Annotated in this window: 334 protein-coding genes, 5 tRNA genes, 1 other RNA gene, 2 pseudogenes and 1 riboswitch (1 of these 343 cut by a window edge); of the genes and pseudogenes, 204 read left to right on the top strand and 138 right to left on the bottom strand. The window is 60.7% G+C overall.

What is annotated here, in order from left to right; translation table 11 throughout:
- The 43 genes and pseudogenes from BMZ46_RS12000 to flhB form a co-directional block, all read left to right on the top strand.
- Nucleotides 1-347: pseudogene (locus tag BMZ46_RS12000) on the top strand (transposase); the annotation flags it as partial.
- A 73-nt stretch (nucleotides 348-420) separates the two neighbouring features.
- The gene (locus BMZ46_RS11995) at nucleotides 421-1881 is read left to right on the top strand and encodes a calcium-binding protein (protein ID WP_254778397.1); all 1461 of its coding nucleotides are present in this window, start codon (nucleotides 421-423) and stop codon (nucleotides 1879-1881) included.
- Between the two features lie 245 nt (nucleotides 1882-2126).
- Nucleotides 2127-2900 (top strand): glucose-1-phosphate cytidylyltransferase, encoded by a 774-nt coding sequence (gene rfbF, locus BMZ46_RS11990; RefSeq protein WP_007958332.1) that lies wholly within the window; start codon nucleotides 2127-2129, stop codon nucleotides 2898-2900.
- On the top strand, nucleotides 2882-3964 hold the full coding sequence (gene rfbG / locus BMZ46_RS11985; protein ID WP_074687524.1) for a CDP-glucose 4,6-dehydratase: 1083 nt from the start codon (nucleotides 2882-2884) through the stop codon (nucleotides 3962-3964). Before rfbF ends, rfbG begins: the two co-directional genes overlap by 19 nt.
- Nucleotides 3961-4521, top strand: coding sequence for a dTDP-4-dehydrorhamnose 3,5-epimerase (gene rfbC / locus BMZ46_RS11980; RefSeq protein WP_007958330.1), 561 nt, complete (start codon nucleotides 3961-3963; stop codon nucleotides 4519-4521). Before rfbG ends, rfbC begins: the two co-directional genes overlap by 4 nt.
- Entirely contained in the window at nucleotides 4518-5744 is a 1227-nt protein-coding gene (locus tag BMZ46_RS11975) for a class I SAM-dependent methyltransferase (RefSeq protein WP_074687525.1), read from the top strand. Before rfbC ends, BMZ46_RS11975 begins: the two co-directional genes overlap by 4 nt.
- Nucleotides 5741-6592: an NAD-dependent epimerase/dehydratase family protein gene (locus BMZ46_RS11970; RefSeq protein ID WP_074687526.1), complete on the top strand. Its 852-nt coding sequence runs from the start codon at nucleotides 5741-5743 to the stop codon at nucleotides 6590-6592. The genes BMZ46_RS11975 and BMZ46_RS11970 overlap by 4 nt, the downstream gene beginning before the upstream one ends.
- The gene (locus BMZ46_RS11965; protein WP_074687527.1) at nucleotides 6589-7662 is read left to right on the top strand and encodes a class I SAM-dependent methyltransferase; all 1074 of its coding nucleotides are present in this window, start codon (nucleotides 6589-6591) and stop codon (nucleotides 7660-7662) included. Before BMZ46_RS11970 ends, BMZ46_RS11965 begins: the two co-directional genes overlap by 4 nt.
- Nucleotides 7663-7679: 17 nt before the next feature.
- Entirely contained in the window at nucleotides 7680-8417 is a 738-nt protein-coding gene (locus BMZ46_RS11960; protein ID WP_039765554.1) for a cephalosporin hydroxylase family protein, read from the top strand.
- A 55-nt stretch (nucleotides 8418-8472) separates the two neighbouring features.
- On the top strand, nucleotides 8473-11388 hold the full coding sequence (locus tag BMZ46_RS11955; RefSeq protein ID WP_074687528.1) for a TIGR00180 family glycosyltransferase: 2916 nt from the start codon (nucleotides 8473-8475) through the stop codon (nucleotides 11386-11388).
- Nucleotides 11389-11492: 104 nt separating this feature from the next.
- Nucleotides 11493-12728: a UDP-4-amino-4,6-dideoxy-N-acetyl-beta-L-altrosamine transaminase gene (gene pseC / locus BMZ46_RS11950; protein ID WP_074687529.1), complete on the top strand. Its 1236-nt coding sequence runs from the start codon at nucleotides 11493-11495 to the stop codon at nucleotides 12726-12728.
- Nucleotides 12729-13342: 614 nt separating this feature from the next.
- Nucleotides 13343-14038 (top strand): pseudaminic acid cytidylyltransferase, encoded by a 696-nt coding sequence (gene pseF / locus BMZ46_RS11940; RefSeq protein ID WP_039765557.1) that lies wholly within the window; start codon nucleotides 13343-13345, stop codon nucleotides 14036-14038.
- Nucleotides 14035-15537 carry a UDP-2,4-diacetamido-2,4,6-trideoxy-beta-L-altropyranose hydrolase gene (gene pseG / locus BMZ46_RS11935; protein ID WP_074687530.1) on the top strand — a complete coding sequence of 501 codons (1503 nt, stop codon included), beginning with the start codon at nucleotides 14035-14037 and terminating at the stop codon, nucleotides 15535-15537. Before pseF ends, pseG begins: the two co-directional genes overlap by 4 nt.
- Nucleotides 15534-16586, top strand: a complete 1053-nt coding sequence (gene pseI, locus BMZ46_RS11930; protein ID WP_074687531.1) for a pseudaminic acid synthase — start codon at nucleotides 15534-15536, stop codon at nucleotides 16584-16586. The genes pseG and pseI overlap by 4 nt, the downstream gene beginning before the upstream one ends.
- Before the next feature lie 226 nt (nucleotides 16587-16812).
- Nucleotides 16813-17739, top strand: a complete 927-nt coding sequence (locus BMZ46_RS11925; RefSeq protein WP_074687532.1) for a ketoacyl-ACP synthase III — start codon at nucleotides 16813-16815, stop codon at nucleotides 17737-17739.
- A gap of 86 nt (nucleotides 17740-17825) precedes the next feature.
- On the top strand, nucleotides 17826-19118 hold the full coding sequence (locus BMZ46_RS11920; protein ID WP_074687533.1) for a motility associated factor glycosyltransferase family protein: 1293 nt from the start codon (nucleotides 17826-17828) through the stop codon (nucleotides 19116-19118).
- Nucleotides 19115-19381: a hypothetical protein gene (locus BMZ46_RS11915; protein WP_074687534.1), complete on the top strand. Its 267-nt coding sequence runs from the start codon at nucleotides 19115-19117 to the stop codon at nucleotides 19379-19381. Before BMZ46_RS11920 ends, BMZ46_RS11915 begins: the two co-directional genes overlap by 4 nt.
- Nucleotides 19382-19624: 243 nt before the next feature.
- A complete protein-coding gene (locus BMZ46_RS11910) occupies nucleotides 19625-20485 on the top strand; it encodes a flagellin domain-containing protein (RefSeq protein WP_007958307.1) in 861 nt (286 codons plus the stop codon).
- 71 nt (nucleotides 20486-20556) lie between these two features.
- Nucleotides 20557-20913, top strand: coding sequence for a flagellar protein FlaG (locus BMZ46_RS11905; RefSeq protein WP_039765579.1), 357 nt, complete (start codon nucleotides 20557-20559; stop codon nucleotides 20911-20913).
- Nucleotides 20914-20993: 80 nt separating this feature from the next.
- Nucleotides 20994-22457 (top strand): flagellar filament capping protein FliD, encoded by a 1464-nt coding sequence (gene fliD, locus BMZ46_RS11900; protein ID WP_074687535.1) that lies wholly within the window; start codon nucleotides 20994-20996, stop codon nucleotides 22455-22457.
- A gap of 129 nt (nucleotides 22458-22586) precedes the next feature.
- Nucleotides 22587-22985: a flagellar export chaperone FliS gene (fliS, locus tag BMZ46_RS11895; protein ID WP_007958302.1), complete on the top strand. Its 399-nt coding sequence runs from the start codon at nucleotides 22587-22589 to the stop codon at nucleotides 22983-22985.
- Between the two features lie 10 nt (nucleotides 22986-22995).
- Nucleotides 22996-23292 carry a flagellar protein FliT gene (locus BMZ46_RS11890; RefSeq protein ID WP_039765621.1) on the top strand — a complete coding sequence of 99 codons (297 nt, stop codon included), beginning with the start codon at nucleotides 22996-22998 and terminating at the stop codon, nucleotides 23290-23292.
- A 172-nt stretch (nucleotides 23293-23464) separates the two neighbouring features.
- Nucleotides 23465-24940, top strand: a complete 1476-nt coding sequence (locus tag BMZ46_RS11885; RefSeq protein WP_039765583.1) for a sigma-54 dependent transcriptional regulator — start codon at nucleotides 23465-23467, stop codon at nucleotides 24938-24940.
- Nucleotides 24941-25050: 110 nt separating this feature from the next.
- Nucleotides 25051-26262 (top strand): sensor histidine kinase, encoded by a 1212-nt coding sequence (locus BMZ46_RS11880; RefSeq protein WP_039765586.1) that lies wholly within the window; start codon nucleotides 25051-25053, stop codon nucleotides 26260-26262.
- Between the two features lie 5 nt (nucleotides 26263-26267).
- Nucleotides 26268-27659, top strand: coding sequence for a sigma-54-dependent transcriptional regulator (locus BMZ46_RS11875; protein ID WP_074687536.1), 1392 nt, complete (start codon nucleotides 26268-26270; stop codon nucleotides 27657-27659).
- A gap of 127 nt (nucleotides 27660-27786) precedes the next feature.
- The gene (fliE, locus tag BMZ46_RS11870) at nucleotides 27787-28116 is read left to right on the top strand and encodes a flagellar hook-basal body complex protein FliE (protein WP_011333048.1); all 330 of its coding nucleotides are present in this window, start codon (nucleotides 27787-27789) and stop codon (nucleotides 28114-28116) included.
- Nucleotides 28117-28131: 15 nt separating this feature from the next.
- On the top strand, nucleotides 28132-29919 hold the full coding sequence (gene fliF / locus BMZ46_RS11865; RefSeq protein ID WP_007958290.1) for a flagellar basal-body MS-ring/collar protein FliF: 1788 nt from the start codon (nucleotides 28132-28134) through the stop codon (nucleotides 29917-29919).
- Nucleotides 29912-30931: a flagellar motor switch protein FliG gene (gene fliG, locus BMZ46_RS11860; RefSeq protein WP_007958288.1), complete on the top strand. Its 1020-nt coding sequence runs from the start codon at nucleotides 29912-29914 to the stop codon at nucleotides 30929-30931. Before fliF ends, fliG begins: the two co-directional genes overlap by 8 nt.
- A gap of 4 nt (nucleotides 30932-30935) precedes the next feature.
- A complete protein-coding gene (gene fliH / locus BMZ46_RS11855; protein ID WP_074687537.1) occupies nucleotides 30936-31742 on the top strand; it encodes a flagellar assembly protein FliH in 807 nt (268 codons plus the stop codon).
- Nucleotides 31732-33090, top strand: coding sequence for a flagellar protein export ATPase FliI (gene fliI / locus BMZ46_RS11850; RefSeq protein ID WP_039765593.1), 1359 nt, complete (start codon nucleotides 31732-31734; stop codon nucleotides 33088-33090). Before fliH ends, fliI begins: the two co-directional genes overlap by 11 nt.
- A 6-nt stretch (nucleotides 33091-33096) precedes the next feature.
- Nucleotides 33097-33546: a flagellar export protein FliJ gene (gene fliJ / locus BMZ46_RS11845; protein WP_011333052.1), complete on the top strand. Its 450-nt coding sequence runs from the start codon at nucleotides 33097-33099 to the stop codon at nucleotides 33544-33546.
- Between the two features lie 101 nt (nucleotides 33547-33647).
- Entirely contained in the window at nucleotides 33648-33953 is a 306-nt protein-coding gene (locus BMZ46_RS11840) for an STAS domain-containing protein (RefSeq protein ID WP_039765597.1), read from the top strand.
- A 5-nt stretch (nucleotides 33954-33958) separates the two neighbouring features.
- Nucleotides 33959-35662: an ATP-binding SpoIIE family protein phosphatase gene (locus tag BMZ46_RS11835; protein WP_074687538.1), complete on the top strand. Its 1704-nt coding sequence runs from the start codon at nucleotides 33959-33961 to the stop codon at nucleotides 35660-35662.
- 30 nt (nucleotides 35663-35692) lie between these two features.
- Entirely contained in the window at nucleotides 35693-36040 is a 348-nt protein-coding gene (locus tag BMZ46_RS11830; RefSeq protein ID WP_007951942.1) for an Hpt domain-containing protein, read from the top strand.
- A gap of 105 nt (nucleotides 36041-36145) precedes the next feature.
- Nucleotides 36146-37513, top strand: coding sequence for a flagellar hook-length control protein FliK (locus BMZ46_RS11825; RefSeq protein ID WP_074687539.1), 1368 nt, complete (start codon nucleotides 36146-36148; stop codon nucleotides 37511-37513).
- A 312-nt stretch (nucleotides 37514-37825) separates the two neighbouring features.
- Nucleotides 37826-38329, top strand: a complete 504-nt coding sequence (gene fliL, locus BMZ46_RS11820; RefSeq protein ID WP_039765603.1) for a flagellar basal body-associated protein FliL — start codon at nucleotides 37826-37828, stop codon at nucleotides 38327-38329.
- A 9-nt stretch (nucleotides 38330-38338) separates the two neighbouring features.
- Nucleotides 38339-39307 carry a flagellar motor switch protein FliM gene (gene fliM, locus BMZ46_RS11815; protein WP_003222890.1) on the top strand — a complete coding sequence of 323 codons (969 nt, stop codon included), beginning with the start codon at nucleotides 38339-38341 and terminating at the stop codon, nucleotides 39305-39307.
- A 57-nt stretch (nucleotides 39308-39364) separates the two neighbouring features.
- On the top strand, nucleotides 39365-39823 hold the full coding sequence (gene fliN / locus BMZ46_RS11810; protein ID WP_007951948.1) for a flagellar motor switch protein FliN: 459 nt from the start codon (nucleotides 39365-39367) through the stop codon (nucleotides 39821-39823).
- Complete coding sequence (gene fliO, locus BMZ46_RS11805; protein WP_074687540.1) at nucleotides 39824-40282, top strand: flagellar biosynthetic protein FliO; 459 nt, start codon at nucleotides 39824-39826, stop codon at nucleotides 40280-40282.
- On the top strand, nucleotides 40282-41040 hold the full coding sequence (fliP, locus tag BMZ46_RS11800) for a flagellar type III secretion system pore protein FliP (protein WP_007951950.1): 759 nt from the start codon (nucleotides 40282-40284) through the stop codon (nucleotides 41038-41040). Before fliO ends, fliP begins: the two co-directional genes overlap by 1 nt.
- Nucleotides 41037-41306 (top strand): flagellar biosynthesis protein FliQ, encoded by a 270-nt coding sequence (gene fliQ, locus BMZ46_RS11795; protein ID WP_007951951.1) that lies wholly within the window; start codon nucleotides 41037-41039, stop codon nucleotides 41304-41306. The genes fliP and fliQ overlap by 4 nt, the downstream gene beginning before the upstream one ends.
- A 3-nt stretch (nucleotides 41307-41309) precedes the next feature.
- The gene (gene fliR / locus BMZ46_RS11790; protein WP_039765607.1) at nucleotides 41310-42095 is read left to right on the top strand and encodes a flagellar biosynthetic protein FliR; all 786 of its coding nucleotides are present in this window, start codon (nucleotides 41310-41312) and stop codon (nucleotides 42093-42095) included.
- Between the two features lie 3 nt (nucleotides 42096-42098).
- The gene (gene flhB / locus BMZ46_RS11785; RefSeq protein ID WP_074687541.1) at nucleotides 42099-43238 is read left to right on the top strand and encodes a flagellar biosynthesis protein FlhB; all 1140 of its coding nucleotides are present in this window, start codon (nucleotides 42099-42101) and stop codon (nucleotides 43236-43238) included.
- A gap of 241 nt (nucleotides 43239-43479) precedes the next feature.
- On the opposite strand, the gene BMZ46_RS11780 is transcribed toward flhB, so the two are convergent.
- Both BMZ46_RS11780 and BMZ46_RS11775 read right to left on the bottom strand, forming a co-directional pair.
- On the bottom strand, nucleotides 43480-45804 hold the full coding sequence (locus tag BMZ46_RS11780) for a hypothetical protein (RefSeq protein WP_074687542.1): 2325 nt from the start codon (nucleotides 45802-45804) through the stop codon (nucleotides 43480-43482).
- A gap of 242 nt (nucleotides 45805-46046) precedes the next feature.
- Entirely contained in the window at nucleotides 46047-46406 is a 360-nt protein-coding gene (locus BMZ46_RS11775) for a DUF6124 family protein (protein WP_074687543.1), read from the bottom strand.
- A 526-nt stretch (nucleotides 46407-46932) separates the two neighbouring features.
- Here BMZ46_RS11775 and BMZ46_RS11770 point away from each other — a divergent pair.
- The 15 genes from BMZ46_RS11770 (at nucleotide 46933) to BMZ46_RS11700 (ending at nucleotide 62191) form a co-directional block, all read left to right on the top strand.
- Entirely contained in the window at nucleotides 46933-47601 is a 669-nt protein-coding gene (locus BMZ46_RS11770) for a hypothetical protein (protein ID WP_039769729.1), read from the top strand.
- Between the two features lie 187 nt (nucleotides 47602-47788).
- Entirely contained in the window at nucleotides 47789-49918 is a 2130-nt protein-coding gene (flhA, locus tag BMZ46_RS11765) for a flagellar biosynthesis protein FlhA (RefSeq protein WP_074687544.1), read from the top strand.
- 11 nt (nucleotides 49919-49929) lie between these two features.
- Nucleotides 49930-51270: a flagellar biosynthesis GTPase FlhF gene (flhF, locus tag BMZ46_RS11760; protein WP_007951958.1), complete on the top strand. Its 1341-nt coding sequence runs from the start codon at nucleotides 49930-49932 to the stop codon at nucleotides 51268-51270.
- Between the two features lie 113 nt (nucleotides 51271-51383).
- Nucleotides 51384-52214 carry a flagellar synthesis regulator FleN gene (fleN, locus tag BMZ46_RS11755; RefSeq protein WP_003222917.1) on the top strand — a complete coding sequence of 277 codons (831 nt, stop codon included), beginning with the start codon at nucleotides 51384-51386 and terminating at the stop codon, nucleotides 52212-52214.
- A complete protein-coding gene (fliA, locus tag BMZ46_RS11750; protein ID WP_011333070.1) occupies nucleotides 52211-52951 on the top strand; it encodes an RNA polymerase sigma factor FliA in 741 nt (246 codons plus the stop codon). The genes fleN and fliA overlap by 4 nt, the downstream gene beginning before the upstream one ends.
- 167 nt (nucleotides 52952-53118) lie before the next feature.
- The gene (locus BMZ46_RS11745) at nucleotides 53119-53490 is read left to right on the top strand and encodes a chemotaxis response regulator CheY (protein WP_003183998.1); all 372 of its coding nucleotides are present in this window, start codon (nucleotides 53119-53121) and stop codon (nucleotides 53488-53490) included.
- An 18-nt stretch (nucleotides 53491-53508) separates the two neighbouring features.
- Complete coding sequence (locus BMZ46_RS11740) at nucleotides 53509-54297, top strand: protein phosphatase CheZ (protein ID WP_011333071.1); 789 nt, start codon at nucleotides 53509-53511, stop codon at nucleotides 54295-54297.
- Between the two features lie 54 nt (nucleotides 54298-54351).
- Nucleotides 54352-56622: a chemotaxis protein CheA gene (locus BMZ46_RS11735; protein ID WP_074687545.1), complete on the top strand. Its 2271-nt coding sequence runs from the start codon at nucleotides 54352-54354 to the stop codon at nucleotides 56620-56622.
- Nucleotides 56623-56671: 49 nt separating this feature from the next.
- Nucleotides 56672-57808: a protein-glutamate methylesterase/protein-glutamine glutaminase gene (locus tag BMZ46_RS11730; protein ID WP_074687546.1), complete on the top strand. Its 1137-nt coding sequence runs from the start codon at nucleotides 56672-56674 to the stop codon at nucleotides 57806-57808.
- Entirely contained in the window at nucleotides 57808-58548 is a 741-nt protein-coding gene (locus tag BMZ46_RS11725; protein ID WP_039769734.1) for a flagellar motor protein, read from the top strand. The genes BMZ46_RS11730 and BMZ46_RS11725 overlap by 1 nt, the downstream gene beginning before the upstream one ends.
- Nucleotides 58549-58560: 12 nt before the next feature.
- Nucleotides 58561-59451 carry a flagellar motor protein MotD gene (gene motD / locus BMZ46_RS11720; protein ID WP_011333075.1) on the top strand — a complete coding sequence of 297 codons (891 nt, stop codon included), beginning with the start codon at nucleotides 58561-58563 and terminating at the stop codon, nucleotides 59449-59451.
- A 43-nt stretch (nucleotides 59452-59494) separates the two neighbouring features.
- The gene (locus BMZ46_RS11715; protein WP_007959220.1) at nucleotides 59495-60283 is read left to right on the top strand and encodes a ParA family protein; all 789 of its coding nucleotides are present in this window, start codon (nucleotides 59495-59497) and stop codon (nucleotides 60281-60283) included.
- Between the two features lie 2 nt (nucleotides 60284-60285).
- Nucleotides 60286-61239, top strand: coding sequence for a CheW domain-containing protein (locus tag BMZ46_RS11710; protein ID WP_074687547.1), 954 nt, complete (start codon nucleotides 60286-60288; stop codon nucleotides 61237-61239).
- 73 nt (nucleotides 61240-61312) lie between these two features.
- A complete protein-coding gene (locus tag BMZ46_RS11705) occupies nucleotides 61313-61798 on the top strand; it encodes a chemotaxis protein CheW (RefSeq protein ID WP_007959223.1) in 486 nt (161 codons plus the stop codon).
- Nucleotides 61799-62191 (top strand): DUF2802 domain-containing protein, encoded by a 393-nt coding sequence (locus BMZ46_RS11700; protein WP_039769738.1) that lies wholly within the window; start codon nucleotides 61799-61801, stop codon nucleotides 62189-62191.
- A gap of 186 nt (nucleotides 62192-62377) precedes the next feature.
- Here the strand turns inward: BMZ46_RS11700 and BMZ46_RS11695 are convergent, their stop codons facing one another.
- Nucleotides 62378-62707: an EscU/YscU/HrcU family type III secretion system export apparatus switch protein gene (locus BMZ46_RS11695; RefSeq protein WP_039769740.1), complete on the bottom strand. Its 330-nt coding sequence runs from the start codon at nucleotides 62705-62707 to the stop codon at nucleotides 62378-62380.
- Entirely contained in the window at nucleotides 62704-64278 is a 1575-nt protein-coding gene (locus tag BMZ46_RS11690) for a flagellar hook-length control protein FliK (protein ID WP_074687548.1), read from the bottom strand. Before BMZ46_RS11690 ends, BMZ46_RS11695 begins: the two co-directional genes overlap by 4 nt.
- A gap of 197 nt (nucleotides 64279-64475) precedes the next feature.
- Here BMZ46_RS11690 and ccmA point away from each other — a divergent pair, with 197 nt between their 5' ends.
- From ccmA to BMZ46_RS11640, 10 genes are all read left to right on the top strand, one after another.
- Entirely contained in the window at nucleotides 64476-65111 is a 636-nt protein-coding gene (gene ccmA, locus BMZ46_RS11685; protein WP_007959232.1) for a cytochrome c biogenesis heme-transporting ATPase CcmA, read from the top strand.
- On the top strand, nucleotides 65108-65776 hold the full coding sequence (gene ccmB, locus BMZ46_RS11680) for a heme exporter protein CcmB (RefSeq protein WP_011333083.1): 669 nt from the start codon (nucleotides 65108-65110) through the stop codon (nucleotides 65774-65776). The genes ccmA and ccmB overlap by 4 nt, the downstream gene beginning before the upstream one ends.
- Before the next feature lie 78 nt (nucleotides 65777-65854).
- Nucleotides 65855-66610: a heme ABC transporter permease gene (gene ccmC, locus BMZ46_RS11675; protein WP_039769743.1), complete on the top strand. Its 756-nt coding sequence runs from the start codon at nucleotides 65855-65857 to the stop codon at nucleotides 66608-66610.
- A complete protein-coding gene (gene ccmD, locus BMZ46_RS11670) occupies nucleotides 66607-66783 on the top strand; it encodes a heme exporter protein CcmD (protein ID WP_011333085.1) in 177 nt (58 codons plus the stop codon). Before ccmC ends, ccmD begins: the two co-directional genes overlap by 4 nt.
- On the top strand, nucleotides 66780-67235 hold the full coding sequence (ccmE, locus tag BMZ46_RS11665) for a cytochrome c maturation protein CcmE (protein WP_011333086.1): 456 nt from the start codon (nucleotides 66780-66782) through the stop codon (nucleotides 67233-67235). Before ccmD ends, ccmE begins: the two co-directional genes overlap by 4 nt.
- Before the next feature lie 3 nt (nucleotides 67236-67238).
- Complete coding sequence (locus BMZ46_RS11660; RefSeq protein WP_064594418.1) at nucleotides 67239-69227, top strand: heme lyase CcmF/NrfE family subunit; 1989 nt, start codon at nucleotides 67239-67241, stop codon at nucleotides 69225-69227.
- Nucleotides 69224-69760 (top strand): DsbE family thiol:disulfide interchange protein, encoded by a 537-nt coding sequence (locus BMZ46_RS11655; protein ID WP_039769747.1) that lies wholly within the window; start codon nucleotides 69224-69226, stop codon nucleotides 69758-69760. Before BMZ46_RS11660 ends, BMZ46_RS11655 begins: the two co-directional genes overlap by 4 nt.
- Nucleotides 69757-70227, top strand: coding sequence for a cytochrome c-type biogenesis protein (locus BMZ46_RS11650; protein ID WP_011333089.1), 471 nt, complete (start codon nucleotides 69757-69759; stop codon nucleotides 70225-70227). The genes BMZ46_RS11655 and BMZ46_RS11650 overlap by 4 nt, the downstream gene beginning before the upstream one ends.
- On the top strand, nucleotides 70224-71426 hold the full coding sequence (gene ccmI, locus BMZ46_RS11645; protein ID WP_007959249.1) for a c-type cytochrome biogenesis protein CcmI: 1203 nt from the start codon (nucleotides 70224-70226) through the stop codon (nucleotides 71424-71426). Before BMZ46_RS11650 ends, ccmI begins: the two co-directional genes overlap by 4 nt.
- A gap of 25 nt (nucleotides 71427-71451) precedes the next feature.
- Nucleotides 71452-71859 carry a hypothetical protein gene (locus BMZ46_RS11640; RefSeq protein WP_039769751.1) on the top strand — a complete coding sequence of 136 codons (408 nt, stop codon included), beginning with the start codon at nucleotides 71452-71454 and terminating at the stop codon, nucleotides 71857-71859.
- Between the two features lie 53 nt (nucleotides 71860-71912).
- Here BMZ46_RS11640 and BMZ46_RS11635 read toward each other — a convergent pair whose 3' ends face one another.
- Both BMZ46_RS11635 and BMZ46_RS11630 read right to left on the bottom strand, forming a co-directional pair.
- On the bottom strand, nucleotides 71913-72488 hold the full coding sequence (locus BMZ46_RS11635; RefSeq protein ID WP_039769753.1) for a PIN domain-containing protein: 576 nt from the start codon (nucleotides 72486-72488) through the stop codon (nucleotides 71913-71915).
- Nucleotides 72485-72952, bottom strand: a complete 468-nt coding sequence (locus BMZ46_RS11630) for a helix-turn-helix domain-containing protein (protein ID WP_007959254.1) — start codon at nucleotides 72950-72952, stop codon at nucleotides 72485-72487. The genes BMZ46_RS11635 and BMZ46_RS11630 overlap by 4 nt, the downstream gene beginning before the upstream one ends.
- A gap of 278 nt (nucleotides 72953-73230) precedes the next feature.
- On the opposite strand from BMZ46_RS11630, the gene BMZ46_RS11625 reads away from it, so the two are divergent.
- Entirely contained in the window at nucleotides 73231-73635 is a 405-nt protein-coding gene (locus BMZ46_RS11625) for a type II toxin-antitoxin system HicB family antitoxin (RefSeq protein ID WP_011333093.1), read from the top strand.
- Nucleotides 73636-73681: 46 nt separating this feature from the next.
- Here the strand turns inward: BMZ46_RS11625 and BMZ46_RS11620 are convergent, their stop codons facing one another.
- Nucleotides 73682-74869 (bottom strand): MFS transporter, encoded by a 1188-nt coding sequence (locus BMZ46_RS11620; protein ID WP_074687550.1) that lies wholly within the window; start codon nucleotides 74867-74869, stop codon nucleotides 73682-73684.
- Nucleotides 74870-75110: 241 nt separating this feature from the next.
- On the opposite strand from BMZ46_RS11620, the gene BMZ46_RS11615 reads away from it, so the two are divergent.
- Nucleotides 75111-75731, top strand: coding sequence for a DUF5666 domain-containing protein (locus BMZ46_RS11615; RefSeq protein WP_074687551.1), 621 nt, complete (start codon nucleotides 75111-75113; stop codon nucleotides 75729-75731).
- A 55-nt stretch (nucleotides 75732-75786) separates the two neighbouring features.
- Here BMZ46_RS11615 and BMZ46_RS11610 read toward each other — a convergent pair whose 3' ends face one another.
- The 8 genes from BMZ46_RS11610 to gcl all read right to left on the bottom strand — a co-directional run bounded on the left by BMZ46_RS11610 (nucleotide 75787) and on the right by gcl (nucleotide 85312).
- The gene (locus tag BMZ46_RS11610; RefSeq protein ID WP_074687552.1) at nucleotides 75787-76785 is read right to left on the bottom strand and encodes a sulfate ABC transporter substrate-binding protein; all 999 of its coding nucleotides are present in this window, start codon (nucleotides 76783-76785) and stop codon (nucleotides 75787-75789) included.
- Between the two features lie 105 nt (nucleotides 76786-76890).
- Nucleotides 76891-77715, bottom strand: coding sequence for an ion transporter (locus BMZ46_RS11605; RefSeq protein ID WP_039769763.1), 825 nt, complete (start codon nucleotides 77713-77715; stop codon nucleotides 76891-76893).
- A gap of 21 nt (nucleotides 77716-77736) precedes the next feature.
- Complete coding sequence (locus BMZ46_RS11600) at nucleotides 77737-78651, bottom strand: urea transporter (protein WP_074687553.1); 915 nt, start codon at nucleotides 78649-78651, stop codon at nucleotides 77737-77739.
- A 148-nt stretch (nucleotides 78652-78799) separates the two neighbouring features.
- A complete protein-coding gene (pyk, locus tag BMZ46_RS11590; protein ID WP_074687555.1) occupies nucleotides 78800-80215 on the bottom strand; it encodes a pyruvate kinase in 1416 nt (471 codons plus the stop codon).
- Nucleotides 80212-81486 (bottom strand): glycerate kinase type-2 family protein, encoded by a 1275-nt coding sequence (locus tag BMZ46_RS11585; RefSeq protein ID WP_064594446.1) that lies wholly within the window; start codon nucleotides 81484-81486, stop codon nucleotides 80212-80214. Before BMZ46_RS11585 ends, pyk begins: the two co-directional genes overlap by 4 nt.
- A 177-nt stretch (nucleotides 81487-81663) precedes the next feature.
- Entirely contained in the window at nucleotides 81664-82557 is an 894-nt protein-coding gene (locus BMZ46_RS11580; protein ID WP_039769769.1) for a 2-hydroxy-3-oxopropionate reductase, read from the bottom strand.
- Between the two features lie 43 nt (nucleotides 82558-82600).
- Nucleotides 82601-83383 (bottom strand): hydroxypyruvate isomerase, encoded by a 783-nt coding sequence (gene hyi, locus BMZ46_RS11575; protein ID WP_011333102.1) that lies wholly within the window; start codon nucleotides 83381-83383, stop codon nucleotides 82601-82603.
- Nucleotides 83384-83536: 153 nt separating this feature from the next.
- Complete coding sequence (gcl, locus tag BMZ46_RS11570; RefSeq protein WP_074687556.1) at nucleotides 83537-85312, bottom strand: glyoxylate carboligase; 1776 nt, start codon at nucleotides 85310-85312, stop codon at nucleotides 83537-83539.
- Between the two features lie 268 nt (nucleotides 85313-85580).
- Between gcl and BMZ46_RS11565 the strand changes: the two genes are divergently transcribed.
- Complete coding sequence (locus BMZ46_RS11565; protein WP_007959289.1) at nucleotides 85581-86021, top strand: GlcG/HbpS family heme-binding protein; 441 nt, start codon at nucleotides 85581-85583, stop codon at nucleotides 86019-86021.
- A 91-nt stretch (nucleotides 86022-86112) separates the two neighbouring features.
- Here BMZ46_RS11565 and BMZ46_RS11560 read toward each other — a convergent pair whose 3' ends face one another.
- Complete coding sequence (locus BMZ46_RS11560) at nucleotides 86113-86718, bottom strand: TetR/AcrR family transcriptional regulator (protein ID WP_007959290.1); 606 nt, start codon at nucleotides 86716-86718, stop codon at nucleotides 86113-86115.
- A gap of 134 nt (nucleotides 86719-86852) precedes the next feature.
- Here BMZ46_RS11560 and BMZ46_RS11555 point away from each other — a divergent pair, with 134 nt between their 5' ends.
- Nucleotides 86853-87767, top strand: coding sequence for a DUF808 domain-containing protein (locus tag BMZ46_RS11555; protein ID WP_074687557.1), 915 nt, complete (start codon nucleotides 86853-86855; stop codon nucleotides 87765-87767).
- A gap of 64 nt (nucleotides 87768-87831) precedes the next feature.
- On the opposite strand, the gene BMZ46_RS11550 is transcribed toward BMZ46_RS11555, so the two are convergent.
- Nucleotides 87832-88620, bottom strand: coding sequence for an MlaA family lipoprotein (locus BMZ46_RS11550; protein ID WP_007959292.1), 789 nt, complete (start codon nucleotides 88618-88620; stop codon nucleotides 87832-87834).
- The gene (locus BMZ46_RS11545) at nucleotides 88613-89911 is read right to left on the bottom strand and encodes a serine/threonine protein kinase (RefSeq protein WP_039769776.1); all 1299 of its coding nucleotides are present in this window, start codon (nucleotides 89909-89911) and stop codon (nucleotides 88613-88615) included. Before BMZ46_RS11545 ends, BMZ46_RS11550 begins: the two co-directional genes overlap by 8 nt.
- Before the next feature lie 223 nt (nucleotides 89912-90134).
- Between BMZ46_RS11545 and BMZ46_RS11540 the strand changes: the two genes are divergently transcribed.
- Nucleotides 90135-90503: a hypothetical protein gene (locus BMZ46_RS11540; protein ID WP_039769778.1), complete on the top strand. Its 369-nt coding sequence runs from the start codon at nucleotides 90135-90137 to the stop codon at nucleotides 90501-90503.
- A 30-nt stretch (nucleotides 90504-90533) separates the two neighbouring features.
- On the opposite strand, the gene BMZ46_RS11535 is transcribed toward BMZ46_RS11540, so the two are convergent.
- Nucleotides 90534-92129 carry a glycoside hydrolase family 17 protein gene (locus BMZ46_RS11535; protein ID WP_074687558.1) on the bottom strand — a complete coding sequence of 532 codons (1596 nt, stop codon included), beginning with the start codon at nucleotides 92127-92129 and terminating at the stop codon, nucleotides 90534-90536.
- A 287-nt stretch (nucleotides 92130-92416) separates the two neighbouring features.
- Here BMZ46_RS11535 and BMZ46_RS11525 point away from each other — a divergent pair, with 287 nt between their 5' ends.
- From BMZ46_RS11525 to BMZ46_RS11515, 3 genes are all read left to right on the top strand, one after another.
- A complete protein-coding gene (locus BMZ46_RS11525; protein WP_039769782.1) occupies nucleotides 92417-93268 on the top strand; it encodes a glycine betaine ABC transporter substrate-binding protein in 852 nt (283 codons plus the stop codon).
- 230 nt (nucleotides 93269-93498) lie between these two features.
- Nucleotides 93499-93810 carry a DUF485 domain-containing protein gene (locus BMZ46_RS11520; protein ID WP_011333111.1) on the top strand — a complete coding sequence of 104 codons (312 nt, stop codon included), beginning with the start codon at nucleotides 93499-93501 and terminating at the stop codon, nucleotides 93808-93810.
- Nucleotides 93807-95465, top strand: a complete 1659-nt coding sequence (locus BMZ46_RS11515) for a cation acetate symporter (protein ID WP_074687559.1) — start codon at nucleotides 93807-93809, stop codon at nucleotides 95463-95465. Before BMZ46_RS11520 ends, BMZ46_RS11515 begins: the two co-directional genes overlap by 4 nt.
- Before the next feature lie 1043 nt (nucleotides 95466-96508).
- Here BMZ46_RS11515 and gltA read toward each other — a convergent pair.
- Entirely contained in the window at nucleotides 96509-97798 is a 1290-nt protein-coding gene (gltA, locus tag BMZ46_RS11505; RefSeq protein WP_007959044.1) for a citrate synthase, read from the bottom strand.
- A 364-nt stretch (nucleotides 97799-98162) separates the two neighbouring features.
- Here gltA and sdhC point away from each other — a divergent pair, with 364 nt between their 5' ends.
- The 10 genes from sdhC to brnQ all read left to right on the top strand — a co-directional run bounded on the left by sdhC (nucleotide 98163) and on the right by brnQ (nucleotide 111164).
- Complete coding sequence (gene sdhC / locus BMZ46_RS11500) at nucleotides 98163-98537, top strand: succinate dehydrogenase, cytochrome b556 subunit (RefSeq protein ID WP_074687560.1); 375 nt, start codon at nucleotides 98163-98165, stop codon at nucleotides 98535-98537.
- Nucleotides 98531-98899: a succinate dehydrogenase, hydrophobic membrane anchor protein gene (sdhD, locus tag BMZ46_RS11495; RefSeq protein WP_007977503.1), complete on the top strand. Its 369-nt coding sequence runs from the start codon at nucleotides 98531-98533 to the stop codon at nucleotides 98897-98899. Before sdhC ends, sdhD begins: the two co-directional genes overlap by 7 nt.
- A gap of 3 nt (nucleotides 98900-98902) precedes the next feature.
- Complete coding sequence (gene sdhA, locus BMZ46_RS11490) at nucleotides 98903-100675, top strand: succinate dehydrogenase flavoprotein subunit (RefSeq protein ID WP_011333114.1); 1773 nt, start codon at nucleotides 98903-98905, stop codon at nucleotides 100673-100675.
- An 11-nt stretch (nucleotides 100676-100686) separates the two neighbouring features.
- On the top strand, nucleotides 100687-101391 hold the full coding sequence (locus BMZ46_RS11485; RefSeq protein WP_007959035.1) for a succinate dehydrogenase iron-sulfur subunit: 705 nt from the start codon (nucleotides 100687-100689) through the stop codon (nucleotides 101389-101391).
- A 262-nt stretch (nucleotides 101392-101653) separates the two neighbouring features.
- Nucleotides 101654-104485, top strand: coding sequence for a 2-oxoglutarate dehydrogenase E1 component (locus tag BMZ46_RS11480; RefSeq protein WP_039769786.1), 2832 nt, complete (start codon nucleotides 101654-101656; stop codon nucleotides 104483-104485).
- Between the two features lie 42 nt (nucleotides 104486-104527).
- Nucleotides 104528-105751: a 2-oxoglutarate dehydrogenase complex dihydrolipoyllysine-residue succinyltransferase gene (odhB, locus tag BMZ46_RS11475; protein ID WP_039769789.1), complete on the top strand. Its 1224-nt coding sequence runs from the start codon at nucleotides 104528-104530 to the stop codon at nucleotides 105749-105751.
- A 100-nt stretch (nucleotides 105752-105851) separates the two neighbouring features.
- Nucleotides 105852-107288, top strand: a complete 1437-nt coding sequence (gene lpdA, locus BMZ46_RS11470; protein WP_011333117.1) for a dihydrolipoyl dehydrogenase — start codon at nucleotides 105852-105854, stop codon at nucleotides 107286-107288.
- Nucleotides 107289-107470: 182 nt separating this feature from the next.
- Nucleotides 107471-108637 (top strand): ADP-forming succinate--CoA ligase subunit beta, encoded by a 1167-nt coding sequence (sucC, locus tag BMZ46_RS11465; RefSeq protein ID WP_007959029.1) that lies wholly within the window; start codon nucleotides 107471-107473, stop codon nucleotides 108635-108637.
- Nucleotides 108637-109521 (top strand): succinate--CoA ligase subunit alpha, encoded by an 885-nt coding sequence (sucD, locus tag BMZ46_RS11460; RefSeq protein ID WP_011333119.1) that lies wholly within the window; start codon nucleotides 108637-108639, stop codon nucleotides 109519-109521. The genes sucC and sucD overlap by 1 nt, the downstream gene beginning before the upstream one ends.
- 329 nt (nucleotides 109522-109850) lie before the next feature.
- A complete protein-coding gene (brnQ, locus tag BMZ46_RS11455) occupies nucleotides 109851-111164 on the top strand; it encodes a branched-chain amino acid transport system II carrier protein (protein WP_039769790.1) in 1314 nt (437 codons plus the stop codon).
- An 82-nt stretch (nucleotides 111165-111246) separates the two neighbouring features.
- Here the strand turns inward: brnQ and BMZ46_RS11450 are convergent, their stop codons facing one another.
- Complete coding sequence (locus tag BMZ46_RS11450) at nucleotides 111247-112518, bottom strand: delta-60 repeat domain-containing protein (RefSeq protein WP_039769791.1); 1272 nt, start codon at nucleotides 112516-112518, stop codon at nucleotides 111247-111249.
- 243 nt (nucleotides 112519-112761) lie between these two features.
- Here BMZ46_RS11450 and BMZ46_RS11445 point away from each other — a divergent pair, with 243 nt between their 5' ends.
- Together BMZ46_RS11445 and BMZ46_RS11440 are read left to right on the top strand one after the other, a co-directional pair.
- Complete coding sequence (locus BMZ46_RS11445; protein WP_011333121.1) at nucleotides 112762-113499, top strand: DUF599 domain-containing protein; 738 nt, start codon at nucleotides 112762-112764, stop codon at nucleotides 113497-113499.
- A complete protein-coding gene (locus BMZ46_RS11440) occupies nucleotides 113499-113900 on the top strand; it encodes an MAPEG family protein (RefSeq protein ID WP_039769793.1) in 402 nt (133 codons plus the stop codon). The genes BMZ46_RS11445 and BMZ46_RS11440 overlap by 1 nt, the downstream gene beginning before the upstream one ends.
- A 77-nt stretch (nucleotides 113901-113977) precedes the next feature.
- Here BMZ46_RS11440 and BMZ46_RS11435 read toward each other — a convergent pair whose 3' ends face one another.
- A complete protein-coding gene (locus BMZ46_RS11435) occupies nucleotides 113978-114214 on the bottom strand; it encodes a hypothetical protein (RefSeq protein ID WP_007959016.1) in 237 nt (78 codons plus the stop codon).
- A gap of 158 nt (nucleotides 114215-114372) precedes the next feature.
- Between BMZ46_RS11435 and BMZ46_RS11430 the strand changes: the two genes are divergently transcribed.
- From BMZ46_RS11430 to BMZ46_RS11415, 4 genes are all read left to right on the top strand, one after another.
- The gene (locus BMZ46_RS11430) at nucleotides 114373-114849 is read left to right on the top strand and encodes a PaaI family thioesterase (protein ID WP_074687561.1); all 477 of its coding nucleotides are present in this window, start codon (nucleotides 114373-114375) and stop codon (nucleotides 114847-114849) included.
- Nucleotides 114846-115298: a PaaI family thioesterase gene (locus tag BMZ46_RS11425; protein WP_007959014.1), complete on the top strand. Its 453-nt coding sequence runs from the start codon at nucleotides 114846-114848 to the stop codon at nucleotides 115296-115298. Before BMZ46_RS11430 ends, BMZ46_RS11425 begins: the two co-directional genes overlap by 4 nt.
- Nucleotides 115299-115379: 81 nt before the next feature.
- Nucleotides 115380-117284 (top strand): molecular chaperone HtpG, encoded by a 1905-nt coding sequence (htpG, locus tag BMZ46_RS11420; RefSeq protein WP_074687885.1) that lies wholly within the window; start codon nucleotides 115380-115382, stop codon nucleotides 117282-117284.
- 68 nt (nucleotides 117285-117352) lie between these two features.
- On the top strand, nucleotides 117353-118081 hold the full coding sequence (locus tag BMZ46_RS11415; protein WP_074687562.1) for a dienelactone hydrolase family protein: 729 nt from the start codon (nucleotides 117353-117355) through the stop codon (nucleotides 118079-118081).
- A 42-nt stretch (nucleotides 118082-118123) separates the two neighbouring features.
- On the opposite strand, the gene BMZ46_RS11410 is transcribed toward BMZ46_RS11415, so the two are convergent.
- Together BMZ46_RS11410 and BMZ46_RS11405 are read right to left on the bottom strand one after the other, a co-directional pair.
- Nucleotides 118124-119014 carry a pirin family protein gene (locus BMZ46_RS11410; RefSeq protein WP_039769798.1) on the bottom strand — a complete coding sequence of 297 codons (891 nt, stop codon included), beginning with the start codon at nucleotides 119012-119014 and terminating at the stop codon, nucleotides 118124-118126.
- Between the two features lie 62 nt (nucleotides 119015-119076).
- On the bottom strand, nucleotides 119077-119493 hold the full coding sequence (locus tag BMZ46_RS11405; RefSeq protein ID WP_074687563.1) for an OsmC family protein: 417 nt from the start codon (nucleotides 119491-119493) through the stop codon (nucleotides 119077-119079).
- Nucleotides 119494-119622: 129 nt separating this feature from the next.
- Here BMZ46_RS11405 and BMZ46_RS11400 point away from each other — a divergent pair, with 129 nt between their 5' ends.
- Together BMZ46_RS11400 and BMZ46_RS11395 are read left to right on the top strand one after the other, a co-directional pair.
- Nucleotides 119623-120678, top strand: coding sequence for an amidohydrolase family protein (locus BMZ46_RS11400; RefSeq protein WP_039769801.1), 1056 nt, complete (start codon nucleotides 119623-119625; stop codon nucleotides 120676-120678).
- Nucleotides 120679-120808: 130 nt separating this feature from the next.
- Entirely contained in the window at nucleotides 120809-122434 is a 1626-nt protein-coding gene (locus BMZ46_RS11395) for a methyl-accepting chemotaxis protein (protein WP_074687564.1), read from the top strand.
- Nucleotides 122435-122495: 61 nt separating this feature from the next.
- Here the strand turns inward: BMZ46_RS11395 and BMZ46_RS11390 are convergent, their stop codons facing one another.
- From BMZ46_RS11390 to purM, 3 genes are read right to left on the bottom strand one after another with little or no spacing between them, the layout of a single operon-like run.
- Complete coding sequence (locus BMZ46_RS11390; RefSeq protein WP_007950391.1) at nucleotides 122496-123209, bottom strand: DUF3108 domain-containing protein; 714 nt, start codon at nucleotides 123207-123209, stop codon at nucleotides 122496-122498.
- A gap of 8 nt (nucleotides 123210-123217) precedes the next feature.
- Nucleotides 123218-123868 (bottom strand): phosphoribosylglycinamide formyltransferase, encoded by a 651-nt coding sequence (purN, locus tag BMZ46_RS11385; protein ID WP_039769803.1) that lies wholly within the window; start codon nucleotides 123866-123868, stop codon nucleotides 123218-123220.
- Nucleotides 123868-124926 (bottom strand): phosphoribosylformylglycinamidine cyclo-ligase, encoded by a 1059-nt coding sequence (purM, locus tag BMZ46_RS11380; protein WP_007950393.1) that lies wholly within the window; start codon nucleotides 124924-124926, stop codon nucleotides 123868-123870. The genes purN and purM overlap by 1 nt, the downstream gene beginning before the upstream one ends.
- Before the next feature lie 375 nt (nucleotides 124927-125301).
- On the opposite strand from purM, the gene BMZ46_RS11375 reads away from it, so the two are divergent.
- The 5 genes from BMZ46_RS11375 to BMZ46_RS11355 all read left to right on the top strand — a co-directional run bounded on the left by BMZ46_RS11375 (nucleotide 125302) and on the right by BMZ46_RS11355 (nucleotide 129980).
- Nucleotides 125302-126366 carry a DUF2066 domain-containing protein gene (locus BMZ46_RS11375; protein WP_074687565.1) on the top strand — a complete coding sequence of 355 codons (1065 nt, stop codon included), beginning with the start codon at nucleotides 125302-125304 and terminating at the stop codon, nucleotides 126364-126366.
- A gap of 35 nt (nucleotides 126367-126401) precedes the next feature.
- Nucleotides 126402-127475 carry an AI-2E family transporter gene (locus BMZ46_RS11370; RefSeq protein ID WP_039769808.1) on the top strand — a complete coding sequence of 358 codons (1074 nt, stop codon included), beginning with the start codon at nucleotides 126402-126404 and terminating at the stop codon, nucleotides 127473-127475.
- Nucleotides 127476-127684: 209 nt separating this feature from the next.
- Nucleotides 127685-128389, top strand: a complete 705-nt coding sequence (hda, locus tag BMZ46_RS11365; RefSeq protein WP_007950396.1) for a DnaA regulatory inactivator Hda — start codon at nucleotides 127685-127687, stop codon at nucleotides 128387-128389.
- Between the two features lie 214 nt (nucleotides 128390-128603).
- The gene (locus BMZ46_RS11360; protein WP_039769810.1) at nucleotides 128604-129224 is read left to right on the top strand and encodes a C40 family peptidase; all 621 of its coding nucleotides are present in this window, start codon (nucleotides 128604-128606) and stop codon (nucleotides 129222-129224) included.
- 219 nt (nucleotides 129225-129443) lie between these two features.
- Nucleotides 129444-129980 carry a C40 family peptidase gene (locus tag BMZ46_RS11355; protein ID WP_039769812.1) on the top strand — a complete coding sequence of 179 codons (537 nt, stop codon included), beginning with the start codon at nucleotides 129444-129446 and terminating at the stop codon, nucleotides 129978-129980.
- A 65-nt stretch (nucleotides 129981-130045) separates the two neighbouring features.
- Here BMZ46_RS11355 and BMZ46_RS11350 read toward each other — a convergent pair whose 3' ends face one another.
- Nucleotides 130046-131359, bottom strand: coding sequence for a PQQ-dependent sugar dehydrogenase (locus BMZ46_RS11350; RefSeq protein ID WP_074687566.1), 1314 nt, complete (start codon nucleotides 131357-131359; stop codon nucleotides 130046-130048).
- 65 nt (nucleotides 131360-131424) lie between these two features.
- On the bottom strand, nucleotides 131425-132009 hold the full coding sequence (locus BMZ46_RS11345; RefSeq protein WP_039769816.1) for a hypothetical protein: 585 nt from the start codon (nucleotides 132007-132009) through the stop codon (nucleotides 131425-131427).
- Nucleotides 132010-132175: 166 nt separating this feature from the next.
- Nucleotides 132176-132402: riboswitch (cobalamin riboswitch) on the top strand.
- 80 nt (nucleotides 132403-132482) lie between these two features.
- Here BMZ46_RS11345 and cobO point away from each other — a divergent pair.
- The 14 genes and pseudogenes from cobO to BMZ46_RS11280 all read left to right on the top strand — a co-directional run bounded on the left by cobO (nucleotide 132483) and on the right by BMZ46_RS11280 (nucleotide 143726).
- Nucleotides 132483-133094, top strand: a complete 612-nt coding sequence (gene cobO / locus BMZ46_RS11340; RefSeq protein WP_074687567.1) for a cob(I)yrinic acid a,c-diamide adenosyltransferase — start codon at nucleotides 132483-132485, stop codon at nucleotides 133092-133094.
- Nucleotides 133091-134386 carry a cobyrinic acid a,c-diamide synthase CobB gene (locus BMZ46_RS11335; protein WP_074687568.1) on the top strand — a complete coding sequence of 432 codons (1296 nt, stop codon included), beginning with the start codon at nucleotides 133091-133093 and terminating at the stop codon, nucleotides 134384-134386. Before cobO ends, BMZ46_RS11335 begins: the two co-directional genes overlap by 4 nt.
- On the top strand, nucleotides 134383-135033 hold the full coding sequence (gene bluB, locus BMZ46_RS11330; protein ID WP_039769819.1) for a 5,6-dimethylbenzimidazole synthase: 651 nt from the start codon (nucleotides 134383-134385) through the stop codon (nucleotides 135031-135033). Before BMZ46_RS11335 ends, bluB begins: the two co-directional genes overlap by 4 nt.
- Entirely contained in the window at nucleotides 135030-135938 is a 909-nt protein-coding gene (gene cbiB, locus BMZ46_RS11325; RefSeq protein ID WP_074687569.1) for an adenosylcobinamide-phosphate synthase CbiB, read from the top strand. Before bluB ends, cbiB begins: the two co-directional genes overlap by 4 nt.
- Nucleotides 135931-136938 carry a threonine-phosphate decarboxylase CobD gene (cobD, locus tag BMZ46_RS11320; RefSeq protein WP_039769822.1) on the top strand — a complete coding sequence of 336 codons (1008 nt, stop codon included), beginning with the start codon at nucleotides 135931-135933 and terminating at the stop codon, nucleotides 136936-136938. Before cbiB ends, cobD begins: the two co-directional genes overlap by 8 nt.
- Nucleotides 136935-138393: pseudogene (locus BMZ46_RS11315) on the top strand (cobyric acid synthase); the annotation flags it as partial. The gene cobD and the pseudogene BMZ46_RS11315, both read left to right, overlap by 4 nt.
- Entirely contained in the window at nucleotides 138389-138910 is a 522-nt protein-coding gene (cobU, locus tag BMZ46_RS11310) for a bifunctional adenosylcobinamide kinase/adenosylcobinamide-phosphate guanylyltransferase (RefSeq protein WP_074687571.1), read from the top strand. The pseudogene BMZ46_RS11315 and the gene cobU, both read left to right, overlap by 5 nt.
- Nucleotides 138907-139962 carry a nicotinate-nucleotide--dimethylbenzimidazole phosphoribosyltransferase gene (gene cobT / locus BMZ46_RS11305; protein WP_074687572.1) on the top strand — a complete coding sequence of 352 codons (1056 nt, stop codon included), beginning with the start codon at nucleotides 138907-138909 and terminating at the stop codon, nucleotides 139960-139962. Before cobU ends, cobT begins: the two co-directional genes overlap by 4 nt.
- Nucleotides 139959-140534: an alpha-ribazole phosphatase family protein gene (cobC, locus tag BMZ46_RS11300; RefSeq protein ID WP_074687573.1), complete on the top strand. Its 576-nt coding sequence runs from the start codon at nucleotides 139959-139961 to the stop codon at nucleotides 140532-140534. The genes cobT and cobC overlap by 4 nt, the downstream gene beginning before the upstream one ends.
- A 1-nt stretch (nucleotide 140535) precedes the next feature.
- On the top strand, nucleotides 140536-141267 hold the full coding sequence (locus tag BMZ46_RS11295; RefSeq protein ID WP_074687574.1) for an adenosylcobinamide-GDP ribazoletransferase: 732 nt from the start codon (nucleotides 140536-140538) through the stop codon (nucleotides 141265-141267).
- Between the two features lie 56 nt (nucleotides 141268-141323).
- Complete coding sequence (locus BMZ46_RS11290) at nucleotides 141324-141728, top strand: MarR family winged helix-turn-helix transcriptional regulator (RefSeq protein WP_007950413.1); 405 nt, start codon at nucleotides 141324-141326, stop codon at nucleotides 141726-141728.
- A gap of 54 nt (nucleotides 141729-141782) precedes the next feature.
- The gene (locus BMZ46_RS11285) at nucleotides 141783-142991 is read left to right on the top strand and encodes an MFS transporter (RefSeq protein WP_039769832.1); all 1209 of its coding nucleotides are present in this window, start codon (nucleotides 141783-141785) and stop codon (nucleotides 142989-142991) included.
- Nucleotides 142988-143110 carry a hypothetical protein gene (locus BMZ46_RS29520; protein WP_007950415.1) on the top strand — a complete coding sequence of 41 codons (123 nt, stop codon included), beginning with the start codon at nucleotides 142988-142990 and terminating at the stop codon, nucleotides 143108-143110. The genes BMZ46_RS11285 and BMZ46_RS29520 overlap by 4 nt, the downstream gene beginning before the upstream one ends.
- 55 nt (nucleotides 143111-143165) lie before the next feature.
- Nucleotides 143166-143726, top strand: coding sequence for a glutathione peroxidase (locus tag BMZ46_RS11280; RefSeq protein WP_039769833.1), 561 nt, complete (start codon nucleotides 143166-143168; stop codon nucleotides 143724-143726).
- A gap of 81 nt (nucleotides 143727-143807) precedes the next feature.
- Here the strand turns inward: BMZ46_RS11280 and BMZ46_RS11275 are convergent, their stop codons facing one another.
- From BMZ46_RS11275 to BMZ46_RS11265, 3 genes are all read right to left on the bottom strand, one after another.
- Nucleotides 143808-145079 (bottom strand): OmpP1/FadL family transporter, encoded by a 1272-nt coding sequence (locus BMZ46_RS11275; protein WP_074687575.1) that lies wholly within the window; start codon nucleotides 145077-145079, stop codon nucleotides 143808-143810.
- A 146-nt stretch (nucleotides 145080-145225) separates the two neighbouring features.
- The gene (locus tag BMZ46_RS11270) at nucleotides 145226-145708 is read right to left on the bottom strand and encodes a hypothetical protein (RefSeq protein WP_039769836.1); all 483 of its coding nucleotides are present in this window, start codon (nucleotides 145706-145708) and stop codon (nucleotides 145226-145228) included.
- A 277-nt stretch (nucleotides 145709-145985) separates the two neighbouring features.
- The gene (locus BMZ46_RS11265; protein WP_007950419.1) at nucleotides 145986-146210 is read right to left on the bottom strand and encodes a hypothetical protein; all 225 of its coding nucleotides are present in this window, start codon (nucleotides 146208-146210) and stop codon (nucleotides 145986-145988) included.
- A 953-nt stretch (nucleotides 146211-147163) separates the two neighbouring features.
- On the opposite strand from BMZ46_RS11265, the gene BMZ46_RS11255 reads away from it, so the two are divergent.
- Complete coding sequence (locus BMZ46_RS11255; RefSeq protein WP_074687576.1) at nucleotides 147164-147487, top strand: SEL1-like repeat protein; 324 nt, start codon at nucleotides 147164-147166, stop codon at nucleotides 147485-147487.
- A gap of 175 nt (nucleotides 147488-147662) precedes the next feature.
- Entirely contained in the window at nucleotides 147663-149027 is a 1365-nt protein-coding gene (gene rmuC, locus BMZ46_RS11250) for a DNA recombination protein RmuC (protein ID WP_166742348.1), read from the top strand.
- A gap of 9 nt (nucleotides 149028-149036) precedes the next feature.
- Here rmuC and BMZ46_RS11245 read toward each other — a convergent pair whose 3' ends face one another.
- Both BMZ46_RS11245 and BMZ46_RS11240 read right to left on the bottom strand, forming a co-directional pair.
- Nucleotides 149037-152507, bottom strand: coding sequence for a hybrid sensor histidine kinase/response regulator (locus tag BMZ46_RS11245; RefSeq protein ID WP_074687578.1), 3471 nt, complete (start codon nucleotides 152505-152507; stop codon nucleotides 149037-149039).
- Between the two features lie 134 nt (nucleotides 152508-152641).
- Nucleotides 152642-153184, bottom strand: a complete 543-nt coding sequence (locus tag BMZ46_RS11240) for a TetR/AcrR family transcriptional regulator (protein WP_074687579.1) — start codon at nucleotides 153182-153184, stop codon at nucleotides 152642-152644.
- Nucleotides 153185-153275: 91 nt separating this feature from the next.
- Between BMZ46_RS11240 and BMZ46_RS11235 the strand changes: the two genes are divergently transcribed.
- The 4 genes from BMZ46_RS11235 (at nucleotide 153276) to BMZ46_RS11220 (ending at nucleotide 158070) form a co-directional block, all read left to right on the top strand.
- Entirely contained in the window at nucleotides 153276-154463 is a 1188-nt protein-coding gene (locus tag BMZ46_RS11235) for an MFS transporter (RefSeq protein ID WP_074687580.1), read from the top strand.
- 53 nt (nucleotides 154464-154516) lie between these two features.
- Nucleotides 154517-154828, top strand: coding sequence for a cupin domain-containing protein (locus BMZ46_RS11230; protein ID WP_074687581.1), 312 nt, complete (start codon nucleotides 154517-154519; stop codon nucleotides 154826-154828).
- A gap of 105 nt (nucleotides 154829-154933) precedes the next feature.
- Entirely contained in the window at nucleotides 154934-156085 is a 1152-nt protein-coding gene (locus BMZ46_RS11225) for a TDT family transporter (protein WP_074687582.1), read from the top strand.
- A 110-nt stretch (nucleotides 156086-156195) separates the two neighbouring features.
- Nucleotides 156196-158070, top strand: a complete 1875-nt coding sequence (locus BMZ46_RS11220) for an MFS transporter (RefSeq protein ID WP_074687583.1) — start codon at nucleotides 156196-156198, stop codon at nucleotides 158068-158070.
- A gap of 42 nt (nucleotides 158071-158112) precedes the next feature.
- On the opposite strand, the gene sugE is transcribed toward BMZ46_RS11220, so the two are convergent.
- The 3 genes from sugE to rdgC all read right to left on the bottom strand — a co-directional run bounded on the left by sugE (nucleotide 158113) and on the right by rdgC (nucleotide 160579).
- Nucleotides 158113-158427 (bottom strand): quaternary ammonium compound efflux SMR transporter SugE, encoded by a 315-nt coding sequence (gene sugE / locus BMZ46_RS11215; protein ID WP_039769847.1) that lies wholly within the window; start codon nucleotides 158425-158427, stop codon nucleotides 158113-158115.
- Between the two features lie 118 nt (nucleotides 158428-158545).
- Nucleotides 158546-159511, bottom strand: a complete 966-nt coding sequence (locus BMZ46_RS11210; RefSeq protein ID WP_039769848.1) for a bile acid:sodium symporter family protein — start codon at nucleotides 159509-159511, stop codon at nucleotides 158546-158548.
- A gap of 147 nt (nucleotides 159512-159658) precedes the next feature.
- Nucleotides 159659-160579 (bottom strand): recombination-associated protein RdgC, encoded by a 921-nt coding sequence (rdgC, locus tag BMZ46_RS11205; RefSeq protein ID WP_007950430.1) that lies wholly within the window; start codon nucleotides 160577-160579, stop codon nucleotides 159659-159661.
- Nucleotides 160580-160738: 159 nt separating this feature from the next.
- Between rdgC and BMZ46_RS11200 the strand changes: the two genes are divergently transcribed.
- From BMZ46_RS11200 to BMZ46_RS11185, 4 genes are all read left to right on the top strand, one after another.
- Nucleotides 160739-160814, top strand: a tRNA-Val gene (locus BMZ46_RS11200).
- 19 nt (nucleotides 160815-160833) lie between these two features.
- Nucleotides 160834-160910, top strand: a tRNA-Asp gene (locus tag BMZ46_RS11195).
- Nucleotides 160911-161100: 190 nt separating this feature from the next.
- A tRNA-Val gene (locus BMZ46_RS11190) sits at nucleotides 161101-161176 on the top strand.
- Nucleotides 161177-161196: 20 nt separating this feature from the next.
- Nucleotides 161197-161273, top strand: a tRNA-Asp gene (locus tag BMZ46_RS11185).
- Nucleotides 161274-161418: 145 nt separating this feature from the next.
- On the opposite strand, the gene BMZ46_RS11180 is transcribed toward BMZ46_RS11185, so the two are convergent.
- The gene (locus tag BMZ46_RS11180; protein WP_092163867.1) at nucleotides 161419-162555 is read right to left on the bottom strand and encodes a catalase family protein; all 1137 of its coding nucleotides are present in this window, start codon (nucleotides 162553-162555) and stop codon (nucleotides 161419-161421) included.
- Nucleotides 162556-162581: 26 nt separating this feature from the next.
- The gene (locus BMZ46_RS11175) at nucleotides 162582-164390 is read right to left on the bottom strand and encodes a di-heme-cytochrome C peroxidase (RefSeq protein ID WP_074687886.1); all 1809 of its coding nucleotides are present in this window, start codon (nucleotides 164388-164390) and stop codon (nucleotides 162582-162584) included.
- A gap of 270 nt (nucleotides 164391-164660) precedes the next feature.
- Between BMZ46_RS11175 and BMZ46_RS11170 the strand changes: the two genes are divergently transcribed.
- The 8 genes from BMZ46_RS11170 (at nucleotide 164661) to BMZ46_RS11135 (ending at nucleotide 173297) form a co-directional block, all read left to right on the top strand.
- A complete protein-coding gene (locus tag BMZ46_RS11170; protein ID WP_039769851.1) occupies nucleotides 164661-165383 on the top strand; it encodes a BamJ family beta-barrel-assembly machinery protein in 723 nt (240 codons plus the stop codon).
- Between the two features lie 297 nt (nucleotides 165384-165680).
- Nucleotides 165681-166136, top strand: a complete 456-nt coding sequence (locus BMZ46_RS11165) for a YkvA family protein (protein WP_074687585.1) — start codon at nucleotides 165681-165683, stop codon at nucleotides 166134-166136.
- Nucleotides 166137-166250: 114 nt separating this feature from the next.
- A complete protein-coding gene (locus BMZ46_RS11160) occupies nucleotides 166251-166592 on the top strand; it encodes a helix-turn-helix domain-containing protein (RefSeq protein ID WP_007950435.1) in 342 nt (113 codons plus the stop codon).
- Nucleotides 166589-166960, top strand: coding sequence for a hypothetical protein (locus BMZ46_RS11155; RefSeq protein ID WP_003223109.1), 372 nt, complete (start codon nucleotides 166589-166591; stop codon nucleotides 166958-166960). Before BMZ46_RS11160 ends, BMZ46_RS11155 begins: the two co-directional genes overlap by 4 nt.
- On the top strand, nucleotides 166961-167368 hold the full coding sequence (locus BMZ46_RS11150) for an SEL1-like repeat protein (RefSeq protein ID WP_039769853.1): 408 nt from the start codon (nucleotides 166961-166963) through the stop codon (nucleotides 167366-167368).
- A gap of 225 nt (nucleotides 167369-167593) precedes the next feature.
- Entirely contained in the window at nucleotides 167594-172360 is a 4767-nt protein-coding gene (locus tag BMZ46_RS29800; protein ID WP_092163866.1) for an RHS repeat-associated core domain-containing protein, read from the top strand.
- A 6-nt stretch (nucleotides 172361-172366) separates the two neighbouring features.
- Entirely contained in the window at nucleotides 172367-172732 is a 366-nt protein-coding gene (locus tag BMZ46_RS11140) for a hypothetical protein (protein WP_074687587.1), read from the top strand.
- A gap of 148 nt (nucleotides 172733-172880) precedes the next feature.
- Entirely contained in the window at nucleotides 172881-173297 is a 417-nt protein-coding gene (locus BMZ46_RS11135) for a hypothetical protein (RefSeq protein WP_074687588.1), read from the top strand.
- 16 nt (nucleotides 173298-173313) lie between these two features.
- On the opposite strand, the gene BMZ46_RS11130 is transcribed toward BMZ46_RS11135, so the two are convergent.
- Nucleotides 173314-175104: a bifunctional diguanylate cyclase/phosphodiesterase gene (locus BMZ46_RS11130; protein ID WP_064378697.1), complete on the bottom strand. Its 1791-nt coding sequence runs from the start codon at nucleotides 175102-175104 to the stop codon at nucleotides 173314-173316.
- A 134-nt stretch (nucleotides 175105-175238) separates the two neighbouring features.
- Complete coding sequence (locus tag BMZ46_RS11125; RefSeq protein ID WP_166742345.1) at nucleotides 175239-177323, bottom strand: carboxy terminal-processing peptidase; 2085 nt, start codon at nucleotides 177321-177323, stop codon at nucleotides 175239-175241.
- A gap of 181 nt (nucleotides 177324-177504) precedes the next feature.
- Here BMZ46_RS11125 and BMZ46_RS11120 point away from each other — a divergent pair, with 181 nt between their 5' ends.
- On the top strand, nucleotides 177505-178467 hold the full coding sequence (locus BMZ46_RS11120) for a zinc-binding dehydrogenase (protein ID WP_074687589.1): 963 nt from the start codon (nucleotides 177505-177507) through the stop codon (nucleotides 178465-178467).
- 44 nt (nucleotides 178468-178511) lie between these two features.
- Here the strand turns inward: BMZ46_RS11120 and BMZ46_RS11115 are convergent, their stop codons facing one another.
- The 6 genes from BMZ46_RS11115 to BMZ46_RS11085 form a co-directional block, all read right to left on the bottom strand.
- On the bottom strand, nucleotides 178512-179165 hold the full coding sequence (locus tag BMZ46_RS11115) for an HAD family hydrolase (protein WP_039769860.1): 654 nt from the start codon (nucleotides 179163-179165) through the stop codon (nucleotides 178512-178514).
- Nucleotides 179166-179276: 111 nt separating this feature from the next.
- The gene (locus BMZ46_RS11110; protein WP_074687590.1) at nucleotides 179277-180266 is read right to left on the bottom strand and encodes an ABC transporter ATP-binding protein; all 990 of its coding nucleotides are present in this window, start codon (nucleotides 180264-180266) and stop codon (nucleotides 179277-179279) included.
- Nucleotides 180263-181063, bottom strand: coding sequence for an ABC transporter permease (locus tag BMZ46_RS11105; protein WP_074687591.1), 801 nt, complete (start codon nucleotides 181061-181063; stop codon nucleotides 180263-180265). The genes BMZ46_RS11110 and BMZ46_RS11105 overlap by 4 nt, the downstream gene beginning before the upstream one ends.
- Nucleotides 181050-181886, bottom strand: a complete 837-nt coding sequence (locus BMZ46_RS11100) for an ABC transporter permease (RefSeq protein ID WP_011333175.1) — start codon at nucleotides 181884-181886, stop codon at nucleotides 181050-181052. The genes BMZ46_RS11105 and BMZ46_RS11100 overlap by 14 nt, the downstream gene beginning before the upstream one ends.
- Before the next feature lie 5 nt (nucleotides 181887-181891).
- Nucleotides 181892-182698, bottom strand: a complete 807-nt coding sequence (locus tag BMZ46_RS11095; RefSeq protein WP_039769866.1) for an alkaline phosphatase family protein — start codon at nucleotides 182696-182698, stop codon at nucleotides 181892-181894.
- A 180-nt stretch (nucleotides 182699-182878) separates the two neighbouring features.
- The gene (locus BMZ46_RS11085) at nucleotides 182879-183943 is read right to left on the bottom strand and encodes an ABC transporter substrate-binding protein (protein ID WP_039769868.1); all 1065 of its coding nucleotides are present in this window, start codon (nucleotides 183941-183943) and stop codon (nucleotides 182879-182881) included.
- 352 nt (nucleotides 183944-184295) lie between these two features.
- Here BMZ46_RS11085 and BMZ46_RS11080 point away from each other — a divergent pair, with 352 nt between their 5' ends.
- Nucleotides 184296-185009 carry a UTRA domain-containing protein gene (locus BMZ46_RS11080; protein WP_011333178.1) on the top strand — a complete coding sequence of 238 codons (714 nt, stop codon included), beginning with the start codon at nucleotides 184296-184298 and terminating at the stop codon, nucleotides 185007-185009.
- 451 nt (nucleotides 185010-185460) lie between these two features.
- On the opposite strand, the gene BMZ46_RS11075 is transcribed toward BMZ46_RS11080, so the two are convergent.
- From BMZ46_RS11075 to minC, 8 genes are all read right to left on the bottom strand, one after another.
- The gene (locus BMZ46_RS11075; RefSeq protein ID WP_039769872.1) at nucleotides 185461-187620 is read right to left on the bottom strand and encodes a mechanosensitive ion channel family protein; all 2160 of its coding nucleotides are present in this window, start codon (nucleotides 187618-187620) and stop codon (nucleotides 185461-185463) included.
- Nucleotides 187621-187696: 76 nt separating this feature from the next.
- Complete coding sequence (locus BMZ46_RS29325) at nucleotides 187697-187873, bottom strand: hypothetical protein (protein ID WP_165369545.1); 177 nt, start codon at nucleotides 187871-187873, stop codon at nucleotides 187697-187699.
- A 131-nt stretch (nucleotides 187874-188004) separates the two neighbouring features.
- Nucleotides 188005-189294: a M18 family aminopeptidase gene (locus BMZ46_RS11070; RefSeq protein ID WP_007960074.1), complete on the bottom strand. Its 1290-nt coding sequence runs from the start codon at nucleotides 189292-189294 to the stop codon at nucleotides 188005-188007.
- Nucleotides 189295-189370: 76 nt separating this feature from the next.
- Nucleotides 189371-190471 (bottom strand): hypothetical protein, encoded by a 1101-nt coding sequence (locus BMZ46_RS11065; protein WP_074687592.1) that lies wholly within the window; start codon nucleotides 190469-190471, stop codon nucleotides 189371-189373.
- A gap of 46 nt (nucleotides 190472-190517) precedes the next feature.
- The gene (locus tag BMZ46_RS11060; RefSeq protein WP_039769876.1) at nucleotides 190518-191153 is read right to left on the bottom strand and encodes an RluA family pseudouridine synthase; all 636 of its coding nucleotides are present in this window, start codon (nucleotides 191151-191153) and stop codon (nucleotides 190518-190520) included.
- Nucleotides 191154-191244: 91 nt separating this feature from the next.
- Nucleotides 191245-191499 carry a cell division topological specificity factor MinE gene (minE, locus tag BMZ46_RS11055; RefSeq protein ID WP_007960071.1) on the bottom strand — a complete coding sequence of 85 codons (255 nt, stop codon included), beginning with the start codon at nucleotides 191497-191499 and terminating at the stop codon, nucleotides 191245-191247.
- Nucleotides 191499-192311, bottom strand: a complete 813-nt coding sequence (gene minD, locus BMZ46_RS11050; protein WP_039769880.1) for a septum site-determining protein MinD — start codon at nucleotides 192309-192311, stop codon at nucleotides 191499-191501. The genes minE and minD overlap by 1 nt, the downstream gene beginning before the upstream one ends.
- Nucleotides 192312-192480: 169 nt before the next feature.
- A complete protein-coding gene (gene minC, locus BMZ46_RS11045; protein WP_039769884.1) occupies nucleotides 192481-193218 on the bottom strand; it encodes a septum site-determining protein MinC in 738 nt (245 codons plus the stop codon).
- A 117-nt stretch (nucleotides 193219-193335) separates the two neighbouring features.
- On the opposite strand from minC, the gene BMZ46_RS11040 reads away from it, so the two are divergent.
- Complete coding sequence (locus tag BMZ46_RS11040) at nucleotides 193336-194268, top strand: lipid A biosynthesis lauroyl acyltransferase (RefSeq protein WP_007960061.1); 933 nt, start codon at nucleotides 193336-193338, stop codon at nucleotides 194266-194268.
- A gap of 36 nt (nucleotides 194269-194304) precedes the next feature.
- Entirely contained in the window at nucleotides 194305-195477 is a 1173-nt protein-coding gene (locus BMZ46_RS11035; RefSeq protein WP_039769886.1) for a patatin-like phospholipase family protein, read from the top strand.
- A 114-nt stretch (nucleotides 195478-195591) separates the two neighbouring features.
- Here the strand turns inward: BMZ46_RS11035 and BMZ46_RS11030 are convergent, their stop codons facing one another.
- The 8 genes from BMZ46_RS11030 to puuE all read right to left on the bottom strand — a co-directional run bounded on the left by BMZ46_RS11030 (nucleotide 195592) and on the right by puuE (nucleotide 203684).
- On the bottom strand, nucleotides 195592-196377 hold the full coding sequence (locus BMZ46_RS11030) for an outer membrane protein OmpK (protein ID WP_074687593.1): 786 nt from the start codon (nucleotides 196375-196377) through the stop codon (nucleotides 195592-195594).
- 372 nt (nucleotides 196378-196749) lie between these two features.
- On the bottom strand, nucleotides 196750-197535 hold the full coding sequence (locus tag BMZ46_RS11025) for an outer membrane protein OmpK (RefSeq protein ID WP_074687594.1): 786 nt from the start codon (nucleotides 197533-197535) through the stop codon (nucleotides 196750-196752).
- 86 nt (nucleotides 197536-197621) lie between these two features.
- A complete protein-coding gene (locus BMZ46_RS11020) occupies nucleotides 197622-198980 on the bottom strand; it encodes a nucleobase:cation symporter-2 family protein (RefSeq protein WP_039769891.1) in 1359 nt (452 codons plus the stop codon).
- A gap of 169 nt (nucleotides 198981-199149) precedes the next feature.
- Nucleotides 199150-200463 carry a urate hydroxylase PuuD gene (locus tag BMZ46_RS11015; protein ID WP_074687595.1) on the bottom strand — a complete coding sequence of 438 codons (1314 nt, stop codon included), beginning with the start codon at nucleotides 200461-200463 and terminating at the stop codon, nucleotides 199150-199152.
- Nucleotides 200464-200514: 51 nt separating this feature from the next.
- Complete coding sequence (locus tag BMZ46_RS11010; RefSeq protein WP_027613342.1) at nucleotides 200515-201018, bottom strand: ureidoglycolate lyase; 504 nt, start codon at nucleotides 201016-201018, stop codon at nucleotides 200515-200517.
- Nucleotides 201019-201159: 141 nt separating this feature from the next.
- Nucleotides 201160-202155, bottom strand: a complete 996-nt coding sequence (alc, locus tag BMZ46_RS11005; protein WP_007960036.1) for an allantoicase — start codon at nucleotides 202153-202155, stop codon at nucleotides 201160-201162.
- Nucleotides 202156-202245: 90 nt separating this feature from the next.
- Nucleotides 202246-202761: a 2-oxo-4-hydroxy-4-carboxy-5-ureidoimidazoline decarboxylase gene (gene uraD, locus BMZ46_RS11000; protein WP_039769895.1), complete on the bottom strand. Its 516-nt coding sequence runs from the start codon at nucleotides 202759-202761 to the stop codon at nucleotides 202246-202248.
- Complete coding sequence (gene puuE, locus BMZ46_RS10995) at nucleotides 202758-203684, bottom strand: allantoinase PuuE (protein ID WP_039769896.1); 927 nt, start codon at nucleotides 203682-203684, stop codon at nucleotides 202758-202760. The genes uraD and puuE overlap by 4 nt, the downstream gene beginning before the upstream one ends.
- Nucleotides 203685-204113: 429 nt before the next feature.
- On the opposite strand from puuE, the gene uraH reads away from it, so the two are divergent.
- Nucleotides 204114-204467, top strand: a complete 354-nt coding sequence (gene uraH, locus BMZ46_RS10990) for a hydroxyisourate hydrolase (protein ID WP_011333195.1) — start codon at nucleotides 204114-204116, stop codon at nucleotides 204465-204467.
- A 131-nt stretch (nucleotides 204468-204598) separates the two neighbouring features.
- Here uraH and BMZ46_RS10985 read toward each other — a convergent pair whose 3' ends face one another.
- The 5 genes from BMZ46_RS10985 to BMZ46_RS10965 form a co-directional block, all read right to left on the bottom strand.
- Complete coding sequence (locus BMZ46_RS10985; protein WP_085666678.1) at nucleotides 204599-205996, bottom strand: hypothetical protein; 1398 nt, start codon at nucleotides 205994-205996, stop codon at nucleotides 204599-204601.
- Nucleotides 205997-206478: 482 nt separating this feature from the next.
- On the bottom strand, nucleotides 206479-210156 hold the full coding sequence (locus BMZ46_RS10980; RefSeq protein ID WP_074687598.1) for a hypothetical protein: 3678 nt from the start codon (nucleotides 210154-210156) through the stop codon (nucleotides 206479-206481).
- A gap of 196 nt (nucleotides 210157-210352) precedes the next feature.
- Entirely contained in the window at nucleotides 210353-210982 is a 630-nt protein-coding gene (locus BMZ46_RS10975; protein WP_074687599.1) for a LysE family translocator, read from the bottom strand.
- 87 nt (nucleotides 210983-211069) lie between these two features.
- A complete protein-coding gene (locus BMZ46_RS10970; protein WP_039769903.1) occupies nucleotides 211070-212419 on the bottom strand; it encodes an NCS2 family permease in 1350 nt (449 codons plus the stop codon).
- A gap of 196 nt (nucleotides 212420-212615) precedes the next feature.
- Nucleotides 212616-213059, bottom strand: coding sequence for a MarR family winged helix-turn-helix transcriptional regulator (locus BMZ46_RS10965; RefSeq protein WP_074687600.1), 444 nt, complete (start codon nucleotides 213057-213059; stop codon nucleotides 212616-212618).
- Nucleotides 213060-213141: 82 nt separating this feature from the next.
- Here BMZ46_RS10965 and BMZ46_RS10960 point away from each other — a divergent pair, with 82 nt between their 5' ends.
- The gene (locus BMZ46_RS10960) at nucleotides 213142-214308 is read left to right on the top strand and encodes an aminotransferase-like domain-containing protein (RefSeq protein ID WP_074687601.1); all 1167 of its coding nucleotides are present in this window, start codon (nucleotides 213142-213144) and stop codon (nucleotides 214306-214308) included.
- A gap of 32 nt (nucleotides 214309-214340) precedes the next feature.
- Here the strand turns inward: BMZ46_RS10960 and BMZ46_RS10955 are convergent, their stop codons facing one another.
- The 5 genes from BMZ46_RS10955 to BMZ46_RS10935 form a co-directional block, all read right to left on the bottom strand.
- On the bottom strand, nucleotides 214341-214712 hold the full coding sequence (locus BMZ46_RS10955; protein ID WP_074687602.1) for a glutaredoxin family protein: 372 nt from the start codon (nucleotides 214710-214712) through the stop codon (nucleotides 214341-214343).
- Between the two features lie 102 nt (nucleotides 214713-214814).
- Nucleotides 214815-215360 carry a GTP cyclohydrolase I FolE gene (gene folE / locus BMZ46_RS10950; protein ID WP_003204506.1) on the bottom strand — a complete coding sequence of 182 codons (546 nt, stop codon included), beginning with the start codon at nucleotides 215358-215360 and terminating at the stop codon, nucleotides 214815-214817.
- A gap of 77 nt (nucleotides 215361-215437) precedes the next feature.
- Nucleotides 215438-215995: a Smr/MutS family protein gene (locus BMZ46_RS10945; protein WP_039769915.1), complete on the bottom strand. Its 558-nt coding sequence runs from the start codon at nucleotides 215993-215995 to the stop codon at nucleotides 215438-215440.
- 73 nt (nucleotides 215996-216068) lie between these two features.
- The gene (locus BMZ46_RS10940) at nucleotides 216069-216389 is read right to left on the bottom strand and encodes a hypothetical protein (RefSeq protein ID WP_007960009.1); all 321 of its coding nucleotides are present in this window, start codon (nucleotides 216387-216389) and stop codon (nucleotides 216069-216071) included.
- A gap of 131 nt (nucleotides 216390-216520) precedes the next feature.
- On the bottom strand, nucleotides 216521-217111 hold the full coding sequence (locus BMZ46_RS10935; RefSeq protein ID WP_011333204.1) for a cysteine hydrolase family protein: 591 nt from the start codon (nucleotides 217109-217111) through the stop codon (nucleotides 216521-216523).
- 239 nt (nucleotides 217112-217350) lie between these two features.
- On the opposite strand from BMZ46_RS10935, the gene prmB reads away from it, so the two are divergent.
- Nucleotides 217351-218259: a 50S ribosomal protein L3 N(5)-glutamine methyltransferase gene (gene prmB, locus BMZ46_RS10930; protein ID WP_007960007.1), complete on the top strand. Its 909-nt coding sequence runs from the start codon at nucleotides 217351-217353 to the stop codon at nucleotides 218257-218259.
- Between the two features lie 42 nt (nucleotides 218260-218301).
- Here prmB and BMZ46_RS10925 read toward each other — a convergent pair whose 3' ends face one another.
- Nucleotides 218302-219093, bottom strand: coding sequence for a hypothetical protein (locus BMZ46_RS10925; protein WP_039769917.1), 792 nt, complete (start codon nucleotides 219091-219093; stop codon nucleotides 218302-218304).
- Between the two features lie 96 nt (nucleotides 219094-219189).
- Complete coding sequence (locus BMZ46_RS10920; protein ID WP_039769918.1) at nucleotides 219190-220143, bottom strand: alpha/beta hydrolase; 954 nt, start codon at nucleotides 220141-220143, stop codon at nucleotides 219190-219192.
- A 130-nt stretch (nucleotides 220144-220273) separates the two neighbouring features.
- Here BMZ46_RS10920 and aroC point away from each other — a divergent pair, with 130 nt between their 5' ends.
- The 5 genes from aroC (at nucleotide 220274) to mtnC (ending at nucleotide 224490) form a co-directional block, all read left to right on the top strand.
- Entirely contained in the window at nucleotides 220274-221365 is a 1092-nt protein-coding gene (gene aroC, locus BMZ46_RS10915; protein WP_039769920.1) for a chorismate synthase, read from the top strand.
- Between the two features lie 31 nt (nucleotides 221366-221396).
- Nucleotides 221397-222542 carry an MFS transporter gene (locus tag BMZ46_RS10910; protein WP_011333208.1) on the top strand — a complete coding sequence of 382 codons (1146 nt, stop codon included), beginning with the start codon at nucleotides 221397-221399 and terminating at the stop codon, nucleotides 222540-222542.
- Nucleotides 222539-223165: a methylthioribulose 1-phosphate dehydratase gene (locus BMZ46_RS10905; RefSeq protein WP_007959997.1), complete on the top strand. Its 627-nt coding sequence runs from the start codon at nucleotides 222539-222541 to the stop codon at nucleotides 223163-223165. The genes BMZ46_RS10910 and BMZ46_RS10905 overlap by 4 nt, the downstream gene beginning before the upstream one ends.
- Before the next feature lie 91 nt (nucleotides 223166-223256).
- Nucleotides 223257-223802 (top strand): 1,2-dihydroxy-3-keto-5-methylthiopentene dioxygenase, encoded by a 546-nt coding sequence (locus BMZ46_RS10900; protein ID WP_039770173.1) that lies wholly within the window; start codon nucleotides 223257-223259, stop codon nucleotides 223800-223802.
- Between the two features lie 4 nt (nucleotides 223803-223806).
- Nucleotides 223807-224490 (top strand): acireductone synthase, encoded by a 684-nt coding sequence (mtnC, locus tag BMZ46_RS10895; RefSeq protein ID WP_074687603.1) that lies wholly within the window; start codon nucleotides 223807-223809, stop codon nucleotides 224488-224490.
- Between the two features lie 78 nt (nucleotides 224491-224568).
- Here mtnC and BMZ46_RS10890 read toward each other — a convergent pair whose 3' ends face one another.
- Complete coding sequence (locus BMZ46_RS10890) at nucleotides 224569-224847, bottom strand: DUF3509 domain-containing protein (RefSeq protein ID WP_039769924.1); 279 nt, start codon at nucleotides 224845-224847, stop codon at nucleotides 224569-224571.
- A gap of 389 nt (nucleotides 224848-225236) precedes the next feature.
- Between BMZ46_RS10890 and BMZ46_RS10885 the strand changes: the two genes are divergently transcribed.
- From BMZ46_RS10885 to BMZ46_RS10835, 10 genes are all read left to right on the top strand, one after another.
- The gene (locus BMZ46_RS10885) at nucleotides 225237-227075 is read left to right on the top strand and encodes a long-chain-acyl-CoA synthetase (RefSeq protein ID WP_074687604.1); all 1839 of its coding nucleotides are present in this window, start codon (nucleotides 225237-225239) and stop codon (nucleotides 227073-227075) included.
- A gap of 96 nt (nucleotides 227076-227171) precedes the next feature.
- Nucleotides 227172-227690 carry an ankyrin repeat domain-containing protein gene (locus BMZ46_RS10880; RefSeq protein WP_039769928.1) on the top strand — a complete coding sequence of 173 codons (519 nt, stop codon included), beginning with the start codon at nucleotides 227172-227174 and terminating at the stop codon, nucleotides 227688-227690.
- A 90-nt stretch (nucleotides 227691-227780) separates the two neighbouring features.
- Complete coding sequence (locus tag BMZ46_RS10875; protein ID WP_039769929.1) at nucleotides 227781-228311, top strand: hypothetical protein; 531 nt, start codon at nucleotides 227781-227783, stop codon at nucleotides 228309-228311.
- A 70-nt stretch (nucleotides 228312-228381) separates the two neighbouring features.
- Nucleotides 228382-228573, top strand: a complete 192-nt coding sequence (locus tag BMZ46_RS10870; RefSeq protein ID WP_074687605.1) for a PLDc N-terminal domain-containing protein — start codon at nucleotides 228382-228384, stop codon at nucleotides 228571-228573.
- A 134-nt stretch (nucleotides 228574-228707) separates the two neighbouring features.
- Nucleotides 228708-229583, top strand: coding sequence for a polyamine aminopropyltransferase (gene speE, locus BMZ46_RS10865; protein ID WP_039769931.1), 876 nt, complete (start codon nucleotides 228708-228710; stop codon nucleotides 229581-229583).
- 156 nt (nucleotides 229584-229739) lie between these two features.
- Nucleotides 229740-229973, top strand: coding sequence for a hypothetical protein (locus tag BMZ46_RS10860; protein WP_074687606.1), 234 nt, complete (start codon nucleotides 229740-229742; stop codon nucleotides 229971-229973).
- 210 nt (nucleotides 229974-230183) lie between these two features.
- Entirely contained in the window at nucleotides 230184-230531 is a 348-nt protein-coding gene (locus tag BMZ46_RS10855; RefSeq protein ID WP_007959978.1) for a ribonuclease E inhibitor RraB, read from the top strand.
- A 477-nt stretch (nucleotides 230532-231008) separates the two neighbouring features.
- Nucleotides 231009-232418 (top strand): circularly permuted type 2 ATP-grasp protein, encoded by a 1410-nt coding sequence (locus BMZ46_RS10845; protein ID WP_074687607.1) that lies wholly within the window; start codon nucleotides 231009-231011, stop codon nucleotides 232416-232418.
- 12 nt (nucleotides 232419-232430) lie between these two features.
- The gene (locus tag BMZ46_RS10840; protein ID WP_007959974.1) at nucleotides 232431-233381 is read left to right on the top strand and encodes an alpha-E domain-containing protein; all 951 of its coding nucleotides are present in this window, start codon (nucleotides 232431-232433) and stop codon (nucleotides 233379-233381) included.
- Nucleotides 233378-234187, top strand: coding sequence for a transglutaminase family protein (locus BMZ46_RS10835; protein WP_074687608.1), 810 nt, complete (start codon nucleotides 233378-233380; stop codon nucleotides 234185-234187). Before BMZ46_RS10840 ends, BMZ46_RS10835 begins: the two co-directional genes overlap by 4 nt.
- A 14-nt stretch (nucleotides 234188-234201) precedes the next feature.
- On the opposite strand, the gene BMZ46_RS10830 is transcribed toward BMZ46_RS10835, so the two are convergent.
- Nucleotides 234202-234987: a c-type cytochrome gene (locus BMZ46_RS10830; RefSeq protein ID WP_052266581.1), complete on the bottom strand. Its 786-nt coding sequence runs from the start codon at nucleotides 234985-234987 to the stop codon at nucleotides 234202-234204.
- Between the two features lie 625 nt (nucleotides 234988-235612).
- Here BMZ46_RS10830 and BMZ46_RS10825 point away from each other — a divergent pair.
- The 3 genes from BMZ46_RS10825 to BMZ46_RS10815 all read left to right on the top strand — a co-directional run bounded on the left by BMZ46_RS10825 (nucleotide 235613) and on the right by BMZ46_RS10815 (nucleotide 239798).
- The gene (locus tag BMZ46_RS10825; protein ID WP_039769940.1) at nucleotides 235613-236818 is read left to right on the top strand and encodes an acetyl-CoA C-acetyltransferase; all 1206 of its coding nucleotides are present in this window, start codon (nucleotides 235613-235615) and stop codon (nucleotides 236816-236818) included.
- Between the two features lie 17 nt (nucleotides 236819-236835).
- On the top strand, nucleotides 236836-238980 hold the full coding sequence (locus BMZ46_RS10820) for a 3-hydroxyacyl-CoA dehydrogenase NAD-binding domain-containing protein (RefSeq protein WP_074687609.1): 2145 nt from the start codon (nucleotides 236836-236838) through the stop codon (nucleotides 238978-238980).
- Between the two features lie 95 nt (nucleotides 238981-239075).
- Nucleotides 239076-239798 carry an amidotransferase gene (locus BMZ46_RS10815; protein ID WP_074687610.1) on the top strand — a complete coding sequence of 241 codons (723 nt, stop codon included), beginning with the start codon at nucleotides 239076-239078 and terminating at the stop codon, nucleotides 239796-239798.
- Nucleotides 239799-239840: 42 nt separating this feature from the next.
- On the opposite strand, the gene BMZ46_RS10810 is transcribed toward BMZ46_RS10815, so the two are convergent.
- From BMZ46_RS10810 to BMZ46_RS10800, 3 genes are all read right to left on the bottom strand, one after another.
- Nucleotides 239841-240812, bottom strand: coding sequence for a magnesium and cobalt transport protein CorA (locus tag BMZ46_RS10810; RefSeq protein WP_039769945.1), 972 nt, complete (start codon nucleotides 240810-240812; stop codon nucleotides 239841-239843).
- Between the two features lie 135 nt (nucleotides 240813-240947).
- Nucleotides 240948-241670 (bottom strand): 1-acylglycerol-3-phosphate O-acyltransferase, encoded by a 723-nt coding sequence (locus tag BMZ46_RS10805; RefSeq protein WP_074687887.1) that lies wholly within the window; start codon nucleotides 241668-241670, stop codon nucleotides 240948-240950.
- 216 nt (nucleotides 241671-241886) lie between these two features.
- Complete coding sequence (locus BMZ46_RS10800) at nucleotides 241887-242576, bottom strand: crotonase/enoyl-CoA hydratase family protein (protein ID WP_011333225.1); 690 nt, start codon at nucleotides 242574-242576, stop codon at nucleotides 241887-241889.
- Nucleotides 242577-242883: 307 nt separating this feature from the next.
- On the opposite strand from BMZ46_RS10800, the gene BMZ46_RS10795 reads away from it, so the two are divergent.
- Together BMZ46_RS10795 and BMZ46_RS10790 are read left to right on the top strand one after the other, a co-directional pair.
- Nucleotides 242884-242973 (top strand) — tRNA-Ser (locus BMZ46_RS10795).
- Between the two features lie 154 nt (nucleotides 242974-243127).
- Nucleotides 243128-243448 carry a YbjQ family protein gene (locus tag BMZ46_RS10790; RefSeq protein WP_039769949.1) on the top strand — a complete coding sequence of 107 codons (321 nt, stop codon included), beginning with the start codon at nucleotides 243128-243130 and terminating at the stop codon, nucleotides 243446-243448.
- A 42-nt stretch (nucleotides 243449-243490) separates the two neighbouring features.
- Here the strand turns inward: BMZ46_RS10790 and BMZ46_RS10785 are convergent, their stop codons facing one another.
- Entirely contained in the window at nucleotides 243491-243769 is a 279-nt protein-coding gene (locus BMZ46_RS10785; RefSeq protein ID WP_039769951.1) for a hypothetical protein, read from the bottom strand.
- A gap of 242 nt (nucleotides 243770-244011) precedes the next feature.
- On the opposite strand from BMZ46_RS10785, the gene BMZ46_RS10780 reads away from it, so the two are divergent.
- From BMZ46_RS10780 to BMZ46_RS29320, 4 genes are all read left to right on the top strand, one after another.
- Nucleotides 244012-244200 (top strand): hypothetical protein, encoded by a 189-nt coding sequence (locus tag BMZ46_RS10780; protein WP_039769953.1) that lies wholly within the window; start codon nucleotides 244012-244014, stop codon nucleotides 244198-244200.
- A gap of 310 nt (nucleotides 244201-244510) precedes the next feature.
- Nucleotides 244511-244879 carry a glycine zipper domain-containing protein gene (locus BMZ46_RS10775; RefSeq protein ID WP_039769955.1) on the top strand — a complete coding sequence of 123 codons (369 nt, stop codon included), beginning with the start codon at nucleotides 244511-244513 and terminating at the stop codon, nucleotides 244877-244879.
- A 137-nt stretch (nucleotides 244880-245016) separates the two neighbouring features.
- Nucleotides 245017-245439, top strand: a complete 423-nt coding sequence (locus BMZ46_RS10770; RefSeq protein ID WP_039769957.1) for a glycine zipper domain-containing protein — start codon at nucleotides 245017-245019, stop codon at nucleotides 245437-245439.
- 122 nt (nucleotides 245440-245561) lie between these two features.
- Entirely contained in the window at nucleotides 245562-245726 is a 165-nt protein-coding gene (locus BMZ46_RS29320; RefSeq protein ID WP_169429543.1) for a hypothetical protein, read from the top strand.
- A gap of 180 nt (nucleotides 245727-245906) precedes the next feature.
- On the opposite strand, the gene BMZ46_RS10765 is transcribed toward BMZ46_RS29320, so the two are convergent.
- Both BMZ46_RS10765 and BMZ46_RS10760 read right to left on the bottom strand, forming a co-directional pair.
- Nucleotides 245907-246311 carry an Imm50 family immunity protein gene (locus tag BMZ46_RS10765; protein ID WP_074687611.1) on the bottom strand — a complete coding sequence of 135 codons (405 nt, stop codon included), beginning with the start codon at nucleotides 246309-246311 and terminating at the stop codon, nucleotides 245907-245909.
- A 2-nt stretch (nucleotides 246312-246313) separates the two neighbouring features.
- Nucleotides 246314-251098, bottom strand: a complete 4785-nt coding sequence (locus tag BMZ46_RS10760) for an RHS repeat-associated core domain-containing protein (protein ID WP_092163865.1) — start codon at nucleotides 251096-251098, stop codon at nucleotides 246314-246316.
- Between the two features lie 249 nt (nucleotides 251099-251347).
- On the opposite strand from BMZ46_RS10760, the gene BMZ46_RS10755 reads away from it, so the two are divergent.
- The gene (locus BMZ46_RS10755) at nucleotides 251348-252043 is read left to right on the top strand and encodes an HAD-IA family hydrolase (protein ID WP_039769963.1); all 696 of its coding nucleotides are present in this window, start codon (nucleotides 251348-251350) and stop codon (nucleotides 252041-252043) included.
- Between the two features lie 76 nt (nucleotides 252044-252119).
- On the opposite strand, the gene BMZ46_RS10750 is transcribed toward BMZ46_RS10755, so the two are convergent.
- Nucleotides 252120-252866, bottom strand: coding sequence for a 3-oxoacyl-ACP reductase family protein (locus tag BMZ46_RS10750; protein WP_039769965.1), 747 nt, complete (start codon nucleotides 252864-252866; stop codon nucleotides 252120-252122).
- Nucleotides 252867-252991: 125 nt separating this feature from the next.
- On the opposite strand from BMZ46_RS10750, the gene BMZ46_RS10745 reads away from it, so the two are divergent.
- On the top strand, nucleotides 252992-253915 hold the full coding sequence (locus tag BMZ46_RS10745; protein ID WP_039769967.1) for a LysR family transcriptional regulator: 924 nt from the start codon (nucleotides 252992-252994) through the stop codon (nucleotides 253913-253915).
- Between the two features lie 413 nt (nucleotides 253916-254328).
- On the opposite strand, the gene BMZ46_RS10740 is transcribed toward BMZ46_RS10745, so the two are convergent.
- The 3 genes from BMZ46_RS10740 to BMZ46_RS10730 form a co-directional block, all read right to left on the bottom strand.
- Entirely contained in the window at nucleotides 254329-255057 is a 729-nt protein-coding gene (locus BMZ46_RS10740; protein ID WP_039769968.1) for an aspartate/glutamate racemase family protein, read from the bottom strand.
- A 54-nt stretch (nucleotides 255058-255111) separates the two neighbouring features.
- Nucleotides 255112-256656 carry an NCS1 family nucleobase:cation symporter-1 gene (locus BMZ46_RS10735; protein ID WP_074687612.1) on the bottom strand — a complete coding sequence of 515 codons (1545 nt, stop codon included), beginning with the start codon at nucleotides 256654-256656 and terminating at the stop codon, nucleotides 255112-255114.
- A 504-nt stretch (nucleotides 256657-257160) separates the two neighbouring features.
- Nucleotides 257161-257895 (bottom strand): phosphoadenylyl-sulfate reductase, encoded by a 735-nt coding sequence (locus BMZ46_RS10730; RefSeq protein WP_039769972.1) that lies wholly within the window; start codon nucleotides 257893-257895, stop codon nucleotides 257161-257163.
- Between the two features lie 163 nt (nucleotides 257896-258058).
- On the opposite strand from BMZ46_RS10730, the gene thrH reads away from it, so the two are divergent.
- The gene (thrH, locus tag BMZ46_RS10725; protein ID WP_074687613.1) at nucleotides 258059-258676 is read left to right on the top strand and encodes a bifunctional phosphoserine phosphatase/homoserine phosphotransferase ThrH; all 618 of its coding nucleotides are present in this window, start codon (nucleotides 258059-258061) and stop codon (nucleotides 258674-258676) included.
- Nucleotides 258677-258803: 127 nt separating this feature from the next.
- Here thrH and pabB read toward each other — a convergent pair whose 3' ends face one another.
- From pabB to BMZ46_RS10705, 4 genes are all read right to left on the bottom strand, one after another.
- Nucleotides 258804-260147 carry an aminodeoxychorismate synthase component I gene (gene pabB, locus BMZ46_RS10720; protein ID WP_074687614.1) on the bottom strand — a complete coding sequence of 448 codons (1344 nt, stop codon included), beginning with the start codon at nucleotides 260145-260147 and terminating at the stop codon, nucleotides 258804-258806.
- Nucleotides 260148-260379: 232 nt separating this feature from the next.
- Nucleotides 260380-261366: an alpha-L-glutamate ligase-like protein gene (locus BMZ46_RS10715; protein WP_039769976.1), complete on the bottom strand. Its 987-nt coding sequence runs from the start codon at nucleotides 261364-261366 to the stop codon at nucleotides 260380-260382.
- Nucleotides 261366-262901, bottom strand: coding sequence for an osmotic stress tolerance membrane protein RloB (locus BMZ46_RS10710; RefSeq protein WP_039769978.1), 1536 nt, complete (start codon nucleotides 262899-262901; stop codon nucleotides 261366-261368). Before BMZ46_RS10710 ends, BMZ46_RS10715 begins: the two co-directional genes overlap by 1 nt.
- A gap of 5 nt (nucleotides 262902-262906) precedes the next feature.
- The gene (locus BMZ46_RS10705) at nucleotides 262907-263443 is read right to left on the bottom strand and encodes a retropepsin-like aspartic peptidase RloA (protein ID WP_011333239.1); all 537 of its coding nucleotides are present in this window, start codon (nucleotides 263441-263443) and stop codon (nucleotides 262907-262909) included.
- A 297-nt stretch (nucleotides 263444-263740) separates the two neighbouring features.
- Here BMZ46_RS10705 and BMZ46_RS10700 point away from each other — a divergent pair, with 297 nt between their 5' ends.
- The 6 genes from BMZ46_RS10700 (at nucleotide 263741) to prpD (ending at nucleotide 272097) form a co-directional block, all read left to right on the top strand.
- Nucleotides 263741-264466 carry a GntR family transcriptional regulator gene (locus BMZ46_RS10700; protein ID WP_074687615.1) on the top strand — a complete coding sequence of 242 codons (726 nt, stop codon included), beginning with the start codon at nucleotides 263741-263743 and terminating at the stop codon, nucleotides 264464-264466.
- Complete coding sequence (gene prpB, locus BMZ46_RS10695; RefSeq protein ID WP_007951973.1) at nucleotides 264463-265353, top strand: methylisocitrate lyase; 891 nt, start codon at nucleotides 264463-264465, stop codon at nucleotides 265351-265353. The genes BMZ46_RS10700 and prpB overlap by 4 nt, the downstream gene beginning before the upstream one ends.
- 43 nt (nucleotides 265354-265396) lie before the next feature.
- Entirely contained in the window at nucleotides 265397-266524 is a 1128-nt protein-coding gene (gene prpC, locus BMZ46_RS10690; RefSeq protein ID WP_074687616.1) for a bifunctional 2-methylcitrate synthase/citrate synthase, read from the top strand.
- A 61-nt stretch (nucleotides 266525-266585) separates the two neighbouring features.
- Entirely contained in the window at nucleotides 266586-269180 is a 2595-nt protein-coding gene (gene acnD, locus BMZ46_RS10685; protein WP_074687617.1) for a Fe/S-dependent 2-methylisocitrate dehydratase AcnD, read from the top strand.
- A 54-nt stretch (nucleotides 269181-269234) separates the two neighbouring features.
- On the top strand, nucleotides 269235-270425 hold the full coding sequence (gene prpF, locus BMZ46_RS10680) for a 2-methylaconitate cis-trans isomerase PrpF (RefSeq protein WP_074687618.1): 1191 nt from the start codon (nucleotides 269235-269237) through the stop codon (nucleotides 270423-270425).
- Nucleotides 270426-270612: 187 nt separating this feature from the next.
- The gene (prpD, locus tag BMZ46_RS10675) at nucleotides 270613-272097 is read left to right on the top strand and encodes a 2-methylcitrate dehydratase (RefSeq protein WP_074687619.1); all 1485 of its coding nucleotides are present in this window, start codon (nucleotides 270613-270615) and stop codon (nucleotides 272095-272097) included.
- Between the two features lie 134 nt (nucleotides 272098-272231).
- On the opposite strand, the gene BMZ46_RS10670 is transcribed toward prpD, so the two are convergent.
- Nucleotides 272232-273050, bottom strand: a complete 819-nt coding sequence (locus BMZ46_RS10670; RefSeq protein ID WP_007951980.1) for a posphoenolpyruvate synthetase regulatory kinase/phosphorylase PpsR — start codon at nucleotides 273048-273050, stop codon at nucleotides 272232-272234.
- A 174-nt stretch (nucleotides 273051-273224) separates the two neighbouring features.
- Here BMZ46_RS10670 and ppsA point away from each other — a divergent pair, with 174 nt between their 5' ends.
- The 8 genes from ppsA (at nucleotide 273225) to BMZ46_RS10630 (ending at nucleotide 281388) form a co-directional block, all read left to right on the top strand.
- The gene (gene ppsA, locus BMZ46_RS10665; RefSeq protein ID WP_039769989.1) at nucleotides 273225-275600 is read left to right on the top strand and encodes a phosphoenolpyruvate synthase; all 2376 of its coding nucleotides are present in this window, start codon (nucleotides 273225-273227) and stop codon (nucleotides 275598-275600) included.
- A gap of 98 nt (nucleotides 275601-275698) precedes the next feature.
- Nucleotides 275699-276688: an alpha/beta fold hydrolase gene (locus BMZ46_RS10660; RefSeq protein WP_011333247.1), complete on the top strand. Its 990-nt coding sequence runs from the start codon at nucleotides 275699-275701 to the stop codon at nucleotides 276686-276688.
- 226 nt (nucleotides 276689-276914) lie between these two features.
- Nucleotides 276915-277406, top strand: a complete 492-nt coding sequence (gene rraA / locus BMZ46_RS10655; protein ID WP_011333248.1) for a ribonuclease E activity regulator RraA — start codon at nucleotides 276915-276917, stop codon at nucleotides 277404-277406.
- Nucleotides 277407-277430: 24 nt separating this feature from the next.
- A complete protein-coding gene (locus BMZ46_RS10650) occupies nucleotides 277431-278426 on the top strand; it encodes a zinc transporter ZntB (protein ID WP_074687620.1) in 996 nt (331 codons plus the stop codon).
- Nucleotides 278427-278489: 63 nt separating this feature from the next.
- The gene (locus BMZ46_RS10645; protein ID WP_007951986.1) at nucleotides 278490-278738 is read left to right on the top strand and encodes a hypothetical protein; all 249 of its coding nucleotides are present in this window, start codon (nucleotides 278490-278492) and stop codon (nucleotides 278736-278738) included.
- A 2-nt stretch (nucleotides 278739-278740) separates the two neighbouring features.
- Nucleotides 278741-279565: a mechanosensitive ion channel family protein gene (locus tag BMZ46_RS10640; protein ID WP_007951987.1), complete on the top strand. Its 825-nt coding sequence runs from the start codon at nucleotides 278741-278743 to the stop codon at nucleotides 279563-279565.
- A gap of 90 nt (nucleotides 279566-279655) precedes the next feature.
- A complete protein-coding gene (gene sigX, locus BMZ46_RS10635; RefSeq protein ID WP_011333251.1) occupies nucleotides 279656-280246 on the top strand; it encodes an RNA polymerase sigma factor SigX in 591 nt (196 codons plus the stop codon).
- Between the two features lie 107 nt (nucleotides 280247-280353).
- Entirely contained in the window at nucleotides 280354-281388 is a 1035-nt protein-coding gene (locus BMZ46_RS10630) for an OmpA family protein (RefSeq protein WP_011333252.1), read from the top strand.
- 75 nt (nucleotides 281389-281463) lie between these two features.
- Here BMZ46_RS10630 and cobA read toward each other — a convergent pair whose 3' ends face one another.
- From cobA to BMZ46_RS10590, 8 genes are all read right to left on the bottom strand, one after another.
- Complete coding sequence (gene cobA / locus BMZ46_RS10625; RefSeq protein WP_074687621.1) at nucleotides 281464-282216, bottom strand: uroporphyrinogen-III C-methyltransferase; 753 nt, start codon at nucleotides 282214-282216, stop codon at nucleotides 281464-281466.
- 13 nt (nucleotides 282217-282229) lie between these two features.
- Entirely contained in the window at nucleotides 282230-284944 is a 2715-nt protein-coding gene (locus BMZ46_RS10620) for a nitrate reductase (RefSeq protein ID WP_074687622.1), read from the bottom strand.
- Nucleotides 284944-285261 (bottom strand): nitrite reductase small subunit NirD, encoded by a 318-nt coding sequence (gene nirD, locus BMZ46_RS10615; protein WP_039769998.1) that lies wholly within the window; start codon nucleotides 285259-285261, stop codon nucleotides 284944-284946. The genes BMZ46_RS10620 and nirD overlap by 1 nt, the downstream gene beginning before the upstream one ends.
- Entirely contained in the window at nucleotides 285258-287711 is a 2454-nt protein-coding gene (gene nirB / locus BMZ46_RS10610; RefSeq protein WP_045121673.1) for a nitrite reductase large subunit NirB, read from the bottom strand. The genes nirD and nirB overlap by 4 nt, the downstream gene beginning before the upstream one ends.
- Before the next feature lie 310 nt (nucleotides 287712-288021).
- Nucleotides 288022-289683, bottom strand: coding sequence for a bifunctional protein-serine/threonine kinase/phosphatase (locus BMZ46_RS10605; RefSeq protein WP_074687623.1), 1662 nt, complete (start codon nucleotides 289681-289683; stop codon nucleotides 288022-288024).
- A gap of 7 nt (nucleotides 289684-289690) precedes the next feature.
- Nucleotides 289691-290902: a nitrate/nitrite transporter gene (locus BMZ46_RS10600; protein ID WP_064594690.1), complete on the bottom strand. Its 1212-nt coding sequence runs from the start codon at nucleotides 290900-290902 to the stop codon at nucleotides 289691-289693.
- 356 nt (nucleotides 290903-291258) lie between these two features.
- A complete protein-coding gene (locus BMZ46_RS10595; RefSeq protein ID WP_074687624.1) occupies nucleotides 291259-291834 on the bottom strand; it encodes an ANTAR domain-containing response regulator in 576 nt (191 codons plus the stop codon).
- Nucleotides 291835-291849: 15 nt separating this feature from the next.
- On the bottom strand, nucleotides 291850-293061 hold the full coding sequence (locus tag BMZ46_RS10590) for a CmpA/NrtA family ABC transporter substrate-binding protein (RefSeq protein WP_074687625.1): 1212 nt from the start codon (nucleotides 293059-293061) through the stop codon (nucleotides 291850-291852).
- Between the two features lie 222 nt (nucleotides 293062-293283).
- Here BMZ46_RS10590 and BMZ46_RS10585 point away from each other — a divergent pair, with 222 nt between their 5' ends.
- On the top strand, nucleotides 293284-294303 hold the full coding sequence (locus tag BMZ46_RS10585) for a quinone-dependent dihydroorotate dehydrogenase (protein WP_039770005.1): 1020 nt from the start codon (nucleotides 293284-293286) through the stop codon (nucleotides 294301-294303).
- 139 nt (nucleotides 294304-294442) lie between these two features.
- Here BMZ46_RS10585 and rmf read toward each other — a convergent pair whose 3' ends face one another.
- A complete protein-coding gene (rmf, locus tag BMZ46_RS10580) occupies nucleotides 294443-294658 on the bottom strand; it encodes a ribosome modulation factor (RefSeq protein WP_003223300.1) in 216 nt (71 codons plus the stop codon).
- A 530-nt stretch (nucleotides 294659-295188) separates the two neighbouring features.
- Between rmf and rlmKL the strand changes: the two genes are divergently transcribed.
- Together rlmKL and BMZ46_RS10570 are read left to right on the top strand one after the other, a co-directional pair.
- Nucleotides 295189-297459: a bifunctional 23S rRNA (guanine(2069)-N(7))-methyltransferase RlmK/23S rRNA (guanine(2445)-N(2))-methyltransferase RlmL gene (gene rlmKL, locus BMZ46_RS10575; RefSeq protein ID WP_074687626.1), complete on the top strand. Its 2271-nt coding sequence runs from the start codon at nucleotides 295189-295191 to the stop codon at nucleotides 297457-297459.
- Between the two features lie 146 nt (nucleotides 297460-297605).
- Entirely contained in the window at nucleotides 297606-299990 is a 2385-nt protein-coding gene (locus BMZ46_RS10570) for a sensor domain-containing diguanylate cyclase (RefSeq protein ID WP_074687627.1), read from the top strand.
- Nucleotides 299991-300133: 143 nt separating this feature from the next.
- Here the strand turns inward: BMZ46_RS10570 and dacB are convergent, their stop codons facing one another.
- The gene (dacB, locus tag BMZ46_RS10565) at nucleotides 300134-301594 is read right to left on the bottom strand and encodes a D-alanyl-D-alanine carboxypeptidase/D-alanyl-D-alanine endopeptidase (RefSeq protein WP_039770010.1); all 1461 of its coding nucleotides are present in this window, start codon (nucleotides 301592-301594) and stop codon (nucleotides 300134-300136) included.
- Between the two features lie 234 nt (nucleotides 301595-301828).
- Here dacB and BMZ46_RS10560 point away from each other — a divergent pair, with 234 nt between their 5' ends.
- Nucleotides 301829-302173, top strand: coding sequence for a YggL family protein (locus BMZ46_RS10560; protein ID WP_039770011.1), 345 nt, complete (start codon nucleotides 301829-301831; stop codon nucleotides 302171-302173).
- A 60-nt stretch (nucleotides 302174-302233) separates the two neighbouring features.
- Here BMZ46_RS10560 and BMZ46_RS10555 read toward each other — a convergent pair whose 3' ends face one another.
- Nucleotides 302234-303424: a benzoate/H(+) symporter BenE family transporter gene (locus tag BMZ46_RS10555; RefSeq protein WP_039770013.1), complete on the bottom strand. Its 1191-nt coding sequence runs from the start codon at nucleotides 303422-303424 to the stop codon at nucleotides 302234-302236.
- A gap of 224 nt (nucleotides 303425-303648) precedes the next feature.
- Here BMZ46_RS10555 and BMZ46_RS10550 point away from each other — a divergent pair, with 224 nt between their 5' ends.
- Complete coding sequence (locus BMZ46_RS10550) at nucleotides 303649-304413, top strand: GntR family transcriptional regulator (RefSeq protein ID WP_007952027.1); 765 nt, start codon at nucleotides 303649-303651, stop codon at nucleotides 304411-304413.
- A 178-nt stretch (nucleotides 304414-304591) separates the two neighbouring features.
- On the opposite strand, the gene guaD is transcribed toward BMZ46_RS10550, so the two are convergent.
- The 4 genes from guaD to xdhA all read right to left on the bottom strand — a co-directional run bounded on the left by guaD (nucleotide 304592) and on the right by xdhA (nucleotide 310749).
- Nucleotides 304592-305896, bottom strand: coding sequence for a guanine deaminase (guaD, locus tag BMZ46_RS10545; protein WP_074687628.1), 1305 nt, complete (start codon nucleotides 305894-305896; stop codon nucleotides 304592-304594).
- Nucleotides 305897-305909: 13 nt separating this feature from the next.
- Nucleotides 305910-306767 (bottom strand): xanthine dehydrogenase accessory protein XdhC, encoded by an 858-nt coding sequence (gene xdhC, locus BMZ46_RS10540; RefSeq protein WP_074687629.1) that lies wholly within the window; start codon nucleotides 306765-306767, stop codon nucleotides 305910-305912.
- A 141-nt stretch (nucleotides 306768-306908) separates the two neighbouring features.
- Entirely contained in the window at nucleotides 306909-309302 is a 2394-nt protein-coding gene (gene xdhB, locus BMZ46_RS10535; RefSeq protein WP_074687630.1) for a xanthine dehydrogenase molybdopterin binding subunit, read from the bottom strand.
- Nucleotides 309295-310749: a xanthine dehydrogenase small subunit gene (gene xdhA / locus BMZ46_RS10530; protein WP_074687631.1), complete on the bottom strand. Its 1455-nt coding sequence runs from the start codon at nucleotides 310747-310749 to the stop codon at nucleotides 309295-309297. Before xdhA ends, xdhB begins: the two co-directional genes overlap by 8 nt.
- Before the next feature lie 266 nt (nucleotides 310750-311015).
- On the opposite strand from xdhA, the gene BMZ46_RS10525 reads away from it, so the two are divergent.
- The 7 genes from BMZ46_RS10525 (at nucleotide 311016) to BMZ46_RS10495 (ending at nucleotide 322486) form a co-directional block, all read left to right on the top strand.
- Nucleotides 311016-311675, top strand: a complete 660-nt coding sequence (locus BMZ46_RS10525; RefSeq protein WP_039770022.1) for a GntR family transcriptional regulator — start codon at nucleotides 311016-311018, stop codon at nucleotides 311673-311675.
- 2 nt (nucleotides 311676-311677) lie between these two features.
- Nucleotides 311678-315166, top strand: coding sequence for a chromosome segregation protein SMC (smc, locus tag BMZ46_RS10520; protein WP_074687632.1), 3489 nt, complete (start codon nucleotides 311678-311680; stop codon nucleotides 315164-315166).
- Nucleotides 315167-315479: 313 nt separating this feature from the next.
- A complete protein-coding gene (zipA, locus tag BMZ46_RS10515) occupies nucleotides 315480-316337 on the top strand; it encodes a cell division protein ZipA (protein WP_074687633.1) in 858 nt (285 codons plus the stop codon).
- Nucleotides 316338-316424: 87 nt separating this feature from the next.
- A complete protein-coding gene (gene ligA, locus BMZ46_RS10510; RefSeq protein ID WP_074687634.1) occupies nucleotides 316425-318782 on the top strand; it encodes an NAD-dependent DNA ligase LigA in 2358 nt (785 codons plus the stop codon).
- A gap of 153 nt (nucleotides 318783-318935) precedes the next feature.
- Nucleotides 318936-320102 carry a zinc-binding metallopeptidase family protein gene (locus BMZ46_RS10505; protein ID WP_074687635.1) on the top strand — a complete coding sequence of 389 codons (1167 nt, stop codon included), beginning with the start codon at nucleotides 318936-318938 and terminating at the stop codon, nucleotides 320100-320102.
- A 111-nt stretch (nucleotides 320103-320213) separates the two neighbouring features.
- Nucleotides 320214-320310: signal recognition particle sRNA small type (gene ffs, locus BMZ46_RS10500), an RNA gene on the top strand.
- A 217-nt stretch (nucleotides 320311-320527) separates the two neighbouring features.
- A complete protein-coding gene (locus tag BMZ46_RS10495) occupies nucleotides 320528-322486 on the top strand; it encodes a hypothetical protein (protein WP_074687636.1) in 1959 nt (652 codons plus the stop codon).
- A gap of 9 nt (nucleotides 322487-322495) precedes the next feature.
- On the opposite strand, the gene BMZ46_RS10490 is transcribed toward BMZ46_RS10495, so the two are convergent.
- Nucleotides 322496-323245 (bottom strand): substrate-binding periplasmic protein, encoded by a 750-nt coding sequence (locus BMZ46_RS10490; protein WP_074687637.1) that lies wholly within the window; start codon nucleotides 323243-323245, stop codon nucleotides 322496-322498.
- Between the two features lie 145 nt (nucleotides 323246-323390).
- Here BMZ46_RS10490 and dnaX point away from each other — a divergent pair, with 145 nt between their 5' ends.
- The 5 genes from dnaX to BMZ46_RS10465 all read left to right on the top strand — a co-directional run bounded on the left by dnaX (nucleotide 323391) and on the right by BMZ46_RS10465 (nucleotide 329087).
- The gene (gene dnaX / locus BMZ46_RS10485) at nucleotides 323391-325469 is read left to right on the top strand and encodes a DNA polymerase III subunit gamma/tau (RefSeq protein WP_074687638.1); all 2079 of its coding nucleotides are present in this window, start codon (nucleotides 323391-323393) and stop codon (nucleotides 325467-325469) included.
- A gap of 67 nt (nucleotides 325470-325536) precedes the next feature.
- A complete protein-coding gene (locus tag BMZ46_RS10480) occupies nucleotides 325537-325875 on the top strand; it encodes a YbaB/EbfC family nucleoid-associated protein (protein WP_007951650.1) in 339 nt (112 codons plus the stop codon).
- A gap of 288 nt (nucleotides 325876-326163) precedes the next feature.
- Nucleotides 326164-327198 carry an NADP-dependent oxidoreductase gene (locus tag BMZ46_RS10475; RefSeq protein WP_074687639.1) on the top strand — a complete coding sequence of 345 codons (1035 nt, stop codon included), beginning with the start codon at nucleotides 326164-326166 and terminating at the stop codon, nucleotides 327196-327198.
- A gap of 66 nt (nucleotides 327199-327264) precedes the next feature.
- Nucleotides 327265-327867 (top strand): recombination mediator RecR, encoded by a 603-nt coding sequence (gene recR, locus BMZ46_RS10470; protein ID WP_007951652.1) that lies wholly within the window; start codon nucleotides 327265-327267, stop codon nucleotides 327865-327867.
- A gap of 71 nt (nucleotides 327868-327938) precedes the next feature.
- The gene (locus BMZ46_RS10465) at nucleotides 327939-329087 is read left to right on the top strand and encodes an acyl-CoA dehydrogenase family protein (RefSeq protein WP_074687640.1); all 1149 of its coding nucleotides are present in this window, start codon (nucleotides 327939-327941) and stop codon (nucleotides 329085-329087) included.
- 135 nt (nucleotides 329088-329222) lie between these two features.
- Here BMZ46_RS10465 and BMZ46_RS10460 read toward each other — a convergent pair whose 3' ends face one another.
- The 19 genes from BMZ46_RS10460 to ccoN (BMZ46_RS10365) form a co-directional block, all read right to left on the bottom strand.
- Nucleotides 329223-329771, bottom strand: coding sequence for an adenine phosphoribosyltransferase (locus tag BMZ46_RS10460; protein ID WP_003223345.1), 549 nt, complete (start codon nucleotides 329769-329771; stop codon nucleotides 329223-329225).
- A gap of 78 nt (nucleotides 329772-329849) precedes the next feature.
- Nucleotides 329850-330584 (bottom strand): fumarate/nitrate reduction transcriptional regulator Fnr, encoded by a 735-nt coding sequence (gene fnr, locus BMZ46_RS10455; protein WP_039770035.1) that lies wholly within the window; start codon nucleotides 330582-330584, stop codon nucleotides 329850-329852.
- Between the two features lie 199 nt (nucleotides 330585-330783).
- Nucleotides 330784-332166 (bottom strand): oxygen-independent coproporphyrinogen III oxidase, encoded by a 1383-nt coding sequence (hemN, locus tag BMZ46_RS10450; protein ID WP_011333280.1) that lies wholly within the window; start codon nucleotides 332164-332166, stop codon nucleotides 330784-330786.
- Nucleotides 332167-332248: 82 nt separating this feature from the next.
- Complete coding sequence (locus BMZ46_RS10445) at nucleotides 332249-332932, bottom strand: sulfite exporter TauE/SafE family protein (protein ID WP_074687641.1); 684 nt, start codon at nucleotides 332930-332932, stop codon at nucleotides 332249-332251.
- Nucleotides 332925-333137 (bottom strand): cbb3-type cytochrome oxidase assembly protein CcoS, encoded by a 213-nt coding sequence (ccoS, locus tag BMZ46_RS10440; RefSeq protein ID WP_007951659.1) that lies wholly within the window; start codon nucleotides 333135-333137, stop codon nucleotides 332925-332927. The genes BMZ46_RS10445 and ccoS overlap by 8 nt, the downstream gene beginning before the upstream one ends.
- Nucleotides 333138-333159: 22 nt before the next feature.
- A complete protein-coding gene (locus BMZ46_RS10435) occupies nucleotides 333160-335610 on the bottom strand; it encodes a heavy metal translocating P-type ATPase (protein ID WP_074687642.1) in 2451 nt (816 codons plus the stop codon).
- Nucleotides 335611-335743: 133 nt separating this feature from the next.
- Nucleotides 335744-336283, bottom strand: coding sequence for a FixH family protein (locus BMZ46_RS10425; RefSeq protein WP_074687644.1), 540 nt, complete (start codon nucleotides 336281-336283; stop codon nucleotides 335744-335746).
- Between the two features lie 11 nt (nucleotides 336284-336294).
- Nucleotides 336295-337710: a cytochrome c oxidase accessory protein CcoG gene (gene ccoG, locus BMZ46_RS10420; protein WP_074687645.1), complete on the bottom strand. Its 1416-nt coding sequence runs from the start codon at nucleotides 337708-337710 to the stop codon at nucleotides 336295-336297.
- Nucleotides 337711-337974: 264 nt separating this feature from the next.
- A complete protein-coding gene (locus BMZ46_RS10415; RefSeq protein ID WP_039770042.1) occupies nucleotides 337975-338163 on the bottom strand; it encodes a hypothetical protein in 189 nt (62 codons plus the stop codon).
- A gap of 128 nt (nucleotides 338164-338291) precedes the next feature.
- Complete coding sequence (locus tag BMZ46_RS10410; RefSeq protein ID WP_039770044.1) at nucleotides 338292-338699, bottom strand: type II toxin-antitoxin system VapC family toxin; 408 nt, start codon at nucleotides 338697-338699, stop codon at nucleotides 338292-338294.
- Nucleotides 338700-338954, bottom strand: coding sequence for a type II toxin-antitoxin system Phd/YefM family antitoxin (locus BMZ46_RS10405; protein WP_039770179.1), 255 nt, complete (start codon nucleotides 338952-338954; stop codon nucleotides 338700-338702). It lies immediately after the preceding gene.
- Nucleotides 338955-339128: 174 nt separating this feature from the next.
- Nucleotides 339129-340112, bottom strand: coding sequence for a cytochrome-c oxidase, cbb3-type subunit III (gene ccoP / locus BMZ46_RS10400; RefSeq protein ID WP_039770046.1), 984 nt, complete (start codon nucleotides 340110-340112; stop codon nucleotides 339129-339131).
- The gene (locus BMZ46_RS10395; protein ID WP_003175465.1) at nucleotides 340109-340294 is read right to left on the bottom strand and encodes a CcoQ/FixQ family Cbb3-type cytochrome c oxidase assembly chaperone; all 186 of its coding nucleotides are present in this window, start codon (nucleotides 340292-340294) and stop codon (nucleotides 340109-340111) included. Before BMZ46_RS10395 ends, ccoP (BMZ46_RS10400) begins: the two co-directional genes overlap by 4 nt.
- Before the next feature lie 5 nt (nucleotides 340295-340299).
- Nucleotides 340300-340908: a cytochrome-c oxidase, cbb3-type subunit II gene (gene ccoO / locus BMZ46_RS10390; protein WP_011333287.1), complete on the bottom strand. Its 609-nt coding sequence runs from the start codon at nucleotides 340906-340908 to the stop codon at nucleotides 340300-340302.
- On the bottom strand, nucleotides 340908-342350 hold the full coding sequence (gene ccoN / locus BMZ46_RS10385; RefSeq protein ID WP_039770049.1) for a cytochrome-c oxidase, cbb3-type subunit I: 1443 nt from the start codon (nucleotides 342348-342350) through the stop codon (nucleotides 340908-340910). The genes ccoO (BMZ46_RS10390) and ccoN (BMZ46_RS10385) overlap by 1 nt, the downstream gene beginning before the upstream one ends.
- Nucleotides 342351-342850: 500 nt before the next feature.
- On the bottom strand, nucleotides 342851-343807 hold the full coding sequence (gene ccoP / locus BMZ46_RS10380) for a cytochrome-c oxidase, cbb3-type subunit III (RefSeq protein ID WP_074687646.1): 957 nt from the start codon (nucleotides 343805-343807) through the stop codon (nucleotides 342851-342853).
- Complete coding sequence (locus BMZ46_RS10375; RefSeq protein WP_039770054.1) at nucleotides 343804-344001, bottom strand: cbb3-type cytochrome oxidase subunit 3; 198 nt, start codon at nucleotides 343999-344001, stop codon at nucleotides 343804-343806. Before BMZ46_RS10375 ends, ccoP (BMZ46_RS10380) begins: the two co-directional genes overlap by 4 nt.
- A 3-nt stretch (nucleotides 344002-344004) precedes the next feature.
- Nucleotides 344005-344613 carry a cytochrome-c oxidase, cbb3-type subunit II gene (ccoO, locus tag BMZ46_RS10370; protein WP_039770055.1) on the bottom strand — a complete coding sequence of 203 codons (609 nt, stop codon included), beginning with the start codon at nucleotides 344611-344613 and terminating at the stop codon, nucleotides 344005-344007.
- Between the two features lie 10 nt (nucleotides 344614-344623).
- Nucleotides 344624-346048, bottom strand: a complete 1425-nt coding sequence (gene ccoN, locus BMZ46_RS10365) for a cytochrome-c oxidase, cbb3-type subunit I (protein ID WP_007969190.1) — start codon at nucleotides 346046-346048, stop codon at nucleotides 344624-344626.
- Nucleotides 346049-346134: 86 nt separating this feature from the next.
- Here ccoN (BMZ46_RS10365) and BMZ46_RS10360 point away from each other — a divergent pair, with 86 nt between their 5' ends.
- Nucleotides 346135-346812 (top strand): alpha/beta family hydrolase, encoded by a 678-nt coding sequence (locus BMZ46_RS10360; RefSeq protein ID WP_074687647.1) that lies wholly within the window; start codon nucleotides 346135-346137, stop codon nucleotides 346810-346812.
- An 885-nt stretch (nucleotides 346813-347697) separates the two neighbouring features.
- Nucleotides 347698-348057, top strand: coding sequence for a DUF6124 family protein (locus BMZ46_RS10355; protein ID WP_039770060.1), 360 nt, complete (start codon nucleotides 347698-347700; stop codon nucleotides 348055-348057).
- A 116-nt stretch (nucleotides 348058-348173) separates the two neighbouring features.
- Here the strand turns inward: BMZ46_RS10355 and BMZ46_RS10350 are convergent, their stop codons facing one another.
- The 5 genes from BMZ46_RS10350 to inhA form a co-directional block, all read right to left on the bottom strand.
- A complete protein-coding gene (locus BMZ46_RS10350; RefSeq protein ID WP_039770062.1) occupies nucleotides 348174-348593 on the bottom strand; it encodes a type II toxin-antitoxin system YafO family toxin in 420 nt (139 codons plus the stop codon).
- Nucleotides 348594-348599: 6 nt separating this feature from the next.
- A complete protein-coding gene (locus tag BMZ46_RS29315) occupies nucleotides 348600-348746 on the bottom strand; it encodes a hypothetical protein (RefSeq protein WP_165369536.1) in 147 nt (48 codons plus the stop codon).
- Nucleotides 348747-348954: 208 nt separating this feature from the next.
- The gene (locus BMZ46_RS10345) at nucleotides 348955-350520 is read right to left on the bottom strand and encodes a methyl-accepting chemotaxis protein (protein ID WP_039770064.1); all 1566 of its coding nucleotides are present in this window, start codon (nucleotides 350518-350520) and stop codon (nucleotides 348955-348957) included.
- A 102-nt stretch (nucleotides 350521-350622) separates the two neighbouring features.
- Complete coding sequence (locus BMZ46_RS10340; protein WP_074687648.1) at nucleotides 350623-351414, bottom strand: CPBP family intramembrane glutamic endopeptidase; 792 nt, start codon at nucleotides 351412-351414, stop codon at nucleotides 350623-350625.
- Nucleotides 351415-351547: 133 nt separating this feature from the next.
- Nucleotides 351548-352234, bottom strand: coding sequence for an isonitrile hydratase (inhA, locus tag BMZ46_RS10335; protein WP_074687649.1), 687 nt, complete (start codon nucleotides 352232-352234; stop codon nucleotides 351548-351550).
- Nucleotides 352235-352321: 87 nt separating this feature from the next.
- Between inhA and BMZ46_RS10330 the strand changes: the two genes are divergently transcribed.
- Nucleotides 352322-353305 (top strand): GlxA family transcriptional regulator, encoded by a 984-nt coding sequence (locus BMZ46_RS10330; protein ID WP_039770069.1) that lies wholly within the window; start codon nucleotides 352322-352324, stop codon nucleotides 353303-353305.
- Here the strand turns inward: BMZ46_RS10330 and BMZ46_RS10325 are convergent.
- From BMZ46_RS10325 to BMZ46_RS10300, 6 genes are all read right to left on the bottom strand, one after another.
- Complete coding sequence (locus BMZ46_RS10325) at nucleotides 353274-354173, bottom strand: alpha/beta fold hydrolase (protein ID WP_074687650.1); 900 nt, start codon at nucleotides 354171-354173, stop codon at nucleotides 353274-353276. The two genes, BMZ46_RS10330 and BMZ46_RS10325, sit on opposite strands and share 32 nt — an antisense overlap.
- 11 nt (nucleotides 354174-354184) lie before the next feature.
- On the bottom strand, nucleotides 354185-354574 hold the full coding sequence (locus BMZ46_RS10320) for a hypothetical protein (RefSeq protein ID WP_074687651.1): 390 nt from the start codon (nucleotides 354572-354574) through the stop codon (nucleotides 354185-354187).
- 452 nt (nucleotides 354575-355026) lie between these two features.
- A complete protein-coding gene (locus tag BMZ46_RS10315; protein ID WP_074687652.1) occupies nucleotides 355027-358005 on the bottom strand; it encodes an amino acid adenylation domain-containing protein in 2979 nt (992 codons plus the stop codon).
- Between the two features lie 165 nt (nucleotides 358006-358170).
- Entirely contained in the window at nucleotides 358171-360000 is a 1830-nt protein-coding gene (locus BMZ46_RS10310; protein WP_074687653.1) for a glycoside hydrolase family 15 protein, read from the bottom strand.
- A complete protein-coding gene (locus BMZ46_RS10305; protein ID WP_074687654.1) occupies nucleotides 359993-360793 on the bottom strand; it encodes a glucose 1-dehydrogenase in 801 nt (266 codons plus the stop codon). The genes BMZ46_RS10310 and BMZ46_RS10305 overlap by 8 nt, the downstream gene beginning before the upstream one ends.
- A gap of 116 nt (nucleotides 360794-360909) precedes the next feature.
- Complete coding sequence (locus BMZ46_RS10300) at nucleotides 360910-361914, bottom strand: terpene synthase family protein (RefSeq protein WP_074687655.1); 1005 nt, start codon at nucleotides 361912-361914, stop codon at nucleotides 360910-360912.
- 295 nt (nucleotides 361915-362209) lie between these two features.
- Here BMZ46_RS10300 and BMZ46_RS10295 point away from each other — a divergent pair, with 295 nt between their 5' ends.
- The 5 genes from BMZ46_RS10295 to BMZ46_RS10275 all read left to right on the top strand — a co-directional run.
- Entirely contained in the window at nucleotides 362210-363382 is a 1173-nt protein-coding gene (locus BMZ46_RS10295; RefSeq protein ID WP_074687656.1) for an MFS transporter, read from the top strand.
- Between the two features lie 72 nt (nucleotides 363383-363454).
- Nucleotides 363455-364195 carry a thioesterase II family protein gene (locus BMZ46_RS10290; protein WP_039770083.1) on the top strand — a complete coding sequence of 247 codons (741 nt, stop codon included), beginning with the start codon at nucleotides 363455-363457 and terminating at the stop codon, nucleotides 364193-364195.
- Between the two features lie 39 nt (nucleotides 364196-364234).
- Entirely contained in the window at nucleotides 364235-365218 is a 984-nt protein-coding gene (locus tag BMZ46_RS10285; protein ID WP_074687657.1) for a TauD/TfdA family dioxygenase, read from the top strand.
- A 187-nt stretch (nucleotides 365219-365405) separates the two neighbouring features.
- Nucleotides 365406-368807: a non-ribosomal peptide synthetase gene (locus BMZ46_RS10280; RefSeq protein ID WP_074687658.1), complete on the top strand. Its 3402-nt coding sequence runs from the start codon at nucleotides 365406-365408 to the stop codon at nucleotides 368805-368807.
- Nucleotides 368804-371464, top strand: the beginning of a protein-coding gene (locus BMZ46_RS10275; protein WP_074687659.1) for a non-ribosomal peptide synthetase. It continues 5175 nt past the right edge of the window; the window shows 2661 of its 7836 coding nt (coding positions 1-2661); it begins with the start codon at nucleotides 368804-368806; its stop codon lies beyond the right edge, outside the window. The genes BMZ46_RS10280 and BMZ46_RS10275 overlap by 4 nt, the downstream gene beginning before the upstream one ends.

Genomic DNA, 371464 nt, shown 5'->3' with positions numbered 1-371464 from the left:
TTTGAAGACGCGTCGAACATGCCAGAAACTGGTTCATCACTCAGATCGAGGTGTGCAGTACTGCTCGGCGCTTTATCAAAAGCTCCATGCCAAGCATGGCATCACGTGCTCAATGACTGATGGCTACGACTGCTACCAAAACGCCCTGGCAGAGCGGGTCAACGGCATCTTGAAGACAGAGCTCTTGCTCCACCGGCCGACAGACTTGGCGCAAGCGGAGCAAATGGTGCGGGAGGCGATCTTGATCTACAACCAGGAGCGCCCGCACCTGTCCTTAAAATACAAAACGCCCGATGCGGTGCATCGGGCGTTAGGATGAGACAGGTGTAAACCTATTTCAGGACTAGACACAGCGACAACGAGATCATCGGTGGCACCGGCAACGACTGGCTGTGGGGCGGCGCCGGCGCTGATCACTTCGTGGGTGGCGAAGGCTTCGATACCGTCAGCTATAGCGACAGCCTCGAGGGTGTGAGAGTCCAGGACTTCGAGAACTACGACGCATTGACCATCGCCGCTGGCGACACCTTCACCGGCATCGAGGCGATTCAGGGATCGAATTTCGATGACGTGGTGTATCTGCTCGATAACGCCATGATCGTGGATGGCGCTGATGGTTACGACACCGTGAGCTACCGCCTCTCCTGGGACGGCGTCAATATCGGCATTGGTCAGCAGGCAGGTGCTCCGGATGTCACGTTGGTGAACGTGGAGAAAGTCATCGGTACGCCGTTCGCTGACCACTTCACCGCCAACGTCGGCGGCCTGACCCTGGAGGGCGGCGCGGGTGATGATGTGTACACGATCAACAGCGAGGGCGTGACCATCGTCGAGCAGAATTTCCCCGGTGGCATCGATCAACTGAACACCAGCCTGTCGTCGATGCACATGGCTGCGTTCATCGAGAACATGACCTACACCGGCACTGCGGACTTCACTGGATACGGTAATGACGAATCCAACAGAATCATCTCCGGTGCCGGCAATGACGTCCTGTCGGGTGGCGCGGGCGGTGATCGCTTTGAGGGCGGAGCCGGTATCGACATCGTCAGCTACGACGACAGCAACGAAGGGTTGAGCGCCTCGCTGGGCTGGGGGCCGCAAAGCGGTATCGCGCTCTACGATACCTACGTCGATATTGAAGGGCTGCGCGGTAGCCGGTTCGATGACTTCCTGCGAGGCGACTCGGGTGACAACGTCCTCGAAGGCGGGTCTGGTAGTGACCAGATTGTGGGTGGCGATGGCAATGACTATCTCTATGGCGGACTGAAATCCGGTCTCGACACAAATGTCGCGCAGGCCGACTTGCTGTCTGGCGGTTCGGGCGATGACGTCATCGTCAGTGTCGTGAATGACCTGGGTACATTGGCCCATGGAGACGAGGGCGATGACACCGTCACGGTCAACCGCGGCGGTGCCTACGGTGATGAAGGCAATGACGTGCTGACCGGGACCGGCAGCAACTACATGCTGTTCGGTGACAGCGGTAATGACGTGCTGGTTCTCAACCTAGCGGGCCAGTCCGGCACTGGCGGCTTCGCGTTCGGCGGTACGGGTGATGACACCTATGTCGTGAACACCACCGGGCTGGTAACGATTCAGGACGAAGGCTGGGACCTCAATGACACGCTGATCCTGAATACTGTCGCCAATCTCAGCCAGCTGAACGTCACTCGCATCGGTGATGACGCCTATCTGCATGGCGCCAACGACGGCAGCGTCGGCGTTCCCGACAGCGGCGTGAAACTGCAAGGCTGGTACGCCGAGTCTGCCGGGTATCCCGGGTATGCCGGGTACAACAAAATCGAGCATCTGCAGACCGCTGACGGCCAGGTCTACGACCTGCCGGCCACGATCGATGGATTTGCGATGTTTGGCTGATCCGTCCGACTCATTGAAGTAGCTTGATGAAAGGGATGATTCCGGCAACGGATTCATCCCTTTTTCATGTCCGGATGTCCCGCCGACGCAGGGCTGGCGGAGCTGGCGCGTTTCCTGCAAGTCCCCCTCAAATCGCCATAAAACGAGCGCTCGCGGTCATTCACCTGCGCCCGGACTGGCAAAGGTTCAGCCGCAAAGGCCTGCAACAGCGAGGCCAAGCCCTGTGACGTAGAAGAGGGGAGACGATGAAGGCAGTTATTTTGGCGGGTGGCCTCGGCACGCGCATCAGTGAAGAGTCGCACCTCAAGCCCAAGCCAATGATCGAGATCGGCGGCAAGCCAATTCTCTGGCACATCATGAAGCAGTATTCCGCCCACGGAATCCACGACTTCGTGATCTGCCTCGGCTACAAGGGCTACGCGATCAAGGACTTCTTCGCCAACTACTTCCTGCACACCTCCGACGTCACGTTCGACATGCGCAACAACCGCATGGACGTTCACCAGAACTACAGCGAGCCGTGGAGCGTCACCCTGATCGACACCGGCGAGGAAACCATGACCGGCGGCCGTCTGCTGCGTGCCGGCCGTTACCTCAAGGACGAAGAAGCGTTCTGTTTCACCTACGGCGACGGCGTCTCCGACATCAACATTGCGCAACTGGTCGACTACCACAAAGGGCACGGCCGTCTGGCGACCGTCACCGCCGTGCAGCCGCCGGGCCGTTACGGCGCCCTTGAACGGCATGGTGATCAGGTCCTCGGCTTCACCGAAAAACCGCGCGGCGACGGCGGCTGGATCAATGGCGGCTTCTTCGTGCTGTCGCCAAAAGTGCTGTCGTATATCGCTGGCGACGAAACTACCTGGGAAGCGGAGCCATTGGCTCGACTGGCCCAGGACGAACAACTGAAAGCCTTCGAGCACGAAGGCTTCTGGCATCCGATGGACACCCTGCGCGACAAGAACCATCTCGAAGCGCTGTGGCAGAGCGGGGAGGCCCCATGGAAGCAATGGGCCTGAGTTCTGAGTTCTGGCGCGGCAAGCGGGTTCTGGTCACCGGGCATACCGGTTTCAAGGGCAGTTGGCTGACCCTGTGGCTGCAAAGCCTCGGCGCGCAGGTCAGCGGTTTTTCCCTCGATCCGTCGACCGAGCCGAGTCTGTTTGAACTGGCGCGCGTGCACGAAGGCATCAACGATCAGCGCGGCGACTTGCGTGATCTGGGCGCCTTGCTCGAGATCATCGCCGACACCGAACCGGAGATCGTCCTGCACCTGGCGGCCCAGCCGCTGGTGCGCGAAGGCTATCGCGATCCGCTCGGCACTTATTCCAGCAACGTCATGGGCACCCTCAACTTGCTCGAAGCGATTCGTCAGGTCGGTTGCGTGCGGGCCTGCGTGCTGGTGACCACCGACAAGGTCTACGCCAACAAGGAATGGCTGTGGCCGTACCGCGAGGACGAAGCCCTCGGTGGCCACGACCCTTACAGCAGCAGCAAAGCCTGTTGCGAGTTGCTGGCGCAGTCTTACGCGGCATCGTTTTTCCCGGCCGACAAGTACGCCGAGCACGGTCTGGCCCTGGCCACTGCGCGCGCCGGCAATGTGCTGGGCGGCGGCGATTTCGCCCCAGAACGGCTGATTCCCGATGTACTGAAAGCCTGGTCGGCCGACGAGCCGGTGACCCTGCGTTACCCGCAAGCCGTGCGCCCGTGGCAGCACGCGCTGGAGCCGCTGGCCGGCTACCTGCAACTGGCCGCCGGGCTCTACGAACAAGGCCCGGAATACGCCGGGGCGTGGAACTTCGGCCCGGGCGAAGCAGACATGTGCAGCGTCGGCGAAGTGGTTGAACTGCTCTCCAACCGCTGGCCTCAGGCCCGTGGCCTGCGCCTCGAAAAGAGTGACCTGCACGAAGCCGGTCTGCTGCGCCTGGACAGCAGCCGCGCCCGTCAGGTGCTGGGCTGGCAACCGCGCTGGTCGTTGCAGCAATGCCTGACCCAGACCCTCGACTGGCACCTGGCGTGGCAGAACGGTGACGACATGCGCACCGTGACCCTCGGCCAACTGAACCTGTACCGGGGCGCGCTGTGAGCGAGTTTTCCTTGAAACCGTTGCCGCTGGCCGGGTTGTTCAGCGTCCAGCACAAACGCTTCGAAGATCAGCGCGGGCACTTCGCGCGGTTGTTCTGCGAGGGCAGTTTGAAGGCGTTCGGCAGTGAATTTCACATCCGCCAGATCAACCATTCCTGCACCCGCGAGAAGGGCAGCGTGCGCGGTCTGCATTACCAGAATGCCAACGCGCCGGAAGCCAAACTGATCACCTGCCTGCGCGGTGAAGTGTGGGACGTGGCGGTGGACCTGCGCCCGGATTCCGAAACCTTCCTGCACTGGCACGCCGAGCACCTGAAGGCCGGTGACGGACGCAGCCTGCTGATTCCGGCCGGTTTCGCTCATGGTTTCCAGACCCTCACCGAAGACGCCGAACTGCTTTATCTGCACAGCGCCGATTACGCGCCGGAGCACGAGGGCGGCCTGTCGGTGAACGATCCACGGCTGGCGATTGCCTGGCCGTTGCCTGTCAATAATTTGTCAGCGCGTGATTCCAGCCATCCCGCGCTCGATCAACACTTTGCTGGAGTGCGTCTATGAACTGCCGTGGGTGCGCCGCACCGCTGAGCCTGCCGCTGATCGACCTCGGTACCTCGCCACCGTCCAACGCCTATGTGCATGCCGATCGGCTGGAGCAGGCCGAACAATGGGTGCCGCTGAAGGTCGCCGTGTGCCAGCAATGCTGGCTGGTGCAGACCGAGGATTACACCTCCGCCGACAGCCTGTTCGACGCCGAGTATGCCTACTTCAGTTCGTTCTCCAGCACCTGGCTGGCCCACGCCGAGCGTTATGTGGCCCAGATGGTCGAGCGCTTTGGCCTGACCGCTGACAGCCGCGTGGTGGAAGTCGCCGCCAACGACGGCTACCTGCTGCAATACGTGGCCGGTCGCGGCATCCAGTGCCTGGGCGTCGAGCCGACCCGCAGCACCGCGCAGGCAGCACGGGAAAAAGGCCTGGAGATTCGTGAACTGTTCTTCGGTCGCGATACCGCCACCCAGCTGAAAAGCGAAGGCTGGGCCGCCGACCTGATGGCCGCCAACAACGTGCTCGCCCACGTGCCGGACATCAACGATTTCCTCGGTGGTTTCGCTGCGCTGCTCAAACCGACCGGCGTCGCCACCTTCGAATTCCCGCAACTGCTGACGCTGATGGCCGGCGCGCAGTTCGACACGCTGTATCACGAACACTATTCGTACCTGTCGTTGACCGCCGTGCAGACCCTGTGCGAGCGCAACGGCCTGGAAGTGTTCGACGTCAGCCAGCTGACCACCCATGGCGGATCGCTGCGGGTGTTCGTCCAGCGCAAGGACGGCGAACGCCGCGCCGTGCAGCCTGCCGTGCAGCAGCAGTTGCAGGCCGAGCTCGACGCCGGGGTGAAAAGCGCCGAGTACTACGCGACGCTGGCGCCGGCTGCCGAACGGATCAAGCATGATCTGCTGCGTTTCCTGTTGCAGGCCAAGGCCGACGGCAAACGTGTGGTCGGCTACGGCGCCGCTGCCAAGGGCAACACCTTGCTCAACTATGCCGGGGTCAAACCGGATCTGCTGGCCTGGGTCGCCGATGCCAACCCGCACAAGCAGGGCAAGTTTTTGCCGGGCAGCCGCATCCCGATTGTCGCGCCGGCGCAGATCGATATCGAGAAGCCGGATTACGTGCTGGTGCTGCCATGGAACCTGTTGCACGAAGTCAGCCAGCAGCTGGCTCAGGTGCGTCAGTGGGACGGTCGCTTCGTGATCGCCGTGCCTGAGTTGAGCGTGCTGTGAAGGTTCTGGTCACCGGGGCCACGGGCTTCGTCGGTCGTCATCTGGTCGCGGCGTTGCTGGCCCGTGGTTGCACGGTGCGGGCGGTGGCGCGCGATGTGCAGAAAGCTGCGGACATGCCGTGGATCAAGGACGTCGAGTTCGTGAGCGCGGATATTCACGCGGCGGATCTGAATGTCGCGGCGCTGACCAAGGGCGTCGATGCACTCGCGCACCTGGCCTGGCCGGGGTTGCCGAACTATCGGGCGCTGTTCCATTTCGAGCACAACCTGATGGCCGACTATCGCTTCATCAAAGGCGCGGTAGAGGCGGGCGCGAAGCAGGTGCTGGTGACCGGCACCTGCTTCGAGTACGGCATGCAGAGCGGCCCGCTGAGCGAGCAGAACGACGCGCAGCCGGCCAATCCTTACGGTTTGGCCAAACACACGCTGCACCTGTTTTTGCAACATCTGCAGCAGGAGCATCCGTTCACCCTGCAATGGGCGCGGCTGTTCTATCTGCACGGTAAAGGGCAGAACCCCAACAGTCTGCTGGCGGCGCTGGACCGGGCGATCGACGCCGGCGATGCGACGTTCAACATGTCGGCCGGTGAGCAGCTGCGGGACTTCCTGGCGATTGAAACGGCTGCCGCGTATCTCGCCGCGATCCTGCACAAACGCGATTTCGCCGGCACGATCAACTGCGCCAGCGGCCAGCCGGTTTCGGTGCGGTCGCTGGTCGAACAGCACGTGCGTGAACGCGGCGCGACCATCGGCCTGAACCTCGGCCATTACCCGTATCCGACCCACGAACCGCTGGCGTTCTGGGCGGTGACCGAGCGCTTGCAACAGTTATTGGGAGAGCCGCAATGAGGCACGAGTTGTATCGGGTCAGCGACCTGCCGGTGCTGCAGAACCGCACCTTTGCCGATCCCGAATCGGCGAAGGCATCGGCCAGCGCCGACATGTTGCTGGTGCAGGATGAACGCAGCGGTCTGATCTTCAATGCGGCGTTCGACGCCGACAAGCTCAGCTACGACGCCGACTACCAGAACGAGCAGGCGCATTCCGGCCAGTTCCAGAAGCACCTGAGCGATGTCGAAGGCATCATTGCCCGGCACTTCAAGGGTCAGGAACTGATCGAAGTCGGCTGCGGCAAAGGCTATTTCCTCGAGTTGCTCAAAGGTTTGGGCTACCGCATCACCGGCATCGACCCGGCCTATGAAGGCGATAACGCCGACGTGATCAAGGCCCCGTTCACCCAAGGTCTGGGCCTTGAGGCGGACGCCATCGTGCTGCGTCATGTGCTGGAACATATCCAGGATCCGCTGGGCTTTCTGGCGGTGATCGCCGAAGCCAACCAGGGCGGCGGGCAGATCTACATCGAAGTGCCGTGCTTCGACTGGATCCTCGAACACCGAGCCTGGTTCGATCTGTTCTACGAGCACGTCAATTACTTCCGTCTCGATGACCTGCGCCGGATGTTCGGCACCGTGCACGAGGCCGGTCACCTGTTCGGTGGCCAATACCTGTACATCGTCGCTGACCTTGCCACGTTGCGCCTGACCCCGGAACAACCGGTGCCACGCCTGGCCTTGCCGGACGATTTCACCGCCAGCCTCGAGCGCGCGGTGCAGATCATCCAGGGTGCACCCGAGCAGGGTTCGGCGATCTGGGGCGCCTCGTCCAAAGGCGTGATCTATTCGCTGTTCCTGCAACGCGCCGGCGTGGCGGTGGATCGCGTGGTCGATATCAACCCGGCCAAGCAGGGGCGTTACCTGCCCCTGAGCGGCGCCCGGGTGTCCTCGCCGCAAGAGGCGATGGACGCCTTGCCCGAGGGCGCCAACCTGTTTGTGATGAATTCCAATTACCTCGAAGAGATCAAGCGGATGACCGGTGGACGTTACGTCTATCACGCCGTCGACAGCGCTTCGTTCCAGTGACCCTTGAGATTTTGAAAATGACCGACAACAGCATCAACAAAGCTTTCGAAGCCGAATGCCGCGAGCAGATCGCCCAACAGGGTGACGACCAGAAACTCACCGGCCTGGCCCGCGATTTCTTCAACGAATCGGCCAAGCACAAGTACAGCTACCACTTCTCGTGGATGGGCCGTCCGATCATCCAGCTGCCGCAAGACATGATGGCCATGCAGGAAATCATCTGGCAGGTGAAACCGGATCTGGTCATCGAGTGCGGCATCGCCCACGGCGGTTCGATCATCTACTACGCCTCCCTGCTGGAACTGCAAGGTCACGGCGAGGTGCTGGGCATCGATCTGGACATCCGTGCGCACAACCGCGAAGCCATCGAAAGCCACCCGATGAGCAAGCGCATCAAGATGATCGAAGGTTCGAGCATCGACCCGGCCATCGCCGCTCAGGTTCGCGCTGCCGCCGAGGGCAAGAAAGTCATTCTGGTGCTCGATTCCAACCACACCCACGACCACGTGCTCGAAGAGCTGCGCCTCTACGCGCCACTGGTTTCGGTCGACAGCTACTGCGTGGTGATGGACACCGTGGTTGAAGACATGCCGGCCGATTTCTTCCCGGATCGTCCATGGGGTCCGGGCGATAACCCGAAGACCGCCGTGTGGAAATACCTGGAAGAGAGCAAGGATTTCGAGATCGACGTTCAGCTGCAGAACAAGCTGCTGATCACCGTGGCGCCGGACGGCTATCTGCGTCGCGTTCGTTAATTCGCAACATCACCAAAGCGTTGTCTCGGCGAGTCGCCGGTTGTGGAGAGAAGTTATGCAAGGCAAGTACAGTTCTGAACTGACGCTACCGCTCAACGAGCTGTTGACCGTAGTGCTGATTACGCACAATCGTCCGGCGTTCCTGCGTCGGGCGGTGAAGTATTACAGCAGCCTGCCCTGCAGAATCATGGTGCTGGACTCCACGGCCGAGCGGCCGGAAGGCGACTTCTCCGCAGTTGATTACCACCACGTGCCGCAGTTCGCCTACTGGGGCATGCAGGCCAAGCTGGCCTATGGCGTGGAGCAACTGACCACGCCGTACATGGTGCTGGCGGCCGACGACGACTTCATCCTGCACGATTCGCTGGCCGAGTCGGTGGGCTTCCTGCAGGCGAATCCGGATTACGGCATGTGCCACGGTTACTGCATGATGTACCTGACGCTGGGCGGTGGCGTGAGCTACTACCGCCGCGACAAGAAAGTGCAGGAAGACTATGCGTCCGAACGGGCGCAGGACCGCGTCGTCGACTACATGAGTCAGTACATCCCGCCGTTCTACGCGGTCACCCGTACCGACCTGATGAAAACCTGGCATTCGGCATTGCCGCCGGGCACCAGTTTCCAGTGGCAGGAAATCGGCCATGTATATTTCCTGCTGGCCAGTGCCAAGGCGCGAATCCTGCCGATCCCGTATGTGGTTCGTGAGATCAACTATGGCAACTCTGAGCACAGCACAGAGGTCTACCACTCGCTGACCTATATCGATGCGAAATCCGTGGCCGAACGCGAAGCCTTCGCCGAGTTCCTCGCGGGTCTGCCAACCGGTATCAAAGACTTGAACGCAGAGCAGGGCAAGGCGTTTGCCCTGCAAAGTTTCGAGGCGATGGTCGACAGTCTGCAAAGCGGCCGCGCCCTGACGGCGGAGCTGATTATCCAGTCGACGTGGAACCAGGAGCTCAAGCGGCCGGACCGCCGCTTCGGCCCCCTGCAGTACGTCGAAATGCCGTTCTACAACCAGGCATTCTTCGATCGTCTGGAGCAGTTCGAATTCATGCTGCACGCGATGCCGGCCGGGCGCATTCAACTGGAAAAACTCGAGGGTGTGTGGACGCGTCAGGCGCACCTGATCCAGGCGCGCAACAACGATACCCCGGCCAGCGTGCTCGACCGTCTGTGGCAGGCCCATGATCTCAATGCGTTCAACCGCACCGTAGCCAAGCGCCTGGCCGAGCAACTGGAGCTGTCTGGCGAAAGTGAGGAAGCGCTGAAGATGCGTAACTGGATCGCACGTCTGGAAACGCTGACCGTCGCCGATCACCATCAGGTGTTCGACCAGATGCAATCCGGGCGTCTGCTCAAGTGGCTGGAGTCGCGTCAAGCCGATGCGGTGCAGATCGGGTCGATTGCCGAACATCTGGCCGTGAACGGTGGTGGTCCGCAATTCGGCATTTTCCTGCTGGATATGGATGACGACATCGACAAGTTGCAGGTCAGCCTCGACAGCCTGCTCGAAGGTCAATGCAAGGCATTTCGCATTGTCGTGTTCACCACCGGTGAAGCACCGGCGGCGACCACTGCGCAGAACACGCTGCACTTTGTCCGCGTGACTCCCGACAATCTGGTCGACAAGCTCAACCAGAGTGCTCGTCAGTCGCCTTGCGACTGGTTGCTTCTGGCTGAGGCGGGGGATGAGTTCACTGCCGGCGGCCTGTTGCGCGCCAGCCTGGAGCTGATGAACGCTGGCGGTATCAGCGCCGTTTCCACGGACGAGATTCAGCGCCGGGAAAACGGTGCGCTGATGGATGTGTTCCGTCCGGGCTTCAATCTGGACCTGTTGTTGAGCCTGCCGGGCCTGATGGCGCGGCACTGGCTGATACGGCGTGAAGTGTTGTTGGAAGTTGACGGCTACCGGGCCGATTTCAGCAAGGCGCTGGAGTTCGATCTGCTGCTGCGCATCATTGAACAGGGTAGCCTGAACAGCCTGGCGCACCTTGATGAGCCGCTGCTGATCACTCAGGCGCCGGAGCTTGAAGAGAATCCGCATGAGCGTCTGGCATTGCTGCGTCATCTGGGCAATCGCGGTTACAAGGCCAAGGTCACGTCGGCGGTGCCGGGGGTCTACCAGATCGATTATCACCATAGTGATCGCCCTCTGGTTTCGATCGTTATCCCGGCCGGGGACGATCTGTCTGCTCTGCAACGCTGCCTGGAAGGCGTGCTGTTGCGCACCCGCTATCACAAGTACGAAATCCTGATTGCAACCACGGCTTCGCAATCGGCCGAGGTCAATGACTGGCTCGGGACTTATCAGCATCCGAAAGTCAGCGTGCTGCGCGCCGATCAATCGCTCAGCACGGCCGCGCTGTGCAACGCGGCCAGCCAGCAGGCTCAAGGCGAGTTTCTGGTGCTGTTGGCGGCGGACGCGGAAGTGGTCAATCCGAACTGGCTCGACTCGCTGCTCAACCATGCGCTGCGTCCGGAAATCGGGGTGGTCGGTCCCAAACTGGTCGACCGCGACGGCAAGGTCAGCCAGGCCGGTCTGATCCTGGGCATGAACGGTGGTGTCGGCTCGGCATTCGTCGGCGAGAAACACGACGCCGAAGGCTATCTGTACCGGTTGTCCGTGGACCAGAACTACACGGCGGTTTCCAGCGTTTGCCTGATGGTGCGCAAAGAATTGTTCGAGGCTCTGGGCGGTCTGGACGACAACACGTTCGCTGCCGGCTTCAGCGATGTCGACCTGTGCCTGAAGGCCGGTCAGGCCGGCTACCTGACTGTCTGGACGCCATCGGTGCAAGTCATCCATCAGGGCGATATCGCCCAGGCTGATCAGGCACTGGCTGCATTGCAGGAAAAATGGGCGGCGGCGTTCGCTCAGGATCAGGCGTACAACGCCAACCTGAGCCTGACTGGCAAAGGCTTTGTGCTGAACGACAGCGCTTCGCTGAACTGGGCGCAATTGATCGCCTAGGCCTGGCGTACAAGGAACAGGACTCAAGTTATGGTTAATGGTAAGTCGATCTTCATCTGCAGCGGCTCCGGGCTGTTCGCCGACTCACCTGCGAAGCGTTCGGCATGATTCCCTACGGTCGGCAAAGTGTCGATGAAGCGGACATTGATGCGGTGGTCGCGGAGCTGCAATCGGACGGGCTGGTCAAGGGGTCGGCGGCAGAGCGTTTCGAACGGTCTGATATCGATGCTGTGGTTGCCGTGCTGCAGTCGGACTGGTTGACCCAGGGGCCGACCATCGAGCGTTTCGAGCAGGCAATGGCCGAGCGTTGTCAGGCTGACTTTGCGGTGGCGGTGTGCAATGCCACGGCGGCGCTGCACATTGCCTGCATGGCCGCGGAGCTGGGACCTGGCGACCGCTTGTGGACCACGCCGAATACCTTTCTGGCCTCGGCCAATTGCGGGCGTTATTGCGGTGCCGATGTCGACTTCGTGGACATCGATCCTCTGACCTGGAACCTTGATGCCGAGGTTCTGGCCAGCAAGCTCGAGACCGCCGAGCAGACGGGAACGTTGCCCAAGGTGCTGGTGGCGGTAGCGTTTTCCGGGCAGAGCTGCGACATGCGGCGAATCGCGGAATTGGCTGAGCGTTACCGCTTCACCGTGATCGAAGATGCCTCGCATGCCGTCGGAGCATCCTATGCCGGGCGCCCGGTCGGTTGCGGCGAGTTCGCAGCGATGACCGTGTTCAGTTTTCACCCGGTGAAAATCATCACCAGTGCCGAGGGCGGCATGGTCCTGACCAATCGTCCGGAGCTGGCCGAGCGTTTGCAGCGTCTGCGTTGCCATGGCATAACCCGGGATCCGCAACAGATGATCGGGCCCAGCCATGGCCCTTGGTACTACCAACAGGTCGAGCTGGGTTTCAACTATCGGATCACTGACTTGCAAGCCGCGCTCGGCCTTTCGCAAATGAGCCGACTGGACGAATTCGTCAACCGCCGCCGAGAATTGGCGGCACGCTATGAACGCTTGCTGGCGTATCTGCCTGTGACGCTCCCGAGCGCGCAAGCGGAAGCCGATTCGGCCTGGCACTTGTATGTGATTCGCTTGCAGACTGAACGTGTCGGTCTTAGCCATCGCCAGGTGTTCGAAGGATTACGCGCGGCCGGTATCGGTGTGAACCTGCACTACATTCCACTGCATTTGCAGCCGTACTATCGCGACCTGGGATTTGCCGAAGGCGATTTTCCCGAGGCTGAGCGCTATTACGCCGAAGCGATCAGTTTGCCCATGTTTCCGTTGTTGAGTGCTGAGCAACAGGATCATGTCGTCGAGCAACTGCGTCGTTTGACCCAATGAATTTCGCTGCTATGGAGGATGGGAACCTTGCACTGCGTGATCTGAGTGAGCAGGAGGAATTCTGGCAGGGCGAACTCGGCAACCAGTACGTTGACCGTAATGTCGGCCAGCCACTGGTCGCAGCACCCTGGCGATATTCTCCAGGGTGCTGGCGCGTGCCAGGCGGATCGACAACCGGGTGGAGTTGGGGACCAATGCCGGCAACAATTTGCAGGAGCTGCGTCAACTGCTGCCCGGATGCAAGCTGTTCGGGGTCCGGACCAATGCCAATACCTGCGCCAGGGCACGGTTCGCTGTTCGGTTTCCCCGGAATCGACAGTACGACTTGACCCTCAGCAAGGGGGGCTGATTCATCTGGATTCGTCGTTGCTGCCGATGGCTTATGCGTAGCTGTATGATCTGAGCAGTCGCTACATCCTGATTGCCGAGTACTACAACTCGGCACCGGTGGAGGTATCCTGTCGCGGCAACAGCGGCAAATTGTTCAAGCGATTTCGCCGGTGAGTGCTTGAATTTTATGCTGATCTGCAATTGCTGGATTACGGGGTTGTGTATCACCACGATCCACAATTTCCGGCGGACGACATCACTTGTTTCTTACTGGAAAAACGCTCTTGAGCAATGTTGCAATCATTCCTGCGCGCGGTGGCAGCAAACGGATACCGAGCAAGAATCTGAAACTGTTCGACGGTTTGCCGATGATCGTCCACTCGATCCGTACGGCACTCAAATCCGGATTGTTCGAGCAAGTCGTGGTCAGCACCGACGACGCAGAAATTGCCGAAGTGGCGATGGCGCACGGTGCGCAGGTACCGTTCCTGCGTCCGGCACATTTGGCCGATGACTTCACCGGCACTGCAGCAGTCATCGTGCATGCGCTGCAACAACTGCCGGGCTTCGATTACGCCTGCTGCGTCTACGCCACGGCGCCATTGCTGCAGACGCGTTTCCTGCGTGAGGGCTTTGAACTGCTCGAGCGTCAGCCGGAAAAGTCCTTTACCTTCTCGGTTTGCCGTTTCGGTTTCCCGGTACAGCGTGCGCTGACCCTTGACGGGCGGGGCGCTCTGACCGCGTTGTATCCGGAGTTTCGCAATACCCGCTCGCAGGATCTGCCCGAGGCCTTTCAGGATGCCGGGCAGTTCTATTGGGGGCGCAGCGCCGCATGGCTGAAAGGCGATGTCCTCTACTCCTCGGCCAGCCTGCCGGTTATTCTGCCGCGGCATCTGGTGCAGGATATCGATAATGCCGAAGACTGGCAGCGTGCCGAATACCTTCACGCTGCACTCAAGGCAGGTGGAGAACTGCAGTGAGAGTCCTGATTCGCGCCGACTCGTCGCCAACCATCGGCAGTGGTCACATTGCCCGCTGCCTGCCTCTGGCCCGGGTGTTGCGGGCGCAGGGCAGTCATGTCGCGTTTGCCTGCCGACGCTTGCCTGGCCATCGGCTCGACATGTTGCACGCCGAGGGCTTCGCGACGTTTGCGTTGCCGGATCGTTACGCCGGTGAAGACCCGGAGCAGGCCATCGAATCGATGCTGCCGTGGCAGGCGGATATCGATGCACTGGCGGCGCAACTGGAAGGGCAGCCCGGATTTGACTGGGTCGTCGCCGACCATTACGGCCTCGACCATCACTGGCAGACCGCAGCTCGTCGCTTCGCACCACGGATCGCCGCCGTCGATGATCTGGCGACCCGCCGCTACAGCGTGGACCTGTTGCTCAATCAGAACCTCTCCGGGCTCAGCGAAAATTATCAGCCGCTGCTGCCGGCCGGTTGCCGAACACTGCTCGGCCCGCGCTTCGCCATGCTGCGCGAAGAGTTCAGTGCCCCGGCCATCGAGATCAAACCGGTGGCGCGCCGGGTGCTGGTGAATTTCGGCGGCTTTGATGCGGCACGCCAGACTCATCACGCGATGCTGGCGCTGGCGGATTTTTCGGCGCTTGAAGTGGATTTCGTCGCCGGTGCCGACAACCCGGCCTGGGCAGAGATGCAGGCGTTGGCCGAAACGCGGCCGCACTGGCGGCTGCACAGTTTTGTCAGCGATTTTCATCGGCGCATGACCGAGGCCGACCTGTTTATCGGCGCCGGCGGTGGCACCAGTTGGGAACGCGCGGCCCTGGGCCTGCCGACGATCTGCATTGCGGTGTCGAACAACCAACAGGCCAACGGCGAAGTGATGGCGGCGGCCGGCGCGCATGTGTTCATGGGCGCGCGGGAGCAGGTCAGTGTCGAGCAACTGCGCGATGCCATCGGCTTTGTCGTGGGCAACTTTTATCTGCGCCAGAGCTTGGCCGAGCGTTCGCGGCAACTGGTCGACGGGCGCGGTGCGCTGCGGGTGGCGGCGGCACTGGCCGGCGCGGTGCTCAAGTTGCGTCCGGCGACGCCGGATGACGCGCAGTTGCTGTTCGACGGACGCAATGCCGAGGCGGTGCGCCGCTGGTCGCTGGACAGTGGGGCGATCGATCGGTCGCAACATGTGAACTGGCTGGGCGCGAGCCTGCGCAATCCTCAGCGGTTGCTGCTGGTGGCCGAGGCGGATGACGGCCCGGTCGGTGTCCTGCGCTACGATTTGCGCGGCTTTGAGGCAGAGGTTTCGCTGTATCTGCTCGAGGGGCGTTTCTGCCTCGGCTGGGGCAGGGCGCTGCTGGCACAGGGCGAAGCCTTTGTGGCAGCGCACTGGCCGCAAATGACCGCCATTACCGCCCAGGTCTTGCCGGCCAATCAGCCCTCGATGAATGTTTTCCGTGACGCCGGGTTCACCCAGAGTGCCTGCGCGTTCACCAAGGTTTTGAAGGAATCCCGTCAATGAGCAGTTTCAAGATCGGCAACCGCTGGATCGGTGCTGATGCGCCGCCGTTCATCATCGCTGAAATGAGCGGCAACCATAACCAGTCGCTGGACGTCGCCTTGCAGATTGTCGAAGCGGCGGCCAAGGCCGGTGCCCATGCCTTGAAGCTGCAAACCTACACCGCCGAAACCATGACCCTGGATCTGGCGGAAGGCGAGTTCTTCATCAAGGATCCGAGCAGTCTGTGGGCGGGCACTTCGCTCTACGACCTGTATGAGAAGGCCCACACCCCGTGGGAATGGCATGCGCCGATCTTCGCCCGGGCGAAAGAGCTGGGCATGCTTGCGTTTTCGACACCGTTCGATGACAGCGCCGTGGACTTTCTCGAAAGCCTCGATGTGCCGGCCTACAAGATCGCCAGTTTCGAAAACACCGATCTGCCGTTGATCCGCCGTGTCGCGGCGACCGGCAAACCGCTGATCATTTCCACCGGCATGGCCAGCCTCGCCGAACTCGACGAAACCGTGCGCGCCGCCCGTGAGGCGGGATGCAAGGATCTGGTGCTGCTCAAGTGCACCAGCACCTACCCGGCGACCCCGACCAACAGCAACTTGCGCACGATCCCGCATCTGCGTGAGTTGTTCGGTTGTGAGGTCGGGCTGTCAGACCATTCGATGGGCGTTGGCGTGTCGGTGGCGGCGGTGGCGCTGGGCGCGACGGTGGTAGAAAAACACTTCACCCTCGACCGTGCGGCCGGCGGGGTTGACGCCAGTTTCTCGCTGGAACCGGCGGAACTGGCCAGTCTGGTGGTGGAGACCGAGCGCGCCTGGCAGGCCATGGGCCAGGTGCATTACGGCGTGACCGAGGCTGAGCAAAAGTCTCTGGTTTACCGTCGGTCGCTGTACGTCACGACCGATATGGCGACCGGTGAACCCTTCACGGTGGCTAATGTGCGCGCCATTCGTCCCGGTCTCGGCTTGCCGCCCAAGCACACCGATGCCGTCCTCGGGCGTCGTGCGCGCCAGCCGATCAAACGTGGTACGCCGCTGGACTGGTCATTGGTCGAATGACCCGATCTGTCATCGATTCGGCAAAATAGCGTGACCTGCGAGTCATAACGCGCATCTTCACTGTATTGTAATGACCGGGGAGATGGCGCCTGGCCCGTTTTCGGTTCCAGTGATAGCCCTTTGCGCTCCCCGTGGCTGCCCGTTGTGGCGGCCGTTTTCTGTTTGTCGGCGCCCCTCGAATCCTTGCGAGCGGTGGTATTGGGCTGTTTATTATTGGGAAGCCGTAATGATTGGCATAAAAAGCATTGCGAGCTACGTTCCTGTAGCCGGCGTGGACAATTACGCACAAGGTGCAAAATTCGAGAAGGATGAAGAATTCATCCTCGGCAAGATCGGTTCGGCCTTCCTCCCACGCAAAGACGCGGAACAGGAAACCTCCGATCTGTGCGTTGAAGCGGCCAATGCGCTGTTTGCCAACAACCCTGAACTGAAACGTGAATCCATCGATGCGCTGATCGTCGTCACCCAGAACGGTGACGAAGAAGGCCTGCCGCACACCGCTGCCATCGTCCAGGACAAACTCGGCCTGCCGACCCATGTCGCGGCGTTCGATATTTCCCTCGGCTGCTCCGGTTACGTCTACGGCATCTACGCGATCAAAGGCTTCATGGAAGCCGCCGGCCTGAAGAATGGGCTGTTGATCACCGCCGACCCGTATTCGAAGATCGTCGATCCGGAAGACCGCAACACCACCATGCTGTTCGGTGATGCCGCCACTGCCACCTGGATGGGCGAAGAGCCGGTCTGGGCGCTGGGCAAGGCCAAGTTCGGCACCGACGGTTCCGGCGCACCGCACCTGAAAGTCACCGATGGCGTGTTCTTCATGAACGGCCGTCAGGTGTTCAACTTCGCACTGCTCAAGGTGCCTGCGCATCTGCACGAACTGCTCGACGATTCCGGTCTGAAGGCCGATGACATCGATGCCTTCTGCATTCACCAGGGCAGTGCGGCGATTGTCGATGCCGTGGCGCGGCGCTTCGAAGGCGAGCCGGAGAAGTTCATCAAGGACATGGTCGAGACCGGTAACACCGTGTCATCCAGTGTGCCGCTGCTGCTGGAAAAACACGTGATGGATTCCGACTGGAACCGCATCGCGATCAGTGGTTTCGGTGTCGGTCTGTCGTGGGGTTCGGCGATTATTTATCGTCCTTGAATCGGATAAAAACGGCGGATACAAAAATAGCGTTCAAGGGTTAACCTTGAACGCTATTTTTTTGCCTGAAGGGAGCGCGAGGCGCCATGAGCGAGTTTTTCCAAGCCAACGCTGAAGTCGTCGAGCGACGCTGGCCGGCGCTGTTCGCACGATTGCTGAACGAAGACAGTTCGGCGATCGAGGCCGAGTTGACGCAGGGGCTGGGCTCGACGCTGAGCATTGGCGGCATTCAGCTCACCAGCCGGCATGACCGTGTCCGCGAGGCGCAGATTCAGGCTGCCACCCTGCCGGCGGACAAGCCGCAACTGCATGTCTACGGCACCGGCCTCGGGGACTTGCCCACGGTGCTGCTGGAGCGCACCGGGCTCGAACGCCTGTATGTGCACATCCTCAACGGCGCGCTGTTTGCCCTGGTGCTGCAATTGATCGATCAACGGGAGTGGTTGCAGGACCCGCGGGTTGAATTGCTCTACGCCGGCGACCTGTCCGACATCTGCACGCCGTTTTTCGCCTTGCCCGCCGAGATGCTGCTGGCCGATGACTTCAACGCGAAGATTCGTGATCGGCTGGTCAGCGAAGTGCACCTGAGCTTCAACAATCGTGAGTTCGATCCGCAGTCACCGTTCATACAACAGCGTCTGCGCGACTGCTTGCCTGTGTTGCTCGCCGATGATGATGTGGCGATCTTGTTCGGCACCTGTGCCGGTCGGGAGATCTATGTGATCGGCACCGGGCCGACGCTGGAACAGCATTTCGAACGTCTGGCCGCGATCCGCGAGCGGGCCGGGCGTCCGTTGTTCATTTGTGTCGATACCGCGTACCGGCCGCTGCGCGAGCACGGGATCGTGCCCGACTATGTGGTGAGTATCGATCAGCGCATCAGCTTCCGGCATTTGCCCTTTGAGGAATCCGACGGCATCCCGCTGGTGTATCTGCCCATGAGTGACCCCGAGGTGCTGAGGGCCTGGAAGGGCAAGCGCTATGGCGGTTACTCGGCCAGCCCGGTCTATGCGGCATTGCGTGAACAGCACCCGAGAGCGCTGCTGCATGTGGGGGGCAGTGTGATTCACCCGGCCGTGGACCTGGCGGTGAAGATGGGCGCTGCACGCATCACGCTGTTCGGTGCCGATTTTGCCTTTCCGATGAACAAGACCCATGCCGGCTGGAATGACGGTGACCTGGGGCCGTCGGTGAATCAGGCGCGGCACTGGGTGCGTGACGGGTATGGCGAGCGCGTCAGTACCCAGCTCAACTTTCGCGGTTATCTGTGCGTGCTGGAGCGATACATCGCCAGTCAGCCGCAGGTGGCATTTTTCAACAGCAGCCGGGCGGGGGCGCAGATTGCCGGTACAGCGTTCAATCAGGAGTTTGTGCAATGACTGCACTGCAAAGCTGGGTAGACGAATGCCATCAGTGCGCCGGGTTGTTCCGCCTGGGACGTGATGTCGAGGCGGCGTTGACCATGGTCGATGTGTTCGAGGGCGCGCAGCAGTCATTGCTGTCGGCCGGCACGCAGACGCAGCAAGTCTGGGCGCAATTGCTCGCACAAATGCTCGAGTGCCAGGAGCGTCAGGACTGGCTGGGACTTGCCGATTTCATGGAGTACGAGTTGATCCAATTGCTGGAAGCCCCGTCCGCCTGACGACGGTCGAAGGCGCTGGCCCGCAGGTTTGCGCCACGGACGGTTTTATGGCGTCATTTTTTCGAAGGTAAAGTGCTGCTAAGTCTTTGTTTTCTAGGGGGTGGCAGGGTGATGGCAAAATTTTTCAAAAAAGCCCTCAAGCAACCTGCAAACCCGACGATAACTATTACGAAGGTTCTCTAGGCCATACCCGGCGGTTGCCAGGGCCGGAAGCCGCAGTACCCAACCAACGAGGAATTCGTCATGGCTTTAACAGTAAACACCAACACCACGTCGTTGAACGTTCAGAAAAACCTGAACCGCGCTTCCGACGCTCTGTCGACTTCGATGCAGCGCCTGTCTTCCGGCCTGAAAATCAACAGCGCTAAAGACGACGCCGCTGGCCTGCAGATCTCCAACCGTATGTCTTCCCAGATCCGCGGTAACACCCAGGCAATCCAGAACGCCAACGACGGTATCTCCGTTGCCCAGACCGCTGAAGGCGCTCTGCAAGCTTCGACCGACATTCTGCAGCGTATGCGTGAACTGGCTGTTAAAGCACGTAACGGTACCAACGGCACTGCTGACCAGACCGCTACCAACGCTGAATTCGCTCAGATGTCCGACGAGATCACCCGTATCTCGGCTGCTACCAACCTGAACGGCAAAAACCTGCTGGACGGTTCGGCTGGTACTGTGACCCTGCAAGTGGGCGCGAACACCGGTTCGGCTAACCACATCGACCTGGTACTGAGCTCCAAGTTCGACGCCGTCAGCCTGTCCGTAGGTAGCGGTACTGTAGTTCTGACCGGTACTACCGGTACTGGCGCTGGTTCTGCTTCGCAGAACATCGACAACGCGATCACTGCAATCGACGCCGCTATCGCTGCAATCGGTGCAACTCGTGCCAGCCTGGGTGCTTCGCAAAACCGTCTGACCAGCACCATCCAGAACTTGCAGAACATCACCGAGAACACCACTGCTGCACAAGGTCGCGTACAAGATACCGACTTCGCCGCAGAGACTGCTAACCTGACCAAGCAGCAAACCCTGCAACAGGCTTCGACCTCTGTTCTGGCTCAAGCCAACCAACTGCCTTCCGCTGTACTGAAGCTGCTTCAGTAATTTCGGAATGAGTTTTAGCGGGGGAGTGCGCTTGCGTGCTCTCTCGCTTTTTACGTTATGAGGTGATGAGCATGGACATGAGCGTCAAGCTTAACGTGTCTTATCCGGCTCCCAAGCCAGTCAATACCGTTGCCGACAAGCCGTCGGAAACCAAGCCTCAGACCGTTGATGCTGTTCCTGCCTCGAAAAAGAGTCAGGAGTCAGATGAGACCAAGCTGAAGCTGGCGGTGCAGGAGATCGAGAAGTTCGTTCAGTCGATCAAGCGCAATCTGGAGTTCTCGATCGACGAGCATTCCGGCAAGGTCATCGTCAAGGTGATCGCAAGCGAGACGGGCGAGGTCGTACGACAGATCCCTTCCGCAGAAGCCCTCAAGCTGGCAGACAGCCTCGCCAACGCAAGTCACGTGTTGTTCGACGCCAAGGTCTGATAGCTGGCATGAATAGTGTTTGAAGTTCTTTAGACGCAGGTATTGGTCAAAAGACTGGCAACAACCCAAGGGAGATGCACATGGCAAGTCCAATTTTACCGGGTTCTGGCCTGGGTTCCGGCCTGGACATCGGTGCGATCGTTACTGCGCTGGTCAACGCCGACAAGTCGCCGAAGCAGACGCAGATCGACAATGCGACGAAAACCAACACGCTGAAGATTTCCGGTGTAGGTACGCTGAAGAGTGCGCTGACGGCATTCCAGACCGCGATGACCAACCTGGGCAGCAAGACGAACCCAGCGTTTGCCGGTTACACGGCGACTTCGGGTAATCCAACTGTTCTGGGCGCTACTTCGGATAACACCGCGGTCTCGGGTACTTACAGTGTTGTTGTGAATAATCTGGCCACCGGCTCGAAAGTAGCCAGTGCATCCTTTGCCGGCGGTGCTGCCAGTGCCATTCCGAGTGGTACCCTGAAAATCAGTCAGAATGGCACTGATTACAATGTCACGATCCCGGCCAATGCGACCCTGCAGAGCACTCGTGATGCCATCAACACGGCTCAGGGTGTCAATGGTATCTCTGCCAACATCGTGACGGACAGCACCGGTGCCTCGCGCCTGGTGATCAGTTCGAGCAAGACTGGCGCAGGCTCTGACTTGAGCGTGAGCGGCATTGCCGGTCTGGAAATCGATGGCACCAAAACAATGGGTGCCACTCCGGCGGCGGGTGATTCCGGAGCGGTCAACGGGCTCGCCAAAGATGCATCGCTGACCATCGATGGGCTGACAGTGACCAGCAAGAGCAACACGGTGACCGGCGCCATCAGTGGTTTGTCGTTGAACCTGCTGACTGTCCCGAATCCGCAAGGCACGCCTGTTGTGGTGAGCGTCGACACGAACACCAAAGGTCTGCAGACGTCTGTCCAGGCTTTCGTCGATGCCTACAACACGTTGAAGACCACCATCGACACCCTGTCCAAGGCGACGCCGGATGAAGATGGCAAGCTGACTGTTCAGGCGGCTTTTACCGGTGACTCCCTGCCGCGTTCGCTGATTGCCGATATCCGTAGCCAATTGACCATGCCGAGCGGGACCAGCACCGGTCCGATGGCCTACCTGTCGCAATTGGGCGTGATGACTGACAAGCTCACCGGTAACCTGACATTCGACACCGTTGCATTCAACAAGACCATGTCCACGCCGGGCATGACCGGTCAGGTCCAGCAGATGTTTACGGGTACCAACGACACCAACGGTCTGTTGGCGCGCATGAGCAAGGCGGTGGATCCGTACCTGAAGCCTCCTGCCGGTAGTCTTCCTACCGCCACGGGCTTGCTTGATCAGCGCATGGCCATCCTGAACAACAACACCAAGAGCCTGACCAGTCAGCAACTGGCGCTCGATCTGCGTGTTGCCAACCTGACCAAGACGTTGACTGCAAAATACAACGCCATGGACTTGCTGGTAGGTCAGATGAAGTCTACGGCGAGCAACATCACGTCGTTCTTCGCCTCGCTCAACGCTCAGCAATCCGCGAAGTAACATGCAAGAGCGACAAAAAACCGGCTACGCTTTCGAGCGTGCGCCGGGTTTTTGTCTTGTGGTCTAAAGTTTTTCGACTCGCTGGCGATACACTGTTCATACGAGTCATTGTGGCAAATGAGGTAGAACATGAATCCGATGTTAGCCCTTCGGCAATACCAGAAAGTAGGCGCGCACGCTCAGACATCTGAAGCGAGCCCTCATCGCCTGGTGCAAATGCTGATGGAAGGCGGCCTGGACCGTATCGCTCAGGCCAAAGGTGCGATCGAGCGCAAGGATATTCCTGCCAAGTGCACGTCGATCAGCAAGGCCATCGGCATCGTCAGCGGACTGCGCGAAGGCCTGGATCTGGAAAATTCCGCGGATACGCTGGCTGATCTGGACGGTCTTTACATCTACATGATGAAGCGCCTCGCCGAGGCGAACATCAGCAGCGATCCGCGCATTCTTGATGAGGTTGCCGGCTTGCTGAGCACCGTCAAGGAAGGCTGGGATGCGATCGCACCTGCGCCCGCTCCGCAGTTCTGAGGAGATCACCATGAGTCTTGTTTTGCAGCGAATTGAAGAAACCCGAGTAGCCTTGGTCGGAGCCCTGGCCGAGCGCAATTGGGAGGCGATCGGTCAACTGGACCTCGATTGCCGTTCCTGCATGGAAGATGTCTTGAGTGAAGCTTCGGTGGACGAGGTCGCGCTGCGCGATAATCTTGAGGAGTTGCTGCATGTCTACAAGCAGCTTCTGGAAGTGGCGATGGGTGAGCGTCAGGCGATAGTCGACGAGATGTCGCAGATCACCCAAGCGCAGAACGCGGCAAAGGTTTACCATCTGTTTGGTTAATTAACCCTCAGTTAATCCAGACATGTGCGCCATAAATTTGACTGTGCACGGTTTTTTGACTTAACTAGTGGCTGTTTTCAGATTTCAGGCGTCTACAGGCACAAGGTGTCCTGCAAGCGTCTCGCTTGCCCCTCATTTTGGGCATTGAGTTGACTAGGGAAGTTGCTATTGCATGTGGCGTGAAACCAAAATTCTGCTGATCGATGACGATAGCGTCCGCCGCCGCGACCTGGCGGTGATCTTAAATTTTCTTGGCGAAGAAAATTTACCCTGCGGAAGCCATGACTGGCAGCAGGCAGTCGGCTCTTTGTCGTCTAGTCGTGAGGTCATTTGCGTACTGATCGGGACGGTCAATGCTCCTGGTGCGCTTTTGGGCTTGCTAAAGACACTCTCAACCTGGGATGAGTTCCTTCCGGTTTTGCTGATGGGCGATAATTCTTCGGTGGACCTGCCCGAAGACCAACGCCGCCGGGTGCTTTCGACCCTCGAAATGCCGCCGAGCTACAGCAAACTGCTGGACTCCCTGCACCGTGCCCAGGTCTATCGCGAGATGTACGACCAGGCCCGCGAGCGCGGCCGTCATCGCGAACCCAACCTGTTCCGCAGCCTGGTCGGCACCAGCCGCGCGATCCAGCATGTGCGTCAGATGATGCAGCAAGTGGCCGACACCGACGCCAGCGTTCTGATCCTCGGCGAGTCCGGTACTGGCAAGGAAGTGGTTGCACGCAACCTGCATTACCACTCCAAGCGCCGCGACGCGCCGTTCGTACCGGTCAACTGCGGGGCGATCCCGGCCGAGTTGCTGGAAAGCGAATTGTTCGGTCACGAGAAGGGCGCCTTCACCGGCGCGATCACCAGCCGTGCCGGCCGCTTCGAGCTGGCCAACGGCGGTACGCTGTTCCTCGATGAAATCGGCGACATGCCGCTGCCGATGCAGGTCAAGCTGCTGCGCGTGCTGCAGGAACGTACCTTCGAGCGCGTGGGCAGCAACAAGACCCAGAGCGTCGACGTGCGCATCATCGCCGCGACCCACAAGAATCTCGAAAGCATGATCGAGATCGGCACCTTCCGCGAAGACCTCTACTATCGCCTGAACGTGTTCCCGATCGAGATGGCGCCGCTGCGTGAGCGCGTCGAAGACATTCCGTTGCTGATGAACGAGCTGATCTCGCGCATGGAGCACGAGAAGCGCGGTTCGATCCGCTTCAACTCCGCCGCAATCATGTCCTTGTGCCGCCATGGCTGGCCAGGCAACGTTCGCGAACTGGCCAACCTGGTGGAGCGCATGGCGATCATGCACCCGTACGGGGTGATCGGCGTGGTCGAGTTGCCGAAGAAATTCCGCTATGTCGACGACGAAGACGAGCAAATGGTCGACAGCCTGCGCAGCGATCTGGAAGAGCGCGTGGCGATCAACGGCCATACGCCGGACTTCAGCGCCAACGCCCTGTTGCCGCCGGAAGGTCTCGACCTGAAGGACTACCTCGGTGGTCTGGAGCAGGGCCTGATCCAGCAGGCGCTGGACGATGCCAACGGCATCGTGGCGCGTGCGGCCGAGCGTCTGCGCATTCGCCGCACCACGCTGGTGGAGAAGATGCGCAAGTACGGCATGAGCCGTCGTGAAGGTGATGAACAGGCGGATGATTGACGCCTGTTTTTCAACTGCTTCATTTATAAGTGGTTTTTTTTAGGCACGGGTATTGCTATGTCCCTCGCAACGTTCCGTTTCACTGACGGTCAGCCAAGCGAGAAAACACAATGCCCCAAGCCTCCCAGATGTCTTCTGTTCCCGAGTCCTCGGGGCAACTGCCGTCCGTAGAGCAGGCGAGCCGCCAGGGGCTTGAGCAGGCATTCGCCCTGTTCAACCAGATGTCCAGCCAGTTGACCGACTCCTACAGCATGCTCGAAGCCCGGGTCACCGAGCTCAAGGGCGAGCTGGCCGTGGTCAGTGCCCAGCGCATGCAGGAACTGGCGGAAAAAGAACGCCTGGCCAACCGTCTGCAAAACCTCCTCGACCTGTTGCCCGGTGGCGTCATCGTCATCGACGGCCACGGCATTGTGTGCGAGGCCAACCCTGCCGCCATCGAATTGCTCGGTCTGCCGCTGGAAGGCGAGCTGTGGCGCCATGTCATCACCCGTTGCTTCGCGCCCCGCGAAGACGACGGTCACGAAATTTCCTTGAAAAACGGTCGACGCCTGTCGATTGCCACCCGCTCGCTGGATGCCGAGCCGGGGCAGTTGGTGCTGCTCAACGACCTGACTGAAACCCGTCACTTGCAGGATCAGCTGGCGCGCCACGAGCGCCTGTCGTCCCTGGGGCGGATGGTCGCGTCGCTGGCTCATCAGATCCGCACACCGTTGTCCGCCGCGTTGCTGTACGCCAGTCATTTGACCGAGCAGGAACTGCCGGTCGCGACCCAGCAGCGTTTTGCCGGTCGCCTCAAGGAGCGTCTGCACGAGCTGGAGCATCAGGTGCGCGACATGCTGGTCTTCGCCCGTGGCGAGCTGCCGCTGACCGATCGTGTCACACCGAATGCCTTGATGCAGTCGTTGCAGGCCGCGGCGCTGACCCATGTGCAGGATCTGCCGATCCGCTGGCAATGCGACAGCCATGCCGGCGAGTTGCTTTGCAATCGCGACACGCTGGTCGGGGCGCTGCTCAATCTGATTGAAAACGCGATTCAGGCGAGTGCCGGTGAGGTGCGTCTGAAGGTGCATTGCTATACCCGCGACAACACCTTGCGTTTGTGTGTCAGCGACAGCGGCAGCGGTATTGATGCGGCGGTGCTGGCGCGGCTGGGTGAGCCGTTTTTCACCACCAAAGTCACCGGGACCGGCCTGGGACTGACCGTGGTCAAGGCCGTGGCGCGTGCGCATCAGGGAGAATTGCAGCTGCGTTCGCGGGTCGGGCGCGGTACGTGCGCGCAGGTCATCCTGCCGTTGTTTTCTGCTGTTCAGGGAGCTGAGTGAAGGTCATGGGCATCAAGGTTCTGCTGGTCGAAGACGACCGCTCGTTGCGCGAAGCGCTGGCCGATACGCTGCTGCTGGCCGGTCACGACTATCACGCAGTGGGTTCGGCCGAAGAGGCGCTGAGCGCCGTCGAGCGCGAAGCGTTCAGTCTGGTGGTCAGCGACGTCAACATGCCGGGTATGGACGGCCATCAATTGCTCGGCCTGCTGCGCGCGCGACAACCGCAATTGCCGGTGCTGCTGATGACCGCCCATGGTGCGGTCGAGCGCGCAGTCGATGCGATGCGTCAAGGCGCGGCGGATTATCTGGTCAAGCCGTTCGAACCCAAGGCTCTGCTGGATCTGGTGGCGCGTCACGCCTTGGGCAGCCTTGGCGTCAGTGATACCGAAGGCCCGGTCGCGGTCGAGCCCGCCAGTGCTCAATTGCTGGATCTGGCGGCGCGAGTCGCGCGCAGCGATTCCACTGTGCTGATTTCCGGCGAGTCCGGCACCGGCAAGGAAGTGCTGGCACGCTACATCCACCAGCAATCCCATCGCGCCAGCCAGCCGTTCATTGCAATCAACTGCGCGGCGATCCCCGACAACATGCTCGAAGCCACCCTGTTCGGTCACGAAAAGGGCTCGTTCACCGGCGCCATCGCGGCCCAGGCCGGCAAGTTCGAACAGGCGGACGGCGGCACCATTCTGCTCGATGAAATTTCCGAAATGCCCCTGGGTCTGCAAGCCAAACTGCTGCGCGTGTTGCAAGAGCGGGAAGTGGAGCGGGTCGGTGCACGCAAGCCGATCACCCTCGATATTCGCGTGGTGGCGACCACCAACCGTAATCTGGCCGGTGAAGTGGCGGCGGGGCGGTTCCGTGAAGACCTCTATTACCGTCTTTCGGTATTTCCGTTGGCCTGGCGTCCGTTGCGCGAGCGCACCGCCGATATCCTGCCGCTGGCCGAGCGTCTGTTGGCCAAACACGTCAATAAAATGAAGCATGCGACGGCGAAGTTCTCGCCCGAGGCGCAAGCGTGCCTGATCGGTTATCCGTGGCCGGGCAACGTGCGCGAGCTGGATAACGCGGTCCAGCGGGCCTTGATTCTGCAGCAGGGCGGCTTGATCCAGCCGCAGGATTTCTGTCTCTCCGGGCCTGCGTTATTCGCTCCATTGCCGGCGGCCGTTCCGGCAACGCCGGTCATTCGTGAAGTCGAAATCGAGGCCGATTCGGCCGGTGCGCTGGGCGATGACCTGCGTCGGCGCGAGTTCCAGATGATCATCGACACCCTGCGTACCGAGCGCGGTCGGCGCAAGGAGGCCGCGGAAAAACTCGGCATCAGCCCGCGCACCCTGCGTTACAAACTGGCGCAAATGCGCGATGCGGGCATGGATGTCGAAGGCTACCTGTTCGCCACCTGACCGGTTGCGCAAACGTTTGAAACGGCTTTTCTGAAAGCGGTGCCATGAGCTGGCACCGTTGTTGCTAACACCTGAGTACCCGCCGAGTGAGTGTCAAAAAATTGCGGGCCGCCCAAGAGAGTAGACCATGAGCCAAGGTATTGAATTTAATCGGTTGATGATGGACATGAAGGCCATGCAAATGGACGCCATGTCGAAGCCGAAATCGACTTCCGCTGTCCCGGAAGTGGCAGGCAGCAACTTTTCCGACATGCTCGGTCAAGCCATCAACAAAGTGAACGATACCCAGCAGGCGTCGAGCCAATTGGCCAACGCGTTCGAGATCGGCAAGAGCGGCGTCGATCTGACGGACGTGATGATTGCCTCGCAAAAGGCCAGCGTGTCGTTCCAGGCTCTGACCCAGGTGCGCAACAAGCTGGTTCAGGCTTATCAAGACATCATGCAGATGCCGGTTTAAGGACGAGATTGAGTCATGGCAGAAGCAGTCGCCGATAACGTTCCGGCCAAGGCCACCCCGATAGACGGCAAACCGCCGTTGTTCGGCCTGTCCTTCCTGGAAAACCTCTCCGAGATGACCGTGCTGCGTCAGGTGGGCCTGTTGGTCGGCCTGGCCGCGAGCGTGGCGATTGGCTTTGCCGTGGTGCTGTGGTCGCAGCAACCGGACTACCGGCCTCTGTACGGCAGCCTTGCCGGCATGGACGCCAAGCAGGTCATGGATACCCTGGCCTCCGCCGACATTCCCTACACCGTCGAACCGAATTCCGGTGCCTTGCTGGTCAAGGCCGATGACCTGTCCCGTGCGCGGCTCAAGCTCGCGGCCGCTGGTGTCACTCCCAGCGACGGCAACATCGGTTTTGAAATCCTCGACAAGGAACAGGGTCTGGGCACCAGCCAGTTCATGGAAGCGACCCGTTATCGTCGCGGCCTGGAAGGCGAACTGGCCCGCACCATTTCCAGCCTGAACAACGTCAAGGGCGCGCGCGTTCACCTGGCGATCCCGAAAAGTTCGGTGTTCGTCCGTGACGAGCGCAAGCCAAGCGCTTCGGTACTGGTCGAGCTGTACTCCGGTCGTTCGCTGGAGCCAGGCCAGGTCGTCGCCATCATCAATCTGGTGGCCACCTCCGTTCCCGAGCTGAGCAAATCGCAGATCACCGTCGTCGACCAGAAGGGCAACCTGCTGTCGGATCAGGCGGAAAACTCCGAAATGACCATGGCCGGCAAGCAGTTCGACTACAGCCGCCGCATGGAAAGCATGCTCACCCAGCGTGTGCACAACATTCTGCAACCGGTACTGGGCAACGATCGCTACAAGGCTGAAGTCTCGGCTGACGTCGATTTCAGTGCCGTCGAATCGACCGCCGAGCAGTTCAACCCGGATCAACCGGCCCTGCGCAGCGAACAGTCGGTCAACGAACAACGCACTGCCAGCAATGGCCCGCAAGGTGTGCCGGGTGCCTTGAGCAACCAGCCACCTTCGCCGGCTTCGGCGCCGCAGACCACCGGTGGCGCCGCCGCCCCGGCGAGCATGGTGCAGCCAGGCCAGCCACTGGTTGATGCCAACGGTCAGCAGATCATGGACCCGGCCACCGGCCAGCCGATGCTCGCGCCGTATCCGGCGGACAAGCGTCAACAATCCACCAAGAACTTCGAGCTCGACCGCTCCATCAGCCACACCAAACAGCAGCAGGGTCGCCTGAATCGCCTGTCGGTGTCGGTTGTGGTGGACGATCAGGTCAAAATCAACCCGGCCAACGGTGAAACCACACGTGCGCCGTGGAGCGCCGACGAATTGGCGCGCTTCACCCGTCTGGTACAGGACGCCGTCGGCTTCGACGCCAGCCGTGGCGACAGCGTCAGCGTGATCAACATGCCGTTCTCCGCCGAGCGCGGCGAAGTGATCGCCGACATTCCGTTCTACTCCCAGCCATGGTTCTGGGACATCGTCAAACAAGTGCTGGGCGTGTTGTTCATCCTGGTGCTGGTGTTCGGCGTGCTGCGTCCGGTGCTCAACAACATCACCGGTGGCGGCAAAAGCAAGGAGCTGGCCGGTCTGGGCGGCGACATGGAACTCGGTGGCATGGGCGGTCTGGATGGTGAACTGTCCAACGATCGCGTCAGCCTCGGCGGCCCGACCAGCATTCTGCTGCCGAGCCCGAGCGAGGGTTATGACGCACAGTTGAACGCAATCAAGAGTCTGGTGGCAGAAGACCCGGGTCGTGTGGCCCAGGTCGTGAAAGAGTGGATTAACGCAGATGAGTGATAACCGAGCCGCCGTCGCCAAACTGTCCCGGGTCGATAAAGCCGCGATTCTGCTGCTGTCCCTGGGTTCGACCGATGCTGCACAAGTGCTGCGCCACATGGGCCCCAAAGAGGTTCAGCGGGTTGGCGTGGCCATGGCCCAGATGGGCAACGTTCACCGTGAGCAGGTCGAGCAGGTCATGAGCGAGTTCGTCGACATCGTCGGCGACCAGACCAGCCTGGGCGTCGGCTCCGACGACTACGTGCGCAAAATGCTCACCCAGGCCCTGGGTGAAGACAAGGCCAACGGCCTGATCGACCGCATTCTGCTGGGCGGCAACACCAGTGGCCTCGACAGCCTGAAATGGATGGAGCCGCGCGCCGTTGCCGACGTGATCCGTTACGAGCACCCACAGATCCAGGCGATCGTGGTGGCGTACCTCGATCCGGATCAGGCCGGTGAAGTGCTGGGCAACTTCGACCACAAGGTGCGTCTGGACATCATCCTGCGCGTCTCGTCGTTGAACACCGTGCAGCCGGCCGCGCTGAAAGAATTGAACCAGATCCTCGAGAAGCAGTTCTCCGGCAACTCGAACGCTTCGCGCACCACCCTGGGTGGCATCAAGCGGGCGGCGGACATCATGAACTTCCTCGACAGCTCGATCGAAGGCCAGCTCATGGACTCGATCCGCGAAGTCGACGAAGACCTGTCCGGTCAGATCGAAGACCTCATGTTCGTGTTCAACAACCTGGCCGATGTCGACGACCGCGGGATCCAGGCACTGTTGCGCGAAGTCTCTTCCGATGTGCTGGTGCTGGCCCTCAAGGGGTCGGACGAAGGCGTCAAGGAGAAGATTTTCAAGAACATGTCCAAGCGTGCCGCCGAACTGCTGCGCGACGACCTCGAGGCCAAGGGCCCGGTGCGCGTCAGCGACGTGGAGACTGCGCAGAAGGAAATCCTCACCATCGCCCGCCGTATGGCCGAAGCCGGAGAAATCGTGCTCGGTGGCAAGGGCGGCGAGGAAATGATCTAAGCCCATGGACAAGCATGACGACGATGTGACGGACCTGATCCGTGCCCGGGACGTCCGCGGTTTCGATACCTGGGCCTTGCCCAGCTTCGATCCGCCGGCGCCTGAGCCCGAGCCGGAACCGGAGCCTGAACCGCCGGAAATGGAAGAAGTGCCGCTGGAGGAAGTCCAGCCACTGACCCTCGAAGAGCTCGAAAGCATCCGTCAGGAGGCCTACAACGAGGGCTTCGCCATCGGCGAAAAGGAAGGCTTTCACAGCGCCACCCTCAAGGTGCGTCAGGACGCCGAAGTGGTCCTGACGGCCAAGGTCGACAGCCTTGAGCAACTGATGGCGCACCTGTTCGAGCCTATTGCCGAGCAAGACACCCAGATCGAAAAATCGCTGGTCGACCTCGTGCAGCACATCGCCAAACAGGTGATTCAGCGCGAACTGGCCATCGACTCGACGCAGATCGAACACGTCATGCGCGACGCGCTCAAGCTGTTGCCGCTGGGCGTGGGCAATGTGCGGCTGTACGTCAATCCGCAGGATTTCGAGCAGGTCAAAGCCCTGCGCGAACGTCATGAGGAAACCTGGCGCATCGTCGAGGACGAAACCCTGCTGCCGGGCGGTTGCCGGGTCGAGACCGACCACAGCCGGATCGACGCCAGTATCGAAACCCGCGTCAGCCAGGTCATGTCCAAGCTGTTCGACCAGTTGCATGAGCAGGCCCTGCACCCGGCCGCGCCGGATCTGAGCCTGGACTTGCCGGAAACGCCGAAACCGGCACCGGTCGCAGAAGAGCCGCTCGCGGACGCCCCCGATGCGCCTTGAACGCACCAGCTTCGCCAAGCGCCTGAGCACCTACGCCGAGGCCACCGAAATCGCCGGTGCGCCGATTCTCGAAGGGCGCCTGCTGCGCATGGTCGGCCTGACGCTCGAAGCCGAAGGCCTGCGCGCCGCCATGGGCACCCGCTGCATGGTGATCAACGACGACACCTATCACCCGTCCCAGGTGGAAGCCGAAGTCATGGGCTTTTCCGGCAGCAAGGTGTTCCTGATGCCGGTCGGCAGCGTGGCCGGCATTGCCCCGGGCGCCCGCGTGGTGCCGCTGGCCGACACCGGTCGCTTGCCGATGGGCATGAGCATGCTCGGTCGCGTGCTGGACGGCGCCGGACGGGCGCTGGACGGCAAGGGCGGCATGAAGGCCGAAGACTGGGTGCCGATGGACGGCCCGACGATCAACCCGCTCAACCGAGACCCGATCAGCGAACCGCTGGACGTCGGCATCCGTAGCATCAACGGATTGTTGACGGTCGGTCGCGGTCAGCGTCTGGGTCTGTTCGCCGGTACCGGTGTCGGTAAATCCGTGCTGCTGGGCATGATGACCCGCTTTACCGAGGCCGACATTATCGTCGTCGGCCTGATCGGTGAGCGGGGTCGAGAAGTTAAAGAGTTCATCGAGCACATCCTCGGTGAAGAAGGCCTCAAGCGCTCCGTAGTGGTGGCGTCGCCGGCGGACGACGCGCCGCTGATGCGTCTGCGCGCGGCGATGTACTGCACGCGGATCGCCGAATATTTCCGCGACAAGGGCAAGAACGTCCTGTTGCTGATGGATTCCCTGACCCGTTTCGCCCAGGCCCAGCGGGAAATCGCCCTGGCCATCGGTGAGCCGCCGGCGACCAAGGGTTATCCGCCGTCGGTATTCGCCAAACTGCCGAAACTGGTGGAGCGCGCCGGTAACGCGGAGAAGGGCGGTGGTTCGATCACAGCGTTCTATACCGTGCTGTCCGAGGGCGATGACCAGCAGGACCCGATTGCCGACTCCGCGCGGGGGGTACTCGACGGGCACATCGTGCTGTCCCGGCGGCTGGCCGAGGAAGGGCATTACCCGGCCATCGATATCGAAGCCTCGATCAGCCGGGTGATGCCCGCAGTCGTGGCGCCGGAACACATGCAGCGCGCGCAATACTTCAAGCAGCTGTGGTCGCGCTATCAACAGAGTCGCGACCTGATCAGCGTCGGCGCCTATGTTGCTGGCGGTGACCGCGAGACAGACCTTGCCATCAATCTGCAACCGCAACTGGTCAGATACCTGCGTCAGGGGCTCAACGACAAAATCAGCCTGGGTGAAAGCGAGGCGTACCTCGAAACGATTTTCGCCCCGGCGGCCGGCGGGTAACCGGTCATGGCCCTGAGTCGAGCCGCGCGTCTGGCGCCGGTGGTGGACATGGCCGAGAAGGCCGAGAAAACCGCCGTGCAACGCCTGGGCTACTTTCAGGGGCAGGTGAAAGTCGCCGAGAGCAAACTCGCCGACCTCAACGCCTTTCGTCTGGATTATTCGCAGCAGTGGATCGTGCGCGGCAGCACCGGCGTGACCGGCCAATGGCTGCTGGGTTTTCAGGGCTTCCTGGCGCAACTCGACACCGCCGTCGATCAGCAGCGCCAGAGCCTGCAATGGCACCAGAACAACCTGGACAAGGCCCGTGACGCCTGGCAACAGGCATTCGCCCGGGTCGAGGGCCTGCGCAAACTTGTACAACGTTATCGTGATGAGGCGCAGCGCGCCGAAGACAAGCGCGAACAGAAGCTGCTGGACGAGTTGTCCCAGCGTTTGCCGCGTCATGAGGCGTTTTGACGAGCCGATCTCTGACAGATCCCGACGCTATCGCGCCTTGCCCATGACCCCTCCAAGTGCTACACCTTGTACAGGTTCGTCAATGACAAGGAAGCCAGTACATGTCAGTCGTTACAGAAGTGTCTGCGGATGGGCAAAAGTTGACGATTTCCGTCAAGGGCCGATTCGACTTCGGTCGCCATCAGGAATTTCGCGAGTCCTACGAGCGGCTCACTAAAAAGCCTGACTCCATTGTGGTGGATCTCAAGGATGCCACCTATCTCGACAGTTCGGCCCTGGGCATGTTGCTTCTGTTGCGTGATCACGCCGGCGGTGACGACTCGGATGTGCGGGTGGTCAACAGCAATTCGGATGTGCGCAAGATCCTCGCCATCTCCAACTTCGACAAATTGTTCGACATCAGTTGACGGCCATGCAGCCGCTAGAGCCGCTGACGATCCTGATCGCCGAAGACAGCGCCGCCGACCGGCTGTTGTTGTCGACCATCGTCCGTCGCCAGGGGCACGAGGTGCTGACGGCCACCCATGGTGAGGAGGCGGTGGAGGCATTTATCCGGCAAAAGCCGCATCTGGTATTGATGGACGCCATGATGCCGGTGATGGACGGGTTTGAAGCCGCACGCCAGATCAAGAAGCTGGCGGGTGAGAACCTGGTGCCGATCATCTTCCTCACGTCGCTGACGGAAAGTGAAGCCCTGGCCCGTTGCCTTGAGGCCGGCGGTGACGACTTTCTGGCGAAGCCTTACAACCAGGTGATCCTCGCCGCCAAAATAAAGGCGATGGATCGCTTGCGACGTTTACAGGCCACGGTTCTTCAGCAGCGCGATCTGATCGCCAAACACCACGACTATCTGCTCAACGAGCAGCGGGTCGCCAAGGCCGTGTTCGACAAGGTCGCGCATTCCGGTTGCCTGAGTGCACCGAACATCCGTTACCTGCAATCACCCTATGCGCTGTTCAACGGCGACCTGTTGTTGGCCGCGTACACCCCGGCCGGCGACATGCATGTGTTGCTCGGTGATTTCACCGGTCACGGTTTGCCGGCGGCGGTCGGCGCCATGCCGCTTGCCGAGGTGTTCTATGGCATGACGGCCAAGGGTTACGGCCTGGCCGAGACCCTGCGGGAAATGAACGCCAAGCTCAAGCGCATCCTGCCGGTGGACATGTTCTGCTGCGCGACGCTGTTGTGCCTGAGTTTTCAGCGGCGCTCGGTGGAGGTCTGGAACGGCGGCATGCCCGACGGCTATCTGCATTGTCTCGCCACCGGGGAGCGCACGCCGCTGGCGGCACGCCACCTGCCGCTGGGGGTGCTCAGCCCGCAGACTTTCGATGACCGCACCGAGGTTCACCCGATGGCGGTGGGTGATCGGGTGTTCTTGCTCTCGGACGGGGTCATCGACACCTGCGATGCCAACGATCAGTTGTTTGGTGTCGAGCGCCTGCACCAGGTGTTCGCTGCCAATCGCCAGCCGGATCGGCTGTTCGAGGACATCGAGCAGGCGTTGCAGGACTTTCGCGGTGAGGCCCGGGACGATGTGAGCATGGTCGAAGTCAGCCTGCTGGAGGCCGAGCAGATCAATCCATCGGCGCCGGTGTATTCCGACAGCGGCCAGTCCTGTCCGCTGGACTGGTCAGTGAGCTTCGAATTTCGCGGCGCCACGCTCAAGCGCTTCAATCCGTTGCCTTACCTGTTGCAGTTGCTGCTGGAAGTGCATGGATTGCGGGCGCAGAGTGGCGCACTGTACAGCGTGCTGGCCGAGCTTTATTCCAATGCGCTGGAGCATGGTGTATTGGGCCTGGACTCGAGCCTCAAGCGCGATGCCTCGGGCTTCGCCCATTATTACGAGCAGCGCAATGCGCGCCTCGAGGCCCTGCAGGACGGTTACGTGCGGGTGCATTTGCAGGTGCGGCCGGAAGGCGAGGGTGGTTGTCTAGTGGTGCGAGTCGAAGACAGCGGCCAGGGATTCGACGTCGCGCGCGTGATGGAGCGGCCGCTCGACGATGTCCGTCTGTCGGGGCGCGGTGTCAGTCTGGTCCGGCAATTGGCCCGAAATGCCAGCTGGTCAGACGATGGTCGCAGTGCCCGCGTGGAGTTTTTCTGGGAGGCTCTGGCATAATCCGCGCATTCTTGATCAGGGAGTGAACAAGTGGCTGATACACATGTGGACCACGAGGCGCTGAGCGCGCTGCGGGAAGTGATGGAAGACAGCTATCCGGAACTGCTGGATACCTTTCTTGCCGATTCCGAAAATCGCCTGCGGGAGTTGCAGCAGACTGCCGATGCCGACGCATTGTCTTCCGTTGCGCACAGCTTCAAGGGCAGCAGCAGCAACATGGGCGCGACCCGTCTTGCGGTGCTGTGCCAGGAGCTGGAACAGCATGCCAAAGACAAAAGCCCTTCTGAAATCATCAAACTGGTTGCCGACATCCATAGCGAATTCGCGGATGTGCGGCCCGTTTATGTCGCCGAGCGACAGCGCTCGCTGACGCACTGATTCTGCCGTCGGGCGGTTTTGCAGGTTTCCTGGCGAAACTGGCCCGGCACTTGCAGTCATCTATCCCAACTGTACCTACGATCCCAGTGCAGCGGAGACCGTGCCATGCCTGCAAGCCCCAACATTCTTCTTCAGACCGCCGCCCAGGCCAAGGCGCAAGCTGCCTCGGCCAAATCATCGGCAGTGGCCGCAGAGCCCGGGGACAAGGCCTCCAGCTTCGCTCAGGTGTTCGCCGACCAGGGCGCGAACAAGCCCTCGGTGACCGTCGACAATTCGCTCAAGCCTGCCCGTGACAAGGTTGCCGACAACACTGGCAAGAAAGACCTCGGCAAGGATCAGTCTGCCGCCCCGACGCCGGCGGTTGCCGATAGCGGCAAAGCCTTGCCCGCCGACAAACCGACGACGGCGGCAACGGACGACAAGACCACGGCCGATGACGAAACGGCTGAAACAGCGCCGGCCCCCGTTGCCGAAACGGCGCCGGTGGACCCGGCACTGGTGGCGGCGGTGGAGCCCGTCGTCACGGCACCGGTGGTGGACACGTCGGTCGTCGAGACAGCTGCGCAACCGGAAACCGACAAACCTGCCGTGGCGGCATTGCCAGGAATGGTCAAGGATCCGGCGCCGGCCACTGACCCGGCCTTCGACCCCGAGGCGGATCCGCTGGATTCGCTTCCCGCCGTGCGCCTGGCTATGGAGCAGAGCGGTCACATTTCCGCTTCCAGCCAGTCCCAGCCCAAGGCCACCCCGGCCCAGGCGCAGGCCGACGGTGAGTTGACCTCGGCGCAGAACTTCGCTGCCGGTATGGCCAGCATGCTGGATGTGCAGGCTGACAAGGACAGCACCAGCCAGGGCGGCGAGAAGGCGTTCAGCGGTTTGATCGATGACGGCCTGAAGGACCTGAAGACCGCCACCAGCGACACCCGCGTGGATGATTTCGCCAACCGTCTGGCGGCGCTGACCCAGGCGGCCACGCCGAAAACCGCCAACGCGGTGCCGGTGAACCAACCGATTGCCATGCACCAGAACGGCTGGACCGAAGAAGTGGTCAACCGGGTCATGTACCTGTCGAGCAATAACCTGAAGGCCGCCGACATCCAATTGCAGCCTGCGGAGCTTGGGCGTCTGGATATCCGGGTGAACATGGTGCCGGACCAGCAGACCCAAGTGACCTTCATGAGCGCGCATCCGAGCGTGCGTGAAGCCCTCGACGGTCAGATGCACCGCCTGCGCGACATGTTCAACCAGCAAGGCATGGGGCAGGTCGACGTCAACGTGTCCGACCAGAATCGTGGTTGGCAGGGCCAGGGCCAGGGCCAGGAACAGGCGCAGCAGGGGCAGAGTGGTCGCACCAGCGCTGCCGGCGGTCGCCTGGATTCGGCTGAAGAAGAGTTGACGCCAGCGGCGGTCGCTGAAGCGGCGGCCACCGCCACTCACGTGATCGGCTCCAGCGCCGTCGACTACTACGCCTGATCAAATCAAAAGCCCCTCACCCTAGCCCTCCCGAAACGTCGGACCGCCCGGAGGGAGAGGGAACTGATTGGGGGATGCTTGAGATGCTCGCTAACCTTATTGTTTGGGCTGAATCCAAGTCGACTCGGTGCCTCAGGTCGATATATCACAACAAGACAACTCGATCGGCTCCCTCTCCCTCCGGGAGAGGGCTGGGGTGAGGGTTGCTTTTGACTTCAGCGTTGTCTCCGCTACTACCTACACTTCTGGCATAACACTTGCTCTTGCCTTGCCGTGCGACTGTGAAAACCCGATTAGTGACGGATTATTGGCATGGCGAAGAGCGAAGCTGCAGCAGTAAAAGACCCCGCAACCAAAGGCAAACTCAAGATGATCATTGCGATCGTGCTCGGGTTGCTGCTGGCCATCGGTGCATCTGTGGGGGCGACCTGGTTCTTCATGCACAGTGCCCAGAGCAAGCCTGCGGCGACCGCCGAAGCGGCCCCGGTCGGCAAGCAACCGGCGATTTTCGAGCCCATGGCGCCGGCCTTCGTGGCCAACTACAACCAGAACGGCCGTCAGCGCTACATGCAGGTGAGCATCACCATGCTGGCGCGCAACCAGGCTGATCTGGAAGCGCTCAAAGTGCACATGCCGGTGATCCGCAACAACCTGGTGATGCTCTTCTCCGGTCAGGATTTCGCCACGCTGGCGACCCCGGTCGGTCAAGAGATGTTGCGCCAGAAGGCCACAGCCAGCGTCCAGGAAGTGGCGCAGAAAGAGCTGGGCAAAGTGGTGATCGAACAGTTGCTTTTCACTAATTTCGTACTGCAGTAGGAACACGACATGGCCGTGCAGGATCTGCTGTCCCAGGATGAAATCGACGCGCTGTTGCATGGCGTCGACGATGGTCTGGTACAGACCGATAACGCTGCCGAACCCGGCAGTGTCAAAAGCTACGACCTGACCAGCCAGGATCGCATCGTCCGTGGACGCATGCCGACTCTGGAAATGATCAACGAGCGTTTTGCCCGCTACACCCGCATCAGCATGTTCAACATGCTGCGCCGCTCGGCGGACGTTGCCGTCGGTGGCGTACAGGTGATGAAGTTCGGCGAATACGTGCACTCGCTGTACGTGCCGACCAGCCTCAACCTGGTCAAGATCAAACCCCTGCGCGGCACCGCGCTGTTCATCCTCGACGCCAAACTGGTGTTCAAACTGGTGGACAACTTCTTCGGCGGCGACGGCCGTCACGCCAAGATCGAAGGGCGTGAATTCACCCCGACCGAACTGCGCGTGGTGCGCATGGTGCTGGAGCAGGCGTTCGTCGATTTGAAGGAAGCCTGGCAGGCGATCATGGAAGTCAACTTCGAGTACATCAACTCGGAAGTGAACCCGGCCATGGCCAACATCGTCGGCCCGAGCGAAGCGATCGTGGTCTCCACGTTCCACATCGAACTCGACGGCGGCGGCGGCGATCTGCACGTGACCATGCCGTACTCGATGATCGAGCCGGTGCGCGAAATGCTCGACGCCGGTTTCCAGTCGGACCTCGACGACCAGGACGAACGCTGGGTCAATGCCCTGCGCCAGGACGTGCTCGACGTCGACGTGCCGATCGGTGCCACCGTGGCCCGCCGCCAGTTGAAGCTGCGCGACATCCTGCACATGCAGCCGGGTGACGTGATTCCGGTCGAGATGCCGGAAGACATGATCATGCGCGCCAACGGCGTGCCGGCCTTCAAGGTCAAGATGGGCTCGCACAAAGGCAACCTCGCGTTGCAAGTGATCGAGCCGATCGAGCGCCGCTGAAACGGCGCCCTCACTCCCTGATTCTTTTACCGGTTTTTTGCCCGCCGAGGACAAATGATGAACGACGATATGAACACCCAGGACGATCAGGCACTGGCCGATGAATGGGCTGCCGCCCTGGAAGAAACCGGTGAAGCCGGGCAGGCCGACATCGACGCGCTGCTGGCCGCCGATGCAGGTGCTTCGAGCTCCAACCGTCTGCCGATGGAAGAGTTCGGCAGCGTGCCGAAGAACAACGATCCAGTGACCCTCGACGGTCCGAACCTGGACGTGATTCTCGACATCCCGGTGTCGATCTCGATGGAAGTGGGCAGCACCGACATCAACATCCGCAACCTGCTGCAACTCAACCAGGGTTCGGTGATCGAGCTCGATCGTCTGGCCGGCGAGCCGCTGGACGTGTTGGTCAACGGCACCCTGATCGCTCACGGTGAAGTGGTGGTGGTCAACGAAAAGTTCGGCATTCGTCTGACTGACGTGATCAGCCCGAGCGAACGCATCAAGAAGCTGCGCTGAGTGAAAAAGCTTCTGGGGGCGTTGTTCGGCCTGGCACTGGCGTTGCCGTTCAGCGTGCTGGCGGCCGAGCCGGTGGCGACCACGGCAGCGGCGGCTGCGCCGGCCGTCAACAGCGGCGTGGCGGGTCAGCTGACGCAACTGGTGCTGGGTCTGTTGCTGGTGCTGGGGTTGATTTTCTTCCTCGCCTGGCTGTTGCGCCGGGTGCAGCAGGCAGGTCCCGCCGGCAAGGGCCAGGTGATCGAGTTGATCGGTTCCCGCGCGCTCGGGCCGCGTGACCGTCTGATGCTGGTGCAGGTCGGCAACGAGCAGATCCTGCTCGGCCTCAGCCCCGGAACCATCACTGCGCTGCACGTGCTCAAAGAGCCGGTCGAGGTGCCGAGCACCGCCGACAAAGCGACTCCGGAATTTGCCCAGCATCTGTTGAAGATCCTCGGCAAGGATCAGAAGGATAAGAAGTAATGGGTGCGTTGCGCATCGTCTTGACCCTGGCCTTGATGTTGGCCGCGCCGCTGGCATTCGCCGCCGATCCGTTGTCGATCCCGGCGATCACTTTGGGCACCAATGCCGAGGGCGCGCAGGAGTATTCGGTCAGCCTGCAGATCCTGCTGATCATGACGGCGCTGAGCTTCATTCCGGCCGCCGTCATCCTGATGACCAGTTTCACCCGGATCATCATCGTCTTCTCGATCCTGCGTCAGGCCCTGGGCTTGCAGCAGACGCCGTCGAACCAGATCCTCACCGGCATGGCGCTGTTCCTGACGCTGTTCATCATGGCGCCGGTGTTCGATCGCGTGAACAACGATGCCTTGCAGCCGTACCTCGCGGAAAAGCTGACGGCCCAGCAGGCAGTGGAAAAGGCCCAGGTGCCGATCAAGGATTTCATGCTCGCCCAGACCCGCTCCAGCGACCTGGAGCTGTTCATGCGCCTGTCCAAGCGCACCGACATCGCGACGCCGGATCAGGCGCCGCTGACGATTCTGGTGCCGGCCTTCGTGACGTCTGAACTGAAGACCGCGTTCCAGATCGGCTTCATGATCTTCATCCCGTTCCTGATCATCGACCTGGTGGTCGCGAGCGTGCTGATGGCGATGGGTATGATGATGCTGTCGCCGCTGATCATCTCGCTGCCGTTCAAAATCATGCTGTTCGTGCTGGTGGATGGCTGGGCGCTGATCATCGGCACCCTGGCCAGCAGTTTCGGAGGTGTATCGCCATGACGCCAGAAGTAGCGGTCGACATCTTTCGCGAGGCCCTGTGGCTGACCACCATGATGGTGGCGATCCTGGTGGTCCCGAGTCTGTTGGTGGGCCTGCTGGTGTCAATGTTCCAGGCCGCCACCCAGATCAACGAACAGACCCTGAGCTTCCTGCCGCGTCTGCTGGTGATGCTGGTGACGCTGATCGTCGCCGGCCCGTGGCTGGTGCAGACGTTCATGGAATACATCACCCAGTTGTACAAAAACATTCCGATGGTCATCGGCTAAGCCATGCAATCGCTGCTTCAGCTGACCGATACCCAGATCAGTACCTGGGTGGCGACGTTCATGCTGCCGCTGTTTCGCGTCGCCTCGATGTTGATGGTGATGCCGGTCTTCGGAACCACGCTGGTGCCCCGGCGGATCCGTCTGTACTTCGCCTTCGCGATCACCGTGGTGATCACCCCCAACCTGCCGCCGATGCCGGCGGTCAGCCCGCTGGACCTCAGCGGTCTGCTGTTGATTGCCGAGCAGATTCTCGTTGGTGCGGTGCTGGGCTTCTCTCTGCAATTGTTCTTTCAGGCCTTCGTGGTGGCGGGGCAGATCGTCGCGATCCAGATGGGCATGGGCTTCGCTTCGATGATCGACCCTACCAACGGCGTGTCGGTGGCGGTGATCGGGCAGTTCTTCACGATGCTGGTGACCTTGCTGTTCCTGTCGATGAACGGGCACCTGGTGGTGTTCGAAGTGCTCACCGAAAGCTTCACCACGCTGCCGGTCGGCGGCGGGCTGATGACCACGCATTACTGGGAACTGGCCGGCAAGCTTGGCTGGGTGCTGGGCGCCGCGTTGTTGCTGGTGCTGCCGGCGGTCACTGCGCTGCTGGTGGTCAACATCGCCTTTGGCGTGATGACCCGCGCTGCGCCACAGCTGAACATTTTCTCCATCGGCTTTCCGCTGACCCTGGTGCTCGGCCTGTTCATCGTCTGGGTCGGGCTGGCGGACATTCTCAATCAGTATCAACCGCTGGCCACCGAGGCCTTGCAGTTTTTACGCGAACTGGCACAGGCGCGCTGAGTCATGGCTGAGAGCGAAAGCGGTCAGGACAAAACAGAAGACCCCACGGAGAAGCGCAAAAAGGACTCCCGGGAAAAGGGTGAGATTGCGCGCTCCAAGGAACTCAACACCCTGGCGATCATGCTCGCCGGCTCTGCCGCGCTGCTGATTTTTGGCGGGATGCTGGCGCAGGATTTGATGGACCTGATGCGCCAGAACTTCACGCTGTCGCGGGAAGTGATCATGGACGAGCGCTCCATGGCGACGTTCCTGATGAGTTCCGGATTGCAGGCATTGCTGGCGATCCAACCGATCATGATCACGTTGTTGCTGGCGGCCTTTCTGGGGCCGATTGCGCTGGGCGGCTGGTTGTTCGCCGCCGGTTCGCTGGCCCCCAAGTTCAGCCGGATGAACCCGGCGGCGGGCCTCAAGCGGATGTTCTCGATGAAGGCCGTGGTCGAACTGCTCAAGGCGCTGGCCAAGTTTCTCATCACCTTGGGCGTCGCGCTGGTGGTACTCAATTCGGACATCGACGACCTGCTGCGCATCGCTCACGAGCCGCTGGACCGGGCGATCATCCACAGCTTGCAACTGGTGGGCTGGAGCTCGCTGTGGCTGGCGTGCGGGTTGATCATCATCGCCGCTGTCGATGTGCCCGTGCAGATCTGGGAGAGCATCAAGAAGCTCAAGATGACCAAGCAGGAAGTGCGCGACGAACACAAGGATCAAGAGGGGCGGCCGGAGGTCAAACAGCGCATTCGCCAGCTCCAGCGCGAGATGTCGCAGCGGCGGATGATGGCGGCGATCCCGGATGCGGACGTGGTCATCACCAACCCGACCCACTACGCCGTGGCGCTCAAGTACGACGCCGAGAAGGGCGGGGCGCCGATGCTGCTGGCCAAGGGCAGCGACTTCCTGGCGCTTAAGATCCGCGAAATCGCCGTGGCCAATAACGTCATGCTCCTCGAATCGCCAGCGCTGGCGCGTTCGATCTATTACTCCACGGAGCTGGAAGAAGAAATCCCCGGCGGCCTGTACCTGGCGGTCGCCCAGGTCCTGGCCTACGTCTACCAGATCCGCCAGCACCGCGCGGGCAAGGGCAAGTTCCCGGAACCGCTCAAGGACGATCTGCCGATCCCGCCGGATCTGCGGCGCGATTCCTGATACTGATGAAACAAAAAAACCGCCATCCGGTTGAATCCGGTGGCGGTTTTTTTATGCCCGATGAGCTGTGTTGTTTGTGAGGTCGCTTTCGCGAGCAGGTCGAACCGTCGCTCCCACATCTGGAATGCATTTCTCTGTGGGAGCGAATTTGCTGGTAAATAAATACGTCCCCTTTTTTCTCCTGCTAAACATGTTAAGTAAGTGCCATTCAAATACGTCCCCTTTTTTACGTCCCCTTTTTTTAGTTTATCGTAAGGTCATCTAGATAGAACCAGCGTGGTTCGACGATACCGGTGTTTGTTGGCGCTGCATTGATCTGAAAGTGCGAAATATATTGTCCTGCAGGCGCTTTATATTCAAAATCAACTGGGATTAGGTCGTAACTGTAGCGATAAGGAAGTTGCCTGGTTTCTATTGTGTTACCGCTGGGGTCAAGGAAAATAATAGTGCTCGGTCTGATAGATTGACGAACCTCGAGTTTTATTGTGGTCGCAAGGCCCTCCCAACTAAATTTGACTATCGAGCCGGCAGTAATCTGCATAGTCTGAAGTCTTGGAGGGGATGGGTCGGTAAGTATTGCGTTATAATGAATACCGGTTGCATTTTTTAATACATTTATAGTCAGGCCGGTATCAAGTGTTAGAGGTTCATTTTCATAGATATTCTGTTTCGGAGCGCTGTCAAAGTTTTCATATATTGAAATGGAACTTTTTATTATGTAAGAGCGTTGCGGAAAACTCACCGCTTCAGCTTCAATTGCAGATCCGTCCAGATTGACCGCACAGGCAATCGTCAGCTCACTTCCATCTTTTAGTGTTTTCAACCACTCAACCGGCGCGAGCACCGACAATCCATCCGCTGAATCATTGGGCTCTCCCGACCTGACGTCTTTGTTGACGGGATCCCCATTCTTGTCGAAGCCTGAACAGGTCACCCAGATCGGTTGCCCAGTCTCGAACAGTGGCCATTTCACTGCGAGAATCCGCGCATCTGTTGTGAGTTCTTGAACCTTCAGCTCTGAACTCGTATTGCCGGCGATATTGGGTGTCGGCAAGCGCGGATCATCCTCGGCGATAGATCGGATGGTCAGCGTCAAATCAGTCGATTCGCCTTCGGGTTCTCCTCCTCGAATCAATTCCCAGCGTAACTTGATGGCTGTCCCGCGCCGTGCCACGAGAAACGCTGGGTCAAGTTTGAAGTTGGCGCGCTTGTTCTGGTTGAGTGTCAGTATTGGAAAGGGTTCTGCGCCGGGTAACGGGTTAACTTCCAGCAACCGAGCCTGGTCACCCGGCAATGCTGACAGGTGCTCGACGCGCACGGTGACTCCGTTTTCGTAGGCCAGCACATCAATGGGATTGGTCGCCGGTGCCACCAGTGTTGGCGGCTTCAGATTGACCGGGGCGGTCCCTGTCACCGTTGCGGTAGCCATGTTGGAAATTCCCACCAAACCAACTGTGGGCCTGTGCAATTCATAATTCGCAGTCACCTTGCTGCCAGCGAAGACCTTGTCATTGGGCACTTCAAGGAAACAGGGCAGTTTCCCAGTGAAGGGATCCTCTTCGACTTTGCCCCGGACTACCACGGGGTCGGATTGCCCTGTAGTGGTATAGGTCGCCACAATCTCGTCACCCACCACAAAGCGGTTGTCTTTGGTGATCACGACCAGCAGCAATGGATTACCCGCCAGTTTTTCCAGATCAATGATGCTCGCGTCATCACCGGGATAGTCCTCTTTACGTTCAAGCAGAATTGGCATTGGAAGTAAGACGCCATCCAGATCCTCATCCACACTCTGCACGGGCGACCACGGCGCATCGGTGTCCGGGCCGTTGCCGAGCTGATCGGTGACGGTGTGGGAGAAATGCAGTTTTTTGTCCTGACGTTTCGCCTTGTCCAGAAAGGCGCGGGTGATGGTGAAGCAAATGGTAATGGGGATTTCGTCACCGGGATTCGGCGGTTGCGGCGCCTGATTCCGATTGACCCTGGGCTTGGGCTCCAGCAGTTCGCCATTGCACTTGAGGGTGATGAGGTCATACGCCCGGCAATATGGATAGGCAACGCACACCTCGGCGCTGACGAAATCCGGGCCGACGCCGTTCTTGATCTCATCGGGCAGTAGCAATTTGAGTTCGGAGTGGCCACCGGGGTCGGTCAGGCGATCCTTCAGGCCGGGGCGGATGCGGTTATAGAGTATTTCGAGCGGGGGCGTGGACGTCCCTAAATTGCTGCTTCCACGCCTGATCGTGTAGTACAGCTTGTTGACCCGGTCCGGATGTAGTCGACCCTTGGGAATACGCAGCGTGGTGCGTGCGTTCGGATCGACAATGGTTTCGCTGTCCAGTGCTGCCGGTTCCCCCTCAAGCCAAAGCTCCATGATGTCTCCGGGATTCATGGTGCCCGTCGGCGGCGGATCGACGAGAACGACAGCGCCTTCACCATCGGTGACCAGATCATAGGCGACCAGGGGCACTCCGATATGCGCACCTTCTACGGGCGTGGTGTGGCCATTGACGATTGGCGGATAGAGGACGAGAACGGTGTTGTCCGGTGGGGTTGAAGTGGTCACGGATGAGGCTCCTGCGCGGTGGGAACGGGCAGGAGCTATCAGAGCGCTAAACGATGAATTTCGCACCTGACAGATCTGACAGGTGACGGCGGTTTTGCGACGAGTGGTCGTGTACTGTATGAAAAAACCGCCGTCCCGGTTGATTCGGAACGGCGGTTCTTTTTGTCTGGAAAGATGTGTTGCCTGTAAGTCAGCGTTCGTGAGCAAGCTCACTCCCACAGGAGGGCGGCAGTGGCGACGCTTTAATTCGGTATTTCCAGATTATCCAGCACCCGATTCACTGCCAGCTCGCCGAGCATGATCAGTTGCCCAATGCCGATCAGCGTCCTGCGCTGGGAGGCGGGCATGAGGTGGGTGAAGTCATTGACGATTGTTCTGGCCGAGGCGAGGGTTTCGCAGGCATCGGCCAGCAGCTCTTCGTTTTTGAAGTCCGCGGTGACGGCGTACATTCTGCGGGTCTTGCGCGGTGGTGGCGTGGAGCCGGGCGGGCAGAGATAGTGATCGAGGGCGCGGTCGGCGGCTTCGTGAAGCTTTCTGGAATCGAGGGATTCGTAGGGCGAGGCGGGATCGGTTTCGGGTGGGTTGGGTGTTGGTTTGATCATGATGAAGCTCCTGAGGTTATGGAGCCACTTTCCCCCTGTCGCTAAACAAGTGAAGGTGGCAGCTGTACGCAGGTTAGCGAACCGGTCTCAGGCACCCCGGTAGACCCAAAGGTCTCCCGCATACAGCCGCCATAACGGAATTGCGGACGAAGAGTCCCACAACGAAGCCATGAACGCTGATGCGCTGAGAAAGTTCGAGTCGCTAAACCCGATCGCTGATTCGTCAGCGACCGACTCACAATAAAACCCGCCCCCAAGGCGCACAAGCCGGCGGATTCTGGCGTAGCTGTAGGCAGCGGCGCAAGAATTCGTAGCCTGTAAGGCGTGTCTGAAGGTTTCGTTTAAACACCAGCGTTTAAAAGACAATGGGTGCCGTCGGTCTGAAATGTCCCGCGACCTGTTAGTTCTGACAGTAGACGCGTGTTGTTCCCAGGCGCCTTATAAATCCGGAATTCACGCCGTTGCCTGTTCGCACTCTGCGAACGCAGTGGTTGATAACTCATTCACTGGAAATCCGGGGTAGATCATGACAAGTCGCGTTTACCGAAAACTGCCGGGCATGGAGATGGAGTTCGTTTCAGGGAAGCTGGAAAGGGACGCAGGCGAGCGGGCCATTTTCTATGAGGTGACGTTCGACCTGAAGCTGGACTTTCTCAACTTTCTGGTCATGGCCAATCAGTTCATTCCGAGTTATCTGGATAATCCCAGCAATGCGATCCGGCCTGAACTGGCCGGGTTTGCGTATCACCACTCCTACAACGACTTCTTTGGCGCAGCCGGTAATATCCGCGATAACCCGTCGTTGTTCGCTCTATTTACCGACCCCGGTCATTACATGGACCAGTGGGCGAGTAATGGCGGGCCCGTAGAACAACGATATGGAAAACCCTCGTTCACGGTAGTCGGCAACCAATTGCGCATCACGACGCGGCAGTACTTTCGGCTGGATGCGGGGGCTCCTCCGATTGAAATCAGCGACCTGCCATTCATGCGTTTCGAATGGTCATTGAATCTGATGGAGGGTCATGCGAAGTCCACTGATGTCGCGCCTGTCACCATGGTGGTACTGATGTATACGGAGGAGGACGTTGTCGATGTTGGTGGTCACAGCGTGTTCAGGGGCACGCGCTATCTGGATAATGCAGCCCTCTCTTTCGGTCCGATCACTTCGGCGCACATTCCGGTAGCCAGTTGACTATCGGGATTTCATCTCAGTGAACATCGCTGAACAGGGGCGGGCGCACGACGTGCGTGCCGCCCCTTTGTGCATTCATCACCCCCTCTGTTTCACGCCTTGGCAAAAGTTGGAAGGCTTCTTGCAGTAGCCGCCCTGCGCCCGCTTCGGGCGTCAAAAGTTTGCTTTAAAGGAACGGGGAAAACCGGTGGATCGCTCTCAGTTAATCAACAGTGCTCGCTCGAACATTGCCGACCTCAGTCGGGGCAATCTGGGTGTGCCGCTGTTGCTGCTGGTCATGCTGGCGATGATGATGTTGCCGGTGCCGCCGTTCCTGCTCGACGTGTTCTTCACCTTCAACATTGCCCTGTCGATCGTCGTGCTGCTGGTCTGCGTGTACGCCTTGCGGCCGCTGGATTTTGCGGTGTTCCCGACGATCCTGCTGGTGGCGACGCTGTTGCGGCTGGCGCTGAACGTGGCGTCGACGCGGGTGGTGATGCTCCACGGTCAGGATGGCCACGCCGCTGCCGGTAAGGTGATTCAGGCCTTCGGTGAGGTGGTGATCGGCGGTAACTACGTGGTCGGTATCGTGGTTTTCGCGATCTTGATGATCATCAACTTCGTCGTGGTAACCAAAGGTGCCGGGCGGATCTCCGAGGTGAGCGCGCGTTTCACCCTCGATGCGATGCCCGGCAAGCAAATGGCGATTGACGCCGACCTCAACGCCGGTCTGATCGATCAGGCCCAGGCCAAGGCCCGTCGTCAGGAAGTGGCCCAGGAGGCCGAGTTCTACGGTTCGATGGACGGTGCCAGCAAGTTTGTGCGCGGTGACGCCATCGCCGGTTTGCTGATTCTGTTCATCAACCTGATCGGCGGCATGGCCGTCGGTATCTTCCAGCACAACATGACTTTCGCTGACGCGGGCAAGGTTTACGCCTTGCTGACCATCGGTGACGGTTTAGTGGCGCAATTGCCATCACTGTTGTTATCTACAGCTGCAGCGATCATGGTGACCCGTGCTTCCGGCTCGGAAGACATGGGCAAGCAGATCAATCGCCAGATGTTCGCCTCGCCCAAAGCGCTGGCGGTGGCGGCCGGTCTGATGGCGGTCATGGGCCTGGTGCCGGGCATGCCGCACTTTTCGTTCCTGACCATGGCTGCACTGGCGGCCGGTGGCGCTTACCTGTTCTGGAAGAAGCAGAACGTGGCCAAGGTCATCGCGCTGGAAGAGGTCAAGCGTCAACAGGAACTGCTGCCGTCGCCGGCCCGCGCCATGGAAACCAAGGAGCTGGGCTGGGATGACGTGACCCCGATCGACATGATCGGCCTGGAAGTCGGCTACCGCCTGATTCCGCTGGTGGACCGCAATCAGGGCGGGCAATTGCTGGCGCGGATCAAGGGCGTGCGCAAGAAGCTCTCGCAGGATCTGGGCTTCCTGATGCCGACCGTGCACATCCGCGACAACCTCGATCTGGCGCCGAGCGCCTATCGCCTGACCCTGATGGGCGTGATCCTGGCCGAGGCCGAGATCTATCCGGATCGCGAATTGGCGATCAACCCGGGTCAGGTCTACGGCTCGCTCAACGGCATTACCGCCAAAGATCCGGCTTTCGGCCTGGAGGCGGTGTGGATCGAAGTCAGCCAGCGCGCCCAGGCGCAATCGCTCGGTTACACCGTGGTCGATGCCAGCACCGTGGTTGCGACCCACTTGAACCAGATTCTGTACAAGCACTCCAGTGAACTGATCGGCCACGAAGAAGTGCAGCAATTGATGCAATTGCTGGCCAAGAGCTCGCCGAAACTGGCTGAAGAGCTGGTGCCGGGCGTGGTCACGCTGTCGCAGTTGCTCAAGGTGTTGCAGGCGTTGCTGGCCGAACACGTGCCGGTGCGCGATATCCGCAGCATTGCCGAAGCCATCGCCAACAATGCCGCCAAGAGTCAAGATACCGCCGCTTTGGTGGCCGCTGTGCGGGTCGGCGTATCCCGCGCCATCGTCCAAAGCATTGTAGGGACTGAGTCGGAGCTGCCAGTTATCACGCTGGAGCCAAGGTTGGAACAAATATTGCTCAATAGTCTGCAGAAGGCAGGACAAGGCTCGGAAGAGGGCGTTCTGCTGGAGCCGAGCATGGCCGAGAAGCTGCAGCGTTCGCTGATCGAAGCGGCGCAGCGCCAGGAAATGCAAGGTCAGCCGGTGATCCTGTTGGTAGCAGGCCCGGTTCGCGCGATGCTCTCGCGCTTTGGTCGCCTGGCAGTTCCCGGACTGCATGTGCTGGCCTACCAGGAAATTCCGGACAACAAGCAAGTGACCATCGTTGCGACAGTAGGGCCCAACGGCTGAGGTAGTGGTTTATGCAAGTTAAGCGTTTTTTCGCCGCCGATATGCGTCAGGCCATGAAGCTGGTTCGTGATGAGCTGGGCGCTGATGCCGCCATCATTGGCAACCGCCGCATTGCCGGCGGCGTCGAGCTGACGGCGGCGCTCGATTACAAACTGTCGGCGCTGGCCCCGCGTGTTCCGAACATGGAGCTCGAGGATGAACTGCGCAAGACCCAGTCGCGCATCGTCACCGCCCAGGCCGAACTGAGCCTGCGTGGCGAAGCCGACGGCAACACCAATCGCCAGCTGTTCGCCGGGCTGCCGTTGACGGCTGGCCTGCCGCTGACCGCTGCCGAACCGCTGACCGAACCGACCTACGAAGCTCCGGCCCGTCCGGCACCGGCGCCTGCAGCGGTTTCCGCTGGCGTTGATCCGCGTGCTCTGGACTCGATGCGTTTCGAGCTCAACAGCCTGCGCGAACTGATGGAAGTGCAACTCGGCACCCTGGCCTGGAACCAGCTGCAAGGCAGCCGTCCGGCTCAGGCCAATCTGTACCGTCGTCTGCAACGCATCGGTTTGTCCGGCCCGCTGTCCCGTGATCTGCTGTCGATGATCACCGAGATCGACGAACCCCGTCAGGCCTGGCGCATGCTGCTGGCGCACTTGGCGCGGATGATCGCCGTGCCGGAAGTCGAGCCGCTGGAAGAGGGTGGGGTGATTGCCATGGTCGGTCCTGCCGGCATGGGCAAAACCACTACCCTGGCCAAACTGGCCGCCCGTTACGTGCTCAAGTACGGCGCGCAGAACATCGCGCTGGTGAGCATGGACAGTTTCCGTATCGGCGCGCAGGAGCAGCTCAAGACTCTGGGTCGCATCCTCAATGTGTCGGTGACCCACGTCGATCCGGGCCAGTCCCTGGTGCAGGCGCTGGATCCACTGCTGCGCAAACGCGTGGTGCTGATCGATACCGCCGGCCTGCAAGCCAGCGATCCGGCGCTGCGCATGCAGCTGGAAAGTCTGGCCGGTCGTGGCATTCGGTCGAAAAATTATCTGGTGCTGGCAACCACCAGCCAGAAACAGGTTCTAACCGCCGCGTATCACAGTTACAAGCGTTGCGGGCTCGCCGGCTGCATCCTGACTAAACTGGATGAGACGGCCAGCCTTGGCGAAGTGCTGAGCCTGGCGATCAGTCACGAACTGCCGGTCGCCTACCTGACCGATGGGCCGCGTATTCCGGATGATCTGCATCTGCCGCGCCGTCATCAACTGGTCAGCCGCGCCGTCAGTGTGCAAATGCAGGAAGAACCCAGCGAAGAAGCCATGGCTGACATGTTCGCTGATATCTACCACAGTCCGACCAAGCAGGTTGGCTGAGGTAATGAACCGTTTTTGTACCTACATCGATGGTCTGCCATGCATTGTTCCGGTTGTGAACGCGCAGCCAGTAATGTGGCCTCCGTCTATGCAAGACAAGGTAAAGAAATAACATGGGCAGCATGCATCCCGTACAGGTGATCGCGGTGACCGGCGGCAAAGGTGGCGTCGGCAAGACTAATGTGTCAGTGAACTTGTCCCTGGCGCTGGCAGAGCTTGGCCGTCGGGTCATGCTGCTGGACGCCGACCTGGGGCTGGCGAACGTCGACGTTCTGCTGGGCCTGACCCCCAAACGCACCCTGGCCGACGTGATCGAAGGCCGCTGCGAGCTGCGCGACGTGCTGTTGCAGGGCCCCGGCGGGATCCGCATCGTGCCGGCCGCTTCCGGCACCCAGAGCATGGTTCACCTGAGCCCGGCCCAGCATGCCGGCCTGATTCAGGCGTTCAGCGACATCGGCGACAACCTCGACGTGCTGGTGATCGACACCGCTGCGGGTATTGGTGACTCGGTAGTCAGTTTCGTGCGCGCAGCCCAGGAAGTGTTGCTGGTGGTCTGTGACGAGCCGACCTCGATCACCGATGCTTACGCGCTGATCAAACTGCTGAACCGCGATTACGGCATGAACCGCTTCCGCGTCCTGGCCAACATGGCCCAGAGCCCGCAGGAAGGTCGCAACCTGTTCGCCAAGTTGACCAAGGTCACGGATCGCTTCCTCGACGTCGCCCTACAATACGTCGGCGCGGTGCCCTACGACGAAAGCGTGCGCAAGGCGGTGCAGAAGCAGCGTGCGGTCTATGAAGCCTTCCCGCGTTCCAAGTGCGCACTGGCGTTCAAGGCGATCGCACAGAAGGTCGACACCTGGCCGCTGCCCGCCAACCCGCGCGGCCACCTCGAATTTTTCGTCGAGCGCCTCGTGCAGCAAACGGCAGGACCTGTGCTATGACCGCCAGCGGTATGAATTTCTACAAGAAGTCGGCGCGTGACGCGCAGTACGAGCTGATCGAGCGTTACGCGCCACTGGTCAAACGCATCGCCTACCACTTGCTGGCGCGATTGCCGGCCAGTGTGCAGGTCGAAGACCTGATCCAGGCCGGGATGATCGGCCTGCTCGAAGTCTCGACCAAATACGACGCCAGCAAGGGCGCCAGTTTTGAAACGTACGCGGGCATCCGGATCCGTGGTGCGATGCTCGACGAAGTCCGAAAAGGGGACTGGGCGCCACGCTCGGTTCACCGCAACACCCGTATGGTCAGCGACGCGATTCGCTCGATTGAAGCTAAAACCGGCCGTGACGCTAAAGATCACGAAGTTGCGGCCGAACTCCAATTGAGTCTCGACGATTACTACGGGATTTTGAACGACACCCTGGGCAGCCGGCTGTTCAGTTTCGACGACCTCTTGCAGGACGGCGAACACGAAGGGCTGCACGAGGATGGCGCCAGTGCTCATCTGGAGCCGTCGCGCGATCTGGAAGACGAACGTTTCCAGGCCGCGCTGGCGGACGCGATTGCCAATTTGCCGGAGCGTGAGCGACTGGTGTTGGCGCTGTACTACGACGAAGAGCTGAACCTCAAGGAGATCGGTGAAGTCCTTGGCGTCAGTGAATCGCGGGTCAGCCAGTTACACAGCCAGTGCGCGGCCCGCTTGCGGGGGCGTTTGGGGGAGTGGCGAGCGCGCTGAAGGCAGTGTGGGGACACTGCGAACGAGGCTGGTGCGGTGGTGAACGGCACCGGTCTCGATCTGTTGTGCTCCAGACAGTCATCGAGTGTTTTGCCGGATTGATTGAAATGGCGCGTCCAGGTGCTGGGCGCGTTTAAGACTGCTTGGAGGTCGAATTGAACAAAGACATGAAAATCCTCATCGTTGATGACTTCTCAACGATGCGGCGGATCATCAAGAACCTGTTGCGTGATCTGGGGTTCACCAACACCGTTGAAGCCGACGATGGCACCACTGCCATTCCGGTACTCAACAGCGGCAGCATCGACTTTCTGGTGACCGACTGGAACATGCCCGGCATGACCGGTATCGATCTGCTGCGCCACGTGCGTGCCGATGAAAAGCTCAAGCACCTGCCGGTGCTGATGGTGACCGCCGAAGCCAAGCGCGAGCAGATCATCGAAGCGGCCCAGGCCGGCGTGAACGGCTATGTGGTCAAACCTTTCACGGCCCAGGCGTTGAAAGAAAAAATCGAGAAGATTTTCGAACGCATCGGCTGATGAACGCGCGGGGGAGCTATGGAGCATAACGAATCTTCACAGGGCGATTTTGAGTCGACCCTGAAAAAACACGCGGTCGAACTGGTCGAAAGCCTTGAAAAAGGCAAGTTCGGCGACGCGGTGCAACTGATCCATGAGCTCAATCAGACCCGTGACCGTGGCCTGTACCAGGAAGTGGGCAAGCTCACGCGTGAACTGCACAGTGCGATCGTCAATTTTCAGATCGATCCGCACATGCCGCAGGCTGAGGAAGTGTCGCAGATTACCGACGCTACCGAGCGCCTGGGCTACGTGGTCAAACTGACCGAAGCTGCCGCCAACCGCACCATGGATCTGGTGGAAAGCGCGACCCCTGTGGTCAATGGCCTGGCTGACGAAGCCCAGGCCTTGAGCGCCGATTGGGGCCGCTTCATGCGCCGTGAGGTCGGGGCTGAAGAGTTCCGCGAACTGGCGCGCCGGGTCGACGGTTTTCTGGCACGCAGCAGCGCGGACAACCGCGCGGTGTCGAGCAATCTGAATGACATTCTGCTCGCCCAGGATTACCAGGACCTCACCGGTCAGGTGATCAAGCGCGTGACCCAATTGGTCACCGAAGTCGAAAGCAACCTGCTCAAGCTCGTGCTCATGGCCAGCCAGGTGGACCGCTTTGCGGGCATCGAACATGACCGTGCGGCGATGCTTGCTGAAAAAGATCCACAAAAACATCTCTCGCAGGGTGAAGGTCCGCAGATTCATGCCGATAAACGAGAAGACGTTGTGTCCGGTCAGGACGATGTGGACGATTTGTTATCCAGCCTTGGATTCTAGAGTTTTGGAATCATAGGTTTTTTGGGTTTTTAGACCTGTAGGAGCACCCCATTAATGAGCTTCGGCGCCGATGAAGAGATCCTTCAGGATTTCCTGGTTGAGGCCGGCGAGATTCTTGAGCAACTGTCCGAACAACTGGTCGAGCTGGAAAGCCGCCCGGATGACGCAGATCTGCTCAACGCAATTTTTCGCGGTTTCCACACTGTAAAAGGGGGCGCCGGCTTCCTTCAGCTCAACGAGCTGGTGGAGTGCTGTCACATCGCCGAAAACGTGTTCGACATCCTTCGCAAGGGTGAACGGCGCGTCGATGCAGAACTGATGGACGTGGTGCTCGAAGCGCTGGACGCGGTGAACAGCATGTTCAGCGAAGTCCGCGATCGCAGCCCGATCACCGCCGCCACCCCGGAACTGCTGGCCGCCCTGGCGCGTCTGGCCGAACCGCAATCGGCGGATGAAGCCCCGGCTTCGCCGGTTGCCGAGATGATCGAAGAACTGGTCGTCGAAGGCGATTCGGGCGACATCACCGATAACGAATTTGAACAGTTGCTGGACTCGCTGAACGCCGTCAAGGCCGAAGCCGAAGCCCCGGCGGCTGCCGCTGCGCCTGCTTCCACCGAAGCGGCCAGCGATGAAATCACCGACGCAGAATTCGAGTCGCTGCTCGACCAGTTGCATGGCAAAGGCCAGTTCGCGGCCGACGCCGTGGCACCGACGACCGCTGCACCTGCTGCTCCGGCGGCGGGCGACAGCTCGGACATCACCGACGACGAATTCGAGGCCTTGCTCGATCAGTTGCACGGCAAGGGCAACTTTGCCGTCGATGCGCTGGAGTCGGCGATTGCTTCGGTTCCTGCAACGGCTGCTCCGGCAGCGGCTGCGGCCGGTAGCGATCTGATCAGCGATCACGAGTTCGAATCGCTGCTCGACGATCTGCATGGCAAAGGCAAGTTCACTGACGTCGCCACCGGTGCGGTCGTGACTGCCAGTAATTCTTCGGCTGTTGCAACACCTGCTGCGAAGGCCCCGGCCGCTGCGGCAAAACCTGCTGCAAAAGCACCTGAGCCGAAAGCCGAGCCGGCCAAGCCTGCCGCCGCTGCTGCACCGGCTCCGGCTCGTGCACCGGCGACGCCGCCACCGGAAAAACCGGCGAGCGAAGCCGAGACCACCGTACGTGTGGACACTGCACGTCTCGACGAAATCATGAACATGGTCGGCGAACTGGTGCTGGTACGTAACCGTCTGGTGCGTCTGGGCCTGAACAGCGGCGACGAGTCGATGCAGAAGGCCGTGTCGAACCTCGACGTGGTCACCGCCGACTTGCAGACCGCCGTCATGAAGACCCGGATGCAGCCGATCAAGAAAGTCTTCGGCCGCTTCCCGCGTCTGGTTCGCGACCTGGCACGCCAGCTCAAGAAAGAGATCAACCTGGAACTGGTGGGCGAAGAGACCGACCTCGACAAGAACCTCGTCGAGGCACTGGCCGACCCGCTGGTCCACTTGGTGCGCAACGCGGTCGACCACGGCATCGAGTCGCCGGAAGAGCGCGAAGCCTCGGGCAAGGCCCGTGGCGGCAAGGTGATCCTGGCGGCCGAGCAGGAAGGCGACCACATCCTGCTGTCGATCTCCGACGACGGCAAAGGCATGGACCCGAACGTCCTGCGCGCCATCGCCGTGAAACGCGGTGTGATGGACAAGGATGCCGCCGATCGCCTGAGCGACACCGAGTGCTACAACCTGATTTTCGCCCCGGGTTTCTCGACCAAGACCGAGATTTCCGACGTGTCCGGCCGCGGTGTCGGCATGGACGTGGTGAAGACCAAGATTTCCCAGCTCAACGGTTCGATCAACATCTACTCGACCAAGGGCCAAGGCTCGAAGATTGTCATCAAGGTGCCGCTGACGCTGGCGATCATGCCGACCCTGATGGTGATGCTCGGCAACCAGGCGTTCGCGTTCCCGCTGGTGAACGTCAACGAAATCTTCCATCTCGACCTGTCGACCACCAACGTGGTGGACGGCCAGGAAGTGGTGATCGTGCGGGACAAGGCGCTGCCATTGTTCTACCTCAAGCGCTGGCTGGTCAGCTCCGCCGCTCACGAAGAGCAGCGCGAAGGCCATGTGGTGATCCTTTCGGTGGGCACCCAGCGGATCGGCTTCGTCGTCGATCAACTGGTCGGCCAGGAAGAAGTGGTCATCAAGCCACTGGGCAAGATGCTCCAGGGAACTCCGGGCATGTCCGGCGCCACCATCACCGGTGACGGCCGCATTGCACTGATTCTCGATGTTCCGAGCATGCTCAAGCGTTACGCCGCACGGCGTATTTGAATCCGGGGTGGCGGGGCGACGACGTCCCGCCGCACCTAATGGAGTGTTTATGGCAGTCAAAGTCCTGGTGGTGGACGATTCGGGTTTTTTCCGCCGCCGCGTCTCGGAAATTCTTTCAGCGGATCCGAGCATCCAGGTTGTCGGCACGGCAACCAACGGTAAAGAGGCGATCGATCAGGCCCTGGCCCTCAAGCCGGACGTGATCACCATGGACTACGAGATGCCGATGATGGATGGCATCACGGCCGTGCGGCACATCATGCAGCGCTGCCCGACACCGGTGTTGATGTTCTCCTCGCTGACGCACGAAGGCGCCCGGGTCACCCTGGATGCGCTGGATGCCGGCGCGGTGGATTTCCTGCCGAAGAATTTTGAAGACATCTCCCGCAATCCGGAGAAGGTCAAGCAACTGCTGTGCGAGAAGGTTCACAGCATCTCGCGCAGTAACCGTCGTTTCAGTGCCTACAGTGCGCCGGCGCCTGCCGCTGCACCGACGCCTGCACCGACTCCGGCAGCAGCGCCGTCGAGCTTTGGCAGCCACAGCGCTCCGGCCCGTCCGGCGCCCGCGCCCGCACCGACTCGCGCGCCAGCGGCCAGCGCTTCGTCGCCGGCGCCGAAACGCAAGAACTACAAGCTCGTCGCGATTGGTACATCGACCGGCGGCCCGGTCGCGCTGCAACGGGTCCTGACCCAGTTGCCGGCCAGCTTCCCGGCGCCGATCGTACTGATCCAGCACATGCCGGCGGCCTTCACCAAGGCCTTCGCCGAACGCCTGGACAAGCTGTGCCGCATCAGCGTCAAGGAAGCCGAGGATGGCGACATCCTGCGTCCGGGCCTGGCGCTGCTGGCACCGGGTGGCAAGCAGATGATGATCGATGGCCGTGGCGCGGTGAAAATCCTGCCGGGCGACGAACGTCTGAACTACAAGCCGTGCGTGGACATCACCTTCGGTTCTGCAGCCAAATCCTACAGTGACAAAGTTCTGGCGGTGGTACTGACCGGCATGGGCGCCGACGGCCGTGAAGGTGCGCGCCTGCTCAAGCAGGGCGGCAGCACGGTCTGGGCCCAGGACGAAGCCAGTTGCGTGATTTACGGCATGCCGATGGCCATCGTCAAAGCTGACCTCGCCGACGCGGTGTACAGCCTGGACGATATCGGCAAGCACATCGTCGAGGCATGCGTCTGATGGATGTTCTAAGCCTTATCGGGATCATCATGGCGTTCGTCGCCATCATCGGCGGCAACTACCTGGAAGGCGGTCACCTCGGCGCGCTGGCCAACGGCCCGGCAGCGCTGATCGTGCTTGGTGGCACCATCGGTGCCGCGCTGCTGCAGTCGCCGATGAGCGCGTTCAAGCGCGCCATGCAGATTCTGGCCTGGATCTTTTTCCCGCCGCGGGTGGACCTGGCCGGCGGCATCGACCGCGTGGTCAACTGGAGCCTCACCGCCCGCAAGGAAGGCCTGCTGGGTCTGGAAGGCGTGGCGGATGCCGAGCCTGACGCCTACTCGCGCAAGGGCCTGCAACTGCTGGTCGACGGCGCCGAGCCGGAAGCGATCCGCAGCATTCTCGAAGTGGATTTCTACACTCAGGAAGCCCGCGACATCGAGGCCGCCAAAGTGTTTGAAAGCATGGGCGGCTACGCGCCGACCATCGGCATCATCGGTGCGGTGATGGGCCTGATCCACGTGATGGGCAACCTGGCCGATCCGTCGCAACTGGGCAACGGGATTGCGGTGGCGTTCGTCGCCACCATCTACGGTGTGGCCAGTGCCAACCTGATCCTGTTGCCGGTGGCCGCCAAGCTCAAGTCAATCGCGTTGCGGCAGTCGCGTTATCGCGAAATGTTGTTGGAAGGTATTTTGTCGATCGCTGAAGGTGAAAACCCACGCTCCATCGAGTTGAAGCTTCAGGGCTTCATGGATTAAGGGACTGACCTCATGGCACGTCGTCGCCAGCATGAAGAGCACGTAAACCATGAACGCTGGCTGGTTTCCTACGCCGACTTCATTACCTTGCTCTTTGCCTTTTTCGTGGTGATGTACTCCATCTCGTCGATCAACGAAGGCAAGTACAAGATCATCTCCGAAGCGCTGATCGGGGTCTTCACCGACTCCGACCGTGCGCTAAAGCCGATTCCGATCGGCGAAGAACGACCGAAGACCGTTACCCCGGCCAAGCCGCTGGTCAAGGACGCCGAACAGGTCGACGCAGGTATCGCCGGAGCCAGCGATCCGCTGAAAAGCATCGCCGATGACATCAGCGCTGCGTTCGGCGACCTGATCTCCTCGAACCAGATGACCGTGCGCGGCAACGAGCTTTGGGTCGAGATCGAACTCAACTCCAGCCTGTTGTTCGGCAGCGGTGATGCGATGCCGAGCGACATCGCGTTCAACATCATCGACAAGGTCGCGGCGATCCTCAAACCGTTCGACAACCCGATCCACGTCGAAGGCTTCACCGACGATCAACCGATCCGCACTGCGCAGTACCCGACCAACTGGGAACTGTCCTCGGCGCGTTCGGCGAGCATCGTGCGCATGCTGGCGATGCAGGGTGTGAACCCTGGCCGCCTGGCCTCGGTGGGCTACGGCGAATTCCAGCCGGTGGCCAACAACGCCACCGCTGAAGGCCGGGCGAAAAACCGTCGTGTGGTACTGGTGGTGTCGCGCAATCTCGATGTGCGCCGCAGCCTCACCGGCACCGGAACCGCTCATGCGCAACCGGACGCCGCGTTGAAGCGTGCTGGCACACAAACTGCACCGACCCCGGTCAAGACGCCGGGACGCGAGAGTGCCGTCAATTCTCCGTCGCCCGCATTAATACGCTGAACCATGTCTCGGCCGAGTATCCCGGCCGGGAGGAACGATCCGAATGAGAGTCTGGGCAGTCGCCAATCAAAAGGGTGGTGTTGGTAAAACCACTTCTTCCATCGCTTTAGCCGGTTTGCTGGCAGAGGCGGGCAAGCGCGTGGTCGTGGTCGATCTCGACCCGCACGGCTCGATGACCAGCTATTTCGGTTACGACCCCGACAGCCTGGAACACAGTAACTACGACCTGTTTCTACACAAGGGCAGCGTGCCGCAAGGCCTGCCGGGCCAACTGCTGCTGTCGACCAGCGACGAACGCATTTCCCTGTTGCCATCGAGCACTGCGCTGGCCACCCTCGAGCGCCAGTCGCCGGGGCAGAGTGGCCTGGGTCTGGTGATCGCCAAGAGTCTGGCGCAGCTGTGGCAGGACTTCGATTACGCGATCATCGACAGCCCGCCATTGCTCGGCGTGCTGATGGTCAACGCGCTGGCCGCCAGTCAGCAACTGGTGATCCCGGTGCAGACCGAGCACCTGGCCGTCAAAGGCCTGGAGCGCATGGTCAACACCCTGGCGATGATCAACCGCTCACGCAAACAGGCGCTGCCGTTCAGCATCGTGCCGACCCTGTTCGACCGCCGCACCCAGGCGTCGATGGGCACCTTGCGCGTGCTGCGCGACAAATTCCCCGACGAGATCTGGCAGGGTTACATCCCGGTCGATACCCGTCTGCGTGACGCCAGTCGTGCCGGTGTCACCCCTTCGCAGTTCGACGGCAAGAGCCGTGGCGTGCTGGCTTACCGCGCGCTGCTCAAGCATCTGCTGGCGCAGCAACTCGTTCCGCAGGTGGCCTGAGCATGAATCGGCCGATCAAGCTGACGTCCAAGCCGCAACTGGCGTTGCAGTCCTATCTGGACGGCTTGCTGCAGGAAGTGACGGACGAGGTCGAGCAGGAAATCGCAGCGCCGGTCGAGGTGATCGAGACCGCTGCGGCGCTCGATGAATTCCAGGCCGCCGTGCTTGAAGAGCAGGCCCGGGATGCGCAAAAAGCCACCCGGCCGGTCGCCCCGGTTGCAGCGCCTGCCGCTGAGGTAGCGAAGGCACCTGCGACGTTGATCAAAGAGCCTGAGCCGGTGCGCGTGGTATCGACCCTGGCACCGCTGCTGCAAACCCAACTTCTGCAAACGCCACAGGCTCCGGCGGCGCCAGAGCCCGAGCCTGTAGCGCCTGCGCCAGCCCCGGTCGAACCGACCTTGGTTGCGCCACTGGTGGAAGTGCATCTGCCACCCAGCAACACGCCGCCACCGGTGGAAACCGACGGTCGTCCCGCCTGGGCTTCGGAAGCGTTCGAATGCCTGTTGTTCGACGTGGCCGGGCTGACGCTGGCGGTGCCGCTGGTGTGCCTCGGCTCGATCTATTCGCTGGCCGGCCATGAGCTGACGCCGCTGTTCGGTCAGCCGGAATGGTTCCTCGGCATCCTGCCAAGCCAGGCCGGCAACCTGAAGGTGCTGGACACCGCACGCTGGGTCATGCCGGATCGCTACCGCGATGACTTCCGTCAGGGCCTGCAATACGTGATTTCGGTGCAGGGTTACGAGTGGGGCCTGGCGGTGCATCAGGTCAGTCGCTCGTTGCGTCTGGACCCGAATGAAATCAAATGGAGAAGTCACCGAGGTCAGCGGCCATGGCTCGCCGGCACGGTGATTGAACACATGTGCGCCTTGCTTGATGTTTCCGCACTGGCCGAGTTGATCGCCAGCGGTGGGGCAAAGCACATGTCCGGCAGTAAGCCGAACCACAAACCGACATAAAGACAGTACCGGCATTCAAATGCCGGCGAACGAAACACACACCGCCAGGCGCGGTTTTTCGAGGGGCTAGGGTATGAACGACAAGGCTACGGCGGCAAAGGGTTCCGAAGATCCGATCCTGCAATGGGTGACCTTCAAGCTGGATAACGAAACCTACGGCATCAACGTGATGCGCGTTCAGGAAGTCCTGCGCTACACCGAGATCGCTCCGGTTCCGGGTGCGCCAAGCTACGTGCTGGGCATCATCAACCTGCGCGGCAACGTGGTGACCGTGATCGACACCCGTCAGCGCTTCGGCCTGATGAGCGGTGAGATCAGCGACAACACCCGTATCGTCATCATCGAAGCCGACAAGCAGGTCGTGGGCATCATGGTCGACAGCGTGGCTGAAGTGGTTTACCTGCGTCAGTCGGAAATCGAGACTGCACCGAACGTCGGTAACGAAGAGTCGGCCAAGTTCATCCAGGGCGTGTGCAACAAGAACAACGAGTTGCTGATCCTGGTCGAGCTGGACAAGATGATGAGCGAAGAAGAGTGGTCGGAACTGGAGAACATCTGATTGATTCTCGAGGTAGCGGTCATTGTCCTGTTCCTGTTCTGGGCAGGCACGCTGGCGATGTTTCTGGCGTACATCAAGGCGCAGCGTGTGATCGCTGCGCAACAGGCCCAGGGCGATGCGCTGCGTGATCAGCGCATCAGGGACCTGGCCAAACGTGTCGACGATTACCAGAACGGCAACGTGCGCATGGGCGAAGCCCTGCACGAGCTGCGCGCGGTGGTCAGTCCGATCCCGGACAAACTCTCCCAGCTCGAACAGCGCGATCCTTCCAGCCTGTCATTCGCCCAGGCGGCGAAACTGGTGGGGATGGGCGCGAGCGTCGATGAGCTGACCCAGTCCTGCGGGTTGACCCAGGCTGAGGCGGAGTTGATGCGCAAGCTGCACAAGAACTAGTCGTCACCCCTGGATCGTTCCCACGTCGAGGCGTCGAACCGTCTGCGTGGGAATGCATCTTGGAACGCTCCGCGTTCCGCGTGTGAAGGGTGACGCAGAGCGTCACGGGCGGGTGTTCCCACGCAGAGCGTGGGAACAATCAGCGAAAAAAATCGCAGTCATCGATGGCTGCGTTTTTTTTTGCCTTCAGTAATCATCGCCGCGTTCGGTGATGTCTTTCTCGACCATCGGTGCGTCCGGGTCCTGTCCCGCCGGAAACTTGCCCTTGAGGTTCCAGGCAAACGCGATGATTTCGGCGATGGTGCGGTAAAGCTCTTCGGGGATGCTGTCGCCCAGTTCCATCCGCGCCAGCAACTTCACCAGCTCGGCGTTTTCGTAGATCGGCACTTCATAATCGCGGGCGATCCGCAGGATTTCTTCGGCCAGTTCTTCGTCGCCCTTGGCGGTGAGAGTCGGGGCGTGGCTGCCGTCGTATTTGAGGGCGATGGCCTGGCGTGGAGCGGTGGTGTCATTCATGCGGTTTCGTCGACCCAGCGGTGTTCGAGGCGGGTTTGGATGCCTTGCGGCGGGGTGCCGAGGTGGCAGTCGAGGTCGCCGACGTTCAGCCCGGAATCCAGCAGGCGTTGACGCAGGGCGGTCAGGTTGCTTTCGATCAGGCTCGCGGTGTACGGCCGCTCGGCCCACAACTGACTGGACAGGCTGCCGCTGATCAACTGTGCCTGAATCTGCATCGGCCCCAGCGGTTCCATGTCGAACGCCAGATCGACGCGCCACAGTTGTTGTTTCGGCTCGCGCTCATCGCGGCGCTGCTCGTTCGCATCCTGTTTCTCCGGTGCTTCTTCGCGCTGGAACTTGACCTGCAACGGCACGATGTCCTGCAGATTGCGCATCGGGATTTCCAGTTGCCAGGTGCTGAGCAGACGACCGTCATCGGTGACGCCGGTCTGTTCCAGACTCGACAGCTGATGACTTTGCAAGCGCGACACGGCAGCCGCAGCGAGGCGCAGCAAATGCTCCAGATCGCCTTCACCTTTCAGGCTTTGCAGCAGTCGGTCGGGCAGCGGGAAACTGCTCGGCACCGGTTTTGCGCTGACCTGACCGAGCATGCCGAGGGCGTTGCGTACGAAGCTCGGCAATGCCTGAGCCAGCGTGTTGGCGGCGATGATCGCGTTCAGGTTGGTGTTGCCGGGCAGGCCGGGGGTGAGTTGGGCGATCAGCTTGAGCAGATCGGCTTTCATGTCCGGGGCCAGCGTCGGGTTTTGCCCGGTCAGCAGTTTGGTCTCAAGGAACACGCCGCTGTTGGCCAGCGCCTGGGCCAGACCTTTCGGCGTGCTCAGTTGCTGCACGTCCGGCAGATTGGCGAGCAGTTTGTCCACGGCCGCGCGCAAATCCTGGGACGTCTGATCGGTGGCGGGGGGCAGGCTCTGGAGCATTTTCAGCAAGCCGTCGAGAGAGCCCTGACGGCTTTGCTGGCTGACCAGCTGCTGGCTGACCGCCAGTTGTTCCTGGCGATTGCTCAGCGGCAGAAACTTCAGGGTCTGCGAGTCCTGCACCAGCGCCGACAGCAGGGTGCCGATGCGCAGCGGTTGCGGGCTGTCGATGGTCAAGGTGCTGCCGCTCAACGCGGTGTTGAGCAGGCTGACCATCGAGCGGTATACGGTCGGCTGCCCCGGCACCTGCGGCAAGGTCTGAGCCGTCAGCACCTTGCCTTGCAGCAGCGTGCCAACCGGCAATTGCGCGGTGTCGATGCGGGTGAGGGTGGCGACGCTGCTGGCGATGGCCTGTTGCACGGTGATCGCCAGATTGCCCGCTGACGGCTGGGTGATCGCCAGACTGGTGCCCTGAGGCAGCGGCAGATTGCTGGTCGCCTGCACGGTGGTCTGACGGCCGCTGTCCAGCGTCACCTTGAGCAGCAATTGAAAGGTCTGATCCGCCTGCTTGAGCGACAACACCTCGGCTTTTGCGCTCTGGCCGGCGGCAATCAGCCCGTCGACCGGTGTCAGCAACTTCAGCAGCTCACCCACCTGCGGGCGAACGGTCGCCGGGGTGGTGGGCGGGAGCGGGAGGATGTTCATTTCGCCTGTCATACGCGGACACAACCTGAGGAAAATGCACTCGGGAGAGCGGGGGACGCCATGTATAATGCCGCCCGTCCTTCCATTCGTTCAAAAAACATAGCAATTGTTTGACGCAGCTCTCTGGATTGAGCCGTCATTGCATTTATGCTGCAACTCTTTAACGGCCGCGCCAGAGCCGACTTGAACCGTATAAGGCCCGTGATCCCTTGACCAGTCCTGTCCTGCAAACCGTCGCCCTCGCGTGTGAACGTGATCTCAGACTGCTCTTCGACAATCTCGAATTGAGACTGGCCAGTGGCGATATGGTGCAGATCAGCGGCCCCAACGGCAGCGGCAAGACCAGTTTGCTGCGTTTGCTGGCCGGTCTGATGCAGCCGACCGATGGCCAGGTATTGCTCAACGGCAAGCCACTGGGCGAGCAACGCAGCGAACTGGCGCGCAACCTGCTGTGGATCGGCCATGCTGCCGGGATCAAGGACTTGCTCACCCCGGAAGAAAATCTCGCCTGGCTCTGCGCCCTGCATCAACCCGCCGAACGCGACGCGATCTGGCAGGCCCTGGCGGCGGTTGGATTGCGTGGTTTCGAGGATGTTCCCTGCCACAGCCTGTCCGCCGGCCAGCAGCGCCGCGTGGCGTTGGCGCGGTTGTATCTCGATAGCCCGCCGTTGTGGATTCTCGATGAACCGTTCACTGCGCTGGACAAACAGGGCGTGGCACAGCTTGAAGAACACCTGGCCGGGCACTGCGAACGGGGAGGGCTGGTGGTGCTCACCACCCACCACACGCTGAGCCGGATGCCGGCCGGTTATCGCGACATCGACCTGGGGAATTGGGCGGTATGAGTGTGTTCGGCCTGCTGGTTGCCCGTGAATCCCGACTGCTGTTCCGCCGCCCGGCGGAGCTGGCCAATCCGCTGATTTTCTTCGCCATCGTCATCGCGCTGTTCCCGCTGGCCGTCGGACCGGAAACTCAAGTATTGCAAAACTTGTCCCCGGGGTTAGTCTGGGTGGCGGCACTGTTGTCGGTCCTGCTCTCGCTGGACGGGCTTTTCCGCAGTGATTTCGAAGATGGCTCCCTTGAACAGTGGGTCCTTTCGCCGCACCCCCTGCCACTTCTGGTATTGGCCAAGGTGCTGGCACACTGGCTTTTTTCCGGGCTGGCACTGGTTTTGCTCTCGCCGTTACTGGCGTTGATGCTCGGGTTGCCGGCTGCGTGTCTGCCGGTATTGCTGCTTTCGTTGCTGCTGGGAACACCGGTGCTGAGCTTGCTCGGCGCGGTGGGCGCGGCGCTGACGGTCGGTCTGAAACGCGGAGGCCTGTTGCTGGCGCTGCTGATTCTGCCGTTGTACATCCCGGTGTTGATCCTCGGCAGTGGCGCCTTGCAGGCGGCGTTGCAGGGCATGCCGGCGCTTGGTTATCTGTTGTGGCTTGGCAGCCTGACCGCCCTGGCGATAACCCTGACACCTTTTGCAATAGCGGCTGGCCTGAAGATCAGCGTCGGCGAATAATGAGGTCTGGTTAAAATTTAACCAGCAAAGACCCTGAGACTGCTCACACCGATGAGCGGCACCCGTGATGGAAACAGTATGAACTGGACCTGGTTTCACAAGCTCGGCTCGCCCAAGTGGTTCTACGGCATCAGCAGCAAGTTTTTGCCGTGGTTGAGCCTCGCCGCGTTGTTGCTGATCTGCGTTGGCGTCATCTGGGGCCTGGCCTTCGCGCCGCCGGACTATCAGCAAGGCAACAGCTTTCGCATCATCTATATCCACGTGCCCGCCGCGATGCTCGCTCAGTCGATCTACGTGATGCTGGCGGTGTGCGGTGTGGTCGGGCTGGTGTGGAAGATGAAACTGGCCGACGTCGCCCTGCAATGCGCCGCGCCGATCGGTGCCTGGATGACCGCCGTGGCGCTGGTCACCGGAGCGATCTGGGGCAAACCGACCTGGGGTTCGTGGTGGGTCTGGGACGCGCGGCTGACCTCGATGCTGATTCTGCTGTTTCTGTACTTCGGCGTGATCGCCCTGGGCAACGCCATCAGCAATCGCGACAGCGCCGCCAAGGCCTGCGCGGTGCTGGCCATCGTCGGTGTGATCAACATTCCGATCATCAAATACTCGGTGGAGTGGTGGAACACCCTGCACCAGGGCGCGACCTTCACCCTCACCGAAAAACCGGCGATGCCCGTCGAAATGTGGCTGCCGCTGCTGCTGACGGTGCTGGGTTTCTACTGTTTCTTCGGCGCCGTGCTGTTGCTGCGCATGCGCCTTGAAGTGCTCAAGCGCGAAGCCCGCGCCAGTTGGGTGAAAGAAGAAGTGCAGAACAGCCTGGAGGCCGCTCGATGAGTTTCGCGTCATTCGGCGACTTCCTCGCCATGGGCCATCACGGCCTGTATGTCTGGTCGGCCTACGGCATCTGTCTGGCGGTACTGATCCTCAACGTGGCGGCGCCGATCGCGGCCCGCAAGCGCTATCTGCAACAAGAGGCGCGTCGTCTGCGCCGGGAGAACGGCAAGTGAATCCGCTGCGTAAAAAGCGTCTGATCATCATCCTGGCAATTCTGGTCGGGGTCGGCGCTGCCGTCGGCCTGGCCCTGAGCGCCCTGCAGCAGAACATCAACCTGTTTTACACCCCGACCCAGATCGCCAACGGCGAAGCGCCGCAGGACACCCGCATCCGCGCCGGCGGCATGGTCGAGAAGGGCTCGCTGCAACGCTCCACGGATTCGCTGGACGTCAAATTCGTGGTCACCGACTTCAACAAGTCCGTGACCATCACCTATCGCGGGATCCTGCCGGACCTGTTCCGCGAAGGGCAGGGCATCGTCGCGCTGGGCAAGCTCAACGCCGACGGCGTGGTGGTTGCCGATGAAGTGCTGGCCAAGCACGACGAAAAATACATGCCGCCGGAAGTGACCAAGGCCCTGAAGGACAGCGGTCAATCCGCGCCAACCCCTGCGAAGGAGGGTTGATCGATGACATCCAGCATTTTCATTCCTGAACTGGGCCATCTGGCCATGATTCTGGCGCTGTGTTTCGCGCTGGTGCAGGCCGTGGTGCCGTTGCTCGGTGCCTGGCGCGGCGACCGTCTGTGGATGGGCCTCGCCCAACCGGCGGCGTGGGGGCAGTTCGCATTCCTGCTATTCGCCTTCGGTTGCCTGACCTATGCGTTCATGACCGACGATTTCTCCGTGGCTTACGTCGCGATGAACTCCAACAGTGCTTTGCCGTGGTACTACAAGTTCAGCGCGGTGTGGGGCGCCCACGAAGGGTCGCTGCTGCTGTGGGCGTTGATCCTCGGCGGCTGGACCTTCGCGGTGTCGGTGTTCTCCCGGCAACTGCCGCAAGTCATGCTCGCCCGCGTGCTGGCGGTGATGGGCATGATCAGCACCGGTTTCCTGCTGTTTCTGATCCTCACCTCGAACCCGTTTTCGCGGATCCTGCCGCAGATCCCGGCCGACGGTCGTGACCTCAACCCATTGCTGCAGGACATCGGCCTGATCGTCCATCCGCCGATGCTCTACATGGGTTACGTCGGTTTCTCGGTGGCGTTTGCTTTCGCCATCGCCGCACTGCTGGGCGGTCGTCTCGATGCGGCATGGGCACGCTGGTCGCGTCCGTGGACCATCGTTGCCTGGGCCTTCCTCGGCATCGGCATCACCCTCGGTTCGTGGTGGGCTTATTACGAACTTGGCTGGGGCGGCTGGTGGTTCTGGGACCCGGTGGAGAACGCCTCCTTCATGCCATGGCTGGTGGGCACGGCGCTGATTCACTCGCTGGCGGTCACCGAGAAACGTGGCGTGTTCAAGAGCTGGACGGTGTTGCTGGCGATTGCCGCGTTCTCCCTGAGCCTGCTCGGCACTTTCCTCGTGCGTTCCGGCGTGCTGACCTCGGTGCACGCGTTTGCCTCCGATCCCGAGCGCGGCGTGTTTATCCTGATCTTCCTGCTGTTCGTGGTCGGTGGTTCGCTGACGTTGTTTGCGCTGCGTGCGCCAGTGGTCAAGAGCCAGGTCGGCTTCAACCTGTGGTCGCGGGAAACCCTGTTGCTGGGTAACAATCTCGTGCTGGTCGTGGCCGCGTCGATGATCCTGCTCGGCACCCTGTATCCGCTGATTCTCGATGCGATCAGCGGCGCCAAGCTGTCGGTCGGCCCGCCGTACTTCAACGCGTTGTTCATTCCGTTGATGGCGCTGTTGATGCTGGTGATGGCAGTCGGCGTGATCGTGCGCTGGAAAGACACCCCGGTTAAATGGCTGGTCAGCATGCTGACCCCGGTGCTGCTGGGCAGCGTTGCCCTGGCGGTGGTGGCCGGTGTCGCTTACGGCGATTTCAACTGGGCCGTCATCGCGACGTTCCTGCTCGCGGCCTGGGTGTTGCTGGCCGGCGTGCGCGACATCTTCGACAAGACCCGCCACAAAGGTCTGATCAAAGGCCTGCCGACCCTGACCCGCAGTTACTGGGGCATGCAGATCGCCCACCTCGGTATCGCCGTCTGTGCGCTGGGCGTGGTGTTGTCGAGCCAGAACAGTGCCGAGCGTGACCTGCGCCTGGCGCCGGGCGAGTCGATGGACTTGGCCGGTTATCAGTTCGTGTTCGAAGGCGCCAAACATTTCGAAGGCCCGAACTTCACCTCCGACAAGGGCACCGTCCGGGTGATCCGCAACGGTCAGGAAATCAGCGTGCTGCACCCGGAAAAACGTCTGTACACCGTGCAGAACTCGGTGATGACCGAGGCCGGGATCGACGCCGGTTTCACCCGCGACCTATACGTCGCCCTGGGCGAACCGCTGGGCGATGGCGCCTGGGCGGTGCGGGTGCATGTGAAACCGTTTGTGCGCTGGATCTGGTTCGGCGGTCTGCTGACCGGTTTCGGTGGTCTGCTGGCGGCGCTGGATCGGCGTTATCGAGTGAAGGTCAAAGCCCGCGTGCGTGAAGCGCTGGGCATGGAAGGAGCCGCTGCATGAGACGTTGGTTAATGCTGGTGCCATTGGCGATTTTCCTGCTGGTGGCCGTATTCCTTTATCGCGGTCTGTACCTGGATCCGGCGGAGCTGCCGTCGGCGATGATCGGCAAGCCGTTCCCGGAGTTTTCCCTGCCGGCAGTGCAGGGCGACAAGACCCTGACCAAGTCCGACATTCTCGGCAAACCGGCACTGGTCAACGTCTGGGGCACCTGGTGCATTTCCTGCCGGGTCGAGCACCCGGTGCTGAACAAGCTCGCCGAGCGCGGCGTGGTGATCTACGGCATCAACTACAAGGACACCAACGCCGATGCGTTGAAGTGGCTGGCCGAATTCCACAATCCGTATCAACTGGACATCCGCGACGACGAAGGCTCGCTGGGCCTGAACCTCGGTGTCTACGGTGCGCCGGAAACCTTCTTCATCGACGCCAAGGGCATCATCCGCGACAAGTACGTCGGGGTGATCGACGAGCAGGTCTGGCGGGAAAAACTGGCGGCCAAGTATCAGGCGCTGGTCGACGAGGCCAAGCCATGAAGCGCTTTTTAGCCGCCATGGTGCTGGGCTTGAGCCTGGCCGGCGTGGCCCACGCCGCCATCGACACCTACGAGTTCGCCAAAGAAGGCGATCGCGAGCGTTTCCGCGAGCTGACCAAGGAACTGCGCTGCCCCAAGTGCCAGAACCAGGACATCGCCGACTCCAACGCGCCGATTGCCGCCGACCTGCGCAAAGAGATTTTCCGCATGCTCGGCGAGGGCAAGGACAATCAGCAGATCATCGACTTCATGGTCGACCGCTACGGTGATTTCGTCCGCTACAAACCGGCGCTCAATGCCAAGACCGCTTTGCTCTGGTTCGGCCCGGCCGGCCTGTTGCTGGGTGGGTTCGTGGTGATTGCCGTGATCGTCCGCCGCCGTCGCGGGCAACGCGCCGAGACGCCGCAATCGCTGTCTCCTGAAGAGCGTCAGCGCCTCGACCAACTGTTGGATAAAAACCAAGAATGATTGATTTCTGGCTTGCCGCAGGGCTGTTGCTTCTGGTCGCCCTGAGTTTTCTGTTGATCCCCGTTCTGCGCGAACGTCGCGCCCAGCGTGAAGAGGATCGAACCGCTCTCAACGTCGCGCTGTATCAGGAGCGCGTCGCCGAGCTGCAATCGCAGCAGGCGGAAGGCGTGCTCGACGCCGCGCAAATGGACAGCGGCCGCGCCGAAGCGGCCCGGGAACTGTTGGCCGACACCGAAGGTGTGGCGCCGGCGCGGGTTTCGCGTCTGGGCAAGCCGTTGCCATTGCTGGCAGCCGTGCTGGTGCCGGTGTTGGGCCTCGGTCTGTACCTGCACTTTGGCGCGAGCGACAAGGTCGAGCTGACCCGGGAGTTCGCCCAGGCACCGCAGTCAATGGAAGAGATGACCCAGCGTCTGGAACGCGCAGTTGCTGCGCAGCCGGATTCGGCTGAAGGCGTGTATTTCCTCGGTCGCACTTACATGGCCCAGGATCGTCCGGCTGATGCGGCGAAGATGTTCGAGCGTGCCGTCAATCTGGCCGGTCGTCAGCCGGAACTGCTCGGCCAGTGGGCGCAGGCCCAATACTTCGCCGACAACAAAAAATGGTCGGACAAGGTTCAGGCTCTGACCGATGAAGCGCTGAAAGCCGATCCGAAAGAAGTCACCAGTCTCGGCCTGCTGGGCATCGCCGCGTTCGAAGGCGAGCGTTATCAGGAGGCCATCGACTACTGGAACCGTCTGCTGGCGCAACTGCCACCACAGGACAAATCCCGCGAGGCTCTGCAGGGTGGTATCACCCGCGCCACCGAAAAACTGCAGGCCAGCGGCGGCAAGGTCGCCCAGGCACCGGCGGCGAAAGCGGCGGCGTTGTTGAAAGTGCGTGTGGATCTGGCCAGCGAGCTCAAAGCCAAAGTGCAACCGGGTGACAGCGTATTCATTTTTGCCCGCGCCACCTCGGGCCCGCCGGCACCGCTGGCGGCCAAGCGCCTGACCGTCGCCGATCTGCCGGTGACCGTCGAACTGGGTGATGCCGACGCGATGATGCCGCAATTGAAACTGTCGAACTTCCCCGAAGTCCAACTGGTTGCGCGCATCTCCCGTGCCGGTCAGCCGACCGCCGGTGAGTGGGTCGGTCGCAGCGGGCCTCTGGCCAGCAGCACCACCGCGCCGCAGACACTGACCATCGACAGCCCGGACAAATAGCCGGAACCAACAGGAAAGCACCGCCATGAACGCCATCGCCCGAATCACAGTCCTCACACTGGCCCTGGGCTTGAGCGCATGTGCGGTGCAACGACCGGAGCCCACCACACGGCTGCCGCCGATCCCACCGTCACAACCCAGCCCGACCCCGTCGACCAGCCCGACGCCGAGCAAACCGGGCATCCCGGCCAAACCCGCCAAACCTGTCCCGCGCACCTCCGCCAGCTTCGCCCCACCACCGGGCGGCAACAGCCACTGGGACCAGAAACTGGGCGTTTACGTGCTCGACGACCAGACCAACACCTTCTACCGTCAGCGCACCTACTACCGCTGGAACAACGGCTGGAGCCGCTCGATCAGCCCCAACGGCCCGTGGGAAGAAACCAACATCCACGGCGTACCGGCGGGACTGGGCAAGCAGTTCGGGCAGTAATGAAAAACGGCGATCTTTGGATCGCCGTTTTGCTGTGTGGGGGTAATGAGCTTTCAAAGGATTGCGTGATAGCCGCGGAGTGCCTGGACTGATTTAACCAGGCCTTGTCGTTGCAGTAGATCAAGAAAAGGTTCGACGTCCATGGCAGGCATTTTCAGCTGCCGACGCTGCTTTTGGGCCGCAGCAACCACTGCTGCCGGATCAAGCCCCAAGAGATTGTCGACGAACTCGTCCGGATGCTGCGCCTCGATGCCGAAAGGCTCCAGCGTTTTGCAGGGAAAGTCTTTCTGGTTGAAGGTCACTATCACACTTGCGCCGCAGCGGATGGCCGCCGCCAGAACATGGCGATCATCGCAGTCGGGCAAGGTGAGGCCGGCAATCAGGTCTTCATAGTCATGGACACAGGCGTCGGGTATCGCTTGATCCATCAGGCCGGACGTACGATCCAGCTGTTCCATCGTCAGGTCAGGACGGTTCTTCAACAGATTGCGTTTCCATTCGCAGTGAATCTCCTGGGTCCATCGCGCCCGAAATCGCCCCGAGAGGGCAAGCCACATGAGGAAGTCTCTCAAGGGGGCAGGGTACAAGACGCATGCATCATATAAAGCGGTAAAAGAGGAATGCCTCACTCGTATCCTGTCCTTAACGCCTGAGCTTGCTCTGCGAGAAGCGCCATTGCCTGCTCGCTGGCGGTGGTGCGCCGGGTCTTATAGTCCATCAGATCGGCAAAACGCACGCGTCGGTGCTTGCCTGTTTTGTGGTAGGACAACTCGCCGCTTTCCAGCAGTTTTATGAGGTGTGGACGTGAGACGTTGAGGAGGTCCGCGGCTTCCTGGGTCGTCAATTCGGCATGCACCGGTACGACCTGCACCGCGTTGCCGGCTGCCAGTTCCGCCAGAATGTCGATCAGCAAGCGCAGGGCCGAGGTGGGCAGTTCGACGCGATGAGCTTCGTTCTGCTCGTCGAAAATCTGGATGTGCTGAGTCTCGAAATGGGTCGCGAGGTATGCCGCCAGGGCACGCTGCCCTTCAATGGCGGCTTTTACTTCGCGTTCTACGGGGAGGCTGATGGAGGGATGAATAACGGTCGACATGGCGAGTCCGGCTTTGGAAATGAGGAATGCCGGAACGTTATTCGAAATAAGCGAAAATCGCAATAAACGAAACGAGTAGGGGTTTTATGGCTTTTCGCCAACAACCCCTGCACATATTCAACGAACGCCCGCGCCTTGACACTGGCCAGCCTACCCGTCGGAAACACCGCCGACAGGTAGTCAAAACATCCTGCAAAACCACCAACGTTGTGTCACAACCTTCCGCAGGCTACTAAAGGTATCTCTAGAGTTACTTTAATGGGCGAGGCAATTTCACAATGCAATACCCAATCTGCATCGAGTGGGGTGACGAGAACACCGCCATCGGGATTCAGATCCCCGATATTCCCGGCGCGATTACTGCCGGGGATACGTTTGAGGATGCCTACAACGCGGCCGTCGAGATTGCCCACATCATGCTGCAGGAGATCGCGGCCGATGGCGACTCGATTCCGATGCCGACCTCGGCGGCCACCCATCGCAACAACCCGGAGTTTGCCGACATGGGCTGGGGCATGCTCGAGCTGGACATCTCGCCGTACATGGGCAAGACCGAAAAGGTCAATGTGACGTTGCCCGGCTATGTCATCCAGCGGATCGACCGCTATGTGCGTGAGCACAATGTCAAAAGCCGTTCCTCTTTTTTGGCGGATGCCGCCATGGAAAAGCTGGTCCGGCATTAAGCCTCGAGCACTGTCGGATCAGCGATCCGGCAGTGCTTTTCAGATTTTAGGCCGTAGCCAGAACAGGCTTCTGCGAAGCACTCAAAAACCGCACCAGCGCCAGCAGCGGGAACGCGCTGCCAACAATCACGATCCACAACCAGCCGCCATGCTCGTACACCGCACTGGCTACCGACGAGCCGAAGGCGCCGCCGACGAAGATGCTGGTCATGTACAGCGCGTTGAGGCGGCCGCGGCTTTTGGCGTCGAGGGAGTAGACCGCGCGCTGGCCGAGCACCATGTTCATCTGTACGCAGAAGTCGAGCACCACACCGGTCACGGCCAGGCCGATCACGCTGTAGGCCGGGTGGATGAAGGCGGGCAGGAAGCTCAGGCTGGCGAACAGCATGGCCAGCAACGAGGCGATGCGGGTGTGGCCGGCATCGGCCAGGCGTCCGCTGATCGGCGCGGCAATGGCACCGATCGCGCCGACCAGGGCGAAGATCGCGATTTCACTCTGGGACAGGCCATGGTTGCGCGCCAGTTCCAGCGGCACGACGGTCCAGAACAGGCTGAACGTGGCGAACATGCAAGCCTGGTAAAACGCCCGCTGACGCAGCACCGGTTGTTTGCGCAGCAGCGTCCACAACGAACCCAGCAACTGGCCGTAGGAGGCGCTGTGATCCGGCTGGCGCTTGGGCACGGTCAACGCCAGCACCACGCTGATCGCCGCCATCAAGGCTGCGGCGATCATGAACATCGCCCGCCAGCCGAGATGGTCGGCGACCACGCTCGACACCGGACGCGCCAGCAGAATCCCCAGCAGCAAACCGCCCATGATCCCGCCGACCACCCGGCCACGGGATTCTTCCGGCGCCAGATGCGCCGCCAATGGAATCAACACCTGCACCGACACCGAGCTGAACCCCACCAGCAACGAAATCAGCAGGAACACATTCGGTTGATCGGTAAACGCCGCGCCGAGCAGGCTGGCAATCGCCACCACGGTGGTGATGATCATCAGGCGGCGGTTTTCCAGCAGATCCGCCAGCGGCACCAGGAAGAACAGGCCCAGCGCATAGCCGATCTGGGTCAGCGACACGATGAAACTGGCCATGGTGTCGCTCAGACCGATATCCGGCGCGATCAGGCCGATGATCGGCTGGGCGTAGTAGATGTTGGCAACGATGGCGCCGCAGCAGAAAGCGAACAGCAGCACCATGCCTCGGGTCATTGTGTGAGTTGTGGCGGTCATAGGGTTTCTCGATCCAGCGAAAAGGAATGCGGTGAGGCTAAGGGACGGGCCGAGCCGGCAGTAGAGGCTTCTGATCGATATCAGTTATTCCGTTGCGGAACAGGTGGCGCCGAACAATCCATTGTTCATCGGCGAACCTTGCGTCCGACCGTTGAGCGTCGATGATACATTCACTTACATCTTGTTCGATAGCGTGCTTATGTTGTGACCGGGTTTCAACATTCATCAACGGAGGATTGCGATGTTTCGTCAGTTGCTTCGCCACACCACAACCATTGTCCTGATCAGTCTGCTCGGCGCCACTGCTGTGCAGGCCGCCGAAGCGCCCGGCATGCGCATGGGTGTGCGCGGCGAGATCACCGGGGTCAGTGCCGACTCGCTCAAGGTTCACGTCAACAGCGGTGAAAACGTCGTGATCCAGTTGACCCCGGACACCAAGGTCCGCGCGGTCACCCTGGCCAATATCGAAGACATCAAGCCCGGCAGCTACATCGGTTCGGCGGCCATTCCCCAGGAGGATGGCACGCTCAAGGCGCTGGAGGTTCACGTGTTCCCGCCGGAGCTGGCCGGCAGCGGCGATGGTCATCGGCCGTTCGACCTGGCCAAGGGCAGCAGCATGACCAATGGCAGCGTCGGCGATCTGGTGGTGAGCAACGGCCGGGTGCTGACCGTCAACTACAAGGGCGGCCAGCAGAAGATCCTGGTGCCGGAGGACGTGCCGATCGTCAACCTGACGCCGGGTGATCGCAGCCTGCTCAAGGTCGGGGTGAAGATCGTCACCTTCGTGACCCAGAGCGCGGATGGCACGCTGACCGCGCAATCGATCTCGGCGGGCAAGGATGGCGTCAAGCCGCCGATGTAAACGCCCACAAAAAAGGCGACCTCTGCAGGTCGCCTTTTTCATGTCAGCTCAAGCCTTATTGGCCGTTGTAGATCTGGTCGAAGACTCCGCCATCGTTGAAGTGGGTCTTCTGTACGGTGCGCCAGTCGCCGAAGGTCTTCTCGACCGACAGGAAATCGACTTTCGGGAAGCGGTCGGTGTACTTGGCCAGTACCGCCGGGTCACGTGGACGCAGGTAGTTGGCGGCCGCGATTTCCTGACCTTGCGGCGACCACAGGAACTTCAGGTATTCCTCGGCAGCGGCGCGGGAGCCTTTCTTCTCGACCACTTTGTCGACCACCGACACCGGCGGCTCGGCTTCGGCGGAGACGCTTGGGTAGATGACTTCGAACTGGTCGCGGCCGAACTCGCGGGCGATCATTTCGGCTTCGTTTTCGAATGTCACCAGCACGTCGCCGATCTGGTTGGTCATGAACGTGGTGGTCGCGGCGCGGCCACCGGTATCCAGCACCGGCGCCTGTTTGAACAGCTTGCCGACGAAGTCTTTGGCCTTGTTCTCGTCACCGCCGTTTTTCAGGACGTAGCCCCAGGCGGACAGGTAGGTGTAGCGGCCGTTGCCCGAAGTTTTCGGGTTCGGCACGATCACCTGCACGCCGTCCTTGAGCAGGTCCGGCCAGTCTTTCAGGGCTTTCGGGTTGCCTTTGCGCACGATGAACACGGTGGCCGAGGTGAATGGCGCACTGTTGTTTGGCAGGCGGGTGACCCAGTCCTTCGGCACCAGTTGACCGTTGTCGGCCAGGGCGTTGATGTCGGTGGCCATGTTCATGGTAATGACGTCAGCCGGCAGGCCGTCGATCACCGAACGGGCTTGCTTGCTCGAACCGCCGAAAGACATCTGCACGGTGATGTTTTCGTTGTGTTCGGCCTGCCAGTGTTTCTGGAACGCAGCGTTGTAGTCCTTGTAGAAATCGCGCATCACGTCGTAGGAAACGTTGAGCAGGGTCGGTGCGGCCTGAGCCGCGCTGCCGAAGGCAAGACCTGCGGCGAGAAGTGAGGCGCCAAAGAGTTTTTTCACTGCGCATTCCTTGTTCTGTGGGGGTGTTTTTGACAAAGATAAGGCCATTTGCCAGCGACTATAGCGGGGCGCGCATAGTCGTTTAAAGATTAAAAAGAACTTTGCTTATTCCATTTTCTTGAATAACGGATTGCCGCACCGCGAACAGAAGGCGGCGCCGCTTTCATGGCTCTTTTTCTGGCAAACCGGGCAGTCGTGTTGCAACTGTTCACCACGCATCGCATTGGCCAGTTCAGCGGTGAAGATCCCGGTGGGCACCGCGATGATCGAGTAACCAGTGATCATCACCAGCGACGAAATCACTTGGCCCAACGGAGTCTTCGGCACGATGTCGCCAAAGCCGACGGTGGTCAGGGTCACGATAGCCCAATAGATACCCTTGGGAATGCTGGTGAAACCGTGTTCCGGGCCTTCGATTACGTACATCAACGTACCGAACACGGTTACGAGTGTGCAGACGCTCACCAGAAACACCACGATCTTCTGCTTGCTGCCGCGCAGCGCCGACATCAGGTAGTTGGCTTGCTTGAGGTACGGACTGAGTTTGAGGACGCGGAAAATTCGCAGCATCCGGATGATCCGGATAATCAGCAGGTACTGCGCATCGCTGTAGTACAGCGCGAGGATGCCCGGCACGATCGCCAGCAGATCCACCAATCCGTAAAAACTGAAGGCGTAGCGCAGCGGTTTGGGCGAGCAGTACAGACGCAGGATGTACTCGCCGGCAAAGATGATGGTGAACCCCCACTCGATATACGCCAGCACATCGGCGTAATTGCGGTGAACGCTGTCGATGCTGTCGAGCATCACGATCACCAGGCTGGCGAGAATGATCAACAGCAGGATGCCGTCGAAACGTCGCCCGGCGGGGGTGTCGCTCTGGAAAATCATGACGTAAAGCTGTTCACGCCAGTGCTGGTTACTGTCCATGGATCACGCCTGAATCAAAGATCAGCGCAGCCTAGGTTGATTCTCCCCGTGAGCGCAAGGCGCGCCGCTGATCTGCGGTTGCTGCATCAGGCGAATGCCGGTGCGCAGCAGCCAGCAGGCAAGAATGAACGGTGCCGTGAGAGTCGCCAGACCCAGGGCACTGAACAGCGGCGTCAGCAGCAGCGCCAGGCCGATGCCGAACAGCGGCAGCCACGGTTGCTGGCGCTGGGTGCTGAAGGCGAGGGCGGCGAGGACGGCGTTGTAGCCGCCCAGACCCAGCAACGCGATTTGGCTGTCATGGTGCAACAGGCTGGAACCCAGACCGATTGCCGACGCCAGCAGCGCCCAGGCAAAGGCCCGGCGATCGGCAATCAACAAACCGGCAGCGATCAATCCACCGGCCAACGGATGGTCGAGGAACATCACCTGACCGAAGCCTTTCAGGGCGGCACCGAGCAGGTTCACGGTATTGAGTTCAAGCGCCGGTGCGGCGGATAAAGGCTCGGCGAAACACAGGAACACCCAGCTCAACAATACGAACGGCGCAGTGTAGGCGGGCAGGTATTCGGTGAGGCGTGCACGTTTGAGCCACTGCTGCGTGATCATCGCGCTCAGGCCACCGGCCGCCAGAATCAGCGGCGGCAGCATCGGCGACCAGGGGAAATACAGGCTCAGCAACAGGCCGACCAGCACGCCGTTGTAGCTGAACAGTCCGGCCTGACGATCCGCCTTGGCGTAGTTGCGCCGTTGCGCGGTGAGCAATCCGGCGACCGCGCCCAGCAGCGCGCCGGCGAACAGCACCGGCGCGGTAAATAAAATGGCCAAAAGGCACAGGAGTCCACACAGCGGATGGCGCTGGAGGAAGATTTGACTGAAGCCGTTGAGCAAAGCCTCGGCCCAGTCAGGGCAGTGGGTGTTGAAATGATTGGCAGGCATGGCAGTTCTAAAAAGTCAGTACTGATCGTTCCCACGTCGAACCGTCTGCGTGGGAATGCCTCAAAGGACGCTCTGCGTCTGCTCTTGGGACGCGGAGCGTCCCGGGCCGCATTCCCACGTGGAGCGTGGGAACGATCTTGGTCAGTGGTTAAATCAATGTTTCGATCCGCAGCGAATTCGTCGACCCCGGCTGCCCGAACGGCACACCCGCGGTGATCAGCAACGTATCGCCACGCTCGGCCATTCCTTGCGCCTGCGCGATTTCCAGCGCGGTCGAGCACACCTCATCCACCTGACGCAGGCGATCATTGACCACCGAATGAATGCCCCACGCCACGCTCAAGCGGCGGGCGGTCTGCAGGTTCGGCGTCAGGTTGAGGATCGGTGCCTTTGGCCGCTCCCGTGCCGCACGCAGACTCGATGCGCCGGACTCGCTGTAGTTGACCAGCACAGCCACTGGCAGCACGTTGCTGATCCGGCGGATCGCGCAACTGATCGCATCGGACACGGTCGCTTCGGCTTTCGGCCGGCTGACGTCGAGTTGGGTCTGGTAGTCCGGACCGTTCTCCACCTGGCGGATGATCTTGCTCATCATCTGCACGGCCTCCAGCGGGTACTCGCCGGACGCGGTTTCTGCCGACAGCATCACCGCATCGGCGCCTTCGGCCACGGCGTTGGCCACGTCGGTGACTTCGGCGCGGGTCGGCGCCGGGGAGAAGCGCATCGACTCGAGCATCTGCGTCGCCACCACCACTGGTTTGCCGAGCTGGCGGCAAGTGGTGATGATGTTCTTCTGGATTTGCGGCACGCTCTCGGCCGGCACTTCCACGCCCAGGTCACCGCGAGCCACCATGATCGCGTCGCTCAGTTCGGCGATCTCGCGCAGTTGCTCGACGGCCGACGGCTTCTCGATTTTCGCCATCAGGAACGCCTTGTCGCCGATCAGCGCGCGGGCCTCGAGGATGTCTTGCGGACGCTGCACGAACGACAGCGCGACCCAGTCCACCCCCAGCTCCAGACCGAAGCTCAGGTCGCGGCGATCCTTGGTGGTCAGCGGGCTCAGGTCGAGTACCGCTTGCGGCACGTTCACGCCTTTACGATCCGACAGTTCGCCGCCATTGAGCACGGTGGTGTCGATCGCGTCGGTGTATTTGGTCACGACCCGCAGGCGCAGTTTGCCGTCATCGAGCAGCAGGTCCATGCCGGCTTCCAGCGCGGCGATGATCTCCGGATGCGGCAGGTTCACCCGGCGTTCGTCGCCCGGTGTCGTGTCCAGATCGAGGCGGAACGCCTGGCCGCGATGCAGTTGCACCTTGCCGTCAGCGAACTTGCCGACCCGCAGTTTCGGCCCTTGCAGGTCCATCAGGATCCCGAGCGGATAGTTGAGCTGGCGCTCGACTTCGCGGATCCACTGATAGCGCTTGGCGTGGTCGGCGTGATCGCCGTGGCTGAAGTTGAGGCGGAAGATGTTGACCCCGGCCTCGACCAGCTCGCGGATGTCTTCGATGCCGTCGACGGCAGGCCCGAGGGTGGCGAGGATTTTGACCTTTTTATCAGGCGTCATGATTTTGAGCTCTCGAGGATCAGGATGGCGCGGAAGTCGTTGACGTTGGTGCGGGTCGGTTCGGTGACGATCAGCGCATCGAGCGCCGCGAAGTAGCCGTAGCCGTTGTTGTTATCCAGCTCGTCGCTGGCGCTCAGGCCCAGGGCAGCGGCGCGGGCGTAGCTGTCCGGGGTCATGATCGCGCCGGCGTTGTCTTCCGAGCCGTCGATGCCGTCGGTGTCACCGGCCAGCGCATAGACGCCCGGCTGGCCCTTGAGGCTGTCGGTGAGGCTGAGGAGGAATTCGGCGTTGCGCCCGCCACGGCCATTGCCGCGCACGGTCACCGTGGTTTCGCCGCCGGAGAGGATCACGCACGGCGCCGCCAGTGGCTGGCCGTGATGGATGATCTGGCGCGCGATGCCGGCGTGGACTTTCGCTACTTCGCGGGACTCGCCTTCCAGGTCGCCGAGGATCAGCGTGCTGAAACCGGCCTGACGGCATTTCACCGCCGCCGCATCCAGCGATTGCTGAGGGCGGGCGATCAACTGGAAGTGACTGCGGGCGAGGCTCGGATCACCGGGTTTGACGGTTTCCGATTCCGGGCTTTGCAGCCAGCTGCGTACGGACGCCGGAATCTCGATGCCGTAGCGCTTGATGATGGCCAACGCTTCGGCGCTGGTGCTCGGGTCGGCCACGGTCGGGCCGGAGGCGATGACCGTGGCGAGGTCGCCCGGTACATCGGAAATCGCGTAGGTGTAAACAGTCGCCGGCCAGCAGGCCTTGCCCAGGCGTCCGCCCTTGATCGCCGAGAGGTGCTTGCGCACGCAGTTCATCTCGCCGATGGTCGCGCCGGATTTGAGCAGGGCTTTGTTGATCGATTGTTTGTCGGCCAGGGTGATGCCTTCGGCCGGCAGCGCCAGCAGGGCAGAGCCGCCACCGGACAACAGGAAAATCACGCGGTCGTCTTCGGTCAGGTTGCTGACCAGTTCCAGCACGCGTTTGGCCACCGCCAGCCCGGCAGCATCCGGCACCGGGTGCGCGGCTTCGACCACTTCGATTTTTTCGCACGGGGCGCCGTGACCGTAGCGGGTCACCACAAGGCCCGAGACTTCACCTTCCCAGCAGCGCTCGACCACTTGCGCCATGGCCGCGGCAGCCTTGCCGGCGCCGATGACGATCACGCGACCTGTGCGATCGGCCGGCAGATGCGCTTCGAGGACCTGATTCGGATGGGCCGCGTCGATGGCTGTGGCAAACAGCTCGCGCAGCAGTTGTTGCGGATCGACCGACATGGCGGGCTCCCATTCTTATTGTTCTTGGTTAGTGCGGGTGATCGTTCCCACGCTCTGCGTGGGAATGCCTCAATGGACGCTCTGCGTCCGCTTCGGCAGGGACGCGGAGCGTCCCGGGCTGCATTCCCACGCAAACGGTTCGACGCCTCGACGTGGGAACGAGCGACGGGGCAGGGCTTACTTCTTGTCGCGAATCGAGAAGTTGGCCATGTGTTCCAGGCCCTTGATCAGCGCCGAGTGGTCCCAGTTGCTGCCACCGATGGCCGCGCAGGTGCTGAACACTTGCTGGGCGTTGGCGGTGTTCGGCAGGTTGATGTTCAGCTCCTTGGCGCCTTGCAGGGCCAGGTTCAGGTCCTTCTGGTGCAGGCTGATGCGGAAGCCCGGATCGAAAGTGCCCTTGATCATGCGCTCGCCGTGCACTTCGAGGATCTTCGAGGAGGCGAAGCCACCCATCAGCGCTTCACGCACCTTGGCCGGATCGGCACCGTTTTTCGAAGCGAACAGCAGGGCTTCGGCCACGGCCTGAATGTTCAGGGCAACGATGATCTGGTTCGCAACCTTGGCGGTCTGACCGTCGCCATTGCCACCGACCAGGGTGATGTTCTTGCCCATGGCCTGGAACAGCGGCAGTGCGCGTTCGAAGGCATCGGCGTCGCCACCGACCATGATGCTCAGGGTCGCGGCCTTGGCGCCGACTTCACCACCGGACACCGGAGCGTCGAGGTACTGCGCGCCTTTCTCGTTGATCTTCGCGGCGAAAGCCTTGGTGGCGGTCGGCGAGATCGAGCTCATGTCGATCACGACTTTGCCTTTGCCGATGCCGGCAGCGACGCCGTCGGCGCGGAACAGCACGTCGTCGACCTGCGGGGTATCCGGCACCATGACGATGATGAATTCGGCTTCTTGAGCCACGTCACGCGGGTTGGCCAGAGCGACGGCGCCAGCGGCGACCAGGTCGGCAGGGGCAGCGTCGTGGTGCGCCGACAGGAACAGGCTGTGACCGGCTTTCTGCAGGTTCGCCGCCATTGGGTGGCCCATGATGCCGGTGCCGATGAATCCGATTTTAGCCATGAGAAAATCCTCTTGTTTTTGTCTTGCTCAAGCAAATAGGGGGTCAGATCGCGTTGTGGGTCTTCAGCCAGCCGAGGCCTGCTTCCGTGGTGGTCAGCGGTTTGTACTCACAGCCGACCCAGCCCTGATAACCGATGCGATCGAGGTGTTCGAACAGGAAGCGGTAGTTGATCTCGCCAGTGCCAGGCTCGTTGCGGCCCGGGTTGTCGGCCAACTGCACATGGTTGATCTCGGCCAGGTGCGATTGCAGGGTGCGGGCCAGATCGCCTTCCATGATTTGCATGTGATAGATGTCGTATTGCAGGAACAGATTGGCGCTGCCGACCTGCTCGCGAATCGACAGGGCCTGCGCCGTGTTGTTCAGGTAGAAGCCCGGGATGTCGCGGGTGTTGATCGCTTCCATCACCAGTTTGATGCCGACGGCTTGCAGCTTGTCGGCGGCGTACTTGAGGTTGGCGACGAAGGTCTTTTCAACGGTGGCATCGTCCACGCCCTGTGGACGGATGCCGGCCAGGCAGTTGACCTGGGTGTTGCCCAGCACCTGGGCGTAAGCGATGGCCAGATCAACCCCGGCGCGGAACTCTTCGACCCGGTCCGGCAGGCACGCGATACCGCGCTCGCCCTTGGCCCAGTCACCGGCCGGCAGGTTGAAAAGCACTTGGGTCAGACCGTTGGCGTCGAGTCTGGCCTTGATTTCGGCAGAACTGAAATCGTACGGGAACAGATACTCGACACCGCTGAAGCCGGCCTTGGCGGCGGCGTCGAAACGGGCAAGGAAATCCTGTTCGGTGAACAGCATGGACAGGTTGGCTGCGAAACGCGGCATGGTGGTCTCCCGTTCTAGATTCTCGTTCCCACGCTCTGCGTGGGAATGCCTCTATGGACGCTCTGCGTCCGCTTTGGGACGCAGAGCGTCCCCGGCTGCATTCCCACGCAGACGGTTCGACGCCTCGACGTGGGAACGATCAAGCAAAAGCAGTTAATCGAGCAACGAAATCGCCGTTGGCGCATCGTTGCCGACCAGCGCCAGGTCTTCGAATTCGTTGACGGCGTTGATCTCGGTCCCCATGGAGATGTTGGTCACACGCTCCAGAATGATCTCGACGATCACCGGCACCTTGAACTCTTCGATCAGCTGTTCGGCCTTGCGCAGGGCAGGGGCGATGTCAGCCGGTTCGAACACGCGCAGTGCCTTGCAGCCGAGGCCTTCGGCGACTGCGACGTGGTCGACACCATAACCGTTGAGTTCCGGCGCGTTCAGATTATCGAAGGACAGCTGCACGCAGTAGTCCATATCGAACCCGCGCTGGGCCTGACGGATCAGTCCCAGATACGAGTTGTTCACCACGACGTGGATGTACGGCAGTTTGAACTGAGCGCCGACCGCCAGTTCTTCGATCATGAACTGGAAGTCATAGTCCCCCGACAGGGCCACGACTTTACGGTTCGGATCGGCCTTCACCACGCCCAGCGCTGCCGGAATGGTCCAGCCCAACGGGCCTGCCTGGCCGCAGTTGATCCAGTGACGCGGCTTGTAGACGTGCAGGAACTGCGCGCCGGCAATCTGCGACAGACCAATGGTGCTGACGTAGCAGGTGTCCTTGCCGAACACCTGGTTCATTTCTTCGTAGACGCGCTGCGGCTTGACCGGCACGTTGTCGAAGTGGGTCTTGCGTTGCAGGCTGGCCTTGCGCTGCTGGCAGTCCTGCAGCCAGGCGCTGCGATTTTTCAGTTTGCCGGCGGCTTGCCATTCACGGGCGACTTCGATGAACACGGTCAGCGCGGCAGCGGCGTCGGACACGATGCCCAGGTCCGGGGTGAACACGCGGCCGATCTGGGTCGGTTCGATGTCGACGTGAATGAACTTGCGGCCTTCGGTGTAAACGTCGACCGAACCGGTGTGACGGTTCGCCCAGCGGTTGCCGACGCCCAGTACCACGTCGGATTTCAGCATCGTGGCGTTGCCGTAGCGGTGCGAAGTCTGCAGACCGACCATGCCGACCATCAGCGGGTGATCGTCAGGAATGGTGCCCCAGCCCATTAGGGTCGGGATCACTGGAATGCCGGTCAGCTCGGCGAACTCGACCAGCAGCTCGCTGGCATCGGCGTTGATGATGCCGCCGCCGGCGACCAGCAATGGACGTTCGGCCTGATCGAGCATCGCCAGGGCTTTTTCGACTTGCACGCGGGTCGCGCTCGGCTTGGCCAGCGGCAGTGGCTGGTAGGCGTCGATGTCGAATTCGATTTCAGCCATCTGCACGTCGAACGGCAGGTCGATCAGCACCGGGCCTGGACGGCCGGAGCGCATTTCGTAGAAGGCTTTCTGGAAGGCGTAAGGCACCTGGCCCGGCTCCAGAACGGTGGTCGCCCACTTGGTCACCGGCTTGACGATGCTGGTGATGTCGACGGCCTGGAAGTCTTCCTTGTGCATACGGGCGCGGGGGGCTTGCCCGGTGATGCAGAGGATCGGGATCGAGTCCGCGGAGGCGCTGTACAGACCGGTGACCATGTCAGTACCGGCCGGGCCGGAAGTACCGATGCACACGCCGATGTTGCCGGCCTTGGTGCGGGTGTAGCCCTCGGCCATGTGCGAGGCGCCTTCAACGTGGCGAGCGAGGACGTGATCGATGCCACCGACTTTCTGCAGGGCGGAGTACAGCGGGTTGATTGCAGCGCCTGGAATGCCAAAAGCGGTATCAACCCCTTCACGGCGCATCACCAGAACGGCGGCTTCGATTGCTCTCATTTTGCTCATGGTTTTGTGCCTCTTTACGTTTTGTAATTGTATACAAGTGGCTTTGCGCAGAGTGTATTCACGGCGGACGGCGCAGGTCAATCCATTTTCTCAAGCGCCTGTTTCATTCGTCGGAAGCCTGTTCTGCTGTGGCTTTTCGTCGCATGAGGCGCTTTTCGGGAATTATTGTATACAAAAAAATAATTCATTGTGTTCTATTTGTTGCATCGTGCTGCGGCACTTGCGCGCAGTTCAACGACTTTCCCAATAACAAAATGAGGACGGCACCATGAGCGCTTTAACCTTGAAAGTCGCAGTCAAGCTGGTCAACGAAGCCATCAGCGCAGGGCGGGCCATTTCCGCCGCGCCGCTGACCATCGCGGTACTGGATACCGGCGGCCATCTGGTCACCTTGCAGCGCGAAGACGGCGCCAGCCTGCTGCGCCCGAACATCGCCATCGGCAAAGCCTGGGGCGCCATCGCCCTGGGCAAGGGCTCACGCCTGCTGGCGCTGGACGCGCAACAACGCCCGGCGTTCATCGCCGCGCTCAACAGCATGGGGCAGGGCAGTGTCGTGCCGGCACCGGGTGGTGTGTTGATTCGTGATCAGGCGGGCAACGTACTGGGTGCGATCGGCATCAGCGGCGATCTGTCGGACATCGATGAGCAGGTCGCGATCAAGGCCGTGGAGGCCCTGGATCTGCGGGCGGATGCGGGGGTGGCAGCCTGAGTGGCTAAAACCGAATAGCCGCTGAAACGCACAAGCCCGCCCTCACAGGATCATGTGAGGGCGGGCTTGTTTGTGTCTGGAGGTGCGGACTTCAGTCCGGCTCGCAGCCCTTGAGCACCAACCGGATGATGGTTTGTGCTGCCGCTTCATAGTCGGCTTCGTCGAGCTTGTCCTTGCCGGTTACGGCGGAGATCTGCCAGTCGAAGTCGGCGTAGGTCTGGGTCGCGGCCCAGATGCTGAACATCAGGTGGTTGGGGTCGATCGGGGCGATCTGGCCGCGGTCGATCCAGGTCTGGATGCAGTCGATGTTGTGCTTGGCCTGGCCGTTGAGCTGCTCGACCAGGTCGGCGCTCAGGTGCGGGGCGCCGTGCATGATTTCGCTGGCGAACACCTTGGAGGCGAAAGGCAGGTCGCGGGAGATGCGGATCTTCGAGCGGATGTAGCCGCTCAGCACTTCGCTCGGTACGCCGTCCGGGTTGAACGGGGTCGAGGCCTGCAGGATCGGCACGATGATACTTTCCAGCACCTCGCGGTAGAGGTTTTCCTTGGACTTGAAGTAGTAATAGACGTTGGGCTTGGGCAGTCCTGCCTTGGCGGCGATGTCGCTGGTTTTGGTCGCAGCGAAGCCCTTGTCGGCAAACTCTTCACTGGCTGCACGCAGGATCAGTTCTTTGTTGCGCTCGCGGATTGTGCTCATAAACCCGGTGGTTCCTTGCCTGTTCTGGCGGTTGCGCATGGTAGCACCGGCCTCGCGCGGCGCTCAACAATGCCCCGTGTGGCCCACAGTCGCGGTATGCTGCGCGGCATTATTCACATAAGGAAACATGATTCATGGCAGGAAGCAGTTTGCTGGTGCTGATCGACGACATCGCTACCGTTCTGGACGACGTTGCGTTGATGACCAAAATGGCTGCCAAGAAGACCGCCGGCGTGCTCGGCGACGACTTGGCGCTCAACGCCCAGCAGGTCTCCGGCGTACGCGCGGAGCGGGAAATCCCGGTGGTCTGGGCGGTGGCCAAGGGCTCGTTCGTCAACAAACTGATCCTGGTGCCGTCGGCGCTGGCGATCAGTGCGTTCGTGCCGTGGCTGGTGACACCGCTGTTGATGGTCGGTGGCGCCTACCTGTGTTTCGAAGGTTTCGAAAAACTCGCGCACAAGTTCCTGCACAGCAAGGCCGAAGATGAAGCCGAGCACGCCCAGTTGGTTGAGGCCGTGGCTGATCCGGCAACCGATCTGGTGGCCTACGAGAAGGATAAGATCAAGGGCGCGATCCGCACCGACTTCATCCTCTCGGCGGAAATCATCGCCATCACCCTCGGCACCGTGGCCGATGCTTCGCTGACCCAGCAAGTGATCGTGATGTCGGGCATCGCCATTGTCATGACCGTGGGCGTTTACGGATTGGTGGCTGGTATCGTCAAACTCGACGACCTCGGTCTGTGGCTGACTCAGAAGCCTGGGCAGATGGCCAAAAGTATCGGCAACGGCATCCTGCGCGCTGCGCCGTACATGATGAAAAGCCTGTCGGTGATCGGCACTGCAGCGATGTTCCTGGTCGGTGGCGGCATCCTGACCCACGGCGTACCGGTGATGCATCACTGGATCGAGAGCGTCGGCGCTGCGGCCGGTGGCGCCGGGTTTGTGGTGCCGATGCTGTTGAATGGCGTGGCGGGGATCATCGCGGGTGCGGTGGTGCTGGCGGGCGTGTCCGTGATCGGTAAAGTCTGGAAAGCCCTGAAAGGCTAAATCCTGAGGCAAACAAAAAGGCCATTCGACTCGCATCGAATGGCCTTTTTTGTGGCTGGCGTTTTTACTCGGCGATCTGCAACTTGCGCGACTCGGTGTAGACGTAGCGCACCTTCTCGTACTCGAACGGTGAGTTCAGCTGACCGTAGCGGAAGCTGGTCTGGTAGCGCTTGTCGACGCCACGCAGTACCCAGACTTCCGGGTGGTTGGAGCTGACTTCCGAGACATTGAGGAAGTTGATCGCGGACTCGGCGGTGTAGTCCACGGCAAGGCCTGCAGTATCACGCAGGTTCGACGGGCCGAGGATCGGCAGCACGAAATAGGCGCCGCCCGGTACGCCGTAGAAGCCCAGGGTCTGGCCGAAGTCTTCGCTCTGGCGCGGCAGGCCCATGGCGGTAGCCGGGTCCCAGAGTCCGGCGATGCCGATGGTGGTATTGAGCAGCAGGCGCGCGGTGGTTTCCATCGAGCGCTTGCCCTTGAACTGCAACAGGCTGTTGACCAGGTTCGGTACGTCGCCAATGTTGTTGAAGAAGTTGCTCACGCCGGTGCGCACGAAGCTCGGGGTGATGTAGCGATAGCCATCGACCACCGGCAGGAACACCCATTGGTCGAAGCGGTAGTTGAAGTGGTAGACGCGGCGGTTCCACTCTTCCAGCGGGTCATAGACGTTCAGCGCGCTGAGGGTCGAACGCTCGAACTCGCGCTGATCCAGCCCCGGGTTGAACTTGAGTTTGGACAGCGGCTCCTTGAAACCGTCGCTGTCGATGACCACCGGTGCATTGGCTTTGCTGTTGTCGGCCTGGGCCATACCTGCACTGAGGAGCGCTGCAATCAGCAGGAGATATTTAGCCACGGAAGAACTCCAGCATGGCGTCGCTGTTGACGCGATAGTTAAGGTTGCCGCAATGGCCGCCCAGCGGGTAAACGGTCAGGCGATCGCCGAAGGTCCGGCGCAGGAAGCCGAGGTCGCCCGGGCCGAGGATCACGTCGTCGGCGTTGTGCATGACGGCGATTTTCGGGCTGTCGTGCAGATAATCCTTCAGGGCGTACAGGCTCACCTGATCGATCAGTTGCAGCAGGCTGCCGCCGTCGGTGCGGGCGCGCCACATCGGGATCACCTGTTCGGTGAGGTAGCAGTCGAAGTCGCATTGCAGCGCACGCTTGAGGAACGGCGTGAGGCTGGTGCCTTCGGTGATCGGGAATTTCGGCGGGGTGATCAGGCCGCGACGGTTGATCAGGTCCGAAGTGAACGCGATATCGGCCGCCGAGAAACGGAATGACGTGCCGATCAGCATCGCCATCTGCTCGTTGCTCAGGTGCTGCTTGGACTGCTGGAAGTCGTAGAGCAGCGCATCGTTGAGGTCGATGTAGCCCTTCTGCTGGAAGTAGCGGGTCAGTTTGTTCAGCACCAGTTCATAGAAGGTGGTGCTGTTGTTGATGCCCTTGACCTCGGTCTGCACCAGCTTGTCGAGGTTGGTGATCGAGGTGTAGAGGTTGACCGGCGGATTCAGCAGCAGGACTTTCTTGAAGTTGAAGCTGCGACGGGTTTCATCCAGATGCGCCACGAAGGCCGCGTCCAGGGCGCCGAGGCTGTAGCCGCTGAGGTAATAGTCGGTGACCGGCAGTTTCGGGTTCTGCGCCCGTACGGCCTGCATCACCCGGTACATGTCTTCGGCGTCTTCCTTGGTCACGCCGGGGGTGGCGAAACGCGAGGCGGCGCTCATGAAGTCGAAGCTGGTCGGCGATGACAGCTGCACGACGTGGTAGCCGGCCTTGTAATAAAGCTTCTTCAGGTACTCGTTGAGCGTGCTGTCGTAGCGCGCGCCGGTGCCGGCGATCAGGAAGATCAGCGGCGCGGCCTTGTCCTGAGTGGCGATGCGGTAGGTGAGTTTTTTCACCGGCCAGAAATTGTCCGGCAGGATGAATTCGCGCTCGGGACGCAGGGTGATGCTGCGATCGGCCTGATCGATGTCGTCGTCCAGTGGCAGTTCCGGGCGCAAGTCCGGCGGCGTGGTGGCGATGGTCGCCTCGAACGGGTTGGTCAGGGGATAGCCATAGCTGGCGGCGTCGATATCCACCGCCAGCGCGGACGCACTCAGAATAAGGCCGCCAAACAGGGCGGCGAAGCGCAAGGAACGGAGCATGACTGGATCCCTTAGAGGAAGGTGCCGAATGAAGTTCGCAGGCTATGACCACCGGGTTTGCGTCAAAGTGCCATGCCACGGCACCAAACTGACAGAATTCGGAGTAATAGTAGCCGGACGATACACTTTGCAAGGAAGGAATGACCAGTTAAGAGTTGTTAGTCCTTGCGTATGCGCGGCGGCAGATTAAGCTGGCCGCCGATTTCGTCGATTGGAGTGTTCCATGTCCCGCCGCTTGCCCGTGATTCTGCTGCTCGTTCTGTTGCCGTTGTGGCTGGCTGCCAGTTATGGCGCGCGTTATGGCTTCATGGAGGATGCGCAGTGGGTGGGCATCTGCGTGGATGAGGCGAGCCGCTGGGAATGCTCGGTGCGCTCGAACCTGGGCCTGCTGATTCATTTCCAGCTGCTGGGCTGGGCGGCGGTCGCTGCAGCCGTGCTCGGTTTTGTCGTGCCGGGCCGGGCAGGGTGGTGGCTGGCGGTGCTGGCGCTGGTGTTCGGGTTGCCGGCGCTGGCGCTGTACAACACGACGCTGGCCGTGTTTGCGGTGGTGATTGCCGGGTTGCGACTGGTCCGGGAATCCCGCGAGGCCTGATCGTCAGTCATCGCGGGTATTCTCTGTGAATCAGGCTTTGCGAACCCGCAGGCAGCGCCAAAGTGCAGCCACCATCAACACGCTGACCAGCGCCCAACCCCACGCCTGCTGATTCTGCAATCCTTCACGGAACAGCTGCGGCGCAATGCCTGCGCCGATGATGAAGGTCAGCAGGGCGATCTCCCGACGGGCCACGCTGACCGGGCGGCACAGGTAAACCAGCGCCGGCAGAATGAAGGCCATGCTCGGAAAACTGCGATAGCGCGGATCGAACACCAGCTCGAGCATCATCACGGCAGCGGCGAAACCGGCCGCCGCCACCAGCCAGCCGGCCCGTCGCTCGAAAGCGTTGAACGCCTGTTCACGCCAGCCATTGCGGGCGCTCAAGGTCAGCGCGGCATGGGCCAGCACCAACAGATTCAGGATCGTCAGCAAACCGACCCACAGCCATTCGCTGGCAAACCGCGTGGTTACCCGCGTCAGATCGCCCCAGGCGCCGATGGAGCAGGCGGCGAGGGCGCCGAGCAACGGCAGGATCAGTGCCGAACGCGTCGTACGAACCCGACCGCCCAGCAGCAATGTGCCGAGGAAGATCACTCCGCCGACCGCCAGCCACTGCGACCAGTACGGCACATTCGATACCGGCCCGGCCAACACGCCCTTGTCCTGGCGATCCGCATCGAACAGCCCCCAGTAACCGCCGACCGCGCCTTCGCTGCCGCGCTTCCACGGCTGATCAAACGCTTCGATCAGGTTGTAACGCCAGCCTTCCTGTTCGGCGAGGGTGACAAAACCACGAATGAACTTGGCCTCGTTGACCCGGCTCGGCAGGGCGGTCTCACGCTGGCGGCCTTCGCTCGGCCAGCCGGTTTCGCCGATCATCACGTCTTTGGGCGCGAACTTGTTGCCGAACACCTGACGCACTTGCGCCACATGATGCAGCGCGGCGTCGATGTTCGACGGATCGTCTTCCCAGTACGGCAGCAAATGAATGGTCAGGAAATCCACCGCCGGCGCGACTTCCGGGTGCTTGAGCCAGAACTCCCAGACATCGGCGTAGGTCACCGGCTGCTTGATGTGGCTCTTGACCTTGTTGATCAGCTTCACCAATTGGGTCGCGGTGACCTCTTTACGGAGCAAGGCTTCGTTGCCGACGATCACCGCGCTGACCACGTCCGGGTTGACATTGGCCGAGGCGATCAGCAAGTCGACTTCCTTCTCGGTGTCGACCGGATTGCTGTTGACCCACGCGCCGATCATCAACTTCAAACCATGTTTGCGCGCCAGATCCGGCAGCGCTTCGAGGCCGGTCATCGAGTAGGTGCGAATGCATTCGAAGCGGGTGGCGAGCAGGGCGAGATCGGCGTCCATGCGCTCCGGGCGCAGTTTGAACGGCACGTCGAACGGCGACTGGTCTTTATCGAACGGGGTGTAGGAGGCGCATTGCAACTTGTGGGTCGGGGTGGCGACGTCCGGCAGGATCACCGGTTTGCCGAGGCCGTACCAGAAACCGCACAGGGCAAACAGCCCGAGCAGGCAGGCGAACAGATAAGGAAGAAAGGGGAAACGGGAAGTTGCGGACATGGTCAGGCCGAGTGGCTGCAAAGCGACGCATGTTACCTGCATTTATAAGCAGGTTGGTGGCCCGCACGATTTTGACATGCAAAGTTCGGGCGGATTGTCTGGCGCCAAATATCCGGAGGCAGTTAATGGCTTTCTGATGTCGTTTCTCGTTGCTTCGAGGTCGCTGGCAGAGCAGGTCTTAACGGGCGTCAGGTTGATGATCGGACTCATCAGTACTCCGCTGATGTTCGAACGAGTTCGCGAACGGGCGTGATGGGGGCGCCGAGCACCATAACAACACGTTGACGATGCCCGGCATCCGTCGGGCGCAGCATTTCGGGGAAGTAACGATGAAGATGCGACGACTTTTAGGCGCAGGTGCCGCTCTGGTATTTGCGATGGGCTCCACTTTCGCCAGCGCTGAAAAACAGACCCTGAACATCGGTTACGTTGACGGCTGGTCCGACAGCGTCGCGACCACCCACGTGGCGGCCGAAGTGATCAAGCAGAAACTCGGCTACGACGTGAAACTGCAGGCCGTCGCCACCGGCATCATGTGGCAGGGCGTTGCCACCGGCAAACTCGACGCCATGCTCTCGGCCTGGCTGCCCGTGACTCACGGCGAATACTGGACCAAGAACAAGGATCAGGTCGTCGATTACGGCCCGAACTTCAAGGACGCGAAAATCGGTCTGATCGTGCCGGAGTACGTCAAGGCCAAGACCATCGAAGACCTGAAAACCGACGACTCCTTCAAGAAGCGCATCGTCGGCATCGACGCCGGTTCAGGCGTTATGCTCAAGACCGATCAGGCGATCAAGGATTACGACCTGACGGGGTATCAACTCAAGGCCAGTTCCGGCGCCGGCATGATTGCCGAGCTGACCCGTGCCGAGAAGAAAAACGAATCCATCGCCGTTACCGGCTGGGTGCCGCACTGGATGTTCGCCAAGTGGAAACTGCGCTTCCTCGACGACCCGAAAGGCGTGTACGGCGCGGCTGAAACCGTGAACAGCATCGGCAGCAAGGAACTGGCGACCAAGGCGCCGGAAGTGGCCAAGTTCCTGAAGAACTTCCAGTGGGCTTCGAAAGACGAAATCGGCGAAGTCATGCTGGCGATTCAGGACGGTGCAAAACCTGACGCAGCGGCCAAGGATTGGGTTGCCAAGCACCCTGAGCGTGTTGCCGACTGGACCAAGTGATTTAAGCCGAAGCGTCTAATCTGCGCTTCCCAGGGCCGCCCGACATGACAGTCGGGCGGCCTTTTTTGTTTGTCCTCTATTAATAGGCAGGGGTGGCGGTTTTCGGCTGGTCTGGAAATTGGCAAAAACGTCATGGCGTTCTACTACTAAGGTCGTCTGGAACCCGGCTCGCAGCCGCATACAGTGGATACGTTCCAAAAATAAAAATCTGTGCTGCGAGGATAAAAACAATGAACGACAGCATTTACCTCTCGATTCAGAACAGCCCGCGCTTCAAGGAGCTGGTCAAGAAAAGAGAAAGGTTCGCCTGGATACTCTCGGCGATCATGCTCGGGCTCTACTCCGGCTTCATCCTTCTGATCGCGTACGGGCCGCAAGTGCTCGGCACGAAAATCAGTCCCGAATCATCCATCACCTGGGGCATCCCGATCGGTGTCGGACTGATTGTCTCGGCCTTCATCCTGACCGGCATTTATGTGCGCCGCGCCAATGGCGAGTTCGACGACCTGAACAACGCGATTCTCAAGGAGGCTCAGCAATGATCCGGCGTCTACTGGCTCTTTTGAGCATCGCAGCGTTTGCTCCAGCCGTCTGGGCCGCTGACGCCCTGACCGGCGAAGTCCACAAACAACCGCTCAACGTTTCCGCGATCGTCATGTTCGTGGCGTTCGTTGGCGCAACCCTGTGCATCACTTACTGGGCGTCCAAGCGCAACAACTCGGCGGCCGACTACTACGCGGCGGGCGGCAAGATCACCGGGTTCCAGAACGGTCTGGCGATTGCCGGTGACTACATGTCGGCGGCGTCCTTCCTGGGGATTTCCGCGCTGGTGTTCACCTCCGGCTACGACGGCCTGATCTACTCGATCGGCTTCCTGGTGGGCTGGCCGATCATTCTGTTCCTGATCGCCGAGCGTCTGCGTAACCTGGGCAAATACACCTTTGCCGACGTGGCGTCCTACCGCCTCGGGCAAACCCAGATCCGCACGCTGTCTGCCTGCGGTTCGCTGGTGGTGGTGGCGTTCTACCTGATCGCGCAAATGGTCGGTGCCGGCAAGCTGATCCAGTTGCTGTTCGGTCTCGACTACCACGTTGCGGTGATTCTGGTCGGTATCCTGATGTGCATGTACGTGCTGTTCGGCGGCATGCTGGCGACCACCTGGGTACAGATCATCAAGGCGGTGCTGTTGCTGTCCGGTGCCTCGTTCATGGCGCTGATGGTGATGAAGCACGTCAACTTCGACTTCAACACCCTGTTCTCCGAAGCGATCAAGGTTCACGCCAAGGGCGAAGCGATCATGAGCCCGGGCGGTCTGGTCAAAGATCCGATCTCGGCGTTCTCCCTGGGTCTGGCACTGATGTTCGGTACCGCCGGCCTGCCGCACATCCTGATGCGCTTCTTCACTGTCAGCGACGCGAAAGAAGCCCGCAAGAGCGTGCTGTACGCGACCGGTTTCATTGGCTACTTCTACATCCTGACCTTCATCATCGGCTTCGGCGCGATCCTGCTGGTCAGCACCAATCCGGCCTTTAAAGATGCAGCCGGCGCTCTGCTCGGCGGCAACAACATGGCGGCGGTGCACCTGGCCAACGCCGTGGGCGGCAGCGTGTTCCTCGGCTTCATCTCGGCGGTGGCGTTCGCGACCATTCTGGCAGTAGTGGCCGGCCTGACCCTGGCCGGTGCTTCGGCGGTTTCTCACGACCTGTACGCCAGCGTGATCAAGAAGGGCAAGGCCAACGAGAAGGATGAAATCCGCGTTTCGAAGATCACCACCATCGCGCTGGGCGTTCTGGCCATCGGCCTGGGCATCCTGTTCGAAAGCCAGAACATTGCGTTCATGGTTGGTCTGGCGTTCTCCATCGCGGCGAGCTGCAACTTCCCGGTGCTGCTGCTTTCGATGTACTGGAAGAAACTGACCACCCGTGGCGCCATGATTGGCGGCTGGCTGGGTCTGGTGAGTGCAGTGGGTCTGATGATTCTTGGCCCGACCATCTGGGTGCAGATTCTGCATCATGAGAAGGCGATCTTCCCTTATGAGTATCCGGCGTTGTTCTCGATGATCATTGCGTTTATCGGGATCTGGTTCTTCTCGATCACCGATAAGTCGGTGGCGGCAGAGAACGAGCGTGCGGCGTTCTTCCCGCAGTTTGTGCGTTCGCAGACTGGGTTGGGGGCTAGTGGGGCGGTTTCGCACTGAGGCTTTTTGTGTAGGTTGATTTGAATTGAAAATGCCCTGGTCGAGAGATTGGGGCATTTTTTTTGTGGGCGGTTATCGGGTGTTCTTGGGAGGTGGGTGTATATCCGTTGCTGCGGTAACGGCTTCTTGGGGTTCCGCCCTTACGGCGGGTCACTTTTGGCAAACGCCCCAAAAGTAACCAAAAGGTCTCTGCCCTGACGTACGGCCCCTCGCTGAGGCTCGGGGTTCCTTCGCTCCGGGATTGATCCGGGGGCATCGCCTACGGTTTGCTTCGCTGCACCTCCTCTCGATGCATGCGGCTGCGCCGCACGGTCGCTGCGCTCCCACCCCCGGATCAATCCCTCCACTCAGCCTGCCGACGGGCCCTGCGATCAAAAGCGGTACTCGAGCTAACGCTCATCGTGTTGAGTGGTGAGGGGCGGGTGTTCGGCTTTGGTTTTTTGGTGGATTCACCCCTCACCCCAGCCCTCTCCCCGAGGAGAGGGAGCCGATTTGTGGGCTTTTCAGAGTCTGAGTTCGACGCGGTATTTCATGTCGGCGCAATTCTCCCAAACAACTCGGTCGGTTCCCTCTCCCTACGGGCGGTCCGACGTTTCGGGAGGGCTAGGGTGAGGGGGGGCTCTTGATCTGGCTTCTGCTCTGGCTCTGGCTTTTGATCTTTAGCCCCTTCGGCAGGCCGAGCGGAGGTGTCCATCAGGGGGTAGGCGCGTAGCGCCGTGCGGCGAAGCCGCATACATCGAGAGGAGGTGCAGCGAAGCAAACCGTAGGCGATGCCCCCTGATGGACACCGTAGCGAGGGAACACTGAGCCTAAGCGAAGTGCCGTACGCCGGGGCAAAAGCCTTTTGGTTCCTTTTTGGCGTTTGAAAAAGGGACTCGCTGTAAGAGCGAAACCGCCAGCGGCAGCACCCGAAGCAACGGATATGTACCCAATCAACAAAAAAACAGTCGGCCCAAAGGCCGCTGATATGCCAAAAAAAAACGGCCCCCATTCTCATGGAGGCCGTTTCCGATACAACTTAAGGCGCTATCGCAAGACAGCTCTTATTTGCGGTCTTCCAGCTTGGTGATATCCCGCGACTCGTAGCCAGTGTACAGCTGACGCGGACGGCCAATCTTGTACGGGCTGGAGAGCATTTCCTTCCAGTGCGAAATCCAGCCGACAGTACGTGCCAGGGCGAAGATCACAGTGAACATGCTGGTCGGAATGCCGATCGCCTTGAGGATGATCCCCGAGTAGAAGTCGACGTTCGGGTACAGCGAGCGCTCGATGAAGTACGGGTCGGTCAGGGCGATCTCTTCCAGGCGCATGGCCAGTTCGAGTTGCGGATCGTTCTGGATGCCCAGTTCCTTCAACACTTCGTCGCAGGTCTGCTTCATCACGGTCGCACGTGGGTCGCGGTTCTTGTAGACGCGGTGACCGAAGCCCATCAACTTGAACGGATCGTTCTTGTCCTTGGCCTTGGCGATGAACTTGTCGATGTTCGAAACATCGCCGATTTCATCGAGCATGGTCAGCACGGCTTCGTTCGCACCGCCGTGGGCAGGGCCCCACAGTGCGGCGATGCCGGCGGCGATACAGGCGAACGGGTTGGCGCCCGAGGAGCCCGCCAGACGCACGGTGGAGGTCGAGGCGTTCTGCTCGTGGTCGGCGTGGAGGATGAAGATCCGGTCCATGGCCTTGGCGAGTACCGGGCTGATCGGTTTGATCTCGCACGGGGTGTTGAACATCATGTGCAGGAAGTTTTCCGCGTACGACAGGTCGTTGCGCGGGTACATCATGGGTTGACCCATGGAGTACTTGTAAACCATCGCGGCCAGGGTCGGCATCTTGGCAACCAGGCGGATCGCGGAGATTTCGCGATGCTGCGGGTTATTGATGTCGAGGGAGTCGTGGTAGAAGGCCGAGAGGGCGCCGACTACACCACACATGACAGCCATCGGGTGGGCGTCACGGCGGAAGCCGTTGAAGAAGGTTTTCAGCTGCTCGTGAACCATGGTGTGGTTCTTCACGGTGCCGACGAACTGGGCCTTCTGTTCTGCGGTCGGCAGTTCGCCGTTCAGCAGCAGGTAGCAGGTTTCCAGGTAGTCCGACTTTTCAGCCAGCTGTTCGATCGGGTAGCCGCGGTGCAGCAGGATGCCGTTGTCGCCGTCGATATAGGTGATCTTCGATTCGCAGGAAGCGGTCGACATGAAACCGGGGTCGAAAGTGAAGCGGCCCGTGGCCGTCAGGCCCCGAACATCGATAACATCGGGACCAACGGTGCCGGTTAAAATGGGCAGCTCGACGGGGGCTGCGCCCTCGATGATCAACTGCGCTTTTTTGTCAGCCATGTGGCCTCCTATTTATGCTTGAAATCATCAGACAGACCCCCCACGCAGGGCCCGCACCACTATAGTGAGATAAATTCGAATGTCAATTTGCCTAAAGTCTTGCTCCAGAAGGCTTTAACCGCACTTTTTCCTCGAAATTGCCTGCCATTTACGCCTTTTATACGACTTGTGCAATCCGCTATTGGGGGTAGGCGATTGCGTTGTCATTAGTAGCCTAACTGTCTATACTCGGCGACCGACCGCCAAGGGCTTTTGGGCTTGCTTTCATTGGGGGTCGCATCCCTGGGTGGTGGTTACCTGACCAGTGCACTCCCCAACAACTTTGCCCTGATTGTTAGGGGCTCTTCAGTGTGAAAAAAAAGCCGTGAAAAGCCAACGACCTGTAAACCTAGACCTAAGGACCATCAAACTCCCCATCACCGGCGTTACGTCGTTTCTTCACCGTGTTTCCGGCATCATCCTCTTCCTGGGCCTTGGCATCATGCTTTATGCATTGGGCAAATCCCTGGGTTCCGAGGAAGGTTATGTCGAGGTGAAGGCATGCTTGACCAGCCCGCTGGCCAAGTTCGTAGCATGGGGCCTCCTGTCCGCTCTTCTGTATCACCTGGTTGCCGGTGTGCGCCACTTGATCATGGACATGGGCATCGGTGAGACGCTGGAAGGCGGCCGCCTGGGCTCGAAACTGATCATCGCCGTTTCCTTGGTGCTGATCGTTCTGGCAGGAGTTTGGATATGGTAACCAGCGTTACAAACCTTTCGCGTTCGGGCCTCTATGACTGGATGGCACAGCGTGTGTCTGCGGTCGTTCTCGCGGCTTATTTCATATTCCTGATCGGCTACCTCGCCGCGAACCCGGGCATTGGCTACGACCAATGGCACGGCCTGTTCGCCCACAACGGAATGCGTATCTTCAGTCTGCTGGCACTGGTTGCCCTGGGCGCTCACGCCTGGGTCGGCATGTGGACCATCGCGACCGACTACCTGACGCCAATGGCGCTGGGCAAGTCCGCGACTGCAGTACGTTTCCTTTTCCAGGCAGTATGCGGCGTCGCGATGTTCGCTTACTTCGTCTGGGGTGTGCAGATTCTCTGGGGTATCTGATTCATGGCTAACATTCCAACGATTTCTTTCGACGCCATCATTATTGGTGGCGGCGGTGCCGGCATGCGCGCGGCGCTGCAACTGGCACAGGGCGGTCACAAGACTGCCGTGATCACCAAGGTTTTCCCGACCCGTTCGCACACTGTGTCCGCACAGGGCGGGATCACCTGCGCCATCGCTTCGGCCGACCCGAACGATGACTGGCGCTGGCACATGTACGATACCGTCAAGGGTTCCGACTACATCGGTGACCAGGACGCTATCGAATACATGTGTCAGGAAGGCCCGGCTGCCGTTTTCGAGCTGGACCACATGGGTCTGCCGTTCTCGCGTACCGAGCAAGGCCGTATCTACCAGCGTCCGTTCGGCGGTCAGTCGAAGGATTACGGTAAAGGCGGGCAGGCTGCCCGTACGTGCGCCGCTTCCGACCGTACCGGTCACGCGCTGCTGCACACCCTTTATCAGGGCAACCTGAAAGCCGGTACCACGTTCCTGAACGAGTACTACGCTGTCGACCTGGTGAAAAACCAGGAAGGCGAATTCGTCGGTGTGATCGCGATCTGCATCGAAACCGGCGAAACCACCTATATCCGCGCCAAAGCCACCGTACTGGCTACCGGCGGTGCAGGTCGTATCTATGCGTCCACCACCAACGCCCTGATCAACACCGGTGACGGCGTCGGCATGGCTCTGCGTGCTGGCGTGCCGGTACAAGACATCGAAATGTGGCAGTTCCACCCGACCGGCATCGCCGGCGCCGGTGTGCTGGTTACCGAAGGTTGCCGTGGTGAAGGTGGTTACCTGATCAACAAGCACGGCGAGCGTTTCATGGAACGTTATGCTCCGAACGCCAAAGACCTGGCCGGCCGTGACGTGGTTGCCCGTTCGATGGTTAAAGAAATCATCGCCGGCAACGGCTGCGGTCCGAATGGCGACCACGTGATGCTCAAGCTCGACCACCTGGGCGAGGAAGTGCTGCACAGCCGTCTGCCAGGCATCTGCGAACTGTCGAAGACTTTTGCACACGTTGACCCGGTGGTTGCTCCGGTTCCGGTTGTTCCGACTTGCCACTACATGATGGGCGGCGTTGCCACCAACATTCATGGCCAGGCGATCACCCAGGACGCCGAAGGCGTGGATCAGATCATCCCTGGTCTGTTCGCGGTAGGTGAAGTGGCTTGCGTATCGGTTCACGGTGCCAACCGTCTGGGCGGCAACTCGCTGCTCGACCTGGTGGTATTCGGCCGCGCTGCCGGCCTGCACCTGGAGAAGGCGCTGACCGACGGCATCGAATACGACGACGCTACCGAAGCCGATATCGAAGCTGCCCTGGCACGTCTGAACGCCCTGAACAACCGTACCGACGGCGAAGACGTCGCTACCCTGCGTCGCGAGCTGCAAAGCTGCATGCAGAACTACTTCGGTGTATTCCGTACCGGCGAATACATGCAGAAGGGTATTGCCCAGCTGGCCGATCTGCGCAAGCGCATCGCCAACGTGAAGATCAACGATAAGTCGCAGGCGTTCAACACTGCACGTATCGAAGCGCTGGAACTGCAAAACCTGCTGGAAGTGGCTGAAGCGACCGCCATCGCTGCCGAAGTACGTAAAGAGTCCCGCGGCGCTCACGCCCGCGAAGACTTCGAAGACCGTGACGACGAAAACTGGCTGTGCCACACCCTGTACTTCCCGGGTGAGAAACGCGTCGCCAAGCGTGCCGTGAACTTCTCGCCGAAGACTGTTCCGACTTTCGAACCTAAAGTCCGGACTTATTAAGGGTGACCGCCATGTTGCAAGTCAGTGTTTATCGTTACAACCCTGATCAGGACGCTGCGCCGTTCATGCAGGAATTCCAGGTTGATACCGGTGGTAAAGACCTGATGGTGCTGGACGTGCTGGCCCTGATCAAAGAGCAGGACGAAGGTTTCTCCTATCGTCGCTCCTGCCGTGAAGGCGTCTGTGGCTCCGACGGCATGAACATCAACGGCAAGAACGGCCTGGCGTGCATCACGCCGCTGTCCGCTGTCGTCAAAGGTAACAAGCTGATCGTTCGTCCGCTGCCAGGTTTGCCGGTTATCCGTGACCTGGTTGTCGATATGAGCATCTTCTACAAGCAATACGAGAAGGTTAAGCCATTCCTGCAGAACGACACGCCGGCTCCGGCCATCGAGCGTCTGCAGTCCCCTGAAGAGCGTGAAAAGCTCGACGGTCTGTACGAGTGCATCCTGTGCGCCTGCTGCTCGACCTCTTGCCCGTCCTTCTGGTGGAACCCGGACAAGTTCCTGGGTCCGGCTGCCCTGCTGCAAGCGTACCGCTTCCTGGCAGACAGCCGTGACACCAAGACGTCCGAGCGTCTGGCGTCCCTCGATGACCCGTTCAGCGTCTTCCGCTGCCGGGGCATCATGAACTGCGTCAACGTATGTCCGAAAGGCCTGAACCCGACTAAGGCCATCGGTCACATCCGTAACATGCTGCTTTCGAGCGGCGTGTGATTCAGCTGCTGTAACCGCTGTAACCGCTGTACCCGCAGAGGGCTTAGGCGCGGGCTTCAACCCGCGCCATGGCTATAACCAGAGCAGCAGCCATAAGCTGCGGCTCTTATTTTGAAGAAATGAGACAAGCAGGGGCATCCGGGCTGGTACCCGGACTATCAGTGTGATCCTAAGTGGCTTGTTTTGGTCGCTGCATTCGGACTTCTGCAAGCTTGCTCGGTGTCGGCACCGATGGTGTTCCCCTAACCGAGGGTGACCAAGCATGCAAGAAAGCGTGATGCAGCGCATGTGGAACAGCGCCTACCTTTCAGGTGGAAACGCTGCCTATGTGGAAGAGCTCTACGAGCTCTACCTGCACGACCCTAACGCTGTGCCAGAAGAGTGGCGCACCTACTTTCAGAAGCTGCCTGCCGACGGCAGCTCTGCCACCGATGTTTCGCACTCCACAATTCGCGATCATTTCGTGCTGCTGGCAAAGAACCAGCGCCGCGCCCAACCGGTTTCCGCCGGCAGCGTGAGCAGTGAGCACGAGAAGAAGCAAGTTGAAGTGCTGCGATTGATCCAGGCCTACCGTATGCGTGGCCACCAGGCAGCCCAGCTTGACCCGCTGGGGCTGTGGCAGCGTCCTGCACCTGCAGACCTGTCGATCAATCACTACGGCTTGACCAATGCCGATCTTGATACGACCTTCCGTGCCGGCGACCTGTTCATCGGCAAAGAGGAAGCGAGCCTACGCGAAATTCACGAAGCGTTGCAGCAGACATATTGCCGCACCATCGGCGCTGAATTTACGCACATCACCGATTCCGAGCAGCGCCAGTGGTTCCAGCAGCGTCTGGAAAGCGTGCGTGGTCGTCCGGAATACTCCGCGGACATCAAGAGCCACCTGCTCGAGCGCGTGACGGCCGGTGAAGGCCTGGAAAAATACCTGGGTACCAAATACCCGGGCACCAAGCGTTTCGGTCTGGAAGGCGGCGAAAGCCTGATTCCGATGCTCGACGAACTGATCCAGCGTTCCGGTTCCTACGGCACCAAGGAAGTCGTCATCGGCATGGCCCACCGTGGTCGTCTGAACGTACTGGTCAACACCTTCGGCAAGAACCCGCGCGAGCTGTTCGACGAGTTCGAAGGCAAGAAGAAGGTCGAGCTGGGTTCCGGTGACGTCAAATACCACCAGGGCTTCTCGTCCAACGTAATGACCACCGGCGGTGAAGTTCACCTGGCCATGGCGTTCAACCCGTCCCACCTGGAAATCGTTTCCCCGGTGGTCGAGGGTTCGGTTCGCGCCCGTCAGGACCGTCGCAACGATTCGACCGGTGAGAAGGTTCTGCCGATCTCCATCCACGGTGATGCTGCATTCGCAGGTCAGGGCGTGGTCATGGAAACCTTCCAGATGTCGCAGACCCGCGGTTTCAAGACCGGCGGTACCGTGCACATCGTGATCAACAACCAGGTCGGTTTCACCATCAGCAACCCGCTGGACTCGCGTTCCACCGAGTACGCCACCGACGTCGCGAAAATGATCCAGGCGCCGATCCTCCATGTGAATGGTGATGATCCGGAAGCCGTATTGTTCGTGACCCAGCTGGCCATCGACTACCGCATGCAGTTCAAGCGTGACGTGGTGATCGACCTGGTCTGCTACCGTCGTCGCGGCCACAACGAGGCCGACGAGCCAAGCGGCACCCAGCCTCTGATGTATCAGCAGATCACCAAGCAGCGCACCACCCGTGAGCTGTACGCTGATCGTCTGACCCAGGCCGGTGTACTGGACGCAGAGCGTGTTCAGGCGAAAGTCGACGAATATCGCAACGCGCTGGACAACGGTCTGCACGTCGTGAAATCGCTGGTCAAAGAGCCGAACAAAGAGCTGTTCGTCGACTGGCGTCCGTATCTGGGCCACGCCTGGACTGCGCGTCACGACACTCGCTTCGACCTCAAGACCCTGCAGGAACTGTCCGCCAAGCTGCTGGAAATTCCGGAAGGCTTCGTGGTTCAGCGTCAGGTCGCGAAGATCTACGAAGACCGTCAGAAGATGCAAGCCGGCGGCCTGCCGATCAACTGGGGTTACGCCGAAACCATGGCGTACGCGACCCTGGCGTTCGAAGGTCACCCGATCCGCATGACTGGCCAGGACATCGGCCGCGGTACGTTCTCGCACCGTCACGCTGTGCTGCACAACCAGAAAGATGCCGGTACCTACATTCCGCTCAAGCATCTGTATGAAGGTCAGCCACGCTTCGACCTGTACGACTCGTTCCTGTCGGAAGAAGCCGTACTGGCGTTCGAATACGGTTACTCGACCACCACGCCAAACGCGCTGGTGATCTGGGAAGCCCAGTTCGGCGACTTCGCCAACGGTGCACAGGTTGTTATCGACCAGTTCATCACCAGCGGGGAGCACAAGTGGGGCCGTCTCTGCGGTCTGACCATGCTGCTGCCGCACGGCTACGAAGGTCAGGGCCCTGAGCACAGCTCGGCACGTCTTGAGCGTTACCTGCAGCTGTGCGCCGAGCACAACATTCAGGTGTGCATGCCGACCACCCCGGCCCAGATCTACCACTTGCTGCGCCGTCAGGTGATTCGCCCGCTGCGCAAGCCATTGGTCGTTCTGACTCCAAAGTCGCTGCTGCGCCACAAACTGGCCATCTCGACCCTGGAAGATCTGGCCGAAGGTTCGTTCCAGACCGTTATCCCGGAAATCGATGCCCTGGACCCGAAAAAGGTCGAGCGCGTTGTTCTGTGCAGCGGCAAGGTCTACTACGACCTGCTGGAAAAACGTCGTGCCGAAGGCCGCGAAGATATCGCCATCGTGCGTATCGAGCAGCTGTACCCATTCCCTGAGGACGACTTGAAAGAAGTCCTGGCTCCTTACACCAATGCCAAAGCGGCCGTGTGGTGTCAGGAAGAGCCGATGAACCAGGGCGCCTGGTACTGCAGCCAGCACCACCTGCGTCGCAGCATCAGCAACCTCAACAAATCTCTCGTACTCGAGTACGCGGGCCGTGAGGCTTCTGCTGCCCCAGCATGTGGTTACGCATCGATGCACGCCGAGCAGCAGGAACAACTGCTGCAAGACGCGTTTACCGTTTAACGCCTTCGCGCACCTGAAACCGAATTTAAGGAACCACAGATAATGGCTATCGAGATCAAAGCCCCCACTTTCCCGGAATCGGTTGCCGATGGCACCGTTGCCACCTGGCACAAACAACCGGGCGACGCCGTCAAGCGTGACGAACTGATCGTCGACATCGAAACCGACAAAGTCGTACTGGAAGTGCTGGCTACCGCCGACGGCGTGCTGGGCGCAATCGTCAAGGGCGAGGGCGACACCGTCCTGTCCGACGAAGTCCTGGGCTCCATCGTTGAAGGCGGCGCTGCTGCCGCCGCTCCGGCTGCCGCTGCTGCTCCGGCCGCTGCTGCCGCTGCACCTGCTGCCGCTGATGGCGAAGACGACCCGATCGCTGCTCCTGCCGCGCGCAAGCTGGCTGAAGAGAACGGCATCAACATCGCTTCCGTTGCCGGCACCGGCAAGGGCGGTCGCGTGACCAAGGAAGACGTGGTTGCAGCCGTTGCTGCCAAGAAAGCCGCTCCGGCTGCCGCGCCTGCCAAGGCTGCTGCTCCGGCCGCCGCCGCTCCTGTGTTCGCCGCTGGCGACCGCATCGAGAAGCGCGTTCCGATGACCCGCGTTCGTGCCACCGTTGCCAAGCGTCTGGTTGAAGCTCAATCGAACATGGCGATGCTGACCACTTTCAACGAAGTCGACATGACCGAAGTCATGGCCCTGCGTTCGAAGTACAAGGACCTGTTCGAGAAGTCCCACAACGGCGTACGCCTGGGCTTCATGTCGTTCTTCGTCAAGGCTGCCACCGAAGCGTTGAAACGCTTCCCGGCGGTCAACGCTTCGATCGACGGCAACGACATCGTTTACCACGGTTATGCCGACATCGGTGTCGCTGTTTCCAGCGACCGTGGCCTGGTGGTTCCGGTTCTGCGCAACGCCGAACACATGAGCCTGGCTGAAATCGAAGGCGGCATCGCCACCTTCGGCAAGAAAGCTCGTGACGGCAAACTGTCGATGGACGAAATGACCGGCGGCACCTTCACCATCACCAACGGTGGTACTTTCGGTTCGATGATGTCGACCCCGATCGTCAACCCGCCGCAGGCAGCGATTCTGGGCATGCACAACATTATCCAGCGTCCGATGGCCATCAACGGTCAGGTCGTGATCCGTCCGATGATGTACCTGGCACTGTCCTACGATCACCGTCTGATCGATGGCAAAGAAGCTGTAACCTTCCTGGTGACCATCAAGAACCTGCTGGAAGATCCGGCTCGTCTGTTGCTGGATATTTGATAGAAGCAGCTGCAAGTCTCAAGCTGCAAGCTGCGAGTAACAGCAGTTTGCGCTTGAGGCTTGCGGCTTCACGCTTGCTGCAAAAAAGAGGATTTTTTGAATGTCGCAGAAATTTGACGTAGTAGTGATCGGTGCGGGCCCTGGCGGCTACGTGGCAGCTATCAAGGCCGCGCAACTCGGCCTGAGCACTGCCTGCATCGAGAAGTACACCGATGCTGAAGGCAAGCAAGCCCTGGGCGGCACCTGCCTGAACGTAGGCTGCATTCCTTCCAAGGCGCTGCTGGACAGCTCCTGGAAATACAAGGAAGCGAAAGAAAGCTTCAACGTCCACGGTATCTCGACCGGCGAAGTCAAAATGGACGTCGCTGCGATGGTTGGCCGCAAGGCTGGCATCGTCAAGAACCTGACCGGTGGTGTTGCCACTCTGTTCAAGGCCAACGGCGTTACTTCGATCCAGGGCCACGGCAAACTGCTGGCCGGCAAGAAAGTCGAAGTCACCAAGCCGGACGGCTCGGTTGAAGTCATCGAAGCCGAAAACGTCATTCTGGCTCCAGGCTCGCGTCCGATCGACATTCCACCGGCTCCGGTCGATCAGAAAGTCATCGTCGATTCGACCGGCGCTCTGGAATTCCAATCCGTACCTAAACGTCTGGGCGTGATCGGCGCTGGCGTGATCGGTCTGGAGCTGGGTTCGGTCTGGTCGCGTCTGGGTGCGGAAGTGACTGTTCTGGAAGCCCTGGACACCTTCCTGATGGCGGCGGACACCGCGGTTTCCAAGGAAGCGCTGAAAACCCTGACCAAACAGGGTCTGGACATCAAACTGGGCGCTCGCGTAACCGGCTCGAAAGTGAACGGCGACGAAGTCGTTGTGAACTACACCGACGCCAACGGCGAACAGACCATCACTTTCGACAAGCTGATCGTAGCCGTTGGTCGCCGTCCGGTGACCACTGATCTGCTGGCTGCCGACAGCGGCGTGACCCTGGACGAGCGCGGTTTCGTGCACGTTGACGATCACTGCGCCACCACCGTGCCGGGCGTATACGCCATCGGTGACGTGGTTCGCGGCATGATGCTGGCTCACAAGGCCTCGGAAGAGGGCATCATGGTTGTAGAGCGCATCAAGGGCCACAAGGCCCAGATGAACTATGACCTGATCCCTTCGGTTATTTATACTCACCCGGAAATCGCATGGGTCGGTAAAACCGAGCAGGCCTTGAAAGCTGAAGGCGTTGAAGTTAACGTCGGCACCTTCCCGTTCGCAGCATCCGGCCGTGCCATGGCCGCCAACGATACCGGTGGTTTCGTCAAGGTCATCGCCGATGCCAAGACTGACCGCGTATTGGGCGTGCACGTGATTGGCCCGAGCGCTGCAGAACTGGTTCAGCAGGGCGCGATCGGTATGGAATTCGGCACCAGCGCTGAAGACCTGGGCATGATGGTTTTCTCCCATCCGACCCTGTCTGAAGCCTTGCACGAAGCAGCTTTGGCAGTGAATGGCGGCGCCATCCACATTGCCAACCGCAAGAAGCGTTAAGACACAATAAGAAACCACGGCGGTACGGCCCGTCGTGAGCCTTGCGTGCAAGACTCACCGCGGAATGTCCGCTGGACGCAGCCTTGCGTAGCTCAGCTACGCAAGCAGCAGTCACAGGTGGCGCGGCACTCATAAAGAGCGCAGCGCCGAATGCGCAGTACCTAACGAAGACGGTAAAAAGCATGAATCTTCACGAGTATCAGGGTAAGCAGCTGTTCGCTGAATACGGCCTGCCAGTTTCCACTGGTTTCGCAGTAGACACCCCGGAAGCAGCAGCAGAAGCTTGCGACAAAATCGGCGGCAACGAGTGGGTTGTCAAAGCCCAGGTTCACGCCGGTGGTCGCGGTAAAGCGGGCGGCGTCAAGCTGGTTCGCAGCAAAGAAGACGCCAAAGCCTTCGCACAGCAGTGGCTGGGCAAGCGTCTGGTGACTTACCAGACTGACGCCAACGGCCAGCCAGTCACCAAGATCCTGGTTGAATCGTGCACTGATATCGCTAAAGAGCTGTACCTGGGCGCTGTCGTTGACCGTTCGAGCCGTCGCATCGTGTTCATGGCTTCCACCGAAGGTGGCGTGGACATCGAGAAAATCGCTCACGACACTCCAGAAAAAATTCTGAAAGCCACTATCGACCCACTGGTTGGCGCTCAGCCATTCCAGGGTCGCGAGCTGGCGTTCCAGCTGGGTCTGGAAGGTAAGCAGGTTGCTCAGTTCGCCAAGATCTTCGTAGGTCTGGCCAAGCTGTTCAAGGATCACGACCTGGCTCTGCTGGAAGTGAACCCGCTGGTGATCAAGGCTGACGGCGATCTGCACTGCCTGGACGCCAAGATCAACATCGACGCCAACGCAATGTACCGTCAGCCCAAGCTGAAGACTTTCCACGATCCGTCGCAGGACGATCCGCGCGAAGCGCACGCTGCCAAGTTCGAACTGAACTACGTAGCGCTGGAAGGCAACATCGGCTGCATGGTGAACGGTGCCGGCCTGGCCATGGGTACCATGGACATCGTCAACCTGCACGGCGGCAAGCCAGCCAACTTCCTCGACGTAGGTGGTGGTGCTACCAAAGAACGCGTGACCGAAGCTTTCAAAATCATTCTGTCCGACAGCAATGTCGCTGCAGTACTGGTTAACATCTTCGGCGGCATCGTTCGTTGCGACATGATTGCCGAAGGCATCATCGGTGCAGTGAAAGAAGTCGGCGTGAAAATCCCGGTTGTTGTTCGTCTTGAAGGCAACAACGCTGAACTGGGCGCTAAAGTACTGGCAGAAAGCGGTTTGAACATCATCGCTGCTACCAGCCTGACCGACGCTGCTCAACAAGTCGTTAAAGCTGCGGAGGGCAAGTAATGAGCGTCCTGATCAATAAAGACACCAAAGTAATCTGCCAGGGCTTCACCGGCGCGCAGGGTACTTTCCACTCCGAACAAGCCATTGCCTACGGCACCAAAATGGTTGGCGGCGTGACCCCAGGCAAAGGTGGCACCACTCACCTGAACCTGCCTGTGTTCAACACCGTGAAAGAAGCTGTAGAAGCCACTGGCGCCACCGCCAGCGTAATCTACGTTCCGGCTCCTTTCTGCAAGGACTCGATCCTGGAAGCAGCTTTCGGCGGCATCAAGCTGATCGTCTGCATCACCGAAGGCATTCCTACCCTGGACATGCTGGACGCCAAAGTTAAGTGCGACGAGCTGGGTGTTACCCTGATCGGCCCTAACTGCCCAGGCGTGATCACCCCAGGCGAATGCAAGATCGGCATCATGCCAGGTCACATTCACTTGCCAGGCAAGGTCGGTATCGTTTCCCGTTCCGGCACCCTGACCTACGAAGCTGTGAAGCAGACCACTGACGCCGGTTTCGGTCAGTCGACTTGCGTCGGCATCGGCGGTGACCCGATCCCGGGTTCGAACTTCATCGACATCCTGAAGCTGTTCCAGGAAGACCCGAAGACCGAAGCGATCGTCATGATCGGCGAGATCGGCGGTTCGGCTGAAGAAGAAGCGGCTGCCTACATCAAGGCTAACGTGACCAAGCCGGTTGTTTCCTACATCGCTGGTGTGACTGCTCCTCCGGGCAAGCGCATGGGCCATGCTGGCGCAATCATCTCCGGCGGCAAAGGCACTGCAGACGAGAAATTCGCTGCTCTGCAAGACGCAGGCGTGAAAACCGTGCGTTCGCTGGCAGACATCGGCAAGGCCCTGGCCGAGCTGACTGGCTGGGAAGTGAAGAAGTAAGCTTCGGCTGACTTCTCTGCTCCAGCAACAAAGGCCACCTTCGGGTGGCCTTTGTCGTTTCTGGCGTTCGGGTGGACGATGGCAATTTTATAAGCACTCACCCAATAACATGCAAAAACGCGACACAGAAACGTCGCGTATCGGATAGTTCGCCCTCTAACAGTGCGTTTGTCGGGCAAATTCGTTAGGCTAGCCGCCATTTTGCGTCTGCCGCCCACAAGGCATGCAACGCGCTAAACGGGTCAGTCTTATACGGATTGACAGCATTTCCCTAACCCCACAGGGAAATCCCCCTCTAAATTCCGATTCAGTAGTGTGGTATTTCCTTAATGAAAGTTTTGAAAGGTCAGGACATCCTGGCACTTGGCTTTATGACATTCGCCCTGTTCGTCGGGGCCGGCAACATCATCTTCCCGCCTATCGTCGGTTTGCAGTCCGGGCCCAACGTCTGGATCGCGGCGCTGGGCTTTCTGATCACGGCGGTCGGTCTGCCGGTGGTCACCGTGGTCGCACTGGCTAAGGTCGGTGGCGCCATGGACGCGCTCAGCAGCCCGATCGGCAAGATCGCGGGCGGCGTGCTGGCAGCGGCTTGCTACCTGGCCGTCGGCCCGCTGTTCGCCACCCCGCGTACCGCGACCGTTTCCTTTGAAGTAGGTCTGGCGCCGCTGACCGGCGAGAGCCCGCTGGCACTGTTCCTCTACAGTTCGGTGTACTTCCTGCTGGTGTTCTTCATTTCGCTCTACCCTGGGCGTCTGCTGGACACCGTCGGTCGCTTCCTCGCGCCGCTGAAGATCATCGCTCTGGCCGTGCTCGGCATCGCCGCATTCGCACTGCCGGCCGGTGACATCGGCGTGGCCACTCCGGAATACGTTGCGGCACCGTTCTCCCAGGGCTTCATCAATGGTTACCTGACCATGGATACCCTCGGCGCACTGGTGTTCGGCATCGTCATCGTCAACGCGATCCGCTCCCGTGGCGTCGAGTCGCCGGCGCTGATCACCCGTTACGCGATCATTGCCGGGCTGATTGCCGGTGTCGGTCTGGCGCTGGTGTATGTCAGCCTGTTCCGTCTGGGTTCCGGCAGCCATGAAGTGGCGGCGGGCGCGACCAACGGTGCGGCGGTGCTGCACGCTTACGTGCAACACACCTTCGGTTCGCTGGGCAGTGGCTTCCTCGCCGTGCTGATTTCCCTGGCGTGTCTGGTGACAGCGGTTGGCCTGACCTGCGCCTGTGCCGAATACTTCAGCCGCGTATTGCCGCTGTCCTACAAGACTCTGGTGATCATTCTGGCGGCGTTCTCGCTGCTGGTGTCCAACCTGGGTCTGACCAAGCTGATCGCGTTCTCGATCCCGGTACTGACCGCGATCTACCCGCCGTGCATCGTGCTGGTGGCCCTGAGCTTCTGTGCGGCGTTCTGGCATGAACAGAGCCGCATCATGGGCCCGGTAATGTTGGTGTCGTTTGTGTTCGGTACCATCGATGCCCTGAAAGGCGCCGGTCTGGCTGACTGGATGCCATCGCAACTGGCCCACCTGCCGCTGAGCGAGCAAGGTCTGGCGTGGCTGGTGCCGTGCGTGATGACCCTGGTGGTTGCCGTGGTTTGCGACCGCCTGCTGGGCAAGCGCGCCGAAGCACTCGCCTAAGACTGCCGGGCCGCCACAAGCGGCTGCCGAGCGATTAAACAGAAATGCCCCGTATCAATCGATGCGGGGCATTTTTTGTATTTCACACACTATTGTTGGTAGCGAGATAGCGGACGACGGTAGCCGTATTGAATTGGTAGCGACAGTTGCCGGATGCAATGATTTTGTTGTCAGGTTGCACGACGACTGACTCCCATAGTTCTCGATCATACCCGATATTCGTTTCTTGAAATCCAGCGGTTCCGAAGGTGGTATCAGGTTTGCCTGTCACATCGTATCGGGCGACTAGCGAACTTTCATAACTCCTGAGACCGAGCAGGCCTGCAACAACAATTCCACTGATTGTGTTTCCACCTATCGCGCTCCATGCGTTGGCCTCTCCTGTTGGCGCTTCACTGACCACAGGCTTGCCTCCGTTGAAAACGAGGTTGGGGCTGCCATTAGCGTTGTAAAAAGCAATTACGCCTCTTCGCTCACGCCCCCAGACGTCATTCGAATTCAGATCTCGCGATCCAGCGACAATAACGCTGCCATCCGGATTCAGCATCATGCTCGAAAACCCTGTGTATACGCCGTCCACTCGGATTCGGATTTCGCCGTTCTGCCCAAATCCCTGGTCGGGTGTTCCATTGGGGTGGTAGCGGGCGATGAGGCCCTCATAGTCAAATGTGGAGCCTGCAATGGTGATCTTTCCGTCGTTCGATACGGCCACAGCTGCGATGCGGTAATTGGTGTTCAGACTGCCGCTGCCATTGAACGATAAGTCTGGAGAACCGTCGTGTGAGAATTTTTGGATCAGTGTCCATGAAGTGAATACGATTGCACCATCAGGGCCGATTGCAACGTTGGAAAGGGGAGAGTTCGAGGTATTTGCCGACATCGCTATCAGGCTCAATACATTGGGATTCGCAATCGGTGGGACGATCACTACGCCGTCATCACCAAAAGTTTGGTCACGAGTTCCATCTGAAAGAAGGCGCAGGATGGCTTGATTCTGAGCATCAGTACCATAATGGGTGCCGATCAGAATAATGCTGCCGTCGTCATTTCGTTGAGCCCCAGATGGAAACGCGGGAGCACCATCCTTGAAGCCGCCGGTGAATATTCCGTTATTGGCGAATCCGGTATCCAGGGTGCCGTTTTCCAGGAGTTGAACCAGCTGGAAGTCCAGGCGATCCTCCCATCTGACGCTTCCCCACATCAAGATTTTGCCTTCGTCGAGTCGTGCCACAATGTCAAGGGTGTTGCTCCCTGGGAGGGAAAAATCATAGGCAACTCCATCTTCACCAAACGTGGGATCAAAGCCTTGGTTGTTCTGACTTTTTTTCGCGCGTGTCTGAGCTGGTTTTGACATGGTTGGTGCTCCGGGATGGCGGTTGATCATTCTCCAATGACGTTACTCGGCTGAAGTCCACCTTGCACCTGTCAGAATTGACAGCTATTGATTGCACACGACCAATAGAATTCTCAATAAGCGGTGCCTTTTGCGCTCATCTGGCGTCCAAGCTGGGTTCATGTCGCGAGGGTAAAACTATGAAGTTATTGCTTGCGCGGAAACTTTTCTTGCTACTTGCCTAGCTATCATCAAAGGACCTGCATGTCGTTCATCCAAGCCAACCTGATCCATCTGCTGGCCGCGCTCTGGTTTGTCATCTGCTGGGGCGGTTACACCCGTTATGCCACTTGGAAGGGCCGTGACACCGCGTGCCTGGCCAGCGTGCTGCACCTGTACCGCGAAGACTGGATGCGCCGCATGCTGCTGCGCGACAACCGCATCGCCGATGCCAGCGTGATCGGCAACCTTGAGCGCAACGCCTCGTTCTTCGCCTCCAGCACGCTGATTATCCTGGCGGGCATTCTGACCGTGCTCGGCGCTTCCGAGCGCGCGGTGTCATTGCTGGCGGATATTCCGATGGTGCAACAGGCCTCGCAGGGCATGTCGGAGATCAAGTTGCTGTGCCTGGCGCTGGTGTTCGTCTATGCCTTCTTCACCTTCAGCTGGTGCATGCGCCAGTACAACTTCGCCGCGATTCTGGTCGGCTCGGCCCCGATGATCGGTGAGCGGCAAGTCTCGGAGCAGGAGCGCAAGGCGTTCGCCTCGCGGGCAGCTCGGGTGATTTCGATGGCGGCCAACCAGTTCAACTTCGGTCTGCGTTCCTATTACTTCGGGATGAGCATGCTGGCGTGGTTCGTCAGCCCGTGGCTGTTCATGTTGATGAGCGCCGGCGTGGTGCTGGTGTTGTATCGCCGGGAGTTTCATTCCGACGTGCTCGATGTAATGGTCTATACCCCTACAGAGGCGCCATTGCCCGAAGCGAACAAAGAGGCTGCTTGATGAGTATTCCGTTCTGGTGTGTGTTTATCAGTGCATTGTTGATCTACGTGGCGCGTATGCCGGTCGGCAAGGCCATGAAAGAGCAGGGCGGTTACAACAACCACCTGCCGCGTCAGCAGCAGGCGCAACTCACCGGTTACGGCGCCCGGGCACTGGCGGCACATCAGAACAGCATCGAAGCGTTCATCCTGTTCGCCGTTGGCGTGCTGATGGCGCATACCACGCAGACGGCGGGATGGCTGATCGATACATTGGCGATCATCTTCGTGATCTCACGGATTTTCTATCTGTGGTTCTACCTGGCGGATCTTCCCAAGCTGCGCAGTCTGGTCTGGCTGGTCGGCTTAGTGTGTTCATTGTTGCTGATGATTAGTCCGACTTTTAGAACTGTTTTGCTCTAAGACGGCATGGGCAAAAAATCACAGACAAAAGAAAACCCGCACTTGGCGGGTTTTCTTTTGAGTTGTCGAGAAGCGGCTTATTGCTTCTTGGCAGCTTCTTCTTGCGCTGCAGCGTTCGATTCGGCCTGAGCTTTGGCAGCTTCGGCGTTTTCTTTCGCTGCGTCGTTCACTTTATCCTGAGCTTTGTTCATGTCTTGCTGAGCTTGTTCAGCATGTTGGTTGGCATCTTGAGCTTTGTCCTCGGATTTTTTATCGCAGGCAGCGAGACCGAGGGAAGCGGTCAACATCAAGGCAATAGCTAAAGTCTTACGCATGGGGTGTTTCTCCTTATGGAAAATAACTACTGGCCTTAAGAGCTCAGGCCCACGGCTTAAGTTCCTCATTTCTTTCAGATATATAAGTTTGTTTTGCAATGGAACTTTTGCTGTTCTTTCCACTACTGGGAATAGCCACTAACAAGAGTAATTATCAAATGGCCGAAAACCCCGTTTTTGAGCGTGCGACACGGTTTCTCTCGTCCCTGCGCCACTGTCAGGTGCTGGGATTGAAGGTGCACAGCGCAAGTAGCGAAGGCCTGACTGTGGTGCTGCCGTACAGTGCGCAAATCGTCGGCAATCCGCTGACCGGCGTCATCCACGGCGGGGCGATCACGTCGCTGATGGACACCGCGTGCGGCATGTCGACCCTTTGCGTCCTGCCGGAATTCGAAGTCTGCCCGACCCTCGATCTGCGCATCGATTACATGCATGCCGCCGAGCCGCATAAAGATGTTTACGGCTTCGCCCAATGTTATCGAGTCACCACCGATGTGATCTTCGCTTGCGGATTTGCCTATCAGGATGATCCCGAGCAACCGATTGCCCATGTCGTCGGCACCTTCATGCGCATGGGCAAAGGCCTGAAAGGCACCAAAGGCTTCGGTGGCGCGATCAAGGGAGAAACCCCATGAGCGACGACTTCAAGCAGCAATTGCAAGAGGCACACGAGAAGGGTGACTACGCGCCGCTCCTGAAGCTGATTCCCTATGCCGGGCTGATCGGCGTCGAGTGTTCGCGGGTCGGTGATGACTTGCTGTTCAAGCTGCCGGCCAACAAGGACAACATTGGTAACCCTTTATTGCCGGCGATCCACGGCGGGGTAATTGCCGGGTTCATGGAGCTGTCCGCGGCCCTGCACCTGCTGATTTTCACCGGCGCGCCCGGTGTGCCGAAGATTATCGATTTTTCCCTCGATTACCTGCGGGCCGGGCAGTTTCGCGATACCTGGGCCCGATGTCAGGTCTGCCGTCAGGGCCGGCGGGTGGCCAACGTCGCGGTCACGGCCTGGCAAAGTACCGAAAGCGAACCGATTGCCACTGCCCGTGCTCACTTCAAAATCGATGAGCCCTTGAAATCCTGAACCACGCCCCCAACTCACAGAACAACCCGCCGCCGACCAGCAAGGTCGCGGCCAATGCCATCTGATTGGAGTTTGATGACCATGAGTGTGGAAACTCAAAAGGAAACCCTGGGCTTCCAGACCGAGGTGAAGCAACTGCTGCACCTCATGATCCATTCGCTGTATTCCAACAAGGAAATCTTCCTTCGCGAATTGATCTCGAACGCCTCTGACGCTGTCGACAAATTGCGCTTCGAAGCCCTGGCCAAGCCTGAGTTGCTCGAAGGTGGCGATGAACTGAAAATCCGTGTGAGCTTCGACAAGGACGCCCAGACCGTCACCCTCGAAGACAACGGCATCGGCATGAACCGTGACGATGTGATCACCCACCTGGGTACCATCGCCAAATCCGGCACTGCCGATTTCATGAAAAACCTGTCCGGCGATCAGAAGAAGGATTCGCACCTGATCGGTCAGTTCGGCGTGGGTTTCTACTCGGCCTTCATCGTTGCCGACAAAGTTGACGTGTACAGCCGTCGCGCCGGCACCGCTGCCAGCGAAGGCGTGCACTGGTCGTCGAAAGGCGAGGGCGAATTTGAAGTCGCCACCATCGACAAACCGGAACGCGGCACCCGCATCGTCCTGCACCTGAAATCCGGTGAAGACGAGTTCGCCGATGGCTGGCGTCTGCGCAACATCATCAAGAAGTACTCCGACCACATCGCGCTGCCGATCGAGCTGCCAAAAGAAGTGGCCGCTGCCGAAGGCGAAGAGAAGCCTGAAGTTGAATGGGAAACCGTCAACCGCGCCAGCGCCCTGTGGACCCGTCCTCGCACTGAAGTGAAGGACGAGGAATACCAGGAGTTCTACAAACACATCGCCCACGACTTCGAAAATCCGCTGTCGTGGAGTCACAACAAGGTTGAAGGCAAGCTCGAGTACAGCTCGCTGCTGTACGTGCCGGCCCGCGCACCGTTCGATCTGTACCAGCGTGAAGCGTCGAAAGGCCTGAAGCTGTACGTGCAGCGCGTGTTCGTGATGGATCAGGCCGAGTCGTTCCTGCCGCTGTACCTGCGCTTCATCAAGGGCGTGGTCGACTCCAACGACCTGTCGCTGAACGTGTCGCGGGAAATCCTGCAGAAAGACCCGATCATCGACTCGATGAAGTCGGCGCTGACCAAGCGCGTGCTGGACATGCTGGAAAAACTGGCAAAGAACGAGCCTGAGCAATACAAGGGCTTCTGGAAGAACTTCGGTCAGGTCATGAAAGAAGGCCCGGCAGAAGATTTCGCCAACAAGGAAAAAATTGCCGGTCTGCTGCGCTTCGCATCGACCAACGGCACCGACGGCGAGCAGATCGTCGGTCTGGCCGAGTACCTGGCGCGCGCCAAGGAAGGTCAGGACAAGATCTACTACCTCACCGGCGAAACCTACGCGCAGGTCAAGAACAGCCCGCACCTGGAAGTCTTCCGCAAGAAAGGCATCGAAGTGCTGCTGCTGACCGACCGTATCGACGAGTGGCTGATGAGTTACCTCAGCGATTTCGACGGCAAGACGTTTGTCGACGTCGCGCGCGGTGACCTGGATCTGGGCAACCTGGACTCGGAAGAGGACAAGAAGGCCCAGGAAGAAGTCGCCAAGTCGAAAGAAGGTCTGGTCGAGCGTCTGAAAACCGCACTGGGCGACTCCGTTGCCGAAGTCCGGGTTTCCCATCGCCTGACGGATTCGCCGGCCATTCTGGCCATCGGCGAGCAGGACCTGGGTCTGCAAATGCGTCAGATCCTCGAGGCCAGCGGGCAGAAGGTGCCGGATTCGAAGCCGATCTTCGAATTCAACCCGAGCCACCCGCTGATCGCGAAGCTCGACAACGAAACCAGCGAAGAGCGTTTTGGCGACCTGTCGCACATCCTCTTCGACCAGGCCGCGCTGGCGGCTGGCGACAGCTTGAAAGACCCGGCCGCTTACGTGAGCCGCCTGAACAAGCTGCTGGTCGAGCTGTCCGCTTGATCAAACTGTAGAAAAACCCGCTTCGGCGGGTTTTTTCATTCTGGTGTTCAACCAATCAGGAGTCAGAAATGAGCCAAGTCACTGTACGTTCCGTGGTCTATCAGATTGACGGCCAGCCTTATGAAGGTCGCCTGGCGTTCGACGCCGAGCACAAAGGCGCGCGTCCGGGTCTGTTGATGGCGCCGAACTGGATGGGTGTCAGCGCTGGCGCTGAAGAGATCGCCAAATCGGTGGCGGCCAAGGGTTATGTGGTGCTGATCGCTGACGTGTACGGCCAGGCCGTGCGTCCGCAGAATGCCGATCAGGCCGGTGCGGCAATGATGCCGCTGAAGAATGACCGCGCGCTGCTGCGCAAGCGTATGCAGGCCGCGTTCGAACAATTGCAGAAGCAGGGCGAGGCGGCGGTCGATACCTCGAAACTGGCGGTGTTCGGTTTCTGCTTCGGCGGCTGCTGTGCGCTGGATCTGGCGCGCACCGGTGCGCCGGTGAAAGCGGCAGTGTCGTTCCACGGCACGCTGGATTCGCCGAACCCGGCGGACGCGAAGAACATCAAGGGCTCGGTACTGGTGTTGCACGGTGCTTCCGACCCGCTGGTGCCGAAAGAGCAGTTGCCGGCATTCGAGGACGAGATGAACGCGGCAGGCGTGGATTGGCAGTTGTTGAGCTACGGCGGTGCGGTGCACTCGTTCACCGATCCGCACGCCAATGTACCGGGCAAGATGATGTACGACGCGAAGACCGCAGCGCGGGCGTTCAAGTCGATGCATGACTTGCTGGAAGAAGTGTTCAAGGGCTGAATCGGCTGAACACACTCCCACGCCTGGCGTGGGAGTGTGGCTTTACAGCGGTGTCGGTTCGCTGCGCGATTTAGGCAGCTCGATCCGCTCGACTTCCCCCGGCACCGTCGGCCAGTCCCCGGCCGCCCACTTGCGTCGCGCCTCATCGATCGCCGCCGGATCGCTCGCAACAAAATTCCAGTTGATCCGCCGTGGCCCGTCCAGTGGCGCACCGCCGAACAACACTGCGTGACTGTCGCTCTCGGCAAACAGGCTCATCTCTTCCCCAGCCGGCAACACCACCAGCGCATGGGGTTCGACCGCTTCGCCATTCAATTGCACATCACCGCTCAACACATACAGCGCCCGCTCGTCATGTTCGGTCGGGATCAGCAGCGTGGTCGCGGTTTGCATCTTCAGTTCGGCATACAGCGTAGGAGAAAGCACCGGCACCGGCGATTCCAGGCAAAAGCCTGACCCGGCGATCATGCGGATCTGTACACCGAGGTTATCGCTGACCGGCAAGGTCGAGGCCGGGTGATGGCTGTAATGCCCCGGGCCTTGTTCGTGATCCTTGGGCGAGGCGAGCCAGATTTGCAGGCCGTGCATCTTGAAGCTTTGCTCCCACAGCGGTTCGGGCGTGCGCTCGACGTGCGCGATCGCCGTGCCGGCCGTCATCCAGCTGACATCGCCGGCGCTGACCACCTGATCCGAACCCAGGCTGTCCTTGTGCTGGATCTGTCCTTCGAACAAATACGTGAGGGTCGACAGACCGATGTGCGGATGCTGTCGGATGTTCATGCCTTTGCCCGCCGGATAAACCGTTTCGAGCATGTGGTCGAAAAACACAAAAGGCCCAACGCTGCGGCATTTGGCTGACGGCAGCGGGCGCAGGATCGGCTGGCCTTCGACGTCTTCGGCGCGCGGGCGGATGATCAGGGGTTGGGTGTCCATGGTCCATTTCCAGGCTGAGCGGGTGATGCGTGGAGCATAACCCGCCGGTGTCATCGAGGTGATTACTGGCTGTCGAAGCCGACTGGCGCGTGGGTTTCGATGGTGACTTCGCTGGTGGTCATCAGCTTGTGGATCGGGCAGCGATCGGCGACGCGCAGCAGTTCTTCGCGCTGGGCATCGGTGAGCACGCCCTTGAGGGTGAGGGTCACGTGCAGGGCGTACTTGCCTTTCTGTTCCTCGCTGTTGTCACGTTTGACCTCAACGCCGACGCCGGTCAGCGGGATGTCCTTTTTCTTCGCGTACAGCTTCAGGGTCAGAGCCTTGCAGGCACCGAGGGCGGCATCGAAGTAATCGTGCGGCTCCGGCGCCGAGCCTTCGCCGCCGGCAGTCGTCGGGACGTCTGCAAACAGCTCATGCTCATCGATCTGAACAGTGTGGCGAAAACCTTCGGCGGACACGGTATTGACGGTAACGGTCATGTGAACCTCGCAAGCTGTAGGAAAAGGGATTCGATCAAAAAAGACCTTGCAGGTATAGAGCATTTCCCACACAGGCGCGTTCCACTTTCTTGCCGGGTGAACCCTCGTCGCCCGGCGAGGGTCTAGGCTATGCCTGTCTGCCGGAGAATGCTTGTGTCCGTGTTTCGTTTGAGCCTTGCCTGCCTGATGGCTTTCACCGGCGCCGCCAGTGCCCGGGATTACACCTACAGTGACGCGCACCTGCATTACGTGGATTTTTTCCAGGAAACCGCCGGCATGCCGAAATTGCTGACGGCCATGAAGGAAAATGCCATCGAGCATGTGATGATTTCCGGCATTCCCGTGGCGAAGAAATGGCACGAAGACGAGCCGAAGCGCCCGCGTTACTACGCCGGCGATGATGCCGATGCCTATTGGTACAGCGCGACTGACGTGATCGTCGCCGACGCGGTGCAGAAGCTGACACCTGAGCAACGCCAGTACTTTCACCCGTTTCTTTCAGGCTTCAACCCCAACGACAAGAACTCCGCCGCGCATATCCAGCGCATGCTCGATCTGTATCCCGGCTTGTGGCAGGGCATAGGCGAAGTCTTTACCCGTCACGACGATCTCACCGCGTTGACATCCGGCGACACGCCACGCGCCAACAACGAAGCCATGACCCGCATCTATCACCTGGCCGCTGAAAACGATCTGCCGGTGATGTTGCATTCCAACATCACCTCCAAGCGTGAGAAGAACCCCCTGTACCTGAAGGAAATCGAAGAGCCGCTGCGTAATCATCCGCACACCCGGTTCATCTGGGCGCATGCCGGCACCAGCGCCGAAATCCACCGTCATCAGACGCAGCTGGATTTTCTGCTGCCGACCCTGACGCGAATGCTGGAGGCGTACCCGAACCTGTTTATTGATCTGTCGTGGAGCTTGCTGACGCCTTATCTGCTGGACGAAAAGGGGCAACCGCGAGCGGACTGGGTGCAACTGGTGGAGCGCTACCCGGATCGCTTCATGCTCGGTTCGGACGTGGTCGGGCGATTCAATAAACTCGGCAAGGAAATCCACGGCTTCAAGCCGTTTCTCGACGCCTTGCCGGAAGCGGTGGCGAAAAAAGTCGCACGGGACAACTTCTTGGCGATATTGCCGCGAACAGCGCTCAAGTCCGGCAAACCCGCGCTGAATCGTTAATGCCGACGGTTCGTAGGATCAAGGCCTTTTGATATCGCGTTTTGGTCTTACGCATTTTTTAAAAGGGCCGATACCTTCTAGAGCAACCAGCTGCAGGGTTGATGCAGCGCTTTTGGAAGGAACCAGAGCAATGAGTATCCGTAGTCTCAATATTGCGCCCCGAGCCGGGCTGGGTTTTGGCGTGCTGGCGCTGATGGTGTTTGCCCTTGGGGCGTTTGCCCTGCTGCAGATGTCGAACATGCGCGCGCAGTCCGACGAGGTCGACAATAACTGGCTGCCCAGCGTGATGGCGGTGGGCGAGATGAGCCAGGACATGCTGCGTTTGCGTGCGCTGACCATGCGCCTGTTGCTCAATCGCGATCCGCAGGCGCTGGATCAGAACGTGGCCAAGCTCAATGATTTGCGTGGAGTGCTGAGTGAAGCCCAGCAACGCTACGACATCCTGATCGCATTGCCCGAAGAGCGCGCGCTGTTCGACCGCTTCAAGGTCGCCGAACACAAGTACCTGGAACTTCAGGCGCAGGTGATGACGTTATCTGCTCAGGGACGAGTGGAGGAGGCGGCCGCCATTCTCAACGGGCAGATGAGCCCGCTGGCGGATGAAATTGCAGTGACCCTGCGTGAGTTGGTCGAGTTGAACAAGCACAACGCCAACCTCGCCACTGAGGCCGCACGGCTGGTGTTCACCAACTCGCGGGTGTGGGTCGGGGTGATGATCGGCATCACTGCGCTGATTACCATCGCGCTGGCGTTGTTGCTGACCCGCAGCATCGTGCTGCCGCTATCGCAATCGCTCAATGTCGCGGAAGTGGTGGCCGGTGGCGATCTGACCGGGGATATCAGCATTTCCGGCAAGGACGAACCGGCGCGGCTGCTGCACGCGCTCAAGAGCATGCAGCACAACCTGCGGGACACTATCCGCCAGATCTCCGAGTCCTCCAGTCAGCTGGCCTCGGCCTCGGAAGAGTTGAGCTGCGTCACCGAAGACGCGACGCGGGGGCTGCATCAGCAGAGTCTGGAAATAGAACAGGCGGCCACGGCAGTCAATCAGATGACCGCCGCCGTGGAAGAGGTGGCGAGCAATGCCGTCGCGACTTCCGAGGCTTCCCGTGAGTCTGATCGCATTGCCCAGCATGGTCGCGAGCAGGTGCAGCAGACCGTGTCGTCCATCGAGCTGTTGGCGGACGATGTCACCGCCAATGCCTCGCAGGTGGAGGATCTGGCGCAGAAGGTCTACAGCATCAGCAAAGTGCTGGACGTGATCCGCTCGATTGCCGAACAGACCAATCTGCTGGCATTGAATGCGGCGATCGAGGCTGCCCGGGCGGGAGATGCCGGACGGGGTTTTGCGGTGGTGGCGGACGAAGTGCGGGCGCTGGCCCATCGCACTCAGCAGTCGACGCGGGAAATCGAGCAGATGATCGGCGGCATTCAGCAGGGCACCGATTCGGCGGTCAGTTCGATGCAGCAGAGCAATATTCGGGCGCGCTCGACCCTGGAGCTGGCGAAGGCCGCCGGCGTTGCGCTGGAGGAAATCGCTTCGGCGTTTACCTTGATCAACGAGCGCAACCTGGTGATCGCCAGTGCGTCGGAAGAGCAAGCGGCCGTGGCGCGGGAAGTGGACCGCAACCTGATGAACATCCGTGATCTGGCGATGCAGACCTCGGCGGGGGCCAATCAGACCAGTGCCGCGAGTCAGGAACTGTCGCGGCTGGCGGTGGATCTGAACAGCATGGTGGCCAGGTTCTCGGTCTGATCAGCGTTCGACAGGCGAAAAAAAGCCCCGCATTTGCGGGGCTTTTTGATTTTGTTTCGGATCAGCTGCCTTTGACCGTCTTGCCGTTGACCGTACCGTCGAGGAGCATGATGTTGTACTCCTTGCCGTCGGTTTCGACCTGTTGCAGGCGAACCAGCAGGTAATCCCAGTCCTTGGCGAACCACAGGACGGTGATGCGCTTGCTTTGTGTCGGGTCGCGAACGCGCTCGACCTTGATCGCATCGATCTGGCCGGCCTTGGTTTCGACTTTTTCCGAACCCAGCACGCGGAAGTCGTAGGTATCGACTTCGCCATCATCGACCACCTGATAGCTCATGCTTTTCTTGCCGGCGGCCACGTCATGCTGCAGCGCCAGTTGATAGGTGGATTTGTCGACCATGCCGCGGTTGAGCGGGATTTTCACCGCGTCGCCGCGGTCGGTTCCGGTCACCAGCTTGTTGGCCCAGTCGAAGTCCAGGTCAGCCTTTTTCGCCTTGCCCAGACCACCGCGTTCGAAGTGGTAGGACTGTGGCAGCAGGGTGTCCTTGTCCAGGGTCAGGGTGCTTTCCTCGGACAGGCTGGCAATCATCATCGAGGCTTTGAAGCTGAGCTTCCAGACGCCGTTGGCCTGTTTGGTCAGGCTGCGCTCGGCGGTGCCGCTCATGGGCAGCTGTTTCCAGTCGGCGGTGTAGCTGGCGGAGAACGGTTGAAGGTCTGCCGCCTGCGCGAAGGGCAGGGCGAGCAGAGCGCAAGCGAAGAGCAGGGCGCGACGCATAATATCTCCTAGTTTCGAATCAAGTGACCGCTGGCCGGCAGTGGCTGGCCATCCAGTAAAGCACCTTGCTCGCCGAGGCTCAGCCGTCCTTCGGCGAACCAGCGTATGGCCATCGGGTAGATCAGGTGTTCCTGAGCGTGAACCCGCTGCGCCAGACTTTGCGGCGAATCGTGCAACTCTACCGGGATTACTGCCTGTACGACCAGTGGTCCGCCATCGAGTTCCTCGGTGACGAAGTGCACGGAGCAGCCGTGTTCGGCGTCGCCGGCCTCCAGCGCGCGCTGGTGAGTGTGTAACCCTTTGTATTTGGGTAGCAGCGACGGGTGGATGTTGAGCAGGCGACCCTGGTAGTGACGGACGAAGTCAGCGCTGAGAATGCGCATGAAGCCGGCCAGTACCACGAGTTTGGGGTTGAATTCGTCGATCAGTTCGATCAGGGCGGTATCGAAGGCCTCGCGGCCCTCGAATCCCTTGTGATCCAGCGAGCGGGTGGCGATACCCGCGTCACTGGCGCGTTGCAGGCCGTAGGCGTCGGCGCGGTTGGAAATCACCGCAGCGATGCGGACCGGGCTGTCGCCGGTCCGCGTGCTGTCGATCAGGGCCTGCAAGTTACTGCCGGTGCCAGACAACAGCACCACGACATCACAGGTCTGGGACATCAGTGAGCCTTGAGGTTCTTCAGTTCGACCTGAGCCGCGCCTTCGGCAGCGACAGCGATCTGACCGATGACCCAAGGCTGCTCGCCGGCGTCACGCAGGGTGTTCAGGGCAACTTCAACGTGCTCCTGAGCCACGCAGATCACCATGCCCACGCCGCAGTTCAGCACGCGGTGCATTTCGGTTTCGTCGACGTTGCCTTTCTCTTGCAGCCAGTCGAAGACGGCCGGGCGGTTCCAGCTGGCCACGTCAACCACGGCTTGAGCGCCTTTTGGCAGAACGCGCGGGATGTTGTCGAGCAGGCCACCACCGGTGATGTGGGCCATGGCCTTGACCGCACCGGTGTCCTTGATCAGCTTGAGCAGCGGCTTCACGTAGATGCGGGTCGGAGCCATCAGCAGTTCGGTCAGCGGCTTGCCGTCGAGCTGAACGGTTTCGATGTCGGCACCGGACACTTCGATGATCTTGCGGATCAGCGAGTAGCCGTTGGAGTGCGGGCCGGACGATGGCAGGGCGATCAGGGCATCACCGGTGGCGACTTTCGAGCCGTCGATGATTTCGGCTTTTTCCACGACGCCGACGCAGAAGCCGGCCAGGTCGTAGTCTTCGCCTTCGTACATGCCCGGCATTTCAGCGGTTTCGCCGCCGACCAGCGAGCAGCCAGCCAGTTCGCAGCCTGCACCGATACCGGTGACCACAGTGGCGGCCACGTCGACGTTCAACTTGCCGGTGGCGTAGTAGTCGAGGAAGAACAGCGGCTCGGCGCCGCACACCACCAGATCGTTGACGCACATGGCGACCAGGTCCTGACCGATGCTGTCGTGCTTGTTCAGGTTCAGCGCCAGACGCAGCTTGGTGCCGACGCCGTCAGTACCGGAAACCAGTACCGGCTGCTTGTAACCGGCCGGGATCTCGCAGAGGGCGCCGAAACCGCCCAGGCCGCCCATGACTTCCGGGCGCGCAGTGCGCTTGGCGACGCTCTTGATGCGTTCGACCAATGCTTCACCGGCGTCGATGTCTACACCGGCGTCCTTGTAGCTCAGGGAGGGTTGCTTGCTCATGATCCAGGCCTTTAGGGGAGGGGATTCAGGGGTAACGACCGAGTTCAGCGGGAACGCCGAATCCGACAGGGGCGATTGCCTCACGCGAAGTTCGGGGTGCCCGGCTGTTGCCGGTCTGCGAAGGCGCGCGATTTTATCAGGCTTGAGGGGCAGCGGCCATCCTCACGCCGACGGGCAGGGGCATATCGATGGAAAAATTTTGCAATTGACGCTGTGGATGACATCACGGGTGCCTGTATAAGGAACCGTCTATCGTTAGGACTGTGCAAAAACTTACCGACCGCGTGTGAATGTTTTGCGACGGCCTGTGGTCACAGGCTTGCCACAACGGTGCACGCGGCCTGTTCCAGCCGCTCTTGTCGACGGGAATTCTCCATGCGTTTTTGTAAATTGCTGTTAGTGGGTGGTTTGTCTCTGATCAGCCTGGCGACCCAGGCGGAAAATCTCAAAGGTCTTTATCAGGTGCGCGAACCGGTCACTGGCCAGTCGCCAGAGGAGCGCGATCGCGCGACCCAGGCTGCGCTGGATACGCTGGTGCTGCGCCTGACCGGTGACCCGAAGGCCCCGCAGAACCCGGGGCTGGCGCCGGTTCGCAAGGATCCGCAGCAGATCATCAGTCAGTTCGGTTTCGATGCCGGGCCGCCGGAAGTGCTGAAGGTCGATTTCGATCCGGGAACCACCGAGCAGGCGTTGCGCCGCGCCGGGCTGGCGCTGTGGGGTGCCAACCGGCCTTCGATCCTGAGCTGGTGGCTGAACGATTCGACCGAGGGTTCGAGCCTGGTGGGCGACGGTCAGGCCAGTGCCGCACCGTTGCGCCGCGCCGCCCAGCACCGTGGATTGCCGTTGCGCCTGCCTTTGGCGGACTTGAGTGAGCAATTGGTCGCAACCGCGCCTGCGCTTGAAGGGGCCGACCCGGCGCCGCTGCGTAACGCTTCCGAGCGCTATAACGCTGACGCCTTGCTCGCCGTGCATGCGCGCGAAGAAAGCGGGCAATGGCAGGCCAAATGGCAATTGTGGCTGGGCGATAAAAAAGAGGCGGGCAACGTGCAGGGCGCGGATCAGGCGGCGGTGGCCGATGCGGTGATGCTGGCGGTCACTGAACGTCTGGCGCCACGCTTTGTGGCCAAGCCGGGCGCGTCCGGCCAGCAGACCCTGGAAGTGCAGGGCATGAATCTGGAGCACTACGCGGCGCTGCTGCGGTTACTCGAACCGTTCGGCGTGCGTCTGCAGAGTGTCGATGCCGATCGCATCCTCTATCGGGTCAACGGCAGTGCCGATCAATTGCGAGCGCAATTGTCGCTGGCGAAGTTGCAGGAACTGCCGGCCGAGGCACCGGCTCCGGTGGCTGCGCCTCAGCCTGCGGTCGTCGGGGCGGCGCCAACCGTTGCGCCGACACCGACACCGACACCGGCGGCGCCGTCCTTGCGGTTCCGCTGGTAGTTTTTCTTTCTTATATATAAGCAATGGAGTGTTACATGGCCGATACGCGGCGTTGGTTCTGGCTCGGTGGGGTGCTCCTGCTTTGCGCGTTTGTCTGGTTGCTGCATCCGATCCTTACGCCGTTTCTGGTGGCGCTGCTGCTCGCCTATCTGTTCGATCCGCTCGTCGATCGTCTGGAACGCCTGGGGCTGTCTCGCACCTGGGGTGTTATCGCGGTGTTCGCCTTGTTCACCCTGATCGTCACTGCGTTGTTGCTGGTGCTGGTGCCGATGCTCGCCAAGCAATTAGTACGGCTGTATGAACTGGCGCCGCAAATGCTCGACTGGTTGCAGCACACTGCCGTGCCATGGGCGCAATCGAAGCTGGGGCTGTCTGACGGCTTCTGGAAGTTCGACAAGGTCAAAGCCGCGATCAGCGAACACATGGGCCAGACCACCGACATCGTCGGTGTGGTGCTGAGTCAGGCGACGGCCTCGAGCCTGGCGCTGATCGGCTGGCTGGCGAATCTGGTGCTGATCCCGGTGGTGAGCTTTTACCTGCTGCGTGACTGGGACGTGATGATGGCCAAGATCCGTGGCCTGTTGCCCCGTGATCGCGAAGAACGTGTGGTGGCGCTGGCGGGTGAGTGCCATGAAGTGCTGGGCGCGTTCGTGCGCGGGCAGTTGCTGGTGATGCTGGCGTTGGGCGTGATCTATGCGGCCGGTCTGATGATTGTCGGGCTGGAGCTGGGCCTGTTGATCGGTCTGATTGCAGGGCTGGCGGCGATTGTGCCGTACATGGGGTTTGTGATCGGCATCGGCGCGGCGCTGATTGCCGGGTTGTTCCAGTTTGGTGGCGATCTGTATCCGATGATCGGGATCGTCGCGGTGTTCATGGTCGGCCAGGCACTGGAAGGCATGGTGCTGACGCCTTTGCTGGTGGGGGATCGGATCGGTCTGCACCCGGTGGCGGTGATTTTCGCGATTCTGGCCGGTGGCGAGCTGTTCGGCTTCACCGGTGTGCTGCTGGCATTGCCGGTGGCGGCGGTGATCATGGTGCTGGTGCGACACGTCCACGATCTGTACAAGGATTCCGACATCTATAGCGGGGTGGATGAGCCGGAGTTGTAATGTGATGCGCGGGCTGCCCGGTGGATTGCCGGGTTGGCCCGTCTCCTGCAGGCCATGGCGCCAAAGAAACTGTCATAAAACCAGCACGTTAACGCAAACCTTTGATTTTGCTTGGGGTCTGTCGCATTGTGCGCTCCGCTTCACGGGTATAAACTTCGCTCACTTTACACAGAGGCCACTAACGGTTCCTTGGGAACTGTTCAGTCAGCATGAAACCGATTCAGCTGCCCCTAGGTGTGCGTCTGCGTGACGACGCCACCTTCATCAACTACTACCCAGGCGCCAATGCCGCTGCACTCGGCTATGTCGAGCGTCTATGCGAAGCCGACGCCGGCTGGACCGAAAGCCTGATCTATCTGTGGGGCAAGCACGGGGTAGGGCGGACGCATCTGTTGCAGGCCGCGTGCCTGCGCTTCGAACAGATGGGTGAACCGGCGGTGTACCTGCCGCTGGCCGAGTTGATGGATCGCGGCATCGAAATTCTCGACAACCTCGAACAGTACGAACTGGTCTGCCTGGATGACTTGCAGGTTATTGCCGGCAAGGCGGACTGGGAAGAGGCGATGTTTCATCTGTTCAACCGTCTGCGTGACAGCGGTCGCCGTCTGCTGATCGCGGCGTCCACTTCGCCGCGTGAACTGCCGATCAAACTCGCCGACCTGAAATCGCGCCTGACCTTGGCGCTGATCTTCCAGATGCGTCCTCTCTCCGATGAAGACAAATTGCGTGCCCTGCAATTGCGCGCATCCCGTCGCGGTCTGCACCTGACCGATGAAGTCGGGCATTTTATTTTGACTCGCGGTACCCGCAGCATGAGCGCGCTTTTCGATCTGCTGGAGCAGCTCGATCAGGCCTCTTTGCAGGCTCAGCGCAAGCTGACCATTCCCTTCCTGAAAGAAACGCTGGGCTGGTAAAACCGGGGCTTTCAGCCGGTTTCGGCATATTTCAGGCGCCAGAAAACCCGCTTTCCTGTGGGGTGCACAGGCCGCGTTTCGATTCAAATAGGCTTAAGCGCTTAGATGTAAACGAGAAACCGGGAAGTCACAAAAAGATCGATTGAATTTGCAAATGAGGCTGATAGCGGGCATAGTCTCGGCTTCTTTACAACTATCAGCCACGGTCGTGCCCATGCTAAAGCGCTTCGCACCCCTCGTGCCTCTCGCACTCGTCACCCTGTTGTTCGGTTGCGCTGCTCATTCACCTGTTAATCAAGAGCAGCAACAACAGGTAAAAAATTCTGCCACCGCCCAGTCCTCTGTTATTTACCAGGAAGAGCTGGACACCGAAAAAGAACTCGCCGACTTCAACGGCAAGAAGCCTTACCAGCTTCCGGTTCTGGCCGACAGCATCCTCGAACGCGGCATGTCCCTGATCGGTACCCGTTACCGTTTCGGCGGTACCTCTGAAGCCGGTTTCGATTGCAGCGGTTTCATCGGCTATCTGTTCCGCGAAGAAGCCGGCATGAACCTGCCACGCTCCACTCGCGAAATGATCAACGTGGATGCGCCGCTGGTTTCGCGCAGCAACCTTGAGCCAGGCGATCTGTTGTTCTTCGCCACCAATGGTCGTCGCGGTCGTGTAAGCCACGCCGGGATCTACCTGGGCGACAACCAGTTCATCCATTCCAGCTCTCGTCGCAGCGGCGGTGTTCGCATCGACAGCCTGGGCGACAGCTACTGGAGCAAGACCTTTATCGAAGCCAAACGCGCTTTGGCGAACGCTCCAACCGTGGTTACCGCTCGCAAGTAATCACGCATTTGTCGCCACGCTGGTGGCGACAAAGCGGCCCTTCAATCGCAATAGACCTAAACTTTACAAGGTGAAGTTAAAGTCTTACTTGAAGTTTGCCGCGTAGCCGCTAGAATCCTGATCTATATTGATGGCAAACCGCCTGCGTCCCAACGCAGGCGGTTTTGTTTTCTATCGAATCGGCAGTCAAAGCCGCAGCCAGATCAGGATGTTCTGCATATGACGATGTCGGCCCGCTTTGCCTTGATGTTCTTCGCCGCGCTGCTCAGCGCCTGCGCCAGCCGCACTCCGCCGCCTGCGCCGGTGGTTCGCGCTCCGATCGTATTCGGATCCTCCCAGACCTTTTCGCCTGCTGCCGAAGACGTGCTGTTCCGCGCGCTGGGGCTGGTCGGCACGCCTTATCGCTGGGGCGGCAATACGCCGGATTCGGGCTTTGATTGCAGTGGCCTGATCGGTTTCGTTTACCGCGATGCCGCCGGCATCAGCCTGCCGCGTTCGACCCGCGAGATGATCGTCATGCAGGCGCCGAACGTCGGCAAGGAAGGGCTGCAGACCGGCGACCTGATCTTCTTCGCCACCAATGGCGGCTCTCAGGTCAGTCATGCGGGGATCTACGTCGGGGAAGGGCGCTTCGTTCATGCACCAGCCACTGGCGGCACGGTAAAGCTGGACAGCCTGTCGAAAGCCTATTGGCAGAAAGCCTATCTGAGCGCCAAGCGCGTTCTGCAGCCGGAGCATCTGGCGCATAACCCGTAATCCAGATACTTAAAAACCCGTGGGAGCTGAATGGCTCCCACGGGTTTTTTAATGCCTGCAATACATTAGCGGGCCGCTGACACCCGCCACACCTTGTTCCCCACGTCATCGGCTACCAGCAACCCACCTTGCTGATCGATCACCACGCCGACCGGGCGACCCAAAGCGTTCTCGTCCTTGTCGAGAAATCCGGTCAGCACGTCCACCGGCGTTCCGCTCGGCTTGCCAGCGGCAAACGGCACAAAGATCACCTTGTAGCCACTGTGCGGCTTGCGGTTCCACGAGCCGTGCTGGCCAATGAATGCGCCTTCCTTGAACTGTGCCGGCAAGCGATTGCCCTCGGCGAAGGTCAGCCCCAGTGATGCGGTGTGCGGGCCGACGGCGTAGTCCGGAGCGATGGCCTTGGCCACCATGTCCGGCCGTTGGGGTTCCACGCGCACGTCAACGTGCTGGCCGTAGTAGCTGAACGGCCAGCCATAGAAACCACCGTCCTTGACCGATGTGATGTAGTCCGGCACCAGATCGCTGCCAATCTCATCGCGTTCGTTGACGGCAGTCCACAGCGCACCGCTTTGCGGCTCCCAGGCCAGGCCGTTGGGATTGCGGATGCCCGAAGCGAAAATCCGGTGGTTGCCGGTGGCGCGATCTACTTCCCAGATCGCCGCACGCCCCTCTTCCTGATCGAGGCCGTTTTCGCCGACGTTGCTGTTCGAGCCGACGGTGACGTACAGCTTGCTGCCGTCTTTGCTGGCGATGACGTTCTTGGTCCAGTGATGGTTGAGCGTGCCGCCCGGCAAATCCACGACCTTGATCGGCTGGCTCTTGATTTCGGTCGCGCCGGGCTCGTAGTTAAAGCGCAGCAGGCGATCGGTATCGGCGACGTACAGATCATTGCCGACCAGGGTCATGCCGAACGGCGAGTTGAGGTTTTGCAGGAACACCGTGCGAGTTTCGGCCACGCCATCATGATCGGCATCGCGCAACAGTGTGATGCGGTTCGGGCTGGGCACGCCGGCGCCGGCACGGCCCATGACTTTCTTCATCACCCAGCCGCGAATGCCCTTGCCGTCGTCGGGTTTGGGTGGGGCGTTGGTTTCCGCCACCAGCACGTCGCCGTTGGGTAGCACATACAACCAGCGCGGGTGATCGAGATTTTCCGCAAAGGCTGCCACCTGAGTGCCTGCCGCTGCCGTCGGCTTCGCGCCGGCCGGCCAGCCAATGGCCGGGGCGATGTTCACCGTCGGGATCAGGGTCTTGTTCGGTTCGGGCAGTTTCGGTGACGGACCGGTGCCGTCGGAGACTTGCAGGCTGGAGGATTCACCACAGGCGGCGAGCCCTCCGGCGAGCACGATGACGAAAACGAGCTGGGGCTTGCGCATTGCTGATCTTCCCTATGAATGCATTCCTAAACATAGAGAAGCGCACAAGCCCGATGGTTCAACCCTCAGCCGCGGGCTTCCTTGAACAGCACGGCAATGCCGGGGTGATAGTTGCCGGCTTCGCTGCGCAATTTGCGGTAGGCGTAGGGGAAATACCAGGCGACGGCGCAGGTGTGTTCCTTCTGCAGGTCGTCGACCATGTCCTGCAATTCCTCCGGGCTGGCGCTGTGCTGGGCTTTTTGCGGGGCGACGAACAGGCAGCCGAGTTTCAGGTCGCTGGCGTAGCTGATGCGCTTGGCGTCGCTGGTGATATCCGCCAGGGCCTGGGTCAGATTCAGGCTGGTGACGCGCGGCCAGCGTTGGGTCGCCTGAATGAAGGCGCGATCCTCGGCGCCAGCAATAAACAAATCGGCACGGGCGTTGCGCTCGCCCTCTTCGTTCTGTTTGCGGGTGGCAGTGTCGCGCAGCGTGACCAGTTCAGCCATCCACGCGGCGGCCGACAGCAGACCGAGGTTGGCTTTTTCGTCGTGCCAGTAGGGCGTGTCGTTGTCGCCGCGCACGGCGTTGTAGCGGTCGATACAGTCAAACCAGCGTTCCAGCACCGGGCGCAGGAATTCCAGCCGCGGATTGCTGATGATCATGCCTTGCATGGGGCTCTCCCTTGTTATTGTGATGGGCTCTCTGCAGTCAAAGAGCATGGCTCTTTGATATCACTGCTGGCAGTGTGGCACAAGATTGGCGTCAGTTAATTGATCGGCGGCAGTTATTCGCCGCACAAGCCCCTCTTCAATTGACGCTCCACCCCCAACCCTCTAACCTTCGCGGCTTGTTTCAGGTGCTCTGTGGCGCATGTCGACAGAGTGAAACAGGGAAGCCGGTGAGGCGGGTCTTCAAGCGATGAACCCTCACGATCCCGGCGCTGCCCCCGCAACGGTAAATGAGTAAAAGCTGCGTCTGATGCCACTGCGTAAAAGCGGGAAGGCGCGCAGCCAGGCCAACGCCGCTCATGAGCCCGGAGACCGGCCTGATCCATCCAGCGGCATCACGGTGGGCGATGCCAGGCTTGTTGCCGTCTATTCTTGTGCCTGCCCGCCGTTATCCAGCCTCAACGGAGAGCTCCCCCATGACTGATTCCCCCGAACGCGACGAGCGCCACTTGGCGCGCATGCAGCGCAAAAAAGCCGTGATCGACGAACGCATCGCCAATTCGCCAGACGAATGCGGCCTGGTGCTGGTGCTGACCGGCAATGGCAAAGGCAAAAGCAGCTCGGCATTCGGCATGCTCGCCCGCGCCATGGGCCACGGCATGCAGTGCGGTGTGGTGCAGTTCATCAAGGGCCGCAACAGCACCGGCGAAGAAATGTTCTTCCGCCGCTTCCCCGAGCAAGTGCGTTTTCACGTGATGGGCGAGGGCTTCACCTGGGAAACCCAGGACCGCCAGCGCGACATCGCCGCCGCCGAAGCAGCCTGGGATGTCTCCCGCGAACTGCTGCGCGATCCATCGATCGGTCTGGTGGTGCTCGATGAACTGAACATCGCGCTCAAGCACGGTTACCTCGACCTGGATCAGGTACTCAGCGATCTGCAGGCGCGTCCGCCGATGCAGCACGTGATCGTCACCGGTCGCGCCGCCAAGCCGGAAATGATCGAGATGGGCGACACCGTCACCGAAATGGGCATGATCAAGCACGCCTTCCAGGCCGGCATCAAAGCGCAGAAAGGCGTCGAACTTTGAATCAACCACGTCACTGCCCGGCGGTCCTGATCGCCGCGCCGGCCTCCGGTCAGGGCAAGACCACCGTCACCGCCGCACTGGCCCGTCTGCATCGCAATCAGGGGCGCAAGGTCCGCGTGTTCAAATGCGGTCCGGACTTTCTCGACCCGATGATCCTCGAGCGCGCCAGCGGTGCGCCGGTTTATCAACTGGACATGTGGATGGTCGGCGAGCAGGAAAGTCGTCGCCTGTTGTGGGAAGCCGCCGCTGAAGCCGACCTGATCCTGATCGAAGGCGTGATGGGTTTGTTTGACGGTACGCCGTCGAGTGCCGATCTGGCGCGACATTTCGGCGTGCCGGTGCTCGGCGTGATCGACGGCACGGCCATGGCCCAGACCTTTGGCGCCTTGGCTCTGGGTCTGGCGCGCTATCAGCCGGATCTGCCGTTCGCTGGCGTACTGGCTAACCGCGTCGGCACCGTGCGCCATGCACAGTTGCTGGAAGGCAGCCTCACCGAAGGTTTGCGCTGGTACGGCGCATTGTCCCGGGAAACCGGGATCGAACTGCCGAGCCGCCATCTCGGTCTGGTGCAGGCCAGTGAACTTAATGATCTCGATGTGCGCCTCGACGCCGCCGCCGAAGCACTGGCCGGCACTTGCGAGGTAGCGCTGCCACCGGCCGTGGAATTCGCCGCGCCAGCAATCGTTGAGACCGAAAAGCTGCTCGAAGGCGTGCGAATTGCCGTCGCCCGCGACGAAGCCTTCGCTTTTACCTACGGCGCCAGTCTCGATCTGCTGCGGGCGATGGGCGCCGAGCTGAGTTTCTTCTCGCCGATCCGCGATGCGCAATTGCCTGAAGCCGACAGCTTGTACCTGCCTGGCGGTTATCCGGAATTGCACCACGTTGCCTTGGCGCAGAACACTGACATGCTCAAAGCGATCCGCGCGCATCATGCGGCCGGCAAACCGCTGCTCGCCGAATGTGGCGGCATGCTTTATCTGCTCGACTCGTTGACGGATGTCGAAGGCACCCGCGCTGATTTGGTCGGCCTGTTGAGTGGCGACGCCGTGATGCAAAAGCGCCTCGCCGCACTGGCCTTGCAAGAGGTCGACCTGCCGGAAGGCTTGTTGCGCGGCCATACCTATCACCATTCCCTGACCACCACCGAACTGACGCCGATTGCCCGTGGCCACAGCCCCAACGGCGGGCGCGGCGCGGAAGCGGTTTACAGGGAAGGGCGGATGACCGCCTCGTACGTGCACTTTTACTTCCCGTCGAATCCGTCGGCGATTGCCGCACTGTTGGTGCCATGACCGACAACGCCTTTACTGACGCCGAGCGCGAAGCGGTTTACCGCGCCATCGCCGAACGCCGCGACATGCGCCACTTCAGCGGCGGTACGGTCGAGCCTGACGTGTTGCGCCGTTTGCTTGAAGCCGCGCATCAGGCACCGAGCGTCGGCCTGATGCAGCCGTGGCGCTTCATCCGCATCAGCGACCGCGCTCTACGTGGCCAGATCCAGAACCTTGTTGAAGAAGAACGCGTGTGTACCGCCGAAGCCCTCGGCGAGCGCAGCGACGAATTCATGAAACTCAAGGTCGAGGGCATCAACGACTGCGCCGAAGTATTGGTTGCCGCGTTGATGGACGATCGCGAAAAACACATCTTTGGTCGTCGCACGCTGCCGGAAATGGACATGGCCTCATTGTCCTGCGCGATCCAGAACCTGTGGCTGGCCGCGCGTGCCGAAGGCCTGGGCATGGGCTGGGTGTCGCTGTTCGAGCCGCAGGCGCTGGCCGATCTGCTGAAACTGCCGGCCGGGGCCAAGCCGCTGGCGGTGCTTTGCCTGGGGCCGGTCAAGGAATTCTATCCGGCGCCGATGCTGGTACTCGAAGGGTGGGCGCAGGCGCGTCCGCTCAATGAGCTGCTGTATGAAAATTTTTGGGGAGTGAGTCAATGAGTGTGGCGTTGTTGAGTGTCGCCGCGGTTGCGCTGGATGCGCTGCTGGGTGAACCGAAACGCTGGCATCCGCTGGTGGCGTTCGGTAATTTCGCCGGGCGCATCGAGCAACGTTTCAATAGCGGCGGTCGCGGCTGGCGTAGCCATGGCGTCACCGCGTGGGTGATCGCGGTGTTGCCGCTGACCCTGCTGGCCACGGCGTTTTCCTGGGCGCCTTACGTGGGCTGGATCGTCGAGATTCTTGCGCTGTATTGCGCCCTCGGCATGCGCAGCCTGGGTGAGCACGTCGAGCCGGTGGCCAAGGCCCTGCGTGCCGATGATCTGGAAGAGGCGCGCAAGCGTGTGGGGTATCTGGTCAGCCGTCAGACCGATGAGCTGGACAGCACCGCCGTAGCCCGCGCCGCCACCGAGTCGGTGCTGGAAAACGGCAGCGATGCGGTGTTTGCCGCGCTGTTCTGGTTTGCCGTGGCCGGTGCGCCGGGCGTGGTGCTCTACCGTTTGAGCAATACGCTCGACGCGATGTGGGGCTATCGCAACGAGCGTTTCGAGCGTTTCGGCTGGGCGGCGGCAAAAATCGACGACGTCCTCAACTACATTCCTGCGCGGCTGGTAGCGTTGACCTACGCGCTGCTCGGCAAAACCCGACTGGCGTTGAAATGCTGGCGCACTCAGGCGCCGAAATGGGACAGCCCGAACGCCGGCCCGGTGATGGCCGCCGGCGCGGGTGCGCTGGGTGTCGAACTGGGCGGGCCGGCGATTTACCACGGCGAGCTGCACGAGCGTCCGCAATTGGGCGAGGGCACACCGGCGGATGCCAATTCCATTGATCGCGGCTGGCAATTGGTCCAGCGCGGGGTATGGTTATGGCTGCTGATTCTCTGCGTGGGGGCTGAATTCTATGCTTGAGCACGGTGGCCGGTTGCGCAGGGCGGCGCTCGAGTACGGCATCGCGGAAGAAGACTGGCTCGACCTGTCCACGGGTCTTGCGCCGTGGCCGTTTCCGGTCCCGGAGATTCCGCTGCGGGCGTGGGCGCGCCTGCCGGAAAACGATGACGGTCTGGAGCAGGCCGCCTGCGATTACTACGGCGCCAGCCAGGTGTTGCCGGTGGCCGGTTCGCAGATGGCCATTCAACTGCTGCCGCGATTGCGCCGTGCCGGCAAGGTCGGCGTGCTGTCGCCGTGTTACGCCGAGCATGCTGAAGCCTGGCGGCGCAGCGGCTATATCGTGCGTGAGGTGCTGGAGCAGGAAGTCGACTTCTTTCTCGACAGCCTCGACGTGCTGGTGGTGGTCAATCCAAACAATCCCACGGGCCTGAATCTGACCCCGGCGCGCCTGCTCGACTGGCATGCGCGGCTGGCCCAGCGCGGCGGCTGGCTGGTGGTCGATGAAGCGTTCATGGACAACACGCCGCAGCTGAGTCTCGCCCCGCATGCGCATCAAGTGGGGTTGATCGTGTTGCGCTCGTTCGGCAAGTTTTTCGGTCTGGCCGGTGTGCGGCTGGGGTTCGTGCTGGCCGAGCGCAAGTTGCTCCGGTTGCTGGCCGAACAGGTCGGGCCCTGGGCAGTCAGCGGGCCGACCCGGGTGCTGGGTCAGGCCTGTCTGCGCGACACCGAAGGCCACACGCGTCAGCGCATCCGCAGCGACGAGGCCAGCGAACGATTGGCTGCGCTGCTTGAGCGCCACGGCTTCAAGCCGCAGGGTGGCTGTGCGCTGTTTCAGTGGCTGATCACCGAACAGGCCGCCGCGCTGCACGAATTCATGGCCCGACGCGGCATTCTCCTGCGTCTGTTCGCGCACAACAGCAGCCTGCGATTCGGCCTGCCCGCCGATGCCGCCGACGAGGCGCGTCTTGAGCAAGCCCTGCAAGCATTCGCCAAGCATTGCTCCATGGAAAAACCAGCATGACCACATTAATGGTGCAGGGCACCACCTCCGACGCCGGCAAAAGCACGCTGGTGACGGCGCTGTGCCGCTGGGCAACCCGTCAGGGCGTTGCCGTGGTGCCGTTCAAACCGCAGAACATGGCGCTCAACAGTGCGGTGACTGCCGACGGCGGTGAGATCGGCCGCGCGCAAGCGGTGCAGGCCCAGGCGGCGTTTCTCGAGCCGCACACCGACATGAATCCGGTGCTGCTCAAGCCCAACAGCGACACCGGCGCCCAGGTCATCATCCACGGTCGTGCGGTCACCAGCATGAACGCCGTCGCCTATCACGACTACAAAGCCATCGCCATGCAGGCGGTGCTCGCCTCCCACGAACGTTTGAGTGCCGCCTATCCGCTGGTGATGGTCGAAGGCGCGGGGTCGCCGGCAGAGATCAATCTGCGCGCCGGCGACATCGCCAACATGGGCTTCGCCGAGGCGGTGGATTGCCCGGTGTTGCTGATCGCCGACATCAATCGTGGCGGCGTCTTCGCTCATCTGGTGGGCACGCTGGAACTGCTGTCACCGAGCGAACAGGCGCGGGTCAAAGGCTTCATCATCAACCGTTTTCGCGGCGACATCGCTTTGTTGCAACCGGGTCTCGACTGGCTGGAACAGCGCACCGGCAAACCGGTGGTGGGCGTGCTGCCGTACGTGATGGATCTGCATCTGGAAGCCGAGGACGGCATTGACCAGCGCCAGACCGACAAGGCCGAGCAAGTCCTGAAAGTGGTGGTGCCGGTGCTGCCGCGCATCAGCAACCACACCGATTTCGATCCGCTGCGTCTGCATCCGCAAGTTGATCTGCAATTCATCGCCCCGGGGCAAGCGATTCCCCCGGCTGATCTGATCATCCTGCCGGGCTCGAAAAGTGTGCGCAGTGACTTGGCGTATCTGCGCGCCAATGGCTGGGAAACCGCCATTCGCCGTCACCTGCGTTACGGCGGCAAGCTGCTGGGGATCTGCGGCGGTCTGCAAATGCTCGGCGAGCAGGTGCACGATCCGCTGGGCCTGGAAGGCGCGCCGGGTTCCAGTGCCGGTCTTGGTTTGCTGGGGTTCGAAACACAGCTCGAAGCCGAGAAGCAGTTGCGCAATGTGCGCGGGCGTCTGGCGCTGGAAGATGCCGAGGTCAGTGGTTATGAAATCCATGCCGGCGTGACCACGGGACCTGCGCTGGAAAATGCTGCCGTGCATCTGGACGACGGTCGCTGCGACGGCGCGCAAAGTCTCGACGGGCAGATTTTCGGCACCTACCTGCATGGCCTGTTCGAATCGCCGGCGGCCAGTGCCGCGCTGTTGCGCTGGGCCGGTCTGAACAATGTGCAGGAGGTGGATTACCACGGCTTGCGCGAACGCGATATCGAACGGCTGGCGGATCTGGTGGAGAAGCACCTGGATACCGGGCTGTTACGTGAACTCTGTGGAATCTCCCCATGCTCCAGTTGATCCTCGGCGGCGCCCGCTCCGGCAAAAGTCGCCTGGCCGAAAAACTCGCTACTGACAGCGCGCTGGCCGTCACTTACATCGCCACCAGTCAGCCACTGGACGGCGAGATGAATGAGCGCGTCGCCCATCATCGCGCCCGTCGTCCTGCTGAATGGGCGTTGATCGAAGAGCCGCTGGAACTGGCCCGTGTGCTGCGCGAAAACGCTGGCCCCAAGCGTTGCCTGCTGGTGGACTGCCTGACGCTGTGGCTGACCAATCTGCTGATGCTCGACGACGCCGAACGCCTCGCCGCCGAGCGTGAAGCCTTGCTCGAATGCCTGGCGTCGCTGCCGGGTGAAATCATTTTTGTCAGCAACGAGACCGGAATGGGTGTCGTGCCGCTGGGCGAATTGACTCGCCGCTACGTCGATGAAGCCGGTTGGCTGCATCAAGCTCTGGCCGAGCGTTGTCAGCGAGTTGTCCTGACGGTCGCCGGCCTGCCCCTGACTTTGAAAGGACCTGCGTTATGACCCAAGCCTGGTGGCTGAACCCGTGCAAACCGGTGGATACGGACGCCGTTGAAAACGCGGCGGCGCGTCAACAGCAATTGACCAAACCAGCGGGCTCTCTCGGGCGGCTCGAATCGGTGGCGGTGCAGTTGGCCGGATTACAGGGCCGGATCAAGCCGACACTGGATCAGGTCTGGATCACGATTTTTGCTGGCGACCATGGCGTTGTCGCCGAAGGGGTTTCCGCGTTCCCGCAGGAGGTCACCGGGCAGATGCTGCTGAACTTCGTCAGCGGCGGCGCGGCGATCAGCGTGCTGGCGCGGCAACTCGGCGCGCAGCTGGAAGTGGTGGATCTGGGCACCGTGACCCCGTCGTTGAACCTGCCGGGCGTGCGCCACCTGAACATCGGCCCGGGCACGGCGAATTTCGCCAAGGGCGCGGCGATGAGTCAGGCTCAGGGTGAACTCGCCTTGCAGGGCGGTCGCGACAGCGTGCTGCGCGCGAAGGCGGCGGGTGCGCAATTGTTCATCGGCGGTGAAATGGGCATCGGCAACACCACCGCCGCCAGTGCGCTGGCTTGTGCCTTGCTGGATTGCCCGGTGGCGCATCTGACCGGCCCCGGCACCGGGCTGAATGCCGAAGGCGTCAGCCACAAGGCGCAGGTGATCGAGCGGGCGCTGGCACTGCATGCGGCGCAACGTGGCGATGCGTTGCAGACGCTGTTCAATCTCGGCGGCTTCGAGATTGCGGCACTGGTTGGCGCCTATCTGGCGTGCGCTCAGGAAGGTGTGGCGGTGCTGGTGGATGGTTTCATCTGCACGGTCGCGGCGCTGGTGGCGGTGCGCCTGAATCCGGCCGGCCGTGAGTGGCTGCTGTTCGGTCACCGTGGTGCCGAGCCGGGCCATCGCCATGTACTGGAAACCCTCGGCGCTGAACCGCTGCTCGAGCTGGGCCTGCGTCTGGGCGAGGGCAGTGGCGCGGCGCTGGCGGTGCCGTTGTTGCGCCTGGCCTGCGACCTGCACGGCCAGATGGCAACCTTCGCTGAAGCCGCGGTAGCGGACCGCCCGGCATGACGCTGCGTCTGGATCTGCTGCGCCACGGTGAAACCGAACTCGGCGGCGGCCTGCGCGGCAGCCTCGACGATGCGTTGACCGAAAAAGGCTGGGCGCAGATGCGCGAGGCGGTGAGCGGGCAGGGGCCGTGGGATCGGCTGGTCAGCTCGCCGTTGCAGCGTTGCGCGCGGTTTGCTGAAGAGTTGAGCGCGCAGTGGGAGCTGTCGGTTTCTCTGGACAAGAATCTGCAGGAGCTGCATTTCGGTGCCTGGGAAGGGCAGAGCGCGGCGGCGCTGATGGAAACCGATGCCGAGGGCCTGGGCTTGTTCTGGGCGGATCCCTATGGGTTTACCCCGCCGCAGGGTGAACCGGTCAGCGATTTTTCTGCGCGGGTGCTGGCGGCGGTGATGCGACTGCACGCGGCGCACGCGGGTGAGCGGGTGTTGCTGGTCAGTCATGGCGGCGTCATGCGTCTGTTGCTGGCGCAGGCCCGTGGCTTGCCCCGTGAACAACTGCTCAATGTTGAAGTCGGCCACGGCGCGCTGTTTTCGCTGATCGTCGAGGCCGACGGTTCGCTCAGGGAAGTGCTCTGAAATGCTGCCTCTGTGGATCGCCCTGCAATTTCTCGGCAGCCTGCCGATTCGTCTGCCGGGGATGCCGACGCCCGAACAGCTTGGCCGGTCGCTGCTGTTTTATCCGCTGGTGGGCCTGTTGTTCGGTGTCATTCTCTGGGCGCTGAACATTGCCTTGGCCGGCACGCCGTTGCTGTTGCATGCGGCGCTGTTGCTGACGGTGTGGGTGCTGCTCAGCGGCGCGTTGCACCTTGATGGCCTGGCGGACAGCGCCGACGCGTGGCTCGGCGGGTTCGGTGATCGCGAGCGTACGCTGACGATCATGAAGGATCCGCGCAGCGGGCCGATCGCGGTGGTGACGCTGGTGCTGGTGTTGCTGCTCAAGTTCGCCGCGTTGCTGGCGTTGATCGAACAACAGCAGGGCACGGCGTTGATCATCGTGCCGCTGATCGGCCGAGCGGCGTTGCTCGGGCTGTTTCTCACCACGACTTATGTGCGGGCCGGCGGGTTGGGGCAGGCGCTGGCCGATCATCTGCCGCGCAAGGCGGGTTGGCAGGTGCTGGCGGGGAGTGCGGCGGCGTGTGTGGCGATCGCCGGGTTCGACGCTGTCGTGGCGTTGCTGCTGGCGGTTGTCGTGTTCATCTGGCTGCGGCATTTGATGGTGCGGCGACTGGGTGGAACCACCGGTGATACGGCCGGCGCGTTGCTGGAATTGCTGGAAATGTCAGTGCTGGTCGGGCTGGCCTTGTTTTGATAAGTAACTTTGATCTGTAACTTGATTTAACACAGTCGCGGGTATATACACGCATCATGCTTCCTTCTCAGTGTTTGTGCACCAACCTGCGACGCGCCGCGCGTGGCGTCAGCAGGCATTACGACGGCGCTCTCGACGGCTTCGGGATCAACGTTGCCCAGTATTCTCTGCTGTGCAATCTGCAGCGCCTGGATCAGCCGAGCATTTCCGAACTGGCCGAGGCCATGGGCCTGGATCGCAGCACCCTCGGGCGCAATCTGCGGGTGCTGGAAGGCGAGGGCCTGGTGGCGCTGGCCGAGGGCGAAGACATGCGCAACCGCATCGTCCGGCTCACCGAAACCGGTGCGCAACGCCTGGCAGCAGCCTTGCCGGCCTGGGAAGCGGCGCAACAGCGGTTGATCGACCGGCTGGGTGCCGAGAAGCGTGAAACCTTGCTGCGGCTATTGGATGAACTGGCCTGAGGGCCGGTTTTTTCCGAATCTAAGCGGGTATATACCCGCGACTGGAGAATAATAATGAGTTCGATGTGGCGTACGTGCGGTTGGGTGTTGCTGGGGAGTGCGCTGATTCTGGCGTTGTCATTGGGCGTGCGGCACGGCTTCGGACTGTTCCTGTCGCCGATGAGCGCCCAGTTCGGCTGGGGTCGCGAGGTGTTCGCCTTCGCCATCGCCTTGCAGAACCTGATCTGGGGCCTGGCGCAACCGTTTACCGGCGCGCTGGCCGACCGCTTTGGCGCTGCGAAAGTGGTGCTGATCGGCGGGGTGCTCTACGCCTTGGGCCTGGTGTTCATGGGCCTGTCGGAAACCGCGTTGGGTTTGTCCCTGAGCGCCGGTCTGTTGATCGGTATCGGACTGTCCGGGACCTCGTTCTCGGTGATTCTTGGCGTCGTCGGCCGCGCCGTGCCGCCGGAAAAACGCAGCATGGGCATGGGCATTGCCAGTGCTGCCGGTTCTTTCGGCCAGTTCGCCATGCTGCCGGGCACCCTCGGGCTGATCGGCTGGCTCGGCTGGTCGGCGGCATTGCTGGTGCTGGGCCTGCTGGTGGCGCTGATCGTGCCGCTGGTGAGCATGCTCAAGGACAAACCGCTGCCGGTGCTCGGCCATGAGCAAACCCTGTCCGAAGCCCTGCGCGAGGCGTGTTCGCACTCCGGTTTCTGGTTGCTGGCATTCGGTTTTTTCGTCTGCGGATTTCAGGTGGTGTTCATCGGCGTGCACTTGCCGGCGTATCTGGTCGATCAGCATTTGCCGGCGAGTGTCGGCACCACGGTGCTGGCGTTGATCGGCCTGTTCAACATCTTCGGTACGTACACCGCCGGTTGGCTCGGCGGGCGGATGTCCAAACCGCGTCTGTTGACCGGACTTTATCTGCTGCGCGCCGTGGTGATCGTGCTGTTCCTGTGGCTGCCGGTCACGACGACTTCGGCCTATCTGTTCGGCATGGCCATGGGCTTCCTCTGGCTGTCGACGGTGCCGTTGACCAACGGTACGGTGGCGACCTTGTTTGGCGTGCGAAACCTGTCCATGCTCGGCGGCATCGTGTTTCTGTTCCATCAGTTGGGTTCGTTCCTCGGCGGCTGGCTGGGCGGGGTGGTGTATGACCGAACCGGGAGTTATGACTTGATCTGGCAAGTGGCGATTCTCCTGAGTCTGCTGGCGGCGGCGCTGAACTGGCCGGTGCGCGAGCGCCCGGTCGAGCGCCTGCAACCGCGTGCGAGCGCTGCATGAACCGTTTCTGGCCGCAGATCGTCGTCACCGCACTCGGCGCCGCGTTGCTGGCGCTGGTGTGGTGGGGCTGGCATCAGGGCGGGCTGGCGCTGATGCAGTTGGGCATGGGTGCTTGCTAGATCGGCGGGAGGGCGAGTAACGTCGAGGTCTGACGATTGCTCAAGGATGCCCGACATGCTCAAGCGCTGGTGTGCTGTTCCCGCGTTGCTGATGGCGTTGACCGGACTGGCCCAGGCCGCGGACTGTCCGGATCTGTTGCAAGGTTCGTTGCCCAAGTTGCGGGCCAAGGAATCCATCGACCTGTGTCAGCGCTACGCCGACAAACCGCTGGTGGTGATCAACACCGCCAGCTTCTGTGGTTTCGCGCCGCAGTTCGAGGGGCTCGAAGCGCTGAATCAGCGCTACAAGGCCCAGGGCCTGGAAATGCTCGGCGTGCCGTCCAATGACTTCAAGCAGGAGTCCAAGGACAGCGCCGAGACCGCCAAGGTCTGCTACGCCAACTACGGCGTGACGTTCACCATGACCGAACCGCAGAAGGTCCGGGGTGACGATGCGACTCACTTGTTCCAGGTGCTGGCCAAACAGAGCAGCGCACCGAAGTGGAATTTCTACAAATACGTCATCGACCGCCAAGGCAAGGTGATCGCCAATTTCTCCAGCCTGACCAAACCGGATGATCCTGAATTTCTGGCGGCCATCGAGAAAGCCATTGCCTCCCAGCCGCTGAAACCCTGATCGACGCCCATTAAAAAGCCCCGCCTCTGTGAAGAGAGCGGGGCTTTTTAGTGGGCGAGGCATTAGCCTCGCCGTACAGCATCAGAAGCGGTAGGTTGCGCCGACACCGAAGCCGTTTGCCGAGTTTTCATACTGCGAGTTGTAGCTCTGGCCACGATTGTTTTCGTTGCGGATGTTGACCTTCTCTTCCTTCAGGTACGAGTAGGCGACGTCGATGGTCAGGTCTTCGGTCGGGCTCCAGCCGGCACCGATGCTGAAGATGGTCCGGTCGCCGGTCGGGATGCGTGGCGAACGGTCGACGTTGTTGGTCGGCGACTGGTCGAACGTCAGGCCGGTACGCAGTACCCATTCCTTGTTCAACTGGTAGGACGTACCGATGGCGTAAGCCCAGGTGTCATGCCAGTTCTGTTCTTCGGTGATCTCGCCGAACTGGCCAGCCAGCAGTGGCTGAACGCCGGAGTTCTTGACGGTGATCTTTTCCAGCTGGCTCCAGCGGGTCCAGGTGGTACCGGCGTAGACGTTCCAGCGATCGTTGATCGCCTGGGTGACAGAGAGGTCCACGGATTCAGGCGTGGTGATCTTCAGCGAAGCGTCGTACTTCTGGTTCGCACCCAGGCCGATCGCGCCCAGCACACCGTAGTTGACCTTGGTGTTGCCATCGAGCTTGTAGTCGACTTTCGAGTGGTAGGTCAGACCCAGGCGAGTGCTGTCGGTAGCCTGTACCAGCACGCCGATGTTGTAGCCCAGTGCGGTGTCGTCGCCCTTGATCTTGACCTTGCCGTCCGGCGCTGCCTGAGTAATCGACAGGTTGGATTCCAGCGAGCCGTCGATGCGGTTGATGGTCGGGCCGAAACCGATCGACACGACATCGTTGAACTTGTAGCTGACCGTTGGCTGGAAGGTGATGATCTTGACTTCGGACTTGCTGCCGAAGTAACGGCCGGCGAAGCCGTTTTCATAGTCGGTGATCAGGCCGAAGGGTACGTACACACCCAGACCGAATGCCCAATGCTCGTCGATCGGCTTGACGTAGTAGCCCATAGGTACGGAGGTGAAGGGCACCATGTCGCCTTTGTTGCTGCCGCCGTTCGGGCTGGAGCTGGCGTCGCTGATATCGGTTTTTGCGTCGAGGAATGCAACGCCACCGGTGATTTGTTCGCGCGTGATGCGCGACATGCCGGCAGGGTTGCCATAAACGGTGCTTGCGTCGTCGGCAGAAGAAGATCGCCCGGCGTACCCAGTCCCCATCCCGCTGATGCTGTGTTCGTTGATGGCAAAGCCAGCTGCGAAGATCTGGGTGGATGCCACGGTTACGGCAAGGCTAAGGGTGGTTTTGAGCATGACTTTTTTCATTATTAGAACTCCTGGTGATCACCGGGGCGAAAATTACCAACATTTTCGTCCCGGCGCTATAGTCCGTATGCCTTGAGTTAGAGCGGTTTTGTAGGACAATCCGACCAAAATCAATGCCTGTTGGGCGATGTTGTGAAAACAGCGCGTCAGCAAGCGACCTGATTCAGCGGTGAAACACAGGTTTGCCAGGCGCAGGTGAAGTCGCGCAGACGACCTTGGGGCTGAAAGGTCTGACGCCAGATACGCGCCATGCCCAGCAGATCGTCCGGCTCGGGGAGGGGAGTGTTTTGTTCTTCGACCAGCAGCCAGGCGATGGCTGTGGCATAACGCAAATTGACGGTCAGTTCGAGGTGCGGGCCGCTGAGGAAGGCATGCTGGCTGGCGAGGCCGCGAACCAGGCTGGCGCGTTCCGGATCCAGCGCAAGATAATGGTCCCAAAGGGCTTGGTGGCGGTGTTCGGCAATCCGGTACAGGCCGTGGCCACGACGGTCATGCAGGGCGGAACCAAGGGCGGACTGGCTGGCGGCAATGCCCAGCAGCAGGGATTCGGCGGTTGCGCAGTGACGTCCCAGGTAGATCAGCGTAGGACGGATCACATAGCGGCACAGTTCGCTGGCAGCGATACCCATAAATCCCTCGGATCTTGTTATTGGGCGGCGAGGCCTGAAGGGGGAGCTTGGCAGCTGTGGATCGACTCAGGCTCGCCGGAAGCGGATCACGCCGCTTGAGTTGAAGTGTAGTGTCATATTCGCGACGTAAAGGACTGTTTTTAAAATATTTCCGGCGCGCCGTTATAACCGTTATACCGGTTGGTGCTTAAGCGGAAAGAGGTAAAAGTGAAACATCGGGCAATAAAAAGCCCCGCATTTTCAGCGGGGCTTTTGCTTTTGCAGCCATTTCGGCCTCTCAGGCGATCAATGCCTGACGGGTGCGATCAATCACGGCCTGCAGCGGTTCGGCGCTGGAGTATTGATCGGGGTACAGACGCTCGCTGTGGCGGGCGATCCCGTGTTCATTGACCACGGTGAAGCTGAAGCAGCCTTTGCGAGCGGCCATGATCAGGCAGTTCATTGGAGCAAAAGCGTTGGTTAGGGTGCGAATGGCATCCTGAGTCTGGATTTGAGTCGACATAGTTATTAGGTGTTCCTACAAATGACACGGATAAGAACCGTGCAACGTTAAAACGTTCCAGTAACGTCAACCACCATTGGTCGAACGAAGAACCCGACTGGAACAAGGCAGCCAGTTCGAGCGCTATAAAAGTTGGCGCGCTTGGGCTGGCAGGTAGGTACTTAGGAGGACAGGCAACATATCAAGGGCAGAGGTTCTGGGCCCTTGGTGAAGATCCTGATCAATTTGCAGGTTGGTTCGGTCAGAGTAAGTGGTCTTCGCAACACTCTTTGCATTCGATTCAAAGACTGTGTCGTCGCAAGATTTACCTGGAAACCATCGAGGGGTCGATCCCGCTTTTTTCAGTGAAGGTCTCTGTAAGAGAAACTTGACCGTGGGGGTGTGTTCGACCGGAATTGACTTTCAGCTTGGTACTAACGCCGCGGATACTAACGGAACGAACCGCAGAAGGCAAACCCGATGATCAAAAAAATCAGAATCCGCTGCCCGGGCTCCCCGCCTGCCCCGATCTGGCTCACTTTACCTCCGTCGGTCGCCACGACCCGAAAGATGCTGACGCTCTGCGCAGCGGCTTATCCCCAGCACGAATGCCAAAACGACCCGAAAAGGCGCATCGATATAACCGCGTAACAGGTACTTGTGCACATTAGTTGCGCAGACTGTAACGGCGCTGTCACAACAATCCTGACCCCGATGGCTGCCTGCATCGAAAGTTTAAGTCAATGAAAAACATCGCTTTTTTTAACTGGTGAAAAAATCGTCAGTTTGACTGCGAGCCCCGTTCCACAAGGCTTTGCGGCGACTGGAGGGCGGTTGTCCACTGAGTTATCCACAGCTTCTGTGGATTGTCCCGAGCGCTTGCTCTAGCACGGGCGTGCCGGGTTTTTTTCGACTTTACCTGTGCGAAAAAAAGAGTAGAGTGGCGCGCCTTCCGATCTGTCCCACAGTGTTTTATGAAGTTTCGTTCAGCTCCAGAATCTGTTACCTCCCAACCCCCTCGTGTTACCGCTCCCAAGCGATTTTCCGTGCGCGTAGCCGAATGGCTGCTCGACAGCCCGCGCCTGGGCGACAGCCGAAATGCCAAGCACCTCGCCGGCCGCCTGCTCAAGCAACCGGCCCGGGAAGGGGTGGTCGCGGCGCAGAGTCGCCTCGGTCAGTTGATGTGTCGCGAGTGCGGCAATGCCCGGGATCGCCGGATCGGCCAGGACCTGCTGCGCCAGGCCGCCCGCGCCGGTGACCGACGCGCGCAACAGGAACTCGGCCTGATCGAAGACTGAGCTGTCCAAGACCAGACGCCTTGGTTAACCTTCAGGCTTTATCGGATCGGCGGGAATCACTATGGCGATGGACTTGACCAGCATCCTGCTGGGGCTGGCAGGTGCGGCGGTGCCGTTGCTGGCATTGGCCTGGCAACTGCAACGTCGGGCCAGTCAGAACCAGTCTGAAGTCGCCTTGCTCGAGGAGCGGCTGGCCATGGCGCAAATGGCCCAGGACGGCCTCACTGCGCAGCTCGAAGCCTGCCGCGATGAAATCGCCGACCTCGGCCAGGCCAACGCCTCGAAACAAGCGGAGCTCGCCGCCGTACGCCGGGAAGTCGAGCTGTTGCAGATCGAGCGCGACGACGCCCGTGACGCCGCCCACGCCTGGAACCTCGAACGCGCGAACAAGGAAGCCGAATTACGGCGCCTGGACGCCCAGGCGGCTTCGCTGAATGCCGAATTGCGCGAGCAACAGGAAAGCCATCAACAACGCCTGGATGACCTGCAAGGTTCCCGTGACGAGCTGCGCGCACAGTTCGCCGAACTGGCCGGCAAGATCTTCGATGAGCGCGAACAACGCTTTGCCGAAACCAGCCAGCAGCGCCTCGGCCAGTTGCTCGACCCGCTGAAGGAGCGTATCCAGTCGTTCGAAAAGCGCGTCGAGGAAAGCTACCAGGCCGAAGCCCGCGAGCGTTTTTCGCTGGCCAAGGAACTGGAGCGTCTGCAACAACTGAACCTGCGCCTCAGCGACGAAGCGACCAACCTGACTCGCGCCCTGAAGGGCCAGAAAACCCAAGGCAACTGGGGCGAGCTGATTCTCGAACGCGTGCTTGAGCATGCCGGGCTGGAGAAGGGCCGCGAGTACCAGACCCAGGTCAATCTCAAGGGCCCGGATGGCGAGCGTTTCCAGCCGGACGTGATCATTTACCTGCCGGGCGACAAGCAGGTGGTGGTCGACTCCAAGGTCAGCCTCACCGCCTATCAGCAATACGTGGCGGCGGACGACGATGCCATCGGCCAGATCGCCATGAAGCAGCACGTGCTGTCCCTGCGCAGCCACGTCAAAGGTCTGGCCGGCAAGGATTACAAACGTCTGGAAGGCTTGCACAGCCTCGATTTCGTCTTGCTGTTCGTGCCCATCGAAGCGGCGTTTTCCGCTGCATTGCAGGCCGAGCCGTCACTGTTTCAGGAAGCCTTCGACCGCAATATCGTGATCGTCAGCCCGACCACGCTGCTGGCCACTTTGCGGGTCATCGACAGCCTGTGGAAGCAGGAGCGCCAGAGTCAGAACGCCCGGGAAATCGCCGAGCGCGCCGGTTGGCTGTACGACAAGTTCGTGTTGTTCATTCAGGATCTGGACGAAGTCGGCAATCGCTTGCAGCAACTGGACAAAGCCTACAGCGCGGCGCGCAACAAGCTGACAGAAGGGCGCGGCAACCTGGTCAGCCGTAGTGAACAGCTCAAGTTGCTCGGCGCGCGGGCCAGCAAAAGCCTGCCGGCGGATCTGCTGGAGCGCGCGATGACCGATGCCGATGGCCTGGTCGAGCTACCTGAATAAGCCGCTCTGCTAGAGCGGCAAATAGCGACTCAACAACGCCCGCAACGCCGCCGGTTTCACCGGTTTGGCCAGATAATCCAGCCCCGCTGCATGCACCTGCGCCACGGTTTCTGGATGCCCGTCGGCGCTGATCACCACGCCGGGCACCGGCTCGCCCAGCCTAGTGCGCAACCAGGCCATCAACTCGGTGCCGGTTTCGCCGTGATCGAGGTGATAGTCCACCAGCGCCAATTGTGGCCGCACGCCGTCATCGAGCAGCGCCGCGCATTCTTCTCGGTTGCGCGCCGTCCACACCTGACAGCCCCAGCGCGTGAGCAGGCTGTTCATGCCGATCAGAATGCTGTCTTCATTGTCGATGCACAGCACCTGCGCGCCGCTGTGCAATTTGCCATTGATTTCCACCGCTGCTGGCGCCTGCACGGTCTGCGCTTTGGCCAGCGGCACGCGGACACTGAACACGCTGCCACGCCCCGGCCATGAGCGCACGCGCAAGGTATGGCCGAGCACGCGGCACAGACCGTCGGCTATCGCCAGACCCAGGCCCAGACCTTTTTCGGCGCGGGTCTGGTGGCTGTCGAGGCGTTTGAATTCCTCGAAGATCACTTGCTGTTTGTCCTCCGGAATCCCCGGCCCGCGATCCCACACTTCCAGACAGATTTCGCCTTTGCGCCGACGCACGCCCAGCAGCACCGGGCCTTTTGCGTAGCGGAAAGCGTTGGTGAGGAAGTTCTGCAGAATCCGCCGCAGCAACTTGATGTCGCTGTCGATGCGCAACTGACTGCCCCGTACCCGGAAACTCAAGCCCTGTTCCTGAGCCAGTGCCTTGAATTCCGCGCCGAGAATATCGAACAGCTCATTGACCGCGAACGGCTTGCGATCCGGGTTGATCTTGCCGTTTTCCAGGCGGGAAATGTCCAGCAGGTCGCTGATCAGGTCTTCGGCCGAACGCAGCGAACTGTCGAGATGCTGCACCAGTTTCTGCGCCTCGGCGCTCAGGCCGTCTTCCTGATGGGAGAGGGCGGCGGAGAATAGCCGTGCGGCGTTCAAGGGCTGCATCAGGTCGTGACTGACGGCGGCGAGGAAGCGGGTCTTGGACTGGTTGGCCGCCTCGGCATTGCCCTTGGCTTCGGTCAGCGCGACGTTGAGTTGCGACAGTTCCTGGGTCCGTTCGCTGACCCGTTGCTCCAGCCCTTCGTTGGCCTCAGTCAGCGCCTGCTCGGCTTCGCGGAACGCGGTGATGTCGGTGAAACTCATGACGAAGCCGCCGCCAGGCATCGGGTTGCCAATCAGTTCGATCACCCGGCCATTGGGGAACAGTCGCTCGGAGGTATGGGCGCGGCCCTGACGCATCCAGTGCAGGCGCCGGGCAACGTGAACTTCCGCTTCACCGGGGCCGCACAAACCACGCTCGGCGTTATGGCGAATGATGTCGGCAATCGGTCGGCCAACGCTGATCAAACCGTCCGGATAGTTGAACAGCTCGAGATAGCGGCGGTTCCAGGCCACCAGTCTCAGCGACTGGTCGACCACGCTGATGCCCTGGGTAATGTTCTCGATCGCGCCTTGCAGCAGCGCGCGGTTGAACTGCAGCACTTCCGAGGCTTCGTCGGCGATCCGCACGACGTCCTCCAGCTGCATTTCCCGACCTTCGATGGCGGCTTTTACTACCGCTCGCGTCGAAGAAGCGCCAAGGACACCGGCCAGCAAACGCTCGGTGTGGGCGATCCATTCGCCGTCGGCGTTCTGGTTCGGGTTGAAGCCTTTGCCCTGACGGTAGGCGAAGCGGATGAAGCTCTGCCGCGCGCGTTCTTCGCCGACAAAGCGTGCCGCCAGTTGCAGCAAATCGTCGATCTGCACTGCCAGCATCGAGCGTGCATTCGGCCGGGCGCTGATTTCCTGGCCGATAAAACGCCCGGCCTGCCAGTGCTCCGACACGCGGGTGCGCGACAGCACCGAGACCCAGGCGAACAGCGTGAAGTTGCCCGCCAGCGACAGCACCACGCCTTGGGTCAGCGGGGTGATCGGCAGGTTCAACGGGTTGCTGTGCAGCCAGGCGAGTCCGGGGAAACTGTCCAGCGACCAACCGAGGCTGCGCGCAGCGATCGGCAGGATCAAGGTGTAGAACCACAGGAACGTACCGGCGGCGAGACCGGCGAATACACCACGCCGGTTGGCCTGTTTCCAGTACAGCGCGCCGAGCATCGCCGGGGCCAGTTGGGTCACGGCGGCGAAGGCGATCTGGCCGATGGTCGCCAGGCTCGCGGTCGAGCCGAGCAAACGGTAGCTGACGTAGGCCAGCAACAGAATCAGCACGATGCTGACGCGACGCACCGAGAGCATCCACTGGCGGAACACTTCGAACGGCCGCTCGGCATTGTTGCGGCGCAGCAGCCACGGCAACAGCATGTCGTTGGAGACCATGGTCGACAGCGCCACACTCGCCACGATCACCATGCCGGTGGCTGCCGACGCACCGCCGATAAACGCCAGCATCGCCAGCGCCGGATGGGCCTGGGCCAATGGCAGGCTGATGACGAAAGAGTCGGGGATGACCGAGCTGGGCAGCATCATCTGACCGGCCAGGGCGATCGGGACTACAAACAGCGCGGCCAGTGCGAGGTAGGCGGGGAACACCCATTTGGCCAGGCGCAGATCCTGTGGGTCGATGTTCTCGACCACCGTCACGTGGAACTGGCGGGGCAGGCAGATGATCGCCATCATCGCCACGCCGGTCTGTACCACCATCGACGGCCAGTTGATGGTTTCTTTCCAGTATTCCTCCAGGCGCGGGGCGAGCATCGCCTGGTTGAACAGGTCGTCGAAGCCGTCATACAGGCCATAAGTGACGAAGGCGCCGACGGCGAGGAAGGCGAACAGCTTGACCAGCGATTCAAAGGCAATCGCCAGCACCATGCCCCGGTGGTGCTCGGTGGCATCGAGGTTGCGCGTACCGAAGACGATGGTGAACAGCGCCAGCACCAGCGACACGATCAGCGCGGTGTCCTGGGCGCGGGTGCCCATGGCGTCGGCGCCGGCACCGATCAGCAGGTTCACGCCAAGGACGATGCCTTTGAGCTGCAAGGCTATGTAGGGGAGGACGCCGACCAGACAGATCAGCGCGACGACCACCGCCAGCGATTGGGATTTACCGTAGCGGGCGGCGATGAAGTCGGCGATGGAGGTGATGTTCTCCTGCTTGCTGATCATCACCATTTTCTGCAGCACCCACGGCGCACCGAGCAGCAGCAGGATCGGCCCGAGGTAAATCGGCAGAAATGACCAGAGTTGTTCGGCGGCCTGGCCGACTGCGCCAAAGAAGGTCCAGCTGGTGCAGTAGACCGCCAGCGACAGGCTGTACACCCAGGCACGCACCCGTGGCGGCAGCGGCGTGCTGCGACGGTCGCCGTAGAAGGCGATGGCGAACATGATGGCCATATAGGCCAGGGCGACGGCGGCGATCAGCCCGGTGGACAACGACATGGAACACTCCCGACAGAAAACGACCGGACTCGCGCCCGGTCAGACAGTCTCGCACGGGCGCGGCGGTTAGTCAGTGTCGACCAAGGTCGTGGCGCGGCGGGGTGTCGCAGGAACAGAACCGGCCGGTTTTGCGGTCAGTCCGGTTTCAGCGCGATGTCGATCAAGCGGTGCAGTTCTCCGACTTCCAGCGGCGCTGCCGAAAACAGAATGCGGAACACCACCGGGGACACCACCAGATTGATCAGCCGATCCACGCTCGGCGCCGGTTCCTTGGGGTGGCGCTCGATGATGGTCTGCAACTGCGCGCCGATGATCGCCACGCAATAGCCCGGCGTCGCGCTCGCCTGCACGTCGCGCATCATGTTGCGGCCGGGTTCCGAACTCATTTCGTCGAGATATTGTTCGGCCCACGCGCGGAGATCGCTGCGCAGGCTGCCGGTTTCAGCCGGCTCGCTGTCGGGGCGCATGCGGGCGAGGGCGACGTCGGCCAGCAAGGTCGCCAGATCGCCCCAGCGCCGATAAATCGTCGACGGCGTCACCCCGGCGCGCGCCGCGATTTGCGGGACGGTCACCGTTGAGCGCTCCTGTTCTTGCAGAAGCGCGCGGACTGCCGAGTGAATCGACTCCTGCACCCGGGCACTGCGGCCACCCGGGCGTAAACCTTCTTTAATAGCCATGCGGCAGACCTTAACACAAAGAATTTGCTTTAAGCGCAAGCCAAGAGCACACTCCGCAAAAGCAAAAAATTAGCTTTTGCGGAGTGTGCACATGACCAGCCTTGCTTCCAACCGTTCCAGCCTGTGGTTTCTGGCGATCACCTTACTGAGTTTTCTCGCCGCTTCCACTGCGCCGACGCCGTTGTATCACCTGTATCAGGATCAGCTGCATTTTTCGGCACTGGTGCTGACCCTGATTTTCGGCGTCTACGCCCTTAGTCTGCTGGCCGCGTTGCTGACGGTCGGTTCGCTGTCGGACCACCTGGGACGCAAACCGGTAATCTTCACCGCCGTGACGCTCAATGCGCTGGCGATGCTGCTGTTTATCTACGCCGACAGCGTGGGCTGGCTGATCGGCGCGCGGGTGCTGCAAGGTTTTGCCACCGGCATGGCCACCGCTGTGTTGAGTGCGACGCTGCTGGACATTGATCGCCAGCAGGGGCCGCTGATCAACAGCGTTGCGCCGTTGCTGGGCATGGCGTTGGGCGGCATGGGCTGCGGTTTGCTGGCGGAATTCGCCCCGGCGCCGTTGCAATTGACCTATTGGCTGCTGCTCGCGCTGTTTGTGTTGCAGGGCATCTATGTGTGGCGCCTGCCGGAGAGCGTCTCGCCGCAGGCCGGGGCGTGGGCCTCGTTGCGGCCGACCCTGCACGTGCCGGTCCAGGCGCGTTCGACACTGTGGCGAGTGTTGCCGTTGAACACCGCGACCTGGGCGCTCGGTGGTTTCTATGCCTCGCTGGCACCGTCGCTGGTGCGCACGGCCACTGGCTCCACCTCCAACCTGATCGGCGGTGCCACTGTTGCGGCGCTGACGGTGACCGGTGCGCTGATGATCTTCACCTTGCGCAATCGTCCCGCCTCCCGGGCGCTGCAACTTGGGGCGAGCCTGCTGCCGGCCGGTATCGTGCTGATTCTGTTGGGCGTGCACAGCGCCAGTCTGTCGCTGTTCTTCTTTGGCACGCTGGTGGCCGGTTGTGGCTTTGGCTCTGGTTTTCTCGGTGCGGTGCGCAGTCTGGTGCCGCTGGCATTGCCCCATGAGCGTGCCGGTTTGATGTCGGCATTTTATGTGCTGAGTTACCTGGCGTTCTGCCTGCCGGCGTTGCTGGCCGGACATTTCACCCACAGCGTGGGCCTGCTGACCACCACCGATGTGTATGGCGCGGTGCTGATTGTGCTGGCGGTCGGTGCGCTGCTGATGAGTTTCCGGGCGCAAGCGGCCAAGACTTGCAGCGCTCCATAACACCTCTGGATTCGGTTAGCCTTGGCCAGCCCCTTCTTCTCACGGACCGACGCATGAAGATCATCCGCAGCAAGACCTTCACCGCCGAGCGCGCCTGGGGCGCGCTCGACATCGCCAACATGAACGGCATCACCACGCGTCTGCACTGGACCGATCAGCCTTACAAATGGCACGTCAATGACGGTGAAGAAGTGTTTGTGGTGCTCGACGGCAAAGTGCTCATGCACTACCGCGAAGAAGGTGAGGAGAAGCAGGTCTTGCTTGATGTTGGCGACATCTTCTACGCGTCCATCGGCACTGAACACGTCGCTCATCCTCAGGGCGCGGCGCGGATTCTGGTGATCGAAACCGAAGGCAGTGTCTGACTTCATATCTACAAAACAGATAACAGTTAGAGATATTACCCGTTATATAGATATTCGATTCGGTTCTACCATGAGCTCAACCTCACCTGAGGACAGGAGTTCATGATGATTTGCCCCAACAGCGCCAAACCCGGCATCAAGCCATTCAGCCAGCTTCAGCACCCGCGTGAAGTGATCCGCCAATTCACCCCGAACTGGTTCGCCGCCACCATGGGCACCGGCGTGCTGGCCTTGGCGCTGGCGCAATTGCCCGTTTCCATTCCCGGCCTGCACGCCGTGGCCGAAGGGCTGTGGCTGTTCAACATTCTGTTGTTCGTGCTGTTTACCGCTGCCTACGCCGCCCGCTGGATTCTGTTCTTCGACGAAGCTCGGCGGATCTTCGGGCACTCCACGGTATCGATGTTCTTCGGCACCATTCCCATGGGCCTGGCGACCATCATCAACGGCTTTCTGCTGTTCGGTCTGCCGCGCTGGGGCGATGGGGTCATTCAACTGGCCGAAGTGTTGTGGTGGCTGGACGTGGCAATGTCGCTGGCCTGCGGCGTGCTGATTCCCTACATGATGTTTACCCGTCAGGAACACAGCATCGATCAGATGACCGCCGTCTGGCTGTTGCCGGTGGTGGCCGCGGAAGTGGCGGCGGCCAGCGGTGGACTGCTGGCGCCGCATCTCGCCGATGCGCACTCGCAACTGGTGGTGCTGGTGACCAGTTACGTGCTCTGGGCCTTTTCTCTGCCGGTGGCGTTCAGCATCCTGACCATCCTGTTGCTGCGCATGGCCTTGCACAAACTGCCCCACGAAAACATGGCGGCGTCGAGCTGGCTGGCTCTCGGCCCGATCGGCACCGGCGCCTTGGGCATGTTGCTGCTGGGCGGCGATGCCCCGGCGATCTTCGCGGCCAACGGTCTGCCGGGCATCGGTGAAATCGCTTCGGGCCTGGGCCTGATCGCCGGGATCACGCTGTGGGGCTTCGGTCTGTGGTGGATGCTGATGGCGCTGCTGATCACCGTGCGTTACCTGCGTGATGGCATCCCGTTCAACCTTGGCTGGTGGGGTTTCACCTTCCCGTTGGGCGTTTATTCGCTGGCAACCCTGAAACTGGGCAGCACCTTGCACCTGACTTTCTTCAGCGTGGCCGGTTGTGTACTGGTGACGTTGCTGGCGGTGATGTGGCTGATCGTCGGTAAACGCACGCTGCAAGGCGCGTGGCGCGGTGAGCTGTTTGTTTCACCGTGCATTGCAGGTTTGAAGAAATAACCTGCAAAGATTAGGTAATGTGTGGCCTGGATCGCGGTTCGAGATTCTTATAAGCGTAGCCAGGCCACTCGCTACCTTCTCTTTCCAAAAACAACAGGGTCACACGGAAGATGAGTCACCCCTCACAGTTCAACCTGCTGCGCACCCGGCGCTTCCTGCCGTTCTTCATCACCCAGTCGCTGGGCGCGTTCAACGACAACGTGTTCAAGCAGTCGCTGATCCTCGCCATCCTCTATCGGCTGACCATCGAAGGTGACCGCTCCATCTGGGTCAACCTGTGTGCGCTGCTGTTTATTCTGCCGTTCTTTCTGTTTTCGGCGCTGGCCGGGCAGTTCGGGGAAAAATTCGCCAAGGATGCGCTGATCCGTCTGATCAAACTGGCAGAAATCGCCATCATGGCCGTGGGATCCATCGGCTTTCTGTTCGATCACCTGTCGCTGATGCTGGTGGCGCTGTTCGCCATGGGCACGCACTCGGCGCTGTTCGGGCCGGTGAAGTATTCGATCCTGCCGCAGGCATTGCGGGACGACGAACTGGTCGGCGGCAACGGGCTGGTGGAAATGGGCACGTTCCTGGCAATCCTGGCCGGCACCATCGGCGCCGGGGTGATGATGTCGTCGGCCAATTACGCGCCGGTGGTCTCCGCCGCGATTGTCGGTATCGCCGTGCTGGGCTATCTGGCCAGTCGCAGCATTCCCCGCGCCGCGGCGGCCACCCCGGAGATGCGCCTGAACTGGAACATCTTCAGTCAGTCCTGGGCGACCTTGAAACTGGGCCTGGGGCAGACGCCAGCGGTGTCGCGCTCGATTGTCGGCAACTCGTGGTTCTGGTTCGTCGGGGCGATTTATCTGACGCAGATCCCGGCTTACGCCAAGGAGTGGATGCACGGCGACGAAACCGTCGTTACCCTGATTCTGACGGTGTTTTCGGTCGGTATTGCCCTCGGTTCGATGCTGTGCGAGAAGCTTTCCGGGCGCAAAGTCGAGATCGGCCTGGTGCCGTTTGGCTCGTTCGGCCTGACCGTTTTCGGGCTGCTGCTGTGGTGGCATTCCGGTGGAATACCAGAAAGCGCTGTTGGCCATAGCTGGACCGAAGTGCTGAGTTTCGGTCATGCCTGGGCGGTGTTGATCGATGTGCTGGGCCTCGGGATCTTTGGCGGTTTCTACATCGTGCCGCTGTACGCATTGATCCAGTCGCGCACCGCCGAGAACGAACGGGCCAGGGTAATCGCGGCCAACAACATTCTCAACGCGCTGTTCATGGTGGTTTCGGCGATTGTCACCATCGTGTTGTTGAGTGTGGTGAAACTGTCGATTCCGCAGCTGTTCCTGGTGGTGTCGCTGCTGAACATCGGCGTTAACGCCTACATCTTCAAGATCGTCCCCGAGTTCAGCATGCGTTTCATGATCTGGCTGCTCAGCCATTCCATGTACCGCGTCGAGCATCGCAACCTTGAAGCGATTCCGGATGAGGGCGCGGCATTGCTGGTGTGCAACCACGTGTCGTTCGTCGATGCCTTGCTGATCGGCGGTGCGGTGCGTCGGCCGATTCGCTTTGTCATGTACTACAAGATCTACAACCTGCCGGTGCTGAACTTTATCTTCCGCACGGCGGGGACGATTCCTATCGCCGGACGTCAGGAAGACATTCAGATCTACGAAAAGGCCTTCACCCGGATTGCCCAGTATCTGAAGGAAGGGGAGCTGGTCTGCATCTTCCCGGAAGGCAAGTTGACTGCCGATGGTGAAATCAACGAGTTCAAGGGCGGGCTGACGCGGATTCTCGAAGAGACACCGGTGCCGGTGATTCCGCTGGCGTTGCAGGGGTTGTGGGGGAGTTTCTTCAGTCGCGATCCCAATAAAGGTTTCTTTCACCGGTTGTGGTCGCGGGTGACGCTGGTGGCGGGTTCGCCGGTTGCCGTTGAGTCTGCGCAGCCAGCGGAGTTGCAGGCGATGGTCGGGGAGTTGCGCGGGACAGTCAGGTAGTTGGTTGGAAAGCCGCCATCCCTGACGGATGGCGGCAACGGCTCAGGCGCTGACCTTGAGCCCGATCAGTCCGGTGACGATCAACGCGACACTGGCCAGGCGAATCAACGCCATCGATTCGCCAAACAGGATGATCCCGGCAATCACCGTGCCCACGGCACCGACGCCAGTCCAGATCGCATAGGCCGTGCCCAGCGGCAATTCCTTCATCGCCAGACCCAGCAATCCCAAGCTGACTGCCATGGCGGCAACGGTGAGAACGGTTGGAAGCGGACGGGTGAAACCATCAGTGTATTTCAGGCCGACGGCCCAGCCGACTTCGAACAGGCCGGCGAAAAACAGAATGATCCAGGACATGAAAGACCTCCATCGATTGACGGGGCCGTCCCCAGATTGAAAACTCGATTGAGCCGCAGGGTCGTCCCCGCGTGGCGCACATACTACCTAAAAATGTGCGCCGCACCGCGATCCGGAATCAGTCGGCCGTCTGTTGTGCCAACGTCTCACGGTCTTCTTTTTCGCTCATCCGCCGGAACCAGGTCGACAGCAGCGCCCCGGAAATGTTGTGCCACACACTGAACAGTGCACTTGGCACCGCCGCCAGTGGCGAAAAGTGCGCACTGGCCAGCGCGGCACCCAGCCCCGAGTTCTGCATGCCGACTTCCAGCGCCAAGGACTTGCGCTGCGGCAGCGGCAGGCCGAACAGGCGTCCGGTGAAATACCCCAGCAAATAGCCGAAGCTGTTGTGCAACATCACCACGGCCATGATCAGCAGGCCGGATTCGGCGATTTTCGCCTGGCTGGCGGCAACCACGGCGGCAACGATGATCACGATGCTGACCACCGACACCAGCGGCAGCACTTCCACCGCGTGGCGCACCTTGTCACCAAGCACACGTTGCGCGACCACGCCGAGGATGATCGGCAGCAGGACCACTTGCAGGATCGACCAGAACAATTCCATGAACGAAACCGGCAACCAGGCCGAGGCCAGCAGCCAGATCAGCGCTGGCGTCAGCAGCGGGGCGAGGAGGGTGGTGACGGCGGCGATGGCCACCGACAGCGCCAGATCGCCACGGGCCAGCCAGGTCATGACGTTCGAGGACGTGCCGCTCGGGCAGCACCCCACCAGAATCACGCCGACGGCGATTTCCGGCGGCAGATGAAAGATCTGGCACAGCAACCAGGCCATCCCCGGCATGATCACGAAATGCGCGACCACGCCCAGTGCCACACGCCACGGATGGCGGGCGACGGCGGCGAAGTCGTCGAGTTTGAGGGTCAGGCCCATGCCGAACATCACCAGCCCGAGCAACGGCACGATCGCGCCTTTGAGGCCGAGGAACCAGGCTGGTTGCAAGAACGCGATCACCGCGAAAATCAGAACCCAGTAAGCGAAGGTGTTGCCAACAAAACGACTCAGTGCAGCCAGTGCGCGCATGGCCTGTTCCTTATTATTAATAGAACCGCAGAAACCAATGTGGGAGCGAGCCTGCTCGCGATGGCGGCGTTACAGTCGACAAAAAATGTTGAGTGCAATGGCCCTATCGCGAGCAGGCTCGCTCCCACAGTTTTTCACTCGGCAGGCTTAGATCCCCTGCGGAGTCTCTTCGCCGCCCAGCGCTTCAACCAGCGCCGGCAGGAAGTCGCCGAACGTCAGCATCATCAGGGTGAAGCTGGCGTCGAGTTGGCCGAGGGCTTCGTCGCCGCCATCCTGTTCCGCCTGATCCTGCAACAGGTCTTCGAATTTCAGGCGCTTGACGGTCATCTTGTCGTCGAGCATGAACGACAGTTTGTCCTGCCATGCCAGCGACAGTTGAGTCACCACCTTGCCGGTGCTCAGGTGCAGCTGGATTTCTTCGCTGGTCAGGTCCTGACGCTTGCAACGCACGATGCCGCCGTCTTCATGGGTGTCGCGCAGTTCGCACTCGTCCAGGACGAAGAAGTCCGGGGCGGCTTGCTGGGTGGTGACCCATTCGGTCATCACGGCGGTCGGCGCGGTTTTCACTGTCAGCGGACGAACCGGCAGGGTGCCGATCACTTCACGCAGGGTGGAGAGCAGGTCTTCGGCGCGTTTCGGGCTGGCCGAGTTGACCAGGATCAGGCCCTGTTTCGGCGCGATGGCGGCGAAGGTCGACGAGCGGCGGATAAACGCGCGCGGCAGGAACGCCTGGATGATTTCATCCTTGATCTGATCGCGTTCCTTCTTATAGACCTTGCGCATCTGCTCGGCTTCGATCTCTTCGACCTTTTCCTTGACCGCATCGCGCACGACGCTGCCCGGCAGAATGCGTTCTTCTTTACGGGCGGAGATCAGCAGAAAGTCACCGCTGACGTGCACCAGTGGAGCATCTTCGCCCTTGCCGAACGGCGCGACGAAACCGTAGGTGGTCAACTCCTGGCTTGCACATGGACGCGCCAGTTTGGTGGCCAGTGCAGTTTCCAGCGCCTCGGCATCGACAGGCAGGTCTTGGGTCAGGCGATAGATAAGCAGGTTCTTGAACCACATGGGGTGAGTCTCTCCTTTATACAAAGGGGGGCATTATTGTCTTCGCCGGGTCATAGGCCAACCCTTCTCTAAGCCTTTGGAAGGCCTGAGAAAATTATTTAAAAAAGTGCTTGCCAGAGGTTGGGTCGCTCCGTAGAATGCGCGCCACACCGAAGCGAAGGGTGATTAGCTCAGCTGGGAGAGCGTCTGCCTTACAAGCAGAATGTCGGCGGTTCGATCCCGTCATCACCCACCATTCGTTTCAAGTGTTTAGCGCAGCGGTAGTTCAGTCGGTTAGAATACCGGCCTGTCACGCCGGGGGTCGCGGGTTCGAGTCCCGTCCGCTGCGCCATATTCGGTAACCTGGAACACTGAACGCCAGGTCACCACGGAAAAACCCGCCAAGGCGGGTTTTTTTCTGCCTCGAGTTGTATGTGCGGGATGTATCGTTTCACCGGTTTTCGGATTTTTTTGAAAAAAACTTCAATTAAATCAACACTTTACGAAAACTTGTGGCATAATGCGCCCCGTAACGAAGCGAAGGGTGATTAGCTCAGCTGGGAGAGCGTCTGCCTTACAAGCAGAATGTCGGCGGTTCGATCCCGTCATCACCCACCATTTCGTTTCAAGCGTTTCGCGCAGCGGTAGTTCAGTCGGTTAGAATACCGGCCTGTCACGCCGGGGGTCGCGGGTTCGAGTCCCGTCCGCTGCGCCATATTCGGTCATCTGGAACACTGAACGCCAGATCACCACAGAAAGCCCGCCTGGTGCGGGCTTTTTGCTGTCCGGGATTTGGCTTTTGCAGGGCTTGAACATGAGAAAGCGACCTTTGACGGTCGCTTTTTTCGTTTCTGGCGCTGCTATTGCGCCGAGTTGCGGCTGTGGCGGTAATCACTCACCGCTTCATACACCGCTTTGCGCAGGCGGTTGATCCCGCCAATCGGGCGATGAGCGTCGATGCCGAACCAGGGATTGAACGACAGGTTGTCGCATTGCAGGTTCAACGCCGGGGTGTCGAAGTCCTGCGGGGGCAGGGTGATCCTCGCCACTGTCTGGAATGGACTGTCCTGCTCGCGCCATTCGATGCTGGTGTCTTCGATCGGCATGTACTTGTTCGCGTCCTGGCGCTGGATCTGCAATACGAAACACGCCGGTATCCGGTCGGTCGACAGCTGCTGATTCAACGCGGTGCGCAGGAAGTTCGGCAGATCCCGGTTCTGTTTCGGCAAGGTATATGCGGGGCAGCGCTCCGGATCCGGCATCACCCGGAACTTGGCATTGGCCTCGCCGAACTTGTAGGGCGATACCGAAAAGTAGGTCGTACGTGTCGGGCTCTCTGGTGGTGGCGAAAGGGTCGCCAGCGCAATGAACAGGTGCCGAATTTGCCACTGGCGCGGATCCCACCCCGGAAAAAACGCCATGACCTTCTTGCCGTCAGCCTGCGCCGCCACATTCTGACGATACTCGGCGACATCGCTGACAAAGAAGTTCGGGTGACTGAACATCACGAAATCCTGCTCGTGCAGCCCCTGACGGTCACCCAGCAACTGCTTGCCCGGCACATCGAGCAGCTTGAGCGCCATGCCCCGGGCATCGCGGATGCTGTCGAATTGCGGATAAGCGTTGCCGTTGGACAGGCGCATCGTCGCTTTCCACAGCTTGCCCGGTTCGCTGAAGACGCCCTGGCGCAATTCCTGAGCCAGATCCGGCAACACCTGCACATCGGCCTTCACGCAGCCATGGGCCTTGGCATGGGCGTCGCGCAGGTAGCGGGTGCTTTCGCGGTGCTGATCGACGATGCGCACCGCGGTCTGAATCACGTCCTGGGTCATGGCGGCTTCGCCATCTGGAATCTGTTCCAGTGCCGACACCGGACCACGGTGCTGCCAGGCGAACCAGGTGGTCGCCAGGGCCCAGCCGATCAGGCCGATCACCAGCAAGATCAGCAAGGTTTTGCCCAGTATCCGTCCCAGCCAGAGCCAGAAACGCGCCAGCATCGACGGTCTTTTGAAGGAGTTGAAGATCATGGCAGTTGCGCCTCCAGCGGGCCGCCCAGCACTTTCAGGTATTCCAGCAACGCCCAGCGTTCTTCAGGCTGCAGCAGTCGGCCGATGACGCCGTTGCCGCGCTCGCCGGCGCGAAATTCGTGGCCGCTGTTGTGGTTGCCGGTGATGCGGGTGTCGAACAGGAAGCCGTTGGTGAAGGCTTCGGTGCGGTAGCCCAGATGGCGCGGGTCGTATTCGAAGGTGCCTTTATAGAACGTGGTGGCCCGCTCGTCCTGAGGTGACAGCAACTGATAAAGGCTCGGCACCGAGCCGTTGTGCAGAAATGGGGCCGTGGCCCATACGCCGGCCAGCGGTCGGGCCTTGTAGGCGACTTTTTCGCGAACGCCGATCGGCAGACCGAAGCCGTCGAGCTGTGGTTTCTCGGCAGCAGTGACGCCGGCTTCGCGGTACGCGCGGTTCTCCACGAAGGCGGTGACGTAAGCCAGTCCCTTGGCCACCGACAGCTGGCTGAGGTCCAGCGGTTCCTTGGGTTTGGGGTGCAACTTCACGTCCATTTGTTCCAACTCCGCCGGGTTCCATTGCAGAGCGGTCAGGTCGAAGCGGTGATTGGCAATGTTGTTGGCCGCATTCGGGTCGGTGCCGATGACGTCCACCGGTAGCATGTGCAGGTGCTGCACCCAGCGTTCGCCTTCCTGGGTCTGGCGCGGCACATGGCACCCGGCGCAGTTCTCGGCGAACAGGGCTCGGCCCTTGGCTGCCAAGGGTTTGTCGACGACGCCGAGCACCTCTTCAGGCCAGGCCGGCGGTCGCAGTTTTTGCAGGGTTTCTTCGATCTTGTGCAGATCACGCACGCGTACGCTGGAGGCATAGCGCTCATCGCCCTGCAGTGGCTGACCGTTGGCGTCGAAGAAATTCAGGGTGGCGCCGACCCCCAGCGCCTCGCCGATATTGCGCGCCATCGGTTGCTGCGCCGAGCCGTTCCATTGCACCCAGTCGAAGGTCCACATGTCCCATAGCTGCGGGTAATCCACCGGGGCATTGGCCACGCGATAGTTGCTCGGGGAGATCGCATCACCGAAGGTCGCGTTGGCGATACGCCCGAAGGCATCGGTGCGGCCGGGGCCTTCTTCGGTGGGGTAGAGGCCGCGATGGGTGTCGTTCCAGGCCACTTTGATGAAGGTGTTCAGTGAGCGTTTGAAGTCTTTGCGCAGTTGTTCGTGGCGCGCGTCGTAGTCGTCGCCCAGCACATGGCGGGCGAAACGTTCGAATTTCCACGGGTTGTAGTAAGTCGAGGTGAGACTGGCGACCAATGCCTGTCCGAAACTTCCGCCGCGCAACGTAGGAACGCTGGAAGGCAACACGTGCTGGGCCGAGCCGCCATCGATGCGCACTGCCTGGCCATTGAAGTGCAGTTCGCCGGTATGGCAGGCCGCGCAAGTGATGTCGAGATATTGCTCGGAGCTCCCGGGATTCCGGTGACGGGCGAAACCCACCGGCAGATTGCCCGGGTTGTCCGGCGTGGCTTTCTGCTGCGGATCGATCAGAAAACCGAAACGCGCGAGGTATTCCGGGGAAGCGAAGCGTTGCTGCGAGAACGGCAGCTCCAGCGCCTGGAACCACTCATAGCGCAAGCCCTTGACCTGCGTCCCCTGCGGGGTGAAGTAGTAGGTCTGGCGCTCTTGCTCAGTCCACTGATCCAGGTAATGCACCTGTTTCGCGGGCGTCGGGAAGGGCAATTTCGGATTGGCGACATAGTAAAGAACCACTGCCAGGACCAGTCCCAGCAGCACCACGATCAGCGTCAGCACACGGTATAAGAGGCGCAAGATGAACATCCTTGTCGATTTGTTGCGCTGTTATGCCTGAGGCGGGTGGTGTGCGGCAAGTGGCCATTACGCCAAGTGTTGTGGGAGGTGACATCAATTGTCGTCAGAGCCAGATGACAGAAGCTTCATCACGGCGTTGGCCAAATGCGTTTTAATCCCTGAACTTATCGGAAGATTCCTGCTCTCATGCCGGTAGCCATTGGTCGTGGCGGCCTGATAAGCTCGCGGCTTTACTCGATTGCCCTTTCGGCGCATGAACAAGGAAATAGCATGAAACAGCATCGGTTGGCGGCGGCGGTTGCCCTGGTTAGCCTGGTACTCGCGGGTTGTGATTCGCAGACCAGCGTAGAGCTGAAAACCCCGGCGCAAAAAGCTTCCTACGGTATCGGCCTGAACATGGGCAAGAGCCTTGCTCAGGAAGGCATGGATGATCTGGACTCCAAAGCGGTAGCCCAGGGCATCGAAGATGCCGTCGGCAAGAAAGAACAGAAGCTGAAAGATGAAGAACTGGTCGAAGCTTTCGCCGCGCTGCAAAAGCGTGCCGAAGAGCGTATGGCCAAGATGAGCGAAGAGTCGGCAGCCGCCGGCAAGAAATTCCTCGAAGAAAACGGCAAGAAGGCTGGCGTGACCACCACCGCTTCCGGCTTGCAGTACGAAGTGGTCAAGAAAGCCGACGGTCCACAGCCCAAGCCTACCGATGTCGTGACCGTTCACTACACCGGCAAGCTGACCAATGGCACCGTTTTCGACAGCTCCGTAGAGCGCGGCAGCCCGATCGATCTGCCGGTCAGCGGTGTGATTCCGGGTTGGGTCGAAGGCCTGCAACTGATGCACGTTGGCGAGAAGTACAAGCTGTACATCCCTAGCGACCTGGCTTACGGCGCACAATCGCCAAGCCCGGCAATCCCGGCCAACTCGGTTCTGGTCTTCGACCTGGAACTGCTGGGTATCAAGGATCCAGCCAAAGAAGACGCCGCTGCCGCCAAGCAATAAGCATCGGCACCGGTTTCAACAACAACGCCTCGCTTATGCGGGGCGTTGTTGCATCTGGACGATGGTCGGCGTAAACAGACCGAACCGATGCCGGTCATGGCAGTCCTAGACTTTAAGGTTGTTCGCGCTAGACGCCCGGAGCCGCCAAGTCAATGAAATATTGGGATTTTTTATGTGAGTAAAAAACGCCCGATTTAAGCGCAGCCCTTATGAAACGGGGCTCTCAGCGCTGAAATGCAGCTCTGTTCACAAGGTTATCCACAATTTGTGTGGATAACATTTCAACGGGAGAAATAAATGAAAGCGCCGTGGAATTTCGCCCGATTCCTGCCTTTGGCCGGACGCTTGCTGGCTCGAGGCCGCTTGCCGACCTTGTTGTTCGCCGTGGCCAGCAAAGGCGCTGCCCAAGGCAATCGCCTCGGCAAACTGAAGGACGATCTGCGTCTATTGCAGTCGTTGTGTCTGGCGTACTGGCGCGGCGAGTACCGCGCGATCAGCGCCAAGGCGATCGTTTCGGTAGTGGCCGGCCTGATGTACTTCCTCAGCCCGGTGGATGCGATCCCGGATTTCATTCCCATGTTCGGCATGCTCGATGACATCGCCGTCCTCGCCTGGCTGATGAAAACCCTCGACGATGAACTGAACGCCTTCCGCCTGTGGCGTCAGCGCCAGGCGCCGGAAAAGCTCAGAGTGGTCGAGCGTCTGCCCGATACGCCCGAGCAACTTCAGCTTCAGGGGCCGAAAAAGTCCTGAATCGCGACAGCCTCGTACAGAGATAGATACCCCCCACGACCTTGGCCGCTGTTAGGATTACACTTCTAGGGAAAAGTGCCGACTCGCTAAGTGTTGTTGTCCTACGGGGTAGTCATGGATATTCAGATAATTGCACGCGATGGCGAGCCCGAATATGCGGTTCTGCCATGGGCTCAGTATCAGGCTCTACTGAAAGCAGCAGGCATCAATGAAGCACCGTCGCAACCGGCTCCAGCGCCGCTTGCGGCAACCCCGGACCCGATTCTTCCAGGTCTGGATCAGTTACGCAGTTTGCGCGAAGGGAAGGGCATCGCCATCGAGGCGCTGGCCCGCACGGTAGGCATCAGCCCGTCTTACCTGGCCATGATTGAAAGTGGCGAGCGTCTGCCCGACGCCGCGATTCGCCGCAGCCTGGCCTGGGAGTTGACGGTGCCAGGGTGGAGGGAACAATCGTGAGCGTACGCATCAGTCGTCAACATTGGGACGGATTGCTGGGGGAACTGGATCAGGCGCGCAGGCAGCGCCATCTTTTGACTTATCGAGCCTTGCTTGAACGTCTGCAACTGCCCACGCCGGCCATGCAGACATTGACTGCAGCACTGGAGCATCTCGCCGCACTGGACGCGAAAGCCGAACAACCGTTGCGCAGCTCGCTGGTGATCAGCCAGGGTGCAAGTCGCCTGCCACGCACCGGTTTCTTTGAGTGTGTCGAGCGTCTGGGACGTTTTTCCGGGCCGTCCGATGGTGTTGCCGCTGCCTCCTGGCATGCCTCGGAAGTGGTGCGGGTCTTTGAGTACGAGTACCCGGAATCGGCGGAGGCCTGAGTGTTTTTACGACTCAAGGCGCGGGCCAGTTACTGGCTGGCCCGTAGGCTGTTTCACTGGTCGTGGTTTGTCCGTCAGCCCCGGGGCTGGCGCTGGCTTGAAGGGCAGTTTGCGCGCATGGCCAATCTGGGCGATGTCGGCGCGCAAAGCTTTTACGGGCACATCCTGACGTTTCGCGGGGTTGGCCTGGGCGCACGTGAGGAAGGTGTTCGGTTGCTGCGACTGGCGGCGCTGGCCGGGGATGGCAAGGCGGCGTATCAAGTCGGTGTCATCAGTCTTGCAGGTACGCCGAGCAAAGCGCCGGATCCTTCGGAAGCCGCTCGCTGGTGGACCATGGCCGCCAGGGCCGGGCATCCGTTGGCGGAGCTCAAGTTGAAAGAGCTGGCCGGTCGAGACGCCTCTCAATAAGCAAATCATCTGTTCCGTGAACGGGGCGTGAGGGAAACCTCCCGCCCCGTTTTTGCGTCTGCAATTCGATAAAAATCAGTTACAGACTTCTCCTACATCCTCTGCCTACTCGCCTGACTTCTTTTCTGATTGATCCCCCGCAAAGTCCCTCGCCTGATTTTTGCGCGAGGGAACGCATATGTTCGACCCGGTTTTTCGTTTCGCCATGCGCATGGGAATGCGCTGATGGATGCCGTCACCCGCATCGAGCAAGAACTCGACAGCTTTCCCCGCACCCTCGATCTCTATCGCGAACAGCTGAAGCACTGGCTCAGTCGCTCGGCAGACGGCGTCAGTCATGCGGCCGATCTGCCTTCGCTGATGGGGATGGAGCGGATCATCCGTTTCGGCGAGCACAGCACGGCAGTCGCGATTGACGACAACCGCTTCTTTTCTGCGGTCGTGCAATGCCCGAAATCCGGGCCGATGGAGATCGAAAGCAAGTTCGAGTCGGCCTACGACATTCCGTTGGGTGACATCGTTGTCGATGTGGTGGCGGTGGAGGGCGGCGCAGTCAAGTCGGTCACCCTCGATGCTCAGGGCAAGGGGGTGTTCACCGGTGAGGCGGGCAAGTTTTATCGGGTAGTGGTGCACGGCGAGGCCAGCGAGCAGCAGATTGATGCGCTTTTCGAATCCTACGATGGCCTGACTCGGCAGCTGGATGGCTGGCTGCGCAGCGAGTGGCAGAGATTCAAGCCGCAATGGTCGCAGTCGGTGGCCACAGCAGCCGGGAACGGCATGCTGGCCGGGAGCTGGGCGGCGATCGAGGGAGTGTGGGACAGCATCGGGTTGTTGTCGGAGATTCTCAAGAATCCGCTCGAGTTTGGTGGTCGTCTGGGAGACAGCGCGACAGCGTTGGCCGAGTTCGCGGTGTCGATGCCCGAAAAGATGGAGCAGCTCCAACTGCTCGTCAGTGACGAGGCGGCGCTGTGCCTGTTGCTGCGTACCGCCAGCCTCTGGCTGGAGATGCTGCCACCCAGTGAAGTCGCCGGAAAAACCGCCGAGGCCGTTTCGATGGTAGTGGTGCAACTGCTGATCGATGTGTTGATCGGCGTTGTGCTGACCTTTGTTGGCGCCGGGGCGGGGATTGCGTATCTGACCTTGCGTCTGGCGGAGCGTGGCGCTCAGTTGCTGTCGGCGGTGACGCGCCTGGTGAAGGCGATGTTCGGCATTGTCAGCACCTTCATCGGCTACGTGAACCAATACAAGTCCGTCGCCGCTCGGGGCATCGCCGCCGGGGTGAAAAAGGGCCGCATGCAATTGCGCTGGGATGCCCGGCGTAATGCTTCCCTGAAAAAAGACGAGCACCACGACGACACGCCAGATCAGGCGAAGAACCCCAACGGTGACAGTGCCGATTGTGCGCCGCGAACCTGCACCAACGGCTGCCCGGTGTCGATGGTCACCGGCGAAGAGCTGCTAACGCTGACTGACGGTGTGCTCGATGGGTTGTTGCCATTTGAGTTCAGCCGGTTGTACCGCACCAGTGCGGCCGAGATCGATGTTGGGTTGGGGTTTGGCTGGAGTCACTCGCTGACGCATCGGCTGGAGGTCGATGGCGCTTCGGTGGTCTGGGTTGACCATGAGAACCGGCGCACGCGGTTTCCGTTGCCGAGCGTCGAGCGGCCGGAAATCCACAACAGCTTGTCGCGGGCGGCGATCTTTCTGGGAGATGAGCCGGAGGAGTTGATCGTTGCGCTGGCGGGGGACGGGGCGCGGTTTTATCACTTTCGGGTTGGGCGTCTGACGGCTGTCAGCGATGCGTATGGCAATCGTCTGACGGTGCATCGGGATCTTTCCGACCGGATTCAGCGGCTGGATAACGGCGCTGGCCGGTCCTTGTTGCTGCGCTACGAGCGGGCGCATCTGGTCGCGGTCGATTATCAGGTTTTTCGGGAGTCGACCTGGCGCACCGAGCAGACCCTCGCCCGTTATCGGTACGACGCCCGTCATCGATTGATCGAGGCGACCAACGCGGTCGGCGAAAGCGAGCGTTACGACTACGACGACCAGCACGTCATCCTGCAACGGCAGCTGGCCGGTGGCGCGAGCTTTTTCTGGGAGTGGGAGCGTGCCGGCAAGGCAGCACGTTGCGTGCGGCACTGGGCCTCGTTTTCGCAGATGGACACGCGTTACGTCTGGGATGACGCCGGCCGTGTCACGGTGCATTACGTCGATGGCACTGAGGAAACTTACGTCCACGACGACACCGCGCGGCTGGTGCGTCAGGTCGCGGCGGACGGTGGCGAACAGCTCAAGGCTTATGACGCGCAGGGTCGGCTGGTCGCCGAGCAGGATGCGCTGGGGGCGGTTACCGAGTACCGCTACGACGATGCCGGACGGCTGATCGCGCTGATTCCGCCGGACGATGCGCCGACGTCCTACGAATACCGCAACGGTTTCCTGCACAGTCGTTCACGTGGCGATGCGGTGTGGACGTACCGGCGTAATGCCCAGGGTGATATCACCGAGGCGGTCGATCCGGATGGCCACGTCACCCATTACCACTACGACGCGCAGGGGCGGTTGCTGTCGGTCCGTTATCCGGACAGTGGTCGGCATGTGTTCATGTGGAATGACCTGGGCCAGTTGGTCGAGGAGAGCTTGCCGGACGGTGGGGTTCGCAAGTTTTCCTACGATGCCTTGGGGCGGCGGACGACGGTTCAGGACGAACATGGCGCGGTCACCCGTCACGCGTGGGACGCCGTTGGCCGGCTGATCCAGACGACGTTGCCTAATGGTGCCACCCGCGCCTGGTCCTACAGCGCCTACGGCCAGATCACCGCCGAACGCGATGAACTGGGGCGCATCACCCGCTACGAATATGACGATGACCTGCATTTGGTCAGCCGGCGGATCAACCCCGACGGCACGCGACTGCAATACCGCTACGACCATGCGCAGCTGTTGCTGACGGAAATCGAGAACGAGTCGGGCGAAAAATATCGGCTGGACTACACGCCGACCGGACTGATCCGACAGGAAACCGGTTTTGATGGGCGGCGCACGGCGTATGCCTACGACCGCAACGGCCACCTGCTGGAAAAGACCGAATTCGGCGACGACGGCACCACGCTGGTCACCGCTTACCAACGTGATGCTGCTGGGCGTCTGCTGCTCAAGACCCTGCCGGACGGGGTCGAGGTCAGCTACCGCTATGACCGTTTAGGCCGTTTGGTCGGCGTGGATGACGGCCAGGATCACCCGCTGGCTTTCGAATACGACCTGCAGGACCGGCTGGTGCGCGAGCATCAGGGCTGGGGCACGTTGCGTTACACCTACGACGCCTGCGGCCAGCTGACTCGCATGCGTCTGCCGGACAACAGCAAGCTCGATTATCACTATGCCAAGGGCGGTGCGCTGACCGCGATCGACCTCAATGGCGCCTTGCTGACCCGCCATGTCTACCAGAACGGTCGTGAACAGCAGCGCCAGCAAGGCCTGCTGCTCAGCGAATATGCCTACGACGAACAGGGCCGCTTGAAGTCCCACGCCGTAGGCCATCAACGCAGTGCGCTGTACCGCCGCGACTTTGCCTACAGCGCCAAGGGCAACCTCGAACACATCGCCGACACCCGCCACGGCCAGCGCAGCTACACCTACGACGCCCTCGACCGGCTGATCCGCGTACGCCACACCCGCGACGACCTGCCGGAAAACTTCGCTCACGACCCGGCCGGCAACCTGCTGATGCAGGACCGTCCGGGCCTGACACAGATCAAAGGCAATCGCCTGTTGATGCAGGGCGACCGCCATTACGACTACGACGCCTTCGGCAACCTGATCCGCGAACGCCGCGGCCGCGCGCAGATACTGATCACCGAATACCGCTACGACAGCCAGCACCGCCTGATCGGCCTGACCCGCCCGGATGGCAAAACCGCGACCTACCAATACGACGCCTTCGGCCGGCGCATCCGCAAAACCGTCAACGGCCAGACCACCGAGTTCTTCTGGCAAGGCGACCACCTGATCGCCGAAAGCAGCCCGACCCAACACCGCAGCTTCATCTACGAACCCGGCACCTTCCGCCCGCTGGCGCTGCTCGACGGCAAAGGCCCGAAACGCGCCTGCCCGTTCTACTACCAACTCGACCACCTCGGCACCCCGCAGGAGTTGACCGACTACAGCGGCGACATCGTCTGGTCCGCCAAATACAGCGCCTACGGCAAGGTCACCTCGCTGGAACTGGCGACCGAGGACTACCTGAACCAGCCGCTGCGGTTTCAGGGGCAGTACTTCGATGACGAAAGCGGGCTGCATTACAACCGGCACCGGTATTACGACCCGGACGTGGGCCGGTACCTGACGCCGGATCCGGTGAAGCTGGCGGGTGGGTTGAATCAGTACCAGTACGTGCCGAATCCGACGGGGTGGGTGGATCCGTTGGGGTTGACGTCCAATTGTCCGCCGCCGAACAAGCCGGGATGTCCCGTTCCAGATGGGGTGAGTGGTTCGGTTGTTGATGAGGGGGAGCCAGCGCTACCGAAGATGACTGCGCAGGAGCGGAGGGCGAGAATTGATGAGTTAGCAGAAAATATTGCATTAAAAGAGTTGAAACAAATGGAGAGCGCTAACAAAAAATCTCACTTTTTACAAAAACATGGCGCCCAAACCACTCTTGCTTCGCAGCAAGAACGTCTGCTATATGCTAAAAACCCTACTACGGGTAAAGTTGAGATGAAATTAAATAAAAAAACTAAGCTTATGGAGCCAAGCATTCCGCGAGCTGCAACTAAATTTATGAGTCATAGGGATCAATTGAATGCAATTAATCGTGCTAAATTAATTTTCCGACGGACTGGGAGTCTATCGCTCTCATCGCTCCCAGTGGAAATGGGAAGAAAGGTAGGGGAGGGGTATAGGGGGAAACAAGTGGAATATATAGAGCCAACAAGAACTGTTGTTATACTCGATAGTCATGGTGAGGCTATAACAGCTTATGTGGATTGATATCAAATGAAACCTAATCCAAAACTTTCAATTTTGCCTGGCTTTCTATTTGTTTTTGACATTGACTATCCTCATGAAGGGGCCGTTGAAGAACTGATATGTCTGGCTGATGTAAATGACTCTTCTGATTTGATTAGGGTTTTTGATGCTGTTCTGAAACCGGAATTTGTTGGGTACTCTGAATCGGATAGGTGTTGGATAATTGATACGATTTCCTATTATTTGGAAAGGGGAGAAACATTTGTTGAGGTTTTGGAAAAGAGGAGTTTTTTATTTTCTGACGAGATAGTCGATGGGCGTGGCTTTATGCGCGTGTTGCTAGAATGTCTTTCCTTATATCAGGCTGAGATAGGTAAAGTTAAAAATTTCTAGAATTACATTCTAGGCTTGAGGTTTTTATATGTTTTGGGTTTTTGGTAGAATGGTTGTTTTATTTGGTTTTTATAATGATGGTGAAAATTTTTGGAGCTAATTTATTTAACCAAAGTTAGTTCGCCACGTTTCCGATCGTGGTGAAGTGATGTTGAAAGATCCATATTTAAATGAAAAGTTTGAACCGGATTTGATGTGGTTTATAGGCGTTTTCGACGTTTATGATCGGGAGGAAACTCGAGGTGCGGAACTCGAGGTTTACAATCCTAATGATTCCGCTGATAGAGAGCTTCTTATCAGGAAGTATTGTCTTAATCTGCCATACCTTTCCTATAGGCATAAGCTAGTGCTAGTTGAAAGTTTGGAGTTGCTGCTCTTGGAGCAAAATTATGACTTTCAAGAGCTATTCGAGGTCGATGAATACGAAGCAGCAAGTTGGCCGCGGGGAGAATGGTACTCTCTAGAAGATCCACGCGGCTTCTTCCAGGATATCTATAAGTTTGCGAAGGAAGCTTGGAGGGAGGATCTTGCGAAAGCCGCTGGAGAGGATCGGTCAACATGGTAGTTATCGAGCCTTTAAATCAGCGATGACCTGAAACGAGCGCCTCGTTAAAAGGTAGCGCACGTATGCTATCGATAACATGCACGCTATACCCCGGAACATTCTTCGCATGATGCTTCGCCTGCGAAGCCATCTCTGCCAACTGACTCGCATCCAGTTGTGCACACGCTTCAGGATGCAAATGCACCACGCCAATGGACAGTGACAGCAACGGAAACTCCTGTCGTATACCCTGGCGGTTAGGCGCAACAAAACACCCAGCCTCAAGGTGTTCGGGACGATAAAACCGTCGGCATTGGCTCTGGAAATCATCCAGCAACTGGTTAAGTCGTTTGCGCCAATCCTCCGGGCCGAGCACCAACAGAAAATCGTCCCCTCCAATATGCCCGACAAAGTCGCGAGACGGGTCGACGCGTTCGTTGAGGCATTGCGCCAGACACAGCAGCACCTCATCCCCACGTCCATACCCGTAGATATCGTTAAAGGGTTTGAAACTGTCGATGTCGACATAGCAAATGACCGACTCGCGCCCCTGCTGCAGCAACCTCGTCAAACATTGCTGAATCGGCACATTACCCGGCAGCAAGGTCAGCGGATTGGCATAGCGGGCCTGCTGGATTTTCAGTTCGGTGATCAGTTTGAGCACGTCAATCACCCGGCCCAGGCCCAGGTAGCTGCCGTTGAGGGTGATGATGAAATCCTCTTCGATGCGTTGGCGGGCGCGGCTGGTGATCAGGCGGCTGACCTGTTGCAGCGACTGGCTCATTTCCACGGCGAGGAAGTCGTCGTTCATCAGGCGGCTGATCGGTTTGCGGGCGAACAGGTCGGTGGCAAAGGGTTTGAGCAGCGCATCGGACAACGAGTGACGATGAACGATGCCGCACGGTTGGCCCTGTTCATCGAGCACCGCCAGCGAGTTGAGGTTGGCCTGGCGGCGGAAAGCCTCCAGTACGGTGGCGGTCGGTGTGTCGCGATTCACGGCGGGTTGATCGTTGAGCAGGGCGCTGAGGTCGCTGCCTTCGTCATTCAACGCCACGGCGCTGCTGTCGTGCTTGGGCATCAAGGCGCGGGCATCGCGCGGCGGGTGTTCCTGAGGGCGCCCGAGCAGGTAGCCCTGTACCAGATCCACACCCATTTCGGTCAGCACCGCCAGTTCTTCCGGCAACTCGATGCCTTCGGCGATTACCTGGGCCCGCGAGGCCTTGGCGATTTGCAGGATCGATCCGACAAACTCGCGTTTCAATGCATCCTGATGAATGCCGTCGATGAAGTGCCGGTCGATCTTCACGTAATCCGGCCGCAACTCCGACCACAGACGCAGGCTCGAATAACCGGCGCCAAGATCATCGAGGGCAATCGAAAACCCCATCGCCCGATAGTGATGCAGTGCGGTCTGCAGCAACTGGAAATCATCGATCGGCGTCTGTTCGGTAAGTTCGATGACCACCTGGCTCGGCGGGATGCCAAAGTCCTGCAGCAATTGCAGCGTACGCCCCGGTTGGTGCGCCGCTTCGAGCAGGGATTCCGGAGAGACATTGAGAAACAGCTTGCCTGGTAATTGCTGTTCGTTGAAACGACGACAGGCACTTTGGCGGCAGGCGATTTCCAGTTCACTCAAACGTCCGGCCTGGCGGGCCACGGCGAACAGGGCGATGGGGGAGTGCAGCGGGCTGTTGGACGGGCCGCGGGTCAGGGCTTCGTAGCCGAGAATGCGCCGTTCGGAGAGGCAAATGATCGGCTGGAACAGGCTGTGTAAACCGCTTTGAGTCAGGATCGAGCTCAAGGCACTCAGCTGTTCGGTCGTGGTCATGGCAATCTCTGGCGATAAAAAAAGGACTGGGAGCGTTCTCGATGAAGAGAACCGCTCCCAGTCCTTTATTGCACGACAGAATGATGACTGTTTGATGACGATCCGGGGATCGTCAGCATTAAATTGCCATCACCTTACTTCTTTGCGACCTGGTTGCTCAGCTTCAGGTAATCCAGCAACACGCGCCCGGTCTCGCTCAGGTAGGCGTCGTCTTCCGGTTTGACCTTGTCCGGCTCGGCGGCCGCCAGGGCGTCATCGTCTTCTTTCTTCAGCTCTTTGAGCGGTTCTTCGCCTTTGGCCTTGCGACGGATGTTCTCCATCGCCAGTTGCTTGGCGTCGATGTCGGCGTGCTGGGCACGGCGTTCGGCTTCATTGAGGCTGACGGTTTTTTCTTCCAGCAGCTTCTGCGCCAGGGCCAGCTTGTCACGGATGAACACAAACTCCGCGTCCTTGGCGGAACGGCTGTCATGCTCGGATTTCAGCTGGGCCAGGTACGGCTTGAACGGATCGCTCGCCGGTTTGATCGCTGCGCGGATGGTGTCCCACGGCATGGCTTCCGGCAGGGCGCTTTCGCCGATTTCCTTGGTGTCGATGATCGACGGGTAATCGATGTCCGGCAGTACGCCCTGATGCTGGGTGCTCTGGCCGGAAACCCGGTAGAACTTGGCCAGGGTGAGTTTCAGTTCGCCGTGGTTCAGCGGCTGGATGGTCTGCACGGTGCCTTTGCCGAAGGTCTGGCCACCGATGATCAGCGCACGGTGATAGTCCTGCATGGCGCCGGCGAAGATCTCCGAAGCCGAGGCGGACAGACGGTTGACCAGCAGCGCCATCGGGCCTTTGTAGAACGCGCCCGGGTTTTCATCTTCAAGCACATCGACCCGGCCATCGGCGTTACGCACGAGCACGGTAGGGCCTTTGTCGATGAACAGGCTGGTCAGCTCGGTGGCTTCCTGCAGGGAGCCGCCGCCGTTGTTGCGCAGGTCGATCACCACGCCGTCGACTTTCTCTTTCTGCAGTTCGGTCAGCAGCTTCTTGACGTCGCGCGTGGTGCTCTTGTAGTCCGGATCGCCGGCACGGAAGGCCTTGAAGTCGAGGTAGAACGCCGGAATCTCGATCACGCCGAGCTTGTAGTCCTTGCCGTCCTGTTTCAGGTTCAGCACGGACTTCTTCACGGCCTGGTCTTCTAGCTTCACCGCTTCACGGGTGATCGGCACGATCTTGCTGGTCTGGTCGTTCGGCGCATTGCTGGCCGGGATGACTTCCAGACGCACCACGGTGCCTTTCGGGCCACGGATCAGTTTGACCACTTCGTCCAGACGCCAGCCAACCACGTCGACCATCTCTTTGTTGCCCTGGGCAACGCCGATGATCTTGTCGGCCGGAGCAACCTGCTTGGTCTTGTCGGCCGGGCCTGCCGGTACCAGACGCACGACTTTCACCTGGTCGTTGTCGCTCTGCAACACGGCGCCGATGCCCTCGAGGGACAGGCTCATGTTGATGTCGAAGTTCTCCGCGTTATCCGGCGACAGATAGTTGGTGTGCGGATCGTAAGACATGGCGAAGGTGTTGATGTACGCCTGGAAGATGTCTTCGGCGCGGGTCTGGTCCAGACGCGCCAGTTGATTCTTATAGCGCTTGGTCAGGGTTTCCTGGATCTGCTTCGGCTCTTTGCCGGCGATCTTCTGCCGCAGCACTTCGTCCTTGACGCGTTTGCGCCACAGGTCATCGAGTTCGGCGGTGGACTTGAGCCACGGAGCGTCCTTGCGATCGATCAGCAAGGTTTCCCTGGTGGTGAAGTCCATCTTGTCGACGCCTTTGTTCAGCTCGGCAAGGGCGAAGTCCAGACGCGCCTTCACGCGGTCCAGGTAGCGCTTGTAGATGGTGAACCCGGCGTTGAGGTCGCCGCTCTTGAGGAAGTCGTCGAATTGGGTCTTCCACTTGTCGAATTCGGCGATGTCGCTGGCCATGAAATAGCTGCGCGACGGGTCGAGCAGCTTGATGTAGCTGTCGTAGATGATCACCGAGCGCGCATCGTCGAGCGGCGGCTTGCTGTAGTGATGACGCTTGAGCAACTCGACGACGTTCAGACTGGCGATCACTTCGTCGCGATCAGGCTGTAACTTGTCCCAGCTGTTGGCTGCGAATGTGGTGCCCGACACCGGCAACAGACCGATACCGATGAAAAGAGCGAGGGCGGTGCTGGGGAGCAGATGCTTCATGCTGATTCGACGCGGGGACAATTGATAACGCATATTAGGCCGTCTTTGAAGTCGCCGGTACCGCTACGCTCTGTACGATAACTGCTGTTCAGCGTTCGTTCAGACCCCAGGGCCGGTCGCATAATGCAAAAAGCCCGGCGCTACAGCTTCGGGCTCAGTCCAGACTCACTATGGAGGCACTGTGAAGGCATTGCAAGGCGTTGAAGGTCAAGTGGCATGGGTTGATGAACCAAGTCCTACATGCGATGTAGGACAAGTTCGCATCCGGGTGGCGGCAGCGGGCCTCAATCGCGCGGATTTATTACAGAAAGCAGGACTTTATCCACCCCCTCCGGGTGCCAGCCAGGTGCTGGGTCTTGAGTGTTCCGGGGTGATCAGCGAGGTCGGTGCAGGATCGTCCTGGCAGGTCGGTGACCGGGTCTGCGCCTTGCTGGCCGGGGGCGGGATGGCCGAAGAAGTGGTCGTCGACGGACGGCATGTGCTGCCGGTTCCGGAAGGTGTATCCCTGATCGAGGCCGCTGGCTTGCCCGAGGTGTACGCGACCGTCTGGCTGAATGTGTTTCAACTTGCGGCGCTCAAACCGGGTGAGAAAATTCTTCTGCACGCCGGAGCCAGTGGCATCGGCTCGGCCGCCATTCAACTGTGCAAGGCTTTCGGCAATCCGTGCTGGGTCAGCGTCGGTTCGGCGGAGCGCTTGGTCTATTGCGAATCGCTGGGTGCTCAGGGCGGGGTGGTGCGCACCGACGACCTGGAAAGCCTGCGGGATTTCGGGCCGTTCGATGTGATTCTGGATCCGGTGGGCGGCAACTATTCGGCATTGAATCTCAAGCTGATGGCGCAGGACGGCCGCTGGGTGCTGATCGGCCTGATGGGCGGCCGCGAGGCAAAACTGGATCTGGCCCAGGTGCTGGCCAAGCGCGTGCAACTGCTGGGTTCGACCCTACGCAGCCGTGACGATCAGTTCAAGGCGGATCTGTTCAGCGATCTGAGCCAGCACGTGTGGCCGCTGTTTTCCGAAGGTCGCCTGAAGCCGCAACTGGCCAGGACGTTCCCGATCAAGGATGCCGAGGCTGCCTTCGCCGAGCTGGCGAGCAACACGGTGGCAGGGAAGTTGGTGCTGGTGATCGACGAAAGCCTGAGCTGATCATCGACGGTTGTGGGAGCAGGCTGCTCCCACAAGCCAATTGCCTATTTCCAGAGGTGGATCGGCCAGCCGGATTTCTCGGCCTCTGCCAGCAGTACCGGATCCGGGTTGACCACATGTGGGTAATCCACTTTCAACAGCAGCGGCAGATCATTGCGTGAGTCGGAATAGAAACTCGCGCCCTCAAGGTTTTCCTCTTCGGCATCCAGCCATTCCAGCAGACGGGTGATCTTGCCTTCGCGGTAGGTCAGGGTGCCCACGGTGTGGCCGCTGAATACGCCGTGCGCCACTTCCAGCTCGATTGCCAGGACCTCGTCGATGCCCAGTCGCTCGGCGATGGGTTTGACCAGGTGCGTGCCCGAGGCCGAGATCACCAGGATCCGGTCGCCGGCCTTGCGATGAGCAGCGATGGTCTTGGTGGCGTCGCTGAAGATGATCGGCTCGATGAAGTCTTCCACCCAAGGCCCGACCAGATGCTCGACCTCCTCCGGGGTACGCCCGATCATCGGTTCGAGGCTGAAGTCCATATAGTCTTCCATGCGCAACTTGCCATGGCTGTAGGCGTCCATCAGCTCGTTGTTCCTGCGCATGAACGACTCAGGATCGACCCAGCCCAGGCGCCCCATCTGCTCGCACCAGAGGGTGGCGCAGTCGCCGTGGATCAGGGTGTCGTCCAGATCAAAAATTGCCAGGGCCATCGGTTCTCTCCGAGAACAGCTGCAAGCTACAAGCTTCGAGCAGCAAGAATTGGAATCAGGTATGCCGCAGTCTACAGCTTGAAGCTTGTAGCTCGCAGCTTGCAGCTGTTTTCAAGCTACCTCACACAGGGCGGTGGGATCGATGGAAAGTGACAGGCGCTGACCGTCGGGATGCAGATCCGCCGCCGAGCGGTTGAGCACATCCACTACCAGTTCCACGCCCCGGGCTTCGACGCGGTAGCGAATCACGTTGCCCAGCAGGCTGTGGCTGCGGATTTGCGCGTCGGGCTCCCCGTTGAGGCTGAGTTCGATGGCCTCCGGGCGAATCGCGATGCGGTGGTTGATCGGCCGTTGCAACAGCTTCGACGCACTCTCGGCATCCAGCAGGTTGTAGTTGCCGATGAAGCCGGCGGCGAATACGTCGACGGGCGCGGTGTAGAGGGTTTCGGCATCGCCGCTTTGTACGATCTTTCCCTGATTCATCAGGAAAATCCGGTCAGACATGGTCAGGGCTTCTTCCTGATCGTGAGTGACGAAAATCGTGGTCAGGCCGAGTTCGCGCTGGATCTGACGGATCTGTTCGCGCAGGTGTTTGCGAATCCGCGCATCAAGGGCCGACAGCGGTTCATCCAGCAGCAAAAGGCGCGGACGGGTCACCAGCGAGCGGGCGAGGGCGACACGTTGGCATTGACCGCCGGACAGCTGATGCGGATAGCGGCTGGCGAAATCGTTGAGTTCAACCAGTTTCAACACCTCGGCAACTCGCTTGTGGCTGTCGTCGGTGTTGACCTTTTGCATGCGCAAGCCGAAGGCGACGTTTTGTTCGACGGTCATGTTGGGGAACAGCGCGTAGCTCTGGAACACCATGCCGATCCCGCGTTTCTGCGGGGTAAGCGGCACGATGTCGACACCATCGAGCAGAATCTTGCCGCCATCGACCGGCGTCAGGCCGGCGATGCAACGCAGCAGGGTGGATTTGCCGCAACCGGACGGGCCGAGCAGGGTGACGAATTCACCCTTCTGGATTTCGCAGTTGATGTCGCTGAACACCGTGGTGCCGGCGTAGTTTTTTTGCAGGTGTTGGACGCTGACATAGCTCATTCGCTTTTGTCCTTGTTCAAGATGTTGGCGACCCAGGTCAGGACCAGCACGAAAAAGAAGTAGGAGATCACCAGCGCACTGGTGAAGTGGCCGCTGCTGTTGCGCATGTTGTTCAGATAAACCTGCAGGGTTTCGTAGCGAGTGCCGACCAGGATGTTGGCGAACACGAATTCACCGAACAGGAACGAGAACGACAGCAGCAACGCGACCATCAGGCCTTTGCGCAGGTTCGGCAGCACCACCAGGAAGGCTGCCTGAAAGGTGCTGGCCCCGAGCAGTTGGGCAGCGTCCATCAGGTCGCGCAGATTGATCGCTTGCAGGTTGTTGGTGATTGCCCGGTACATGAACGGCAGCGCCACGGTGAAGTAGCAACCGATCAGGATCCACGGCGTGCCGACCATCGCGAACGGCCCGGAACCGTAGAGCTGCAACTGCCCCACCGACGACACCACCGGCGGCACCGCAAAGGGCAGCAGGATCAGGATGTTCATCAGCGCATCGAGTTTCGGGAAGTGGTAATGCACCACGAACAGCAGCGGCAGGATCAGCACCACCGACAGGAACAGCGCGCCGACGCACACCAGCAACGACTGGCCGAAGGCGTGCAGAAAACGCGGATCGCTCCACAGCTGGAGGTACCACTTGAAGGTGAAACCGCTGGGCAGGATGGTGGCCGACCAACTGCTGGCGATCGAATAGATCAGCGTGCCCACCAGCGGCAGCAGCAGGATGGCGAACAACAGATAGACCACGACGCGGTGGTAGACGCCGGCCGGTCCGGATTCAGCGCGAGACATGGTAGCTCCTCTTCAGCAGCAGTTGATGCACGACGGTCACCAGGGTCATCAGCGCCACCAGCACCACGGCCAGGGCACTGGCCAGGTTCGGATCGAGGGAAATGTCGCCGGAGACCATCGCCGCAATCCGGATCGGCAATACGTTGAAGTTGCCGGTGGTCAGCGCGTAGACCGTGGCGTAGGCGCCGAGGGCGTTGGCCAGCAGGATCACGAAGGTGCCGAGCAGGGCCGGGGTCAGTACCGGCAGGCCGATGTGGCGCCAGAACTGCCAGCTGTCGGCGCCGAGCAGTGCGGCGGATTCGCGCCAGTCTTCACGCAGGGCGTCGAATGCCGGGTACAGCAGCAAGACGCCGAGGGGAATCTGGAAGTAGGTGTAGAGGATGATCAGCCCGGTTTTCGAATACAGGTTGAAGTCCTCGATGATCCCGGCCTGCTTCAGCATGATGGTGATGCTGCCGTTGAAGCCGAGCAGGATGATGAACGCGAAGGCCAGGGGCACGCCGGCAAAGTTGCTGGTCATGTTGGCGAAGGCGTTGACGAAGTTGCGCAGTTTCGAGTCGACCCGGCGCAGGGAGTAGGCGCCCAGCACCGCGATGATGATGCCGAACACACTCGACCAGAAACTGATTTCGAGGCTGTACTGGATCGCCTGCAGATAGAACTTCGAATTGAAGATCTTGCTGAAGTTGGCAAAGCCCCAACCGAATTCTTCCGATTGCAGGCTGTTGATCATCACCCAGATCAGCGGGGCGATTTCGAACACGATAAAGAACAGTGCGAAAGGCACCAGGCACAGGGCGGCCAGCCATTTGCCGCGAGTCATTGAGTTCACTTGAGCAACTCCCGGCACACAGGTTTGTCGTGGGGCACGCCGAGCAGCTCGCAGACGGTGCCGCAGATGTCGGTCTGCTTGGGTGCAGCTTCGCTGTTCAGGCTGAAGGCATCACCGAGTACGAACAGCGGCACCTGGCGCTCTTCCGGCAGCAGGCCGTTGTGCGAGCGGTCGTTGTTCATGCCGTGGTCGGCGGTCACCAGCACCTGGCAGCCGGCGTCGAGCCAGCCTTGCAGGTAGTCGGCGAGGATGATGTCGGCGCTGCGCGCGCTGTTGCGGTATTGCGGGGTGTCGAGGCCGTGCTTGTGCCCGGCGTCGTCGATGTTCATCGGATGGATCAGCAGAAAGTCCGGTGCATGGCGCAGGCGCAGGTTTTCCGCGTCGGCGAACAGGTGCGAGTCCGGGTAGTGATCGTTCCAGTAGAAGTGGCCGTGCTGGATCGGTAGCGTCGGGTCATCGGTATGCCGATCCCGTGCCGCCACGAACGGCGAGCGGTTGTACAGCTCACTGACCCAGTGGTACGCCGCAGCGGCGGTTTTCAGACCGGCATCGCGGGCGTAGTGATAGATGCTGCGCTGGTTGGACAGGCGCGAGACGTTGTTGTGGACGATGCCGCTGTCGATCGGCGGCACGCCGGTGAGGATGCATTCGTAAAGTGGTCGGGACAGGGCCGGCAGCTCGCACTCCAACTGGTAGAGCGCGGCGCGTCCTGCGCCAACGTAAGCCTGCAGATGCCCCATGGCGTGACGCGCGACCTCGTAGTTGAGGCCGTCGAGCACGACAAGGATGACGGTGTGCTTCATAGGGGCAAAAACTCCGCGAAATTCAATTATCTCGAAATCAACTCAATCCCTGTGGGAGCGAGCCTGCTCGCGAAGGCGGTTGTTCACTCAACGATGATGTTGACTGAGACGGCGCATTCGCGAGCAGGCTCGCTCCCACATTTGGATCTCCAACAAATCACACAGCGGTGATTCGCCGGCTTACTTCATCTCGACGATGACTTCTTCATTCCACTTCTGCGGCAGGGCCTTGGAGGTTTTTTCCCAGGCATCGGCGTCCTTGATCGGCGTGACCTTTTTGTACTGCTCGTTCGGCAGCAGCTTGGCCTTCACGTCTTCCGGCAGTTGCAGGTGCTCGGCGCGGATCGGGCGAGCGTTGCCGCGGGCGAGGTTGGTCTGGCCGGCGTCGCTGAAGATGTATTCGCGAGTCAGCTTGGCGGCGTTCGGGTTCTTCGCGTATTTGTTGATGATTGTGGTGTAGCCGGAAATCACCGAGCCATCGGACGGGATCAGCACCACGTAGTCATCCGGGTTGGCCATCTTGGCCTTGTAGCTCAGACCGTTGAAGTCCCAGACCACGCCGACTTCAATCTCGCCTTTTTCCATGGTGGCGATGGTCGGGTTGGCCATCGACAGGCGCCCCTGCTTGGCGATGTCCGCGAACAGCAGCAGGGCCGGCTGGATGTTCTTCTCGTCGCCGCCGTTGGCCAGTGCAGCGGCGAGTACGCCGTTGGCAGCTTGCGCGGCAGTGCTCACGTCACCGATGGAAACCTTGTATTTGCCGCCCTTGAGGTCAGCCCATTTGGTCGGCACTTCGGAGCCGTGCAGCAGCTTCTTGTTGACGATGAAGGCGATGGTGCCGGTGTAGGCCAGTGCCCAGTTGCCGTCCTTGTCCTTGGCCCAGTCCGGCACTTGATCCCAGGTGCTCGGCTTGTACGGTTGCACCACGCCTTGCTTGACCGCGATCGGGCCGAAGGCCGCGCCGACGTCGCCGATGTCGGCGGTGGCGTTGTCTTTCTCGGCAGCGAACTTGGCGATTTCCTGGGCCGAGCTCATGTCGGTGTCGATGTGTTTCAGGCCGTATTTCCTGGCCAGGTCTTCCCAGGTGCCTTTCCAGTTGGCCCAGTCATCGGGCATGCCGACACTGTTGACGGCGCCTTCCGCTTTCGCAGCGGCTTCGAGGGTTTTCAGATCGTCAGCCGCCATGGCGGCGGTGCACATGGCAATGGTCGAGCCTAACAGTGATGCCAGGAAAAACTGTTTCATTCCAAAGCTCCTTGGGTCGTGTTCAACGCTGCGATTGCGGTTTGTGTTGGTCTAGGTCAGCAATACCTGAGCCAATTTAAGGTGGCTCGATGACACTTTGATGTCGGCGATGGCTCGCCCAGCCTTTTCTATCTCCGGTATCAGCGAGTGCCCGGTAAGCGTAGACCACCCGCCAAGTCCCGGTCGGCAAGGGACTTGGCCGATGTATTGCAAGTTGTCAGGGCGACCGTTCGGTAGTTTTGTCATCTCTCGGTCATCTGCACTGCCTAGGCTTGCAAAACGACCGGACGGCACGATTGCTGTGCGGTTTTGCCCCGAAACAGTGCTGGTCTAGTCCAGATAGGTAACGTTGATGCGCGATGAGGCAACAAAAGCGGTGACAGCGATTGGCCAGATCCTTCAGGAGCAACTCGACCATGGGTTGCTGGCGGCGGGGAGCAAGTTGCCGGCCGAGCGCAAGCTCAGTGAGCTGTTCGGCACGACGCGAATTACGGTACGGGAAGCCTTGTTGCAGCTGGAGGCGCAAGGGCAGATTTATCGCGAGGAGCGGCGGGGCTGGTTCGTGTCGCCGCCGCGTCTGGCTTACAACCTGATGCAGCGCAGTCACTTTCACGCGATGGTCAGTGCGCAGGGGCGGGTGCCGTCGACCGAGGTGATTTCGGCGCGCTTGCAGCCGGCGTCAGCGGCGGTGTGTGCGTGGTTGCAGTTGCCGGCGTTGTCGAGCGTGATCCAGATTTGCCGGTCGCGGCGGATCGATGGGCGGCTGGTGTTGTATGTGGAGCATTATCTGAATCCGCAGTTTTTTCCGGGGATTCTGGAGTTTGATTTGAATCAGTCGATTACCGAGTTGTATGCGCGGCATTACGATTTGCACTATGGGCGGGTGCGGTTCGAGATTGTGCCTACGTCTTTATCGGTCGATGCGGCGGCGGCTTTACGGGTGTCGGTGGGGAGTCCGGGGTTGAGGATTGCTCGGGTTAATTATGATCAGTTTGGGCGGTTGATTGATTGTGATCTGGAGTTTTGGCGGCATGATGCGATTCACGTCGGGGTTGATGTTGTTTGACCTTGTTTGACCTTGGCGGCCGCTGGGCCGACCAGGTTTTGGATTGACTGTGTACATATCCGTTTCTTCGGGTGCTGCCGCTGACGGTTTCGCCCTTACGGCGAGTCACTTTGGCAAACGCCCCAAAGTAACCAAAACGCTGGGCCCCGGCGTTCGGCCCCTCGCTTTGGCTCGGTGTTCCTTCGTTCCGGGATTCATCCGGGGGCATCGCCTACGGTTTGCTTCGCTGCACCTCCTCTCGATGCATGCGGCTGCGCCGCACGGTCGCTGCGCTCCCACCCCCGGATAAATCCCTCCACTCAGCCTTCCGATGGGGCCGGCACGTCAAAAGCGGTACTCGAGCTAACGCTCATTGTGTTGAGTGGTGGAAGGGCATATGTGTTGCTTTTGCTCTCTGTGGGAGCTGGCTTGCCAGCGATGAGGGCTTTGAAGTCGGCCCGATTCTTCGGGTCTATTCTTGAGTTTGGCCGCCACCGCCTGCGGTGATCACTTGCACATTCATCCTTGGCGTCGCCAGGTCCAGGCCGGCTTCATCCAGATGTCGTTTGAGCGACAAATTGAACGCCCGTGAAACTTCCCACTGTTTGATCGGTGCTGTCTTGAATCTTGCTCGCAATATCGCGTTGCCGGATTCAAAGCTTTCCACGCCCTGAAATTCCAGGGGTGACCAGATGTTGCGCCGCTGCAGCGGGTCGGTGCGCATTTTCTGGCCGACGTCGCGCATCAGTTTGATGGCTTCGTCGATGCTCATGTTGAACGGCACGGCCACGCGGAAGATCGCGTAGCCGAATTCGCGGGAGTAGTTTTTGATGCTTTTGATTTCGCTGAACGGGATGGTGTGGACGATGCCGTCGATGTCCCGCAGGCGTACGGTGCGGATGGTCAGGCCTTCGACGGTGCCCAGGTGCCCGCCGACGTCGACGTAGTCGTCGATGGCCAGGGAGTCTTCGATGATGATGAACAGGCCGGTGATGAGGTCGGCCACGAGCGACTGGGCGCCGAAGCCGATGGCCAGGCCGATCACGCCGGCACCGGCCAGCAGGGGCGTGACGTTCATGCCCATGTTCGCGAGGGCGACGATCAGGGCGATGATGAAGATCGCCACGAACAGCACGTTGCGGATCAGCGGCATCATGGTTTGTGCGCGAGCGTTGGCCAGGCCTTTGCGTGAGCGGGTGAGGGCGTGGTGCACGGCGGTGTCGCTGAGGATCCAGATCAGCCAGGCGAAGATCAGCGTGCCGATCAGGCTGAACAGTTTGACGCTGACGTCGTGGCCTTCGCCTTCGGTGAAGCCGATCAGCGACATGCCCCAGACCCGCAGGCCCAGTTCGATGAAGGCCAGCCACACCAGCAAATGGGCGAGGGTGTAGAAGAAGCTTTTCAGGCGTTCGGAATACAGCGCGTGGCGTTTCGGGCCGCGTTGGGGTTTGAGGGCGTGGCGGCGGACGAGGCCGTTGATGACCATGCACAACACCAGCAGCACGGTGCAGATCAGCGACTGGCGCAGGGCGGTGCTGGTGTCGCCGGCGGAGACGAAGGTGGCGAACAGCGAAATGCCCACCAGCACCAGCGCCGGGACGTACCAGAAGGTGCCGAGGATTTCGATGGTGTCGCTGAGGGCGCGGCGGGTCAGGCGGCGGGACAGGGGTTGGTTGCGGATCAGGTGGGCGATCGGTCGGCGGAAACGCAGGATGAACAGACCGGTCGACAGCGCCGCGAGGACATTGGCGACGGTGGCGGCGGTGTGGGCCAGGTGTACGCCGAGGCCGGCTATCAGTCGCGGATCGCTCAGGGCTTCCCCGAACGCGGCGAAGCTGCCGATCAGCCACAGCGGGCGGAAGGCCTGGTGGCGCAGGATGTACAGCGCGCGGTGGCGGTGCGGTCCGTCGAGTACGGAAAAGGCAATCACGCAGATGGCCGAGAAGCAGGTGCCGACCACCAGCGCATAGGCCAGCACCATCGCCAGGCTTTTGCCCAGCGACGATGGCAGCGCGTAACTCATGTACACGGTGATGACCAGGGCGATCATCCACGGCCCGAGCTTGCGCAGGGCGAAGCGCAGCATGTCGAGGGCTCGGGGATGTTGCGGCAGTTCTTCGGTCAGACCGAAGCGCATGCGTACCCGATGACCAAGCCAGATCAGCGCGGCGGCGAGCAGGCTCCAGACCGCGAGGATCACGGCGAAGGCGAAGATGATCGGCAGCCATTCGCTGGCCGGCAGCATCAGGCCTTTGAGCTCGTCCTTGGCCATGTCGAATTCGGCGGACCAGCGATTGAGTGGGCTGTCGGCACCGGAGAACTGTTTTTCGAAAGTGGCGAGGGTGCCGCCGATCAGTCCCAGCACCCCTTCTTCCGGGGTGGCCTGGGCTTTTTTCGTGGCGTCGCGCAGTTTTTTCAGGTCGGTCAGCAACTGGGCACGTTGCTTGTCGTTTTCCAGCGACTTGATGACTTCGTCCAGGGACTGGCCGAGCGGTTCCTGAGCTTCGGGCTGAGCCTTGCCGGCGCCCGTGAGCAATCCCGGCAGACCGGCGGCGTCGGCAGGCGCCGGCGACACCAGGATCATCAGGCAAACGAGAAACAGGCAGGGCAGGGCAAAAAGACGAGCAAACACTAGGCGGTCAACCTCGCAAGGGGCGGATCGGGCGAGTGTACGAGCCCGCCAGATTCAATGCGAGCCGGGAGCGGATTTATTCGTTGAGTTTGGCAAGGATCTTGTAGACCACGGTGGCCAGGATCATCAGCATGCCGATCCACATGGCGAACACACCGGCGTTCTTGTCACGGAAGTTGAAACCGATGGCCAGCAGAATCATTCCGCCGAGGATGGGAATGAGCATGGAGTGAAACGCAGACATCGAGATCATGGCGACAGCCTTGTCGAAGGGGATGATTCAAGTCTAGGTGGGTTTTCGATGGACGGTGCTGATGTGTATCAGAAATGAGCCGGTTCTAAAGGCCGGGGATCGCAGCTCGACGCTGCGATCCCGGCTGTTTCCTATGGCAGTTCGCGACTGGCGTAGAACGCGCTCAGCACTTTGACCAGGTGAGCCAGGTCGTGGCTGCCGCACAGTTCGCGGATCGAGTGCATGGCGAACGTTGGCAGGCCGATGTCGACGGTGCGCACGCCCAGGTGGCTGGCGGTGATCGGGCCGATGGTCGAGCCGCAGCCCATGTCGCTGCGCACCACGAAGCTTTGCACCGGCACTTCTTCGGCCATGCACAGATGGCGGAAGAACCCGGCGGTTTCGCTGTTGGTGGCGTAGCGCTGGTTGCTGTTGACCTTGATCACCGGGCCGGCGTTGAGTTTCGGACCGTGGTTGGCGTCGTGCTTCTCGGCATAGTTCGGGTGCACGCCGTGGGCGTTGTCGGCCGAGACCAGCAGGGATTTCTGGATGGTGCGTACGAATTCGTCACCTTCCGGCAGCAGGCGGCGCAGGGTCTGTTCCAGCATCGGGCCGTCGGCGCCGCAGGCCGAGCAGGAACCGACTTCTTCGTGGTCGTTGCACACCAGCACGCAGGTTTCTTCAGTGTCGGCGGTCAGCAGGGCTTGCAGGCCGGCGTAACACGACAGCAGGTTGTCAAGGCGCGCGCCGGCGATGAAGTCGCCATGCAGGCCGATGACCGCAGCGCTTTGGGTGTCGTAGAAACTCAGCTCGTAATCGAGCACCACGTCGGCGTTGAGGCCGTGTTCGCGAGCCAGTTGATCGGTGAGCACCGCGCGGAAATCCACGCGCTCGTCACCGGCGAACTGCGCGAGAATCGGCGGCAGCTCGGTCTGGGCGTTGATGGCCCAGCCCTGATTGGCTTCACGGTTGAGGTGAATGGCCAGGTTGGGAATGATCGCGATCGGGGCCTTGAAGTCGATCAGTTGGCTTTCAACCTTGCCGTCGCGGCGGAAGGTGACGCGGCCGGCCAGTGACAGGTCGCGGTCGAACCACGGCGCCAGCAGCGCGCCGCCGTAGACTTCGACGCCGAGCTGCCAGAAGCCCTGGCGCTGCAATTCAGGTTGTGGCTTGACCCGCAGGCACGGGCTGTCGGTGTGGGCGCCGACCAGACGGATGCCGTCGTGCAGCGGCGAGTTGCGGCCCATCTTGATCGCGACAATCGAGGAATCGTTACGGGTGACGTAGTAACGACCATTGGCTTCGGTGTGCCAGGTTTCGCGCTCGTCGAGGCGCACATAACCGGCGGCCTCAAGGCGTTGAACAAGGCTGGCGGTGGCGTGGAACGGGGTAGGGGAGGCCTTGAGGAAGTCGATCAGGCCTTGGTTCAACTCTTCGCGCATAAGAAGCTCCAGACAGCAATGGGCGGGAGTTTAACGCATCGGCCTGATGCTTGGGACATGACATGTGCCGCTCGCGTCAACGAGCGGCGGCCACGCGTTTTTTCAGGTAGTTCATGATCACTTTTTCGTCTTCAGGCTTGTCCGGACGGGGCAGCTGCTTTGGCCAGCGACTCTGTTCCAGAAGCTTTTTCTGACGGCTCTCGTCCCAGCGCAGAATCTCCCGCGAGGCGCATTCCCACCACTCATGACGACAGGCGCTGTAGTACGGGTGATCCGGCGCGGCGCTGCCGTACAACAGATCCCGACCCACCTTGCGCATGGCGCCGCTCTGGTTGCGCAGCTTCCACTTGATCTTCAGACGCTGCCAGGCGGACGGAAAGGGTTTGACGCGCGGCACATCGGCACACAGGTCCACCAGTCGCTGGCTGAATTTCTCGCCGTGCTGGGCGAAGAAAAACGCCTGCATCGCGTGGAAGAAGCGTTTTTCCGCGAAGTAGTGGTAGATGTGTTTGCGCGCTTCCACCACCGGCCGTTCGCGCATTGCGTAGGACAGCGCGATCTGCTCGATGGTGTGAATCTCGAACCCGCCGGCCGTCCACTCGTCGATCAGCCTGATCGACTCTTCGAACAATGCCGAGTCGCGGTCGGTGATACCGCACAGGCCGCTGTTGTAGAGCTTGAAACCGTTCTGTGGGGAAACACCGTGGACACTGAGGTCGCGAGCGAGCTTCAGGTAGTCCGGCCGTTCGAAGACGTCTTTCCAGTCGTATTCGAAGCGATCCATCACCGACCGATTTGCATCGATGTATTGGAACAAGCTGTTCGGGTGGCTGGTGAACAGTGTGTCGGTGTCGACGAACAGGGTTTTCTCGGCCAGTTGCAAACCGGCGGCAATCGCGCAGGCCTTGCGCCGGTGGTGGTAACCGTTCTGTCCTTGCCAGCGGGTCAGGGTCGCTTCGTCGAGCAGTACGGTGTCGACTGGCCAGCCTTCGTAGTCTTGCGGCCGGTCGGTGAGAATCCTGATCGCCGGGCGTTTGCCGTTCTTGGCCTGGGACAGGACGGTCAGGATGCTGAACTTGGCTTCGCGCCGGTAGACATCCTGATTGCCGTAAATCAGGTAGAGCAGTTGATGACGGGTCTTCTTGACGGGTGTTGCAAGGGAATCAGTACAACTCATCCGGAACAAAATCCTATAAATCGGGCAGCTGTCGGTCCAACAGTGCTTAAAACGGTGCCGGGCATTCGAAGCGCAAGCGTTCGCCGGACTGTGGATGGGTGAAGCTGAGCATGCTCGCGTGCAGGCACAGGCGTGGCCAGGCAGCCAGGGCTTGCTCGTGGGCGTAGAGGCCGTCACCGAGCAACGGATGACCGATCGACAGCATGTGCACCCGCAACTGGTGCGAACGACCAGTGATTGGTGTCAGTTCGACGCGGCACCAGTCGCCGCAGCGCTCCAGCACACGCCAGAAGGTCAGGGCGTGCTTGCCGTGTTCGTGATCGACCACGTGGCGCGGTTTGGTCGGCGGGTCGTAGCGCAACGGCAGATCGATGCTGCCGCTGTCCAGTTCCGGCTGACCCCAGCAGAGCGCAGTGTAGGCTTTCTCTGTTTCACGATCGTGAAACTGGCGCGACAGTTCGCGGTGGGTGTCGGCGTCGCGGGCCAGCAGAATGATCCCCGAGGTTTCCCAGTCCAGGCGATGGACGATGCGTGCTTCCGGGTAGCCGTTTTCCTGCAGACGGGTGATCAGACAGTCCTTGTTGTCATCGGCCCGGCCGGGGACGGAGAGCAACAGGGTCGGTTTGTTCACCACCAGAACGGCGGCGTCCTGATGAATGATTTGGACGTTGGACAACGGCATTAAAACAGCCTCGTAACAAATGCCGACGGCGGCTCAGGGCCCCTCCGGTGTCGGAAGGGCCCTGAGCCGCCGTCGTTCCTGCCGGATCGACTCAGCGGTCTGGCAGGGTGATGTTGAGTTCCAGAATCGAGCAGCTGCCCTGGCTCTCCAGTGCCACATGCACGTCGTCGTTGCCGATGTTGACGTACTTGCGGATCACTTCCACCAGTTCCTTCTGCAAGGAGGGCAGGTAGTCCGGGGTGCTGCGCTGGCCGCGTTCATGCGCCACGATGATCTGTAGACGCTCTTTCGCGACCGAGGCGGTACTTGGCTTTTTGTTGGCACGAAAGAAGTCAAAAAGGTTCATTACCTACCTCCAAACAGACGCTCGAAGAATCCCTTCTTCTCGACATTCAGGAACCGGTGTTCTTTTTCCTTGCCCAGCAGGCGATCAACGGTATCGCTGTAGGCCTGGCCGGCGTCGCTTTGATCATCGAGGATCACAGGTACGCCCTGGTTGGAGGCCTTGAGCACGGCCTGGGATTCCGGGATGACGCCCAGCAGGCGTACGGCGAGGATTTCCTTGACGTCTTCGACGCCGAGCATTTCGCCTTTTTCGACGCGCTCCGGGTGGTAGCGGGTGATCAGCAGGTGTTCCTGGATCGGCTCTTCGCCGCGTTCGGCGCGACGGGACTTGCTGGCCAGCAGGCCGAGCATGCGGTCGGAGTCACGTACCGAGGAGACTTCCGGGTTGGTCACGACGATCGCTTCGTCAGCGAAGTACATGGCCAGGTGCGCGCCTTTCTCGATACCCGCCGGGGAGTCGCAGACGACGAAGTCGAATTGTTCCTTGAGCTCCATCAGGACTTTTTCCACGCCTTCGACGGTCAGCGCGTCTTTGTCGCGGGTCTGGCTGGCGGCCAGTACATAGAGGTTTTCCAGGCGTTTGTCTTTGATCAGGGCCTGTTGCAGGTTGGCTTCGCCGTTCACGACGTTGACGAAGTCATACACCACGCGGCGCTCGCAACCCATGATCAGGTCGAGGTTACGCAAGCCCACGTCGAAGTCGACGATCACTGTTTTGTGGCCGCGCAGAGCGAGGCCGGTACCGATAGCGGCGCTGGTGGTGGTCTTACCCACACCACCCTTGCCGGATGTAACCACGAGAATCTTGGCCAAGGTGTTTCACCCCTAAGGAAGAAGGACTGTTCAGCCCCTGAAAAACATCTCTAGAAAACTACTGCAGTCGGACAGCCTTGGCTGGAATCCGGCTTTTGGCCTTTTTCCTACTTCGTTTGAGCCGTTTTCGCTACGTTTTAGAGATGCTTGGAAAATGCGGCAGTATCCGTTAAAGCCGAATGATGTTCAACACGTCGCCCGACAGGCTGACCTGTACGCCCGAACCCCACATCGGATCGCGACGCAGGTCTTCGGAAACCTTGTAATGGCCTGCGATGGAGATCAGTTCAGCGCTCAATTGCTGACAGAAAATCCGCGCCTTGGTGTCGCCCTTGACCCCGGCCAGCGCACGACCGCGCATCGGGCCGTATACATGGATGTTGCCATCGGCGAGAAGTTCCGCCCCCGGGCTGACCGAGGAAACCACCACCAGATCGCCACCTTGCGCATATATCTGTTGGCCACCACGTACTGGCGTGGTGATGACGCGGGTCGGTTTGACGGCCGGCTCCGACGGCTTTTCCGGCTTTTTCGGGGCGACGGGTTCGGCTGCTTCCAGCGGTCGTTCGCGGGCGCCGGACGGCGGCAGCACCGGGATGTCGATGGCGATGGCGGCAGCGATGTCTTCGATGCGGCTGGCGCGGATCGCCAGGGTGCGCAGGCCGTGCTGACGGCACACGCGCATCAGGCCCGGCAGGTCGACGGCGCCTTCGCTTGGCGGCAGTTTGTCCAGCGCCAGAACCAGCGGCGCGTTGCTGAAGAAATTCGGTGCCTGGGCGACTTTGGCGGCCAATTGCCGATCGAGGCTGTCCAGGTCGTTGCGGGACAGCTCCAGCACTGTAATGGCGAGCATGCTGCCCTTCAGCTGGAACACGGGATCTTGGTCTTTCGGTTCGGTTTGGCTCATGTGGGCATACAACGGCTTGTCACTAAAAGTGCCGAGACTTATAACGAGAACGCCCGCAGGCCGCAAGCCGGGTCGAACGATGTAGAATGCGCGGCCACTGTATTTACGGAAGCTTTAATGGATCGCCCGCGTTTTCGAAAAGCATTTCTTGCCCCACGCTTCTGGCCGCTCTGGTGCGGCCTCGGGCTGTTGTGGCTGATCGTGCAGCTGCCGTATCCGGCATTGCTGGCCATCGGTCGTTTTCTCGGTGCCCTGATGTATCGCTTCGCCGGCGACCGACGGCGCATCGCCAAGCGCAATCTGGAACTGTGTTTCCCGGAAAAGTCCGCCGCCGAGCGCAAGCGTCTGCTCAAGGAAAACTTCGCCTCCACCGGCATCGCTTTTTTTGAGATGGCGATGAGCTGGTGGTGGTCGCGTCAGCGTCTGGCGAAACTGGCCCACGTCGAAGGCCTGGAGCATTTGCAAAAGGCCCAGCGCGAAGGCAAGGGCGTGATTCTGATGGCGGTGCATTTCACCACCCTGGAAATCGGCGCGGCGCTGCTCGGCCAGCAGCACACCATCGACGGCATGTACCGCGAACACAAGAACCCGCTGTTCGACTTCGTCCAGCGTCAGGGCCGCGAGCGGCACAATCTTGATTCGCTGGCGGTGGAGCGTGACGACGTGCGCGGCATGCTCAAGCTGCTGCGTGCAGGCCGGGCAATCTGGTACGCACCGGATCAGGACTACGGCGCCAAGCAAAGCATCTTCGTGCCGCTATTCGGCATTCAGGCCGCAACGGTCACCGCCACCAGCAAGTTCGCCCGGCTGGGCAAGGCGCTGGTGGTGCCGTTCACCCAGGAACGTCTGGCGGACGGCAGCGGTTATCGTCTGGTGATCCATCCGCCGTTGGAAGGTTTCCCGGGCGAGACCGAAGAAGAAGATTGCATCCGCATCAATCAGTGGGTCGAAGGCGTGTTGCGGGAGTGCCCCGAGCAATACCTGTGGGCACACCGGCGTTTCAAGAGCCGGCCACCGGGCGAGCCGAAGCTGTACGCCAAACGCGGTTGATTCGACCCATCCCCACAAGCACCACGGAGCGTTGCGATGAGCCCAGCTGAACCGGTCACAGGTTTGATTCTTTCCGGCGGCGGGGCTCGGGCGGCGTATCAGGTGGGGGTGCTGGCGGCGATTGCTGAATTGTTGCCGCTGGGGGCGGACAATCCGTTTCCGGTGATCGTCGGCACCTCCGCCGGGGCGATCAACGCGGTCAGCCTGGCCAGCGGTGCGACGGATTTTCGCGCGGCCATCGAACGCCTGACGCTGTTCTGGCAAGGCTTTCGCAGCCATCGCGTGTTGCGCAGCGACTGGCCGGGGGTGATCCGTCAGGCCAGTCGTTTTGTCAGTCACAGCCTGCTGGGCATGGGCCGGCAACTGCCGGTGGCGCTGCTCGACAGCTCGCCGCTGCGTCATCTTCTCAACGAAAAACTGCACTTGCCCGGCATCGCCGAGTCCATCGCGCGCAAGCAATTGCACGCGGTGGCAGTGACGGCGTTCGGCTACGAGTCCGGGCAAGCCGTGACCTTCTATCAGGGCGGCGGGACCATCGATTCCTGGTTGCGTCATCGGCGCATCGGTGTGCCGACGCAGTTATCGGTGGAGCACTTGCTGGCCAGTTCGGCGATCCCGCTGTTGTTCGCGCCAGTGAAGATCGGCGATGAATATTTCGGCGATGGCGCGGTGCGACAGTCGGCGCCGATCAGCCCGGCGCTGCACCTGGGCGCGAGCCGGGTGCTGGTGGTGGGCGTCAGCGGCAACCCGCGCGGTTTCGATCCGGCGCAACCGCTGGAGCGTGCTTACACCGGGCAGCAACCGACGCTGGCGCAGATCGGCGGGCACATGCTCAACAGCACCTTCATTGATAGCCTGGAAAGCGATATCGAGCTGCTTCAGCGTCTCAACCAGTTCAGTCATCTGATGCCCGAAGGCACGCCGACCCGCGCGTTGGGTGTGGCGCCGGTGGACGTGCTGGTGATTTCACCCAGCCAGCCGATCGATGAAATTGCGGCGCGGCATCGCCAGGAATTGCCCGCGGCGTTGCGTCTGTTTCTGCGTGGGCCGGGGGCGACCAAAACGAGCGGGGCAGGGGTGTTGAGTTACTTGCTGTTCGAGGCGGGGTATTGCAGCGAATTGATCGATCTGGGCAGGCGCGATGCCTTGGCCAAGCGCGATGAGCTGTGCCGGTTTCTCGGGATTGGCGAGTCGCTGGTTCCGGCCTGAGTTTTGTTGTGCAGCAATCGCTGGCAAGCCAGCTCCCACAGGGATTTGTGTCGTGCACAGAGCCAATGTGAGAGCGAGCCTGCTCGCGAAGGCGCCCGTGAGGACGCCGCCGGATCAGAAGTGGAACTTCACCAGGAAGCTCGTGGTGCTCTGATCGGTCTTGAAATACTGGCTGTCCTTGATCCCGTACTTGTCCGACCAGTAGTCGTACTCGACACCCACATACAACTGCTTCTCGCCAATGTTCAGCGCTTTGCCCAGGTCGTATTTGACCTGTGGGTTGAAGTGCAGGTTGGCGTGGTAATCGCCTTTGGAGTTGGAGTCGTTGTCGACCACCCAGTCCATGAAGCCGTCGATCAGGATGTTCGAGTCGCCGACCGGAATCGTGTAGGACCAGACCGGGGTGATCTGCCAGACGTTGTCACCGGCGCGGGAGCCTTCGGTGTGGCGCTGGTAGAAGTTCAGCTGGAAGTAGTCGAAGCCCGGGATCGCCAGGTCAAAGCCTGGACCGATCAGGTACGACTCGGTATCGCCTTCACCGAATTCGTAGGTCATGGCCAGCAGTACGTCGGTGACCGGACCGAAAGCCAGTTTCTGATCGAAGATCTTGCCGAACGACAGACGCGGGCTGATTTCGCCGTAGTAGGTGTTCGAACCCACACCGCCGTCATCCTTGCCGTTGTAGAAGATCTTGTCGACGAACACGAAGTTGTCGCCGTACTTCCAGGCATCGGCGTGCTCGAAGGTGACGGTCTGCTGAATGCGCGGGTTGACCTGGAAGTCCTTGCCATAGAGGTAGGTCAGGCTGTTGTTCTGCCATTGCAGCAGGCCCTCGGCCATGGCCTGACCCCCTGCCAGCAGCGATCCCGCAAGCATCAGGCTGGTGCACATACGTTTCATTCGGTTGCTCCCAAAGTAGGTGTTCCACGTTTATTTTTTTGAGTCGGCGCTCTGGTGTGGCGCCTTTTTTCATTGCTGCAAAAGTCATCCATCCGGTCAGCTTTCATGCTGTTAGCAAGAGCTGAGCCAAGGCTTTTCGAAAAGCAAAAAAAAGCCCGTCGGCTGCTGAAAAACAGTCGATTAAGCGTGTTTTCGGGATGCCTCGGTACTGACCGAAGCCTGGATAAGTTGGCTTTTCGGTCAGGAATTAAATTCGGGCTTTTTTTTAGACCGAATTCAGGAGGCCGCGGAGAATACTGACTCAACGGCCAGGCCTCAAGTGCCCCGCAACAGAGCACCGACGACAGGTAGGGGGCACGGTTGCGGGCCATCTTAGAAGTGCACCTTGACCAGCAGGCTGGCGGTGTTCTGGTTGGTGTCGAAACTGTGGGTGCTTTCGACGCCGTATTTGTTTTTCCAGTAGCTGTATTCGGTGCCGACGTACACCTGCTTTTCACCCCAGCCGAGGGCTTTGCCCAGGTCGTATTTGATCTGCGGGTTGATGTGCAGGTTGGCGTGATAGGTGCCACGGGAGTTCTGATCGTTGTCGACCACCCAGTCGAGGTAGCCGTCGATAAGCAAATCGGAATTGCCCACGGGAATGCTGTAGGACCAGCCGGGGGTGATCTGCCAGACGCCGTCGCCGGGGCGCGGGCCTTCGGTCTGGCGGCGGTAGAAGTTCAGGGTGAAATAGTTGAAGCCCGGCACCTTGAGGTCGAAGCCGGGGCCGATCAGGTAGGCCTCGCTGTCGCCTTCGCCGTACTCGTAGGTCATGGCCAGCAGTACGTCCTTGATCGGGCCGAATTCCAGCTTTTTGTCGAAGATCTTGCCGAACGACAGGCGCGGGCTGAATTCGCCGTAGAACGCATGGGGCCCTTTGTTGCGGTCTTCCTGGCCGTTGTAGAAAATCTTGTCGATGAACAGGAAGTTGTCGCCGTACTTCCACTTGTCGGCGTGCTCGAACGTCACCGTCTGCTGGATTGACGGGTTGATCGCGAAATTCTTGCCGTACAGGTAGCTCAGGCTGTTGGTCTGCCATAGCAGTAAATCGCCGGCCATGGCTTGCGAGGCGGCCAGCAGGCCGCCGCCCAACAACACGCTGGTTTGAGTCCGGATCATCTGTTGCTCCCTCTTGTTTTTATTGTTTGAGGCAAAGCTGTCGCGAGGGGGCAGGCTTGGGCGAGCCTCCTTTTTTACTCTTCGGATCAGTGCGGGTGTGCGTGGCAGTCGTTGATCGCGGCGCGTTCGGCGCCACCGAGGATGTTGAACAACAGGTTCAGCGTCAGCGCGCTGAGGGTGGCCATGGCGATCCCGCTGTGGGTGATCGGGCTCATCCACAGTGGCAGGTGAGCGAAGAATTCCGGACGCACCACCGGGATCAGCCCCATGCCGATGCTCACCGCCACCAGCAATTGGTTGCGACGGTCGCCGATATCGGCTTCCTGCAGAATCTTGATGCCGGTGGCCGCGACCATGCCGAACATCGCAATCGCCGCGCCACCCAGCACCGCCGGTGGAATCGATGCCACCAGAAACGCCGCTTTTGGCAGCAGGCTCAGGACGATCAGCAGACCGCCGGCGACGATGGTCACCGAACGGCAGCGCACGCCGGTCATCTGCACCAGGCCGATGTTCTGCGCGAAGGAGGAGTGGGTGAAGGTGTTGAAGAAACCGGCGAAGAACGACGCACCGGCATCACACAGCAGGCCGCGACGCAGCATGCGCGGGCAGACTTCCTGACCGGTGATCTTGCCCAGCGCGAGGAACATCCCGGTGGACTCGACGAAGATGATCACCACCACCAAACACATCGACAGAATCGGTGCCAGTTCGAACTTCGGCATGCCGAAATGCAGCGGGGTGACGAACTGAACCCACGGCGCGTTGGCCATGCCGCTCAGGTCGACCATGCCGATGGCGCCGCAGAGCACGTAGCCCAGGCACATGCCGATCAGCACGGAAATGTTGACCCAGAAACCGCGCATGAAGCGGTGGATCAACAGAATGGTGGCCAGCACCAGTGCGGCGATGGCCAGGTAAATCGGTGAACCGAATTGCGCAGCGGCGGCGCCGCCACCGGCCCAGTTCACGGCCACGGGAAACAGCGACAGACCGATCGAGGTGATGACCGTGCCGGTCACCAGCGGAGGGAAGAAGCGTACGACCCTGGACATGAATGGCGCGATGAGCATGCCGAAGAACCCGGCGGCGATGGTCGCGCCGAAGATTCCCTGCAGACCGATGCCGGGCATGCCGGCCATGGCGACCATGCTACCGACGGCGGCGAAACTGGCGCCCATCATCACCGGCATGCGGATGCCCATCGGGCCGATGCCCAAGGACTGCACGATGGTGGCAATGCCGGCGACCAGCAGGTCGGCGTTGATCAGGAAGGCGATTTCTTCACGACTCAGGCCAGCGGCCTGTCCGATGATCAGCGGTACCGCGATGGCGCCGCCGTACATCAGCAGTACATGTTGCAAACCGACCAGGATTAGTTGCAAAAGGGGCAAACGCTGAATGGCGGGTGCGTCGGGGATGCGCGCTTTGGACAGCTCGGACATGCAACACCTCGGATCTTTTTTATTCTTGTGATTGAACAGCTGCCGGGTTGCTCACAGCTGTTTCTTTGCATCAGGTAAACCGCGTGGCGGCTAATCGCTGGCAAGCCAGCTCCCGCACAGGCAGTGCAAAACCCTGTGGGGGCTGGCTTGCCAGCGATGCTTTTACTGCTTAGTTGGTCTGGGCTCCCTGGGCGATCCATGCACCGATCAGGTCACGTTCCTGCTGGGTCATCTGCGTGATGTTGCCCAGTGGCATGATCTGCGTGGTGATGGCTTGCGCCTGGATCCGCGCCGCGTTCTGGCGGATCTGCTCGGGGGTGTCGAACATCACACCGGCCGGTGCAGCGCTGAACAGCGGGCTGGTCGGTTTGGCCGAGTGGCAGACCGCGCAGCGTTCCTGGATCACCGTGTGCACCTTGTCGAACGCAGGGCCGGCGTTGGACGCCTGAGCGGGAGCGGCGGCCGGTGCAGCAGGGGCGGCCGGTTGTGCCGCTTCAGCCGGTTTCGCGCCACCACCCAAAGCCGTTTCCGGCAGCGGCTGGTACTCGATTTTCGCAGGGGCCTTGGCCACGTCCGGAGCGGTCGACATCGGCGCCGGGCCGGTGACGTACGCCAGACTGATCATGCCCACCGCTGCAACCGGCAGGGTCCAGGCAAACTTGTGGCTGTCGTGACGGGTGTTGAAGTAGTGACGCACCAACACTGCCAGCACCGCGATCCCGGCCAGGATCAACCAGTTGTACTGGCTGCCGTAGGTGCTCGGGAAGTGGTTGCTGATCATGATGAACAGCACCGGCAGGGTGAAGTAGTTGTTGTGACGCGAACGCAGCAGGCCTTTGGCCGGCAGGGCGGGATCCGGCGTGCGGTTCTCGGCGATCGCGGCCACCAGTGCGCGCTGCGCCGGCATGATGATGCGGAACACGTTGCCGACCATGATGGTGCCGATGATCGCGCCGACGTGCAGGTACGCACCACGACCGCTGAACACCTTGCTGAAGCCATACGCCGCGCCGATGATCAGCACGAACAGGATGAAGCCGAGCAGGGCAGGTTTTTTGCCCAGAGGCGAATCGCAGAGGAAGTCGTAGATGAACCAGCCGGCGATCAGCGAACCGATGCCGATGGCCACGCCTTCAGGGCCGGTCAGGCCGCTGCCGGGTGCCACGAGGTAGAGCACGGGGTTGGAGTAGAACACCACGCACAGCAGCGCGATCCCCGACATCCAGGTGAAGTAGGCTTCCCATTTGAACCAGTGCAGGTTCTCCGGCATCGACGGAGGGGCCAGTTTGTATTTTTCCAGGTGATAGATACCGCCGCCGTGGATCGCCCACAGATCACCGGCAAGACCGGTTTTCGGGTTGACGCGGTTGAGGTTGTTCTCCAGCCAGACGAAGTAGAACGACGCGCCGATCCAGGCCACGCCAGTGATCATGTGAACCCAGCGCACGCTCAGGTTCAGCCATTCCAACAGATGTGCTTCCACAGTCTTTACCTCTCGCCCGTCACTCTTGTTGTCGAGTGATCGGACCTTCTCTTATTGGTGGGGGGCGAGGATCAAACGCTCATCCTCTTTGAAAAAATGCTCATCGCAGTTGTTGCCTGTGCCACTGCGATCAACCACCAGGAAGTCATCCCGCTTTTCGATCGTCAGCACCGGGTGGTGCCAGACGCCGCGATGGTAATTGATGCCCTGCCTGCCGTTGGTGACGAAGGCGCGGACCAAGCCTGATACAGGTACATCGCCAAGTGGCGCGACCACGATCAGAAAGGGGTTGCCGAGCAACGGAATGAAAGCCTGGCTGCCCAGCGGATGGCGTTCCAGCATGCTGACGGTCAGCGGCATGTCCTGCGCGTCGGCGCGGAAGATGCTGATGATCGCGTTGTCCTCAGGCGTCGCGGTTTCGACCGTCGCCAGTTTGTGGAAGCGCATGGTCGAACCGTTGTTGATCATGAAGTGATCGCTGCCGTCGGTTTCGATCACGTCACCGAAAGGGGCGAAGGCTTCTTTGGTCAGCGGTTCAATCGTCAGTGTGCGCATGCTGTTCTTCTTTTCGTTGAGTGATCGTTCCCACGCTCCGCGTGGGAATGCAGCCCGTGACGCTCCGCGTCACATCCAAAGCGGACGCAGAGCGTCCAGTGATGCATTCCCACGCAGAGCGTGGGAACGATCATTGCGGTGTTATTTAGCGACCTTGCCGAGAACGCGCAGGCGGCTCACACCACCATCCGGGAACACGTTCAGACGGATGTGGGTGATCGGGCCCAGTGCCTTGATCTGCTCGACGAAGGTGTGTTCGGCGTGCATCTCCAGCTTCTGGCTTGGCAGCAGTTCGCGCCAGAACAGCGACTGGGTTTCGATCTGGCTGTCGGTGCCGCCCTTGACGAACGCGCCCTGGATCGAGCAGGTGTCCGGGTAGTTGCCCTTGAAGTGCAGGGTGTCGACGATGATTTTTTCGATCTCGCCCGGGTGGCCCAGCGCGACGATCACCCAGTCATTGCCTGGCGTGCGACGACGTGCGGTTTCCCAGCCGTCGCCCATGTTGATGCCACGGCCCGGATTGAGGATGTTGCTCATGCGGCCGAAGTGTTCGTCGGAGCAGGCGAGGGCGCGGCCACCGTTGAGGGCTGCTGCCAGGTCCACTTGCTCGTTGTCGCCAACAGCCGACCAGTCGCGGAACGGAATGCCGTACACGCGCAGACGGGCCACGCCGCCATCCGGGTAGATGTTGAAGCGCAGGTGGCTGAACGCCTTGTCGTTGCTGATTTCGTGATAGTGGTGGCTGTTGCCTTGCAGTTCGACGGCCGACAGCACTTCAGTCCACTGGGTGTTTTCGTCCGGCTCGCCCGACGCCAGGAAGCAGGCTTCCAGCGAGGCCGATGGCGGGAAGTTGCCGGTGAAGAATGAAGTGTCGATGTCCACGCCTTTGATCGAACCCGGTACGCCCAGGCGGATCACCGCGCTGTCGTAGCCTTCGAAGCGCTTGCGGCGCGATTCCCAGCCGTCCATCCACTTGCCGTTGTCATCGAACACGCCCTCCTTCCACACGGCCGGGGTCGGCTGAAACAGACGATTGGCGTCTGCGAACCAGTCATCGGTGACCGAGATGATTTTGGTGCCCAGACGGGCATCGGCCAGGTTGACGAACTTCTCGAAAGGTACGGCGTAAGCTTTCATTCTTCTTGTCTGCCTTTAAATAAGTGGCTTGGGATGCTTGCAGGGCCCTGGGAAACACAAGCGTTCTAGAGGTTTCTCGGGCCAGGCTCGCTAGAGAGTCAGTAATCGGAACAGGGCGATCTTGTTGATCTCCGCCAGCGCGCATTTGAACTCGGTGTCGACCGGGTTGTGAATGCGCGTTTCGAACGCCGCGAGGATCTGATGCCGGTTGCTGCCTTTTACCGCCATGATGAAGGGAAACTTGAACTTGGCTTTGTAGGCGTCGTTCAGCTCGGTGAAGCGCTGGAACTCTTCGGCCGTGCATTGGTGAATACCGGCGCCAGCCTGTTCATGGGTGCTGGCTTCGGTCAACTCGCCCTGGACGGCAGCTTTGCCGGCCAGGTCCGGGTGAGCGTTGATCAGTGCCAGCTGACTGGCGTGATCGGCGCTCAACAGGATGTCGCTCATGCGCTGGTGCAGGGTTTCGATCTGGTCGATCGATGCGTCCTGGCCCAGGTCGAAGGCCTTCTCGGCCACCCATGGCGAATGTTCGTAGATGTCGGCGAAGGCTTTGACGAAGGCGTCGCGGCTCAGGGTCGACGGTTTCAGGGTTTGAAAGGTGCTCATTTGGCAGCCCCTTGGTACGGGTGGGTTTCGTGCCAGTGACGCGCGATGTCGACGCGGCGGCTGAACCACACCTGTTCATGACTTTTAGCGTATTCGATAAAGCGCTTGAGCGAAGCCAGACGCGCCGGACGGCCGATCAGACGGCAGTGCAGACCGATCGACAGCATCTTCGGCGCTTCGGCGCCTTCGGCATAAAGCACGTCGAACGCATCTTTGAGGTATTCGAAGAAATCGTCGCCCTTGTTGAAACCCTGGACCTGGGTGAAGCGCATGTCGTTGGTGTCCAGGGTGTATGGGATCACCAGGTGCGGCTTGCCGGTCGGGTTGTTCGGTTCCCAATAGGGCAGGTCGTCGTCGTAGGTGTCGCAGTCGTAGAGGAAACCGCCTTCTTCCATCACCAGACGACGAGTGTTCGGGCCGGTGCGACCGGTGTACCAGCCCAGCGGGCGCTCGCCGGTGAGTTCGGTGAGGATGCGGATCGCTTCGAGCATGTGCTCGCGTTCCTGCGCCTCGTCCATGTACTGGTAGTCGATCCAGCGGTAGCCGTGGCTGCAGATCTCGTGACCGGCCTCGACCATCGCGCGGATTACATCCGGGTGACGCTGGGCGGCCATGGCCACGGCGAAGATGGTCAGCGGAATGTCGAATTCCTTGAACAGTTTCAGGATCCGCCAGACGCCGGCGCGGCTGCCATACTCGTAAAGCGATTCCATGCTCATGTTGCGCGCGCCTTGCAGAGGCTGGGCCGCGACCATTTCCGAGAGGAAGGCTTCCGATTCTTTGTCGCCATGCAGGATGTTGCGCTCGCCACCTTCTTCGTAATTGAGTACGAAGGACAGGGCGATCCGGGCATTGCCCGGCCAGTGTGGGTGAGGAGGGTTACTGCCGTAACCGATCAGGTCGCGTGGGTAGTCAGCGCTCACTGCAGTCTTCCTTCTTATTCGTTGACAGATTGTGTGGCGCCTTGAAGATGGGATGGCAGCTGGCGTCACAGCGATGGGCTGATTGTATACAACTTTATTCTCAATTTGTAAGCCTGAATTTTCGCATTTTTCACCGGCCGTCCTCTTTTGCTGATAACGGTGAGAGCCTGCAAGAAATCTGCCTGATCAGTCAGCTAATGGATCAGAGGTTCAATGAATGCATGGTTCGAGGGCTGAGCAGCGGAAAATCGGCGGAGGCTGGGGGCGGGAGGAAAAATGTCGTTTTTATTGTGTACAATTTTTTTGAAAAGTGTCTTAATCAGTCGCTCGCCGCAGCTTTTCGTGCTCCGAAACGGTGCGGTCTCCTTTTCAACTGACTTCGGGAGGCGCGAGGTCTGACTGCTCCACGCAGGCAGGCGCGCAGAATCAATGGGACGTTTGACAACACACGTTTTGGACGCTGCACACGGTTGCCCGGGCAGCTCGATCAAGGTCGAGCTGTACCGCGTTGAAGGTTCGCACCTGGAATTGGTCGCCAGTGCGCTTACCAACAGCGATGGCCGGGTCGATGCGCCGCTGCTGCAAGGCGATGACTACCGTACCGGTGTCTATCAGGTTCAGTTCCACGCCGGCGATTACTACCGCGCCCGTGGCGTCCAGTTGCCGGAGCCGGCATTTCTGGACGTGGTGGTGCTGCGGTTCGGCATCTCTGCCGAACAGGATCACTACCACGTGCCGTTGCTGATCTCGCCTTACAGCTATTCCACCTATCGGGGCAGCTGACCCCCAAGCAGCTGCCCCCACCGGGAAGCGACTGCGCATATAGCTTCTTTGGTCTTTCGCCCGCTCACACTGCGGGCTTTTTTTGCTTGAAATTCGCCGCAGGCTGGCCTTTGGTCTGACGAAGTTTCATTTTAGAGTCTGGAATTTTCGTCCCTGACAATCACGAAAGTTTGCGGATAAGTCGCCAGCGTTTGCGGTCCTCCTCTGAGCCAGACGACCCTTTTTTCGGCATTTGCCTGAATGACTGCCTGTGCCGCCGATGTGCCGACCTGTTCGCCCAGAGAGACACCCCAGCTCTTCGGGTCGAGATTCAAGGGGAGATGGATCTTTTGACCTCTGATGCGGTGCAGGCTCAAAAAGAACAGAAAATCATGTCCTGGCCGATTGAATACGACGGCGGGAAATGACGTCGAAGGGCTGATGTCGAAGACGTTGTAGCCGTTGCGTTTCAGCAGTGCCGCAGTGAAACGTTTCAAGTCCTGGCCCGATTGACTGGGCATGAAGTGACTCCATTCCAGTTTGAATCGGTTGGGGTCGAAATCGAGGCGTTGCAGCGACCCCTCTCCATCAGGTAGCGGCAGCGCCATGAAGCGCGCGTTTTCCGGCTCGAGGGTGATTATCGAGGGCAGCATCAACAACGGGTCCGCAAGCTCGGCTCGCGGGTAGGTGTTGCCGGCTTTCCAGTCGTTGAAGGTTTGGCGCAAGAGAGTCAGTCCGGTGCCGGTTATCCTGTCGGAGCCATTGGCAAGTTCGAACTGACGCTTTGCCACCTGCTGCAGGCAGGTGGCCGACAACTCCGGAAAATGCACGGCAACATAACCTGCAAGCGGTTGCAGGAAGGGCAGTGTGGGATCGATCTCCCAGTGACCGGCGGGAGGTACGCGGATTGCACCGCGAGGCTGTTGCAACAGGTCCGAAGCGAGAACCCTTTCCAGTGATGAATAGTTGTGAATCAGGTGTGTGGGGTTGGTGATGTAAACAATGGGTGTGTCCTCTGCAGGCCCTTGAGGCAACACCATGTATCGTTTGCCATTGATCTGTATATCGTGGGTTGTTCCGGGCGGTGCGTCGATTGCCCACTGCTCCCAGTGGTCGATTGGAGCATCGGGTAGCGGCGCGGGTGAACGAGGAACTGTTGCCGTTGCATCGTCTTTTTCAACGGCAGGCGTTCCTTCGCTCTCTGGTCCAATGTCTTCTTCACGGCGCGCCCGTTTTTCCGGAATGGCAGGCGATTCATCCTGGAGATGGCGAGTGAGGATCAGTTGCGAGGGTTCCGCACCAGTACCGCTCTGCGCCTGGACCTGGCGCCACTGAACAGTGCCTTCGATACGCTCCAGAAGCGGGCCGGAAGCGATGAGTTCGTTGGGTAGGCGTGCCCGTATCCGGTTCTGCGTATCCGTACCGACCAGAACCGTTGCACCGTCGATCAGGTCGACATAGTGATAACGTCCGGATGAGCGCAGCCCGGTTTGTACGTCGGGCTGCGGCAGGCGGTCGACAAGTCGGGGAGCCAGAAAATAGGTGGACATGGGGGGCTCTACATTCAGTCGCGTTATCTGCGTATCGCCGGGCAGGTCAATGATCTCGACCGTGGGTGGCTGAGGCTCCGGCAAGTGCACGGAGCGGTCCGAGCGATGGTCAGGCAAAGGCAGTGCATTGTGGCCGTCCGCATGAATGCGGGGTCCCGGAAGCAGATCCGGTGCCGGAATGCGTGAAGTCGGAGGACTGTCGTGGGAGGCTGTGTCTTTGGCGCGGATAGGGCGTTTGGGGCTCATTGATGGATGTGCTCTTGAAATGAACGAGGCGATTGGAAGACCGACAGTGCGGATCATTGAGGGGAAATGATCGTCAGCCCAGACCCGTTCCGGGTAATACATATGTCTATGCGCACGCATTCGTGATGCCGGATCTTTCCAGTGACGTCAGCGCCAATGACTGACCCGAAACGGCCGGAGGTCGCGGCCCCCGGCCGGTCTGTCATGAACGCTGCACACTGATGGAGGCAAAGCCTTCAATTGACGCTGGATTGTCCGGCCAGAAGCCAGGCCAGGTTCTTCGCTCGCTCCAGCCTTGTCGCGTCATCAAGGGACAGATCTCCCCTCAGCTTCGCGCATTGCGCTCGAAGCGTGTGCAGACCCTGGGCGCTGATCGGAGGGGAGTAATCGAGGGCAATCTTTGCTACCACTTCGAACACATTCATCTGATGGGTACAGTGGTTGATCGTTTTCAGGTCGTCGACGTCCACAAGGCGGGAAACATCGGTATCCAATACCCAGCGACGTTGACTCAGGTGATATGAGAGCGCTCCCGGTGTGCCGTCTTTCATCGATATATTGCGCACGGGGAGTTGAGCGCTCGTCGCGGTGGACCATTCGGCAGGCAGAGGCGTGTCGGGATCGTCGGGAGGGATGAAGAACCTGGCATCGATCGATTCTATATAGATGGCCTCAAAGATCAGATCGACTGCATGCACAATCCCCGAAGCCGTGATCACACGTATCTGATCCACCAGATCTTCGCTGTTGTCGTATTCAGGCAGGTGCACGGTGCATTTCCCAATCAGTAACTGATTGTTGGAGAGCGTTATGTCGACGTGACCCAGGGCTGTCGCGTCCAGCTCCCAGGTCGAGGAGAAGGCGAGCCGTTCAGTCGCCGAGGCCATGGCACCGGGAGTGGACAGGCGCAAGGACATGTCATTGCTGAGGTGAACGAGATAGGTCGATCCATTTCCGCTCAGGGTTTCGATGGCGGTCTGGGCGGTCGGGAGCGAGAACCTGACACACCGTGCCTGGTCGCCCAGCGGGTGTGGGGTATTGTCGAGGGGACGCAAATAGAGATGCTCTCCTTCCCGAGGTGTCAGGGTAATCGCCTTCGCCCTTTGCGAATGACCGATACCGTAATTCGATAGATGGTCGTCCGCGATGGGAGGCACGTGCAGGCGATAAGAAACCCCATCGTTCAGGATCAGCACGAATGAGTGATTGAGCATCATGAGAGGGCGGGTCAGGCCATTGTTTATCCGTCCAGGGCTGCGCCACCAGGAGCTGGCAAGATTGTTGATCGACAGGCTTTTCTCACCGAAAAAAAGCTTCAGGTTGCAATTCCTGTACATGATGTTTTTGAGTTCACCTTCCGCGAGGACTTCGATGTTGTAAGTCGCCAGGACATTCGAAAGTTCCACGCTGGAGAAATCAAGGTACACAGTGGTCAGAAAACTGTTCTTTTGTTCTGTGACCGTCAGAGTGGTGTGCTGGTTGTTTCGTGAAATCCAATAGTGGGTGTTTTTATCCTGAGGGACGGTAATGTCCGAGGAGTGGAGGATGGCCGGGAGCTCGCGCGTGCCTTGCTGCAACATGGAAACCTGAATCTGTGAAGCAGGCGCGTATTGCGAGTCAATAATGATTTCCGGGAGTTCAGGTATCCAGCGGAAGCCATCCCTGGTGATGAACGTCAGCTTTCCCCCCCTCAGTTTTTGTGTTCGATTGTCAGTCCAGTCGTAAAGATTGGTCAGGCGCACGTATCTTTTTTTGTCGTCATCGAGATCGAACCCCGAAGTGACGATCAAGTCTGCATTTTTGATTTCCCAGCTTTCAATCAGATCCGATCGCCAGTCCAGCACGATGAAACTCTCGTCTGTACCTTCCTCGTGAATCACTACGTTGCCGGGTAAATGGGAAAGCGCATAAGTGTCTTTGCCGGGGCCGCCACGAATTGATGCAAAGGGGCTGAGCACGTAGATCTGGTCATCGCCGGCTCCGGCATCGACATGATCCTTGCCACGAGCCTTGATGATGTTTGGCCCGTCGGTACCGATCACCTCGTTGTTCGATCCTGCAAGGGTGTCGATGTTCTCGATATTGCGCAGCATGCTGTGCAGAATCAGTCCGTCTGCTTTATCCGGTTCGACCTTTACAAACATCTCGCCTTGCTTCAGATCGATTTTGTAGCCAAAGCGCTCTTCGTGTCCGGCAGGAAACGTTCCGGTCAGTTTCAGGCTGTCGCTTCCCGCGCCTCCATCCAGTTCGCCGATCAGGCCGGAATGGTCTTTTGTTTGCAGCAGATCGGCGGCCCCCTCAAAGACGAATTCGTCGTCCTGTTTGCCTCCGTCCAGAAACTTCGGACCCAGCCTGTAATAGAAGTTGTTGGGTTTATTCGTCACTCCCTGCACGGTGTCGAAACCGCCACCGAGAAACCAAAGAATGTTCTTGAGTTCCGATGATGCTCCGAGGACGGAGCCTTTGGTATTTTCCGTGACGCCGGCACGTGCATCGATAGTGTCGTTGTCATCGACGATTCTAGGGCGCTTGATGGTTTTGTACTGAGGGTTTTCCGGGGTCGAGTGGTAGGTGGGGATCTGAATCGACTCGACTTCGACGTGAAATCTGCCGTTGATGACAGCCTCGGTATGGTCTTTCAGATCTTCGTCGAGCAATTTTCTGGCGGAGGCTTGCAGCTGCCGGGCATGTTGAGCGGCGGCCCTGGCAATGATATGGCGATTTTCGACGCTTTCATCCGGGCTGATTCCCCAGAATGCAAACCAGCCTGTGCGCAATCGTTCTTCGGTTGTCAGGGTGATGTAATCGTCGATGTCATCGACCACGTTGATGGCCGCCCAGATACGCGAACCGGCGACCAGCAGCAGGCCAGCCACCAGCCCTATAGGGCCGGCAGAGGAAAAACCGGCCAGAGCCGCGGTGCCCAGCAGTACGGTCATCGCCGCGCTGGTCACACTCAAGCCAGCGTTTACGTAATGATTGACAGCCTCTTTACCCGTGGCTTTGGCTGCTGCATTGAATGAATCCACCGCGCTGATGATATCGAAAGGGAGGGTCAAGGCTCCGCCGATCAAGCCGCCCCCCCGGCCCAGTTTCAATGCAAAGCTGGTGTGTGCGAAGCCCTTGTAGGCGCTTTGTCCGGCCTTGAGCATCTGGGTGGCTTTGTGAGTGACCGCCAGGTCCACTGCAATCGAAGTGATATCTGCTGTATAGGCAGCGCTGTTGAAGATGATCCCGTAGGAATCCTTGTTTTTCACTGCATCCTGGAGCCCGCAAAGTCCACTGTAGATACCAAACGCCTGGAGGCCAATGCCGGTGCCGGCCATGGTGCGGCTTGCGGTACGGTTTGCCCATTTAGGAAGGGGCTCGGACATATGCGCATGTCGAATGTCCAGTTTCTGTGCCGAGACTAGAAGTTGCTTCAACTTGGTCAGATAACCATCGGTGTCGGCGTGGATATCGATATTGTTATTCAGCAGCGTGGGCGACGTCAGCGGTCGTCGGCTGGCAATTTCAAACAGCAGCGCAGTCAGCGAGTAATCATCATCGCTGACGGACGTTTTCATACGAGCGTTGATTTTAACTGGATCAAACTGCAAACCATCGATGAACTTTCTACTTGGAGTGCGGAAAAAAGTGTTTTTTCCATCCAGAACTTGGCCGTCAAGGGTGGCACCCAATGCGTCGAGAGATCTTCGGGTTATGTAGAAGTTGCCGATCCGAAGAGGACCATATACTTGGTCGACAACTTTTAACTCTGATGTTTTGCGTTTTGATTCAGAAGGTTTCCCGGTATTGCTTTGGTGTTCTTCGAAATCAATCGTGGAGGCGGGTTTGGGGTAGGAAGTTAGTTCAATGTCCGAAATGTCTACTGAATTATGGTTGATGGTGGAGTCGAGTATTAGCGTTGCCATAGAACATCCTTGTTCTTGCGTGGTTATGTATTTACTGCTCCATGGTAGTTAAAGAAATTCAATTTTGTATATCCGCAGGCTATTGCGGTGTGTTGCAGATGGCTTGAGTTGTTGTACTCGAATCAACCGTCGTTTTTTGCTGCCATCCAGAAATTCAATTTATGGTCCTGGATGGCATTATCGATCACTGTGTTATTCAGTGCCCGCTCAACAGTGAAGCAGCTCCGGCACCGCCGAACAATCCGGCGCTGATGCGGTTGAACCAACTCTGGCCCTTGCCGCTGCGCAGATACCGCGCGGCGCCGTGGGCACCGAGGCCGTAGGTCAATTTGCACAGCAGGTCGAGCAACGTCCAGGTGGCGATCATCACCAGCAGTTGCGGCAGGAACGGTTGCTCGGCGCTGAGGAATTGCGGCAGAAATGCGGCGAAAAACAAAATGTCTTTCGGATTGCTCGCGCCCAGCACGAAGGCCCGGCTGAACAATGCGCGGAATTTCGGAACCGGTGCGGCCTGAGGCACTTCGGCCCCCACCGACGGCTGACGCGACTGCTGCCAGCTCTGCCAGGCGAGGTAGAACAGGTAGATCGCGCCGATGATTTTCAGGGCGCTGAACAGTTTTTCGGACGCCAGCAACAGGGCGCCCAGCCCCAGCGCCGAGGCACTGAGCAGGCAGATCGAGGCGAACACGCCGCCAAGGAACGCCGGGTACGAACGCCGCAGGCCATAATTCAGACTGTTGCTGATCATCAGCAACGACAGCGGCCCCGGAATCAGGATCACCACCAGCGCAGCGCCGCTGAACAGCAGCCAGGTTTCCAGACTCATCACTTGCTCCTTTTTATGGTTATCAAGAATGTGCAAAAGCCCCACCCGGTGGGGTGAGGCTGTTTTGAAGCGTGAACCGCGTAGCGCTTACAGGAAGATGAACTTGGCGATGAAAATCGCGCAGAGCACCCACAGGCTGACGGAGATCTCTTTGTATTTACCGGTGCCGGCCTTCAGCGCGACATAGGTAATGAAGCCCAGCGCGATACCGTCGGCGACCGAGAAGGTCAGCGGCATCATGATCGCGGTGACGATGGCCGGAATGCTGTCGGTCGCTTCGTCCCATTCGATGTGCGCCATGCCGCCCATCATCAGCATCGCTACGTAAATCAGTGCGCCGGCGGTGGCATAGGCGGGAATCATGCCGGCCAGCGGTGCAAAGAACATCGCGGCTATAAATAGCACACCCACGGTGACGGCGGTAAGACCAGTCCGACCACCAGCCGCTACACCGGCGGCACTTTCCACGTAGCTGGTGACCGGCGGAACACCGACGACCGCGCCGAAAACGCTGGAGGCGGAGTCGGCTTTCATTGCGCGGGAGAGGTTTTCGATACGCCCGTCAGCGTTCACCAGATTGGCGCGCTGGGCGACGCCCATCAGGGTGCCGGCGGTGTCGAACATGTGTACGAAGAGGAAGGCCAGTACCACGCTGATCATGCTGACGTTGAAGACGCCGGCGACGTTCATGGCCATGAAGGTTGGCGCCAGGCTTGGCGGGGCGGACATGATGCCCTCGTAGTGCACCAGACCAATCCCCCAGCCCGCGAGGGTCACAGTGATGATGCTGATGAGGATCGCGCCGAATACTTTGTGGTAGCTGAGGATCGCGATCATCAGGAAGCAGATGGCGGCGAGCAGCGGGCCGGGTTCACGCAGCGAGCCGAGCTTGATCAGAGTCGCCGGACTATCGACGACGATGCCGGCGGTTTTCAGGCCGATCAGCCCGAGGAACAGACCCACACCGGCGCCCATCGCATAGCGCAGGCTGACCGGGATGCTGTTGAGCAGCCATTCGCGGATCCGCGAAAAGGTCAGGATCATGAACAGCACGCCCGAGACGAACACCGCGCCGAGGGCGGTTTCCCAGTTGTAGCCCATGGTGCCGACCACGGTGTAGGTGAAGAACGCGTTGAGGCCCATGCCTGGCGCCAGGCCCACCGGCCAGTTGGCGTAGAGGCCCATCAGCAGGCAGCCCAGCGCGGCGGCGATACAGGTGGCGACGAAGGCTGCACCGTGATCGATCCCGGCATCGGCCATGATGTTCGGGTTGACGAAGATGATGTAGGCCATGGTGATGAAGGTTGTCAGACCGGCAATCAGCTCGGTCTTCACCGTGGTGCCATGCAAGCTGAGTTTGAAGATGCGCTCAAGCAGGCCAGTGCGTAACGGCGGCGAGAGTTCCAGCGTCGATGCTTCGGATTTGCGGCTTTCCACAGCGAGTACTCCTCAAGAGTTTTATTGTTATTTCCAGGACCGGACCCATGAGGGGTGGCAGCGGCCCTTTGAGGCATACGCGAATTTGTTGACCATGCGGTCAGGAACTCGCACGCTGTGGATTATGCTTTTGTGTACAAATAAAGCAAATATTGTTTTTGGTTTTGTAGACGAAAAGACTGGTGATCGAGCTATATCACTCGGTTGGGCGATTGGTTCCCAGCGCCAGATTGACCGCCAGCCAGCCGTTGACCGCCGTTTCGCCGGCTTCGGCAAAGACGCGCTCAAGCAATTTCACCTGTTCACGACGCAGCGCCTGTTCAAGTTTCGCGCCTTCAGCGGTCAGCTCCAGCAGGCGTTTGCGTTTGTCAGTCTCGGACGCCACGCTGTCCACCAGATGCATTTCCTGCAATTGCCGCAACGGCATGTTCAGCGCCTGCTTGCTGACGCCGAGCAGCGCGAGCAACTCCTTGACGCTCAGGTTCGGATAGCGGGCGATGAAAAACACAATGCGTTGATGCACTCGGGACAAGCCCCGACGTTCGAGCATCTCATCGGCTTTGGCGGTGAACGCCTGGTAACCGAAGAAAAATGCTTCCATGGCTTGTTGCTGGCTGGCGCAGTTTTTAAGGTCAAGCATATTGACGTTTCCAGGGAGGGTGTCGTAATTTCAGTCAACAAGTTTGACTCATATTTCCCATGCCTCGCTAGCGGTGACTTCCATGGCTTTTTCCGAACGTGTCTCGCGCCTCAAAAGTTCTCTGATCCGTGAAATCCTTGCCGCGGCCCAGCGCCCGGAGGTCATGTCTTTCGCCGGCGGGCTGCCTGCCGAAGCGATGCTGCCGAAGGTAGAGTGGGCCGACATGCCGCTATCTCTCGGCCAGTACGGCATGAGCGAAGGCGAGCCGGCATTGCGCGAAGCGCTGGCAGCAGAGGCGAGGGCGCTGGGTTTGCCGTGTGAGGCGAGCCAGGTGCTGGTGGTCAGTGGTTCCCAGCAAACCCTCGACCTGGCGGCCAAGCTCTACATCGACAAGGGCACCGAAATCCTGCTCGAAGCGCCGACCTATCTGGCGGCCTTGCAGATCTTCCAGCTGTTCGGCGCCGCTTGCCTGACCGTGCCGCTGGAGGCTGACGGCCCGAACCTTGCGCAATTGCGTCAGCGTCTGGAGCAGCATCGTCCGGCGTTCATCTATTTGATTCCGACCTTCCAGAACCCGTCCGCTGTGCGCTACAGCGAAGCCAAACGCGCGGCCGTTGCGGCATTGCTCGACGAATTCGGCGTGACCCTGATCGAAGACGAGCCCTACCGCGAGCTGACCTTCGACGGCGGCAGCGCCCAGCCGATTGCCGGACGCCTGAAGAAATCCAGCTGGATCTACACCGGCACCGTGTCGAAAACCCTGTTGCCGGGTCTGCGCGTCGGCTACCTGATCGCCAGTCCGGACCTGTTTCCGCATCTGCTCAAACTCAAGCAGTCGGCGGATCTGCACACCAACCGCATCGGCCAGTGGCAGGCGCTGCAGTGGATCGGCAGTGAGAAATATCAGCAGCACTTGAGTGAATTGCGCGGCTTCTACCGTCAGCGCCGCGACGCCTTTCAAGCGGCGCTGGAAACCCATTTCGCCGATCTGGCGGACTGGAACACGCCGCAGGGCGGGCTGTTTTTCTGGCTGACTCTGAAGCAACCGCTGGACACCCGCACGTTGCTGAACACCGCGCTGGCCAACGATGTGGCGTTCATGCCCGGGGAGCCGTTCTTCCCCGAGCCGGATCGCAATCCCGGGCATCTGCGCCTGAACTTCAGTCACATCGACCCGGCCCGACTGGACGAAGGGCTCAAACACCTGGCAGCGGTGGTGCGCCAGGCCCAGGCCGCGCAGGCGGCATAAAAAAACCGGCCGTCAGGCCGGTTTTTTTTGATTCAGACTGCGGCGAACCGCTTGTTCAGATACTCGATGATGGTGTTGGACTCATACATCCAGGTGGTCTGGCCGTTCTCTTCGATGCGCAGGCACGGCACCTTGATCTTGCCGCCCTGTTCCAGCAGGGTCTGGCGATCCTGCTCGTTGTTCTTCGCATCCTTCAGGGCCACCGGAACGTTCAGGCGACGCAGGCTGCGGCGGGTCTTCACGCAGAACGGGCAGGCGTGGAACTGATACAGGGTCAGGTTCCTGGCGGCGGCATCAACCTGAGCCTGGGCAGCGGCGGGGCGCTGCTTCTTGCCCGGGCGGGTCAGAAAGTCCACGAAGATGATCAGTTGGCCGAGGCCGACACGAAGCGCTTTGACGAACACGTTACAAGCCTCACAGGGACATTGAAGAAGGCGCGCAGCTTACCCGATTTTTCACGGACGAAAAAAAACCGGCGCTCAACGCCGGTTTTTTTCTGTCACGAGTTACTTGATCAGGCTGAGAAACTCGCTGCGGGTCGCCGCGTTTTCACGGAACTCACCGAGCATCACCGAAGTGATCATCGACGAATTCTGTTTCTCCACACCGCGCATCATCATGCACATGTGCTTGGCCTCGATCACCACGGCCACGCCCAGCGCGCCGGTGACCTGCTGGACCGCATCGGCGATCTGGCGGCTGAGGTTTTCCTGAATCTGCAGGCGACGGGCGTACATGTCGACGATCCGCGCGACCTTCGACAGGCCCAACACTTTGCCGCTCGGGATGTACGCGACGTGGGCCTTGCCGATGAACGGCAGCAGGTGGTGTTCGCACAACGAGTACAGCTCGATGTCCTTGACCAGCACCATTTCGCTGTTGTCGGAGCTGAACAGGGCACCGTTGGTGACCTCTTCGAGCGTCTGTTCATAACCGCGGCAGAGGTACTGCATGGCTTTGGCGGCACGCTTTGGCGTGTCGAGCAGGCCCTCGCGGGAGACGTCCTCGCCCAGTTGGCCGAGAATCGCGGTGTAATTCTGTTCCAGGGACATGAAACTACCTGTGGGGATTTTCGCAAAGGGCAAGGGTACGGTGGCGGACACGACCCTGCAAGTTCGGTGTGACGGGATTATTCGTCGCGGCCTTCCATCATGGTGCGTTTGAGCATCACATACACGGCGCCGGCGCCGCCATGTTTAGCCTGGCACGAGCAGAAACCCAGCACTTGCGCATGCTGGCGCAGCCAGGTGTTGACGTGGCTTTTGATCATCGGCCGCTTGCCGTCCAGGCGCACAGCCTTGCCGTGAGTAACGCGCACGCAGCGGATTTCGAATTTGGTCGCTTCGGCGAGAAACGCCCAGAGGGTTTCGCGGGCTTTTTCTACGCTCATGCCGTGCAGGTCGAGGCTGCCTTCGAACGGGATCTGCCCGATCTTGAGCTTGCGCATCTGGCTTTCCTGCACGCCGTCGCGGGCCCACATCAGCTCGTCTTCGGGACCTACGTCAATCACGAACTGATCGGACAGGCCGTCAACGGTGGTGGTGTCGGTGCGCACGGTGGCGGACTGGCGCAGCTTGGCGATCCGGTCTCGGTCAGCCTTGGGTTTGCCGGTGTCGGCGCGGTCGTGCTTGATCGGCTTGACGCCTTGGATCGCACTTTTGAACAGGGAAAAATCGTCGTCTTGCATGTCAGCCTCCGCGAAGGGCGGCCAGTTTACCCAAACAGACACAAAACGGCCCGGCAAAAAGCCAGGCCGTCGATCAATCGTGTTTTTTCATCAGGTGCGGGGACATGTTCAATTCCCGCGATTGCCGTGCGCGACGCCGGCAACGACGCCACAGGGCCACGCCGAAATACAGGAACAGCAGGCCGACTGCGAGAATGATCGCCGAGCCGAGCGGTGTTGCGTTCAGGTCGCCGAGCGCCGGTGGGCGCCCCAGCAGGCTGGCGGCCCCGGCCATCGCCAGCAGCACGCCGAACGTCGCCAGTATGGCCGCGATCGCCGCGCCGAATCGAAATCGCCAGTTGCTTTGGCCTTTGGGCCGCAAGCGGCGTGCGTCAAATCCATCGGATAACTTCATTCCGACCTTCCTCAATGGGTATCGGCCCTTCGACCGGGAGTTGACCGGGTTGTTCCTGAGGCTAGGGTAATTGAAGCAAATGCGAGGTTTTTGCAGATGAGCGGCGGGCTGAGCCGCTCATTTACGGAAGATCAGATCAGATCCTGGGTCAGGGCGAGGGTAGCGAAGTTGTCAGCCATGATCGCCATTTCCGCTTCCTGCACCTGTTCGGCGCTGAGCACGCGGCCCTTGAATGGCAGATCGCGGGTGGCACAGGCATCTTCGACCAGGGTGCAGCGGAAACCCAGGTTCTTCGCCGCGCGCACGGTGGTGCTGACGCTGGAATGGCTCATGAAACCGCAGACGATCAAGTCCAGCGAGCCGATGGTTTGCAGACGATCGTAGAGTTCGGTGCCGTGAAAGGCGCTCGGCAGCAACTTGCCGATGATGGTTTCATCGCCCTGGGGTTCCAGGCCGGGGATGAACTCGCCGCGTTCGCCCTGCGGGTCGAACAGACCGCCGACGGTGCCGAGGTGGCGCACGTGCACGATCGGCCGGCCGGCCGCGCGGGCGGCGGCAACCAGTTGTTTGATGTTCGCGACAGCCGCGTCCATGCCGCTCAGGGCCAGCGGGCCGCTGAGGTACTCTTTCTGGGCATCGATGATGACCACGGTGGCATGGCTCAACGTGGCCGCTGCGTAACCGCGACCGCTGAGTTGAAACATCGTTTTTGGAACGGACATTCTGGGGCTCCTTCGGGTGGGGCTTTTGCGACATTGTCCTCTGGCTGAGCGGTTCTGTGAATCGCTACCATCGTAGACACCGTCGTTGCTGGCCTGCAGCCTTGTCAAGTTACACGATCTGTTCAATAGCCGAGGGGAAAATCGGAAGAGTCCTACCGTCGCCTCGGAATCTTTCCTGCGTCGTCGCGGCGCGTTTTGGCTGCTAGAATCGCCAGTCGTTTTTTCTGGAGTTCTGCCCCGTGATCACTTCCCGACTTCGTACCCTGCGCGACCACATCCGTTGGGCCGTCAGCCGCTTCCATGGGGAGGATCTGTTTTTCGGCCATGGCACCGACAATGCCTGGGACGAAGCCCGGCAGCTAGTGCTCGGTGCCTTGCACCTGCCGTGGGAAATCGCCGACAGCTATCTGGATTGCGCGCTGGAGGACGATGAGCTGGTCAATCTTCAGCGCCTGCTCAAGCGCCGCATCGAAGAGCGCATTCCGACCGCTTACCTGCTGGGCGAAGCCTGGTTCTGCGGCATGTCGTTCATCGTCGATGAGCGTGTGCTGATCCCGCGCTCGCCGATTGGCGAACTGATCGAAAACCGTTTTGCCCCATGGATCGGCGACGAGCCGGCGCGGATTCTCGACCTGTGCACCGGCTCCGGTTGCATCGGCATCGCGTGCGCCTACGAGTTCCAGAACGCCGAAGTGGTGCTGGCGGATCTGTCATTCGAAGCGCTGGAAGTGGCGAACCAGAACATCGAGCGTCATGGCGTCGATGAGCGTGTGTTCACTGTGCAGGGCGATGGTTTCGATGGTCTGCCGGGTCAACGTTTCGACCTGATCGTGTCGAACCCGCCCTACGTCGATGCGGAAGATTTCGCCGACATGCCGGACGAATATCAGCACGAGCCGGAACTCGGTCTGGCTTGCGGCGACGATGGTTTGAACCTGGTGCGCCGGATGCTCGCCGAAGCGGCGGATCACCTGACAGAGAAGGGTTTATTGATTGTCGAGGTGGGCAACAGCCAGGTCCACGTCGAGGCGCTGTACCCGGAAGTCGATTTCGCCTGGCTGGAGTTCGAGCGCGGCGGGCATGGCGTGTTCATGCTGACCGCCGAACAGTGCCGCGCCCATCAGGCACTGTTCGCCTCCCGCGTCTGACCTGAACCGATCGTTCCCACCTCGGTGGGAACGATCATGGTCTTAGCGGTGCGTTGCAATCCAGATCAGCAACCCGGCCTGAAACACCGCAAACGCCACCAGACAGGTAATGGTGAACCGCAACCCGGCGTCTTCACGTTTGAACTTGCTGACCTTGTCTTCCTGCTTCTTCAGCTTCACTTCCTGCTCGGCCAGATTCTGCTCGGCCTGCTGCAGCATTTGCGCAGCTTCGAGAATTTCGACGATCTGCAGCTTTTCGCTGTTCCAGTCGCCCAGCAAGTCACCGACCTTTACTTCCTTGACGCTGCCCTTCAAATGCTGGGCGTCGGCGTAAACCACATCAAAGCCGTGCACCCGCAGAAAGTGATCGCGGCGCAGGCGAGTGTCTTCGTTCAGCGCGTCCTTGTTGTTCAAGTCCATGCCGTCGACGGTGTAGGTGGGCCAGCGTTTTTTCGCCCAGTTGATGCCCTGGGCAGCCATGAAACGGCCGATGCCACGGTTCATCGGTTCGATCTGCAGACCGCTGTCCGGGCCGAAATGCACGCGTTTGGTCGTGTGGTCGACCCACACGTCCAGGTGATTCTGTTCTTTGCGTACACGCTGAGCAGGCAACTTGATCGCCATGCGCATCAGGCTGTGTTCTTTGCCGTTGCGCTCGGCGTAACCGAATTCAACGAAGCGCAGCGGCCGTCCGCCGGTGTTGCGGTCGGTCTGCAACGGCGCCAGGCGGAGCATCTTGTGGTGCTCGACGTGGACATCCGCCCATGGCAGCTCGACCGCTGGCGGTGCGTCTTTTTCAGCGGTGGTGTCGGTTGAAGTCTGGGTATCAGTCATAACGGCGAGATCCTGTCCAAGCTGCTTGCCGCCAGCCAGTACGCTGGCGACAAAGGCTTATCGGCCGTTTTCTACAGGACTAGAGGGTAAAAGAGCTCAACGGGTGCGAAGTCCGTCAATAAACTCAAGCACGCGTGTCCCCAGTTCCGCCGCCAAGGGCAAATTCGGGTCCTTGTAGGAGGCCAGTTGCCGCTTCACGTCATTGGGCACGATGCGCAACACGTGGTTCATGCCTTCGATCAGCGCCAGTTGCGCATCCGGTTTGGCGGCCTTGAGCAATTTCGCATCATCGACCTGGACCTGAATGTCGTTGCTGCCTTGCACGATCAGCGCCGGCATTTGCAGTTGAGCGAAGGCCGCCGCCGGATCCTGACGGAACAGCGAAATCAGATACGGCTGCACACTCGGACGGAAAATCACCTGCAACGGCGCCGGCACATTGTCGTCGGTGCGCCCGGCCTTGAGGCTGTCGAGCAATTCGTTGCTGCGCAGCATCAAAGGAGGAGGGAGGCTGCGGGCCAGTTGCCGGCGCAGCACCTGATCAATGGGCCGGGCTGTGCCAGAGAGAGAGATCACCGCAGCGGCGTCCACCTTCGGCGCCGCCAGGCTGGCGATCAATGCACCTTCGCTGTGGCCCAGCAAAATCAATGGACCGAAGCGCGGATCGGCTTTCAGCTTCTGCCCCCAGGCCACGGCGTCCGCCACGTAGGCTTCCACCGACAGGTTTCGCTCGTCCGGAGTCGCCGCCAGGCTGGCGGCCACGCCGCGCTTGTCGAAGCGCACACTGGCGATATTGTGTTTGGCCAGCACCCAGGCCAGTCGCTTGAGGCTGTCATTGCGTCCGCCGTCCGGGTTGTTTCCGTCACGATCGGTAGGACCCGAGCCGGAAAGGATCAGGACAACCGGCACGGGGTTGTCGGATTTCGGCAGCAACAGCGAACCGAAAAGTTCGCCGTTGTCAGTCGTCAACGTGACCGGTCGTTGCAGGACAGTCGCCTGGACGAAGCCGGTAAACAGGGAAAGGCTCAAGATCAAAACTCGCAGCATCATCACGCCATCATTTGCCAAGGTGCCGGTTGGACTCACCCACACCGCTAAGGTTCGAGGATGAACTACTCGGATAGCCTGCGTATACTGGCGCGCATCACGAATCTGGGTTCGATTTAACGGAGCGTCCTGCATGTCCGGCAATACCTACGGCAAGCTGTTCACTGTCACCACCGCGGGCGAAAGCCATGGTCCGGCGTTGGTCGCCATTGTCGACGGCTGCCCGCCGGGCCTGGAGATTTCCCTTGAAGACCTGCAACGCGACCTTGACCGTCGCAAGCCGGGCACCAGCCGCCACACCACCCAGCGCCAGGAAGCCGATGAAGTCGAAATCCTCTCCGGCGTGTTCGAGGGCCGCACCACCGGTTGCTCCATCGGCCTGCTGATCCGCAACACCGACCAGAAGTCCAAGGACTACTCGGCGATCAAGGACCTGTTCCGCCCGGCCCACGCCGACTACACCTACCACCACAAATACGGCGAGCGCGACTACCGCGGCGGCGGTCGCAGCTCCGCGCGGGAAACCGCCATGCGCGTGGCGGCCGGCGCCATTGCCAAGAAGTATCTGGCCAGCCAGGGCATCGTCATTCGCGGCTACATGAGCCAGCTCGGCCCGATCGAAATTCCGTTCAAGACCTGGGAATCGGTCGAGCAGAACGCCTTCTTCAGCCCGGACCCCGACAAAGTGCCGGAGCTGGAAGCCTACATGGACCAGTTGCGCCGCGATCAAGACTCCGTCGGCGCCAGGATCACCGTGGTTGCCGAAGGTGTGATGCCGGGCCTGGGCGAGCCGATCTTCGACCGTCTCGACGCCGAACTGGCCCATGCGCTGATGAGCATCAACGCGGTCAAAGGTGTGGAAATCGGCGCCGGTTTCGCCTGCGTCGCTCAACGCGGCACCGAACACCGTGACGAGCTGACCCCGGAAGGTTTCCTCAGCAACAATGCGGGCGGCATCCTCGGCGGGATCTCCTCGGGTCAGCCGATCGTCGCGCATCTGGCGTTGAAGCCGACTTCGAGCATCACCACCCCGGGCCGTTCGATCGACATCGACGGCAATCCGGTCGACGTGATCACCAAGGGCCGTCACGATCCGTGCGTCGGCATCCGCGCCACGCCGATTGCCGAGGCGATGATGGCCATCGTGCTGATGGATCACCTGCTGCGTCACCGTGGCCAGAATGCCGATGTGCGCGTGAGCACCCCGGTGCTGGGCCAGCTCTGATGGGTCAACTCACTGCCGCTGCGGTCTGAGCGTGGCGGCGCTCCCGTACTGGCGGCTGTCCAGTTTCTATCTGTTCTATTTCGCCTTGCTCGGTTCGACGGCGCCGTTTCTGGCGCTGTACTTCGATCACCTCGGTTTCAGTGCCGCGCGGATCGGCGAGCTGGTGGCGATCCCAATGCTGATGCGCTGCGTGGCGCCGAACATCTGGGGCTGGCTCGGCGATTACACCGGCAGGCGCCTGGCCATCGTGCGCTTTGGCGCGGTGTGCACGCTGCTGACGTTCTCATTGATTTTCGTCAGCAAGACCTACGCCTGGCTGGCGATGGTCATGGCCTTGCATGCGTTCTTCTGGCACGCGGTGTTGCCGCAGTTTGAAGTCATCACCCTGGCGCATTTGCAGGGTCAGACCTCCCGCTACAGTCAGATCCGCCTGTGGGGCTCGATCGGTTTCATCATCACCGTGGTCGCCCTCGGTCGCCTGTTCGAGTGGCTCAGCCTCGATATCTACCCGGCGGCGCTGGTGTTGATCATGGCCGGCATCGTCCTCAGCAGCCTGTGGGTGCCGAATGCGCAGCCACCTCAGGGCAACCGGCCGACAGGCGAGGGCTTTCTCAAGCAGTTGCGCAATCCTGGGGTGTTGGCGTTCTACGGTTGCGTGGCGCTGATGCAGATGAGCCACGGGCCGTATTACACGTTTTTGACGCTGCACCTCGAGCGACTGGGCTACAGCCGTGGCGTGATCGGCATGCTCTGGGCGGTCGGCGTGGTGGCGGAAGTGCTGATGTTCATGGCCATGAGCCGGATCCTCGCGCGTTTTTCCCTGCGGCGGGTGCTGATGGCGAGTTTTCTGCTGGCGGCGCTGCGCTGGTTGCTGCTAGGTTCGTTCGCCGAGTTCCTGTGGGTCTTGCTGTTTGCCCAGGTGCTGCACGCGGCGACGTTCGGCAGCTTTCATGCGGCTGCCATCGCGTTCGTGCAACGTAGCTTCGGCGCGCGCCAGCAAGGGCAGGGCCAGGCGTTGTATGCCGCGCTGGCCGGCACCGGCGGTGCGCTCGGCGCTTTGTATTCCGGTTACAGCTGGAATGCCCTCGGCGCGACATTGACCTTTAGTATTGCCAGTCTCGCAGCGCTCGCCGCTGCCGTTATCATTGCCATTCGAATGCAAGAGGACAGGCCATGAGCCTTACCCGTGAACAGCTTGCCCAGCAAATTGTCGACGCCGGGCGTTTTCTTTATGGTCGCGGCTGGTCGCCGGCCACCAGCAGCAATTACTCGACGCGCCTGTCGCCGAGCGAAGCGCTGCTGACAGTGTCGGGCAAGCACAAGGGCCAGTTGGGCCTGGACGACGTGCTCGCCACCGACCTGTCCGGCAACAGTCTTGAACCCGGCAAAAAACCGTCCGCCGAAACCCTGTTGCACACCCAGCTCTACAGCTGGCGCCCGGAGATCGGCGCGGTGCTGCACACCCACTCGGTGAACGCCACGGTGCTGTCGCGCCTGACGCCGCAAGATTTCATCGAGTTCGAAGACTACGAACTGCAAAAAGCCTTCAGCGGCATTTCGACCCACGAGTCCCGGGTGCGCGTGCCGATCTTCGACAACGATCAGGACATTGCGCGCCTCGCCGCCAAGGTGCAGCCTTGGCTCGACGCCCATCCCGATTGCGTCGGTTATCTGATTCGCGGTCACGGCCTCTATACCTGGGGCGCGCAGATGAGCGACGCGTTGCGCCAGATCGAGGCCTTTGAATTCCTGTTTGAATGCGAGTTGAAGACCCGCAGCGTCATGAACCGCCAAGGCTGACTTCACCAGAACCAGCCCCTTTGCCTGATGAATGCAGTGCCCGACCGGTCTGAAAGAACCGGACGGCAAGGCCGATACCGAGGAATGCCCCATGAGCAGCCTGTCCGTCTATCACGTTTCCAGCCCCGAGATTCCGAACAAGGTGCTGACCCATTTCGAAGACATCGCCTCGACCCTGGCCGAGCAGGGCGTGCGCTTCGATCGCTGGCAAGCCGCCGCAAAAATTCAGCCCGGCGCCAGCCAGGAAGAAGTGATCGGTGCCTATAAAGAACAGATCGACAAACTGATGACCGAGCGCGGTTATATCACGGTCGACGTGATCAGCCTCAACAGCGATCACCCGCAAAAAGCCGAGCTGCGCGCCAAGTTCCTCGAAGAGCATCGGCATGGCGAAGACGAAGTGCGCTTCTTCGTCGCCGGCCGTGGCCTGTTTACCCTGCACATCGATGATTACGTCTACGCCGTGCTGTGCGAGAAGAACGACCTGATTTCGGTGCCGGCCGGCACCAAACACTGGTTTGACATGGGCGAGAACCCGCATTTCGTGGCGATCCGTCTGTTCAACAACCCTGAAGGCTGGGTCGCCAACTTCACCGGCGAAGACATCGCCGGCCGCTTCCCGCGTCTGGAGGACTGAGCCGATGTCGATCAAGGTCATTCTCACCGACATCGAAGGCACCACCAGCGCGGTGAGTTTTGTGTTCGACGTGCTGTTCCCGTATGCGGCGAAACATCTGCCGGACTTCGTTCGCCAGAACGCTCAGCGCGCGGATGTTGCCGAGCAACTGGACGCCGTGCGCCGCGACAGCAACGAACCGCAGGCTGACGTCGAGCGGGTCGTGGAAATTCTGCTGGCGTGGATTGCCGAAGACCGCAAGGCCACGCCGCTGAAAGCGTTGCAGGGTATGGTCTGGGAACAGGGCTATCAGGCCGGGCAGTTGAAAGGCCATGTTTACCCGGACGCCGTTGAAGCGCTGCAGCGCTGGCATCAGGCCGGGTATCAACTGTTCGTGTATTCGTCCGGTTCGATCCAGGCGCAGAAGCTGATTTTCGGCTGCTCGGAAGCAGGAGATCTGACGCCACTGTTCAGCGGCTACTTCGACACGACCTCTGGGCCGAAGCGCGAAGCGCAGTCTTACAGCAATATCCAGCGGGCCATCGGTGTCGAACCGCAGGAGATCCTGTTCCTGTCCGATATCGTGCAGGAACTTGATGCGGCCCAGGCCGCCGGCCTGCAAACCTGCGGGCTGGCCCGTGAAGGCGGGGAGTTGGCAGGGCATGTGACCGTCGACAGCTTTACCGGGATCGAACCGGAAGCGTTCTGAGTTCACCCAATCGACGCGCAAAAAAAACAGGCCGTGAAGCGAAAGCTCCACGGCCTGTCTGTTTATACGGTGTTCGAATTACATCGAGTGATAAGTCGGCAGGGCGAAACGCTGCTGGCTTTGCAGCATGCCGATCTGCGGCAGCTCGCTGGCTTGTTCTGCCAGATCACGACGGATCGCGCTGATCGCCCACGACAGTTGGTCGCCGGTATGCAATTGCTGATAGGTGAGCGCACGCTTGAACACTTTGCCGTCGGCACTCTTCAGCGTCAGCAGGATCCCGCCATCGGGACGGGGCTGGGTGGTGACGGCGAAGTTGGAGAACAGGGAGGTAAATTTTTCTTGGATCAGGTTCATGTCTTTCAGCTCCGTATGCACTTGAATGGCAAGCATGCATAGGGAGTTGCAGCGATTGTGCCAGTATTTCTGTTTATAAAAATCGTTGTAAATCAGTAAGTTATAAAATTAGGTCGTTTCGTCTGTCGTGCAATCTGCATGAATGGCCATCGTGCATCCTGCATTTTGCGGGATCACTGTCGATCCGATGGAACCAATATCTCCGGCCGGAATCCCGCTGTGCGTTGCAGCCCCGGGCGGATACAAAACATTGCAAAAACCGCGTGTACAGCCTGAGAAGCCCTGACGTATTTTCGGCCTCGACCCTCGCTCAAGAAGCGCCGGTTGCGTCACCCGATTGCCCGACAATAAAAATCCGGCCTGCACGTCAAGGTCGAACGGGAGCTACCATGCGCCACGCGCCAAGCGACACGATTACCTGGGGCATGATGCTCCGCAAGCTGCCGATGATTGCCAAAGCCATCCCTCGGGTGGTGAAAGGCATGAAGGTGGCCAACGTCACGGATCCGACCCAAACCTGTGGCCTGGGCTGGACATTCGAGCAGGCGACCCTGCGCAATCCCGAGGGCCCCGCGCTGCTGTCGGGTGAGGTGGTGCTGAGTTATTCACAGGTCAACCAGTGGGCCAACCGCATCGCCCACTATTTGATCGGGCAGGGCATAGGCAAAGGCGATGTGGTGGCGGTGTTCATCGAGAACCGCCCGGAACTGCTGGTGACGATTCTGGCCCTCGCCAAGGTGGGCGCCGTCAGTGCGCTGCTCAATACCTCGCAGACCCGCGATACGCTGATCCACAGCATCAATCTGGTAATGCCGGCGGCGATTGTCGTCGGTGAAGAGTTGTTGCCGGCGTTTGCGGCGGTACGCGAGCAAGTGTCGATCCCGGCAGTGCGCGCCTGGTTCGTTGCCGATCAGGATACCTTCAGCCATCCGGGCATCGCGCCCGAGGGCTATATCAACCTGATCAGCGCCAGTGCCGACGCCTCGGGCGACAACCCGGCCAGCAGCCGGCAGATTTTCTTCGACGACCCCTGTTTCTATATCTACACCTCCGGCACCACCGGTTTGCCCAAGGCCGGCGTGTTCAAGCACGGCCGCTGGATGCGCAGTTCGGCGAGCTTCGGCATGATCGCCCTCGACATGCGCCCCGACGACATCGTCTATTGCACCTTGCCGCTGTACCACGCCACCGGGCTTTGCGTGTGTTGGGGTTCGGCGGTCAATGGCGCCTCGGGTTTCGCCATTCGCCGCAAGTTCAGCGCCCGGCAGTTCTGGAGCGACGTGCGCCGCTATCGCGCAACCACCATCGGTTACGTCGGCGAGTTGTGCCGTTATCTGGTGGATCAGCCGCTCAGCGCCGACGACAGCCGTCACGACGTGCGCAAGATGATCGGCAACGGCTTGCGGCCCGGCGCGTGGGCCGAGTTCAAGACCCGTTTCGGCGTGGATCACATCTGCGAGCTGTACGCGGCCAGCGACGGCAATATCGGCTTCACCAACATCCTCAATTTTGACAACACCATCGGTTTCTCGCTGATGGCCTGGGAACTGGTCGCCTACGATCAGGACAGCGGCGAACCGATTCGTGGCGCTGACGGCTTCATGCGCAAGGTCGGTCGGGGCGAGCGAGGCCTGCTGCTGGCGCGGATCGACGACAAGGCGCCGCTGGACGGCTACACCGATCCACAGAAAACCGCGAAAGTCGTGCTACAGGACGTGTTCACCAAGGGCGATCGGTTCTTCAACACTGGCGATCTGCTGCGCAACATCGGTTTCGGTCACGCACAGTTTGTCGACCGCCTCGGCGACACCTACCGCTGGAAGGGCGAGAACGTCTCGACCACCGAGGTCGAAAATCTGCTGCTCCAGCACCCGCACATTTCCGAAGCGGTGGCCTATGGCGTGGAAATCCTCAACACCAACGGTCGCGCCGGGATGGCGGCGATCACCCCGGCCGAGTCACTGGCGACCCTGGATTTCGCCGAATTGCTGGCCTTCGCCCGCCAACGCATGCCGGCCTATGCGGTGCCGCTGTTCTTGCGGGTCAAGGTGAAAATGGAAACCACCGGCACCTTCAAATACCAGAAAACCCGCCTGAAAAACGAAGGCTTCGACCCCGGCCTGACGGCGGATGATCCGATTTACGCCTGGCTGCCGGGGAGCGAAACCTACGTGCAGGTCACGGATGAAATCCTTGCCGACATCCGGGCAGGCAAGTACCGCTATTGATATTGGCTATCGGCGGTCTTGGAAAAAAGGGGATGACAGCTATCGCTGCGCTCGGGAAACTGTCGGCTTTCCGATTGACCGAAAGTGGAGTGAACCATGTCTGACCAAAGCCGCCAGATGACCCCCGAGGAAGCAGCCGAATTCACTGAACAGGTGTTCAACAAGGCGCGCGAGGGCGATGCGGTGATGCTCGATCGCCTGATCACTGCCGGTCTGCCGGTGAACCTGACCAACAGCAAGGGCGACACCCTGCTGATGCTCGCCAGCTATTACGGTCACGTGGACGCGGTGCAAGTGCTGCTAAAGCACAAGGCCGACCCGGAACAACGCAATGGCAACGGCCAGAGCCCGATTGCCGGCGCGGCGTTCAAGGGTGATCTGGCCGTGGTCAAGGCCCTGGTCGAGGGCGGGGCGCAGATTGAAGGCGCCTCCTTCGATGGCCGCACGGCGCTGATGATGGCGGCGATGTTCAACCGGGTTGAAATCGTCGACTACTTGATCGATCAGGGCGCCGACCCGAAAGCCAAGGATGCCAATGGCGTCACCGCGCTGGACGCGGCCCGCACCATGGGCGCTGTGGACACCACCGCGCAGCTGGAAAAACTGCTGGGCTGAGGCCGCTGGCCGGAACCCGCTCTGTGGCGAAGGCGAGAATGCGCTATCCTTCGCGCCCTCAAAATTCCCTTCGCCACAGGATCCGCCCCCATGAAAGCCGCACTCGCCGAACTCATCAGCAAAATCAGCTCCGGCTGCATGGGCGAAGACGAGATCCTGAAGGTCGCTGACGAAGCGGCGCAGGCCTACGCCGATGCCGACGCTTTTCTGACCGCCAACCCGGACATTAACTACGACGAGACTTTCCCGATTCCGCTGGGCGAGTGGGTCGTGGTCGGCAGCCTGCCGGAGACCGTGCTGTTCCAGGCTGACACCTACGCCGACCTGTTCGCGCAGATCGTTGCCTCGTTCGGTCCGGGCGTGGAGTTCAACCTCAAGCCCAAGCAACTGGCCAAGACCGAAGCGCTGACCGCGCTCAACCGCATCCAGGTGCAGATGAGCAGCCTGAACAAGGAAAACGGCGGTTACACGTTGATGAACTTCAGCCAGTTGCTCGACGACGAGCTGCAAGTGGTGCTGGTCTACGGCAACGACGTGCCGCGCGTGCTGGATCTGTGCGCCGAAGTCGGCATTGCCGCCGCGCCGTCGCTGGAAGCCTTGAAGGTCGCCGTTCACGTCTGACGCAATAAAAGGGAACCCTGAGCGCGACCGTCTATCCTAAAAGTGCATGCCACTATTCTGGAGCGACACCATGGGTTCCACGTTCAACGGCCTGGTCGGCCTGATCATTCTTGCGCTCGACATCTGGGCGATCATCAATGTGCTGAAAAGCGGCGCCGAGACCGGGATGCAAATCCTCTGGGTGCTGCTGATCATCCTCCTGCCGGTGCTGGGCCTGATCATCTGGGCGATTGCCGGGCCGCGGGGCAACGTGCGGATCTGACCGTTCGCACCCTGATCGGGTCGGACCGATGAACTGAGGTTCGACCTGTCATCTTCGGCAACGTAGAATGCGCGCCTTTCCCGGGCAATCGAACCTGACGATTGGCGCCCGCGCATTCATCGGAGCACTTCACCATGACCGTCACCAAGACCAGCGAATACCTGGAAACCCTCTACGAAGGCTACGGCCAGCGTTTTCGCATGGAAAAACTGCTGCACGAAGTGCGCACCGGACACCAGCACCTGGTGATCTTCCAGAACCCGCGCATGGGCCGGGTAATGGCGCTGGACGGCGTGATCCAGACCACCGAAGCCGATGAGTTCATCTACCACGAAATGCTCACCCACGTGCCGATCCTCGCCCACGGCACCGCCAAGCGTGTGCTGATCATCGGCGGCGGCGACGGCGGCATGCTGCGCGAAGTGACCAAACACGCCAGCGTCGAGCACATCACCATGGTCGAGATCGACGGCACCGTGGTCGACATGTGCAAGGAATTCCTGCCGAACCACTCCAAGGGCGCCTACGACGATCCACGCCTGAACCTGGTGATCGACGACGGCATGCGCTTCGTCGCCACCACCACCGAAAAATTCGACGTGATCATTTCCGACTCCACCGACCCGATCGGCCCGGGCGAAGTACTGTTCTCGGAAAACTTCTACCAGGCCTGCCACCGCTGCCTGAACGAGGGCGGCATCCTCGTGACCCAGAACGGCACGCCGTTCATGCAGATCGAAGAAGTGAAAACCACTGCCGGGCGCCTGCGCAGCCTGTTCCCGGACTGGCACTTCTATCAGGCGGCCGTGCCGACCTACATCGGCGGTTCGATGACCTTCGCCTGGGGCTCGACCAACCCGGCCTACCGCAAGCTGACCCGCGAAGTGCTGCAACAGCGCTTCATCGGCAGCGGCATCGTCACCCGCTACTACAACCCGGAAATCCACATCGGTGCTTTCGCCTTGCCGCAGTACGTGCTGCAAGCGGTGAACAAGCCAAGCAACGACTGATCGTTCGCGGGTCAGAAAAAGCCGAGGCCGGTGTGCGAAAACACACCGGCCTGGGCTTTTTTCATGTTGCATCGGTGTAAACCTTTTGAACGATCAATCCTGACAAAAGTCGAGATAGGTGTAAGCCCATTTGCGGGTTTGATCGAGGAGGCTCCGATGTCAAAGTGGAAAGTCACTTTCGTGGACGATCATGGTGAAACGATCGACGAAGTCTTCGAGTGCGAGGAATGCCCCAGCCATGAACGGGCAGCCCGCCTCATCAAGGAACGATTCCTGCCAGTCGCCGCCGAGCTTGACCTGAACGATCTGGAAGGACGCACCGCCGATGCCGGCGTAAAAAGCCTGAAAACCCAGAACAGCATCGAAATCCGCAGCATCACCCCAATCTGAATCTTCATTTTCTTCATGTACCAGGCCTTGGCAGCGGCTCTATCTTGGGGCTACTCTGCAAGCGAGATCAGCGAACGGATCGCTAAGGTCTGGTCTTGTCAGCTACATGCTTGTTTCCCGCCGGCAACGCGGTTGCCGTAAGCACCCGGGCCCAGTGGGCCAGTGCAGGGAATACGGAAAGTCTATCCATCTATGCGAGGGGGACGATTCATGAGCACAGCCTATCAAGAAGACATCAGCAGCAGCGTGCTGCGCCGCATGAAAGAAGGCGGTTTCGATTTTTCCCGATTCCATCCCATCGAGTTCTACGCCATTTTCCCGGACGAGGAGCGGGCGCGCAGGGCGGCAGGCAAATTTCGCGGTGAATCCATCAATGCCCAGGTCAGTGCGCGCGACGACGGCGCCTGGTCTCTGGAATTGAGCAAGGTGATGTACGCAACCTACGACGACATTGGCGATTTCGAGCAGGGCTTCTCGGCGGTGGTCGAGCCCTTGGGCGGCATCATCGAAGGCTGGGGCGTGAAACAGGAGATCCGCAACCGGCATCGTTTGAACTGATCACTCTCGCAACACGTCGAGCTACGGCTGGCCTTCGGGTCGGCCGTTGTCGTTTCTACGGCCCCGAAAGCGCATGGCAAAACCCTGAAACAAGAAACCGGCGCAAAAAAAAGCCACCTGAAAAGGTGGCTAAAAGGGAAGACCGCAAGGAGAGGAAACCGGTCAGGGTTACGGCCGGGAGGGCTGCCGAGGCAAGCCGGATCAGTGAGGCTGCGTACTTCGTCAGCGACGTTTTTGCAGCGGATGCGCGGATTATCCGCAGTGGCCTGCGGGCAGTGAAATCAACTCTGACTATGCTGGTGATAGGCGACGGGATTGCGTCGCAATGAAGCGGGGGCGATCAGGTTGGAGCATTTGCCGCACAGGAATGGTGCGGCGCGTGTGGCGTGAATATCCAACCGATTGAAATCAAAGCGTTTATGCCGATGGCACGGGCCTTGCGAAGGCCTGTATGTCCGGAGTGACAAGGAGTACGGCATGATCCGCACCTATTTTGATGAGATGTATGATGCCGGCGGCCAGATCCGCCCGCATTACCGGGAGTTTGCCCGCTGGCTGGCCGAGACACCTGACGAGCTGCTGGCCCAGCGGCGACGCGAGGCCGATCTGCTGTTCCATCGCGCCGGGATCACCTTCACGCTCTACGGGGACGAGCAGGGGACAGAACGTCTGATTCCCTTCGACACCATTCCGCGCAGCATTCCGGCCAGCGAATGGCGGATTGTCGAGCGCGGCTGCATCCAGCGGGTCAAGGCGTTGAACATGTTCCTCGCCGACCTTTACCACGAGCAACGCATCATCAAGGCCGGGATCATTCCCGCCGAGCAGGTGCTGGCCAACGAGCAATACCAGTTGGCGATGCAGGGGCTGGATCTGCACCGCGATATCTATTCGCACATCTCCGGCGTCGATCTGGTGCGCGACGGCGACGGCACGTATTACGTGCTCGAGGACAACCTGCGCACGCCGAGCGGCGTGAGCTACATGCTCGAAGACCGCAAGATGATGATGCGCCTGTTCCCCGAGCTGTTCGCGGCCCAGCGCATCGCGCCCATCGATCATTACCCGAACCTGCTGCTCGATACCCTGAAAAGCTCGAGCCCGATCGACGACCCTAGTGTGGTGGTGCTGACACCGGGACGGTTCAACAGCGCGTTTTTCGAGCATGCGTTTCTAGCCCGGGAAATGGGCGTGGAACTGGTGGAGGGCGCGGACCTGTTCGTGCGCGACGACAAAGTCTTCATGCGCACCACCGACGGCCCGAAAGCGGTGGACGTGATCTACCGCCGGCTCGACGACGCGTTCCTCGACCCGCTGGCGTTCCGCCCGGATTCGATGCTCGGCGTGCCGGGACTGCTGTCGTCCTATCGCTCCGGCAATGTGGTGTTGGCCAATGCCATCGGCACCGGCGTGGCGGACGACAAATCGGTGTATCCGTTCGTTACCGAAATGATCCGTTTCTACCTCGACGAAGAACCGATCCTGAAGAACGTGCCGACCTGGCAATGCCGTAACCCGTCCGAGCTTTCCCATGTGCTGGCCAATCTTGCGGATCTGGTGGTCAAGGAAACCCAGGGCTCCGGCGGTTACGGAATGCTCGTGGGGCCGGCGGCGACCACGGCGGAAATCGATGCGTTCCGCGAGCGGATCAAGGCCAAGCCCCACGCGTACATCGCGCAACCGACGCTGTCGCTGTCGACCTGTCCGACCTTTGTCGAAAACGGCATTGCGCCGCGCCACATCGACCTGCGCCCGTTCGTATTGTCCGGCCGCGAAACCCGGGTCGTGCCCGGCGGTTTGACCCGTGTCGCCCTGCGCGAAGGCTCTCTGGTGGTGAATTCATCCCAGGGTGGCGGAACCAAAGACACCTGGGTGGTCGAGGATTGAAGGAAGCCTGCCATGTTAAGTAGAACTGCCTCGGATCTGTACTGGATGTCGCGTTACCTGGAGCGGGCGGAAAACCTCGCACGGATGCTCGATGTCAGCTATTCGCTGTCGCTGATGCCGCAGGACGGCCGTGGCGACGGTCTGCACGAACTGGCGATGCCGCTGTTGATCACCGGCACGCTGGACGATTACCTGGAACGCCACGGCGAGTTGCATGCCGAGCGACTGCTGCACTTCTTCGCCCTCGACGCGGCCAACCCGGCAAGCATCTACAGCTGCCTAGGTGCGGCACGGGCCAGCGCCCATGCGGTGCGAGGACGAATCACCGCTGACATGTGGGAGAACATCAACGCCACCTGGCTGGAGATCCGCGGGATCGCCAATCAGGGCCTCAGTCGCTACGGCATGAGCCGTTTCTGCGAGTGGATCAAGGAGCGTTCGCACCTGTTTCGGGGCGCGTCCTACGGCACCATCATGCGCAACGACGCGTTTCGTTTCATTCGCCTGGGTACGTTTATCGAACGCGCTGACAACACGTTGCGTCTGCTCGATGCGCGTTACGAAATGGCAGGCGATCAGGCGGAAGCCGTCAGCGACGGCACCGCTCACGCCTATTACCAGTGGAGTGCGCTGTTGCGGGCCTTGTCATCGTTCGAGGCCTATACCGAGATCTATCGCGATGCGCCCGGCGCCCGGCATGTGGCCGAGCTTCTTTTGTTGCGTGCGGATGTGCCGCGTTCGCTGCGGGCCTGCACCGAAGAAATCGACCAGATTCTGGCGCAGTTGCCTGGGGCCAACGGTCGTCCCGCGCAACGACTGGCGGCGGAAATGGACGCGCGTCTGCGCTACACCGGTATTCAAGAAATCCTTGAGGAAGGGTTGCACGCCTGGCTCACCGAATTCATCCCGCTGGTGCGCCAGTTGGGCAACGCCATTCACAGTTCCTACCTGGAGGCCGCATGAGACTTTCCATCAGCCACGAGACCACCTATCACTACGAAGATCAGGTGCGCGCGAGCATCCAGTACCTGCGCCTGACACCCCACGACAGCGAGCGTCAGCACGTGCTGAGCTGGCAGCTTGACCTGCCGCGCCCGGTGCGCGCCCAGCTCGATCCGTTCGGCAACATCCTGCACGTCCTGACCATGGACGAGCCCCACGAAGCGATCATCATCGGCGCCCGGGGGCAGGTTGATATCGACGAATTGCGCGAGGCGGAGCACGAGAGTCAGTCGGCGCTGCCGTTCCTGCGGTTCACCCGGCTGACCGAGGCTGACGAGGCATTGCGGGCGTTTGCCGAGAATTCATGCAAACAACGCCGCGACCGCAACGCATTGATCGATCTGATGCACGGTTTGAACCAGCACATGACTTACAAGCCGGGTTCCACCGAAGTCGACACCAGCGCCGCCGAGGCGTTTGCCGGGCGGGCGGGTGTTTGCCAGGACCACGCCCACGCTTTTCTGGCCTGCGCACGCAGCCTCGGGGTGCCATCACGTTATGTGTCGGGTTATCTGTACAGCGAGGATTGCGAGCATCTGGCCAGTCACGCCTGGGCCGAAGCCTGGCTCGATGACGCCTGGTACAGCTTTGACGTGACCAATGAACTGGCGCGGCCGGAGCGGCACCTGAAACTGGCGGTGGGTCTGGATTATCTGGATGCCTGTCCGGTGCGCGGCATGCGCCGGGGCGGCGGGTCAGAGCAGATGCACGCGAAAGTGCTGGTGTCGCCGACACCAGCGCCAATCATCTCGGTGCAGCAGCAGTAAACGATGTGGTCGGTTTACTTGGCGGGCGCAACCTTGCGCCCGGCCATGTGCTGCAAATACCCGATCAGTTTCTGCAGATCCGCATCCGGCAACACCTCGGCGTTAAACCCCGGCATCTTCGCCTGCGGCCACTGACGCAGACTCTGCGGATCGCGGATGTAGCGCTTGAGGAAGTCCGCGCCGAAGTACTCGGTCGGGTTGTACGGGATATTCAGATCCGGCCCAAACTGCGCATCGCCCGCGCCATTCAGGCGATGGCACGCCAGACAATTCTTCTGGAACAGCGCGAAACCCTGATTCACCGGGTCATCGGCCTTCAACGCAGGGGCCGGCAACAGGGCAGGGAAGCGTTCGGCCACCGGTGCCATGCGCTTGATGCTCGCCACTTCGAATGGCCATTGTTCCGGGCTGATATTGCCGGCCTGCGGATCGGTCCACACCAGATAAAACGGCCCGGCGCTGTGCTTGCCTTCCGACAGCGGCGGCCAGGGCTGCGCCGGATCTTCGATGGCCAGCCAGGCGCGTGAGCCTTGGGTTTTTAGTAATGGAGCCGCAGACAGCTCAGCGGCAAAACCGTCCAGCGCTACGGCTTGCAGGTGATCGTCCGGTTTGATGCCGGTCAGCAGCGCGGCAATCGGCACGGCCCGATAAGTCATGTCCTTCTTGTAGGACACATCATTCTTGATCGTGAGGGTTTGTACCTGAGGATGCTTGAGCAACTCCTCGGTCTGCCAGGTGCGGCTGTTCGCGCCCAGCTCCAGGTTCAACTGCGCGGCAGACAGGGGCATGCTCAGCAGCATGGCCCCGAACAGAATGAGCGTTTTCAAGTGATCGCCGTCCGTGTCGTGGAAGTGCGCAAAGGTTGGCACAGCCACGCTGGCCCGGATAGCGGGCCAGTCACATTTTCAGTGGCGATAAACAATACCTGCCGCTTGAGTCAGCCGAGGACCTTGGTCAGGTTCGGCAGAATCAACAACAGCGTCGTGGCGAAAAGAATGAGTCCTGCTTGCCGTACTTTCGGTTGTTTGAACATGGCTTGACCGCCTTTTTTGTTATTTCCTGATGCCTGCCTGCATATCCATGATGGCAAGCGCTGCACTTCCTGTTGAAGAACGTCTGCCTCGGCAAAACCCGACGACAACAACGTACATCTTCACCTTAGGGCCCGCGTCACGCTTCGCTTAGATCCATTTCGTATGTACTTGCTACCGGTTGCGATTAAAAAGGCATGAGGCCCATTGCCAGCTTCTTTGCCGCCCGTTTGCTAGACAGCTCGCACACCTGAACCGGTTAACCAAGCCATGGATGACCGTCCGTCTGAGCGTGCGCGTCAACGTCATTGAGCGCTGTGGTCATTGAATCCGTCGCCTGCGAAGACAACAGTGACAGCACGAATTTCACTCACCGCACAGGTTCGAGGACGTCATGACCCAAGCTTTGATTTTCGACGCGTTACGCACGCCCCGTGGCAAGGGCAAGGCCGATGGTTCGCTGCACAGCGTCAAACCGGTGAACCTGGTGGCCGGGCTGCTGACCGCTTTGCAGGCGCGCACCGCGCTGGACACCAGCCAGGTCGATGACGTGGTGCTCGGTTGCGTCACGCCGATTGGCGATCAGGGCTCCGACATCGCCAAGACCGCCGTGCAGGTGGCCGATTGGGACGTCAGCGTCGCGGGTGTGCAGATCAACCGCTTCTGCGCCTCGGGGCTGGAAGCGGTGAACCTGGGGGCGATGAAAGTGCGCTCCGGGTTCGAGGATCTGGTAGTGGTCGGTGGTGTGGAGTCCATGTCCCGCGTGCCGATGGGCAGCGACGGTGGCGCCTGGGCGCTGGACCCGCAGACCAACCTGCACAGCCACTTCACGCCACAAGGCGTTGGCGCCGACCTGATCGCCACCCTTGAAGGCTTCAGCCGCCAGGACGTCGATGCCTACGCGCTGCATTCGCAACAGAAAGCCGCCCGTGCCCGGGCCGACGGTTCGTTCAACAAGTCGTTGGTGCCGGTGCAGGACCAGAACGGCATCATCCTGCTCGATCACGATGAGTTCATTCGCGCCGAGTCGACTCTTGAAGGTCTGGGCAAGCTCAAGCCGAGTTTCGAAATGATTGGCCAGATGGGCTTCGACGCCACGGCGTTGCGGGTCTACAGCCATGTCGAGCGGATTAACCATGTGCACACGCCGGGCAACAGCTCGGGGATCGTCGACGGCGCGGCGCTGATGTTGATCGGCTCCGAGGCCAAGGGCCGCGCGTTGGGCCTGCAACCCCGGGCGCGGATCGTCGCCACGGCGGTCACCAGCACCGATCCGACCATCATGCTCACCGGCCCGGCGCCGGCCACTCGCAAGGCGTTGGCCAAGGCCGGGCTGCGGGTGGAAGACATCGACTTGTTTGAAGTCAACGAGGCGTTCGCCTCGGTGGTGCTGAAGTTCATCAAGGACATGGCTGTCGACCCGGACAAGGTCAACGTCAATGGCGGCTCGATCGCCATGGGCCACCCGCTGGGCGCCACCGGTTGCGCGATCCTCGGCACCTTGCTCGATGAACTGGAAGCCCGGCGCCTGCGCTACGGCCTCGCGACACTGTGCGTCGGCGGCGGCATGGGCATCGCGACCATCATCGAACGCCTCTGACCCCAAGGAATCCTGTCATGACCCAAGCCATTCGTTACGAAAAAGGCCAGGACGGCATCGTCCTCCTGACCATCGACATGCCGGGCCAGAGCGCCAACACCATGAACTCGGTGTACCGCGAGGCCATGGCCGAAAGCGTCGCCCGTTTGCAGGCGGAAAAAGAGGACGTCGCCGGGGTGATCATCACCTCGGCCAAGAAAACCTTCTTCGCCGGTGGCGACCTGAATGAACTGATCAAGGTCGGCAAGCCCGAAGCCAAGGCCTTCTATGACATGGTGCTGACCCTCAAGGGCCAGTTGCGCACCCTGGAAACCCTCGGCAAACCGGTGGTCGCGGCGATCAACGGCGCGGCGCTCGGCGGCGGCTGGGAAATCTGCCTGGCCTGCCACCACCGCGTGGCACTGGACGATGCGTCGGTGCAGCTCGGTTTGCCGGAAGTGACCCTCGGCCTGTTGCCGGGCGGCGGTGGCGTGGTGCGGATGGTGCGCATGCTGGGCATCGAAAAGGCTTTGCCGTATCTGCTTGAAGGCAAGAAAGTCCGTCCGCAGCAGGCGTTGCAGGCGGGGCTGATTGATGAACTGGCAGCGGATCGCGATGAGCTGCTGGCCAAGGCCCGGGCCTGGATTCTGGCCAATCCCGCGGCCGTGCAGCGTTGGGATGTGAAGGGCTATCAGATTCCCGGCGGCACGCCATCCAATCCGAAAGTCGCGCAGATGCTGGCGATTGCGCCGTCGATCCTGCGCACCAAAACCCAGGGCACGTTGCCGGCGCCGGAGAAGATTCTGTGTGCGGCGGTGGAAGGCGCGCAGGTGGATTTCGACACCGCGCACCTGATCGAAACCCGTTATTTCACCGAACTGACCACCGGCCAGATCTCGAAAAACCTGATTGGCACCTTCTGGTTCCAGCTCAATGAAATCAACGCGGGCGGATCGCGGCCGCAGGGTTTTGCGCCTTATGTGACGAAGCGCGTGGGCGTGCTCGGCGCGGGCATGATGGGCGCCGGGATCGCCTATGTCAGCGCATCGGCCGGGATCGACGTGGTGCTCAAAGACATCAACCTCGCGGCTGCGGAAAAGGGCAAAGCCCATTCGGCGGCATTGCTGGACAAGAAAGTCGCTCGCGGGCAGATGACTGCGCAGCAGCGTGAAGCGGTGCTGGCGCGCATCCATCCGACCGAAAGCGACGCCGATCTGGCAGGTTGCGATCTGATCATTGAGGCGGTATTCGAGGATCGTGATCTCAAGGCCAAGGTCTCGGCAGCAGCACAGCAGGTGGTCGGCGCCGACGCGGTGATTGCTTCCAACACGTCGACCTTGCCCATCACGGGGTTGGCGACCGCAGTGCCGGATCAAAGCAAGTTCATCGGCCTGCACTTCTTCAGCCCGGTGGAAAAGATGCCGCTGGTGGAAATCATCAAAGGCGCGCAAACCAGCGACGAAACCCTCGCACGCGGGTTCGATTTCGTACTGCAAATCAAGAAAACCCCGATTGTGGTCAACGACAGTCGTGGTTTCTTCACTTCGCGGGTATTCGGCACTTTCACCAATGAAGGCATTGCCATGCTGGGTGAGGGCGTCAGTGCGCCGATGATCGAGACCGAAGCGCGCAAGGCCGGCATGCCTGTCGGGCCGCTGGCGATATCCGACGAAGTTTCCCTCAGCCTGATGAGCCATATCCGTCAGCAAACGGCCAAAGACCTGCAGGCAGAAGGGAAACCGCTGATTGAGCACCCGGCGTTCGCCGTGATTGACTTGCTGCTCAACGAATACAAGCGGCCGGGCAAGGCAGGGGGAGGCGGTTTTTATGAGTACCCGGCAGGTGGGCAGAAACATCTATGGCCCGAACTGAAAGCCCGTTTCGAGAAAGCCGACGGGCAGATTTCGCCGAAGGATGTACGTGATCGGTTGCTGTTCGTGCAGGCCATCGAAACCGTGCGTTGCGTGGAAGAGGGCGTGCTGACCTCGACGGCGGACGCCAATGTCGGCTCGATCTTCGGCATCGGTTTTGCGGCATGGACGGGCGGCGCGTTGCAGTTCATCAATCAATATGGCGTGAAGGACTTCGTCGCGCGGGCGCAGTACCTGGCGGAACAGTACGGCGAGCGTTTCGCACCGCCTGCGTTGCTGCTGGAAAAAGCCGCGAAAGGCGAGTTGTTCTAACGGGGAGGGGAGGCATTTCGGGGCTTGCCTTGCCGGGTGGTTTCAAGGCAGGCTCTGGGGTGTGCATTATTCCCATCACGTGTCAGGTATTTTTTATGTCGCTACGCATCTGCATTCTGGAAACCGACATCCTGCGTCCGGAACTGGTCGATGAATATCAGGGTTACGGGCAGATGTTCCAGCGCCTGTTCTCGCAACAGCCGATCGCCGCCGAGTTCACGGTGTACAACGTGATGCAGGGCGATTATCCGAGTGATGACCTGACTTTCGATGCGTATCTGGTCACCGGCAGCAAGGCCGATTCGTTCGGCACCGACCCGTGGATCCAGACCCTCAAGCAATACCTGCTGACTCGCTACGAGCGCGGCGACAAACTGCTCGGCGTGTGCTTCGGCCATCAACTGCTGGCGCTGCTGCTGGGCGGCACAAGCGAGCGCGCTACGCAGGGTTGGGGAGTTGGCATTCACAACTACAAACTGGCGGCCAAGGCGCCGTGGATGAGCCCGGTGCGCGAAGAGCTGACGCTGTTGATCAGCCACCAGGATCAGGTCACGGCGTTGCCGGAGAACGCCACGGTGATTGCTTCCAGCGATTTCTGCCCGTTCGCCGCGTACCACATCAACGATCAGGTGCTGTGCTTCCAGGGGCATCCGGAATTTATCCACGACTACTCGCGAGCGCTGCTGGATCTGCGTCAGGATGCGCTGGGCGAGCAGGTGTACAGCAAGGGTGTGGCCAGCCTGGAACATCAGCACCACGGCACCACGGTGGCGGAATGGATGATGCGTTTCGTGGCGCACAAGCCGACCGCCGCTTGAATTCGAACGCCCTCGTGCTTTGCACGGGGGCGTTTTTTTAACTTACAACCAGCCCGATTTCTTGAAGCTTGCCCACAGGCTCACGCAGCCGACCGTAATAAAGCCCAGCACGCCGAAATAGCCGTAGTGCCAGCTCAGCTCCGGCATGTTCTGGAAGTTCATCCCGTAGATCCCCGCCACTGCCGTGGGGAACGCCAGAATCGCCGCCCACGCGGCGAATTTGCGCTGCACCACGCTCTGGCGTGACGCCTCCAGCAGCACGCCGATTTCGATGGTCTGGCTGGCAATGTCGGCCAGGGTGGTCAGGTCTTCCATCTGCCGCGTCACATGGATCTGCACATCACGGAAGTACGGGCGCATGTTCTTGTCGATGAAGGGGAAGCTCAGCTTCTGCAGCTCCTCGCCGATTTCCACCATCGGCGCCGCGTAACGGCGCAAACGCAAGACGTCTCGGCGCAGGCCATGGAGTTTCTGGATGTCGTGTTCATTGAGCGCACTGCACAGCACGTTGCGTTCCAGCTCATCGATCTCGGCGTGGATCGCTTCGCCCACCGGCTGATAGTTCTCGATCACGAAATCCAGCAGCGCATACAGTACGAAATCTTCCCCGTGTTCCAGCAGCAGCGGCCGTGCCTCACAGCGCTGGCGGACGTGGGCGTAGGACGCCGAATGACCGTTACGCGCGGTGATGATGTAGCCGTTACCAGCGAAGATATGGGTTTCGATGAACTGCAGAATCCCGTGTTCGCGCACCGGCGAGTAGGTGACGATGAACAGCGCGTCGCCAAAGGTTTCCAGCTTTGGCCGGCTGTGTTTTTCCAGAGCGTCTTCGATAGCCAGTTCGTGCAGGTTGAACTGGCGTTGCAGGTTGGACAGTTCCTGGGCGCTCGGCTCTTCGAGGCCGATCCAGACGAAGTGGCCGGTCTTGGCGGCCCAGGCCGCGCCTTCGTCGAGGGAAATATTGGTGACTTTCTTACCAGCGCTGTAAACCGCAGCAGCAACAACTCGACCCATGGTGTTGATTCACTTCTTCTTGGCAGATGGCAGGGGAGGCATGGCTTCAGCTTAGCCGTGTCGCTGCTTGAGAGTCAGTGAAATCTGCACAGTTCACCGGGCAAAAGAAAACCCGCACTGGGCGGGCTTCTTTATTCACGCGGCTTGCAGCTGCCGATCCATCGCATCGATACATTCGCGCATCTGCTCGCGGCATTGGGTAATGAGCATGGGCATGTCATCCATGGTCAGGCCAGCGGTAGGAATTGCCGGCAGCGAGCGTATGAGAACTTTCCCGCTGTGCCAGCGGTTCAGACGCATGTGCTTGATGTAGCTGCTGACACACACCGGAACGATCGGCACCCCGGCGGCGATGGCCATCTGGAACGCGCCTTTTTTGAATGGCAGCAGTTCTTCACCCAGGTTGCGGGTGCCTTCCGGGAAGACCCAGATCGAGGTGTCTTTGTGCTGCAAAGTGTCGGTGGTGGTCAGCATCGACTGGCGCGCCTTGTGCGCGTTCCCGCGATCGATCAACACATTGCCCGCCAGCCAGAACAGCTGCCCGAACAGTGGCACCCACTTCAGGCTCTTTTTGCCGATGCACACGGTACGGCGCGGCACCACGTTGCCGAACACGAACAGGTCATAGTTGGACTGATGGTTGGCGATGATCACGCAGCTGTCGGGCTTGTTCATCAACGGCCCGACATCGGCTTTCACTCGCAAACGCAAAATGCACATGGCCGGCAGTGCATAGAGACGGGCACACAGACGACTGTTGTCCGGATTGAATGGGCGGCACAGCCCGAGGATCACACCGAGGACTCCCGCCAGAATAAAGTGCAGGCCCATCAACAACATACGAAACACGAACAGCATTTTCAGGCCCATCGGGACAAAAGGTGGCGCAGTGTACGGATGTGCACTGTTTTCGGCAATTGCCGCTATAGAGTCCGGAGATGGGCGATGTTTAAGCGCATGTTTCCGACTTGTTGGTCAGAGGCGTCCTAGAGCTGCTGCAGAGTTTTTAACTGGGCGTGTAAGAAAAAGCCCGACACGACGGTCGGGCTTTTCAGAATCGGTATGAGCCGGGTGTCAGCCCAGATGCTCCTGATCCTGAATGATCGCGTTGTCCAGGGTTTCCAGCAGCGCCTTGCGCACTTTCAGCTTGGTGTTCTTATGCGCGGTCATGTTGATCTTCTTCAACTGACGCGCGGCGGCGAGGGCGGCACCTTGCAACTCTTCGGCCGCGACAACCTTGTCGAGGAAACCGGCATCCACTGCGCTTTGCGGATCAAACATCTCGCCATTGATCACCGAGCGATGGAAGGCCGAGCGACGCAGACGATCACGAGCCAGCTCGATGCCGGCGTGGTGCATGGTCATGCCGATCTGCACTTCGTTCAGACCGATGCTGAACGGGCCGTCGACACCGATCCGATAGTCGGCGGACAACAGAATGAACGCGCCTTTGGCCACGGCATGCCCCGGGCAGGCAACGATCACCGGGAACGGGTGCGACAACAGACGGCGGGCCAGAGTCGAACCGGCGGTCACCAGGGAAACGGCTTCTTTAGGGCCGGCGGTCATCACTTTCAGGTCGTAGCCGCCAGAGAGAATGCCCGGCTGACCGGTGATGATCACAATGGCACGATCCGCCACCGCCTGATCCAGCGCCGCGTTGAAGGCCGCGATCACGTCCGGGGAAATGGCGTTGACCTTGCCGTTGCTCAGGGTCAGGGTCGCGATACCGTCTTCGAGGTGGTAGGCAATCAGGTCGCTCATGGCGCAATTCCTTATAAGAAAGATGGGCAGACGTTACCCACCGTCGTCGGTCAGGTAAAGCACTGTGACTGACCCGCCAGTCACTGTTTACTGGCCGATGCGCTGCAACGCGCCCGGTGCCTGACGCCTGCGCGCCTATCTAGAAGGGCCGCGTTTGCCCGAGATTGGCCGGATCGCCATGGACTCTCGATGGCGGTCGCGGCTTTTTCGCTTAACCGCATGAAAATTCTGAAAAAAAGTTTGCCATCAGAAAAGCTTTCGACTACATTAGCGCGCCTCGACAGACAGAACATGTTTGAAGAGATACGGTGAAGTGTCCGAGTGGCTTAAGGAGCACGCCTGGAAAGTGTGTATACAGGAAACTGTATCGAGAGTTCGAATCTCTCCTTCACCGCCAAATTCGATGTAAACAAAACCCCTGGTTTCGAAAGAAACCAGGGGTTTTGTGCATTCTGGCGTCCGGATTTTTTTGGTCACAGAGATCGGTTCGGCATCCCTTTGCCAGGGCATTACAATCGCGGTTTTATCCGGCATGTAAAAGGACGACCTCCATGATCATTTCCACCACCCACTCCATCGAAGGCCGGCAGATTACGGCGTATCTGGACATCGTCAGTGCCGAGTCGGTGCAGGGCGTGAATGTGATTCGCGATATGTTCGCGGGCATGCGGGACTTTTTTGGCGGGCGTTCGCAGACGCTGGAGCGGGCATTGAAGGAGGCACGTATCCAGGCGACTGACGAGATCAAGGAACGTGCGCGGGCTTTGCAGGCGGATGCGGTGGTCGGGGTGGATTTCGAGATCAGCATGCCCGCAGGGAAGGGTGGCATGGTTGTGGTGTTTGCGACCGGTACGGCGGTCAAGTTGCGCTGAGGCTAGTGAGCCCATTCAACGGAATGGGCTCTGTGCTGATAATCAGCCCTGCGGTTTGAGCAGGATGGTGCCTTTCGAATCGTAGGTCAGCGGCGTGTCGTTCGCGACGAGAGGCGGCGTATCGCCGGGTTGAACTGGCTGAACCGGGTCTGGGTGGTAGATCACGCCAGGCTGCAACGGACTCGGTCCGGTTGGCTGCTTGATGACGATTTCACCCGAAGCGATCTTTTCCTTGAGTTTCTCCGCCCCGGCCTTGCCGGCGGCGATCTGTTCATCCGTGAGCTTTACAACAGGCAGTGTCGGTAATCCTTTGATTTCCATGTTCTCTCCTTGAGATTTATTGCGTAGGAAAAAGGGCAGCGGCCGGTCGCCGGGAATCTTTAGCCGCGTGAGACCAACGGTTCGTCATTGTGTTTAATTTCCGTGGGCCATTCGTCGGGCTCCGGGTGATCTGAACCACAAGTCCAGGAATGACCGGCTAGTCTCAAAAGCCTTGGAGGTCGATATTTTTTCAGGCGAAAGGGTTTGCCGGTGTCGGCCCGCATTTGAGAAGGGGAGCAAAGATGACTGATCCGTACATCGAAGACGACGGGGCTGAATTTTCATTCAATAATTGCGTGCGCTGCGGCCAGACGGAGTATCAGGCCGGATTTGGCGAGGATCCGGTGCAGACCGGCAAGATCAAGTCCACGGCACCCAAGGGCCCGAAGGCGAAGTTTCTGCCCAAGGTCACCACCCGCTCCAGAAAGTGAGTCCTGTCCCGCAGAGCCCCGTCATTGAACGGGGTTTTTTATGCCTGCCTGGTAGAGAAGCGTCCTACATTGATTGAAGCTTTTGTCCGGTTTTTTCACAAACTTTTCACACCCGCCTGAGTAGGGTGAAGCCATCCGTTAGAAAGCAAGTCTCCAGCCCGTCTCCCCAGCGGGCTTTTTTTTGTCCGTCATAAAACCTTTTCCATATCCGCTGTCCAATCGGCGCCAAGTGCGCTGCAACGCTGGACATTGCCGCGACAACAGCATTCAATCTGCGCCCTTTTTTCTTCCTTCTGTTGAGGTTTTCGTCATGCGTTTAACTCTGCCTGCTCTGGTTCTGGGGCTTCTGGTTGCTCAAGGTGCAATGGCTGGTGACGGTACCGCCGCACTGGGTGGCGGTCTCGGCGGCGCGCTGGGTAACGTGGTTGGCCAGAAAATGGGCGGCAGCACCGGTGCAGCGATTGGTGCTGGTGTAGCCGGTGCTGCCGGCAGCGCATTGGCTGCCAAGAAAGGTGCCCGTACCAAAGCAGCCATCGGTGGCGGTGTCGGTGCGGCGGGCGGTTCGGTGATCGGTAACAGCCTGGGCGGCAAGACTGGCGCCACCATCGGTGCAGGCCTGGGCGGCGCAGCCGGTGGCGCGGTGGGCAGCAATCTGTCCAAGGGTCACAAGCGTCACTGATTGCCAACGCATGTCTGAAAAGGCCCGGTTTGATGCCGGGCCTTTTCGTTGCTGAACGTTTTTCCCGAATTCGCCTCCAATGCTACGTAGCCCCCTCCGCGGGCGAACCGTCCCGACTCGGGACCTGTGAGGTCTGTATGCGCTTGACATTATCCGCATTGGTTTTGGGATTACTGGTAGCTCAAGGCGCCATGGCCGCTGGTGATGGCACAGCCGCCGTGGGTGGCGGATTGGGTGGCGCGCTGGGCAACGTGGTCGGCGGCCAGCTCGGCGGCAGCACCGGTGCTGCGGTGGGCGCTGGTGTTGGTGGTGCAGCCGGCAGTGCTGTCGGCGCGAACAAACGCAATCGCACGGAAGCCGCCATTGGCGGTGGCCTCGGCGCCGCAGGCGGTTCAGTGATCGGCAACAGCCTCGGCGGCTCCACCGGTTCGACCATCGGCGCAGGGTTGGGCGGCGCAGCGGGTGGTGCGGTCGGCAACAACCTGGGTGACGATGGCGGCAAGTCGCACTCCGGCGGTGGTCATAAGCACAAGTACAAACACAAGAATCGTCATCGTTGAGTGATCGGTTCTACGAAAACCCGGCTTTATGCCGGGTTTTTTGCGCCTGCGCGTCATGCGCAGGAACGAATAGCGACCATACTTTTCGAACGTTTACACATTTGAGATTAATGAGGTGCGCCATGACTCCCGAAACCGAAGGCAAGGAAGAAAAAGGCCCGAGCGGATTGCCGTTTATCAATGATCCGGGGAATGAAGATCCGGGGTCGTTGATGGATGATGCGACGGTTCCGCTTATGGAGGGTGAGGAGGAGCTTGAGTATGAGGATTTTGATGATGATGAGTGATGGGGTGCTCGCATCAATTTTCCTGCAGCAATTTTCGTGTGTTGTTCGTTTAAATTTGGGTAATCGACTTGGCTACTCTGATCTGTAAAAAATAAAGTAATTGCGCATATCTCTTGATAAAAATTGCAATTATTACAAATAAAAAACTATCGCGATGGAAGTTAAAATATCAAGTTTTAATCATGTTTCATGGAATGGAGTGCTGGTCAGATAAACCGTAGGCTCGCGAAGGCATATAAAAGCTGTCGTGAAATGTATTGATGAGTCGTCAGAAGTGGCCGAAACTCTAAATCGTAAACCAGTATTTTTTATGGTTAATCTCAGGTTTTTGTTTGTAGGTAGATTGTGTAATGCCAAATCCTCTATCTCGCTGCATGTTATTCCTATGCGGCAAGCGTTAAATCCCATTTTTTCCCATTTTTTCGGAGGAGTGTCCGGGATTTCAGGTATATCGAAACCTAATGTGACGGTCGAGTAATTGTTGTCGATATTTAAGATGAAAAGTTTTATTTCTCCAATGGCTATTGGGGAGCTAAAAATCATGTTGAAAAAAGTGCTTTCTGCTATATCGTTCCAGTGTTTCATGGCTATTTCCTAAAAGGATAGTGCTCGTCAGTATTTTTGACTTTTCCAGTTCTTGGGTTGGCTGCGGGACGGATGTTAAAGTGTGGTCCTTGATCTCCAATTTTCCTAGCATCGCCGAATTTATGTCCAGCAGAGTGATCTTGCAATATTAGCTTGAAACCATCCTGTCGAGTGTACATGTACTGTCTAGTTCTAATGGGTATGCCGGAGTCGTTCAAGATGCTTTTGCCGTTTATATCGGTCATGTTGATGTAAATAAACTGACCTGGTTTGCCACTGACTTCGTCAAACTGTACGTCTGGCTGTTGACCTTTCGGAATCCCTGCATCAGCTTTTGCCTGTCTAAAAGCGCCGCGTCTGGAAACATCCGGAAGCTCAACCTCACCAAAATCTGAACAAGCAACTGATTTTCCATTTTTGGGCGGACAGTTGGACGTCAACCCCAACGGATCCACCCACCCCGTCGGATTCGGCACGTACTGGTACTGATTCAGCCCACCCGCCAGCTTCACCGGATCCGGCGTCAAATACCGCCCCAAGTCAGGGTCGTAATACCGATGCCGGTTGTAATGCAGCCCGCTTTCTTCATCGAAGTACTGCCCCTGAAAGCGCAGCGGCTGATTGAGATAATCCTCGGTCGCCAGCTCCAGCGAGGTGACCTTGCCGTAGGCGCTGTACTTGGCTGACCAGACGATGTCGCCGCTGTAGTCGGTCAGTTCCTGCGGGGTGCCGAGGTGGTCGAGCTGGTAGTAGAACGGGCAGGCGCGTTTCGGGCCTTTGCCGTCGAGCATGGCCAACGGGCGGAAGGTGCCGGGTTCGTAGATGAAGCTGCGGTGCTGTTCCTTGCTGCTTTCGGCGATCAGGTGGTCGCCTTGCCAGAAGAATTCGGTGCTCTGGCCGTCGACGGTTTTGCGGATGCGCCGGCCGAAGGCGTCGTATTGGTAGGTCGCGGTTTTGCCGTCGGGGCGGGTCAGGCCGATCAGGCGGTGCTGGCTGTCGTAGCGGTATTCGGTGACGAGGGTTTGCGCGCGGCCGCGGCGTTCGCGGATCAGATTGCCGAAGGCGTCGTAGTCGTAGTGCCGGTCGCCCTGCATTTGCAGGCGATTGCCTTTGATCTGCGTCGGGCCGGGGCGGTCCTGCATCAGCAGGTTGCCGGCCGGGTCGTGGGCAAAGTTTTCCGGCACATCGTCGCGGGTGTGGCGCACGCGGATCAGCCGGTCGAGGGCGTCGTAGGTGTAGCTGCGCTGGCCGTGGCGGGTGTCGGCGATGTGTTCGAGGTTGCCGTTGGCGCTGTAGGCAAAGTCGCGGCGGTACAGCGCACTGCGTTGATGGCCTACGGCGTGGGACTTCAAGCGGCCCTGTTCGTCGTAGGCATATTCGCTGAGCAGCAGGCCTTGCTGGCGTTGCTGTTCGCGGCCGTTCTGGTAGACGTGGCGGGTCAGCAAGGCGCCGTTGAGGTCGATCGCGGTCAGCGCGCCGCCCTTGGCGTAGTGGTAGTCGAGCTTGCTGTTGTCCGGCAGACGCATGCGAGTGAGCTGGCCGCAGGCGTCGTAGGTGTAACGCAGGGTGCCCCAGCCCTGATGCTCGCGCACCAGCCGGTCCTGCAGGTCGTATTCGAAAGCCAGCGGGTGATCCTGGCCGTCATCCACGCCGACCAAACGGCCTAAACGGTCATAGCGGTAGCTGACCTCGACCCCGTCCGGCAGGGTCTTGAGCAGCAATCGCCCGGCGCTGTCGCGCTGGTAAGTGGTGACCAGCGTCGAGCCGTCGTCGCCATACTCGGTCTTTTCCAGCAGATGACCGTTGCGGTCGTAGACATACGCCGTACGCCGGCCATCGAAGCCGGTTTCCTGTCGGATCAGTCCGGTGGGCGTGTAGTCCAGCCGATACTTTTCGCCCGACTCGTTCTCGATTTCCGTCAGCAGCAGCTGCGCATGGTCGTAGCGGTACCGGAGTTGCGTGCCGTCGGGGTTGATCCGCCGGCTGACCAAATGCAGGTCGTCGTCATATTCGTAGCGGGTGATGCGCCCCAGTTCATCGCGTTCGGCGGTGATCTGGCCGTAGGCGCTGTAGGACCAGGCGCGGGTGGCGCCATTCGGCGAGGTGGTCTGGATCAGCCGGCCAACGGCGTCCCACGCGTGACGGGTGACCGCGCCATGTTCGTCCTGAACCGTCGTCCGCCGCCCCAAGGCATCGTAGGAAAACTTGCGAACCCCACCGTCCGGCAAGCTCTCCTCGACCAACTGGCCCAGGTCATTCCACATGAACACATGGCGGCCACTGTCCGGATAACGGATCGACAGCAACCGCCCCTGCGCGTCGTAGTGGTAATGGGTGACGTGGCCGTCCGGGTCGACCGCTTCGGTGATGTCACCCTGGGCATTGCGCCGGTACGTCCACACGGCATCGCCACGTGAACGACTGTGCAGGAAACCGTTGCGGTATTCGTAGGACGTCGGCGCATCGTCCGGCGGAATCAGCGCGATCAGCCGTCCGGCATCGTCGTAGCGGTATTCGGTGACCGCCCCCAGCGCATCCTGCTCGGCGACCAATCGGCCCTGCGCGTCGTAGGCCTTGAGCTGTTCGCCACCATCGGCGGCGACCTGACGCACCAGCCGCGCCGTAACGTCGTGGACGTAGGTTTCTTCAGTGCCGTCGACGTACTGCACCGTGACACTGCCGGCGTCATCCCAGACGTAACGCGTATCCATCTGCGAAAACGACGCCCAGTGCCGCACGCAACGCGCTGCCTTGCCGGCACGCTCCCACTCCCAGAAGAAGCTCGCGCCGCCGGCCAGCTGCCGTTGCAGGATGACGTGCTGGTCGTCGTAGTCGTAACGCTCAGTCTCGCCGACCGCGTTGGACGCCTCGATCAATCGATGGCGGGCATCAAAGCGGTAGCTGACCAGCGTCTGCTCGGTACGCCAGGCAGACTCCCGAAAAACCTGATAATCGACCGCGACCAGATGCGCCCGCTCATAGCGCAGCAACAGGGAACGACCGGCCCCGTTATCGAGGCGCTCAACGCGATCCAGACGATCCCGCGTAATACGCAACCGGTTACCGTACGCATCGCTGACCGCCGTCAGACGCCCAACCCGAAAGTGATAAAACCGCGCCGCGTCCCCCGCCAGCGCAACAATCAACTCCTCCGGCTCATCCCCGAGAAAGATCGCCGCCCGCGACAAGCTGTTGTGAATGGCCGGCCGCTCGACATTCGGCAGCGGAAACCGCGTGCGCCGGTTCTCATGGTCGACCCAGACCACCGAAGCGCCATCAACCTCCAGCCGATGCGCCAGCGAATGGCTCCAGCCAAACCCCAACCCAACATCGATCTCGGCCGCACTGCTGCGGTACAACCGGCTGAACTCAAATGGAAGCAGCCCATCGAGCACACCATCGGTCAGCGTTAGCAGCTCTTCACCGGTGACCATCGAAACCGGACAGCCATTGGTGCAGGTCCTCGGCGCACAATCGGCACTGTCACCGTTGGGATTTTTTGCCTGATCCGAAGCATCATCCCGAGGCTCATGCCGCTCCATTCGCGTCATGCCGTGGGACTTGTCACGGGCAATGGCTGCCGGATTAGGCACCGTCAGCACCAGCGCATCCTCCGTGCGAACCTCCAGCGGAATAGCCGGTGTCGGCCGCAACGGTGCCGGACCTGCATTGACCATCAGCGGTTTCAACGCGCTCGCATGCCGGGTCAGATCGGGCGCCGAGGTCAGCTCCGCCAACCGCAACGCCGACGCCGCCAGCCATTCCCGCGCGCGGGGTGACTTGATCTTGCCCAATACCTTGGTGCTCAACCGCAGTGGCACGCCCATGCCACCCGACACGCACATCAGCAGAAAACTGACCAGCAGCTCAGCGCGAACCTCAGCCACCACCTCGGCCAGATACTGTGGCGGCAGCATCTTCAGCCAGCTGGTAAAGGCCGCCAGATAAATGAACAGCAACGGCTCATCGCTGAGCATCAGCAGGCCATTGGCGATGGCCTCGGAAGACGCCTCAAGCAAGGCATCCAGCTCAGCGCTGGACAGGTACTGCAGAAGCTTTTCGCTGTTGGCCTGCAAATCTGCAAGCAGGGCAAACAGCTGTTTCACGTCATCCCAGACGCCATTCAGCGCAGATTCGAAACCGTGCCAGTCAGCCCTTTGCAACTGCCCGTAACGCTCGGTGAAACCGGCGCTGGAAAACGCCGTCCACTGCGGTTGAAACCCTTTCCATTCCTCACGCAACCAGCCTTCCAGGCCATCAACAAGGCCCTGATACGAGGCGTACAACGCCTGGATATGCGCGGTGGAAACATCGGGAAAGAAGGTGATGCGATAACGCTGGCCCCGGTCGCAGTCGCTGACCTCGAGAATGCCGGTGGGGCCGATGGTGTGATGCAGCGGTTCGCCGAACCCCAAAACGCCGTCGACATCGGAAATCACCGGTTCAAGGATCACCGGCGTGTTGCCGATCGGCACAAACCGTGCGGCTTCGAACATGTGCACCAGCGTCAGGGGGCCGGTGGCGGGGCACATGACCACGGAGGAACTGATGGGTCTGCGGCTGCCAACCGGTGCACTGAGCCGGACATCGTTGCCGACCTGGAACACTTGCTCGACACCCAGCGCGGTGCCTGTCCAGAACTGTTCGGCCCAGGCGTCATAGTTGTTGAGACAGAGGCGAAACTCCTGAAACAGCTTTTCGACATCGGGCTGATCAGGGTTCAGCGCAGCGACCACCAGCAAACCAATGCTGTTGTTCAATTTCAGGAGTGGATCAGGTGGAAGCATTGGCAGTCACTCGCGCGCATCGGGGGAATGGCGCGAAACTTTGCGGGGGATCGAACAGGAAAGAAGTCAGCCGAGTAGGCGATGTCTGTAGGGCGATTCTCTAAATGTGTGGGAGGGCGTTCTGCGGACAACCGACATTGCCCGTTGCTCAACCTCGGCTGCGCTCGTTATGCTGCTGAACCCTTTAATCAGATCCGAGCAGCGGCGATATCCACGCCGCTCGGGATGTCTTTGATAACGGATCCGATGATGAATGCACCGCTGAAGGCGTTTGGCCCGATCAAGGCCGTGATTTTCGACATGGACGGTTTGCTGCTGGACACCGAGGGCATCTACACCGAGGTCACCTCACTGATTGCCGCGCGTTACGGGCGCACCTTCGATTGGAGCATCAAGCAGAACATCATCGGCCGTGGCGCCGGCGATCTGGCGCGCTACGTGGTTGAGGCGCTGGACCTGCCGATCACCGCCGAAGAGTTTCTGGTAATCCGCGAGCCGCTGATGCGCGAGCGTTTTCCCACCGCGCAAGCGATGCCGGGCGCCGAGGAACTGATCCGTCACCTCAAGGCGCACAACATTCCGATTGCGGTCGGTACCAGCTCATCGCGTCAGTCGTTCGGTCAGAAAACCACCTTGCACCGCGACTGGTTCGCGCTGTTCGACTTCATCGTCACCGCTGACGACCCGGAAGTCGGCGCAGCCAAACCGGCACCGGACATCTTCCTCACCGCCGCTCGCCGCCTGGGTGTGGCGCCGGAAGATTGCCTGGTGTTCGAAGATTCGCCATTCGGCGTGACAGCCGCGAAAGCAGCCGGCATGACTGCCATCGCCATTCCCGATGCCGCCATGGCCGATGAAAAATACGCACACGCCGACGGGATTCTTCGTACGTTGAAAGCGTTCACGCCGAGTGCATGCGGATTGCCGGCGCTCGACTGGGCCTGATCAAACCGCCGACATAAAAACGCCGCCCCTCTGTCAAAGGAGGGGCGGCGTTTTTCGTTATCGACTATCTGATCAATCAGGCGCCGAAACCACCGTCGATGGTCAGGCTGGCCCCGGTGATATAACCGGCCTCCGGGCTTGCGAGGTAGGCGACGAAGCTGGCGATTTCCTCGGCTTTACCGTAACGACCCACCGCCATCAGCGGGATCAGGCTGTCGGCAAACTCGCCGTGAGCCGGGTTCATGTCGGTATCGACCGGGCCGGGTTGCACGTTGTTGATGGTGATGCCCCGTGGGCCGAGGTCGCGGGCCAGGCCTTTGGTCAGGCCGACCAGTGCGGATTTGCTCATCGCATACACGCCACCACCGGCGAAGGGCATGCGGTCGGCGTTGGTGCTGCCGATGTTGATGATGCGCGAGCCTTCGCCCATGTGTCTGGCGGCTTCCTGGCTGGCGATGAACACGCTGCGCACGTTGATTGCCAGGGTCTGGTCGAAGTCTTCCAGTTTGAAGTCTTCCAGCGGCGCGACGGCCAGCACACCGGCGTTGTTGACCAGGATGTCGAGGCGGCCAAAGGTTTCGACAGTGGCGTTCACCGCGTTGCGGATGGCACCTGCGTCGGCGCTGTCAGCCTTGATCGCCAGGGCTTTGCCGCCGGTGGCGGTGATGCTGTTTTGCAGTTCTTCAGCCTTGGCGGCCGAGCTGACGTAGGTAAAGGCAACCGCGGCGCCTTCAGCGGCCAGGCGCTTGACGATGGCGGCACCGATGCCGCGAGAGCCGCCTTGAATCAGAGCGACTTTACCGCTGAGGTGTTGAGTGGTCATGTTCGATCTCCAGAAGTTTCAAGGCAGGCTGCCTTGGTGTGGTGTCGAGTATCTGCCCCTCGCTACCGGGCGAGTAGACCGTGCTTGCTATAGTCTGTGTAAACCAAAAGTTTAGAGTGGCGGCCATGGAAACCTTCAGCAGTATCGAATGCTTCGTGCGCAGCGCCGAAGTCGGCAGCTTTGCCGAGGCCGCGCGACGCCTGAGCCTGACACCGGCCGCCGTGGGTAAGAGTGTTGCGAAACTGGAAGCGCGCCTCGGCGTGAGGCTGTTCCAGCGTAGCACCCGTCGGTTGACCCTGACGGAAGCGGGGCAATTGTTTCTGAGTGAGGTCAGCGGCAGCCTCACCACTATCCAGAATGCGGTGAACAATCTGGCCAGCGCCGGCGGCCAACCGGCGGGTACGCTGAAAGTCAGCATGGGCACGGTGTTCGGCCGTTTGTACATCGTGCCGTTGCTGGGGGAATTCCTGAAAAGATTTCCGGCGATCAACCCGGACTGGCACTTCGATAACCGCCAGGTCGATCTGATCGGCCAGGGTTTCGATGCAGCGATTGGCGGTGGCTTCGAACTGCCCCAAGGCGTGGTGGCGCGCAGGCTGACACCAGCGCATCGGGTGTTGGTGGCTTCCAAGGATTATCTGGATCGGTACGCACCGATCAGCGAACCGGACGACCTCACACTGCACGACGGCATCCTGATCCGCTCACCGCAGACTGGTCGCGTGCGCTCCTGGCAATTGACGCATCGCACCCGACAACACAGCCCGCTGACCCTCAAGGCGCGAATGACCATGAGCGATTCCGAAGCCGCCTGCGCCACGGCGGCGCAGGGGTTGGGGATTGCGCTGGTGAGCATGCCGTTCGCCGTCGGCTATCTTGAGGCGGGGACGTTGCAGCGGGTCCTGCCGGACTGGTACGTCGACGACGGCAACATCTCCATTTATTACGCCGAACACAAACTGCTACCGGGCAAGACTCGGGCGTTCGTCGATTTTGTCATCGAGCAGTTTGCGCAGCAGGGATTGGCCACGCGCTTTGCTGCGAGTTGAAGAGTTGTAACTGAGCGTCCTGCCTTCACTGATCACCAATGAAGGCAGGCGCCGGTTCAACAACGCATCATTGATGCTTCAGCGTTATGGGCACCAGAGCGGCGTGCACAGCGCGGCTGCAGTTGCCGCCGTGCTGCTGAGAAACGCCATGGTGCCGCCAAGGATCAATAGTGCGTACAAGCGAGCTGTTGCATTTTTCATGTTCACCCTCCTGGATTTGCGTGAAAGCAACGGGAACTGCCGTTGATCGAGTTGCCGAGCGGTCAGTGGGCCTGCGAATCCCACCAGGCACAACTGTCAGAAGTATCAGGTGCAAAGGCTGCGGTTGATTGGCTTCCTTTTGAGGGCTCTAAACAAGGGGGCGCAAGGAGGGGGCTACCATCCGGGGCTTCATTTTCAGATGAGCGGCAGATTCAACGCGCAAAACGTGCTGGCCAGCCGATGATGGTTTTCGGACGTGGCGTTGCGTAAGTCCGCACCTTGGACGTCGACAGGCCCAGTCGCACCAGCGATTCGGCGATGGTCACGGCCGCAGTGACACCGTCCACCACCGGCACGCCAGTGCGCTGACGGATCTTCTCATCGAGCCCGGCCATGCCGCCGCAACCCAGGCAGATCACTTCGGCTTTATCCTGAGTCACCGCCAGTTCCGCCTGATGGACGATCGCTTCCAGCGCCCGTTGCGGCTCGTGTTCCAGCTCCAGCACCGCCAGGCCACTGGCACGCACCGAGGCGCAGCGATCCCACAGGCCGGACAGTTTCAGCCGATCCTCAATCAGCGGCACGGTGCGATCCAGCGTGGTCACCACCGAGTAGGCGTGGCCAAGGTACATCGCGGTGCTGGCCGCCGCGTCGGTAATGTCCACCACCGGCACGTTGAGCAACTCCTGCAAACCTTCGCGACCGTGCTCGCCGTAGCCGGCCTGGATCACCGCGTCGAACGGCTGGTCGTAGGACATCACCCGGTCCATCACGGCGATGGCCGCCAGATAACTTTCGAAATTGCCCTCGACTGAATCGGCGCCGAAGTATGGCGTCAGGCCGACAATCTCGGTGCCGGGGGAAGCGACAGCCTGCGCCGAACGAGCGATGGCCTGAGTGATGGATTCGGTGGTGTTGACGTTGACCACGAGAATGCGCATGGGAAGTCCTTATTGCGGTTGGTTCTGCGGCCCCGCGAGGGGCCGCCAAAAGATTCAGTGGCTGACGTTGTCGACGGCGATGGCTTCACCGTCGACGTCGGCGTAGTGCGGCTGGCGTTTGGCGATGATCAGGTAGAGCATCCCGGCAATGCCGGCGCCGATCAGCCAGGAGAAGGGCGAAACGCTGTGGAAGCCCGGCACCAGCGCCAGAACGATCGCGATCAAGGCGGCCGGAATAAACGCTGCGACCGCCCGCAGATTGACCCCGCGACTGTAGTAATACGCACCGTTCGGGTGTTCGCTGTACAGCTGCGGCACGTGGATCCGGCCTTTGCGGATCAACCAGTAGTCGACCATGATCACGCCGTACAGCGGGCCGAGCAGGGCGCCGAGGCCGGACAGGAAATACACGATCACCAGCGGGCTGTTGTAGAGGTTCCACGGCAGGATCAGCACAGCAATCGTTGCGCTGATCAGCCCGGCGCGGCGGAAGGTCAGGTATTTCGGCGCCAGGTTGCTCAGCACGAAGGCCGGGGCGACGAAGTTGGCCATGATGTTCACCGCCACGGTGACGATCAGGAAGGCCAGGCAGCCGAGCACCAGAAAGAACGTGTTGGGAATCGAAGCAATGATTTCGGTCGGGCTTTCGATGATCCGGCCGTTGATCTGAAATTGCGCACCGCACAGCAGGACGGTGATCCCGGCGAACACCAGAATATTGACCGGCAGGCCCCAGAAATTTCCGACCTTGATGGTTTTGCGGCACGGTGAAGAGCGAGCGAAATCGCAGAAATTGAGGATCAGCGTGCCGTAGATCGCCAGCCACAAGGCGCCGCCGGCAAAGATGTTGCGCCACATCTCACCGCCGGTCAGGGGTTCGCGGATCGACCAGGCAATGGTCGCGTTGGCCTGGGTGTACATCCACGCGGCGAGGCAGGCGACGGTCAGCAGAATCACCGGCCCGGCGAAGGCTTCGTAGCGGCGGACCATTTCCATGCCGTAGGCCAGAATCGCCAGTTGCCCGAACCAGATCGCCACGAAACACACCCAGCCCAGGCTCGACAGGCCGAGGATCGAGTTGTGATCGTAGTCGGCGAAACCGGGATGGATCGCCGTGAGCAGCACGCGAAACACCACTGACGCCAGGTACGTCTGAATCCCGAACCAGGCGATGGCGATCACCGCCCGGATCAATGCAGGAATCTGCGCCCCATGAATGCCGAAACTGATCCGGCTGATCACCGGAAACGGCACGCCGGTTTTCTGTCCCATGTAGCCGGACAGGTTCATGAAGAAATACACCAGCGCCGCGCCGATCCCCAGCGACAGCAGAATCTGCCAGCCGCCCAGGCCCAGGGCGTACAGACCGATGGCAAACGAGTAATTGGCGATGTTGTGCACATCGTTGGTCCACAGGGCAAAGATGCTGTATTTGCCCCAACGCCGTCCTTCGACCTTGGTCGGTGCGAGGTCACTGTTGTGCAGACGCGGGCTCAATTGCAGCGGTTCGGCGATCCCGTCACCGGGCACGCTGTGGTCGAGGGTTGAAGAGGCGGGCAGATTCAGCGCGATGTTGTTATTGGAGAGACTCGTACGCATTCCGGCAGGCTCCTGATGTCCGGGTCGCGATGACTGTGCATGAGCGTTCGGGCTCGGCAGATCTTCGTCGCGGCGGTGAAAACATCACTGGTTACGGGGCATCTGCAGCCTGTACGGGATAGGGCGCTTCAGGCTTGCGGATCGAAAGTGTGGGTTCATGTTTTGCGGTTTTGTATACAAAACATGCATGCACTAAAGCCAGATCTGTGCCAGACGGCGATCTATGAAAACCATCGTTGATTGCGAAAAGTTATTGAAGAGCGCTAAGTCGCTGAAATACGGACGATATAAATTGACCGTTCGAACAGGTATTTATTTTTCGGGAGGGATTTTGGCGGGCGCCGGGAGGGAGTGTTTTTGGAGCCTGATGTAACTTTTCAGGGCGCAGAAACGAAAAGTGCACACATAAATGGCACCGATGGTGACATTCGTGTGTACACATTTTTCAAGACGGGTGGTGAACACTGTGGGAGCTGACTTGCTCCCACGGGGCAACAGCGATGCTTATGCCTTACTGATGATGTTCCCGGCATGCAACCCGCATTCTTTCTGGGTCGCTTCTTCCCACCACCAGCGGCCTTCGCGTTCATGCTGGTTCGGCAGGACAGGACGAGTGCACGGTTCGCAGCCGATGCTGATAAAGCCGCGCTCATGCAGGCTGTTGTACGGCAGCTCCAGCATGCGGATGTAGCCCCAGATTTCTTCGCTGGTCATCTGCGCCAGTGGGTTGAACTTGTACAGGGTGCGCTCCGGGGTGGAGAACGCTGTATCGATTTCCATCACCGCCACGGCGCTGCGGGTGCCAGGGCTTTGATCGCGGCGCTGGCCGGTGGCCCAGGCCTTCACGTCGGAGAGTTTGCGGCGCAGCGGCTCGATCTTGCGGATCCCGCAGCATTCGCCATGGCCGTCCTTGTAGAAACTGAACAGGCCTTTTTCCTTCACGAACGGTTCAAGTTTCGTGTAGTCCGGTGAGACCAGTTCGATGTCGATCTTGTAGTGCTCGCGCACCTGATCGATGAAACGGTAGGTTTCCGGATGCAGGCGACCGGTGTCGAGACTGAACACCTTGACGTTCTTGTTCAGCTTCCAGGCCATGTCCACCAGCACCACATCCTCGGCGCCGCTGAAAGATATCCACAGGTCATCGCCGAACTCGGCGAACGCGAGTTTGAGGATGTCCTGCGCGGATTTGTTGGCATAGGTCGTGGCGAGTTCCACGACGTCGAACGTTGGGCTCATCAGGGCGGCTTCCTACAGGTCGGTGGCGCTGGGCGCTCTATATGGCGGCGATGTTAACAAAAAGCAACGCCCGCCGGGGCGGCCTCTGCGTTGCACGCTCCAGGTCGAGCCGCTAGAGTTCGGGCTCGCTCGACTCAATAAACATTACAAACGGGAGTGTCTTGTGGAAATTGCCTGTCTTGATCTTGAAGGGGTGCTGGTGCCGGAAATCTGGATCGCCTTCGCCGAAAAAACCGGAATCGAATCGCTCAAGGCCACCACCCGGGACATTCCCGACTACGACGTGCTGATGAAACAGCGCCTGCGCATCCTCGACGAGCATGGCTTGAAGCTTTCGGACATCCAGGAAGTGATCGCGACCCTCAAGCCGCTGGAGGGCGCGGTGGAGTTCGTCAACTGGCTGCGCGAGCGGTTTCAGGTGGTGATTCTGTCGGACACGTTCTACGAGTTTTCCCAGCCGCTGATGCGTCAGCTGGGCTTTCCGACCTTGCTTTGCCATCGACTGATTACCGATGACACCGGGCGGGTGACCAGTTACCAGTTGCGTCAGAAAGATCCGAAACGTCAGTCGGTCCTGGCCTTCAAGAGCCTGTATTACCGGGTGATTGCGGCGGGGGACTCCTACAACGACACCAGCATGCTGGGCGAAGCGGATGCGGGGATTCTGTTCCATGCGCCGGATAACGTGATCCGCGAGTTTCCGCAGTTTCCGGCGGTGCATACGTTCGAAGAGTTGAAGCAGGAATTCCTCAAGGCTTCGAACCGCGACTTATCCCTATAGTCACCTGATGATCGTTCCCACGCTCTGCGTGGGAATGCCTCAATGGACGCTCTGCGTCCGCTCTTGGGACGCAGAGCGTCCCGGGCTGCATTCCCACGCAGAGCGTGGGAACGATCAAGCACTCTAGTCAGAGGTTTTGCAGCGTTTCGAGCAGGACTCTGACCTTGGTAATTGACTCCTGATACTCCGCCTGCCAGTCCGAGTCAGCGACGATCCCGCCACCGCCCCAGCAGCACACCTGTCCATCCTTCACCAGCAGACTGCGAATGGCGATGGAACTGTCCATCTCGCCACGCACATCCAGATACAGCAACGAACCGCAATACAACCCACGTCGGGTCGGTTCGAGTTCGTCGATGATCTGCATCGCGCGAATCTTCGGCGCGCCGGTGATCGAGCCGCCGGGGAAGCTGCCAGCAATCAGATCCAGAGCGTCGCGATCTTCCGCCAGCTCGCCGGTCACGCTGCTGACCAGGTGATGCACGTTCGGATAACTTTCCAGGCTGAACAACTCCGGCACCCGCACCGAGCCGATGCGGCAAGTGCGGCCCAGGTCGTTGCGCAGCAGGTCGACGATCATCAGGTTTTCCGCGCGGTCCTTGGGGCTGGCCAGCAGTTCGGCGGCGTTCGCCGCGTCTTCGGCCGGGGTCGCGCCACGGGGGCGGGTGCCCTTGATCGGGCGGGTTTCCACCTGACGCTGGCTGACTTTGACGAAACGCTCGGGTGACAGGCTCAGTACCGCGTTGCCGTCGGGCAGGCTTTGGAAACCGGAAAACGGCGTCGGGCATGCTTCGCGCAATTTGCAGTAGGCCAGCCATGGATCACCCTGGCACGGCGCGCGGAAGCGCTGGGCGAAGTTGACCTGATAGCAGTCACCGGCCTGGATGTAATGCTGGATGCGTTCGAAGGCCTGACGGTAATCGTCGGCTGAAAGATCTGCCGCCATCGGGCTGTTCAGCTTGAACGGGGTCAGTTCCGTGCCCACCGGTTGGCTGAATACATCGATCAGCCGCTGTTTCTCGCTGGCGCTGACCGAGGGGTGGAACACCAGTTGGCTGGTTGCCGATTGGTGATCGCTGATCAAGGCCCAGTCGTACAGGCCAAATCGCGCATCGGGCAATTGCAGATCATCCCGGGCCTGACTTGGCAGGTTTTCCAGATGCCGACCGAAGTCGTAGCTCAGGTAACCGATCAGGCCACCGGCGAAGGGCAATTCGTACCCGTCGGGCAATTGCGCATCGCCCAAACGGGTCAGATTGTCCCGCAGACGTTGCAGGAAATCTTCCCCGCGCTCGTCCGGCAATACCGCCAGTTGTTCCAGCGGCCAGGCACTGAGCAGGTCATAACGGCCACGGTCGGCACTCGGCCGGCCACTGTCGAGCAGCACGGCGCCGGGCGCATGGCGGACGGCCGCGAAATAGTCGGCGGGGTTGGCGCGATAGGGCAGCGGGTGTACGGAACAGGTCAACATGGGCGGGGCAGATCGGCCATCGAGGCGGGGTGGGGATTGTAGTCCCCTCCGGGAATTGCTCCTAGAGGGGATGTCGGGGATTGGCAGATTGGCGGCAGGTATCACGCTTGATCGTTTGATCGTTCCCACGCTCTGCGTGGGAATGCATCCCGTGACGCTCCGCGTCACAGTGGACGCGGAGCGTCCATGTCGGCGTTACCACGCGGAGCGTGGGAACGATCGTCGTGGGCTGTCAGCCCTCGACCGCCGGAATATGCCCAAACAACTCCTGAGCAAACGCCACTCGCTCTTCAACCGACTCCGTCACCCCGCGCGCCTTGAGCTCTTCCAGATGCGCTTCCACCGCATGGGTGCGCAACGTCAGCCCGCAATCGTTGGCGATCTGGATATTCAGCCCCGGCCGCGCATTCAGCTCCAGAATCAGCGGGCCTTTCTCCTGGTCCAGCACCATGTCCACGCCGATGTACCCCAGGCCACACAGCTCATAACAACCGGCGGCGAGCTTCATGAAACCGTCCCAGTAGGGCAGTTGCACGCCGTCCACCGCGTTGGTGGTGTCCGGGTGTTTGGTGATGATGTTGTTCAGCCAGGTGCCGCGCAAAGTCAGGCCCGTGGCCAGGTCGACGCCGACGCCGATGGCGCCCTGATGCAGGTTGGCCTTGCCGCCGGACTGGCGGGTCGGCAAACGCAGCATCGCCATCACCGGGTAACCCATCAGCACGATGATGCGGATGTCCGGCACGCCTTCGTAGCTGATGCTCTTGAAGATCTGGTCCGGGGTCACCCGATACTCGATCAGCGCCCGGTCGCGGTGGCCACCCAGCGAATACAGGCCGGTGAGGATGCTGGAAATGTGATGCTCCAGCTCTTCGTGGGCAAGGATCTTGCCCGATACCGTGCGATAGCGGCCCTCGAAACGGTCGGCGATGACGATGATGCCGTCACCGCCGGCGCCCTGGGCCGGCTTGATCACGAAGTCGTTGCGCCCGCCGATGATCTCGCCGAGCTTGTCGATTTCCTTCTCCGTGGAAATCACGCCATACAGTTCCGGCACGTGAATGCCGGCCTCGATCGCGCGTTCCTTGGTGATGATCTTGTCATCGACGATCGGGTACAGGCTGCGCTTGTTGTACTTGAGCACGTAGTCCGCGTTACGCCGATTGATACCCATGATGCCCCGGGCTTCCAGGGCCTTCCAGGTCTTCCAGAAACCGAACATCAGGCGTCAGCCTTCTTCAGGAAAGCCTTGAAACGCACCAGTTCAGTCAGGCGATAACCGCGATAGCGACCCATGGCCAGCATGAAGCCCACCAGAATCAGCAGGATCGCCGGGAAGGTGAACACGAAGTACACCAGCTCCGGAACGGTCATGATCAGGTGCGCCAGGGACGCCGCGAACAGCGTGCCGATCGCCACTTTCATGGCATGGCTGGCGCCGCGTTCTTCCCAGGTGATCGACAGGCGTTCGATGGTCATGGTCAGAATCACCATCGGGAACAGCGCCACCGACAGACCGCGCTCCAGACCGAGTTTGTGACTGAACAGACTGATCGCCGCAATCAGCACCACCACGAAGGTCAGCACCACCGACAGGCGCGGCAGCATTTGCAGCTTCAGGTGTTCCAGATACGAGCGCAGCGATAACCCGAGCGCGGTGATCACGGTAAACAGCAGGATGCCGAAGCCCAGCTGCGTCTCGCGGAAGGCCAGGGCGATCAGCACCGGCGTGAACGTGCCGAGGGTCTGCAGGCCGATCAGGTTGCGCAGGATCAGGATCACCAGCACGCCGATCGGGATCATCACCATGATCATGAAGGTCTGCTGGGTTTGCAGCGGCAGGCCGTACAGCGAGTATTCGAGGAAGTTGGCGTCGGTGTTTTCGTCGGTCAGCTTGGCCAGACGAATCGCGTTCATTTCGCTGTTGTTCAGGCTGAAGGTCACATTGGCTTTCTTGCCGCCGTCGACGGTGATCAGGTTTTCATCACCGCTCCACCACAGCAGGCGGTCAGTCGGCAGGCCTTGCTCGCCGGTTTCCGGGTTGAAGTACAGCCAGTCGGTGCCGTTGAAGCTGCGCAGCCACAGTTCCGGGGTTTGCGGTTGATCGGCGACGAGGCGGATGGTGTGGACTTTCTCCACCGGTACGTGGGCGATGGACAGCAGTAGTTCGACGATCTTGGCTTTGTGCGGCGTCGACGGATCGCCGGCCAGCAGCAGTTTCACGTTGTCGTCGTTGACGTTGTTGACGCGTTTGATCGCCTCGCCAATGAAGGTCTCGACGTCGGCCGAATGCTGGCGGATCGGCGCGAGCAGGGCTTCGGCGGCGATCTTTTCCGGGCCTTCGATGGCCATGCTGTCGCGGAAGGTCGGGCCTTTGACCTTGGTTTTTTCGGCGGTGTAACGCTTGGTCAGCACCAGACGGTAATAAAGAGTCTGATTGCCCTTGGCCCGACGTGCCGACCAGGTGACCTTGCGGTTGCCGTCGACGCGGTTGACCGCCACGCCGTAGTTGTTGGAGATGAAGCTTTCATTGAGGCTGACGTAATCGCGGCTCAGGGGCGGCACGAACATCTGGATCTTCACCGGATCCTTGGTGCTGGCGACGAACTCGACCTTGGCGTCGATGTTCCACAGGTCGTCGGTGGCGTCTTCGGTCACCGGGATGCCGAGCACGAAAATCTGATAGGCCGTAACCGAAACGCCCAGCAACACCAGGATGGTGATCAGGACTTTCAGGTGGAAGGTTAGAGAACGCATGGAAATTACTCGGCGGTATGAGCGGCGATGGCGCAGGCGGGTTTGCCGGCAGCGTATTTAAGACTGGGATCGACCAGCGCATCGAAGCGTTTCAGCGCCTCGGAGCCGATCAAAAGCGGGTATTGGAACGCACTACGGTCGGTCAGGTTCACTTCGATGCTGCGCATTGCCGAACCCATGCAGATGTCCAGCTCGATTACCGGGCGGGCGGTGTACTTCTTGCCTTCTTCCGGGTCGTAGTCGCCGGCGCGGCGCTTGATCTTGCTGACCCGGGCCAGCGGCCGTTCGATCGGGTGCGAATGCGCGGCGTCGATGGCCAGGTAGAAACGTACCCAGGACTCGCCGTTGCGTTTGAAGCGTTTGATGTCGCGGGCGCTCAGGGAGGCGGTTTTCGCCCCGGTGTCGAGTTTCGCCGCCACTTCCAGGTTGATCCCGTCGAGGGCAGCGTATTCGTTGAGGCCGTACACGGTCTTTTCCCCCGCCGCAGCGAGGCCGGGCAGGCAAAACAGTGCAAAGAATGTGGGGAAGGGCTTGAGTCTCATAAATCCTGGCGAGCAGCGTTCCGTTCTCGGTTCAGGGCCATGGCATCAGGAAATCCTGTCTGCCCATGCGCCTTCGTGTGCCTATCAGCTTTTTATGACAAGCCGTGCAAATGACTCGCAAATGCGGGCGGCATTCTAGCACGGTGGTTTTATGGCGCCAGCGCCGGGACCGGTCTATAACCCTTGGGGCTGAGATGAAGGCTTATTAGACGATTGTCGACAATCTAGATTTATCCTTTGACTGATGCGGGCTGATTCGCTAGTTTTTGCCGCATTGGATTTGAAGGTGTCGACAATATGCTGGATCAACTCGATCCCCCGGTGGTCAGCGGCGACGATTCCGAGACGCTCTCGGAAAACGTCTTCCGGCGCATCCAGGCGGCCATCGTCAAAGGCGAGATCGCCCCGGGCAGCAAGATCTCCGAGCCGGAACTGGCGCGCACCTACGGCATCAGCCGCGGGCCGCTGCGCGAGGCGATCCATCGGCTGGAAGGCCAGCGCCTGCTGGTGCGCGTACCGCACGTCGGTGCGCGGGTGGTGTCGCTGAGCCACGCCGAATTGCTCGAACTCTACGAAATCCGCGAATCCCTCGAAGGCATGGCCTGCCGTCTGGCGGCCGAACGCATGAGCGTCGAAGAAATCGACGAACTGCGCCGGGTGCTGGAAACCCATGAGCGCGATGCGGCGTTTCAGGCCGGCGTCGGCTACTACCAGCAGGAAGGCGATTTCGACTTTCACTACCGGATCATCCAGGGCAGCGGCAACCGCACCCTTACGCAAATGCTCTGCGGCGAGCTCTATCAACTGGTGCGCATGTACCGCATCCAGTTTTCCACCACGCCCAACCGCCCGCGCCAGGCCTTTGCCGAACACCACCGGATTCTCGATGCCATCGCCGACCGTGACGGCGAACTCGCGGAATTGTTGATGCGCCGTCACATCGGCGCCTCGAAACGCAACATCGCCCGTCACTACCAGGACGGCGCCGACAACAAGACAGCCACTGAACGAGGTGAGTCATGAGTTCCAACAAGAGCACTCCAGGCCAGCGTTTCCGCGATGCGGTCGCCAGCGAACATCCGCTGCAAGTGGTCGGGGCGATCAATGCCAACCACGCGCTGCTGGCCAAGCGCGCCGGTTTCAAGGCGATCTACCTGTCGGGTGGCGGGGTGGCTGCCGGCTCCCTCGGCGTGCCGGACCTGGGCATCACCGGCCTGGATGACGTGCTGACCGACGTGCGCCGCATCACCGACGTCTGCGACCTGCCGCTGCTGGTGGACGTGGACACCGGTTTCGGCGCCTCGGCGTTCAACGTGGCGCGCACCGTCAAGTCGATGATCAAGTTCGGCGCGGCGGCGATTCACATCGAAGACCAGGTCGGCGCCAAGCGCTGCGGTCATCGTCCGAACAAAGAGATCGTGACCCAGCAGGAAATGGTCGACCGCATCAAGGCTGCCGTCGATGCCCGCACCGATGACAGCTTCGTGATCATGGCCCGCACCGACGCGCTGGCTGTTGAAGGCCTGGAATCGGCACTGGATCGCGCCGCCGCGTGCATCGAGGCCGGCGCCGACATGATTTTCCCGGAAGCCATCACGGAACTGGAGATGTACAAGCTGTTCGCCAGCCGCGTGAAAGCGCCGATTCTGGCCAACATCACCGAATTCGGCTCGACGCCGCTGTACACCACCGAGCAACTGGCCGGCGCCGATGTATCGCTGGTGCTGTACCCGCTGTCGGCGTTCCGCGCGATGAACAAGGCCGCGGAAAACGTCTACACCGCGATCCGCCGCGACGGCACTCAGCAGAATGTCATCGACACCATGCAGACTCGCATGGAGCTTTACGATCGCATCGATTACCACACCTTCGAGCAGAAGCTCGACGCGTTGTTTGCGGCGAAGAAGTAAGCCGCAACCGTACTCCCTAATAAATTCAAGATTGGAGACAACAATGGCCGAAGCAAAAGTACTCAGTGGCGCCGGGCTCCGGGGCCAGGTTGCCGGGCAAACCGCACTGTCCACCGTGGGCCAGGCCGGTGCCGGGCTGACCTATCGCGGCTACGACGTGCGCGAACTGGCAGCAGATGCACAATTTGAAGAAGTGGCGTACCTGCTGCTCTACGGGGAGCTGCCGACCAAGGCACAGCTCGCCGACTATCAAGGCAAGCTGAGCAAGCTGCGCGACCTGCCGCAAGCGCTCAAGGAAGTGCTGGAACGCATCCCCGCCGACGCCCACCCGATGGACGTGATGCGCACCGGATGCTCGTTCCTGGGCAACATCGAGCCGGAGAAAGACTTCTCCGAGCAACGCGACAAGACCGACCGCCTGCTGGCCGCGTTCCCGGCGATCATGTGCTACTGGTATCGCTTCAGCCACGACGGCAAACGCATCAATTGCGTGACGGACGAACAGTCCATCGGCGGCCACTTCCTGCACCTGCTGCACGACAAGAAGCCGAGCGAACTGCACGTCAAAGTGATGAACGTGTCGCTGATCCTCTACGCCGAGCACGAATTCAACGCCTCGACCTTCACCGCTCGGGTGTGTGCTTCGACCCTGTCCGATCTGTATTCCTGCGTCACGGCGGCCATCGGCTCGTTGCGCGGCCCACTGCACGGCGGCGCCAACGAAGCGGCGATGGAAATGATCGAGCGCTTCTCGTCGCCGGAAGAGGCGATCAAGGGCACCCTCGGCATGCTCGAGCGCAAGGACAAGATCATGGGCTTCGGCCACGCGATCTATAAGGACAGCGATCCGCGCAACGAGGTAATCAAGGGCTGGTCGAAAAAACTCGCCGACGAAGTGGGCGACAAGGTGCTGTTCGCGGTTTCCGAAGCCATCGACAAGACCATGTGGGAGCAAAAGAAACTGTTCCCCAACGCCGACTTCTACCATGCCTCGGCGTACCACTTCATGGGCATCCCGACCAAGCTGTTCACCCCGATCTTCGTCTGCTCGCGCCTGACCGGCTGGGCGGCGCACGTGTTCGAACAGCGCGCCAACAACCGCATCATCCGTCCAAGCGCCGAGTACACCGGCGTCGAACAGCGCAAGTTCGTGCCAATCGAACAGCGCTGACCGGGGAGGGCGCCGGCACAGGCGCCCCCTCTTTGAAACTACCGTGACCGAGTCCCGACCGATGAACACAGAATTTCGCAAGAACCTGCCCGGCACGCCGCTGGACTTTTTCGACGTCCGCGCGGCTGTCGATGGGATCCAGCCCGGCAGCTACGACACCCTGCCGTACACCTCTCGCGTGCTGGCGGAAAACCTCGTGCGTCGCTGCGACCCGGCCACGCTCACCGATTCCCTGAAACAACTGATCGAGCGCAAACGCGACCTCGACTTCCCGTGGTTCCCGGCCCGCGTGGTGTGCCACGACATTCTTGGCCAGACCGCACTGGTGGACTTGGCCGGCCTGCGCGACGCGATTGCCCAGCAGGGCGGCGATCCGGCGCAGGTCAACCCGGTGGTGCCGACGCAACTGATCGTCGACCACTCGCTGGCGGTGGAAGCGGGCGGTTTTGACAAGCAGGCCTTCGAGAAGAACCGCGCCATCGAAGACCGGCGCAACGAAGACCGCTTCCACTTCATCAACTGGACCAAGAAGGCCTTCAAGAACGTCGACGTGATCCCGCCGGGCAACGGCATCATGCACCAGATCAACCTGGAGAAAATGTCGCCGGTGATTCAGGTGCGCGACGGCGTGGCATTCCCGGATACCTGCGTCGGCACCGACAGCCACACCCCGCACGTCGATGCGCTGGGCGTGATCGCCATCGGTGTCGGTGGTCTGGAAGCCGAAAGCGTGATGCTCGGCCGCGCGTCGTGGATGCGCCTGCCGGAAAGCGTCGGCGTCGAACTGACCGGCAAGCTGCAACCGGGCATCACCGCCACCGACATGGTGCTGGCCCTGACCGAATACCTGCGCAAACAGAAAGTGGTCGGCGCATGGCTGGAGTTCTTCGGCGAAGGTGCTTCGGCACTGACCCTCGGCGACCGCGCAACCATCTCCAACATGGCCCCGGAATACGGCGCCACGGCGGCGATGTTCTATATCGACCAGCAAACCATCGACTACCTGAAACTGACCGGTCGCGAAGACCAGCAAGTGCAACTCGTCGAGCAATATGCCAAGCAGATCGGCCTGTGGGCCGACAGCCTGAAAGGCGCGCAATACGAGCGCGGCCTGACCTTCGATCTGTCTTCGGTGGTGCGCAACATGGCCGGCCCGAGCAACCCGCACGCTCGCGTGGCGGTGTCGGATCTGGCCGCCAAAGGCATCGCCGGCCAGTGGCAGGACGTGCCGGGGCAAATGCCCGACGGCGCGGTGATCATCGCCGCCATCACCAGTTGCACCAACACCAGCAACCCGCGCAACGTGATCGCCGCCGGCCTGCTGGCGCGCAATGCCAACAAGCTCGGGCTGACCCGCAAGCCGTGGGTCAAGTCGTCGCTGGCACCGGGCTCGAAAACCGTGGCGCTGTACCTCGATGAAGCGGGGCTGACCACGGAGCTGGAGCAGCTCGGTTTCGGCGTCGTCGCCTTCGCCTGCACCACCTGCAACGGCATGTCCGGCGCGCTGGATCCGGTGATCCAGCAGGAAATCATCGACCGCGATCTGTACGCGACCGCTGTGCTGTCCGGCAACCGCAACTTCGACGGGCGGATTCACCCGTACGCCAAGCAGGCGTTCCTCGCTTCGCCGCCGCTGGTGGTGGCCTACGCGATTGCCGGCACCATCCGCTTTGATATCGAGAAAGATGTGCTGGGCGTGGTCGACGGCAAGGAAATCCGCCTTAAAGACATCTGGCCGAGCGACGAAGAAATCGACGCGGTGGTGAAATCCTCGGTCAAGCCCGAGCAGTTCCGTCAGGTCTACATCCCGATGTTCGCCATCCATGAAGACACCGGCCCGAAAGTAACGCCGCTGTACGACTGGCGCGAAATGAGCACCTACATCCGCCGTCCGCCGTACTGGGAGGGCGCGTTGGCCGGGGCGCGGCCGCTCAAGGGCATGCGTCCGTTGGCGGTATTGCCGGACAACATCACCACCGATCACCTGTCTCCTTCGAACGCGATCATGCTCGACAGCGCCGCCGGCGAATACCTGGCGAAAATGGGCCTGCCGGAAGAGGACTTCAACTCTTACGCGACCCACCGTGGCGACCACCTGACCGCACAGCGCGCGACATTTGCCAACCCGAAACTGTTCAACGAAATGGTCGTGGAGAACGGCAAGGTCAAACAGGGTTCGCTGGCCCGTGTCGAGCCGGAAGGCCAAGTGATGCGCATGTGGGAAGCCATCGAAACCTACATGGAACGCAAGCAGCCGCTGATCATCATCGCCGGCGCCGACTACGGCCAGGGTTCGTCCCGCGACTGGGCGGCCAAAGGCGTGCGTCTGGCGGGTGTGGAAGCGATTGCCGCCGAAGGTTTCGAGCGCATTCACCGCACCAACCTGGTGGGCATGGGCGTGTTGCCGCTGGAATTCAAACCGGGCACCGACCGCAAGACCCTGGGTATCGATGGCAGCGAAACCTACGACGTGATCGGCGAGCGCACGCCGCGTGCCGACCTGACGCTGGTGATCCATCGCAAGAACGGCGAGCGTGTCGACGTGCCGGTGACCTGCCGTCTCGACACCGCTGAAGAAGTGTCGATCTATGAGGCTGGCGGGGTGTTGCAGCGCTTCGCTCAGGACTTCCTCGAAGAGTCGGCGGTTGCCGTTTAAACCACGTAGTGCGAACGCGGGTCGGTTGATCCGCGTTTGCTGATAAGGAGCACCATGGCTCACGCACCGCAAATAAGAATCCCCGCCACCTACATGCGTGGTGGCACCAGCAAAGGCGTGTTTTTCAGCCTCAAGGACCTGCCCGAAGCCGCGCAGATTCCCGGTCCGGCCCGCGATGCGCTGTTGCTGCGGGTCATCGGCAGCCCCGATCCGTACGACAAGCAGATCGACGGCATGGGCGGCGCCACGTCCAGCACCAGCAAAACCGTGATCCTGTCGAAAAGCATCAAGGCCGATCACGACGTCGATTACCTGTTCGGTCAGGTGTCCATCGACAAGCCCTTCGTGGATTGGAGCGGCAACTGCGGCAACCTGTCGGCGGCGGTCGGTTCGTTCGCCATCAGCAACGGTCTTGTGGACGCCAGCCGCATTCCGCACAACGGCGTGGCGGTGGTTCGCGTGTGGCAGGCCAACATCGGCAAAACCATCATTGCCCACGTGCCGATCACCAACGGCGAAGTTCAGGAAACCGGTGATTTTGAACTCGACGGCGTGACCTTTCCGGCCGCCGAAGTCCAGGTCGAATTCATGGACCCGGCGGCGGAAGAAGAGGGCGGCGGTGGTTCGATGTTCCCCACCGGCAACCTGATCGATGAACTGGAAGTGCCGGGCGTCGGCACGTTCAAGGCGACCATGATCAACGCGGGTATCCCGACGATCTTCGTCAACGCCGAAGACATCGGTTACACCGGCACCGAACTGCAGAGCGCGATCAACAGCGATCCGAAAGCGTTGCAGATGTTCGAGACCATTCGTGCTTATGGCGCGCTGCGCATGGGGCTGATTTCGAATCTGGATGAGGCGGCCAAGCGACAACACACGCCGAAGGTTGCGTTTGTCGCCAAGCCTGCGGATTACGTGGCGTCCAGTGGCAAGGCGATTGGCGCCGGGGATGTGGATTTGCTGGTACGGGCGTTATCGATGGGCAAGCTGCACCACGCGATGATGGGGACGGCGGCGGTGGCGATTGGCACCGCAGCAGCCATCTCGGGCACTTTGGTGAATCTGGCGGCTGGTGGTGTGGAGCGGAATGCGGTGCGGTTCGGGCATCCGTCCGGGACGTTGCGTGTTGGCGCAGAAGCCAGCCTGGAAAATGGTGAGTGGGTGGTGAAGAAGGCGATCATGAGCCGAAGTGCGCGCGTCCTGATGGAAGGTTACGTCCGCGTTCCTGGCGACTCTTTCTGATCCCGACACCGAGCACATGTGGGAGCGAGCCTGCTCGCGATGACGGACTGACATTCAGGATTGATGTCGGCTGATAAACCGCAATCGCGAGCAGGCTCGCTCCCACAGTTGTCTGCATTTCAATAAGAAGAAAATTAGTCCTGAACCGAGGTCCCATCAACGAACCACTTTCAAGAGTGAATCGAACATGAGCGCCAACGTCGACCTGAACAACCGCCCCGACTACGACCGTGTCCTGCAGGACATTGCCGATTACGTCCTCAGCTACAAAATCACATCCGCCGAAGCCCTCGACACCGCCCGCAATTGCCTGATGGACACCCTGGGCTGCGGCCTGCTGGCCCTGCGCTTTCCCGAATGCACCAAACACCTTGGCCCGATGGTCGAAGGCACCGTCGTCCCATTCGGCGCGCGGGTCCCAGGCACCTCCTATCGCCTCGACCCGGTGAAAGCCGCGTGGGACATCGGCTGCATCGTGCGCTGGCTCGATTACAACGACACCTGGCTCGCCGCGGAATGGGGCCATCCGTCGGATAACCTCGGCGGGATTCTCGCGGTGGCCGATCACCTGTCGCAAAAGCGTCTGGCCAACGGTGAAGCGCCGCTGACCATGCATGATGTACTCGAAGCCATGATCATGGCCCACGAGATTCAAGGCGTGATCGCTCTGGAAAACTCCTTCAATCGTGTAGGCCTCGACCACGTCATTCTGGTGAAAGTGGCCTCGACCGCCGTGACCGCCAAACTGATGGGCGCCAACCGCGAGCAGCTGTTATCGGCGTTGTCCCATGCGTTTGCCGACGGTCAGGCATTGCGCACTTACCGCCATGCGCCGAACGCCGGTTCGCGAAAATCCTGGGCGGCGGGGGATGCGTCGAGCCGGGGCGTGCGGCTGGCGGATATCGCGATGCGCGGCGAAATGGGCATTCCCGGCGTCTTGAGTGCCAAACAGTGGGGCTTTTACGACGTTCTGTTCAGCCACACCAACAATGATCTGGCACTCAAGCCTGAAGACAAGCGCGCCTTCAGTTTTTCGCGACCGTTCGGCAGCTACGTGATGGAGAACGTGCTGTTCAAAATCAGCTTCCCCGCCGAATTCCACGCGCAAACCGCCTGCGAAGCCGCCGTGACCCTGCACCCGCAGGTGCGCAACCGTCTGCATGAGATCGACCGGATCGTCATCACCACCCACGAATCGGCGATTCGCATCATTTCCAAGGTCGGGCCGCTGGCCAATGCTGCCGACCGCGATCACTGCCTCCAGTACATGACCGCCGTGCCGCTGGCGTTCGGCAATCTGGTGGCTGAGCAGTACGAGGATGATTTCCACAAGGCTCATCCGATCATCGATGTGCTGCGCGAGAAAATGGTCATCGTCGAAGATCCGCGTTTCACCCGCGAATACCTGGAGGCCGACAAGCGCTCGATCGCCAATGCGGTGCAGGTGTTTTTCAAGGACGGTTCGAGCACGGAAAACGTGGTGGTGGAGTACCCGATCGGCCATCGCCGGCGTCGCGCCGAGGGTATTCCGTTGCTGGAGGACAAATTCCGGGCAAATCTGGCGACCCGCTTCACCGGGCAGCGCAGCGGGGAGATTCTGGTGTTGTGCAAGGATCAGGTGCGGCTTGAAGCCACGCCAGTGAACAGGTTTGTCGATTTGTTTGTGATCTGAGAGACCGCGTTATCGTTCTTCGCGGGCAAGCCACGCTCCCACAGGGTTTTGTGTCGGATGCAATTTTTGCAAACACCACGACACCTGTGGGAGCCGGGCTTGCCCGCGAAGGCGTCAGATCAGACACCGCAGAGCTATTTGAAGCGCCGCTCGACGCCTTTTTCCACAAGAATCTTCGCGGAAATCTCTTCCACCGAAAAATGCGTGGAGTTGATGTTCGGGATGTTCTCGCGGCGAAACAGGTTTTCCACTTCGCGCACTTCGAACTCGCACTGGGCGTAGCTCGAGTAACGGCTGTTGGGCTTGCGTTCGTTGCGGATCGCGGTGAGGCGGTCCGGGTCGATGGTCAGGCCGAACAGCTTGTGCTGGTGGGCGCGCAGGGCGGCCGGCAATTGCAGGCGTTCCATGTCGTCTTCGGTCAGCGGGTAGTTGGCCGCGCGGATGCCGAACTGCATCGCCATGTACAGGCACGTCGGCGTCTTACCACAACGCGACACACCCACTAGTATCAGATCGGCCTTGTCGTAATAGTGGGTGCGGGCGCCGTCATCGTTGTCGAGGGCGAAGTTCACCGCCTCGATCCGCTCCATGTAATTGGAGTTGTGACCGATGGAGTGGGATTTGCCGACGGTGTAGGAAGAATGCTCGGTCAGTTCCTGCTCGAGCGGGGCGAGGAACGTCGAGAAAATGTCGATCATGAAACCATTGGAGGTTGCGAGAATCTCACGAATGTCCTGATTGACGATGGTGTCGAAGATAATCGGCCGGAAACCGTCGGTTTCAGCGGCTTTGTTGATTTGTTGTACCATGGCCCGCGCTTTTTCAACGCTGTCGATGTACGGTCGCGTGAATTTGCTGAAGGTAATGTTTTCGAACTGCGCCAGAAGGCTTTGACCCAGGGTTTCGGCGGTGATACCGGTGCCATCGGAGATAAAGAAAGCAGATCGTTTCATTTGCACCTTGGGCCTTAAGCTAATGAGCATTTCTGGATATGATAGGCGCGATTTGTCGGCCACCATTGGCCCGCATTCTCACTTATTTTCCAGGTCCAGGCCATACAGCCGGCCAACGCTCCCCCGAGCCGCCGGTTTCTGAGCTTTTCCAACACAGTTAGTGGAGAGATCACCTTGGTAGAGTACGTAGTTTCCCTCGATAAGCTCGGCAAACACGATGTTGAGCATGTGGGGGGCAAGAACGCATCCCTGGGCGAGATGATCAGTAACCTGGCCGGTGCCGGTGTTTCGGTCCCCGGCGGCTTCGCCACCACGGCGCAAGCCTATCGCGACTTCCTGGAACTGAGCGGTCTGAACGATCAGATCCACAAGGCCCTTGATGCGCTGGACGTCGATGACGTCAATGCCCTGGCCAAGACCGGCGCCCAGATCCGCCAATGGATCATGGAAGCCGAATTCCCTGAAAAACTGAACACCGAGATCCGCACCGCGTTCGCCGCGTTGTCGGCCGGTAATCCTGACGTGGCCGTGGCCGTGCGTTCCTCCGCCACCGCCGAAGACCTGCCGGACGCTTCGTTCGCCGGTCAGCAGGAAACCTTCCTGAACATCCGTGGCGTGGAAAACGTCATCCGCGCGGCCAAGGAGGTGTTCGCTTCCCTGTTCAACGACCGTGCCATTTCCTACCGCGTGCACCAGGGCTTCGACCACAAACTGGTCGCCCTGTCGGCGGGCGTGCAGCGCATGGTGCGTTCGGAAACCGGCACCGCCGGCGTGATGTTCACCCTCGATACCGAATCCGGCTTCCGTGACGTGGTGTTCATCACCGGCGCTTACGGCCTGGGCGAAACCGTCGTACAAGGCGCGGTGAACCCGGACGAATTCTATGTCCACAAGGGCACCCTGGAAGCCGGTCGCCCGGCAATCCTGCGCCGCAACCTGGGCAGCAAGGCCATCAAGATGATCTACGGTGACGAGGCCAAGGCCGGTCGTTCCGTGAAAACCGTTGATGTCGACAAGGCCGAGCGCGCGCGTTTCTGCCTGACCGACGCTGAAGTCAGCGAGCTGGCCAAGCAGGCGATGATCATCGAGAAGCACTATGGCTGCCCGATGGACATCGAGTGGGCCAAGGACGGTGACGACGGCAAGCTGTACATCGTGCAGGCCCGTCCGGAAACCGTGAAGAGCCGCACCCAGGCCAACGTCATGGAACGTTACCTGCTGAAAGAAACCGGCACCGTGCTGGTGGAAGGCCGTGCCATCGGCCAGCGCATCGGCGCCGGCAAGGTGCGGATCATCAAGGACGTCTCCGAGATGGACAAAGTCCAGCCGGGCGACGTGCTGGTTTCCGACATGACCGACCCGGACTGGGAACCGGTCATGAAGCGCGCCAGCGCCATCGTCACCAACCGTGGCGGCCGTACCTGCCACGCGGCGATCATCGCCCGTGAGCTGGGTATTCCTGCTGTTGTCGGTTGCGGTAACGCCACCCAACTGCTGAAGGATGGCCAGGGCGTGACCGTGTCCTGTGCCGAAGGCGACACCGGTTACATCTTCGAAGGCGAACTGGGTTTCGACATCAAGAAGAACTCCGTCGACGCCATGCCGGAGCTGCCGTTCAAGATCATGATGAACGTCGGCAACCCGGATCGCGCCTTCGACTTCGCGCAGCTGCCGAACGCCGGTGTGGGCCTGGCCCGTCTGGAATTCATCATCAACCGCATGATCGGCGTTCACCCGAAAGCGCTGTTGAACTACGACGGCCTGCCGCAGGACATCAAGGAAAGCGTCGACAAGCGCATCGCCGGTTACGACGATCCGGTCGGCTTCTATGTCGAGAAACTGGTTGAAGGCATCAGCACCCTGGCCGCTGCGTTCGCACCGAAGAAAGTCATCGTGCGTCTGTCGGACTTCAAGTCCAACGAGTACGCCAACCTGATCGGCGGCAAACTCTACGAGCCGGAAGAAGAAAACCCGATGCTGGGTTTCCGTGGCGCTTCGCGTTACATCAGCGAATCGTTCCGTGACTGCTTCGAACTCGAGTGCCGTGCGCTGAAACGCGTGCGCAACGAGATGGGCCTGACCAACGTCGAAATCATGGTGCCGTTCGTCCGTACCCTCGGCGAAGCCAGCCAGGTGGTGGATCTGCTCGCCGAAAACGGCCTCAAGCGCGGTGAAAACGGTCTGCGCGTGATCATGATGTGCGAACTGCCATCCAACGCGATCCTGGCTGAAGAGTTCCTCGAATTCTTCGACGGTTTCTCGATCGGCTCCAACGACCTGACTCAGCTGACACTGGGTCTGGACCGTGACTCCGGGATCATCGCGCACCTGTTCGACGAGCGTAATCCGGCGGTCAAGAAGCTGTTGGCCAACGCTATTGCCGCGTGCAACAAGGCCGGCAAATACATCGGCATCTGCGGTCAGGGCCCTTCGGATCACCCGGACCTGGCCAAGTGGCTGATGGAGCAGGGCATCGAAAGCGTGTCGCTGAACCCGGACACCGTGCTGGAAACCTGGTTCTTCCTTGCCGAAGGCCAGGCGGCGGAATAAGCCGTGAATGAAGCCCCGGCCCGTTGAACCGGGTCGGGGCTTTAAGATTGAAGTAGGGCGAGCTCTTCGGATGCCGCCCTTTTTTGTGCAAGAGCATTATGCAAAGCAGCAGCAACCTATTTCCTGTCGCCCTGATCAGCGCCGAGCGACGCGGTGATCTGAGCGAAGACGTTTACCGTTTGAAACCGGGCAACAGCCCTGACTGGTCCGTGGAAATCGCGGTGACCCGGCTCGGCATGGCCGATGAGCCGGCGTCGCGCGGCGTGCCGGTGATCTTGCTGCACGGCAGTTTTTCCAATCGGCGCTTCTGGTTCTCGCCGAAGGGGCTGGGTCTGGGCGCGTATCTGACGCGTCTGGGTTTCGATGTGTGGATCCCGGAAATGCGTGGTCACGGTCTGTCCCAGCGCAACGAGGACTACCGCCGCAACCGGGTCGCCGACTATGCCCGTTACGATCTGCCGGCGATTGCCGCGTTCGTCCGTGAGCAGAGCGGGCAGATTCCGCATTGGATCGGTCACTCGCTGGGTGGCATCACGTTGGCGGCTGCGCTGGGCGGCGAATACCTCGGTGAGCCGGCGGTGGCGTCGGCGGCGTTTTTCGGCACCCAGGTCAGCCGCACCTATTGGCCGCTGAAGATTCCGCCGGTGGAGTGGAGCGGGCGCTTCATTCTCAAGCGTTTTGCCCAGTTGTCCGGCTCGCGACTCAAGCGCGGCCCCGAGGACGAGCCGATCGGCCTGGCGCTGGAAAGCATGCGCTGGTACGGACTGTTCGGGCGTTTCGGCGACAAGGACAAGGATTGGTGGGCAGGTCTTGCCGACGTGCAGGTCCCGGTGCTGGCGGTAAGCGCGGCGGGGGATCATCAGGATCCGGCCTGGGCCTGCCGGAAACTGTTCGAACAGATCGGCTCCGAGCACAAGCAGTTCATCAACTTGGGCCGTGAACAGGGTTTCAACGATCAGTTCGGCCATGTCGAGATGCTGGTCAGCAAAGCGGCGCAGGCCGAGGTCTGGCCGCTGGTGGCGCGTTGGCTGGCGGATCAGCACACGCCATTGCTCGGCGAGAAGCCGGATCTGGCGGCAGCGGTGTGAGCGCGGCGCCTTTAAAAGGGCATTTCGTTCGGGTCGGCTTGCGGCTAAGATATGACGCATTGAACGGTTCTGGTCATATTTAGTGACTGTTTCGCTATTACGTTTCAGCCTGTGTTCAGGTTCGTTCAGCGACCATGACATGGGCTAAGGTAAACAGCGACCGTTGGGACTCGTTTCAAAAGAGTGCGACATTCTTGCTCGTCTTCCTTGTTACAGGAGTTTTTCGATGAACCATTACCTTACGCCTGACCTGTGCGACGCCTATCCGGAGCTGGTTCAGGTGCTGGAACCGATGTTCAGCAATTTCGGCGGCCGTGATTCGTTCGGCGGCGAAATCGTGACCATCAAATGCTTCGAAGACAACTCGCTGGTCAAGGAGCAAGCCGAGCTCAAGGGCAACGGCAAGGTGCTGGTGGTCGATGGTGGTGGTTCCCTGCGCTGCGCGCTGCTGGGCGACATGATCGCCGAGAAAGCCGCGAAAAACGGTTGGGAAGGGCTGGTGATCTACGGTTGCATCCGTGATGTGGACGTCATCGCCCAGACCGATCTCGGCGTTCAGGCCCTGGCCAGCCATCCGAAAAAGACTGAAAAACGCGGTCTCGGCGACCTCAACGTGCCGGTGACCTTCGCGGGTGTGACCTTCCATCCCGGCCAGTACATCTATGCGGACAACAATGGCGTGATCATCTCGCCAAGTCCGCTGAAAATGCCTGAATAAATCGCGGTAACCACAGGGGTGAGGATGTTCGAGGAAGAAAACGCGCAATGGGGGCTGGTGCATGCCCTGGTGCTGGACGGTAAAGGCGGTGCGCGTTCGATAGCCCGGACTGATCTCGACGATCTGCGGCTGCAGGCTCATGAAAGCCTGTGGCTGCACTGGGATCGCAGTCACCCGCAGACCCAGACCTGGCTGCGTAAATCCAGTGGGCTCAATGAGTTCACCTGCGACCTGCTGCTGGAAGAAAACACCCGTCCACGCCTGTTGCCGCTGCCGGATTCCGAGCTGCTGCTTTTTTTGCGCGGGGTCAATCTCAACCCCGGCGCCGAGCCGGAAGACATGGTGTCGGTGCGGATTTTCGCTTCGGCCCAGCGGGTGATTTCCCTGCGTTTGCGTCCATTGCGCGCCACTGACGAGTTACTGGCGATGCTCGCCGAGGGCAAGGGGCCGAAAACCTCGTCCGAACTGATGCTGTATCTGGCGCAATTCCTCACCAACAAGGTGCAGGATCTGGTGACTTGTCTCTCCGAAGTGGTCGATGAAGAGGAAGAAAAACTGGATGCCGACGAACGGTATACCCCCGAGCACGGCGCCATTTTGCATATCCGTCGCCGGGCCGCCGGACTGAAGCGTTTTCTGGCACCGCAGCGGGATATTTTCGGACAGCTGACGCGGATAAAGCTGCCGTGGTTCGTCGATGACGATGCCGACTACTGGAACGAATTGAACAACAGCCTGACCCGTTATCTCGAAGAGCTCGAATTGACCCGAGAGCGCGTGGGGCTGGTGCTGGAGGCCGAAGACCGGCGCTTGAGCGTGCACATGAATCGCACGATGTATCGCTTCGGGATCATCACCTGCATCTTCTTGCCGATGAGTTTTATTACCGGTCTGTTGGGCATAAACGTTGGCGGAATACCGTTCGCCAGCAGCCCTTATGGCTTCCTGATCGCCTGCCTGACGGTGCTCGCCCTGGCGTTCGGCCAGTGGTGGTTGTTCCGCCGTTTGCGCTGGGTCTGACGATGCATCATGTGACCCGACCAAATTTGCCCGCGTCTTTCACAGACATCACGAGAGGTGCGTATGCACGATCCGTTTGAACAGTCTTTGCGCGACATGCTCAACGCTTCGCCGTCCAGCCGCGACGACGATGCCTGCCTGGGTCGCGTGCTCAAAACCGCCAACCGCCAGGTTGGCGCCGGCGATCTGTTCAGCCTGCTGGGCCGCTGGCTGCCCGCGCTGATGATCGCCCTGAATAACGGCTCGGCCCATGTCGCGCCGGTCTCCCGTCTCCGTAAACCTACCGCTCGCACTGCTGATAAGGCTGATTGAATATGGAACTTGATCTCTGGACTCAGAGCCTCGTCACTGCAATGACTGCGTTGTGGACCAAAGTCGCTAACTTCATTCCGAACCTGTTCGGCGCATTGGTTGTGCTGCTTTTGGGTTTCGTCGTGGCCAAGCTGCTGGACACCTTGCTCTCCAAGTTGCTGGCCAAACTGGGGCTTGATCGCCTGATGGGCGGCACCGGCCTGACTAAATTGATGTCCCGCGCGGGGCTGCAAGTGCCGATCTCCACGTTGATCGGCAAAATCGTTTACTGGTTCGTTCTGCTGATTTTTCTGGTTTCGGCAGCAGAATCCCTTGGACTTGAGCGAGTTTCAGCTACGCTTGACATGCTCGCGCTGTATTTGCCGAAAGTGTTCGGTGCCGCGCTGGTATTGCTGGTGGGTGTCCTGCTCGCACAACTGGCCAATGGCCTGGTTCGCGGGGCGGCAGAAGGCGTAGGCCTGGACTACGCTTCAGGACTTGGGCGAATTGCCCAGGGCCTGGTGATCATCATCAGCATTTCGGTCGCGATCAGTCAGCTGGAGGTCAAGACCGACCTGCTGAACCATGTGATCGTCATCGTATTGATTACCGTTGGTCTGGCGGTTGCGCTGGCCATGGGTTTGGGAAGCCGGGAAATTGCCGGTCAGATTCTTGCGGGAATCTATGTGCGTGAGTTGTATCAGGTTGGGCAACAAGTGCGTATTGGCGAGGTCGAAGGCCAGATCGAAGAGATCGGCACGGTTAAGACCACATTGCTGACCGATGAGGGTGAGCTAGTCTCTCTCTCCAATCGGATCCTGCTGGAACAGCATGTGAGTAGCCGCTAACCCGGCAAACCCTGCTAATGTATGCCGCCGCAAAATGCCAGCTGTCGCTGGCTGCGGTGGACATTGACCTGACTGTCGGCACGACTTGTTTTGAATAAAGCCCAAACGCTATCCACGCGCTACGATCCCCGCGAGCTCTCTGATGAGGAGTTGGTCGCGCGCTCGCATACCGAGCTTTTTCACGTGACGCGCGCCTACGAAGAACTGATGCGGCGTTACCAGCGGACATTATTTAACGTGTGCGCACGATATCTTGGGAACGATCGCGACGCAGACGATGTCTGTCAGGAAGTGATGTTGAAGGTGCTGTACGGCCTGAAGAACTTCGAGGGGAAATCGAAGTTCAAGACATGGCTATACAGCATCACCTACAACGAATGCATCACACAGTATCGGAAGGAACGGCGAAAGCGTCGCTTGATGGACGCACTGAGTCTTGACCCCCTCGAGGAAGCGTCCGAAGAAAAGGCGCCGAAACCCGAGGAGAAGGGCGGACTGGATCGCTGGCTGGTGTATGTGAACCCGATCGACAGGGAAATTCTGGTGCTACGATTTGTCGCAGAGCTGGAGTTTCAGGAGATCGCAGACATCATGCACATGGGTTTGAGTGCGACAAAAATGCGTTACAAACGCGCTCTTGATAAATTGCGTGAGAAATTTGCAGGCATTGCTGAAACTTAGTTCGGCGCAAATATCTCTTACGTGTAGGCAAGTTCTGATAGACTTGCCGCCGAGTTGTCCCCCGGTTTGCGGGACTGCTTCACAATCACCAGATGGGGATTTAACGGATGAAACTGAAAAACACCTTGGGCTTGGCCATTGGTTCTTTGATTGCCGCCACTTCTTTCGGCGCTCTGGCACAAGGCCAAGGCGCAGTTGAAATCGAAGGCTTCGCAAAGAAAGAACAATTCGACAGCGCTCGTAACTTCAAGAACAACGGCAACCTGTTCGGCGGTTCGATCGGTTACTTCCTGACCGACGACGTTGAACTGCGTCTGGGCTACGACGAAGTGCACAACGTGCGTGCCGACGATGGCAAGAACGTCAAGGGCGCCAACACCGCTCTGGACGCTCTGTACCACTTCAACAACCCAGGCGACATGCTGCGTCCATACGTTTCGGCCGGTTTCTCTGACCAGAGCATCGACCAGAACGGTTCGAACGGTCGTAACCGTTCCACCTTCGCCAACCTGGGCGCTGGTGCCAAGCTGTACTTCACCGACAACTTCTACGCCCGTGCTGGCGTTGAAGCTCAGTACAACATCGACCAGGGCGACACCGAGTGGGCTCCTAGCGTCGGTATCGGTGTGAACTTCGGTGGCGGCTCCAAGCCAGCTGCTGCTCCAGTTCCAGCACCGGCTGAAGTCTGCTCCGACAGCGACAACGACGGCGTTTGCGACAACGTTGACAAGTGCCCGGACACCCCAGCCAACGTAACTGTTGACGCTGATGGCTGCCCAGCAGTTGCTGAAGTTGTTCGTGTTGAGCTGGACGTGAAGTTCGACTTCGACAAGTCGGTTGTTAAGCCAAACAGCTACGGCGACATCAAAAACCTGGCTGACTTCATGAAGCAGTACCCATCCACCACCACTACTGTTGAAGGTCACACTGACTCCGTCGGTCCTGACGCTTACAACCAGAAACTGTCCGAGCGTCGTGCAAACGCCGTTAAGCAAGTTCTGACCAACCAGTACGGTGTTGAATCGTCCCGCGTTCAGTCGATCGGCTACGGCGAATCCCGCCCAGTTGCTGACAACAAAACTGAAGCTGGCCGCGCTGTTAACCGTCGCGTAGAAGCGCAGGTTGAAGCTCAAGCTAAGTAATTAGCTGCCGCTCCGAGAAAAGCCCGGCTCAGGCCGGGCTTTTCTTTGCCTGCGATTTGGTGACGCCAGAGATTGTCAGGCCAGGCGATCAGCTACCCAGCCAATCGAGTCGACCTGGGGCGCGGCCGCTGCGACGGCGCCTATGACCAGAATCGCAGGGCTCTTGAGCTGGAAACCAAGGGCATCGTCTTCCATCGCTGTCAGATCGCTGCGGCATTCGCGTTGCTCCGGCAATGAAGCATTCTCGATCATCGCCACTGGCGTATCTGCCGCCATCCCTCCTGCCAACAGCTGTTCGCGAATCTCGCCGAGCTTCGCCACCCCCATGTAAATCACCAGCGTCGTGCCGCCCTGCGCCAAGGCCCGCCAGTTCAACTGGCTGTCGTCCTGAGTGTGGGCCGTGACCAGCGTCACGCCCCGGGCCACGCCGCGTAGCGTCAGCGGAATATCACACTGGGTCGCTCCAGCCAGTCCGGCGGTGATGCCATTGACCAGCTCCACCTCGACCCCGCGCTCGCGCAACCACTGAGCTTCCTCACCCCCACGCCCGAAAATGCACGGATCGCCGCCCTTGAGCCGCACCACGCATTTGCCCTGACGGGCATAACGCAGCATCAGCCGATGGATGAACGCCTGGGGCGTCGAGCGGCAGCCGCCGCGTTTGCCGACCGCGATAATCCGCGCAGCAGGGCAGTGCTCAAGCACGGCCCCATTGACCAGATCGTCGATCAGCACCACCTCGGCCTCGCGCAAGGCACGCACCGCTTTGAGCGTCAGCAATTCAGGATCACCGGGGCCCGCGCCCACCAGCCAGACTTTCGCGTTCATGGTGTTTTCCTCTTCAGATGACGGCGACCGAACGCACTTCGGCGGCCAGCAAGCGCTTGATTTCCGGGACGCAGGAACCGCATTGCGTGCCGCACCCCAATGTATTTTTCAAACCCTGCAGATCCAGACCTTCACGGATACCGGCGCAGACCGCGCTGTGGCTGACGTTCTTGCAGTTGCACAGGGTCTTGTCCGCCACAGTCTGCACGCCGGCATTGCCCGGCGGCGCACTCATCGGTGCCAGCAGCCAGCGCCGCAGTTGTTCGTCGGCGCGGCCTTCCAGCCACAGACCTTGCAACCAGTGCTGGGCGAGGGTTTCACCCGCAAGACGGATCGCGGTGATTCGTCCGTTTTCGATGCGTACCCGTTTGCCAATGGCGCGGCGAGGATCGTCATAAGCCAGTACCGGCCCCTCGATCAGAGCCAGGCACTGGTCGATTTCACGCAGCAATTGCGGTTCTGGCGCCACGACGCTGGCTGCGCGTATCAGCAGCGCAGGCCGTTCACGTCCGACAAGGCTGAGACTTGCGTAGGAAAACGCCTCGCAGAGTGGTCGAAGCGCCTCGAAATGCCGTTGAACATCGCCCTCGATCAGTGCGAACAGTTGCCATGGCAAATCCACCGGCTCCAGCCGCACGCCGCTATGCTTGAGTTCCGGCTGTTTCGACAAAGGATCGAAGGCGGGCAGGGTCAGGCTGTTCACGCCTCCCTTGAGGAAACGATCGCCCCAGTGCATCGGCAGGAACGCCTGGCCCGGACGCACGCTGTCATCGCTGGCGACCGCCACGATCACTGCGCCTCGACGACTTTTCAGATTCACCAGATCCCCCGGCTGCAAACGGTGCCGGCGCAACTCCTCCGGGTGCAGGCTCAACACCGCTTCGCTGACATGACCGAATAACTGCGCCGCCGTGCCGGTGCGGCTCATACCGTGCCATTGATCTCGCAGGCGGCCGGTGATCAGGGTCAGGGGAAAGCGCGCATCGCGTTGTTCCTTGGCGGCGCGATAGGGATCGGCAACAAACTGCGCGCGCCCGTTCGCTGTAGGAAAGATCCCGTCGCCATACAGTCGGGCTGTGCCTTGGCGAGCGCCAGCGGGGAAGGGCCATTGCTGCGGCCCCAGTTCATCAATCAACCCATGGCTGATCCCGGACAAATCCAGATCGCGGCCACGAGTCAGTTGTTTGTACTCGTCAAACAGTTGCGCCGGTTGCTCGAAGGCAAACAGACCCGGTTGTTGCGGGCGCAGACGTTTCTCCAGGCGTTGTGCGAAATCAACGGTGATCGCCCAGTCCGGTCGCGCTTCACCCGGTGCGGCAATGGCTTGGCGGACGTGGGAAATCCGCCGTTCGGAGTTGGTCACCGCACCCTCCTTCTCGCCCCAACTGGCCGCCGGTAACAGCAGATCGGCAAACGCCGCGGTTTCGGTGGTGCGAAACGCCTCCTGCAACACCACGAACGGACAAGCCTCCAGCGCGGCGCGGACGGCGTTCTGGTCCGGCATCGATTGCGCGGGGTTGGTGCAGGCAATCCACAACGCCTTGATCTTGCCGCTGCGCACCTGTTCAAACAGTTCGATGGCACTGAGACCGGTGTTCTCCGGCAGCTTATCCACACCCCAATACGCCGCGACTTCTGCGCGGTGCTCTGGATTGGCTACTTCACGATGGCCGGGCAACAGATTTGAGAGGCTGCCGGTTTCCCGTCCGCCCATGGCGTTTGGCTGACCGGTCAGGGAGAAAGGTCCTGCACCCGGACGGCCGATTTGCCCGGTGGCCAAGTGCAGATTGATCAGCGCGCTGTTCTTTGCGCTACCGGCGGTTGACTGGTTCAGGCCCATGCACCACAGCGACAGAAAGCTTGGTGATGTACCGATCCATTCGGCGCATTGCTGCAACTGCTCGACACTGATCCCGCACAACTGCGAAACCATCGCCGGCGTGTAGTCGCGCACCAGGCTTTTCAGCTCGGCGAGGCCTTCGGTGTGGGCTTTGATGAAGTCGCGGTCGATCCAGTCTTCCCACAACAGCAGATGCAAAATCCCATGGAACAAAGCGACATCGGTGCCCGGCAGAATCGCCAGATGCAGGTCCGCCAGATCGCAGGTGTCGGTGCGCCGTGGATCGATAACGACGACTTTCATCTGCGGGCGGCGGGATTTGGCTCCTTCGAGACGGCGAAAAAGTACCGGATGGGCGTAGGCCATGTTACTGCCGACGATCACCACGCAATCGCTCAACTCCAGGTCTTCATAGCTGCACGGTGGTGCGTCGGCGCCGAGGCTGCGCTTGTAGCCGACCACCGCCGAAGACATGCACAGCCGTGAGTTGCTGTCGATGTTGTTGGTGCCGACCAGCGCCCGCGCCAGTTTGTTGAAGGCGTAGTAATCCTCGGTCAGCAACTGCCCGGAGATATAGAACGCCACGCTGTCCGGGCCGTGTTCGGCGATGGTGTCGGCGAACACGTTGGTGGCGTGATCCAGCGCGGTGTCCCAGTCGCAACGACTGCGCGCCAGGCCTTTGCCCAGGCGCAGTTCCGGGTACAACGCCCGTGCCGCCAAGTCGCCGGTCAGGTGCAGGGTCGAGCCTTTGCTGCACAGTTTGCCGAAGTTGGCCGGATGCGCCGGATCACCGCTGACGCCGAGGATGCGCTCGCCGTCATGCTCGATCAGCACGCCGCAGCCGACCCCGCAATAACAGCAGGTCGAGGCGGTCGTCTGGCGGTTCATCAGACGGCGTCCCGCAGGGCCAGTTGCACGCGGCCGTTTTCCACTCGGGCCGGGTGATGGTGCGCGCAGCCGACATCCGGGGCCTGGGCTTCGCCGGACTTCAGGTCGATCTGCCAGTTGTGCAGCGGGCAGGCGACACGCTTGCCGTAAATCAATCCTTGGGACAAGGGGCCGCCCTTGTGCGGGCAGCGGTCATCGAGTGCGAAAACTTCGTCGTCGCTTGTGCGAAAGATCGCGATGTCACCTTTGGGCCCGGCGATGATCCGCGAACCGAGGGCGTTGATCTCTTCCAGGGCACAGATATCGAGCCAGTTCATGCCGGCACCTCCAGGTTTTTCACGGGGATCACGTCGAATTCTTTTTTCAGTTGCGGCTGGGCGAGGCGCTCTTTCCACGGATCCTGTTCGAACGACAGGGAGAATTGCAGGCGCTCGTTCAGGGCCTTGCGACGCTCGGGATCTTCCAGCACGGCTTTCTTGATGTGCTCCATGCCGACCCGTTGCAGGTAGTGCACGGTGCGTTCGAGGTAGAAGGCTTCTTCGCGGTACAGCTGCAGGAACGCGCCGTTGTATTCGCGCACTTCCTCGGCGGTCTTGAGCTTGACGAAGAACTCGGCGACTTCGGTCTTGATCCCGCCGTTGCCGCCGATGTACATCTCCCAGCCGGAATCGACGCCGATGATTCCTACGTCCTTGATCCCCGCTTCCGAACAGTTGCGTGGGCATCCGGAGACCGCCAGCTTCACTTTGTGCGGCGACCACATGTTGAACAGGTCATGTTCGAGGTCGATGCCCAACTGGGTCGAGTTCTGCGTGCCGAAGCGGCAGAACTCGCTGCCGACGCAGGTTTTCACGGTGCGGATCGATTTGCCGTAGGCGTGGCCGGACGGCATGTCGAGGTCCTTCCACACACCGGGCAAGTCCTGTTTTTTGATCCCCAGCAAGTCGATGCGCTGGCCGCCGGTGACCTTGACCATTGGCACCTGGTATTTGTCCGCCACGTCGGCGATCCGCCGCAGTTCCGACGGGTTGGTCACGCCGCCCCACATCCGTGGCACCACCGAATAAGTGCCGTCCTTCTGGATGTTGGCGTGGGCCCGCTCGTTGATCAGGCGCGACTGCGGATCGTCCTTGGCTTCGCCGGGCCAGGTGGAAATCAGGTAATAGTTAAGGGCCGGGCGGCAGGTGGCGCAGCCGTTCGGGGTGCGCCAGTTGAGGTAGCTCATGGTGCCGGCGATGGTCAGCAAATGCTGTTCGCGAATGGCCTGGCGAATCTGGCCATGGTTGAGGTCGCTGCAACCGCAGATGGCTTTTTCGCTTTTCGGTTTGACGTCTGCCGCGCCGCCGACGGTGTTGATCAGGATCTGCTCGACCAGCCCGGCGCAGGAACCGCAGGAGCTCGCAGCCTTGGTGTGTTTCTTCACTTCGTCGACGCTGAACAGGCCATGTTCCTGAATCGCCTTGACGATGGTGCCCTTGCACACGCCGTTGCAGCCGCAGACTTCGGCGTTGTCGGCCATGCTCATGGCTTTGTCCTGGCCTTGATGTCCTACGTCACCGAGGGCGTTTTCACCAAACATTAAGTGATCGCGGATCTCGCCGATGGCGTGATTCTCACGAATCTGCCGGAAATACCAACCGCCATCTGCCGTATCGCCGTACAGACAGGCGCCGACCAGCACGTCATCCTTGATCACCAGTTTTTTGTACACCCCGCCGATCGGGTCGGAGAGGGTGATGGTCTCGGTGCCTTCGCCGCCCATGAAGTCGCCGGCGGAAAACAGGTCGATGCCGGTGACCTTCAATTTGGTCGACGTCACCGAGCCCTGATAACGGGCGAAACCCAGTTGGGCCAAGTGGTTGGCGCAAACCTTGGCCTGTTCGAACAGCGGCGCCACCAGCCCGTAGGCAATGCCACGATGGCTGGCGCATTCACCGATGGCATAGATGCGCGGGTCGTAGGTTTGCAGGGTGTCGTTGACCAGAATCCCGCGATTGCACGGGATGCCGGCCTTTTCCGCGAGTTCTGTATTGGGGCGGATGCCGGCGGCCATGACCACCAGATCGGCAGGAATGATGTCGCCGTTCTTGAATTGCACCGAGCCGACCCGACCATTGCCGGCGTCGTGCAGGGCCTGGGTCTGTTCGCACAGGCGAAAGTGCAGGCCACGGGATTCGAGGGCGGTTTGCAGGAGCTGGCCGCTGGTCTTGTCCAGTTGCCGCTCCAGCAGCCATTCACCGAGGTGCACCACGGTGACGTGCATGCCGCGCAGCATCAGGCCGTTGGCGGCTTCGAGGCCGAGCAGGCCGCCGCCGATCACCACGGCGTGCTTGTGGGTTTTTGCGGTGTCGATCATCGCCTGGGTGTCGGCGATGTCGCGGTAACCGATCACGCCCTGCAAGGTGTTGCCGGGGATCGGCAGGATGAACGGGGTCGAGCCGGTGGCGATCAGCAGGCGATCGTATTCGGCCTCGGTGCCGTCTTCGGCGATCACCCGGCGTTTGACCCGGTCGATCTCTACCACTTTGCGGTTGAGCAGTAACTTGATGTTGTTTTCCAGGTACCAGTCGAGGTCGTTGAGCACGATCTCTTCGAAGGTCTGCTCGCCGGCCAATACCGGCGACAGCAGGATGCGGTTGTAGTTGGTGTGCGGTTCGGCGCCGAAGACTGTGATGTCGTACAGCTCGTTGCTCAGCTTGAGCAGTTCTTCCAGGGTACGGACCCCGGCCATGCCATTGCCGATCATCACCAGTTTGAGTTTTTTCATCAGGTTCTCCGGGAGCTTCGGGCTTGCCTCTTGTGGGCGTTCAGGCCTTGCTCGACAAAAATGGCGCAAACAAAAAAGGCGTCCCCGCCAGTTACCTAGCGAGGACGCCTTTGTCCTTGTCCCGTTCTCTCGGGAAGCCTGGCCTTCGTCGTTGAAGGTCGGGCCTTATGTCAGTTGCAAACGTTAATGCAGTGGTTGTGCCAAGTCGCGGTGAGCCGCGAATTCACTGGGGTAATGCTGGAATTGGCCAGATGTTCGTTGTGGTTTTTGCACTGAATGGAAGCGGCACGCCCGTTAATGGAGCGCCGCATCAACTATGAAACAGCAGAAACAGCAGGACCAGATTGCCCAGCAGTGCCAGTAACGCCAGTGTCCGCCAGACCTTCAGCGGCTCCCGTTCCAGCAAGGGGCGAGGGCGTACATTCAGGCTGCGGCGCTCACCTTGTTCCAGCGTCAGCAGCCATTCCTCGGCGGTTTCATAACGTTGCAAAGGATCAGCTGCCACACCGCGCTCCAGACACTGCGCCAGCCACTCCGGCAGATCCGGGCGATAGCGACCGGCACTCACCGGCACCCCGAAACGCGGGCGCTGGAACGCTTCGATCTCGCCGTAGGGAAAATGCCCGGTGAGCAAGAAATACAGAGTCACGCCCACCGCATACAGATCCTGTTGTGCGCTGGGTGCTGCGCCCTGAAAGGCTTCCGGCGCGATGTAGCTCGGGGTACCGGGCAAGGTTGACGGTGCGTCCTGCGACAGGCCGGGGCAATACGCCAGACCGAAATCCAGCAGACGCAACTCGCCGTCGTCCCCCAGGTGCAGGTTCTCCGGTTTGATGTCGCGGTGCAGGATCTGCCGTCGATGCAGCAGGCCGACGGCCCGCAGCAGGCGCTCGGCCAAACCCTGCCACTGGGCCAGTGGCAGCGGGCCGCTTTGTTCGAACAACTGCGCCAGGGTGGTTCCCGAATATTCACGCATCACGTAGTACAAATGCTGACGCTGACCGGCGCTATGGACTTCAGGGAAATGCCGCCCGGCGACGCGTTTGAGAAACCATTCCTCCGCCAGCAAGGCCTGGGCATCGTCTGCCAGTTGTGCAGGCAACGTCTTCAACAGCCACGCCTGGCCCTGACCATCGAGCACGCGATACAACAACGATTGCTGGCTCCGGCTTATAACCTCTTGAACCCGCCAGCCTTCAAAGACCTGACCCGGTTTCAGCGGCGGGGGCAGCGGCCACTGCTGCAAATGAATCAGCGCATCGCCGATGCTGGCCTCGCCAACAGCATCCACCCGCACCAACAGCGCACTGGCATTGTCCTGACTGCCGGCCAGATGCGCGGCATTGACCAAGGTTTGCGCGGCACTGTGCAGATCCGGTTGATCGCGCAGAATCCCGGCGATGGCGGTATCGCCGAGCGCTGCCCACACGCCATCACTGAGCAGCACGAAACATTCGCCGTCACGCAGTTCGCCATCGAGAAAGTCCAGCACCAGATGCTGATCCAGTCCCAATGCCCGCTTGAGCACATGCTGCATGCCCGGTTGATCCCAGACATGGTCTTCGGTGATCCGTTGCAAGGTCTCGGCGTGCCAGCGATAGACCCGGCAATCGCCTACGTGGGCCAAGGTAAATCGCCGGCCGCGCAGTACCAGCACACTGACCGTGGTGAGCAGCGGCTGACCGCCACCATTGGCCTGCAACCAGCGGTTTTGTGCGAGCAGCAGACGATCGAGGGCCTGGGCCACGCTCCAGGTTTCCGGGGTGGCGTAGTAGTCCAGTGCCAGCGCCTGCAAGGTCGAACGCGCGGCCAGCCCGCCATCAGCGCACTGGCTGACGCCGTCGGCGATGGCGAACAGAAACCCTTTGCTGGCCGCCAGCGCCGGGGCCGGGGTTACCAGGCGCAAGGCGTCCTGGTTTTCCGCGCGGGGGCCGGTGGCGCTGGCTTCGGCAAAGCTCAGTTGCAGAGCCATTCGGGCCTCAGACCCGGGCAGCGGTCACGGCCGCCGAACCCCAGGTGGTTCTCCAGCGACGTTTGACCCCGTGCAGGCCGAACCACGCCAGCACGCCAAGGCTGGCGAACAACCACAGCGCCAGTTGATAGCTGCCGGTGCTCTGTTTGATCGCGCCCATGCCTGCCGCCAGGGCAAAGCCGCCGATGCCGCCGGCCATCCCGATCAGCCCGGTCATCACGCCGATTTCACGCCGAAAGCGCTGTGGCACCAGCTGGAATACCGCGCCATTACCCGCGCCGAGACCGAGCATGGTGCAGACGAACAGGGCCAGCGCCGCGTAGGAACTCGGCAGGTTGAAGCCGACCGCCGCGATGCAGACTACGGCCACTGTGTACATCGCCAGCAGGGTGCGAATCCCGCCGAACCGGTCCGCCAGCGCGCCACCCAGCGGACGCATCAGGCTGCCGCCGAACACGCAGGCGGCGGTGTAGTAACCGGCGGTCACCGGGCTCAGACCGTATTGATCGTTGAAGTAGCCGGGCAGGGCGCTGGCCAGACCGATGAAGCCGCCGAAGGTGACGCTGTAGAAAAACATGAACCACCAGCTGTCACGGTCGCCCAGGGCCTTGAAGTAGTCGGCCATGGATTTGGCTTTTGGTCGCTCCGGCGCGTTTTTCGCCAGCCAGGCAAACAGCACCAGGGTCAGGAGCAGCGGAATCAGGGCGAAACCGAATACATTGCTCCAGCCGAACGCTGCCGCCAGCACCGGGGCGATCAGCGCCGCGAACACGGTCCCGGAATTGCCGGCCCCGGCGATGCCCATCGCCTTGCCCTGATGCTCCGGCGGATACCACTGCGAGGCTAGGGGCAGGGCTACGGCGAACGAGGCGCCGGCCATGCCGAGGAACAGGCCGAGCAGCAGAGCCTGTTCGTAACTGTGGATGCCGAGTTTCCAGGCACCGAACAATGCGCAGATCACGATCACCTGGCCGATCAGCCCGGCAGTCTTGGGTGACAGGCGATCGGCAAGCATGCCCATCGCAAAGCGCAGCACCGCGCCGGCCAGAATCGGCGTGGCCACCACGAGGCCGCGCTGTTGAGTGGTCAGGTGCAGGTCGCCAGCAATCTGCACCGCCAGCGGGCCGAGCAGGTACCAGACCATGAAGCTCAGGTCGAAATACAGGAAGGCTGCGAACAGGGTCGGGGTGTGGCCGGATTTCCAGAAGCTTTTATTCATCGCGCACCTCAGCTGTTAAGAATCTCGAGAAGGAGTCACAAGCCAGCAAGTGGAGCGCCGCCACGGCCGCACCACCGGCCCCGGGCTGTGGGGCCAAAACGCAAAAACGCCGCTACCCGGATCGCCGAAAGGGGCGAAGAGGGTGAGCGACGTCTTTGTCGTAGGTGGGGCAACCGCCGTTGGTTACCTGTGGTGATTGCTTAGCGAGATTTGTGCCACATCGATGTGGCTCGTTCCCATGCTCTGCGTGGGAACGCATTCGGTGACGCTCTGCGTCATGTTCTGAAGCGGACGCGGAGCGTCCATGGCTGCGTTCCCACGCGGAGCGTGGGAACGATCAAAAGCAGCGCAGGACTTCAGCCAAGCAACTCGCTCATCGCGATGATCTGCTCCGCCACCTGAATCAGTTTCTGCTGGCGGCTCATGGCCTGGCGGCGCATCAGGGTGTAGGCCTCTTCTTCGTTGCAGTCCTTCATTTTCATCAACAGGCCCTTGGCCAGTTCGATGCGCTTGCGCTCGGCCAGTTGCTGGTCGCGGGCCTGTAGCTGGGCGCGCAAGGCCTGATCGCTTTCGAAGCGGGCCATGGCCACGTCGAGAATCGGCTGCAGGCGTTGTGCGTGAATGCCTTCGACGATGTAGGCACTGACCCCGGACTTGATCGCCTGACGCATCACGCCGGGGTCATGCTCGTCGGTGAACATCACGATCGGCCGTGGCTGGTCGCGGCTGACCAGCACCACTTGTTCCATCACATCGCGGCTCGGTGACTCGGTATCGATCAGGATCACGTCCGGACGCACCGTTCCGACGCGCGCCGGCAGGTCGATGGTCAGGCCCGACTCGTCGATCACTTCGAAACCGGCCTCGGTCAACGCGGCTTTCAGGCGCCCGACTTTTTTCGCGGTGTCATTGATCAGCAGAATGCGCAGCATGTTCGCGGTCTCCTGTCAGCGGCGGGCAAGAAGTGGCGCGCTGTCGCTCAGCGCGTGGAGCTTGAAGCTCCGGGCGTAGGCGGCCGGGTCGCTGCCGTCCCAGATTTTGCCGTCGATCAACTGGCTGCTGCGCATGTCCTTGCCCCACGCTGCGACGCCCACAGCAGTCGCCGCGTCGCGATAGATCTCCAGTTGCTGCACCTGCCGGGCGACGGCGAGGTAGTCCGGGTCATCGCGCAGCAAACCCCAACGGCGGAACTGAGTCATGAACCACATGCCGTCCGACAGGTACGGCAGGTTCACCGCGCCATCGCCGTGAAAGCGCAGGGCGTGAGGGTCTTGCCAGCGATTGCCGAGGCCATCGTCGTAGTCGCCGAGAAAGCGTGGTTCGATGCAGGACACCGGGGCGTCGAGGTACTCGGCGGCGCTGAGAAGTTGCGCGGTGCTGCGGCGGTTTTCCGGGCTCTCTTCGATGAAACGGCTGGCCTCGAGGATCGCCATCACCAGCGCGCGCGCGGTGTTGGGGTATTGCTCGACGAAGGCGCGGGTGCAGCCGAGGACTTTTTCCGGGTGATCGGGCCAGATGGTCTGGCTGGTGGCCAGGGTGAACCCGAGATTTTGCTGCACGGCGCTGGCCGCCCACGGCTCGCCAACGCATAAACCATCGATGCGCCCGGCCTGCAGGTGCGCGACCATTTGCGGCGGCGGCACCACCACGCTGTCGACATCCTGCAACGGATGAATGCCCTGGCTCGCCAGCCAGTAATAAAGCCACATGGCATGGGTGCCGGTCGGGAAGGTCTGGGCGAAGGTCAGTTTTGCGCGGGTTTGGTGCACGTGGTGGTGCAGCGCTTCAGGACCGGTCACGCCCAGGCCCTGCAAACCGTGGGACAGGTTGAGGCTCTGGCCGTTCTGGTTCAGGCCCATCAGCACCGCCATGTCGGTCGGCGCGACACCGCCGATGCCCAGATGCACCGCGTAGATCAGCCCGTAAAGGCTGTGGGCGGCATCGAGTTCGCCGCTGACCAGATTGTCCCGCAGGTTGGCCCAGGAACTCTGGCGCTTGAGGTTCAGGGTCAGGCCGTAAGGCTGGGCAAAGCCCTGAGTGGCGGCGACCACCAGCGAGGCGCAGTCGCTCAGGGCCATGAAACCCAGGTTGATCGCGCTTTTTTCCGGGGCATCGCTGCCGTTGACCCAGGCCAGCGGCCCGGCGGAGGTTTGAGTCATGAAAGCCACCCTCAAAAAAAACGTCGTCCCAGGCTTTGCCCGCGCAAAACCGAGAGACGACGCCATTGTCCTTGCCTGCACGCCACCATTGGCCTGCCGGCTGATGCCGTGGAAGGTGCAAGGCATATGCCATGCGCACGGATTTACCCGTGCGCCTCGCGCGGCGGGGGGATGCCCGGCTATAATCGCCGCCTCTTTTCGCCGCCCGAGTCATAGCCGCCCATGTACACCCTGGCCCGTCAGCTGTTGTTCAAACTTTCCCCGGAAACCTCCCACGATCTGTCGCTGGATCTGATCGGCGCGGGCGGGCGTTTGGGCCTCAACGGCTTGCTGTGCAAGGCGCCGGCGTCGCTGCCGGTGAATGTCATGGGCCTGACGTTCCCGAACCCTGTGGGTCTGGCGGCCGGTCTGGACAAGAACGGCGCGGCCATCGACGGCTTCGCACAACTGGGTTTCGGGTTTGTCGAAATCGGCACCGTGACCCCGCGTCCGCAGCCGGGCAACCCGAAACCACGGATTTTCCGCCTGCCGGAAGCCGAGGCGATCATCAACCGCATGGGTTTCAACAACCTCGGTGTGGACAACCTGCTGGCGCGGGTGGCAGCGGCCAAATACAAGGGCGTGCTGGGGATCAACATCGGCAAGAACTTCGACACCCCGGTCGAGCGTGCGGTGGATGACTACCTGATCTGCCTGGACAAGGTCTACGCCCACGCCAGCTACGTCACGGTCAACGTCAGTTCGCCGAACACCCCGGGCCTGCGCAGCCTGCAATTCGGCGACTCGCTCAAGCAATTGCTGGCGGATCTGGCCACGCGCCGCGCCGAACTGGCCCTGCGCCATGGCAAACATGTACCGCTGGCGATCAAGATCGCGCCGGACATGACCGACGAAGAAACCGCGCAAGTCGCCCAGGCATTGATCGAAACCGGGATGGACGCGGTGATTGCCACCAACACCACCCTCAGCCGCGTGGGCGTCGAAGGCATGGAACACGGTGACGAGGCGGGCGGTCTGTCCGGCGCGCCGGTTCGCGAGAAGAGCACCCATACCGTGAAAGTGCTGGCGTCCGAGCTGGGCGGCAAGCTGCCGATCATTGCGGCTGGCGGCATCACCGAAGGCAAGCATGCGGCCGAGAAGATCGCGGCTGGCGCGAGCCTGGTGCAGATCTACTCCGGCTTCATCTATAAGGGCCCGGCGCTGATCCGCGAATCCGTGGACGCGATCGCCGCCAAGCGCTGATTGGCCGGCATAAAAAGGCAGGCATAAAAAAGGGCTCCTCGAAGGAGCCCCTGGGCCGTAGCCCGCCGTCCGGGAAGGACGTGCATGGTGATCAGGTTGTTACGAAATCAGATTGTCGTGTCGGAATAAGTGCCCTGTGTCAGCCGACGGCGTGAAGTTCGTTGAGTCTGTGGATTCCCGCAGTGCCGGTCATACCGTCCCAGTTGTCGCCGCGTCCTTCTCGCCAGCCGTTGATCCAGGCTTGACGTACCGACGGTAGAGTAAATGGGCAAAGCTCACGGGATTTGCCACCAACGCCATATTGATATCCGCGCAAAAATGCTCTTTCCAACGGATCACGCTTAAGTCTTCTCATAGGGTGTTTCCCTCACTTGTTGACTGTTTTTGTCGCGTCGACCTCAATTGAGGTCTGGCAGAAAAACTCTGCCGTTGGCGGCTCGCTGCCGGCGTGGCGAGCCAAGGTGTTGACGCCGTTGCGACGTCAACCTGTGTCCAGTTCTAACCAATGAGTCACATCGATGGAATGACCGTTTTGTCATAAGGACGTAACGAAAAAGATGCTATGGCCATAAGTAACCGCGTATTTATCCAGCGTTTATTGGCCAAACCCCGGTATGATCGGCCCCGCGCTGGATGATGAGGTTAATCCTTTAGTGAGAATGACCCACGTTTACGCTGGGCTACTATTCGACGAAGGGTTGCTTTGAGTCATTTTGTTGCTTCAACTTTTTTATCTGTCCCGGCATCTAAGCTCTTTTAACCCGAGCAGCGGGGATGGAACGGCACACCTTCGTGCCACGCGGGCGCTCTTGTAGAAAAGCGCCTGATTGAAAACCGGACCGGCAATGCGTTGCCGGTTCATCAGCCAAAGGCTCTGGAAAAACCATGTCCGACCGTTTCGAACTCTTCCTCACTTGCCCCAAAGGCCTTGAAGGCCTGCTCATCGAGGAAGCCGTCGGGCTTGGCCTTGAAGAGGCCCGCGAACACACCTCCGCCGTGCGTGGCATGGCGACCATGGAAACCGCTTATCGCCTGTGCCTCTGGTCGCGTCTGGCCAACCGGGTGCTGCTGGTGCTCAAGCGCTTCCCGATGAAAAACGCCGAAGACCTGTACCACGGCGTACTCGACGTCGACTGGCAGGACCACATGCTGGCCGACGGCACCCTGGCCGTGGAATTCAGCGGTCATGGCTCGGGCATCGACAACACTCACTTCGGCGCCCTGAAGGTCAAGGACGCCATCGTCGACAAACTGCGCACCCCGCAGGGCGACCGTCCAAGCATCGACAAGCTCAACCCGGACCTGCGCATTCACCTGCGCCTGGATCGTGGCGAAGCGATTCTGTCCCTCGACCTGTCCGGCCACAGCCTGCACCAGCGCGGTTACCGCTTGCAGCAGGGCGCTGCGCCGCTGAAGGAAAACCTGGCGGCAGCGATCCTGATCCGTTCCGGCTGGCCGCGCATCGCCGCCGAAGGTGGCGCGCTGGCTGACCCGATGTGCGGTGTCGGCACGTTCCTGGTCGAAGCCGGCATGATCGCCGCCGACATGGCGCCGAACCTGCGTCGCGAACAGTGGGGCTTTACCGCCTGGCTGGGCCACGTGCCGGCGCTGTGGAAAAAACTCCATGAAGAAGCCGTCGAGCGCGCCGCTGCCGGTCTGGCCAAACCGCCGCTGTGGATCCGTGGTTATGAAGCCGACCCACGGCTGATCCAGCCGGGCCGCAACAACGTCGAACGCGCCGGCCTGAGCGAGTGGATCAAGATCTATCAGGGTGAAGTGGCGACGTTCGAACCGCGTCCAGACCAGAACCAGAAAGGTCTGGTCATCTGCAACCCGCCGTACGGCGAGCGTCTGGGTGATGAAGCCAGTCTGTTGTACCTCTACCAGAACCTCGGCGAGCGTCTGCGTCAGGCCTGCCTGAACTGGGAAGCGGCGGTGTTCACCGGCGCGCCGGACCTGGGCAAGCGCATGGGCATCCGCAGCCATAAACAGTATTCGTTCTGGAACGGCGCGCTGCCGTGCAAGCTGCTGTTGATCAAAGTCCTGCCGGATCAGTTCGTCACCGGCGAGCGTCGCACTCCGGAACAGCGTCAGGCCGAGCGTGAACAAGCCGCTTACGACCAGACGCCGAACGAGCCGCAAGAGCGCAAGTTCAACAAGAACGGTAACCCGATCAAACCGACGCCGGCCCCGGCGCCAGTGATCGAGCAACCGCGCCTGAGCGAAGGCGGGCAGATGTTTGCCAACCGCCTGCAGAAGAACCTCAAGGCCATGAGCAAGTGGGTCAAGCGCGAAGGCATCGACTGCTACCGCGTCTACGATGCGGACATGCCGGAATACGCCATGGCCATCGACCTGTACCACGACTGGGTACACGTTCAGGAATATGCCGCGCCGAAGTCTATTGACCCGGAAAAAGCCTCGATCCGCATGTTCGACGCGCTGGCGGCCATCCCGCAGGCGCTGAACATCGACAAGAGCCGCGTGGTGGTCAAGCGCCGCGAGCGTCAGAGCGGCACCAAGCAGTACGAGCGTCAGGCTGCCCAAGGCAAGTTCAATGAAGTGACCGAAGGCGGCGTGAAGTTGCTGGTCAACCTCACCGATTACCTCGATACCGGGCTGTTCCTCGACCACCGGCCGATGCGCATGCGGATCCAGAAAGAGGCGGCCGGCAAGCGCTTCCTCAACCTGTTCTGCTACACCGCGACCGCCAGTGTGCACGCTGCCAAGGGTGGCGCGCGCAGCACCACCAGCGTCGACCTGTCGAAAACCTACCTCGACTGGGCGCGCCGCAACCTTTCGCTCAACGGTTTCTCCGACAAGAACCGTCTGGAGCAGGGCGATGTGATGGCGTGGCTGGAGAATTCCCGCGACGAATACGACCTGATCTTCATCGATCCGCCGACCTTCTCCAACTCCAAGCGCATGGAAGGCATCTTCGACGTGCAGCGTGATCAGGTGCAGTTGATCGACCTGGCCATGGCGCGTCTGGCCAGCGGCGGGGTGTTGTATTTCTCCAACAACTTCCGCAAGTTCCAGCTCGAAGACACCCTGGCCGAGCGTTACGCGGTCGAGGAAATCACCGCCAGCACCATCGACCCGGATTTCGCCCGTAACGGCAAGATCCACCGCGCCTGGAAAATCACGGCTCGTTGACACTCTGCAACATTGGATCCACAGAGCCTTGATTTTTAAAGGCTCTTGGATCCGTTCAGAACTAGCCAAATTAGTGGCTAATAGCTATAACTCACACACGGCCGATGGGGTTTTTCCCGCAGATGCTGACGTAGTGAGTGGCTTTTATGTCGTTGCACCCCGTGCGCCCGAAGATATTGGGTTTTATCAGCGAAGAAGTCTCGGCCTGGCTGGTCGCGGTGCTGGTATTGCTCGCCGGCGGGATTCTCACGGGGCTGCTCGCCTGGGGCACCCTCAATCAATTTCATAGCCAGTTGCGCCAGCGCTTTCAGCTACTGGCCAACGAGCGCTACAGCCGCATCGAAGAACGTTTTCAGGATCAGGAGCAACGCCTCGATGGCTTGCGCCGGTTCTTCGCCAACTCCGAATCGGTGTCCCGCGCCGAATTCGACGGCTACACCCAACCTTTATTACTGCGTACCCAGGCCTACTCGTTTGCCCTGCGGGTAAGCGGCGCCGAGCGTGCAGCTTTCGAACAGCGGACGCGAGATGAAGGCCTGAGCACCTTCAGCGTGCGCGAACTGAATGCTCGCGGCGAACTGCAACTGGCCTCGGCCCGCGATGAATACGTAGTGGTGTTGTACAGCCAGACCCAGAGCCGGCTTGGCGCGCCGCTGGGTTACGACTTGCTGGCCCAGCCATTGCGCCGCTCGACCCTTGAACGCGCCGACCAGCTACGCGGTCTGGCGGTGTCGCAGCCCATGCATCTGGTCGGTATCGAGCCGGCTTACGCACGCGGCGTATTGTTGGTGGCACCGCTGCTGCGCGAAGGGGAATCCAGATCATATGGCTATGTGATGGCTGTCATCAGCATGCGACAGCTGCTGGCAGACGGCTTGCCGGATGCACTTCATGACTATCTGTCGGTACGCATCCTCGATCTGTCCACCAACGATCAGCATGAAGTGTTGTTCGAGTCGACCAATGAACCGGTGCCGAGCGATCTGTCGGCTACGCGATTGGTGCGCATGGCTGATCACGACTATCAGGTGGATATCCTGCCCAGCGAAGCGTTCATGCAGGCCAACCATTCGGCAGTGGGCAGCGTGGTGGTGCTGGGCGGGTTGCTCAGTCTGCTGTTGAGTGCGCTGCTTTATGTGCTGGTCAGTCAGCGCCAGCGCGCGTTGCGCATGGTCGAGTTGCGTACTCAGGAGCTGCATGAACGCGAACAGGAACTGCGCGGCACCCACGGCCAGTTGCGCGGAGTGCTCAACGCGGCCACCCAAGTGGCAATCATCGCCACCGACCTGCGCGGTGTGATCAACACGTTCAACCCCGGCGCCGAGCAGATGCTCGGTTATCTCAGCAACGAAGTGGTCGGCCACATGACCCTGGAAAACCTGCACTTTCCCCGGGAACTGGTGGCCCGCGCGGCGGAGCTCAGCGCCCGCTATGGCAAGACCATTCCGACCTGCCAGGCGATGCTGGTGGAGGGTGGCGAAGTCGGCGGGCACGAGGCGCGCGAGTGGACGCTGGTGCGCAAGGACGGCAGCCACATTCCAGTGAACATGCTGGCCACGCCGGTGCTGGACGAGCAGGGGCTGTGGGTCGGGCACCTGGCGATCTGCATCGACATCACCGAACGCAAGCGCGTGCACGAAGCGCTGGCCGCGCGGGATGTGCTGTTGAAAAAGCTCAGCGCCCATGTTCCCGGCGGGATCTATCAATTCAAAATGGAGTTCGACGGACGCTTCAGCGTGATCTACGCCAGCGACGGTATCCGCGAAATCTACGAGCTCGAGCCGGATGTGCTGCTGCTCAACGCCGAAGCGATTTTCACCCGTATCCATCCGCAGGACGTCAGCCGCGTGCGCAAGTCGATCCGCGCTTCGGCGGACAATCTCAGTCCGTGGCGCGAGGAATACCGCGTGCAATTACCCGGGCGCGGCCTGCGCTGGGTTCGCGGCGAGGCGACGCCGGAGGAACTGCCGGGCGGCGGCGTGCTGTGGCACGGCTATATTTCGGATATTTCCGACCTGAAACGGGTGGAAGAAGAATTGCGCGCGCTGTCGGTGACCGATTCCCTGACCGGCATTCACAACCGGCGCTATTTCCAGGAGCGCCTGACCACCGAGATGGCGCGGGTCGAGCGTGGCGGTGGCGAGTTGTCAGTGATCATGCTCGACATCGACCACTTCAAACGGATCAACGATCAGTACGGTCACGCGGTGGGCGACCGCGTGTTGCAGGCGGTTTGCGAGCGCATCGGTCACCGGCTGCGGCGTACCGACGTGTTCTGCCGGTTGGGCGGCGAAGAGTTCATGGTGCTGTGCCCGGACATCGACGGCGATCACGCCCACATGCTGGCCGAGGAGTTATGGCACAGCCTGCGCAGTGCGCCGATCGACGTGGTGGGGGTGGTGACGGCCAGTTTCGGGATTGCCAGCTGGCGACCGGGGGAGGGCGCGGATGCGCTGTTGTTGCGGGCGGATTCGGGGGTGTATGCGGCGAAGCAGGGTGGGCGGGATCGGGTTGAGCGGCAGATGAACTGAGCCCCTCTGCCACCTGATCATTCCCACGCTCTGCGTGGGAATGCCTCCGGGGACGCTCCGCGTCCAGTGACGCAGAGCGTCACGGGCTGTATTCCCACGCGGACGGTTCGACGCCTCGACGTGGGAACAATCAATTACGGGGATTACAGGACCGAAGCAGTCTGCGGCGTCCGTGGCTGTTTATAAAGATCCAGCAGCACCTGATCCAGCACCGACGACGCGCCGAACGGGGCCTTGTCGTTGAGGATCGCCACCACCGCCCAGGTGTTGCCGTTGACGTCGCGGCTGAAGCCCGCAATCGCTCGAACAGTGTTCAGGGTGCCGGTCTTGACGTGGGCTTCGCCGCGCATCGCGGTGGTCTTCAGGCGTTTGCGCATGGTGCCGTCCGTGCCGGCAATCGGCAGCGAGCTGATGTACTCGGCGGCGTAAGGGCTGTGCCAGGCCGCTTGCAGCATGTTGGCCATTTCCCGGGCGCTGACCCGCTCGGAACGCGACAGACCGGAACCGTTCTCCATCACCAGATGCGGCGCGGTGATGCCTTTCTTCGCCAGCCACTGACGCACCACGCGTTGCGCGGCTTTGGCGTCATCGCCGTCGGCGTCGTTGCGGAATTTCTGGCCCAGGCTCAGAAACAGCTGTTGAGCCATGGTGTTGTTACTGTATTTGTTGATGTCGCGGATGATTTCCGCCAGATCCGGCGAGAACGCACGGGCCAGCACTTTGGCGCTGCTCGGGGTCGGGGCCAGACGATCCTTGCCCTGGATGCTGCCACCCAGTTCCTTCCAGATCGCCCGCACGGCGCCAGCGGTGTAGGTTGCGTGGTCGAGCAGCGACAGATAAGTCTGCGAGCTGCAGCCTTCACCCAACTGGCCGGCCACGGTCACGGTCACGCTGCCATCGGCCTGCGGCACCGGGTTGTAGCGCACGCCGCCGGTGCATTGTTTGGAGTTGAGCGCTTTGACGGTGTTTTCGATGTTGATGCTGGCGATCGGCGGTTCGACCGAGATCAAGACCCGGCCATTGTCGTTGCGGGCCACGAAGCGCAGGGCCTTGAGGTTGACCAGCAGCGAATCCGGCTTGACCAGGAACGGCTTGTTCTCGTCGTTGCCGTCATCGTTGAATTCCGGCAGTTGCGGCTGCACGAAGAAGCTGCGGTCCAGTACCAGATCACCGGTGACCTGGGTTACGCCGTTGGCACGCAGGTCGCGCATCAGCAGCCAGAGTTTTTCCATGTTCAGCTTCGGATCGCCACCACCCTTGAGGTAGAGGTTGCCGTTGAGGATCCCGCCGTTCAGGTCGCCGTCGGTGTAAAACTCGGTTTTCCACTGATGGTTGGGGCCGAGCATTTCCAGCGCCGCGTAAGTGGTGACCAGCTTCATGGTCGAGGCAGGGTTGACCGACACGTCGGCGTTGTACACGGTCGGCGTGCCCGGACCGTCCAGTGGCACCATCACCAGCGACAGGGCAGTGGGCTGCAGCTTGCTGGCCTTGAGGGCTTTTTCGACGTTGGGGGTCAGGGCGGTGTTGATGGTGGCAGCGGAGACGGGCAAGGCCAGTGGCAGAAGAAGACCGGCCAGGAGCAGAGGACGCAACGATTTGATCATATGAAATAAAACCCTACAGCCGAGGGGAAAAAAGACGAGGACATGGATGAAAAGGCCCTCAGTGGTCATGAAAGTGTCGGCATTATGCCCCAAGCTGTTACAGCTTGTGCCTTTCGCAAGGGCGCCAATTCGTTATTTTTTTACAGGCGGTCGCACGCACGTCCCAGAGAGTCGGGCAATCGCCGGCTTAAACTGGTAAAGTGCCGGCCGTTATTACTTAAGAGGATTGTTCCAATGGCGACTAACCGTTCCCAGCGTCTGCGCAAAAAACTGTGCGTCGATGAATTTCAAGAGCTGGGTTTCGAACTGAACCTGGGCTTCAAAGAAGACCTGTCCGAAGAAGCCATTGACGCTTTCCTCGAAGCATTCATCAAAGAAGCCATGGAAGCCAACGGTCTGGGCTATGTCGGCGGCGACGACTTCGGTCTGGTTTGCCTGCAGAAGCGCGGCTCGGTCACCGAAGAGCAGCGCGCTGCTGTTGAAGCCTGGCTGAAAACCCGCTCCGAGCTGACCAGCACTGAAATCAGCCCGCTGCTGGACGTCTGGTATCCGGAAAAGCCGATCAACGCGGCCAAGTGATACTGAAAAAACGGCGACCCGAGGGTCGCCGTTTTTTTATGCCTGCTTTTTACTCAGGCCTTAAGCCTTGCGCCAGTTGAGGATCAGCAAGGTCAACACCCCCGCGACAATCCCCCAGAACGCCGAACCGATGGAAAACAACGTCAGCCCCGACGCCGTGACCATGAACGTGATCAGCGCTGCTTCCCGTTCCTTCACCTCGGTCATGGCGATGCTCAAGCCGTTGATGATCGAACCGAACAGCGCCAGCGCAGCAATCGACAGCACAAGTTCCTTGGGCAGCGCGGCGAACAGCGCCGCCAGCGTGGCGCCGAACACCCCGGCAATCCCGTAGAAAATCCCGCACCACACCGCTGCGGTGTAGCGTTTGTTGCGATCCTCATGGGCATGGGGCCCGGTGCAGATCGCCGCGCTGATGGCCGCCAGGTTGATGCCGTGGGAACCGAACGGCGCCAGCAGCAGGGACGCAATGCCGGTGGCGGTGATCAGCGGCGAGGCCGGGACGTTGTAGCCGTCGGCCCGTAACACGGCGATGCCGGGCATGTTCTGCGAGGTCATCGCTACGACAAACAGCGGAATGCCGATGCTGATGGTCGCGGCCAGGGAAAAGTGCGGCGTGGTCCAGACCGGTGTCGCCACTTCCAGATGAAAGCCGCTGAAGTCCAGCAAACCCATGAAGCCCGACAGCGCGGTGCCGATCAGCAGCGCGGCGAGCACCGCATAACGCGGCGACAGGCGTTTGACGATGAGATACGTGAAGAACATCCCCAGCACCAGACCGGTGCGGTGCTGTGCGGCGACGAAGATTTCACTGCCGATCTTGAACAGGATCCCCGCCAGCAGCGCGGCGGCGAGGGAGGCCGGGATCTTTTTCACCAGCCGTTCGAAGCTGCCGGTCAGGCCGCAGATCGTCACCAGCACGGCGCAGGTAATGTAGGCGCCAATCGCTTCGCCATACGTCACGCCGCCGAGGCTGGTGATCAACAGCGCTGCGCCGGGCGTTGACCAGGCAATGGTGATCGGCGTGCGATAGCGCAGCGACAGACCGATCGAACACACCGCCATGCCGATGGAGATCGCCCAGATCCACGAAGATATCTGCCCGCTGGTCAGGCCCGCCGCCTGCCCGGCCTGGAACATCAGCACCAGCGAACTGGTGTAGCCGGTCATCATCGCGATGAACCCGGCGACAATGGCGGAGGGCGATGTGTCCGCCAGCGGGCGCAGTCGGGTGTGGGTAATTTCGTTCATGACAGCGGCGTTCCTTGTTCAAGCCACGGATTTCGGGTTTAAGCCTAAACTCAAACGTAACGGAGCGTTGCAATACAGCCGAAGTCGCAAACAGCCGTACAGTCGTGTTGCCACCTTCCATTGTGTACAATCGCGCTGTTTTTTACGCGATACTTGCCAGCGACCCACTGTGCCGTATTACAGTCACGGTCAATTCGCCGCCGTTCTTCCCGACTCGAGTGCCCATGAACGAACAGTTGCAACCCCTCAAGAAACAACCGCGAGCAGGCAAAGCCGGCCGCAGCGGAACCCAGGACGATATTGTCTATGCGCATATCTTCGAGGCCATCCTCGAACAGCGCCTGGCGCCCGGCACCAAGTTGAGCGAAGAAGCGCTGGGGGAAATTTTCGGGGTCAGCCGCACCATCATTCGCCGCGCGCTCTCGCGTCTGGCCCATGAAGGCGTGGTGCTGTTGCGGCCGAACCGTGGCGCGGTCGTCGCCAGCCCGAGCGTTGAAGAGGCGCGTCAGGTGTTCCTCGCCCGACGTCTGGTGGAGCGCGCGATCACCGAGCTGGCGGTGCAACACGCCACCGCCGAGCAGATCGCCGAACTGCGCCAGATGGTCAACGACGAGCGCGACAGCTTCTCCCGTGGCGATCGCGGCGCCGGCATCCGTCTCTCCGGCGAATTCCACCTGAAACTGGCCGAAGCGGCGAAGAACGCGCCGTTGATCAGCTTCCAGCGCAGTCTGGTTTCGCAGACGTCGCTGATCATTGCCCAGTATGAAAGCGGTAACCGCTCGCACTGTTCCTACGACGAGCACACCCAGTTGATCGACGCCATCGAAGCGCGTAACGGCGAGCTGGCAGTGGATCTGATGATGCATCACATGGACCACATCGACAGCAAGCTCAACCTCGACGAGGAAAGCGCTTCGGACGATCTGCATGCAGTGTTCTCGCACCTGTTGCAGACCAAGAAGCCGGGGCGGCCGGCGGTCAAGCTCTGAGGCGAATCGACAGGCAATAAAAATCCCCCGGACTGCAAAGTACCGGGGGATTTTTTTTGTCCGTCTGATCGTTCCCACGCTCTGCGTGGGAATGTCTCTGGGGACGCTCCGCGTCCAGTGACGCGGAGCGTCACGGGCTGCATTCCCACGCAGAGCGTGGGGACGATCGAGCAATCAGTTAGCGCTGGTGTACCAGCGCACCTGCTGCATAAGTCTGAGCCACAGTGCGGTCATCGCCCAGGGTCATCAGTACAAACAGCGTCTCGGCAATGTTGTTGGCCTGCTTCAAGCGGTAGCTCAGCAGCGGCGTAGCGTTGTAGTCCAGCACCAGGAAGTCGGCGTCGGAGCCCGGTTGCAGGTTGCCGATCCTGTCTTCCAGACGAAGTGCCCGCGCGCCGCCGAGGGTGGCGAGGTACAGCGACTTGAACGGGCTCAGGCGTGCACCTTGCAGCTGCATCACCTTGTAGGCTTCGTTCAGGGTGTGCAGCAGCGAGAAACTGGTGCCACCGCCGACGTCAGTGCCGAGGCCGACGTTCAGTTTGTGCTTCTCGGCCATCGGCAGGTTGAACAGGCCGCTGCCGAGGAAGAAGTTCGAGGTCGGGCAGAACGCGACCGCCGAACCGGTCTGCGCCAGGCGCGCGCATTCGTCGTCGCACAGGTGCACGCCGTGGGCGAACACCGAACGCTCGCCGAGCAATTGATAGTGGTCGTAGACGTCCAGATAGCCCTTGCGCTCCGGGAACAGCTCCTTGACCCACTCGACTTCCTTGAGGTTTTCGCTGATGTGGGTCTGCATGTACAGATCCGGGTATTCGCTGAGCAACTGGCCGGCGAGGGTCAGCTGTTCCGGGGTGCTGGTCGGCGCGAAACGCGGGGTGACTGCATAGTGCAGACGACCCTTGCCGTGCCAGCGCTCGATCAGCGCCTTGCTGTCGACGTAGCTCGATTCCGGGGTGTCGGTCAGGTAGTCCGGCGCGTTGCGGTCCATCATCACCTTGCCGGCGATCATCCGCAGGTCCAGCTTCTCGGCCGCTTCGAAGAACGAGTTCACCGATTGCGGGTGCACGCTGCCGAACACCAGCGCGGTGGTGGTGCCGTTGCGCAACAGTTCCTTGATGAAAATATCCGCCACTTCATCGGCGTGGGCCTTGTCGGCGAACTGGCTTTCGCACGGGAAGGTGTAGGTGTTCAGCCAGTCCAGCAGTTGCTCGCCATAGGCGCCGACCATGCCGGTCTGCGGCAGGTGGATGTGGGTGTCGATGAAGCCCGGGGTGATCAGCGCATCCTTGTGATGGGTGATCTCGATGTCCGCCGGCAGGCTCGGCAGCAGTTCGCTGGCGTGGCCAAGGGCGCTGATCTTGCCGCCATCGACCACCAGCAGGCCGTCCTCGAAATACTCGTAGGAGGCTTCGATGCCGACCTCGGCGGGGTCGGCGATGCTGTGCAGGATGGCGGCGCGGTAGGCTTTGCGAGTCAGAGGCATGAGGGTTCTCTAATCAGTTTGAGGCTTTGAGTGTGGCGGCCTGACTGCGGCGCGAAACCGGCAGCAGTTTGGCAATCGGTTCGGCGCTGGCGGTGTGCTGGCCGAAATTGGCGTTATAGGTGGCGATGATTTCGCCGGCGATGGAGATGGCGATTTCCACAGGCAACTTGCCTTTGACTTCGCCGATGCCCATCGGGCAGCGCATGCGTTGCACGACGCTGGCGTCGAAACCACGATCACGCAGGCGGTGTTCGAACTTGGCCCGTTTGGTCTTCGAGCCGATCAGGCCGAACCAGGTGAAGTCGTTGCGCTTGAGGATCGCGGCGGTGAGTTCCAGATCCAGTTGATGGTTGTGGGTCATGACGATGCAGTAGCTGCCGGCGGGCAGGTCGTCGATTTCATCCACCGGTTCCTCGGCGACGATCTTGCGCACGCCGTGGGGAATCTGCTCGGGGAATTCCTCTTCCCGGGAATCGATCCAGCGTACCCGGCAGGGCAGGCTGGCGATCAGCGGCACCAGCGCGCGGCCGACATGGCCGGCGCCGAACACGGCGATCTGCGCCTGCACCTGGCCCATCGGTTCGAACAACAGCACCGTGGCGCCGCCGCAGCACTGGCCAAGGCTGGCGCCGAGGCTGAAGCGCTCAAGATGGGTGTCCTGCTTGCCGCTGGCGAGCATCTCGCGGGCGATCTGCATGGCTTTGTATTCCAGGTGCCCGCCACCGATAGTATCGAAAGTCTGGCGGGCGCTGACGACCATCTTCGAGCCGGCATTGCGCGGCGTCGAGCCGAGTTCTTCGATGATCGTCACCAGAACGCAGGGTTCGCCCTGGTTCTGCAGGTCGGCGAGGGCGTCGATCCAGTTGTACATATCTCACCTCTCAGATCGTTCCCACGTCGAGGCGTCGAACCGTCGCGTGGGAATGCATCACTGGACGCTCCGCGTCCGCTGTTCAGGATGCGACGCAGAGCGTCGCGGGCTGCATTCCCACGCAGAGCGTGGGAACGATCATCAAACAACCTCGGTTTCAGCTTCGACGGCTTTCACCGCCTTGAGCTGGCGCATCTGCTCGCAGCCCCACAACACCCGCTCCGGGGTCGCCGGCGCGTCGATCTTCGGCTGATGTTTGTAATCGCCAAGGCTGGCCACCGCATCCTTGATCGCACACCACGCGGCGATGCCGAGCATGAACGGCGGTTCACCCACAGCCTTGGAGTGGAACACCGTGTCTTCCGGGTTCTTGCGGTTTTCCACCAGCTTCACCCGCAGGTCCAGCGGCATGTCCGCCACGGCCGGGATCTTGTAACTGGCCGGGCCGTTGGTCATCAGCTTGCCCTTGTTGTTCCACACCAGTTCTTCCATGGTCAGCCAGCCCATGCCCTGAACGAAACCACCTTCGACCTGGCCGATGTCGATGGCCGGGTTCAGCGAGGCGCCGACGTCGTGGAGGATGTCGGTACGGAGCATCTTGTACTCGCCGGTCAGGGTGTCGACGATCACTTCGCAGCACGCCGCGCCGAAGGCGAAGTAGTAGAACGGCCGACCACGGGCCTGGCTGCGGTCGTAGTAGATTTTCGGGGTCTTGTAGAACCCGGTGCTCGACAGCGACACCTGATTGAAATACGCCAGCTGGATCAGCGCTTCGAAGGTCAGGATGTGGTCACGCACCCGTACGTGGCCGTTGTGGAATTCCACGTCTTCTTCGCTGACCTTGTAGTGCCGCGCGGCGAATTCGACCAGACGCCGCTTGATTGTCTCGGCAGCGTTCTGCGCCGCTTTGCCGTTCAGGTCGGCGCCACTGGAGGCCGCGGTCGGCGAGGTGTTCGGCACTTTGTCGGTGTTGGTCGCGGTAATCTGCACGCGGTCCATTTCCACCTGGAACACTTCGGCCACGACTTGCGCGACTTTGGTGTTCAGACCCTGGCCCATTTCCGTGCCGCCGTGGTTCAGGTGGATGCTGCCGTCGGTGTAGACGTGCACCAGCGCACCGGCCTGATTGAGGAAGCTGGCAGTGAAGGAAATGCCGAACTTCACCGGGGTCAGCGCCAGGCCTTTTTTCAGGATCGGGCTGTTGGCGTTGTAGCGACGGATCGCTTCGCGGCGCTCGGCGTACTGGCTGCTTTCTTCCAGTTCGGCGGTCATCTCTTCGAGCATGTTGTGCTCGACGGTCTGGTAGTAATGGGTGACGTTGCGCTCGGTCTTGCCGTAATAGTTGGCCTTGCGCACGGCCAGCGGATCGAGGTTCAGGTGACGGGCAATGGCGTCCATCACTTCTTCGATCGCGACCATCCCTTGCGGCCCGCCGAAACCACGGTACGCGGTGTTCGACGCGGTGTTGGTCTTGCAGCGGTGACCGTTGATGGTCGCATCGCCCAGGTAATACGAGTTGTCCGAGTGGAACATCGCCCGGTCGACAATCGAGGCCGACAGATCAGGCGAGCAGCCGCAGTTACCGGCCAGATCCATCGCGATGCCGTGCAGGCGCCCGTTGCTGTCGAAACCGACGTCGTACTCGACGTAGAAAGGGTGACGCTTGCCGGTCATCAGCATGTCTTCAACCCGTGGCAGGCGCATCTTGGTCGGCTGGCCGGTGAGGTGCGCGATCACCGCGCACAGGCACGCCGGGCTCGCGGCCTGGGTTTCCTTGCCGCCGAAACCACCGCCCATGCGGCGCATGTCGACCACGATCTTGTTCATCGACACGTCGAGAACTTCGGCCACCAGCTTCTGCACTTCGGTGGGGTTCTGGGTCGAGCAGTAGACGATCATGCCGCCGTCTTCGGTCGGCATCACCGAGGAGATCTGGGTCTCCAGATAGAAGTGTTCCTGACCGCCGATGTGCAGCGTGCCTTGAATGCGATGTTCGGCCGTGGCCAGAGCCGTGGTCGAATCGCCGCGCTGATGGGTGTGGCTGTCGAGCACGAAGTGGCGTTTGCGCAGGGCTTCGACCACGTCCAGCACCGGCTCCAGATCTTCGTATTCGATGATTGCGGCCATGGCGGCCTTGCGTGCGGTTTCCAGATCCTTGGCGGCCACAGCCAGCACCGGCTGACCGACGAACTGCACGTCATCGATGGCCAGCAGCGGATCACCCGGCAGCAGCGGGCCGATGTCTTTCAGGCCCGGCACGTCTTCATGGGTGATGGCGATGCGCACACCTTCGAAGGCGTAGCAGGGCTGGGTGTCGATGCTGATGATTTTCGCGTGGGCGCGATCCGACAACCGCGCGTAAACGTGCAACTGGTTGGGGAATTCCAGACGGTCATCGATGTATTGCGCTTCACCGGACACATGCTTGGCGGCGCTGTCGTGTTTGACGCTGCGGCCGACGCCGGTGGTCAGGTCTTTGGCGAACAGTTCAGCCAGTTCAGCTTGCGTTTTCTCTACGCCGTGATGGTTAGACATAAGCGGTCACCCGAGTCTCGATGTGCGGTGTTTGCAGTTCGATGAAGTATTTGCGCAGCAGGTTCTGCGCGCTGAGCAGGCGGTATTCCTTGCTGGCGCGGAAGTCAGAGAGCGGGGTGAAATCCTCGCCCAGCGCGGTGCAGGCGCGTTCGACCACTGCGTTGTTGAACGGCTGGCCGAGCAGCACCGCTTCGCAATGAGCGGCGCGTTTCGGGATCGCGGCCATGCCGCCGAAGGCGACGCGCGCGTCAGTGATGACGCCGTTCTCGATGCGCAGGTTGAACGCGGCGCAGACGGCAGAGATGTCGTCGTCCAGACGCTTGGAGACTTTGTAGGCGCGGAAACGCTGCTCGGCCGTGGCGCGAGGCACGATGATTTTCTCGATGAACTCGCTTTCCTGGCGCGCGGTGACCCGGTAATCGATGAAGTAATCCTCGAGGGCCAGCGTGCGGCGGGTCTCGCCCTTGCACAGCACGATCTGCGCGCCGAGGGCGATCAGCAGGGGCGGCGAGTCACCGATCGGCGAGGCGTTGCCGATGTTGCCGCCCAAAGTGCCCTGGTTGCGGATCTGCAGGGAGGCGAAGCGGTGCAGCAGCTCGCCGAAGTCCGGGTGCTCGGCGTTCAACGCTTCGTAGCAGTCGGAGAGGGCGGTGGCGGCGCCGATTTCGATGCGGTCTTCGAAGGTTTCGATGCGTTTCATTTCGGCGACGTTGCCGACGTAGATCATCACCGGCAACGTGCGGTGGAACTGAGTGACTTCCAGCGCCAGATCGGTGCCGCCGGCCAGCAGGCGGGCCTGTGGATAAGCGTCGTAGAGATCGGCCAGGTCGGCGACGGTCAGCGGCACCAGGCAGCGTTTGTCGCCGCTGTTGAGTTCACCGATCGACGTCGGGGCAATGGCTTTGAGGCGGGCGATGGTTTCCGCTTCACGGGCGTCGAACTGGTCCGGTTGCTTGGCGCAGCAGGATTGTTCGGCGGCGGCCAGGATCGGTCGGTAGCCGGTGCAGCGGCAAAGGTTGCCGGCCAGCGCTTCGTGGGCCTTGGCCTGATCCGGTGCATCGCTGTTCTTTTGCAGGGCGAACAGCGACATCACGAAACCGGGGGTGCAGAAACCGCACTGCGAACCGTGGCACTCGACCATGGCTTTCTGCACGCTGTGCAGTTCGCCCTTGTGCTTGAGGTCTTCGACGCTGATCAATTGTTTGCCGTGCAGCGACGACACGAATGTCAGGCACGAGTTGAGGCTGCGATAGCGAATGTGTTCGCGGCCATCGTCATCCGTCTGCAACTCGCCGACCACCACCGTACAGGCGCCGCAGTCACCGCTGGCGCAGCCTTCTTTGGTGCCGGATTTACCCACGTGTTCGCGCAGGTAGTTGAGCACAGTCAGGTTCGGGTCCAGGGCGTGCTCGCTACGGAGTTCCTGGTTAAGTAAAAACTGGATCACGGAAGGCCTCGCAGACTCATTATTGTTGTTGAGCGACTTGAGCCGAATTTAGCAGGTCTGACTTTTCGGTCAATGGTTTTCTGACTTAAAGGTCAGGAAAAACCGTTTTGTCGCTCAATCACGTGTCTCTTCAGTATTGACCCTCATTGGATCAAGCGCTTTTTTGCGGGAATCGTGCCAAAAACCGCTGTGCGGGCACTCCGCCATGACCGCGCATTGCGCTACACTGCGCCGCTTGTGCAGATCGAAGAGTTTGAAGGACAACCATGACGTTCAAGGCGCCGGACAGCCTCGCCGAGCAAATCGCTCACCACCTCGCCGAACGGATCATTCGCGGCGAAATGAAGCCGGGAGAGCGCATCCAGGAACAGAAGGTCACGCTGGCGCTGAACGTCAGCCGCGGCTCGGTCCGCGAAGCCTTGCTGATCCTCGAGCGCCGTCACCTGATCGCCATCCTGCCGCGCCGCGGTGCGCACGTCACTGAGCTGACGGCGCACAAGGTGCAGAGCCTGTGCACGCTGATGAGCGAGCTGTACATCCTGCTCGGCAACGCTGTGGCCAATGGCTGGCAGACCCAGGCCGACATGGCGCCGTTCGTGCAGATCCAGCAGCGCCTGACCGCCAGCTACGAGCGTCAGGACATCCGCACCTTCGTCGACGACAGCTTCAACGTCATGCGCGCCGCGTACCCGTTCGCCAACAACCCGTACCTGCAGGAAACCGTCGAGAACCTGCAACCGGCCATGAGCCGTGCGTACTTCCTCGCGCTGGAGCAGCGCAAGGCCGAGATGAGCGAGTTCCTCGACCTGTTCGAACGCCTGCTCGCCGCCGTCCTCGCCCGTGACCTGCCGCAGATTCGCATCGTGCTGACGGCTTACGCCCAGCGCAGCTGCGATCTGGTGGTGTCCGCCCTGACGGTTGCCTGACCTTGCGGCTCAAGTGCATCAAGCTGGCGGGGTTCAAATCCTTCGTCGACCCGACCACGGTGAACTTCCCCAGCAACATGGCGGCAGTCGTCGGGCCGAACGGTTGCGGCAAGTCGAACATCATCGACGCCGTGCGCTGGGTGATGGGCGAAAGCTCGGCCAAGAACCTGCGCGGCGAGTCGATGACCGACGTCATCTTCAATGGCTCGACCAGTCGCAAACCGGTGAGCCAGGCGAGCATCGAACTGGTGTTCGACAACTCCGACGGCACGCTGCTGGGCGAGTGGGCGGCCTACGCGGAGATTTCGATCCGCCGCAAAGTGACCCGCGACAGCCAGACGACTTATTACCTCAACGGCGCCAAATGCCGTCGTCGCGACATCACCGACATTTTCCTCGGCACCGGCCTCGGCCCGCGCAGTTACTCGATCATCGAGCAGGGGATGATCTCCAAGCTGATCGAGTCCAAACCGGAAGACCTGCGTAACTTCATCGAAGAAGCCGCCGGCATCTCCAAGTACAAGGAGCGCCGGCGCGAGACCGAAAACCGCATCCGCCGCACCCACGAAAACCTTGCCCGTCTGACTGACCTGCGTGAAGAGCTTGAACGCCAGCTCGAACGCTTGCACCGTCAGGCCGAGGCCGCCAAGAAGTATCAGGAATACAAGGCCGAAGAACGCCAGCTCAAGGCGCAACTGTCGGCCCTGCGCTGGCAGGATCTGAACGATCAGGTCAGCCAGCGTGAATCGATCATCGGCAACCAGGAAATCAGCTTCGAAGCGCTGGTCGCCGAGCAGCGCAACGCCGACGCGGCCATTGAACGCCTGCGCGACGGTCACCATGACCTGTCCGAGCGCTTCAATCTGGTGCAGGGGCGCTTCTATTCGGTCGGCGGCGACATCGCCCGGGTCGAGCAGAGCATCCAGCACGGCCAGCAGCGCTTGCGCCAATTGCAGGACGACCTGAAAGAAGCCGAACGCGCACGCCTCGAAACCGAATCGCACCTGGGCCACGACCGCACCTTGCTGCTGACCCTCGGCGAAGAACTCGATCAACTGACTCCCGAGCAGGAAATCACCAACGCCGCCGCTGAAGAAGCCGCCGCTGCGCTGGAAGATTCCGAAGCCGTGATGCACGGCTGGCAGGAGCAGTGGGACGCCTTCAACCTGACCGCCGCTGAACCCCGTCGCCAGGCCGAAGTGCAGCAGTCGCGCATCCAGCAGCTGGAATCCAGCATGGAGCGTTTGGCCGATCGGCAAAAGCGCCTGGGCGAAGAGCGCGCGCTGCTGTCGGCCGATCCGGAAGATGCGGCGATCATGGAGCTCAGCGAGCAGCTCGCCGAGTCCGAAGCCACCCTTGAAGATTTGCAGACCAGCGAAGAAGCCCAGGTCGAAAAACTTGAGCAACTGCGTCAGGAATTGCAGCAGGCGCTGACCGCGCAGCAGCAGGCGCAAGGCGATTTGCAGCGCCTCAATGGCCGCCTCGCATCGCTGGAAGCCTTGCAGCAGGCCGCGCTCGATCCGGGCACCGGAACTGCCGAATGGCTGAAAGAACACAACCTCGCCGAACGCCCGCGTCTGGCCGAAGGCCTGAAGGTCGAGGCCGGTTGGGAGCTGGCGGTGGAAACCGTGCTCGGCGCCGACCTGCAAGCGGTGCTGGTGGATGATTTCGACGGCTTGGATCTGTCCGGTTTTGCCCAAGGCGATTTGCGTTTGCTCAGCCCCGGCAATGACGGTGTGCGCGTGGCCGGCAGTCTGCTGGACAAGGTCGAGGCGCAGGTCGATCTGTCGCCGTGGCTCGGGCAGGTCAAACCGGTCGACAGCCTTGAACAGGCGCTGGCCCTGCGCGGCCAACTGGCTGCCGGGCAGAGCCTGATCAGCCGCGACGGGTACTGGATCGGCCGGCATTTCCTGCGGGTGCGCCGCGCCAGCGAAGCCGAAAGCGGCATGCTCGCACGCGGTCAGGAAATCGAATCGCTGCATGCGGAACGCGAAGAGCGCGAAGCCACGGTCGAGGCCATGGAAACCCGTCTGCAAACCCTGCGCGCGCAACAGCGTCAGCAGGAAAACGGTCGCGAACATTTGCGTCGTTTGCTGCAAGACGAAGCCCGTCAGCAAGGCGAGTTGAAAGCTCAACTGTCCGCCGGCAAGGCCAAGGCCGAGCAGTTGAACCTGCGTCGCACCCGCCTCGACGAAGAGCTGGTCGAGCTCGCCGAGCAGCGCGAGCTGGAACACGAAAACATCGGCGAAGCGCGGATCCTGTTGCAGGAAGCCCTCGACGCCATGGCCCTCGATACCGAGCAGCGCGAATTGCTGCTGGCCCAGCGCGACAGTCTGCGCGAGCGGCTGGATCGGGTGCGTCAGGAAGCCCGCCAGCACAAGGACCACGCCCATCAATTGGCCGTGCGCCTCGGCTCGCTGCGGGCCCAGCATGATTCGACTCGCCAGGCCCTTGAGCGTTTGGAAATGCAGGCCGAGCGCCTCACCGAAAAACGTGAACAGCTCAGCCTGAATCTGGAGGAGGGCGAGGCGCCGCTGGAAGAGTTGCGCCTCAAGCTTGAAGAGTTGCTCGACAAGCGCATGAGCGTCGACGACGAACTCAAGACCGCCCAGATCGCTCTGGAAGACGCCGACCGCGAACTGCGTGACGCGGAGAAACGCCGGACCCAGGCCGAGCAGCAATCGCAATTGATCCGTGGCCAGCTCGAACAGCAACGCATGGAATGGCAAGCCCTGACCGTGCGCCGCAAGGCCCTGCAGGATCAATTGCTGGAAGACGGCTACGATCTGCACGGCGTGCTCAACACCTTGACTGCCGAGGCCAGCGAGAAGGCTGCCGAAGAAGAACTTGAACGCATCGCCGCGCGGATTCAGCGCCTGGGCGCGATCAACCTCGCGGCGATCGACGAATACCAGCAACAATCCGAGCGTAAACGTTATCTGGATGCCCAGGACGCCGATCTTGTGGAGGCGCTGGAGACGCTGGAAAACGTCATCCGCAAGATCGACAAGGAAACCCGTAACCGTTTCAAAGATACCTTTGATCAGATCAATGGCGGTTTACAGGCACTTTTCCCAAAAGTTTTCGGTGGCGGGCGGGCGTATTTGGAACTGACGGGCGAAGATCTACTCGATACAGGGGTGACGATCATGGCGCAGCCGCCCGGAAAGAAGAACAGCACCATCCATTTGCTCTCCGGCGGCGAGAAAGCCCTGACCGCACTGGCACTGGTTTTTGCGATCTTCAAGTTGAATCCGGCGCCGTTCTGCATGCTCGATGAAGTTGACGCACCACTGGATGACGCTAACGTTGGACGCTACGCACGATTGGTCAAAGAGATGTCGCAGACCGTGCAGTTCATCTATATCACCCACAACAAGATCGCCATGGAAATGGCTGACCAGTTGATGGGTGTGACGATGCACGAGCCGGGTTGTTCGCGACTGGTAGCCGTGGATGTCGAGGAGGCGATGGCGATGGTGGACGCCTAGCGGCGCAGCTTCGAGCGATAAGCTGTGAGCTGTAAGAGAAGAGCTTGTGGCTTGTAGCTCGCAACTTGCAGCTGAGCTGCGCAAAGCTGACGACAGGTGGGCTATTTGAATGAAAGTGGCAATTCGACACAATTTGCGCGGCGATTTCGACAGACGGTGTAAAGTTGTCTTTGGTCGTGCTAGTTTAATGTCAATTTTTCGTATACGTGGGCAAAACGCCTGTCAGAACATAGAGTTGGCGCCACGTTTTAAAGCGGTTTGCACAGTGTAAACCCCTTATTTTTCAGCATTTTTTATAGAGGCACGGGATTACATGGAAATCGGTCTGCGCGAGTGGCTGATCGTCATCGGCATCATTGTGATAGCCGGTATTCTTTTCGATGGCTGGCGCCGTATGCGCGGCGGCAAGGGAAAACTGAAATTCCGTCTTGACCGAAGTCTGTCCAACCTGCCCGACGAGGACACCAGCGCCGAGCTGTTGGGCCCGGCCCGCGTGCTGGATACCCATAAAGAGCCGCAACTGGACGAGCACGATCTGCCATCGGTGAGCATGCCGGCTCGCGAGCCTCGCGAATCCGGTTCCAAGCGCGGCAAGCGTGGCAGCAGCGGTCCGGCCCAGGGCGACCTGAATCTCGATCTGGACCTGGACGGCGGCCCGAGCATCAGCAGCCGCGACGATGATTTTGTCGAACCTGCCGCCAAGTCTTCGCCGGCAGTGGCCGACAAGGATCAGCCGCAGGCAGAAGAAGTGCTGGTGATCAGCGTGATCTGCCGCGACCCGGCCGGCTTCAAGGGCCCGGCACTGCTGCAGAACATTCTGGAAAGCGGTCTGCGTTTCGGCGAGATGGATATTTTCCACCGTCACGAAAGCATGGCCGGCAACGGCGAAGTGCTGTTCTCGATGGCCAACGCGGTCAAGCCGGGCATCTTCGATCTGGACGACATCGACCATTTCAGCACCCCGGCGGTGAGCTTCTTCCTCGGCCTGCCAGGCCCGCGTCATCCGAAGCAGGCCTTCGACGTGATGGTCGCGGCAGCCCGCAAGCTGTCCCAGGAACTGAACGGCGAATTGAAAGATGACCAGCGCAGCGTCCTGACCGCGCAGACCATCGAACACTACCGTCAGCGCATCGTCGAATTCGAACGCCGCGCCCTGACCCAGAAGCGTTGATTGAAAAGGTTGCCTCGCGATAAAGAGGCAATCGGCAAAATAGATTGAGCAGCCTCGGCTGCTCTTTTGCTTTATGAGAGAACATCCATGACTGCCGCCAAAGACCGCATTCTAGAGCTGCGCGCTGAACTCGATCAGCACAACTACCGTTACCACGTCCTCGATGAGCCGAGCATTCCGGATGCCGAGTACGACCGGTTGTTCCACGAGCTCAAGGCGCTGGAAGCGGCCAACCCGGAACTGATCACCAGCGACTCGCCGACCCAGCGCGTTGGCAGCGTCGCGCTGACCGCGTTCACCCAGGTGCGTCACGAAGTGCCGATGCTCAGCCTCGGCAACGCCTTCGAAGAAACCGACATGCGCGAGTTCGACCGTCGGGTGACCGAGGGTCTGGATCTGCCGGCCGGTGACCTGTTCGGCGGTGGCGCGGCGGTGGAATACAGCTGCGAGCCGAAACTCGATGGCCTGGCGGTCAGTCTGCTGTATCAGGATGGCGTGCTGGTACGCGGTGCCACGCGCGGCGATGGCACCACCGGCGAAGACATCAGCGTCAACGTGCGCACGGTGCGCAACATCCCCCTGAAACTGCACGGCACGGGCTGGCCCGCGACCCTGGAAGTGCGCGGCGAAGTGTTCATGTCCAAGGCCGGTTTCGAACGCCTCAACGCCTCGCAACTGGAAGTCGGCGGCAAGACCTTCGCCAACCCGCGCAACGCCGCCGCCGGCAGCCTGCGTCAGCTGGATTCGAAGATCACCGCCAACCGCCCGCTGGAATTCTGCTGCTACGGCATCGGTCAGGTCTCTCACGATATTTCCGACACCCACATCGGCAACCTCAAGCAACTGCAAGCCTGGGGCATGCCGATCAGCCACGAATTGAAACTGGCCAAGGGCATTGGCGAATGCCTGGATTACTACCGCGATATCGGCGAACGCCGTAATTCACTGGCCTATGAAATCGACGGTGTGGTGTTCAAGGTCAACAGCATTGCCGATCAGCGCGAACTGGGCTTCCGCGCCCGCGAACCACGTTGGGCCATCGCCCACAAATTCCCGGCCATGGAAGAACTCACCGAACTGCTCGACGTGGAATTCCAGGTCGGCCGCACCGGTGCCGTCACACCCGTGGCGCGCTTGAAGCCGGTCAAGGTGGCCGGCGTTACCGTGGCCAATGCCACGCTGCACAACATGGACGAAGTCGCCCGGTTGGGCCTGATGATCGGCGACACGGTGATCATTCGCCGCGCCGGTGACGTGATCCCGCAAGTGGTGCAGGTTGTCACCGAGCGTCGTCCCGAAGACGCGCGGCCGGTGCAGATTCCCGAGAGTTGCCCGGTTTGTGGTTCCCATGTCGAACGCACGCAACTGGTCAAACGCAGCAAGGGCAAGGAAACCATCAGCGAAGGCGCGGTGTATCGCTGCGTCGGCCGACTGGCCTGTGGTGCACAGCTCAAGCAGGCGATCATTCACTTCGTCTCCCGTCGCGCGATGGACATCGAAGGTCTTGGCGACAAGAGCGTCGAGCAGTTGGTGGACGAAGGTCTGGTCAGTTCGCCGGCCGATCTTTACGCCCTTAAGTTCGATGACATCGTCGACCTCGAAGGCTTTGCCGAAGTGTCGAGCAACAAGTTGCTGACCGCTATCGAAGACAGCAAGAAGCCGGGGCTGGCGCGCTTCATTTATGCGCTGGGCATTCCGGATGTCGGCGAGGAGACGGCCAAGGTGCTGGCCCGCTCGCTGGGGTCGCTGGAGCGCGTCCAGCAAGCCTTGCCGCAGGTGCTGACGTACCTGCCGGACATCGGTCTGGAAGTGGCGCACGAGATCCACAGCTTCTTCGAAGATGCGCACAACCAGCAGGTGATCACCGAGTTGCTGGGCCATGGTCTGGAGATTCAGGATCAGGGCGAGCTGGGCGCCGAGTTTGCCGCCAGCACCACGCTGGGTGGCTTCCTCGACAAGCTGCACATTCCTTCGGTGGGGCCGGGCGGGGCGCAGAAGCTGGCTGACAAGTTCGAAACGCTGGAAGGGGTGATGAACGCGGACTGGCTGGACATGCGCCAGGCACTGCCGGAGAAGCAGGCCAACTCGGTTCGCGAGTTTTTTGCCTTGCCCGAGCATCGTCAACTGGCTGAAGCGGCCGAAAAGCAACTGCGCGATTTCGGCATGCACTGGCAGAGCGAAAAGAAAGTCGTCGAAGGCTTGCCGCTGGCTGGCGAAACCTGGGTGCTGACTGGCAAGGTCGAGCTGATGAGCCGCGATGTCGCCAAAGAACACCTGGAAAGCCTCGGCGCCAAGGTCGCCGGTTCCGTGTCAGCCAAGACTCACTGCGTGGTCGCTGGGCCGGGCGCCGGGTCGAAACTGACCAAGGCCAACGAGCTGGGTGTGAAGGTGATGGACGAAGAGGCCTTTATCGCGTTCCTGAAAGGGCACGGTATCAGCGCCTGATGATCGTTCCCACGCTCCGCGTGGGAATGCCGCCCCGGACGCTCCGCGTCCGCTGTGACGCAGAGCGTCACGGTATGCATTCCCACGCAGAGCGTGGGAACGATCTGCGTGCAGGAATGATCTAGTCTTGGCAAGCCCAAGGGAGAGATCGCCATGTACCGCTTTTTCGAGCAGCTCAGTTCTCGCATCGTCGCGCCGTTCATGGGCGAATCCTCGCGCAACAGCAAAGTCTGGCCGTGTCGCTGCGGCCAGTCGCTGTTCTTTCGCAACAGCCAGTGCCTGGCCTGCAGCGCGGCGCTGGGTTATCAACCGGAACACAGTCGACTGACCTCGCTGCAACCGGGGCCGCAAGAGGGCACCTGGACGCTGGACGTCGATCCCGACGCCGGGCTGTTTCGGCGTTGCGCCAATCTCGATACCCCGGCGGCCTGCAACTGGCTGCTGCCCGCCAACGATCACGACACCCTGTGCGCGGCCTGCGCTCTGAATCGCACCATCCCCGATCTGTCCGTCCCGGAAAACCCCGAACGCTGGCGCAAGGTGGAAATCGCCAAGCGCCGACTGGTCGCGCAACTGATCAGCCTTGGCTTGCCGGTCGTCCCGAAAACCGACGACGAAACCACCGGTCTGGCCTTCGATTTCATTGGCGTCGATCTGGAGGGCAACGCTCCCATGACCGGCCACGCCAACGGCCTGATCACCCTCGACATCGCAGAAGCCGACGACGCCCACCGCGAGCGCGTCCGGGCGCAGATGCACGAACCTTATCGCACGCTGCTCGGGCACTTTCGCCATGAGGTCGGGCATTACTACTGGGATCGCCTGATCGACAACGGGCCGTGGCTCGGTTCCTTCCGCAACCTGTTCGGCGACGAACGCGCCAGTTATGCCGAGGCGCTGGAGCGGCATTATCAACAGGGCGCGCCGGCCGACTGGTCGCAGCATTACGTCAGCGCCTACGCCACCATGCACCCGTGGGAAGACTGGGCGGAAACCTGGGCGCATTACCTGCACATGATGGACGCGGTGGATACGGCGCTGGGTTTCGGCATGAGTGCCCGGGAGATGGACCTCGACTACCAGCCGTTTCCGTCGAGCACCCTGTACGACCCCGAACATCCCGGCGGCGCGGCGTTCCTGTCGTTCGTCAACGCGTGGATCGAATTGGCCGGCATGCTCAACGAACTGTCGCGCAGCATGGGTCAGCCGGATTTCTATCCCTTCGTCCTGCCGCCGGCGGCAATCGCCAAGCTGCACTTCATTCATCTGGTGATCCAGCAAGAGGGCGGTCGCGCGGACGAGGTGCTTCAGGCGCAATAGCAAGTGCTTGAAGCCCTTCATATTTTTAATCTGCAACGAGCAGTTGTAACTTCGTCTCAGATAGGTACAATGGCGCGGCTCGCCGATAGGCGAGTGTCGTTATGGTGACCCTATCGGTCCCCCCGCAACGATTACCCGTGAACCTGGTCAGAGCCGGAAGGCAGCAGCCACAGCGGGAACATTGTGTGCCGGGGTGTGGCTGGTAGGGTTACCACCTTAACGAACATCGAACGAATCAACACCGAACTGCATGGGTTTCGCCCACTGCGGTTTTTTTATGCCTGCGATTTGGCGTTTCGTACCCGAACCCCTGCTCGCGAAGGTGTCGACGCCTCTTCAATCCCGCATACTCGCCACCACCGAAATAAATGAAGAGTCTGGCCAGGATCGACCTTTTAAGGTTTGCGCCCAGGCCGCGAGGTTTTATGCTCCCGGAACATTCCGATCTATCCAGCCCTGTGTTCTTGCCCGTCATGGATGAAACCTGCGCGAACCTGTTGCAGGCGGGTGGCGCAAAAGCGCTCGAAAGCCTCACCGATCCGGAGCTGGCGGCGGTGCTGGTGATCCAGAATCTGGTGCAGACGAAAGAGCAGGATCTCGGCGCCGTGGCGGCAGAGAAAATTCTGGCCAAGCTCTTGTCCTGGGCTGCCGAAAACCGTCAGTCAACGACGGCGAGCCTGCTGTCTGAAGCCCAGCGGCTGTTCGACCCGCGCAAACTGTATTTCGGCCTGAAGGTCCTGAATCCTCTGAACCTGCGTTTTCTGTTGGCCGAAGAAGTATCCGCACGCGACTACTTGTTGCCGGACGGCCAGTGGGACTTCGAATACAAGGTGCGGCGCCATCGCAGCCATGACCCGTTCAGCCAGCCGATAGTGACGCCCCGACAGCGCGAGCGCTGGTTGAGCCCGGCACAGGACAAACTGGTCAGAACCTTCCGCGCCAATCTGGACGAAGACCTGCACGTTCAAGGCTACGCAGGGATCGGCAAAAGCCATCTGCTGGTGGCGTTGCTGGAGCATCTGCGCCCGGAAAAGACCCTGTTGCTGGCGCGCACCCCGGCCAAGCTCGAAGTCCTTCGCCAGCGCATGGTGGGGCCGAGCGAGAAGAAGGCCGGCAAGACCTTCCTGGTGTTTGCCCAATCGCTGATGCTCGGGCGCAGGCCTCAGGCTGAAGGGACGACTCGGATCCTCAGTCGCCAGGCGCTGGCGCAGGAACTGAATATCTTCGGTTTCCGCCACCACGACGGGCAGGCAACCCTTGAACTCTGCCTCAAGGTGATCGAGCGCTACTGCCGCTTCCGCGATCACACCTTTTCGGCGAAGCATCTGCCGCATTTCAACCAGCCGCTCTCCAGCGTCGACGCTCAGGTGTTGCTGGAGTATTCGAGCCGGGTGTGGGGCTACCTCGAACTCAACCCGGCGTGGGGCAGCCAGACTGGCTTCGAAGCGCTGCTGATGATCAAGCGGGCCTGCATTGCTGGTTGCGTGGTGCCGGCGCGCTACACGCACGTGCTGATCGACGAGAGCCAGGACATTCCCGGGTCGCTGTTGCAGATCATCGAACGTGGCCGCCAGGTGTTGATCACCCTCGGCGACGAGTACCAGCAGGCCAGCGGCGTACCGGTCAAGCGCCACCGCGAGGTTCGCCAGAGCGATATCAGCTATTCCGTGCGCTCGGGCCGCAACGTCGAACGGCTGGTCAACCCGCTGATCGCCCGGCACTCGCAGAAGGGCAAGATTCCGTTCGAAGGCGCCAGTGATGCTGACGTCCTGATCAAGGAATATCCGGAAGGTTTTGTGCCGCCCGAAGGCTGCGTGGTGCTGACGGCATCGCCGTGGGACACGATGATCTGGGCCATCCACCTGCTCGATGCCAACTGCAAGTTCAGATTCCCGGACAAGCGCGCCCAGGATGAACTCAAGCATTTCATGGCTACCGCCATCGAACTGTTCAAACCTGACTTCTACCGTTCCGAATTCAGCGAAAACGGCGTGCATCCGTACTTCAGCGACCTGCCAGACTGGCAGGCCGTGTGCGACGCCAACCGGTTCGACGAGTCGTTTCTGCGGGTCAAGGCCAAGCTGGAAGACGGTTTCATGATTGCCGACCTGACACGCCTGAACCGAATGATCGACAACGCCGGCAACGGCTGCCTGTTGATGCTGGCGGAAGAGGCGGGAGGCATGGAGTTCGACAAGGTCCTGCTGACACCGGGGTTGCTGACCAACGAGAAATTCAAGGACGCCTACGCGTTCGATCAGCGGATCTGCGCCGTGTACATCGCCATCTCCCGGGCCAGGCTGAAGCTTTACGTGCCGTACGATGTCGTGGCGTGGGTCGAGTATCACGAGTACCAGCGGTTTCGTGATACGGCGGGGCATTGAGGGTCGGGCTCACGGTTCGCTGCCCGAGCTGCCGGTGTACAGCCTGATAATGTCATCAATCTCGCCCGACATTTTCATCCGCAGCAACGTCCTCAATATCTGCTGCACCGGCACGTTCGGATCATTGCGTACATAGCAGCCGACCTTCTGCTCCTGCAACACCGCCACCGCTTGCAGTTGTTGCCCCGGCAGCAGGCGCTGGTTGAACCAGTCCAGGGTCCATTGATTGCTCACGGCGTAGCGATAGCGGCCGGCCAGCAGTTTGTCGAGCACCTGCTCCTGATTGCGCGCGTCTTCGCGCCAGAGTCGGTCGGCGTCGAATATCGGTTGCAGCGTGGGGTAGCTGTAGCCGAGCACGGTGCCGATCGACTGGCGGGGCAGGTGGGCCGGATCTGCGCTGGTTGGTTGGTCCTGACGGCTGATCAGCAGGTCGCGCTGGAAGAACAGCGGGAGGCTCCAGATGTAATCGCCGGACAGGTTCGGCAACCAGGATTGTGCGGCATAGCAGCGCACGTCGACTTCGCCGTGTTCCATGGCGTTCTGCACCCGGGCGCGGGGCAGGACGTGAAATTGTGCTGGCACGCCGACTTGGGTCGCCAGGCTGAGCATCATGTCGTAGAGGATGCCCTGGGTCGGGCGGCCGCGTTCGATCTGCACCATCGGCATCGCCCAGCTGTCGGCAACGGCGAAGCGCAGTGGCGGTTGCGACGCCATCGCGCTCAGGCTGATTCCCAGTATTGCCCCCACGGCCCACCGCATAAACGCTCCGGTAATTCCCGATCCCGAACCGATAAAAGCCCCTGCCCATGCAGCTTAGCCAGAATAGACGAGCACACCGGATGCAATTTTGCCCTTGCTCCGCTAGCATTAGCCGCTTCTGCTTCCTTTGCCGCGACGGTTTTCGATGAGTTATCAGGTTCTTGCACGTAAATGGCGTCCGCGCTCGTTCCGCGAAATGGTCGGCCAGACCCATGTGCTCAAGGCTCTGATCAATGCCTTGGACAGCCAGCGCCTGCACCACGCCTACCTCTTCACGGGTACGCGGGGCGTCGGCAAGACCACGATTGCGCGGATCATCGCCAAATGCCTGAACTGTGAAACAGGTATCACTTCAAGCCCGTGTGGCGAGTGTTCGGTGTGCCGTGAGATCGATGAAGGCCGTTTCGTCGACCTGATCGAAATCGACGCCGCGAGCCGGACCAAGGTCGAGGACACCCGCGAGCTGCTCGACAACGTGCAGTACGCCCCGAGCCGCGGGCGCTTCAAGGTCTACCTGATCGACGAAGTGCACATGCTCTCCAGCCATTCCTTCAATGCGCTGCTGAAAACCCTCGAAGAGCCGCCGCCCTACGTCAAGTTCATCCTGGCGACCACCGACCCGCAGAAACTTCCGGCAACGATTTTGTCGCGATGCCTGCAGTTCTCCCTGAAGAACATGACGCCTGAGCGGGTGGTCGAGCATCTGACCCACGTTCTGGGCGCCGAAAACGTACCGTTTGAAGACGACGCACTGTGGCTGCTCGGCCGCGCGGCCGACGGTTCGATGCGTGACGCCATGAGCCTGACCGACCAGGCCATCGCCTTCGGTGAAGGCAAGGTGCTGGCCGCCGACGTGCGGGCTATGCTCGGTACGCTGGATCACGGCCAGGTCTACGACGTGCTGCACGCGCTGATCGAAGGCGACGCCAAGGCGTTGCTCGAAGCCGTGCGCCACCTGGCCGAACAGGGGCCGGACTGGAACGGCGTGCTCTCGGAAATTCTCAACGTGCTGCACCGCGTCGCCATCGCCCAGGCCTTGCCGGAAGGTGTCGACAACGGTCATGGCGACCGTGACCGGGTGCTGGCACTGGCGCAGGCGTTGCCGGCCGAAGACGTGCAGTTCTATTACCAGATGGGCCTGATCGGTCGCCGCGACTTGCCGCTGGCGCCGGACCCGCGAGGCGGCTTCGAAATGGTCCTGCTGCGGATGCTGGCCTTCCGGCCGGCGGACACGGCGGACGCCCCGAGGCAACCGCTAAAGCCAGTGGGGATCAGCCAGGCCACAGTTGATTCCGCAAACTCAGTGGCTGCCGCGCCTAAACCTGCGCCGGTAGTTGCTGCGGCTGTTGCACCCACACCCGCGCCAGCACTGGTGGTTGCGCCTGCTCCCGAGCCTGCACCGGTTGCCCAGGTGATTGTGCCGGAACCCGTTCCTGAGCCAGAGCCGGTCGCCGTTGAAGAAGTCGTGGACCTGCCGTGGAACGACCCGGTAGAACCGGCGCCTGTGCAGCAGCCAGCCGTCGAGCCGGTGCTGGAAACCACCGCCGAACAGCCGGACCTGCCGCCAATGCCGCTGCCGACCCCGGACAGCGTCGTGCCGGACGCTCCGGAATGGGCCGCCGCGCCAATTCCCGAGCCGTCAGTAGCCGACGTCGATGCCGCCACGCCGGGCATGGACATGGACGACGAGCCGCCGCTCGACGAGGATTACATCGAGCCGGACATGGATTCGGCCTACAGTTACCTCGACGATCTGGCCAGCGAACACGCCGCAGAACCGACTCCCGAACCCGAGCCGGAACCTGCCGCCGCACCGGCCACCGGTCTGGCCCTGCAATGGCTGGAGCTGTTCCCGAAACTGCCGATTTCCGGCATGACCGGCAGCATCGCCGCCAACTGCACGCTGATCGCGGTCGATGGCGACAATTGGCTGATGCACCTGGACCCGGCCCACAGCGCCTTGTTCAACGCCACCCAGCAGCGTCGCCTGAACGATGCGCTGAACCAGTTCCACGGACGCACGCTGACCCTGACCATCGAGCTGATCAAGCCCGAACAGGAAACCCCGGCCCAGGCCGCGTCCCGGCGCCGTGCCAACCGTCAGCGCGAGGCTGAAGAATCGATCCACGGCGATCCGTTCATCCAGCAGATGGTCCAGCAGTTCGGCGCGGTCGTGCGACACGATACTATTGAACCTGTCGACGCCCTGGTCAGTCAGGGCTAATAACTGAGGGCGTCCGGCCTGTATGGCCGGGCGCTGTTTTGATCCAAGTACTTTTGAGGTGATTCCCATGATGAAAGGTGGCATGGCCGGCCTGATGAAGCAGGCGCAGCAGATGCAGGAAAAAATGGCCAAGATGCAGGAAGAACTGGCCAACGCCGAAGTTACCGGCAAGGCCGGCGGCGATCTGGTCACCGTGGTGATGACCGGTCGTCATGACGTGAAGAAAGTCAGCATCGACCCGAGCGTACTGCCGGGCCTGGACGAAGACGACCGCGAAGTGGTCGAGGATCTGGTGGCTGCAGCCGTCAACGCCGCCGTGCGTCAGATCGAAGCCAACAGCCAGGCCAAAATGGGCAGCATGACCGCTGGCATGAACCTGCCGGCCGGTATGAAACTGCCGTTCTGATTCGCCTTTGCGGGTTGGATGAGCTACAAAAAATGCCAGGCATCGCGCCTGGCATTTTTGTTTCCGCCCGATCGTTCCCACGTCGAGGCGTCGAACCGTCTGCGTGGGAATGCAGCCCGGGACGCTCCGCGTCCCAAATCCAACGCCGTACACGGAACGTCCGTTAAGCTATTCCCGCGTGGACAGATCGAGACCTCGACCGGGCAACGATTATCAAGCGGAACGCACCATGCCCACAAAGGTCTGCTCCCTATACCGCCGAATTCATCATTCAAAGGAGACGCTGACATGTCCGACCCTCTGACCCTCAATCAACGCTTCGTCCTGGCCTCGCGGCCGGTGGGCGCGCCGACGCCCGAGAATTTCCGTCTGGAGCGCGAGGCGCTGCCGGACCTTGAGGACGGCCAGGTGTTGCTCAAGACCCTGTACCTGTCGCTCGATCCCTACATGCGCGGACGCATGAGTGACGCGCCGTCCTACGCGGCACCAGTACAAATCGGCGAAGTGATGACCGGCGGTGCTGTCAGCCGGGTCGAGCAGTCGCGTCATCCGAAATTCCACCCCGGCGATCTGGTCGTCGGTGCCACCGGCTGGCAAAGCCACAGCATCAGCGATGGCCGCAACATCATCCCGATCCCGTCCGGCCTGCCGAGTCCGTCGATGGCGCTCGGCGTGCTGGGCATGCCCGGCATGACCGCGTACATGGGCCTGATGGACATCGGTCAGCCGAAAGAAGGGGAGACCCTGGTGGTCGCCGCCGCTTCCGGCGCAGTGGGCTCGGTGGTTGGCCAGGTGGCGAAGATAAAAGGCCTGCGCGCCGTCGGCGTGGCGGGTGGTGCCGAGAAGTGCAAATACGTGGTCGAGGAACTCGGCTTCGACGCCTGCATCGATCACAAGGCGCCGGATTTCGCCGAACAACTGGCCAAGGCCTGCCCCAATGGCATCGACATCTATTATGAAAACGTCGGCGGTCACGTCTTCGATGCCGTCGTGCCGCTCCTCAATCCCAAGGCGCGGGTCCCGTTGTGTGGCCTGATTGCTGGCTACAACGCTTCGGAAGCGCCGAAAGGCCCGGATCGCCTGCCCATGTTGCAACGCACCTTGCTGACCAAACGCGTACGGATTCAGGGTTTCATCGTGTTTGACGACTACGGCGACCGTCAGCCGGAATTCATCAGTGCCATGGTGCCGTGGGTGCGCGACGGCAAGGTGAAATTCCGCGAGGACGTGGTCGAGGGCCTGGAGCAGGCGCCTGAGGCGTTTATCGGGCTGCTGGAGGGGCGCAACTTCGGCAAACTGGTGGTGAAGGTCGCCCAGGACTGAGGATTTGACGCTGGCCGGAGGCGCGGGTATAAACCGCGTCTCGTTGTTTTGTCGGACTTTTTCCCCATGAGCTTCAGCCCTTTGATTCGCCAACTGATCGACGCCCTGCGAACCTTGCCGGGCGTGGGTCAGAAAACTGCCCAGCGTATGGCGTTGCAGTTGCTCGAACGTGACCGCAGCGGCGGTACGCGCCTGGCCCAGGCCTTGAGCCAGGCCATGGAAGGGGTCGGACACTGCCGCCAGTGCCGCACGCTGACCGAAGACGATCTGTGCCCGCAATGCGCCGACACCCGCCGCGATGACACGCTGCTGTGCGTGGTGGAAGGGCCGATGGACGTCTACGCGGTCGAGCAGACCGGATTCCGCGGGCGCTACTTCGTGCTCAAGGGGCACCTGTCGCCGCTGGACGGCCTGGGCCCGGAAGCCATCGGCATTCCGCAACTGATGGCGCGGATCGAAGAGGCGGGCACCTTCACCGAAGTCATCCTCGCCACCAATCCGACCGTGGAAGGTGAAGCGACTGCCCACTACATCGCCCAGTTGCTGCAGAACAAAGGCCTGATCGCCTCGCGCATCGCTCACGGTGTACCGCTGGGCGGCGAACTGGAGCTGGTGGACGGCGGCACGCTGGCTCACTCGTTCGCTGGGCGCAAGCCGATTTCCCTCTGAGCCACACAATCCTGTTGAAAGCCAAGCAAGCGCTCGGTTAAGTTCGGCGAACCCTTCCATGGAGTTCGCCGATGCCCGCCTTCCAGGAATACTTCGACCCCAGCCACCAAATGGTCCGCGACAGCGTCAGACGTTTCGTCGAGCGCGAGATCCTGCCGGACATCGATGCGTGGGAAGAAGCCGAGAGCTTTCCCCGTGAGCTGTACCTGAAGGCCGGTGCGGCCGGCATTCTCGGCATCGGTTACCCCGAAGCGCTGGGCGGCAGTCATGAAGGTGACCTGTTCGCCAAGATCGCCGCCAGCGAAGAATTGATGCGCTGCGGCTCCGGCGGGCTGGTGGCGGGGCTCGGCTCGCTCGATATCGGGTTGCCGCCGATCGTCAAATGGGCTCGGCCCGAAGTGCGTAACCGCGTCGTCCCCCAAGTACTCAGCGGCGAGAAAATCAGCGCGCTGGCCGTCACCGAACCGGGCGGCGGCTCCGATGTAGCCAACCTGCAGACCCGCGCCGTACGCGATGGCGACCACTATCGAGTCAGCGGCAGCAAAACTTTCATTACCAGTGGCGTGCGCGCCGACTACTACACCGTCGCAGTGCGCACCGGCGCGCCCGGTTTTGGCGGCATCAGCCTGCTGCTGATCGAGAAGGGCACGCCGGGTTTCACCGTCGGCCGGCAGCTGAAGAAAATGGGCTGGTGGGCGTCTGACACGGCTGAATTGTTCTTCGATGATTGCCGGGTGTCCGTAGGAAACCTGATTGGCGCGGAGAACATGGGGTTCGCCTGCATCATGGGCAACTTTCAGAGCGAACGTCTGGCGCTGGCGCTGATGGCCAACATGACCGCGCAACTGGCGCTGGAAGAAAGCCTGAAGTGGGCGAGGGAGCGTGAAGCGTTCGGCAAACCCATCGGCAAGTTCCAGGTGATCAAGCATCGCCTCGCGGAAATGGCCACGGCGCTGGAAGTCTCGCGGGAGTTCACCTATCGGCAGGCGGCGAAGATGGCGGCAGGGCAGAGCGTGATCAAGGAGATTTCCATGGCCAAGAACTTTGCCACGGACACTTCGGACCGGATTACCAATGAGGCGGTGCAGATTCTTGGTGGGCTGGGTTATATGCGCGAAAGTCTGGTGGAGCGGCTGTATCGGGATAACCGGATTCTGTCGATTGGCGGCGGGACGCGGGAAGTGATGAACGAGATCATCAGCAAACAGATGGGACTGTAATCTTCGGTGTTTGATCGTTCCCACGCTCCGCGTGGGAATGCAGCCCGGGACGCTCCGCGTCCCTTCCAAAGCCGAACGCGGAGCGTCCGTTGAGGCATTCCCACGCAGAGCGTGGGAACGATCAGGCGCGGGGTTTTATTTGTCAGTCAACGCAAACTGCGTCAGGCAAAACGTAGGAATCCCCATGTCCTCCAGACGCTGCGAACCACCCAGTTCCGGCAGATCAATGATCGCCGCCGCTTCATGAACGCGGGCGCCCATGCGGCGGATCAGGTTGGCCGCTGCGATCAGCGTGCCGCCGGTGGCGATCAGGTCATCGAACATCACCACCGAGTCGCCTTCACACAGGCTGTCGGCGTGCACTTCCAGAAACGCTTCGCCGTACTCGGTTGCGTAACCTTCGGCCAGCACGTCCGCCGGCAGCTTGCCCTGCTTGCGGAACAACACCAGCGGCTTGTTCAACTGATAGGCCAGTACCGAACCGATCAGGAAACCACGCGCATCCATCGCACCGATGTGGGTGAAGTCGGCTTCGACATAGCGGTGGGCGAAGCTGTCCATCACCAGGCGCAGGGCCTTGGGCGACTGGAACAGCGGGGTGATGTCGCGAAAAATCACGCCCGGTTTCGGGAAGTCGATCACGGGGCGGATCAGGGATTTGATGTCGAAGGAGTCGAAGACCATCGTCGAGGTGTCCTGGCAGGGCTGCAAACGGCGCAGTATACCCGCGGCTGAAACGATTCGCTCGGCCGCGGGTCGAGATCAGACTTCGAGCGAGCCGCCGGCCAACGCGCAGAGCTGGATCGGGTCGAGGATATGGATTTCCTTGCCCTCGGCGGCGATCAGTTCGTTCTGCTGGAAACGGGTGAAGACCCGGGACACGGTTTCCACCGCCAGCCCCAGGTAGTTGCCGATTTCATTGCGCGACATGCTCAGGCGGAACTGATTGGCCGAGAAGCCGCGAGCGCGGAAACGCGCCGACAGGTTGACCAGGAAGGTGGCGATGCGCTCGTCGGCGGTTTTCTTCGACAGCAGCAACATCATCTGTTGGTCGTCGCGGATTTCCCGGCTCATCACGCGCATCAGCTGACGGCGTAGCTGCGGCAGTTGCAGGGCCAGCTCATCAAGGCGTTCGAACGGAATTTCGCAGACCGAGGTGGTTTCAAGGGCCTGGGCGGAAACCGGGTGTTTCTCGGTGTCCATGCCGGACAGCCCGACCAGCTCGCTCGGCAGGTGGAAGCCGGTCAGTTGTTCTTCGCCGGTATCGCTCAGGCTGAAGGTCTTCAGAGCGCCGGAGCGTACTGCATAAACGGAATCGAAGGTGTCGCCCTGGCGGAACAGGAACTCACCCTTTTTCAACGGGCGACCCCGTTTAACGATTTCGTCCAGCGCTTCCATGTCTTCCAGATTCAGCGAAAGTGGCAGGCAGAGAGGGGCCAGGCTGCAATCCTTGCAATTAGCCTGGTTGTGAGCGCGCAGTTTAACTGGCTCGGACATTTCTTAAATCCTTGTGGGAAAACACACATAAGGCGTAAGGGTAACCCAGCGGAGGACATTCAGGCCAGCCTGTGGCGAGATTGCCCGGCCGGCAAAACGCCGCAGGGATGACGGCCGATAAACGTGTCTCGGACGGCGTGCAAGGCACCGTTTCGATGACCGCTATGGATACGCAGCCCCCTGCGTTGTTGATGAAAAGTCAGATCACCCGGGAAAAGCGCTGGCGATTCTGCTGTTCCAGATACGCATCGAACACCATGCACACCGAACGCACCAGCAGTCGCCCGGCCGGCAGCACGGTGATGCGTTCGCGATCCAGTTCGATCAACCCGTCCTGCGCCATGCCCTGCAATTGTGGCCAGAGCGCGCCGAAGTAACCCTGAAAATCGATGTTGAAGCTGCGCTCGATCTCGGCGAAGTCCAGGCTGAAATTGCAGATCAGTTGTTGGATCACCGCGCGCCGCAGGCGATCGTCAGCGTTGCACACCAAGCCTCGGCTGGTAGCCAGTTGCGCGCCGGCGAGGGTGTTCTGGTAGTGATTGAGGTCGCTGCTGTTCTGGCAGTACAGATCGCCGATCTGGCTGATCGCCGACACGCCCAGGCCGATCAGATCGCAGTGACCGTGGGTGGTGTAGCCCTGGAAATTACGTTGCAGGGTCGATTCTTCCTGAGCAATCGCCAGTTCATCGTCGGGCAGGGCGAAGTGGTCCATGCCGATGTAGCGATAGCCGGCGGCGGTCAGTTGTTCGATGGTCCGCTGCAGCATTTCCAGTTTCTGCGCCGGGCTCGGCAGTTCGTTGCCGTTGATCCGCCGCTGCGGCATGAAGCGTTCCGGCAGGTGTGCGTAGTTGAATACCGAGAGCCGGTCCGGTTGCAGGCTGATGACTTCCTCGACGGTGCGGGCGAAATTATCTGGAGTCTGCTTGGGCAGGCCATAAATCAGGTCGATGTTGATCGAGCGAAATTGCAGGGTGCGCGCTGCGTCGATCACCGCGCGGGTTTCCTCCAGACTTTGCAGGCGATTGACCGCCCGTTGTACCGCCGGGTCGAGATCCTGCAGGCCGATGCTGACCCGGTTGAAGCCCAATTCGCGCAGCAGGCCCATGGTCGACCAGTCGGCTTCGCGCGGGTCGATCTCGATGCCGTAATCGCCAGAGTCATCGTCCAGCAGATTGAAATGCTTGCGCAGGTGCGCCATCAACTGGCGCAATTCATCGTGGCTGAGAAAGGTCGGCGTGCCGCCGCCGAAGTGCAGTTGCTCGACTTTCTGCGCCGGGTCGAGGTGACAGGCGATCAGCTGGATTTCCTGCTCGAGCCGTTGCAGATAGGGCAGCGCGCGGCCGCGATCCTTGGTGATGACCTTGTTGCAGGCGCAGTAGTAGCAGATGTTCGCGCAGAACGGCACGTGTACGTACAGCGACAGCGGGCGCAGAGCCTTGCGGCTGTCGCGCAGGGCATGAAACAGGTCGAAGGTGCCGACCTGGCTGTGAAATTGCACGGCCGTCGGGTACGAGGTGTACCGCGGCCCCGCCAAGTCGTAGCGGCGGATCAAATCGGTGTCCCAACGAATGGCGTCGAGCATGCGGGCATTCCCCCGGATAGGCTGGCAGTGTGCCGAGTCTAGGGGAGGGCGCGAAAAGGCATCTTGATTTGCATCAACGGGATCAGTGGCCCATCAGCCAGTGCTGGTGCGGCCCCGGCAGGGTCCAGATACCGAACAGGATCACCAGCAGACCGCCGGCCATGCGCACGCTGCGATTGCGCAACAGCGCCGTGACCCGCTCGGCCGCGAGGCCGGTGGCCAGCAACACCGGCCAGGTGCCGAGCCCGAAAGCGAGCATCAGCAATGCACTGTCCAACGCATTGCCCTGACTGGCCGACCACAGCAACGTGCTGTAAACCAGCCCGCACGGCAGCCATCCCCACAGCGCGCCGAGCAGCAAGGCCCGGGGCAGGCTCGACACCGGCAGCAAGCGGTTGGCGACGGGTTGAATGTAACGCCACAGTCCTCGGCCAAGGCTTTCGATGCGGGTCAGACCGCTCCACCAGCCCGCCAGATACAGGCCCATGGCGATCAGCAGCAACCCGGCCAAAACCCGCATGAACAGCGCGGCGGGACTGTTGGCCACCGCCCAACCGGCCAGCCCGATCAGCAGACCGGCCGTGGCATAACTGAGAATCCGCCCGAGGTTATAGGCCAGCAACAATCGAAAGCGTCGGCTGCGTTGTTCCTTGGGAATCGCCAGGGTCAGTGCGCCCATCAAGCCTCCGCACATGCCCAGGCAATGGCCGCCGCCGAGCAGGCCAAGGATCAACGCAGACACCAGCAGCGGCGCCAGTTCAAGCATGAGGTGGCGCCTTGTCGTCCGGTTTGGCGGGGTTGGCTTCGTCCACAGCGGCAGTGTGGTTCGGGTCCTGGTCGTCGAACAGGATGCTGTGGGCCGGACCGTCGAGGTCGTCGTACTGGCCGCTGTCCACCGCCCAGAAGAAGATGTAAACGGCGATGGCCACGATCAGCAGCGCGGCCGGAATCATCACGTAGAGAGCTGGCATCTGTACTCCATGCCCGCGCGGCTCAGGCCGGCAGCGGGCGGGTTTCTGACGTGGCGCTGACGGCCGGCGCACTCGGCAGGCGAGTCAGGCGCAGGGCGTTGAGTACCACGGTCAGCGAACTGATCGACATGCCGACGGCGGCCCACACCGGAGTGATCCAGCCGAGGGCGGCGAACGGCAACATGAGGCCATTGTACAGCGCGGCCCACAACAGGTTCTCGATGATCACCCTGCGAGTACGGCGGGCCAGCGTGAAGGCTTGTACCAAGGCGTCGAGGCGGTTGGACAGCAGCACCGCGTCGGCACTGGTTTTCGCCAGATCAGTGGCCGAGCCCATGGCCACGCTGATGTCCGCAGCGGCCAGCACCGGCACGTCGTTGACCCCGTCGCCGAGCATCAATACCTTGCGGCCCTCCTTGTGCAGTTGTTGCAGCACTTGCAGCTTGTCGTCCGGACGCAGACCGCCCCGGGCCTCGTCGATGCCCAGTTCGGCAGCGACGCTGGCTACCATTGGCGAACTGTCGCCCGACAGCAGCAGCGTGCGCCAGCCGCGCGCCTTGCACGCGGCGAGCAGGGCCGGGGCGTCGTCGCGCAGACGGTCGTCGAGGGCGAACCAGGCCAGCGGTCCCTGGAGGTCACCGAGCAGCAACCATTGCCCCGCTTCCTTCGGCATCGAAGGCACCGGCGTGCCGCTGAGGTCACAGACAAAGTCCGCCTGACCAATGCGCAAACGCTGTTCACCGACTAATCCTTCAAGCCCCAGCCCCGGCGTGCTGTGGACCTCTTCGGCAGCCAGCGGCGCGCGACCGAAGGCGCGGGCGATCGGGTGTTCGGAACGGTTTTCCAGGGCGGCGGCCAGGCTCAGGCATTGATCGTTGTCGAGGGCCCCGAGCGGGCGGATCGAACGCAGTACCAGTCGGCCTTCGGTGAGGGTGCCGGTCTTGTCGAAGATCACCGTGTCGATCTGATTCAAGCCTTCCAGCACATGGCCGCGCGTCAGCAGCAGGCCGAGTTTGTGCAGGGTGCCGGTGGCGGCGGTGAGGGCGGTCGGCGTCGCCAGAGACAGCGCGCACGGGCAGGTTGCAACCAGCATCGCGAGGACGATCCAGAACGCCCGTGACGAATCCAGTTCCCACCACAGCAGGCCGATGGCGGCCGCCGCGATCAACGACAGCAGCAGGAACCATTGCGCAGCACGGTCGGCGATTTCCGCCAGTCGTGGTTTTTCCGCCTGGGCGCGATCCAGCAGGCGGACGATGGCCGACAGCCGCGTGTCCTGGCCGAGTGCCTGCACCTCGACGGTCAGCGCACCTTCCACGTTCAGCGTACCGGCGGTGACCGCATCGCCCTTGGTACGCGGTTGCGGCAGGTATTCGCCGGTCAGCACCGATTCGTCGATGCTCGACTGGCCATCAAGGATCTTGCCGTCCGCCGGCAGCACCGAACCGGGCTGCACCAGCACCCGGTCACCGAGGCGCAGTTCGCTGAGCAGGATCCGCTCGCTCTGGCCGGCGTCGTCGAGGCGCAGGCACGAGGCCGGCAGCAGGTTGGCCAGTTGCGCGGTGGCAGCGGCGGTGCGCTCCCGAGCGCGGCGTTCAAGGTAGCGCCCGGCGAGCAGGAACAGCGCGAACATGCCCACCGCGTCGAAATACAGCTCGCCGACCCCGGTGATCGAAGTCCAGATCCCGGCAACATACGCCGCGCCGATCGCCAGTGACACCGACACATCCATCGTCAAGTGACGGGTGCGCAGGTCACGCATGGCGCCTTTGAAAAACGGCGCGCAGCTGTAGAACACGATCGGCGTAGTGAGGAACAGCGCGACCCAGCGCAGAATCGTATGCAGCTCCGGGCTGAGGTCGATGTTGAATTCCGGCCAAGTGGCCATGGTCGCCATCATCGCCTGGAACCACAACAGCCCGGCGACCCCGAGCTGGCGCAGGGCCAGGCGGTTTTCACTGGCCAGTTGTTCGCTGGCGCGGTCGGCCTGATACGGGTGCGCGGCGTAGCCGATGTGGCGCAGTTCGCCGAGGATCTGGCTCAGTGGCAGCTGAGCGTCAGCCCAGCGCACATGCAGGCGATGGTTAGACAGATTGAGCCGCGCCTCGGCTACGGCGGGCAGGTTGCGCAGGTGTTTCTCGATCAGCCAGCCGCAGGCGGCGCAACTGATGCCTTCCATCAGCAACGTGGTCTCGGCCAGCTCACCTTCGTGGCGCACGAAGGGTTGCTGCACGTCGGCGCGGTCGTACAGCTCAAGCTCATCGACCAGTTGCACCGGCAGCGCTTCGGGGTTGGCCGAGGCTTCGCTGCGATGCTGGTAATAACTTTCCAGCCCTCCGGCGACGATGGCTTCGGCCACGGCCTGACAGCCGGGGCAGCAGAACTCGCGGGACTCCCCGAGCACGACGGCGGTGAAGCGACTGCCGGACGGGACGGGCAGGGCGCAGTGGTAGCAGGGGATTGGAATGGTCATGAGGCGTTCCGATGATCGTTCCCACGCTCCGCGTGGGAATGCCTCCCCGGACGCTCCGCGTCCGCTTCGGCTGGGACGCGGAGCGTCCCTGGCGGCGTGCCCACGCAGAGCGCGGGAACGATCAGAGTAAGGCTTATTTCTTCAGGTCTTCTGCACCCTGCAACGGCTCATCACCCAGCAACAGATCCTTGTCATGGTTGACCAGCTCTTCCTCGAACATCCGCCACACGTGATCGTCCTGAGTACCCAGCAACTCCACAAAACGCCGGCCTTCGATCTTGTCGCTCAACTGGCCGATGTAGCGGCCCTGTTCAGTCTCGCTGCGGGCGAGGACGATCTTGCGATCCTTCTCCGGCTGGGTCGGCGAGATCAGGTTCAGTTCCAGGGTTTTCGGCTGGCTGTCGCCGCTCAGGCGCAGGTCGACTTCGCCGGTGACATCATCCAGGTGCACAGCGGCGCGCATCTTCAGGGTCTGAGCCAGCAATTCACGGTCCAGCGAACGATTGATGCCCTTGCCGGCCTCGTAGTAGTTGTCGTTGACCAGGTTGTCCGGGTTGTTCACCGCGATGGTCACCATGGACAGCGTCAGGGTCACCGAACAGGCCAGAATCGCGATGATGATCCATGGCCAAAGGTGCTTGTACCAGGGACTTGCGGCGTTTGCTGCGGGCATGTTCAGTTCTCTCAACGATTTTGTGGGCCGATGAACCGGCTCTTGGCTTCTACGTGGACGCTGTCGTCATCGGCATCCCTGAGGATGAATTTCACCTCGTTGGTGCTCGAAGGCAATTGTTCAGGCGCGCTCGACAGCTCGACCGGCATGCTGAAGATTTCCCCGGCCGGCACCTTGATCTCGCGTTTGCCTTGCAGGCGCAGATCCGGCAAACCGGCGGCTTCCAGCACGTAGGTGTGGTCGCGCTGATCCTTGTTCATGATCTTCAGGCTGTAGACGTTTTCGATCCGGCCTTCGGCGTTTTCGCGGTACAGCACGCGGTCCTTGCTGACGTCGAAACCGACCAGCGAACGCATGAGGAAGGCCGTCACCAGCAGGCTGATCATCGCCAGCAGCACCACGGCATAACCGATCAGGCGTGGCCGCAGTTTATGGGTTTTCTGCCCGGACAAGTTGTGTTCGGTGGTGTAGCTGATCAGCCCGCGCGGGTAATCCATCTTGTCCATGATGCTGTCGCAGGCGTCGATGCACGCGGCGCAGCCGATGCATTCGATCTGCAGGCCGTCGCGGATGTCGATGCCGGTCGGGCAGACCTGGACGCACATGGTGCAGTCGATGCAGTCGCCCAGGCCCTGAGCCTTGTAGTCGATGCCTTTCTTGCGCGGACCACGGCTTTCACCGCGACGCGGGTCGTAGGAAACGATCAGCGTGTCCTTGTCGAACATCACGCTCTGGAAGCGTGCATACGGACACATGTAGATGCACACCTGCTCACGCAGCCAGCCGGCATTGCCGTAAGTGGCCAGGGTGAAGAAACCGACCCAGAAATACGACCAGCCATCGGCCTGGCCGGTGAAGAATTCGATTACCAGTTCGCGGATCGGCGAGAAGTAGCCGACGAAGGTCATGCCGGTGACGAAGCCGATCAGCAGCCACAGCGCGTGCTTGGCGAATTTACGCAGGAACTTGTTGGCGCTCATCGGCGCCTTGTCGAGCTTGATGCGCTGGTTGCGGTCGCCTTCGGTGACCTTTTCGCACCACATGAAAATCCACGTCCACACGCTTTGCGGGCAGGTGTACCCGCACCAGACCCGGCCGGCATACACGGTGATGAAGAACAGGCCGAAGGCGGCAATGATCAGCAGCCCGGAAAGCAGAATGAAATCCTGCGGCCAGAAGGTGGCGCCGAAAATGAAGAACTTGCGCTCCGGCAGGTTCCACCACACTGCCTGGTGACCGCCCCAGTTCAACCACACCGTACCGAAATACAGCAGGAACAGCGCCGCGCCGCCCATCATCCGCAGATTGCGGAACAGGCCGGTGAAAGCACGGGTGTAGATTTTTTCTCGAGAGGCGTAAAGGTCGACGCTGTTGTTTGCGTTCTTACTGGGTGGCGTGACGTCGTGTACCGGAATCTGGTTGCTCATCATTGCATCCCACGGCAGTGGAAAAATGCCTCGGTCGATACGTGCCGGCCGGGGTCAAAAAGGGGTGTTGCGGTGGCGCAATGATACGCCTGTACTACCGACGAACGGGTGCGACCTTTGGTCGCGTTGGGGAAAAATCATGAATGGTGTAGCGAATGTAACAAAGCATGATGCAGATCAATTGACTATAGACGATGGGTGCTGCTGACATCGCGACGGCTCAGTCACCCAAACCCGGAAATTGCCGCCGCTTTCATCAATCGGTCAAAGCAACCGGCCGCCGCCAAGGCTGTCCATCCCGCCGGTACTGCGCTTTCTGTCGGCAGTGGCTTCGTTCACGATGGATCGTGTTTGTCGTCTCAGGCTGTCGCTGTTGGCTTCGTCAATTTGTGGCGTCTGTTCACCCATTTGAATCGGCTGATCAGTTTCCTGATTCGGATGTTGTTCGTTCATCGGATAGCTTCCTTGCAAGATGAGTTGTGAGGTAGGCAGCCCATCGGCTGCAGCAGGACGTTATCGCTTGCCAGCCAATGTGCCCATCGAATTTCAGTTGCGAGATGTGAAGCTGAGATGCGGGTCTTTCATTCCCACGGATTGATCAGCGCAACGCCGCTGGATTCAAAGTCGGCGACATTGCGGGTGACCACCGTCAGCCCATGAACCAGTGCCGTCGCGGCAATCAGCGCATCGCTTTCATTGGCCTGATCCGGCACATGAATGCGCGCGCAGCGCAGGGCGACAGCTGCATCGACCGGCAGGATTCGCGCATCGAAGGCCGGCATTACGTGGCGCTTGAGCCAGGTGCGCAGAATCTTTCCCTGAGCCGGATCACGGCGCTCCATGCGTAGGACGCCGGTCTCCAGTTCCTTCAGCGTAATGGCCGAGATAAACATGCGAGGGGCAATGATCGTTCTGGCCCAGGCGACAACGTTCTTGTCGGCCTGGGGTTTGCGCAATTCGGAAATTACATTGGTGTCTAGCAAATACATTCAGGACAGGTCCACAGGGCGGTGAGTGATCACGGCACGCTCGGTTTCGAACTCGATGTCTGCCGCTTCAGGCATGACCAGCAGATCGACGATGCTCGCGTTGAGGCCGGTTAGTTTTTCGTACTCCTCAATGCTTAGCAGTACGTGGGCGGGCTTGCCACGATCCGTGATGATCACCGGCCCATTGCGTGCGGCTTTTTTGGCACTGCTTGTGTCCTGATTGAATTCGCGGCTGGAAATGGTGGTGATGGCCATCATTGCGACCTCTCCTGAAAAAGATATGTAGCAACGTTACTACCTCATGCCTCGTCTCACAACCGGGAAGGCCTGACGAGCCTGACCGCTGGTCGGGCATTCAAAAAGGCAGAAACAAAACGGCCCCGCCAATTCTCATTGGCGGGGCCGCTTTGTTTGCTTCAGGCGTTGGCCTTACTGGGCCTCGGCTTCCGCTGGTTTTTCACCGTGGGACAGGCTGTAAACGTAAGCCGCCAGCAGGTGAACCTTGTCGTTGCCTTGCAGTTGTTCCTGGGCAGGCATCTGGCCCTGACGGCCGTAACGGATGGTCTGCTGCAGTTGGGCGAAGCTCGAACCGTAGATGAACGCGGCCGGGTGGGTCAGATCGGGTGCGCCCATGGCTGGCGTACCTTTACCCGCCGGGCCGTGGCAGGCCACGCAGTTGGCGGCGAACAGTTTCTGGCCATTGGCCGGATCTGCCTTGGTGCCTTCCGGCAGCTTGCGGCCATCCAGATTGGTCAGTACGAACGCAGCCACATCGGCCACGCCTTGCTCACCGATCACTTCAGCCCAGGCCGGCATCACCGCGTGACGACCGCCCATGATGGTGGTCTTGATGGTTTCCGGCTCGCCGCCCCAGCGCCAGTCGGCGTCGGTCAGGTTCGGGAAGCCATAAGCGCCCTTGGCGTCGGAACCGTGGCAGACCGAGCAGTTGGAGGCGAACAGGCGGCCACCCATTTTCAGGGCTTGTGGATCCTTGGCGACTTCTTCGATCGGCATGGCGGCGAACTTGGCGAAGATCGGACCGAACTTGGCATCCGAACGCGCCATTTCCTTTTCCCACTCGTGAACGCCGGTCCAGCCGGTCTGGCCGTTGGCGAACGCGGTCTGCTTCTCGGTATCGAGGTAGTTGTAGCCCGGCAGCAGGCCTTTCCAGTTGCCCAGGCCCGGGTACAGCACCAGATAACCCAGAGCGAACACGATGGTGCCCACGAACAGCATGAACCACCATTTCGGCAGCGGGTTGTCGTACTCCTCGATCCCGTCGAAGGAGTGGCCGACCGTCTCGTCCGTCTGCTCGCTGCGCTGGCCCTTGCGGGTCGACAGCAGCAGCCAGGTCAGGGAAAAGATCGTACCGAGACTGAGGACTGTGACGTACAGACTCCAGAATGTAGTCATTCTTTGTTACTCCTAGAAGCTTGCTCGACGTGCTTGATGGCTTCGGGATCATCCGCGAAGGGCAGCAAGGTCGCGTCTTCAAACTCCGACTTGCGCTTGGGGCTGAACACCCACAACGCCAGGCCGATGAAGGCAACCATCACGACAACGGTGCCCAGGCCTCGAATCATCCCGATATCCATCAGAATCACCGTTTGCTTTTGATGATGGTGCCCAGGCCTTGCAGATAGGCCACCAGCGCGTCCATTTCGGTTTTGCCCTTCACGGCATCTCTTGCACCGGCGATGTCTTCGTCGGTGTAAGGGACGCCGAGCGTGCGCAACACTTCCATTTTCTTGGCCGTGTCTTTGCCATCGAGCTTGTTTTCTACGAGGAACGGGTAGGCCGGCATTTTCGACTCGGGGACGACGTTGCGCGGGTTGTACAAGTGCGCACGCTGCCAGTCATCGGAGTAACGACCGCCGACGCGGGCCAGGTCCGGGCCGGTACGTTTGGAACCCCACAGGAACGGGTGATCCCAGACGCTTTCACCGGCGACCGAGTAGTGGCCATAGCGTTCGGTTTCGGCACGGAACGGACGGATCATCTGCGAGTGGCAGCCGACACAGCCGTTGGCGATGTAAACGTCGCGGCCTTCCAGTTCAAGGGCGGTGCGCGGCTTCATGCCTTCGACCGGCTTGTTGGTGACGTCCTGGAAAAACAGCGGAACGATTTGGGTCAGGCCACCGACGCTGACGGCGATGACCATGAAGAAGGCCAGCAGACCAATATTCTTCTCGACAGCTTCATGCTTCATCAGTGAGCTCCAACTACGGCGATCTTGGCGGCGGCTTCGGCTTCAGCCGGGTTCGAGGCGCGCACGGTGCGCCATACGTTGTAAGCCATCAGCAGCATGCCGCTGGCGAAGAACGCACCGCCCAGGGCACGGACGATGAAGCCGGGGTGGCTGGCCTGCAGCGCTTCGACGAACGAGTAGGTGAGGGTGCCGTCGTCGTTGATTGCACGCCACATCAGGCCTTGAGTGATGCCGTTGACCCACATCGAAGCGATGTACAGCACGGTACCGATGGTCGCGAGCCAGAAGTGCGCGTTGATCAGGCCGGTGCTGTGCATCTGCGCGCGGCCGAACAGTTTCGGGATCATGTGGTAGATCGCGCCGATCGAGATCATCGCTACCCAGCCGAGTGCACCGGCGTGTACGTGGCCGATGGTCCAGTCGGTGTAGTGCGAGAGCGAGTTGACGGTCTTGATCGCCATCATCGGACCTTCGAAGGTCGACATGCCGTAGAACGCCAGCGATACCACCAGGAAGCGCAGGATCGGGTCGGTGCGCAGCTTATGCCAGGCGCCCGACAGGGTCATCATGCCGTTGATCATGCCGCCCCAGCTCGGTGCCAGCAGGATGATCGACATCGCCATGCCCAGCGACTGTGCCCAGTCCGGCAGTGCGGTGTAGTGCAGGTGGTGCGGGCCGGCCCAGATGTACAGGGTGATCAGCGCCCAGAAGTGCACGATCGACAGACGATAGGAGTAGATCGGACGTTCGGCCTGTTTCGGCACGAAGTAGTACATCATCCCCAGGAAGCCGGTGGTCAGGAAGAAGCCCACGGCGTTGTGGCCGTACCACCACTGGATCATCGCGTCGGTGGCGCCCGAGTAGGCCGAGTAGGACTTGAACAGGCTGACCGGCAGCGACATGTGGTTGACGATGTGCAGCATCGCGGTCACCACGATGAACGCACCGTAGAACCAGTTACCGACATAGATGTGCTTGGTCTTGCGCTTGGTGATGGTGCCGAAGAACACCAGTCCGTAGGAAATCCAGACAATGGCCAGCAAAATGGCGATCGGCCATTCCAGTTCCGCGTATTCCTTGGTGGTGGTGTAACCCAGCGGCAAGGTAATGATCGCGCCGACGATCACCGCTTGCCATCCCCAGAAGGTGAAGGCCGCGAGGCTGTCGGAAATCAGTCGCGTCTGGCAGGTTCGCTGCACGACATAGTAGGAAGTGGCAAACAGTGCACAACCACCGAAGGCGAAAATCACCAGGTTTGTGTGCAACGGGCGCAGGCGTCCAAAGCTCGTCCACGGCAGACCGAAGTTCAACTCCGGCCAGACCAGTTGCGAGGCGATGAAGACACCGAGCCCCATGCCAAGGATCCCCCAGACCACCGTCATGATGGCGAACTGGCGGACTACCTTATAGTTATAAGCAGTCGGACTGATTGCTGTGCTCATTCTAAGGTTCCACGGTTTGGGTGTTTTATTAGGATTAAAATCGGCCGCAAGTATGTAGAAAGCAGGGGGTCAATGCAACGCGCCATGACCTGGGTCAATGCTTTCCAACGCTGATTCTGCGGCCTTTCCATGCGCCGCGTAAGGACAAAATTGCCCTCGGGCAAAATGTCGCAGCGGACGAAAAAAGCGAGGGGTCCCGGTCGGATGTAACGGGGTGTGTTCGAACGCTCGGTTCGGGTGACGGACGGTAATGGGCACGACAGCCGGTATCTACCGGCCTTTGCGGCCATGTCAGTCAGCCGATTCGTTCAACGCCTCGCTCGGGGTCGACCTGGAACCGGCACGGGCCAGTCCGCATCGAGCAAGCGTAGACCCGAATCCGGGTAACCGAAAGGAGAGGGGGTGAAGGGGTGCGACAAAAGGAAGCAGCTGCAAGCTGCAAGCTGCAAGCGACAAGACGAATCATGTCGCCTGCAGGATTGTATACATTGCTTGTGATTTTACTTGGAGCTTTCAGCTTGAAGCTTGTCGCTCAACTGCTCAGTATTTTTTGACAGACTGTATACGTAAGCGGCGAGCAGTTGCACTTTATCGTTGCCCAGCAGCTCGTTCTGAGCGGGCATGTGGCCTTGACGGCCATGGCGAATGGTTTGCTCGAGCTGGGTCAGGCTGGTGCCGTAGATGAAACCGGCCGGGTGCGTCAGGTTCGGCGCGCCCATGGCTTCGGTGCCCTGGCCGTTTGCCCCGTGACAGGCGGTGCAGGTTGTGCTGAACGCCTGCTGACCCGCTTGGAGATCAGCCTTGTTGTCCGCCGGCAGTGGCAGCCCCGCCAGTTCATGACGCACATAGGCGGCGACGTTTTTCACGCCAGTCTCACCCAGCACTTCACCCCACGCCGGCATTGCCGCCATCCGGCCACCCATGATGGTGGTCTTGATGGTTTCGGCGCTGCCGCCCCAACGCCAGTCCTTGTCGGCGAGGTTAGGGAAACCGAACGCACCCTTGGCGTCCGAGCCGTGGCACACCGAGCAATTGGAGGCGAACAGACGGCCACCCATTTTCAGCGCCTGCGGATCCTTCGCCACTTCTTCCACCGGCATCGCGGCGAACTTGGCGAAGATCGGCCCGAATTTGGCGTCAGCCTTGCTCATTTCCTTTTCCCACTCGTGGACGCCGGTCCAGCCGTCCTCGTAGCCGGGCAGGATGCCTTTCCAGTTGCCCAGGCCCGGATAAAGGATCAGATAGCCCACGGAAAACACCAGCGTGCCGGCGAACAGCATGAACCACCACTGCGGCAGCGGGTTGTCGTACTCCTCGATGCCGTCGAAGCTGTGGCCCATGGTCTGGTCGACGCTGCCCTTGGTCTCGCCCCGGCGGGTGCCGATCAGCAGCCAGGTCAGGCCGATCAGGCTGCCGATGGTCAGTACGCAGATCCACGTACTCCAGAAGGTGGTCATGGCCGGGTACTCCTTGTTTCATTAACTTGGGTAGTGTCGGGTTGCGGCTCGTCGGCGAACGGCAGCAGGCGTGCTTCGGCGAATTCCGGCGTGCGCTTGCGGTTGAACACCCACAGGGTCAGGCCGACGAAGGCCACGAACACCACGACCGTGCCGAGGCCGCGAATCAGCCCCGCGCTCAATTCAAAGACCATGGCTCACCTCTTGCTCTTGATCGCAGTGCCGAGCACTTGCAGGTAGGAGACGAGGGCGTCCATTTCGGTCTTGCCCTTGAGGCTGGCTACCGCGCCGCTAATGTCGTCGTCGGTGTACGGCACGCCGAGGGTGCGCATGGTCTTGAGCTTGGTTTCGGTGTGGCTGCTGTCGACCGGTTGGGTGACCAGCCATGGGTAGGCCGGCATTTTCGATTCCGGTACAACGTTGCGCGGGTTGTACAAATGCGCACGGTGCCAGTCATCCGAGTAGCGCGCCCCGACGCGGGCCAGGTCCGGACCGGTACGTTTCGAGCCCCACAGGAACGGGTGGTCCCACACGCTTTCGCCGGCCACCGAGTAGTGCCCGTAGCGTTCGGTTTCGGCGCGGAACGGACGGATCATCTGCGAGTGGCAACCGACGCAGCCTTCGCGGATGTAGATGTCGCGACCTTCCAGCTGCAGCGCGGTGTAGGGCTTCATGCCCTCCACCGGTTTGTTGGTCACGTCCTGGAAGAACAGCGGGACGATCTGGGTCAGGCCGCCGATGCTCACGGCGAACACCATCAGCAGCATCAGCAGGCCGACGTTCTTTTCAATCGTTTCGTGTTTCATGGCGGACTCCTCAGGCCATCTGCGCGGCAGCAACGACGTCAGCAGGCTGCGAGGCCCGCACGGTGCGCCAGGTGTTGTAAGCCATCAGGAACATGCCGCTGAGGAAGATCGCCCCGCCAATCAGCCGCACGACGAAGCCTGGGTGGCTGGCCACCAGGGTTTCGACGAAGGAGTAGGTCAGCGTGCCGTCCTCGTTCACCGCACGCCACATCAGGCCCTGGGCGATGCCGTTTACCCACATCGACGCGATGTACAAAACGGTGCCGATGGTCGCGAGCCAGAAGTGCGCGTTGATCAGGCCGATGCTGTGCATCTGCTCTTTGCCGAAGACTTTCGGGATCATGTGGTACAGCGCGCCGATGGAAATCATCGCCACCCAGCCGAGTGCGCCGGCGTGTACGTGGCCGATGGTCCAGTCGGTGTAGTGGGAGAGGGCGTTGACAGTCTTGATCGCCATCATCGGACCTTCGAAGGTCGACATGCCGTAGAACGCCAGCGACACCACCAGGAAGCGCAGAATCGGGTCGCTGCGCAACTTATGCCAGGCGCCGGAGAGGGTCATCATGCCGTTGATCATGCCGCCCCAGCTCGGTGCCAGCAGAATCAGCGACATCACCATGCCCAGCGACTGCGCCCAGTCCGGCAGCGCGGTGTAGTGCAAGTGGTGCGGGCCGGCCCAGATGTACAGGGTGATCAGCGCCCAGAAGTGCACGATCGACAGACGATACGAATACACCGGACGTTCGGCCTGTTTCGGCACGAAGTAGTACATCATCCCGAGGAAACCGGCGGTGAGGAAAAAGCCTACGGCGTTGTGGCCGTACCACCATTGCACCATCGCGTCGGTTGCACCGGCGTACACCGAGTAGGACTTGGTAAAGCTCACCGGCAACTCAAGATTGTTGACGATGTGCAGGATCGCCACGGTGATGATGAACGCGCCGAAGAACCAGTTGCCCACATAAATGTGCTTGGTCTTGCGCTGCATGATCGTGCCGAAGAACACGATGGCGTAGGCGACCCAGACGATGGTGATCAGGATGTCGATCGGCCATTCCAGCTCGGCGTATTCCTTGGAACTGGTGTAACCCAGTGGCAGGCTGATGGCCGCCAATAGAATCACAAGCTGCCAGCCCCAGAAGCAGAACGCGGCGATTTTCGGCGCAAACAGCTGGGTCTGGCAGGTGCGCTGCACCGAGTAGAACGAACTGGCGAACAAGGCACAGCCGCCGAACGCGAAGATCACCGCGTTGGTGTGCAGCGGGCGCAGGCGTCCGAAGCTGGTCCACGGCAGGTTGAAGTTGAGTTCGGGCCAGACCAATTGAGCCGCGAGAAAAACCCCGAGCCCCATGCCGACGATGCCCCACACCACCGTCATAATGGCGAATTGGCGGACCACCTTGTAGTTGTAGGCGGTACTGATAGAAGTGTTCATGGTTCCCCATCCACGGTTCAGCCGAAGTGAGCGCCAACAGCGCGTCCTTCGCCTGGAGTTATAGGCAGACTAAAAGCGAGGCAAGCATGGACAAACAGCACAAGGCCAGTATTGACGGGGATCAATGGGCGCAGTGCCTGCGGGATCACGGGTGGCTTTGGGATGCCGCTGTTGGCGAGGCTTCGGCGACGCTCATCCTGGCGCATGGGGCGGGGGCGCCGATGGATAGCGACTGGATGAACGATATGGCTGGGCGCCTTGCTGGGCTGGGGGTGAACGTGTTGCGGTTTGAGTTTCCTTATATGGCGCAGCGGCGGGTTGATGGGGTCAAGCGGCCGCCGAATCCTGCGGGGAAATTGCAGGAGTGCTGGCGTGAGGTTTATGGCTTGGTGCGACTTCATGTCGCTGGGGTTTTGGCGGTTGGCGGGAAGTCTATGGGGGGGCGGATGGCCAGTCTGCTTGCCGATGAGCTTGGCGCGGATGCGTTGGTTTGCCTGGGGTATCCGTTTTATGCGGTGGGGAAACCGGAGAAGCCTCGGGTTGAGCATTTGGCTTCTTTGCGGACTCGGACGTTGATTGTTCAGGGGGAGCGGGATGCTCTGGGGAATCGGGACGCTGTCGAGGCTTACGATCTATCGCCGAGTGTTGAGGTGTTTTGGCTGGCCTCTGGGGATCATGATTTGAAGCCGCTCAAGGTTTCCGGGTTTACGCATGAGCAGCATTTGGCTTTGGCGGCGGAGAGGGTTGCCGGGTTTCTTCGTTGAGGTTTGGTTTTGGGGTGTATATCCGTTGCTGCGGTTATGGCTGCTTAGGGTTCCGCCCTTACGGCGGGTCACTTTTGGCAAACGCCCCAAAAGTAACCAAAAGGTCTTGCTCCTACGTCCGGCCCGCTCGCTGAGGCTCGGGGTTCCTTCGCTCCGGGATTCATCCGGGGGCATCGCCTCCGGTTTGCTTCGCTGCACCTCCTCTCGATGTGTTTGGCTTCGCCAAACGGTCGCTGCGCTCCCACCCCCGGATAAATCCCTCCACTCAGCCTTCCGAAGTCGCCCGTGGATCAAGATCAAAAGCTGCAGCCGAGCTAACGCTCATCCTGTTGAGTGGTTAGGAGCCGATTGAAGTGCTGTTCAAAACCTGAGTTCAACTCGGTATCCCACGTCGGCGTACCTCGCCCAAACACTCCGTCAGTCCCCTCTCCCTCGGGGAGAGGGCTAGGGTGAGGGGTAAGGATTTCACTGACACACCACAAAAACTGAAAGCCCCCCAGCCCGGCATTTCCAGCGAATAAACACGATCGCGTCACCACGTTTAAAGTACACGAACCGTTACGCCATAAGGGCTACAACACCTTGCGTCGTTGCCTACGCGTACGCCAGAATCCGCCGGCTTACGCGGTTTGGAAAGGGCTATATCGTTTCCCTGTCACTGAAAAACAGTGATCGGGTTTGGTAGCCCGCTTCGAAACCGTCGTATGGCGTCACCATATGCAGTCCCTTATTTGGGGCTCAGATTTTATGGTGGGCATGCGCGGGGCTCCTTTGTGAGCGCCGGGTTTCCCGTTTCGACCGGTCTACCAACCCGCGTATGGCCACCACCCTTCGTTTGGTAGCGAGGGTGATGGCTCCTAAATATTCGAAACTGGAGTTAAATCTATGTTCAAAGCCACGCCTAACCCACCAGAAGCCGACCCAATCCTCCAAGACCCCGAGCTCGAGTCCCAAAAGACAAAAGAAGCCGCCGACCGCGCACTCGACTTTTACCTCGGCCCCGAAATTCCGAAGTACTTCCCACCCAAGGCCCGTCCCATCTACATGGTCGATCCCACGCTCGATGACGAAACACTGCTTGTCGAAGCCAGTGAATCACTGTCGTCAGCCAACGCCATGGCCGGCAATATCGCCAACTCGGTAAAAGGCCCGGAACGCAAACCGCTGCTGGCGCTGCAACAGCTGATCATGTTGAACGAGCTGCTGGTAAATCGACTGCTGGACAGGCTGCGCTTGCCACAGTAATCGCTGGTAACCGCGTGTAACGCCAAATCAAAAACAAAAAACCGGATAGCTCTCACTATCCGGTTTTTTGTTATCACCCACTAAATACATTTTCCGAGAACTGGCCAGCCAGTTAATCAAAAGTCGTCGAGGTCCAGATAGATGACTTTTCCCACGACCCATGGCTCAACAATCTCGTAATGCACCGTTCGCAGAAATGAACCCCACTCACTCCGGTTATGGGCATCCGGGCCAGTGATTGTCAGCAAAAGGTATTCATCCCGGAAAGCATCGTAGGCGTAGATAAGCCAGAAGTCGTTGTCAGGATCGTCAACCAGGGCAGTTCGATAATACTGGCGGTCTATTTTTGCCCACCGCGCCTGGGTCGCTTGGGTACTGGCCAGGTGGATGTGATGCATATCGCTGAGGTCGAGTCGTTCGTCTCGCCCAAAAATAGCGGGCAGTTCGCCGCACACTTTGTAGTTATAAAAATGAGCGGCGAAATTTTTCCAGTTGTTGATTTGTTCGAAAAGCGCAGAGATTTTGACTGCTGGCATCTATGGCTACTTTGTTATGGGTAGCTTGCCAGTGATCACATATTTATCGAACGCTTTCTGCCCATCACGCGCGGCTTGCCGGACATCAAGAAAAGTCAGTTCATCGCGAATGACTTTTTTGACTGGCTTGTCGATCTTTCTGGTGGTGGCCATCGGAGCCTCCAAAGGAGATGTATTCATACTGACCAGCTTAAGGGATTGGATTTCTACCGGCAAACGATAGAGCCGACCCCAAAGGTGCACCAGTCAGCGGATTCTGGCGTTCTTGTAGGGCATAGCGCCCCTATGTGTAGTCACGCGGTGAGCCACAATAAAAAACCCGGAAGCTCTCGCTATCCGGGTTTTTTCTATTGCAGAACAATCAGCGGTTAAACCGCTCCACCAACGAGTATTGCGTGTTGGCGGTCTTGGTCAGCTCTTCACTCAGCAACGCCGAGTTATGCGCCTGTTCCGAGGTCTGGTCCGCTAGTTCCGAGATGTTGCTGATGTTGCGGCTGATTTCTTCAGCCACGGCACTTTGCTCTTCGGTCGCGGCGGCGATCTGGGTGGTCATGTCGGTGATGTTGGCCACGGCTTCGCTGATGCCCACCAGTGCCTGGTCTGCTTCCAGTACCCGCGCCACACCTTCTTCCGCCTGGCGATGGCCGGCTTCCATGGTTTGTACGGCGCTGGATGCAGTCTGCTGCAACTTGGCGATCAGGGCGTGGATCTGGCCGGTGGATTCGCTGGTGCGTTGTGCCAGTTGGCGGACTTCGTCGGCGACCACGGCAAAACCACGGCCCATCTCGCCGGCACGCGCTGCTTCGATCGCGGCATTGAGTGCCAGCAGGTTGGTCTGGTCGGCGATGCCTTTGATCACGTCGACCACGCCGCCGATTTCGTCGCTGTCCTTGGCCAGTTGGGTGACGGTCAGGCCGGTTTCACCCACGACTACGGACAGACGCTGGATGGCTTCGCGGGTTTCGCCGGCGATGTCGCGGCCGCGGCCGGTCAGACGGTTGGCTTCCTGGGTGGCGTCGGCGGTGCGCTGGACGTGGCTGGCCACTTCCTGGGTGGTGGCGGCCATCTGGTTGACGGCGGTGGCGACCTGTTCGGTTTCCACGCGCTGACGTTCCAGACCGCTGGAGCTGTTGTGCGCCAAGGCGTCGGACTGTTTGGCCTGATCGGTCAGGTGCTCGGCGGTGTCCTGCAGACGGGTCAGGCAGGTTTTCAGACGCGCTTCCTGGCTGAGGATGGACATTTCCAGACGCGCCTGGGCGCCACGGCTGTCGGTGTACATCTGCGCGATCAACGGGTCGGAGGTGGTCTGCTCGGCCAGACGCAGCAGGCGCTTGAGCCCGCGTTGTTGCCATTGCAGGCCCAGCAGGCCCAGCGGCACCGACAGACCGGCGGCGAGGGCGAAGCCCCACTGCGAGTTGAGGGTGGCGCCGATCATGAAGCTCAACTGGCTGACCAGAATGAACGGCAGCCAGTCCTGCACGATCGGCAGCCATTTGTCGCTCGAAGGAATCGCCGACTTGCCCTGGTTGATGCGTTGGTAGAGCGCTTCGGCACGGCGGATCTGTTCGGCGGTGGGTTTGACCCGCACCGACTCGTAACCGACCACCTGACTGCCATCGAACACCGGCGTTACATAGGCGTTCACCCAGTAATGATCACCGGTCTTGCAGCGATTCTTGACAATGCCCATCCATGGCAAGCCTTGTTTCAGTGTGCCCCACATGTGCGAAAACACCGCTGCCGGGACGTCGGGGTGACGGACCAGGTTGTGCGGCGCACGGATCAGTTCCTCACGCGAGAACCCGCTGATTTCGACGAAAGCGTCGTTGCAGTAAGTGATCACGCCTTTGGCGTCGGTTGTGGAAATCAACCGTTGCTGAGCCGGGAAAGTCCGTTCGCGTTGTGTAATGGGCTGGTTGTTACGCATGGTTTTTCAATCCGCAAGGCTTTGAAAGGTTGTCGGCGGGGTCGGCCATTTATTGAAATTTTTTTTCATTTATAAGTACGGCGTCGCAAAACGGCCCTTGCTTCAACCCGCGAGCATCGGATAGGTGAACAGACCGAAATGCAGCAGGTTCAGGCCAAAGTGCGTGGCGATCGCCGCGCCGAGCCCGCCAAAACGGTAGGCCAGACCATAGCCGACACCCGCCAGGCTCGCCAGCAACACCCATTGCCAGCCGGCGCCCACATGCACCAGGCCGAACAGCAGGGACGCCAGCAGCAGCGCGAGGTTGTCGCCGTAGGGCAGGTGTTTGAAACGCCGGCTGAGGCCGCCCTGGATATAGCCGCGAAACAGCGCTTCTTCGACCAGCGTCACCAGCAGCAGATTGTTCAGCACCCACAGCCATGCCTGATCCGGCCACTTCGGCGCCCAAGTGATCATGCCCAGTAACACGGCGCCGCCCAACGCCAGAATCACGCTCAGCGTCAGTGCCAGCGCGGTGGCGTCCACCGTCAGGCGCAATGAGCGTCGCGCGACGATCCACGGGCAGACCAGTAGCAGCCAGAAGCCAATCAGCGGTTTGTCGAGATTCAGGTACATCGAGAACGGCACAGCGTTGTCGGTGAAGCGCTGGGGCTCGATGGCCCGGCCGTTGTAGAAACCCGGCAGCCAGTGCAGGGCCAGCGCCAAGGCCAGCACGATAAACAGGCCATGCCCGAGATAACGCCCGACCGGCACGGTTTGCTGGCGCACGGCGTAACCGGCGAAAACCAGCAGTGCAATGGAGATCAGCGCCAGCCAGCCGAGCTGGCCGAAACTCGACGCCAATCCGTAACCAAGGCTGAGAAGCCCGAGATAGAGCCATGGCAGAGCTGTCATGGAAAGTCCTTGTGCACGATTTGTGGACAGGCTTTCTACACGGGTGGGGACGAGGGGACAAGTGAAGGTGTAGGGCTAAACCGGGACGCAGGCCCTGCGGGTTGGTCCCCGCAGGGCCTATGTTGCGCACGAATCAGCGCAGATTGAGCTTCGCCGCAGCACGCTCGGTGATTTCAGTGCGCAACTTCAATGAAGGCGCCGCACGCTTACGCGCCTCATCGACAACCGCACTCGGCGCCGTCTCCGGGCTGCCCGAATCAAACGGTGGCGCCGGCGCATATTCCAGCTGCAACTGCACCAGTTGCGCCGTATCGACACCGACCAGCTCTTGCGCCAACGTCAGGGCAAAATCGATCCCCGCCGTGATGCCGCCCCCGGTAAACAGATTGCCGTCGCGCACCACCCGATCCTTCACCGCAATCGCGCCCAGTGTCGGCAGCAGATCGTGATAAGCCCAATGCGTGGTCGCCCGTTTACCCCGCAACAGACCCGCCGCCCCGAGCACCAGCGAACCGGTGCACACCGACGTCACGTAACGCGCCTGCGCCGCTTGCGCCCTGATGAACGCCAGCGTTTGCTCATCCTCCATCAACGGCCCGACACCGGCGCCGCCAGGCACGCAGATCACATCCAGAGCCGGGCAATCCTCGAAGGTGGTGGTCGGTTTCAGCACCAGCCCGGTACTGGCGGTGACCGGTACCAGATCTTTCCAGACCAGATGCACCTGGACGTCCGGCAATGAGGCCAGCACGTCGTACGGGCCGGTCAGGTCGAGTTGCTGCACCTGGGGAAACAACAGAAAACCGATCTGCAACGCCATGATTCTTCTCCGTGAAAGGGGTGGACGGCTTCACTGTAGGCGCGTAGGTTTTGGCGCATACGCCAATCAGCCCACGAATTACGCCAAATGCCGAAAACCATCCATGTCCTCGCATTCGCCAACGTGCAACTGCTCGATGTCACCGGGCCGTTGCAGGTCTTCGCCTCGGCCAACGACATCGCCCGCCAGCAGGGTTTGCCTGCGCCTTACGCGCCAACGGTCATCGCCAGCGGCGGCGGGGCGGTGAACTCGTCCGCCGGGTTGGCGATGCTGGCCGAGCCGCTGCCGAAGCAGCCCAGCGATACGCTGATCATCGCCGGCGGCTGGGGTGTTTACGCCGCTGCCGAAGACGCCGGGTTGGTGAGTTGGGTGCGTGAACATGCGAGCGGCTGCCGGCGCGTGGCTTCGGTCTGCACGGGAGCATTTCTGTTGGCGGCCAGCGGCTGGCTCGACGGTCGCCGGGTCGTAACCCACTGGACCCGCTGCGAACAACTGGCACAGCAGCACCCGCGCTTGCAGGTCGAGCCCAACCCGATCTTCATCAACGACGGCCCGGTCTGGACCTCGGCGGGCGTCACCGCCGGAATCGACCTGGCGCTGGCCATGGTTGAAGACGACCTCGGCCGCGACATGGCTCTGGACGTTGCCCGGCAACTGGTGGTGTTCCTCAAGCGCCCGGGCGGGCAATCGCAATTCAGCGTGACGCTGTCGCTGCAAAAACAGGGCAATCGCTTCGACGATTTGCACGCGTGGATCGCCGAACACCTGACTTGCGATCTGGGTATCCCGACCCTCGCCGAACAGGCCGGCATGAGCGAACGCAGCTTCGTGCGCCACTACCGCGCCGACACCGGCCAGACCCCGGCCCGCGCCATCGAACTGATCCGCGTTGAAACCGCTCGCCGGTTGTTGAGTGACACAGGTTTGCCGATCAAACGGGTCGCGGCCAACTGTGGATTTGGCAGTGAAGAAACCTTGAGACGCAGTTTCCTGCGGGCCATGGGCGTGACGCCGCAGGCGTATCGGGAGCGGTTTTCGGTCAGCGCTGCAGCAGATCCAGTAATGCCTTGAGCGTTTCGCCCGGCGCTTCCTCGGGAATGTTATGCCCGACACCCGCCAGCACCCGCCGCTCGTAAATCCCGGTGAAGTGGTGGGCATCTTCATCGTCTTCCGGCGCCGGGCCAACGCCATCATCGGCACCGCACAGCGAAATCGTCGGCACGCCGATCGCCGGCTGTTTCTCCAGCGCCTGCTCCATCCACTCCAGCGCCGGATCGCCCGGCGCATACATGAAGCGATGGCGATAAGAGTGAATCACCACCTCGACGAAATCCGGGTTGTCGAACGCCGGCGCGCTCAGCGGAAAACGCTCGGCGTTCCGCGCCCAGGTCGGTGACCACAATTGCCACAGCAACTCGCACAGCGCCCGACGATTCTGCGTCAGCCCTTCAACGCCACGTGGCGTGTGGAAGTAATACTGATACCAGAAGCGATGCTCGCTCTGCGGATCCAGCGGCTGGACCGAATTCGGAATGTCTTGCAGGTTGTAGCCGTCGCCCGTCACCAAACCGCGCACACGCTCGGGAAACAGCGCCGCCACAATGCACGCCGCCCGACCGCCCCAGTCGTAACCGCACAGCGTTGCTTGCTCGATCCCCAGTGCGTTCATCAAATCCAGCAGATCCTGCGCCAGCGCCGCTTGCTGGCCGGAACGCAACGTGTCCGGGCTGTTGAAACGGGTCGGGCCGTAACCGCGCAGATACGGCACGATCACCCGATAACCCTTGGCAGCGAGGGGCGGGGCGATTTCGTCGTAGGCGCGGGGGGAGTAGGGGAAGCCGTGGAGCAGGATGACCGGCATGCCGTTTTCCGGGCCGTGATGTTCATAGCCGATGGTCAGGCTTGGGGTCTGGCTGAATCGGATTTCGGCACGGGTCATGGAAAGTCTCCTTACACCTCGGCTTCCGCCACCTGATTGAAATACTTGCTGCGATCCGGGGTAAACGTCACCACCATTTTCGTCCGCGAGCAGGTCATGACCCGCTCGGCGCCCAGATCAATATCCAGATCCTCCCCGCGCAAACCCTGCCACTGGGCGAGGTATTTCAGTGATCCGTATTTTTCATTCTTCTTCAAGCTGCGACTGACTCCGCCTTTCCAGCCGAGTACCGGCAGTTCATCGGCACGGCAGCGTTGGGCGAGGTCGGGGAAGCGGGCGGCGCGCTGGCGGCCGATTTCCCAGCATTTGATCAGGCCCTTGTCGGCGGCTTCCCACAGTTCGTCGCGCTTCAGGCCGGTGCGCAGAGGGGTATCGATCTGGCGGTGGATGCGTTGGCTCATTCTGGTTCCTTGAATCGGGTTTTTATTGGACAGCTCCGCTGTGCCCGTTGCGGTGGATGGTAGGGGGGGATGTAACAGCTGGCAACAAGGTATTTCGGGGTGTAAGTGCGAAGGATGGGGAAGGCGTGCGGGGGGGGATGAGTGTTTATCGGTGGTTAAACGCACATGGCGGCAGCCGGATGGCCGCTGATAACCCGCGTGGCCACGGTACAACAGGGTTCAGTGTTGGATGACTGAGGCGGGCATCAGGATATTCAAGTGGGGGGAGCTGACCCATTGACTCAGTCTTTTCCTACAAATTCTGAAGGGTAAAGGTATTTTTCTGACAATGTCTGGTGCTATTTCAGGTGGGAAGACAAGTACATAGATGACGGGAGATGACGGGAGATAACTGGACATGACGAAGTCGCATCGCGATGCGGTCATGCCCAGACGCACAATTGCAGTGTTGGTCACGCCACGAAAGGCGATTCCTGAATCTTTTTCAGGTACGGAGTCAGTAGTTTTGCGTCGAACTCCGGTTCTTGTATGCCACTGTCTTCAAGAAAACGCTGGACGTTGGTGCAGCCCCAAAGATAGGTGTTCTGGTAAAGCTCCACGGTGGACTGGTTGTTGACGATCTTGTCCCGAAACAGGCTCGACAGGGGGTAAAGCGGGGCTCGGGGGTTGGATTTCCAGAGATCGACCCAGTCGTTGAACGGCAGGCGGGTGAATGTCAGGCCGCAATGGGTTTCCAGACGAGCGAAAAAATCCTCAAGGGTCAGGTTTTTCTCGGGCGAGGGGATGAGATTGAATTTTTTGCCAAGGGCCAGCGGGTTGCGGGAAATTCTGCCAATTGCTTCGCACATGTAATCGACGGTCGTCAGTCCTTCGCGCAGGTTGGTCAGTGCGGGTATGGCTTTGAATGCCAGACAGGTCTGGATCAGACGGCTCCACCATTGATATTCGGCAAATTCGCCGGTACGGCTGTCGCAAGTGGCGTAACCCAGGCGAAAGGTCATCAGCGGCAGGCCTTTTTCCGCGGCCAGATCGGCAATCTTTTCCATGACCCATTTGCTGCGCACGTAGCCCAGGTCGGTCACGACGGCGGGCAGATTCTGATCGATGTCGTCGTGCTCATACATCGTGGTTTTACCCGTGTGCAAATGCCCCCAGCTGTACACCGAAATGGTCGACAGCAGGATCAGCGGTTTGAGTCGGCTGCGGGCGGCAAAGTCGATGATCTGTTTGAGCCCTTCAACATTGTCCTTCTTCATGTGGGAGTACGGCTGAATGAAATTGACCGCACTGGCGCAGTGGTAGACGACGTCAATCTGAATGCCCAACTGCGCGTACAACGACTGCTCCATTGCGAACTGCGGTTGTGACAGATCGCCGGGGAAAGTGACAATACGGGCCAGCGCATTGGCGTCGAGCTGAATTTTGTAGCGTTCAAGCGTGGCGGTCACACGTTGCCGGGCCAATGGAAGGCTGGCGGCCCTCACTGGACAATGAATCTTTGCATCGGTTGTCCTCAGCAGTGTTTCAAGCAAGTGAACTCCAATGAAGCCCGTTGCCCCGGTAAGCATGATGTGTTTCGGCTCTGTCAGTTGCGGCTCGCTGAAATGGTCGGGCGGAGCGAACGTCGACGGCAGGCTTATGTCGTCTTGCAGCGTGCGCACCGGCTCGCTTTGCGGTACTGGGGCACTGGCGTTCTTCCTTCGATTCAGCTCTGCGGCCAACGCTTTGATGGAGCGAAACTCGTAGAAATCCCGGACATACGCAGGGACCTGAAGGTGTTCCGAGATGTCGCGCAGCACTGCCGCCGCCATCAATGAGTGACCTCCGACCGCATAAAAGTCATCGCCAGTGGTGAAATCGGCATGGCCCAAATGCTTCTGCCAGATGGCAACGATGCGGGCCTCTGCTTCATTGGCGAAATCGATTGTCCGTACATCTCCGGATGCGGCGGCGAAGCGTGCCTGAAGTGCCTGTTTGTCCGTTTTGCCATTGAGGTTGCAAGGAATGGCATCCAGCAGAAAATAGCGCGCCGGCAACATATAGTCCGGCACTTCTTTTTTCATGCCGATTTTCAAAGCACTGATCAGGAGGCTTGCCTGTGCATCGGTCGTTGGCACGATGAAGGCAATCAGGCGTTTGCCGGCCGGCCCTTCGTTCGCGTCCACCCAGATGACTGCCGCCTTCACACCGGGCTGACGCGAGAGGACTGCCTCCACATCACCCAGTTCGATCCGGTAGCCGCGGATCTTCAGTTGGTCGTCGTTACGCCCCAGGTACTCAATGCTGCCGTCGGGCAGGAAGCGTGCGAGGTCGCCAGTGCGATAAGCCCGCAGGTTACAAGAAGGCAGTGTGATGAAGCGCTGCGCCGTCAGTTCCGGGCTGGACAGGTAGCCGCGCGCCAGGCATTGGCCGCTGATGAACAGCTCACCCATGCTGCCTGCTGAAACAGGCTCGAGTTTTTCATCCAGAATGAACACTCGTGTGTCAGCCACGGGAAACCCTATCGAGGACACACCTGGATCGCCGGACTGATCGAACCGCCGACACGTTGCATAGATCGTCGCTTCCGTGGGGCCGTAGTAATCCACCAATGTGTAGTTCAGGCGTTGAGTATCGATGGGCGGCAGTTTCTCACCCGCTGTAAACAGATACCGCAAGGCATGATTCGGGGTGTGGGGGTAGCCGATCAGTTCTCTGACCAGGGCCGTCGGAACATAGGCGTGGGTGATCGAGTGTTCGCGGTAGAAATCATGCAGGTCAGCAACGCTGCTGCGTATTTCATCCGGCAGGATGTACAGCCTGGCGCCTGCGCACAGCGTTGCCCAGATCTCCCATTGCGAAACGTCAAAGCTGGGGCCGACCATCATTGTCGTACGGCAGTCACTGTTCATCCCAAATCGGTCGTTGTGCCATTCGATCAGGTTCAGCAACGAATGGTGTTCAATCTCGACCCCTTTGGGCTGTCCCGTCGTGCCAGACGTGAAAATCACGTACACGACATCCTCGGCCTTGAGCATGAGCGATGGGGGGAGAGCAGATGAAGGGGCCTCGAGCAGGGTCTTGATGGATTGCTTGGGTACTGCACTATCCGTGGCATAGTCGCTGTCGGTCACCAGTACCACGTCAGCCCCGCATTGATCGATGATGCTGCGTTTGCGGCTATCCGGCAGGCGGGCATCGATCGGCACATGACAGGCGGTGGACTTGATGACCCCGAGCTGAGCGACGATCAGCTCGATGGACCGGTGCCCGATGATGGGCACCCGTTGACCCTGTTTGATGGCGTTCTGAATCAGATAGCTGGCGACTTTCTCACTTTCGCTATCGAGTTCAGCGTAAGTGACCTGTCGTTCAGGACTGTGGAGGGCAATGTGATGGGGAAGCTGCTTAACGTTCTGTTTGAAAAGCTCCAGGACAGTTTGAGGTTGCATGATGACGCTCCGGTCAGTGCCCCGTCCAAACCGCATTTTGTTCTTCGTAGCCAAAATATTGTGGGGCATCCTCATTTTAGGAAGCTGTGGGGAATCACGGTCCTTGCTGCCTAGAGCGTGTTTTCATAGGGGATAGCCAAGTGTGGAATATAAGGAAACGTTCACTCACGGCTGCCAGTAATTCTTCTCCCCACTCAACTTGCGATCAAGAAAACTCGCCGCACTGATCAACGCCAGATGGGTTAACGCCTGGGGCGTGTTGCCCAGATGCCGGCCTCGGTTGTCGAACTCTTCCGCGTACAGCCCCAGCGGATTGGCGTAACGCAGCAGTTGCTCGAATTCCAGATGAGCCTTTTCAACTTGCCCTGCGCGGGCCAGGCATTCGACGTACCAGAACGAGCACGCGGCGAAGGCGCCTTCAGTGCCGGACAAACCGTCGATGCCGGCATCGTCGTTGCGGTAGCGGTAAACCATGCCGTCACGCACCAGATGTTTCTCGATGGCTTCCAGCGTCGCCAGCCATTTCGGATCCTTGGCGCTGACGAAGCGCACCAGCGGCATCAGCAGCATTGAGCCATCCAGTGCGGTGCCGCCCTGGTATTGCACGAAGTGTCCGCGCTCTTCGTTCCAGAAGTTGTCCCAGATGTCGGCATGGATGGCCTGACGGGTCTGGTCCCAGCGGGCGAACGGCGCCGGCAGCGAGCGTTTCGAGGCCAGGCGGATCGCCCGGTCCAGCGCCACCCAGCACATCAGCCGTGAGTGCAGGAAGTGATGTTGCTCACCGCGCATTTCCCAGATGCCCACATCCTTGGTCTGCCAGGTCTCACAGACCTGATCGACCACTTCCATCACGTGTTGCCAGCCTTCGTGGGAAATCGCGTCGCCGTACTTGTTGACCAGATAAACGGCGTCCATCAGTTCGCCAAAGATATCCAGTTGAATCTGGTCGTACGCGCCATTGCCGATCCGTACCGGTTTCGCGCCGCCATGGCCGGACAAATGCGTGAGTTCGGTTTCCGGCAGTTCCTGGCGGCCGTCGATCGCATAGAGGATGTTCAGCTTCATCGACGACTGGCCGCAGCAGTCGCTGACCCGCCCGCGCAGCCAGCGCATATAGGCGTTGGCTTCGTCGACAAACCCCAGGCGCATGAAAGCGTAAACGGTGAAGGAGGCGTCGCGGATCCAGGTGTAGCGATAGTCCCAGTTGCGTTCGCCGCCGGGTGTTTCCGGCAGGCCGAAGGTGGCGGCGGCGAGGATTGCGCCGTGCTGGCGTGAGGTCAGCAGCTTCAGGGCCAGGGCCGAGCGGTTGACCATTTCCCGCCAGCGACCGCGATAGTTGGACTGGCCGATCCAGTCGCGCCAGAACTTCAGCGTGCGTTCGATGCACAGTTGGGCGGCGCCTTCGGCGAAGCGCGGATCGTCGCTGGCGCCGAGCATGAACGCCGCCGTCTGATCCTGCTTGAGGGTGAATTGCCCGACCGCTGCTTCCTGATCGACGCTCAAGGCTTGATCCGAGGCCAGCCGCAGTGTCGGCTGCCCGCTGGCGCTGAACAGCACATCCTGTTTATCGATGACGGCGCGGGTCTCAGCGCGGGCGTAGTCATGCCGAACGGCGCAGCGCAGGTGAAACGTCGCCTGCCCGCTGACCACCCGAACTCGGCGCATCAACAGCGGCAAGGCATCGTCGTTGTCGCCAATCGGCAGCAGATCGGTGATTTCCACCACGGCGTGGTCGCTGAGCCAGCGGGTTTGCAGGACATTGGTGTCCGGCAGGTAGATCTGCTCGCGCCGGGCATCGGGCAGGTCCGGCGCGAGCTGGAAAATTCCCGCGTCGGGGGTGTCCAGCAGCGAGCAGAAAATCGACGGACTGTCGAACTCCGGCCAGCAGAAGAAATCCACGCTGCCCTTGTCATTGACCAGCGCGGCGCTGCGCAGGTCGCCAATGATGCCGTGGGCGTCGATGGGGCTTTGTCGTTCGGATTGATGCTCAGCCATTGCCACGGAACTCCGGATAGAGGCTCATACCGCCGTCGATGAACAGGGTGGTGCCGACGATGTAGTCAGAGGCGTCGGAGGCGAGAAACACCACCGCGTTGGCCACATCCTCGACATCGCCGATGCGCCCATAAGGGATGAGTTTGAGCAGGGCCTGGGCGGCGTCGCCTTCGGTGGCGTCCTTATTGATGGCCGTGCGGATCGCCCCCGGCGCGATGCCGTTGATGCGGATGCGCTGGTGGCTGACTTCCTGAGCCAGGGTCTGCATCAACTGATCGACGCCGCCCTTGGACGCTGCGTAATTGACGTGCCCGGCCCAGGGAATGCGCTGGTGCACCGAGCTCATATGGATGATCTTGCCGGCGGCCCGCGACACGCCTTCGCGCACGCCCTGGCGGTTGAAGATCCGCAGCGCGGCGCGGGCGCAGAGGAACTGGCCGGTGAGGTTGACGCCGATCACCGCGTTCCAGTCGGCCAGCGACATATCCACAGCCGCCGCGTCTTTTTGCAGGCCGGAGTTGGCCACCAGAATGTCCAGTGTTCCAAAGGCATCGAGGGTCTGCTGGAACAGCCGCTCAACGTCTTCCTCCTTCGAGACATCGGCGCCGATGGCGATGGCTTGGCCACCGTCGGCGACGATCTGCCGGGCCAGCGCTTCGGCGGGTTCGGCCTGACGGTTGTAGTTGATGACCACGGCAGCACCGGCAGCGGCCAGGGCTTTGGCGGCACCGTGGCCGATGCCGGAACTGGCGCCGGTGACAAGAGCCACTTGGCGGGCGAGGGAAATCTGCATGCAGGGTCGCGCCTTGTACGGGGATCTGAACAGCTGACCGACGTCCTCGGGTCAGAGTTCAGCGCAAATACGAAGGGCCGGGCAATCGCATCGAATCCTCGCAGGGTTGCGCGGGTTCAGACATGGTAGCGCGCACTGTGTTTGTGCCATTCCAGATTGCCGCCAATCCATGTCCTCAATCCTGTGAGATAGCGCCGCAATATCGGTGAGCGCGTGCCTTTCATCAGCGTTGCGTGCAGGCGTTCGTATTCTTCCATCACTGCGTCGTGGATATCGGCCGCCCGGTCGATTGCCTCTTGAAGCGAACAGTTGTGTCTGGCTGCCAACAGGTAAGGCAGCTTGAAGTCGCCGGTTTCGTTCAGGTGCTCTTTGTAGGCGGAATACAGATCGTTGACCAGAGTGGTCGCCAGCGAGGCCAGTGCAGTGATGCGGTGAATCTCTGGACGGGAATACGTGTTGGCCGGGACTTCGTAGCCGCCAATCGGATCGATCAGTACCAGGCAAGGCCAGAAGCTGTTGACCTGCCGACTGGCCAGGTATTCAGCGACAGTGGGTTGGGTGCCATAGAGGCGCCAGGGACCTTCCGCCGCCATGGCGATGAACATAGCGATGGTGATCTGGCGCACCCGGGCGACTTGCGAGGGCGTGCAGAATTGGGCGACCCGTTTCATATAAGCCAGCAAACCCCTGATCACCGGGTCGTGCATCTGCTGTTCTACAAGTTCTTTGTCGAACGGCGAAGGCAAATAGACCGGATCGATCGCGGTGAGTGCGAACGACAAGCTTTCGGCCACTGTCTCGGGGCGACCGCCGAGGGATTGATCGTCGCAATAGTGATCGTCCACCGCAAACAACGCCGCAAAGCATTGCGCCGCGAGTAACAGTCGATTCGGATCATTCGTGTCGGCGTGGCACAGCATTGCATAGCGACCGAAGTCGCTGGCGCGGATTTTTTCCTCTTTGCCGGCAAAGATTCCCACGCTCGGTATCCAGGCCATCAGGCGATCGTTGACTTCCTGGCCCAGCGCATCATCAATGCGCGTAGGCGGCGGGCAGCGTACGGCGCGGATGATAAAGGGTGCAGTCGCGCTGCGTGGCGTCGGGGCAATGGATTGATTCATGGTGCGATCCTTTATTCGCGGTCGATTGTGGTGCTCACCGACGCGGTTCCTGGGCAGGGGTGACAGGTCCATGTAAAACCTTTGGCAGAATTTACGCACCTGTCAGGTTTGACAGGTGCGCAGCTCAATGGACGAGCGGTCAGCGACCCGCCCGAAGCGTCAGGCAGGCAATTGGCGAAGCCAAGACCCTGAACTTTTCGCGGGAGCACTCCCTTCACATTCCACCAACAATTGCGCGCTTCCCCGGCCGTCAGGCTTTGTGGCAACTTGGCCGCCCCTGATGAGGCTGCATCCGATGGCAAACCCTTACCGCGAACTGTTCAACGCCCCCGGCGCCCGGGCTTTTGTGATGGCCGCGATGATCGCGCGCATGCCGATTTCCATGACCGGCATCGGCGTGATCACCATGCTCTCGCAATTGACCGGCGGCTACGCGTTGGCGGGTGGGGTGGCGGCGACGTTTGCGCTGGCCACGGCGTTTTGTGCGCCGCAGGTGTCGCGACTGGTGGATCGCTTCGGTCAGGGGAGGGTGCTGCCGGTGGCGGCGCTGATCGGTGGGGGCGCGTTGTTGATGTTGCTGTTGTGCACCCGTTTGCAGGCGCCGACCTGGACCCTGTTTGTCTGCGCAGCACTGGCCGGTTGCATGCCGAGCATGTCGGCGATGGCACGGGCACGCTGGACCGAAATCTATCGCGGCCAGCCGCAGTTGCAGACGGCTTATGCGTTGGAGTCGGTGCTCGACGAAGTCTGCTTTATCGTCGGCCCGCCGCTCTCGGTAGGCTTGTGCGTCGGCGTGTTTCCCGAGGCCGGGCCGCTGGCGGCGCTGTTGATGTTGGCCATCGGCGTCACGGCGTTCGTCGCCCAGCGCAGTACTGAGCCGCCGGTGCATCCGCACGAATCGCAGCATCAGGGTTCGATCATTCGTTCGAGCGACGTGCAATGGCTGCTGGCGTTGATGCTCGCCATGGGCGTGATTGTCGGCGTGGTGGATGTGGTCAGCGTCGCGTTCGCCCAGCAGCAGGGTCAGCCGGCGGCGGCGAGCATCGTGCTGTCGGTGTACGCCATCGGTTCCTGTCTGGCCGGTATCGCCTTCGGTGCGATGCGCTCGAAGCTGCCGTTGCCGCGCCTGTTTCTCTACGGCGGTCTGGCGACAGCCGTGACCACTTTGCCGCTGTTGCTGGCGAGCAACATTTTCGGGTTGGCCGTCGCGGTGTTCATCGCCGGCCTGTTCTTCTCGCCGACCCTGATCGTGGCGATGGCGTTGATCGAGCGCATCGTGCCGCCAGCCAAACTCACCGAAGGCCTGACCTGGCTGGTGACGGGTTTGAGTATCGGCGTGGCCATCGGCGCGGCGGGTTCCGGCGCACTGGTGGATGCGTTCGGCGCCCGCAGCGGCTTCTGGCTGGCGATAGTGGCCGGGGCGGTGGTGCTGGCGTCGGCGGTGCAGAGTTTTCGTCACTTGAAGTGATCGACGCAGTGGACTAATTCCCGTCGTGCCTCATCCGTTCTCTTTTACAGATAACCCATTGAGGTAAACGCGGTGACAAAGCTGACACTGCTGTGCCTGCCCTATTCGGGCGCCAGCGCCATGGTCTACAGCCGGTGGCGGCGCCAGCTGCCGTCGTGGATGCAACTGCAACCGGTGGAGTTGCCCGGACGCGGCGCGCGCTACGACGAACCCCTGCAAATCGACATGCGGGCCCTGGCCCGGCAACTGGCTCGCGAGCATAAACCTTCGCTGCAGGCGCCCTATGCGCTGTTCGGGCATAGCCTGGGCGCGCTGCTCGCGTGCGAGCTGGCCCACGCCTTTCGCGATCTTGGTGCACCCGAGCCGGTGGCGCTGTTCGCCTCCGGCACGGCCGCCCCGAGCATGCGCAGCGATTACGACCGAGGTTTTTCCGAGCCGCGCAGCGACGAAGAGCTGATCGAACAGCTGCGCACCTTTCAGGGCACCAGCGAAGAAGTACTGGCCAATCAGGAGCTGATGAGCCTGACGCTGCCGGTCCTGCGCGCCGATTTCATGATGTGCGGACGCTTCACGCCGATCGAGCGGCCACTGCTCAATTGCCCGGTGCATGTGCTGGGCGGCAAGGAGGACCGCGCAACCACAGAACAGTTGATCGGCTGGAGCAAAGAGACGCTGGGCAGTTTTTCGGTGGACATGATGACCGGTGGGCACTTCTTCATTCATGAGCATGAAGCCCGGGTCATCCGCACGCTCAAGAATCACCTGGAAGCCCATCACCGGCGCCATGCGCTGTCGGCGGCACCGGCGCTGTAAGGCGCGGTTCACCTATCGAGTGTTTTGAGGAGGCCAGTCATGGCTGTTGCTGAGGGATTTTCCGTCCGTCCGTTGTTGCCGCATCGCGGTCGCCTGCCGCTGCTGGTGGAGGCGAGCGACGCCGATACCGATTTGCTGGCGGTGTTCGACGAATTGAAAGCGCTGGTCGATGAGCATCTGCTGCAAGACGGCGGTGTGCTGTTTCGCGGGTTCCGGCTGGAGGGTGCGGAGCGCTTTCGCGAATTTGCGGCGAGCTTCGGCCATCCGCTGCTGAACTACGAGTTTGGCTCCACGCCACGCACCAACGTGACCCAGGGGGTGTACACCTCCACCGAGTACCCGGCGCACCAGAGTATTCCGCTGCACAACGAGCAGGCCTATTCCCGGGACTGGCCGATGAAAATCTGGTTCTACAGCATGATCGCGGCCAGATCCGGCGGCGAAACGCCGATTGCCGACAGTCGCGAAGTGTATCGGCGGATTCCCCAGGCGATCCGCGAACGTTTCGTCAGCAAGGGCCTGATGTACGTGCGCAATTTCGGCAACGGGCTGGATGTGGCCTGGGAGGATGTGTTCAACACCGACGACCAGGCTGAAGTCGAAGCCTATTGCCAGGCCCACGGCATCATTTGCGAGTGGAAGGACGACGGAGAACTGCGCACCCGCCAGACCTGTCAGGCCGTGGCGCAGCATCCGGTAACCGGGGACATGGTCTGGTTCAATCAGGCGCACCTGTTCCATATTTCCAACCTGCAACCGGAAGTGCGCGAGAGCCTGCTGGACATCGTCGATGAAGAGGACTTGCCGCGTAACGTCTACTACGGTGACGGTTCGCCCATCGAGGATGAAGTGTTGAGCCAGATTCGTGCGGTGCTCGACGAATGCGCCATCAGCTTTCCGTGGCAGGAGGGCGATGTGCTGATGCTCGACAACATGTTGTCGGCCCATGCCCGCTCGCCGTTCGAAGGCCCGCGCAAGGTGATCGTGGCCATGGCCGAAGGTCACTCCCAGGACGCACTCTGACCCGTCGCATCAGTTGAGCGGGTGGTTGCCGAAGCCGGTCGTGAGCCGGCTTCGGCGTTTGTGCGCCAGTCCCGGCAACCGTCGGCCGGTGATTGCCCGGCCCCGCTAAATCATTGCGTTTGTCATTCGTTCTTGTTGATACGACCGGGCCTCCTGGTCACGCCGCCGATCAGCAAGGACCCAATGCATGAATGCCGCAGACGCACAGAAACTAGCCCGCCGCTTTATCGAATTGCCTCAGGACAAACGTCGTTTGTTTCTCGCCGGCATGGCCCGTGAAGGGATCAATTTTGCGCAGCTGCCCATGACCGCCTGCATTGGGGCCGCCGAGCGTGACGGCCTGTCCTATGCCCAGCAGCGGATGTGGTTTCTCTGGCAGATGGATCCGCAAAGCGCCGCCTACAACCTGCCGATGGCTGTGCGCCTGAACGGTGAGTTGCAGCCCGAGGCGCTGGAGCAGGCGTTCAGTCTGCTGGCGGCGCGGCATGAGTGCCTGCGCACCACGTTCGGTCAGGAGGGCGAGCAAGCCTTTCAGAAAGTCGCCGAACCGCAGCCCGTCAACCTGACCCTCACTGACTTGAGCGCGTTGCCCGAGGAACAGCGCTGGCCGCTGGCCCGACAGCACATGATGGCGGAGGCCACGCAAGCCTTCGATCTGCAAAACGGGCCGTTGCTGAGCCTGCATCTGCTGCGGCTGGACGCGCAGGAACACGTGCTGTTGCTGACGTTGCACCACATCATTGCCGACGGCTGGTCGATGAACATTCTCATCGATGAATTCATGCGCACCTACGATGCGCTGGTGGCCGGGCGCGAGCCACAATTGCCGGCGATCACCGTGCACTACCGCGACTATGCGCTGTGGCAACGCAGCTGGCTGGAGGCGGGCGAGCGCGAGCGTCAGCTCGACTACTGGCGCGCGCAACTGGGCGACGAACACCCGGTGCTTGAATTGCCGACCGATCGTGCGTACCCGGCCCAGGCCAGTCACCGTGGCGCGCGTCTGGAAACGGTCATCGACGCCAGCCTGCGCCAGGATCTGAAGAACCTTGCCCAACGTCAGGGCGTGACCCTGTTCGTGGTCCTGCTGGCGGCGTTCAAGACCTTGCTGCATCGCTACAGCGGCCAGACCGACATTCGCGTCGGCGGCCTGATCGCCAACCGCACCCGCAGCGAAACCGAAGGCTTGATCGGCTTCTTCGTCAATACGCAGATCCTGCGCAGCGTGGTTACCGCGAACAGCCGTTTCGCCGATCTGTTGCAGAGCCTGCGCCAGTGCGCGGCCGGCGCGCAGTCCCATCAGGATCTGCCGTTCGATGCCTTGATCGAAGCCCTGCAACCGGCCCGCAGTCAGAGCCATAACCCACTGTTTCAGGTGATGTTCAACCACCAGCCGCTGGTGACCGATTTGCAGCAGGCGCAGCTGGCGTCCGGTTTGCGGGTCGGTTACCTGACCGAGGAACAACTGACCGGCAGCGGCCGGGAGCATGCGGCCACCAGCGATCTGATGCTCGATACCCGTGAAGAGGGCGAGCAACTGTTCGCCGCGTTCACCTACGCCACCGATATTTTCGACGAGTCCACCATCGCCGCGTTGGCCGGGCACTGGCGCAACGTGCTGGTGTCGGTCTGCCGTGATCCGCAGCAGTTGATCGGCAACCTTTCGATGCTGGCCGTTGCCGAACAGGAAAGTCTGATCCAGGCCACTGAAGAGAGTCCGCGACTGGACAGCTTTCAGACCCTGTTCGAAGCGCAAGTGGCGCGTACGCCCGAGGCGCCGGCGGTGATTCTGGCGAGCGAGCCGTCACCCTCGATCAGCTATGCCGAACTGAACCGGCGCAGCAATCGACTGGCCCATCAACTGCGCGCCCGGGGTGTCGGTCCGGACGTGCTGGTCGGCGTGGCGCTGGGGCGTTCGCTGGAGCTGGCTGTCGCCTTGCTGGCCGTGCTCAAAGCCGGCGGCGCCTATGTGCCGCTGGATCCGCAGACGCCGGGCGAGCGCCTGCGCCATGTGCTCGACGACAGCGGACTGAACCTGTTGCTGACCGACCGGCAGACGCTGGCCGTTCTGCCGGCTCTCGACGGTGTGCAAAGCCTGTGCCTGGACACGCTGCCCGACGATGGCGCCAGCGACAATCTGCCGGTGACGGTCGAGCCGCAGAACCTGGCCTACGTGATCTACACCTCCGGTTCGACCGGTCGGCCCAAGGGCGTGTCGATCAGTCATGCCGCGCTGAGCGAGTTCATCGAGCGCGCCATCGACTACAGCGACCTGCGCGAAGGCGACCGGGTCTTGCAGTTCGCGACCAGCAGCTTCGATGGCTTCGTCGAGCAGTTTTTCCCGCCGCTCTGTCACGGCGCGAGCGTGGTGCTGCGCGACGCACGGCTGTGGGACAGCGCGACATTGCATCAGGTGATCCTCGAGCACGGCATCACCCTGGCCGACTTGCCGGCGGCGTACTGGTACTGGCTGGTGCAGGAATACGCCGCCAATCCTCCAGCGCATTTCGGTGCGCTGCGCCAGATACACGTGGGCGGCGAGGCGATGGCGGTGGACGGTCTGCGCCTGTGGCAGCAGGCCGGGCTGGGTCATGTGCGCCTGCTCAATACCTACGGGCCGACCGAGGCCACCGTGGTGTCGACGATCCACGACTGCTCGGCGCTGACCGCTGACGCCGTGTCGTGGCGCGGCATTCCGATCGGTCACGGTCTGGCCGCACGTCGGCTGTACGTGCTGGACGATGATTTGAACCTGCTGCCGCAAGGCGCGGTGGGCGAGTTGTACATCGGTGGTCCGGGCCTGGCGCGCGGCTATCACCGACAACCGACCCTGAGCGCCGAGCGCTTTATTGCCGACCCGTTTGCCAGCGGCGAGCGCCTGTACCGCACCGGCGACCGCGCACGTTTGCGCGCTGATGGCGCGGTGGAATACGTCGGTCGCGTGGACCATCAAGTGAAGATTCGCGGCTTCCGTATCGAGCTGGGTGAAATCGAATCGCGCCTGCAGCAATGCCCGGGCATCCGCGAGGCCGTGGTGCTGGCCTTGCCGCTCAATGGCAGCCTGCAACTGGTGGCGTATCTGGTGGCCGATCAGGACGTGCTCGACGGGGTGGCCGGTCAGTCGGCGTTCCGTCAGCAGGTCAGGGCTTCGCTGCAAGCCAGGCTGCCGGACTACATGGTGCCGGGCCATCTGCTGCTGTTGGCGGAATTGCCACTGACGCCGAGCGGCAAGCTTGATCGCAAGGCCTTGCCGGCGCCGGACATGGACCAATTGCAGGTCGATTACCGCGCCCCGCAATCGGACATCGAACAAGCCCTGGCGCAGATCTGGGCGGATGTCCTGCAAGTGCCACGTGTTGGTCTGGACGATCACTTCTTTGAGCTGGGCGGCCATTCGCTGCTGGCGGCGCAAGTGATCGGCCGGATCAAGAAACAGCTGAACGTGGTGTTGCCGCTGCGTAACCTGTTCGAAAAACCGCTGCTCGGTGAACTGGCCCAGGCAGTGGCGCAGTTGGCCGACGGTGCAGCGGATAACGACTGGTCCGACATGGACCTGTTCATGAATGAATTGGAAGGAGAAGAAGTATGAGCGGCACCATGGCGGAGCGCATCGCTAAAAGGTTCGTCGGCTTGCCGCTTGAGCAGCGTCGGCTGTTTCTGGCCAGGCTGCGCGAAGAGGGCAAGGACTTCAGCCTGCTGCCGCTGCCGGTCAGTCGCCACGACTGCGCGCAGATCCCGCTGTCGTTCGCCCAGCAGCGTTTGCTGTTTCTCTGGCAGCTCGAACCGCAGAGCGCCGCGTACAACATGGCCGCCGGTCTGCGCCTGAAAGGGCGGCTGGACGAAGCGGCGCTGACCCGCTCGTTCGATCACCTGCTGGCGCGCCATGAAGTGCTGCGCACGGTGTTCCGCACCGACGGCGACCAGCCGCATCAGGTGATCCTCGAACCGCAGGGCGTTGCGCTCGAGCGCATCGATTTGACCGGTATCGCCGCGCAGGAACGCGAGCAGGCGCTGGCCGAGCACGTGCAGAAGGTGACGGCGCAGCCGTTCGATCTGCGCCACGGCCCGTTGCTGCGCGCCAGTCTGTTTGGCCTGGCGGACGATGAGTTCGTGCTGGTGGTGAGCATGCACCACATCGTCTCCGACGGCTGGTCGATGGACGTGATGGTCAAGGAGTTCGTGCAGTGCTATCAGGCGTTCAGCCTGCAGCGCGAGCCGCAGTTGCCGGCGCTGGCCTTGCAATACGCCGACTACGCCATCTGGCAACGGCGCTGGCTGGAAGCGGGCGAGGGCGAGCGTCAACTCGATTACTGGCGCCAGCAACTGGGTGAGGAGCATCCGCTGCTGGAAGTCGCCCCGGACTTCGCCCGGCCGCTGACCCAGAGTTTTGAAGGCCAGACCCTGAGCTTCGATTTCGGCGCGGATCTGTCGCGTCAACTCAACGGCTTTGCCCGTGCTCAAGGCATCAGTCTGTTCATGCTGGTGCTGGCCGGTTTTTCGCTGTTCCTCTCGCGCCAGGCCGGCGAGCGTGACATCCGTGTCGGCGTGCCCAACGCCAACCGCAGTCGCGCCGAGGTCGAAGGGCTGATCGGCTTCTTCGTCAATACCCAGGTGCTGCGCTGCGAGGTGGATGAGCGAGGCAGTTTCGAGGACTTGCTGGCGCGGGTGCGCGAGGCGTCATTCGGCGCGCAGGCCCATCAGGAGCTGCCGTTCGAGCAACTGGTGGACGAACTGGTCGCCGAACGCACGTTGGGGCACAACCCGTTGTTCCAGGCCAAGTTCAACCAGAACGTCGGCATGCAGAAGCAGCGTTCGATGGCGTTGCCGGGCCTGAGCGTGGCGGAGTATCCGCTGGACAAGGACGGCACGCACTTCGATCTGGCGCTGGACATCACTGACGACGGCACGTTGATCCACGGGCAGATGACCTACGCCAGCGACCTCTATCGACACGCAACCGTCGAAGGTTTTGTCCCGGCCTTGCTCGGTCTGTTCGGTGCGCTGCTGAAAGCGCCACAAGCGCCGCTGCACACCGTGGCGACGGCATTGCCGAGTGCGCTCGCGGCACCGCGTGACCCGGCACTGTCGGTGTTGCAGCACTGGGAGCGCGAAGTAGCGCGCCAGCCGCAAGCGCTGGCCGCGCGGGATCTGAACGGCGGCTTGAGCTTTGAGGCGCTGGATCAGGCTGCCAATCGCCTCGCGCATCATCTGCTGGCCCACGGTGCAGTTGTCGGTCAGCCGGTGGCGGTGCTGATGGAGCGCTCGCTCGACTGGCTGACGTGCGTGCTGGCGATCTTCAAGGCCGGCGCGGTGTACATGCCGCTGGACGTCAAGGCACCGACCGCGCGCTTGCAGCAGATGCTCGGCGCCGCGAGGGCTCGCGCAGTGGTGTGTGTCGAGGGGGATTCGCGGGTGTCGGAACTGGCGGTCGCCGGTTGTCAGGGGCTGGCGTTCGATGCACAGCAATGGCAACACCAGCCGGTGACGGCCCCGGTCTGCGAGTTGTCGTCGCAGTCGCCGGCCTACGTAATTCACACCTCCGGTTCCACCGGCCAACCCAAGGGCGTGCTGGTCAGCCACGGTGCGTTGGCCAGTTACGTGCGCGGGGTGCTGGAGCGTCTCGATCCGGCGCCGGACACCAGCATGGCACTGGTCTCCACCATCGCGGCGGACCTGGGGTTCACCGTGCTGTTCGGCGCGCTGTGCTCGGGCCGTTTGCTGCATGTGTTGCCGGAAGAGCTGGGCTTCGATCCGGATCGCTTCGCCGAGTACATGGCCGGGCACCGGGTGGGCATGCTGAAAATCGTTCCGGGACATCTGGCCGCCTTGTTGCAGGCGTCGCGTGCAGCCGATGTGCTGCCGGAGCAGGCGCTGATTGTCGGCGGCGAAGCCTGTTCGCCTTCGCTGGTGGAACGTGTGCGTCAGCTCAAGCCGGGTTGCCGGGTCATCAACCACTACGGCCCGAGCGAAACCACCGTCGGTGTACTGGCCCACGAGGTCGGTTCGCTGGAACCGGGGGCTCGCAGTGTGCCGGTCGGCACGCCATTGGCCGGGGCCCATGTGTATGTGCTTGACGATGTGCTCAACAGCGTGGCCGATCAGGTTGCGGGCGAGCTGTACATCGGCGGCGACAGTGTTGCCCTCGGTTATCTGGGGCAGCCGGGGCTGACGGCCGAGCGCTTCGTTCCCGATCCGTTCGGGCCGGCCGGTGCACGGGTCTATCGCAGTGGTGACCGGGTGCGTCGC

The organism is Pseudomonas sp. NFIX49, assembly GCF_900115915.1.
Classification (GTDB): Bacteria; Pseudomonadota; Gammaproteobacteria; order Pseudomonadales; family Pseudomonadaceae; genus Aquipseudomonas; species Aquipseudomonas pharyngis.
The sequence above is the reverse complement of the archived record's forward strand: the minus strand, read 5'-3'. Positions and strand labels throughout refer to the sequence as shown.

Coding starts and splice junctions, on each gene's coding strand:
- rdgC (WP_007950430.1), bottom strand. CDS start 160,579: ATGTGGTTCAAGAACCTGCTTATCTATCGCCTGACCCAAGACCTGCCT.
- BMZ46_RS11565 (WP_007959289.1), top strand. CDS start 85,581: ATGAGCGCTTTAACCTTGAAAGTCGCAGTCAAGCTGGTCAACGAAGCC.
- BMZ46_RS10740 (WP_039769968.1), bottom strand. CDS start 255,057: ATGCGCATTCTCGTGGTCAACGTCAACACCACCGAATCCATCACTCAG.
- BMZ46_RS11535 (WP_074687558.1), bottom strand. CDS start 92,129: ATGCAGGTAACATGCGTCGCTTTGCAGCCACTCGGCCTGACCATGTCC.
- BMZ46_RS11140 (WP_074687587.1), top strand. CDS start 172,367: ATGAAACCTAATCCAAAACTTTCAATTTTGCCTGGCTTTCTATTTGTT.
- flhB (WP_074687541.1), top strand. CDS start 42,099: ATGGCTGAGAGCGAAAGCGGTCAGGACAAAACAGAAGACCCCACGGAG.
- rraA (WP_011333248.1), top strand. CDS start 276,915: ATGAACCATTACCTTACGCCTGACCTGTGCGACGCCTATCCGGAGCTG.
- BMZ46_RS10810 (WP_039769945.1), bottom strand. CDS start 240,812: ATGGGTCGAGTTGTTGCTGCTGCGGTTTACAGCGCTGGTAAGAAAGTC.
- fliH (WP_074687537.1), top strand. CDS start 30,936: ATGGACAAGCATGACGACGATGTGACGGACCTGATCCGTGCCCGGGAC.
- BMZ46_RS10700 (WP_074687615.1), top strand. CDS start 263,741: ATGCTGGATCAACTCGATCCCCCGGTGGTCAGCGGCGACGATTCCGAG.
- fliJ (WP_011333052.1), top strand. CDS start 33,097: ATGGCCCTGAGTCGAGCCGCGCGTCTGGCGCCGGTGGTGGACATGGCC.
- inhA (WP_074687649.1), bottom strand. CDS start 352,234: ATGGCGTTGCAGATCGGTTTTCTGTTGTTTCCCCAGGTGCAGCAACTC.
- hda (WP_007950396.1), top strand. CDS start 127,685: ATGAAACCGATTCAGCTGCCCCTAGGTGTGCGTCTGCGTGACGACGCC.
- BMZ46_RS11295 (WP_074687574.1), top strand. CDS start 140,536: ATGCTGCCTCTGTGGATCGCCCTGCAATTTCTCGGCAGCCTGCCGATT.
- BMZ46_RS11425 (WP_007959014.1), top strand. CDS start 114,846: ATGAGCGACGACTTCAAGCAGCAATTGCAAGAGGCACACGAGAAGGGT.
- BMZ46_RS11620 (WP_074687550.1), bottom strand. CDS start 74,869: ATGACCGCCACAACTCACACAATGACCCGAGGCATGGTGCTGCTGTTC.
- purM (WP_007950393.1), bottom strand. CDS start 124,926: ATGAGCAAGCAACCCTCCCTGAGCTACAAGGACGCCGGTGTAGACATC.
- BMZ46_RS11135 (WP_074687588.1), top strand. CDS start 172,881: ATGTTGAAAGATCCATATTTAAATGAAAAGTTTGAACCGGATTTGATG.
- fliI (WP_039765593.1), top strand. CDS start 31,732: ATGCGCCTTGAACGCACCAGCTTCGCCAAGCGCCTGAGCACCTACGCC.
- BMZ46_RS10310 (WP_074687653.1), bottom strand. CDS start 360,000: ATGGCTGAGCATCAATCCGAACGACAAAGCCCCATCGACGCCCACGGC.
- BMZ46_RS10730 (WP_039769972.1), bottom strand. CDS start 257,895: ATGAGCCCAACGTTCGACGTCGTGGAACTCGCCACGACCTATGCCAAC.
- BMZ46_RS10300 (WP_074687655.1), bottom strand. CDS start 361,914: ATGAATCAATCCATTGCCCCGACGCCACGCAGCGCGACTGCACCCTTT.
- BMZ46_RS10465 (WP_074687640.1), top strand. CDS start 327,939: ATGCCCGCCTTCCAGGAATACTTCGACCCCAGCCACCAAATGGTCCGC.
- BMZ46_RS10985 (WP_085666678.1), bottom strand. CDS start 205,996: ATGTCCACCTATTTTCTGGCTCCCCGACTTGTCGACCGCCTGCCGCAG.
- ccoP (WP_039770046.1), bottom strand. CDS start 340,112: ATGACTACATTCTGGAGTCTGTACGTCACAGTCCTCAGTCTCGGTACG.
- BMZ46_RS11170 (WP_039769851.1), top strand. CDS start 164,661: ATGAAACAGCATCGGTTGGCGGCGGCGGTTGCCCTGGTTAGCCTGGTA.
- BMZ46_RS10945 (WP_039769915.1), bottom strand. CDS start 215,995: ATGCAAGACGACGATTTTTCCCTGTTCAAAAGTGCGATCCAAGGCGTC.
- BMZ46_RS11410 (WP_039769798.1), bottom strand. CDS start 119,014: ATGGACACCCAACCCCTGATCATCCGCCCGCGCGCCGAAGACGTCGAA.
- BMZ46_RS11030 (WP_074687593.1), bottom strand. CDS start 196,377: ATGAAACGTATGTGCACCAGCCTGATGCTTGCGGGATCGCTGCTGGCA.
- BMZ46_RS10305 (WP_074687654.1), bottom strand. CDS start 360,793: ATGCAGATTTCCCTCGCCCGCCAAGTGGCTCTTGTCACCGGCGCCAGT.
- BMZ46_RS11905 (WP_039765579.1), top strand. CDS start 20,557: ATGGACATGAGCGTCAAGCTTAACGTGTCTTATCCGGCTCCCAAGCCA.
- BMZ46_RS11370 (WP_039769808.1), top strand. CDS start 126,402: ATGGCCGATACGCGGCGTTGGTTCTGGCTCGGTGGGGTGCTCCTGCTT.
- BMZ46_RS11130 (WP_064378697.1), bottom strand. CDS start 175,104: ATGACCACGACCGAACAGCTGAGTGCCTTGAGCTCGATCCTGACTCAA.
- BMZ46_RS10760 (WP_092163865.1), bottom strand. CDS start 251,098: ATGCTTCCACCTGATCCACTCCTGAAATTGAACAACAGCATTGGTTTG.
- BMZ46_RS11710 (WP_074687547.1), top strand. CDS start 60,286: ATGAATCGGCCGATCAAGCTGACGTCCAAGCCGCAACTGGCGTTGCAG.
- BMZ46_RS11125 (WP_166742345.1), bottom strand. CDS start 177,323: ATGAAGCATCTGCTCCCCAGCACCGCCCTCGCTCTTTTCATCGGTATC.
- BMZ46_RS11355 (WP_039769812.1), top strand. CDS start 129,444: ATGACGATGTCGGCCCGCTTTGCCTTGATGTTCTTCGCCGCGCTGCTC.
- BMZ46_RS11525 (WP_039769782.1), top strand. CDS start 92,417: ATGAAGATGCGACGACTTTTAGGCGCAGGTGCCGCTCTGGTATTTGCG.
- prpC (WP_074687616.1), top strand. CDS start 265,397: ATGGCCGAAGCAAAAGTACTCAGTGGCGCCGGGCTCCGGGGCCAGGTT.
- BMZ46_RS10780 (WP_039769953.1), top strand. CDS start 244,012: ATGACTGATCCGTACATCGAAGACGACGGGGCTGAATTTTCATTCAAT.
- BMZ46_RS10395 (WP_003175465.1), bottom strand. CDS start 340,294: ATGGATATCGGGATGATTCGAGGCCTGGGCACCGTTGTCGTGATGGTT.
- BMZ46_RS10480 (WP_007951650.1), top strand. CDS start 325,537: ATGATGAAAGGTGGCATGGCCGGCCTGATGAAGCAGGCGCAGCAGATG.
- BMZ46_RS11630 (WP_007959254.1), bottom strand. CDS start 72,952: ATGTCGACCGTTATTCATCCCTCCATCAGCCTCCCCGTAGAACGCGAA.
- cbiB (WP_074687569.1), top strand. CDS start 135,030: ATGAGTGTGGCGTTGTTGAGTGTCGCCGCGGTTGCGCTGGATGCGCTG.
- BMZ46_RS11615 (WP_074687551.1), top strand. CDS start 75,111: ATGTTTCGTCAGTTGCTTCGCCACACCACAACCATTGTCCTGATCAGT.
- BMZ46_RS10645 (WP_007951986.1), top strand. CDS start 278,490: ATGCACGATCCGTTTGAACAGTCTTTGCGCGACATGCTCAACGCTTCG.
- BMZ46_RS10820 (WP_074687609.1), top strand. CDS start 236,836: ATGACCCAAGCCATTCGTTACGAAAAAGGCCAGGACGGCATCGTCCTC.
- BMZ46_RS11400 (WP_039769801.1), top strand. CDS start 119,623: ATGCCTGTCTGCCGGAGAATGCTTGTGTCCGTGTTTCGTTTGAGCCTT.
- BMZ46_RS11350 (WP_074687566.1), bottom strand. CDS start 131,359: ATGCGCAAGCCCCAGCTCGTTTTCGTCATCGTGCTCGCCGGAGGGCTC.
- BMZ46_RS29520 (WP_007950415.1), top strand. CDS start 142,988: ATGAACCGTTTCTGGCCGCAGATCGTCGTCACCGCACTCGGCGCCGCG.
- cobC (WP_074687573.1), top strand. CDS start 139,959: ATGACGCTGCGTCTGGATCTGCTGCGCCACGGTGAAACCGAACTCGGC.
- BMZ46_RS10360 (WP_074687647.1), top strand. CDS start 346,135: ATGGACAAACAGCACAAGGCCAGTATTGACGGGGATCAATGGGCGCAG.
- BMZ46_RS11690 (WP_074687548.1), bottom strand. CDS start 64,278: ATGACAGGCGAAATGAACATCCTCCCGCTCCCGCCCACCACCCCGGCG.
- BMZ46_RS10870 (WP_074687605.1), top strand. CDS start 228,382: ATGGGTTCCACGTTCAACGGCCTGGTCGGCCTGATCATTCTTGCGCTC.
- ccoO (WP_039770055.1), bottom strand. CDS start 344,613: ATGAAACACGAAACGATTGAAAAGAACGTCGGCCTGCTGATGCTGCTG.
- BMZ46_RS10315 (WP_074687652.1), bottom strand. CDS start 358,005: ATGCAACCTCAAACTGTCCTGGAGCTTTTCAAACAGAACGTTAAGCAG.
- BMZ46_RS11160 (WP_007950435.1), top strand. CDS start 166,251: ATGGATATTCAGATAATTGCACGCGATGGCGAGCCCGAATATGCGGTT.
- cobD (WP_039769822.1), top strand. CDS start 135,931: ATGCTTGAGCACGGTGGCCGGTTGCGCAGGGCGGCGCTCGAGTACGGC.
- BMZ46_RS11585 (WP_064594446.1), bottom strand. CDS start 81,486: ATGTCGGTCGATCCGCAACAACTGCTGCGCGAGCTGTTTGCCACAGCC.
- BMZ46_RS11885 (WP_039765583.1), top strand. CDS start 23,465: ATGTGGCGTGAAACCAAAATTCTGCTGATCGATGACGATAGCGTCCGC.
- BMZ46_RS10765 (WP_074687611.1), bottom strand. CDS start 246,311: ATGAAACACTGGAACGATATAGCAGAAAGCACTTTTTTCAACATGATT.
- fliQ (WP_007951951.1), top strand. CDS start 41,037: ATGACGCCAGAAGTAGCGGTCGACATCTTTCGCGAGGCCCTGTGGCTG.
- BMZ46_RS11920 (WP_074687533.1), top strand. CDS start 17,826: ATGAGCGAGTTTTTCCAAGCCAACGCTGAAGTCGTCGAGCGACGCTGG.
- prpB (WP_007951973.1), top strand. CDS start 264,463: ATGAGTTCCAACAAGAGCACTCCAGGCCAGCGTTTCCGCGATGCGGTC.
- BMZ46_RS10805 (WP_074687887.1), bottom strand. CDS start 241,670: ATGCTGTTCGTGTTTCGTATGTTGTTGATGGGCCTGCACTTTATTCTG.
- BMZ46_RS10585 (WP_039770005.1), top strand. CDS start 293,284: ATGTACACCCTGGCCCGTCAGCTGTTGTTCAAACTTTCCCCGGAAACC.
- BMZ46_RS10550 (WP_007952027.1), top strand. CDS start 303,649: ATGAACGAACAGTTGCAACCCCTCAAGAAACAACCGCGAGCAGGCAAA.
- sdhD (WP_007977503.1), top strand. CDS start 98,531: ATGGTAACCAGCGTTACAAACCTTTCGCGTTCGGGCCTCTATGACTGG.
- BMZ46_RS10845 (WP_074687607.1), top strand. CDS start 231,009: ATGATCCGCACCTATTTTGATGAGATGTATGATGCCGGCGGCCAGATC.
- cobT (WP_074687572.1), top strand. CDS start 138,907: ATGACCCAAGCCTGGTGGCTGAACCCGTGCAAACCGGTGGATACGGAC.
- aroC (WP_039769920.1), top strand. CDS start 220,274: ATGTCCGGCAATACCTACGGCAAGCTGTTCACTGTCACCACCGCGGGC.
- BMZ46_RS11520 (WP_011333111.1), top strand. CDS start 93,499: ATGAACGACAGCATTTACCTCTCGATTCAGAACAGCCCGCGCTTCAAG.
- BMZ46_RS11390 (WP_007950391.1), bottom strand. CDS start 123,209: ATGCGTCGCGCCCTGCTCTTCGCTTGCGCTCTGCTCGCCCTGCCCTTC.
- BMZ46_RS11290 (WP_007950413.1), top strand. CDS start 141,324: ATGCTTCCTTCTCAGTGTTTGTGCACCAACCTGCGACGCGCCGCGCGT.
- BMZ46_RS10410 (WP_039770044.1), bottom strand. CDS start 338,699: ATGTATTTGCTAGACACCAATGTAATTTCCGAATTGCGCAAACCCCAG.
- BMZ46_RS10905 (WP_007959997.1), top strand. CDS start 222,539: ATGAGCCTTACCCGTGAACAGCTTGCCCAGCAAATTGTCGACGCCGGG.
- BMZ46_RS10445 (WP_074687641.1), bottom strand. CDS start 332,932: ATGCTTGAACTGGCGCCGCTGCTGGTGTCTGCGTTGATCCTTGGCCTG.
- BMZ46_RS11660 (WP_064594418.1), top strand. CDS start 67,239: ATGACATCCAGCATTTTCATTCCTGAACTGGGCCATCTGGCCATGATT.
- minE (WP_007960071.1), bottom strand. CDS start 191,499: ATGAACCTTTTTGACTTCTTTCGTGCCAACAAAAAGCCAAGTACCGCC.
- BMZ46_RS11395 (WP_074687564.1), top strand. CDS start 120,809: ATGAGTATCCGTAGTCTCAATATTGCGCCCCGAGCCGGGCTGGGTTTT.
- BMZ46_RS11100 (WP_011333175.1), bottom strand. CDS start 181,886: ATGACTCGCGGCAAATGGCTGGCCGCCCTGTGCCTGGTGCCTTTCGCA.
- hemN (WP_011333280.1), bottom strand. CDS start 332,166: ATGCTCGACGCCATTCGTTGGGACACCGATTTGATCCGCCGCTACGAC.
- BMZ46_RS11560 (WP_007959290.1), bottom strand. CDS start 86,718: ATGAGCACAATCCGCGAGCGCAACAAAGAACTGATCCTGCGTGCAGCC.
- BMZ46_RS11735 (WP_074687545.1), top strand. CDS start 54,352: ATGAGCTTCGGCGCCGATGAAGAGATCCTTCAGGATTTCCTGGTTGAG.
- BMZ46_RS29800 (WP_092163866.1), top strand. CDS start 167,594: ATGGATGCCGTCACCCGCATCGAGCAAGAACTCGACAGCTTTCCCCGC.
- BMZ46_RS10345 (WP_039770064.1), bottom strand. CDS start 350,520: ATGCGTAACAACCAGCCCATTACACAACGCGAACGGACTTTCCCGGCT.
- BMZ46_RS11605 (WP_039769763.1), bottom strand. CDS start 77,715: ATGGACAGTAACCAGCACTGGCGTGAACAGCTTTACGTCATGATTTTC.
- BMZ46_RS11840 (WP_039765597.1), top strand. CDS start 33,648: ATGTCAGTCGTTACAGAAGTGTCTGCGGATGGGCAAAAGTTGACGATT.
- BMZ46_RS10560 (WP_039770011.1), top strand. CDS start 301,829: ATGGCGACTAACCGTTCCCAGCGTCTGCGCAAAAAACTGTGCGTCGAT.
- BMZ46_RS10885 (WP_074687604.1), top strand. CDS start 225,237: ATGCGCCACGCGCCAAGCGACACGATTACCTGGGGCATGATGCTCCGC.
- BMZ46_RS10280 (WP_074687658.1), top strand. CDS start 365,406: ATGAATGCCGCAGACGCACAGAAACTAGCCCGCCGCTTTATCGAATTG.
- BMZ46_RS10320 (WP_074687651.1), bottom strand. CDS start 354,574: ATGAGCCAACGCATCCACCGCCAGATCGATACCCCTCTGCGCACCGGC.
- BMZ46_RS10325 (WP_074687650.1), bottom strand. CDS start 354,173: ATGACCCGTGCCGAAATCCGATTCAGCCAGACCCCAAGCCTGACCATC.
- BMZ46_RS11705 (WP_007959223.1), top strand. CDS start 61,313: ATGAACGACAAGGCTACGGCGGCAAAGGGTTCCGAAGATCCGATCCTG.
- ccmB (WP_011333083.1), top strand. CDS start 65,108: ATGAGTGTGTTCGGCCTGCTGGTTGCCCGTGAATCCCGACTGCTGTTC.
- folE (WP_003204506.1), bottom strand. CDS start 215,360: ATGTCCCTGGAACAGAATTACACCGCGATTCTCGGCCAACTGGGCGAG.
- BMZ46_RS11220 (WP_074687583.1), top strand. CDS start 156,196: ATGAGTCACCCCTCACAGTTCAACCTGCTGCGCACCCGGCGCTTCCTG.
- sdhA (WP_011333114.1), top strand. CDS start 98,903: ATGGCTAACATTCCAACGATTTCTTTCGACGCCATCATTATTGGTGGC.
- BMZ46_RS11730 (WP_074687546.1), top strand. CDS start 56,672: ATGGCAGTCAAAGTCCTGGTGGTGGACGATTCGGGTTTTTTCCGCCGC.
- fliD (WP_074687535.1), top strand. CDS start 20,994: ATGGCAAGTCCAATTTTACCGGGTTCTGGCCTGGGTTCCGGCCTGGAC.
- recR (WP_007951652.1), top strand. CDS start 327,265: ATGAGCTTCAGCCCTTTGATTCGCCAACTGATCGACGCCCTGCGAACC.
- BMZ46_RS11430 (WP_074687561.1), top strand. CDS start 114,373: ATGGCCGAAAACCCCGTTTTTGAGCGTGCGACACGGTTTCTCTCGTCC.
- BMZ46_RS11035 (WP_039769886.1), top strand. CDS start 194,305: ATGAGCCCAGCTGAACCGGTCACAGGTTTGATTCTTTCCGGCGGCGGG.
- uraD (WP_039769895.1), bottom strand. CDS start 202,761: ATGAGCACCTTTCAAACCCTGAAACCGTCGACCCTGAGCCGCGACGCC.
- BMZ46_RS11625 (WP_011333093.1), top strand. CDS start 73,231: ATGCAATACCCAATCTGCATCGAGTGGGGTGACGAGAACACCGCCATC.
- BMZ46_RS11915 (WP_074687534.1), top strand. CDS start 19,115: ATGACTGCACTGCAAAGCTGGGTAGACGAATGCCATCAGTGCGCCGGG.
- BMZ46_RS11020 (WP_039769891.1), bottom strand. CDS start 198,980: ATGTCCGAGCTGTCCAAAGCGCGCATCCCCGACGCACCCGCCATTCAG.
- BMZ46_RS10840 (WP_007959974.1), top strand. CDS start 232,431: ATGTTAAGTAGAACTGCCTCGGATCTGTACTGGATGTCGCGTTACCTG.
- BMZ46_RS11180 (WP_092163867.1), bottom strand. CDS start 162,555: ATGCTGGCGCGTTTCTGGCTCTGGCTGGGACGGATACTGGGCAAAACC.
- BMZ46_RS11110 (WP_074687590.1), bottom strand. CDS start 180,266: ATGAGCTATGTCAGCGTCCAACACCTGCAAAAAAACTACGCCGGCACC.
- BMZ46_RS10590 (WP_074687625.1), bottom strand. CDS start 293,061: ATGACTCAAACCTCCGCCGGGCCGCTGGCCTGGGTCAACGGCAGCGAT.
- cobA (WP_074687621.1), bottom strand. CDS start 282,216: ATGAACGCGAAAGTCTGGCTGGTGGGCGCGGGCCCCGGTGATCCTGAA.
- BMZ46_RS11405 (WP_074687563.1), bottom strand. CDS start 119,493: ATGACCGTTACCGTCAATACCGTGTCCGCCGAAGGTTTTCGCCACACT.
- brnQ (WP_039769790.1), top strand. CDS start 109,851: ATGAAAGTTTTGAAAGGTCAGGACATCCTGGCACTTGGCTTTATGACA.
- BMZ46_RS11210 (WP_039769848.1), bottom strand. CDS start 159,511: ATGCGCGCACTGGCTGCACTGAGTCGTTTTGTTGGCAACACCTTCGCT.
- ccoS (WP_007951659.1), bottom strand. CDS start 333,137: ATGCCAGCTCTCTACGTGATGATTCCGGCCGCGCTGCTGATCGTGGCC.
- cobO (WP_074687567.1), top strand. CDS start 132,483: ATGACTGATTCCCCCGAACGCGACGAGCGCCACTTGGCGCGCATGCAG.
- BMZ46_RS10710 (WP_039769978.1), bottom strand. CDS start 262,901: ATGCGTTCTCTAACCTTCCACCTGAAAGTCCTGATCACCATCCTGGTG.
- BMZ46_RS11770 (WP_039769729.1), top strand. CDS start 46,933: ATGACAAGTCGCGTTTACCGAAAACTGCCGGGCATGGAGATGGAGTTC.
- BMZ46_RS11955 (WP_074687528.1), top strand. CDS start 8,473: ATGCAAGGCAAGTACAGTTCTGAACTGACGCTACCGCTCAACGAGCTG.
- BMZ46_RS10835 (WP_074687608.1), top strand. CDS start 233,378: ATGAGACTTTCCATCAGCCACGAGACCACCTATCACTACGAAGATCAG.
- acnD (WP_074687617.1), top strand. CDS start 266,586: ATGAACACAGAATTTCGCAAGAACCTGCCCGGCACGCCGCTGGACTTT.
- rlmKL (WP_074687626.1), top strand. CDS start 295,189: ATGTCCGACCGTTTCGAACTCTTCCTCACTTGCCCCAAAGGCCTTGAA.
- BMZ46_RS10375 (WP_039770054.1), bottom strand. CDS start 344,001: ATGGTCTTTGAATTGAGCGCGGGGCTGATTCGCGGCCTCGGCACGGTC.
- BMZ46_RS11360 (WP_039769810.1), top strand. CDS start 128,604: ATGCTAAAGCGCTTCGCACCCCTCGTGCCTCTCGCACTCGTCACCCTG.
- BMZ46_RS10790 (WP_039769949.1), top strand. CDS start 243,128: ATGATCATTTCCACCACCCACTCCATCGAAGGCCGGCAGATTACGGCG.
- BMZ46_RS11230 (WP_074687581.1), top strand. CDS start 154,517: ATGAAGATCATCCGCAGCAAGACCTTCACCGCCGAGCGCGCCTGGGGC.
- pseI (WP_074687531.1), top strand. CDS start 15,534: ATGAGCAGTTTCAAGATCGGCAACCGCTGGATCGGTGCTGATGCGCCG.
- BMZ46_RS10745 (WP_039769967.1), top strand. CDS start 252,992: ATGGAAACCTTCAGCAGTATCGAATGCTTCGTGCGCAGCGCCGAAGTC.
- BMZ46_RS10755 (WP_039769963.1), top strand. CDS start 251,348: ATGAATGCACCGCTGAAGGCGTTTGGCCCGATCAAGGCCGTGATTTTC.
- fliA (WP_011333070.1), top strand. CDS start 52,211: ATGACCGCCAGCGGTATGAATTTCTACAAGAAGTCGGCGCGTGACGCG.
- BMZ46_RS10775 (WP_039769955.1), top strand. CDS start 244,511: ATGCGTTTAACTCTGCCTGCTCTGGTTCTGGGGCTTCTGGTTGCTCAA.
- BMZ46_RS10355 (WP_039770060.1), top strand. CDS start 347,698: ATGTTCAAAGCCACGCCTAACCCACCAGAAGCCGACCCAATCCTCCAA.
- BMZ46_RS10830 (WP_052266581.1), bottom strand. CDS start 234,987: ATGCTGCTGAGCATGCCCCTGTCTGCCGCGCAGTTGAACCTGGAGCTG.
- BMZ46_RS10570 (WP_074687627.1), top strand. CDS start 297,606: ATGTCGTTGCACCCCGTGCGCCCGAAGATATTGGGTTTTATCAGCGAA.
- BMZ46_RS10295 (WP_074687656.1), top strand. CDS start 362,210: ATGGCAAACCCTTACCGCGAACTGTTCAACGCCCCCGGCGCCCGGGCT.
- BMZ46_RS11545 (WP_039769776.1), bottom strand. CDS start 89,911: ATGCTCCGTTCCTTGCGCTTCGCCGCCCTGTTTGGCGGCCTTATTCTG.
- BMZ46_RS10490 (WP_074687637.1), bottom strand. CDS start 323,245: ATGCGGTGGGCCGTGGGGGCAATACTGGGAATCAGCCTGAGCGCGATG.
- BMZ46_RS10880 (WP_039769928.1), top strand. CDS start 227,172: ATGTCTGACCAAAGCCGCCAGATGACCCCCGAGGAAGCAGCCGAATTC.
- BMZ46_RS11025 (WP_074687594.1), bottom strand. CDS start 197,535: ATGATCCGGACTCAAACCAGCGTGTTGTTGGGCGGCGGCCTGCTGGCC.
- gltA (WP_007959044.1), bottom strand. CDS start 97,798: ATGGCTGACAAAAAAGCGCAGTTGATCATCGAGGGCGCAGCCCCCGTC.
- BMZ46_RS11375 (WP_074687565.1), top strand. CDS start 125,302: ATGCGTTTTTGTAAATTGCTGTTAGTGGGTGGTTTGTCTCTGATCAGC.
- dnaX (WP_074687638.1), top strand. CDS start 323,391: ATGAGTTATCAGGTTCTTGCACGTAAATGGCGTCCGCGCTCGTTCCGC.
- BMZ46_RS10785 (WP_039769951.1), bottom strand. CDS start 243,769: ATGGAAATCAAAGGATTACCGACACTGCCTGTTGTAAAGCTCACGGAT.
- fnr (WP_039770035.1), bottom strand. CDS start 330,584: ATGTCCGAGCCAGTTAAACTGCGCGCTCACAACCAGGCTAATTGCAAG.
- BMZ46_RS10815 (WP_074687610.1), top strand. CDS start 239,076: ATGTCGCTACGCATCTGCATTCTGGAAACCGACATCCTGCGTCCGGAA.
- BMZ46_RS11890 (WP_039765621.1), top strand. CDS start 22,996: ATGAGTCTTGTTTTGCAGCGAATTGAAGAAACCCGAGTAGCCTTGGTC.
- BMZ46_RS11960 (WP_039765554.1), top strand. CDS start 7,680: ATGACCGACAACAGCATCAACAAAGCTTTCGAAGCCGAATGCCGCGAG.
- BMZ46_RS11650 (WP_011333089.1), top strand. CDS start 69,757: ATGAAGCGCTTTTTAGCCGCCATGGTGCTGGGCTTGAGCCTGGCCGGC.
- BMZ46_RS11085 (WP_039769868.1), bottom strand. CDS start 183,943: ATGAAACAGTTTTTCCTGGCATCACTGTTAGGCTCGACCATTGCCATG.
- BMZ46_RS11435 (WP_007959016.1), bottom strand. CDS start 114,214: ATGCGTAAGACTTTAGCTATTGCCTTGATGTTGACCGCTTCCCTCGGT.
- pabB (WP_074687614.1), bottom strand. CDS start 260,147: ATGTTGACCTGTTCCGTACACCCGCTGCCCTATCGCGCCAACCCCGCC.
- flhF (WP_007951958.1), top strand. CDS start 49,930: ATGCAAGTTAAGCGTTTTTTCGCCGCCGATATGCGTCAGGCCATGAAG.
- BMZ46_RS10980 (WP_074687598.1), bottom strand. CDS start 210,156: ATGGCAACGCTAATACTCGACTCCACCATCAACCATAATTCAGTAGAC.
- rfbF (WP_007958332.1), top strand. CDS start 2,127: ATGAAGGCAGTTATTTTGGCGGGTGGCCTCGGCACGCGCATCAGTGAA.
- BMZ46_RS10920 (WP_039769918.1), bottom strand. CDS start 220,143: ATGATGCTGCGAGTTTTGATCTTGAGCCTTTCCCTGTTTACCGGCTTC.
- BMZ46_RS10800 (WP_011333225.1), bottom strand. CDS start 242,576: ATGAGCGACCTGATTGCCTACCACCTCGAAGACGGTATCGCGACCCTG.
- BMZ46_RS10855 (WP_007959978.1), top strand. CDS start 230,184: ATGAGCACAGCCTATCAAGAAGACATCAGCAGCAGCGTGCTGCGCCGC.
- BMZ46_RS11515 (WP_074687559.1), top strand. CDS start 93,807: ATGATCCGGCGTCTACTGGCTCTTTTGAGCATCGCAGCGTTTGCTCCA.
- ccoN (WP_039770049.1), bottom strand. CDS start 342,350: ATGAGCACAGCAATCAGTCCGACTGCTTATAACTATAAGGTAGTCCGC.
- BMZ46_RS11415 (WP_074687562.1), top strand. CDS start 117,353: ATGAGCCAAGTCACTGTACGTTCCGTGGTCTATCAGATTGACGGCCAG.
- fliG (WP_007958288.1), top strand. CDS start 29,912: ATGAGTGATAACCGAGCCGCCGTCGCCAAACTGTCCCGGGTCGATAAA.
- sugE (WP_039769847.1), bottom strand. CDS start 158,427: ATGTCCTGGATCATTCTGTTTTTCGCCGGCCTGTTCGAAGTCGGCTGG.
- ccmC (WP_039769743.1), top strand. CDS start 65,855: ATGAACTGGACCTGGTTTCACAAGCTCGGCTCGCCCAAGTGGTTCTAC.
- guaD (WP_074687628.1), bottom strand. CDS start 305,896: ATGCCTCTGACTCGCAAAGCCTACCGCGCCGCCATCCTGCACAGCATC.
- rfbG (WP_074687524.1), top strand. CDS start 2,882: ATGGAAGCAATGGGCCTGAGTTCTGAGTTCTGGCGCGGCAAGCGGGTT.
- BMZ46_RS11910 (WP_007958307.1), top strand. CDS start 19,625: ATGGCTTTAACAGTAAACACCAACACCACGTCGTTGAACGTTCAGAAA.
- dacB (WP_039770010.1), bottom strand. CDS start 301,594: ATGATCAAATCGTTGCGTCCTCTGCTCCTGGCCGGTCTTCTTCTGCCA.
- BMZ46_RS11235 (WP_074687580.1), top strand. CDS start 153,276: ATGACCAGCCTTGCTTCCAACCGTTCCAGCCTGTGGTTTCTGGCGATC.
- BMZ46_RS10340 (WP_074687648.1), bottom strand. CDS start 351,414: ATGACAGCTCTGCCATGGCTCTATCTCGGGCTTCTCAGCCTTGGTTAC.
- BMZ46_RS10965 (WP_074687600.1), bottom strand. CDS start 213,059: ATGCTTGACCTTAAAAACTGCGCCAGCCAGCAACAAGCCATGGAAGCA.
- uraH (WP_011333195.1), top strand. CDS start 204,114: ATGGGACGTTTGACAACACACGTTTTGGACGCTGCACACGGTTGCCCG.
- BMZ46_RS10960 (WP_074687601.1), top strand. CDS start 213,142: ATGGCTTTTTCCGAACGTGTCTCGCGCCTCAAAAGTTCTCTGATCCGT.
- BMZ46_RS11095 (WP_039769866.1), bottom strand. CDS start 182,698: ATGAAGCACACCGTCATCCTTGTCGTGCTCGACGGCCTCAACTACGAG.
- fliM (WP_003222890.1), top strand. CDS start 38,339: ATGGCCGTGCAGGATCTGCTGTCCCAGGATGAAATCGACGCGCTGTTG.
- BMZ46_RS11975 (WP_074687525.1), top strand. CDS start 4,518: ATGAACTGCCGTGGGTGCGCCGCACCGCTGAGCCTGCCGCTGATCGAC.
- BMZ46_RS11965 (WP_074687527.1), top strand. CDS start 6,589: ATGAGGCACGAGTTGTATCGGGTCAGCGACCTGCCGGTGCTGCAGAAC.
- BMZ46_RS10475 (WP_074687639.1), top strand. CDS start 326,164: ATGTCCGACCCTCTGACCCTCAATCAACGCTTCGTCCTGGCCTCGCGG.
- hyi (WP_011333102.1), bottom strand. CDS start 83,383: ATGCCGCGTTTCGCAGCCAACCTGTCCATGCTGTTCACCGAACAGGAT.
- BMZ46_RS11580 (WP_039769769.1), bottom strand. CDS start 82,557: ATGGCTAAAATCGGATTCATCGGCACCGGCATCATGGGCCACCCAATG.
- BMZ46_RS11040 (WP_007960061.1), top strand. CDS start 193,336: ATGGATCGCCCGCGTTTTCGAAAAGCATTTCTTGCCCCACGCTTCTGG.
- BMZ46_RS29315 (WP_165369536.1), bottom strand. CDS start 348,746: ATGGCCACCACCAGAAAGATCGACAAGCCAGTCAAAAAAGTCATTCGC.
- BMZ46_RS11640 (WP_039769751.1), top strand. CDS start 71,452: ATGAACGCCATCGCCCGAATCACAGTCCTCACACTGGCCCTGGGCTTG.
- BMZ46_RS10750 (WP_039769965.1), bottom strand. CDS start 252,866: ATGACCACTCAACACCTCAGCGGTAAAGTCGCTCTGATTCAAGGCGGC.
- odhB (WP_039769789.1), top strand. CDS start 104,528: ATGGCTATCGAGATCAAAGCCCCCACTTTCCCGGAATCGGTTGCCGAT.
- BMZ46_RS11280 (WP_039769833.1), top strand. CDS start 143,166: ATGCTCAAGCGCTGGTGTGCTGTTCCCGCGTTGCTGATGGCGTTGACC.
- BMZ46_RS11600 (WP_074687553.1), bottom strand. CDS start 78,651: ATGCCTGCCAATCATTTCAACACCCACTGCCCTGACTGGGCCGAGGCT.
- rmf (WP_003223300.1), bottom strand. CDS start 294,658: ATGAGAAGACTTAAGCGTGATCCGTTGGAAAGAGCATTTTTGCGCGGA.
- minC (WP_039769884.1), bottom strand. CDS start 193,218: ATGAGCCAAACCGAACCGAAAGACCAAGATCCCGTGTTCCAGCTGAAG.
- nirD (WP_039769998.1), bottom strand. CDS start 285,261: ATGAACTGGCTCGATATCTGTGCCCTGGAAGAGATCAACGCCCTCGGT.
- fliL (WP_039765603.1), top strand. CDS start 37,826: ATGGCGAAGAGCGAAGCTGCAGCAGTAAAAGACCCCGCAACCAAAGGC.
- htpG (WP_074687885.1), top strand. CDS start 115,380: ATGAGTGTGGAAACTCAAAAGGAAACCCTGGGCTTCCAGACCGAGGTG.
- ccoN (WP_007969190.1), bottom strand. CDS start 346,048: ATGAACACTTCTATCAGTACCGCCTACAACTACAAGGTGGTCCGCCAA.
- BMZ46_RS10595 (WP_074687624.1), bottom strand. CDS start 291,834: ATGCTGCGCATTCTGCTGATCAATGACACCGCGAAAAAAGTCGGGCGC.
- BMZ46_RS11070 (WP_007960074.1), bottom strand. CDS start 189,294: ATGCGCGAAGAGTTGAACCAAGGCCTGATCGACTTCCTCAAGGCCTCC.
- fliS (WP_007958302.1), top strand. CDS start 22,587: ATGAATCCGATGTTAGCCCTTCGGCAATACCAGAAAGTAGGCGCGCAC.
- zipA (WP_074687633.1), top strand. CDS start 315,480: ATGGAAATCGGTCTGCGCGAGTGGCTGATCGTCATCGGCATCATTGTG.
- BMZ46_RS11165 (WP_074687585.1), top strand. CDS start 165,681: ATGAAAGCGCCGTGGAATTTCGCCCGATTCCTGCCTTTGGCCGGACGC.
- ccmI (WP_007959249.1), top strand. CDS start 70,224: ATGATTGATTTCTGGCTTGCCGCAGGGCTGTTGCTTCTGGTCGCCCTG.
- BMZ46_RS10735 (WP_074687612.1), bottom strand. CDS start 256,656: ATGCGTACGAGTCTCTCCAATAACAACATCGCGCTGAATCTGCCCGCC.
- BMZ46_RS10600 (WP_064594690.1), bottom strand. CDS start 290,902: ATGAATAAAAGCTTCTGGAAATCCGGCCACACCCCGACCCTGTTCGCA.
- motD (WP_011333075.1), top strand. CDS start 58,561: ATGGCACGTCGTCGCCAGCATGAAGAGCACGTAAACCATGAACGCTGG.
- BMZ46_RS11485 (WP_007959035.1), top strand. CDS start 100,687: ATGTTGCAAGTCAGTGTTTATCGTTACAACCCTGATCAGGACGCTGCG.
- BMZ46_RS11265 (WP_007950419.1), bottom strand. CDS start 146,210: ATGTCGACTCAAATCCAGACTCAGGATGCCATTCGCACCCTAACCAAC.
- sucC (WP_007959029.1), top strand. CDS start 107,471: ATGAATCTTCACGAGTATCAGGGTAAGCAGCTGTTCGCTGAATACGGC.
- BMZ46_RS10660 (WP_011333247.1), top strand. CDS start 275,699: ATGCAAAGCAGCAGCAACCTATTTCCTGTCGCCCTGATCAGCGCCGAG.
- BMZ46_RS11655 (WP_039769747.1), top strand. CDS start 69,224: ATGAGACGTTGGTTAATGCTGGTGCCATTGGCGATTTTCCTGCTGGTG.
- BMZ46_RS10405 (WP_039770179.1), bottom strand. CDS start 338,954: ATGGCCATCACCACCATTTCCAGCCGCGAATTCAATCAGGACACAAGC.
- speE (WP_039769931.1), top strand. CDS start 228,708: ATGACCGTCACCAAGACCAGCGAATACCTGGAAACCCTCTACGAAGGC.
- lpdA (WP_011333117.1), top strand. CDS start 105,852: ATGTCGCAGAAATTTGACGTAGTAGTGATCGGTGCGGGCCCTGGCGGC.
- BMZ46_RS11480 (WP_039769786.1), top strand. CDS start 101,654: ATGCAAGAAAGCGTGATGCAGCGCATGTGGAACAGCGCCTACCTTTCA.
- prpF (WP_074687618.1), top strand. CDS start 269,235: ATGGCTCACGCACCGCAAATAAGAATCCCCGCCACCTACATGCGTGGT.
- BMZ46_RS10875 (WP_039769929.1), top strand. CDS start 227,781: ATGAAAGCCGCACTCGCCGAACTCATCAGCAAAATCAGCTCCGGCTGC.
- BMZ46_RS10900 (WP_039770173.1), top strand. CDS start 223,257: ATGAGCAGCCTGTCCGTCTATCACGTTTCCAGCCCCGAGATTCCGAAC.
- BMZ46_RS11080 (WP_011333178.1), top strand. CDS start 184,296: ATGCGCGATGAGGCAACAAAAGCGGTGACAGCGATTGGCCAGATCCTT.
- BMZ46_RS11105 (WP_074687591.1), bottom strand. CDS start 181,063: ATGTCTCGCGCTGAATCCGGACCGGCCGGCGTCTACCACCGCGTCGTG.
- fliR (WP_039765607.1), top strand. CDS start 41,310: ATGCAATCGCTGCTTCAGCTGACCGATACCCAGATCAGTACCTGGGTG.
- BMZ46_RS10415 (WP_039770042.1), bottom strand. CDS start 338,163: ATGAACGAACAACATCCGAATCAGGAAACTGATCAGCCGATTCAAATG.
- fleN (WP_003222917.1), top strand. CDS start 51,384: ATGGGCAGCATGCATCCCGTACAGGTGATCGCGGTGACCGGCGGCAAA.
- gcl (WP_074687556.1), bottom strand. CDS start 85,312: ATGAGCAAAATGAGAGCAATCGAAGCCGCCGTTCTGGTGATGCGCCGT.
- BMZ46_RS10940 (WP_007960009.1), bottom strand. CDS start 216,389: ATGAAGTTATCCGATGGATTTGACGCACGCCGCTTGCGGCCCAAAGGC.
- nirB (WP_045121673.1), bottom strand. CDS start 287,711: ATGAAAAAACTCAAACTGGTGATGATCGGCAATGGCATGGCCGGGGTC.
- BMZ46_RS10825 (WP_039769940.1), top strand. CDS start 235,613: ATGACCCAAGCTTTGATTTTCGACGCGTTACGCACGCCCCGTGGCAAG.
- xdhB (WP_074687630.1), bottom strand. CDS start 309,302: ATGTCTAACCATCACGGCGTAGAGAAAACGCAAGCTGAACTGGCTGAA.
- BMZ46_RS11275 (WP_074687575.1), bottom strand. CDS start 145,079: ATGAAAAAAGTCATGCTCAAAACCACCCTTAGCCTTGCCGTAACCGTG.
- ccoP (WP_074687646.1), bottom strand. CDS start 343,807: ATGACCACCTTCTGGAGTACGTGGATCTGCGTACTGACCATCGGCAGC.
- BMZ46_RS10715 (WP_039769976.1), bottom strand. CDS start 261,366: ATGTTCGGTTTCTGGAAGACCTGGAAGGCCCTGGAAGCCCGGGGCATC.
- BMZ46_RS11880 (WP_039765586.1), top strand. CDS start 25,051: ATGCCCCAAGCCTCCCAGATGTCTTCTGTTCCCGAGTCCTCGGGGCAA.
- fliP (WP_007951950.1), top strand. CDS start 40,282: ATGGGTGCGTTGCGCATCGTCTTGACCCTGGCCTTGATGTTGGCCGCG.
- BMZ46_RS11775 (WP_074687543.1), bottom strand. CDS start 46,406: ATGATCAAACCAACACCCAACCCACCCGAAACCGATCCCGCCTCGCCC.
- BMZ46_RS11740 (WP_011333071.1), top strand. CDS start 53,509: ATGGAGCATAACGAATCTTCACAGGGCGATTTTGAGTCGACCCTGAAA.
- BMZ46_RS10555 (WP_039770013.1), bottom strand. CDS start 303,424: ATGAACGAAATTACCCACACCCGACTGCGCCCGCTGGCGGACACATCG.
- fliE (WP_011333048.1), top strand. CDS start 27,787: ATGAGCCAAGGTATTGAATTTAATCGGTTGATGATGGACATGAAGGCC.
- BMZ46_RS11060 (WP_039769876.1), bottom strand. CDS start 191,153: ATGCCGTTGTCCAACGTCCAAATCATTCATCAGGACGCCGCCGTTCTG.
- BMZ46_RS11270 (WP_039769836.1), bottom strand. CDS start 145,708: ATGGGTATCGCTGCCAGCGAACTGTGCCGCTATGTGATCCGTCCTACG.
- BMZ46_RS11695 (WP_039769740.1), bottom strand. CDS start 62,707: ATGAATGACACCACCGCTCCACGCCAGGCCATCGCCCTCAAATACGAC.
- BMZ46_RS10435 (WP_074687642.1), bottom strand. CDS start 335,610: ATGACCATTCCAATCCCCTGCTACCACTGCGCCCTGCCCGTCCCGTCC.
- BMZ46_RS11875 (WP_074687536.1), top strand. CDS start 26,268: ATGGGCATCAAGGTTCTGCTGGTCGAAGACGACCGCTCGTTGCGCGAA.
- BMZ46_RS11225 (WP_074687582.1), top strand. CDS start 154,934: ATGATTTGCCCCAACAGCGCCAAACCCGGCATCAAGCCATTCAGCCAG.
- BMZ46_RS10975 (WP_074687599.1), bottom strand. CDS start 210,982: ATGAGTCTGGAAACCTGGCTGCTGTTCAGCGGCGCTGCGCTGGTGGTG.
- BMZ46_RS11715 (WP_007959220.1), top strand. CDS start 59,495: ATGAGAGTCTGGGCAGTCGCCAATCAAAAGGGTGGTGTTGGTAAAACC.
- BMZ46_RS11010 (WP_027613342.1), bottom strand. CDS start 201,018: ATGCGCACACTGACGATTGAACCGCTGACCAAAGAAGCCTTCGCCCCT.
- BMZ46_RS11540 (WP_039769778.1), top strand. CDS start 90,135: ATGTCCCGCCGCTTGCCCGTGATTCTGCTGCTCGTTCTGTTGCCGTTG.
- BMZ46_RS11725 (WP_039769734.1), top strand. CDS start 57,808: ATGGATGTTCTAAGCCTTATCGGGATCATCATGGCGTTCGTCGCCATC.
- BMZ46_RS11835 (WP_074687538.1), top strand. CDS start 33,959: ATGCAGCCGCTAGAGCCGCTGACGATCCTGATCGCCGAAGACAGCGCC.
- BMZ46_RS10330 (WP_039770069.1), top strand. CDS start 352,322: ATGCCGAAAACCATCCATGTCCTCGCATTCGCCAACGTGCAACTGCTC.
- BMZ46_RS29325 (WP_165369545.1), bottom strand. CDS start 187,873: ATGATCTCGATGTCTGCGTTTCACTCCATGCTCATTCCCATCCTCGGC.
- BMZ46_RS11065 (WP_074687592.1), bottom strand. CDS start 190,471: ATGAGTTGTACTGATTCCCTTGCAACACCCGTCAAGAAGACCCGTCAT.
- BMZ46_RS10350 (WP_039770062.1), bottom strand. CDS start 348,593: ATGCCAGCAGTCAAAATCTCTGCGCTTTTCGAACAAATCAACAACTGG.
- mtnC (WP_074687603.1), top strand. CDS start 223,807: ATGTCGATCAAGGTCATTCTCACCGACATCGAAGGCACCACCAGCGCG.
- BMZ46_RS10890 (WP_039769924.1), bottom strand. CDS start 224,847: ATGAACCTGATCCAAGAAAAATTTACCTCCCTGTTCTCCAACTTCGCC.
- BMZ46_RS10525 (WP_039770022.1), top strand. CDS start 311,016: ATGACGTTCAAGGCGCCGGACAGCCTCGCCGAGCAAATCGCTCACCAC.
- BMZ46_RS11285 (WP_039769832.1), top strand. CDS start 141,783: ATGAGTTCGATGTGGCGTACGTGCGGTTGGGTGTTGCTGGGGAGTGCG.
- pyk (WP_074687555.1), bottom strand. CDS start 80,215: ATGACGCCTGATAAAAAGGTCAAAATCCTCGCCACCCTCGGGCCTGCC.
- ccoG (WP_074687645.1), bottom strand. CDS start 337,710: ATGAGCAACCAGATTCCGGTACACGACGTCACGCCACCCAGTAAGAAC.
- fliF (WP_007958290.1), top strand. CDS start 28,132: ATGGCAGAAGCAGTCGCCGATAACGTTCCGGCCAAGGCCACCCCGATA.
- BMZ46_RS10860 (WP_074687606.1), top strand. CDS start 229,740: ATGTCAAAGTGGAAAGTCACTTTCGTGGACGATCATGGTGAAACGATC.
- xdhC (WP_074687629.1), bottom strand. CDS start 306,767: ATGTACAACTGGATCGACGCCCTCGCCGACCTGCAGAACCAGGGCGAA.
- BMZ46_RS11445 (WP_011333121.1), top strand. CDS start 112,762: ATGTCGTTCATCCAAGCCAACCTGATCCATCTGCTGGCCGCGCTCTGG.
- alc (WP_007960036.1), bottom strand. CDS start 202,155: ATGAAAGCTTACGCCGTACCTTTCGAGAAGTTCGTCAACCTGGCCGAT.
- BMZ46_RS10650 (WP_074687620.1), top strand. CDS start 277,431: ATGTTCGAGGAAGAAAACGCGCAATGGGGGCTGGTGCATGCCCTGGTG.
- BMZ46_RS11555 (WP_074687557.1), top strand. CDS start 86,853: ATGGCAGGAAGCAGTTTGCTGGTGCTGATCGACGACATCGCTACCGTT.
- BMZ46_RS11440 (WP_039769793.1), top strand. CDS start 113,499: ATGAGTATTCCGTTCTGGTGTGTGTTTATCAGTGCATTGTTGATCTAC.
- BMZ46_RS11450 (WP_039769791.1), bottom strand. CDS start 112,518: ATGTCAAAACCAGCTCAGACACGCGCGAAAAAAAGTCAGAACAACCAA.
- BMZ46_RS10605 (WP_074687623.1), bottom strand. CDS start 289,683: ATGGCTCTGCAACTGAGCTTTGCCGAAGCCAGCGCCACCGGCCCCCGC.
- BMZ46_RS29320 (WP_169429543.1), top strand. CDS start 245,562: ATGACTCCCGAAACCGAAGGCAAGGAAGAAAAAGGCCCGAGCGGATTG.
- BMZ46_RS11245 (WP_074687578.1), bottom strand. CDS start 152,507: ATGTCGTTGTCCACCGGGCTGATCGCCGCCGTCGCCCTGGCCTATATG.
- BMZ46_RS10505 (WP_074687635.1), top strand. CDS start 318,936: ATGTACCGCTTTTTCGAGCAGCTCAGTTCTCGCATCGTCGCGCCGTTC.
- BMZ46_RS10620 (WP_074687622.1), bottom strand. CDS start 284,944: ATGAACCGCCAGACGACCGCCTCGACCTGCTGTTATTGCGGGGTCGGC.
- BMZ46_RS10495 (WP_074687636.1), top strand. CDS start 320,528: ATGCTCCCGGAACATTCCGATCTATCCAGCCCTGTGTTCTTGCCCGTC.
- purN (WP_039769803.1), bottom strand. CDS start 123,868: ATGTCCCAGACCTGTGATGTCGTGGTGCTGTTGTCTGGCACCGGCAGT.
- BMZ46_RS10285 (WP_074687657.1), top strand. CDS start 364,235: ATGGCTGTTGCTGAGGGATTTTCCGTCCGTCCGTTGTTGCCGCATCGC.
- BMZ46_RS11745 (WP_003183998.1), top strand. CDS start 53,119: ATGAAAATCCTCATCGTTGATGACTTCTCAACGATGCGGCGGATCATC.
- pseC (WP_074687529.1), top strand. CDS start 11,493: ATGATTCCCTACGGTCGGCAAAGTGTCGATGAAGCGGACATTGATGCG.
- BMZ46_RS11115 (WP_039769860.1), bottom strand. CDS start 179,165: ATGGCCCTGGCAATTTTTGATCTGGACGACACCCTGATCCACGGCGAC.
- ligA (WP_074687634.1), top strand. CDS start 316,425: ATGACTGCCGCCAAAGACCGCATTCTAGAGCTGCGCGCTGAACTCGAT.
- BMZ46_RS10935 (WP_011333204.1), bottom strand. CDS start 217,111: ATGTCCGTTCCAAAAACGATGTTTCAACTCAGCGGTCGCGGTTACGCA.
- BMZ46_RS11345 (WP_039769816.1), bottom strand. CDS start 132,009: ATGCAAGGCATGATCATCAGCAATCCGCGGCTGGAATTCCTGCGCCCG.
- prpD (WP_074687619.1), top strand. CDS start 270,613: ATGAGCGCCAACGTCGACCTGAACAACCGCCCCGACTACGACCGTGTC.
- BMZ46_RS10630 (WP_011333252.1), top strand. CDS start 280,354: ATGAAACTGAAAAACACCTTGGGCTTGGCCATTGGTTCTTTGATTGCC.
- BMZ46_RS11925 (WP_074687532.1), top strand. CDS start 16,813: ATGATTGGCATAAAAAGCATTGCGAGCTACGTTCCTGTAGCCGGCGTG.
- fliN (WP_007951948.1), top strand. CDS start 39,365: ATGAACGACGATATGAACACCCAGGACGATCAGGCACTGGCCGATGAA.
- BMZ46_RS10925 (WP_039769917.1), bottom strand. CDS start 219,093: ATGACTGATACCCAGACTTCAACCGACACCACCGCTGAAAAAGACGCA.
- BMZ46_RS10425 (WP_074687644.1), bottom strand. CDS start 336,283: ATGCCCGCAGCAAACGCCGCAAGTCCCTGGTACAAGCACCTTTGGCCA.
- BMZ46_RS10770 (WP_039769957.1), top strand. CDS start 245,017: ATGCGCTTGACATTATCCGCATTGGTTTTGGGATTACTGGTAGCTCAA.
- cobU (WP_074687571.1), top strand. CDS start 138,389: ATGCTCCAGTTGATCCTCGGCGGCGCCCGCTCCGGCAAAAGTCGCCTG.
- BMZ46_RS10640 (WP_007951987.1), top strand. CDS start 278,741: ATGGAACTTGATCTCTGGACTCAGAGCCTCGTCACTGCAATGACTGCG.
- sucD (WP_011333119.1), top strand. CDS start 108,637: ATGAGCGTCCTGATCAATAAAGACACCAAAGTAATCTGCCAGGGCTTC.
- BMZ46_RS11240 (WP_074687579.1), bottom strand. CDS start 153,184: ATGGCTATTAAAGAAGGTTTACGCCCGGGTGGCCGCAGTGCCCGGGTG.
- ccmD (WP_011333085.1), top strand. CDS start 66,607: ATGAGTTTCGCGTCATTCGGCGACTTCCTCGCCATGGGCCATCACGGC.
- BMZ46_RS11825 (WP_074687539.1), top strand. CDS start 36,146: ATGCCTGCAAGCCCCAACATTCTTCTTCAGACCGCCGCCCAGGCCAAG.
- BMZ46_RS10705 (WP_011333239.1), bottom strand. CDS start 263,443: ATGAGACTCAAGCCCTTCCCCACATTCTTTGCACTGTTTTGCCTGCCC.
- bluB (WP_039769819.1), top strand. CDS start 134,383: ATGACCGACAACGCCTTTACTGACGCCGAGCGCGAAGCGGTTTACCGC.
- BMZ46_RS11255 (WP_074687576.1), top strand. CDS start 147,164: ATGAAGTTTCGTTCAGCTCCAGAATCTGTTACCTCCCAACCCCCTCGT.
- ccoO (WP_011333287.1), bottom strand. CDS start 340,908: ATGAAGCATGAAGCTGTCGAGAAGAATATTGGTCTGCTGGCCTTCTTC.
- BMZ46_RS10670 (WP_007951980.1), bottom strand. CDS start 273,050: ATGAAACGATCTGCTTTCTTTATCTCCGATGGCACCGGTATCACCGCC.
- BMZ46_RS10460 (WP_003223345.1), bottom strand. CDS start 329,771: ATGGTCTTCGACTCCTTCGACATCAAATCCCTGATCCGCCCCGTGATC.